Source organism: Aquimarina sp. AU474 (assembly GCF_900312815.1).
In the GTDB taxonomy this organism is placed as follows: Bacteria; Bacteroidota; Bacteroidia; order Flavobacteriales; family Flavobacteriaceae; genus Aquimarina.
The window spans coordinates 1-461,373 of sequence record NZ_OMPE01000007.1; the positions used below are offsets into that span (position 1 = coordinate 1).

Sequence of the window (461,373 nt, forward strand, 5' to 3'; positions counted from 1 at the left end):
TAGAAAGCACCAAAATTTTGCACGATTATGATAATTATCAGGATGCATTAAATGATTATGCATATTCGCAATATAGTAAAGGTGCAGGAAAATCGGGTTTTACAGAAAAAGTAGCCGAATTACGACAGTTTTTTAATCGTTCCCGTACCACTTTAAAAACCAATGATACCGAAGAATAGTAGATTAGATTGTTGGAAGAGATAAGGAAGGTAGAAAAAATGAAATCTGAAAATTAGAAGACAGCTACAAATACCTACAAACACCTCCTGTTGGATCTTTTTAATGAAGTTTTGGGCCAAAAAGACGAAAAATTGGACCTTGAACACCCATAATTAAAGCAAAGAGACCCAAAATTAGACTCTGAACACCCAAAATTAGACTCTGAACACCCAAAATTAGACTTTGAACACCCAAAATTAGACATGCAACACTCAAAATTAGACTTTCAGTGTCTAAATTTGGGTCAACATGGCCCAATAGAAGGTCAATATGGCCCAACAGAAGGTGTTTTATAGATAACGTAAGATATAAAAGGTCTAAAATTAAGCGATACAACAATCAAAATGTACATGCAAATCCCTGTAAATAATTTTAAGTCAATTAGAAATCCCCTAGATTTGTGAAAAACATAATAGAAATATGTGTACTAGTGCACATATCCAATTGTTGTACACCATATGAAAAAAGTATCCGCTATCATATTATTCTTAATTGGACTATTAACATTTGGACAAGAAAATAATCTGGAACAAATTGATCGCAAGGTGATTTCAATAGATTCGAACTCTGAACTTACTATAAATGAGTTCGATTGGGTTGAACTGACAGGAATTGCAACAGATGGTGGTGGAATTTTAAAAGTCTGGAAGGATAACAACAATATTCATAAAGTCGTTCAAGAAATTGGACTTTCTTATGGACGAATTAGGACGACTATTTATTTAACTAACGGAATCCCTGTAAAGGTTATCGAAATGGAAGAAAACTTTGAACGAAATGATGACGGTTTAAATTACTCAAAACTAGATCAAGTTTTTAAACAAGAGTTTTATGTTTTCAACTGGGAAATGGGAGAAGGAAAATACAAAAAGACAGGAAAAAGAGTGATGAGCGAAAGTGGTTGTTCTCACCTTGATTATGAACCAATTATTGAACGTGCTCAAAAAGCAATAACAGAATAGAAATCAGAAATGAACAAAAATAAAATTGTTGGAATCATAATTATAATTTTAGCTATACTTTGGATCATACACTACTGTTACAAAGTATATTTATATCATTTCACAGATTTACTATTTTTTACTATGCTACCAAATTATGTTCTAGCAATTAATATAACCCTTGGATTATTGATGTTTTTGTTGGGCGTAAAAACTATAAAAGGTAGTTTAAAATTAAATAAAACAATAACCATCTCAATTTTAGCTATTGTTTTAGGTGCTATATTGGAAATTACTGCACCATTATAAAAAAGAAAACGGTGTACAACAACATATATGTGATCATAGCAGCTTAGTAACGAATCGAAAGGTTGTTGTATTTTTGGTAAGGCGCAATGCTTGCTGATAGGAAAAGTTAGCAACCACTGCGCAGAAAAAGTCGATGACTTGGTAACAATTTGCCCTGCTACTACACATATATTAAACGTTGTAAGCCATATGAAAAAATATGAATAAACAATTAACCTATATTTTAATAGCACTACTATTAAAGTCAATAATTGGAATTGCTCAATCTGACAGTGAACAGATTAAATTTCATCAGATTAAGATAACTGCATCATCTATACATCCAGTCAAATTTAATATTTCAGATACGTCAAATGTTCCATTTGTTCAGGAAATCATTGATAATAATGGCCGAACTCAAGAAATAAGATTCTATAATTCGTTGCACAAATTAACATATGCTGGCTCTGGATTTTACGGAGGACCGATCATCCGGTATGATTATTTGGATAATAAAATAGTCGAAACCTATTATAGTGGAGAAAATGAAATTGCAAATGACTTTAAAACCTCTGAAGTCCCCTATAGATCAATATATCATCTAAATGAAAATAATCAAATTGAATCAATAGAGATTAAATATAAAATGGAATTTGAATGGACAACTAATAGTCTTGACGAAACAATTAAACATCTTGAACTATATAAAAAGTACGTTTCCGAGGTGTCTGAATTGAATTCCGTATTTGGATATGCCTATGCTTCCGGAAAATTGAACGGTGAAAATCCGAAAAGAAAAAAATAAACAGCTTACAACACTATATATGATGTCATAGCAGCTAAGTAATCAATCGAATGGTTGTTGTATTTTTGGTAAGACGCAATGCTTGCTAAATGGAAAAGTTAGCAACCAATGCGCAGAAAAATCGAAAAGCAAGGTAACATTTTGCCCTGCTACGACACATATATAAAACGTTGTACGCAAGCTTGAGGCAATAATGAATCTGAAAGACTAGAATTATCTATTTTTACAAATAGTAATTTATTTTCCATTGAATAAAATTAGCAATCATACTATAGACCTTAATAAATCCATTGTCGTATTACCATTCAAAAATATGAGTGGTGATAATAGCTACGATTACTTTTCAGATGGTATTACCGAAGAAATCATTAATGCCCTATCAAAAGTTGAAGGGCTTAAAGTAACCGCAAGAACATCATCATTTGCATTTAAAAATAAGCCTACGGATATTCGAATTATTGGTAATGAGTTGGGTGTTACAAATGCCGTTGAAGGCAGTATTAGAATTGCAAAAGACAGGATTCGTATATCGACACAATTAACACGTACCGATAACGGATTTCTCTTATGGTCCGAAAAGTTCGATAGGCAATTAGACGATATATTCGCATTGCAAGATGAAATAAGTCTGTTAATTGCAGATAAGATAAGAGAGAACTTTGGGCATATTGAAATTGATGAATCTCTATCAACCATTCATACTCAAAATTTAAAAGCCTACCAATGGTATCTCAAAGGTAGACATTACCAATTAACCTGGAATTTGGTTAATATGGAGAAAGCCATTGACTTTTATAAAAAAAGTGCAAGTATTGATGCTAATTATGCGGACCCTTTAGTAGCAATTGGTTGGTGCTATGCCATACTTGCCAGTTGGAGGCATATAGACAGAGTTGATGGTCTTATAAAAGCGAATGAATATCTTGAAAAAGGCTACCAACTAAATTCAGAGTCATATACGGGACACTTCGCAAAAGCAACCATAAGTTTTTGGGGTAACTGGCAATTCAAAAAAGGGTATCAGGAGTTTATGCAATGTTTAGATGTCAATCCTTATTTTGGTGAGGCTAATGAAGCTTTGGCTGAATTATATACAGCAAATGGTCTTTTTGATGAGGCTTTAAAAGAGACTGACCATATACTTAAAATAAATCCGTTATCACCAAATCACTACTATACAAGAGGAAATATTTTCTACCTAAAGGGTGATTTTGATACAGCAATAAAATGTTTCGAAAGTTCTTTAAAAATTGACAAAACTTTTGATTTAAGTAGACATTTAAAATTGGCGTGTCTAATATTTAAAAAGAATAAGAAAGAAGCCATAGTATTCGCAAAGACGTTTTTAAGCGATAAGTTCTTGGTTATGGTTGAAGAGTTATATAATGCTATTAATAATAAGCAAACTATTGAGTATAACGGGTTACTCTTAACTGATGCAGAAAACTTGATGGTCTTTTGGGATTTATACTACTTAATACATTGTAATAAAATAGAAGAAGCTCTTAACCGTTTAGAAGTCTTGGTAGATGAAAGAATCGGACAGGTAATCAACTTTCAGTTCGACCCATTTTTAGAACCATTAAGGCAAACAAATAGATATAAAAAATTAGTAGAGAGTGTTTCTGCAAGTCAAGAAATTAAGAACCTAATAGTTCCGCAATTAACGGATACATCCGTACTAACATTCTCTGATGCTGAATCCTCAAAGTTAAAAGCACAATTAGAAGGGCTTTTAAGTATGTCCAAACAATATTTAAATCCTGAAATATCGTTACGAGTTTTAGCAAAAGAGTTAGACATCAACCCAAATAAACTATCAAAGTTCATTAACGATAATCTAAAAACCAATTTTAATGAGCTTATCAACACCCATCGTTTAGACCACTTCAAACAAATCGCACTAAAACCAGAAAATAAGCATCTTACCTTATTAGGGTTAGCCTACGATAGTGGTTTTAACTCAAAGACAGTTTTCAATACCTATTTCAAAAAGGTAGAAGGAATAACACCAAAACAGTGGTTAAAATCGCAATTGTAATTAGTTAGATTTTATTTTTCTACTGTTTAGAATGTAATAAGTTCTAAATCTCACTTCTTACGTTCTGAATTTCATTTCAGAACGACTGCCTTTGTATTTCACTACACTTTTGTATCATCAAAATTTTTGAATCAGCTCATTTAGAGCAAAAAACGAACAGTTATGTTACACAAAACAAAAAACACAATCAAAACGGCTTTATTCATTCTATTAGCAGCATTTACTATGGCTTGCTCAAACGATGATGATGCACTTTCTGAAATCCCTTCACCTTCAGAAATTCAAACACAAGAAGACTTAACATCATATTTGCAACAAGTATTAGATGCCAAAGAAGTAGCTGGGTTTGCTGTTACTCTTGTAAAAAACAATAGTGTTACCTATAGTAATGCGTTTGGGTTAAAAAATATTGAACAAGACGAGATTTTTAGCAATCAGACCGTAATTAATATTGCTTCATTGAGTAAAACCTATGTTGCAGCGGCTACTGCAAAAGCTATTGAGCAAGGCTATTTTACTTTAGATACACCTATTAATCAATTACTTCCAGTAGATATAGTTAATCTTAAAAATCCTGAAGCCATAATTACGGTAAAGCATTTAGTCACCCATACTTCGGGTATCATTGATGACGCAAACACCTACATCACAACAAATTATTTTGTCTTACCAAATCAGGATATGTCTACACCAGGTGCTGATATTTTGGTGAATCAATTAGGGCTTTCAATTACTAACCCAGTACCATTAGAAGAGTATTTAGCAGAATATTTTGTTGAGGATGGAGAACTCTATGGTGAAGCTAATTTTATCGACGTCGTACCAGGAAGTACTTGGTCGTACTCAAATGTAGCAACCTCATTAATGGGATTTGTTATAGAATCTGCAACTGAAATTGACTTTGCAACCTATGTTCAATCAAACATTATAAAACCATTACAAATGAATAACACAACATTTAATGTGTTAGAAGTGGACTTTGCTCAAACTGCAGTACCCTATTTAGATAGGAACACACCCTTACCTTTTTATGGTAATCACGGATACCCAGAAGGTAGTATACATACTACGAATAATGACTTAAGTAATTATTTGCTAGATATGGTAAAGGGTATAAAAGGACAATCTAATACACTTTTTCCAAATGAATATTACCAATTACTATTTACTGAGCAATTAGAAGATAATATTACACCGGATTTCTTTGCTGACAATCACGGTATATACTGGTACAAGAAAAATAACAATTGGTCTCACGGTGGAAATAGTTTAGGAGTTTCAAGTCATATACAAATAGAAGCAGACGGTTCTTATGGATTCTCAATCATTGCAAATGTAGATGCAACATTCTCTGATAATACACCAAAATGGGAAGAAGTACTTCAATTGGTGACTCAAGGTATTCAAGAGTATATCCAAAACAGTTAATCAAATAATCCCATTTAAAAATGATACCAGAAAATAATAGCAAAAGGATACTTCTTGCAGGCGCGACAGGATATCTCGGTAGCTATATCGCAAGAGAAATGAAAGATAGAGGTCTGAAAGGAGTACTAATAGCACGTAGTCCAGAAAAGCTAAAACATCTTGAGTCTTCAAGATTACAAATTGTAAAAGCAGAAGTAACAAGTGCTAATACATTAAAAGGTATAGCAAATAATGTAGACACCGTAATTTCTACTATAGGAATAACACGTCAAAAAGACGGATTAACATATATGGATGTGGATTACAGAGCTAATCTCAATCTGCTTAATGAAGCAAAAAGAGCTGGAGTTAGAAAATTTATCTATGTATCAGCAATAAATGGTAATAAGCACAGAAACTTAAAAATTCTGGAAGCAAAAGAAGCCTTTGTAGATGAATTGAAGAAATCCGGTTTAGAGTATACTGTAGTTCGCCCTAATGGTTTCTTTTCAGATATGAAAGACTTTTTAGAAATGGCAAAAAAAGGAAAGGTATACCTCTTTGGAAACGGTGAACAACTAATGAATCCAATTCACGGTGAAGACCTTGCGGAATTGTGTTTGGATTTGGTGGATGATGATGTAGAAGAAATTTCTGTTGGTGGTCCTGACATTCTAACGCATAATGAGATTGCGGAATTAGCATTTAGTACACAGGGCAAAGTGTCATCAATTTGGCATTTACCAGACTGGATAAGAAGGCTAACCCTATGGACTTTGCGCAAGTTTACATCAATAAGTACTTATGGTCCTTTAGAGTTCTTTTTAACGCTTATGGCAGATGATAATGTAGCTATGCGCTATGGAAAAAACAAACTTCAAGATTTCTATTTAATAGAGACTCGTAATTCTAAATAATTAATGTGATGATACGTAAAATTTTAAGCAATAAATGTCCCAATTGTAACGAAGGACATATTTACAGTAAAAAGAATATCTACTTCAATTTTTTTTCAAATAAGATGAATAAAGAGTGTGAGAATTGTGGATATAAATTCGAAAAAGAACCAGGGTTTTTCTTTGGTGCAATGTATGTGAGTTACGCACTTGGTATAGCAGAAGCTGTAGCAGTCTTCATTTTAGGAAGGTTATTTTTTGAGTCGGTTTACGATATGAGAATAATCTTTTGGATAGGATTAACATTATTACTCTTATCTGCTTTTAATATGAGAATTTCCAGAATAATCTGGATTTATCTAATGCGAAAAATATAAGTACAAAAGAAGTTCTGAAAAGTAATTCAGAACGATTTACAGTGCTACATAAAAGACATTTACAGAATAAAGTTTTAAAATAAAACCAGAAGTCATGAAAGCGGTAGTATATAAAAAATATGGAGGTCCAGAAGTACTTCAATTCAAGGATATACCTAAACCTATAGTCAAGCCTAACGAAGTTTTAATTAAAGTAATAGCAACTTCCGTTACTGCTGGTGATGTACGTCTTCGAGAATCTAATTTTCCACCATTAGTTTGGTTACCTGCACGATTAATTTTTGGATTATTTAGACCCAAAAAACAAATATTGGGTCACGAGTTTTCAGGAATTATTGTTGATTCTGGGCTAAAAGTTTCAAATTTTAAAATAGGTGATGAAGTCATTGGAACAACATCAATGCTTAAATCAGGTGCATATACAGAATTTATAGCAGTACCCGAATTCTGGAAACAAGGAGCATTAGCACTTAAACCAACGAATTTAGATTTTAAACAAGCAGCAGTGCTTCCTATTGGTGCAATGACAGCATTATTTTTATTAAAAAAGGCAGAGACTTATAAGGGTAAAAGAATCTTAATATATGGAGCTTCTGGTAGCGTTGGTAGTTATGCAGTCCAAATTGCAAAATTTTTAGGCGCAGAAGTTACAGGAGTATGTAGTAGTCGAAATATAGAAATGGTAACTGCGCTTGGTGCAGATGCAGTTACTGATTATACAAAAGAAGATTTTACCAAAACAGACAAAGCATTTGATATTGTTTTTGATACCGTTGGTAAAATAAGTAAAGTAGAGGCAAAAACTGTCCTTTTTAAAAGCGGTAAATATCTAACAACCAAAATGCTCACTAAAGAAAGTAAAGCGTCTTTAGAAGAAGTAAAAAGAATGGTTGAAAATCAAGCAATCCGTCCATTTATAGATAAAACTTACCCTTTAGAAGATATTCAAAAAGCACACGCTTATGTTGATACAGGCAGAAAGCGCGGAAACATTTCAATACTAATTTAAAACAGCAGAAATGAAAAATATACTAATAATCAATGGTCATCCAGACAAAGAAAGTTTCAACTGGGCCTTATCAGAAAGTTATACTAAAGGCGCAATTATGGCAGGTGCAAAAGTAGGAATCATAAACCTAATAGATTTAAAGTTCGACCCTAATTTAAAATATGGGTATCGCATTCCTTACCCTTTAGAACCAGATTTAGAAGAGGCTATCGCTAAAATTAAGGATGCAAACCACATCGTTTGGTTTTTCCCGATGTGGTGGTACGGTACGCCAGCATTATTAAAAGGATTTATAGATAGAACATTCTTACCAGGTGTAACATTCAAATATCAGAAAGGAAAAGTATTTCCAAATAAATTACTAAAAGGAAAAACTTCAAGAATGGTCATAACATCAGATACGGTAAGCTGGTATCATAGCTTGGTTATGAAAAAGCCAGTGATTAATCATATGAAAAAAGGTGTATTAGAGTTTTGTGGTATTAAGCCCGTAAAAACGACCTATTTAGCCCCTATAAAAAGTTCTTCTTTAGAGCAACGTAAAAAATGGCTTTTCAAAATTGGAAAGCTCGGTGAAGCATTAAAATAAATAACAATTTAAAAACATAATTATTATGAAAAACATTTTAGCATTTTCTGGAAGTAATAATCCAGATTCGATTAACGAAAAATTAGTACAGTCTGTAATCAACAAATATCCAGAATATGATATCAGATTTATAGATTTAAAGAAATTTGACGCACCCATTTACTCTCAAAAAATTCAGTCAAGTGGCATACCTGATACTATTTTAGAACTGTATAAAATTTTTCAGGAGAGTGAAGGTTTTATCATAGCATCACCAGAGCATAATGGTTTGCCATCAGCTTTTTTAAAAAACACAATAGATTGGCTATCGGTGATCACTCAAAAATTCTTCGATAACAAACCTGTACTATTGTTAAGTACATCACCTGGTGCAACAGGCGCAAGAACACATTTAGGTCTATTAGCTAAATTAGTTCCTTTATGGGGAGGAAAACTAAAAGCAACGTATTCTTTAGGTAGTTTTGAAAGTAACTTTGATGTAAACACTAAAAGAATTACAAATGATTTAGAGTTTAAAAAACTTGATAAAGCATTTAATGCTTTTATTAGCAACGACACAAAAGCAGTGAAAACTAATAAAGAAGTTGTAGAATCTTATTTCAATGCGTTTACAAGTGGCAATTTAGACAAAGTGCTTACTATTTTTCATCCAAATGCCTATATCGTTAGTGTTAAAGAAGAAGAGCGTTCTACCGAGAAATTACACGGTATATATCGCACACGTGAAGAAGCGAAGCAATTCTTAAAAAATATAGTAGCACTTTTTGAAACTAAAGAGTTTACGGTAGATACTGTAGTTGAAGCTGAAGGTAATTTGGTTATTGCTAAAGGTAAGTTTTCACACCTTGTAAAAAGTTCAGGGAAGTTATTTAATAGCAATTGGGTACAACTATGTATAATCAAAGATGAGATGATTAAAGAATATCGATTCTACGAAGATTCTGCTGCATTAATTGAGGCATCATCTATTCAATTAGTATAGTTATGAAATCAAGACCAATAGAGCATCAATTTGAGTTTTGGGCAAATTTAGGTAAGGTAGGTGGTTATATTTATCAATATGATGGATATACCACACTCTTACCAAGCCAAGGTACTTGGCCATCAAAAACATTCAATATTCAGAATAACAGTATTACTAAACTCAAAACTGAAATTTTGAAAAGTAGTATACCCAATGCTATTGCTTTAGATGCAGATGATGTAATCAATCCAGTACTAATTGAAAATCACTTCAATATGACATCTGTAGTAGAAGGTATGTCAGTTAAAGTATCTTCTAATATATTGTTTAAAGAGAGTCCTAATATTATAAGAGTAGATGATGAGACTGGTGTTGATATATTTTCAAGCATTGCATCAAACGCTTTTGGTTATAATATTCATCCCAAAGTAATAGTAGGATTAATAAAAGACCCAAATACCCAGTTATTTATAGGGCAGCACAAAGCACAATTTGTAAGTTGCGGTATACTTTACTTGGATAAAAACGGAGATTCAGGCTTGCATATGATTGGAGCTAAAAAGCAAATGAGAGGTTTAGGTATTGGTAAGCAAATGACGGAACATCTGTTAGCAAATGCACTTAAAAATCATAGTAATGAAATTCATTTAGTAGCATCTAAATTCGGTGCGCCTATATACCGAAAGTATGGTTTTATAAACAGAGGTCATCTAAATTCATACAGATTATAACTCTTGGATTTTAACTCTCTAATTTTTGCATTTATGGTTGAAATTTGTTTAAAAAGTATTGATTGGTCTCAATATTAAAATTAGTCAAATAACAATTATACCTAAAACGAGAAATTTTGTAACACTTTTAATAATAGACAATTAAAAAATAGAAATATGAGAATAATATTAATTATTGCTTTTCTTTTTAGCCTATCGTCAATTGTATTTGGTCAAAACTCTTTAAATAAAAAGATTAAGACAAGATTGAAAACTCAATTAGAAAGTGAGTCTATTAAAAATGTATTCTTTCACATATATTCGGAATCAAAAAATATTGATATCCAATTAGTAGAAAGTAAAAATGCAAAAGTAGATTCTTTGAATATCAATAATCCTTTTTACACGGCAAGTATAACAAAAATGCTTACTGCTACTTCTATAGGTTTACTTAGGGATAAAGGAAAATTAAATTTTGAGGATAATATTACCAAATATTTACCCAAAGCTTTATGGAACAAACTACACTATTTTAAAGGTAAAGACTATACTAAAGAAATTACAATAGCACACCTTCTAAATCATTCATCAGGATTACCAGACTATTTCACAGACCAAACTTTTGACGGCAGCCCTAATATTATAAACCAACTACTGATTCATACAGATAAGATTTGGTCGCCACAGGAAGTTCTTGAATTTACTAAAGAAAGGATGAAACCTCATTTTATTCCAGGTGATGAGTATCGCTATTCAGATTCAAATTATGTCCTTTTGGCTTTGATTATAGAAAACATAAGCGGTAATTCATTTGATGAGTTTTTAAAGAAACATATTTTTCAACCATTAGGTATGAATAATTCTTATATAAATTTAAAATCATTACCTCTAAGTAATACCCGTAGTATATCTAAATTCTATGTCGCCGATGTGGAACTGTCATTAATAAATAGTTTAAGTTCAGATTGGGGTGGTGGAGGTTTAGTCTCTAATACCAAAGACCTTATAACATTTTTTCAAGCATTCAATGCTAATAAAATTGTAAAGGTGAATACACGCATAGAAATGCAGAAGTGGGTTAATGAATCGATAGGGACAAAGTATGGATATGGGATTAGAAAAGTATCACTTAAAGATTTTAATGAGTTTAATGGCGACTTTACTCTTTTAGGTCATACAGGTAGTACTGCATCTTTTTTATGGTATTGTATAGAATTGGATACTTATATAGCAGGTACTTTTAATCAATTGGAAGCTTCAAAAAGCACACTAAATTTTGTGATGGATACAATCAAAATCATAGAAAACGAATAGTATTATGAAAAGTATTTATAACATAGGTATTTACTGTTTCATTTTGTTCCATAAAGTATATTTACAAATACGAAGCATTGATACTTACTATAATTAGCCAGCGTACAACAATGTGTATAAGTAATAGCGGTTTAAGTGATAAAACGAAAGATAAAATATAAAACAAAGGTCAGTACAAAACTGAAAAGTTAGTGAGTAGAAATCCGCTACTACTCATACACTAGACCGTTGGCAACAATATGACAAGAATCTTTTTACATATCATAATCATTCTGACTTTATTAAGTTGTAATGAAAATCCCCATAAAAAAGCATCGAAAGTAACCGAATCAATTAAAACGGAAGAAATTGATAGCGTAGTAAAATTTCGGACAGACGGAACCAAGGAATTTAAAATTCTAACAAAGAACGGACTGAAAAGTGGTAATGGATATCTTTTTGACCAAAACGAAAATGTTGTAGGACTTAAACATTATGAAAATGATACTCTAAATGGTTATGGATTATTGCTTAACGAAAATACATTCCGACCTAAATACTTGTATGAAACAAACAATGGAAAAAAAGATGGTGTAATAATTGAATTTTACGATGAGGGAATTATAAAATCATTTAGAAGTGCGGATATTTACAACTACAGTCAAAAAATCAAATTCCATAAAAATGGAGTAATTAAAAGTATTGGACAGACAGAAAACGGTGGAAAGGCTCAAGGAACTTGGCTATATTTTGATGAAAATGGAAAACTGGAAAAGAGTGTGGAATATGAAAATGGTAATACTAAAAAATAAAATACTACTGCCAACACGATATATGTGATCATAGCAGTTTGATGACTCAGTGGAAGATCTAGTTATTTTGGAGTAGCACAGCACTCGTAATTAAGAAAAGAGAGCAATCACTGTGCAGAAAAACCGAAAAACTCGGTAACATTTTACTCTGCTACGACACATATATTAACCGATAGGACATTTCACAAAATAAAACATTTCTAAAATTCAATTAATGAAAAACATTATTATTTTCTTTTCTTTTTCTCTTCTTATTTGCAATATCTATTCTCAAAACTTTTATGGACCGTATGGAGGAGGTAGAAACTATGAGCTAATGCTAAATTCTTTTGATTTAACTATTAATAGTTCTGATTTTAATACTATTAAGAATGGAATAGAAAATGCTACTTCAGGTCAAGTCATTTTAATAAACATAAATGATAATGAGATTATATCGCTTGATTCGACTGTAACAATACCAAATGGCGTAACCATTTTTGGAATGCGAGGTATCGAAGGTAAAAAAGGAGCAAGATTTACAGTAAGCGAATCTAATATCAATAAAACTGGTTTCATTCTAAAAGATGGTTCTCGTTTATCTGGAGTTAGGTTAAAAGGGCTTATTTTAAACCCAGAATCGCATGTAAGTGATGGGGCTTCAAAAAACATAGGTGTTAAAATTAATAATGCGAATAATATTTTTATTGATAATTGTGAAATCTCACATTGGACAATTGGGATAAGTGTAGATAATATAGATTTAGCCAAAAATATTAACATCCATAATAATTTTATACATCGCAATATGACAAACGGTCTTGGATATGGTATTTATGTAGGAGATAATACGTATTTAAATATTTATAAAAACATATTTGATTATAATAGACATTCAGTAGCAGGCGGAGGTTTTCCTAATAGCGGATATAACATTCTTAGAAATCTTTTTCTAACAAATAGAACTTCCCAGAATATGCATGAAATTGACATGCATGGTTGCAGAAAAAGTTCAATATGCCAAGAAAGATACCAAGACTGCTTCGCTGCAGGGGGAATAATAGAAATAGCATTTAATCACTTTGCAACCGATATAGCACATCACAATTCAATCAGTAATAGATATCCAAATATTAGTATTGCTGGTGAACCTGAAAACGCAACAATTCATAACAATCATTTTACGAGAAAATTTGCTACAGCAAACAATGCTGCCGAATATCAATTTCTATATCAAAGACATGCAGCTCCAGAAGCCGATCAACGATGCATAGATTTAGGTCTGGCAGATGAAGAAGAGATATTCGTTATCCAAAATGATGATAATGGAAGAGGAATAACACTTTCTGAAAATAACTTCGAACAAAATGACATGAAGTTAATGTATATTTCATGGGGAGGAATTACTAAGTGGAATATACTTAAACCGTATATGAATGAGCTATTTTTGATTGGTGATTTTAATGGAGATGGAAAATCTGATTTTTTCAAAGGAAATGGTAGTTCTTGGTGGATTTCATGGGGAGGAATTTCAGAATGGATAAAATTGGGGAATTCCCATAAAACTACTAGTAGTCTTTTCGTTAAGGATTGGAATAGAGATGGCATCGATGATTTGGTTTATAAATCTGGTGATACTTATACAATTTCATATTTTAATTCAAATGGTAATTTTTATACAGGTATTGACAATAATAATACGGGTAATATTATTAATCCTGATTTCCAAATTATGGATTTTGATGGGGATACCATTCCTGATTATTTTGAAACCACAGGAACCGAATGGTATATAACCTATTCTAGTACAGGAGTTCGTACTAGAATAAATGGTTCTAGTAAACTCAAGGAACAATTAATGTTTGGAGATTTAGACGGCGATGGCAAAACTGACATTATCAACATCGGAGATCCACCAAAGTATGTAGGAGATTTCAATGAAGATGGTCAATCGGATGCATTATCAAACAAAAATAACGCTTCTAAATTTTTCTTAAATAAAAATATGGAGGGGAACTCAGATTCAATTCAGATATCTGAAATGTACCCTAATCCAGTTAAAGATATCTTATTTTTAAATATAGAAAATGGTTTTAAATCAGCTGAAATCTATAATATTCAAGGTAAAATCATTAAAAATATCGAATCGAATAAAAATCAAAAACAATTAAATGTTTCTTGGCTTCAAAAGGGAGTATACTTTATTAAAATAAAAGCTAACAATGGGGAGTTCACCAAAAAAATCATTAAAAATTAGGGTGATGTATAAAATAAAAAACGTCCTATCACTCTATATAACAAAACATAGCTGCCCCTCAGGTCAGCAACGTTTATTATATTTATCGTTACCCAACATTTGAGAAAATTAACTATCAATCATAAAAGAAGAATATGGCTTGATTTTTGAATTTGACATTAAAAAAATAACATGAAATATTCATTACTCATTGCGCTTCTTTTTTCTGCATTTTTTTGTAAAAAATCTTTTTCTCAAGAGAGTAATGATAATATTTCTAAAACTATCCAAAAAAACGGCAATAATTTTCTAAAAAACAAGAATATAAACTCTGTTTCTATTGGAATCTATAAAGATGGTCAAATTTACACAGAACACTTTGGGGAAATCGAAAAAGGGAAAGGTAATTTACCTAATGATGAAACTATTTATGAAGTTGGTTCTATAACAAAAACTATAACTGGTTATCTTGTTGCAAAGGCTGTATTAGAAGGAAAGATTAAATTAGAGGACGATGTAAGATTCTATTTAAACGGGAATTATTCAAATTTAGAATATAACGGCATACCGATTACAATAAAGAATTTACTTACACATACAAGTGGATTGCCAATGTTCCTTCCAATGAATATGAATGGGTTATATGAAAAACTCAATCAAAATGTGCCTAAAGAATATTTGGAATTAGAAAAGTCTTATGATAAAGAAAAATTCTTAAAGGATTTAAATACTATTTCTATAAAAATAAAACCAGGCACTAATTATTCCTACTCTAATGCTGGAGCAGAATTGATAGGTTATGTATTAGAAACTATATATCAAAAAAGCATTGACGAATTGATAAAAGAGAGTTTCTTGAATAAATACAATATGTCAAATACAGCAATTAAATTAGATTCAATACAAATGCAAAAGCTTGTTCGTGGATATTGGATGAATAATAAAACACCAGCACCTAATAATTTTAACTCGCTTTGGGCAACTGGTGGTGGTGTAAAAATGACAATTACTGATATTATGCGATATGTTGAATTACAATTAAATATTGATGATCCAATAATTTCTGAATCTCACAAAGCTCTTTATGAGGTGCGTAGTCCATTGCAAATATCATATTTCTGGAGAGTGTGGAATGATTATTATGGTACATCATATAGTCATCATGGTGGAACAAGTGGTACGCAAAATTGGCTTTACATTTTCCCAAAACATAATCTTGGAATATCTATTATCACCAACCAAAGTGGACCAAAAACACCCAACTTATTAAATAAAGCAGCAAAAAAAATATTAAAAGATATAATTAAGAAATAAAACGTTGGGTAACAATGTGTAAAATTAATTGCTGCGCCAGTTGGTTAAGTGGACGATCTAGATAATATTCATATTTTTATCTCATCGGAAAATTTAAACTAATTTCCCGCAACTTAACCATACACGAACACCTTAGGCAATATAACAACAAAATAAAGAATGAAACATCTTTTGATAATTATCAGTCTTTTTTTAGTTTTTTCATCTTGTGAAGCTCAAGAGAAAAAGAGAATTTCTGAAAAAAAAATAAAAAAAGAATATTATGAGTACTATTCCAAACCAGGATTAAATGCAAAAGTTAAACACATAGAAGATCTTAAATATGAGGGATCTGAGGAGAGGCAATATGATCTGCATGGAAATATAATCAAGAAAATCTATTCATCAAAAACTGTTATCAGGTATTTATATGATAATGAGCAAAATTTATTAAGAGAAGAAATTTATAATAGTGAGGATAAACTAATTACTAAAAAAAATTATGAAAGAAATAATAAGAATAAATCACTAGTAACTGGTCAAATTCAAATCAGAAATAAAGATACTATCAGTAACGAAAGAAATACTTATGATAAAAATGGTAATCTCATATTAAGTGAATTTATAAAGAATTCAGTTTGGGAGAAAGCTTTTGCTTACGAATATGACGAGAAAGGTAGAAAGGTTTTAAAGCATGATTATATTATTGAAAGATATGGAGGATATCCAAAAGCACTATATAAATATGATGAGTTTGATAACTTAATTAGAACGAAAGAACTCGATTCTAATAATAATCTTATCAGGTCAGCTACCTATAAATATGATGAACGAAAAAATAAAATTGAATATATATTACTTTCAGAGCCAAACAAAACTGTAATTAGTAAAGAATTTACTACTTACGATACCTTTGATAATATAAAAAGTATAAGTAATAATAAAAATGGTGAAAATCAACAAGAATATAAGTACAAATACAATGAATACGGAGATTGGATAGAAAAAACATTTTATTATTCTGGTTATGTTGATCAGTACGTGAAAAGAAAAATCGAATACTAAACATTGCCTAACAAGATATATGTGATCATAGCTGATTAGTGATGAATCGAATGGTTCTCGTATTTTTGGTAAGGCGGTAATGCTTGCAAGAAGTAAAAATTAGCAACCAATGCGTAGAAAAACCGAAAATCGGGGTAACATTTTACTTTGCTACAACACAATATATTAAACGTTACCACAAATATTGAGCAATATTAATAAAATAATAAAGTTTAGTCCTAATTCGAAATTCGCAGACTTGAATGTTTACCGATTATCGGAATTAAAACCAGCTGGAACCAAACTGATTTTGGAACCTAAAACAGAATTGATTGAACTCTTAAAATTAACTTTATTCGACTTGACATTAAAACAAGTTCTGATAATAAAGAAAAGTCTAAAAAGGTCCCATCCAAGAGACCCACATTTAAGAGAATATGTAATAGTAGAAACTGGTAAGAATTACTCGAAATACAAACCAAATAACTTTGAGAAATATTTCACGGAGAGAATAGATGAGGACAGTTATTTTCAATTAAAAGCGTATTTAAGAGCTATATTTAAAGAAATCCCATCTGAATACAAACACAAAAAGGAAATTATTCGTGATTTAAAAATCAATGATCTTTTTAATAGTGATTTAATTTCAAGTATTTTCTCTTGGCTTAAAACTAATCCAAAAGGGAATAAACTGAAACAGGATATTGCTGAATACCTAAATCAAGTAGATGAAAATATCGACAACTTAATAGAAAACGAACCTGATAACGCATTAGAATTAATACTTTTTCTTCAAGGAAACATTTTTCTTTTGAAAAATTTAAAATTTGAGCTTTTAGAAAACTTAAAATTAATTTCAACTGTCCGCTCGAATAATAGTGATGATGAATATTATGATGATTGGTTTTGGACTGATTTTATGTATGACTCTGATTTATCAATTTCTGACCTGATGTCTGATATATCTGAAATGTTTGATTCCGTTGATGATTATTTTGATTTTGATAGCGGAGGGGATTGGGATGGAGACTATGATTTTGATTTCGATTAAAATACTCTGATAACAATGTATAAGAAAACATAGGGATTTTAGGCTTAATCAAAAGGTCTGTGCTTATCTGCAATGTTCCCAACTATAAAATTTGGCATTTACGAAAAATGATAAAAGCAAAATATTTATATTTGGCTTAGTATCAACCTGAAACGTATCGCTTATCACCTACCCTACGTTTCTTATACAAACCGTAGTGGTAATTTAAAGAAACATCGATGAAAATGATAACATACCTAATTGTTTCAGCCATGTTTTTCAATTCTTGCAATAGTAACAATGAACCGGCTTATACGAAACTACAAACTGACATTTACGAAATAAACAACCAATATTTTTACAAAGAAAAAGTACATACATATTTGATTGAATTAAAAGACAAAGTATTACTATTTGACATCCCTACTTATTCCGAAGAGATCGAGAAATTTATACTTTCTTTTGACAAGCCAGCTTTTGCGATTATTTCACACGGCTCGTGCGGAATATCGGATGGTACAAAATGGCAAGAAAAAATCGGACTAAAGGTTTACGCACATAAAGCCGACATAAATCATCCTTGGTTGAAAATGAAACCAAACGTACTATTTACGGAAATGCCAAATTTTGCGGACAATATTGAAGTAATATATACACCAGGACACAGTGCTGGAGCTATATGTGTATTAGAAAAAAATTCAAAAACTTTATTTTCGGGCGACACTTTTTACGGTAACAAAAAAGGCGAAGTAATAGATTTTAGTCAAGAAAGTCAATCTGATTATGAAAATTTGGATAACAGAATGGCAAGTTGTAGAAAATTATTGGAATACGATTTTATCAATGTTTATCCATTTCATTATGAAATAATTAATGGAAACGGAAAGGAAAGACTAAGTGAATATATGAAAAATAGATAGGGAAAAACTACCACTAACAATGTATAAGAAAACGTGTCATTTTAAAATTTAAATTAAATAGTAAATTTATGTTAACAGATATTAACCCTAAATTACCAATGCGTAATAAATCTAATACAAGAAGTTATTATGTAAATCGACTAGGTTTTCAAGAATTAGGTGATTATGAAGGGTATTTAATGGTTAAGAAGGATGGCATAGAAATTCACTTCTTTGAATTTAAAGAACTTAATCCAAAAGAGAATTATGGAATGATTTATATCAGAACTGATAATATAGACAGTTTGTATAAATCTATGCTTGAAAATAAAATAGAAATTCATCCAAATGGACCCTTGGAAAATAAACCTTGGGGACAAAGAGAGTTTGCCTTACTTGACCCAGATAATAACCTATTGACATTTGGACAAAGTATTTAGGTATTAAAAAACGAACAGCCAACACGCGTATAATTCATTGCTAATACTCGCCTACTCACGAAAATCCTCGCAGATTTTCTATTGGGTTTTTATTTGCTAAATTACGTGCTTAACCACGCAACTAATCTTATGCAAAACCGCTATATGCAATCCCAATTAAGAAATAAACTATCTGTTATTTTTAAAAAATTGAAATTATATAAGAATACTCTAAACGAATAGAATTGAAAAAGATAAACTTGTATTTTGGACTGACATTATTTATTGGATTTCTAGCAACTGGTTATTATATGGCAGAATATTTTAAACCCGAACATCTTGACAATCACGTAATGAGAATGCAAATAAGGGCAAACCACATATATATACTGTTTATTTCATTACTGAATGTAGTTTCATTCAAATGTGATTTAAAAATAAATCACAAACTATCAAAATATCTAGACACCCTATTTAGAATATTTATACTGATTGCTGGAATAGTTGCAGTTGTTGCTTTTCTTAAAGAGCATACCGGAAATTTAGGTGTGAGAAGTTGGACACTTTCTGCCGTTACCCTATCTGTAGTTTCGGTCGGACTAGTACTCATTAACGAATTAATAAACATTGTAGTGAAAAAGAAAAGCATATAACATGGTGTAAGAATTCATTGCGCCAGAATTTCCCTATCGAAAATTCACTTGCATTAATTATCTTTAGCAACTGTACGAAAGTACCTGTGTACTTTCTCGTAACTAATCATACATTTACCGTTGGCAACAATATACAATAACCAGATTTGACAAATACAGCACTAATACATGACATTGGAAAAATCATTGTTTTTCTAATGATACTATTGTCGGTATTCTTAATTACGGTAAAGTCTACTAAAAAATTATCAAATTATTTATTTGCAGCATTTCTTTTGGTTACCGCTTTTGATTTTAGTGGTATGTTTTTATTGAATATTCCTAACAACGTACTAAACAGTTTAAAAATAGCTTCTGTATTACTTCAAATGCCTTTGTATTACTTATATGCGCAGTCGGTCTGTTACTATAATTTTAAATTAGAAAAAAAACACCTTTTTCATACCCTTTTATTTTTAATTGTATTTGCCCTTTTATTTAAGACTAATGTATCTGATAGAAGCTATAATATTTTTCAAATACTAGCTAAAGTACAATACTATGGGTATATCATCGCAGTGTTTTTTACTTTAAGTCATTTTAAAAAACTGTATCAAGAAAACTATGCTGCCAACCACAAAAACACGTATAAATGGCTGTTTCAAATCACTATTTTATTTTTAATCGGAAATTGTTTTGTGCTATTAAGAGAGTTTATTCTTCCTAAGGAAAACAGTATTCTGTTGGCTAACATTAACTTACTTATAAGTGTTTTTGCCCTATTTGTTATTTGTTGGTTTGTTTTAAAAGCGTTGTATCAACCAAAATTATTTTTAGGAGTTGACAAAAATTTAATGGCACTTAAAATAGTTCAAAAAACAAGTACCGAAACCGAACAAGCCTTACAAATACTTTCTAAATATATGAGTAATGAAAAACCATATCTTGACCCCGAACTTAGTTTGCAAAAATTAGCGATTGGTTTAAATATCCCTGAAAAACAACTATCACAACTCATCAATAAACATATAGGGAAACATTTTTTTGATTATGTTAATGAGTATAGAATCAATGATGCTAAAGCACTATTAAAAGAACAAACCGACCTAACGGTTTTAGAAATACTTTACCAAATAGGTTTTAATTCAAAATCATCGTTTTATACAGCTTTTAAAAAAGAAACACTTCAAACACCATTAGCATACAGAAAATCAACAACATAGCATAGTTCGATTTAAAGTCGTACTCATTTTTTGTTGTAAAATCAGTTCGATTTCCGATAGTCACACTCTTTATTTGGCTTTATGTTTCACTTTTGTCTCGAACAAAAAAACAATACAATGAAACATCAAATTTTTATCATTTTACTTCTGGTATCCCAAACGATAGCCGTTTTAGGTCAGACAAGCATTATAGAACAACAACCGTATGCTAAAATCGATTCTTTACTCAATGCTCATTTTACAACTAACAAAACTGGTGCAGCATTTGCCATCATTAAAAATGGTAAAACCACCTATAAAAACGTCATAGGATTGGCAAATGTTGAATATAACATTCCTATAACAGATGCTACTACATTTAATATCGCTTCTATATCTAAGCAATTTACAACCTACTTGGCTCTACTTTTGGAACAAGAAGGTAAACTCTCATTTAATCATGATATCCGAACGTATTTACCAGAGTTAATACACTTACCGAGTAAAATAACTATTAAGCAACTTACTAACCATACACATGGACTAGCAAACCCAGATGAATTGGCTCGACTAAAAGGTTTTAAAACAATGAACCACCAAGAAGTTGTAAAAATGTTGTTAAACATTAAACAGGTAAACTATAAAGCAGGAGAAAAATACGAATACAATAACACAGGGTATATATTGCTTTCAGAAATTATAGAACGAGTGGGACAAAAACCATTTAAGAAGCAACTACAAGAAAAAATATTCATTCCCTTGGGTATGAAAGACACAAAAGCGGTAGATAATAATGATATGGTTGTTAACAATAAAGCCTACTCATACAATCTGGATAATGATATGTATGCAAGTAACCCGGTACAACTTGCAACTATAGGCTCTTCGGGAATTTATACTACCATAAATGATTTAGCCTTATGGGCAAAAAATTATCAAAATCCAGTTGTTGGTAATAGCGCCTTTTATGAAAAAATGCAAGCGGCAACTATTCTTAATTCTAAAAAAGAAATCAATTATGGATTAGGCTTGCAGTTTGATAATTACAAAGGGATTGATATTATCTTTCATGGTGGCGGAACAGCAAGTTATCGCTCATATATTTTGCATGCACCCAAGCACAAGTTGTCTATCATTTTTCTATCTAACGCTAATAACTTTTCGGGTCTTGACATTGTGTATAACTCAATCGACTTACTTTTAAAGCGAAATATAAAAACTAAAACGCCAGCAAAAATCGCTATCAGTAATGACCAGTTAAAAAAACACACAGGAACATACGAGTTTCAGCCTGGTGTTTACTACAACATTATAGCAAAGAAAGACACTTTGTATTTTCAACCTTTTGGAACAAAAGACTTACACCCTTTACCCCATTTGTACGGAAACACTTTTGATTTCCCGTATATCCCGCACACCAAGTTTATCTTTTATGAGGATAAGTTTGATTTCCGAATTGCAGATTTTATCTATGAGTGCTTTAAAAGTGGTATAAAACAGCCCAATTCAAATGAAATAGAATTGACTAATTTCATAGGAACATTCAGAAATAAAGAACATAGTATTGTTTATGACTTAAGTATAGAAGAAGATAAACTTATTCTTACCCGTACTTTTGGCAATCCTATAGTTTTAAATGTTCTTACTTTAGAAAGTTTTTATTCGCCAGAATTAGGAAAGTTAGATTTTACTTATGACTTAAATAAACAAATCACAGGATTTAAATTATCAGGACAAAACTTTAAAAATATAGTGTTTAAAAAATAGTAGTTTAAAGTTTAGTTCATTTCTTCTATCTTTGTTTTTAAACTGAAAATTGGTACATATAAACCTGCTATTTTTCGTATGCAACAAGGCTGTTGTGCGCGCAATTTGTAACGAACAAAATCATCTATGAAAACATATTTAAAAATATTAATTTCTATAATTGCGCTTCTTTTTGCAACGAACCAAAGTATAGCGCAAGATGTTACAAAAGTCCATAGAGATTCCTTAGAAATTGTAGTTAAAAAATATTATGATTTAAACCTTAAAACATTTCAGGCTAACTCAACCATAAAAGATATCGATAGAATTTTTGAACTTTTTACTGATAGCTTTACCTATATTCATCCAAAATATGGAGGAACTTATACTCGAGAAGATTTGTACAATGGTTATGTACGAAATCAAAAAAATGGAGGGTATAACGGGGAGGTCACAGATATTAAAGTACTAAATAAAATTGTAGGACTGAATGCTGTGGTGGTTGAAAGAATCTATATGGAAAAAGAAGGTGACGGAATTAAAGAAGGAGAAGCACGAATGACGCTTTTTGAGTTTGAAAAAGGAAAAATATCCAGAATCTTTGAATATTGGTAGTTTAAGAAAAACTGTACCTAACACGATATATAAAACTTGGCTAACAACCATTATATCTAGAGATTTTTGCTTATTTATAAAAATTTGATTCTGTGTTTGATTCAAAATTAGTGTCTTTTTATCCGCAACGTTTCATATATTAAACGTTAGTGACAAGCTGGCAAATCCTAACAATTATACAATTAGCGAATCCTTAAATTTGAATACTAATCATATAAAATAATGAGAATAGCAACTTTATTGATTTTTATGCTTTTTCAATTAAGCTTATTAAATGGACAAACTTCATTAAAAAATATAGCCCTTAGTTATGGAAAGTATAAAGTAGGTTTCGTACACTATACAGCTACGGATAGCACGAGAAACTATCAAATTAAAAATGAATTTAACAACCAACTCATATATAGACCAATTCCCATTAGTATTTGGTATCCCGCCAATATAAAAAATGGAAATTCTAAGCAATTAACAGTCTTAAATTATTTGGAAATCTTAAAAGAAGAGGAAGAATGGGAAAATTTACCAAATGAGTTTTTATTAGATTGGTTTCCTTACTTATGTAATACCAAAAAGAACAGAGCCCATCTACCTGAAAAGACTGGAGCTTATTTAGATGCAACTGCAATTAATGAAAAATTTCCTGTAATTGTTTATTCTCCAAGTTATCAAGCATCATCAATTGAAAACTTTGCCCTTTTTGAGTATTTGACGAGCAACGGATATATTGTGATATCAAGTCCATCAAGAGGGACATACACAAGATGGTTAGAAGGCGGAACTACAAAAGATATGGAAACACAATCTAGAGATGTTGAGTTTCTTTTAAAAGAAATTCAACATTACAAGAATATAGATTCGGATAAAGTCGCGTTAATGGGATTTAGTTTTGGTGGACTATCAAACACTATTACCGTAATGAAAAATCAAAATATTAAAGCATTAGTAAGTCTTGATGGAACCGAAAGATATAGGTATGAAGTATTAGAAAAATCGGCTTATTTTAATTTAGATAGGTTAAATATTCCGTACATTCATTTTGCCCAAAAAGAAATACCCGAAACAGTTTTAAAACAAGATAAAATCCCAGCAGAATTAAATTACAAATTTCAACTTTATGATTCTTTAAAATATAGTAATATTTATAGTTACAGATTCCATGATTTATCCCATTCTTATTTTAGCTCGTATGGTGTTTTATTCGCCAATAGAGATAAAAGGCAAGATAAGAGTGACGACAACATTATGACTTCTTACAATCAACTTTCAAGATATACCTTACAGTTTCTCAATGCAACCTTAAAAAATGAGGAGAGAGCAAAAGAGTTTATCGAAAAAAATCCCGATAAAAACAGTTCTGTAGAAAGTGTGATCTCAAAAAAAATGAAGAAATCAATCACTTCAGAATTCAATTACAAAAACTTTAATGATTTAGCATTAAAGCAAGGTTACCAAAATTTAATACCATTATACAAACAGACATTGTTAAAACACCCAAATCTTGAATTAAAAGAAGGAATGCTAAACACTCTAGGATTAAGATTAACATTTGATCCGAAAAGAATAAAACAAGGAATAAACGTGTTTTTATTAGCTCTGCATATCTACCCAAAATCTGCAAACTTATATGACAGTTTAGCTGAAGCATATCTTTATAATAAGGATTTTAAAAATGCTATTTCCAATTTCAAGAAGTCATTGGAATTAAACCCTGAAAACCAGAATGCTATTAATAAGCTTAAAAAATTAAAGGAATAAAACCAACCACTAACCCAATGTATAGTTCATTGCTACGGATTTTCCCTTTGCAAAAGAACTATTTTTGGTAGTTTATTTATTAAATTAGTCACTAAACCAAATGCAACGCATTATATACAAACCGTTGTACGTCACTAAGAAAAATAAAGTTAATGCTTAAAAAAATCATATTATCAATTTTAATTACGTGTGCCTTCTTCGCTTGTGAATCTACAAATGAATCTAAAGAGATTGTATTTGTCTGTACTCATGGAGCAGCAAGAAGTCCAATTGCAGCGGCTTATTTCAACAAGTTAGCAAATGAAAATAATTTAAATTACCATGCGGTTTTTAAAGGAACGGAACCAGGTCTAGTTTTAACTAAAGAAACAATCAAAGGGCTAACAAATGATGGATTTAAAACTGATAATTGGAAACCTGAAAAAGTGACTGTTCAAGATGTTGAAAAAGCATATAAAATTGTAACGTTTGATTGTTCGGTACCTTCTAAAAAATCTTCGGATTTGACACTTGAGTGGAATGGGACTCCTTCAGTAAGTAAGGATTATAATATTGCAAGGGATGTTATAAAAAATAATGTGGAACAATTAATTGAAGATCTTAAAGAAAAATAAAAACGAACGTACAACGTTATGTATGACGTTCATTGCCTGCAAAAACCAAAAACCTCATATACACCTGAACAATAGGGGCTTATAAAAAAAAGAAAACAAGAATATTTCAAATAAAAATTTCGTATTTTTTTAAGTATTCATTTACCAGAAGACAGTTTCATTTTTCCAATTTAATTAACAACTCCCCTTTCTCACCCCTAATAATTCCGAATATTTACTATTTTAGTAGATTAGGTTAATATTAATAAATCATTCGATAGCTAAATAAATGGAAACTACACCCAAAAAAGGTATTCAGGGATTAATTGAAAATTGGCAAAATGATTTAGTCGCCGCGGTGAGTGTCGCACTCATTGCTTTACCCCTTTCATTAGGTATTGCTTTGGCAGCGGGAGCACCTGCAATGTCGGGTATATTTTCTGCCATCGTAGGTGGTGTGATTACAACCCTGTATCGGGGTGGTCACATATCTGTCAACGGACCTGCCAAAGGAGTCATTGGAGTTATACTTTTGGGTATTGCATTGATGGATGATGGTTCAGGTCAAGCCTTTAATTATGTATTGGCAGCAGTAGTAGTTTCAGGCGCAATTCAAATGTTATTGGGGTTATTAAAATTGGGTCGATTAGCGGACATTTTCCACTCTTCTGTGATTCACGGAATTTTAGCAGCCATCGGAATTATCATATTTGCGAAACAGATCCATGTCGCCATGGGAACACATTCTGATAGCCCGAGCATTATACAAAACCTAATCGATGCAATTGTATACTTACCTAAAGCGAATCCTTTTGTCTTAATTATTGCTTTGACAGGATTACTTTTATTATTATTTCAATCCAAAATTAGTCACCGGTTTTTCCATCTTTTACCTGCACCCATGTGGGTTATAGTCCTATCCATTCCATTTGTCTATATCTTCAATTTCTTTGACCAACATACTCTTTCATTCTTTGGAAAAGCATATGAGGTAGGACCTCATCTATTGTTAAACATTCCTGATACTATTATGGATTCAATAATGCATCCCAATTTTAGTAAAATTAATACACTTGAATTCTGGACAACCGTATTTTCCATTTTAATTATAACAAGTATTGAATCCTTAGCCATTGCAAAAGCAGTTGACAAAATTGACCCCTATAGACGCAAAACAGATTTAAATAAGGATTTAACAGGTATTGGTTTCAGTACAGTCGTAGCTGGTTTAATTGGAGGTTTGCCAATCATTGCCGTGATTATTCGAAGCACTGTCAATATCCATAATGGTGCCAAGACAAAGTGGTCTAATATGTATCAAGGACTTTTGTTACTACTTTTTATTGTGGTATTGAGTCCAATAATGAGACAAGTACCACTATGTGCTTTTGCCATTTTACTTGTTTATACTGGGTTTAAATTGGCCTCGCCAGCAGTCTTCAAACAAGTTTATAATCAAGGAACTGAGCAACTAACATTCTTTATTGGGACTATGGTTTTAACCCTATATACTAATTTATTAATTGGTTTACTCGGTGGATTATTATTGGCATTGATTATTCACATGTTGCTGGCTAAACTGTCTATTCCTCAATTTTTTAAAATGGTATATAATTCGCGTACAAAATTGGTCAAGGGACCGGATGGCAGTTTCGATTTAAAGATTAGAGGGATTGCGAATTTCTTAGGTATTATAAAAATCGACAAACTAGTAACCCAAATTCCTTCTGGAGCAGATGTCAATATTGATTTATCAGAAACAAGATTGGTAGGTATGACCTATATGGATTACTTGGTGGAATACTTAAAGATACAAAGGGCTTCGGGCGGTAAGGTCTTTATAACCGGATTGGATTCGCATGTTTCATCATCTACGCATAATAGGGCTTTAAAAATTAGTTTGACCAGTTCTGCGGCTAAATTATCGCTAAGGCAAAAACGATTGTTAAATTTAGCAAATGAGAAAGATTATCAATACACGAGTCAAGTTGATTGGAATACAATTTATCTAAAGAAGTTCCACTTTTTTGAAATTAGACCTATTGAACGCAAATACAATTGTCTTAAAGGAACATTTAAGGATTTGGATGTGTCTTGGGAAATTGCGGATGTAACATTTAATGAAGGCCAAGCTTTTACAGCTGAGACATTTAACACAACCCTAATGGTCTTAAAACTGGATAAAAAAATACCCATTTTTACGATGGAAAAAGAAGGAGTATTAGAAAAAATATTTGATCGGGTGATGGCATTTACCGGTTATAAAGATGTTGATTTTGAGATGTATCCGGATTTTTCTAAAAAATTCAGACTTAAGGGGAATAATGAATCTGAGATTAGATCATTTTTTACAGATGAAATCATTCACTTTTTCGAAAATCATCAGATTTATCATTTAGAAAGCAATGGTGAGGCATTAATCATTTTTGATAAAATTAAATTAGCCCGAACAGATGAAACCATTGCGTTTGTGGATTATGGTAAAGAATTGGCCACGCTCTTAAATGCCAAAACAACATAATAATTGAGGTATAAGAGATGTAAATATAAAATTTAGCGTTTATCAACATTAAAGGTAAAAGCAAAATATTATATTTGGCATAATATCAAATCAAAACTTAGTGCACGCTCTCATCCTATATTTCTCATAGTAAACGTTATATACAAACGACAACTACAGAATGAATCAAATACAACATATAGAAAATGAGATTTCAGGGTTAAGAAATCAACTACGGCATCATACGCTTTATGACAACTTAGAGACAGTAGATGACATCAGGGTTTTTATGGAAAATCATGTATTTGCCGTTTGGGATTTTATGTCACTTTTAAAATCATTACAAATAGAATTAACAAATGTTCAAATCCCTTGGACTCCATGTAAAAACCCAGTTCTTTCAAGATTCATAAATGAAATCGTACATGGAGAAGAAAGTGATATTAATGAATTAGGAGAACCTAAAAGTCATTTTGAAATGTATTTGGATGCAATGATTCAAGCCCATGGAAATACAGCTGAGATCAATAATTTTATAAGATTAATTGAATCTGGAAATTCAATTGAATGTTCATTACACGAAATCAATATTGATAAAAGAGTTGCTGATTTTGTGAAATTTTCTTTTTCAATTATTGAAACCAACAAAGCTCACCTTGTAGCTTCTGCATTCACATTTGGACGAGAAGATGTCATCCCCGACATGTTTATTGAAATCCTTAAAAATGCTGATTCTGAAAACAAGTCATATATCAAGCTGACATATTATTTAGAAAGACATATAGAATTAGATGGTGATGAGCATGGGCCACTATCTCTTAAAATGATTTCAGAACTTTGCGGCAATGACGAACAAAAATGGAGTGAAACCTTGGCCGTTGCAAAACAATCATTACAGCAAAGAATTTTGTTATGGGATGCAATTAATGATATTATAAAAGAGCAAAAGCTAGCATGCAATATGGCATAAAAGACTTTAAAACGATCTTTTACACTCACCGTTACGCCATTAAAAAGATAGTTCATGAACATTAAAATCCTTGACCAGTTATTCATAAGACATAACGAAATAGATAAAAACAGACAATCGATTTGGTTTTTGCACGGATTTGCTGATTCTGGATTGGCATACAAAGAAGTTTTTGATTCAAAAATTTCGAACGAATTTAATCTTTATGTGGTAGACTTACCGGGATATGGAGTTAGCCCCATAAATAATGAGTATCTATCGATTAAAGAGCAAGCTGACTTGCTCTCGGGAATAATAGAAAAAGAAACTTACAACAATGGAAAAGTAAATATTGTTGCGCACTCTATTGGTGCTTTAATAGGAACTTGGATTTGCAAACTACAATCTGAAAAAATTAATTATTTTTTTAATATAGAGGGTAATTTAACCGAGGCAGACAGCTATTTATCAAGTAAACCTTTGAATTTTGAAACGGCTAAAGATTTTATACAATCATTTGAGAAAGAAATTTTTAAAAATGCAATCCAAGAAGAAAGGTACAGAAGATATTATAGCAGTTTGAGATTTGCTAATCCAAAAGGAATGCGCAATTGGGGCATCACAAGTCAAGAGCATATAAAAAATAATAAGTGCGGATTTGAGTTTAAAAATCTGAATTGCAACAAAATATATATTTGGGGAGATGTAGACACACCAAAAGAAACGCAGGAGTTCTTAAAAGAGCAAAATATTCCAAATATGCTATATAAAGGAATTGGTCATTGGCATATGGTTGAGAATTCAGAAAATCTTTACAATGACATTGGAGATAAAATAAAAACGGTGCTGGACAATTCATAAGAAAATAAAGGGCATTTGCGCTTATACCAAAGATCTGTACCTGTCTACAAAGTCGTCAATCTGAAACGTATTGCTTATCACCTACTCTACGTTTCTTATACGAGACGTTAGCAGTAATATTATACCCTCGAGGTAAATAAATGACAAAAATTATCTATTTATAACATCTTACAAGGATATCATTACACTTCCAAAATAATACTCGTTTTGGAAGCGCCATACGCTGCTATTTTTTCAAGAAAAGAAATAAGATGCTTATTGTTTCTAAAATAACCCAAAACGCATAAGCAATCATCACCAGTAATTCTATCACAACTTTGCACTTCTTCCATTGCTAGTATTTGTTTTTGAGCATCAGTTGTTCCTGTTGTTCCTCGATGCATTACTAATGTTATATATGCTTTAGTCTCAATGCCCAATTTTTCATGATTTACTTTTAAAGCATAGCCTTCTATAATTCCTTCTTCTTCCATTTGCCTAACACGCTTGCCAATAGCAGGAGCAGACAATCCTACTTCTTTTCCAATATTAGCGAAGCTTTCTCTAGCATTAATTTTTAGCATTTCAAGTATCTTTTTATCCAATGTATCCATTTATAATCAAAATTTTATTATTAATTATTCGATATAATCGAATATAAATATACGTTTATTAATTCGATTATAAACCAAAAATAAGATAATGCATTCTATATTTGTATCACAATATACAAACAGAATAGTTTCCAATTTTAATTAATCAAACCAAAAAAGATAAAGCATGAGTCCAATTTTAATTGATAGTATCGGTTATGCTGCTCTCGTTATCAATCTATATTCTATGTCTACCAAAGGCGAATATAAACTACGTTTAATATCACTAATCGCTAACATAGGTTACATTTTATATGGTGCATTAATTACTGCAACACCAATAATTGTAGGGTGTACAATTGCTGTACTTCTTCATGGATATCACATAAGAAGATTACGAATAAATAAGAAAAGTAATGATTAAAATAAAAATAGCTACGCAAGCAGATACAGCGATTTTAGCACTTGTAGGTCGATTAACATGGGCAGAATCTCATGGGCATTATATCGAAGATAAAAACGATGTATTAAAATACCTTAACGAGAATTTTTCAGTTTCTAAAACGAAACAGAATATAAACAATCCCAAGCAACTCTTCTATATTATTTATGTAGATGATTTACCTGTCGGTTATGCCAAATTAGTAGTACATGCATCAAATAAAAATGTTACATCACAAAACAGTTGTCAATTAGAACGAATTTTTATCCTAAATGATTTTATACCCTTAAAAATTGGACAACAACTTTTAAACTTTGTTGAAGAAAAAGCTCAAGAATTACGATTAGATACGATGTGGCTCTCTGTGTACATAAAAAATAATAGAGCCATTAGGTTCTATGAAAGAAATGAATTTAAAAACGTTGGAGCATTAAATTTTATAGTCAATGGAAAAGACTACGAAAATATAATCTTCTCAAAAAAAATATAGGTCTGCAAGTTATCTAAAATCTAGAAATAGAAAAGATAAAACAAAATATAAAAATTATGCGCTATGCTATACCGAAAAGTTAGTGTATTTTTATCTGCTACGTTTCATATACCAAACCGTTGGTCAACATTTGAGAAAAACGATGATTGAGATTAAAAAAGCTAATAATTCGACTGAATTTAAAATCATTGAAGCATTAGCTAACAAAATTTTGCACGAAGTTTATGATCCAATTATTCCAGCTGAACATACTGATTATTTTATAACAGAATTTCAAACAGAAAATGCAATTGAAAATCAAATTAAAAATGAAAATTTCAGTTACTTTCTCTTAAATTTTGACACTAAAAATGTTGGATATTTAGGAATTCAAAAACTGGATAAAAAATTAATTTTGAGTAAACTTTATATTCTAGAATCTTTTCGTGGACTTAAAATTGGAAAAAAAGCGCTGGAATACGTTAACGCATTCGCAACAGATAACGGAATTGATAAAATTGAACTAATTGTTAACCGGCAAAATCAAAATACGATTGATATTTATTTAAAAAACGGGTTTAAAATAGTAGAATCCATTGTAAATTCCTTCCCAAACGGACATTCTGTAGAGGATTATAAAATGGAAAAAATTACAAATATTACTAAGAATGGTCCTTGGTAGAAAAAATACGAACGTAGACCAATGTGTATAATTAATTGCTAGAGCTTCTATATGCCTATAGAAAATATACCCGAAATTTATATTAAGGACAAAAAAGGAAGTCCTGATTTGTTCGTCTATGATTTTAAGATGACTCGTGACGTTGTTAAAAGCAAGGTCAATTTGGGTATGAATATGTTTAGTTTTTTACAAGTTGGAAAAAAACAAGTGCACTTTGCCGGGACATCCGTTGCTGTAAATAAGGATCAATCGTTGTTGTTAAAAAAAGGAAATTGGCTTTGGACGGAGTTACTAGATACAGAGGCTATTTATTACTGTAAGCTCTTCTTTTTTTCAGAAAAAAAATTAAAAGAGTTTCTAGAAAAACACACAGAAAATAATCTGATAGTAAAAGAAGAAACACCTTATTTTATAATCAGAAATGATGCATACATAACTTCTTACCTAACTTCATTATCAACAATTAGTGAAGCACCAACGATTTTTATAGAGAATTTACTTTCTGTAAAATTTGAAGAATTAATGCTATATCTTCTACAGAAATATGGAAAAAAATTTGAATTATATCTACGTTCTTTAATAATCAAAGAAACTTCACAATTTAAAAGAATTGTAGAAAAGAAAATCCATTCTAATCTGAAATTGGAAGAAATCGCGTTTTTATGCAATATGAGTTTATCTACTTTTAAACGCCATTTTATTAAAGAATATGAAATGTCACCCGGAAAATGGCTTCAAGATAAACGACTTCAAAAAGCAAAAGAAACATTAGAACAGGGAAATGTAAAACCATCAGATATTTATATGGATTTTGGTTATAACAATCTTTCAAACTTTAGTGTAGCCTTTAAAAATAAATTCGGTTTTAGCCCAAATCAGGTTTCTAATTAAAATTCTTCCTTTCAAATTTGACCTTTTTTCATAAGTTATTGAACCGTTTTAGTAATTCGATTAGATGACTATCAAAGTACATTTGCATCAAATTAATAACAATACTAAAACAAAAAGTTATGAATATTACATTAGAGCAAGCAGAAAAAGTAATCGCAGCAGCAAAACTAAAATCTACAGCAATAGACACAAAAATGAATATTGCTATCGTAGATGCGGGTGCAAATTTAGTCGCATTTGGTAGAATGGATGGGGCTTGGTTAGGTTCACTTGACATATCAATTAAAAAAGCAAAAACAGCTCGTTATTTTGATATGAACACCGGAGTTATTGGAGGGTTATCTCAACCAGGACAACCTTTATTTAATATCGAACATTCAAATAATGGATTGATTACTTTTCCTGGTGGTGTACCGATTAAAAACGCAGCAGGAGAAATCATTGGAGCTATTGGAGTAAGTGGAAGTTCGGTCGAAAACGATCACACTGTAGCAGAAGCTGGAGCATCAGCAATATAAATTAAGAACGATTGATAACAAGAAAGAGGATTACTAGCTATTAGTAATCCTCTTTCTTGTTATATAATAATTACAAAACTAATATTTCATCAATAAATGCGGTTGACCCAAAAACTAAATCGTACTGTAAAATAAGATTTTTGATACGAATTCGTTACTTTTAAGGTCAAACATCTTTTCTAACCCTAAAGACATCTACTTTGAAAATTAAAAAATTCTGGAAACGAATTTTATTAGTACTAATCTTAGTTCCTATTGTATTAGTAGGAGGCCTAATGCTATATATACAAAGCAACCAATCTGAAATTATTAAAGGGGAGGTCGCAAAACTAAACAAAGAACACAAAGGTCTTATTAGTATTGGCAAAAGTGATTTATCTCTTTTTGGTAACTTTCCTTACATCTCTATCAAAGTTGATGATGTGCAAATTTTTGAAACAAAAAAAGACAATGCACCCGTTATAATGGATGTAAAAGACATATATATAGGCTTTAACCTATGGGACATTGTTAACAAAAATTATGATATTCAATCCGTATTAGTTGAAGAAGGTGTTTTTAATATTGTTATTCATGAAAACAACACCACCAATATTCAGAACTCTCTGGCAAGCACTTCTGAAACAGAAACACCCTCTACCAATATTCATCTCAAAAAAATTAAACTTAAAAATCTAGATATCCACACCTTGGATGAAGCCACCAATACAGATGTTGAAAAATTTATATACACTGGCAAAGGCGGTTTTAGCCGAAAAGACAGTATCATCGCTGGGCATATCGATACAGATTTTGAATTAAATGTGATAAAAGACGGTGATACCACCTTTATCCATAAAAAACATTTTGAGGTTCATACAGATCTGGTATTTAATGAATATACAGGCATTCTCGACATACAACCTTCGGGTATTGTAATGGAAAATGGCGATTTTGAGTTAGAAGGTTCTATAGATACAAAGAATGATGTAGATCTTAACCTTGCTATAAAAGGAACAAAGCCCAATTTTGATATGCTTATAGCTTTTGCCCCGACAGATATAATACCAGTATTAGAGAAATACAAAAATGCTGGTGAAATCTATTTTAATGCCAATATCAAAGGGCCGGCTAACAAAGGAAATAGACCTTTTATCAATGCCAATTTTGGAGCCGGAAAAGCCTTTTTAGAAAATACTGAAAGGGAGAAAAAGATAGATAATATGGGTTTCAACGGTCATTTTACTAATGGAGCCAATAGAGACACAAGTACCATGGAGTTTTCTCTAACCGATATGACTGCATCTTTGGAAAAGGGAGAGTTTGAAGGTTCTATTTTTGTGAAGAATTTTGAATCCCCAGAAGTAGATATGCGAATAAACTCGAATTTTAATCTCGATTTTATTACAGACTTTTTTGAACTAGAACAGGTACAAGATGCCTCGGGACAAGTTTCGCTGAAAATGAATTTTCACGATATTATTGATATTGACAACCCCGAAAAGGCATTGCAAAAACTTAATCAAGCATACTTTACAGAATTGATAGTAAAAGACTTGAGTTTAACCGCCAAAGAACTTCCTGCTCCCTTGCACGATTTGAATGTACATTTAGTAATGAATGGTAAGGAAGCAACCCTGAATCAGTTTGAATTGTTGATGGGAAATTCGGATCTATCGATACGTGGTTTTCTTTCGGACTTACCTTCAATTGTACATCATACTAATATCCCAGTAGAAGCCCATTTGGATATTACCTCTAGTTACTTAGATATTGCCCAATTAACAGGTTTTTCAAAACAAGACACTATCAAAACCGGTTTTGATGAACAAATAAAAGATCTAAGCTTGGGGCTTTCTTTTAAAGCATCTGCCAAAGATTTTACAGAATCTAAGTATTTACCGAAAGGTGAATTTTTTATTGATAGCTTATATGCAGACTTGAAGCATTATCCTCATAAACTACATGATTTTCATGCCGATGTGTTAATCGATAACAAAGACTTAGAAATAATAGATTTTACAGGGTATATTGATGATAGTGATTTTCATTTTGATGGGCTAATACATGATTATGCTTTTTGGATGCAACCCGAACTTAACGGAGATGTAGATTTAGATATCAACCTTACTTCTAAAAAGTTGAGACTAGAAGATGTCTTTTCGTATAAGGGAGAAAATTATGTCCCAAAAGAATACCAACATGAAGCGTTTGATGATTTGGCATTGCATTTTGAATCTAGTATGCATTATAAAGATTCTGCCTTACACTCTATCGATTTGGCTTTAGATAAGTTAGATACCAAAATGAAATTGCATCCTCTTCGCTTTGACAATTTTAGAGGAAACATACATTACGAAGAGGAACACCTGGTGATAAAAGACTTTCATGGAGAAATAGGAACCACCAATTTCAATTTCGATTTAAACTATTATTTGGGCGAAGATCAGCAAATAAAGAAAAGAGATAATTATCTTAAATTAAAGGCAAATTATATCGATTTTGATGCGCTTTTTAATTTCGATTTAAGCCCGCCAAAACCAACAGAAGTCGTTACTTCCAAAACTGCAGATGTAAAAGAACATGCAGATGCCTTCAATTTATATGAGTTGCCATTTACGGATATGCAATTTAAGGCAGATGTCGCACACTTTATTTACCATAGAATAGATCTACAAAATATAAAAGCAGACTTAAGAACAACACCCGACCATTACATTTATATAGATACGTTACATATGGATGCCGCAGGAGGAAATATTCGATTAAGCGGATATTTTAATGGTAGCGACCCAAAACATATCTATATGCAACCAGATTTGGTTATGGATAATGTTGATTTGGATAAATTGCTCTTCAAATTCGAAAATTTTGGGCAAGACCATCTCGTTTCTGAAAATTTACAAGGAAAACTCACTTCAAGAATTAAAGGTAAGATTAGAGTATACCCAGATATGGTGCCAGACCTAGATCAATCTACTATAGAAATGGACGTAAAAGTATTAAATGGAAGATTAAAAAATTATGATCCAATGCTCGCGCTTTCGGATTATATGGGAGCCAAAAATCTGCAAAACATTCGTTTTGATACCTTACGCAATAACTTGGATATAAAGAAAGGGAAGATTAATATTCCTTCTATGACGATCAAATCTACTTTGGGCCATATAGAATTGTCTGGCACACATGATAATAATCAAAATATCGATTATTATTTACGTATTCCTTGGAAAACTGTAAGAAAAGCTGCTTGGCAAAAATTATTCAAAAACAAGAAAGATGCTGCTATTAATGAGGAGCAAGAAGATGAGATTGTAGAAATAGATCCTAACAAAAAAATAAAGTATCTTAATTTAAAAATTAAAGGGAACATAGATGATTATAAAATTTCATTAGGTAAGAAAAAAGAACAGTGACCTCTGGTTTTAAAAGTTTTACCCAGGGATGAACTCTTGATATTCCTAAAATCCAAACTAACTCTTGCCTTGCCTCCTAATTTTCTAGTTGCTTGTTTTCCAACTTGATTGGTCTTGGATATATAGTACCGTTACGATATCTATAAAAAAACTAAAAATAATGAATGAGACAAGACGCGAATATCTCAAACGAATAAATTTCGTCTTAGATTTTATTGAAAATAACCTTGATACGGATCTATCACTCGAATATTTGTCTAAAAAAGCTCATTATTCGCCTTATCACTTTCACAGAGTATTTTTAACAGTAGTTGGCGAAAGGTTAAATGAATTTATCAATAGAAAACGAATTGAACGGATTGCCTCTATATTACTCATCGACAAAAGCGTTTCATTAAAAACCTTGGCTTATCAATATGGATTTAATAGTGATAATTCATTTTCAAGAGCGTTTAAAAAGTACTATGGTATCAGTCCTACAAAATTTAAATCAGAAGGAAAAAAATTACTTAGCAAGATTGGTATAGAACCTTTTTCATCCAAAAAATACATTTGCTCCATTGATAACAGTAAACAATGGATTAAAATGAATACACAAATAACAATAAAAGAATTACCAGAACTAAAACTTGCCAGTATATCGCATATTGGCGAATTTGAGAAAGCAGGTAATATGTTTGAAAGGTTAATGAAGTGGGGGCATCAAAAAAAAGTATTGCTCGATTCGGATTTTAAAGCCATAACCATTTATCACGATAACCCTAATGTTACTCAAACCTCACAATTGAGATTCAGCACTTGTATAACCATTAGTGAGAACATCGCTACCGATGGAGAAATCAGGCAAATAACTCTAAATAAAGGTATTTATGCCATTGGCCATTTTGAAATTAAAGCTGAAGAAATTTCAAAAGGGTGGAGAAATATGTGCCTCTGGGTCATAGAAAATGACTATGAATTTAGGGATGGAGACTATTTTGAAATGTACCATAATGATCATAGAACTCATCCTGAGCAAAAATTTATAGTAGACATTTGTATTCCGCTTGAAAAAACAGATAATATTAAACTAGCGGAAATACGTAATGAAGATTTTTTAAATCATAACGAACACTATGAAAAAAACTTAGATTATCATCAACTGATAAATTATATGAAAGAATTAAGAACTTTTTTTCATAAAAAATATGACACTCATTTTAAACTTGGAACTATTTATCAAGGTAACCCAAATTTCTCCTATTTTTCTCTAACTCCTGAAGAATTGAAAAAACAAAAACTTAAGTTTGTTATTATCTTAGATCACAAAACGTTATGTTTTTCAATTTGCCTATCCGGTCAAAACAAAAGTATTCGAAAAAAGTATTGGAAAATATTTAAAGATAGTGATTGGAACACATATCATTTGGCCGAATCAATCAATGAAAGTTTGTCTATTATTGATCAAACCATTGTAGAAGAACCGAATTTTAATGATAAAAGATATTTGACAGAACAGATTGAAAAGGAGTCTTTAAAATTTATAAACGAAATAAAAGGCATCCTTGAGTAAAAAACAACTCCATAACATTGCCTAAAAATCATAATCTTCGGGATGCTATAATTTATAAACTAATCGTTTTAGTATATATGATGCGTATATCCTTAATTTCTTTTCATCAGTAACATTTTAGTCTTTAAAGACATTAATAGAAAAACAAAATACTTTTATATGAAAAAGATAATATTTACAGTACTAATCACTGTATTATTATATCCGAATAGTTATTCACAAGATATAGTTGCAATAGAAAATGAATTACATCTTATTTGGAATAACCTTAAAAACGGTTACGAAAAAGATATAAATGATAAACTAAGCGCCGGTAACACAGAGATCTTATATGATTTAGGCTATGAGACCATAAATCTTTTAATATACACCCATAATGAACAAAATTATACATTAATGAATGACCTAATTGGTGTCTATCTTAAAACCTTTACACATTTAGGTAAAAAGGATACTAATAAAATACTTAGTTGCGAATATCAATTTTCAAGGAACAGACCCATGTGGCTTCACCAAGAAAATGAACATTTGTTAAATAGTTCCAATTTTTTACAAATAATATCTAGAGCTATTTTATATGCAAGTCAAATACCTGATACAGAAAGAAAACATTATATAAATATTGTTGAATTATTAAAAGAAAAAAATTTGAATATAGTAATCGATCATTATGATCGATGGCTAAACATACCGAATACATTTAGTGGCGAAGAATGGGCTTGTGATTCTCCTCCGTATGGTTGTTATTCTGCAATAGATCTTTTTGACAAAATAAAAACTAACAATTGGGATTCCAGAAAAAGTTACTGTAAAGCGATTAGAGGGCATTTAATGTCAATGGTAGGCGGCGTTTCTGATATATTAGCTAGTAACATTAGTATTTCTGAAGAAATAAAAAATTCTCTTGTTCAATTTATTGATAAAGGCTCACAATCCATTGAAAGTAGATTATCCTATACAAACAATGGTGGATTAGTAATGGATTCTGGATATTGGAAAGAACATCTTGATTACCAATATGCTTATAATGAATCAGAAGACCCTTGTGGTTTAATAGAAAGTGGTACTGATAATAAAATAACAATAGACCTAAGTCATGCTAGAAAATGGGTACATACTTTTGAGAGTCTTTATAGAAATAAAAACTGTTATAATAAAAATTTATCTAATCAAGATTTTCCTGACCTAAATATTATGGAAAGTTTATCCAATCAATTCGCTAATAATATTTTTAACGGAGATCATAATTTTCCTTTGTTCTCAAATTATTTTAATGGAGCAAATGGTTGGCATCGTTATAATAGAATTTATAGAAAGGATACAACCGGTACAAAACTTCCTGGCGATGGCTACGCACCATATTTCTATTCCATGAGTGCAATGGAGGGAGGGTTTTCTTTTTGGAGTTTGTATAATTCTAAAATCGAATTAATTCGAGAAAGTTTGTATCGAATGGTTGAAAAATATGATGATAACAATATTACAATTAAAGAACATGTTGATCAATATTATGGCTCACATTACATTAACTGTAACACTTTGGACAAAAGGCAGCTTGATTTGTATAATCCGTCAAAATCAAAAAATTTACTACAATTTTATCCTACTTTCTTCCCAAGCACAAATAAGGAAGTAAAGTCTCTTACCGATGTAGGAAACCATAATTATCTTTATTTAAATAGTGAACAAAATTTAATTAAATACAACAATTGTGTAGATACGTTTAACAAGATCTCTTCTGGATGGAGCAATTACACTAGGTTTTTAGTTGGTAATTGGACTAATAATGGTACAGATGATCTTATTGCATATCATGAACCAACAAAGGAATTACACTTATACAAATATAAGGCCGACGGTAGTGGTTTTTATGCAAATTACGAAGTAGTCAGTACAGGATGGAGCAACTATACAGAGTTTTTGGTAGGAAACTGGACTAAGGGTAAAAATACAGATGATCTCATTGCATACCATCAACCTACTAAGCAACTGCATTTATACAAATATAATCCAAATGAAAATAGATTTTATGCAAATTATAAAATTGTAGGTACGGGGTGGAGTAATTATACTAAGTATATAATTGGTAATTGGACTTTAAAAGAAACAGATGATCTTATTGCTTATCATGAACCTACAAAACAGTTACACTTATATAAATACAACCCAGACAATAGTAGTTTTTATGCGAATCATAGTGTTGTGAGTACCGGATGGAGTAATTATACAAAATTTTTGGTTGGGAATTGGACTAACAGTAATTCGGATGACCTTATTGCTTATCACGAACCATCAAAGAAACTACATTTGTATAAATTCAATATGACTAATGACAGTTTTTATTCAGCAATCAAAACAGTAAAAACAAATATTGATCTAAATACAGTTCAAGATTTTTATGTTAACGATTTAAATTATAATGGACAGAGTGATCTGTTTACAATAGATAGCAATAATCAAGTACAACTTCTTGTAAAGGATGGAGATATAAATATGAACACAAAACTAATTGGAAAAATTCCCGATTTTGAAAAATTAATCAATGGAAAATGGGAAAATAAATCAAATCCCATGAAATCTAGTAATGTACATTATAAAGCTGTCCTTAAATATGACGCTAAAGCAGAAAAAGATTTTAAAATCTATCCAAATCCAATGAGTAAACAATTATACTTCCAAAGCTTGGATGGCTTCTATACTATTGAAATTTATAATATGTTAGGCAAAAAAATTCATACAATACATTCAGATAATAAAATCTATAATTACCTATGGGAAGCGCCTATTAATAAATACAAAGGAATTTATTTTTATCAAATTAAAGATAAAGTTAAAGTTCTTAAATCTGGGAAGATCATAAAAAAATAAAAGCTCTGATACAGAATAAAGGGTAATACAACATTATATATTAAACGAGGGCAAGTTTTGTAGTTAAAACGAAAGGTAATTTACTTCGCAAAAAGTACTAAACAGGTACAAGTTTAATATGAAATAAAATTTATCAATTAGTTAAAGAATACATGTCCTGCTCCGATTCGTATGTAGTATTGGTATTAATTGAAAATAAATTAAAACATAAAAATTCGGTTCTGTATTAAATCAAAAGCTAGTGTCTTTTTATACGCTACGATTTCATGCACTAGATCGTTGTACGACATATTGAAAAAAATAATAACTTTGAACGAATTAATTTGAAGACAATAAATTGATACAGTATTTAAAATATCTCATTTCCTTATTTCTAATTTTCGGTCTGACGGTTACTGAGTGTTCTACATATTCGGGAATAGCTTCTTCAAATTATATTCAAGTCTCAAACATTAATAGTAGAGAGGAGTTTAAACACAAGCATTCGAGGTTATTTGTTTATCCTAGAAAAGTTCTTTCAGAAAATGTATTTTCAATTGTATTAAATACATATACAAATTTAAAAATATCTTATAGTGCAACATCTTTAATTACTTTAAAATTACAAGTTGAGCTCTACAAAACAATAACCTCAATAATTGCCCAGCACACCTTTTTAAAGCACACGCACACTTCTAATAATCAATATTCAAGTTTATACATAGCATAAAAAAGACTTCTTTTCTATGTGAATATGCACATTACTGCATAAAATGATAAAAACAAATATCTAATCATTTATCATTATTTAAATGTATAAACAAAATAATAAAACCCCTTTGGGGAAATCTAAGCATTTCACCCAGGCCATATTAACTTACTTTAGAATACTTAAAGAGAGTTTTAATTTCGCTATTAATGCACTTATAAACCACAAATTCCGTTCTTTTTTATCGCTTTTGGGTATTACCATCGGTATTTTCTCAGTTATATTGGTTTTGGCAGGTGTAGATAGCTTAAAGCAAGAGATTGAAGGGAGTCTTAGTGGTATCGATAAAAACACAGTCATTGTAATGAGATTTCCTTTTACTCCAACAGACATTCCGCAATGGAAATGGCAGCAATTTCCAGATGTAACTTATGATGAATACCGAAGTATAAAGCGAAATACCCCTAATCTTGAAGCGGCTACTTTTGTGATGCAAGTTCCTCTTAAAATAATTAAGACCGACCATGCTTCGGCATCTAATGTGAATATTGCGTCCATTACCTATGAATATGCAGATATCGAAGAACTTAAAATAGCACAAGGCCGTTTCTTTACTGAATCTGAATCTGATAGGGGTTCTACTCTTATTGTTATAGGCGATGAAATCGCAAATTCATTATTTGGTTCTGCCAAGCAAGCAATCGGCAGGAAAGTCAAGTTGTATGGTCGGAAATTTACCGTAATTGGAGTACTTAAGAAAGAAGGAGCAGCTTTGGGAGATTATTCAAAGGACAACTTTGTTTTAATATTGACAAATTTTGCAAGAAAAATTTATGGAGATAATAACCGTACCACATTCCCTCGTATTATTATTAAACCTAAGAAAGGCATAGATATGGCAGAATTCCGTGCTATTCTTACTCAGCGTTTTCGTTTAATGCGTGGTTTGAAACCAGATAATGTAGATACTTTTTTTGTTAATCAAATGAAGGGGGTTACTGATGTAGTAGATAATATAACCAGTACTTTAAACCAAGTAGGATTATTAATTAGTAGCTTTTCCTTATTGGTTGGAGGCTTTGGAATAGCCAACATTATGTTTATGAGTGTAAAAGAAAGGACCAACCTTATAGGAATACAGAAATCTCTTGGGGCTAAGAATAAGTTTATATTATTACAGTTTTTGTTTGAAGCCGTTATTCTTGCAATTATCGGAGGCTTGATAGGTATATTCTTAGTGTTTTCAGTTTTCTGGTTGGCATCTCAGTTAACCGGAGAGTTCGAATTTATACTGTCGTCTGCAAATATCTTGATTGGAACGGTAGTTTCCTTGGTCATTGGATTAATTTCTGGAATTCTTCCTGCGGTTTCGGCATCACGCTTGAATCCTGTAGAAGCGATACGAAAAGGAATGTAATACTGAGAAATACACAAGACCATTATTCAACATTTTTTCACTATTAACCTTCATTATAAAATGATAAAATGAAACTAAAATATAAATTCAACATAAAACACATCAATAACATGGTAACAATTTACTATGTTCGGGCACCTATATAAAAAGTCTAATAATAAAGTTGTAAATGATTACCATGAAAAACCTAAAATCTCTTTTTATTCTAAGTTTATTTGTATTGATATCCTGTAATTCTGATGATAATCCTGGAACCGACACTCGGATTTCAGCTTTCCTTAATAATTTGGTGGATCAGATGCAAGCTAACTCAATGAATCGAAATACTATTGACTGGGACGATTTCCGAAATCAAGTTCTAAATAAAGCTTCAGATGTGCAAGATATTAATCAAGCAGATGAAGCACTTCGTCTCGCATTGCAATTGCTTGAAGAAGATAGTAGTTTTATTATAAAAGAAGACGGAACATTTATTGCCGGTTTTGAGCTAAATTGTGATCCCACTATCATCTCCCCCGTTACTGTTCCGGATAATATAGGATACATAAAAGTTGAACCGGACACTGGCGATGCTTCTGAAGAAATAGCATTTGCCCAAGATATTCATGATGACATTAAAAATCAAGATAACTCAAATATAACAGGATGGATTGTTGATTTAAGAAATAATAGAGGTGGTTACTTATGGTCGATGCTAGCAGGTATAGGCCCCGTTTTAGGAGAAGGAACAGTAGGCCATTATATCGACCCCGATAATGAGACGCGTGCTTGGTCTTATTCAAACGGATCTGCAATGATAGATCAAAATCCTATAGTATCTGTACCAAATCCTTATAACCTTGTTAATGCTAACCCTAAGGTGGCTGTTTTACTTAATAGTGCAGTTGTAACTTCAGGAGAAGCTCTCGCCATAGCTTTCATAGGCAGAAACAACACCAAAAGTTTCGGAAGTTCTACCTGCGGGATAACGGCCTCCAATTCCACATTTTCTTTGATTGATGGTTCTGAGTTATTTTTAGCAACAACTTCTATGGCTGATAGAAATAAAAATATATATGGAGCTATACCTGTAATTCCTGATACACCTACTACAGACGAAAATATAATCCAAAAAGCTATAGAGTATATAAATAACTAAAAAAACAAAGTGCACAATACTATGTAATTTTGATCTTGGTAAATCGCTAGCCTTTGCTTACGCTATGCAAGCGATTTACCAAACAAAATATATACTTAACATTGGTAATAATGATTTTGAATATGTAAACCTAGTTGTCTAACTTTGGATTTCTTACTCCTTACCAAAGTACACAAGCTAATGAAAACCAAGTTATATATATTTAAAATTGTTGCTAAACATTTGAGTTTTACAAAAGCTGCAGAGCAATTATATATTTCGCAACCTGCCATATCCAAGGCTATTAAAAGTTTAGAGCAAGAATATAAAACAACGTTTTTTATTCGAAAAAGAAACTCAATAGAAATGACCAAGGAAGGAAAGTCGTTTCTTATATACGTTAAAAAAATCCTGGCCATCTATTCTGAAATGGATGAACAGTTTATACACAAGAAAGAAACCTTTCCTAAATTAATAAACTTTGGAGTAAGTACAACCTTATCTAACTACATTATCCCTAAAATAATTTCGAAATTTAGAATACAATTTCCTGAAACAAAATTTAACATAATCAGTAATAATTCTGAAAACATAGAAAATTTATTATTAAATGAAGAAATTGATTTCGGAATTATTGAAGGAAGTATTTCGAATCCAAAATTACAATTTGAAAAATTTATTAAAGATGAAATTGTTCTCGTAACCAATGCCAATAATAATTCTTTAAAAAAAGGCGGTATCGATATCGAAAAATTACAAACAATTCCAATGATTGAACGTGAAAAAGGTTCTGGAACCAAAGTAATAATTGACAAATTTTTATTGGAACATAATATCAAAAAGCTTAATACTGTAGTAACTTTAAACAGTACTGAAGCTATTAAAAATTATTTATACAATTCTGATGATTATGCACTTCTTTCAATTAATGCTATCACTGAGGATTTGCTAAACAGCAAACTCAAAATCATAGATATCAAAGATTTAAGTATCGAAAGATGGTTTTTTTTCGTAAAAAGAACAGGGTACCTTTCAAATACAATAGAATATTTCGAAAAATACATTCGACTCAATTATAACTTTTAGTTATTTCATATAACTAATTAATTTGCTTAAAAGTTATTAATTCAATCTATTTTTGTATCAATTACTTCTAAATGATATGAGAGAGATTTGTTCAAAAACAGTTTACTTCCTTATAATTATTGTTGCCCTTTTAGGTATTATAAACAGTCCAATCGCATTATTTCTAGGTTTTATATATACACTCATTTTCAATAATTCATTTAAAGCATATAGTCATAAAGCAATTCATTATTTTCTAAAAATTTCGGTTGTAGGGCTAGGTTTTGGGATGTTGATTAACGAAACTTTAGAAACGAGCAGAGAGGGATTAAGTTTAACTATATATTCAATATTTTTCACCGTATTGTTGGGTTTATTACTAACAAGGTTTATGCGATTAGATTTAAAACTAGGGCATCTAATCACATCTGGTACAGCAATTTGTGGCGGAAGCGCAATTGCTACAATTTCTCCAGTAATTAAAGCCAAAAATAAAACTATAAGTATAGCTTTAGGTATCGTAATTCTATTAAACTCTATTGCGTTGTTTGTGTTCCCTGCAATCGGCCATTTTCTAAATTTAACACAAGAACAATTTGGCTTATGGTGCGCTATTGCCATACATGATACAAGTTCGGTAGTTGGTGCTGCGTTGGGTTACGGAGACGAAGCTTTGAGAATAGCAACAACGGTAAAGCTATCCAGAACTTTGTGGATTATTCCTTTATCAATTTTTTCAATGTTTCTGTTTAAAACAAAAGGAGAGAAAATAAAAATCCCCTACTTTATCATTTTATTTATTGTTGCGATTATTATTAATAGTTACCATATTTTACCCGAACCAACTACTAATTTTATTGTATTAATGGCCAAACGATTATTAGTAATAACATTGTTTCTTGTGGGTTCTACTATTTCTATAAGAGATTTGAAATCTAACGGAATCAAACCTATTGTGTTGGCATTTACTTTGTGGATTTTTATTTCAATATTTTCATTAATATATCTTAAACTAGCACCAGTTTACAACACCATTTTATAATACATATTCTTCAGGATATACATCATATACAAGCCTTTGTGCACATCCGTATCGTAAATTGCCCGTTGTGTATGCGCTCGGAAAACCCTACAGATTTGCCTCAGGTTCGTTTTCTTTTACTAAATTAGTTCTAGCTAACACAATTAACCATCCATCAATGTATTATCCAATATTTGAAAAAGTTTTATGTTCAAAAAAATAAAGATAAAGACATCAATTCTAAAGGTTTTTTTCTGGTTTTACGTTAGCACAATTTTTGTTTTATTCGCATTAATGTTCTTTTTAATATTACATAAAAGTGGATATTCAATAGATGCTACTACCAAGGTTTTTCAAGATTTTGTATTTAATATGTTGACCAAACCTTTATTTCATCTAATAGCAATCATTCCATATCTTATTTTTCTTTTGATAAAAAGTATCATACATGACTATAAGCGAAATAAAATAAAAGGGGTATTAAAAGGTTCTTTTTTTAAAATTGCTCTTCCCATTACATTGCTTCTTACGGGAAATTTGATATTACAAAGCTATCGATCATCTGAAGTATTAGAGTATACCTGGGATGCTGCTGTAGAAAACAACTTCGCCAAAGTAAACAATTATGACTATATCGATAATAAGCAAAGAGGTATTCATGTATTTAACATAAGTAAAAATATAGAAGATATTGAACAGCTTAAGACTAATAATTTTGAATGGATTACTCTTACACCATTTATAAATCAAGGTGATTATAATAAACCATCGTTAGGTTTAATCTCTGATAGTGGTTATAACAACATACTAAAACGTTATAAATCAATCAAAGAAGAATGTGATAAATTTGGAATAAAAATAATGCTAAAACCTCATATTTGGTTGACAAAACTGGAAGATGGTAAATGGCGATCCGATATTGAAATGGAAACTGAACAAGATTGGGATACATGGTTTAAAAATTACAATCAAATCATATTAAATTATGCAAAAATCGCAGAAGAATTACAACTAGAACAATTCTGTATAGGTACCGAATTAGAAACTACTGTTTATAAAAAACCTAATCAATGGAAAGCTCTAATACAAAAAGTTAAAACAATCTATAAGGGAAAATTGACATATGCCGCTAATTGGAATAATGAATATAAAGAAGTACCTTTTTGGGATGAGTTAGATTATATAGGTATTCAAGCCTACTTTCCGTTAAGTGTGAAAGATGTTCCAACACTCTTAGAATTAGAAAACCATTGGATAAAACATGCAGAAGAAATAGCGTTGGTGAGTTCAAAGTTTCACAAACCTATTCTTTTTACAGAATTAGGCTATAAATCCATCCAAGGTACTTCTAAAAAACCATGGGAATGGAATGGTGTAAAAAATATGTATTCAAAAATTTCTAAAAAAGAACAACTCCTATGTTACCAAGCTTTTTTTAATACCATTTGGAAAGAGCCTTGGTTTCATGGCATTCATATCTGGGAGTGGCAAGGTCATGGTACATCAGATGGTAATAATGCTAACTTTACTATAGAAGGTAAACCATCGCTAAATCTTATTGCAAAAAAATTTAAAATTGATTAACAATAAAACCGTGTAATACTTAGACTTATCGATTAACCAAATAGAGTGTATTATCTTGACAATAAAATTGACTATAAAACAAGGTTTTTACATAGATTAAACCACTAAAAAATCCGGAAGCACTGAATATCATATACATAGAATCGTTACTCTATAGATCGACAATCTTTATTATATTTAGCCTTGTGTACAACTAAAGAAAAAACATGTTCAAAAAATTTTTCAAAAAAAAACTACCGCTAAGCAAGAGAATACTAATACTTCCAAAATCGATTGGCATATCAATGAGTCTATTTTAACTTTCGACACTGGAGAATCTTTTATGCACTACTTTGATTTAAAAACTGAAATAGATAAGAATAATCCAGCTTGGCAAAATCAAGGAATGTTTTTCTGGAAAGCCGATGAAGTATTTGAAAAAAAATCTCTTCCTGATGATTTTTTGCAATACGAGCAAAAAACATTTTTATTGAGTGAAATTCCAGAATATATAGATATCGCAGCAGGTAAAGCAATGCCATGGTTCGGGAAACCTGGTGGTGGAGATAAGTATTTTTTTAAATACGAAGATAGTCCTATAACCATTGAGGAAGCACGTAAATTAAATGTTATAACTTATTTTAATTATGTAACACTTCATGAAAATAACCTATCAATACTAAATGATAGAGATAGTTACATATTTCAACTTGATAAAACAATAGAGTTTAGAGATAAAGAATTCTATTATGCCAATGATAAAATCTCTTTATCTGATTTATATCACAAAGGGTTGCTCAAAATTTTAGAAATTAAATAGTAGTAAGAAATATACACTTAATATTGTAGTCAATTAAAAAACAAATGAAGATCAAAGGAATATTTTCAACAGTCATAGGTTTATTTTTATGCAGTTTAGTTTTTGCTCAAAATAAAAACATATCTAATAAAATAACTCCACTCACAATTGGAGAAAAAATTGAATTTCAATCAAAAACCCTTAATGAAAATAGAATTATAAATGTGTATTTACCCAATGGATATTCAAAAGATACATTAAAAACATATCCAGTCATATATCTATTAGATGGTAGTATTGATGAAGATTTTATTCATATTTCAGGAATTGTACAATTTGGATCTTTTTCTTGGATTAATATGATTCCTGAATCCATTGTCATTGGGATATCCAATATAGATAGAAAAAGAGATTTTACTTTTCCCACTACTAACAAAAAAGATAAAAAAGAATTTCCCACAACCGGTGAATCAGAAAAATTTATCGAATTTATTAAAGCGGAATTACAACCCCTTGTTAATAAAAAGTATAAAACAAATGCAAATAAAACACTGATTGGACAATCACTTGGTGGGCTTTTGGCAACAGAAATTTTGTTTAAAAACCCAGAACTATTCAACAATTTTATCATTACAAGTCCTAGCTTATGGTGGGATGACGAATCGTTGCTAAAATACAAACCATCTACTTATAACACTAAAAAATCGATTTATATAGCAGTGGGAAAAGAAGGAAAAGTAATGGAACGAACTGCCAAGGAATTACACAATAAATTAAAACTATCAAAAAACGAAAAAACGAATTTATATTTTGAATTTTTCGAAAAGCAAAATCATGGGAATGTACTACACTTAGCTGCGTATAGTGCATTTGAAAAAATATTTAAAACAGAAAAAAAGTAACAAGCCCAATTACTACCGCTTCTTTTTTGTAAAACCTACAATCTCATAACGATCTCCTACTTTTTTTAGAACTAATTTGGGGCTATCAAATCCCATATCTCTATTATTTTGCAAGAGTATTTCGGCCATACGTACCGAGATCTTTTTGGATAAAGAATAAGTCTTCATAAAAGTCTCTGGGTTTAAAGTAAGATTTGTAGGATAGATCAATGTTATATTATCTTTAAAAAAAAGAGGAAAAGAGCTATTAGTCTCTAACCAACCAACGGCATAATTTGTAGGATCTAATGTTGAGATATCGACATTTGTAAAATCGATTAACTCAATATTTTCTTTATCGATTAGTTGTTTCCTTATTTTGGGTTTAATTCCTTTTTTACTGTAACCAATTAGCCTGATACCTCCTGCTGATTCATTGACAGAAAAATATATGCGATCTGATCTATGTTCTTTAAGCCAATTATGCATTAGCGATTCGTTTGCAACACTAAGTTGGTCTTTTTTTCCATCATATAAGGTGGTGAAATTGGCTTTTATTTCGTTGATCCAAATTGTATTATCATTACTATTAGCAATCGACCCAAAATTAAATGACTGATCCAGAAGAGCAGTAATTACCCTATGTTTTCTGATATATTTTTGTGATGATCTTGTATCAAAATCAATTAGTTTTTCTGGCGAAAATTGCCCAAACAGATACACAGGAGTCCATAATAGTATAACAATATAAAATTTCATTTTTTTCATTAATATGCTATTCATTATTCACCATAATACCAAAAGATATGCCGCAATCCAAAACACGATAAAAAACGATTTAGAATACACCCCATACATCAATATCTAATTATGATGATTTTAACGTATTACCACTGACAAAATGTTCTTTTATGATGAACAAATCCACTATAATAAAAATCATTAAAACATTTAATATTCTTTTCCCAGTTTTTGCTCTTTTCAAAATTAATTTTAAAACAATAAACATCAAAATTAAAAGATAAACTCCATATTTATTTGAAAGTTTACTACTTTTATTTCTCACACAGACCATCACTCCCCCCCCCCTAGTCAACACAGTAATAGTATAATAAAACAAATAATTCTAAAGGTAAAAAATGAAGAATCTATTAATAAAAGAAGTAATAGGAATGGGATTAGAAATTAAATATTTTTAAATTTTAAAAAATTGTAACCCATGCAAATTAAATAACATAGTTAAATATCTAATCTAATGAACAAATTCTCTCTAATTATTATATTCCTAACTTTTTATGGATTGGTTCATGGGCAAAACTGGAATAACTCTGCTAATCGGTATCTAGAGGAATACAAAAAATATCAAGATGCTAACTGCCCTATTTCTACAGACAGTATAAAACACTTTGTTTATTTTTTAAAAGAAAGAAAACAAATTATTGATCACCCCTTTTTAACTCATTCTCGGTTTTTAGGAGCACAAATCATGTATGCATGGAAAGATCTAGAACCTGAAAAAGAAACCTACGATTTTTCTGAAATAATACAGGATATTGAATACCTCAATAAACATGGCAAAAAACTGTTTATTCAATTACAAGATGTCACGTTTTATACACGTAACAAAGCGGTACCAGATTACCTTCTATCAGGCGAATATGATGGTGGAGCTGTAATGCAACTCAATGATATCGGAAAACCAGAAGGCTGGGTTGCAAAACGGTGGAATAAAAAAGTTAGAACACGATTTGCACTATTGTTACAGGCATTAGGTAAAGAATTCGATGGTGTAATTGAAGGTATCAATCTGCAAGAAACTGCTATAGGTGTAAGTAACAAAAATGATGATAGCTTTACAAATCAAAAATATGTTGATGGGGTAAAAGCAAATATGCTCTCCCTAAAAAAAGCATTTCCTACGTCAACAACAATGATATATGCCAATTTTATACCAGGAGAATGGTTACCTTGGGAAGACAAAGGGTATCTGCGAGGTATTTATCAATACGGAAATGAAATCGGAGTCGGTCTTGGAGCGCCTGATTTAATGATTACTAGAAAAGCTCAGCTTAACCACCCGCTGGCAATGATGCATGAGGGAGATTTTAAAGTTCCACTAGGAATAGCCATTCAAGATGGTAATTATGTTGGAAAAACAGGTGCCGATAAAGATTATAATGAAAATAAAGATACTGGCGATACGTCACGAAAAAACAAAGTACCATTGCTTCATGGATTTGCAAAAGATTTTTTAAAAATAGATTATATGTTTTGGGTAAATCAGGCACCTTATTTTGAAAAAGATGTTCTACCTTGTTTTGGTAATAAATAAAATTACTGGTACAACAACATATAGTAGTTTTATGAACTATGATCCTCTACTGCTCTAGTACAATGACTGTTAGTATGCATAAAAGAAGGTAATTATGAATGAAAAAATAATAGCAGGTATAATTGGCGGGATAGCCGGAGGAACGATCAGTCTTATTTCGTCATATATTCTCGCCAAAGTAAAAATGAAACACGAGATCAAAATTTGGAATACAGATTTTGCTGTAAACTATTCAAAATTACTCATCGAAAATCCTGATGCTGCGGCTCAACTTGCTAGACAATTCGCTATTGGGTTACTTATTGTAAGAGATAGTGAAGGTAAAACAGCATCAAAACACTTTATCCCCTATCAATGCAAGGTATCGGTTGGAAGAAAGGAGGATAATGATATTGTTTTGGTTGATGAAACAGTATCTAGAGATCATGGAGTGTTCTTTTACCGAGGTAATAAAGTCATGTTTCAAGAATTTTCTCCTTTGAATGAAACAACAGTAAATGGAAACTCGATTAAAAAACTTTGTCACTTAAAATCGGGAGATACCCTAATTCTAGGAAAAACCATCCTCGAATTTGAAGAATTAAAATAACTACTCGTTAAGAAAATCTAGTCACTAATTCCATTTTTGACAATATCACGGTTTGTTCTTATTAATTCATTACATTTATAGTGAAACAAATCTCTTGATTATGAAGTATTTAAAATATTTATTATTTCTAGTGATTATACTAGTACTCGTATTTATTGGTAAAGGACTTTTATCTCCTACGGTCTTTTATGAAAGTGAAGTGGTAGTCGACAAACCAGTAAACGAATCTTGGGCCGTAATGCAAGATGAATCGAATTTGCCCAAATGGATAAAAGGGTTTAAAAAAAGTGAGCTTACTAGTGGCACAGCAAATACCGTTGGAGCGGTTTCTAAAATTTATATTGAAGAGCAAGGCCAAGAAATGGTAATGGAAGAAACCATAACAGCAATACAACCTAACGAGCATCTTGCTATGAGTTTTACCATGGATTTTATGGATATGGATTACGAGATCTTTTTTAAGGAAAAAGAAGGTAAAACTGTTATTTCTTCAAAATCAACCACTGCTGGTAATGGTATGATCAATAAATCAATCGTTTCATTTATGTCTGGCGCAATGAAGACACAAGAGGATGAAAATCTAAATAGTTTAAAAAAACTTATCGAAGAAAACACCAAGGATTATTTTCCTAAAGCGGTAATCGATACTACAAATGTATCTGTAGAATGATTAATGATATCTTTTTTAATAATCTTGTCATTTTGTTGTGCCCTATATTTGCTGGCACCTAATGAGTCATCCAATTACCACATATCTTAAAACTAATGGCGATTATTCTCCTCAAGAATTAGAGCTTCTTAAAAATTCATTAGAACATAAAATTCTAGAAAAAGATGAGTTTCTTTTAGAAAAAGGTGAGGTTTGTTCTTGTATATGCTTTGTAGAAAGCGGTGCTGTGCTTCAATACAAGATAAATTCTGATATGGATCAGGTTGTCATCGACCTCAACATATCTAATGATTGGGTGATCAATCACAAAAGCTTCACTTCGCAAAGACCATCCGAATATAATATTAAAGCTTTTGAAAAAACTACAGTCTATATACTATATATCGAATCTATACATCGTTTAATTGCGCAATCTCAATCATTTTTACAAATGGGTAAACTTTTGGAAAATGCGGTGTCACGAATTGATTTTTTCGATAATAACAATACACCCGATGAAAAGTATATGTTTTTATTAAAAAACAAACCAGAAATCCTTCAAAAATTCCCGCAAACCCTTATCGCATCCTATTTAAAAATCACACCCGAAACTTTAAGTCGAGTACGAAAAAGACTTTCTAAAGTGTAATCATTTATTGATTACGATCAAGTGCTCATTTTATCGAATCCATTGATATTTGGTTTTCAATTTAAAATCAAGAAAATGGACAATTCTTTTTACAAAAGCACAGGTATTTCTCTTATTTTAGGTGCGTTACTTATTATCATTACAATGATACTACATCCTTCTGGTGGCAGTATTGCACATATTATCAAAATTTCGCAAACTATTACCATAACTCATTCGCTTGCCATATGCAGCCTTCCTATTATTTTATTTGGATTCTATGGTCTTACCATACGTATTTTGGATACACGTAGATTATCGGTATTGGCTTTTATCACTATATCATTTAGTCTTATTGCAGCTATGTTTGCGGCACTATTTAATGGGTTAGTACTACCCTATTTCTTGAATCAATATGCAGATAGATTAGATCAAAACATTGATATCCTAAAGCCCATAACCAATTTTAGTTTTGCAATAAATACCTCTTTAGATTATATTTTTATTGTGGCTTGTTGTGTTGCAATACTCTTATATTCATTTATAATTTTATTAGAGAACAAATTTCCTAAATGGATAGGATACTTAGGGATCTTTATTACACTTTTTGCAGTGATCGGTGGATTTACTAGTTTTGTATTCACAAGTCTTACAGGTTTTAGAATATTCACTTTTAGCATTGCCTTCTGGATTTTATCTAGTGGTGCTTTATTATTTATCACAGGTAAACAAGTTAAATGAAAGTACTAATTATAGGTGCATCAGGTTCGGGAACCACAACATTGGGAAAAGAAATAGAAAAGAGAACCCATTTTGTTCATTTGGACACAGATAATTACTATTGGAAACCTACAAAAGTTCCTTTTCAGGAAAAACTACCACTAGTCATTAGAAATGAAAACTTAAAATCTGATATTCGAAAATTTAAAAATGTGATTATTAGTGGTTCTATGATAAGTTGGGGGAAGGAATGGGAAACAACATTTGATCTAGTAATATTTATACATCTCCAGAATGAAAAAAGAATAGAAAGGCTTAAAGAAAGGGAAATCCAACGCTATGGAGAAAAACTTCTAACCGATAAAAACATACTACAAAAATCCAAAGCTTTTTTAGAATGGGCTAATCAATATGAAAACCCGAATTTTGATGGGAGAACACATAAAACTCACCTCAACTGGTTAAAGAAGCTAAAATGCACAGTTTTAAAAATAGATGGTGAAAAGAAAATGCATACCAAAATAGAAATTGTACTTTCAAGAATTAATACAAGGTAATATGTATTCAAAACCAAAAACACTCTTTTTATTTGATGGGATTGGTGCTTTGCTATCGGCATTAATTTTAGGCAGTGTTTTTCCTATGTTTATACATGTCATAGGGTTACCTGTGGACATATTGTATTTTCTGGCTTTTTTTCCTGTAGTTTTTTTAATCTATGACATATGCTGTTATGTATCGGTTAAAAAGAAGTTTCGTAAATGGTTAACCGGTATAGCCATTTTAAATCTTTTGTATTGTGGTATATCTATTTGGAGTATTTGTTCTCATTATGAACACCTCACTCCTTTGGGGTTCGTTTATTTTTTATTAGAAATAACCATTATTGTTGTTTTGGTCATAGTAGAATTAAAAGTAGCGTCCAGAAAGAATATCTAATCCATAATAACCACAAATGGTATAAAATTGGCTCAATAATTGTGGCCTATATGATCTGTTTATTTCTAATTTAAAAAGATGATCATCATGTTTAAAAACACCATCTTACCCATTGTTTTTACTCTATTAATCAACACATTATCCTTTGCGCAGGATACCTATACTTATGTGCAACCAGAAAAACTCAATGATGGGTTAAAAACAAATAATATTAAATCATTAAATATAGATACAACCAGAATCTATCATTTTTTCAACCAAGCCAAAAATGGAAAGAATAAGCTACATAGTGTATTATTGGTCAAAGATGATCAAATAATCATCGAAGAATATTTTAATAATACTACAGCAGATATACCCCACGATCTTCGATCAACCACAAAAAGTATACGATCTATCTTAATGGGCATTGCCATTGACAAAGGATTCATAGATAACGTTAATGATCCTATATCAAAATATCTCAAAAATCCAATTCCGCAGAAAAATATCGACGATAGAAAAGAAAAAATTACGATCAAACACCTACTAACTATGTCTACCGGGCTTGAATGCAATGACTGGGATAAAAAGTCAAAAGGACAAGAAGACAAAGTGTACAGAAAAAAAGATTGGCTTCAATACACTCTTGATTTACCTATGGTTAATGAACCTGGTACGGTTTCTAATTACTGTTCGATGGGTGCAATGCTTGTTGCCGAAATAATAAGTCAAGCTTCAGGTATGACAATAGATAAATTTGCCGACACCTATCTGTTTAGCGAATTAGGTATCACCAATATACGTTGGGGACACACATCCGACAAAAAAGTAATCCCGTCTGGCAAAAGATTATATATGACCTCTCGAGATATGGTAAAACTTGGCTTATTAGTTCTACATCAAGGCAAATGGAATCAAAAACAGATTGTTTCGCAACAATGGATCGAAGAAGCTACTACTCCAAAAACAAAAATTACGGGTATAGATTATGGTTATTTATGGTGGAATATCCCGTTCAAAATAGATAATAAAGTAGTTATTTCTAAAACAGCTACTGGCAATGGAGGGCAATACATTATGGTCATTCCAGAATTAAATATGGTTGCCGTTTATACTGGAGGCGCATATAATTCTCAAGAAGATAAATTACCTTTTGCCATTACGAAAGATGTTTTTTTACCAACATTCGATACTCAAAAATAACTTGACCTACATATGAGGATCAAGTAATATCTACCTTAAAAGGTAAAATTGTTTTGTTCAGAACATAATTGAATCTAAGTTATCCTTCAAACATCAATGATACGAACTCTGCTACGCAAGCAGGTTTTTCGATACCTTCGATTTCTACCGAACAGTCCCATGTGATTTTTAAACCATTATCGGCATAAGCCTCAATCTTTTGTATACTACTATGTAATCGTAATCTACAATCTACAGGTACGGGATGCGGAAAACGTACTTTATTAAGCCCGTAATTTACACCCATTGCAAAACTCTCTATATGAATTAAATCCATCAACATTTTAGACAATAGAGACACTGATAAAAATCCATGAGCTATTGGTTTTTTAAATGGGGATTCTTTTTTAATGCGTTCTAAATCTACATGCACCCATTGAAAATCCAATGTAGCATTGGCAAAAGCATTGATCATATCTTGGGTTACGATAAGCCACTCTCCTGTAGGTAATGATTTCCCTTCGTAGGTTTTAAACTCTTCAAAATTTTTACAAATTAGTTGGTTCATGATCTTATTATTTAATAATCCTTTTGCTTCTTTGTTGATTGTTAATCTTACCTAGAAATCCCGCCATCAATGGTTAAACAAATACCAGACACATATGATGCTTCGTCTGATGCGAGATATAAATATCCATAAGCTATATCCAAAGGAGTTGCTGCTTTTTGAAGAGGGATTTGTTTTTTGATTCCGTCTAGGTGTTCTTTTGGGATTTGCTCTGTCATTTCGGTTAATGTAAATCCTGGGGCCAATGCATTTGCTGTAATTCCGTATTTACCAAGCTCCATAGTCCAAGTTTTAGACATGGCAATCACTCCTGCTTTAGTAGCTGCATAGTTCGTTTGTCCAAAATTACCACGTAGCCCTACATTAGAAGCTGCAGATACAATTCGACCATATCCCGCGTCTTTCATATATTTTGAAACAACTTGTGTACACAAAAACACACCTTTTAAATTTACATCTACCACGGCATCCCATTCTGCTTCACTCATTTTATGTAATGTTCGATCTTTGGTTATCCCTGCATTATTGATTAGTATATCTATTTTACCATATTTCTGATGTATTCTTTCTGCCTCTTTCTCGATGGCTGGTTTATCAGTGACTGAGATTTTGGTAAATTCGGCTTGATGTCCTTTGCTATTAATATTACTCGCAGTTTGCTCGCCATCTTCCAACAAATCCCATATAATTACGGTAGCTCCTTCTTTTGCAAATAGTTCAGACACACCTTTTCCAATGCCACGGGCACCTCCTGTTACAACTGCTATTTTATTTTGTAATCTCATACTATTGTTTTCTTATTTTTTGAACTTCTTTTTTTGTATCAAAATTCAATCTTTTTTCTTTTTCTCAAGAACATTCTATAACAGCTTTTCCTTTTACCTGGCGATTCATCATATCTTCTAATGCATTTGAAGCCTCGCTCAACGGGTATATTTTATGGATATGAGGTTTTAGCTTTCCTGCGGCGTACCACTGCATCAGCTCCATAGTGTTTTTCATATTTTTTTTAGGAGTTTTCATAGCAAAGCTTCCCCAGAACACACCTACAATGGCGCTTCCTTTTAATAAAGCAAGGTTTAATGGAATTTTAGGAATATCTCCCGCAGCAAAACCTACAACCAAATATCTACCCTCCCAAGCCATCCCTCGAATAGCTGGTTCGGCATAATTACCACCAACAGGGTCATAGACAACATCTACTCCTTTACCATCGGTAAGCTCTTTAATTCTAGACTTTAAATCTTCGGTAGTATAATTAATGACCTCAGCTGCACCATACTCTTTGCACAATGTTAATTTTGTATCTGAAGATGCCGCGGCAATCACTCTAGCACCCATCAATTTTCCTAGCTCAACTGCGGCTAATCCTACTCCACCTGATGCTCCTAATACCAATAGGGTTTCTCCTTCTTTTAATTGCCCTCTATCTTTTAAAGCATGATATGATGTACCGTATGCCATCATAAAAGAAGCAGCAATCGGAAACTCCATCATTGGAGGCTTAATAAAACAAGCATTACCTGGCACTACTACTTCTTCAGCATAGCCACCATGCATTACAAATCCAAAAACCTCATCCCCAGGTTTTACATGATTAATATTAGAACCCACATGTTTAACTACTCCTGCTATATCGCTACCTGGTGTAAATGGCAATTCTGGTTTAAATTGATATAATCCTTGGATAATTAGCGTATCCGGAAAATTTACTCCGCACGCTTTTACCTGAACCACCACTTCATTATCCTTTAATTTTGGGCTTTCTACTTCTTCTAGTACAAGGCTAGAAGGGGGACCAAATTGTTTACAAACTACTGCCTTCATATGTGCTATTACTCTTCGATTACTTTTAATACCAGTTTACCCATTTTATCTCCAGAAAATAGTCGTAAAAATGTTTCATGAAAATTCTCAATTCCTTCATAAACATCTTCTTTACTTTTCAATTTTCCTTGAGCCATCCATCCGCCCATTTCCATAGCCGCTTTACCATAATCCTTGGCGTAATCCATAACTACCATGCCTTGCATACTGGCACGATTCACTAATAATGATAAATAATTACTTGGACCTTTGATTGCCACCTTATTATTGTATTGAGAAATTGCGCCACAAATAACAATTCGTGCGTGCATTCGTAAACGTGCCAATGCAGCATCCAAAATTTCGCCTCCAACATTATCAAAATACACATCAATTCCTTTAGGACATTCTCGTTTTAAACCTGCATGAATATTTTCGGATTTGTAATCGATAGCCCCATCAAAACCAAGCTTATCTACAATATATTTACATTTATCCGCTCCGCCTGCAATCCCTATAACCTTACAGCCTTTAATTTTGGCTATTTGCCCAACTATACTACCAACTGCTCCAGCAGCTCCGGATACTAAAACAGTATCACCTTCTTTAATTTTTCCCACTTCTAGTATTCCAAAATAAGCGGTCATTCCGGGCATTCCTAAGGTTCCGATATACATGGGTAATGGTGCTAATTTTGGATCTACTTGATACCAGTTATTACCATCTGTTATCGAATATTGCTGTACTCCTCCCCAACCAGTTAAACAATCACCTTCTTTATACTTTGGGTGATTATTACTCTTAATAACTGTACCTACAGATCCGGCACGCATAACATCATCGATTTGTACTGGTTCGATATAGGATTTTCCTTCATTCATCCAACCTCTCATAGCTGGATCCAAAGAAATATAATGTTGTTGTATCAATACTTCTCCATCTTTAAGTTCAGGAATTGGATTTGTTTGTAATTCCCATGTATCTTCTTCAGGAAGTCCCGTTGGGCGTTTTTTAAAAATTAGTTGCTTATTGTTCATGGTGTGTATGATATAGTTCTTTTTAGTTTTATAATGATGTTCCGCCGTCAAGAGTTATGGTTTGTCCTGTAATGAATTTTGTACTATCTGAAGCTAGCCATACCACGGCTTCGGCTATTTCATCAGCCATCCCATATCGTTTCATAGGAATCACACTTTTTAATCGTTGATCCATATCTGGCCGTACGGATAGTAGCTTGTCTAGCAATGCCGATTCTGTATAACCAGGACAAACGGCATTGATTCTTATATTTTTGGTGGCATACTCTAATGCTGCCGATTTTGTCATTCCAACAACAGCAAATTTACTTGCGCAATACGATAAGTTGTTCAAGGAAGCCTTTAATCCTGCAAGAGAAGCGATGTTTACAATATTACCCCCTCCTTGCTTTACCATTTGTTGTAAAGCGGCTTTCATACAATAAAAAACTCCGGTTTGGTTTACAGCAATCACATTGTCCCAATCTTCAAAAGTATACTCTGCAGTTCTTGCCATATTCTTTGGCCCAATCCCTGCATTGTTAACCATAATATCTACTTTACCATATTTGGCCACGGTCTTTTCGATCAATTGTTCTACATCTTCAAACTTTGCAACATTAGCCACTATTACAGTAGCTTCTCCTCCATTTTGATTGATTTCGTTAGCCGTTTTTTGTGCTTTTTCTTCTTTGATATCAGACACTACCACTTTGGCATTATGTGCTGCAAAATGTTTAGCTGTCGCCGCACCAATACCTGATCCCGCTCCGGTAACAATTACTATTTTATTGTTTACTTGCATATCAATGTTTTATTTTGAAGTACATAAAATTAATCTTGAATCTTCTAATGCTCTACTTCGTAGATCTCCAGGGTAACCATCAGCCGTAATCATGTTAAGGAAATCTTCTTTAGCCGCATATTCTACAATGAGTATCTTATCCCATTCTAAATGATCACTTGGACCAATAATACCCATAAGTGGTTTTCCGTGGTATACTATATTAGCCCCCGAATTTTGAAAAAACGGCATTGCAGCTTGCAAATATTGTGCATATCCTTCTGCCCCAGAAGTTCCCGTTTCTTCTACTTTATCTTTAAATTTAAGTAAGTTTAACATTTGAAAAGGACCTTCTACTTTTAAGGTTGTAAAATCTTGAAATTGTTCTGGAGTAACCCCTGTATATGTAGTACTCATTTTTGTGTGTATGTATGTTATTTATAGTTTGATTGCATCTAATCCTTGATATTTTTCTACTATTTGAGGATAATGTTCTTTCATATTATTGAAAATAAAATCTATAGGAAGATCCTCAAAATGGCCATAATCCTCTAGATACTCCATAAAAACATTACCTTCATTATTGTACTCCTGAAATATAGAATCATTTTCACCATCAAATTCTAACGGAGATACATTACATTTTCGACATAAGGATGCATTAAAAGCAGGAGAAGCCTTTACCCATTTTTCATTAAGATATATATTAACCATACCATGAGGAGTCAATTCATTAGTTCCAAATTTTTCGGTCAATCTTTCTACTCCAATATGATTTTTAACTTTAGCCAGATGAATTCTTGCTGGAATTCCTAACCCTCGCAAACAAGCAATTAAAAGAATTGATTTATCAACACAGTGTCCCTTTGTCTTTTTGGCTATGCTACTTGCTATATATCCATTCTTTAATAAACTTATGTTATAGGGGTCATATCGCCAGTTATCTCTTATCTTGATATACAATTGAACTGCCTTTTCTTTTGCCGTTAATGTATCATTTTTAAATTCTTTTATAAGTTCTTGAATCTCTTCTGCCTTATAATCGAAAAAATATGTTGATGCTAAATAATCCATTTTTCTCCTTTTGACTACTTCGTAATTATTAATCTATTTTTTTATCATGAATGGCTTGTAATGCCAGGTTACAAAGCAATTCTGCTGCTTTGTTTAATTTTGCAAAACGAGGATCTGTTGTAAGTCCTTTACTATATCTATAATAGATCTGTTGTGCAATTACTGCTATTTTAAAAAGACCAAATGCATAGTAAAAGACTAAGTGATTGACTTCTCTCCCACTTTTCTTTATATATGATTCTACAATCTCACTTCGGCTTGGATTACCGTTCATAATTGTAGGAGATGGTATACCTTGTTGTACAAATGGATGATCACTTGCCATGGTCCAATATCCAAGAGAAGTTCCTAAATCCATTAATGGGTCTCCTAATGTTGCCATTTCCCAATCCAAAACAGCGTTGACTTCTTTCCAACTATCATCTTTAAAAACGACATTATCATACTTAAAATCATTATGTACCAAACTATACCTATATTCTTTAGGTTGATTGTCTTCCATCCAACGCATCACTTTATCTGCTGCTGGCACATCTTCGGTTGCTGCTTTTAGATATTGTTTACCCCAATTTAGCACCTGTCTTTCAACATATCCTTCGGGTTTGCCTAAATCTGATAATCCAGAAGTTTTGTAATCTATGTTATGTAATTCTACAAATGTATCTAACCATGAATCAGAGATGGTCTTAAAATCCAGAGTGGAAATATTTCTTTTTTTAGCCTCATGTACATTAAGAATAATACCATCGACCTTTTCCATAATATAAAAAGGGCAACCTAAAATATCTTCATCTTCGGTATATGCATACATCTTAGGTACTTTAGGAAAAGAAGTGTAAATCCCAGATTGTACTTTAAACTCCCTACCCATATCATGTCCTCTTTTTATTGCTCCAAAAGGTGGACGACGTAGTACATATTCTTTTTCTTCTATCTGTAACAAATATGTGAGATTAGAGTAACCATGAGTAAATTGTGTTACCGTCCAATCGCTTTGATTATGATCAATAAGTCCTTCTTTCTCAAGAAAGATCTTCAACGTTTTTTCATTTAATTCTTCGCCTTTGCGTACGTTTTGCATTTTCATGAAGTTTAAAATTGCGAGTGACATACGCCAATCAACAATTTGCTTTTATTGGTATTACAACAGTTATATTTTTTGTTTGGCGTAGGTGTTAATTACACTTTTCCCTAATTGATACATATGCACCTCATCTGGACCGTCGGCCAATCGAAGCATTCTTGCAGCTACAAAAAAGTGCGCTAGTGGCGTATCTGGTCCAACTCCTTTACCACCATGAATCTGCATTGCTCTATCGATAACCTCTAAAGCCATATTAGGAGCTACAATCTTAATCATGGCAATAAGATCTTTTGAAGTTTTATTACCTTCTTTATCCATCTTATCTGCTGCAGAAAGCGTGAGTAATCGTGCTTGTTCTATAGCACATTTGGATAATGCTATTTCTTGTCTAATGCTGCTAAAATCTTTAAATGTTTTACCAAATGCAATACGTTCTGATGCTCGATCAGACATTAATTCTAATGACCGTTGTGCCATACCAATTAATCGCATGCAATGATGAATACGTCCTGGCCCCAGACGTCCTTGAGCAATTTCAAAACCTCTACCTTCACCTAAGATTAAATTTTCTTTTGGTACGCGTACATTATCCAAAACAATTTCGGCATGTCCTTCTGGAGAATCATAAAATCCAAAAACAGATAATGGTCTAATAATTTTTAACCCCGGCGTATCCATCGGCACTAAAATCATACTTTGTTGTTGATGCCTATGTGCACTGGGATCGGTTTTCCCCATAATAATGGCTATTTTACAATGTGGGTCCATACCACCCGATGACCACCATTTACGGCCATTGATTACATAATGATCTTCATCACTTACAATTGACGTTTCTATGTTTGTTGCATCAGATGAAGCCACTTGCGGTTCGGTCATTAAAAAAGCCGAACGTATCTCACCATTCATTAAAGGTTCTAACCATTGTTTTTGTTGATCTGGAGATCCATACTTTGCCAGTACTTCCATATTCCCCGTATCGGGAGCATTACAATTAAACACTTCTGAAGACCATAATACGCGTCCCATAATTTCGGCCAAAGGAGCATATTCTAAATTGGTAAGCCCTGGACTTAAATCTCCATAACTTTTCGGAAGAAAAAGATTCCATAAGCCCGCATTCTTTGCTTTTTCTTTAAGGTCTTCCATTCCTGGCCAACGGTTCCATAAATTTTTGGGGTCATAATTAAAGGCACTCACTTCCTTTTCTACCGGAAGTATATGTTCTTCAAAGAAACGGTTAAGTTTTTCTTGAAGTGACATTATTTTTTCTGAATAATCAAAATTCATTCTACGTAAGTATTTAGTACAATTTTTATGTTTTTTTTGCAGTACTACAGTTAACCTGCAATTAGGTATCCTCCATCTGCATTATACACGCTACCAGTCATATATGCTCCGGCATCTGATGCTAATAAACATACCATACCAACCATTTCATCGGGCATTCCCATTCTTGAACTAGGTAAGGTTCTTTCTATTTTCTGAAGTAATTTTTCATTTTGCCATAAAGCCGCACTAAACTTCGTTTTTATTAATCCAGGACACAATACATTGGCTCGTACACCATGCTGTCCCCATTCCTTAGCTTGATTTTTTGTTAGCATCAATAAGGCCGCTTTACTCGTGCTATATAATCCTAATCCAGCACCTGGATGTATGGCTTCAACCGAGGCTATATTAATGATACTACCTCCTCCCGCTTCTTTAAAAGAAGGCAATACTAAATTTGATAACATCCATGGTGCTTTTACATTAACATCCATGATTTTATCAAATACTTCTTCTTCGGCATCTTCGATAGGGCCATAAATAGGGTTAATAGCCGCATTATTGACCAAAATATCAATTCTACCATAGTGCTCTATAACATTTTGAACAAGGTTTTTTCGTTGTTCTGGTTTTCCTATATGACAAGAAATACCAACAGCATCCAAACCATTGGCTTTAAACTCAGAAACAACTTCATCTACAGCCTCTTGATTCCTACTACTGATAACTACTTTGGCTCCATGTTCTGCAAGACCTTTGGCAATAGCTTTTCCTATTCCCTTACTTGATCCTGTGATTATGGCTACTTTTCCTTCAAGATTGAACGATTTTTTTATACTGCTCATGTATTAAATAATAAGTTTGATAATAAAATTGATACTTGTTTTATGAGTTGAAAACTTCTTTCTCTCCTGCTATGGTGAGCACTTCATCATTCATTAAAATTTCTGCTAAACCATTGGTTTTGGGTAATTCATATGTGAAGAAAAATTTCATGGCATGAATCTTACTTTCGTAAAACTCTTCACTATATTTCTTTTGTCCAACTACTAAAGTATTTTTGGCATGAATCGCCATATCAAGCCATATCCAACTCATAGTAATAGTACTAAAGAACTCCATAAACGGTGTAGCATCTGCCAAAAATCGTTCATAATCTCCTTTTTGAGCGAAACCAATTAAGAACCCTACAACTTTTTGGGCTAATTTTAATTTCTCTCCCAAGGTATTTGCATACTTTTTAAGGTCGTCGTATTTAGAAGCATTTTCAATGGTTTGCATAACCTCATTAGTCAGGTATTCTAACGCTTTTCCATTACCCATAACAATTTTTCTACCCAATAAATCTTGGGATTGAATACCGGTTGTTCCTTCATAAATAGGAAAAATTCGAATATCCCTATGGTACTGTTGAAGAATAAAATCTGTACAGAATCCATATCCTCCTAATATTTGCAAGCCATTAGATACAGCATGTGCTCCCATATCTGATGGATATGTTTTTACCATTGGGATAATTAATTCTAATAGCAGACTATATTTTTCTTTTTCGGTAGGATCTTTAAGTGTTTCTTTAAAATCGTAATATTTTGAAGCCAATAACACCAAACTCAATGAGCCCTCGGCTATCACTTTTTGTAATAATAACATTCTACGTACATCAGGGTGATTGATAATTAATGTCTGTCCCTGGTCCAAGTCTTTTTTTCCTGCATTAGTTAGTTTACGTCCCTGTGGGCGTTCTTTTGCATATTGAAGTGATGCTTGATACGCTGCCGTTGCAATAGCTGCCGCTCCGCGACCAACTGCAATACGAGCCCCATTCATCATCAAAAACATATATTTTAAGCCTTGATGCGGTTCTCCTACTAACCAACCTTGACAATCATCTGCGTCTCCAAACCCTAAATGCGTCGTACAATATCCTCGTTGTCCAAGTTTTTGAAAATCGGCTACGGTAGTAACATCGTTAGAAACCAAACCTCCGTTACCATCGGGTCGTTTTTTGGGTACAACAAATAATGAAATTCCTTTGGTTCCTGCTGGGGCACCTTCTATACGTGCCAAAACAAGGTGAACAAAATTATCTGCATATTGGTGATCTCCACCAGAAATAAATATTTTTTGTCCAGATATTTTATAAGACCCATTATCGGTAGGTATCGCTTTGGTAACTACATCAGAAAGTGAGCTTCCTGCCTGTGGTTCGGTAAGACACATGGTACCTCCCCATTGTCCAGATAACATATTAGGAACGTATGTATCATTAAGTTCTTTGTTCCCAAAATGAATAATAAGCTCTGCCGCCCCCAGAGTAAGACCAACGTATCCTGGTAAATGATTATTTGCAGCATCTTGAATAAAAGCTGATGCTGTATACAGCATCATGGGTAATTGCAATCCACCAGCCTCATAATCAAAGGTTCCCGAAATAAGCCCCATTTCACCCCCTTTTTTCATCATCACTCCAACTTGCTTATGCACTATTACGGTGCCATCCTTATGATAGGCTGGTTGTTCATCCATTTCTTTGATATAAGGAAATAACTCTCTATCCGAAAATTCTTTTACAGAGTTTAAAAACATATCCAAAGATTCTTGATCATGATCAGCAAAACGATCTTGTTGTAATACATCTTCCAGGTGATGAACATCGTATAAAAGGTACTTAAGAGTCTCTAAATCTATATATTGATCGGCCATAATGTAATATTTTTTGAAATTGGCTATTAATTGCACAATAAATTTCGTGAATATTTAATGGATTCTCATTAAACTAGTATAATAAATATAGAATTTTAGAGACTCTTAACTTTTCCTTTTACACAAATAACAACTTGATCATATACGACTACTCTGGTTCCGAGTATTTTATGTCAAATTACTCGTTAGATTTAAGTCTTTTACGAATTTTGGAAAGTCCAACTGGCGTTACTCCTAGGTATGACGCAATGAGATATTGAGGAACACGTTGAAAAAGAGTTGGTCGTTTTTTTAATAATTCTAAATATCGTTCTTGATTTGTAAGATTACGAAGTTGATTAATTCTTTGAAAATTGATTACAAATGTTCTTTGCATAGACAACCTTCCAAAACGTTCCATTTGGTGGGAGTGATCAAATACTTTTTGTACATCTGTCTTTGATATCGAATACACAATAATATCTTCTAATGCTTCTAAATATGACTGAGACGGAATCTCTTGTATATATGCATATAAATCTGTAAAAAAATATCCTTCTGTAAAAAACTCCATGACTTGAGTTGTTCCTTCTTCTACAGTATAATAGGAAACACAGCCCTGTTTCATAAAATAAAAATGTTCAATATGCTGATCCGGTTGCAAAAGAAAGCTTCCCTTTTTGAAGGTTTGCTTTTTATAAAACTGAAGACCAAATGCCATATCCGAATCACTCACTTGTGCATAGGACAGTATTGTTTTCTTTAAGTCTTCCAAAGTGTGTTTTCTGTTTTTAACGAAGGAACTAAATATTTTTCAGATTGCAAAAATTAACCCTACAACTCTTCTAGCATACATGATAATCCTTAACATAATTAAGCAAAAATCAGAACATTTTACTAGTATTAAACATTACGGTTATACCGTAACGAAAGTTTAGTAATTGTTCGTAGCTTTAAGGAACCCAAATTAAACAAAAACGCATTGAATATGGGTTTTAAACTAAGACCCTAAGTGATCATCCAATTATTGCATTGGATTTTTTGGATTTTATGGACAGTATAAATTTTTATCAAATATCGATTTTCCTGTTTCAGGGCCTGATAGTAGCTTCGCTGATATTATTATTATTCCGTCTACGCACCATTATGGGTATGGGGTTGTTGTTCACCTCATTAGGACTATTTCAATTTATTCAAGTATTTCTAGCGAGTACGCTTTATTTTGAGATTTCTGATACGCTATTAGTCTCTCCCGGATCTTCGATTTTATTTTCTGCTACACTTTTTGCAGTATTACTCATTTATATTAAAGAAGATGCTAGCACAGCAAGAAGATTAATTTATGCATTAGTGATTGCTAATGTTCTTTTATGTTTTCTTCTTATCTCTTTTCGTTTAAATATTGAAGGTGCCGATAGTTATAATCCATTTGACATTTCGACTGAATTTTTCTACACCAACGTATTTGTGCTATTTGTAGGTACTGCGATTTTATTTCTCGATTCGATTCTTATTATTTTCCTTTTCGAATTTATTTCGAAATACGTATCATCTTTATTTTTAAGAATGTTACTCACCATGACTATCGTTTTAAGTTTTGATGCTATCTTTTTTTCGCTAGGATCATTTTGGTATTTCGATGATATTATAAAAATTCTCTATTCAGGATTAGTTTCTAAAGTATTTACCGGTATTTTTTATAGTATACTATTTACACTCTACTTAAAGCATTTTGAAAAAGAAACGTATCGCGCCAATCATTCGACTTTTAAGGATATTTATCATTCACTTACCTATCGCCAAAAATTCGAAGTAGCAGAAAAAGCTATTCAATTAACAGAAAACAGATATCATACATTAACAAACTTAGTACCTGTTGGAATTTTTATGACCAAAGCAGACGGGAAAACAACATTTGTAAATCCAAAATGGTGTTCAATTTCTGGTTTATCTCAAGAACAATCAATTAATGATGGGTGGTTCAAGGCAGTACATCCTGAGGATAGAAAAAAGCTAAAAAAGGAGTGGTATGCGTCAACCGGGCAAAGTAAAGATTCTGATGCAGAATATAGATTCCTTAAACCCGATGGATCTATAACCTGGGTGCTAGGTCAAGCTATTCCCGAGTATAACGAAAAGCATCAAATTATTGGTTATGTCGGAACCATTACTGATATCACCGAAATAAAGTTATATGAGATCGAATTAAGTAGATTAAAAGAAAAAGCAGAAGAAAGTGATCGACTTAAATCTGCTTTCCTGGCCAATATGAGTCACGAAATTCGTACTCCAATGAACGGTATTATGGGACTTGCCGAATTGCTTAAAGAGCCTAAACTTACAGGAGATGAGCAAAAATTGTATTTAGATTTGATTAAAGAAAGTGGTGCTAGAATGTTAAATATCATAAAAGATATTATCGATATATCTAGAATAGAGGCCGATCAAGTAACATTATTTACCAATGAAGTAGATGTAAATGAACAGACCGAATATCTCTATCAATTTTTTAAGCCAGAAACCGACAAAAAAGGAATCTCTCTATCTCTTCATAATGGCTTAAATCCCGAGGAAGCTATTATACAAACAGATAAGGAAAAGTTTAATGCCGTACTTACAAATTTGGTAAAAAATGCAATTAAATATACCAATGAAGGACAAATCGAATTTGGATACAAACAGAAAGATCAATTTCTGCAATTTTATGTACAGGATACTGGTATAGGTATACCCAAAAATAGACAAGAGGCTATTTTTGATCGTTTTGTACAGGCAGACATTGAGGATCGTTATGCACTGGAAGGTGCAGGTATTGGGTTGTCTATTGCCAAAGCATATGTAGAAATGTTAGATGGAAAAATATGGCTGAAAAGTAAAAAAGATAAAGGCACCACATTTTATTTTACTATTCCTTATTTACAGAAATAACTCTATTACATATCCTTATTAAAACAAACTGTAACATTGCTACATTTCTTATGCATAAGTTTACTCCTAAATCGTTTCAATATTAAATATTTTTATATCTTTAAAATATGCGGGCTATTCTAGATATCTAAATAAAAAATGTAGTTTATCTAATATTAGGATTTTGTTTAGTTTGCCATAATCGTTTAAATATCTTTTATACACCAATAATAATACCCCTTCGATAATATCAAAAAGTAATGACCAAAGAACAACAAGAGTTAATCTCGACATGGGTTGAAGATGCACAAATCCTACTTAAATGCCATTTATCTATGGCAGAAGCTACTAGAAGAAAACATAGGAATATAGGAATCTTATCGGCAGTCCTATCTGCCATAGTAGGGTCTAGTATATTTGCATCTTTAGGACAAAAAGACACTGATAAAACACTTATAATACTTACAGGTCTTATTAGTCTTGTTGCCACTATTTTAACCAGTGTTCTTGCTTTCTTAAAGTTACCAGAAATAGCAAACCAATATCATAATTCTGGGAATGAATACGCTGCTATTAGAAAAGAATTTGAGTTCTTACTGACTTTTGATTCTACCGATAACGAACATGTTCAAAAAGAAATTAAACGATTAAAAATAAAATGGGATGATATTAGAAAAAACTCAATTCCGATTTCTGCCAAAACGATAAAAAAATATAATATCGAAAGTACGTTAACCTAAATTCCTAATACAAAACCAACTTCATGAACTAAGTTTTGGGCCTAAATTATGTAGTTCTTACAATTTTGGCACCTATCGCTCTTAAACGTTCATCGATATTTTCATATCCTCTATCAATTTGTTCTATATTATGAATGGTAGAAGTACCTTTTGCACTTAAAGCAGCTATTAATAATGAAATACCAGCTCTAATATCTGGAGAGACCATTGTAGTAGCTTTTAAAGTAGACTTAAAATCATGTCCAATAATAGTAGCTCTATGCGGATCACATAAGATTATTTTTGCTCCCATATCGATCAGTTTATCCACAAAAAACAAACGACTCTCGAACATTTTTTGATGTACCATAACTTCTCCTCGAGCCTGAGTAGCTATAACTAATACAATACTCAATAAATCAGGAGTAAATCCTGGCCAAGGAGCATCGGCAATAGTCATAAATGAGCCATCGATATAACTTTCGATTTGATACCCATCTTTATGTGCAGGAATATAAATATCATCTCCAACTCGCTCTACAGTAATCCCAAGCTTTCTAAAGGTCGATGGAATTATTCCCAAATTATCCCAGCTTACATTTTTAATAGTAATTTCACTTTTGGTCATTGCCGCAAGACCAATCCATGAACCAATTTCGATCATATCTGGTAATACACGATGATTACAACCATTTAAGGAGGTTACCCCTTCTATGGTAAGTAAGTTTGAACCCACACCAGAGATTTTTGCTCCCATTGCATTTAGCATCTTACAAAGTTGCTGTAGATATGGTTCACATGCAGCATTATAAATAGTAGTTGTTCCTTTGGCTAATACAGCTGCCATTACGATATTAGCAGTACCAGTTACAGAAGCTTCATCTAACAACATATACGTGCCTGTTAGACCATCTGGCGCTTCTACTCCATAAAAACGTTCTTCTTTATTATATCTAAATTTTGCGCCAAGATTTATGAAACCCTCAAAATGAGTATCCAAACGTCTTCTTCCTATTTTATCACCACCGGGACGCGGAATGTATCCTTTTCCAAATCTAGCCAATAATGGGCCCACAATCATAATAGATCCTCTAAGGCCACTTCCTTCTTTCTTAAATTTTTCGCTTTCTAAATAATCAAGATCCAATTCATCGCTTTTAAAAGAATATGTTCCTTTATCAAGTTTTTGAATTTTAACTCCTAGATTACCTAAGATTTCTATCAATTTATTGACATCGCGTATATCAGGTATATTAGAAATTGTAACTTCTTCTGCTGTAAGTAAAACAGCGCAAAGAATCTGAAGGGCTTCATTTTTTGCTCCTTGAGGAGTGATTTCTCCTTTAAGCTGATGCCCTCCTTCTATTTGAAAAGTACCCATGTATTTGTTAATCTTTTGTGGTTAGTAATCTAATTTATTGCTGGTTTCAAAGATTTAATAACGTTTTTTACCTCTACTACGGTAGTTTTTCTTACCGCTATTATTGGTATTGGTATGTTTTTTCTTTTTATTACTACCTCTTAGTAAGTTTGAAGAATCGGTTAAATCTTCTGTACTTCCTTTTAGATTAATTTTTCCGTTACTCAATTCAAAAAGATGATCAAAAATAACACTGTCTTCAACAGTATCTTTGTTCCAGTTTAAATAACACTTTTTCATGTGATTTGCAATCGTGAATGTAAGTGCGTTTTTTAAATCGCCATCTTCCCAACTATTTGCAACATCGATCATCCTTTTTATATTATTTCCATAAAAACGATATTTAGGGAAATTTTGAGGATAATCTAGAGGTTCTGGTCGTTCCTGCAGTTTTTCTTTAGTTAAAACTGGAAAAGGAGTATCAACATCTAGTTTAAAATCACTCATAATAAATAACTGATCCCATAGCTTATGCTGAAACTCAGGCACATCTCTTAAATGAGGCTGTAAGTTTCCCATAACCGCTATAATAGATTTGGTTACTTTATTTCTCTCTTCTCGGTCTTCAATTGCAACAGTAAAATTAATCATCTTCTGTAAATGACGACCATACTCAGGAATAATGAGTTTTTCACGCTCAGTATTATATTCTAAATTGTTAATATCCATAAAATGTAAAAATAAAAAGTGAAGTTATTCTCTCTCTTTTTGAAGCAAAAATAATTCGTTCCGCAAAATACTAAAATAAAATAAGTAAGTTGATTTTTTTTAAACGTAAAATAAAGCAGCTTATTATTCATTTTTTTAAGCCACTTAAATGATATATTGTAAAGTACCCTTACAATCCAAGCACCTTGTTATAGTGAAATAACACCTTCAACTTTTGAAGAGATTTCTTTATACTTAACGATTACCTCATCAGGATTCTTCATCCGTACATTAATAGAAACACTCGTGTATTTTCCATTCTTGGACTGTTTTGTACTAATCACCGCTCCCAAATTATCAAATATGCTTTCTATTTGCTGTATTTTGGTATCATCTGTAGGTACGATAAACTTGTATAAATATGCAGTAGGCCATAGCGCTGTATCCGCCAATTGTACCTTTAATTTTTTATAGAACTCTTCTGAATCACTCATATATTAATCCCCAACAAAAATTTTGACAAAGATAAGCGTTCTTATTTATAAAAACGACCTTGTAATAAATTCTTTAGCTCAAAAATTTACGCTTATATAATGCCTCATATTGCTCTACCGTATCCACATCTATCGCAATATCCTTTGCAGGAATAGTTTTTGTCCTATTTTGATATTTATCAATCAAATACCGAGCTCCATAATCCTTATTAAATTTTGATAACTCGCTAAACAAATTTTTAGAAAACAATGCAGGAACACCTATTCTGTTTCCCAAATCTGAAGCAACGATATGATCAGGTTTTTCCTTAAAACCAGTAATCAGCTTACTAAAATGATCGGCTTCGATTAAGGGTTGATCTATTACTGAGATCAACACGGCATCATAACAGAAATCTTTATGTACTATATAATTAATCCCACAACTTATAGAAGACCCCATTCCCGACTGCCAATTGGTATTATTGAGTATCGTAATAGATGAATTTTTAATACGATCATTAATCAATTTAAAATTTGCACCAAGTACGACAAAAGTATCTACGTTCTCTAGTGCTAGTGATTGTTGGATCGCGTTCTCAATTAATGTAGTATTGGCCCAAGGTAACAATTGTTTTGGTGTACCCATTCTACTCGAAGAACCCGCAGCAAGTATAAGGTGTGCTATCTTAGTCTTTGACATGGATAGTTTTTATACTTTTCCTTTTAGAATCATCGTGAATGGCTCCTTTTTTATCTTGTAAAGGAATTGGGTCCTGATCTCTAATCACAGATAAAATCTCTGCAATTATTGCTATGGCAATTTCTTGAGGCGTTTCGGCACCAAGGTTTAATCCCGCAGGCCCATGAATAATCTCGATAAATTCGGCTGTAACTTCTGGATAATATTCTATAAATGCAGAGAGTAACTTTTCTCTACGCCTAGCAGGACCTAATAAGCCTATATATGAAACATTTACATCTTTTATCGCTTGTAAATACAACAGATCTTTAGCAAAATTATGTGTCATTAGCACTATTGCAGTTTGATCATCATCATTTGTAATACGTAACTCCTCATGAGACACTGGAGTTACCTCTTTTGCTCCAGGAAAATCTTCTAAATTCTTCGGGGCTTTAGGCGAACAAATAACCTCAACCTCCCACCCCATGACAGAGGCTAAGGTGCACAATTGAGCAGCATCATGCTCTGCACCGATGATTATTAACCTAAAACAAGGTTTCATTTCCCTAAAAAAACATTCAGTATCTGTATGTTGAGGAAACGATACTTGATCCACTTGATCAGAAAAGAAGAATGTATTACTTTTTTCAAACACTACTACAGATCCCATATTTGAGTTATGATCATCTATCTTCGAGTAAAATGACTTAATATCAAATGGAATTCTTAGCTCGAGATGTTTTTGAATCGATTCAATACCAGCATTATTAATCTCAAAGGTTTCAATCAAAATATACAATAATCCTTCGCAACCTAAACGATATTTACCATCATAGGTCATTACTTTAGGGCTACCAGAATCAAATACAGTTTGTGCCTGTCTCAGCACTTCTTTTTCAACACATCCCCCACTAACGGCGCCAATAGTTTTTCCATTTTTTAAAATAAGCATCCCTACTCCAGGTCTTCGATATGACGACCCTTCTACATCTACAACTGTAGCCATAACAGCAGGAATACCCTGTTGTTTGGCTACAGCATATGATGCTATAATTTCTTTAAACTCGTGTGTCATACAATATTCTCCTATCCTAAAGGTGCATTACCTTTCATGTGTTTTATAAAAGGTTGTTTATACAATCGTATTCCTTTTGCAGCCTTTATTGCATTAGCAACGGCAGCCCCAGCTGGTGGTAAGGTAGGTTCACCAAGCCCCGTTGGGGCAATATCATTTTCTATAAAATGCGTTTCTACAACTGGTGTTTCATTAATACGTATTAAGCGATAGGTATTAAAATTTGTATCTACTGGTGCTCCATCTTTAAATGCAAAATCACCATACATGGCGTGACCTACACCATCAATAACACCACCTTCGATTTGATTTTTGGCCCCCAGCGGATTAACAACAATACCACAATCTACAATACACGTTACTTTTTTAACTACCGGAATATCATTTTCTAATACTACATCTGCTACCTCGGCCACATGTGTATTATGACAATAATAAGCACTAAATCCTTGATAGACTCCTTCTTTGGCATTACCCCATCCAGATTTATCCACCGCAACCTTAATCACATTTTCTAATCGCTCTGGAGAGTATTGAATTCTATCATCTGTGGTTCCTTTTACTTTTTGTAGTAAATCTAATCGTAGTTTGATACGATCAACCTCAAGTATTTCTGCGATCTCATCAAAGAAACTTTGCTCTGCAAATGATAAGAAATTCGTATATGGCGCTCTCCATGCTCCTGTGGTAATATTACTATCGTAACTAGCAACATCTACCTGATAATTTTCTATCGCTCCAGCAGGGAAAAAATTAGGGATTAATCCATACATATTAGAATTTACAGATGCTTCTTTAAGATGATACCCTGTAATATTTCCATCTTTTACAGAGGCTTTGATTCTATATTTTATAGACGGGCGATAAATCCCTGCTGCCATATCATCCTCTCTAGAATATACAACCTTAATAGGTTTTTGAGCCAATTTGGATATCTCTGCAGCTTCTAAGGCAAAATCACCGTACAATCTTCTTCCAAAACCGCCACCCATCCTGGTCATATCTACTGTAACTTGTTCTGGATCTCTTTCTAATAATTCTGCTACCCTACGTCCTGTTCCTGCGGGAGTTTGTATAGGCCCTACCAAACGTACCTTATCTGCAGTTACATCTGCAAAGAAATTCATTGGTTCCATACAATTATGAGGAAGAAAAGGAGACTCATACGTACGCTCAATTACTTGATCCGCTTCAGCAAATGCTTTTTTCACATCACCATCTGCACGTAACGTATTAAACTCTTTACCATCTAATAATCCTGTTAGAATTTTATCATGTTTTTCGGTACTCTCTAATTCTGAGTCTGATATCCAGGTAGCCTGTAACGCTTTCTTACCTTTCATGGCTGCCCACGTATTGCTGGCTAAAACGGCTACTTTATCTCCAAATCTAATTGCATCTTGTACTCCAGTAATAGATTTAGCAGCAGTAGCATCAAAGCTTTCAAGTTTTTTTCCAAAAGAAGGCGGTCTTAATACAACCGCATAAAGCATTCCTTCTTCTTTATAATCCAAACCATATAATGGTTTACCGGTTATTATTTTATCGATATCTACATTACTAGCATCTGTACCTATAATTTTAAAATCTTTGATTTCTTTGAGTGCCACATTCTCCGGAACTTCGAGTGCCGCGGCTTCTTTAACGACTTCACCATATCCAAGTTTATCACCATTTGCATTTATAATCACACCATTTTCAGTCTTACAAGTCGATGGGTCTACTCCCCATTTTGCAGCCGCGGCATTAATTAACATCTGTCTTGCGGTTGCTCCTGTTTGCCGCAGAGGTTCCCATCCTTGGCGTAATGACTGACTACCCCCAGCTACTTGTCTTGTAAAATTTTTGGTATCTAAAGCACCTTGTACTACATGCACATTATCCCAAGATACGTCTAGTTCTTCGGCAATAAGCATTGGCATAGATGTTTTTACTCCTTGTCCTATCTCTGGATTAGGAGAAAAAATAGTAACCATACCATTATCTGCAATTTTAATAAATGCATTAAAATCATTGAAGTTTAATTGAGTAATATCAACTGGTGGAGCTGCTTCTGGCTTACAGGCCTGAAATAAGTTAAAACCAATTAATATTCCTCCTCCTGCCAATGCAGAAGTTTTTATAAATGACCTTCTACTAAAGGAAGGTGATATCATCTGTTTCATTTGATAAGTTTTTAATTGGTTAGCTCAATTTTTTACTAGCAGCAAGTTCAACGGCCTTTTCTATTCTATTATAAGAGGCGCATCTACATATGTTACCACTCATCGCATCTCTAATCTCTGATCTACTTGGGTTTGCATTTTGTTCGAGAAATGCTGTTGCCGACATGATTTGCCCGGCTTGACAATACCCACACTGTGGCACATCGATTTCTTTCCAAGCTAGTTGCACTGGATGAGAAGCATCTTCTGAAATACCTTCGATAGTAGTAATCTCCATATCCTCAACATTACCCACTTGTAACAAACAACTTCTGGTTGCAGATCCGTCGACATGTACAGTACACGCTCCGCATTGGCCAATACCACAGCCAAATTTTGTACCTACCATATCCAAATGATCCCTAAGTACCCAAAGAAGAGGGGTATCCTGATCAGCCTCAACAGTATGAGGTTTTCCATTTATTTTCAAATTGTAAACCGGCATGAAATTTAATTTTAGGATTTGTATTTAACTAGTCTAAATAAAGCAATTGTATGTGAATTGCTAAGGAAGTTACTAAAAAATCAAACGGGCAAATTGAACTTTAACAGAGCTTTATATTAATATTAATACTCTCTACGATTTATGTCATTTTACAATTTATCCTAAAATTTTGTGGGTATAATTTTAGTCTTGCCTTCTCTAACCAAGAAAAGTTTAAACAACTTCTTTTAAAATTCCCTTTATAATCACGAGATTTGTAGAAAAATACCGCTTTGACTAAAAAAAGAATCGTAATCACAGGAGCACCAGGAACAGGAAAAACTTCTGTTATTGTTAAACTGGAAGCTTCCAATTTTTTCTGCTTTCATGAAGTTATACGATCTATGACTCAAGAAGCAAAAGAAAGTGATCAATCTACGACCTTTGCCTCTAACCCCATAGTATCTGTCTCTGATCCCTATGAGTTTAACACTCAGATTCTAAATGGACGAATCAAGCAGTATACAGATGCTACATCAAAAAATGACGATATTTTATTTTATGATCGAGGGATACCTGATGTTTTAGCGTATATGGACTATTTTGATCAAACCTATGGTGATGATTTTATAAATGAATGTAAAAACCACACCTACGATCACATCTTTTTATTACCTCCTTGGGAAGAAATATATGTGTCGGATAATGAACGATATGAAAGTTTTGCACAAGCAAAAGATATTCATCACCACTTATTAGAAACCTACACTAGATTTGGATATTCGTGTATAGAAGTTCCTTTTGGTAGTGTAGATGAACGTCAAGATTTTATTCTTAAAAGTATAACATAGATTGATACAATCCCCCCTTCAAATATTACAACAGTATTGGAAGTATTCTAGTTTCAAACCACTTCAGGAAGAAATTATTAATACGGTTCTTGAGGGGAATGATACCTTTGCATTATTACCAACCGGTGGCGGAAAATCTATTTGTTTTCAAGTTCCTGCAATGTTAAAAGAAGGAATATGTGTTGTGATTTCTCCTTTGGTTGCTTTAATGCAAGATCAGGTAAAAAATCTAATTGCAAAAGACATTAAAGCAATAGCATTACCCAGTGGGATCAAATATTCAGAGTTAGATACTCTTCTTGATAATTGTTTATATGGTAATTATAAATTTTTATACTTATCACCAGAACGATTGCAGCAAGATATTGTACAAGAACGCCTAAAACAGATGAATATTAATTTAATCGCTGTTGATGAAGCACATTGTATATCACAATGGGGTAATGATTTTAGACCATCATATAAAAAAATCACTATTCTAAGGGAGATGCACCCAGCAGTGCCCGTAATTGCATTAACTGCTACTGCTACCGATAAAGTCGTTGAAGATACGGTAAAAGCGCTGGATCTATTTCAACCTAAAATCTTAAAGCAATCTTTTTTTAGAGCTAACCTGGGATATATGGTTGTTCGATCTGAAGATAAAGTATACCATATAAGTAAGATATTACAAAAATACGCTGGTCCTTCTATTATATATGTAAGAAACCGAAAATCTGCGGTAGAGCTCAATGATTATCTTAATGCCAATAGCATATCTGCAACATTTTATCATGGCGGTATAGACCACCAAGAAAAAACAAAACGTTTTAATCGATGGCTACAAGAAGATGTACGTGTAATGGTGGCTACCAATGCCTTTGGTATGGGAATCGATAAACCCAATGTACGTACTGTGATTCATTACCACACTCCAGAAAGTATTGAGAGTTATTTTCAAGAAGCTGGCAGAGCAGGTCGAGATGGAGAAAAGTCATTTGCCTTTTTATTACGCAATCAAAATGATAAGCATAGACTTTATAATCAGTTTATAAAAGTATTACCTAATATCGATACGGTAAAACTGGTATACAGAAAACTATGTAACTATTTTCAGATCTCTTATGGTGAAGGCGAGCAAACATCTCATGAGTTCGATTTTAATACATTTTGCAAAACCTATGATCTAAATGCTCTAGTTACTTATAATACACTACAGTTTTTGGATCGTTGTGGTGTGATTAGGTTCGTACAGCGATACACTAAGAAAAGTGGGTTGTATATCACCACCACAAGCAACTATCTTTTAAAATATTTAGATAACAATCCAAATTACGAAATCATCACTAAAGCTATATTAAGAATGTATAGCGGTATTTTTGATGAAGAAGTAGCTATTAATATTCCTTTAATTTCTTCAAAAATTAATATTTCAGAAAAAGAGATCATTAGGGTATTAAACAAACTAAAAGAGGCCGAATTGGTTGAGTTTAGTTATAAAACATCTGATGCAGAGATCATTTTTTTAATTCCCAGAGAGGATGATCGTACGATCAATAGAGTTAAACACCTCTTAATCGAACAAAATGATTCTAAAAAAGAGAAGGTAGAAGCTATCATCGAGTATATCGACAACGATACAATGTGCAAAAGCAGATTGTTATTAGCTTATTTTGGAGAAGAGAACACCAAAGACTGTGGCATTTGCAGTTATTGCTTCTCTAAAGGCAAAAAACAAGAAAAAATCGAAACATCTAAAATACAAGAGGATATTGTAAGGCTTTTACAAGAAAAACAATTATCTTCAAGAGATTTGATAGCGTATCTAGACTATCCTGAAAAATTATTATTGGAAGTGCTCAGAGAAATGAATCAGCATCAAATTATTACAATCAATCACAATAACAACTATCAACTAGCACAAAACAAATGAGAGATTTACGGATCGTATTTATGGGCACCCCAGATTTTGCTGTCGAAACCTTAAAGACTATCATAGCACATGATTATAATGTAGTGGGGGTGATCACGGCTCCAGACAAACCCGCAGGACGTGGTCGAAAACTTAGAGCTTCTGCCGTTAAGGAATATGCTTTATCAAAAAACCTCAATATATTACAGCCTACTAATTTAAAGGATGAAGGTTTTATCGAAGAACTTGCTGCCTTAGCTCCTAATCTTAATATTGTAGTAGCTTTTAGGATGTTACCCAAAGTTGTTTGGGATATGCCAACATATGGTACTTTTAATTTACACGCTTCTTTGCTACCTGATTATAGAGGTGCTGCTCCTATTAATTGGGCAATTATCAATGGCGAAGAAAAAACGGGGATCACTACTTTTTTTATTGACGAAAAAATAGATACTGGCCATGTTATTTTTCAAGAAGAGGTAGCTATCAACACTAATGATACTGCTGGAGTATTACATGATAAATTAATGACCAATGGTGCTCTTCTTGTAGTAAAAACTATAGCCGCTATTGCAAATGATGCCGTAACTGTACAACCTCAACCAAAAGATAGTGAGTTTAAAACGGCGTATAAGTTAAATCGTGAAAATACTAAGATCAATTGGAGTCAAGAGATATCTATCATCTATAATTTGATTAGAGGACTAAGCCCCTACCCTTCTGCCTGGTGCGAATTACATAACAAAGGTGTTACCGAGAATATCAAAATATACGAAGCTTCACCTGTAGAAGAACCTCATAGTTTTGAGATCGGAAAAATAATTATCGAAGATACGACTATCAAAGTTGCGGTAGATAAAGGATATATCCTTATTCATAAACTTCAACTTCCTGGTAAAAAAGCAATGGAAGCTAAAGCACTACTAAATGGGTATAATTTTTATCGGGATGCCAAAATGATGTGAAACCTAGGTATAGTAAGGGTTTAAAAACATATAAAAAACAAAGGTGTTTATTAACAATCGTATTGAGTTATCAACAAAACCCTGTATTTACTGGGCTAATCCTTGCATGAATCATAAATCCGTATAAATTTGTAAAGCGTTTAACATAAAGATTGGTCTAACCAACAATTAATTTAAAAACAGAATTATGAACAAAACAGAATTAATCGATGCAATGGCAGCTGACGCTGGAATTACTAAAGCAGCGGCTAAAAAAGCCTTGGAATCTTTCTTAGGAAACGTTGAAGGTACTCTTAAAAAAGGAGGACGTGTTTCTTTAGTTGGATTTGGATCTTGGTCAGTTTCTAAAAGAGCTGCAAGAGAAGGTAGAAACCCACAAACAGGAAAAACTATCAAAATCGCTGCTAAAAACGTTGTTAAGTTTAAGGCTGGTGCTGATTTATCAAGTTCAGTAAACTAATCAGTTAGTTTTCGATATTATTTAAGAAGCTCCCACTAGGGAGCTTTTTTTATGATTTTTTAACAAAAATCAGTCGTTATCTTTGATAATTAGAAATAATTATTTAGCTTTAAGATAAAGAAAACCATCGCATGATATCACTTCAACCCTCAAAAGGACATCTTTTAATTGCTGAGCCCTCCATCATTGGAGACGTGTCTTTTAATAGGTCTGTGGTACTTCTTGCTGATCATAGCGAACAAGGGTCTATTGGTTTTATAATGAACAAACCACTTGAGTATTTTCTGGCAGATCTTGTGCCAGAAATTGATTCTGAATTCAAAATTTATAACGGTGGTCCTGTAGAACAGGATAATCTATACTTTATACACAAAGTACCTAATCTAATCCCAAATAGTGTAGAAATTTCTGGAGGTATATATTGGGGTGGTGATTTTACAGTAGTATCAGAGCTTATTGCCGAAAATAAAATCACACCTAATGAGATTCGTTTCTTCCTGGGATACTCTGGCTGGGACTCTGAACAACTCAACCAAGAGCTTGAAGCAAATTCTTGGGTGATCGTGAAAAACGATTACAAAAAGAATATCTTCATCAAATCTTACGATACTTTTTGGAAAGAAAAGATGATCGAACTAGGTGGTGACTATATTTTATGGTCTAATGCACCAGAAAATCCTACCTATAATTAATCTCCCAATCGGATTCTAGAATTTAGAATACCCAACAATCTTCTACTTGTATTAGTATCGTATTCTTTTTTTCTAAACTTCGTGATAGGTTTAATCCCTACAATCACATTAGTGGTAAATAACTCATCTGCTTTTTGTAGCTCGAACGGAGATATCGATGCTTCCTCGATTGTATAGTCTGATAATTTTTCGAGTATTCGCAATAATTGCGTTCTTATGATTCCTTTTAAACACCCATCAGATACCGGTGGTGTTTTAATCACTGTGCCTTTAACCAAAAATAAGTTTCCGTTTAGGGCCTCTACCACCATTTTGTTGGCATTGAGCAGTAAACAATTATCAAAACCATTTTCTTTGGCAAAAATACCTCCTAATACATTAATAATCCTATTGTTAGATTTTAATGTAGATAGCAAATCTGTTGCCACATAATGATCCTTAAACAAGGTTACTTCGCAATTATCATCTGATAGTGTATAAAAAGCACTATCCAAACCAGAGGCTACTATACTATACTCAACATCATTAGATGTTGGTGTATATAACCCACCTATAACTCTATGCACCATGATTTTTACTCTAGCTGCAGAGTTAATAAGGTTGTTTTGCGTAACAATTTCTAGTATTTCCTTCTCTAAAAATTCTGGAGTAAACTGCATTGGGATTTGCATTCTTAAAATACGCATCGATGCCATTAATCTAAAATAATGATCTTCCCAAAATAATATTTTCCCCGAGTTTACGCGAATAGTTTCAAACAAGGCATCGCCATAGGCATACCCTCTGTTAGAGATGGCTTGTGTAGCTTGATCATCTCCTACCAAATTTCCGTTGATATTAACCATAAAAAAAGTCCCATAAATTAATTTTTATGGGTGAGCAAAAGTATGGATAAAAAAAGAAAAAAAATTACGCCGACCCTAAAACTTGTTTTAGGTTGCTAATCATATTATCCCAAAGCATTTTATTTTCGTCTATCTCATCGTCTTCAGAAAAATCTGTAACCATAAGAGACACATCTTTTGTGATTTCATCTACTTGGATGCGTAGTTCAAAAAAGTAATCGTTTCCATCATTTTCATCTTCTACCCATCTAAATTTTATACGTTCCCCACTTTTTTTACTTAATAGTTTAGCTTCTTCTTCAGAGTCATCCCAGATAAAATTAAATAATTCTCCTCTAGAGTTTACGTTATCCGCAAACCACTCCGAAAGCCCAGATGGAGTAGAAATATATTGATATAATAATTGCGGCGATGATTGTACCACAAATTCAAGTTCATATTTTGTTTTTTCAGACATATCATTAATTGTTGGTAAGCCAATATATAGATTAATTGTCGACTTTAAAAGGACAATGAAAAAAAAATTAATTACGCATTATTGTTTGCGTCAATCCATTTTGTTTTTATATTTGCACCCTCGTTTGAGTTACTATACTGATAAATTGTAAAAAATGCTTCATTTATGGTTGTCTTAATCGAAAAATATCACACGAATATGGCGAGGTAGCTCAGTTGGTTAGAGCGTCGGATTCATAACCCGGAGGTCGGGGGATCGTGCCCCCCTCTCGCTACAAAAAAAGGTTGTCTAGATCAGACAACCTTTTTATATATAAAGAAACATTCTGTTTATCGATAGAAAACATGTGTTTGATCTAAAGAGATTGGTGTTTGATCTAAGTTAGTTCGTGTAATCCTTGTATTGCGCCTACTTTTATACTATAGTTATTACAAAACAAAACAGTATAGCTTGTATGAAACATCAAATAAGTAACCAGGAGTTACCTCTAGAAAGAAACATATAGCAGATACGTAAATAATATTGATCCCCAGATCCCACATCGTCAACATGTAATAAAAGCTATGCCCTAACCAGCATAGCTTTTGTTTTTATAAGTATAAATTGATAGCGTGGATTTGCAATCCGTGCCAATAGTATCTACAGGTACATGTAAAACTAACTCGTTTCATTTTTTGAAACTAAAATACCTTTATTAAAATTGAAGTAACCAAAAAAGACAGTCACACTAAAGTGACTGCCTTTAATCATCTATAGAACTGTTACCGTTTGCTCATAATTGGCACGGAAAACATTTTCGTGCGATCATATCCTAGGGATAGGGTTCTTTATTCGATAATAGTGTTTTCTTTGACATTAAAATCAATTTCAAGATTTTCTACAGTTTCAGTTATTTCAGTAATAAGAATTATTCCGTAGCTTTCGATGTCCACAACTATATCACTATCTATTTTTAAGTCTCTAATCGCTTTGTAAACATATATATCACCTACATTTACTTGAAGAGAGGTTTGAGGAGTTCCAGCATCGAAATTTGCTTTGGCAACTTCAACATCATTATATGTTGCATAAAAGTCCTCAGGCTCTTCTGTAGTATTAATTCTGACAAAACTTATATCCGTGTCTTCATTTACGGAAATACCTTGAGGACCGTTGAAAACTATATCTGCCATATCATCTCCCTCAGAAAATACGTTGGGATCAAATAAATTGGTTTCATTTATGCTCGCAATCGAGCCAATTTTCAACTCGAGATCCACACCAAAACTCTGTGGAACCAAAACTATTGATGTTTCAATTTCTTTTACTATTGATCCACTAGTTGCATTTAATCTTATGAACAGAGTGTCCCCTTTCATTGCTCCAAACTGATCTATATAAGTGTCAGCACTTAAAGGAAAAGCATCAGAATCAGTCTCAAACACACCAGTAGCATTTACAAATGTGCCATTTTCACCTACTTTCCATTCTACGTTTACATTATCAATAGTTGCATCAACCATAAAACTTCCATATTCAATAGCGGATGAATCTCTAAAGCTTAATGTTGGCATTTCTTGAGTGAAGAAAAAAGGATCTAAAATATCCACTTCTTCCCGAAGTATTTTGAAAGTGTTCCCATTTGAAACAGTATATTCAAGATCTAGACTAATAGTAGATTCAAAAGGAATTAAGTTTGAACTACTAAATGTAGCCGAATTGTCAGATATGACTGCATTAGCAACTATTTCATCATTTCTAAGAACATTTATTTGATCAACAGTAAAACCATCAATAGTCTCTATAGAAATTTCCAAATCCGTGTTTACATCGAATTGACTAAGTTGAGCAGTCTCTAAAGCCACCACACCCCGTGTCAGAAGTTGAGCAGGCGTATCATCGCTATTGCAAGACGATAAAATAAATATTATCAAAAAAAGTATTCCTAAAGATTTCATTTTCATTTTTCTAAAAATTAATACTATTGTATTTTGGCCATAAACGGTAAGGCCTGTCAATATTATAAACAGAGTATATATTATTAACTGTAATTGTTTTTTCATTTGAATAGATTTTTTAAAAGCTTTTAAATATTAATTCGAAACAAAAAAGAACCATGCAAGAGAAATATCCAACAATTAGTGTCGAATTCCTTTAAAAATGGGATGATACATGATGTTTTGGGGATAATAGAAATCCTGAAATCTCCTTTGATGATCCGTTCGTTCCGGTTTCAACCCATATGAACACTTTCTATCCTGGGCCTTGTTCTAAATTGTCCATGGACTTGAATAGGTAATTAGAGTAACTTTAGGCAATAAATTAGCTGAATTAATCTATCCTGAATTAACCTCTTCTCGATGATAGGATAGTTTAGAATTAGAAGATTTTGAGTTGTAGTCTTTATAAATTACATTATTTAGATATTCATCAACATTGATAATTAATTTGGCCCCTGCTGCCGCTAGTTTGCAACTAGTGTGCCACACAACCCAATGCCTAGACTATAAAAAAAACAACCATAAGTTACAAAACCTATAGCTGTCTTATATATTTACTTACTCATACCGACACTCGTCTCAGACGAGCGCTAGCGGGGGAGACAGATCCCACACTATGGAACAGCTGGGGTCTTATATATTTACTTACTCCTACTGACACTCGTCTCAGACGAGGGGGAGCGGGGTTATATTTATTAGCATCCTCACAGTTATTGAAATCGCTTTAATCTACATCCATTTTTTTTAAACGAACTCGTAATAAAACCTTAAGTAGTAGAAAAACCAAAATAACTGCAATAATAAATTGAATCCAAACATTTATCCTAACATTTTCAAAAATGGCCCATATTCTTCTATAGTAATCATTATCAAAAAAATAAAACAAAAGAAACCCAAATAAACAAGCGGCACTATGGATAAACCAATTTTCTTTAATGAAAAAATTTAAAAAAAATGATACTAAAATACCAAGTGCAAAAGGGATTAAATAATACGTCCAAAAAATTATTTCTCTTTTTTCAATTAATTGATCTATTTTAAAATCTAAATCGTAAAAGTAGGGATCAGAATATATCAAGATTAACATTCCAAGCGATTTTATTACGGATAAAATAAAATATGTAAGGCCTATAGTTAGAAAAAGTCTTTTTGTTTTCTGTTTGTCCATTTTTATAGATTTTCAAGTGTTTTCTTTTCAAAATTACTCTTATCAAGGTTTTTTGAACTATTCAACATCATTTTTTTGGATGCATTAAAAAGCAGTTTCAAATTTCCTGCTGTTTTGTCTTTGGCTAATTTTTGAATGCTAGATCCAGCATTTGCAAAATTAATTGTATTGGTTAAAGGTTCAGATGATACCGATGTTGAATTAATAAGTTGTAATCCATCAAGTTCATTGATTCTAGAATCACCTACAATATCATAAGTAGTGGGGGGTATTTTTTAGTAAAATACCAGATTTTGTAATATCTCTTCTAACAATTTTAGGCCTTTTATATCTTACGTTATCTATAAAACACCTTCTGTTGGGCCATATTGACCTTCTATTGGGCCATGTTGACCCAAACTTAGACACTAAAAGCCTAATTATGAGTGTTGCATGTCTAATTTTGAGTGTTCAGAGTCTAATTTTGAGTCTCTTTGCTTTAATTATGGGTATTCAAGGTCTAATTTTTCGTCTTTTTGGCCCAAAACTTCATTAAAAAGATCCAACAGGAGGTGTTTGTAGCTGTCTTCTAATTTTCAGATTTTATTTCTCTACCTTCTACCTTCCTTACCTCCTCCAACAATCTAATCTACTATTCTTGGGTATCTTTGCGACTAGTGTGCCACACAACCCAATGCCTAGACTATAAAAAAACAGCCATAAGTTACAAAACCTATAGCTGTCTTGTATATTTACTTACTCATACCGTCACTCGTCTCAGACGAGCGCTAGCGGGGGGAATTATTCCGTAGCTTTCCCCTGCTGCCGCTAGTTTGCAACTAGTGTGCCACACAACCCAATGCGTAGACTATAAAAAAACAGCCATAAGTTACAAAACCTAAGCTGTCTTATATATTTAGTTACTCATACCGTCACTCGTCTCAGACGAGCGCTAGCGGGGGCACTAGTCACAGACTAGCGCTAGCAGGGGGCATATAACCTTCCTTTTTTAGGGAAGACTATAACTTTAGGGCGTAAAATATTATATTAGCGATAAATTAAATACATAACGGCTTTTATTTTTTTCTAAAAAAACAATTTTCTATATATGCAATACATTTGTGAGATAATCGATAATATTTTATATCTGGAAAATGAACATGTAAAATATAAGTGTGTGTTTTTGAGAGCTGGTTTCAAAATGAAAAAACAAATTCTTAAGAATGATAATATATCAGCTACAATTAATTTGAATATTAATTTCTTACCCTTTAAAGCTTCATATGGTATTAACTATACAGATTCGAATTCAACCCTTACCATAGAATATAAAGGTCTTTTTAAGCCATATTATAAATTCGTACATGATAATAACCTCTATGAAATTTACCCTCATAGAGGTACTAAAACATCAATATTTAAAAATAATAAGCAAATTGCTTTTTATGAGCATACTTTTCTAAATAGGTTTAACAAAAGTTTAATCAAAATTAATTGTGATAGTGATATTAACATAGATATCCTCTTTACATTAATCTCAGTAATCGATTTTGACTTTGATGAAGATAGTCAAACCGTAACAATTGACTTTGGAAATATTTTTCAAGCTAGGAAATTTGATGAAAATTGGTCTCCTACTTAAAACTATTTACTATATCATTAAAAAGTAATCTGTATTTTAAATAATCTTTGTTAGCTTCACTATTCTCAGCACGTACAAAAATCATATATACATCTCCTTTAGCTTTTTCAATGAAATTAATTGCTCCAGCAATAGTAACACCATTAATAACAGTTTTATATTGAAGCCGAAACGCCTTTAAACCATTAATTTCAAACTGTTTTTCGTCTACTTTGATAAAACCTGATAAATTATTTTCTGGCAAAGCCAAATTTTGATTGATATAGTCCAAAAAATTAACATCATTCGTTTTCTCCCTTGTTACGATTATTTTGGGGCAAATTCCACTAGAATTAGAACATTTTTGTTCTAATTCTAAAAGTGGTTTTTGCTTATTTGCATGAGCTATCTCTTTCCAAGAATTAGGTATAATTATTGAAGTTTTCAATGAAGAGAAATCAAATTTCCTTGTTGGAAAATCTCCTTCATCGAAATCAAATTGAACAGAGTCTTCAATATATTTAGATATTCGAACTAACTCGCTTGATTTATTATAGAACTTCCATATACCAAACTTTTTCCCCTTTATCATTACTCCACTAGATTCAATGTTTCCATTTTTATAATACGAATGATAGAGCCCATGAAAAAAGCCATTCTCAATTTCGGATACAATTTTATCTTTACCATCAACATAACTCTCTACATAAATGGAATCAGCTTCGATTATGGAATTTTCTTTGCTACTTATGTCCGTCTTACATGAAGTAATAACTAAAGCAAGGATAATTAAAAAAATAACTCTCATTATTATTGTGGTTTTATTCCTATTTGCATACTTAAATCAAATCCTAATATAAATGCTCCTCCTGCACCAATATCGAGTCCAAAAAAATCATCCTCAGCTTTTATTTTACCACTAGGAGATAAACTTTTTTGTAAACCTGATGCTATTAAAGGCGTGCTTCTAGAACTTTTTCCTCCTCCCGATTTGCTTGACCCCATTGTAAGTCCCGCAACAAAACCGGCACTAGTTTCTTCATTAATAGATTCTCCATTTTCATTAATGGTAAAACTACTATCTCCTTTATATCCAATTTCAATAGCATTAAGCATATTTGCGGTTAACGAAACTCCCTGAGTTACATCTACTTCTCCATCTTTTCCAATGTAATCTCCTTCAAACGGATTATCTCCGGACGGTCCTAATTCTGTGAAATCTATACTTCCTGAAGCTATTTTAAAAGTAGCTGCAGATACTTTAGCTTTTAACTTTCCTGCTCCAAGTTTAACTTTACCTTCCATCTGAGGGCCTACGTTTACTTCTCCCTTAACTTTGAATACAAAATCTGTATCCTTGATCTTTTTAATATCAGATTTCATGCGTTCAAAATCTTGAGGAGCTCTGGCCATATCATTTGTGAAATCTGCCTTTATTTCTCTCCAGAGTCTTCCTAAGCCTTCACAACAACCTTCAGGGGCCATCCCATCAGGGTCCATAAAATAAATAGGGTTATCAAAAGCATAATTATATGGAGAGTGTCTACGCATTTGTTCTGCAAGAGGATCAAGGTTCATCCATCTACCTAGTGCAGGATCATAGTTTCTAGCAGTAATATCAATCCAACCCAGGCCTATCTCATCTTGTTCTTCTTTACCAGTAAACCCATACGTATGATTTCTACCTCTAAGAACACTATTATATCCCTTATGTGTTAATCCAAATGGATAATAATTCTTTTCTTGTACAATCTCATTCTGGGTGATGGTACCATCTTTATTGGCATCCTTGTATGATAACCTTACATTACCCAAGTGATCCTTAAATTGATATACATACTTATATCCATCTGCTTCTTTTTCTACATAGCCTTCTGGATGGTTAAAAAACTCTAGATTACCATTCTTATATACGTAATTACCAGCATACTCGGTGTTGATTAAAGAACTTCCTTCTGTAACGATCTTTTTAAGTTTCGCTCCAGTGGCGTCGTAAATATATGAAATAGTTCCTGTTCCTTGGCTATTACTTATAGAAACTGTTGCCGGTAGATTTAAATGGTTATAAATAATGCCTGTAATGCCTTTGTTACGGTCGATAGTCATATTGCCATTAGCGTCATATACAAAATCATCATTGGTATTGGTACCATCTTTAAAACCGTAATTGTCGTTACCGGTATCGCCTACTCGTAATAACTTATTACCATTATCGTAGGTGTAGGATAAGATATCCATATCCCCAAAGGTAGTTGCATTGGTACTGGTATGCCCTTTTCGGTGTAAGGATAAAATATTACCCATTTTGTCATAGGACACATTAGATAAATTATACTTATCATCATTACTCACCCCAGTTTTGATTCTGTTTAAAGCATCATAGGTATAGTCATAACTACGAGTTACATGGTCATTGGCAGTTTGCCACGATGTTTTTGAGATATTACCATTGTATAATGGATTTGAACCCGTATTGTAATCAATGGCAAAGCTAAATAAGTCACTACCGATAGCACCTACATCATTAATCCCTTGTAGCCACCCTCGTATATTATAGGTATAGTCTACGGTTTGTAACCCTTCGACAGAGCTCAGGGTGACAATCCCTCCTACTTTCTTGCTAGTGAGTTGACCTAATGCATCATAGTTGTTAATCGCAATTAACTCCTCGTCCTGATCATTGATCTTTTGGGTTTGTTTGGATACTCTACCTGTATGATCATATGTAAATTTGTCTATGGTAATAATAGCCACATTACTATCCTTTGTATGGGTAGTTTTGGTTTGTTGTACTCTACCTGCAAAGTCTAACTCACTTTCAATAATATCTGTAGTATTTAGATATTCATTTTTTGTGGCTATATAAATTGGTCTTCCTTTTTGGTCATAAAATGTACCTGTTGTAATCCAATTATTTGTTCCTAGAACTCTTATTTTACTACCTGTGGATAAACTTTTTGCATTTACATCTACATTTTGACCTAATACAATAGGAGGTGCACTAATCCCTGGGCGATCAAAAACATAATCATCGTAGTAATTGATCGTATGGATCTCTGCAATCCCTTGTGGGATGGCATCATTAGAATAATATATCGTAGTACCCGCTATGGTAGCAGCACTACTTTGCTTGGTTTCGTATTGTTTGTATACTGTGGTATTATCTGCCGATCCTTGCATAGCCACTCTACCACTACTATTTGCAATCATACCAGTATAAGTTACTCTACCTATAGCATCGTATTTGGTAAACAACCATTTGCCTTGTGCCTTTAGGTTAGCATCTTGGGTCATTACTGGTTGATCCAATTTATTATACACGATATACTCCCACTCTTTGCCAGGAATTTTTTTCTCGATCAGGCGGTTTCTATAATCGTATTTGTACTGGTAACAGAGTTCGACAAGCTCGGTAGTAGAAACACCATCTGTAGTCGTTACTTTTGGTGGTAATACATACGTAAGGTTACCATAAGAATCATATACATAATAGGTATCATGTGGCACTCCTTCGTTAAAAGTTCTTTTTAAAAGTACTCTACCCTGCTTATCTGTATATTCTCTGGTCGTATGATTATCACCATCAGTTGCAGTCCAGTTTTCATCTTTGGTGATACTCACCGTTAACTCATTGGCAGCATAATAACCGTCTTGTTCTAAACTTGGCAACTCGGTATTATTTGTATCTGCAAAGGTTACATCAAAACGTACTACCTCATTAGTCGTGTTATGTCTCCAATCAAATTTAATGGTATGATCTGCATCACTAGTAGGATCTACTTTCCAAGCCGTACCTGGTGCGCCTTGTTCTAGTACTCGGTTTAATGCTGAGTCTTCATAAATACTTTCTGAATACGCATTTACTTGTGCCGGATTGGTAATATCAGGAAAATCATTGGCATAGGTATTTAAATAATAACTATTGATATCATTGTTGATATCTACTGACGTATACGTTCCTGTATTGGCTTTGGCAAAAGGTAAATACTGCTTGGTTTGCCTACCCAGCTCATCATATTCGATGTGGGTGATGATATCTTGTTCTGTAGGCGATGCCTTAACAGCAATTTGCTGTTTTGGCCTACCTAATCCATCTACATAAGTTACTGTTTCACTTACATCCTTATTATACTTGATCTCGCTAGGCGAGGTCATTTCTTCGAGATACGTTCTACTTAGCACAAAGTTCTCGGTATCAGAAACTGTTAATTCGTGTAATGTGTTTGCACAACCTCTTACTTCTCCATATTCATCTGGGCATTGATCCGTATTATCGAGCACATATCCGGTTGGTTGTGCACATGCTGTTATAACCGTATTGGGATCTCCTAATCCATCGGTATCGGTATCTGCATACCATTGGGTATTAGGGTGGATATTGATATTACCATCATTACAATCATCACCATTGAGCACATAGGTATACTCATCATCTGGAGCTGCACTACGATAAAACTTCACATTAGGATTACCAAAAGTATCGGTATCTACATCTCGGTAAAAATTCTTTGGAGCTATATCAGTGATAAATTCATTACCATCATCATGATCACTACCATTTAATACATACGTATATCCATCACTTGGAGCAGCACTACGGTAAAATTTAATACTAGGGCTCCCAAAAGTATCGGTATCGGTATCTCTATAAAAGTTCTTTGGCGGGATATTGGTAATATACTCATTGGTATCATCCAAATCATTCCCGTTAAACACATACGTATGCCCGTCATTTGGAGCTGCACTACGGTAAAATTTGATATTTGAACTTCCAAAAGTATCGGTATCGGTATCTCTGTAAAAGTTCCTTGGTGTTATGTTGGTGATAAATTCATTACCATCATTGATATCATCATTATTGATTACATATCCTAAAGGTCTATCACATTGCGTCTTTTTTATGGCTGCATTACCTCGACCATCGCCATCAACATCTTGATACCATTTAGTATTGGGATGAATTAATTTATTTCGATCATCACAATCATATCTATTCGTTACATAACCACTAGGTTGCACACTACGATACAATCGATCTGCAACAGCAGGAGATCCATAACCATCTTTATCATAATCAAGGTAAAAATATCTCGGGGCGATGTTGGTGATCCATTTATCTCCATCATTGATATCATCATTATTACTTACATAGCCTGAAGGCTTCGTACAACTTTTGGTAGTTGAGTTTATGTTTCCTCTACCATCTTTGTCATAATCCCGATACCAAACATTATTAGGGTGAATATTGATATTACCGTCATTACAGTCACTACCATTGGTCACATAACTATATCCATCACTAGGAGCAGCACTGCGATAAAACTTTACACCAGGATTACCAAAGCCATCTTTATCCACATCTCTATAAAAATTACGAGGGGCAATATGGGTGATATGAACATTATTATCATCTCTATCATCTTTGTATAATACATATCCCGAAGGCTTAGTACATTGGATTTTTACAGGACTGGTTCGTCCTCTACCATCGCCATCATGATCGTAATACCATCTGGTAGTTGGATTAATAGCTGCACTACCATCGTTACAATCGGTATTGTTGGCAACATAACGACTCTGTGGGCTTGTAACATATGATGAATTAGGATTACCATATCCATCGCCATCGCCATCATAATAATATTTGGTAGTACCCCCACCCCCATCACTGGGACCATCGGTTAATTGTGCTTGTGCGGTGTATCCTACTAACAGTAGGAATACAATCATATATATATTTTTTTTCATGTGTTCTTACTTTTAGGAATTAGTTTTTGTAGTGATATTTATTTTCTGAAACCAAATTGCCTTGGGCATCACGTACATATTGCAATCGATTATAGGTATCATACTCGTAATACACAACATACCCTCTTGGGTCGGTCATACTGGTCACCCCAATCATAGGGTCATAGGTATAGGTGGTGATCATCACATCACTAGGCAGTACAGTTCTTAAATTGTTAAGGGCCGTACGTAATACTCCTTCACTACCAGCATCTCCCATGGTATGATCTGCATCCTGATTAGATTTTGATTCTATATTAGTTACATAACTTGATACCGCACTATAGGTGGTGTTTTCTAATTTGGCTATTGGATATTGATGATTATACCCCCAGATATAGGTAATAGGTGTACCATCGGCTTTGGCTACTTGTCTTGGGTTACCAAAACCATCATATGAAACATAGGTTACTCTTGGTTCTAAAGGATTAGCTCCTTTGGCAGTGCGTACCTCTTGTGGAAGAATTTTATCACTTCCCCAATTTTTGTATAGTGTACGCTGCGTAGACAGTAATTTCTGAGTAGCACCATCTTTTTCATATTGCTCCACCTGTATCGGTGTGGCCGATTGATTTTTGTAAATACGTTTTAAAGTATTGATCCCATTATACTCTTCTTGAGTCAAGTTTCCACCAGGAAGACTTGACAAACTTGTTACATCATCGGGATAATAGGTCTTAGTAATCAACTGTTTTCCATGAGAATCTGTAACCTCTGTTCTAGTTGGCAAACGATGGTAGCTATTATCATAATAATACTTGGTAATTGTAGTTAATGGATTATTACCATCGCGATCATAGATCTTGTTCTCTACCTGATCCATATAAAAACGTTCGGATACATGTTGTTCTCTAATTACACTTAAAAAAGTAGGCACATCATAGTCGTAATACACATCATGCTTTACAATAGAATTTACCGCTTGCCCATAACAAGGGTGTTGCCGTTGTACTGTAACATTATGATGCCCTGGAGCAATACAACTGTATCCATTATCAATATGCCATTGGTGTGTATGCGAGGCATCACAATAACTATAGGCATAGGTTTGATTTACATCCTGAGCGTTACATACATAATCGATCTGCTCGTTTCGAACAGGGCTAAAATCTTTACGGATGATATAACTACTTACAGTATTAGTGTACGAATCATCTTTTGTATACGTATTGATGGTTTCCTGAGCTTTTACAAAACCACTTGCTTTTTTAGCATAAGTGGTTACTCTTTTTGTAAACCCATTATTTACAGCATCTTGATTATTAAATTGAACAGGAAGTGATTCTCCAAGTCCCCAAATCAGTTCATTAGTAGTATTTCTATTGACCATAAATTCATGCTCTTCAATCCCATACCTACCATCTGCAGCCCCATTACTCACACATACAAATGGATAGTACGTCGCGGTTCCTCTTTGATTAAATAATGTATTGGTGCTACTAGAAGACAAGGAAACGTATTTACAGTGTGTATAATTCCCTAAACCAGCAGTTTGTTCGTTTGAAACTGTAGAACAGTTTGTTCGAGTTTCGTATGTGTTTTCGAACGTTACAGGCGTTCCTCTAACTCCCGAGGATACTCCTGGGGTATCCAGTTTTTCGTATAGATAATATCTACTATTTACTTTTGAATTCGTATCATCTTTGGTATGCACTTCTTTAATACGAAGTCCAGCCTGTACGACATCTGTTAATTCTGATGTTACTTGATAGTATTCTAAGTTAGCTATGTAATCTATAGTACCAGAATTAGTGACACTAAGTGTGTAACTATACGCCTTATTTAAACTAACCACTTCATTTACAGAAGTTTCTCGACTTATCGTTTTTGTAAATACATAAGTATTATTAGTATTATCATAAATACGAACTTGGCCTGTACCTGTACAACTTTGACAACCAAAACCATCTAAATCCATATTGGCAATAACTTTGGTAGGGTATACACTATTACCAATATAATTATCGGGTAATGTAATAGCCAAACTACCCGGGTTTAGATTTCCGGTATGGACTTGTTGTTGTGTTTTATGATAGGTAGATTGATTTGCTCTAACGGTATTAGCCTCATACACAAATTCATTATAGCCTTTGGTAGGATACGTTACTTTTTGTAACAATCCTTTTTTTGCATGAGTTGGTGAAGGCGTTCGGTCGGCTCCAAAATTATTAAATATTGGATTGCTTGATTTTGGAACCCAATGTGTATTATTCAATTTACCGTTATAGTACCCCCAATAATCCTGTGCCTTTGATAATCGACTAGGGAATTGCTCTTTATCTTCATAGGTAAACTCGTAAAACTGTTTGGTATCTTTCATAACCACCTTATCCAAAAAGGCTCGGTTATTTGCAGTCACTGTATATTGTAAAGTAAAATCTTCGACCAAAGTATTATGCGCATCCTTGACCTGCACCCGATCTAATAATTGAAGTGGAATATCTGAATCTTTAGCACTTGCTGTAAGCTCAACACTCCCGGAAGATGCCATATTACTAGTAATACCAGATAATCTAAGCCCGTTGATAGAAACTCTTGTTTCTGAAACACTTAAATTTCCTGGAGGACATGTAATATCACTACCACATTCTTGTTTCGAATATAATTTGGAATACGATTCTCCTTCACCTTGAACAAAAACATAATTTTGATTTTCGTATGTAAAATAAATTTCATCCCCTAATGGGTGTGTAATCTTAGTCATGTACCAAGACGTCACTGTTCGTGGTGGATCAAATGATGCAGTTGGTGGCGCGAGCACATCGCTACTTTCTATAGCGGTAAACTCATACATGATTCCATCTTGAGTAGTAATGGCAAACGTGCGGTTAAATTGATATCCTGTAGTAGTAATCTTTAACAAAGGGTTATCTGATAAAATATGAACCCTGTTCTCTCTATCAAGGATAAAACGACCCGATGCGCCCATTACATTAAAGTTATAGATATCATATTCTGAATCTATTCCTGATCCTGTACCATCAAGATAAAAATCCATCACTTTGGGATTGATCATATTACCTCCTGCCTGAATCATTTCATCTATTTCCTTATCTGGTGCATTCTTTAATAAACCAGCTCCGGTTCCATCATCATCTTCGTCTTTAACTGTTCGAGTAATTACTCCTCCTGCATTTAAACTCCAACCTAAACCAACCCAACTAGTCATCTGATCTACACGAAGCCCATTTGAGTTATAACTCAACGAAATCGGCACCGATAAATTTCTCGTTTTGTATTGATACAATGGTACGCTCACATTAGCAGTACCAGTAAACATCCCAACAGGGACTTCTCCGTATTTCCCTAACTCAAAAGCCGTTGGAGAAGGTGGTGTAATAGATGGTAAGTCTTGACCTAAGACCATCCCGCCAATCATTACCAGCATAAAGAACATCTGTTTTTTCATAAAGTGATTCCTTGAATTTTTGACAATTTTTTTAATTTTCCCGCGCCAAAAGTACTGCTATTTGTATCATGAATCAATAGGGTCATTAGGGGAAAAATACCCTTTAGCATAACAACTTTCCCACCACAGACCCTAACATCTTGATTCACAAACTAAACACAAATAATTGTACCCAAATTTGGCGTAACATGGTGCAATAATAATCGCTGCCAGTTTCATTTTTCGATACTGGGAAAACTTTTTTGATTTTTTTTATGAAAGTATCAGAAGTCTTAAAAATGGTGTAAAAAGCTTCTTCTATCATCTTATTTATAGCTCTATGGTATTTTTTTTATTTTAAAAACAAAAAAAACCACCAATCTAGCGATTGGTGGTTATATAGTATTGTATTTTAAAAAGCTACTACATCTGGGCAGATAATTCGTTAATTTGCTTTGATTTTACCTGCATATATTCGCTTAGCTTAGATATTTCTTCTCCTGGTAATATACTCATAAGCCTATTATATTGTCTAGAAAGATCACTACTGGCATCACCAAGCTTAAGAAAAGAATCCATATCATGTGCTTTCACTGCTTTCTTATAATTTGCTACATAACGCTCATAATCTTTGATAAACTTTTTTGAATGTGTGTTCTCTGTAGTGTCAAAAGTACCAGGGATACGCATTGCTTTATCATCAATTGTCGGTTTCTTCTTTTTTGTGGTCTTTTTTTTCTTCTTTTTCTTTACTACAGGTTTTTTTTCTTCAACAACCTCTTCTACAGCTACAGCTGTAGAATCTTGAACTGTTTCTACCACATCTAACTTATCCGTTTTAGGATCTTTCTTGCAAGAAATCATAGTTGCAAGTAGCAAACAAATACAGGTAGTTACAATGGTCTTTTTCATACACATGAATTTAAAGGGACAATAGTTAGTTTACAAATATGTCTTAGTTAAAGGTTTTCTTTACCTAAGATTGATAATTTACTGATTTTTTATTGCAATAGCACTTTTAATTCGTCAAAATTTATTTCAGTCTGGGTTCCCAATTCCATATTTTTAACTGTAAATGTCTCATTTTCTATCTCTGAAGTCCCTGCCAGTATTACAAAAGGTATATTTCTTTTATTAGCATAGCCCATTTGTTTTTTCATCTTTGCGCTATCGGGGTACAACTCTGCCACCACTCCTTGATTACGCAAAGCTTGTACTGCTTTAAAACAATACAATGCTTCTTGATCTCCAAAATTAATAAATAAAGCTTTGGTAGAAAGTGCTACTGTTTCAGGAAATAATCCCAACTCTTCTAGCACCAAATAAATCCTATCTAATCCAAATGATATCCCTACGCCACTCACATTCTTTAATCCAAAAATACCAGTAAGATCATCATATCTTCCACCACCACCAATAGAGCCCATTTTTACATTTTCTGGCGCCGAAACTTCAAAAATTGCTCCGGTATAATAGTTTAATCCTCTTGCCAATGTAACATCAAGATCTAAGTTTGCCGTTTCTAATGCAACTTGATCCATTGCCTGTATGATAAATTCTAATTCTTGAACTCCTTTTGCTCCTTCTTCAGACGAAGATAGCAATTCTTTTAATTTCGCTATTTTTTCTGTGGTAGTACCCGTAAAATTAAAAAGCGGCTTTACTTTATCTATAGCATCTTGATCAATTCCTTTTTGGAGCATTTCTTTTTTTACACCATCTTCTCCAATTTTATCTAACTTATCTAATGCCACCGTAAAATCAATCAATTTATCACTGGCACCAATAACTTCTGCAATACCCGATAGTATTTTTCGGTTATTAATTTTTATAGTTACTCCTTCAAGTTTAAGCTTAGTAAATACCTTATCATATAACTGAATAAAATCAATTTCTTGCCATAAAGAACTACTACCTACTACATCAGCATCACATTGATAAAACTCTCTAAATCGGCCTTTTTGAGGTCTATCTGCTCTCCAAACGGGTTGTATTTGATATCTTTTAAACGGAAAATCTATTTCATTTTGATGTTGCACCACATAGCGAGCAAAAGGTACCGTAAGGTCATAACGAAGTGCTTTTTCACTTATTTTAGAAATCATTTTAGTGCTATCCTTACTCGTATACAAAGCATCATCTACTTTCTTTAAATAATCACCACTATTCAATATCTTAAAAATCAATCTATCTCCTTCTTCTCCATATTTACCCATTAATGTGTCACTATTCTCAAAACTAGGGGTCTCGATCGGTTGAAACCCGAACAATTTAAACTGTTCTTTAATAGTATCAACGATATAACTTCTTTTTGCCACCTCTACTGGTGAAAAATCACGTGTTCCTTTGGGTACTGATGGTTTTTGTGCCATGGTATTCTTTTATTATTTGCCGTCTTTAGTTTTATGTATTCTGTAATCAAAAAGTAGTATCAGAATTTTAAACGTCGAACCTTTAGGGCTGCAAATATCTGAAAAAAGTATAAAGGCATTTCATCTAACACATAAAAATCTAGTTTTTTGAGTAACTTTAAACAAGTTTTGTAGTCTTATCATACAAACCGGTTAATATATCTATTATGTTTTCACTTTTTAGAGAGAATATTCGTATTGCGATGGATTCTATCAAAGGACAAGTTTTAAGAACAATCCTTACTATTTTAATCATTGCCATTGGGATCACAGCACTCGTTGGAATTCTCACTTTTCTTGGGGCTTTAGAAAAAACCATAACCGGAGATTTTGCATCTATGGGAGCAAATACTTTTAACATACAACGTTATGAGTTTAGCACTAGAAACAATCGAGATCGAGAAAAAGTAAATCCTATTATTAGTTATCGTAATGTAAAGCAGTTTAAAGACAAATTTCAATACCCGTTTTCTAAAACCTCTATTTATTTTACAGGAACGCGAAATGCCGAAGTAAAATTTGAAAATGAAAAAACAGATCCCGAAGTATCTGTACTGGGAGTAAATGAAAACTATTTAGAAAACACAGGAACAGAAATCGAAAAAGGTAGAAATTTCACCTTTTTTGATATCGAAAACAATAACCACGTATGCCATATTGGTTCTGATTTTAAGAAAAATCTCTTCAAAAATACCGACCCAATAGGAAAAACCATAAGTATTAGAGGTGTTAAATTTAAGGTAATTGGATTATTAGAAAGTAAAGGAGCTACGTTTAGAAACAATCAAGATCTTAGAGTTTTAATCCCATTGCAAACCGCCAGATCAATTTATACACTACCCAACATTAATTACGGAATAAGTGTAAAAGTAGATGACAAACAATTTCTTGAAGGAGCACAAGATCAAGCTATTGTAGCTTTTAGAAATATTAGAGGTCTTAATCCTATTGAAGAAAGTAATTTTGGTTTAGAACGCAGTGATGATCTTATTAATCGTATTACTAGTATTACCTCTTATCTATACTATGCAGCATGGATCATTAGTATCATTACCATTTTTGGATCTTCTATTGCACTAATGAATATTATGTTGGTATCGGTAACCGAGCGTACTCGAGAAATTGGGGTACGAAAAGCTTTGGGAGCAAAAAAACATACTATATCTGGGCAGTTTTTTCTTGAAACTGTTATCATTGGACAGTTTGGCGGAATCCTAGGTATTATATTGGGTATCTTGGTAGGTAGTCTTGCCGCTAACTTATCGAATTTTCAATTTTCGATCCCATGGCTGGCCATGTTTGCTGCCGTGATCACCTCTTTTTTAACAGCAGTAGTATCTGGATTATACCCTGCTGTAAAAGCAGCAAATCAAGATCCTATAGAATCATTGCGATACGAATAAGATCTTGATCTGTTTATTACATGTAAGTTTATATATTATTCTTGATCTTGAACCAGTTTTGAGAAGTAGTTAAACAATTCTCCTTTGGTGATATTAGCTCCTTGTTGTATTAATTTAAATTTATCTAGATTTTTATCCGTTCCATACTCCTTAGAAGCATTATAAAAAACAACTTCGTCATTAAGTAAGTTTTCTTGCAACCACTTATACCCATCGGGTGTTGTAATATCGATAGTCTCATTATTTACCTTTATCGCAATCAAGTACATTTGATTATCATGCAACTCAAACAAATGTATCTGATCTTTTGAAAAATGCTCAAGATACTGCGCACCATCAAGTACTCCCTCCCAAACCAAATCACTAAAAATGTCTATTTCTTCTTCGGCTACATTTGGATTATTGGCCTTAATATCGCTCCATTCGTCGGCCGTTATTGATTGCGTTGCCAAAAAATTGATGAATTCTACATGCAACTCTTCAAGTTGTTCTTTACTTAATCTTTGATATTTCATTACTCTTCTTGTTTTTCGCTATCACTTCAAATAAAGTAATATGCGCCTCACATATTATTGAACTTTCTAATTCTTAAAAACGGACTGCAAAAGTAACTATAAAAAGATGATTAATCCACAATAATAATAGTCTTCTATCCAAATACATACTTAATCGATCTAGAGCAACTTTGTATCTCTTAAAGTTCTTATATTTATACATACACATAAACTTAACTCACAATGAATCTATCTGTTATAATCACTGCTGTCTATTCATTTATTTTTTTTCTAACACCCGTACAAATGTCATCTCAAGAATTATCTAAATCCGAAAAAAAAATCATTAAAACTATTGAGAAGAATCATCAATTTGCAATACAATTTTTGGAAAAAGTAGTGAATATCAATAGCGGAACAATGAACCATGAGGGAGTAAAAGAAGTAGGGATGGTTTTTAAAAAACAATTTGAAGCAATCGATTTTGATACACGTTGGATTGATATGCCTAAAGAGGTAAACCGAGCTGGACACTTTTTTGCAGAAAATAAGGGCGCCAAAGGTAAAAAAATTGTACTCATAGGGCATTTGGATACCGTGTTTGAAAAAGATAGTCCTTTTCAAGAATTTAGCATTGATGGCGATATTGCATATGGCCCAGGAGTAAATGATATGAAAGGAGGAAATGTTGTAGTTCTATATGCGTTAAAGGCATTACATGAAAACAATCTTTTAAACGATTCGCAGATCATTGTGGCTTTTACAGGAGATGAAGAAAGCACCGGAAAACCTTTAGAATTGAGTAGAAAAGATCTAATTGATGCCGCCAAACGATCCGATATTGCTCTGGGGTTCGAAACCTCTACAGGTTTTAATTATGCCACAGTGGCTAGAAGAGGCTCTTCGGGATGGGAATTAGAAGTTAGTGGAAAAAGAGCGCACTCTTCTGGGATTTTTAATAAACAAATTGGTGCAGGAGCTATTTTTGAAGGTTCTAGAATTTTGAATGCCTTTTATAACCAGGTAAAGGGTGAAGAATTTTTAACCTTTAACCCAGGAGTTATATTGGGAGGTACTGATATTGAATTTGATAAAGAACAAAATGAAGGGGAAGCTTTTGGCAAAAACAATGTAGTAGCGCAAACATTAATTGTAAAAGGTGGTTTACGGTTTATTTCGGAAGAACAAAAAGAGAGAGCAAGATCAAAAATGCGTGAAATAGTTAAAAAAAACCTACCGCATACCACTGCCAAAATAACTTTTAACGATAGTTATCCTGCAATGCAACCTACAGACGGAAATCACAAGCTTTTGGCTCTTTTAAACGGCGTAAGTGCAGATCTAAATCAAGGTGAAGTTCTTGCCTATGATCCAGGAAAACGTGGTGCTGCTGATACCTCGTTCGTTGCAGATTATGTAGATTGCTTAGATGGTTTGGGCACCATGGGCACAGGAGCGCATACCCCTAAAGAAACGATGGATTTATCCACTTTTGAGGCCTTAACCAAAAGAACGGCTCTATTAATTTATCGATTAATCAACTTATAATAAAACATAAAAAAAGAGGCCTTGTAACTACAAAGCCTCTTTTGATCTAATAGATACTATTTAATTAAAAATATAACGTAATCCAACTTGTGCTTGCCATCTAGAATCTAAACTAAAATCATTTGCAAATGTTTGTGTTTGTGATACATCGAACGTGTATACAGGCGTACCGGTATTATCAACAGAAACACCTATAGGCTGATCATTGACAGGAATTTCGATAACTCCCCAATCAGAGTTTAGTAAATTTCCGAAATTTAAAATATCCAAACTTAATTGAATCGTATTGGTTCTTTCTCCAACTTGGATATCATAATCCTGCAACAACTTAACATCCCATCTTCCTCTCCAAGGACTTAGAATCGCATACTTTTCGGCATAACTTCCTCTTCTCTCATTTAGATACTCATCTTGTTGAATATAATTCTCTAAGGCTACCCGCTGTGCTTCTCTTTCATTAAAAGAAGTACCTGTAAAATTGTATGTAGCCAAATCCTGAGATGTAGGTATATAGATAAGATCATTTAAAGGAGAGCCATCTCCGTTTATATCTCCAGAATATGTATATGAAAATCTACCACCTTGGGCATATTCATAAAACGCTCCCAAAGAAGTTCTCCATTGTTTATTTTTACCGTAACTAAAGCTTTTATTTATTTGTCCTACGATTCTATGCTTATCCCCATATCTTGAGGTAGAGCTTATGGCTTGATTTACATTACCTAATGCTGGATTTCTATCAAACGCATCGCTCGAAATTTCTGCATCTAATGAACTTGCATCTTCCGCCTCTAGGAAATTATATGCTATACTAGCAAATAAACCGTTACTAAAGTTTTTCTGAAGTTTAAACGACCAGTTAAAAGAGTATCCCACATTGGTATTAGTAAATACATATGCATTTGTAGGCCCTCCAAATTCGTTTACCGCTCTATCCGATGGTTGATAAATCAATCTATCATCTACACCATTAAGAACTCCTGTTGGTGTTCCTAAACCAAAATTTCTAACCATTTGAGCATTTACATCCTGCGTATAAATAAGATCTGTTGTAGCAACAATACCATTTTTGAACCTATAATCGATTCCTAAACTATTTCTCCACACTTGCGGAAATCTAAAATTAGGTGCAGAAGTTGTATAGAAAAAGAAATTAGGGTTTGCTACTTGATTTCCGATCCATACAAACGGAAGACGACCTGTAAAAATACCAGTACCTCCTCTTATTTGTAGTGTATTATCTCCTTTTACATCATAATTAAATCCTAATCTAGGAGAAACCAATATTCTTCGAGTTGGCAGATCCAAACTATTAAGTTGTGTTGGACTTCCATTTTGATCAAAATACGTAATTCCTGGTTGGTAATTTCCATCAGGAAAAGTACCCCCTGCCGATCTTTCTATATTTTCGGCAATTTTATCTTCGGTATCAAAATACAAAGGTTGATCAATTCTAAGACCATAAGTTACTGTAAGTCGGTCACTTATTTTCCATTTATCCTGTGCATATAGTGCAAATTGCCCCACGTTGGTTTCTGCAAGTGCCCAGTTATCGGTAGCATTATTCGTGTCAAATACGTTTTGTGCATTTGCCAAAGATTCTGCAATAAGTCCGCTATTAACCGCCTCTTCAAAACTAAGACCAGGTATAGAAGGGTCTTCTCTAACACTGGTGAAGTCGGGAGCAAAAGTTCCTACACCACCTGTTGCATTAAAATACGTATATACACCCAGGTTAAAAGAATTATCAAATTCGAATCGCTCAAATGTACCTCCAAAAGTAAGTGTATGATCACCTGTTACGACGTTCAGGTTATTAGTTATCTGAAATACTTTTTGTTCTAATCTATTATTAATAGAAAAAGGTTCATGTCCTGCCACTATATAACGCACACCGTCTTGTTGAATATTAATAGGGGGTGCTGGTGCAGAAAAAGGATCTCTACTGTCGTCAAAAAAGGTATATCCCGCTTGAAATTTGTTAGATATATTACCATTACTGCCAAAACTAGAATTTAACTCTACTAAGAATGAGGTAATTTTATTATTAATTCTATATCCTGAGTTTCTAAATTGTAAAGTAGTTAAATCGGGTCCTCTCCTACCAATTGCTTCTGGATTTGCAGGAAGGTCTCTAGACGCATCTAAAAAATTATATATTACTGCCAATCTATGATTGTCATTGATATTCCAATCTAGTTTCAAAATACCTTTTGTTGATTCTGTATCATGTGTATACCCCTCAAAAGGTCCTGTTTCATATCCTAATGTACCGAGTTGTTGTGATACAAATTCGAGATCCTCGGCTGTTACTCTTGATACATTAGCTCCTGTTAAACCAGGTCTAGCGGCCAAAAAGTTAGAGCCGAGATCTTCTCTATCATCTTTTTCAAAATTACCAAATATGAATAATTTGTTTTTTATGATAGGTCCCCCGACACTAACTCCATATTGAGCTTGTGTTAAATCCGGTACAATAATATCATCATCTCCTACTTTATCTCCCGTCATATCTTGATTACGATAGAATCCGTATACCGTACCTTTCCATCGATTTGTTCCACTCTTAGTTACCGCATTTACCGATGCTCCTGTAAACCCTGCTTGAGTAACATCATAAGGAGCTGTAGAAACCTGGATTTGATCAATCGCATCTAACGAAACCGGTTGCGCATTGGTCTGCCCCCCTGGGGTAGCAGCATCTAATCCAAATGGGTTGTTAAAAATAGAACCATCCAAACTAAAATTATTAAACTGATCATTTCTACCTCCAAAAGAACCATTACTAGATGCCGTAGGCTCGAGTCTGTAAAAATCTGCTGCAGATCTAGTAATTGTGGGAAGTGCTTTTAATTCTCTATTACCAATACTCGTTTCGGCACCTGTGCGCTCACTACTAAAAGTGTTATTTTTATTAGAAGTAATAACTACTTCTTCTAATTGATTATCATCTTCTACCATAACCACCTCAACATTGTAGGTTTGTCCTAGTTGTAGAAAGACATCATCAATAAGCTGCTTCTTAAACCCTACATAACTAATAGTTACTCTATATGGCCCTCCTACCCTAAGGTTTATCAAATCAAAACGACCATCAAAATTTGTCACTCCACCATAACTAGTTCCTGTTGGTTCATGAACCGCAGTAATATTTACCCCAGGAAGTAGTTGATTGTTATTGTCATATACCACTCCAGAAATATTAGACGTGGTTACTTGCGCATTAACAGTAAAGCCTATTAATACCAAAATAAATAAGACGATTTTTTTCATGTAAAGAACTTTATATTAATTGATTGTGATTTTAAAATAAAAAAAATCGCCCAAATGGGCGATTTTTAATTATGCATATTATAAATAGTTATTAACTAACTATTATATAGTATTATTTTGCTTGAGCTACAATTTCGAAGGCAACAGGAGTTACAACTTCTCTATGAAGACGAACTGAAGCTTCATACTGACCCAAACGTTTAATTGTTCCACCTGGTACAGTAATGAATTTCTTTTCTAGCTCTACTCCTTCTTTACCAAAAGCAGCAGCAACATCTGCATTAGAAATAGAACCAAATAATTTGTCTCCAGATCCAACTTTTGCAGAAATTTTGATTTCTAATCCACCAAGTTTCTTGGCTACTTTTTGTGCATCCTCAATTTCTTTCTTTTCTTTAAAAGCACGTTGCTTTAAAGTTTCAGCAAGTACTTTCTTTGCAGAAGGAGTAGCTAAAACAGCAGCTCCTTGAGGAATTAAATAGTTACGTCCATAACCATTCTTCACTTGTACCACATCGTCTGCGAATCCTAGATTCTCAACGTCTCTCTTTAATATAAGTTCCATAATGTTACGACGAATTTTATTTTAATAAATCACCAACGTAAGGCATTAAAGCTAAGTGTCTAGCTCTTTTTACAGCTACACTTACTTTACGTTGATATTTTAAAGAAGTTCCTGTAAGACGACGAGGTAGTAATTTACCTTGCTCATTTACAAATGCCATTAAGAAATCAGGATCTTTATAATCGATATATTTAATACCTGATTTTTTGAAACGACAATACTTCTTGTTTTTTGCAGTATCTATATTAAGAGGAGTAAGATATCTGATCTCTCCATCTTTTTTTCCTTTAGCTTGTTGTTCTATAGATGACATAATTAAGCTTTTTGTTTGTTTCTAGTTCTTCTCTTTTCAGCCCAAGCAATTGCATGCTTATCTAAGCGTACAGTAAGATAACGCATTACTCGCTCATCTCTTCTATATTCAACTTCTAATGCGTTGATAGCTTCACCAGGCACCTGGTATTCAAATAAGTGATAAAAACCACTCTTTTTGTGTTGGATTGCATAAGCAAGCTTTTTAAGCCCCCAATCCTCTTTTGATATCATCTTGGCACCGTTAGAAACAAGAATGTCTTCGTATTTCTTAACTGTTTCCTTTATCTGTTCATCAGATAAAACGGGATTCAAGATGAAAACAGTTTCGTATTGATTCATAAAATCTAAGTTAAAAATTAAAATTGGCTGCAAAAGTAACATTATTATTTGGATTTTCAAACCACAATCGTATATCCTAATGATCTATTTTATTATATATCTAAATACTCAGTAAAACGAGGTTAAAAAACACATCTACACTCTTTTCAAAAAATCAAATTTTAATCGATAAAAAACATTATTATCCGATAAAAAACACAATTTATAGTAAAATTTGTTAATTTTTTCTTATTATTGTATTACCTAAATCATTAATATGGAACAACTATTACTCAAATGTGCTGTCGTCGATGATTCTACTATACAGCGTTTAGCTATTATGAAGCTAATAAAAAATCATCCACAATTAGAATTGGTTAATGCATGGAATAATGCAATTGATACTAAAAATGGATTGTTAGACACAAAAATTGATCTTTTGTTTCTGGATGTAGAGATGCCCGTTCTTACCGGTTTTGATCTTCTGGATCATCTAGAGGAAAAACCTCATGTCATCTTTGTAACCGGAAAAACAAAATATGCTCTTAGAGCATTCGATTATCATGCTATAGATTTTTTAAAAAAACCTTTAAAAAAGGAGCGATTTAATATCGCAGTACAAAAAGTCTTTAACACATATTCTTTGCCAGAAAATCAGAAAGAACAGGATAATCCTTTTGTTTTTATCAAAAGTGGTATTAAAGAATATAAGGTGTTTTTGAAACAAATTCTTTATGTTTCTGCTTTAAAAGATTTTGCAAAAATTCATATGGAAGAAGGTCGCCCTTTGGTTACTCTTGGTACTATGACTTCTCTTGAATCTGTATTACCCTCTAAATATTTTTTTAGAGCGCATAGGTCTTATATTGTAAATCTCAAAAAAATAGAACGTTTTGGTGCCCATTATATGGAAATAAGGGATAATAAAATACCCATAAGTCGAATGAAAAAACAAGAATTTAAAGATGCATTAAACTTATTATAAAAAATAATAACACATTAATAATTAAATACTTATACTGCTTATTTGCCTTTAATTAAAAGAGGGTTTTGCATCGAATAAAGTGTTTTACCATAAAACCATTTCGACGAAACACTGTTTTTATCGATAAAAAGCGTAAAATGTTTGTGGAAATAAGATATATTCATTAATATTGTATAAGAATAATAACACTATACAAGTGGAACAATCTCAATTAAAATGTGCGGTAGTAGATGATTCGCGTCTACAAAGACTAGCAATAGTAAAGCTTATAGACGAACATTCGTCACTAGAACTAGTGGCAGAATGGAATAATGCTATCGAAACAAAAAACGGCTTACTCGATACTCCTGTTGATTTGTTATTTCTAGATATAGAAATGCCAATTCTTACTGGATTTGATTTATTAGATGATCTCGAGAACAAGCCTCATATTATTTTTGTTACAGGAAAAACAAAATATGCTTTTAAAGCTTTTGATTATGATGCTGTAGATTATTTAAGAAAACCTCTTAAAAAAGATCGTTTTAATGCAGCAGTAGATAAGGCATTGAGTATGTCTCGTCTTAATACAGAAAATGCTGCTCTTGAAGATGATGATTACATTTTTGTAAAAAGTAACCTTAAGAAGCGTAAAATATTTCTAAATCAATTGAAATATGTAGAAGCTTTAGGAGATTATGTAAAGTTGATTATGGAAGAAGGAGACCCTATAGTTGTTTTGGCAACTATGAAATCTTTTGAAGCCCAATTACCAGATGATCGTTTCTTAAGAATTCATAAGTCGTACATCGTTAACTTAGATAAAGTAGAGCGCTATAATAGTCGTAATATTGAAATTGCTGACGAAAAAATACCGCTTAGCCGACATAAAAAGCATTCATTAATTGAAGCTTTAAACAACTAATTTAAAGTTTTAATTAGTACCTAAAATATTTTTAAAAAGTCCTGCTTTGCGCGGGATTTTTTACTTTTAATAGTTATCGACATTAATAATTAGTCGTACACCAGAAAACTCCTTTATACTACTAAACGATGTATTTACTTTTTTTATCACCTCTTTTGTTTTAATTAATGATTGCCCCTGCGGTATCTTAATTAAAATATTTTTATGGTATTGATTTCTTATTCTAGATATAGCAGGAAACTCTGGCCCCAAAACATTGTCTTTAAAAACATTTCTTAATGATTTTGCCAACCAATTAGTAGCATCGTTTACCTTATTATAATCTTTATGTTTTCCGGTTATTTTTATTAATCGGTAAAAAGGAGGGTATTTATATTGATGCCTCTCTTCTATTTGATCTTTATACATTCCTGAAAAATCATTGACTGAAACCTGTTGAAGAATTTGATGAAACGGATTATAGGTTTGAATTAATACGCTACCTCTTTTTTTGGTTCTACCAGCACGACCAGAAACTTGTTGCATTAATTGAAAACTACGCTCATGAGCTCTAAAATCGGGGAAATTGAGCAGATTATCTGCATTCATAATACCAACTAGGCTGACATTCCTAAAATCCAATCCTTTTGATAACATCTGTGTACCCACCATTATATCAATTTCTCCTTCTTCAAATCGGTTTATTATTTTTTCGTACCCATATTTTCCTCTCGTAGTATCCTGATCCATTCTGGCGATATTATGATCAGGAAAAAGCTCCTGCAACTCTTTTTCTATTTGTTCTGTTCCAAAACCTTTGGTAGTTAGCTCGGTACTATCACATGCCATACATTTTTGAAGCATAGCAATATGATATCCACAATAATGACATCTTAACTGATTGCGATGATTATGAAATGTTAAACTCACATCACAATTTGGACATTGTGGTGAATGGCCACAAGTATTACACTCAATAACTGGGGAGTACCCTCTTCGATTTTGAAACAAAATCACCTGCTCTCCCTCTTTTATAACATCCCGTATACTTTCTAATAACGTATCACTAAAATGTCCTGTCATTTCCTTTTTCTTATACTTGGTTTTTATATCTACCAAATTAATCTCTGGCATCAATACATTACCAAATCGTCTGGTAAGTTCAACTAGACCATATTTATCTTGTTTTGCGTTATAATAAGTCTCTAAAGAAGGTGTAGCCGAGCCCAATAATACTTTGGCCGAAAACATCTTGGCTAAAACTATAGCGGCATCTCTTGCATGATATCTTGGGGCAGGATCATATTGTTTAAACGTACTCTCGTGCTCTTCGTCTACAATAATCAATCCCAAATCTCTAAACGGAAGAAACATGGCAGATCGAGCTCCAATTACTATTTGAGCCTTTGCTTTTTGATTCTTAATATTATTCCATGCTTCTACCCTTTCATTCACAGAATATTTAGAATGATATACGGTTAGTTTTTCTCCAAAATATTCTTGCAGTCTACTTATTAATTGTGTCGTTAGCGCAATTTCTGGTAATAAATAAAGAACTTGCTTAGCCTCTTTCAAAGTATTTTCTATAAGCTTAACATATATTTCAGTTTTTCCGGAAGAGGTAACCCCATGTAACAAACAGACCTCTTTTTCCTTAAAAGAATGTGTTATTTCATCAAAAGCCCTGGATTGATACTCATTAAGCTCTTTTATATCATGCTCTGCCTCTCCTTCGTATCGTACTCGATCTGTTTGCAAATGATATTCTTGCAGTATCTTCTTATCTATTAAAGTTTTTATAATCGCAGAAGAACTATTTGATTCTTTAATTAATTCGCTAACTTTAATAGGTGTATCTGTTTTGGCCTGTAAAACAAATAATTGCATTAGTACATCTCTTTGTTTTGGAGCACGAGTCATGGCGTCTAACAAAGCTTTTAACGCATCCTCTTTGGCGTACTCTGCACTTAATCTAATATATCGTACCAATTTAGGTTTGTACTGCTCATAAATTTGCTCTTGAACGGTAACAATATCTTTTTCTAACAGTCGCTTTATTACCGGGAGTACATTTTTTTTACCCAGTATGTCCATTACTTCATGTATTCTAAGTAAACTTTGATACTGAAGGGCTTCGTATAATAAAAATTCATCATCCTTCAACAAAGTTTCATCTACAGAGTTATTGTTATTTTTCTGTATGATAGTTTCACTTTCTAACAGGAAAGCACTAGGGAGTGCTGCTCTCATTACCTCTCCTTTAGTGCACATATAATACTTAGAAATCCATGACCATAATCGCAATTGCTGATCGGTAACGATAGGAGTTTCATCGAGTATGTGTTCTATTTCTTTTGCCTCGTACACTACAGGAGGGTTTTGATGTACTTGAGTCACCAAAGCTGCATATACTTTTGTTTTACCAAATTGAACAGCAACACGCATTCCTGGTACTATAAAACCAGCCTCATTTTCATTAATACGATAGGTAAACTCTTTATCCAGAGGTATGGGAAGTATTACATCTATAAAATATGGCATTATCAACTATAAAGAAATGTAAAATACGTTTATTAAATAAACAAAAATACAAGTTTAAGTGGTAGTATACGTTTTAAAAAGGATAATAAAAAAAAGCCCAACACGTGCAATACGTATCGGGCATCTTATATTATATAATTTTTATTTATTCGCTCACTCCAAGCATTCCTCCTTTTATGATTTTGCAAGCTGGCTCATTTCCTAACCATATTTTAAACAATGCATATTTAAAATCGCGTCCTTCTATAAAACCTAGTTCTTTACCATTTTTATACGTTTTTACACCTTTTCCTTTTAGGTAAACTAAATCATAATAGTCGTTAATTTTCATTGGAGAATTAAAAAGTTTAAGAAAATCTTCTATTCTTACGTCTAAGCTTTGCGTGTTTCCAAACATAGCATCATCAAATCCTTTTCTAAATACTTTAATCATTCTTTCGTTGGTAACTTTTTTAGAAGCTATATTTAATCTGATAGCCATAGTCTCATCAGAATCCAACACTTTTCTATCGTCTGTATGTTTTACTTTGGTATATAACGTTCCGGCATACGTTTTAAAAGAAAGTACCTTTCTCATTGCACCTCCGTTATAACTTAATTCTTCTCCATCGTAATTTACTTTCTCAGGAACAACGATATCTCCTATTCTAATTTGTGCTATAGTTAAGTTCGAAATTAGTAAAAGAACTGTTAGGGTAATTATTCTTTTCATGGTTTAGTTTTTTTAAAGATTACCCCTAGTTAGTTCCATAATCTTTGAAAACCTAACATAAAAAAAATGTTAAATTTTATATTCACCTATAAAAAACACCAATTAACACCATTAAAACTAGACTCTTATCCATTGTTGTGTTCGGTAGAGAAAAGCAATATACCCTCTCACATTTAACACTTTCGGGTTATCTTCATCTATCCATATTTTGCAACGATATACTTTTCCGTTTTCTGGATCCAAAATAGTACCGTCTTCATACTCATCCCCATCTTTCTCTAAGTTTTTAATGATTACCATTCCTTCTATAGGCTTATTATAATCGCTCCCTTTACATTCTTCGCATAGGTTTCCTCTATCTGCTTCATTTATAATATGCGCAATTTTGCCATACAGTTTATCTCCCTTTTTGTATATCTCTACAATAGATCTAGGTTCTCCTGTATTATCATCGATTGTTTTCCACTTACCAATGATTTGCTCTTGAGCACTTAGGGTTCCTGTAAATAGTATTAAAAAGGTAAAAAAGATTCTAAAAAGGTTCATAATTATAATTAATAGATTAAACATTTATACTTTTCATAAAAGAAAAAGCTATCTGGATAATTTCAGATAGCTTTATATATTATTAAGGAATTATCAAACTATTGTAATCCTAACATTCCTTTTTTCAAAGGTTCACTAGCCGGTTCATCTCCTAACCAAATTTTAAATAGAGCATATTTAAAATCTCGTCCTTTAATAAGGCCTAATTCTTTATCATTCTTATATGCCTTAACACCAACTCCTTTGATATACACAAGATCGAAAATATCATTCTTTACTATCGGTTCACCAAAAAACTTAGTAAATTCTTTTATTCTTCCATCAAGAGCCTTTGTATTACCAAAAGTGGCTTTATGAAAACCGTCTTTTACTGCTTTGATCATTTTCTTTTGCGTTACAAAACCAGAAACAATATTAAGTTTAATTGACATCGTCTCATCTGCATCAAGAATTGTTTTTGGATCTTTACTTTTGTTTTGAAGATACAATCCTCCTGCATACAAATCGATCCAAAGCATTTCTCTTAAACCTGCTCCATTTAGTTTAAGTTCCGTTTCCGCAAAAGTTTGCTCATAAGGCAATATAGCTTTACTACCCACTCTAATCTGGGCTTGTACATTAGTTAGCGCGACCAATGCTACTAACAATAAAGTAATTTTTTTCATTATTAAATAAGGTTTATTTGGGGTGGATTAAAATTTTCCTACTTTCCTGGCTAACAAATATATAAAAATATTATGCACGCACAACACTTTGGAGTATGTTTACTTGTATATAGACATAAAAATACGATTATATCCTATTGATTACTAATAACCTAGCATTTCTTTTTTTAGTCCTTTATCTGCTGGTTTTTTACCTAACCAGATATTAAAAAGAGCTTCTTTAAAATCTAATCCCGCAACTGAACCCTTTTCTGCACCATCTTTATAGATTACACTTCCTTTTCCTTTTTCGTAAACAATATCATATACCTGATCAACTTCTATTTCATCTTTAATGAAACCAATAAATTTCTCCATTCGTTCTTTAATAGGATCAATGTTACCATTGGTTGATTTATCAAAACCGTCTCGTAAGGCACCGGCCATTTTACTTCTTGACATCAAACCTGATTGAATATGTAATTTGATCGCCATAGTTTCATCGGCTTTTGCTATAGCACTTGGGTTATTATTTTTTTTCTTCAGGTATAAGGCGCCAGCATATATATCGATAAAGAATTTCTCTCTTAATCCACCGCCATTAAACACTAGGTTTTCTTTATTAAAAGTAACAGTTTCGGGCACAACGGCATCTCCAATTTCTATTTGAGCCTGAGCAGATAAAACAATCATTGTAGCAAAAAATAATACGCTAAGTTTTTTCATTTGTAATTAAATATTTGTGTTAAATTATGTGTCAAAGTTTTTTCTAAGTTGAATCAATGATGCATTCAATTCAAAGCCTAATAATAATAAATTAGCATTAAGCCATATATATAACATTAAGATCAACATTGCACCTATGGATCCATATAATTGATTATAATTTGAAAAATTATCAATATAGATACCAAATAAATAGGTAGTGATTATGATCAAAAAAGTGGTCATAAAAGCACCAGGTGAAAAGAATTTATTTTGTTTTCCCTCTGAGGTGCCAAAATAAAACAATGTCGCTATGATTACAAATATCATGAACACAAATAAAGAATATTTACCGATCGTTAACCAAAAGACAGTATCATCTACTACTCCCATTGTATTTAAATCATCTACTAAATATGTAAAATAAATAGTACCTATAATGGTGATTAACAATAACGATGCCACGATTATTGATACTCCCAGCGCAACGATATACTGTCTAACAAAATTTCTATTCAAAGTAACGTGGTAAGAATATTCAAAACCTGAAAAAACAGCATTAATACCATTAGTCATCAAAAAAATAGATAGCAAAAAAACTGTAGATAACAATCCTCCTCTTGGGTTTGATGCAATATCATCAAAAATAACTTTAAAAAAATCTGAGGATTGCTTGGGTAATGCACCATTGATAAACTCGAAAAAATTTTCTTGATTAATTGGTAAGTAAGGAATAAGATTTAAAAGGAATAATAAAAAAGGAAATAATGAAAGAAAGAAACTCCAAGAAATCGCACTTGCTCTTGCAGAAAAAGTTCCTTTGATAATGCCAATAACATAAATTTCGATCAGATCATATATAGACAGCCCTTGAAAACCTGGGAGAACCAGTTTTTTTCCTATTTTAACCATAAGGTTAATTATAGGAATTTTGTTAAGCCTATCTTCAATATTCTTCGACATAAATCACATCGCTTTCAAACTCAAATCTAAATTATATACTGAGTGTGTGAGCGCTCCGCTACTTATATAATCTACACCACACTCTGCATATTTCCTAACCGTTTTTTCATTGATTCCTCCGCTGGATTCAGTTAAACACGTATCACCAATCAATTTAACAGCCTCTCTGGTATCTTCGTAATTAAAGTTATCAATCAAAATACGATATACTCCGGGAGTTTTAAGAATTTCTCTTATCTCATTAAGATCCCTTGCTTCTACAATAATCTTAAGATCTCGATTATGGTCAACTAAGTATTTCTTAGTTTTTTCTATAGCTTGAGTAATTCCGCCAGCAAAATCAATATGATTATCCTTTAACATTATCATATCATATAATGCAAATCTATGATTCTCTCCTCCTCCTATCTTAACAGCCCATTTCTCTAAAGCACGAATTCCTGGAGTGGTTTTACGGGTATCTAATATTTTTGTACCTGTACCCTCTAGAAGTTTTACAAATTGATTCGTCTTTGTTGCTATAGCACTCATTCTTTGCATAGCATTAAGTACTAATCGTTCTGCTTTAAGAATTGATTGCGAACTTCCAGAAACATAAAAAGCTTCATCTCCGTATTTTACTGGAGAACCATCTTTTATTTTTACATCAATAACCATTTCAGGATCTACAAAGCTAAATACCTTTTTAGCAAAATCTACTCCTGCCAAAATCCCTTCATCTTTTACCAAAAGTTTTGCTTTACCAGAAGCAGTTTTAGGGATACATGCTAGCGAACTATGATCTCCATCACCTACATCTTCTCTAATGGCATTAGCTATTATTAAATCAATTTCTTTGTTAAATTGGTTTTCACTAATCATATCGAATGGTTATTTTTGCTAATGTAGCAAAGTAAATGCTAAATGTAAACTATGACGATAAAATTACTTGCTGTAGGCAAAACTGATCACAAACAGCTTAATGACCTTATTAATGAATATATCAAGAGGTTAGGGTTTTATATCAAATTTAATTTTGAAATAATACCAGATCTCAAAAATGTAAAAAACCTTAGTGAGATTCAACAAAAAGAAAAGGAAGGCAAGTTAATACTAGATAAATTAAACAATTCTGATGTTTTAATTTTATTAGATGAAAACGGAAAACAATATGATTCTGTAGGTTTTTCTGAATTACTTCAAAAACAAATGAACAGTGGTATTAAACAGTTAATATTTGTTATTGGTGGGCCTTATGGATTTAGCCCAGAAGTATATCATCGAGCAAATAGTAAATTATCACTTTCTAAAATGACGTTCTCTCATCAAATGATTCGCTTGTTTTTTGTAGAACAATTGTATAGAGGGTTGACTATTTTAAAGAACGAGCCTTACCATCACAGATAATTATCTAAATAAGAATATTCTAAACGATTTCCCTCTGCACGCTATCACTAATATTTTTAATGATATCTGCCATTCTATTACGTTCGTTATAAGAAGTTCTATCTGTCCAAGACCAAACAATAGAACCTGCCCATTGCATATCGGATAAAGCTACTCCCAAATCTTGAGCTAAAATAGTTGGCAAATTATGGTCATTATCATTACTACCTTCTTTAAAAGACAAATCATCAGGATAATACTCTCCTATGATTGCTTTTTTGTCAAGAGTATTTAGATTATACTCATTATGAAATGGTGATCCTTTTGATCGAGCCCAATTATAATAATGAATATTATAAAAATCCAAATACCCGAGTTTATCTTTTCCTTGCGATATTAAATTGTCATCAGAATATGCATTCCAGAACCCTTTTTGATCATCTTTAATACTAGTTAAAAATCCAAGAGCTCCATTTGTAATTTTCACATTAGGTTGATTTCTTCTTATTGCACCAGCGGTGCGATTAATAAATTTTTGAATATCTGTTATTTCTATTCTTTCTTTAAATCCTGTCCAATGCTTTGCGTATCTATTAGTCATTCCTTCGGGTTCATTAAAAATTTCCCAAGCAAATAAAGCCGGATGATTTCCAATAAAATTTACTAGGGGTACTAATGCATTTTCTATATAAGCATTTAAATACTCATCTTGAGTAAGCAACTTTTTATTCCTATTTACATCTGCTCCCCATTGTTCTTTTAACATATCAAAAGACCATAAACAGATTTGCACTTTAAGCTCTTTACGATGTGCTAAATCCAATATTTTTTTTACATCTTCATGAAAAAAAGAAGGATTTGCAACTACTTTTTGGTCAGTATCAAAAGTCGGATTAGTTGATCCATTGGTATGATACCACCAACGTATCATATTTCCTCCTAGATTTTTAACAAAATCCATTGCCTCTTCAAATTTGTCTAACTTTGGGTGATATTCTTTTTCAGGAAAGAAAGGATCAACTCCAACATCTCTTCCAAATTCTATCCAGGCCAAATTCATTCCGTTCACGAAAGGGAAATCAGGCAAAAAGTGTTCATCCATATTTTTCAATTATAATTATGAATTCTAATTCTATTTTTAAAACCTTATCAAGGTACTCATAATTAATATCTTTATCATCACTTTCTATAAACAACCAACGATGAACAAGTTATAACTCTTGCGCCTATACACTCTAGACATTACGAATATAACAACCGTAGAAATTACTATTAATTATTACATTTGCTAACTAACAAACCAAACTTTTCTATGCTGGCCTATTTTAAGCTTATAAAAATCGATAACCTACTATTAATAGCACTTGCTCAAGTCTTTATAAAATATGGTCTTTTTGAACCCTTTGGTATTGCAATTACACTTAATGGTTTTGGTATAGCTTTATTAATTATAGCTACCGTTTCTATAGCGGCAGCAGGAAATGTGATTATAGAAATTTATGATCAAGAAAGTTCCAACTCAAAAGAGTTTATTTTTGGTTCAATTACAGAAAAATCTGCTAACAGATTATTCATTGTTTTAAATGTAATTGGAGTATTAATTGGATTTTATTTAGCCAATTTGGTAGGTAGACCAGGGTTTGCAGCACTTTTTGTTATCACATCCGGAATTTTTTATGTCTATGCCTCTTATTTAAAAGAAGTTCTTGTTGTTAAAAATGTGATTATTGGTTTATTGGTAGCGCTAAGTCTTATAGTAGTAGGTATTTTTGATCTCCTACCCGCTATAACTGAAAAAAATCGAGTATCACAAACTACTATTTTCTCTATTATTTTTGATTATGCCATATTCGCTTTTTTGATTGTTTGTTTAAGAGAAATTATCAAGGACTGTATTCGAATAGATAAAGATCATAATACAGGAGTTACCACTATCCCTATTACATTAGGAAAAGAACGAACTATAAAACTGATTGGTATTTTAACTGTTCTTCCTATTGTTGCACTTATCTATTATATCTATACGTATCTTTTTTCGAACACTGTAGCTGTTATTCTTGTTTTAGTATCGATAATTGCTCCTCTTATATATTTTATTATTAGAACCTTTACAGCAGAATCGAATAAACAATTAACAATACTCAAGCTTATACTTAAGATTGTTCTTGTAATGGCTACGTTATCCCTTATGTTTTATCAGTATATTTTAAAATAAGTTATGCTAAACGATTTACTTAAAGAGTATCATATTATCCTTGCTTCTGGATCACCAAGAAGACAACAGTTTTTTAAAGATTTAGCATTAGATTTCACTATTAAGTTAAGAGAAGTAGACGAAATTTATCCTAAACACCTAGTAGCTCACGAAATCTCTGATTATTTAGCAAAACTTAAATCCGATGCTTTTGATGATTTACATCCTAATGATATTTTAATCACTAGTGATACTATTGTATGGCACAAAAATCAAGCATTGGGAAAACCTAAAGATCTAGAAGAGGCCACAAAAATGATTGCCTCCCTATCTGATAATACTCATGAAGTAATCACTTCGGTATGTTTTAAAAATAAAGGCACTATTAAAATTGTACATCAAAGCACCGAGGTGACCTTTAAACCTCTCTCTATTCAAGAAATTGAGTACTATGTATCAAAATACAAACCACTTGATAAAGCAGGAGCATATGGCATTCAAGAGTGGATTGGTTTTATCGGTATCACCAATATCGAAGGTAGTTATTTTAATGTAATGGGGCTACCAACACACCTTGTTTATGAAACGTTAATTGAAATTGCCAGATCATAGCTTTGTCGTAATTTGCATTAAAAGCAATTAAGAAAATTATGAAAAGGTCAATACTATTGTTTGGGGTTTTAGCCATGCTGGTTATCATAGCTTGTAGTAATGTAATAGCTGATAAATCATCTAACACCGTAGAAAAAAAAGAAACTATAGGTGAAGATCCTTTAGCCAAAGAACTATCTAAAAACTTTAAAGAATACTGGTACGCTGGCAATGCCGAAATATCATCATATCAACTCGAACAAGCTAGATATGGCGAAATCAGAAAAGGAACCGCAGTGCTTATTTATGTTACCGAAGATTTTCTATCCAAGGAACAGGTAAAAGCCGATTATCAAAATCCGGATAACATACCTGTGCTCAAATTAAATGCAACCAAAAAGTTTAATACGGGCATCTACCCCTATTCTATCATGCAAAGCACATTTTATCCTGTAGCTGATAATAGACATGCTGTAAAAGTATCTAGCTCTATGCAAGAATGGTGCGGGCATGTGTATGCGCAATTAAACAATAGAAAAGATTTTGAAATCTTATCTCATTCATATTTTCAAGGAGAAGCCGATCAAGAATTCACACTTGACAAAGCTATATTAGAAAATGAAATATGGACAAAAATTAGAATCGCTCCACAAGATTTGCCTATAGGGGATGTACAAATTATCCCATCATTTGAATATTGTAGATTAAGACATAAAGAAATAAAAGCCTATTCTGCAAAAGCAACATTAAAAAAACAAGAAGGCCTACAGACATATACGATTGCATATCCAGAACTTAACAGAAGCGTTAGCATCACTTTTAAAGCCACTTTCCCTTATGAGATTGAAGGTTGGTCAGAAACTTTTAAAAGTGGATTTGGCCCTAAAGCTAAAGAACTTACAACTAAAGCCACAAAATTAAAAAGTATAAAATCTGCGTACTGGGGCAAAAACAGTAATAAAGACGAGGTTCTACGCGAAGAGTTAGGACTGTAAATTTAATAGCACAAAAAATATTTATGAAAAAACTTACAGAAGAACAAATCCTAAACCAACTCAAAGAAGTTGATGGATGGGAATATCATGACAATGCTATTCACACTACTTTTGAATTTAAGGATTTTAAAGATGCTTTTTCGGTTATGACAAGAATCGCTTTCGAAGCCGAAGCTCAAAGTCACCACCCCGATTGGTCTAATGTGTATAACAAATTACATATCTCATTATCTACTCATGATGCAGGAGGCATTACTGAAAATGATTTTACACTTGCCAAGACAATAGATCAAATTATAGAAGGAGAATAATACAACTTCTAGACATCTTGAGTCCAAAATTCAATATTCATCTTAAATAAACATTTGTCAAAAACTTGGTTTCTACTTATGTTTGTATTTAGATTTTAATTTTAGCATATGGGAAGAGCTTTTGAATTTAGAAAAGCACGTAAGATGAAACGTTGGTCAGCTATGGCCAAAGCGTTTACTAGAATAGGTAAAGATATTGTAATGGCTGTTAAGGAAGGTGGTCCAGATCCGGATTCTAATTCTCGTCTAAGAGCTGTAATACAGAATGCAAAGTCTGTAAACATGCCTAAAGATAATATTGAACGTGCCATAAAACGTGCTTCAGATAAAAATCAAGGTGATTACAAAGAAGTTCTTTTTGAAGGGTATGCTCCTCACGGAATTGCCATTTTAGTAGAAACAGCAACCGATAACAATAATAGAACAGTAGCCAATATCAGGTCATATTTTAATAAATGTGATGGTAATTTAGGAACCTCTGGATCTGTTGAGTTTATGTTCGATCATACTTGTAATTTTAGAATTAACGGAGAAGGTATTGACCCAGAAGAATTAGAACTTGAATTTATCGATTTTGGAGCCGAAGAAGTTTTTCAAGATGATGATGGTATATTAATCTATGCTCCTTTTGGTAGTTTTGGTACGATACAAAAAGAATTAGAAGGTCGCGAAATTGAAATTTTATCTTCTGGTTTTGAGCGTATCCCACAAGTCACTAAAAAAATTACAGCAGATCAAGCTGCAGATGTAGAGAAACTATTAGAGAAAATAGAAGAAGATGACGATGTGCAAAATGTGTATCATACCATGGAAGAATCTTCACCAGAATAATATAACACCATAAATACAACCGTACTATTAGAGCTTAACACATGTTAGGCTCTTTTTTTGTTATGTTTACTATATACATACGACTATCCTTAAAACAACATAACATGAATCGACTACTTATAACTTTAGTACTTTTGGGAAGTTTTTACTCGTATTCTCAAAATATGAATAATTCTATTTTACAGGAGATTATACAAAAAAAAGCGGATACTTTGGATGGAGTAAGTGGTAATTGGAAATTTATCTACAAAGAGATCCCAATGTTATGTGTTACTGATGAAACTAATAATAGAATGAGGATTATTTCACCTATAACCGAATCCAGTAATCTAGATGAAGATTTATTATTAGACGCTATGACTGCTAATTTTCACTCTGCATTAGATGTAAAGTATGCCATCTCTAACGGAATATTATGGTCGGCCTACATTCATCCTCTTAAAGAACTAACTCCCGAGCAATTAGAAAATGCTATATCTCAAGTGTATTATGCAGCAAAAACCTTTGGAACTACTTTCTCAAGTACCGAGCTTCTTTTTGGAGGTAATACTATCCAAAAAGATTCAGAACCAAAAATTAAAGAAAATAAAACTCATAAATTCTAATCAGTATTAAAACTGTATTTAGCAGTTTTACCTTTAACTCCTTTAAAAAAACCATACATAAATTTTAGATCCTCCTCCATGTCATCAGTAGGGTAAAAGGGTTCTGAAATTACATTTTGTTTTTTTCCAAAATCAAACGTCACCATAATAATGGGCACCGAAGCTGCTTTTGCTATATGATAAAATCCAGTTTTCCATTCGGTCACTTTTTTTCGCGTACCTTCTGGGGCTATTGCTAATCGTAGTACATCTCTTTTCTCAAAAAGCTCTGCAATAGCTTCTACTTTATTTTGACCTGGAGTTCTATCTAAAGGGATACCTCCTACTCGTTTAAGATACCATCCTATAGGCCACTTAAAAAGTTCTTTTTTCCCTAAGAAGCTTATTTTTAAATCTTTGACTTGTCGTATTAATAAACCTATGTAGAAATCATGCCAACTGGTATGCGGCACGACAATAATCATACACTTTTTTACTGTTTCTTTACTAAAATCACCAATGGCTTTCCACCCGAGAATCCTATGATAGATAAAAGAAGAAAAACGTTTCATAAGCAATCAATTAGAAATACTGCTCTATAAAGAACGATAAATTTTCTTTAATTTATCCGCATTTATTTTTAATTTCCAGTCTGGACCTAAGGCATTCTCCCACAAGGGTTCCAAACTCAAAGCAACAGAGGTCATTACATTTAATTGATCTTCTGTTACATTTGCACAAATTCCCTCAGGAAGTTCTATCCCATGAAAATCTTTCATTTTTTTGAAGACGGCAACTCCTTCTGGATAATATTCTTCTAATTTATCAAAAACAATACAGTTACCAATCCCATGTTTTGTACCTAACACGTACGCCAATCCATAACTCATAGCATGAGCAACCCCAACTTGAGAATACGCAATGCTCATCCCACCGTGCCATGAAGCCATCATCAATTTGGCATCTGCTTCTTCTTTGGCTAATGAATTATCAAGAAAAATTTCTTTACAAAGATCTAAAGCTTTTTCGCCATAACTTTGGCTAAAAGCATTTAAATATGTTCCATTAAGAGATTCTATACAATGAATATAACAATCCATCCCAGTATAAAACCATTGATCTTTTGGTACTCCCCTAATCAATTCAGGATCAAGCACTACTTGATCAAAAGGGGTGAAATCTGAATTTATCCCTAATTTACGCTCAGGTCCAGTAAGAACTGTAGTTCTTGATACTTCTGCCCCTGTTCCCGAAATCGTTGGAACTCCAACATGAAACAAAGCTTTGTTTTGTACTAAATCCCATCCTTGATAATCAGCAGCGCTCCCCGGATTCGTCATCAAAATAGCTACTGCCTTTGACAAATCTAGAATAGAGCCACCTCCTATACCAATAATTCCACTTGGAACATATTGATAGTCATTTTTGATTTTGGATACAATAGCATCTACCTGTGAAGTTTTAGGTTCTTCGGCTGTGGAGACATAGATCAATTCATCACTAGAAGAAAGAGGTATTCTACTCTCAATAAAAGAGGTATTACTTTCAAAAACATCATCAATCAAATATATAAATGGAGATACTCCTTTGCGTTCGCAAGAAATTATTTCACCAATTTGATTAAAAGATCCATTTCCAAAGACCACTTTAGGTACCATTGGAAAATTCTTGTGTATTAAATTCTGTACTTCGGAAGTAGGAATAGATTTCGTACTCAATGGATTTATATTATTAATTATTTTTTTTGCTCGTTCTAAATCTTCCGGGGTATCAATTTCAACACCTTCATGTTGTGTTTCGATCATCTTAATATTCTTACCATATTCGAGATATCGGATACATTCTATTTTTTCAGAGGCTTCCAATTCTCGCATAGGTAATTTATAAAAATCTAAAATAGCTTGTTTCTTAAACGCATAAACGCCTTTATGCTTATGATATGTATAATCTATTTCTTTATCTCTAGGATAAGGAATAGGAGCTCTAGAAAAGTATAAAGCATAATCATTTTCATCAACTATTACCTTTACACTATTAGGATTCATAATATCATCCCAATCATCAATAGGTGTCATTAAACTTGCCAAGTCTATGCGATCAGCATCTTCTTCGTAAAAAACACTAAGTACTTTCTCTAAGCTTTCGCGTTCTGTAAAGGGTTCATCTCCCTGTACATTGACTACTATATCAAAGTCCATATCCTCTACTGCTTCAGCAATTCGGTCGCTTCCACAGCTATGTTCTTTTTTACTCATGATGGCTTTACCTCCACAAGCTATTATTTCTTGAAAAATTATATCACTATCCGTAACCACATATACGGCATCAAAAAGTTCAGTGTTAACAGTAGCTTCGTACGTTCTTCTAATAACACTTTTTCCACCAAGATCCTGCATGAGCTTACCTGGAAAACGTGTGGCAGCATACCTCGCAGGAATCATTGCGATAGTCTTTAGAGTATTTTTATTCAAAATGTTTTGCTTTTCTGAACTAGCAAAAATAACTTTTTTAAATCAATTTTTGAACCAACGAAACTATTTAGTTTCCCTGAAAATTCTTAAAAAAATCTTAAATCATAGAAAATAAAGCACTTAAACCTATCAGGTTTCTATAAAAAAGTCATTTTTAAACCCAATTAAATATAATTTTTTCTTAGCTCTGGTAACTGCCGTGTATAACCAGCGTAAATAATCTTTGGTAATTCCATCAGGTAAATAAGGTTGTTCTATAAACACTGTATCCCATTGCCCTCCTTGTGATTTATGGCAAGTGATTGCATAAGAAAATTTCACTTGTAAACCATTAAAATATTTATTATTCTTCACCCCCAGAAACTTCTTATACTTGGACCTTTCTCCATCAAAATCCTTCATAACCTCTTGATATAATTTATTTGATTCTTCGTACGACAATGATGGGGTTTCAGAAGTTAATGTATCTAATAACAGGACAGTTTCAAAAGGCTGTTGATTAGGATAATCAATCATACTAATTTTTACCTCGGCAAATCTGAAGCCATATAGTTCTTTTATAGCATAAATCTCCAAAATCTTGATTATATCTCCATTTGCGATAAAACCTGCTTCACTTTTATTATCCAACCAGAAATAATTATTCTTCACTACCATCAAATAATCCCCTGTAGACAATTCGTCTTCTTGAAAAAGAATTCGAGAACGTATTTGTTGGTTATATAGGTTCGCCCTTTTGTTAGAACGAAGTATAATAACCGATTCTTCATGACCCGAACTAGAGTACGATTCATTTAATGCATCCATTATCTCATGCCCATCCTGAAATCTTACAATATCTGTATAATTCCCTATTTCAAATTGAAAAGTATCATAAAACCCATCGTTAAGCAATTCCCGCAACCGTGTAGCATTCATTAAAACCCCACTGTTTTCGGCTTGCCTTACCACCTCATCTAATTCAATTTGCACAACATCCTTATTAAACCCAATTTCTAAGTTATCAAAATCTAAAGCTGGGCTCACTTCTAGTTTTATCGGTGGTAATTGAGCTGTATCCCCTATAAAAAGAATTTTACAATTATGACCCGAATACACAAACATCATTAAATCATCTAACAAAGAGCCATTTTCAAAAAGTTTACTGTCACTTGGCGTATCTGGTATCATCGAAGCCTCGTCGATAATAAAAATAGTATTTCTATTTTTATTTTGTTTTAATTGAAAAGCCACACCACCCGCTTTATCCTTTTTTGGATAATAAATATATCTATGAATCGTTTGGGCCTGTCTTCCTGAGTAGTTGCTAATTACTTTTGCTGCCCTGCCTGTTGGCGCCAATAGGACTGAGCTGAGTTTAGCTTTCCATAAATTCTTAACCAACGTACCTATTAAAGTAGTTTTCCCGGTCCCGGCATATCCTTTAAGTAAAAAAAGAGATTCTTTTGATCCTTCTAAAATAAAATGAGATAGTTTTTGTAATACTATATCTTGTTTCAAAGTAGGTTCAAATGGGAAATCTTTTTTCAACAACTCATAAAACTCTTTTTCCCGCATTTAAATTTTTTATATAGTATTTATACTTTAGTTAATAAATCAAAGATAGGAATGATTTTTTGGCAATAAACTTTTACGATTAAAAAAAAATTGTAGATTTGCGTATACACTAATGTTTAAAGCTAAAATCATAAAATGAAAATTGTTATTCAATTAGTTCTGTGGGTGGTTATAGGAATTCTAGGATACTTAGTATTCAATTCTGTAAATGGTCCTGTGAAATTCAATAAAGTAAAACAAGTAAGATATGCTCAAGCTGTTGAAAATCTAAGGGATATCCGCGCAGCACAGCTAGCGTATAGAACCATAACTGGGAAATTTGAAAAGAACCCTGAAAAATTAATATCTTTTATAGATACGGCAAAGTTTACGCTTACCCAAAGAAGAGATTCTAGTTTTATCAGATTCAATAAAATACTAAAAATTGACGAACCAAGAGATACTGTAGTAATCGACACTTTAGGATATGCATCTGTTAAAGATTCATTGTTCAAAACTGGAAATCATAAAAATATGATGAAAGTTCCTATTGAAGGCGTTGATGCTAATTTTGAATTAGATGCTGGTTATATCAATAAAAATGATCTTAGAATTGCAGTTTTCGAAGCCAAAGTTGCTAAAGATGTTCTATTACATGATCAAGATAAAGATCTACTAGCTCAAGAGAGAGAAGTAGTTTCTGTTGATGGAGTAGATGGTCCTTATCTTTTAGTAGGATCAATGACAGAAGTAAACACTTCTGGTAATTGGCCAAGAACTTATGGTGCAAACGACCAATAATATAATTGATAATACATCAAACACATTGTCCATTCAGGTAAGCCTGAATGGACTTTCTTTTTGTACAATAGATTCTGAAAATCAGGTCACGGCTATTGAACAAGATAATTTTGGAATACGATTAACTCCAGAACAAGTATTAGATAAAATAAAATACACTTTTGATAATAACCCTATCTTAAAAAGTGATTTTAAAATTATTGAGGTTATTTATCACAATGACCTTTATTCGTTAGTACCAAAGCCGTTATTTGATTCTAACGCAATAAAGCTGTATCTTCAATATAACATCAAAGTATTAGCAACCGATTTTATAGTGTATGATGAGTTGGAACAACATGATATGGTTTCTGTATATATCCCCTACGCCAACATAAATAATTTCTTTTTTGATACTTTTGGATCATTCACATATAAACACGCCAGTACAATATTGGTTAATTCTTTACTAGCACAAGAAAAAAACAATGATGGTACCAATGTATTTGTCAACATGAATGATACGTGTTTTGACTTAATTATTATTGGTAAAGGGAAATTGATTTTGGCTAATACCTATCATCATGAAACCAAAGAAGATTTCTTGTACTACTTATTGTTCGCTATCGAACAGTTAAAGTTAAATCCTGAAGAATTAAAATTATTCTTTTTGGGCGATATAACTACAGAAAGCGAATACTACACTATTACTTATAAATATATTCGTAATGTAGGTTTTGGAAAGCATTATAAAGAGCCTAAACTATCTCCAAATATTAGTACTATTAAACCTCATGAACATTTCATCTTATTAAGCCACTTCTAATATGAGAATCATTTCAGGAAAACATAAGGGTAAAAGATTATCTGCTCCAAAAAAGCTACCCGTTAGACCTACAACCGATATGGCAAAAGAGGGCTTGTTTAACATTCTCAACAATTCTTATAACTTCTCTAACCTTACTGTTATTGATCTTTTTTCGGGAACTGGTAATATTAGCTACGAATTTGCATCTAGAGGGACAAAAGAAATCACCGCGGTTGACGTTCATTATGCTTGTTTGGGATATATTAAAAATACCGCTAGCGAATTAGAACTACCCATACAAACAATAAAAAGTGATGTATATAGTTATCTAGAAAAAACAATCCATAAAGCCGATATCATTTTTGCTGATCCACCCTACAATTTTACCGAAGAACAATTCGTTAAAATTGCAGAACTGGTTTTCGCAAAAGAGTTACTAACTCAAAATGGTGTTCTTATCATTGAGCATTCGAAGTACACTTCTCTCGAAAAATCAGCGTACTTTAGCAACTCTAGAAAATATGGTGGCTCGGTATTTAGCTTCTTTGAAAACTAATAAAAATTATAAGAAATAAACTTTTCTAGGTACTCATCACGGATGTTCTTATAGAAAACTCATCTATTGTAGTGAGGTTGCTTAAAGAATCAATTTGATGCGAAGCATTATTTATTATGTCTTCATAAAACGATAATACTTTAGTATCAAATCCTGGAGTATCCTCTGCTGTGATTTTGAATATATCCATTTGATAAATAAAATTATTCAAAATATGATGACTAGAATTAAGCATCGCCTTATAAATATTAAGCTTTGCGTTTTCCATTTGGACCTTTTTACTGTTTCTTCTGGTATTTAAAAAGACAAATGTAAAAAAGATCAATAGAGGAATAATAGCCTCTTCAAATTCAAAGCGTCCTAAGCTTGCTAGAAATGACATTGCTCGTTCAAAAAGTTCTAATTCTAAAAGAATGGAGGATAAATAAATAAAAATAGACAATACCAATCCGATTAGTGATAATCTATACTTGTTCATTAGTGTGGGGGATTAAAGTTAGGGGGATGTGTTTTGTGTGGATGTTTGATTTTTACGGTTATACAATCATTATTAATTGTTTATTCGTTAAGAGTCTGACAGTTTAAATATAGGCAAAAAACTTTTTCGTGGTTCTATTTACAAGTATTTTAACATTAAAGTAATACTGAAAAACCGCAATTATCTACATTAAACAATTAAAAACAAAGTACTTAAGTCTAATTTAACGACATAGAAACAAGGGTCATTTTATGTTAATAACGTTAAGAATATTGTTGAAATACATTAAAATTTTTCTATCATTCTCTTAAAAAAAAGCATATTTTTTGTGAATAACTGGAAAAAACTGTTAATAAAAACAAAAAAAGCCTTATTTTATGGGTACCCCAAAATTACTTTATATGAAATATATTAACCTATACCTTAAATTAACCCTGTTCTCTATTAGTAGTTTAATTTTTTCTCAAGAAAAAAAAATTGATAGTTTAATTACATCTACTATTTCTATTACAGATTCTACCAATATTAATACTGCAGCAGATTTGATTTACGAATTAAGCCTACAAGAAAAATACAATCTTTGTCTTATCTATTGTGATAAATTAATAGAACTATCCAAATCTATTACACATCATAAGGGTGCTGGGAAAATTTATATTGAAAAAGCTAACATTTTAAATATTACTGATAAATCATCTGAAGCTATGCAAGGTTATGATCAAGCTGAACATTTTTTTAAATTATCGGGATACGATAAAGGTATTGCTGTAGTAAATAACAATAAAGCAGTTATTGAACATCGATTAGGAAATTTAGAAAAAAGCATAGCTCTTTTATTAAATGCTAATGTGTATTACGAAAAACTTAAAGACAGTATAAGTCTTGCCGACACTTTTAATAATATAGGTAATGTACACAATACACTGAATCAATCTCTAGATGCCAAAGAATATTACAAGAAATCAATAGAAATTAAACGTAAAAACAAACTTAAAAATCTAGCTTCAACATTAAACAATCTTGCCAATGTACATATCAATATTAAGGAAGTAGATTCTGCTATTACAATTTTGAACGAAGCTCTTGAAGAAGGTAAATTACAAAATGACAGTAGAAGCATTGCAGGAACATATATTGCCTTAGGAAAAATTTATCTAGATCAAAAAAACTATAAGAAAGCAAAAGAATATTTAGAAGCTTCTATGTTTGTAGGAGGTAAGACAGAATATACAAGTCGATTAGTAACAACCAAACACGCTTTAGCATTAATTGCATTAAAAACTGGAGATCTTGATCAGGCAGAAAAATACCTCACAAATGCAAGATCAAAATCTAAAGAATTAAATTACACCAATCATTTATTAACTAATTACAAATACAGCGCTCAGTTAGATTCTGCTAAAGGAGATTTTACCAGTGCAGCTAGATGGAAAAAGAAACATATGCTTCTTCTAAGTAAGGAGTCTAAAGATAAAAGTATAAAATAATCCTATGCAACTTCGGATCCCGTTGATGCTTCCCAGATCATGAACCACTCTTCATTAGTCATCTGAATATCCAAGGATTGAACTGCCGATTTAATTCTATTCACTTTTGTAGAACCTATGATTGGCAAAATACCTGATGGATGTTTTAAAATCCAAGCAGTAAGAATTTGATCCAATGTGGCACCATATTTTTCACCTAACTGATGAGCTACCTTATTAATTCGCATTACTCTTTCATTAGTAGTATTAGCAAAGAACTTCCCTCCTGCTAGAGTTGAATATCCCATTGGAGTAATTTTCTTAGAAAGACACTGATCCAATGTCCCATCAAGAAATGGCTCTAGATGAAGTGGAGAAATCTCTATTTGATTTGTGGCTAAAGGAACAAAATTGTTTAACATTTCAAATTGAGAGGTGGTAAAATTAGATACACCGAAGTCTTTTACTTTACCTTCTTTTTTAAGTTTTACAAAAGCTTCTGCAATCTCTTGTGGGTCCATTAACGGACTCGGCCTATGTATTAGAAGCAGATCAATATAATCGGTATGCAAATGTTTTAGAGACTGTTCTACAGATTGGGTAATGTAACTAGCACTTATATCGTATGATTTGATTTTATTATCTGGTCGATTAGGTGTAACCAGCTTTATTCCACATTTGGTTATTAATTGTAGTTGATTTCTAAGCGAAGAGTTATTTTTTATTGCTTTTCCAAATAGTTCTTCGGTTGTATAATGTCCATATATATCAGCATGATCAAAAGTAGTAACCTTTATTTCTAAACACTCTTCAATTAACTTTTGTACTTGAGATACTTCTAGATTTGCTCCCCACTCTCCCCAATTCATGCATCCTGCTACTATTCGCGAAAACATCGGACCATATTCTGACACTCTTATATTCATATTGAAATAGCTACTATTAGTTTTTTGGCTTAGACTAGTAATCTATCGCTTCATAAATTACTCTTTGTATCTCTGATCTAATATCATTAGATATCAATTTTCGATTTGCTGGATCCGGAAAAGTACGATTACTTAAAAACACATATACAATATCTTCTTCGGGATCTGCCCAGGTAAAAGTACCTGTAAAACCGCTATGACCAAAACTCGTTTTAGATATACAGCCACAAGTAGGCCCTACATCTCCTAATTGAGGTTTATCAAACCCTACTCCTCTTCTCACATCTTTATCACAATAATAGCAAGTATTAAACTCATCTAATGTTTGTGTTCTAAGATATTGTTTTCCTCCGTAGTACCCACCATTTAAATACATCTGCATAATTTTGGTCACATCATTGGCATTTGAAAATAACCCCGCATGCCCACCAATACCACCAAACATTGCAGCTCCTTGATCATGTACATAACCATGAATGATTTGGTTCCTAAATGCCTTATCATTTTCTGTAGGCACTATTCTTTTCTTTTTAAATTTGGACAATGGTAGATACGAAGTATTACTTGCCCCCAAGGGTCCATAAAAATGTTGTTGGGTAAGTGCATTTAAGGTATTATCGTAATGATTCTCTATATAAGATTTCAACAGATAAAAAGGTAAATCACTATACTTATAACGAAGCCTTTTTCTTAATTCACTATCCTTGATTCTTAGCATTAAAGAATCTTTCATATCACTTCTAAAATAAAGGTTGTTAGTCACCTTGATATTAAACTCATCAGAAAAATTGTTCCTATAATATTTTTTATCTGGTTTTTGAGTAACCGTATCTAATGTTTTAAGATAAAAAGGAATCCATGCTCTCAATCTTGCGTAATGCGACAGCATTGACCTTAGGGTAATATCTTTTTTGTTAGAATCTTTAAAAGATGGTAGTAATTCACCAATACGAGAATCTAAAGAAACTAACCCCTTATCCTTCAACTCCATCGTAAGGGGTAAGGTTGCTAATATTTTGGTTAATGAAGCTAAGTCATAAATATCATCTCCTTTTACTTTTCGTATTTTATTATAGGTATGATATCCATAATTTTTATTAAAAATCACTTTCCCTTTTCTTGCCACGATTAATTGCAATCCAGGTGCCATCTTTTCTTTTAAGGTACGATTAACAATAGAATCTATCCTATTAAGTTTATATGAATTCATCCCTACACTTTCGGGTAAACCATATGATAATCTTTTTAAAGACCTAGTTTCCAAACCTGTACCTTCAGGAAAATCTTCTCTTAAACTCACCGGCAGTTTCCCTTTAGCTTCAAAAGCACCAAAAAGTAATTGAGCCGCCTTTTCTTGTGCTACAGTACTGTTTTGATAGGCCATCAAAATTCCTTCAAAATTAGTTGTAGTCAACATATCTAGCATGGCATATGGCCTAGCAAAAACATTAAGAATTGTAGTATTAAGTCTTGCTATTTCGTATAACCAGACCAATTCTTTATCCTTAAATTTATAATCTTTCCAAGGTGAAGCATTAGATTTATGAAAACCTACAATAACGTAATTGTATTCTTTAAGTTTTTCTATCATTTCACCTAATTGATTAGCTTTAATCCAATCTACTTTGGTATACTTATTAAGCTGTTGATAAAACGCATCTCCAGAATCATCTCCAAGCGAAACGTACGCTATCTTTTTTAGATCAAGATTTTTTACAGGAAGTGTTGCTCTATCATTTTTAATTAATGTTAGCGAGTTTTCAACCAACTCATGATGTAGCACTTCGTTTTTCACACTATTAAGTTCTTCATGTAAAAAGGAAAGATCAACAGGTTTATATTTATTGAGCCCAACCTTATATTTGGCTAAAAGAATTTTACGAACCGAGTGTGCCAAACGCTCCTCGGTAACAAGACCTGAGTAATATGCCGAAACAATTTTTTGCGATGCTAAAGGAACATCCTCAGATATTAATAACACATCATTACCTGCAAGAAAAGCCGCCAAATCTATCTCTCCTGGGCTTTTAAAATCCGAAGCACCCTTCATATTTAATGCATCTGTAAAGATAAGGCCCTTAAACCTCAAATCATCCTTAAGTAAATTGGTTACGACATTTTTTGAAATTGAAGAAGGATAATTTGATCTAGACTCAAGGCTCGGAATATTAAGATGAGCCACCATTACACTAGACAACCCTTCATTAATAAGTTTACGATACGGAAACAATTCTATATTATCTATTCTTTCTGCATCAAAACTAATCGTTGGCAAGGTTTTATGCGAATCGCTATCGGTATCCCCATGACCAGGAAAATGTTTTGCACTGGCCAAAACTCCTTCTTTTTGCATTCCTTTCATAAATGCCAGAGCTTTTTGTGTTACTTTATCTCTATCCTCACCAAAAGATCGATTTCCGATTATTGGATTTTTAGGATTGGTATTAATATCAACAACAGGAGCAAAATTGATATGCACTCCCAGGCGTTTACAATGCCTTGCAATTTGTCTTCCGGTTTCCTCGATCAGTTTATCATCTTGTATAGCACCCAAAGTCATATTCCAAGGAAAAGCTTGAGTAGAATCTAATCGCATAGCCAATCCCCATTCGGCATCCATTCCTATTAACAAAGGTACTTTAGAAAGTGATTGATACTCGTTATTAAGTTTGGCTTGTCGTTTGGGACCTCCTTTAGAAAAAATCACTCCGCCAATATGGTATTCTTCAATAAGTTGTTTTAATTTATCTGTATCCTTTTTTGGGTTCGAAGAAAATACATCTACCATAAAAAGTTGGCCAATTTTTTCTTTAAGCGTCAGCGTATTATACACGCTATCTACCCATCGTTTTTGAGTTTCAAAATCATCAACTATTAATGGACCTGTTTGTTTCTTGACTACAGTCAATATAGAATCGTTGGACTCGGTACTTACCACTGCCAAAGAATCTATTGTTTGGGCATAAGACCCAAGACAAACGAAAAGAAATATTAAAAAAGAAAACTTATTAATTATTTGCCACACAAAAAATTTAATTTAAAAAACGGTTATGCCAACTATCCCTTGCCGGTACCTCCCAATTGGTACGATACTCTGCGATGTTGGTAACTAGGTTATTGAAAACGATAGTATTTGGAGATACTGATTTGTTTTTTGCCATTTTCTTAAAATCCGAAAGAGTTTTATAGGCTACAAACTCTCCTTGCTTAAAAGAAACATTCATTTTATCCATTAGATCCACATTATATGCTTGTTCTAATTCTTGAATAAAATGAACTGAAGCATCTATAGAACATCCAGATGCTGCATTTAGCCCTTGATCTAAACCAATGGTTATAAATCTTTTATACTTAATATCATAACCTGCCTTAAGATCTGCACCATGTGCTGTCCATTGGGTTACAAAATCATTTAACTTTTGTTTGATCTCTTCTAATTCATCCAAAGAAAATGAACGATTAGCCTGATAAATCCATACTCTTGATGTCTCGGGAAGGTCATTAAAATCTACCAACATTCGCTATTTTTTACTAAAGTAATAAAAACTATCTCTATATTCTGTTATAAAAAAGAGTTAATATGAACAAACATACTAACTCTAATAAAATTGTATTAAAACGAAGAAAAATTATAAATCTTGGGCATTGGCAATAAGTTCTGCCACATCCATTACTTCTATACTATCTTCTTTTTCTTTACTTTTTACACCATCAGTCATCATTGTATTACAAAAAGGACATCCTGCTGCAATGATATCTGGTTTGGTTTCTAGAGCATCCTCTGTTCTTTCGACATTTACATCTTTATTACCTGGCTCTGGTTCTTTAAACATTTGAGCACCTCCCGCTCCACAGCATAAACCATTACGCTTGCAACGTTTCATTTCTATTAATTCTACTTCTAGTTTTCTAAGTAAATCCCTAGGCGCTTCATATACATTATTTGCTCTACCTAAATAACAAGGATCATGAAAAGTAATTCGTTTTCCTTTAAACTTACCTCCTTCTACAGATAATCTTCCTTCGTCTAGAAGTGATTTAAGAAATTGAGTGTGATGCATTACCTCATAATCTCCTCCTAATGCTGGATATTCATTCTTTAAAGTATTAAAACAATGAGGACATGCAGTGACTACTTTTTTAATTTCATAGGCATTCATTACTTCAATATTAGTAACTGCTTGCATCTGAAACAAAAACTCATTACCAGATCTTTTTGCTGGATCGCCGGTACAACTCTCTTCTGTACCCAATACAGCAAAATCAACATTTGCATTATGTAATAATTTTACAAATGCCTTAGTAATTTTTTTAGCTCTATCATCAAAACTACCAGCGCAACCAACCCAAAATAAAACTTCAGGTTTTTTTCCTTCGGCCATATACTCTGCCATTGTTGGCACCTTTATTGTTTCGCTCATATGTAATACTTTATATTCTTTAATTTATAACTTAATAAGAAAATTCTCCTTATTAATCATGTTTTCCATCATCAAAAACCTCAATGGTTACTACTCTTTCTACCAATTCTGTAAATTTACCGGTATATCGAGTAGCTTTTACCAAGTGATTATCAATCCAATGATAATTTCCTCCTCTAGGTTTACCCATCAAAAGGCTATGATACTTAAAACCATGTTTCTTAAGCCAGTTCTCGGTTACATCTCTATGATCTTCTGTTCTTGATGTAAAAAAACAAATAATATGACCTTGATCAAACCATTTATTTAGTGTTATCAATGCATCTGGAAATGGTTCACAAGTAACCATTCTTTCTGGTTCTTCATTAGGAACATCATCGGTAATAGTACCATCAATATCAATAAGGTAATTTTTCATACCTTCTGGTAATACTGGACTTATATGTTCACCAGCTTCGACTTTGTCATGCAATAATTTTTCTACTTCTTCCTTCTTCATAACTTCTAATTTCTCTTTAATTTTAAGGGTTAATTGGTTAATTTTTGGTTACTAATTATTCGTTACTCCAATTCAATCGGTCCATCTGGTTAAATGGCCAAGGAGCTCCGTTATTTTCGATATTAGACATCATATTATTTAAATCTGATGGGGCAGCACTTTCTTCCATCACCAAGTATCTTCTCATATCAATAATAATTGACAGTGGACTAATACTTACTGGGCAAGCCTCTACACAGGCATTACAACTCGTACATGCCCATAATTCTTCGGGAGTGATATAATCGTTTAGTAATTGCTTTCCATCATCTACAAAACTTCCATTTTTGTCAATATTATCCCCCACCTCTTTCAAACGATCTCTAGTATCCATCATAATTTTACGAGGAGATAATTTTTTTCCTGTTTGATTTGCTGGGCATTCACTGGTACAACGCCCACACTCGGTACATGTATAAGAATTAAGCAATTGTGCCCAATTAAGATCTGTTACATCCGAGGCTCCAAACTTTTCAGGCTCTCCTTCTGGCTCATCCCCTGCTGGTGCGGCAAAAGGATCTGCGCTTGGATCCATCATCAATTTTACCTCATTAGTCACCGCTTCAAGATTATCTAACTCACCCTTAGGTTTCAAATCCCCGTAATAGGTATTTGGAAAAGCAAGCATAATATGTAAATGCTTCGAGAAGTATAAATAATTTAAGAAAATTAAGATTCCGATAATATGAAGCCACCAAGCTCCTCTTTCTAAAAAGATTAAGGTTCCTTCGGACATGCCGTTAAACAACGGTGCTATAAATTGACTCACAGGATATGATCCCGCTTTAACATAATGATCAGCTCCTAATTCTTGTAATTGTAAATCAGCTGCATTCATAACCAAAAACAAGGTCATCAATACCATTTCAAAATATAGAATTAGATTTCCATCATTTTTTGGCCATCCTTTCATTTCAGGATTCCAGAAACGTTTTAGTTTAATAACATTACGGCGAATCCAAAATAAAACCACTCCTACAAAAACGAGGAAAGCTAAAATTTCAAAAGATCCTATTAAAACGTCATATAATCCACCTAGAAAGGCAAAAATTCTATGCGTTCCAAAAATACCATCAATAATGATTTCTAGCACTTCGATATTTATAACGATAAAACCTATATAAACAACAATGTGTAAGATCCCAGCTACTGGTCGTCTAACCATCTTAGATTGCCCAAGAGCAATCATAGCCATATTCTTAAATCGTTCTGCTTTATTATCTGATCGATTAACATCTTTACCCAAACGAATGTTTCGGATTACTTTACGGATATTCTTAGTAAAATATCCAATTCCTGCCACCAGAATAATGATGAATAAGATGTTAGGTATGTACTGCATACTTGTATTAATTTATTGAGTCTGTTGGTTTTTGATATGGTTTATTCTTCTTGCCAAAAACAGATACATTAATATATCGTGTTGGATTTAATCTTAAATCCTGAAGAAGCAACTCTAATTCTTTACTTGTTTTTTCTAAGTTATCATACAACTTATCATCCTTAAGTAACTTTCCTGCGGTTCCTTTTCCTGAATTTAAGTCGTTTGATATCTTTTTAAAATTTGCAAGTACCACCTCTAATTCCTGACCAATCTTCTTAACATTGATTTTGGATAGAGAGTCTGAAACTTTATTAAGTTTTGTAGAGATTTCATCTGCATTGGTGAAAGCTCTATTTAGTTTTTCTTCATTATTTGCAAGTAAATTATTGAGCTTAATCGAAGTTCCTTTAAACTTATTTACACTAATACTTAAATCCCTAAAGATCGAATTTAAATTATTTTGATTATCTACATTAAGAATGCCATTAACCGATGTTAATAAGGTATCAGCATCTGTTATTGCTGCTTCTAATTTTTCCTGTAGTGGTGCCAGCTTATCATTAACCAACTCCAACAAACCTGCTTCTACTCGCCCTTGTAATGTATCTCCATCTTTTGCATCCAATCCTTGTTCATATTTTGGTATAATTGCCAAGGATTTACCTCCTATCAATCCTCCTCCATATACTTTGGCTTCACTATTTTTAGAAAACGTAAAATCATTATCTACGTTAAATTCTACGACTAGATTACCTTTATTATCAGCAAAATCAATAGATACTACTTGTCCAACAACCAAACCATTAATCGTAACGGGAGAAGATGGTATTAACCCTTCTACATTTTTATACACCGCAAAAAAGGTTCTATCATTTTCGAGAAGGTTTTGTCCCTTCAAAAAACTATATCCAAAAATCAAAAGTGCTATTGCACAAATTGCCAATATTCCTGTCTTGATCTCTCGAGTAAATTTCAAAATAACTTAGATTTTAGGACACAAATTTAGAATAAAAATACTTTTATGTCGGTTATTTTTTGATGAATTATCAGTATTTATTTAGATTAATTAGAAGAAGTGTTAGGTTTTAGAGCTTCTGTTAAAGAAATTCGAGCATTATTACGAAAAGCAACAACAAAACTAGAATTGAAGCCTTTTCCTAAGGCAATTTCCTGTAATTCTTTAATTAAGGTATAATTAGAAGTACTCCCAAAAAAATATTTATATAGCTCTCCATCTCTTGTTCTAGACAATTGGTCTAACCCATTAAAATTAAATGGAGCTAATTCTATATCTGTAGATCCAGCAGCAATTTGCACCTTAAAAGTAACGCCATCATACACCTTATCACCTTCCATCTCTGCCTTAACCTCGGTTACTTCGGGAGTTTTTGGTTTGGGTGCATAATAAATAGCATCCAAGCTTTCTTTATAATCAATAACTGAAGTAGAAATAGATTTAGCCATATCTGCCTGTCCTTTTTTAGAATTAAGATACTTACCTTCTCCATTGTTGGTAAGAAACCCTAATTCAATAAGCACACTAGGCATATAGGTTTGATGTAATACTACAAAACCTGCCTGTTTTACACCTCTACTCTTTCTGTCTAGTGATTTTTTAAATCGATTTTGCACAAAACTTGCCAAAGTAAGGCTTTGATCTAAATATTCTTCTTGCATTAATGTCAATCCGATAATAGATTCTGGCGAATTAGGATCAAACCCATCATAATTAGCTTCATAATTATCTTCTAACAGGATTACCGAGTTTTCATTTTTTGCCACATTAAAATTTTCATCATTTGCATGCAACCCTAATACAAAGGTTTCGGTTCCGTAAGCTTGAGATCGGTGAGAATTGCAATGTATAGAAACAAAAAGATCTGCATTTGCCTTATTTGCAATGTTTCCTCTTTCATGCAATTCTATAAACTCATCTGTTTTTCGGGTATAGACTACTTTAAATCTAGTATCTTTTTCTAATATAGCACCAACAGCTAATACTACATTAAGCGAAATTTCTTTTTCTTTATAGCCATTTCCTCTGTTTCCTGGATCATTACCACCATGACCCGCATCCAATACCACTACAAATTTATTGCTATCCTGCCCATACACAGAAGCTTGAAACATTGATAGTGTAATAACCAATAGGATTAAAAAACTAGTATATGTCGTTTTCTTTTTCATCAATTCTAAACAATTTTATCACTTACTTTGAAACATTCTCTTTATGTTGCCGTATTTAATATATATCGTAAAAAAATAAAGATTATGATTCATAAAAATAATTCTATATTCCATTCGTTTAAATGGCGTTATAGAGATATAGCTCACATAATTTTTTATTTTTTCACCATTTACAATCGAGGCATTAAAAATATATGTAATTTTGGCACTTCAAAAACTAAGCCATAGTTTTACAAAAATAGGATTTAAACCATTGCAAACAACGGTACGTCACATACTTTATTCACTAAGTTTTTCACTGTTTTGTATTTGTCAAATTACTGCACAGGAAACAAACAAGACTACAGAGGTTCCTATTCCTGCTGAAAAGGATACCCTATCGAATACACAAAAAAAAATAGAACTTACTCCAGAACAACTCCTTAATGAGCAAGCTCAGGACACGGTTAAACAAGATAGCATTGTTCCAGAACCTCAACTGTTAACAGATAAGGTAGACTATAAAGCTACAGATTATATGAGGTTAAGTCGAAGAGAAAACAAAATGTATCTCTACAATGAAGCCGAAATTATCTATGGAGATATGCAAATTAACGCAGGATTTATAGTTGTGGATAATGAAAAGAGTGAGGTATATGCATATGGTATTAAAGATTCTTTGGGCGAATACACTCAAACTCCCGTGTTTAAACAAGCACAAAATGTAGTAGAACCAGATTCTATTCGTTTTAATTTTGATACTGAAAAAGCATTAATCTATAACTCTAGAACCGAACAAAACGGTTTTAAAATTAAAAATGAAGTATCTAAACGTGAAAATGACTCGGTGATTTATATGAGTAATGTAAAATTTACTACTTCAGAAAATATAGAAGATCCCGAATATTATTTTTATGCTAGAAGAATCAAATTTGTACCAAAAAAGAAAATTGTTACTGGTTTAGTAAATATGTTCATTGCAGATGTACCTACACCTCTTGGGTTACCTTTTGGATATTTTCCGCTAACCGAAGACAGAACCTCTGGTTTTATCATCCCAAATCCTGGTGAAGAAAGAAATCGTGGTTATTTTCTACAAAATGGTGGGTACTATTTTGCTATAAGTGATTATGTAGATCTAACGCTTCTTGGAGATTACTATACCAATGGAAGTTATACTTTTGCGGTTGAATCTGCTTATGCAAAAAGATATCGATTTAGAGGAAATCTGCGTTTTAGGTATGAGAATAATTTACAAAGTGAAAGAGGGTTTCCTGATTTCTCCAAAACTACTACCTACAATATACAATGGACACATAGCCAAGATGCCAAGGCAAATCCAAATTCTCGTTTCTCGGCATCGGTTAACTTTGGTAGTAGTGACTTTTTTCAACAGTCTACCAACCAGTTAAATACAGGTAACTTTTTAAATAATCAGATCAGTTCTAATATATCCTACTCCAAAACATTTCAGGGAGATCCTCAAGTAAATGTAAACGTAGCCGCTACACACAACTCTAATACTAATACGGGTATTGTAAATATGTCTCTACCTAATGTTAATGCTAGTGTATCCAGAGTGTTCCCTTTTGCACCCAAAGTAGGAGTCAAAAAAGGAATTATACAAAATATAAATACACAATATAACTTTAGAGGCGAAAATAGGATTACCACTACCGATGATGATCTTTTCTCTGCCAGAATGTTTGAAAATGCATCATCAGGAATACAACATTCTATTCCGTTAAGCACTAATTTTAAAATATTTAAATACCTAAGTGCATCTGCAGGTACAAGCTATCAAGAAAATTGGGTGTTTGAAACCATAGAACAAGATTTTGTACGTGATGAAGATGGTAATGGTGAAGTAGTACGGGATACTATTGCTGGTTTTGATAGTTATCGTACCTATAATTTTTCTACAAGTTTAGGAACCACCATTTATGGGACGTTTAATTTTAAGAAAGGTAAAAAAATACAGGCCATTAGACATACTATGCGCCCCTCTATAAGTTATAATATTACCCCTGCTTTTGATCAATTTTATGACGAATATACAATAACCGATGATCCCACTACTGCCGAAGACGAAACCGAAGTGGTAGAATATTCTAGATTTGAAGGAGGCTTTTTTGGAGCACCAGGTAATGTTTTTTCTAGTAATATTGGTTTTTCTATAAGTAATAACTTAGAGATGAAAGTAAAAAGTAAGGATACCACAGCCACCGAAGCCAAAAAAATAATCCTGCTTAACAACCTTAACATCAGCACATCCTATAATATAGCCGGAGATTCATTAAAGTTAAGTCCACTATCTATTACTGGTAACATACCTATTATTCAAAATAAATTAGATATTAATTTTAATGCGCAATTAGATCCTTATGCACTAGATAATAACAATCGTAGGATCGACGTGTGGAATATTGATAATGGCGGAAGTTTATTTCGTCTTACCAGAGCAAGTGCCAATTTTGGATACTCTTTCTCTAGTAAAGATTTTGAAAAAGGAAAAGTAAATGAAGATCCTCTAGAAAATCAGAACTTCAGGAATGAGGGTCGACCAGATAATTTATTTGGTGGTGTTACCGATTTTGGTGAAGCCAGGTCGTATGTCGAGGACAAGAAAAAAGACAAAGATACCGAGCAAAAAAACTATAATTATAAGATGCCCTGGAACCTAAGGATATCCTATAATGTTAACTATAGTAATAATGCCCGGCAGAACGAAATATCATCGCACTCGGTCATGTTTTCTGGTGATGTAGAATTAGCACCACGATGGTCTGTAGGAGTATCATCGGGGTATGATTTTAGAAATCCTGGTTTTACATTTACCAACTTACGCTTTCAAAGAGATCTAGAGAGTTGGCGTATGAGTTTTAACTGGATTCCTTTTAGCGAACGTACCTCATGGAATTTCTTTATCGGTATCAAGTCGTCTGTACTTAGTGATATCAAGTGGGATAAACGACGTGAACCAGATAGGCAACTATAAATTTTAAACTCGAAGACGGGCAGTGAAACTTGGGAGTTTGAGGATTGAAAAAAATAAAATAATTATAAAAAATACTTCACATGAAAAAAATCATAACTACCGCTAATGCACCTGCTCCAATAGGGCCATATAACCAGGCAATTATGACAGGTAATACCTTATACACTTCTGGGCAAATTGCAATACACCCAAAAAGTGGAGAATTGGTATTAGATGATATTAAAACTGAAGCAGAGCAAGTAATGCAGAATCTTAAAGCTATTCTTGATGAAGTAGGAATGACTTTCGAAAATGTGATCAAGACGACTATTTTCTTAAACGACATGAATAATTTTGCTCAAGTAAATGAAGTATACGGTAGTTATTTTAATGAAGACACCGCTCCTGCAAGAGAAACAGTTGCTGTTGCCGCGCTACCAAAATTTGTAAACGTAGAGATTTCTGTAATTGCCGTAAAGTAATTATTATACCACATACATAAAAGCCAGAGTAGTGATACTCTGGCTTTTTTAGTACATTATTTACTTCTTATTTTATTATTATTTTTCTACTGGCTTTTACATTTTCAGAGGCTACAACTATAATATAATTTCCGTTTTTGATCCCACTTGGATCAAAAGATAAATTATAAATCCCCTTTTCTACTTTTTGATGCTGAAGTTCTTGGATAAATTTACCATTAAGATCATATAATGCGATTTTGATCGTACTTTCTTTATTCACCAGATAATGAATATTGCCTTCATTTTGCATCGGGTTAGGATAAGCTCCAATAATTACAAAATCATCCTTTGCTAGGGACTCTACAGGTTTTTTGGTAATCATACTTTCTTGATCTGTATTTCTTGCTATCGATCTTGCGGCATTTGATGCTTTCCTGATTTTACAATCGTTGGAGTTTACATACCAACCTCTTGATCGCCTCTCTCCTACTGTAGGTTTGGATAAATCTGCAATATCATACCAGTCTGCTTGTGCTCTATTTTGATTTACATCCAATACAAAATACCCATGATTATCAAGATCTACATCTTTGATATGCCTGTTTAATAATTTGATATAAAACTCACCAATACCCGAAGCTATGCTCCCTACAAAGTCAAGATTTTGAGAGGTTACACTCGGTACTACAAATTCACACATCTCACAATCTCTTTGATATCTTACCTCACCCGCAAAAGTGCTATGTATATCCCCTGTAAGCACCACTATATTATCAATACTATTATCTTTTATGTAGCCTAACAATCGATCTCTCTCCTCACTATATCCATCCCAAGCATCACCAGATGGCACTCCGTTCCATGGCATCATCATTACTTGATTACCAATTACTCTCCATTTGGCACTAGAGGATAACAATTGTTCTGTAAGCCAATCAAATTGCTCTGATCCAAGGATCGAAGTATAGGTAGCTTTATTTTCTTTTGTATTTTCTTGTTCTGAAAAAACAGTTCCTTTTTTTAGTAATGTCTCTAATTCTTTGGTAGATGCATTATTATTATCTACTGCTTTTTTTTGAATGATCGCCTCTGTAAATAGCGTAACTAATCTCTCAAATTCTAAGACAGACAAACCTGTTGATGTTTTTTCTGAAGTATCAGATACCTGAAGGAGCATCGGAAGAACAGTATATAGTATTTCCTTTACATCATTAGGGTTATTCAAATCTTTTTTTGCAATCACCTCTTGCGCATATTGCTTAAATTTTTCATTAGAGGCTGCAGCACTGATCAGGTTTTTTGAAGTTGACACCTGTGTTTCTCTACCTTCAATTCGAGTATCTAGCATAATCAAATCCAAAAGTTTACCATAAGAAATCTTACGATACAATCGATATTGCTCTATAGAGTTAGCTCGAACTGGCATCCACTCAAAATATGCTTTGTAGGCATTGTTTTTTCTGGTTTCCCAGCTCCCCTCTGTAGAAGGAGTATGGTTTTCGGCTCCAAATTTACTAGCATCATTCGCAAATTCATGATCATCCCATATATTAATAAAAGGATGCTGTTGGTGCACATTACGTAGCATTGGATCCAATCTGTAGTACGAATAACGCACGCGATAATCATCTAAAGTTATAATCTCATTTTCGGGTAAATGCCCTCTTCCGATATCATCGCTGTAACCGTATCCACCAGATTCGTATTCATAAATATAATCCCCCAAATGTATTACAGCATCAATATCATTGCGGTCTGCAATCTGATTATAAGCATTAAAATATCCGTTTTGGTAATTAGAACAAGACACTACTGCAAACCTTAGGTTATCTACCATTTCGTTTTGAGCTGGAGTGGTTCTGGTTTTACCAACTATAGATTGTGATCCTTCGGTTTCAAATTGATAATAATAAGTTGTAAAAGCATCAAGACCAGTAACATCTACCTTTACTGTATAATCCTTACTTTGGTTGGTTACCAATTGCCCCTGTTGTACTATCTGTGTCATCTCTGGGTTAGTAGCCACTTGCCAGTTTACAGTTGCTGTAGCATTATTTGTGGTTATTCGTGTCCAGATAATCACTGCATTCTCTAGAGGATCTCCAGAAGCTACACCATGATAAAATGGTGCTAAACTGGCATTAAAATAGGCGTCGATAGATTTGTTACTAGTCGATCTTTCGATTTTTGTAAGTTGCGTTTTTGGTTGTTGTGCGTAGAAACATTGTGCGATCAAAAACGCCATAATGAATAGTGGTAATCGTGTTTTCATGTTAGGTTTTAATTAAGGTTAGTGTTCGATGAATTTTTCGCGAAAATATGTGAACACCTCAACAAAAAATATAGGAGTGTTTCTATTTAATAGAAGTTTAAATTGCCTAACAATCTCTTTTGATAACCATCGGTTAAATTAACCATTAGGTTACGTGATATTAAAACTGAATACTTATATTAACTTTGTAGGTAAGAGCATTGTTAATTTAGTTTTACTATGAGCATACATCAACTCACGTCTTCTGACCCTCTAACCAGAGATATGATAGCCAAAGGAATACAGGATTGGCAAGCCTTATTGACATATGTGCAACAGATTCCTTATGGTAGAAATGCTAGTAGAACAGATGTATCCTTAGTCATCTCTGAGCATCAAGGCACCTGCAGTTCTAAACATGCTCTTTTAAAAACAATTGCAGATCATAATATGATTGCTGTAGATTTAGTCATGGGGATGTACAAAATGAACCAGAAAAACACTCCTAAAATTGGAACCATACTTACAGAACATCATCTAGAGTATATCCCAGAAGCCCATTGTTATGTGCGAAAAGGATCGCTTACTATTGATGTAACCTCGCCGCAATCTGATTTTGATCGTATCAAAAACGATATCTTATTAGAGCAAATCATTACTCCCGATCAAGTTGGGAGGTATAAAATTGATTTTCATAAAAACTATATCAAAGAATGGATTAAAAAAGAAGAACTTGATTTTTCTTTTGATGCTATCTGGGCTATCAGAGAATCGTGTATCAAAAACTTATCGACATAAAGATGGCACTACTAATCGATCACAAAATTGCAACTGCAATAAAATCAATATCTTACCGTTACTATATCACAAACCTACTAGCTTGATATGGTGTCTAAAATTCCACTGGATCGATCTTTTTGCTACCTGAGGAGATCGATTTTTCGTATCTACTCGTTACCCTCATCAAGTTTTATCTTCTAATAATGCTCCAATCTTCAATACAATTTCCTATTTACATTCACTATTATAGCCACATATGGTAAAGTTTTGATTTTTGTATCAATACTTTTATTTCATATTAATTTAAGTGACATCAGTTTAATCTTCTTTTCATTTTCTTTGCTCGCTCAAAGAAAACGAAACAAAAGAAAAGGCACTTTTCTCAAGGTATTTTTCAGTTATACTGAAAACCAGATTTGTTCTGCTAAAATCTTTCCAAGGTTTCAAGATTTTTTAACACAAAACAAATCTTATACTGGTGAGAAAAGAATTCAAAGCGCTGCCTTGTAATATCAACATAACCGCGAAGTAAGGTTCTAAGGTAATCTTTAACCAGCACAAGTTTTATTAAAACAATATTAAACTAATAACCTGAATTCGACGTAAGAAAATTACGTCAATTCGAATGATCCGAAGAAGGGGGATTATATCGAGAATAGTAATTTTCCTTCAAAAAACTATTCTCGATACAGTTTTCCTTCATTTCATTCTGAAAAACCACTCGAATTGACGCTTTTTTTAAATATTATTACTTATATCGAACTTTGGCTAATTAATTTCTGTAGAAATCACTACTCCGTTTTCATCAAAATACTCCCAGGTGCCTGCTTTTTTATCCAGGTCATACCTTCCCTGTTCTGCGATATTTCCGTTTTCATGATATTTTTGATATTTGCCATGCCATAATCCCGATTGGCAGGTGTATATTTCTTTGGTAAGTCCGTTTTCGTTATATTCTTTCCACTCGCCATCTACCTTACCATTATGATAATATCCCGAAACCGAAACTGCGCCATCAACATAATATTCTTTATGATCACCATGTAATGCACCATTTTGTATTGCAGTTTTCATTTTTACATTGCCATTAGCAAAAAAATAAATTCGTTCATCAATGGCCACGTTATCTCTATATTTTTCTTCACTATGCACCTCGCCACCCTCGTGGTAGGTTTGCCAAACTCCTTGTTTAAGATCTTCGATATAAAATCCTTTTCCTACTAATGCTCCCGTGCGCAGATCGTATGATTTTTGCTCACCCATTTTTACTCCATTTATATAGGGTATAGAATCTACTTGTATGGCTTGATCATCATAATAGGCCCATACTCCTACTTTTTCGGTTCCTTTAACCAATCCAATACCTTTTACATTACCATTGGTATGATATTCTATCTTTTGCTCAGGTTTTGAGGTTGTACAACTTACCAGAACTAATACAGCAACCGCTACGAACATACGTTTTATATATCCTATCATCTTAATTTGATTGTTTGGTGTGGCCCAAAATACAAAATGTGAACTCCCTTATATTGTTTTTGCTGTATTTATTTACCCTTAACATACTATACCTGCTTATAATTTATCATAGTTATATCGATATTTCCATTTATCGAAAGAAAACATGCATTTCGTCTAAAGGGATTTGAGTTTAAACTAAGGACCCCTGTTTACCATCCTGATTAGACCTACTTTTATACCATAGTTATTACAAAAACAGTATAGCTTGTATGAAACATCAAATAAGTAACCGGGAGTTGCCTCTAGAAAGAAACATATAACAGATACTTAAATAATATTGATCCCCAGATCCCACATCGTCAACATGCAAAAAAAGCTATGCCTTAACCAGCATAGTTTTTGTTTTTTATATCAATATCACGACTAGTCATACTAGACGCGTATTACAAATCAGCGCTATCGTATTCGAGCGATTGGGCAAGTATTTTCGAGCCATCTAAGATCGCCGCTAGTTTGCAACTTGTGCCTTATCACATCTGTTTAGGTAATCCTAATAAAACCCCATCACTATCAATTTGTAGTACAGTATGATCATCCTGATAGTTTCTGGCACTACTATATTTCCAATCTACAGTATTTGTTACAAAACCAGATACTACAGGATTGTTGTGAATATAATCAATCTTTTGTTCTATGACTTTATCAGTCCATAATTCTATGGGCTTATTGTGATGTTGCCAAAATTGATAGGTACTTACATTTCCTTTTGCTTTACCGGCCTTTTCAAACATCCATAACAACCATTCTTTTCTACTTTCTTGTGGGTTATCTCGTATGGCTTGCACTACTTTTTTTGCAGTATGTTTTTTGAAATCTCCTATCAAGCCAGAAGGATCAGCATTACTAGAACGAAAAACCAAATGAACATGACTTGCCATAAAACAATAGGCATAGAGCTCCATCCCTTTCTCTTTTCTACAGTAATCAATACTACTAGCCAAATGCAATAAATATTTTTCTCTTATGAAAACATCTATCCAATAGACCGTAGCAAAGCTTACAAAGTATAAACCTGATTTGTTATGAAACTTATATTTTCTGCTCATACAAATCCAAAATACAACAAGCCAGTTTCAAAAAATGAAACTGGCTTGTTGCTTTGTATCTTACTCTTTCCCGGCACTAGTCACAGACTAGCGCTAGCGGGGGTTATTTTTTAGTAAAATACCAGATTTTGTAATATCTCTTCTAACAATTTTAGACCTTTTATATCTTACGTTATCTATAAAACACCTTCTGTTGGGCCATATTGACCTTCTATTGAGCCATGTTGACCCAAATTTAGACACTGAAAGTCTAATTTTGAGTGTTCCATGTCTAATTTTGAGTGCTCAAAGTCTAATTTTGAGTGTTCAGAGTCTAATTTTGAGTCTCTTTGCTTTAATTATGGGTATTCAAGGTCTAATTTTTCGTCTTTTTGGCCCAAAACTTCTTTAAAAAGATCCAACAGGAGGTGTTTGTAGGTATTTGTAGCTGTCTTCTAATTTTCAGGTTTTATTTCTCTACCTTCCTTACCTCCTCCAACAATCTAATCTACTATTCTTGGGTATCCCCCTGCTGCCGCTAGTTTGCAACTAGTGTGCCACACAACCCAATGCCTATACTATAAAAAAACAGCCATAAGTTACAAAACTTATAGCTGTCTTATATATTTACTTACTCATACCGGCACTCGTCTCAAACGAGCGCTAGCGGGGTTTAGCATCTTCCATCATAACGATCGTTGTATTTAACTTTAATGACACCATCTTCATTCCAAACAACTTTTTTACAACCTCCGTTACCATCTGGGAGATAGGAAACAGATCTTCCTCCTTTAATAGATTCTAAATCAACTCTATTTAAAGTAACACCTAAACTTGAAATTTTTTTTAACATAATACAATATTTATTAAGATTAATTATTTTAAACTATCGCCCTGTTCCCTAAACATCAAAAATGTTACCCATAGAACTGAAAAAATATTTTTTTACTCAAAATTTTGAGTAGATAGAAACTTTTAAATTACAGGTCATTCAATCGCCATTAAGGCTCCCCTGCTGCCGCTAGTTTGCAACTAGTGTGCCACACAACCCAATGCCTAGACTATAAAAAAACAGCCATAAGTTACTAAACCTATAGCTGTCTTGTATATTTACTTACTCATACCGTCACTCGTCTCAGACGAGCGCTAGCGGGGGGTTCTTAGTATTTATTTCTTACTCTTGTGGAAGTCCAAGTTGAAAACTCGAACTAGCACATACTATAACCCAGCAGGGGCGCTAGCGGGAGGGATAGTTTACTTAATATTAATTGACTATTAAAAAGTAATAGTACATGAATAAACCAACAGGTATAATCATCATTAATGCATAAATAATATTACTTCTAAATAACCGCATTCTATATTTTAACACAGTTGTTAGAATAATCTGAAGAATGACCATTCCTATGGGAACATGCAATTCATAGCCTTTTATCCCTGATCCAGAACCAAATATTCCAAATTCAATAAAAGAGCCTAATATTTGCAAAGCATAGTACATTGCTATACTTATTATTAAATAGCCAAAATATTTTAATATTTCCATTTTTATTCCTTTACAGTTATTTTAATTCCGTATTCTTTCATTTTGCTAACGAAACCATCAATTAATTTACTATTATCTCCTTTACTTTCTTTAAATGCTTGCATAAAAGATTTTAAGTCATTTTTAAAAGATTTTATTCTATGAGATTCTCCAAATTTACCCTTCTCAGCGTTACTTTTAAACGCCGCCTTAAGTCCTCCCATATCATTACCAGACAACATATCGTAATCTCTATCAATTGAATAAGCATCTACTCCTTCAGGAGAATCAATAGAATCTGATTGATGAGGAGCTAAATTTAAGACAAAGTCAATTACATTATTTGGATCTTCAAACAATTCTGAATTTTCTTTAATGTATCTTAACAGCCTACTTGTATATCCAGCTCCAAATGCCCCCCCTCTACTATGAGTATATATCTGAATTTTTTCAGTAATTTTTCCAGTTTCCGGATCTCGCTCCAATTTTGCAATAATATTATCGATATCTTTCCCCGCTGCAGAATACCCTCCTTGATATCTGCTGCCGGCTGTTACTGCATATTTCTCACCTTTTCTAGCACCTCTAGCATATGCATGAAAACTTGATTTATACCCTCTATCACCATCAACATAATGGAATTGTCCCCCCGGATTAGCTATACCAGATCCTTTAATGGTATTTATAATTTCAGAAGTCCAATATGATTCATTTCCTCTTTCTAAATCGGATCCAACTCTACCATTAATTAAAATTGGCAGCTCACCATCTAGATCTAAATATACAATTGGACTATTTAAAGCATAAACATATGGAGAAGAAGATTCCAAAACATCTGTGGCAGGATCAAAATTCATCCATCTACCAAGCTCTGGATTATAGTTACGTGCAGTAATATCGATCCAACCCAGGCCTATCTCATCTTGCTCTTCTTTATTCGTAAATCCATACGCATGATTCCTACCTCTAAGAATACTATTATACCCCCTATGAGTGAGTCCAAAAGGATAATAATTCTTCTCTTGTACGATTGTTAACTCTTCATTTTGCAACACCACATTATCAATATAAAAGTGTGTAACCACCCCATCATCTTGAGTCGTATAACTCTTCTCGACTTTAACCCTAAGCGTAACCGCTTCTGGATCTAGATCAGAAACTATTTTTTTAAACCCTGTTTGATTGGTATACTCACCGTATCTGGTTATATAGCTCCCATCTGCTCGAAATTGCCATATCGTAATCGATACTAAATGAGTCGTGCCCATATCTACATCCATACTCACAGAGGCTCTTGATGTACCTGCAGGGATATCATACTTATATATATGAGCACCTTTCCATTTCTGAGGAGCTGATATTTTAAGCCTTCCATTTTCATTAATTATCTGATCTGCGCCTGCATTTGTCCAACCTTGTAAACCGCTATCAAAATTATTATCAATATAAACAATACGGTTATCCCTATACGATAATCTAATATTATCTAAATGATCTTTGTATTGATACACATACTTATACCCATCTGCTTCTTTTTCTACAATCCCTTCTGGGTGGTTAAAGAACTCCAAAGTACCATTCTTATATACATAGTTTCCAGCATACTCTGTGTTTATTAAAGAACTTCCTTCTGTAACGATCTTTTTCAATTTCGCTCCAGTGGCGTCGTAAATATATGAAATAGTTCCTGTTCCTTGGCTATTACTTATAGAAACTGTTGCAGGTAGATTTAAATGGTTATAGGTAATGTCTGTAATGCCTTTGTTACGATCCAGGATCATGTTCCCGTTTACGTCGTACTCAAAGTCGTCATTGGTATTGGTACCGTCTTTAAAACCGTAATTATCGTTACCGGTATCTGTAACTTGTAATAATTTATTACCACTATCATAGGCATAGGATAAGATATCCATATCCCCAAAAGTAGTTGCACCCGTATTGGTATGCCCTTTTCTGTTTAAGGATAAGATATTGCCCATTTTATCATAGGATACATTACTTAGGTTATATTTATTATCATTACTAATACCCGTTTTGATTCTGTTTAAAGCATCATAAGTATAACTATAATTTCTTGTAATATTATCATTAGCTGTTTGCCAAGATATTTTTGAGATATTACCATTGTATAATGGATTTGAACCCGTATTGTAATCAATGGCGAAGCTAAACAAGTCACTACCGATAGCACCTACATCATTGATCCCTTGTAACCAACCACGTATGTTATAGCTATAGTCTACAGTTTGTAACCCTTCGACAGTGCTCTGGGTGACAATCCCTCCTACTTTCTTGCTAGTGAGTTGGCCTAATGCATCATAATGATTATTGGCAATTAATTCCTCATCTTGATTACCTATCTTTTGAGTTTGCTTAGTTACTCTACCTGTATGATCGTATGTAAATTTGTCGATGGTAACAATAGCTGCATTACTATCCTTTGTATGGGTAGTTTTGGTTTGTTGTACTCTACCTGCAAAGTCTAACTCACTTTCAATAATATCTGTAGTATTTAGATATTCATTTTTTATGGCTATATAAATTGGTCTTCCTTTTTGGTCATAAAATGTACCTGTTGTAATCCAATTATTTGTTCCCAGAACTCTTACTTTACTACCTGTGGATAAACTTTTTGCATTTACATCTACATTTTGACCTAATACAATAGGAGGTGCACTAATCCCTGGGCGATCAAAAACATAATCATCGTAGTAATTAATGGTATGGATCTCTGCAATCCCTTGTGGGATGGCATCATTAGAATAATATATCGTAGTACCCGCTATGGTAGCAGCGCTACTTTGTTTGGTTTCGTATTGTTTGTATACTGTGGTATTATCTGCCGATCCTTGCATAGCCACTCTACCACTAGTATTTGTAACCATACCAGTATAAGTTACTCTACCTATAGCATCGTATTTGGTAAACAACCATTTGCCTTGTGCCTTTAGGTTCGCATCTTGGGTCATTACTGGCTGATCTAATTTATTATATATGATATACTCCCATCCTTTGCCCGGGATTTTTTTCTCGATCAATCGGTTTCTATAATCATATCGGTATTGATAACAGAGTTCGACAAGTTCGGTATTAGAAACACCATCTGCAGTTGTCACTTTTGGTGGTAATACATAGGTAAGATTACCATAATCATCGTATACATAATAGGTGTCGTGCGGTATACTCTCATTAAAAGTTCTTTTTAAAAGTACTCTACCTTGTTTGTCTTTATATTCTCTAGTGGTATGGTTATCCCCATCGGCAGTCGTCCAGTTTTCATCTTTGGTAATAGTTACTTGCAACTCATTGGCAGCATAATAACCGTCTTGTTCTAAACTTGGCTCCTCAGTATTATTTGCATCTGCAAAGGTTACATCAAAACGTACTACCTCATTAGTCGTGTTATGTCTCCAATCAAATTTAATCGTATGATCTGCATCACTAGTAGGATTCGCTTTCCAAGCCGTACCCGGTGCGCCTTGTTCTAGTACTCGATTTAATGGGGAGTCTTCATAAATACTTTCTGAATATGCATTTACCTGTGCCGGATTGGTAATCCCAGGAAAATCATTGGCATAGGTATTTAAATAATAGCTATTGATATCATTGTTGATATCTACTGCCGTATATGCTCCCGTATTAGCTTTGGCAAAAGGTAAGTACTGTTTGGTTTGTCTACCCAGCTCATCATACTCGATATGAGTGATGATGTCTTGCTCTGTAGGTGATGCCTTAACCGCAATTTGCTGTTTTGGCCTACCTAATCCATCTACATAAGTTACCGTTTCACTTACATCCTTATTATACTTGATCTCACTAGGCGAGGTCATTTCTTCGAGGTATGTTCGGCTATAGACGTAGTTCTCATTCTCTGATAACGTAAGAGTATATGGTTCATTTGCACAACCTCTTATCTCTCCATATTCATCTGGGCATTGATCTGTATTATCTAACACATACCCTGATGGTTGTGCACATGCCGTTATAACCGTATTGGGATCTCCTAATCCATCAGTATCACCATCTGCATACCATTGGGTATTGGGGTGGATATTGATATTACCATCATTACAATCATCACCATTTAAAACGTAGGTATACTCATCATCTGGAGCTGTACTACGATAAAACTTTACACTGGGATTACCAAAGGTATCTTTATCTACATCTCTATAAAAGTTCTTTGGAGCTATATCAGTGATAAATTCATTACCATCATCATGATCACTACCATTTAGCACATAGGTATACTCATCATCTGGAGCTGCACTACGATAAAATTTAATACTAGGGCTCCCAAAAGTATCTCTATCTCCATCTCTGTAATAAAACTTTGGTGCAATATTGGTGATAAACTCATCACTATCATCGCGATCACTACCGTTTAATACATACGTATACCCATCACTTGGAGCTACACTATGATAAAACTTCACATTAGGATTACCAAAGGTATCCCTATCTCCATCTCTGTAAAAATTCTTGGGGGCGATATTGGTGATAAATTCATTACCATCATTGATATCATCATTATTGATTACATATCCTAAAGGTCTATCACATTGCGTCTTTTTTATGGCTGCATTACCTCTACCATCACCATCACCATCTTTATACCATTTTGTATTGGGGTGAATATTGATATTACGATCATCGCAATCATTATTATTAGTTACATAACCGATGGGTTGTGCACTATAATATAGCCGATCTGCTGCTGCAGGTGAGCCGAATGTATCCTTGTCATAATCTCTATAAAAATAGCGTGGTGGGATGTTAGTGATATGAACATTACCATCATTGATATCATCATTATTACTTACATAGCCTGAAGGCTTCGTACAACTTTTGGTAGTTGAGTTTATGTTTCCTCTACCATCTTTGTCATAATCCCGATACCAAACTGTATTAGGGTGGATATATTTATTATTATCATTACAATCTCTATTGTCGGTAACATAACCGCTAGGGCGAACACTACGATATACCTTAACACCAGGATTACCAAAGCCATCTTTATCCACATCTCTATAAAAATTACGAGGTGCAATATGAGTGATATGAACATTGTTATCATCTCTATCATCTTTGTATAATACATATCCCGAAGGCTTAGTACATTGGATTTTTACAGGACTGGTTCGTCCTCTACCATCACCATCATGATCATAATACCATCTGGTGGTTGGATTGATAGCTGCACTACCATCGTTACAATCAGTTTTATTGGCTACATAACGACTCTGTGGACTTGTAACATATGACGAATTGGGATTACCATATCCATCACCATCACCATCGTAGTAATATTTGGTAGTACCCCCACCCCCATCACTGGGGCCATCGGTTAATTGTGCTTGTGCGGTGTATCCTACTAACAGTAGGAATACAATCATATATATATTGTTTTTCATGTGTTCTTACTTTTTGGAATTAGTTTTTGTAGTGATACTTGTTTTCTGAAACCAGCTTGCCCTGCGCATCACGCACATACTGCAAGCGATTATAGGTATCATACTCATAATACACGGTATACCCCCTAGGATCTGTCATACTGGTCACTCCAATCATAGGATCGTAGGTATAGGTTGTAATCATTACATCGCCAGGCAGTACCGTTCTTAGATTGTTAAGTGCCGTACGTAATACTCCTTCACTACCAGCATCTCCCATTGTATGATCTACATCCTGATTAGATTTGGATTCGATATTGTTTACATAACTCGATACCGCGCTATAGGTAGTGTTTTCTAATTTGGCCACTGGATATTGATGATTATACCCCCAGATATAAGTAATAGGCGTACCATCGGCCTTGGCTACCTGTCTTGGGTTACCAAAACTATCATAAGAGGTATAGGTTACCCTTTTTTCTAAATCATTTAATCCGTTCGAGCTTTGTACCTCTTCAGGAAGCACTAGGTTATTACCCCAGATTTTGTGCTTGGTATAGACCTTGGATAGCACTTTTTCGGGATCATTCCCCTCTTTTTTTGAAGTAATCACTTCGATTGGCGTTGCAATACGATGTTGATCGATCAACTTTTGTTCTGCGGCAGATCTATTGGCTACCGCTATATCTTGAGGATAGATCGTTTGCGTTTTGATCAGTCTACCCTTACTATCGGTAGTTTCGGTTCGGGTTTGTTGCAAGTGCTGCGCATTATCATAGAAAAAATCCTGAGTAGTAGTGATAGGATTTTCTCCATTACGATCGTATTGCTTAGAAATACGCTTACTCATTGTATGCCATTGCCTTTTTAAGCTGTACTGCCCAATGGCAAAAAGGCTATTTTGGAAACTAAAATGTTCATTTTCTACAAACGAAAAACCTTCTTTCATTACAGTTTCTTGTCGTACCACATAGATATCTGCATTTTTATCTAAAGCCGCTTGCTTGGTGTAGACATTTTTGGTTTCTGATACTTTTTGAAATTGATTTCCGTTTTTCACATAAGTAGTAGCTCCTTTATTTCTTCCGAAACCAAAGAAATTGCTATTGCGAATACCTGAGATATGATTTCCTTGAAAAGTTAAAGAGGGTTCAATGGCAAAATTACCTTCAAACTCGTGATGTACGGCTCCCCCTTTAAAGTCGTTACCCAATTCTTCGACCACATTACTATATCCGATATGATATCCCTGAGCATATAACGAAAATAATGTATTTGCAGTAATGGTCGTATATCCACATTCGTTGATATTCGTACAAACTATCGAACCATCAGGGCCACCGTTAAATCCGGTTCCGTTACCAGTGTTATTATTAGAATCATTTGAATCATTCGAGTTGTTGTTCGAATTGTTCGAATCGTTAGAACCATTAGAATCTCCTGAACCACTTGAACCGCTTGAACCTCCCGAACTACCATTAGAATCTCCTCCTGAGTTTGTGTTGTCTCCTTGGCTATTTGGGTCATCACCAGTATTACCACCTGTACCACCATTATTATTACCTACAGTACCCGAAGAGTTTGACATACAAAACAACACTTTAGAGTCGATCACAGTAGGTCGCATATTTCGGTTAAAAACACTTCCTGTATCGCATCCCAAACAATCCATAGTACCGTAATGATACTTTTTGGTTTCTATTTTCCCACTTCCGTTTATGGTATTTACTTGTTGGATACGCATTCCACCTACCGGAATATTCTCTTGAGTGATCACCATAGGCGCATCATAATAGCGCAATGTAACGCCAGATATCGAATATCCCGGATCTAACTGAATTGTAAATCGATAGGAATGTCCTTTCACTAACTTTACATACATCGATTTGGAAAAATTCTGATTATACACCCCATAAGGAGTCATAAAAGGATTCTGACCATGAATATCAGAATCACCATAGATAGATTGTACCGTGCCTGTTGTAAGATCAACCACCTCTACTAAGGCAATATTAAAATCAGTAGTATTAAAAGTACCATCTGATGCTGCAAAAAAATCATCTAGATTTGCTTTAAAAGATAAAAAACCTTTATGATCAAAATCAACTGTAGAAATATCAAAACTGTTGGTTAACAATCCGTTTTGAGATACATCTGCAACTCTTGTTGCTATTGGAGGATAACTTTTTACCTCGCCATAATATGCATTACCCTCGTACGTAAATTCGTTACTCCCTCTTAGTGGATATGTAATCCCTTTTACCAATCCTTTATGAGCAAAAGATGGGTTTGGTGAGCGATCTGCCGCTTTAAAAGAACTCAAAGCATTTCGTAACAAATAATTACCCGAAATGGCATCAATAGTTTTTTGATCGATCAGGTTTTCGTTTAAACTTTTCCCGTTATAATACCCCCAATGGTCCTGCGCATATGAGAATCGCGAAGGTAAACTTTCGGGATCTGTATACGTAAAGGTATGAGGGGATAAGCTGTTCCCATCTTTAGAGACTTCGGTTACTGATGATAAGAAATAACGTTTGCTATAATACCCTTCAGAAATGATGTCTCCATTTAAAGGACCATTACTACCCGTAATTAAATAGTCAAGATCAAAATGCTTGGTCTCCTGAGCACGATAATCCTGTATCATAACACGATCCAATTGCTTAAATCCAGTTGGCATCTGTGTTTTTTGAGAATAGGTAAACGTGATCTTTCCTGCCGCGCCAGAATTGATTTCGGTAAGGTAACTGAAGTTTCCGGTGGCAAAAGTTACATATGCTTTTTCATTAGATTGAAAATCACAAAATCGAGGAGCTACACCATAATTGGTAATATTATTTTCTTTACTAATACTCTGCGAAAGACCGTTTGTATAACTCACATTGCCCTGGGTATAAGAAAACGTAATCTCATCTCCAGATGGATGAGTCATTTTGGTAAGGTACCAGGCAGAAGCTACATCTTCAGGGTTTTCGGAACTATCGGCTTGATTGCTGGCTCGATATCTAAATTTTTCTATGGCATTGGTTCCTCCAAAATAGTATGCCACCCCTGTTGGATCTACAATTTTAAAGTGAGTTTCTTGGTTAACTTGTAGCAATTGAACTTTTAAAGGGCTAGGTTCTAAAAAAATAACACCTCTACTATACATAAAGGTACTATTATCATCTAAGTAAAACTTACCACTATATCCATTAAAACTAAATGAAAAAATATCTGGCTGCGTATCTACGGCATTATTGCCCGATCCTGTAGCCGCCGTAACGTATTGAAATTGATCCACACTGGCATCAAGGTTAACCTGATTTGCGGGTATATATTGATTTTCGTCTTTTTGCCCAAATACTGTGCGGGTAATAACACCACCTGCAGAAAGATTCCATCCCAATCCTACCGAAGATGAATATTCGTTTACTCGTATCCCATTAGAGCTGTAATTAATACTAACGGGTAATTGTAAAGCTCCTGATTTAAATTGATAAATCGGAATACCCAATTGTGGTGTCCCTGTAAAAAGACCAACAGGTACTTGGCCGTATTTCCCAATCGATGAAGCCTCCGGTGATTGTGGCAACAAATTTTGCAATGACTGCCCCATGGAAATGGTAAACACCATTACCAACATAAAGAACATCTGTTTTTTCATAAAGTGATTCCTTGAATTTTTGACATTTTTTTTATTTTCCCGCGCCAAAACTACAGCTATTTGTATCGTGAATCAATAGGGTCATTAGGGGAAAAATACCCTTTAGCTTAAAAAAAAATTCCACCACAGACCCTAACATGTTGATTCACAAACTAAACACAAATAATTGTACCCAAATTTGGCGTAACATGGTGCAATAATAAAGCACGCCAGTTTCATTTTTCGATACTGAGAAAAGTTTTTTGAAGAATTTTAAATACTTTTTAAAAGTAACTCTGCGGTCGCAGGATTTGTAGCAAGAGGAACATTATAGACATCACACAAACGCATAAGCATAAAAATATCGGGTTCGTGAGGATGCTTAGCCAATGGGTCTCTAAAAAAAATCACCATATCCACTTTGTTTTCGGCCACATCTGAGGCAATTTGTGCATCTCCGCCCAATGGTCCAGAAAGATATGCAGAAACCTCGAAACCAGCTCTCTTTGCCTTTTCGCCAGTAGTACCTGTAGATACTAATCGTATGTTTTTGGAGTGTAATATTTCTTGATGCTCATTTAGAAATTGAACCATTTCGGCTTTTTTACCATCGTGTGCGATTATGGCTATTGTCATAAGAAAACGTTTTAACGATAATTTGATTTATGTAGAAAGTATATCTGAGATACGTAGTAGCTCCTTATTAATTTCATGAGTTCCTGAGAGTCCATCATCAAAGCTTGTTGTTGCCACTTTATTATTAATAAGTCCTACCATAACATTTTTTTCACCGTCGAGCAGCAACTCTACAGCTTTTACACATAGCCTACTTGCCAAAGTTCTATCAAAACAACTTGGCGAGCCACCACGCTGCATATGCCCTAAAACCGTAACGCGCACATCATAATCGGGGAGGTTTTCGGTTACATAATCAGCTAATTGATACACATTTTTACCGATTTTATCTCCTTCGCTTACCACTACAATACTCGAGGATTTACCCGAGCGCTTACTTCTTTTTAAAGACTCTAATAAACGATCAAGTCCCAAATCTTCTTCAGGAATTAGAATTTCTTCGGCACCAGCTCCTACACCACTATTTAATGCTATAAAACCAGCATCTCTACCCATGACTTCAATAAAAAATAGTCTATTATGAGAACTCGCCGTGTCACGTATTTTATCTATAGCATCGATCACAGTATTTAATGCTGTATCATAACCAATAGTAAAATTAGTGCCTGCAATATCATTATCAATGGTGCCAGGAACTCCTATCACAGGAATCTCATACTCCTGACTAAAAATTTGCCCTCCTCTAAATGTACCATCTCCTCCTATTAACACCATAGCATCCACACCAGCTTCAGTAAGATGAGTAGCGGCTTTTTTTCTTCCCTCTGGGGTTCTAAAATCTTCTGATCTGGCAGATTTTAATATCGTACCTCCTTGACTGATAATATTACGAACACTCCTTGCATTCATTACACAATAATCTCCTTCGATCATACCCTGATATCCTCTGTAAAAGCCTATACATTTTACATTATAATAAGCACATGCTCTTGCCACAGCACGAATTGCCGCATTCATACCCGGAGCATCCCCTCCTGAAGTCATAACTCCAATAGTTCTGATCTCTTTTGCCATTCGGTTTTCTTGTTAAAGTGTATTAGTATTCCTAATTGTAGTATAGCATTTAAATAGTACATCACGAAAATAATCATCGTAGATTACTAATTCTTTTCTGTAAAGTTAATAAAATTAGGCGTTTCTATTTTTGTTGTATCTACGGGCTTTACAATAGAGTCTTTTACTTTTTTATTTTTAAAGACCTTTTGCCAAAGTTCTCCGAAATTATCAAAATCTACTGAGTATGACAACCCTACTCCTTGCTCATAACCTTGATTTGCAGTACCAATAAATTGGATATCATTTTGTCTGTTAAAGATTTTACCTCTCAATGATCCATCTTCATTAAAAAGATACTCTATCTCTACATCACCTACCACCGAAGATTGATCTTCGCCTCCCAAAGGAACTCCTACTCTACCATTAATAAGGATTCTATTATTAATCTGAGTAGAAAGTGTAAGACCAAATTGATCTGCATTTTCTTGATCCAAAGTACGCACACCTTGCACATAATTAATACCTACCTGAACCTTATCGTCTTTACCAGAGAACAATCCATTAACCAAACTCGAAGCTCTTTCTACTAAGCCTCCGGTTAGACTATTCGCATTTAGGTTTCCGCTATAGAATTGCCCTTGAGAAACCAATGATAACGCCTGGATCTCTTTGGTAGCCTGGTCGCTTAATTTATAATCTAATTCACTTTTCACAACCGAGCTTAAATTAGGAAACTCAATATCAAAAGTAAGGTCTGGCTGCGTTAATTCTCCTTTAAGATCAACAACCACCTCAACTGGTATTTTACGGTTTATTGAAGCATTTTCTAGTAAAATAGCTGGGTTAGTTTCTGTTTTATACACTGCACTTAGATCCAATACCGCTCGTGTTGGGCTTCCGTCCCAGTTAATTGTTCCTCCATCACGTACCGTAAATAGTTTTTCTACAAAAGCACCGTATCTAAAATTATAGGTTCCTTCATAAGCCACAAAATCCCCCCACATATTAAATTTACCATTAGTGTTAATTTCGATAAGTAGGGTTCCTGCACCTCGACCTTTTAAAGAGCTTCCGTTTTCTTTATTGATTACAATTTCAACTTCGGCATTATCATTTACATCCAAATCAAAATTTAACTCTAATCCTTTTACATCTTCGAGTATTATTTCTTTACCCTCTAGTCGAGCTCTTTTCTCATCAGGGCTTAAAAAATGTATATACGAGTTATCACCTATCGATTCTGATTCATTAAGAGGGATTTTAAAAACTGTGCCTTCTTCGGTAGTAGCATTTACATCAATCACCAACCCATTAGTGGGTCCTGTTATAAAAGCCTCCCCACTAATAAAACCAGTACCATAATATAATGATTCCTCATCTTCTTCAGTATCCAAAACTAATAACCTCTCATTAGCCAAGAGCTTTAAACCAAGTTCCCATTTTGAAAAACGTCGATGACCAATAAATCCGGATAACACTCCTTTGGTGTCGTATTTTGAATCGGTAACATTAACATTATCAAAATTAAATCGCTGTTTTTCAAGAATAATCTTTGAGTTTTGTGCAAAATCTAAATCTACATTCAAATACGGAACCATCAAACCCGCTTGATCCAAATACATAGCTCCATCAATAGAAGGGTTTTTATAATTACCCGATACCTTGGCATTACCTGAAACAAATCCTCTAATATCTGATATTACAATTCCGCCCAAAGCACTAAACTCTGAGATATCAAATTTATCCAAATCTACATCTACATCTATCGTAGAGTTTTCTTCTGAAACATTTATCGAACCCAGAGCAGATAGTGTTCTATGGTTTTTGTCATTAACTAATGTTGTATTAATATTATACTCGGTAAGATCGGCATTACCTGCCAGGTCCATTTTAAGTTCGCCCAATAGTGTTTGATTAATCGATAAATTATTGATCGCTATTGTCGAATTGGGAAAATATGCTCCTTCTTCTTGTAATACTGTCAACTCACCGTCTACCGTACCACCAAAGTCTAAACTATCTATTCGCGGTGTAATTTTTTGCAGATCAACATTATCAAATGTGGCCTTTAAATTTTTATAATCCTTTCCTCTGGTAACTCCATTAATTCTGATTTCTTCATCTTGATAATTTAATATGATTGATTTTACATCAATATTAGTGAAGTCGTTATCAAAAATAATTTTGTTTTCGTCTTTACTTTTATTGCGATTAGCATACCATGTATGTCCCTTATAGGTGAAATCAGATTTTCTAAAACCAACAACAGAATTGTTTTCTTCGTTAATCGTATGATAAAATTCTAGATTAAAATTATCCTCATTATTCTTACCTCCTCTAAATTCTGAACGCATAAACAAGGTATCCTTTAACGTTACATTAATGAGACTAAACTCAGACACATCATAATATTTTGAATCAATACTATCGACTGCAACGAACGTATTAAAAAGAGGATTTTTATTATCTACCTGTATATCTACATCTTGCATTAAATTATCGAATGCTTTTATCTGAGGAGATTTAAATGTGAGTTTAAATTCTGATTCGTTACTTTCTACTCTACCTTTAATAATAGTATTTGGTGCAAATTCAATTTCTGGAAAAAACACATCTACAATCTTATTGTAGATACTAAAATTAAACTCCATAAATTCATTATCGGTAATCTCGGTTGCTTCAAAATTGGTATACAAGCTTCCTATTGAATTTCGAAAAAGATCATACACATTTTCAAACCTAAAAATTCCTTTAACGCTACCCTCTACTATATCTGGGCTATTAATATCGATGGTACGTACATTTTCAGTATCAAAGCTAGAAGTAACATCAAAATCTTCAAAATAGTAGCTCGTATTTTGATTCGTATATAATGTCTTTTTAAAAGATATCGTACCAAAAGCATCGTTGATTCCTGTACCTTTCATATTCATAAGGACATCACCTTTAAAAACTGAAATACTATCTCTTGTAAATATATTTAATTGATTAAGGTCTATATGATCTACATTGGCTGCAAAATCATAATTATGTACTTCTTCAGAGAGGTCTGCTACCCCGTTAAAACTAAACTTTACATTAGGATCTTTGGAGTCTAATTTACCGTCAAACACTCGATCTTTTAGATTCCCTAATGCTTTTAGGTTAGAATAGGCATACCCATTAAATTCAAGTTTATTGATATCCCCTTCAATCTTAGTATTCAAACTCTCTAATGTAAATCCGCTTCCATCAACTTGAATATCAAAAGATGCATTCCCAACAGATTTCGCTCCCAACAATTGCCCTACATTGAAATTATTAGAAATAATATTACCATTATAAGTAGATGTTTGAGTATCATCTAGATTTTCTAATAAAACAAAAGCGTTAATTTTGCCTAGTTGAGAAAAAAGATTCATATCCACATCTACAGTTTTTGTGGTTACTGTAGCTTGCCCTGTTGCTTTAACACTCCCAAATTGATATAATTGCCTAGGAAGCGATTTACCTAAAACATTAGGCATAAGATTTACCAGGTCATAATAATTGGTAGTTAGATCATCAAAATCACCTTCGAGTTCAAATTTTGTGGCGTCCGCTACTGCATTTTTAATTCTTATATTTCCTTTAATAATAGATCTGTCTAATCCCGTAATATCAGCATTAACCACTCTAAAGTCATTAAGAACTCCTCTAATAGAAGTATTTTTTAATCTTAAATCATGTTCTCTTGCAAAACCACTATAGAAAGGGATCAGATCATTTGTAGAAACGGTCGCTTTATCAAAGTCTGCTGTAATATTCACTTTGTTTTCGAAATCATCTAATCCGCCAACTGCATATGAAAACAATATCTCTCCTTGAATTTTGGAATCCGGTGTTTCGATTACCAATTCTTGAAAAGTCATTTCTTCTGGTTTTATTGAAAAACAGGTACTAAACTTAGAAATATTTAACCCTCTTTGATCTTTAAAAGCTAATGCGTTAATATTTAGATATACATCTGGGCCATCGACCATAAGGTTTTCGGCATCCAAAGTAATAGCACTATAGTTAATAACGTTTGGGTTACGAAGGTTTTCATTAACAAAACTATATACACCTTGATCAATAGAAATGTTTTTGGTGGTTAAAAGAAATCTTTTTCCTGATGGCGGCTTGTTAGAATTAAATTTTCTAACGAACGTCATTAAGTTATCTGATTTTTCGTCTTTATAAATTCTCATTTTAAAGATCAAATCCTTGATAGTAACATCCCCCAATTCTGGCGTCCCTGCAGAGATTTTACCTAGGTTAAGAATTGAACTCTCAATACTACCAGCATACAACAACGTATCTTCATGATGATCTTTTATAAAGATTTCTTTTAAACTTACTTTACCGGCATATGTTAATCCAATCCTACCAACAGTAATATCTACACCATAATCATTGTTAATTCGATTTGTAATTTTACCTCCAAAAAACGTCTGCACTCCTGGTATGGAAAACACGATCACTGTAAACGCAAAAAGTGACAAAAGGGTAAGAAATACCCTTAACATTATTTTCCTAAATTTTTTGATACGTTTTATTGTTTTAACTTTGTTGACAATATTAACAATTTCTATGCCCTTTTCCTCATAATGAATCCACAAAAAATATACATTCTTGGTATTGAATCTTCTTGCGATGATACCTCTGCGGCTATATTATGCAACGGAAAAGTTTTATCAAATGTTGTTGCCTCTCAAAAAATACACGAACAATATGGCGGTGTAGTCCCCGAACTAGCTTCGAGAGCGCACCAACAAAACATTGTTCCTGTAATTGATCAAGCCATACAACAAGCCAATATTACTAAAGAAGATTTGAGCGCTATTGCATTTACAAGAGGACCTGGATTAATGGGATCTCTCTTGGTAGGTACATCGTTTGCTAAGTCTTTGGCCCTTGCATTGGATATCCCATTAATTGATGTTAACCATATGCAAGCTCATATCCTTGCACATTTTATTGAAGAAGAAGGTTATGACACCCCTGAATTTCCTTTTTTGGCCATGACTATAAGTGGTGGACATACCCAGATAGTAACTGTTAATGATCATTTTGATATGACAGTGATTGGCGAAACTATCGATGATGCCGTTGGAGAAGCCTATGACAAAAGTGCCAAAATACTTGGATTGCCTTATCCCGGAGGTCCTTTAATAGATAAATATGCACAATTAGGAAATCCTAAAGCTTTTCCTTTTCCTAAACCAAAAGTAGGAGATTTAAATTTTAGTTTTAGTGGTCTTAAAACTGCGGTGCTATATTTTATTCAGAAAAAAGTAAAAGAAAATCCTAATTTTATTGAAGAGAATCTAAATGATATCTGCGCTTCTTTACAATATACGATTGTTAATATCCTTATTGACAAATTAAAAAAAGCATCAAAACAAACCGATATCAAAAGCATTGCTATCGGAGGTGGTGTATCGGCAAATTCTGGTATCAGAAAAGCTTTAAAAGAGGGAGAACAGAAATACGGATGGACAACCTTTATACCACAATTTGAATATACCACAGATAATGCCGCTATGATAGGTATTGTTGGTTATCTGAAGTTTTTAAAAAATGATTTCGCTGATATGAGTATTGTGGCCAAAGCCAGAATCAAATTTTAATACAAACCTTTATCAAAATAAAAAAAATAGTTATTTTTTTTTCTTAGGTGATGTTTTAAAATATTTCCTTCTTGAACTAATTTTATTATACAAAACGACTAAAACCACAAATAAGGCTAATATTAAAAACCCTCCTCTGCCAGTTAAGTACTCGAATATCTCCATAATTCTATCGTAATTTATGGATTAGTAGTTCTCATGGCAAAAAACTTACGCTCTCCTCTTTAAGAAAAATTTAAAAACAATACTATGTCTATCATATTGTACACGAAAACTTTTGAGATAAAACGCTAACTTTACCACGTTTTAAGTTTTCTAAAAGAATACACCAAATGCAGTTATTTTATAATAACACACTAAACGAATCAAGTACAGTTTTAAAATTCTCACGAGAAGAAAGCAAACATATATCCAAAGTGCTTAGAAAAAAGGAAGGTGATATACTGCACATTACTAATGGAAAAGGTCATTTATTCAAAGGTCATATTACACTTTCTACTCCGAATCAATGTGTAGTATCAATTTCTTCGTATACCACCCAGGAACAAAAGCCATACAAACTTCATTTAGCCGTTGCTCCTACAAAAATGAACGATCGATATGAGTGGTTTTTGGAAAAAGCAACAGAAATTGGAATTGATGAAATCACACCAATACTATGCGACCATAGTGAGAGAAAAGTTGTAAAAACAGAACGGTTTGAACGAATTTTGCAAAGTGCAATGAAACAATCGCTACATTGCTATTTACCTAAACTAAATTCTGCTGTTTCGTTTTCTAATTTTATACAGCAAAATAATGACGATCAATTGCTTATTGCTCACTGTGAAGATGAGCAAAAACAAACACTAAAAGATACACTATCCCTAAAGACAAACATTACCATACTAATTGGACCAGAAGGTGATTTTTCTTCAAAAGAAATTGAAATTGCTCTAGCATCAGGATATAGCCCTATTAGTCTAGGAGAGTCTAGGTTACGTACAGAAACAGCCGCTATTGTAGCAGTGCATAGCGTAGCTTTTATGAATTCTTAGAGATACGAAAATCCCTTAACATAATTATCCAGGTATAAGTCATATATTTATCACTCAATATTTCGTTTTTTATGATACATCTATTTAAGAAAACATGTATTCTTGCTTTGCTATTCACAAGTTGTTCTTCGAATAATAATAACACCGATAGCACACCAATAGTAGATAATCAAAATACGATTAGTGCTATTGAATTTATTGATGAATTTGTTATTCCCGTTCAAGAAATTAATGGAGTTCCCATAGGTGGATTATCAGGGATCGATTACCATAACAACAAGTGGTATTTAATTTGCGATACTTCGGTACCACCAATTAGATATTATGAAGCGGATATTGCATATACCAAAGATGGCTTTAGTAATGTAGCTATCAATACCATGGTTGAAATAAAAGATGAAACTGGAGCTCCGTTAGAAACCGGAATAGTGGATCCCGAAGCGATACGATTTGATACTGTATCTGGTACAATTTTATATACCAGTGAAGGCTCTATAGTAAACAACATTGATCCTGCATTACTAGAAATATCAACCAACGGAAATCAAATTAAAAGTTACACGCTACCAGATAATTTTAAAGCGAATAACAGTGATGACACAAAAGGTCCTAGACATAATGGTGTTTTAGAAGGTTTATCATTAAGTTATAATACTGAAGGATATTGGGTTTCTTTTGAATTACCTCTTACCGAAGATGGGCCCGAACCAACTACTGTCGATACTCAATCACCTGTAAGAATTACCTATTTTGATAAAACAAGTGCCACTGCGCAACGGCAGTTTGCTTATGAATTGGATCCTGTAGCCAGAGAAGCTACTCTAGGGACTACTTTTGAAGTAAATGGCTTAGTCGAAATTATAGAATATGATGAAAACAAATTTTTAACGTTAGAACGTTCTTTTGCCTCAGGTTATTTAGACGGAGGTAATAATGTAAAAATCTATAAGGTAGATGCCACAAATGCCACAAACACTTTGACCACAGAAACCTTAACTAGTACTACAGTAGTACAGGCCGAAAAAACATTACTTTTTGATTTTGAAACCATTCGAAGTCAGTTAACAAATAATACCGTAGATAACCTTGAAGGAATCACGTTTGGTCCAAAATTAGCCGATGGAAGTCGAACCATTGTAGTGATATCCGACAACAATTTTAATTCTTTTCTCCCACAATTAAATCAATTAATTGCGTTTAAAGTAATTCCGTAATCGGGATCATACGACCAATTATTTTAATGTATTCAAAATAGGTTCAATATTTACATAATAGATATCACCTGGTGGACGAACATTTTTTTCTTGCTTAGGAATGATTCCCGGTCGTTCTGAGGTAAAGAAAAGTGTTTTTTGATCTTTACTCAAACTAGGAGCAAAATCTGCATATTCTGAATTTACTTGCAATCCCAGGTTAATAAGTTCAGACCACGCTCCGTTATTATTCCAAGACACAAATAAATCTGGTGAACCATTACCTTCTGGATCACGAGCAGCAACAATAAGAAAGGTTTCATCATAAGATATACAAGGATTACTAGCATAAATTGATTTTCCGTTCAATTTCAACTCTATACTTTTTGATGATTGATAGCTACCTTTTTTATATTCACTTCTTACAATACCTCTCTTTTCTCTTTCTGACACAAAATAAGCATTCCCTGTGGTAGTCATGGTAACAAAAATATCTGTTGAGTCTGAATTAAAAGGTGATCCAGGGTTGATAGGTTTAGACCAACCATCTCTAGTTTTCTTAACGTACCAAGTATTATACACTCCTTCTTTTTTATGGGTACCTACTGGTCTTGTAGAACTAAAATATAACCTATTTCCATCGGGCGTTACAAATGGATCAACATCTCTATATTGGCCATTAGAAAATGGAAGATCTTTGGCTGCAGACCAATGTTTTCCATCATATAAAGAGTACATGATTTTCATAGTAGATCGATCTGCCGAAGTTCTATTAAAAAAGACTACATTTTCTTGAGCATTAAGTGTACTCGCAAACTCAGGAGCTTCAGTGGATATTTTTCCTTCGCCAAAAATTTGGGCCGTATCAGGAGCTTTCATTTTTTGTTTACACGAAATAAAAAGTAAACAAAGACTTAATATAACAGTAATTTTCATGTTGATTTTATTTTTGATGATGCTTACCAATACAGATATGTATTAGACTTGCATTCAAAATACATCAAAATTACTTTTCAAAAGGTTAACTTTATGCCAATTACAATTATTTTAAATTTTGGCTATTGTTGCACCTGTAGTTCTTAAACCGCTATCTTGTGTGTATGCTATAACCGAAAGCTTATCATTTTTTGAAATCCACTCTGGTATCTTAATCGTTACTTTTCCTGCATTTTCTTTTTCAACTCTACGATTAGCAACAATATTACTGTTTTTTAATACTCGATTACGATTTTCTCCTCGGGACACATCAGTTGTTCTTTCAGAAACCACCAAGGCTAATGTAATTGTATCAAAATCATTCCCTTCGACTTGATAATTTAACTGTACAGCTTCACCTTCTATTTTTACATCATGTAGTACAATCGCATTATTTGCTTTTGATTTTGAATATTTCTGCAATGCATCATCTGCTTTATATCGATTAGAACCTGTAAAATGCTCACTTCCGTTCACTACCAACTGCGGTGTGTAGATTGAGCGACTATTAAACTTAACTGCATATTCTCTTTGATAGTCGCTATACGATGCTGTACTAAAAGGATCTTTCCAACCTAATCTGTTCCAATAATCAACATGATAAGATAATACATATACGTTTTTATCCTCATAGGATTTCCTAATATTATCTAGTAATCTATCTGCTGGCGGACAGCTACTGCATCCCTGTGAGGTAAACAATTCTAATACAACAATCGACTCACTATTATTTTGCGCATTTAGTGATATCGAAGCTATAAGCGTTAATACAATCAAAAGCTTCTTTTTCATCTGTTTTATTTTAGTATTTTTAGACTTTATTTTAGACGAAAATTATGGGTAAACTTACTGTAGGTATTTTCATTTTTTTATTTTCTGTTTCCAATTATAGTCAGGATATAGCCATTTTACAATACAAAGGAGGTGGAGATTGGTACAGTAATCCAACAGCCTTACCTAACCTCATCCAGTTCTGTAATCAAAACATAAATACTGCAATTAACAGTAAACCTAAAACCGTAAAACCAGAAAGTATTGATATATTTCAGTACCCTTATTTACATATGACTGGGCATGGTAATGCATTCTTTACAGAAGAAGATGCCGAAAACCTAAGGAATTATCTTATTAGTGGTGGTTTTTTACACATTGATGATAATTACGGGATGGAGCCATATATACGAAAAGAATTAGTGAAAATTTTTCCAGAAAAAGAATTAGTAGAACTCCCTGTTACACATCCTATTTTTTCTTCTAAATACAATTTCCCACAGGGCTTGCCTAAAATCCATGAACATGATGGAAAACGCCCGCAAGCACTGGGAATTACTCATGAAGATAGATTATTGGTTCTCTTTACTTTCGAAAGTGATCTTGGTGATGGTTGGGAAAATGCCGAGGTACATAATGATCCTGAAGAAGTACGTATAAAAGCACTAAAAATGGGAGCAAATATTATCAAATATGCTTTTGAGAATTAATGAGTGAACAACTACATCATCATAATACTTCGTTTAACACAAAACAATTTCCGATAACACTTATTTGTGATCGAGTAAATTCTCCCGCAAATATTGGTAGCATATTCAGAATTGCAGATAGCTTTGGAATAGAACAAATTTATTTTTGTGGAGAAGATATTAGCATCATAAGTAAACGTATGCAACGTACTGCAAGATCAACTCACGAATTTGTTCCTTTTACTCAATCAGAAGATATCACGGATGTAATTAATCAATTAAAAAAGGAACAGTATTTTATTATTTCTTTAGAAATAACTACCAATAGTATTCCTATTTCTGAATACCAATTAGCATCCCCAAAAAAAGTTGCACTCATTATAGGAGAAGAAAGTTTTGGCGTTTCTGATGAGGCACTAGCATTATCCGATCAAAACCTACATATTAATATGTATGGAAAAAACAGTAGTATGAATGTTGCTACCGCTACAGGAGTTGCATTATACGAAATGACGAAACAATTATCAAACACTTAATATCTTTGCTTTATGAATTCTAAAACAATAGCATATGGTATCCTAAGAGCAATAGCCCTTATTGTTGGTATTTTAGGGCTGTTATGGTTTTTATACAAAATCCAATCAGTTCTGGTATATATTGCTTTTGCCGCCGTAATTTCATTAATGGGTAGGCCATTGGTTTCATTCTTAAAAAGGAAATTAAAATTTAATAATACACTGGCTGTTATGTTCACCTTATGTATTACTATTGGTCTCTTTTTGAGTATTTTCACATTATTTGTTCCTATTGTAGTAGAGCAAGGGCAGTTAATTGGAGAAATTGATGTAAATAGCATTGGTGATGATCTAGATCGCCTTAATCAAGAAATAAGTGATTATTTCAACATCAAAAAACTAAGTCTTTTGGAAGTCATTAGGAAAACGGACCTCATGCAATTTTTTGACTTAAAAGCTGTACCTAATGCTATAAACTCTTTTTTAAGCGGTTTTGGTGCAGTTTTAATTGGAGTCTTCTCCGTATTATTTATTTCTTTTTTCCTATTGAAGGATAGCCTATTATTAGAAAATAGTATGTTGGTTTTTGCAAAAAAAGAAGATGAAAATAAATTCATGAGAGCCTTTACTAAGATCAAGGATTTGTTGTCTCGTTATTTCGTGGGTCTATTACTACAAGTACTTATCTTATTTGTGCTGTACACTATATTACTACTCATATTTGGTGTTCATAATGCTATAGCCGTCGCACTAATAGCAGCAATTTTAAACCTAATACCGTATGTAGGTCCTTTATTTGGGGGTGTGCTAGTATTAATCCTGGCCACAACCAGTAATTTGGGATATGATTTTTCTTCCGTAATACTACCAAAGTTAAGTTACATTCTTATAGGTTATTTAATCATTCAATTAATTGATAATTTTATAAACCAACCTTTAATTTTTGGTACTAGTGTAAAATCGCACCCGTTAGAAATTTTCTTAGCTATTCTTATTTTTGGATTATTATTTGGGATTGGAGGGTTAATCGTTGCAGTACCTTTCTATACTGCGATTAAAGTAATCGCTAAAGAGTTTTTATCAGAGTATAAAATTGTAAAAACGTTGACTAAAGACTTGTAATTGAATTCTAACCTATTACATAAAAAAGTACAGGAGTATATTTTTGAAAAATCAAATACTACTATTGATTTAAGCAAGTTGATTTTAAGTAAAAGTCCTTTTGAAAACATTTCTTCTAAGGAATTGGCACAACAAATTAGCGGAAGATTAAAAGTAAAACAAAAACTTCCTACTTGGCATACCCAAAGTGGTATCTATTATCCACCAAACCTTAATTTGGAGCAAACCTCTTCTGAGGTAACAGCTTTGTATAAAAGTAAATTAATATCCGGAGAAACATTAATTGACCTGACCGGTGGTTTTGGGATTGATGATTATTTTTTTTCCAAAACATGTAATAAAGTTATTCATTGCGAACTCAACTCCGAATTAAGTGAGATCGCATCGCATAATTTCAAAATTTTAAAATCTAATAATATCACCCCAGTTTTTGGTGATAGCATTGACATTCTAAAAAAACTAGAACAAACCGATTGGATATATATTGACCCTTCGAGAAGGCATGATCATAAAGGAAAGGTTTTTTTTCTTGAAGATTGTTTACCTAATGTTCCCGCTAATCTTGATCTTTTTTTTACTAAAAGTACATCTATACTCATAAAAACTTCTCCTCTGCTCGATTTAAGAGCCGGAATCAACTCTTTACAACACGTAAAAGAGATTCATATTGTGGCTGTACAAAATGAGGTTAAAGAATTATTATGGGTCTTGGATAAAAATTTTAATGGCGATATCATCATTAAAACGATAAACATTCGAAAAAAAGGAAATCAAGAGTTTTCGTTTTTACTAAAAGATGAATCCAATGTTTCGGTAAGTTATTCATTACCAAAAAAATATCTTTATGAACCCAATGCTGCTATTTTAAAAAGCGGTGGTTTTTTAAGTGTCGCGAATAAACTTAATGTGGATAAGCTTCATTTACATTCGCATTTGTATACCTCTGATCAAAAATTTGATTTCCCGGGCAGGAATTTTGAAATCCTATCCGTATACGCATACCAGAAAAAAATTATTTCGAAAATTGGTATTAAAAAAGCCAATATCACTACACGAAACTTTCCAGAAAGTGTTACTAGTCTTAGAAAAAAATATAAAATTAAAGACGGTGGAGAGGACTATCTATTTTTTACTACAAACAATGAACAAAAAAAGATAGTCATACATTGTAGAAAACTACTCTCTTAAGGCTTGGTAAAAACCGTAGAGTGCGACATATATCCCTCGATATATATTTTTAGTTCGTTTGGAGAGCTACTTTCTACATTATTAATCAAAAAGATTCTATCCTCATCAATGTTTTTATAATATCCAGCTATTTTTGGAGCATTAGATTGAATACTCAATCTAATCATTCTTAATTCTATATTATCAGGTTCAGATAATATAGCTTGATCAATCATCTTTTTTCCTTTATTAAAATAAGACAATTTTGTAAAAGGGTTCCAAGCAAAAGAGGCTTTTAAAGCAAGAGCCGCACCATGATAACCTTCAAAAATAGCGCCATCGTTTTGTGTTGCCTTCTTTGTTAATTCATAAAAATGATCTGCTTTTTCTTTAGAAGCATTACAATACTTATAAGAATCACGTATTTCTTCAACAGTAACTACATCACTAGAAAAAAACATAGAGATCATTACAAAGGCAATAGATAAAATTTTCATGTAAAGGAATTAATTATTTAGCTAACGAGATTTTTAACAACAAATTATTTTTTTTACCATCATAAGCTTCCAGAATAACATCTTTATTAGGTAATGTGGCTGCCTTGGTTAATTCTAATACATCTAATCTAGAGTTTCTAATATCACTACCTGTTAAAATCGCTTCTTTAGAAACCTCACCAGTAGTGTCATCTATAACATAAGAAGTAAGATAAATAAATTCCTTTTTACCATCAAAGTATCGCGCAGGGGCCTCTTCAAAAGATCGTTTTAAATTTGTAAAGTCATCTACAAAAAATAGATAATGTTTACCATTATTCATAAAATTAAGATACGACATACTTCGCTTACTTATTGTTCCTAATTGATTTTTAGGAAGTTTATGCATCCATCTTATTTTATTGTCTGGGGATAACTTAAAAGCAAAAATATCCCTGTAATAGTATCTGTATGTTGTTCTGGATCCGGAGGAGCTTGATGTTGTAAAAGATTCTACATAACGTTGTTCTCCCAATATAGTAGTGCTTCCATCACTATTAAACATTACATCATTTACTCTAAGATTTTCCAGATCTTTCTTATCATTATCTTTTTGAGTCCCTTCATTAATTCGTGCTTCTCTTTGTAAAGCAAAATTTTGAAGTATTTCACTTGGAAGATCACTTTTAATCATTTCGGCAACAGCCCCATCACTAGCTAGAGAAGCCGAAAAGATTCCTGATATTTCTGTTTTATCTATGTTCTTTGCATAAAAACCAGAGACTTTCACTTTTCCACCTTTATCAAACTCTATTACTGCATCCGTAATCGAATTTCCAGGGATGTCTAACATGTGTTTTACAATTGGGCCGCTATTTTCATTAATCTTATATACTTCTGTACGATATGAAGTAGTTAATTTATCCTTTTCATTGGTTACCTCATCAAAAAATGAAGCAGTCATATAAAAGTTCCCTTGATTATCGATAGCAAAATCTTCTCCTTGCATAAGATCTGATGGATGAAGCATCTTTACTTTTCTTCTCCATAATAAGTTTAAACCATCACTAAAAACACTTATTCCTACTTTATCAGGTTTATTATCCCCAGTTCTGATTCGAAACAATACTAATAGTTTACTCTCATCTGGAGATTTTTTAAAAACGAATTGATTTATTCTACCACCAGCATCATAGCCATATGTACTTTTAAAACCAAAATCCTTTGCTACGGCTTCTTTATCATTTACTAATTGTATAGGTTTTTCTGCAACAATCCCGCTTACCGAAACTTTTTGACCGTATGCCCTATTGCTTTTTGTATAAAACACTACTGCTTTACCATTTAATTGCATAACGGTTTGAAAATCCCCTTTATCTTCGATAACCTGGCGTTTTTTAATATCTTCTTTAAGATCATTTAAATCAAAACGCTGTATGGTCATTGAGTTTCTACCTTTCTTAACCGAAACTAATCGATCTCCACTGGCAACATAATACGTATTTAAATTTTTGATACGTTTATACTTCTCTCCTGTTTTAAATGTAAAATCTTCGAGAAGAACAGGTTTTTGGGCATAAAGAAAGCCGTTAACTAAAAAAGTAAAAAGAAGAATACAACATATCTTCGATTTCGAAATGTTTTTACAAATGCTCATAACAGATTAAATAGGTCAATAGAATACAAATATATGAAAAGGTTTCTTTGGCATGTAATACAAAGTTTAGGCCAAATAAAAAGTATCGAAAAAACTGATTTTCAAGTTTTTAAAAACAGAACAAAATCAAATAGAAAATAATGCAAAAAAAATGTTGCATTGTAGGGACATAAAAGTTACATTTGCATCCGCATTTGAAACAGTAATGCGAAGTTCATAACAAATTTTAGGAGAGGTGCCAGAGTGGTAATGGAGCAGATTGCTAATCTGTCAACGCGCAAGTGTTGCCCGGGTTCGAATCCCGGTCTCTCCGCATTTTGTTTTCGGGGTGTAGCGTAGCCCGGTTATCGCGCCGCGTTTGGGACGCGGAGGTCGCAGGTTCGAATCCTGCCACCCCGACTTTATAGAGTTACGGGCTCGTAGCTCAGCTGGATAGAGCACCTCCCTTCTAAGGAGGCGGTCATAGGTTCGAATCCTATCGGGCTCACATTAAGCCATACTAGTAATAGTATGGCTTTTTTGTTTTGTTAAAGCTTATTCTTTTTATTTTTTTGATCCTTTTTTATACTTTCTACCGTACCAAAGTAAAATACCGCTTACTGGTAAAGAGGCGCAAATTAAACTCACTAAAAAAGCAATGATTTTACCTACTATACCTCCAATCGCACCAATATGAATATCATAATTCATTCTTATCACTTTATCCGCAAATTTTGCGTCCTTGTATTTACCATAAATACTGGTAGTTTCAATTTCTTGCAGTGTATTTTGGTCAAAAAACAGATAATCCATATTATAGTATAGTCCTTCAGAATTACTTACCTCTACAAGAACTGTGGTTGAATCATTTTCGGGATAATGTAACTCAAAAGCCTTGGCACTTTTATATGTTTTTGAAAGTAAAGGGATGAGTCGATCATAGGCTGGCTTTTGACCTTTTTCAACCAGAACAGCACTTACACTTTCCGGAATGATAAATTGAGGTGCTTTATCTCCTCCTGTGGCTTTGTATGCGATAAAATAAAACCAGTTAAATGCCATAACGCATCCCGTAAAAGCCAAAACTAATCCAAGCGAAGAGATATAGAACCCTACTACGGTATGTAGATCAAAATTTTTGCGTTTCCAACGGGTTTTACTGTTCCAATCAAATTTTAATCGTTGACGCCAATTTTTTGTATTTCTTGGCCACCATAAAATAAGACCACTGATTAATATGATTAGAAATAATAAAACCGAATAGGATACAATTCTTGAGCCTATAGCATCTGGTAACCATAACCGTAAATGTCCTTTTAATATAAACCCAAAAAAGCCAACATCATTATTAGTTTTTTTAATAAAATCCCCCGTATATGGATTTAAAAAGACGCTGTGGTAAAATAGTTCTGGTTCCGCTTCATAAAACACAACCTCAATAGCTTCATTTGGTTGTCCATAAATTACCCCGTGGATACTCCTATTTGGAATAGCCATTTCTGCCAATTGTTTTATTGTCGATGCAGGAAGAAATTCCTGATCTTTAGGAGTTACATATTTATAGTCATTATAAAAACTCTCTATCTCTTCTTTAAATACCCAAAAACACCCTGTTATAGAAACTACAAAAACTACCAAACCAGTAGTTAAACCTAATATTTTATGAATTTTCAGTATCGTTTTACGAGTGTTTCTCTTCTTCTTCATGGCCATGTATGATATGTTATATAAAAAGAAACACCCTTAGAAGTATTATTATACATCTAGGAGTGTTCTTACTCAAGTAAAGTGGTTAGTTAGTTATTTTGAAAATTCCTTTTAATCCCAAACCTAGAACCTTAGCTCCTTTGGTAGCAGTTGCTGTTTCTGGGTCTACGATGTAAATATGTGTTTCGGTAGCGGTTGAGCTACTTAAATAGGCTTTACCATCTTCTACAAACATAGGTGATGTGTAGCGATGACCATGAGTTGGAACCCCTGTCACATCTGTTACAGTTTTATTTACTAAATCTATCACCACCATCTTAAAAACATCTTTCTTAAAAAAGGCTCCCCATTCTCCTGCTCCATTGGTATCATCAACAATAATTCTAGCTATGGCTTTTCCGTTACCCACATAATCCATCCAAAATAATTTACCACCGCTAGTAGCTTCCTCAATATTGAAGAAATAATCAGGATCAAACTCTGTTGCACCATTTTTAATTCTTAAAATACCAGAAGGTTTTGTTGCAGCAGTAAACCCTGCACTTAATGCAGATGTAGAGAAAGAGTAAATATCTCCGTTTTCGGTTTTTTCAATACCCGTGCTATGTCCGTTTACTCCAATAGGGCTTGTTCTCGAATCTTGGATGATTTTCTCTAATTGGAATTCTGGGTATGTGAAAACCGCTACATAGGCACGATCTACATCTGGAGTAACAAAAGATCCATCGGCTAACCATTTATGATAAGACACGAATAATTTACCTTCTCTAAGTACCATCCCCGTAACCCACGGAATAGAACCTGGGTCTTCGGCCGTACCACTTCCCATATCAATATCTATAGGATGTTCTACAACTCTTTCTAATAGACCTGTTTCCGCATTAACAATATGAAATCTCTTATCTGCAAGGCCTCCATAAGTCAATTCTACCGCAAGAAGCGTTTTATCATCTATAGCCGCATAATTATCCAGAGTAGATTGAAAAGCAAAATTTGATTTTTCTATCAATTCGCCGTTTTCATCTAACTCGTATGCTATACATTTATCATCATCAGAATATCCCGCTGTGAATACCGTGTTTTCTACATTATGAAAAAACCTCCACCCTTTTAATGGTGTTCCTTGCCCTTCTACTGTAATTTCACCAGTCGTTAAAGATGCTATTGACGGAAGCTCTAAAATGTAATCTACAGGACTCGCATCACCTACAGGAAATGCCTCAAAACCCACAATATATTTAGAAACGGCTGTTGGCTCTGGATCAACAGGAACTCCATCATCATCACTCCCACAAGAAATAATGAATATAGTCATCACTACAAGTAGTATTATATTTTTGGTTAATTGTATTGTTTTCATTTTTGATATGATTTAAAATATTAGAAATTGTTTTTAGTTCGATACGTAGTATCTAAGTTTTATATAAAAAGCCCGACCTGGTTGTTGGATTTCGAAATTATCGTAGATTTTGGCATCAGTGATGTTTCTTGCTAATAGAGAAATATTATAATGCCCTTGATCAAAAGAATATCCTAATTGTAAATTATGAGAAAACTGTTCTGGGATAATATCCCGATCTTCGGGATTTCCTTCAACGAATGAAGTAAGTGGATAATCATGCACGTAGTATGTGCTCCACGACATATTAAATGCATCCGATCCAGAAAGTATATTCTTAAACCTCGCTCCCATTCTCGCATTACCAAATAAATAGGGAATATTGGCTATACGCTGATTTTTCAGAAAGTCTATTCCTGAGTTTTCTCCAGCATTACGATCGATAATATTTTGGTAAGTGGCATTAAGATCCAAAAAGTATGTGCCCTTATAGAGGGTTCTAATTTCACCTTCAAACCCAGTACTTCTGGCATTAGCTGTATTATAATACCTAGAGAAGATACCCTCGGATCTTATTGCTATAAAATTTTTGGATTCTCTAAAGAAAATATTGGTATCCAACTGTATGTTCAGTTCATTTTTATTTGTAGAAAAAAGTGCCCCAAAATTCACATTAGAACTCTCTTCGGGTAACAATTCTGGATTAGATTTTAATAAAAACCCATCTCCGAACACTTCGTACCCCTCTGGCATTCTAAACGTTTTTTCGAACGAACCTTTGATTTGAAAATCATCTGAAAGCTTATACGTGGTCGCTAGACCATATCCCAATTCTTCAAATTCATTTTCGAATTTTGTGAATCTATCCTCTTCGACATTTGTAAAAAGATCCTCGATAATTCCTTCAGAATTTAAAAGATACCCTTTAACAAATACAGAAGTATTCCAATTTGAGTTGACTAAACTGACATCATAGGATAGTCCAAAAATGTTTTTATTTACTATATGTGGGTCTTGAAAAGCAATACGCCCTGTTCTGGCTGGATCATCTCCTTTTCGTTTAATATAGTTTTTGGTATAATTAAAACTAAGTGCATGTAAATTGTTAATCTCATACTTTGCTAATGCATTAATTAGATGTAAATTATCCTTGAACTCGAATAATGTCTTGCTAGATTCAAACTCTCCTAATGTTTGATCGCCACGTTCAATAAAATTGCCAAACCAATCATATTTTCGAGACGACGTATCTACTACTTTCTCTTGATTTTGAGCAATCGATGCATAGATTTTTAATTTCAATCTATCATTAAATAAATTATTTTTTTCAAAATTTAAGGATGCCGAAATCACATCATTCTTGGTAAAAACTTCCCCGAAAGGGTTTTGAGGATCTATTGGGTGTTGAATTTCATTTTTATTCGCAGATGCTAAGATTCCGATCAAGAGTTGGTCTGCGAATACTTTATCAACTACACCAAATTTTAGATGTGCCATTTGCGAATCATAAGCGTCATGAAATCGTCTTACATTATCCCTTCTTTCTCCTGTATCATTACCTAATTCATCTCTAACTTCGATATCATCAATTGTATAATCATTATCCGAATAGTTATAAAATGAAGACAACTGTATTACAAACCCTTTTTTTGAAAAATAACGACCGTTTAAAGTAGCTCTATGGGTATTAAAAGAACCTACATCATAAGACACATCCAAAAAATTATTCTTTCGCCGATTTGTAATGATGTTCACAGCTCCCCCCAATGCATCTGCTCCCAGATAAATGGGTACTACTCCTTTGTACACCTCTACTCTTTCAATTAGAGTAGCCGGAAAATTGTTAAGTGATAGAGAACTTCCATAATTTTCTAATGAAATTCCATCAACAAAAAATTTAATTTGTTTACCCGATAAACCATTGAGCGAAAAATCAAATGCCGATCCCAAACCTCCTCTTTGTCTAACATTTACACCGGGTATCGTAGTTAGAATAGCATTTATATCTACACTGGCATTTTTTAAACCTTTGGTTTGAATAACTTCTACCTCAAAGGCTTTTTCTTTTATTTTTTTGGCCTCTGTTTTTCCCTTTACGATAACATCACTAAGAGCTTCAATATTTTCTTGAAGAATAATCTTTAATGATGTAGTTGTTCCTGTTACTTCTATGGTATAAAAATTCTTTTTAAAACCAATAAAACTGGTTTCTAAAGTATACAACCCCTTGGGTAAAGAAATCTCGAATTCACCATTAAAACCACTAGTGGTTCCTACGTTTTCTAATTCTATTATTCTAATAGATGCCCCAGGTATGGGGTTAGAATTTTGATCAAGGACTACCCCTTGAATTAGTTCTTGCCCATTACACCATAAAGTGATAAAAAGCAAAAAAAGTATGCTACATTTTTGTTTTAAAATAACCACTGACTATAATTATTTTTTGATTAATTTAGCGACCAGATAATTGTTATTTATATTTGGTCTAAATAAATTTAAAGTGCAAAATTAGTGTCTAGAGAAAGAGAAAAATGACGCATTATGGATAAAAAAAGACGTGAAAATACGTCGGTTAAAGACAAGCAGAACTTATGTACATTATATTCAATTTCACAGTTAGTTACGACTCAGGAACAATGTGGCATCGTCTCTAAAAATTTTAAATTTATAGACGAATATGGTATTGGTCATCTTACATCTCATCGTTTTGATGGTCTTTATATTAGTATCTGTGATGTGCTTTTAAAAAAAGATTTAGTTATAGATGGGCATTTACCAGATAGTTTTTTGGAACTCTCTTTCTTAATTGAAGGAGAACTAATCATCAAAATTGATGGAGTAAACGACGACCTTGTTTATGAAAGTCAAGAATGTTATTTGGTGCATTTAAAAAACATCCACGGATCCATCTCATATTACAAAAGAAAAAGACTTAAGGAGATAAAAATTAGAATGAGTTTTGAATTTATACAAAGACACAGGCTTAACGAAGAATTTGATATTTTAAACAGATATTCTTTATTAAAGTTTCAAAATAGTTTTTTACACCCATTGTGTTCTAAAAAACAAGAAATACTTGCCGAGATATTATCAGACAGGCGTAAAGGTCTATTAAAAAGGTTATTTCTAGAATCCAAAATATTAGAACTCATTGCCTTGCAACTCGAAACAGTAACGGCCGTTAAACCCAAGAAAACAGCTCAAGTAGATAATCTAGTCAAAAAACTTTATCAGGTACAGCATCTAATTGCTTCGGATCTTTCTATACAGTACTCTATACAACAGTTATCTAAGCAAATTGGATTAAATGATTTTGTCCTAAAAAAAGAGTTTAAAAGAATATTTGATAAAACAATTTTCGAATACGCCATTGAACTTCGTATGGATAAAGCAAAACAACTTTTACTTCATAGCAATAAGCCTATTTACGAAATCTCCGAACTTGTTGGGTATAAAAATGCTACCCACTTTACTGCTGCCTTTAAAAAAATTGAAGGTATGACTCCTAAGGGGTATAGAAACAGTAATGCCTCTTAAAATTTCATTATACGATGGTTTTTGTCTTTCTAAACTGTGCTTTTGCTAAAATTTCCATTTTACGTAAGTCAAATGGTTTAGTTTTCATACAAGCCCCTACCCAGAGGTTTGTTATTTCTAACAGTTCTTTTTTTAATAACGGGTTTACCTTTTTTTTACATTGAATATGATGGTATTCAAAATTGAATCGATCCGTTGTATTACGAATAAACTGATGTAAAGAGAGTATTGTTTTTTGTTTTTCGACTATATTCTCTATTAGCCCTAAAGATTGTAAATATCTCGCCTTATAGATTTTATTACTTCTAATCAGAATATCAGCATTTACATTGCTAATTTTTCTGGTTAGTAAACTATGAGCTCCCATACCAGGAAATAAATTAAATTTATTCTCGGGCAAACAAAATTGCGCATGTTCTTCGGCTATAATAAAATCGTGAGCTAAAGCACATTCAAAACCGCCGCCATAAGCGTTTCCTTCTACCAATGCTATTGTAATCACTGGTAAACTAAATGAGGAATAAATATTATAAATAGCATCAATACAAAGATGGGCATACATTTTTAGTTTTTCAATATTGCCAGAAGTAATACAATCAAGGAAAAAAGGTAAATCTCCTCCCATGTTATAAATCCCTTGATGTTCTGACCCCGAAACGATAAACTTTAAAGGTCTATCAGGATGAGAAAAATAAACTTTTACCCAATCACAAAATTCTCGAAACTCCTGAAGACCTTGTAAACAAAAGTTGGGCATTCCGGTATCTTTTATTTTCCAAAGCAAGAGCTCTTTTTCTTTAAAATAATGTATCGAAACACAATCAAATTGTCTCATCATATTATGTTTTTTGGATTGCCACTTGCTTTTTGGCAAGACTAACATGTTTATTTTTTGAAAGAAACAACCTGTCTAATACAAGCTTTTGAACTATTAACGTTAAAAGGATATAAAAAGAAATTAGCCAGAGTACACCATTAACCTCAAATTGTTGGTATCCTAAGACACCCATCCCCCAACAGATTAATACCCATTGGATCAAGTAGATTGTTGTTACTCGTTTACTGCAATAATAAAAGAATTCGAAAACAATATTTTCTTTTACTCGTGTCACGAGTATATTTGTTAACCACATTATTATCAGGTTGAACCCTGCCAAATAAAATACTCCTCCTGGTCCTAAATGAAAATAATCTCCAAAATGATATTCAAAATTATAATAACACAGCCCGCCACCAACAAGCATGAGGATGATTCCTGCTATACCCATTTTATTAAATAAATGTCTTGTGCTATTTCTTTTCTCTTTATACCACATCCCAAAGAACATCCCAATAAGAATAAATGAAAACCAAGGGAATACTGCGAAATACACATTCCACTTTGCCCCCCACATCAGGTCAAGAATATAATCTGCTCCCCCTATTCCTAACCTAAGGCCACTAATTTCTTTAGTTACAATAGCTACGAAAAATGCTATTATAAGAGGGACATATTTATTTTTTGAGAATTTATTAATGACTCCCATAAATAACAAAGAAACTCCTGCTAATTGAAGAATATCACCAGTTCCTAGCATATAGATCATATTGTCTAATGTAGCTGGTGCCGTCCAACCATAAGCTTCAATAAAACTATCGGGAACAGTACCTATCAATGCCGGAAGTACAAACTTTAGAAAATTCATAAGATAGCCAATACCTAGAATGTAGAAAGCTCTTTTGATAGAAAGTACAATACTTTGATTTCGCGATAATGTAAATGATACTCCCATCGCAATTAAAAACATCGGTGTTCCTTTTCCTATTAAGTGGATAGCTTTTCCCAACCAGGTTTCTGATTGTGTAGCGGTATCTCCATAAATCCATAAAGTATGTACGATAATTACCATTAATACACTTATTCCCCTCGCCAAATCTATAGCACGTATTCTATTTTGTGGTTGCATAGGATGTATCTGATTTTTCATTTTCTATTTCGTTTTTATACTGAGCAATGGGGTTTTTTATGGTTCCTTTGAATTGCAGACTTTCTACAGGATCTGCTAGGTTGAGCATATGTTTTGTATTCATTAATTGTAATCGGTTAAGACAGCATCTTTTGAATTCTGGAGCAAAAAGATCTATTCGCTTAAATTTATCCAAAAGCTCAGGTTTTGATTGCTGATAGGTTGTAATACATCGTGCAACTTGTTTCCAAAATATGGCTTCAGAATAACCGCCTTGTGTGACGAGGATATCCGACAAGAATCTAAAGAAACAATCAAAAACATCAGTGAAAATTGCTAGTGCTTTTATTTCATCATTAACTTCGACATATAATCTTTTTGCCTCATCTGGCAACTCCATTGTTTCATCGAAAACCGCAATCTCTTCGGTAATATCTTTCATAATTGCCTTTACTGGGATATTATTTTCTAATACCATGATTAAATTTTCTCCATGAGGCATATACACTAATTCATATTGAAACAAGCAATGCAAAAGTGGTGTTAAATACGCATGTAGATAACGTTCTAACCAAATCTCTACAGATACCGAAGAAGCCTTTATTAGTTCAACTACAAGTGAATTTTGATCATTATCCAAATGCAGAAATGCGGCCATAGTCATTAAAGTTTGATTACTCGTAATTTTAGAAAATGGGCTTTCTCTCCATAGTGCCGATAACATTTTATTATGAGCCTTTGTTTTTCCCAAGGTTTCATAATATCGATTTCTATAACCAACCGTTGCTATTTCTCCGAGCATGGTAAACCCAGTTTCGGTTAAAAGATCATCTTGCTGTAGGAGATTTGAAATCCAATCTGTAATTACTGGTGTGCTCTGCATATAATAAGGAGATAATCCTCTCATAAATCCCATATTAAGTATAGATAAGGCAGTTTTTACATATAATTTCTCAGGATGTGTTCTATTAAATAAAGTTCTAATGGATTGTTGTGCAGCGTACTTATCGGCAGTTTTTCCTAAAAAAACGATGTTCTGTTGTGCAATGTCTTGAGCAAAAATGGTACTAATCTTAGTATCCCATTGCCAAGGATGCACTGGAATGAAGATATAATCATCTGGATGAAGGCCAAGATCAATTAATTTTTGAGTAAACATCCCAAGAGCATCTTTTCCAAGTTCGTTTCTCATTAATTCATCATAATTATACGCTGGTACACTATGATAGTCTGTTTTAGTCCTGTGCCCAGCTATCCAGATCAGTGAAAGTGTCATATGAGTCTCTGGAGCAAAATCATGGTACTGCCTTATATTAAAACCATTGCGACCATTGTTGGCCACAAAACATGGGTGACCTTCAGTCATTGACCTTTCTACATCCTGAAAACTAGCTTCTACTAATTCATTTGCAGTATATGTTTGATTAACATACTTGTAAGCAGCACCGTGCAACGTACTGGTTATTTCTTCCATATACGTAGGTAACATATCATCATGAATTCCAAGCGTATTCTTAAGCTCTAATATAAAATCAAGAGCATCAAGTTCTATCTCTTTATTATCCTTCATTTTTAATATCGAAGAAGAATCAATATGTAAATGATTTAAAGCACCTTGTTTTGCGTTAAAAAAATAGAAAATTTCAGGAATATCTGTAAATAACTTATAGGTTTTCCAATTCTCCTTATGCTCTAATAACTCAAGCTCTAATAATAACTCATGAGAAAATTCGGCAATAGCTTTTTTGATTAAATTTCTATTTACCAATGACCAAACTTTTGGAGTTAAATGCGAAATTTGATCTGATAACATTAATGTATCTGAAGTATTCATTAGGCAGTAATATTTTTAATGTGAATTTTGATTTTGAATTGCATCCTCATAATCCTTACGTGTGCAAATCGCTAAATGTGCTTTTTTATGTGATAATTGAATTTCTTTTTGATATACAAAACCTGCTTTGGTATTGAGTACGTGAATTTTTTCATTGGCAACATCAGGTTCTACAACAATTCTTTTCACTTCTGGGTTTTTAAATAAAAAATCCATTGTAGTTGCGAACACTTTCCATGTAAATTTTGAAACTTTTTTCTCTACTGGAGCTACCAAAATATGCATCCCAACATCTCCCGTTAGAACCTTGTAGTGATCAGCAATACTATCTTGATTTGGGTCATAATATTCTATCAAAAAAATAGGAACATGGTTCAAGGTTCCCATACATACGTGGTGATGCTCATTATTCTCTATCTTTCTATATTCCTGTTCGACCTGTTCTACAGTAAATTCTTGCATTCCCCAGTATCGGGCATATGGTTTATTAACCCAACTATGTATTGTTTTATGGTCATTCTTAAGATCAAAAGCGCGTATCTGTATTTCTCCAAAGTTTTCATAACTCTTAGAAAACAGTATTTTCGTTTTGGTTATGGGGTTCATATTTTATGTGGTTTTAAAACAGGTTTTTTAAAATTTATTTTGAATAGTATGATATACAGTCCTAAAGTGACCGCAAAGCCTATACATGCGAATGTGAAAGGAATTTTTAATCCATATTGATCTACAAGAACCCCAACTAATAATGAAGAAATCAATACTCCAAAATTTTGAAAAAAATGGACTTTACTATAGTCTGTTGCATAGGTCTCTGGAGTACTAAATTCAAAAAGCAATATGTCAAAACGAACAATCGCTCTAAAAACTGCCCATCCATATATAACTCTACTTATAGCAACCACAACTGGTATCGAAATTCCTTGTCCTAGTAAACCTATTACCCCAATACATAATGGGATAGCAATGCCTTTCAATTTTGTCTCTTTTCTTTTAAAATCCCACCAAAGCACCAACAATGCAACAAAACCTGGTAACGCATATACAGCTCCCGAAACAAGTTTACTTTCATAAACCGATATGTATTCCCAATAAGAAGAAAAAAATGGTCGAGTAATAAATGCACTTGCATATAACAGTAGTGTAGTAATTCCTATTTTTAGGATGAATCCTTTTGGGATCATTTTATTATTTACCACTACTTTATCTTTGATTTCCTTGGTTATTGAAGTATCATATTTCTTACTTTTAAGCAAATAACCACTCATTGCCATTTGTATAAAATCACCCAGTGCCATAATCAAAAAGATATAACTGGCATCGATCAAATCCACGGTTAAACCTCCAATTACCGCTCCCAAAATTCCACCAAGATGAACCACTACTGATAATAACCCAATAGTATCTGGATGTTCTTTTTTAGTTATGATTTTTAGAATATATGGGTAAACTAATAAGTAACTTCCTTTAAACAGTACCATTACAAGAGAAATGATCCAGAAATTAATATATGATGTAGTCCAATAACAATAGAGTGCCAAAATACCCGCAATACATTGCGTATACACCAAGATATTGAGTTCTGCTATTTTTTTAGAAACATAAGCCCAAAATGGAAAAGCAATCATCACCATAAAGCAAATTGCTGCAAAATAATACCCAACCCATTCGGGATCTGTAACTCCAAATCGAGCTTCGAAAAACTGTGGGTAAAATGGATGTAGCAAATAATCACTTACTACCGCCACCAGTGTCATTATGATTAGAAAATTCTTCATACAACAGGTGTTTCCTTCTTAATCTCCTCTTCTTCAGTCACCTCAAATTGCTGAAAAGCAATTTGTTTTTCAATTGGATAATAATCTGTACCCGTTAACTCCTTAATGATATAAGAATTTCTATAACATGCCATGCCCAAATCCGGAGTTACAAATCCATGTGTGTGTAATTCGGCATTTTGAACAAAAATATCCATACCTTCATTATCAATAGCATAATTACGATGCACCTTATATCTTCTTTTATCATCCCATCGAATGCGATCTCTGATACCACTTATAAACTCAGGTTCATGATATGTATAACCAGTGGATAATATTAATCCATCTGTATGGTGTTGGTAATATTTATCTTGCTCATGTTGATGAAGTTCTAGATAAAAACTATCCAAAACATCATCATACGTGGCCTTTACTAATTCTGAATTTGTCCTGAGATTAATACTCACGTTATTAGTGAGTTTTTTGGTATATATTAAATCATAAATATTGGCTATTAAGTCCTGATTTATACCTTTATAAAGATGTTTCTGATCTTTGATTAAATGATCCCTTTTTTCTGCAGTAAGATTATAGAAATAATTTACATACTCTGGTGAAGTCATTTCTAAAGTGAGCTTCGAATATTCTAAAGGAAAAAACCTTGGCGAACGTGTAATCCAGTTAAGTTCATAACCTAATTGATCAATATCTTGCAGAAGATCGTAAAAAATTTCTGCTGCACTTTGACCACTTCCTAGAACAGTAATTTTCTTCTTGGATTGTAGATTTTTTTTGTGCGTTAAGTAGGAAGAAGAATGAATCGTTTTTCCTTTCAGATTTTGACAACAATTCGGGATGTACGGTTGTGTTCCCGTACCCAATATTAATTTTCTGGTTCTGTAGATCGTAGTGTCTTGAGTTCTGGTACATTTTGATAAGACTGTATAGTATTTATCCTTATTACTATAGGTCACTTGGGTGACCTCAGTTTCAAAGTAAATGTTCGATAGTTTCCGAATCGCCCATTGACAATATTGGTTATACTCGTTTCTAAGGAGTAAGAAGTTTTCGCGTATATAAAATGAGTAAATGCGCCCTTGTTCTTTTATATAATTAAGAAAACTAAATGGACTTGTTGGATCTGCTAGGGTTACAAGATCCGCCATGAAAGGGATTTGTAATGTGGTATCCTGTAATAACATTCCTGGGTGCCAATTAAATTTTTCTTTTTTGTCTAAAAAAATGCCATCCAATTCGGTTATAGGATCTGTTAAACACGCCAATCCTAAATTAAATGGCCCCACTCCTACACCTATAAAATCGAATATTTTTTCTTCGTTTTTTAGCATAATTTTGTTAGTTATTAAATGTATAATTTTGTCCTGTTGTCTTGATCATTTGAATAATATTCAATAGATCATCAATTGTACTTTTGGGGTTTAATAATGTAAATTTCAAATACACTTTTCCTTTTAATTTTGTACTAGCTATAGAAGCTTGGCCAGATTTGAATAATGTATTTTTAATATGTAGATTAATGGTGTCGTGAATAGAGTCATTATCTATTCCTTGTGAAATATATCGAAATACCAAAGTGCTCAATTCTGGTTTATGAGCAATTTCAAAATAGTGATCATCTTTAATATGTTGATATAGGTCTAATGTCAAATAATGTACTTTTTCGAGGAAAGATCCTATGGTTTTGGCTCCAGTCATTTTTAATGTAAACCAAAGCTTTAAGGCATCGAATCTTCTAGTGGTTTGGATAGATTTTTCGATAAGATTAGGGCATTCATCATTTCTATGTTCTAAAGGATTAAGATAATCTGCGTAGTAAGAAACATATTTAAAATATTTAGTATCTCTTATCAAAAAGGCACTCGAGCATACAGGCTGAAACATTGTTTTATGAAAATCTATAGTAATAGAATCGGCATGCTCGATACCGCTCAATTGATTTTTATGAGTTTCTGTTAGTATATAACCTCCTCCATAAGCCCCATCTACATGAAACCAAAGGTTATATTCATTGGTAATTTTGGCTATAGTATCAATTGGATCAAAGCTTCCAAAATCAGTAGTCCCCGCCGTCGCTATGATAGCAATAGGAATATTACCTAATTGTTTTTCTTTTTCAACAGCTTGTACCAATGCATCTGGTTTCATTTTCATGCGATCATCTGTCTCTACGGGGATTACAGAATTGTACCCCATACCCAAAAGTGCAGCGTTTTTCTTAATGCTAAAATGTGCCTTTTCGGAACAAAATATTCGAAATTTTGATACAACATCAGACCAACCATTTTCTTTAATGTTAAGTCCATAATGCTTAAAAGCATAATCATCCCGAGCCATTAGTAATGCCATGAAATTGGATTGTGTACCACCACTTGTAAACACACCATCCGAGGTGTTGGGTAAACTCATTTTTGAACAAACCCATCGAATCATTTCTTGTTCTATCAATGTTGCCGAGGTACTTTGATCCCAAGTCTCTATTGCAGTATTAACAGACGAGGCTATCATATCCCCTACAATAGCAGGAAGCAAAACTGGACAGTTTAAATGAGCTACATAATTCTTATGATGAAAAGCTATCGTATGATCAAGATATAGCTCTTTGATTTGGGTAAGAGCCTCTTCTATAGATAAATTAATATCTGGATCAGCTTTTAAAAGTGTTTCTTTTAATCGTAAATTAGAAGGTGTTTCTCCACTGTAGAAATCTTTATTGGTTAAAAAACCAGATACATATTCTACGGCTTTTTGAATATATGTTTCATATGTTTTTTGTGATTTGGGGTCAAAAAAATTATCGGTTTTTAAATCAACCAATATGGCGGTTTCTGTATCGAGTAGCATATTATTTTTATTTGGTCTAAATAAGCGATGCAAATTTAGGGCCTAGTAAAAATAAATTCGTGACGTATTTTGGATAAAAAAAGACGTTATTAATCCGTCATAAGTTTCAAAACTTATTGTACAGCTTTATATACCTCTAATTAACAATGAACTGTTAATAGAGTGTAATCATTTTGTTCTGACAAATAATTATGTATTAAGAAGTAATTTCCTTTTTTTTCTTATAGTGTACTTTATTTCTCCAGTAAGAAAGTGCTCCAAGAATGGCAATAATAACAACAGAATAATATACAAAATTAGGTGTGATAACTTTATCACCGCTTGCATATGAATGTAACCCTTTTAAGTAGAAATTTACACCAAAATATGTCATTAACACGCTATATATTGCAATAATAGACGCCAAATTAAACCACCATCTACTACGTAAGCCTGGTACCAATCGCATATGAATTACAAATGCATATACCATGATACTTACAAGAGCCCAAGTTTCTTTAGGATCCCAGCCCCAATAACGTCCCCAACTCTCATTTGCCCACATACCTCCTAAGAAATTACCTATAGTAAGCATTACTAACCCTATGGTAAGCGCCATTTCATTAATAATAGTAATCTCTTTAATATTGAGATCCATTCTTTTCTTATTAGAACTTGTAGTAAGAATTGTAAGTAATAATGCTAGTATACCCAAAATAGCCCCTACAAAAAATGGTCCATAGCTACCCACAATAATTGAAACGTGAATGAGTACCCAATATGAATCTAACACTGGTTGTAAATTAGCAATAGCTGGATCAGTCCAGTTTTCATGAGCAAAAAACAATATGATAGCAGCTACAAAAGTAGTGGCAGCAATCGTTAAATTACTTCTTTTTCCAAAAGCTAGTCCAATCGCCAATGTCATCCATGCAACATATATCATAGATTCATATGCATCACTCCAAGGTGCATGACCCGATACATACCAACGAATAACCAATCCCGCTGTGTGTAAAATAAAAAGTAATATTACAAGACCAATAGTACCGTTAATCAAAGCTCTGATTACTTTAGATTCTTTAAATATTCTAAATATCACGAATACCATCAAGAATAAGCCTACCATCATGTAATACCTATATAGGGTTCTAAAGACATCATATTTGTTCAAAGCCATTTCTGCTTTAATTTTACTGTCTGATGGTAAAACTTCGCTTCCAAATTTTTTCTGAAAACTTTTGATACTTTCTACGTATTGATTGGGCTTACTATAATCTCCTGTTTTTCGAGCTTCTTGTAAAGATTGCCTGTAAATAGGAATAATCTGTCTTGTATACACAGAATCCATCCCTGTAAATTTAAACTCATTTAATTCTGGTACAGATACCCATTTGTTGCCCTCATCACCACGAACTGGGAAAATTCTTAGAATCCCTCCTCCTAATGCTTGATTAAGTAAATAAAACTTTTCATGTGTTTTTAGAAAGTCTTTCTCGAAGCTACTTGGTGTATTTGTACTACTTGCACGTTCTAAATATGGAGTTAATTTATAAGTTCCATCAGGTTCTACTAAATCTATAAGTGATACTCTTCTTTCAGTTTTAGGAACTCCTAAAATTTTACGAATACTATCATTCTCTCTTTGAATTTCAATTAACGGAACGCTGTACCATATAAACGGATTTTCGACCATGGATACAAAAACTTGATCTGCACTTAATCCCTCGTATGTATCTCTTTTACTAAGTTTACGAAGTAACTCTGAAGAAAATGTATTCACTGGCTTCATTCGTCCTCGTTCGTCCTGAATAACGATACTTCCAAAATTTGCCGCATGTTCTTTGGGTACTACATTACTTTTAATAACAGAGTCAAGTTGTGCTTTGGTAGGTAATGTTTGCAAATGATCATTATGACCAGGAACATTTTGCCCAAAAGATAACGTAGAGATCCCCAATAAGGCTATAGTAACAAGTTCTTTCTTTTTATTTTTTACCTTACTCAACATTTGTTCTAGATCTTTAAAACGTGAGCCTTTAGTAAAAAGAATTAACATTAATCCCAAATACAATAACATATATCCTGCATAGGTAATCCAAGTACCCCATCGATCATGATTTACAGATAATACGGTTCCTTGTTCATCTGGATCAAATGAGGCCTGAAAAAATCGATACCCTTTATGATCCAAGACATGATTCATATAAATATCATACGGACGTGAGTTATTATCTTCAACAACATCTACTTTACTCATAAATGATTTATATACATTTTGAGTACCTGGGTACTTTTCGGCAATAAAATCATTTAGTTTGAGAGAAAAAGGCAATTCTAATTGCTTAGAACCATAATTAAAATACATGTCCAAGCCGCCTAAAGAAACTTTGGCCATATCATTACTATATCCCTTACCTCCTAGTAACTTAACTTCTTTGGTCTCACCCTTGGTTGTAACATTAAAAATTAACGCATCTTGTTGCCCTTTCTCTTTTATTTCTATAGGAGTTACATCATATTTACCTTTGATGACAGGATCAGGGATTACGAATTGCATTCCAGCTGTTTGATATAAAGATCGTAACATTAATGGTTGCACACTATCTTTAAAAACCAATCCTTGTTTTTGATCAGCCATTCTCATAAAAGAACCTTCAAATGGAGATTCTATAAAATATTCATCATTTTCATATGTAATATTAATAGCTCCTTTTGTCGGCTTATTAAAAGCTACTAGAACATTATGGATATTGGATACTTCTCCTTCTTCAAGAAAATGATCATGGCGATCACCATCACCAGCTTCAACAATTTTAAGATAACGTTCTCCATCATCTGATTCAACCAATCCCATTTCTGCTCCTTGAATAAACTGTTTGTATTCAATTGTAACAGGTTGTTTATTATAATCTGTTTGAATATCAAAGGTATTATCAGCAGCTTCTGCCAATTCTAAAAATTCTGAAACAATACGGCGACGAGGTTCTCCATCAATTTCCCCATCCAAAAAAACAGTTAAATATGTCTTTTCTGAAAGAAATGATGAAGTAGTTTCTCCCTCTCTTATAGGCATTACTCCTTCATAACTGATATATCGGGTTACAAAAGCACCCACAATGATTAAAATAAATGATAAGTGCAATAATAATGTTGCCCATTTATCTTTTTTGTATAATCGATATCGAACAATATTTCCACAAAAATTTATAGCAAAAAAAACCATTATGGCCTCAAACCACCAGGTATTATATATCCAAATTCTAGCTGCGGTAGTACCATAGGCATCTTCTAAGAAAGTCCCCACTGCCATAGATGTTGCAAATACAATAAATAAAATTGCCATTAATCGTGTAGAAAACAAAATGCTTGCTAGCTTATCTTGCATAGTAATCGTTATTTTTTTAGCTCGGCAAATTTAGTGTTTTTACAAAGATATTATGCCATTATCCGCTTTTGATTTATAGGTTTTAACAGAAGTATATGCTATGTATAACATCTATTATCAATTTCTAATTTACAAAAGCATGTTGTTTTGAAGATATCATCAATTTTATCTCCTATCGGCGGGTACCCCAAAGAGGTTAAACAATTCTCAACAGTGGATAAATCATTGGCTTTAATAAAAGTAAACATCACAAAAGCATCAGGTACATTTACATAGATATTAGAAATGTTTTTAATTTGGGATAAGCCCTTCAAAATCTTTTCTTTACAATACGTACAGCATATATTATGCAAGGCAATATTAGCTCGTGCCAATTTCTTTTTCATTACTTCATTTTTTAAGTGGTAAAACCGGTATATATTATAATGCCTTTAGATATTCTACTAAGTCATTTTGTTCCTGGGTAGTTAAATCAAGTTCAAAATGAGCATCGTAATGCATTACCACATCATTAAGAGTAGCAAATCGTCCATCATGAAAAAAACCTCCATTCTCTTTTACAAACAACCCTCTTAAAGGAGGCGTTCTATATTTGCCTGTAGGAGATCTATTTGCCTCAAAATCGTCAATGCCTATTTCTTCGGGAGTATGTAGTATATTATCTGCAAATGCCGCCCCCGTATGACATGAAACGCAATTAGCTTTACCATCAAATAATATTTTACCACGTATTGCAGACATCTCATCAAAACTATTCTCATCAGGTACAGGAGCCAATAATGACAATTGATATTCTCTTAATCCCTCTAATTTAGAATCTACCAAATCATTCTCTACCATAACATCAAACGCTCCTCTTGCTACCGCTATAGGGAATTGCATCTCGTTATTTAATCTAGGATCTGAAAAGTTGCCCCGCCCTCCCATTTCTAAAACAGCAACAAATCTATTCCAATACGTTATATCTCCCCACCCCGTATATGTGGCATGTTCAATGCCTTGAAGTCCGTAAGCTGGTGGGATCAAATTGGCTGCTATTGTACCATCTGGCTGTGTTGCCTTACCATCCAAAAGTAATCCTGCAGGAAATCTCCCTTTACCCCAACCATTAAGAACATTATTAAGTGTTGTAATATCAACACCTAGTAAATCTGCTAATGGTTGATTTTTGGTAAATGCTATAATTGCTCCAACATTTAAATCTCTATTAGGCCAGCCATCAAGTCGTTTCCCTATCCCAGTCGTAAAAGAATTATCTACCGTAGAATGGCACAGTGCACAAGTGATACCCATAGAAGCTAAATTCCCAGTTTCATCAAAATTTCCCTTTACCCCCACAACAGCGTCCAAACCTAAAAGCGCTATTGTAGTTGCTGGATCATCCAAATCTATTTCTCCTGCAGCAATAGCATCTACAATATTTTGTGGTAATGCTTCTGCATCTACTTTTAATCCCACATTTAAAGCTAAATTAGGGCTTAATCCAGGTCCAAAACCTCCATTAGCCTCACCTAATACTGCTTTATCCAATTCCAAAACTCCGCTCCAGAAATCCTCATCGCCAAAAGTATCAAAACGAAAAGTTGCCTTCCCTTCTTCTACCAATCTAGGATTTAAGTTTAATTCTATAGGAGGAGGTATTACTAATTCTGTTGGGATAGGAATTAAGTTATCATCGGATTTACATTGACTACAAAGAATACCCACTCCAATCAAAGTGAATACAAAAATTGTTTTTTTAAGTTTCATGACGTCATTTTTGTGTATTATTTTAATATCCTTTTTAAGAGCTTTATAACAGATTTTTGCATTGCAATCGTAGATTATCAATGTACATTCTTAAGCTTGCTTAGGACTTAGATAAAAACACTTAAAAAAGGTTACAAAATTTTCCTGTTTTCTAATTAAAAGAATAAAAGGATTGTTCCTCTTTTTACTGTAACTTGCTTATTTTTGCCAAATGATCAAAGTTGTAATTCTTGGAGGAGGAAATGTAGCTCAGCATTTATACACTGCTTTAAGTTCTCAAAAGTTGGTAGATATCGTACAATGTTATAATCGTAAAGGAATAACATTACACCCAGATCAAAACAACAATAAAATTGTTACTGATCTGAATAAGATTGTTTTGGCCAACATCTATATTCTCGCAGTGAGTGATGATGCCATAGAGGAAATCTCTACTAATTTACCTTTTCAAAATAGATTTGTGGTTCATACCTCGGGTAGTGTACCTATGAGTACTATAAAAGATACAAATCGAAAAGGAGTATTTTATCCATTACAAACCTTTAGTAAAAACACAACTGTTGATTTTACTAAAATCCCTTTTTGCATAGAAGCAGAAAGTAAAGATGACAAACAACTTCTAAAAAAACTTGCATCTTTTTTATCGCCAAAGGTGTATGAGATTTCTTCAGAGCAAAGAAATATATTACATGTGTCTGCTGTATTTGTGAATAATTTCACCAATTACTTGTTTTCTGTTGGTAACGATATTTGCGACGAACATGAAATTCCTTTTGAGATTTTACATCCGCTAATTCAGGAAACTGCTCAAAAAATTCAAAAAATCATACCTGATAAAGCACAAACTGGTCCTGCGATTAGAAATGATTTGGAGACAATACAAAGGCACTTAAATATACTAACAGACAATACACAAAAAGAAATATACCAAACCTTAACCAGGTCTATACAGTCAAAATATGGAAAAAAGTTATAAAGAATACTTACAGCATATCACAACATTTATCTTTGATGTCGATGGCGTGCTCACAGATGGTACAGTACTTATACATACCGATGGAGAGTTATTAAGAACAATGAATATAAAAGATGGATACGCCCTTAAAACTGCTGTGCAACAAGGATTTAATGTGTGTATTATATCTGGAGGAAAAAATGAAGGTGTACGGAAACGTTTAAGTGGTTTGGGCATCAAGGATATATATCTTGGAGCTCATCAAAAAGTAAAACAACTAAATGAGTATATGGATATTTATGACATAAAAATAGAAAATGTACTTTATATGGGCGACGACATTCCGGACTTACCGGTTATGGAAATGGTGGGATTACCTACTTGCCCGCAAGATGCAGTTGCAGAGGTTAAAGAAGTATCAAAATATGTTTCTTTTAAAAAAGGCGGAAAAGGTTGCGTTAGAGATGTAATTGAACAGGTTCTTAAAGTGCAAGGGAAATGGATTTCTAACTTTGATGCCGAAGCTTAGTTAATAGTATAGATTATATGAAATTAGTATTTGCCACAAATAATTTGAATAAATTAAAGGAAGTACAAGCCTTAGTCCCACCACAAATTGAAATAGTAAGTTTAGCAGATATTGGATGTACTGAAGATATTCCTGAAACTTCTCCTACAATCGAAGGAAATGCAAAACAAAAGATTCAATACATTAAACAAAACTACGGTATGGATTGTTTTGCAGATGATACTGGTTTGGTAGTAGATATATTAAATGGGGCCCCTGGTGTGTATTCGGCTAGATATGCAGGAAAGGATAAAAACGCCAAGGCTAATATGAATAAACTTTTAAACGAATTAACGGGAAAAGAAAATCGTGATGCTCATTTTAAAACAGTAATTGCTCTAGAATTAAATGGTAAACAAAAAGTTTTTACAGGAATTTGCGAAGGAACCATTACCTTAAAAGAAAAAGGCCAAGGTGGTTTTGGATACGACCCTGTATTTCAACCCAAAGGCTATACCAAAACTTTTGCAGAACTACCTCTTTTAGAAAAAAACAAAATAGGGCATCGCGGAAAAGCAGTACAACAACTAATTAAATTTTTAAATTCTTAATCTACTCCAGGAAAAGCTAACATCTCTCCCATTCCTACAGTAAATAGCCAATTTCCATATATAGCATGTTCTACAGAAACCAAAGTAGTAGATTTTGTTTTTTGATATGTATACGCAAATAATAATCCGCCTAAAAAAGTTAACAACTGCACCAAAAAGCTTCTTAAAAAAATATGAGCTAACGAAAAAAGTATGGCATTAAGGAAAATAAATAACCATTTATTTTTAATTAAACCTTCGTAGCGTTCATAAAAAAAAGTTCTATAAATTATCTCTTGAGGCCAAACAGATAAAAACGTATAAATAAACAATATCATAAGCCACAATTGTGGTTTTTTGATCAATACTGCAAATAATTTATCTGGTGCCACTAAAAACACGTATAACCCAGTAACGATTATAACTATTGCCAGTTTTATAAGTGTTTCTCTCCAAAAAGGTGCCCAATATTCTTTCTCTGGAAATCTCAATTTTAATAACCCATTTCTTTTTAATAAAACCAATATGTATACAAACCCAACAACTGTAAGTACTACCTTAATCAGTATCGGATACTTCCATAAAAAACTTAATGGTAATAAAATAAAAAAAAGAAACAACTCAACTCCTTTATATATGCGGTTCTGCATTATTTTATTTTTTTTACTAAGTTCTATATAAAAAGTGAAACACCCATAATGCGATCAGATTTTATTCTTGTAAAAAAGATCTAAAGTCGACTCAATCTCGTATTATCATCGCAAAAGCATAAACTTATGTAATGAAATGTGAAATACAATAAAAAAAGCCTCTTGGGGAAAGAGGCTTTTATAGGGTAAAATAATTTTGGGGTAAATTTAATTTAGTTCAATGGGGCTAATCAAAATTTTTAGTATCTCTTATGTTGTTTACTTCTTTAAAGTAAAACTATATTTTCTTTACAAGAATCTTACATTTCTGAATCTAATATATAAATTTAATCGTTAAAAAGCAAATAATATCGATAAAAGTGTATTTTTATTGATTAATTAGCGATTTCCATTATTAATTAATATCAAAAAAAGCCTCCTTGGGGAAGAGGCTTTTATTAGGTTTTGGGCTAATAACTCGGGGGAATTATTTTTTCCAGGGACAAAAAAAGTCTAAAAACAATCAAACAAACAATCTTAATTTTTCTTTTTCTCTTACTTTTCTTCTTTTACACTTCAAAAATAGTGCACTTACTCCTGTTTATTATAAAATGCTTAATAGATAAAACACTTTTTATCGACAAAACGCGTAAATAATCGATAAAATACATTATTAAATTAAAATATTGTAATATACTCTCTATAATGATTCTATTTTATTTTGGTATTATCTAATTAAACTGAATCCAGACGTTGCATAGATTTTATTAATATCGTAACATTACATCCATAAAATTTCGAATTTATCAAATGGAAAGTCAAAACATCACTCCTACCACCCCAAACAACGAAGAAATTATTGAAAATAGAGAATTAAACATTTGGGAAGCACTACTACCCGTAGTAATATTGGTAGGAATGCTTTTCTATAACGTTTATGTATTTGGTGATGATGCCTTAAGTGGTAGTAATCAATTCATTTTACTATTAGGTGCTGCAGGAGCTGCTATTGTAGGTTTTTTTAATAAGGTATCCTATAAACAGATGATGGAAGAAGTAGCCAAGAACGTAAAATCTACAACAGGAGCATTATTAATTTTATTAATGGTTGGATCTCTTGCAGGGACATGGCTCGTTAGTGGGATTATACCAACCATGATTTATTATGGTCTGCAGATTTTGAATCCTACTATATTTCTGGCTGCCTGTGTTATTATTTGTGCTATCATATCAATTGCTACAGGGAGTTCTTGGACAACATCTGCTACAGTTGGTATAGCTTTAATTGGTATTGGTGATACTCTAGGAATCTCGTTGGGTATGACAGCTGGAGCCGTAATTTCGGGAGCTTATTTCGGAGATAAAATGTCCCCCCTATCCGACACTACTAATTTAGCACCAGCAATGGCAGGAGGAGAATTATTCTCTCACATAAAATATATGACTTATACCACAGTACCAACCATTGTAATCACTTTAATTGTATTTATTATTATTGGTTTTTCTATAGATACATCTGGAACCCCACAAATTGGAGAACAATTAGAAGCAATTAAAAGTGCTTTCAATATTTCTCCTTGGCTGTTCATGGTTCCGGTTTTAGTAATTGTGCTCATTATAAAAAAGACTCCGCCGCTAATTGCATTATTAGCAGGAACACTATTAGGTGCCATAGCTGCTATCATAGCGCAACCAGATATAATAATAGGTATCGCAGGAAGTAAAGAACTCACGTTTACATCTGCCTATATGGGAGTAATGAAAGCAATGACCGTAGATACTGCTGTAGAAACCACCAATGCTCAACTTAATGATCTATTCTCTTCTGGTGGAATGTCTGGGATGTTAGGTACGATATGGCTAATTGTGTGTGCGATGGTTTTTGGTGGCGTTATGGATGCCATTGGTGCACTAGCACGAATTAGTAAAGCGTTATTAAATTTATTCGATTCTGTATTTGGCCTTTTTGCCAGTACAGTAGTGAGCTGTTTAGCACTTAATGTAACAGCATCTGATCAATACTTGGCAATAGTTGTACCAGGAAGAATGTATGCAAAAGCGTTTAAAGATAAGGGGCTTGCTCCAGAAAATTTAAGTAGAACTTTAGAAGATTCTGGTACGGTAACCTCTGTTCTTATCCCATGGAATACATGTGGAGCTTATCAAAGTGGAGTACTAGGCGTACCTGTGGTAGATTATTTTGCTTTTGCCATTTTTAATTGGTTAAGTCCATTTATGACTTTAATTTTTGCCGCCTTTAGGATAAAAATAAAACAGTTAGCAACGAAGTAATTAAGAATAATTATATAAAATAAAAAAGGTGCATGTTTAAAACATGCACCTTTTTTATTTTAATTTTTGATGTACTACACTATAGGAGTAGGTTTTTTGTGATTATCAATAGCCACAAACTTAAATGAACCCGAAACTGCCTTTTCTCGATCATAACTGTACATGTCTTCTTTAAAAATATCAACTTTTACCGTACAACTAGTACGTCCGACTTCAGACACTTTAGCTATTAATTCGACAATAGTACCTTCTGGAATTGGCTTTTCAAAATCAACCTTATCCGAAGAGATAGTTACTACCTTTTTTCTGCTAAAACGGGTTGCACATATAAAGGAAACTTCATCCATAAGTTGTAAAGCAGTACCACCAAATAGCGTTTCATAATGGTTTGTGGTATTAGGAAAAACGGCCTTAAAAATTCTAGTTTCTGATTTTTCTATCAATTCATCTATATTGTTCATACAATCGCGATATAGTTTTTTCTTATTAGTTTATATATCAAAGGTAAATCTTATCACAGTATCTTTGCTGTATATTTAAAAAAACTTAAAATGAATATTATAGATAGTTTGCGATGGCGCTATGCCACCAAAAAATTTGATAATGATAAAACTCTTCCTCAAGAAAAAATAGATACGCTTACAGAAGCTTTTAACCTTACTGCAACTTCTTATGGTTTACAACCGTTAAAATTGATTGTTATAAGTAATAAGGAACTTCAAGGGAAATTAACAGCACACTCTTGGAATCAACAACAAGTTGTAGATGCCTCTCATGTTTTGGTTTTTTGTATCGAAAACAAAATAGATGAAGAATATATCACGGAGCACTTTAACAATGTAAAAACAGTAAGAGATACTCCAGATGAAATATTAAACCCTTTTAAAGAGCAATTGGTAAGCTCTTTTAAAGATAAAAAAATAGAAGAAGTAACAAGTTGGGCTGCTAAGCAGGCGTATTTGGCCATGGGAAATTTATTAACCGTGTGTGCCATTGAAAAAATTGATGCTTGCCCTATGGAAGGTTTCGTTCCTGAAAAATACAATGAAATATTAGAGCTTCATAAACTTGGATTAAGTTCAATATTGGTTATGCCAGTAGGTTACCGAGCTAAAGACGACATGTTTTCTGAATTAAAAAAAGTAAGAAGGCCTATACAAGATACGGTTATTACTCTTTAGAACGTTTACTTTCTTTTGAGGGATAGTATTACTTAAAAAAATATAAAATATCAACTGCAATATCAAAACTCTTTTCGGTACTTTTGCCGGAAAGAGTTTTTAATTTACACACTATCATTATGCCAGGATTTGAGTTATTTGGAGCTGAAGAAAAAAAGGAAGTTCAAGATGTTTTGGACAACGGAGTTTTAATGAGATATGGTTTTGATTCTATGCGAAACGGACACCATAAAGCATTAGAGTTAGAAAAAGATTTGGCAAAAAAAATGCAAACTCAATATGCCCAGGTAGTATCTAGTGGTACTGCAGCATTAACCGTTGCTTTGGCTTGTGCAGAAATTGGATCTGGAGACGAAGTAATTATGCCAACATTTACATTTGTTGCAAGTTTTGAAGCCATATTATCAGTTGGTGCCGTACCTGTTTTGTGCGATATTGACGATACACTTACTTTAGATCCCAAAGCAGTAGAAGCTGCTATTACACCAAAAACCAAAGCTATTATGCCTGTGCATATGTGCGGTTCTATGGCAGATCTAAGTGCCTTAAAAGCGATTAGCGAGGAGCATAATTTAATTCTCTTAGAAGACGCATGTCAAGCAATTGGAGGAACATACAACGGTAAACCTTTGGGTAGCTATGGTGATCTTGGTTGTTTCTCTTTTGATTATGTAAAAATGGTTACTTGTGGTGAAGGTGGTGGATTGATTACTAACTCTAAGATCTATGCGGATCGTGCACACAAATATCAGGATCACGGACATGATCACGTAGGTAATGATCGAGGTGCAGAAACACATCCTTTTTTAGGGTACAACTACCGTTTATCAGAATTGAATGCCGCAGTTGGAATTGCACAATTAAGAAAATTGGATCACATTTTAGAAGTACAGGAAAAAAATTATACCATCCTGCGAGATGCGCTAACCTCTATTCCAGAAGTTACTTTTAGAAGAGTTCCAGAAACCGGAGTAGAAAGTTATGCTTTTCTTAGTATATTTTTACCCAATGAAGACCTTGCTAGAAAGACACATAAAGCCTTAGGGGCAAATAATGTTGATGCTTGTTTTTATTGGTTTGATAATAATTGGCACTATTACAAAAAATGGGAGCATTTATTAGAACAAAAATCTCTGGGTAAATTTTCTAATGAAATACAACTAGGTCTACAAAAAAACAAAAGATCTTTTGACCCTAGTGATGTATGGATGGGTCGAACTATATCTTGTTTAATTAAATTAAATTGGACCGAAGCCGAAGTTAAAGAAAGGGCATCAAAAATGGTTAGTGCAATAAAAAGTGTACTCTAGATGTACATTTAGTAATTTACATAGTCTACTATTTCTAGGCCATATCCAATCATACCAACTCTTTTTTGTTGTACCGTATTTGATACCAAACGAAGCTTATGAATATTAAGGTCATGTAATATTTGAGCACCTATACCAAAATCTTTACTATCCATAAGGATTTTTGGAGCTTTCAAGACATCTTTACCATTTTGGATCTCTTTAAGTCCTTTTAAACGTCCCAAAAGGTTAAGAGATTGACTTTCTTGATTGATAAAGATTATAGCTCCTTTACCTTCAGTGTTTATTCTTTTAAACATGGCATCCAAGCGTTTATCTGCATTGTTTGTTAAAGTACCAAGTATATCATTATTAAATAATGTAGAATTTACTCTGGTTAGGACTGGTTCATTATCGTTCCAGTTACCCAAGGTTAATGCTATATGAATTTGATTATTAGTAGTTTGCTTATAAGCTCTAAGTCTATATTTTCCGAAACGAGTAACAATATCAAAATCTTCTTTCTTCTCTATAAGTGAATCGTGTTGCATGCGATAAGCAACCAAATCTTCAATCGACACCAATTTAAGGTCAAATTTCTTTGCCACCTCTAACAATTGGGGTAAACGAGCCATAGTACCATCCTCATTCATGATCTCAACAATAACACCTGCTGGTTTTAATCCCGCTAATCTGGCAAAATCAATAGCCGCTTCGGTATGCCCAGTTCTTCTTAATACCCCACCTTCTTTTGCTTTTAGTGGAAATATATGTCCAGGACGAGCCAATTCATGCGGTTTAGTATCAGAATCAGTTAATGCCAAAACAGTCTTTGCTCTATCGGCAGCAGATATTCCTGTTGTAACGCCTTTTCCTTTTAAATCCACAGAAATGGTAAAAGCAGTTTCCATCGGGTCTGTATTATTCCCAACCATCATATTAAGCTTCAGGTCTTCACAGCGGTTTTCGGTAAGAGGTGCACAAATAAGGCCTCGACCGTGAGTAGCCATAAAATTTATCATTTCGGGTGTAGCCTTTTCAGCAGCAGCCAAAAAATCTCCTTCATTTTCACGATCCTCATCATCAACCACAATGATTACCTTTCCTTGTCGAATATCTTCAATGGCTTCTTGAATAGTATTCAATTTAATTTTATTTGTGGTCTCTGTAATTTCTGACATAGTGTTACACTTAAATAATTACTTGCAAAGATATTTAAAAAGAAATCTACTTTTTACGTTTACCAAAACGTTTTATAAAGAATTCTTTTATAGGTTGGGTAAAAGTATCAAAGTTGAAGATACCTTGATCTGTTGTAGCTCTTCTAGTTAAGAATATACTTAGCGGAAATATTATAAATGTAGAAAGCCAAGATCCAATAAAAGGAGGAACACCACCTTCTTCGGCACTATTCTTGGCAAAAATTCCAATAAAATGATAAGTCAAAAACAATACAACTCCTATTACAATAGGTAATCCCATACCACCTTTTCTTATTATTGCTCCTAAAGGAGCACCAACAAAAAATAATAAAATACAAGCTATACCTAGTGCATATTTATCATGCAACGACATTTCATACTTATTTAAAGCTCTTTTTAATGCTACATTGCCAGTTTCTGTAGAATTAATCTTTCTAATAACCCCATCAGTATTAGAAAAGGCCAGTTTATAGATCTGCATTTTTTGAGCAGTGTTAAAGTATTCTTTTAGGTCCAAAGTATCTTTAACAGTTTTGGCAGCTTTTATTATGGTATCTATCTTAAGGTTTTTATTAAGTTCATTCAATCCATTTTTCCTACTCACATCATCCGTAACCGATTTCACCTCATCATTAACCCGTATCGATAATGTATCTATCTCATGTCTTAGCTCATTAACGTTAAGCATATTATACCCTTTTTTGTATTGCTGGGCATCCATATCCACATTATCTAATGAAGACAAATCAATATTGAGTAAGTATTTTTCAAAATGAGTTTTGGCAAAAGGTAATTTTTTTCTACGTTGTGGTGATCTTTGCTGTATTTCGTCATAATAGTTCCCATCATTAAGAATTAAGGTCACAAGATCAGAATCTGTACTACCTTTTAATTGTCCGTCAACTGCCTTTATTACAGTAAAATTGCCAGGTCGTGCTGCTTTTTTATGAATAATAATATCTCTCAGAAATTCATCATTATTACCAAATTTTTCTGAAACTTTAATATTTATATCCCCAAGATCATTAAACTGATTCGGAGTAATTACCATTGCCGGTTTGACCTTTACTATATTCTTTCTAAGATTAATAAAACGTTTTTCTGAAGCAGGAATAACCGTATTAGAAAAAAGGAACGCACCTATTCCAACAAAAAATATAAAAACAGATAGTGTTCTCATTGCTCGTTGTAATGATATCCCAGAAGATTTCATAGCCGCAAACTCATAATTCTCAGCAAAACTCCCAAAAATCATAATTGAAGTAAGCAAAATGGTAAGAGGTAAAACCATCGGTATTAAACGAGGAGTAGCAAACGTTAAAAACTTTATAATCACCGAAAAATCTAAATCTTTTCCCGCTAATTCAGATATAAATAACCATATCGTTTGCAACAAAAGAATAAACATTATAATAAAAAAGAGTGGAAAAAACGTCTTTAAAAAAGTTACTAAAATATATCTATCAAGTATTTTCACGAATTAACTATTTCTTAGTTGCATTATTTTGATAATGAATTAAAAGTCAAAGAACGTGCATTTTTTAATACCCGTTCTTTTATTTGCTATATTATTTACAAGTATTAATCTAATCGATTAATATAATAATCCTCGTATTTGGATTCTTCAAACATAAATAATGTTTCAGAAAGCGGTTGATTTGTTTTAAAACTCGTAACAGTAAAAGTTACATTAGAACCATTGTTTTGCTTTTGAATCATTTTGTAAATATGCTTGGTTTGTTTATCTATACCCAATAACACTTCTTTTAAATCACTTTTAGAATCTATTGGAGTGAGTTTTACAAATTGAATTTTGCGTCCTTTTACATCCTGCACAATATCCATTTTGTAGGAATATCCATCTTCATAAAAAGTAAGCATCTTGGATGGTGTAATGCTATTATCATCTTCTTCATTCTGAGATGAAATATTAATTTCTTCATCTTCGGGAATAATAACATACAATTTCTTACCATCGTATAGTTGCTCTGTCCCCATTAAATTAAGTCGATATTTATTTCCTTGTAGTGCTACATCTCCACGGGTCTCTTGCGAAACATTTTCGGTTGGATTATTAATAGCATATTTAAAACCAATTACAATATTAGTATATCCTTTTACCTTTTGTGAAACTTCATCCAAAAGATCTTTTGCACTTTGCGCTTGTCCTGCTGTAATTCCTAGAACAAAAATCAGGAACATTATCTTTCTTATCATTTTATACGTTTTCTTCGTTTTAATATTCATTTCTTAATTGTAAAGTCGATACATTAAGCTTTAATTACAACTCACTATCTAACAATTGTTTAAGCGCAACTAAATCGGTAACTAAAACCTGTCTAGCCTTACTTCCTTCAAAAGGGCCAACGATTCCAGCAGATTCTAATTGATCAATTAATCTACCAGCTCGATTATATCCTAATTTCAGTTTTCGTTGTAATAAAGACGCAGAACCTTGTTGTGCTGTGACAATAACTTCTGCAGCTTCTTTAAAAAGTTTATCTCTATCGCTTTTATCTATATCAAGACTTGTGCCACTTTCTTCGCCTACATATTCTGGCAATAGATGAGCATCCGGATAGGCTTTTTGACTTCCTATATATTCTGTAATACGTTCTACTTCTGGTGTGTCTACAAAGGCACATTGTATTCTAACAAGATCATTTCCTTGTGTATATAACATATCTCCTCGACCAATCAATTGATCTGCGCCTCCTGTATCTAAAATCGTCCTAGAATCTATCTTAGAAGTAACTCTAAAAGCTATTCTAGCCGGGAAATTAGCTTTTATCATACCGGTAATCACATTTACAGATGGCCTTTGAGTAGCAATAATCAAATGTATTCCTATTGCTCTGGCCAATTGGGCTAATCTAGCAATAGGCGTTTCAACCTCTTTACCAGCTGTCATAATTAGATCCGCAAACTCATCTACAACCAATACAATATACGGCAAAAATCTATGTCCATTTTCTGGATTCAGTTTTCTGGTTTTAAATTTTGCATTATACTCTTTGATATTCCGCACCATAGCCATTTTTAAAAGGTCATATCGCGCATCCATTTCAATACATAAAGAATTAAGAGTATTGATCACTTTGGTATTATCGGTGATAATAGCCTCATCAGTATCTGGTAACTTTGCTAAATAGTGTCGTTCTATTTTGTTAAACAATGTAAGTTCTACCTTTTTTGGGTCGACTAGTACAAACTTAACCTCTGCCGGATGTTTCTTATATAACAATGAGGTGAGTATTGCATTAAGTCCAACAGATTTACCTTGACCGGTAGCCCCGGCCATTAGTAAGTGAGGCATTTTTGCCAAATCTACTACAAAGGTCTCATTGGATATTGTTTTTCCTAACGATAAAGGAAGCTCCATCTCTGCATTTTGAAATTTCTGAGAGGCAATTGCTGATCTCATAGATACAATTGTAGCATTTTTGTTAGGCACTTCGATCCCAATAGTTCCTTTACCAGGTATAGGAGCAATAATACGTATCCCCAAAGCAGCTAGAGATAATGCAATATCATCTTCTAGGTTTTTAATTTTTGAAATCCGAATCCCAGCTTCAGGAACAATCTCATAAAGAGTAACCGTTGGTCCAACTGTTGCTTTTATTTGTGCTATTTCAATCTTATAATTCTTAAGCGTTTCAACAATACGGTTTTTATTTTCTTCTAGCTCACCTTGATCGATTGTAATTCCGCCGCCTTTAGCTGTATAATCTTTTAAAAGATCAATCGTCGGGAATTTAAAATTACCCAACTCTAATTTTGGATCAAACTCTCCAAAATCTTTCACCAATTTATTACTAAGGTTTTTAACCTCTTTTTCTTCCACAGTTGTTTCAACTTCCATGGCTATATCTTCAGGGTTATCCTCGGATTTTATAATTAATTTTTCAGGGATCTCGCTATCTCTATTATTTGGATCCTTATAAAATTCATTAATGGTAGGGTTTAATGTAACCTCATTAGTGTCTGTATTTGTTTGAACGACTTCCTCTTTCTTTTCTTTATCCTTAGATTTATTTATTAAAGTATCTATTCTTTCTTTAATACTAGATCCTGAGTGTTCTAACTTCTCACTTGCCACACCATTATTGGTAGTAGTATTTGTTGGATTTTTCTTTGAAGCTGCTTCAAAATCCTTCGTAATAACTTTCTGAGTGTTCTTTAGGGATTCGGTTAATTTCTCTGGGGTATATCTTAATCGAACAACTATGTACACTATTGCAAAAAATGCAAGTACTAAGACTGTTCCTATAAAACCAATATAATCTTGTAAAAAATCATTAGTCTCATACCCGATCACACCTGCCAATAAACCACTTTCTTTTCGTATAAAACCAAGAACTACCGAAACCCACACCATTACTAAGGTTCCCCAAAACCAGAATCCAGCAAGTTTTCTTTTATTTAAATCAAAGAACAGATATACCCCTGTTAAAGAGGTTAACACCGGTAATATCAAAGCCGAAATTCCAAAACCTTTAAATATAAAGAAATGGCTTACTGTGGCTCCAAATTTACTTAACCAATTTTTTGGAGAAGAAGTTCTATTATAAAATTGAGAAATTTCACTTTGATCAATTTTCCAGTTAAAGAAAAACGAAATAAAAGCAAAGAATAATCCTATCCCCAAAAAGAATAAAAAACTTCCCAGAACTACTTTTTGTTGTCTGGACAGTGTAAATTTTTCTCTTAATGAAGTTTTAGGTTTTTTTGTTGTTTTCCTTTTTGTACTTACCTTTCTTTTAGCCATTTTTTGGATGTCTTACCGCAAAAATACGAATATCTATAATGGAACGTAAAAATGCCTAAAAAATTTTCTAAATGAAATAGGGAATATAGATTATTAAACCAATAATTATAGCCGTCACAGCCCCAATAAATACGGCTCCCGCTGCTACATCTTTGATGAACCCAATTTTATCATGAAAATCCGGATGAATAAAATCTGCTATTGCTTCTATTGCGGTATTTACCCCTTCGACACTCATAATCAAACCTATGGCAAAAATTTGCAAAATCCATTCTACAGAAGAAATTTCAAAATAAAATCCTAATGCAGTCATAATTACCGCAATGGTAGCTTGGACCTGGATACTTGGTTCTGTCTTTAATAAAAGTAGTGCACCTTTAAAAGCATAACCACAACCACGCAATCTGCCTAAAATAAATTTAGAAGCTTTACTCATTTTATATTATGACAAGGCATTAATTGCTGCTGCATAATCAGGTTCCTGAACAATTTCTGGTACTTGCTCTGCATGCGTAACATTTCCGTTTTCATCCAAAACAATAACCGCACGAGAATGCAATCCTTGCATTGGTCCATCAACTATTTCGAGTCCGTAATCTTTTCCGAATTGTCCAGTTTTAAAATCAGATTGACTTATAACATCTTTCAATCCTTCTGCTCCACAAAAACGACCTTGTGCAAAAGGAAGATCACGAGATATACAAAGAACCTTGGTATTTGATAAGCTACTAGCCTCTTTATTAAACATTCGTACTGAAGCCGCACATATCCCTGTATCAATGGAAGGGAAAATATTTAAAACCACTTTAGAGCCTTGAAAATCTGATAATTTAGAAGTAGATAAATCAGTATTTACCAATTCGAAATCTGGGGCCTTTTGGCCAATTGCTGGTAAATTACCATTTGTATGTATTTCGTTTCCTTGTAAAGTTATTGAAGCCATGATATAATAATTGTTGTTGTTTTTTTGAGCTTTAAAATTAATGATTATATGGTAATTTTGATAACGTTTCTACAAAATAAAAAAAACCTTCTTTAAAGAAGGTTTTTTATGCATCAATAGATCCTAAGACCCTTTGCATAAAATTATTTAGAGCCTCTTTCTTTGTAGCACCATCCTTTATCATTTTATCAACTTCTAATGCTCCGTACATATTAGAAATCAACTCCCCTATCACATCAAGTTCTTCATCTTTTAAAGAAGGGACTTCTGTTAAGGCTTCTAATGTTTCTATTGCTTCTACGACAAAATCTTCATCGTTTTCTTCAATAAACCCTGTTAGGTGCTTAATTATTGGTAATTTCATCTACTAATTCTTTAAGAATCTCAAATTTATTGGTTTGTACTTGATTTACAAAAGCTCCGTTCTTAAAAGCTGCAAAAGTTGGTAGATTATTAACCGTTGCCATTTTTCGCGACTCTGGAAACTTCTCTGCATCAACAATTAAAAATGTCGCATCACTTTTTTCTGTCGCCATTTTTTTAAACTTAGGCTTCATAATTCTACAATTACCACACCAAGAGGCAGAGTACTGTACGATTACAATTTGATTATCGTCAACGATTTGAGAAAGATTATCTTCGGTTAATTCTTGAATCATATTTATATTATTTGAATAAACATACTTTCTCTGTGATTTAAGATCACAGAGAAAGTTATTTTTCTTTATTAGTTTGAAGCTAAATAAGAAGCTACTCCTTCTCTATTTGCATTCATTGCTTCTTTTCCTTCTTCCCAGTTTGCAGGACATACTTCTCCGTTCTTTTGAACGTGGCTATACGCATCAATCAATCTTAAAAACTCAGCAACATTTCTTCCCACTGGCATATGATTTACACCTTCATGGAAAACTATTCCTTCTTCATCAATTAGATAAGTTGCTCTGTAGGTAACGTTATCTCCTTCTACGGTTACAACACCAGTTTCTTCGTTATACGTTTCATTAGTGATATCAAGAATTCCTAACGTACTTGCAAGGTTGCGATTAGAATCTGCAAGAATTGGATATGTTACACCTTCAATTCCGCCGTTATCTTTAGAGGTATTTAACCATGCAAAATGTACTTCTGGTGTATCACAAGAAGCTCCAATAACAATAGTATTTCTCTTTTCAAATTCTGCAACAGCTTCTTGGAAAGCATGTAATTCTGTTGGACATACAAAAGTAAAATCTTTAGGGTACCAAAAAAGTATTACTTTTTTATTGTTGTTTTTAGCTTCTTCTAGAACATTAAGTTTAAAAGTATCCCCCATATCGTTCATTGCGTCAACGTTTAAACTAGGGAATTTTTTACCTACAAATGTCATATTCTTATTTTTAAAATTTATAATTGATTATTTTTTGACAGCGCAAATATACATCGAGCCCAACAATTAAGAATAGTACTTTATTCTAATTATTTATATTTAAATAGTTTTTTCTAATCATAAATTAATTTTCTTATAAAAACTGAAACTTTCCTACAAAAAAGAAGATTCACCTACAAAAATTACGGATAAATTGCACTTTTTTTACGGTGAATTGCACTATGTTTAATCTATTTTCGTATTTTGGTCCACTAAACCAAGCAAGAATTATTCAATATTTGAAAAACTTTATTTGCCATATAACCCTTTTATTTCTAATAGGTTTTACCCAAACGGTACAATCTCAAGCTCAAATAGTTACTGATAGCATTCAAATATATATTGAAAAAGCTATGAAGTTGCAAGAAGAGTATAAATATGAAGAGTCTATGGAGATGGCGAAAATTGCTCTTCAGAATGCCCAATACAATAATGACGACAAAAGTTTGGGTGATATCTATAATATTATTGCTAAGAATTATGAAATTAATGATGAAGATATAAAAGCTCGAAGTAACTATGGTCGAGCGTTAATACATGCACGACACGCTAAAAGTCTTGCTTTACAAGCTGATCTTCATAATAATCTCGCTAGAGTTGATACCAAGCATAACCTTACAAGAGCAAAAGGAGTAACATCCTACAAAACATCTTATGAACTTGCGGTCAAATTAAATGATACCGTTAGAATGATAAGGCCTTTATTGAATTTAGGCGAATACTATATTACTCGAAGTGATTTTGACAGCGCCTATGAATATCTTGACCCGGCTAGAGAACTCATTCATAAAAAATCAACTAATCTAGTAAAAGCTAAATTAACTGGGTTGCTTGGAAAATATTTTCTTAATACCAGAAAATATGAAGAAGCTGAGGATTATATAGATCAAGCGATTTCTTACTCCTTGAGTGAGACAAAAAATAAAAATAATAATAATGAACTAACTTCTAAATACTTTGAAGCCTTAGCTTCTGCTTACGAAACCAAATCTGAATTGCATAGAAAGCAACAAGATTATCAAAAGGCATATACGTATCAGAAAAAACAATTTCAAAATATTCTAGAAGCTACCGAATACAAAAAGTTAGAAGAACTTAGGCGAGCTAATATTAAATATGAGGTTGATAAATATAAAAATAGAGCTACAAAAGCTGAGAATGAGCAAAAAGAAAGTGAATCTGAAGTTCTAAAATGGAGAATAAGTATCATTCTTGGTATTATTCTAATTTTAATCTCGATGGCTTTCTTAATTAGTTCGTATAAAAATAATATTCAAAAGAAAAGACTTAATAGTGACCTAATCGAAAAGAATAGAGAATTAATTAGTGCAAAAGAAACTGCAGAACAAGTATCTACACTTAAGTCTCAATTTATATCGACAGTAAGTCATGAGCTTAGAACACCTCTATATGGAGTAATTGGCTTAACATCTCTTTTAATGGAAAACCCTGAAGAGAAGAAGAAAACTGAATACCTAGAATCATTAAAGTTTTCTGGTGATTATCTCTTGGCTTTAATTAATGATGTATTACAATTAAGTAAAATTGAAACTAATGAGGTTAAGCTAGAAAAAGTTTCTTTTGATATTAGATCCCTACTAGAAGGAATCGTAAACTCGCTTCATACCAAACAAAAGAGTAATAATAATACGGTTCATATAGATATCGACCAAAGTATTAATACAACATTGCTTGGTGACTCTGTACGATTATCTCAAATACTCATCAATCTGATTGGTAATGCTCTTAAGTTTACAAAAAATGGGAATATTTGGGTTCAGGTAAAATCTCTTGATGTGAAAGATGATAGTTATCTTTTACGTTTTGTGGTTAAAGATGATGGAATAGGAATACCTAAAAACAAACAACAATCAATTTTTGACAATTTTGCTCAAGTAAAAAATGAGAATCAAGAATATGAAGGAACTGGACTAGGCCTTGCTATTGTTAAAAAATTAATTCATCTTCATAAGAGTGATATTAAAATAAAAAGTCAAGAAGGTAAAGGGTCTGAATTCTATTTTGATTTATCTTATGAAAAAGCTGTAAAAGAACAAGAAATATCTTTAAAAACCGGAGAAAATCTTAGCATAGGAACAAGCAATTTTAATGTTCTTATTGTTGATGACAATAAAATAAATCAAATCGTAACTCAAAATATCCTCAAAAAGAAGGGGTATACCTGTAATATTGCTAGTAATGGTATGGATGCCATTAAGACAGTTAAAGATGAAAAATTTGATTTAGTATTAATGGATATTAATATGCCCGAAATGAATGGTCTCGAGGCTACAAAAGTGATTAGAACTTTTAATTCGCATTTACCGATTATTGCTTTAACCGCTGTTGAAGAGGGAGAAATTCGCAACCAGGCATTATCTGTAGGGATGAATGATGTCATCATTAAACCATACGATACCCAACAGTTCTTTCAGACGATCATGAGAAATATCTCTAAAGTTAAGATGGCATAATTCTTTACTCTCCACCTCTACTTCTTAATATTTTGCATTTAATTGTTAAATGCTATTTGGTTTCTTTTGAATATCTTAATTTAGATGCAAAACACAAGATCATTACATTATTATGAGTTCTAAAAAACCAGGTTTTAATACTGTTTGCACGCATATAGGAGAAATTGAGGACATACAATTTAAAGGTGCTATCTCACCTATTTATCTATCTACATCTTATGCTTTTGAAGGAGTAGATACAAAACGATATCCAAGGTATTTTAACACCCCAAATCAAGAAGCACTTTGTAAAAAAATAGCTGCTCTCGAAAAAGGAGAGTCTTCTTTAATCTTTGGAAGCGGAATGGCCGCCATAAGCACTACACTATTCGCTTTTTTACAAAAAGGTGATCATATCGTATTACAAAGAACACTTTATGGAGGTACCGCCAATTTAATTAATGAAGAATTCGAAAAGTATGGAATAGAATTTTCTTATGTCGATTCTCAAAATGTAACAGGTTTTGAAGAAAAAATACAACCCAATACAAAAGTTATATATATAGAAACGCCTTCTAATCCTTTATTAACCATTACCGATATGAAAGCTATTGCTGGATTAGCTAAGAAGAATGGAATCGTCTCTATGATAGATAATACTTTTGCGTCACCGGTAAATCAAAACCCTATTGAACTAGGAATTGATGTTGTATTACATTCTGCAACCAAATACCTAGGTGGACACAGTGATATCCTTGCTGGTGCAGTAATCTCTACCGAACAAAATATAGATCAAATTTTTCAAGTAGCAAAGAACTTCGGAGGAAGTTTAAGTGACTTTACAGTATGGATGTTAGAAAGAAGTATCAAAACACTAGGACTACGTGTTAAACGCCAAAACAAAACTGCATTAAAAATAGCCAAATGGCTTATAAAACAAGAAGATGTAACTGCTGTATATTATCCAGGGCTAAAATCTCATCCCGATTATGAAATCGCCAAGGAACAAATGCGTGGTTTTGGGGGGATGTTATCTTTTGAATTGCATGAAGATATTGATGCTAGTAAATTTCAAAAAGAATTAAAACTCATTAAAAGCTCTATGAGTCTAGCAGGCGTAGAAAGCACCATGCTATCACCATCTCTAACTTCGCATGCATTACTTACCGAAGAAGAAAGAAAAAATCAAGGAATAAAGGATGGGCTATTAAGATTTAGCATAGGAATTGAAGAAAAAGAAGATCTTATTGAAGATATCCAACAAGCCATACAAAAAGTAAAAAAATTAGCATTACAATATTAAATATGAAATTAGATATTCTTGCCATAGGAGCGCATCCTGATGATGTAGAATTAAGTTGCTCTGGAACTATTGCAAAAGAAGTTCATAATGGAAAAAAAGTAGGAATACTTGACCTTACAAGAGGAGAATTGGGCACTAGAGGTACCCCAGAAATAAGAGATCAAGAAGCAAAAAATGCAGCCAAAATTTTGGGTGTTGCTACTCGGGAAAACCTTGGTTTTAGAGATGGCTTCTTTCTAAATGATGAAAAACATCAATTAGAGATCATTAAAATACTAAGAAAATATCGTCCGGAGATTGTATTATGTAATGCCATTGATGATAGACATATCGATCATGGAAAAGGTAGTAAGTTAACTAGCGACGCCTGTTTTTTATCAGGATTAAGAAAGATTGAAACCACTTATAATGGAGCATCACAAGAAGCTTGGAGACCAAAGCATGTATATCATTACATCCAATGGAAAAATCTTACCCCAGATTTTGTAGTAGACATTAGTGGTCACATGGATCAAAAAATGAAAAGTGTTGAAGCATATGAGTCACAATTTTATGATGCGGGCAGTAAAGAACCCTCTACACCTATCTCTAGCAAGAACTTTTTAGACAGCATACAATACCGAGCAGCCGATTTAGGTCGAATTATTGGCGTACAATACGCCGAAGGTTTTACTGTAGAACGCTCTGTAGCAGTAGATTCAATTTTTAATTTAATTTAATGCAAAAAATTGTTTGTAGAAATGTAGAAATACTTTATTTTTGCTGCCTGAAATTAAATGGTGGTTGTAGCTCAGTTGGTTAGAGCATTGGTTTGTGGTACCAAGGGTCGCGGGTTCGAATCCCGTCTTCCACCCCATAATGAAAAAAGCCCTTCTTAGAAGGGCTTTTTTATTTTACAATATCTTCTATTTCTATTTCTTTTCTTTCGCTCCGTCAACCACTATTCTTTCTGATCGATTTGCTACTTCCCAAGCAGTATAAAATACCAATTGCGCACGTTTTGCCATTAAATCGTATTCTATCTTATCTGGCGTGTCACTTGGCTTATGATAGTCCTCATGCACTCCGTTAAAATAAAATATAATAGGTACATTATGCTTAGCAAAATTATAATGATCACTTCTAAAATAAAATCGATTAGGATCGTTTTCGGCATTATATGTATAGTCCAAATCGAGTTTGGTATACTTAGTATTTGCCTCTTCGCTTATTTCATGTAATTCGGTACTTAATCGATCACTACCTATTAGATACACATAATTGTTTTTATCCTCGTCTTCGTGCTTTTCATCAATTCGACCAATCATATCAATATTCAAATCGGTTACTGTATTTTCTAAAGGGAAAACAGGATTTTCTGTATAAAACCTAGAACCGTATAATCCTTTTTCCTCACCTGTAACATGTAAAAAAAGTATAGATCGTTTAGGGCCATTACCATCTTTTTTGGCTTGTATAAAGGCATCGGCTATTTCTAATAAGCTTACTGTTCCCGATCCATCATCATCAGCACCATTGTAAATATTACCACTACTATCCTTACCCACATGATCATAATGTGCAGAAAGCACAACTATTTCTTCAGGTTTTTCTGTGCCTTCTATAAAAGCTAATACATTCTCTGAAGCTTGAATATCTCCTCTAAAATAGCTTTTAGGTATTTCTTGAAAATAATCATCACCTCCAAGCGGTGAAGGTATACCCATACGCTGGTATTGCTTTTTTAGGTATTCTGCTGCTTTCTTTTGACCAGGTTCTCCGGTATCTCGCCCTTCAAAATCGTCTCCCGCAAAAGTGTACAAATAGTCTTTTAGCTCTTTTGCTGTGATACTTTCGGCATATGTTATTACCGTAGATTCAGTATTAGCATTAGGTTTTGGATCTAATGTCGTTTTACTAGTTGATGAACTTTGAGAAGTTCCGCAACAAGAAATTATAAAAGATCCAAGAATGATAAGAGTGTTTTTCATGCAATTATTTAATTTAGAGTGCACAAGATACTTAATTCCTCTCATATGTTTGTAAGATTTTTTGGTGACACAAAAAAACCTTTAAAATTATTTTAAAATATTCTTTTTAGAATTAAAAAAGGTTTTATATTTGCACCCGCATTCAGGGAATACCTGATGAGACTAAACACTGGAGAAATGGCAGAGTGGTCGAATGCGGCAGTCTTGAAAACTGTTGAGGGTCACACCTCCGGGGGTTCGAATCCCTCTTTCTCCGCAAAAAGCCTTGTAATCTTTGATTTTCAAGGCTTTTTTAGTTCTTAAGCATTCCATACAAAGGCATAATAACTTTAAATTGAATATTGTATTACATAGTAACCCATCTGCGGTAATTATGAATACTTAGTAATAATACGCATGCTAGGGCTTTTCTTCATTGTTTCCCGCTTCACTAGACTCATTACCTATGGGTGTTTGAAATACATTGAATCCTATCCCAAAACCTAACCATACATCTCCATTATGATCCCATTGATATGTCGGATTGTTGTTTATATAATCAACACCTGTATACAATCCTACTTGCACCCGTTTATACTCCCCTTCTAACAATTTTAGACCTTTTATATCTTACGTTATCTATAAAACACCTTCTGTTGGGCCATATTGACCTTCTATTGGGCCATGTTGACCCAAATTTAGACACTGAAAGCCTAATTTTGAGTGTTGCATGTCTAATTTTGAGTGTTCCATGCCTAATTTTGAGTGTTCAGAGTCTAATTTTGAGTCTCTTTGCTTTAATTATGGGTATTCAAGGTCTAATTTTTCGTCTTTTTGGCCCAAAACTTCATTAAAAAGATCCAACAGGAGGTGTTTGTAGGTATTTGTAGCTGTCTTATATATTTACTTACTCATACCGACACTCGTCTCAGACGAGCGCTAGCGGGGAATACTTACAAAAGAAAAACTACTCCCCCTTAAAAAGATATTTATTGGTTTAATTAACAAATACTCTAGCTTTGAGCATGATGAGTTCAAATATTTTCGTAGTCAAGGATCTTGGAAAAAGTTTCGAATTTGATCTGATAAAACAAACTATTTCCTAAATCCTTGTACCATTTGACATTAATATCTTTAAAGTGTATATAGATTAGTTTGGAGTTGGTTCTCCGTTTCCTCCACCACCTATATTTTCAAAACAATAACCGCAAAGATCTCCATAATCGTTTACACATTGTATTGTAATAGACAATAGATCTCCTCCTCCCATATATCTAGCAGTAGTACCATTCGTTAATACACATACAACCCCTCCCCCTCGAATTGTGCTTTTTTCTTCACGATCTAGATTTCTAAATTTCCCCTTTAGTTCATTTAACTTTTTCATTCATACAGGTTTTAATGTTAATATATTCTAAATGTATAATAAGTTCTCAAAAGGCATCTAACCTTATTAATTGGTTAACAATCTTTTAACTTATGAATTTCAATCCCAAAGTATGTCTTCTTTAGCATATGTTAAACTTAATCATAGTCATAAATTGTATTATAAATTAATGTAATCAAGGATCTTGGAAAAGGTTTCCTATTTGATCTGATAAAACAAACTATTTTCTATACTTCCTAAAGGCCTGTACCGTTTGATATATGCCGTAGAAAATCAATATTTTTGTAGTAAAATGTAAAAGGTAATGCCAGATATTGGCATTATTATCTTCTAAAAAATCTATTCGATAAATTGGCGCAAAATTTCCAAACACTATTTTTAAATAATCAGGAGAAATAGATGAATAATCATATGGTCCTGGAAAAAATGAGCAATACAAGATAAATGAACCCAAGACATTTATCATAATGGTCCATGTTGCCGCTCTTAACCAATTAATACCAAATTCATTAGAACTTAAATTTAAAGACAAAAGAACTTTTTCACTAATTGATTCACCCAATCTTGTATTTCTCATTAAATCGGAAAACACTATTTTTTGCTCACATGATGCCGCATTTAACTCATCAAAGGTATTGCCATCTTCCTTAAACCTTAGCTTTAGTTTTCTTATATCTACAAGATCACTTTTTGTTGCACTACTAATATTAATATACCTTAATCGAAACTCATCTAATAATTGATGATCTATTTTTATTCTTCTTTTTACAGTCAAATTATTAATATGATAAATTTTTTGAAGCTTTGGTTCATCATGAGATCTCTCAACGACAAATTCATCGCACATTACTTTCTTAATCCTACATTCTCGCCATTCTGAAAAAAAAGTAATTTTTAAATATTTAATAATACAATTTTCTATGATTATAGGATTCAACCAACCCTTAACTTCCATAAAGTATATTTCCGAAGAGCGAATAAAAACATAATTTATTAAGTAACCACTATGAGGATTAAGTTCTAAATCTACCCCTTTCATTTTAGAGCTTTTAATATCCAAACTTACTAACAGGTCAACATCTTCCGGTTTATCATAATCTTTTATTTTTAAGATTTTAAAGAGAACATCAACATTGAAAACCACATCTACATTTGCGTTTTCAATAATCAATTCTAGTTTTATATACTTTTTATTTTTACCACGAGTTGGTCCTGTATATTCAGTTAATTCGAAATATTCTGCAAACTCAGAAACGGTAGTTATCTTTTTTTTAATCATTCTAAATATCTGTAATTAATTCAAATATATGCCTAGGGAAACTCCCTCTCATTGGCGCATTTAATTTATTCTGCCATTCACAAATTACATAGCTTTCATCGACACCAATAACATTCATGTGGGCATTTCCATCTTTGAGTTTTACTAGATCACCGCTTTTCATTTAACTATATTTTTATTGTCGATAGTATTAATGATAAGTTCCTTCGTTTTTTTGACATAATTCGGAAATCAAGGGAATACAACTGTATCATCAAAATTTACAACCAAATTTCTAAGTCTTTTATCATTAGAAATAATTCGACTAGCAGATTTATAGATACTTATAAATGATCTATATTGATCTTCTAAATTATCTTGTAAATCCCCTCTTTTCGGAATATGAATACGTTTGCATTTTTCAGAATTTAATATTTCTTCTAACAAAGTCTTGTCTGTCATCCCTAATGAGTGTCCCAGTACCAATACATCATATTCGAGATAATAATCAATTGCGTGACTCTGTATATTCAAATAATTATTAGTTTTTGCATAATCATATGTTTTAAAACCATCAAGCAATTCGTCAATTTCTAAATCTCGTAACATTTTATATTCTTCGGATTGATCATCTCCATATCCGAAAATAATCTCATTATTCAACGTTCCATGAATGTGATTAACCTTAAATTCTAATTTTTGATCCTTATATAATTCATAATTATTTAAAGTAGGAGTATAATTAAAGTTTACTACATAAGCATTATTCAACCCCGCCTTATTACTTACATTGGTGTCCAAAAAAGCTCTAATATCCTGTTTAGGTTTTATTTTAAGTGTATTCAAATAATTACCTAATTCTTGTTTTATATGGTTTAATTCTGAGTTAAGTATTAAAGCATCTTCACTAATCCTTGCCTCTTCATTTATAGAATATTTCTTCGGTATTTTTAATAATTCTCTAAAGTAAACTTTCTCAACATTGAACCAATTATCATTAATGGAACCATATAAAGTTCCCAAAAGCTTATTAGTTAAAAAGCCATTTAGGGAAATTTTATGATTATGAATTGATTTATTAAAGTGATCCCAATTATCATTATTTACATAAGTTTTCAAAAAAGCTACAGAGTTATCAGGCCTCATTGAATTATCAAATAAAGAACTCAAATGTTGAGAATTAAACATTTCCAAATCACTACGACGATATCTAAGGGCGTTAACCAATTCTGGAGAGACAATTGAATCGATATAATAATCAGCAAAATGCGTGTAACTTGTTTTTAGACCATGTGCTAAATCAAACCCATTACCAATCAATACTATTAAGTTTTTAGTTTTGTACATATTATTACGAATACCCCCAAAACTTTTAATTCAGGGTTATTTTGTGGTACTTTAATATCCGGTATTACTATCTATAGATCTAGAAAATAAATCTCTGCTTACGGGGTGAGTTATCAAACTTTCATCATTATACTCTACTTTAAACAATTCGTTTATATGATTTTCATTTAAATCATCTCTTAACCATTCTCGTTCAAATTCCTTATCCAGTAAAACTAGTTGTCGATATTGACCATTTCTATTTTTACTATTATGAATTTTTGAGAAAAAAGGGCTAGCTTCTTTCGTAAACATCGTAAAACTAACTACTCCATCGAGGGTGAGTAAATAAATCCCCGCTATCTTATTTGGATTTATTAATTGGATATTTCCCCTCTGTATCCAGTATTTCATTGAATTCCATATTTACGTACTTGTATTCCCTTGTTTCCACTATCAATATACAAAATATTCAGTACTAAGATTCCCAATCAAACTTCTGTATCCAACGACCTAACTTATTCACTTCTTTTAATTTTGATTTTCGCTGTTTGACAGTAAATCCTTTTATAATTAATTGTTTTTCTATCAAGTTTCTAAATTCTTGAATTTCAATATTAACATGATTAAATTTCTTGCCATCAAAACAAAAACTACAATAATTGCTATTATTATCGAATTTATTATCATATCGTAAATCCATACCGCAGCTTTGACAAAACGGATCTCTTACTTTTAATTTTAAATAATCCGAATACAAAACCGCATCTCTAATAGTTTGATTTTTTTGAAGTTTATTTATACCAAAAATTATTAATACCAATCCTACAATTCCAAGAAAGATTGAACCTAAGAGATCATGTACAAGAAAAGTTTTTTCGTTTTTATATTTTACTTCACTTACTTCATATGATTGTATCAAAGAATCGAATTTAGCTTCGTGTTCTGTTAACTCATCAGTAGTTTCCTTTAGTAATTTAATTTTAATATTTAGATATAAAGAATCATTAGGAAAACTACTGTTCAATTTTTTAATTGAATCTACTTTATTAAATATAAGAGTACGTTCTTTACTCTTCTTTTCGATTTCATAAAGAGTTAATTCTGAACTTTCTAAAAAATTTCTTTGTAACGAAAAGTAATCGGTAACCTTGTACACCAAATTATAAATTAATATACATCCAAAGACCACGAATATAATCCAAGTGTTATTTGTTGATGGTATTCCAGGTAGGCTCATTATTCGGATTTAATTGTAAATATTATCCAATGTAAGAGTTATTCGTTTTTAATCATTATGGTAATCCGTAATGTCACTAAAGTAATGGCAGTTAATTCAAATTAAGCCAGTAAGAAAACTATTCATAATCATAAAATGTATTACCTTTAGTGGATAAACGTAACCCCCTTTCAATAGAAAAACTTATTTCTTTTGATGAGGGGTTTGTTATTTTATAAACTAATTAACCTAAAAATTTGCATGAACTTCAATAAAAGCATAATTCTTTTAATTACGATTTCTCTTATAATATCTAGTTTTCAAAGTTGTGTTTCCCGAAAGAAGGTTGATGAAATGATAGCATATGAGAAAAATAAAGCTATCGAAACAACAAGAATAAATGCTGAGAAAGAATATGAAAAAGAAAGACGGTTAACCCAAGAGTTATTTGACCAAGAAATAAACCAAATTTGGGGTAAATATAATAAAGCTGAATCTGAAAAAAATGAATATTTGATCCGATTAGGTAAAGCTCTTTCGCGAATAGAAGCTTCTAATCAGGCTTCATTTGTTCCAAGTGAAGGATATAAAAATGAACTCCTTCTAAATGAAATATATGATGAAACACAAGCGCAAACACAAAATTATGACAATGCCCCGGACTATTCTCAATTAAATCCTGCAGAAATGACTTACTTATTAAATCAAGCAGGTTTAAATCCCTCGAATGAGGATGCCATAAAATTCACTAATCTTTTTAGTGGAGGTTATGATATGCCGGTTGAATATATAAGTAGAACAAATGCAAATGATGAATCTAGAGTAACCTTAAAAAACAGTAATTGTCCTTTTGAAGCTTTAATTAGAGCCAAATTCTCCGACATTAAAGTAAAATATATTGATGAAAACGAAACTTGGTATTATCGATTCGGGCAAAAAACCAAAAAATCATTCTTTGGAGATTTTTACTTTTTAGAAATATTCTCTGTTCATCTTCTTAATAATTCAAAAGCCGATTTTCAAATTAAATATTTTGAGTCTTTTGAAAAAAGGTTAGGTAGAATAAAGAATACGAATATTCAGGGTAATGGACTAAACAATTTTATGAATCCTATAAATCAGTGTTATGAATAAGAACAAAATGAGACACATACTTGCTATAACTATAGTGTCATTCTTTTTATTAATGATAGCTTTCATTTTTATACTCCCGTATATTGCCGGGTTAAAAGGAACAAGTGGCATAGATGACTTAACATATTCATTTATTGAAAAATTCTCTTCCCTTTTTAGTGGAATAATAGGTATAATATTGGGATATTATTTTGGTACTAATCGAAGTAGTTGAAATGCAATATGGAAGATTCTGAAAATGAAATTAGTAATAAACTAGCTGACCTTGAAGTAAGACTTCTTGAACAAGAACATCGTCCATTAATTATTATTAAAAATTTCATTAATCGTAGACAATGGCCAAAAAATGATCCTAGACGTAAAGCAGTATTCGCCTCAATGATTTGGAGATTATTTTTCTCACCAGCGGTAATAGCTGCAAGCGGCGGATTTATTGCACTGGTATCACTTGGTGTTTTAGTTTGGCAGACAACAATATTAAGGGAGCAAAATAATAAAATAGTAGAACAAAATTATTTGGTGGAAGCTCAACGTCGGTCATCATTGCAATTTGAACTCTCGGAAATTTTTAATCGAATTGATCAAGAATTAGTCAATGATAAATCGATAATTTCTCAAAAACTAAAAAGCAGAATAATAGCTGTGACGATATCCATGAAGCCGTACAAAAGCTTTGACGGGGATACTTTGTCCGAATCTTATAGTTATGAAAAGGGTCATCTTTTCGCTTATTTAATTAATAGCGGAATGTCTGCTCAAGATCTGAATTCGATCTTATCTAGAAGCAACTTTACTTATATGAGGCTAGAAAACGTGGTATTAGGACTACCACGTAAATTCTTAAAACTCTCTGATTTTAAATTTAAGAATTGCTACTTAAAGAATGTTGGTTTTTATAATATGGAATTTAGCCACGTTCTGATTGAAAACTCAACTTTTGTAGAGGTTAATATGGAAACATCATTTTCTCTTTATCTAAAAAAAGGATCAAGAATTATCCATAGCTCGATTGCATATGAGAAAGGTGACATGCCTTTAACAATTAGAATACAAAATTCTTCTATTGAGAACTCAAAAATCCGCTCTCATCATAGAGTAATCATTATGGCAAGAAAGAAAGAGAATCAAATAATACAAAGCCAAATTAGATCTAATGAATTAAGAATAGGAGTAACTCAAGATGCAAGCAAGCTAATTCTTAGTGATATTTGGTTTCAAACTCATCATAAAACAGGGAAATTGGTTTTAAATGATAAGAAAAAGGAAAAATTAATAATACATAATCTTTTTTCCAAAAATGCATTTTTAGATAAAGATTATAAATATTCCCATATGACTAAGCAAAAAATCCATTGTGAAGAAGTGTACAAAAATAACTCATGGTTAAACTCACTAGGAAATAATACTGAATTACTTGAATATGGTTATAGAGCGGAATTTAATGGGAAAATAACCAAAACACCAACAATGTATATATATAATTTAAATTAAAGTAATATCTTCCTTAAATAGCTTATGTATATATTCTGAATGTAACTCGGCATTATGTGGGTTTTCTAGACAATGAAAAAGTAAATGTATTAGTCCATAATCTCCTAAAGAATCACGATACTCATATCGCTCCTTATTCTTAACCCATAGTATAAAGCTGCATAAATGGCCTACTGCACCAATCTTCTTACTATTCCCTAAGCACTCTTGGAAATCTTCTAATGACATATGAGTGTATTCAATGTGTTTACGCTTACAAAAGTTGTAAAGGAATTTTCAAAAGAAAATAGTAAACCACTTAAAAAGGAAAAATTGTTTGGTAAACAACTTATTAGATTTAATAGAATAAGTGAATTAATGTTTATCTAAAGACCTGATCTTGATGATATTATTATACACTACTACTATTAATTTGTGTTAATGTATACATTACTACTACTAATTAGGTTTTCTATGTTCTATTCTTATTTTTTGTTTTTAATTTTAATTTATTATTAATCTTAAAAATTCAATCATGTTAAAAAACATTTCAAATTTGGGTAAAACTCTTAGTAAAACTGAACAACAAACTATTCATGGAGGTGGTAGCTGTAAATATAAATGTAAGAATGGAGATCTATATATCCTCTCTTGTGAAGTAGGTTATGATCCTTGCGCAGTATTAAGCATTACTAATTCTCCTAATGCTATTAGCTCTCTTTAAATCAAGAGCATTGTTCTTTTAATTACTGTTATTTTGGTGGGCCATTTAAGATCTAATTAAACTTTTGGATCAAATGGCCCGATTATAATTTTATAGTTGGACCCGAAAAAAGTCCTGGTTAACCTCTGCCGCCGCTAGTTTGCAACTAGTGTGCCACACAACCCAATGCCTAGACTATAAAAAAACAACCATAAGTTACAAAACTCATAGCTGTCTTATATATTTACTTACTCATACCGACACTCGTCTCAGACGAGCGCTAGCGGGCGAATTTTTTGAAGATGCATCATATTCTTCAATACAAGTATTTTCTATATCAAGTCCTTTCGTTTAATAATTTTTTCTGAACATCGAGATTTACAATGAACAAACTCTATTAATACAAATAGTAACTATCTATAACCCATCGCATTCAATTTTTTGAATAGTTCTTTTTTATCTGTAATCCCGGATTCTAAAACATAAATTATCGCTTTGCGAACAAAACTATTTAACTCGGTTAATTGAACATTAGAGTTTTTAGATATTTTATCTCGATTACCATGTACAATATAGCTTCTTGTATTGTATATCTTTTTAATTTTAGCATAGTTGACTTGAAACTCGTCTTCATTCTTAGAGATGATTAAAGCCAAATGCCTAGAGACTGTATGAGAAATTTGATATCTATCAAAATTTAAAAGGCTTTCTAATGCGGTCATAAGACAAGTAAATGTGGTTTCGAAACTATCTGTGAGATACGTTAATTCCAAATTTTCTAATGCGATTTTACACAAGTTATTATCCAGATTAACCCTTTTAAGAAATTTTACTAGATCTTTGGTTTCGGTTTCATCAATCCTAAAATCATTATGCAATCCTCTATGAAGAGGTCCTAATAAAGTTATTCCTGCTAACTCATTTTGTTCGTTAATTGAACAAAATTTAAAAGGAGATAATCCACCTGGTTTAAATAAATGTAATTTGCTTATTAAAGGATTAACAATCTCATACGCAAGCTCTCTAATTTTTTCAATTAATTTATTCTTATTAAATGTATCTATGCTTTGACAAACGGTAAACACTCCTTTATTTCTATCCAATTCTTCTCGGAATCCTAAATTTTCTAAAACATTAAAAAACTCATGACTAAAAGCGCCTGTTGTGTATTTAATTCCCATTGTTCTAGGTGTATCAATAGAAAAACCACCTATTAACACTCTAAACATGTTTTCGAACTCTTCGGGGTTATATGATTTAAATTCATAACCCTCATTTTTTAGGTATGGGTTTAATAATTCTAGACTTGGCGTGCTATTTCTTAATATTGCAATATTTTTATACATGAAGAAAACTTATAGTTCTTAGCATAGTCTTTTGGTTATATATCATAATAAAAATAGAATTTGGAGTGCGTTTTTTTTGGGCTAAAAGTAGTATCTATTAGATTTAAAACACATCTGTAGTATACCCTACAGTTTCGCTTATCTTGTTCATAAATTTTCTGTTATCTCGCGTTATACCATGGATAGCGTAAATAGTTTTTCCATTATTGCCAAACAACCTTAAAACCCGGGCTATTCCGTAGTATTTGGTTTTTGTTATTTCTGACCATGAATACTTAGAAACATTTCCGTTTTTAGTTACCGAAAAACCATTTTGGTGATATGCAACCCGAGCGGTTCTAAATCGTAACACCTGTATACCAACATAAGAAGAGTATCCTGCAAAAAATATAATCACCGGTATGCCCCCTATAGACAAGAATCCTTCTTCTTTAATTATCATAAGCATCCAAATGCATGAGAATACAGTTACACTGCATAGAAATAAAACAACAAAATATGTAATGATTTGATGTATTACGAGATTAGATACCATATATTCTCTTTCACTGTTTCTGAATGTTTGGCTTTCAAGGTTTTCTTCCATTACAATTATTTAAAATTAAAAGTACCTACTCTTATCTTAACATAAAAATAATAATTAAAGCTTTTAAGGATACTAAGTTCAATTATATTTGGAATAGGTTTTAAAACATAGGTATATTATACTAAAACCTGCCATTTGTACAGCCAAAAATTAGAAATACTATGGAATATAATAGAAGAAATTTTATCTCCTTTTTAGGTAAAGCTAGTTTAGGAGTTATGATCACTCCTCCGTTCTTAATACGTTGTGGTAATACCACTACTCCACCAAATACAGAAAATTTTTCTGAAGAAAATCTTAAAAGATTAAAAAAAATAGTTTTAGAAAGTCTAGCTCCATCTGATAAAGATGATTTATTGCTTACCAATGGACTAGATTATCATACCATAGTAAAATGGGGAGATAAAATTAGTAATCAAGATACATTTGGATTTAATAACGATTTTACTTGTTTTATTCCACTTGATGAAAACAATCCTAAAGATGGATTATTATGGGTAAATCACGAATATGTAAATCCGCTTTATGTTTCTGACTTTAATTATAGAGAGCATGAAGATCCTACAAAACATAGAACCAAAGAGCAGGTAGATAAAGAAATGTACGATGTTGGCGGAAGCATTGTAAGAATTAAAGAGGTTAATGGGATGTGGGAAATTGTAGAAAACGATCCACATAATAGAAGAATTACTGGTAAAACACCTATAGAATTAAACTGGGATACGCCAATAAAAGGGAAAAACACAGTGATAGGAACACTTGCAAATTGTTCTGGAGGTATTACGCCTTGGAAAACTTTTATTACTTGCGAAGAAAATTACGATGGTTTTTTTGGAGAAACTACATATGATGAAAATAATGTTGCAACCCATATACCAAGTGAATATTATGGCTGGGAAAATTTTTATGATTATCCACCAGAACATTATGGTTGGGTAGTAGAGGTAAATCCAAAAGATGGAAAAGCTCAAAAACATATAGCACTCGGACGGTTTGCTCATGAATGCTGCACACTCTACGAATTAGAAGATAAACGAATAGTTGCTTATACTGGTGATGATAGAAACAATGAACATTTGTATAAATTTATTTCATCCAAACCAAGTTCTCTAAAAGAAGGAACACTTTATGTAGCCGATACTATTAATGGAAAATGGCTCGCTTTAGATTGGGAAAACCAACCTATTTTGAAACGTAAATTTAAAAATCAAACCGAGGTACTGATTAGAGCAAGAGAAGCGGCAAAACTATTAGGTGCTACTGCATTAAATCGTCCAGAAGATATTGAAATAGATCCTATCACCGGGAACATACTTGTTTCGTTAACTAATAACAAAAGCAAAAATGATTTTCATGGTTCTATTCTAAAAATTGAAGAAACCCATGGAGCTTTTGATGCATTAACATTTAAGGCATCTACTTACATAGCAGGAGGCGAAGAAAATGGTTTTTCTTGTCCCGATAATTTAGCATTCGATTTATCAGGAAATCTTTGGATAACATCAGACATGTCGGGAAGTGCGATGAACAAAGAAGATAAACCATATATGCCATTTAAAAACAATAGCTTATTTGTAATTCCGAGATATGGAAAAGATGCCGGAAAAGTAATTCGAGTTGCTTCAGCTCCAAAAGATGCTGAACTTACTGGTCCTTGGTTTTCTCCAGATGGAAAAACGTTGTTTTTAAGTGTTCAACATCCTGGTGAACAAACTGAAGATTTAGACAATCCAACGAGCAAATGGCCTTTTGATGGAGACAACATTCCTAAACCAGCAGTTGTTGCCATTACAGGTGATTTAATCGAAAAGATGAATAAACTAAATCAAATAGAATCCAACCTTTAAAAATATTTATAGAATGCTTTTATTAGAAAAGTATTCTTATTCTAGGCAAATCTGGATAACTTTACACCTATACAAAGAAAATAAATATGTCAACAGTTAAAATAGGGATCATCACTGTAAGTGATAGAGCAAGTGCTGGAGTGTATGAAGACATTAGTGGAAAAGCAATCATAGATACTTTAAGTGAATATTTAATTTCAACATGGGAAAAAAGATATAAGGTAGTTCCAGACGAACAAGAGGTTATTGAAAAAACCATCATCGACATGGTAGATAATCAAAATTGTTGTTTGGTTATTACAACGGGGGGTACAGGTCCTGCAAAAAGAGATGTTACACCCGAGGCCACCGAGGCTGTATGTGATCGTCTAATGCCCGGTTTTGGAGAGCTTATGAGAGCCGAATCATTAAAATATGTACCAACTGCTATTCTTTCAAGACAAACTGCTGGCCTTAGAGGAGATAGTTTAATTATTAATCTACCTGGAAAACCAAAATCAATAAGAGAATGTTTAGATGCTGTTTTTCCTGCTGTACCATATTGTATTGACCTTATGGAAGGCCCTTTCTTAGAATGTAATGAAGATGTAATAAAGCCATTCAGGCCTAAGAAAAAATAAAAGCCAAAAGTTAATAAACAATACTTAGAAAAATATGGAGTCTATCATTACTGTTGTTGGGTTTTTGGGAGCTGGAAAAACAACATTGTTACGATATTTAATAGATAAATTTACTAATAATGGCTGGGATCCTTTTGTTATTCTTAATGATTATGAAAACGCAAATATTGATGCCCAGCAGCTTACAAACAAGATAGAGTTAAAGTCTATTAAAGCACTTAGTGGTAGCTGTATATGTTGTGGTGGTATAATGGAACTTAGAAATACAGTAAATAGAATTCCTGAACGAATAAACGGAATCACTCTAATTGAAGCTAATGGAACTTCTGATGCTTGTTCCTTAATGGAATTCCTTGGTGTAGGTATCAATGATAGGTTTTTTCCACCAATACAAATATCTGTTGTAGATGTTAAAAACTGGCAAAAGCGTGGAGAGCATAACGAACTTGAGTCAAATCAGATTCAGGTTTCTTCTCTTATTATTTTAACGCATCTTGCAAAAACATCAGCAAGCAGACAAACTTTTGTGATTAAAGAACTGAAAGAACTCAACCCAACAGCCAAAATTGTAACTATAGATGACCTAGATGTTTCTCTTCTTCCTGAGCTCTTACCATCTAATAATACTGCCAAAAAGTTCGATCATCAAAAAGCACATTGGGCTTCTTGTTCTACAGATTTACCAAAACTACCTCATATAAATTGCATTAATGATATTTGTTACACATTACCAAAAAGTATTCTTAGGGTAAAAGGTTGTACTAAAATAGGGCAAGAAAATGAGTATACTTATTTTGAACGCAAACCAGATGGAGAAATACATATTAGACCATTTAATGGAGTACCAATTACAGGACCTAAATTACTTACAATAGGACCAGGAAGTGAACCTTCTGTTTTAGAAAAAGCTATCAGTGAGAGCCTTATTACAGCAAATTTAAATCAATAATCAAAAATAAATAACAAGTTATTAATCATACAAGGTTAACACTTGCACTCCCTGGGTTATGGTATTGAAACAGGGTTTATATTGCAAACTTTAAACTAGGCACACTTCATAACTATACTCGAGATACATCTATTCTGAGGTTCGATATTTTTACAAACAGTACCTGTACTTAAACAATTTACTTTACCACAATGTAAACACAGTAATCAAAGAGATGTTTGTATGATAATCATACGTATACTTTTCTACTTAAAAAATTGCATCTTCATCAAATTCACTATCTGTTCCTCTATTATGATGTTAAGCAAGTATTGGGTTTTACAGCAGTAGAAACGATACTATTTTTGTTAGTATAAAATTCAATCATATAGCAATGGAGAAATTAAAAGCCAAAATTGAAAACATGAATTGGCAATTAGCAACAACATCACTACACGAAAAAGGTTATGCTATTCTTTCTAATACATTATCAAACGAACAGTGCAAAGATCTAGTAGAAAAATACAATGCAGAAAGTTTGTATCGAAAAACAGTAGTAATGGAACGATATCGCTTTGGTTTAGGTGAATATAAATATTTTGACTATCCTCTACCCCAAATTATTCAGACCATAAGAGAAGTTGTATATCCCAAATTAGTTCCTATTGCCGACCTCTGGATGAAGGTATTAAAGATAGATAAGTCATTCCCTAAAACTCATGAAGAATTACAATCGCTTTGCCATAGAAGTAATCAATTACAACCAACTCCTTTAATTCTAAAATATAGAAAAAGTGGTTTTAACACACTACATCAAGATCTATATGGTGATATTTATTTCCCCATGCAGGCGGTCCTGTTTTTAAATGAACCTAAAGAAGAGTACACTGGTGGTGAATTTGTACTCACTCAACAAACACCAAGAGCCCAATCTAAAGCCATAGTTTTACTACCAAAAAAAGGAGATATGCTTATTTTTACCACTAACTTTAGACCTGTAAAAGGAACCAAAGCACACTACAGAGTACATATGAAACATGGAGTTAGTGAAGTGACTAGCGGTGAACGACATACTTTGGGTATTATTTTTCATGATGCAACTAGCTAAACAATTAAAATAAATGGCAATAGAAAGCTTAATAGCACTACAGGTAACCAATAATGATTTATACAATACGTATAGAGAAAAAATGACTCCAATTTTATTAAAGCATAATGGTAGTTTTGGATATGACTTTAAAATTGAAGAAGTTCTTAAAGCAGAAATAAACAAGCCTATAAATCGGGTGTTCACCATTAAATTTAAGGATGAAATTGATATGGAATCCTTTTTTAATAATAAAGATTATTTGATGATCAAAGAAAAGTATTTTAGTACTTCGGTGGCCTCTGTTATTGAAATTGCGAGATACGAAAGAAACAATTAATTAGATTATTTTTTAATGATAAACCATTCAGAAATAAGTAATTTCGAGCTTTATCAAAAGATAAAACAACAAGAAATTGTTTACGCAGGAAATAGCAATCTTAAAATTTACGGAACTCTACATTGCAAATCAGGTAAACGAATGAAACAAGAAAACCGTGTGTTTTTTAAAACAATAGAACAAGCAAAAGAGCAAGGTTATAGGCCTTGCGGGCATTGTATGCGAGTCGATTATAAAAACTGGAAAGATGGACTTATTTAATCCCGACACAAACAAAAACATACTTCCTTTTGATGGTGAGGTACATTATTATGGAACCATTATTTCTATTAAAAAGGCACAAGAGTTTTATAATTTACTTTTAGAAAATATTGAGTGGCAAAATGACAAAGCCGTCATTTTTGGAAAAACCATTGTTACCAAACGTAAGGTAGCCTGGTATGCCGAAAAGCCATTTGAATATACCTATTCTAAAACAACCAAATCTGCTTTACCCTGGACAAAAGAACTGCTTGAGTTAAAAGAAATGGTAGAAAAGAAAACAGGAGAAACTTTTAACTCTTGCTTACTTAACCTATATCATAATGGAGAAGAAGGAATGGCCTGGCATAGCGATGGTGAAAAAGATTTAAAAAATAATGGAGCTATAGGTTCTTTAAGTTTTGGAGCAATACGTAAATTTTCGTTTAAACATAAAGAAAATAAACATCGAGTAGATATTGTTTTAGAAAAAGGAAGTTTATTAGTCATGAAAGGAACAACACAAACAAATTGGTTACATCGCTTACCACCAACCAAAAAAGTAACAACTCCAAGAATAAACTTAACATTTAGAACCATCGAACCTTAATAAGTTAAAAATTAGGGTTTTGACATTTAATTACTAAAAAAATAGAATTTTCATTTATGTAACACTTCAAACCTATTTTTTTCTAAATTCTTTCTTACGTTGTGCCAATTAAAAATTACTCCATCCATTACTATATATACTCCTTTTGTAAGAAGTTTTAAATGAGATATTGCATATTCTAAATTCTTTAAAGCATCAGTGTTTTTTTTTGTCCCTAAAACAAAAGCTCCAGTAAGCACAATGGTTTTATCTAGATTAAGTTTACCAAGATAAATTGCTGTTTCGGCCATTGTATAAGTTCCGTGAGTAATTAGAATTCTTTTATATGGTGAAACTTTTATTTTTTCTACTATTAAACTTCTATCATCATTAGTTATAAAACGACTATCTTTTCTAAACAAACTATCTAAAGAATATTTAAAATGAATTTCAGATGCATCTAAGAATTCCTTAATAGTAATTGAATTACTATGTGATGCCTGATTAGTTTCATTATAATCAAGCCCTTCAATCGTTCCACCAGTTGTGAATATCTGTAAACCCATCTTCTTAAATTTTAAATAAATACTTACACAAAAAGGTTATTAATAAATCAATAAAACTAACATTTATTATATACAATCTTATTACAATTTAGTAAACTATATTAGCTCCCAACTTTACTATTCCGGTCACTTTTTTGTAGTAATAAGGATTATGCCATTACGCCCTCTATCTCTGTCTTCTACTTTGTTTTAATCATTCTCTATAATTCTATTATCTCATGATTTTGTCGTTTTACATTCTTCGTATTATATTCTATTTATAGATTAATTCAATATTATATTTGGTATTAAGCTCTAAAATGGAGCGTTCCAAAATAGAATATTGGACATCACTTTGGTTTAATATTTCAAGTTCTTTTAATCTTATTTCCTCCTCAGAATAAGATGGACAATAAGCTTGGGCTTCCATATTACTCATACCAAAATGGAAACCTTCTAACGGATACGTTTTATATACATTTCGTTTGATTCTTTCTTGGATATTATTTTTGATCGAATCACAGTTTAAGATTAGGGATATTTTCACATTATTGTTAACCAGAAAAAACTTCATTCTAACCTCAAACTCTTTGTATGGATCAATCTTTATAGGAGATAGAATTTTTTTGTTTTTTGAAATATATGAAACATTAGAATTGAATAACCCTAACTTTTTTAGTATAATATTCTTTATAGCACTTAAATCATGTATATCCTTTATTTCAATTACTAGTTTTTCCATCGGTTTTTCAAAATAAAAATCTCAACTTAAAGACAAGTTCTACCAGTAGTAAAACATATTTAAAGGAACCAACAACTAATTTAGCATAAAATTAGGAGGCTTAGCTAAAATTTTAAATTATTTAAAATGTTTAATATTTTTTATAAATAGTTAAACATTTTGTATTTTTATAGAGCCTTATTGCAAAAAATAAATATGTAATCAAGATGTTTGGAATATTTAAAAAGAAATCTGAGAAAGAAAAACTAGAAGTTCAATACAAAAAGTTATTGAAAGAAGCTCATAGTCTATCTACCACGAATAGAAAAATGAGCGATCAAAAAGCTTATGAAGCCGAAGAAGTGATGAAACAACTTGAAAAGTTAATCTAATACACTTTAATGAAAAACAAGATAGAAGATAAGAAACCAGATAGTGTAGTTTATAATCCAGAAACGCAAAAATATGATGCTGCCCTGAAACCTTATGCAACTTCGGTAGGTGCACCTTTAATTACCGCCACAGATACCATTGCCTGGAAAAATAGAAGTATCAATAAAGTAAATCACAAAGTCCAAACTAAATACTTAGAATTAAAAGCCGAGTACGATAAAATGATGCAGGAGTTTGAATATAATAAACTCATTTTTAGTGCAAAATTTAGTTTTGAACCTATCATTGGTGAAATATATCATTTATATAAAAGAGAAAGCGGAGAAACCTTTTTATCCATTATTGGACCCGAACAATGTAATTTTAATACACTAGGTAGTTTTTATCTAAACGTAGACCAAATATGGGAAAAGATATAGTCCTATTATGAAAAACATCAAAGAATTAAGTCCTAGAGCTCTGGATCGTATTATAGAGATGGCCTGGGAGGATCGAACACCTTTTGAAGCTATTTTGTTTCAATTTGAACTATCTGAAAAAGATGTGATACAACTAATGCGGAGCAATCTAAAAGAATCGAGTTTTAAACGTTGGCGTAAACGCGTGAATAGTGGTGTGAGCCAGAAACATTTAAAAAAACGCAATCCAAATATCAATCGTTTTAAGTGTTCTCGCCAAAAAGCAATTTCGGGAAACAAAATAAGTAAACGATAAATACTATTAATTAAACATCACGATCCATATTCACTAGATTTAATGATTTATACTAAAGAAAATATACAACAACTTGACCGTATCACTAGATTAAAGATTATCAATTCAGTCTCAGGAATAAAGCCTGCAAATCTTATAGGCACTATTAATCAACAAGGACAAACTAATCTTGCTATATTTAGTTCTGTAGTTCACTTAGGAAGTGATCCTGCCCTTTTGGGGTTCATTTCAAGACCTCAAACACCAGAAGTTGGTCATACGTATCGCAATATTCAAGAAAACAATTATTATACAATTAATCACATTCATCCCGAATTTATAAAAAATGCGCATTACACCTCTGCCAAATTTGAGGCAGATATTTCAGAATTTAAACGCTGTAATCTTTCCGAAGAATATATTAACAATTTTAAAGCTCCATTTGTAAAAGAGAGCACTTTTAAAATAGGACTATCCTTTAAAGAAGCTATTGACATTAAGTATAATGGTACCATTTTGGTTATTGGTGAAATCGAACAACTCATACTCCCGGATATTGCCATTATTGAAGACGATATTGATTTAGAAGCTACTAATAGTGTCGGAATTTCAGGGTTAAATAGTTACTATTCGTTAACCAAGATCGATAAACATCCTTATGTACGAGTAAATCAAGTCCCAGAGTTTTAACCCCAAAAACTTTGCAAAGAAAAACAACAAGAGCCTCTTAAAATAGCCCGATATATATAATTAATTTAGATTATTATTCATTTTTTGAGCAACAAAAAATTGAAACCACTTTGTTGTAGTGTATTGTATTTTTTAAGATCAAATTGATACAAATACGCTCCTTTTTTTGATGAAGACTTATCCTTCTCTGTGGTTTTATTTAATAAATCCAAGGAAAAAAATTTCTTTCTAAAGTTTCTTGTATCGAGTTTTTTCTGAAAAATTTCTTCATACAATGACTGTAGTTGCGGTATTGTAAACCTATGTGGTAATAACTCAAAACCAATAGGATAAAATTGCACTTTATGTCTTAAATGCTCTAAAGCATCAACCACCATCTGATTATGATCCAGAACCAAACTAGGTAAACTATCTACGGCAAACCAAAATGCTCCATGTTGCTCTACCAATTCTTTATCATACTCTTCAATCTTTATTAAAGCATATTGAGAAATAGATACACAACGTGCTCCAGGATCGCGATCCACTTTAGAATATGTCTTCAACTCTTCCATAAAGATATCATCCAGCCCTGTAATCTCTTTTAATACTCGTTTTGCGGCCTCATTAGCATTTTCCTCTTCTTGAATAAAGCTTCCTATCAAAGACCATTCTCCTTTTAGAGGCTCAACTGCTCTTTTAAAAACTAATAGCTTAAGAACACCTTGATCAAAGCCAAAAATCACACAATCTACTGCTACAAATAGCCTTTCTCTACCTCTATACCATTTATTCCCTTCTAGATTTTGCATAAAATTCAAGTTGTTTTAAGACAAATATAATAAATGTAAAAAATACATTTATTATATTTGTCTTAAAAATACTACTATAGCATGTTTACAAAAGACACTTTTGAACCTGAGCTAATGGTATCCTCCCCGGGAAGAATCAATTTTATGGGTGGGCATACGGATTATAATAATGGTTTTGTTTTACCAACGGCAATCGACAAAAAGATTAAGTTTAGTTTCAGGAAAAACAAAAGTGATTCTACGTGTAACTTTTACACCAAGGATTATGATAAGTCATTTACTGTAAACCTGAACAACATTTCTCCTAGTAAAGAAAATTGGGAGAATTATATATTAGGCGTTCTTGACCAACTACAACAGAGGTCAGAAAAAATAAAAGGTTTTGACTGTATATTCGAAAGTGAATTAGCTATTGGTTCTGGTCTAAGCTCTTCTGCAGCTCTAGAATGCGGTATTGCTTACGGAATAAATGAATTATTTAATTTAGGAATTTCAAAAAAAGACATTGTAATACTATGCAGAGATGCAGAACATAAGTACGTAGGTACAAAATGTGGACTTATGGATCAATATGCATCCGTATTTAGCGAAACAGATAAAGTCCTATTTCTAGATTGCCAATCTATGCAGCATACGATGATTAATATGCATTTATCTGATTATAAGATCTTGATACTAAATACTAATGTTTCTCATAACCTGTCTACAAGCGAATATAATATCCGTAGAGAACAATGCGAAAAGGGTGTTTCTATTATCCGCAAAACTTATCCTTCTGTTCTTTCACTTCGCGATGTTACATTAGAGATGCTTACAACTGTAAAAACTCAATTACCTACTGTGATTTTTGAGCGATGCCAATATATATTAGAAGAAAACAAAAGAGTTCTTGATGCCGTAACTTATCTAAAAAATAATAAAATAAAAGAATTCGCAAGTCTATTATATCTATGTCATGAAGGACTTAGACATAAATATGAAGTGAGTTGTCCCGAACTTGATTTTTTGGTTAATTACTCACTTAACAAAGAATATGTTCTTGGATCAAGAATGATGGGAGGAGGATTTGGTGGTTGTACTATTAACATTATCAAAAAAAATCATATCGATAATTACATAAACGAAGTAAGTATAGCCTATAAAAACCGATTCGATATAGAATTAAAAGCTTTTCAGGCTAACCCCAGCAAAGGTACTTCCCACAGCATTTCATAGATAAAAACCAATATTCAAATTTTTAATTTAAAAGATTTAAGAATGAATGAAAATCCACATAGAAGATATAACATATTAACAGGAGAATGGGTATTGGTGTCACCACATAGAACCAAACGACCTTGGCAAGGAAAAACCGAAATCTCTTCTACCCAAAAAAGAGAATCCTATGATGAGAACTGTTACCTCTGCCCCGGAAATACAAGAGCTAGTGGTAGTTCAAATCCCAAATATACAAAGCCACACTCCTTTGTCAATGATTTTTCGGCTTTGTTAGTTGATATCAAACAAGAAAACTATGAAGTTGGCTTATTAAAAGGTAAATCTGAAAGAGGTATTTGTAAAGTAGTATGTTTCTCTTCGGATCATTCGTTAACATTACCCTTAATGGCTGTAAATGACATACAAGATGTTATTCGTTTATGGAAAAAGGAATATATTGAATTGGGACAATTACCCTACATCAATCATGTCCAAATTTTTGAAAATAAAGGAGATGTCATGGGGTGTAGTAATCCTCACCCACATGGCCAAATTTGGGCTCAAGAATCTATCCCGGAAGAAATTTTGAAAAAGACAAAACATTTTTCTGATTTTTGGAATAAAAACAACAAAAGTTTATTACAACAATACTTGGAGCAAGAACTTGAATTAAAAGAACGAATTATTATCGAAAATCAACATTTTGTAGCCTTAACTCCGTATTGGGCTATCTGGCCATATGAAACAATGATTCTTCCGAAAAAACATCTAACTAACATATCCGAATTAAACAATGATGAAACATTGGCTCTTGCGGATATCATCAAAAAATTAACTACCAAATACGATAATTTATTCAAAACTAGTTTTCCATATTCGGCTGGAATTCATCAAGCACCTACCGATGGGCAAGAACATCAAGAATGGCACTTTCATATGTCTTTTTATCCACCTTTATTAAGATCATCAACTATTAAGAAATTTATGGTGGGGTATGAAATGTTTGCCGACCCACAAAGGGATATTACTGCCGAATTAGCTGCTAAAACTTTGGAATCTTTACCCGAAACACACTACAGTCAATCCTAATAGAAAAGTCACTCCTTTATTTTTTCAACATGCCCTAAGATGACTGTATATTCAGATTTAGAAGTTTTGGTAAGTCGATGTAGCTCGGTACCATCTTTTTCAACAATAAAAAGATCTATATTATCTGTAATCGTATTAAGAAAATTCAAAGTACTGATCATTATGCGACCATGACACTTTAAAAATCCTGTAATAAATTATGAAGCATCAGGAAATGACATTTGAATACTCTCTCAATTAGGAACCTTATATTTTATATATTGATAAATTATCCCCTGAAAATTTATTACGGTTTTACGCATTTTGAATTACAAATGATTTTGTAACTTTAAAAGATATATACCTTAAATCTATGCCTTTCACTCTAAAGCAATTTGGGATTTTAACTGAAAAAACATTGCTTTTTCTTTTCATCATGAAAAAAGATGGACAAGTAATCGCTTTCAATAATAGATGTAAAGTATTATTCCCTAATGAATGTGATAGAATAAAGGGTAGGTACATTACTGATTTTGTTATTGATGAAGATGTTCCTATTTTTATTAAAACTATTTCAAAGTTATCTCTGGAGACCCCGATAGTTAATGAATCTTTTACTTTTCCTTTAAGTAAAACCGGTGTATTATCCTTAAAATTTGATTTCACATTGCATAATGATTTGGTTTATGTTACAGGAATAGACACTACTGAAGAATATAAAGAGCACAGAGCCTTAATAACGATTTCTAAACTTACCAAAACTGGAGCTTGGTATTTTGATGTTATGAACCAAGAAATGTATTGGACCAAAGGGTGCTATCTCATCAAAGAACTTGATCCTGATACACCTATGACGAGAGATCTTGGGGCCAGTTTTTATCCCAAAGAATCTAGAGATCGAGTTGAAAATTACTTGAGTACATTAATCCAAAATAAAGAACCTTATGAGTATACAGAAAAGATAATAACTCATAAAGGAAATGAAAAATGGATAAAAGTTGTTGCACAACCAGTCATCTATAGAAACGAAGTGGTTTATGTGAACGGAACCATTGCGGATATTACTGATCGCCATAATTATGTAGAAAAATTAAAATACAATGAAGAAACAAAGCATCTAGCTTTAAAAGGTATACAATCTGGATTATTTGATCATTTTATTGATAAAAAAGAAGTTTTTTATAGTGAGGCCTTTAAAAAAATGCTTGGATTACCCTTAGATACTCATATTGTTCCTGAGCAGGAATTTAGAGAAATGATACACCCTGATGATATTGACAAAGCCTTAAAAAAGCATAAAAATAATTTAGAAAAAGACGGGAATCATTATCATAATCAATATCGTCTTCGAGGAAAAAAAGGAAAATATCGATTTTATGAAGTTCATGGATTTAAAAGAAAAAATGAAAAAGGAGAAACGGTAAGAATGGTTGGAAACTTGATTGACGTTCACCAAAAGAAGCTAAGTAAAAAAACCATTGAAGAAAGTAAAAAGAGACTTATAGCAATGGTTAATAATGGTATGGATTATATCATTTTATTAAATACCAAAGGAGAAATTTTGATGGCAGATGAGGATTCATTAAAAATAATTAAACGTGATTTTGATGTAGATCCAACAGGATCTACTTCCCTATTTATTGATGTAATGCCCGTTAACTTTAAACCATCTTTTGCTGATAATTTTAATGAAGCTTTAAAAGGGAATACAATAAAAAAAGAAATTGAAAGAGTAACTCATAATGGAACCAATCAATGGTTAGAAACAAAGTATATTCCTATTCTGGATGATGCATCAAAAGTGGATTCTGTTTTAATCACTTTTCATGATATTACCGAGGAGAAACTTGCAGAACTAGCAATTAAACAAGCCCATATCAAAGAACATGAATTAAGCGAATTAAAATCAAATATTTTATCAAACCTTAGTCATGAGATAAGAACACCATTAAATGGAATTATTGCTATTAGTACGCTCCTTCAAACTGAAGAAAATCCAGAAGAACGTATTAAATTAACGGAGTATCTTAAAGAAAGTCAAGATCGACTATTTGATACTCTTAACACCTTGGGAGGTTTTAGTGAAATAGAAAGTATTCAAAAAAACCTTAATTATTCTGAACTAGACATCAATTATGTAGTAGAAACTTCGTTTAGAGAATACAGGCATCTTGCTAATGCAAAAAAATTAGAGTACACTTTGGACCTTGATGAATCCTGCCCACAAGCCTCTATAGATGAAAATCTTTTTAATACTGCCCTTAATAATATCATACATAATGCTATAAAATATACTATCGACGGAAGCGTACAAGTAAAAATTAAAACCAAGCGATCTAAAAAAAATATTTATATTTATATTATAGATACTGGTATAGGTATCGATAAAGATAACTATCAAAAAATATTTGACCCTTTTGTACAAGAGAGTATTGGTTTTAGTCGAAAGTATGAAGGAACAGGTATGGGCCTTAGCCTTTCTAAAAGATACATAGAGATCTTAGGAGGTAGTATTAAGGTAAAAAGTAAGTTAGGAAAAGGTACAGAGTTTATAATTATAATTCCAAAATGCGTATGAATGTACTCTACGTTGAAGACAATAAAATAAATGCAATGGTTATGGATAAAATGTTATCCAAGAGTAATTCTAATGTTATTATTGCAGAAAACGGTTCACAAGCTTTAAAAGTAGTCAAAGAAAAAACTCTTGATCTAATTCTTGTTGATATAAATCTTGGACTAAATCAGATGGACGGTTGCGAACTACTACAGCGGTTTCGAAAACTAGACATTCTAAATAGTATTCCTGTTTTTGCGGTTACCGCGTATGCCATGCCCGGAGATGAACAACGTTTTATCGACTTAGGTTTTGATAAATACTTTTCTAAACCAGTAAATTTTGACAAGTTATTGGCAGTTATTTCTGCGATAGGTGTAAGTTAAGGATATCATTACGTATTCTCTCTCTTTTATTTTTCAAATGACTACACTATAGTTAGTAATATTTAAAATGACACATCCCTTAAGACAACATATAGAAGAGATCATCAGTCTTACTGATGAAGAATTCGAATTTATTCTAAGTCATTTTCAACAAATCAAAAAACGTAAGCATCAGTATGTTGTACAGGAAGGGGAAATTGTTAACAAAGAATACTGGATCGTAAAAGGGTGTTTAAAAAGCTATTTTATTGATGATAATGGAAAAGAGCATATACTTCAATTTGGTATGGAAAACTGGTGGATTACCGATTATGAATCTTTCGTAAAACAAACTAAGTCTAAAACATCTATAGATTGTATAGAAGATAGTGAGTTGTTGTATATAACTTTTGAAAATCGAGAAATACTTACAGCCAAAATGCACAAAATGGAGCGTTTTTGGGCAAAAAAAAGTAAAATCGGTCGGATTGCCCTCCAAAACAGGGTTTTATCATTATTAAAGAACTCTACTAAGGAGCAATATGATGCACTTCTCAACCAGTACCCTAAACTCTTTCAGCGCGTTCCTAAAAAAATGATTGCCGCGTATTTAGGTGTTTCTAGAGAAACACTTAGTAGACTAGATTCTTAACTCCATCACTTCTATTTTTAAGTAATGTGATATACATCACTTCAAAGAAGTGACAAACCTCCTTCCTAATATTTTCATTTCAAATCATCTTTGTATAACTATTAATTTAATAAAAAAGTTATGCCATACATTAATATTAAGGTTACTGACGAACAAGTGACGAAAGAGCAAAAACGTCAATTAATAGAGGGAGCTACCCAGCTCGTTGTTGACGTACTTGACAAAAACCCAAAAACAACTCATGTGGTTATTGAAGAAATACCAATCGAAAACTGGGGAGTTAATGGAACACAATATCTAGGAACCGAAAAATAAAAAAATGAAAAATAAAACAGTTATTATTACAGGTGCTTCTACCGGAATCGGAAAAGAAATTGCTAAGTACTTTATAGCTCGAGAAAGTAATGTTATTATGAACTCTTCTAATGAAGTGAACTTAAAACAAGCTTATGAACAACTAGGCAAACCTGCTAATGCTATGTACTTAGCTGGAGATATCAGCAAACAAGAAACAGGGCAAAAACTTGTGAATTTGGCCTTAGAAAAATTCAAATCCGTAGATGTTTTGATCAATAATGCAGGTATATTTTCCCCCAAACCTTTTTTAGACGTTGAAGAAAGTGAATTAGATCTGTATTGGAATGTAAACCTAAAAGGAACATATTTTACATCTCAAGCGGTCATCCCTCAAATGATAAAACAGCAAAATGGTGCTATAATAAACATAGGAACCGTTTTAGTAGATCATGCTATTGATGGATTTCCAGCAACTGCTCCTTTAACAAGTAAAGGCGCTATACATTCTTTAACTAGACAATTAGCCGCAGAATTTGGAAAAAACAATATAAAAGTAAATACCATAGCTCCGGGGATAATAAGAAGTCCACTACAAGGAAAAATCGGTATTGAAGATGCTGATAGCTTGGCAGCATTACATTTATTAAATAGAATTGGAGAAGCAAACGAAATTGCTGAAGCTGCATACTATTTGGCAACAGCCAATTTCGTAACAGGAGAAACTATTAACGTAGCAGGCGGGCATACCGTTGGGCATGCAATCTAAAAAAACAAACTATGTATAAAGAGAATATAAAAGAAATTGAGAGTTTAATTATCCGTTATTTTGAGGGAATCTTTCATGGAGACACAATCAAACTTGAAACTTGTTTTCATGAAAATGTATATATCTATGGAGATATCAAAGGTGTCGATTATACCAAAAGTATTAATGAATATCTTGAAGGAGTAAAAAGTAGGCAAAGCCCTAAAGATTTGAAAGAAACATTAAAAATGAAAATTATAGGAATCGATATTATGGGCAAAATCGCCATGGTAAAATTGCATGTGCCTATGTTGGGGTATAACTATTACGATTATTTATCCTTAACAAAAATAGATGATAATTGGAAAATTGTAAATAAGATTTTTACCCATGTAGAATAAATAAACAAACAGTTACTAAGAATGTATAAAAGTAATAGCAGTACGAATCGATTCGTACCGCTATTACTTTTATTTTAAATTATATTATCTAATTTGGGCAAACTTTATACCCAATTCTTTTTCTAGGTCTCGAATTACTTTGACTTCTAATTTTGTGATTAAAGCCAATGATATACCTGTTTTCCCAGCTCTAGCTGTTCTACCACTTCTATGTGTATAATAATCTACTTGATCGGGTAATTGGTAGTGAATCACAAAAGATAAATTTGCAACATCTATCCCTCTAGCGGCTACATCGGTGGAAACCAATAAACGTAACGTTTTATTTCTAAATGCGCGCATCACTTTATCCCTTTCTTTTTGAGTCATTTCTCCTTCTAATAGGCCAACATCATAGTTTTTGGCTTTTAATTGCTTAGAAAGTGTTCGGGCGGCTACTTTAGTTTTCGTAAAAATTATACCTCTATTATCCTTCTCCGTTTTAAGAAAATATGTTAATGTATCTAATTTACTGGATTCATCACCTACCACAAATTGGTGATCAATTCCTTTATTTACGGCATCATCCTTATCTATTGTTACTCGCTCTGCATTTTTATGAACATAATCATTAATAATATCATTCAAAGAATGTGGTATTGTAGCCGAAAAAAGCCAAACGTTTCTGTATCCTTTAGTTTTGCTCAATATAGTAGTAAGATCTTTTTTAAACCCCATGCTCAACATTTCATCAGCCTCATCCATTATCAATGTATCAATTTTAGAAATATCTACTACTTTTCTTTCTATCAAATCAATAAGTCTTCCAGGTGTAGCAACAATTATATGAGTAGGTCTATTTAATCTCGAAATTTGTATTTCAATCTTTTCTCCTCCGTAAACTGATTCGGTAAAAATTTTATCAGTGTACTTCGTAAATTTAAAAAGTTGTTTTGCTATTTGTTGACCAAGCTCTCTTGTAGGGGCTAAAATTAAAGCTTGGATATGTTTTTTATTCGTATCTATTCGTGACAACAAAGGAATCCCAAAGGCAGCAGTTTTACCAGTTCCAGTCTGGGCTTTACCAATAAAATCAGTTTGATTATTCATAAGAACAGGTATTGCCTGTTCTTGGATTTTGGTAGGAGTTATAATTCCCATTTCTTTAAGACCTTTATTAAGATCTTTAGGTACTCCTAATTCTAAAAATGTCATAATTGCCAGATTTAAGCTGCAAAAGTAATTGAATAAATCAATAACCCGTCTTAATCTACCAAATAAGTAACATCAGTAAATCTTATTCTAACAAGAAATACTCATAAAGTAACCGAAAAGTTGTTTTTTAACGCTCAATCCTCTTTTGTGAAAATGTAATTCGTTCATACAAAATCCACCATGACAATTAAAATCGGCACCTTCATCAGAAGTAATAATATCTAATAGTGTTATATCTGATTTGTGATCATGATCTGTATCAGTATATAAATGAATGTACTCAGATTTTTCTGTCAAATAACCGTAAGAAAATTCCTTATTGTTTTTTAAGTCAACACTTTTAAAAGATGGTATATCATTAATCGACAGGTTAATCTCGTGATCGTGATCAACATGATTAAAGTTTACAGTTGTAGTCTGTGCCTTTCCGAAAGTAAAGGCTAGTAAAAAAGCTAGTAAAGAAAGGTTGTGTAGAAGTTTAGCCATACGTTAAATTTTAGATTTGAGGTTAATTAGATTATGTTATAAAAGTACCTAAATTGATAAAAAATAGTTAATACCTCTTATCAATATTCTTTTAAAACGTCGACAAAGTACACATATAATCGTCAAGAAGCAACTTAATTTGGGTTTTTAACATATTTCAGAAGAAATACTCTCTATTTTTTACCGTATCACCACAAAACTGAATAAAAAACAGTTCAAAATAGTTTAGGGCCATCAGATAAATGAGCCGGTAAGTTTAGTTTTGTATCCATAGATTCATTCAGCTTATCAATGAAATAGCTGGATAATAAAGGTGATTCTTTCTCTATGTTTTGATGTACAAAAAAATGAACTTTATTAATTCCCTGTTTTTTCCATACTACTAACCGTTTTATCCAATCATCAAGTCTAGAGTAATCCGTTTCATGATTTGCTCCCACATATCTCACGAATGCTTCATCGTTGGTTAAGTGCATATGTAATAAATCTCTTCTTCCGGCCGAGTCTGTAATAATATTAGCAATATTATTATCCTGTAGGAGGCTATACAATTCATTAGCTACAGCTTGATCATTAAACCAATCGGTATGTCTAAATTCTACTGATAATCTTATTTCTTTTGGCCATTTTTCAATAAAACGCACTACCCTGTCAAAATATTTAGGAGCAAAATTAGCTGGCATTTGTAAAAATATAGTCCCCAATTTTTCTTTAAGATGTATTGCGTTTGCCAAATATGCATCTACATATGGCTGTACATCATCATTAAGTCTTTTAAAATGAGAAATGTTTTGTACTAATTTTGGAAAGAATTTAAAATTCTCTGGTGTTTTATCATACCATTTTTTAAACTGATCCTCAGGGAAGATTCGATAAAAAGTAGCATTAAGCTCAATACTATTAAACTGTCTCGAATAATATTCTAGCTCATCTTTGGTTCCTCTGGGATAAAAACCTTTTAAATCTTGTTTATTCCATTTGGCACACCCTACATAAACAGATAATTCGCCATTATCAGAATTTTGAAGGACCGATTTCGTGTTTGGATGATCTTCGGGTAACGAAAAATCTATATCTTCTGGGTGCTCTACCTTACCAAATTTCATATAATTTATTTAAAAGATTATTAAGTCCTAACAAAAATAGGATTTATAAATAACTTATAGTTAGCTTAAAACTAGCATAAACTAGAGTTGTTACATTGATATATTTATAATGCGGTCTTTCATTTTCGATAACTCGTTTATTGTTTATAAGTAGTTTAAAACTCTAATATGAGTAATGAAATTTGAATACAACTATTAAGTATTTTTAGTAAACCTTCTTTATTATGGAAAACAGGGAATCAAATTTATTGGCAATACGTCCAGAGTTATTAAATGCGAGAGTTTCAGAAAACATGTCTAATGACGAGCAATTTCAGAACAAAACCATAAGGCCAATTATAAAATTACAAGGCAATTTACTTATTGAAGTTTTCAAAAATTACATTAAAAAAAGAAAGAACACCTTTTACGAGCTTACTCTTGAGAAAAAATTGGATTTTATAGCAAATGCCGTCCAGAAGGATATGAAATTCAGGAACAGCCTTAAAGGTATGATCATCGGTCAATTTACCGTGGAAGAATACCTTGTCTATACTCAAAATTCATCGGCGCTAAATAAACGAATGATGAATATTGTTAGAGAACGTTTACAAGACAGCATTCAGGTTTTGGAATATAAAGTGGCTTAGTATAACCAAAAAAAATAGCCTATACTATTGATTTTTAAGATATGATAGCACATTATCTTCGATTCGTGTAGCTACCGATGAAACATCTGCTTTAGTAAATGATGTGCCGGTAATACTTTCGTACAATTCTATGTAACGTTCTGAAACTGAAGTAATATATTCTTCATTCATTTCGGGGATTCGTTGCCCTTCTTTACCTTGAAATCCGTTAGTAATAAGCCATTGTCTAACAAATTCTTTTGATAATTGTTTTTGAGGTTCTCCTTTTTCCTGTAAATCCTCATATCCATTAGCATAAAAATATCGCGAAGAGTCAGGAGTATGAATTTCATCAATCAGCACGATTTTACCGTCTTTCGTTTTTCCGAATTCATATTTTGTATCTACCAAGATAAGTCCTCGTTCTGCCGCTATCTCTGTTCCTCTTTGAAAAAGTTTACGTGTATAATCTTCAAGGATTAAGTAATCTTCTTCAGAAACAATACCATTGGATAAAATCTCTTCTCTAGAAATATCTTCATCATGTTCTCCATTATCGGCCTTAGTAGAAGGTGTTATTATGGGCTCCGGAAATTTATCATTTTCTTTCATCCCGTTAGGCATATCCACTCCACACAATACTCTTTTACCCACTTTATATTCTCTAGCAGCGTGACCAGACAAATACCCTCTAATAACCATTTCAACCTTAAAAGGTTCGCAAAGGTGCCCAACAGCTACATTAGGATCAGGAGTTGCAATAAGCCAATTTGGTACTAAATCCTGAGTAGCTTCCATCATTTTGGTTGCTATTTGGTTTAGTATTTGGCCCTTAAAAGGAATTCCTTTAGGCATTACTACATCAAAGGCCGATAAACGATCGGTAGCAATCATCACCAATAGTTCATCGTTTATATTGTATACTTCTCTTACTTTTCCTTTATAAACAGATTTTTGATTAGGAAAATTATAGTTTGTATCTACTATTGTATTCATGTGTTACTATGCAAATTCATAAGTGACTTTGGTTACTATTTAGTAATTCGTATGTATAAATAATTACTGTTTTTAGACACCATCACTTACTTTTCTTTAAAATTTATCCGTTTCTATTTTCGATTTCTTTATAGGCCGAAATCACCTTCTTCACAAGCTTATGACGTATTACATCTTTATCATCCAGATAAATCATTCCGATTCCTTGGATACTTTTTAAGACTAACAAAGCTTCTTTTAAACCAGAAGTTACTCTTCTTGGTAAATCTATTTGCCCAGGATCACCTGTAATAATAAACTTTGCATTTTTCCCCATACGTGTTAAGAACATTTTCATCTGGGCATGGGTGGTATTTTGAGCTTCATCTAGTATTACGAATGCATTGTCTAAAGTTCTACCTCTCATAAATGCCATGGGAGCGATTTGAATCACTCCTTTTTCGATAAAACTGTCCAATTTTTCATTAGGAATCATATCTCTTAAGGCATCATATAAGGGTTGCATATATGGATCCAGTTTTTCTTTTAAATCTCCTGGTAAAAATCCCAGATTTTCTCCTGCTTCGACTGCTGGTCGGGTAAGAATAATTCGTTTTACTTGTTTTTCTTTAAGCGCTTTAACAGCAAGGGCTACCCCTGTATACGTTTTTCCTGTACCAGCCGGTCCAATAGCAAAAACCATATCGTTCTTATTACAAGATTCAACTAGTTTACGTTGATTAGCGGTTTGGGCCTTAATTAACTTGCCTCCTACGCCATGAACTAATGTTTCTCCACTATTTGCAGATGTTTCATAGTCCTCCTTACTTTCACTGGTAAGCACCCGCTCAATTACATTTTCATCCAGTTTATTATATTTTCCAAAATGTTCTAAAAGCATATTAAGACGCATATCAAACTCTTCGAGCATGTCTTCGTCTCCATATACTTTCATCTTGCTACCACGTGCAACAATTTTTAGCTTTGGGAAGTATTTTTTTAATAATTGAATATTGCTATTCTGAAGTCCGAAAAACTCTCTCGGATTAATCTCTGTTAGTTCAATAATGAGTTCATTCAAAAGCTATACGTATTTTAGTATGAATTGTTTTTTGGATTGACTAAGTTTGCTAAAGTTATTCAAGATATTTTGGGGAAAAAATAGAAATTGAAAATAGATCAAATTACTATAAGATCGCACTGCCGTTTACATAAAAAAACACGGTATTTTCTTTTATTTTAACACACAAAGAAAATCTTTATATAACTTGAAACAAATTTACATATTTTTAAGCGCTTACAAGTAAAAGATATTAACAATTATTGTTCATGCCGATTATTACGTTAACTACAGATTTTGGAATCAAAGATCATTTTGTGTCTGCGGTTAAGGGAGCAATCTACACTGAATTACCAGATGCCAAAGTAGTTGATATATCCCATGAAATATCTCCTTTTCATATTACCGAGGCAGCTTACATCATTCAAAATGCATATAAAAGTTTTCCAAAAGGTAGTATTCATATTATAGGTATTGATAGTGAGCTTAATCCCGAGAATAAACATATTGCGGTAAAATTAGATGATCATTATTTTATTTGTGCCAATAATGGATTAATCTGCTTGATCACATCTGAATTTAATCCAGAAAAGATTGTTGAAATAAATATTCATGATGCCATTGCGACTAATTTTCCTGTATTAGATGTATTTGTTGTTGTAGCATGTCATATTGCGCGTGGAGGAACACTGGAAGTAATAGGAAAAACAATTAAAGAAACTAAAACCATTAAAGGGATTACCCCTATTGTTAATCTAGGAGACAAACAAATCGTTGGTAGTATAATTTATATAGATAACTATGGAAATTTAGTTACAAATATCACTCGTAAACTTTTTGAGAAAATAGGAAAAGGTAGGACGTTTAAGATAACAGCCAGAACAGCAGTTTTTGAGCGTGTTTATGACCGATACAGTGATGCAATTAATTTTGAAATTGAAAAAGGTAAAAGAGAAGAAGATGGCAAAAAGCTAGCTATTTTTAACTCATCTGGTTATCTAGAACTCGCCATTTATAAAAGTAATCCCAAAACTGTGGGAGGTGCTTCTAGTCTTTTTGGATTACATTATCGCGATACGGTAAGTATTAATTTTGAATGAAATGATAATAAGAATAGTAAAAATGGGATTTATCCCAGATCAAATAGAAGCTTTTCTCGAAAATTTTGAGCAAAACAAAACTAAAATAAGAAATTTTGAAGGTTGTAGCCATCTTAGATTATTAAGAGATACATACCATACAAACCAATTTTTCACATATAGTCATTGGGAATCTGAAGAACATCTCAATAACTATAGAAACTCTACGTTATTCAAAGGAGTTTGGGCGAATACCAAAAATAAGTTTAATCAAAAACCAGAAGCTTGGAGTATAGATGAAGTAAGTAGTTTGTAGTTTTTTATATCAAACTAAAATTTATACCTAAAAACCTTATATTAAATATGCTTGCATTAATTAGAAAAGAGATTAGCACTTTTTTTTCCTCTGCCTCGGGATATCTCGTTGTTTCGATATTTTTGATTCTTAATGGACTCTTTTTATGGGTTTTTAAAGGGCAATACAATATCTTGGATAGTGGCTTTGCTGATCTTTCTCCTTTTTTCCAGATTACCCCGTGGATATTATTATTTCTTATACCGGCAGTTACTATGCGTAGTATTGCCGAAGAAAAAAAACAAGGCACTCTCGAATTATTAATCACTAAACCTATTCGATACTGGCAATTAATTTGCGGGAAATATTTAGGAAGCTTGTTACTAATTGTTATTTCACTAATACCAAGTTTATTATATGTTATAACAATTAATACTTTAAGTAAACCTACGGGCAATATTGATATTGGTAGTACCATTGGATCATATATTGCAATACTTCTATTAAGTGCCGCATATACTGCTATCGGTATATTCTCATCAGCTATTACCAAAAATCAAATAATCGCTTTCTTATTAGCTGTATTCCTATGTTTTCTTTGTTATTATAGTTTTAGTGAGCTTTCTGATTACAACATCCTAGCATCTACTGAGTATAGTGTTGATCAATTTGGAATGCAATTTCATTATGATAGAATTAGTAAAGGGATTATTGACACACGAGATATATTTTACTTCATAAGTATTATTGCTTTATTTATTATCCTAGCCATTTTAACAATTAAAAAAGGAAGTAAAAAGATGATGATAAAACCTATTATCATTACTCTTGTTGCTGTTTTATCCCTCAATCTATTAGGAAACTCTTTTTACAATAGATTTGATCTTACTCATGATAATCGTTTCACCTTGTCTGAAGCTACCAAGGTTTTAGTTTCTGAAGTAGATACTCCTATTGTTATTGATGTATTATTAAAAGGTGATTTTCCTTCAGAGTTTAGACGTTTACAACAAGAAACGGCACAACTACTTGAAGAATTCAATGCAATAAACCCGAACATTAAATACATTTTCACCAATCCCCTCGAGGAGGAAGTTTTAAGATCGGAGACTATCTCAGAGTTGCAACGTTTTGGACTTACACCTATGGAAGTAAGTGTGCAGGAAAGTGGAAAAACTGAAATTGAAACTATTGTGCCTTGGGCACTCATGAGTTATGGAAACAAAAGTGTAAAAGTTCCTTTAATTAAAAATAATATAGGAGCAACATCGCAAGAAAGAGTAAACAACTCTATACAGCAATTAGAATATGCTTTTGCAGATGGACTTACTAAATTGTTACACCCAAAAAGACATAAAATTGCAGTTTTAAAAGGTAATGGTCAGTTGCCTGATATTATGATTGCCGATTTTATTAAAACGCTTCAGGACTATTATTTTGTTGGCGCTTTCACATTAGATTCAGTCTCGGGTAATCCCGAAAAAACGCTTAATGATCTTCAAAAATTTGATATGATCATTAATGCAAAACCAACCCAAGCTTTTTCCGAAAAAGAAAAATACGTTTTGGATCAATTTATCATGAAAGGCGGTAAATCCATCTGGTTAGTAGAATCGGTTGCTATGGAAATTGATAGCCTTATGAATCCCGAAGGGACTTCTGTAGCATTAATGCAAGATTTAAGATTAGGTGATGCATTATTTTCGTATGGCTTACGGGTAAACCCTGTGTTGGTCAATGATTTATATTCGGCTCCATTAGTACTCGCCTCAGGTCAAGGTGAAAATACGCAATTCACTCCTTATCCGTGGTTTTATGAATCTTTAACCAAAAGTAATAGTAATCATCCAATAGTAAAAAATACGGAATCCGTAAAATTTGAATTTGCAAATCAGATAGATACGCTCAAAAACAATATTCAAAAAACTATTTTACTTACCAGTTCAAATAATTCGAAATTAGAAGGTGTTCCTAAGGAAATCAAACTAGACATTATTAGACAAAAACCAGATGTTAGCAGTTATAGCGAAGGTCCTCAAAATCTGGCAGTATTATTAGAAGGCGAATTTAAATCCACATATAAAGACAGAATTAAACCTGTTAAAATAGCATCACATAGCGATCAAAGTGTGCCTACAAAAATGATAGTGATTGCCGATGGAGATGTTATTAAAAATAAAACTAGACAAGGGCAGCCAATTGAGTTAGGTTTTGATCCATACATGAATTTAAAATATGGTAATAAAGAATTCTTACTCAATTCTGTTAATTTTCTATTGGATGATTCTGGTTTAATTGAGGTGCGAAGCAAAGAAATTGAAATACCATTTCTTGATGTTGAAAAAGTTGTTTCTAATAAAACTTTTGTACAAATACTTAATATTTTAGGGCCTTTAGTTCTATTGGGAACTTTTGGTTTTGTGTTTTTTATGGTCAGAAAGAAAAAGTATATTAAAGCGGGTTAAAATTCTATTTTCTATATTTGATATAGAAAGCCTAAATCTTTAAAATCATACCCTATCGATCCCGAAAACCTCAATACTGTTTTAAAAACCGAAAATCTCTCCATCGGATATCGCGACAAAAATGCATTAAATGTAGTTGCCGCAGATATTAATTTAAAATTACACGAAGGGGAACTTGTGGGTTTAGTAGGAGCTAATGGAATTGGTAAATCTACCCTGTTAAGAACCCTATCCAAGGTACAACAACCGTTACATGGTAATGTTGTATTATCAGACAAAGATCTTAATTCGTATAAATCGATAGAGTTGGCCTCTCAATTAAGCATTGTCCTAACCGAACAAATTGCTTCAAAAAATTTAACAGTTCAAGAATTAGTAGCTCTGGGTCGTCAACCTTATACAAATTGGGTAGGTAAAATGGTCGAAGAAGATATTGAAAAAGTAGTTAAAGCTATCGAGGTAACGCATATATCTGATCTTGTTTCAAAACGATGTTTTGAGCTTAGTGATGGACAACTACAAAAAGTACTTATCGCTCGTGCCATTGCTCAGGACACACCATTTATAATGCTTGATGAACCTACCACTCATCTTGATATATATCACAAAGCGTATATCTTAAAACTATTAAAACGTCTTGCGTTCGAGACTAAAAAAACAATTTTATTCTCCACTCATGAAATCGATTTTGCGATACAATTATGTGATAAGATGATCGTTATGAACAAAGACGGGTTTGAGTTTGGTCGTCCTAAAGAATTAGTACAAGCAAGGGCTTTTTCGGGATTATTCCCTGAAGACCTGATACTTTTTGACACTAAATCAGGAAGATACAAGGTTAGAAATTAAGACTATTACACATACAAAAACATATATTATGAGACCTCATCATTTTAAATTTTTGGTTTACTTATTTGCCGTTTCCTTATTTATCTCTTCTTGTTCTAGTGATGATAATTCTTTACCTCCCGAAATTGAAAATCCCAATGAAAATGGCTTAACAGACTATCAACTTAGTGTTGTAACTTATTTTAAAGCAATAGCGTTAGGGTTCGAATTTGGTAACGCAAGTAAAATCACTAGAAAATGGACTTCGACTATGAAAATTTTTGTAGCCGGGACTCCTAGTGCAGGGCTAAGAACGGAATTAGATCGTATTGTATCCGAACTTAACACTTTGGTATCAGATGGTTTTAAAATTGAAATTGTAGATGATGTTAATCAATCCAATTTCTACATGTTTTTTGGTACCGGTGACGAATATGCAACTCTATACCCTAATCAATCTTCATTAGTAGCTAATAATTGGGGATTGTTTAGCATATTCTGGGATGGGGCCAATGCGCTTAACACCGGTCATATGTATGTAGACATTAATCGTGCTAGTGATGTAGAACAAAAACATCTGCTTAGAGAAGAGTTAACACAATCATTAGGGTTGGCTAGAGATTCTAATACATATCAAGAAAGTATTTTTCAATCCGCATGGACCAGAACAAACGAATATGCTACAATTGATAAAGATCTTATTAAACTCTTGTACCACCCAGACATGGAAATTGGATTAAATGCTACGCAAGTCGAGGCGCTATTAATTCGTATTCTAAAAACTCCATAGCAAAACATTATACCCTAAGGATATTAGTTTGATTAAAATAAATCTTTTCTGACTTCTAATCTTTATCTTTGAATAAAGTAAATTAGAGAGTTCATGTCAGAATACACACCGATCATTATTACCGTTGGGGTAATTATAATATCAATCATTATTGGCTTTTTTATTGGTAAATATGTGGCTTCATTAAAAAATAAAAGCCAAGAAAGTGCCGTTCAGGAAAGAGCAACTCAATTGCAATATCAATTTGATGAATTCAAGAAATCTTCTGAAAATCAAATTTCAATTCTTAGTCAGGATCGAGAAGAAATCCGAAGAGAAAAAGATCTGATAAATACAGAACTCACCCGGCGTAATGCTCAGTTTGAAAACCTCCAACTTAAAAATACCGAACAAAAAGAAGAAGTAGAAAAACTACAAGAAAAATTCACCAAAGAATTTGAGAATCTTGCCAACAAAATTCTTGATGAAAAATCAAACAAGTTTACAGAACAGAACAAAGAAAATATAAAAAACATCCTTACTCCTCTTCAAGAAAAAATCAACACCTTCGAAAAAAAGGTTGAACAAACTCATAAAGAAAGTATTGATTATCATGCTGCTTTACGTCAACAAATTTTGGGACTCAAGGATTTAAATGAACAGATGAGTAAAGAAGCTACTAACCTTACAAAAGCGCTTAAAGGTGACAATAAAATGCAAGGAAACTGGGGTGAACTGGTACTTGAACGTGTATTAGAAAAATCTGGATTGGAGAAAGATCGTGAATATTATGTGCAACAAAGTTTTACCACACCTAGTGGTGAACGCGTATTACCTGATGTAGTTATTTATCTACCCGATAATAAGAAAATGGTTATCGATTCTAAGGTAACACTTACCGCATATGAACGATTTGTTAATGAAGAAGATGACATTCTTAAAGCTGGTTATCTTAAAGAACATATTAACGCTTTAAAAAGACATGTAGATCAGCTTTCAGAAAAAAATTATCAGGACCTCTATGATATAGAATCACCCGATTTTGTATTGCTATTTGTGCCTATAGAGCCTGCATTTGCTATTGCAATTAATGAAGACAACAAACTTTATAATCAGGCTTTTGAAAAAAACATTGTAATTGTTACTCCTTCTACACTTCTAGCTACATTGCGTACTATAGATACTATGTGGAATAACGAGAAACAACAACGTAATGCGATTGAAATAGCAAGACAAGCAGGAGCTTTATATGATAAATTTGAAGGATTAGTTAAAGATCTAACTGGAGTTGGTAAAAAAATCGATGATGCCAAAAAAGACTATTCTGCAGCCATGAACAAATTAGTCGAGGGACGAGGAAATTTAATCACTAGTGTAGAGAAACTTAAAAAAATGGGAGCCAAAGCCAAAAAATCTTTACCCGAAACCATTATCAAAAGAGCGACCGAAGATAACGATTTTTAAAAACTACTATATATGAACGGTATAGATCTATCACAGATTATAATACAGCTATTAATGGCACTACTTTATGCTATACCTACCCTATTATTTATAATTATTAGTGCGTATTATATAATGAACAAAGGAGCCAAAACAGATGGCCTTCTAATTCTTATAGGGAATATCATTATTATTTTGTCTACAATCATTGGTAAAATCTTATTTATTCAATTTGTTTATTATCAAAAATGGGAAAGTACCATGTATTCGTACATAGTTACCGCAGTTAATATTTTTTCTTTTATTGGTGCTATGCTATTCGTTGTAGGCTTATTTTTATTAATTAGAAAAGTTGTGAAAAATAAATTATAAGTATAACATAATGAAAATAAAACATCTCTTCATCTTATTATTTTTAATTGGATGTATCACACATGCTCAACAAAATTATTTTCCTGACAGACAAAATTGGGAAGAAAAAACTCCAACTGAATTCAACATAAATTCGCAAAAAATTGATCAAGCGATTCAATTTGCAGAAGAGCATGAATACTCTGGAGCCAAAGATCTAAGACAGGCTATCGTAAAAGGGTTCGAAAGAGAACCATATCATAAAATTTTGGGACCCACCAAAAAACGTGGCGGTCCAGCTGGGTTAATTATCAAAAACGGGTATATTATTGCCAAATGGGGCGATATAAATCGTGTAGATATGACTTTTAGTGTTACTAAAAGCTATTTATCCACCATGGCTGGGCTTGCAATAGATCATAAACTAATACCTTCTGTAGATACTAACACCTATACCCATGTTTGGGATCATACTTTTGATGGAGCGCACAATAAAAAAATTACATGGCGACATTTACTTACTCAATCTTCTGATTGGTCTGGTCAACTATGGGGAGGATTTGATTGGGCAGATCGACCACCTCGAGAAGGAGGAATTGATGGCTGGAAACTGAGAACATTAAACAAACCCGGGACTGTTTTTGAATACAATGATGTTAGAGTAAATGTATTAGCATATTCTTTATTAAATGTATGGAGACAACCATTACCGCGAATTTTAAAAGAAAAGATAATGGACCCTATTGGAGCCTCTACCACATGGAGATGGTTTGGATATGACAATTCGTGGGTGACTATAGATGGCATGAAAATGCAATCTGTGAGTGGTGGTGGACATTCTGGTGGTGGAATGTTTATCAATACATTGGATCATGCTAGATTTGGACTCCTTTTTTTAAACAATGGGAATTGGAATGGAAAACAGTTATTATCAAAAAATTGGATTAATGAAGCTATTAAACCCTCACAAGCAAATCCTAATTACGGATTTATGTGGTGGTTAAATCAAAAAGGAAGTCGCCATTGGGAAGGACTCCCTGAACACATATATTATGCTGCCGGTTTTGGTGGTAACTTTATTGTTATTGATCAAAAACAAAACTTGGTAGTAGTAACAAGATGGTTAGAACCTAATCAAATTGATGAATTTATGACCAAAGTATATAGTGCCTTATGAAAAAAGTATTATTGATAATTATTATAGCAATTCTTGCGCTTTTTGCAGGATGGTATGCGTTTGTATACTATGCTAGTTATAGTGAAGGAACAAGAAGTGGTGAGTTAATTAAGTTCAGCAATAAAGGGGTAGTTTTCAAAACCTGGGAAGGAGAAATTAGCCAAGGAATTTCTGGTGCACAAATATTTAGTTTCTCTGTAGAGGATAAAGACAAAACTATTATTAAAAAACTCGAAAAATTTCAAGGCAGGTATGTAAAACTCAAATACAAAGAACGATTTGGTCAGATCTCGTGGCTTGGAGATACCAAGTATTTTGTTATTGATGTAGTTGAAGAAATTTCGCCGCACTTTAGAAATAAATAAAATGAAGTGGTATGAAAAAATATAAAACTAACAAAGAATCTAGAGTTATCATCTCTGAATTGATGCTCCCTTCTCATTCAAATTTTAGTGGAAAAATACATGGAGGATATATTTTATCGCTAATGGATCAAATTGCCTTTGCTTGTGCTTCGAAACATTCTGAAGCATACTGTGTTACCGCAAGTGTCGATAAAGTAGATTTTCTTAAACCTGTTGAAGTTGGAGAACTCGTAACTATGAAAGCATCTGTAAACCATGTTGGTAATACATCAATGGTTGTTGGTGTGCGTGTAGAATCAGAAAATATACAAACAGGAAAGGTAAAGCATTGTAATTCTAGCTACTTTACCATGGTTTCTAAAAACAGTGAAGGGCAAAGTGTACCTGTTCCTGGTTTAATTTTAGAAAACAAAACCGCAGTACGTCGATTTGTTAGAAGTATCATACGCAAAGAAGATGCACAAGCAAGAAGAGATCGTTTTAAAGCTTCTGAATTTGAATTTGAGTCTCATATCGAATTATTAAAAGAATATAAGGTCAAAATTGAATTATAATTAAATCTCTAAACCTACGTTATATAACCAATTCTTAGAATCTTCGTATATTTCAATAAAAAACCCCGAGCTATGAAGAATGCCCTCCATAAATTTGTCTTATTTACTTGTGTTCTATTTATAGCAAGTTGCAGTAGTAGTGATGACACTCCAGATCCAGATCCGGATCCAGATGTAAATCCTAACCCAAATAAGATAACTACTTATGAAGCCGATGTAAAAGCCATTATTGATCAACAATGTTTACGTTGTCATACCATTCCTTTGACCGAGGGTGCTCCTTTTCCTATGAGGAATTATGACGAAGTAATTGTTGGTGTAAATCGGGATTTAGTATTAAGAATGGTCTCTACTAGTATTAATAATGTAATGCCTCCATCTGGTAGGCTTCCTCAAGAAACTATTGATATTATTCTAGATTGGGAAGCCGACGGTTTTTTAGAGAGGTAGTAAATTCCTAGTTTTTAGTTTTTTTGCTTATTCTAGATTACCTACTTTAATCGATTGCAAGGTATCATTGTTTTTACCTGCAATTATATACTGAGTGTCTTTTACATTAATTTTTGCCATATCTTTTATATCCCCCGGCAAGTACAAGCCACTTTGATTTGCAGGGATTGGTGTAAAGTTTCCGGCACCATCACCTTTAAGAAATACACCATATCCGGCATCATTTCTAGGTGTTTCTACTTCAGAAACATATAAGTTTCCGGCAATCAAAGCATCTAAATGCCCATCTTTATCAAAATCATCTACCAAAGTTTGATTAATCGATGATATTTGTGCTTCTAATGGTAGTTTATGGATCATGAATTTACCATCACTATTTTCAAGATATACACTTGCAAAAGACTTAACCTGGTAATGCAATGAAGATTCTAACGACTCTTTAGTATATACATCAACTAAGGTAGCTTCAGAAAAACTTTTATAGTCCTTAAACTTATATTCGATACCCGATATTTGTTCAGAAGAGCATTGTCTTCCTCTTACAGGAAATTGTTTTCCTTCATTATAATAACTCAATACAATATCTGCAGAACTATTTTTATCAAAATCGTTTACATAAATATCGAAAGTTTCATCTTCTGATGCTTGATACTTATAATTCAATCCATTATTACCAATAATGTAATCCATATCCCCATCATCATCAAAATCTCCTTCGGCAATACTCCACCACCAACCAGTTGTATCTGTTGTTAAACCTAATTCTTCTGACTCCTCTACAAATCCAGTTTTAGTATTTTTAAACACTCGAATTGGCATCCACTCGCCAACGACAATAACATCTAACCAATTGTCATTATTATAATCTGTAATTACAGCACTTGTTGCCATACCAAGGTTTAGAAAATCTGGTGCATGAGTCTCTGTTACATCTTCGAATTTCACTGTATTATTCTCACTTACATTTTTTAATAAATGAGTATTAGCAGGCATTGGATATTGCCAAGGTATCTGCCTACCCAGTACTATTAAATCTTGTTTACCATCTTTATCAAAATCAATATTATATACTCTCGAACCACTAGTAAACATCTTAGGCAAAGCTACTTCATCTGCTTTCTTAAAATCACCAGATCCATTATTGATATATATTCTGTCTTGAAGCAAATCAGAATCTGGCGAAAACTCATATCCACCACTTACAACATATAGGTCATTATCTCCATCTTGATCAGCATCAAAAATAACCGCTCCTATATCCTCATTTGATTTATCAAATTCGAAAACCGGTGTTTCCTGTTTTTCAAAACCCGTATCTGTTTGAAAAAACATGCTTCCTGATTGCTCTGCAGCTCCACCAACAAAATAATCATCCAATCCATCATTATTAAGATCCCCAACAGCTAATGCAGGGCCAAAAGATGACATTTTATGAGGTAATAACACCTGTCTTCCAAAATCATTATACGTATTTTCTGTATGCTTGTACGCGGGGAAAACCTCATCTTCATTAGACACAAACAAAGTTTTATATTCTTCATTTGTAGAAGTATTAGCAGATGCCTCCTCATACATAATTGTCAATTTTTGATTTGCCTGAACACTATGTAGTACTTGAGATTTTTGATCAGGCCAAACCACTTTTAATTCGTTTATCGTACTAGCCGTATGTAAACCAAAATGTAACTCGGGAGCAACAGAGGATTGAAAACCTCTTGACAATGTTAATTCTTGCATTTGGGTTCCTGCATCTGTTGTTATATAAACTCGTGCTCCTAATCCAAATTTATTTTGCGAATTTCCTTTGAACCCTATCGAAATATAATTACTGTTTTTCGAACTTCTATTTTCGAAAACCGAAGCATAATCATCTATATTATTAGTAATTATTTCTAAGTCTCCATCATTATCAAGATCGGCATACACTACGCCATTAGAAAATCCTTCATATTGAATACCCCATTTTTCATTTACCTTTTCAAAACTTAAATCGCCTTTATTTTGAAACATAAAGTTGTCTATCTTTTCTGAAGGTATGTTTAAACTTTGTTGTAAAAGACTGTCTTTATTAATTTTAGAATCAGATAAGTTCTTAAAATAATCATTGTTATTAATTTCTCGTCTAGTACCATTACTGATAAATAAATCTTTATACCCATCATTATCAAAATCTGCAAAAAGTGGTCCCCAACTCCAGTCTGTAGATGATGTTCCTGTAATTCTAGATACATTAGAAAACTTGGGAATACCTTTTTCTACTATTCCTGTATTAAGTTGAAAGCAATTGTGCATATATTGATAGTGAAATCCCGAATTTACTGTACTCCAAAATAATCTGGAATTCATACTTGCCATATTCGCTTTTTTTCGTCTATTCGACTCGGCATCCATATCAACTTGAAAAACATCAAGGTTTCCATCATTATTATAATCTGCTATATCAGCCCCCATTCCAAAAAAGGCTGTGTGTGCCGTTGCTTCTTTTACAACTTCTTTAAAAGTTCCATCTTGATTATTAATGTATAAATAATCCGGAGTACTAAAATCGTTAGACACATATAAATCTGGCCAACTATCGTTATTTAAATCTCCAACAGTAGCACTCAAAGTAAGGCCAAAACTTTTAACACCTGCCTCTTCCGTAACATCCGTAAATGTATCGCCGTCATTTCTATAAAGATGATCTGTTTCATGATCCTTAATATTCTTCATTTTAAAAGAATAATAAAAATTAGGTGCATTAAAACTTGTAGGAGGGTAATTCGCAACATATACATCTAAGTCTCCATCCTTATCAAAATCAAAAAAAGTACTTTGTACACTGTTACCAATATCATCTAAACCGTATGCCGCTGCCTTTTCAGAAAACGTAGTGTCTCCATTATTTATAAATAATTGGTTCTGTTTTGGCTCAAACTTACCTCCAACAGAGCAATAGATATCTAAGAATCCATCACCATTAATATCTACCATTGTCACACCTGTATACCATCTACTATCACCAGATAGTCCTGCTTTTTCAGTTACATCTTCAAACTTGAGATTACCTTTATTTAGATATAATTTATTAGAAACTTGATTCCCTGTAAAGTAAATATCTTTAAGTCCATCATTATTTATATCTCCTACCGATATTCCTCCTCCCATATACAAATAGGAATAGGTAAAGTAATTTAAAGAATCATTTTCGGTTAAGGTATTACTAAAATCAATTCCCGTATCTGAATGAACAAGATTAGTAAAAATCTTTTCGCTTATTAATTCTTCCTTCTGTGTACAACCCACCAGTAATAGTGAAATAACAAAAAATTTTACCCATTTACTTAACATACAATTCCAATTTTTTAAAAAACAAAAAAACAGTATGTGAAACATACTGTTTTTATAAAACAATTCAAACTAAAATAATTTAATAACCATCATTTTGTTTAATAACACCTCCACTTACATCTATTACACTTTGTGCAATTGGATATACAACGCTTCTTGGTGCAAAAGACACACCACCTAGATGTGTTCTTTTTGTAGACTCTTCAGTTAAATAACTTGTAAGCACATTAGTTGCTTCTCCTCTTCTTACCAAATCAAAGAAACGATGTCCTTCTAAAGCTGTTTCGATTCTATACTCATGAGCAACTGCTCTAATAGCTTGATCTTGACCTGTAAAAGTACCATACGTACTAATTACATAATTGGCTGCTGGCGTTGCTGTTGGCATCCCATCTGCATCTACTTCTCTAACAAAATCTTCCATATTAGTAGCACGCATTCGTACTCTATCTACCAAAGATACTCCAAGATCACCTTGCCCCATTGCGGCCATAATTTCTGCTCGCCATAAAAGTATTTCTGCAAACCTAATGACATTAGTGTTTATTGCACTTACTGCAGGTGCCCATGCACTAGGAGCATCTATAGTTGCATCTTCGAATTGGCTTTCTCTAAATACAGAAATTTTTTGCAAGTACGGCCCTCCGTTTGCAGGGTTTCTAATCCAGGATTGTCCTGGCATAATTCCCCAACCATTAAAGTCTATACCTCTACGTCCAACTTTCCAATCTAATCTAGGGTCTAATTCCCCAGTATAAGGTGTAAAAGCTGCATCAGAAGCAATACCATCATCATTAGTTACATCTACATCATTAAATGTATCTAATAACGGTAAACCTGCAGCATCTGTTTTATATGCATTTACAAGGTTTTGCGAAGGTTGGAAAAAACCACAGCAAGCTCCACCTGTTGTTCCTACCGGAGCACCATTAGGAAAATTAAGCGCTTGCCCCCAAGTACCATTATCATCTTGAGAAGCACCGTCATCAACCGTATGCTGAACTGCGAATATTGATTCGCTAGAATTTTTTGTAGCTGCATTAAAGTTATCCGAATATTTTGCAGTAAGACTATAAGGTCCTGCATTAATAACATCATCAAGCACTGGTGTTGCCGAAGCATAATCTAACTGATACATATGAGCTTTTGCTATGTACGCCTTTGCTGCCCAACTATTTGCTGCACCAACAAATCTTGAAGTTTCAGGAAGGTTATCTATCGCAAATTGAAAATCTGCTTCTATCAAGGCCCAAGAATCTATATTTTCATTGGTTTGAGACTCTGTAACAGTTTCATCAATATAAGGTATTTTACCCCATATTTTCTTTGCTTCAAAATGATAATGTGCTCTTAAGAATCTTCCTTCTGCAACAAACTGAGCAGATTCTGCAGCTGTTAAGTCTCCATTCTCTAATCCCGTTTGTGCACCACGTATGGCCTCGTTACTTCGCGCAACTCCTTCAAAAATTGCATTCCATAAAAATCCATAGTAACTATTTTCGGTGGATAAGGCTCTATAAGCCTCAACATTATCAATAATAGGTTGATCTCCCGGATCACTCCCCTTGTATGCATTATCAGATGCTACTTCTCCATAAATCCAATGAGAAGGGTCAGATCTCCACGGATCTGATGTTGATACGTTTAAATCTAACATACCATATGCTGCAGTTAATTGAGAACTAACCCAACCACTATCAAACACAATAACATCTTCACTCAATTGCCCTTGAAGGGGAATCTCTAATTCATCCTTACATGATTGAAATACAACCCCTATCTGTAATAAAATACAAATCACTATAAGGATTCGTTTGGTTTTTGAAAATTTTAATATCTTAATCATTACAATTTTTTTTTAAAATGAAACGTTCAATCCCATGTTCACTGATCTTGAAACGGGGTAAGCTCCTCTATCAACTCCAATTTCTAAATTGGCTTGTTGTTGATTGGTATAGTTCGATAGATTAATTTCTGGATCTAAACCACTATAGTCAGTGATGGTAATTAAATTTTTCCCTTGTAAAAAGATTCTAATTTTATCAACATTTAACTTAGAGCTAATTGTATTACCAAGAGTATATCCAATGGCTATATTTTTAAGTCTTACATAAGAACCATCTTCAATATAATATGAAGAACCTACTGATTCATCAGCACTTAGTGTGAAAGCTGGTAATGTACCGCCTGTATTCGTAGGTGTCCAAGAGTTTTGTATGTAATCCAAACTTCTCGCTCCTTCAAAATTTGAAAAATCCGTCCAGAATCTTGTCAAATTATAAATATCATTTCCTTGCGAACCTTGAAAAAGAAGTGATAAATCAAAGTTTTTATACTCTGCGTCAAAATTTATCCCATAAGTAAAGTCTGGGTGAGGATTACCTATAATATCTCTCGCATCACCGGTAATAATAGCTCTCCCTGTATTTGGATCAATTCCTTCCCAGGTAAACCCAACAAAAGAAGAAATAGGCTCTCCTGCAAGAGTATTAGTAGTTTCAAATCGTGTTTGCGACCCCAAAGTTGGATTTGCAATAACTTGATCCAAGTTGTTTTCATCTAAGAAGTCAACTTCGTTTTTATAATGCGATACATTTAATCCTATTGAATAAGAAAAAGCTCTATCTGCTCGATTTGAATACTTAAGGCCTAGATCAAAACCTGTATTGGTCATTTGACCAAAGTTTCTAAAAATAGAACCAATAGTATTACCAAATACTGTAGGATCAACAGGTACTGCAAGAAGCATATCCTTAGTAACTGCATTATATACGTCTAGATCAACACCAAATCTATTATCAAATAAAGATGCCGATAAACCAAAGTTTGTGGTCGTAGTGGTTTCCCATGTTAAATTAGGGTCTCCAATATTAGATAAGAAAAATCCTGTTTCTCCATTATAATTATAAAAATTCAAATTGGAAGCAAATGAGGTTACACCCCTAAAAGCTGGTACCGAATTATTTCCTACTTGCCCCCAGCTAAACTTAAGTAACAAGTTATTCACTATTGAAGAATCTTCTAAGAAACCTTCGCTAGACATTCTCCATCCTAAACTAAATGCTGGAAAAACAGCATCTTGATTTCCTCCTTCAAATAAAGAAGATTGATCTTGTCTTACTGTAGCACTCAACAAATACTTATCGTCATAAGTATAATCTATTTTTCCAAAAACAGAAAAACTAGATGATTTTGATTGCCCACTACCAACAGTCTGTGTTCCTGTACCGGCACTTAAGAATGTAAAATCAGGTGTATCCTGTAAGAAATCTGTGATCTGCGCAAAAAATTGATCAAATCTATTCTTCTTAAATTCTGTTCCTACAAAAGCATCAATATTATGTACTCCGCCTATAGTCTTATTGTATTGTAAAATATTGTACCAGTTGGTATTGATTACATCGGTTGATGTTTCTCTTAATAAATTTACTTGTCTTGCGGCAGAATTCTCAACATCTACAGGTCTAAAAAAGGTGAAGTTTGAACTACTCATATCTGCTGTAAATGTTGATTTTAAAGACAATCCGTCTATAATATCATACTCTACATATACCGATCCAAGTGCTCTAATAGTCTCGGTTGGGTTATTAGCATTTCTATCTGCTTGACCAATTGGATTAGAAGCATTACCTACACCACCAATAGATGCCGTACCTGCATAATTTCCTCCTACGTCAAAAACAGGGATCAACGGATTACTTCTGTAAAGTGAAGCAATTTGACCTTCATTATCTTGATTACGAGAACTTCCTACTGGATCCAAGATTCCTATTCTTTCAGAGTATGATACATTTACGGCCTCTCCAATTCTAAAACGATCTGTAATATCAAATTCAGAATTTACTCTTAAATTATAACGTTCAAAACTAGTAGCTCTACCAACTCCTTCTTGATCTAATAACCCTAACCCAATATATAGTTTAGAGTTTTCTCCTCCTCCATTTGCTGATATATTATGTTGCTGTACAAAAGCCGCATCAAAAAATGCATCAAACCAATCTGTTCCTGTTTTATTTGCTCTTGTTATTCTATTATTAGGAAAGCTATACGTGCTTTCATCAACATTTCCTGAAACTCCTTCTGGTAATATGTAATCTGGCAATACAGGATTTGCACCTGATCCATATTGAGGGTGAGAAAGTGCTTGTCCATCATTTGTAAGTGCTTGCCATCTAGCATCCGCTATTTGTTGCGGCGTAGCGAACTCAGGAAATACAGAATCAGGTATAAAATCAATACCTGTTAGCGCATTATAGCTAAAAGTAACTTTATTATTTCTATTACCGTTTTTTGTAGTAATCACGATTACCCCATTTGCAGCGCCAATACCATAAATTGATGCAGCTGCTGCATCTTTCAAAATTTGAATTGATTTTATATCACCAGGATTCAAATCATTTAAACCTTGTCCTGTTTGTACACCATCAATAACATACAGTGGATCATTACCATTAATGGTTCCATACCCTCTAATACGTACCGCAGAGTTTCCTCCAGGTCCACCTTCAACACCTACTGTAACACCAGCGGCCTGGCCTTGTAATGCTTGTTCAATACTAGCAGGAGTAGTTGCTGCAATAGCTTCTGATTGTACGATACTAACAGAGCCAGTAATATTTCGTGCACTTTGTCTTGTATACCCTGTAACAATAACTTCACTTAATTCGCTTGCATCCTCTATAAGTGTTATATCCACAGTAGCCTGGCCAGAAAATACAACTTCTTTCGTTACAAAACCTATATAAGAATATACCAATGTTTCTCCGTTAGCTACTTCTAAAGAATATTTACCATCAAAATCAGTTTGGGTTCCTCTATTTGTACCCTTAACAATTACACTAGCACCCGGCAATGGAGATCCATTTGATGTTACAACAACACCATTCATTAAACTCTGAATAATTTCTTCGGGTTCTGAAAACGTTTTCGTGCCTACTTCTTTTTTTTGTTTAGAAATAACAATTTGCCGATCAATTATTTTGTAAGTAAGGTTTGTCTTTTGAAACGCCTTGTTTAAAATTTCAATAACTGTAGACTGCTTAAGATTGAGTGTTACTTTATGGTTAGTCTTTATAACCTCATCTTTATAAAAAAATATAAATTCACTTTGTGAATGAATCTGATCAAACAGATCTTCTAAAGTTCCATTTTTTACATTAACATTTAGTTTTGTTTGCGAATAAGAGTTATAAGCGTAAGCGCTTGTTAGTCCGAGACACAGGAATAAAATAAAAACTCTCATAATAGTTAATAAAAAATTGAATGTCCTCTTTTTAGATGAAAAAGAAAGACAGTTAGCTTTTTTATTCATAATTTTGTTTTTTATACATTAAGTATTGCGTTATCGCAATATTTTGACTTAGGTCAGAAAATGTTGCCGCATTTTCTGACTTTTTTTTATAAAATAAATGGGTGGTTATTTATTGTTTCATATAATTTGTGTGTTTTAGTTAATTACAATTTTGCCATTTTCCTTTTTATATTTTAAATCGGTAGTTTCTTTTAATACCTCTAGCACTTTTTCAATACTATCCTTTAAGTCCAAATGTCCCGAAAAAGTTTCTGCTTGCAACTCTTCACTTTGTATAAGGATCTGAACATTATAATATCTAGATAATTTTTTCACAATCACATCTAGCTTTTGTTTTTTGAAAATAAATTTCCCATCACGCCATGACATATATTTCGTAACATCCACCGTACTACTGCGAAGTGTATTATTTTTATTATTATATACTGCCAAGGTACCTGGTGTAATTTTTATTTTAGATTTCCCAAAAATAGAATTGTCAGAATATTTTATTTCTACCTTCCCTCTTTCTAAAGCAGTACTGGTATATGAATCATCTTCATAACTACTCACATTAAACACGGTACCCAATACTTTAATATCGTAATCATTCGTAATTACATAAAATGGTTTTTCTTTATCATGTCTTACATCAAAAATCGCTTCTCCTACCAAATGGACTTCTCTTTTATCACCATTAAACGCTACTGGATACGTTAACTTTGATCCCGAATTAAGCCATACTTTAGTTCCTTCAGACAACGTTATTTTCGTTCGTTTCCCATACGGTACAATAATCGTATTAAAGCTATCTTCAGAGCGTTGTTCAACCTTTTTTGAGTTATTTATATCAACCTGATTTCCAGAACTTGAGTATGATATACTAGAAACTCTTTCTGATATTTTCACTTCTTCTTTATTACTAAGTACTAGCTTAACATCTCCTTCTTTGTTAATATCAACTTTATTAACATCTACGAAGTTTTTAATTTTTGAAGAATTATTAAAACTATTCTGGTAGGTCACAGACACCACTAGTAATGAAACAGCAGCAGCAGTACCAAGAGCCAGCGCAAATCTTTTCCTTTTCTTCTTTCTTCGATATTTATCGACAGAGGTATTAATCCTACTTTTTAGAAATTGTTTTTCTTTTTCAGTTAACATCTTGGGGATATTAAATACATTAAATTATTTTTCTTTTTCATAAGAACATCTTGATATTGATTTGTTTATATAATGTCAAACCGTAGGTTCTATATTGTATAAAAGCATCAGACTCAACAGGTATAGACAAAAAAAACGTGATTTTTTATTTTTTTATACTTCTATTTCGTTTCGTAGTTTTTTTACCGCCCGGTAGATAAGTGTTCGAACAGATTCTATAGAGATTCCTAAAATTGCAGCAATTTCTTCGTAGGATTTTTTTTCATCAAATTTTAGTGATAGCCCTCTTCTTTGCTTATTAGAAAGAGAACACATGGCCAACGAAAGTTTAGCACTAATTTCTTTAGAGTTTTCTGTTTGAATAATAGATTCCTCAACAGACGCATTTACAGATCTAATTTCGTTTTTGTTATCCTCGGTAGAAAAAAATCTGATCTTAGATTTAAATTTTCTGTTTATTTTCCTTTTCAAAGATTTAAACAGGTAAAATTTCACATTATCTACATCTGACAGTTTTTTTCTGTATTTATAAATATCCAAAAACAGGTCATGTATGCAATCCATGACATAGTCTTTATCGTTGGTATGTTGTATACCAAACGCATATAGCTTGTCTACATAGTTATCATAAAGCTGATTAAAAGCATCTAAATCTCCTAATTTAACTTTTGCCCATAAAATAGAATCTACATTTTTGGTGGATTGCATTTGAACTTATTTGTGTATTCGTATATTCCTAAAAATTTAATCGTGCGCTTAGATCTTTATTAGTAAATTAACATAAATATAATTAAAAACGTTTATAACTCTTTTTCCAAAACAATTTTTTTAGCAAGTTTATTTATAGTGATTTCAAACTCACCACTTTCGGCTATCCATTCATTATTTTCATCAACAAATTTTAGATCATCAAGGTCTATGGTAAACGAAACTGATTTTACTTCTCCTGGTTGAAGCTCTATTTTTTTGAATCTTTTCAACACTTTTACCTCGGGAGTTATACTCGCATACAAATCACTAATATACAGTTGCACTACTTCTTTACCCGTTTTTACTCCCACGTTTTGAACATCAACCTTTACCTCGACTACATCTTCTTTTTTTATAAATATCTTATCAAAACTTAAGTTTTTATACTCAAAAGAAGTATACGATAATCCATGACCAAATTCATATTGGGGATTATAACTTTTTTGATAATCAGCATCATCGTTTTGCTCATTATCTCCCAAACTTTCCGTATATTTTCTATTATATTTCTGTAATGAATTCGTATATCTAGGGTAATTATATGGCAATTTTCCGCTAGGATTAACATCTCCATAAACGATATCCACTAAGGCTCTACCTCCTTCGCTACCTGGAAGGTAACACTGTAACACAGCATTCATTTCATGCTCGAATTCATTAATGATTCTTGGTCGGCCTTCATTAAGAACCAGAATAATAGGTTTCCCTAATTTAGCCAGTGCTTTTGCCAACTTAACCTGAGGTTCTGTAATAGTTAAATCGTTAATATCTCCAGGAGTTTCAGTATAATTATGCTCACCAAGACATAAAATAACATAATCGACTTTTTTGGCTAACGAAACTGACTTTGCAATATCTATTTCTTCGAAAATCGAAACTCCTGGAGCATATAACACATTTTGTTCTCCAATTTTATTTTGAAAGGCTTCAAGGATTGTAAATTTATCCTCTTGATACTGGTCACTTTTTTCTCCTTGCCAGGTATATGACCACCCGCCATTAAGAGACTTCATACTATTAGCCGTTGGACCAGTAACCAACACTTTCTTTTCTTTAGGCAAAGGCAAGGTATTACCTACATTCTTTAATAAAGTAATCGATTCTGATGCCGATATATAAGACATTGCAACCGATGACGACGAACCAAAATCCGGATAATCTTCAGGATGTGTTACTGGTGTTCTAAATAAGTCTAACTCAAATTTTACTTTTAAAATTCTACCCACTGCATCATCGATTCGCGACATAGGTACTTCACCATCGCTTACCAAAGAAAATAATTCTTCAAAAAAAGTATAATTATCAGGTACCATACTCATATCTATACCTGCCATTACTGACTTTTTTACAGCTTCCCGCATTGTTGCCGCAATCTTATGCCTCGTATGCAGGTAAATAATATCCTGCCAATCTGTAACCACAAACCCTTTAAAATCTAATTCGTTTTTTAAAACATCAGTAATAAGTTTTTTACTTGCATGCACTGGTGTTCCATTAATTTCTCCAGAACTTATCATTACGCTCTTAGCACCTGCCTCTATACTTTTGGCAAAAATAGGAAGGTCGTACTGTTTTAATATTCGTTCTGGAATTATGCTCGGTGTTCTGTCTTTTCCGGTAGGTGGGCTACCATAACCAATATAATGTTTTACACATGCCGCTACTTTATCAGAAGCACCTACATCATCCCCTTGAAAACCTCTCACCATAGCCACTCCCATCTCGGATGACAAATAAGAATCTTCTCCGAAGGATTCCCATAATCGAGACCAGTTTGGATTTCTTGGTAAATCAAGGTCAGGAGAAAAAACCCAAGGTATAGCAGATGCTCTAGTTTCATAAGCCGAAATCGCACTACACTTTTCTACCAATTGAGTATCCCATGTTGCGGCCATACCTATCTGCTGCGGAAACAATACGGCTCCATCTGTATAACTAGATCCATGCACAGCATCTATACCATAAATTATAGGAATTTTTTTATCTGTCTGATTCGTTTCTTCTAAAATTTCGTTTAAAATCTCATCCCACCTTTTGGGTTTGGGCGCCCCTGGATTAGGAACATTGAGTATAGATCCAATTTTATATTTATGGATTGCTTCTTTTAGTTTATTTTTATCCAATACCCCTGGAGCTCCATTTTTCTCTAATGCCGTAATAGTGATTTGTGTCATCTGCCCTATTTTTTCCTCTAGCGTCATACTAGATAATAGTTTAGACACTTTGATATCTATAGGATCTACAGATTGCAGATCTTCTTTTTTAAAAGAACATGAAGAAAATAGAGTTACACTTATTAGCATAGTGAGAAATGCATTGATTTTCATATCAATATAAAATTAATTTCCGGGTACTTCTTATAATGAGGATCAACTTTATGAAACATAGACAATAATTACTGCCTTATTTTCATTTTTATTTAAAAAAACACTTAAAAAATTATGTAAATTCATAAAAAAACCGAATCGCTTTGGGCGATCCGGTTCTTAATTATTTTATTAAAAAAAGTAAAACTACTTACTCAAATACATTTTACGTCTAGCATATAAGTCATAAAATTGATCATCTTTAAGATCATCTATAAACAAAATGCTCTCTCCTGTACTTTTCATTTCTGGTCCTAGTTTCTTATTTACATTCGGAAACTTGTTAAATGAAAATACTGGTTGTTTAATAGCATACCCTTCTAAATGAGGTTTAAAATCAAAATCAGTAACCTTTTTCTCTCCTAGCATTACTTTTGTTGCATAGTTTACATATGGCTCTCCATAAGCTTTAGCAATAAAAGGTACTGTTCTAGATGCTCTTGGGTTAGCTTCGATGATATATACCATATCATCTTTAATAGCAAATTGGATATTGATCAAACCAACAGTATTTAATGCCAACGCAATCTTGTGCGTATGATCTTTAATTTGTTGCATCACAAATTCTCCTAGATTAAAAGGAGGCAAAGTAGCATTTGAATCTCCTGAGTGAATTCCACATGGCTCAATATGCTCCATAATACCTATAATGTATACATTTTCGCCATCGCAAATAGCATCTGCTTCTGCTTCAATTGCTCCATCAAGATAATGATCCAACAAAAGTTTATTATTTGGTATTTTGCGCAGTAAATCAACTACATGCTCTTCTAACTCTTGCTTATTGATAACAATTTTCATTCCTTGACCACCAAGCACATAGGATGGTCTTACCAAAATTGGGAAATCCAATTTATCTGCAACCGCTAGTGCTTCGTCTGCAGTTTCAGCAATATCAAATTCTGGGTAAGGAATATTATTATCTTGTAATAATTTTGAGAAATGACCTCTATCTTCTGCAAGATCCAAGGATTGATAACTTGTACCAATGATTTTGACCCCGTAACGATCTAATTTCTCAGCTAGTTTTAAGGCCGTTTGACCTCCTAGTTGAACAATCACCCCTTCAGGTTTCTCATGTCTAATGATATCATAGATATGCTCCCAATATACAGGTTCAAAATATAGTTTGTCTGCAGTATCAAAATCTGTAGAAACTGTTTCAGGATTACAATTGATCATAATCGTTTCGTATCCACACTCTGCCGATGCCAAAACACCATGTACGCAACAATAATCAAATTCTATTCCTTGTCCAATTCTATTAGGTCCTGAACCTAAAACAACAATTTTCTTTTTATCGGTAACAATACTTTCATTAGATACAGAAATTTCTCCATCAGGAGTTTCTATTTCTGCTTCAAAAGTTGAGTAAAAATATGGTGTTTGAGCTTTAAATTCTGCTGCACAAGTATCAACCAATTTATATACTCTTTTTACACCAAGTTTATCTCTTTTAGTATAAACCTCACTCTCATAACACCCAACCATATGAGCTATTTGTCTATCGGCAAATCCTTTTTGTTTTGCTTCCAGTATAAGATCTTTGGTAAGCGATTGTATGGTATAGGTAGAAATTTCTTTTTCTAGATTATATAACCCTTCATATTGTTTTAAGAACCACATATCTATTTTGGTGATTTCATGAATCCTACTTAGAGGAATTCCAATTTGTATGGCATCATAAATCACAAACACTCTATCCCAACTCGCGTGGGTAAGTTTATCTATGATTTGATCATAGTTTTTATATCCTTTACCATCTGCTCCTAATCCATTTCTTTTAATTTCTAAAGATTGAGTTGCCTTGTGCAGTGCTTCTTGAAAAGATCTACCAATTGCCATTACTTCACCTACAGACTTCATCTGTAATCCTAAAGTACGATCTGAACCTTCGAACTTATCAAAATTCCATCTAGGAATTTTAACAATCACATAATCTATTGTAGGTTCAAATAATGCAGAAGTAGACTTTGTAATTTGGTTATCTAATTCATCTAGGTTGTATCCTATAGCAAGTTTTGCAGCAACTTTTGCAATTGGATATCCTGTAGCTTTTGATGCCAATGCCGAGGATCTTGACACCCTTGGATTGATTTCGATCGCTATAATATCTTCATTTTCATCAGGACTTACTGCAAACTGTACGTTACATCCTCCTGCAAAATCCCCTATACTACGCATCATATGTATTGCCATATCACGCATACGTTGGAAAGTCTTATCGCTAAGAGTCATTGCCGGTGCAACAGTAATAGAATCCCCTGTATGGATTCCCATAGGATCCATATTTTCTATCGTACAAATAATAACTACATTATCATTATTATCTCTAAGCAACTCTAACTCATATTCTTTCCACCCTAATAAAGCTTTATCAATCATCACCTCATGAATTGGAGAAATCTCCAACCCTCTAGTCAACAATTCATCAAAGTCTTCTTCTTTATGCACAATAGAAGCTCCAGCTCCTCCTAGCGTATAGGAAGCTCTAATCACCAAAGGAAAACCATATTCTTGGGCAATTTCTTTTCCTTTAAGGTACGAGTTAGCTGTTGCTTGCGGTGCCATAGGGATACCTATTTTAAGCATCAATTCTCTAAACTGTTCGCGATCCTCAGTGATATTAATAGCATCAATATCTACCCCTATAATATCAACATTAAAATCTTTCCAAATACCTTTTTCATCCGCCTCAATACAAAGATTTAATGCCGTTTGACCTCCCATAGTAGGCAATACTGCATCAATTTGAGGGTGCTCCTTAAGGATTTCAATAATTGATTTAGTGTTTAATGGCTTTAGATATACATGATCCGCCATCGAAGGGTCAGTCATGATAGTTGCCGGATTAGAATTGATTAATATAGTTTCAATTCCATCTTCTCTTAACGAACGTAATGCTTGCGTTCCAGAATAATCAAATTCACAAGCCTGACCTATCACTATTGGTCCAGACCCTATTATCAGTATACTCTTGAGTTTTTCGTTTTTAGGCATGTAAAAAAAGTATTGCTATTTACTTAAATAATTTATGATTGAGATATAAAAAAAGGCGTTACCTATAAAGTAACACCTTTAATATTTTAAAAAACACATTATCATTAGTGCTTATGTCTTAATTCTGAAGAAACAGATAACTTCTTTCTTCCTTTAGCTCTTCTTCTAGCTAATACCTTTCTACCATTTACAGAAGCCATACGCTCTCTGAAACCGTGTTTATTTTTTCTCTTTCTCTTCGATGGTTGAAACGTTCTTTTCATTGTTATCTATCTTTATCTATCTTCTTGATATATCTAATTTTATTTATTTCGAGAATCGCTCCCCAAAACTGCGGGCAAATATACGAAGAGTTTTTACTTTGACAAACCGAAATATCAAAATATTTTTATTTGTTTTTATTACCTTTGCCGCGACTTTAAAAATAAACCATTTCAATGTACAATAAAAATATAAAATTAATAATTGCAGTATTAGTAATCGGAGTTGCCGTTTGGCAAATAGTAGAGGGATATATCGGTAATGGGATTATGCTCATTTTGTTATCGTTAATTTTTGTTTTTTTATACTTTAAAAATGAATTAATTCTTCTTGCCTTCTTACGATTAAGAAAACAAGATTTTGAAGGTGCCAAAAAATGGTTGGACAAAATCAAAAACCCTGAGACCGCTTTAACTGTTAAACAACAAGGGTATTACAACTACCTATTAGGTATCATGTTATCGCAAACTAATATAACGCAAGCCGAAAAATACCTGAAAAAAGCCATCAAATTAGGTTTATCGATGAATCAGGATCTTGCAGTGGCTAAGTTAAATCTTGCAGGGATTGCCATGACCAAAAGAAGAAAGAGAGAAGCCCAAATGTTATTGACAGAAGCCAAAAAATTAGATAAGCATAATATGCTGAAAGATCAAATCACAATGATGAAACAGCAAATGAAGAAAATCTAGGCACACTAATTGCTTATATTATTACGTTATCTACAAAGTTTAAGGATACCCAATGCTTTTGAAGTAAAGAGTAAGGAACATAAGTTTTTATTGCAAAAAAGGGTTTTTTAAAGACTTTATAGTACATTAGCTATCGTAATTATTTTATAATGAAAAAATTATTAATTCTTGGAATACTGCTTTCATTTTGCAGCAATTTACATGCTCAAGAAGAAATTAGAATTCCTTTTTCTACCGCCATATCAGCACATATCGTAAAGTATAATCAAAAAATGGATGACGCGTATAGACAAAGCGATCTAGAGCGTGCAAAACACTTATTTGACTCTTTGGTTACAAATCATCTTAACGGAACGTATATGGATGATTTTACGATAAACACCATAAAAGAAGAACCTATCACCTTTAATGAATACGAGAAACCGTTATTCCTTATAACATATGCTGCATGGTGTGTTCCTGGAGTAGGAGAAATTCCTGCGCTTAATGATTTGGCAGATAGATTTCATGATCAGATTGACTTTATCGTATTGTTTTGGGACACCAAAGAAAATTTAAAAGATAAAAGTAGTGAATACACTAAAAATATTAAACTGGTATATGTAGACGAAAAAACCAATCAGGATTCATATATCGTTAATAAACTAAAACATGCATTAGGTTTTCCTATGATGTATTTTATGGATGAAGAGAAAAAGGTTTTGAATATTCAAAAAATTGAAACGCATCATTCTAGTGAAACACTTAGTAATTCATACAATATACATTTCAATTCTTTATCCAAAGGAGTATCCCTTATTATTGCAGATCTTGATGCTAAAGGGCTACTTAATCCTGATACAGAATCTGTAGAAAATAAAACGAATGACAAGGATGATGAAATAGGTGAAGATGGTCGTACTGCAGAAGAAAGAAGGATTGATGAGGAATATGAGAGGTATAAAAGAGAAAAAGATTCTTTAAACAATAACAACTAGTTGTTTAAAGTTCATTTGCCAAAAATCATCTTTAAGGCCACTAATAAAAGAATACCACCAAATATTTTTTTAAGCAATACCTGATTGATTGAAATCGCAAGTTTACTTCCTAAATAGCCTCCTACAATAAAGGTTACTGCTATTATTGCCGCATATTTCCAGTTTACATGTCCTTCTTGATAATAATTATAAGCTGCCAATAAAGTAACCGGGACGGCCAAAACAGCTAGACTAGTTCCTTGGGCCTGATGTTGCGAGAAATTCAACCATATCAACATTAACGGGATCATAACCACGCTACCTCCTATTCCTAAAGTACCGCTAAAAAAACCTGCTAATAAACCGATTAAGATCAAAGAAATAAACACACTTATATTCATATCATGTCATATAAGTAGCTAACTTAAGTAAAAAACTCGAAATAAAATATATTCAACTATCTACTGACCGGTAGTAGTTTTGTAATATCCTTCTCTTGGTATTTTCACAAGATATTCCTTTCCTGTATTGTTATTTAAATGTGCTTCTCTAAGCCAAGGATTATGTAGCTTAAGAATTTTGTAATTGATATCATGCAGCTTAGCAAACTCATTAAAATCTGCAATAGGCTCGTCGACTAACACATTAAACGTAGGTATGTGCTTATATAAGTCTTCTTTACTGAAGTTAAATCCATATTTTTTAGGATTGCTAATGATTTCTTTTACTGCTACAATTCTAAACACATAACGCCCAGTTTCTTCACCTAACAAAAGGTCATAATATGAAGAAGCGTTTTGTCTGTCCAATTGTCTATTTACTCCAGCTCTTCCGGCATTATATGCTGCAGCCGCCAAAGTCCAAGAACCAAATTTTTCTTTTGCACTTTTTAGGTATTTACAAGCCACCTCAGTTGATTTTTCAATATGATAACGCTCATCAACATTTTGATTTACCTCTAAGCCATATTCTTTGGCTGTACCTTTTAGTATTTGCCAAAAACCAGTTGCTCTAGCCGGTGAAACAGCCTGCGTTAGGCTACTTTCTATAACCGCCAAATATTTAAAATCATCAGGAACACCATGTTCTTTAAGAATTGGCTCTATAATCGGGAAATATTTATTTGCTCTCTTAAAAAGAAGTAATCCATTCGATTGCCAATAAGTATTTACCAACAATTCTCTATCCATTCTTTCTCGAATATCAGGATTATCAATAGGAACAAGTTCACCCGAAAAATTGAGGTTATCGGGCATAGGAATAGCATAGACATTGTAGTCATTTACTAAGTTCTCTTCTAAAACTTCTTGGGCTACGGGTTTTTCTGGAGCTTCTTGTGTAGCGTTTACCAGAATACTAAAGGTGAATAGTACACCTAAAAAAACTAATACTTTTCTAATCATCTTCATTTCAATAGTAGATTTTATTGGGGGAAATAAAACTTTAAGTCACAATATAACGTAAAAAGTTAGACTATTGCAAGTTATCGTTAATTATTTCGGGCAAATTCTTATTGAACCACCTCGCTCGATTCACAATCATAACGTGCGTTCCTTGATCGACTGTGATACAATTTTGAATATTTGATAACGGAAAAACAATGTCTTTATTACCATGGATATGAACAAGTCCTTCTGGTGGTTTTTCTTGATCCCAACACACCATTTTTTCTATAGCCCAGTCCAAATACGTCTTATCATTTAACGATAAATAACGTTGGTACATAGCAGCTCTTTTTTTTGCAAAATCACCAAAAGCTAGCTTCTCCCAATTATCAATTCTAGAAACAACCGATGTTGGCAATAACCTGTATAACTTCGTTTTTCTTGCTATTTTCATCCGTTTAGGCAACTCGAATTTGCTTTTTACACTGGATATAATAATGAGTTTTTTTAATTGCAAATATTTGCTCATTTCCTGAACAATTACACCACCAAATGACACCCCTATCAGTATCGCATTTTCATGTGTTATTTCTTCGCACATACGCCGAGCATAGGTTTCGATAGACTCCTTTTTCTCCGGTATCTTCCAAGGAATAGTATAGGTTTTAAATTGATTTTCTGGTAAGTTTATATGTTCAAAAATCGAAACATCTGCGGCCATTCCTGGAACAAAATAAACATGGCTAACATCCTGCGACATAGGTATTTTAACAATAGATTTTAAGTTTAAAGCTCTAATTTTCTTATCTTTGCACTTCAAAATTATAGTATTCCCGTTTTAGAAAAAAGGAAATGCTAAGTTAAATTTTTATAAAAGGGAATTTTCAACTAACGAATCTTAGTTAGGAAACATGTAGATAGTACCAGTATTGTGAAATAATTGCGGTCGTACATGCTATTTGTTTTATCCTGACTAGTGTTTAGATAACTGGGGTTTTCCCCTTGTGTATAATTTAAATACCTCATAATTTTAAAACATATGGAGAACATGAGTGATGTTGCATTAGAAATTATTGATAATGAATTTCTAAGACAATTCGAGACTACAATTGACGGTCAAAAAGCAAAAATTGAGTACGCACTACAAGAAAGGAAAATTTTCCTCACCAAACTTGTCATGAACGAAGAGCAAATTGACAAAGGATACGAGAAAGATTTTATCGTTGCAGTTTTTAATGTAATCGAAGAACGCAATATTAGATTAGTCCCAACAAGTCCTATTATTGCAAAATTCATGAGAAAGAATCGAAGAAAATACAAAGATCTATTACCTGTAGGGATCAACCTATAGTACCATCTATATCAAATCATAAAGAAAATCTGCCTAGTTGCGGATTTTTTTTATTCCTTATGGGATTAAGATTTAACCCGTTCTTTTACAAAATCAAATCTTACCATACCGTCATCATCTATCTCGGTAAGTGCTACTGCATGCAGTGTATTTACATAAGATGGATCCCATGGCATTTTTACTTTCACATAGTTCTCTGTAAAACCATGAATATACCCTTCTTTGTTTTCTGATTCAAATAATACCGTTCGTTCTGTGTTTAATTGACTTTCATAAAAAGCCCTTCTTTTCTTAGCGGATAACCCGCGAAGCATTTTACTTCTCTTTTTTCGAACTCCAATCGGTACCGCTCCATCTAGGTCTGCCGCTACAGTATTATCTCTTTCAGAATATGTAAACACATGAAGATATGATATATCTAACTCAGACAAAAAGTTGTACGTATCCAAAAAATGATCATCGGTCTCACCGGGAAATCCAACAATAACATCTACACCAATACAAGCATGCGGCATTACTTTTTTTATCTTATTTACACGATCTACGTATAAACCAGACATATACCTACGACGCATTAACTTAAGAATTTCGTCATTACCTGATTGTAATGGGATATGAAAATGAGGAACGAAAGTACGAGATCCTGCCACAAAATCTATGGTTTCGTTTTTCAATAAATTGGGTTCTATTGATGAAATCCGTAACCGCTCTATCCCATCAACCTTGTCCAGTGCCTGTACAAGTTCAAAAAAAGTATGTTCGTGTTTTTTATTACCAAACTCACCTTTACCGTAATCTCCTATATTTACGCCCGTAAGAACAATTTCTTTAATTCCTTTCTCCGAGATTTCTTTGGCGTTTTTAAGCACGTTGTCTAACGTATCACTTCGCGAAATCCCTCTAGCCAAAGGTATGGTGCAATAGGTACATTTATAATCACAACCATCTTGCACCTTCAAAAAAGCCCTAGTCCTATCTCCTATAGAATAACTCCCAACATAAAAATCGGCTTCTTCGATTTCACAAGAGTGTACCTCTCCAAAATCATTTTTGGAAAGATCATGGATATAATCCGTAATTTTAAATTTTTCGGTAGCACCCAAAACCAAATCTACACCATCTACATCTGCCAATTCTTTTGGTTTTAACTGTGCGTAGCATCCTACTGCTGCAACAAAAGCATCTGGATTTACTTTTTGAGCTTGTTTTACAATCGTTTTAAACCTTTTATCAGCATTCTCGGTTACCGAACATGTATTGATCACATAGATATCTGCATTCTCAGAAAAATCAACACGATCAAAACCTTCTTCGGTAAAATTTCGCGCTATAGTAGATGTTTCTGAAAAATTCAGCTTACAACCCAATGTATAAAATGCAACTTTTTTTCTCATAAAACCTCTTCTTGTTTCCGTGTAGATAGAAATCTCGCTATATTTACCTTTAATAAATTTTGAGGGTGCAAATATACCAACAATAATCCGTTTACTAAAATTGAAATACTATCATCTTTTCTACATAATTCGCTACTTAACAACACTTTACTTGTTCTTTACTTTAACATCTTGTTCAAAAAGCAACAATGAAGGTAAAGATCATTTGGTATTTAGGTATAATCAATATGAGAATGTAAGTTCGTTAGACCCCGCATTTGCACGTGATGTAGCTAATATTTGGTCTACAAATCAATTATTTAATGGGCTTGTACAATTAGATGATTCTTTACACATTATACCAGATATCGCCAAACGTTGGGAAATCTCGGAAGATGGACTGCACTATACATTCATTTTAAGAAATGATGTGAAATTTCATAAACACCCACAATTTAAGAGTGTAGATAGCACTAGAAGGGTAACAGCAAAAGATTTTACATATAGTTTTAATCGGCTAATCGATCCTAAAGTAGCTTCTCCCGGAAATTGGGTCTTAAAAACTGTTGAATCCTATAATGCAGTTAACGATACCATTTTTAAAATCCATCTCAAAAAACCATTTCCCGCATTTTTAGGATTAATGAGTATGCGTTACTGCTCTGTAGTTCCCAAAGAGGTCGTTACCCATTACGGTAGTGAATTTAGAGCTAACCCAGTAGGTACAGGGCCTTTTAAATTTAAATTATGGGAAGAAAATATAAAGTTGGTTTTTAGAAAAAATGAATTGTATTTTGAAAAAGATAAAAACGGAAAACAACTCCCCTACCTAGAAGCTGTAGCAATTACATTTTTACCAGATAAACAAAGTGAGTTTTTACAATTTGCCAAAGGAAAAATTGACTTACTTAATAGCTTAGACGCGTCATATAAAGATGAACTACTCACCCCAATGGGTAAACTAAGAGATGCCTATAAAGATCGAGTTAATATTAGCAAAGGACCTTATTTAAACTCTGAATATCTAGGGTTTTACCTAGACACCGAAAAAGAAGAGATTAAATCAAGCTTGCTGCGCAAAGCAGTAAACCATGGGTTCGATAGAGTTAAAATGATCACCTATCTTAAAAACGGTATCGGTATGCCTGCTATAAATGGGTTTATCCCCAAAGGCATACCAGGGTATAACAATATAAAGGGTTACGATTACAATCCCGAAAAATCGAGACAATTAGTAGAAGCATACAAAAAAGAAACTGGTGATAATGAGCCTACTATTAGGATTGCTACCGATGCCAATTACCAAAGTATTTGCGAGTATATACAACGCGAGCTAGAAAAAATCGGAATCAATATTGTAGTAGATGTGATGCCATCATCTACTATTCGCCAAAAAAAATGGGCTGGTAAATTAGATACTTTTAGAGCCAGTTGGATTGCTGATTACCCAGATGCCGAAAACTTTTTATCGCCATACTATAGCAAAAACCATACGCCTAACGGCCCCAACTATACGCATTTTAAAAATGAAACTTTTGATAAGTTGTACGAAGAAAGTTTTTTGATTACCGATACCAAAATACGAGAACAACATTATGCAAAAATGGATTCGATCATTGTAGCCCACGCCCCTATAGTACCGCTCTACTATGACGAGGTTGTAAGGTTTACACAAAAAAACGTAAGAGGATTAACCAATAACCCTCAAAACTTTTTGATTCTAAAAAGAGTGTGGAAAGAGAAAAAAGTGAATTAATCGCTTTTTCTCCAATTTTTAGTTTCTTCAAAAACGTGTTCTAAAATTGCCTTGTCCTGCTCTGTAAACTCTTCTTTTCTTCTAGACATCACTACTTTGGCTACCTCAAAAGCTTTTTTGGTAAGAAAGGTTGTAAAACCACCACTACCTCCCCAACTATAACTAGGAATAAAATTACGCGGAAAACCGCCACCAAAAATATTGGCATTCACCCCCACTACAGTACCGGTATTAAACATGGTATTGATCCCGCATTTTGAGTGATCCCCCATCATCAAACCACAAAACTGCAATCCGGTTTTTGCAAAACCTTCAGTTTCGTAACTCCACAGGCGTACAGGAGCATAATTATTTTTAAGATTCGAGGTATTAGTATCTGCGCCTAGATTACACCACTCTCCTAGTACTGTATTACCAATGAAACCATCATGCCCTTTATTAGAGTACCCAAATAGCACAGAGTTGTTTACCTCACCTCCAACTTTGGAGTACGGTCCAACTGTAGTCCCCCCATATATCTTTGCTCCCATTTTTATAGTAGCATGATCACACAAAGCAAAAGGACCGCGTATAATACTACCTTCCATAATCTCTGCATCTTTACCAATATATATAGGACCATTACTTGCATTAAGAATCGTAAATTCTAATGTCGCTCCTTCTTCTATAAAAACATTATCAGGAGCAATTACTTTATTACTATCCGGTATAGGTTGGCTTTCTCTTCCTTGGGTCAATAACTCAAAATCCTGACGGATCGCCTCATCATTTTTAGAGAATATGTCCCATGTATTTTTAACTGTAAGCACATCTTGATCAAGGGTGATAATATCATAGGTATCAAAGTCTACTTCTTCACCTTTTTTTACATAAAAAGCAATAGGCTCATCCTTATCAAAAACAGCTTGATTTGGCGCTAGCGATTTAACAATTTTAACAAGATTTTTGGAGGGCAAATACGATGCATTGATCATAATATTATCTTCCAATTCCACCATCGGGAACTTTTCACTCAAATACTCTTCGGTAACGGTAGAGGTAGTATAGCCTAAGTATTTCTCCCATTTCTCACGTATGGTAAGCACACCTATTCGTATATCTGCTACTGGCCGTGTATAAGTAAAAGGAAGTAGTGCTTTGCGTGAAGCCCCATCAAAAAGAATATAGTTCATTGGTATATTTTCTTTTATTTTGTTGATTTTCAATTAACAAGTTTAACTAAAATTCAGGCAAAATTACTACAATTTTACCAGTCATTCATTTTCTTTGTCTTCCCAAAGAAGATGAATCAAAGTTAGGTTTAAGAAATTTACGTTAGTAAGAGTGATTTTCGACAGAAAATCGCATCGAAGACAAGTAAATTTTCAACCAAAAGCCTAATTGCAATACAATTTTTCTTCGTTTCACCGCAAAAAAAACAACTCCATCTGATGGCTTTTTGAAACGTAATACCTTAGCATTTTCACAAAACAAGCTATGTTATTTAAGATATAAAAATAAAAAAAGCCTTTCATAAAGAAAGGCTTTTATAGATTGTATCACCAAATTATTTTTTGAACTTGGCGTATTTGTTTTTGAACTTGTCGATACGTCCTGCAGTATCGATAAGTTTTGATTTACCAGTATAGAAAGGATGAGAACTTCTAGAAATTTCTAATTTAACTAGCGGATACTCTACACCATCAACATCGATAGTCTCTTTTGTATTCGCAGTAGACTTAGTTAAAAAAACCTCATCGTTAGACATATCTTTAAAAGCTACTAATCTATAATTTTCTGGGTGAATACCTTTTCTCATTGTTTAATCTTTTCTTTTTTCGAGCTGCAAATTTACAACTAATTTCTTAATTGCAAAATATTTTTTACAATTATAATGTGTTTGAAAAATTTGTGATAGTAAGCAAACGGTACTTACTAAATGATATAAGTATTAATCATTAGTATTATCACCTTGATCACCAACCCCATCATCGCTGCCACAACCACATGCGACTCTTATTAACCATCCAATAGGGTCATTATCACTAGAATCAGCTAAAGTGCAACAACCATCTGTATCTTCCTTACTAGCTCCAGTGGTATCTATCCTTAAATATTCAAATTGATTTGCGATAGCAAAAAATTCATCTTCAGTAAGATTTAATTCTAGAATTTTATAATAAACATTCAAAAATGATTGAGTCTGGTCTCCCAAAAATTCTTGTAATAACTCTTCTAAGTCGTCCAAATCTCCCGTAACCGATTTCTGAGCTATTTCACTTATAAGAACTTGATACTTACCTGTTTTGATAGCACTTTTATTAAATTCAATTATAGCATGCTTAACCAAATTTTCTTTCTCCGCTTGCGATATTTCATTAACATCATTTTTTGAACAAGATGATATGCCCAGTAGTGCAATCGCGCTTATAAAAAGTAATAGTTTTTTCATAAATAAGAGTTTTGTTAATATATTTTTATACAAATTTAAAATCGGGGTGAACAATTTTTAAAAAATTTAGGTGTCTTTTTATAAAAACTTAAGCTTTTACACCTTTAAAACACATAATATCAACTATTTAATACTCCATCCTTCATATTAGCGTTTCCCCTTATTTTACGCCTGTTGACACCATATCTTGTGTACGGAAAAACCGTAAACATTTGATAAATATACGATAAAAATATGAAATAACCCGATAAAGTGCTATTTTTAAACTATCTGTAACATTTTAGTATATTTGTGGACTAACTGTTAAATAATTGGAAAAAACATAATAGTAATATATGGGAGAAACTACTATTTCTGCGAAAAAACATATTTTAACTTATGGCATTGTTTTAGGGTCATTATCCATTATTTATAATATCATCCTTTATGTTACGGATAATATAACTGGGGAAAACTGGATAAAACCGTTTATTAACTTGACAATTCTTATTACTGTTATTTCTTACGGTATATTTAGTTTTAAGTTAGCGAATGAGGGAGTTTTGAAATTAAGACAAGCATTAAAAATTGGGCTTGGTATTGCAATTGTTGGTGGGATAATTCCCTTTGCGTGGCAATTTTTACTTATGAATTTTATAGAACCCGATATGATAAATCAAATATTAGGCATCAGAAAAGAGGCCATTTTAAGAAATAATCCGACCATTTCTTCTGAAAAATTGAACCAAAGTTTGGTACTAACAAAACGATTCAGTTCTTCGTATATGATTTCTCTATTTTCTTTAATTTCTAATTTATTTTTTGGTTCCTTAACGGCTCTTTTAGCTGGAGCCATCATGCAAAGAAATCCTGATCCGTTTGAGTAGCCCTTTTGTAACCGCAAAATTTTAATATTGTTACTTATACCAAACCTGTTTTAGTTTATTGATAAAAGAAGAAAGGTATAGGCTTGTTTTCATAATATGCTTTAAAATGTCTATTATTTCAAGGTGATGTAGCTACTCTAAATCACAGTGTTACCCGGTACAATTTATTTCTATACCCGTAGTTTTCAATGTAAACTATTATGAGTCGATAATTTTAAATGTAAATTCGTAATATGAAAGAAACTACCGTCTCTATAAAAAAACATGTTTTAAAGTATGGTGTTATCGTAGGTCTCATATCGATATCCTATATGGTTATTCGATATGTTACCAATAATACGCTGACACGTAATTGGATATTATCAATAATTGAATTATCTATATACATTGGAGTAACAATTTTTGGTATTTATAGATACAAAATTTTGGCCAATGGTTTTTTAAGACTAGGGCAAGGGTTAAAGATCGGAATGGGTATTATTTTTATTAGTACTTGTATCCAAATACTTTGGGATATTTTATTCTTTAAACTAATAGCGCCAGATATACTGGATAAATTAATTGGATTACCCAAAGACATCACAACAGTTAAACATTATAGATTTGGCAGAAAATTTGATTTTTTATTTACGGTATCCCTTGGTAAATTAATTGCTAATGTAGTTTTAGGTTTTGTTGTTTCTCTAATTAGTGCTGTTATCATGCAAAAAAAACAAGTTTATAAAAAATGAGTTAATTTATACTCAGCAGATAATTTCGTAATAAACTAGTGCATTTAAAACGTACTTTTATCGTATGAAGAAAACTACTATTTCTACTAAAAAACATGTGCTTAAACATGGTTTTATTCTTGGAGTCATGTGGGTAGTTTATGGCTTCATTCGACATTTAACTAATAATATCACAACGAATAATTGGGCGCTATCTTTAATTGAATTATCCATATACATTGGAGCAATTGTTTTTGGAATCTACACATATAAATCTTTAAATAATGGGTTCTTAAAACTAGGACAGGCATTAAAAGTAGGATTGGGAATTGTTTTAATCAGTACAGGTATTCAAATATTATGGGATATTATTTTATTCAAAATTCTAGCGCCTGATATATTAGATCAATTGATTAATCTAAATAAAAATAATTCAGCTGATAAGACCTATCGATTTGGAAGAAAAAATGATTTCTTATTCAGTGTTTCTCTTGGTAAACTAATAGGCAATGTCGTGTTAGGTATTATTGTTTCCTTACTTGGTGGTGCCATCCTGCAAAAAAATCCTGATCCGTTTGAGTAGCCCTTTTGTAACCGCAAAATTTTAATATTGTTACTTATACCAAACTTGTTTTAATTTATTGATAAAAGAAGAGAGATATAGGCTTGTTTTCATAATATGCTTTAAAATGTCTATTATTTCAAGGTGATGTAGCTACTCTAAATCACAGTGTTACCCGGTACAATTTATTTCTATACCCCATAGTTTTCAAGGTAAACTATTATGAGTCGATAATTTTAAATGTAAATTCGTAATATGAAAGAAAAGACCGTCTCTATAAAAAAGCATATCATAACCTATGGAGTTGTTTTAGGTATTATAAAAATAATATACGGGCTTATAGGCATATATACCGATTATCATTGGAATCATTATGATGATCTCGGTAAGATGGTATCAAGTTTACTTGAACTGTTTTTCTATAGTAGTTTTCTCTCTTTTGGCATTTATAAATACAAAATTTTAAATAATAAGCTACTAAGCTTAAAACAAGCACTAAAGATTGGATTAGGTACTATGCTAATTGGTGCATGTATGAGGAGGGTATGGAAAATTATTTTATATACAATAATTGATCCCGATTTATTTAATAGACACATTGGATTCCCCGAAGATGTTTCAATAAATCCAGAAGAGTATACATTTGGTAAAGCATTTGATTACCTCGTTACAGAATCTTTACCTTTACTTATTTTTTATTTAGCTTTAGCAGCTATCATCTCATTGATAAGTGGTGCGATTATGTATAAAAGATTGATTTAGGTCTATTATTAACTTGTATAAACGCTGTATGACACTATGAAAGAAACTACCGTCTCTATAAAAAAACATATTATAAAATATGGGGTTATCCTAGGTATCATATCGGTGCCCTATATGGTTAAAGGTATATATACCGATTATAATTGGCACCACTATAGTCCAGCTGGTAGAAGGGTATCAAGTTTACTAGAACTATTGTTTTATATCAGCTTTATCTCTTTTGCCATTTACAGATTCAAAAAAATAAACAATAATGTGATCATATTAAAACAAGCACTAATGATCGGTGTTGGTAGTATGCTTGTTGGTTTTTTCATCAATAATATTTCCCGTATAATTTTATATACTATAGATTCCAATAGATTAAATCGATTCATTGGATTTCCTGAAGATGTTTCAACATTGTCAGAAAAATCACATTTTGAAAGAGTATTTTGTAAGTTTGCTGAGCTATTTTTGACAGAGTTAATTTTCTATTTCATTTTGGGATTAATCATTTCTTTAATTAGCGGTGCAATTATGCATAAAAGATCTCTTTAAAAAACAAATCTTTGAGCTTGCAAAACTTATAACGCATTTCTTATTCAACTTGTTTTAATTTATTAATAAAAGAAGAGGGATATAGTCCTGTTTTTTTGTGAAACGCTTTTGAAAAAGACTCGCTATTGTTAAACCCAATATCTTCAGAGATTCCCTTTATAGAGTATAATCTAAATTGTCGATCATTTTTTAAACGTTCAATTGCATAGCCTATCCTAAGATCATGTAGGTAATTAGAAAAATTCTTGCCTTTGGATACGTTTATAATTTTGGATAAATAGGCCGAATTAGTTTGCAGTTCTTTGGCCAATACCCCTAGACTATATTTATTATCCAAATACCGTTTATTCCTTTCAAAATTCTCCATCCCTTGTAACACCCTGTCAATAACCTCCTGAGATATTTTTAAATCATTCAACTTCTTTTCTTTCTCCTCTTTTAGCTCAGGAGTAACATCTTCGGTTTGATTGGTATGGGAGACTATGGCTCTAAAACTTTTTTGATAACGCTTGCGGTCCTTAATCAAATAAATGATTACTGAAACAAATATGATCCAAAATAATACTGAAACCATGAAAATTATTTTCCATTGGACCAATTCATCACTTTGCCTAGAAATCCTGGCGTCTCTGCGAGTAACAATCCAATATATATAGTAGTCTTCAATTTCTTTGGCCAGTGTATCTGTAAAATTATGCCGGGTGACACTATCTATACGAGCTTTCTTTTTGGTATATAACGTAAAGGCCTCTGCATTTTTTTGTTCATTAAAATACTCTTGTAAAATGGTATATCCATCCATCATCTCGGGTAGTATATCCTTCTGTAATTGCACTACAGAATCCATTTTCTTCAAAAAATCGATACCCTTTTCTTTTTGATTTATAATAGTATATGCTTTCCCTAAATAATAATACAAATCCACCAGATCCTGCAACCCAGCAGTGTCCTCAAGATAAAGTCGGCTTTTTGCCAGGCTATCAATTGCTTTATTATATTCTTTTTGGTAATAATGCGTTATACCCGAACTCAACATTAACTTATAATATAAATCATCATTTTTGGTAGCCTCCGCCTCTTCTATACCTTGTTGTACATATTTTAGTGCTTCTTCAAAGTTTTGTTCTTTATTGTATGCTTTAATTAAATGGAGCAAGTCTTCATGCTGCAAGTCGATATCATTTTTAACCGCATACTTATAGCAATCTCTTAAAATTGCTCTTGCTCTCTTGTGTTTTCCAACTCTACTTTTTAATCGACCAACTATTCTATTACTATGATACCGTACACTAGCATTTGGTCTTCTTACGGTATATGAATTTGCCATTTGGTAATTTTCAAAGGCCTCCGCAAATAAGTTTTTATTATAAAAATAATTTGCTCGTAGTAAATACCCTCTAGCCGGATATTCATTACTTGTAGAATTCTCTTCAAGATTGATAATACTATCTGCATATTTCAAGTAGGTTTCCTGGCCTTGGTATATATGAGAAACCAAAAAATAACCATGAGCTATAATAATCTTCTTATCTTCCTTTTTACCCTTTTCTAAATATGCATTAGCATAAGCAAGAGCTTTTTTTGGAGATTTTTTATAATGCTCAAAAAAAAGTTCGTACAATTTAAAATAGGATTTTTCTTGTAAAGAATCAGGGATTTTAGAATTGTATATTTGCTCCTGAGCTTGTACAACCACACACATCAAAAGAACTATAAAAACTATGTTTTTCATTCTAATTTTATCATTAAATGTATCCAACACAACCAAAATTACGGTAAAAAACTATGGCATACTACTTTGAAAACTTAAAAACTAAAAAATCATTATAAATAACTAATTATCAGTATTTTAAATTTTATTTTTATATATAAAAATGAGTCGATTTTTATAAAATACGACATATTTTGCTTGTAATACACCTATCATTAGGTATACATTTGTAATCATCAAAGCAATACACGCTACACTTTGATTTAGAAAGGGAATATCAATACATATAGCATGGTTATGAAGGAAAAAGAAATCATTAATGGCATCATATCAGGAAACGAAGTTATCTTGAAATTGTTTTATCGTAAACATCTCCCATACATCCGAAGTTATGTCCTAAAACATGGAGGCACCGCTGAAGATGCCGAGGATATTTTTCAAGACGCCTTGATATTGATCTATTCTAAACTCCGTTCGAATGAAATTGAAATAACCACGTCATTATCTGCCTATTTTAGCGGTATTTGTAAAAATTTATGGCGCAACCAAGCCCGAAAAGATCGAAGATGGATAATGGCAGATTTGCTAACTGACCCTAAGGATGAACAAATAACCGTATGTGAACAACTAACTCAAAAAGACCGTAAACATCTGTTTTACTCTTATTTTACAACACTACAAGAGTCTACCAAACAACTTTGGCAACTTATTTTTGATGAAAAAAGCACCGAAGAAATTGTCGAAACCATGGGGTATACCAAAAAATATGTGCGGAAAAAGAAATGCGAAACCAAAAAGAAACTAATTCAACATATTTCTACAGATCCCAGATATAGTGAGTTAATTGAGATATCTTAAATCAATAGCTTTTCATCAATAAAAAAAACAAATTCTTGTTATCCTATTTTATTACTTTTGGATATCATTACATTTTCGACACCCATACTACAAGTACTGCAATGAAAGAAGGCTCTATATCTATTAAAAAATATAGTATCATTTACGGAATTATTCTTGGTGTTTTATATATAGCGTATGGCACTATTTTTTATGTAACACTGCATTTAGTAAAGCTAAATTGGTTTACAATTATCATCGCGGTTTTATTACCTATACTAATCATCGTGCATGGATTGTATACTTACAAAAAAGCCAATCAAACCATTTTAAAATTAAATAATGCATTAAAAATTGGTGCGGGTATTGCCTTTATTGCAACGATTATGGTTGGGGTTTGGAGTATATTTTTAATGTGTTATTTTGATCCAAATCTTAACTCAGAAATTGCATTAATTTACGAAGCCTGGATGATAGATAGTAATCCTGATATTTCGATCAACGAATTGAATGAAAAAATGCCAATATATCAAAAATATAACACGCCCTTTTTTATTTCAGTTATACTCATGCTCCTTATTTTTGTTTTTGGTTTTCTTATTTCGTTGGTTAGTGGCTCGATCATGTACAAAAAGAAAGCACCATAAAAGAGTGTGTGATATATGTGTCATTCACCTTTTATGTAGGCATACAATCATGTTGTATATTTATTTTTGGATTCTTAACCTCTCTAATCGGTGGCCCTATTATGTCTAAAAGAAAAATTAATCAAATCTCTTAAAATGAAAAAACCTGTTTCTATTAAAAAACATGTCATTAAATATGGATTAATTCTTGGTATTCTTATTACGACAAAAATTATATTTATGACGTATACTACATTTCCAATTCGTTTTATATTAGGACTTTCGGAATTATTTTTTTTAGGTTCTACTATTTTTTATGGTATATATAAATACAAAAGAAGTACTCATGGTATTCTCACCCTAAAACAAGTGTTATATATTACCTTGGGAATTTCTTTTATTGGAGGATTGTTTACGGTCTTGTGGTTTGCTTTAAAATATAACATTATAGAACCTGACTATCTCAATAGAGCGGTAGAGCGAGAAAAAGAAAGACTATTACAAGAAAACTTCGATATAACTTATGAAGAAGTAGAACAGCTTACTAAACACACATATCTTTATGCGTCCTCATATGCTCAAGCAGGAATATACATTTTCCAAAATCTAATATTTGGGCCTATTTTCGGATTAATCGCTTACGTTTTTTTATACAAAAGGCAAAAGTTATAATTACAAAACAACTTTATTTCTTCCATTGATAGAACTATCATTTGCAAAATAAAAAAGTTGTAAATTACCTAGACACCTACTTTTCAAGCCAAAACGACCAACCGAAAAAACAAAATCCTAGTTGCAAAGATTGAACTACTATCTTGTAATTTGTAACATTTTGGTATATTTGGATACTTATGGTTTATAATTAACCTTAACAACGTTCAACAATGGAAAATGAAAAAACATCATCAAAAAAGATAATCATCAATTATGGTGTTATCTTAGGTATTGTTTCTGTACTATTTGGTGCCATCTTATATGCTACCGGTATCTATAAAGACCCGCATTGGTCTATTGGTATCTTTGGATTTGTGATTACTATAGTAGTTTTGGTATATGCCATCAAAGCATTTAAAACAGCAAATGGTGGTTTTCTAAATTTAACTGATGCCTTAAAAGTAGGTATAGGTGCTGCATTAATAGGTGGTATTATTTCTAGTGTATGGAGTTTTACCCTAACTACGGTGATCGAGCCAGATTACTCTGAGCAGGTGATGCAGGTACAAAAAGATAAATTATTAGAAGACAATCCAGATTTTACACAAGAGCAGGTAGATCAAATGTTTGCCATACCCGAAAAACTACAAAGCCCTCCTATTGCTTTTGCTTTAGGTATTGTAGGTAGTTTATTTGTTGGTTTTATCATTTCGCTAGTTGCTGGTTTAGTGATGCAAAAGAAACAAGAGATATATTAGCATATACACATAACGATGCTCAATAAATGAGTATTATGTAAAGAATTAAAAGAGGATTGCAAAATTTTGCAATCCTCTTTTATGTTGCTATTTTTTTTTAAATAAAACACAGTTATAGCATGGCATATTGTTATAATATCTTTTATTAAAATTAAACCCTCATCGACCAATACAAGAAAAGAAACTTTACTATTTTTATCTATATATTATCAACATTCAATAAACACTAATGACACAAGATCATTATACTTCTATAAATAAACATATTGTAAAGTATGGCGCAGTATATAGTGTTATTTGGCTTTTGTATTATATATTTTTTTACCTATGTGATTTCCGTAATCCTTTAGTTTGGGGTAATATCATTTTTGAAATATGTTTACACATTAGCACTGTAACTTATGCTATATACACTTACAAAAAATTGAATCACAATTTCTTAAAAATTAGCGAAGCGATTAAAATAGGGTTTGGAGTGGGGTTTATAACTGCAGTTGTTATTCTTATTTGGTTGAGATTGATCCATCATAAAATTCTTGAACCCAATTGGTTTGATGATCATTTAAGCCGAAAAATATCAAAAAATCCTGAACGTAATCCTATAGAAGCTAAACAAGAGGTAATGATATATTTTCTTATACTCGATTCCATTCCAATTGTTCTACAAATCTTTATGGGGTTCTTTGTTTCTCTAGTAAGTGGTGCTATTTTGTCTAAGAGAAAACAATTATAACTAATTAATATCTTGACATGAAAGTCAAAGAAATTTCAATAAGTAAACACATACTAAAATATGGCTTAGCTTATGGTGGTATAATTCTTATAAAACTCTCAATTGTAGCTCTAATTTTTAAAGAAACAACTCCCGAAAACAATCTAATAATACTAATAGATCTACTACTGCTTATTGGAGCAATAACCTTTTGCAATTACTTTGATAATTGTAGCAATACTCTCTAAAAGAGAAAAATTATAGTATCAAAATAAAACAACACACTAAATGCAATACAACTTGATTTAGAATCTATGTTTAAAATACCGTTTGATTTCATATTACTTAAGACATATAGCTAATAACATTTTATTATCTTTGAATATTATTTGTGCTGTGATTTTTTATAATCAATCACCGCAAATACAACGTATTTATTGATTTATGAATATATCTGTGGTCATACCGCTGCTTAATGAGCAGGAATCACTTACCGAATTATATAATTGGATTGCAAAAGTTATGCAATCCAATTCTTTTTCTTACGAAATTATGTTTATTGATGATGGTAGTACAGATGGTTCTTGGGATACGATTACAGCATTATCGCAAAAAGATCCAAATGTAAAAGGTATTCGGTTTTTAAAAAACTTTGGTAAATCACAGGCCCTACATGCCGGATTTGGTGAAGTAACAGGTGATGTAGTGATCACTATGGATGCCGATTTGCAGGATAACCCCGAAGAGATCCCAGAGCTATATGATTTGATCACCAAAGATGGATATGATTTGATTTCGGGTTGGAAGAAAAAACGATACGACTCGGTTATTGCAAAAAATTTACCTTCAAAATTATTTAATGCAGCCGCAAGGCGTACTTCTGGGGTAAAACTACATGATTTTAATTGTGGTTTAAAAGCGTACAAAAATCTTGTAGTCAAAAATATTGATGTGCATGGAGAGATGCACCGTTATATCCCGGTACTGGCCAAAAATGCAGGTTTTACCAAAATTGGAGAAAAAGTAGTACTGCACCAAGCTCGAAAATATGGTAAAACCAAATTTGGAATGAATCGTTTTGTAAATGGTTTCCTGGATTTGATTACGATTTGGTTTATGTCACGCTTTGGCAAACGACCCATGCACTTTTTTGGATTAATTGGTACCATATTATTTATCGTTGGGTTTTCGTTTTCGTTATACTTAGGTATCGATAAACTTTTTATAGAAACAAAAGGAAGATTGATTGCGCAACGACCAGAATTTTATGTAGCTTTAACTTCAATGATCTTAGGAACTCAATTTTTTCTTGCTGGATTTTTGGGAGAAATCATTTTAACCAGTAAAAGAAGTAAAGAACGCTATAAAATCTCAGATACATTACACTTGTCATAATAGTTACCCCAACACAGGATGACAGCTATATTCTTAGCCTCTCGCCAAAAAAATAAATTGTATTTTTGAAACCAAAATTATGTCTATGCAAATCACAGATTCAGAGATAAATAACAGGATTAGCGAATGGTTAACTCCAGTTTTTGATGAAGAGACACAAAACGAAATCAAGCACCTACAAACCAGTGCTACAGAACAACTAACAGAAAGCTTTTATAAAAATCTCGAATTTGGTACCGGTGGTATGAGAGGTGTTATGGGCGTAGGTACCAATCGCATCAATAAATATACTCTGGGTAAAAGTACTCAAGGATTAAGTAATTATTTGATCAAACAATTTGCTGGTGAGCAACCCAAGGCAGTTATCGCTTATGATTGTAGAAACAACAGTGATACACTTGCGCAAATCGTAGCTGATGTATTTTCGGCAAATGGGATTAAGGTGTATCTGTTTTCAGAATTACGCCCTACCCCCGAGTTATCTTTTGCAGTAAAAGAATTAGGATGTCATTGCGGTATTGTACTTACTGCAAGTCATAACCCTCCAGAATATAACGGGTATAAAGTGTATTGGCAAGATGGTGGGCAATTAGTGCCACCACAAGATGGTGAGATTATTGAAGAAATTAATGCATTACAATACGCAGATATACGATTTGAATCCAATGCAGATCTTATACAAAAAATAGATAAAGCTGTCGATGATATTTTTATTGAGGAAAGTGTAAAAAACGGAAGTTTTGCTGCTTCGCAAGAGGCCAAAGATAATACAACCATTGTTTTTACATCACTACATGGCACATCGATTACGGCAGTGCCCGAAACATTAAAAAAAGCAGGGTATAATAATGTACATATCGTACAAGAGCAGGCCGAACCGGATGGTAACTTCCCAACGGTAAAATCACCAAACCCCGAAGAGCCCGAAGCATTAACTATGGCAATGCAGCTTGCAAATAAGGTTAACGCAGATATTGTGATTGGTACCGATCCTGATTGTGATCGTTTGGGGATTGCAGTGCGTAATAATCAAGGAGATTTAGAATTACTTAACGGAAATCAAACCATGGTGGTAATGACCTGGTTTTTATTAGAACATTACAAAAACACCAAAGGTCTTAATGCTAATGAGTTTATCGCTTCTACCATTGTATCTACTCCTATGATGCGAAGTCTGTCTAATGCATATGGAGTTACCTATAAAGAAGTACTCACAGGTTTTAAGTGGATTGCAAAACTTATTAATGATTTTCCTGAAGAGCATTTTATTGGTGGTGGAGAAGAGAGTTTTGGATTTATGGTTGGAGATTTTGTAAGAGATAAAGATGCCGTAACTTCTACCTTATTAGCTTGTGAAATAGTCGCTTTTGCCAAAGCCCAAGGAGGTTCTTTTTATAATACCTTATTAGAACTATACACCAAACATGGGTTTTACAAAGAGCATTTGGTGTCTTTGGTAAAAAAAGGAATGGATGGTGCTGCAGAAATCAAACAGATCATGATTGATTTAAGGAACAATCCCCCTTCTTCTATTAATGATCAAAAAGTAGTTTTAATTGAAGACTATCAAACCAGTATTGCAAAAAACACTCAAGACAGATCAGAGAGTGCTATTGATACTCCAAAATCTAATGTGCTTATATTTTATACCGAAGATGGAAGCAAAATAGCAGCAAGACCCAGTGGAACCGAACCAAAAATTAAGTTTTACATTAGTGTGCAAGATACACTTGACGATTTGTCAGGTTTTGAAACTGTGGAACAAAAACTGGATAGTAAAATCATAGCCATCAAAAAAGATTTAAGATTAACCTAAATAACAGTTGTTTCTGTATATAATCATTAATGAATTACTTTAAACAAATTCTTCGCTTTGCGAAACCATATAGGATATATGCTATCCTAAATATTATTTCTAATATTTTTTATGCATTATTTGGTACCCTAGCGATGGTATCTTTATTTCCTATGCTTAATGTTTTATTTGATAAAACCAAAAGGGTATCAGAACAACCCAAATGGGAAGGTATACTTAAAGTTAGAGAATACGCCGAAAATTATTTAAATCATTTTGTAACTCAAAAAGCAGAACAAGGTAATGAGGATGTACTTATTTTTATGGTAGTCTTGGTGATCAGCATGTTTTTTCTAAAAAATATCTTTAGTTACCTAGCTATGTATTTTATTACATTCTTAAGAAATGGTGTTTTAAAAGACATACGTAACGAATTATACAAAAAAACAGTAGAGCTTCCGCTCTCTTTCTTTTCCGAAAAAAGAAAAGGAGATACCATTGCCAGAATTTCTACAGATGTTCTAGAAATACAGCATTCTTTCTTATCCATACTAGAACTGATTGTAAGAGAACCATTAATGATTTTATTTACCATTTTTGCGATGCTCTTAATTAGTCCTAAGCTTACTTTATTTGTCTTTGTATTTATACCGGTGTCGGGGTTTTTAATTTCACTAGTAGGAAAAAAACTAAAAAAACACTCGGATAAGGTGCAAAAAGAACAAGGGTATTTTTTATCTATTGTAGAAGAAACTCTAGGAGGGTTAAAAGTAATCAAGGGGTTTAACGCCGAAAAAATATTTGGCAATAAGTTCAAAGATTCTACCGCTCGCTTTTACAACTTTTCTAATACCCTACTAAATAGGCAAAATCTAGCCTCTCCTACCAGTGAATTTTTGGGTATTACGGTTATAGCTATATTATTATGGTATGGAGGACAAATGGTATTGGTAGAAAAAACTCTAGATCCAGGGCTTTTTATTGTATACATGGGATTAGCCTATAATATATTAACTCCGGCTAAAGCAATATCAAAAGCTAGTTATGGGGTAAAAAGAGGTAATGCCGCTGCAGAGCGTGTATTAGAAATATTAAACATGCCTTCGCCTTTACAGGATAAACCAGGAGCAAAAGACATAAAAGAATTCACAAGCAACATTAATATCGATAACATTTCTTTTAAATATGAAGACGATTATGTGTTGCGCAATTTTACTTTACAAGTACCCAAAGGTAATTCAGTAGCCCTAGTTGGGCAATCTGGAAGTGGTAAATCTACTATAGCGAATTTGGTTACACGTTTTTATGACGTAAATGAAGGCGCTATTAAAATAGACAATACAGATATACGAGATGTTACCAAAACATCTCTTAGAGGTATGATGGGATTAGTAACTCAAGATTCTATATTGTTTAACGATAGCATCAAAAACAATTTATTAGTAGGTAATGAACATGCATCAGACGAAGAAATCCTTGATGCTCTTAAAGTAGCCAATGCTTGGGAGTTTGTAAAAGACTTACCCAAAGGTATAGAAACTAATATTGGAGATAGCGGTAATAAACTTAGTGGTGGTCAAAAACAACGTTTATCTATTGCCAGAGCGGTACTAAAAAACCCGCCTATAATGATATTAGATGAGGCTACCTCTGCCCTAGACACCGAAAGTGAACGATTAGTACAATCGGCTTTAGAAAATATGATGAAAAATAGAACTAGTATAGTGATTGCCCATAGGTTATCTACAATACAAAATTCGGATTTAATCGTTGTAATGCAAAAAGGTGAAATTGTTGAAAAAGGAACTCACGACGAACTCATTTCTAAAAATGGTGTGTACCAAAAATTGGTAAACATGCAATCCTTTGATTAAAAACTAATTGATTACCAAATATTTAAAATGAAAAAAGAGTGCTGTCGCACTCTTTCTCTTCACACAAATCATCTTAATTTAGGGGCTTATTCTAAAATTAAAACTCACTCTTATTAAATTCTTTCACCTTGGGGAAAATGAAAGCGTTAATTCATTATTACTCTGTAAAGATACAATATATTTTGTATTCTCCAAATAAAAATTGCTTTTTATCTATAAAAAACACATTTTAACGTTTTTATAATTCATTACAATAACATAATTGTAATTTAATTCCTACATAACATAAAGAACTTAAAACCTCTATAAATGAAAAAAGAGTGCTGTCGCACTCTTTCTCTTCACACAAATCATCTTAATTTAGGGGCTTACTCTAAAATTAAAACTCACTCTTATTAAGGTACTTTCATCTTGGGGGAAATGAAAGTGTTAATTCATTATTACTCTGTAAAGATACTACAATAATTTAATTCTCCAAACAAAAAGTGTATTTTATCTAAAAAAAACACATTTTAACGTTTCATTTGTTAAAAATTAACTCTTTTTGTAATCTTAATCTTACAAATTGGTATTTCATTTCAAAATATATGAAATGAAAAAAGAGTGCTGTCGCACTCTTTCTCTTCACACAAATCATCTTAATTTAGGGGCTTACTCTAAAATTAAAACTCACTCTTATTAAAGTGCTTTCATCTTGGGGGAAATGAAAGCGTTAATTCATTATTACTCTGTAAAGATACTACAATTTTTCAGTTCTCCAAACAAAAAGTGTATTTTATCTATAAAATTAGTAAATAATCATCATTTTTAACATTTATTCTTACAAATTCCTACAATTAATAATGGTTTAGTTTATTTTCATATTTATTTTCATATTTATTTTAAACCTTTTTTATGTACATTAGTCTAACAGATTAGAACAGATCATATTCCTAATCAAAAAAGAATTATATCATTGAATAGTAAAGAGGAAGAACACCTACTCATTTCTCTGCAATCCGATAAGGATATTAATGCAGCCTTTACCCAATTAGTGCGTTTGTACAAACAACGTCTATACTGGCATATACGTAATATGGTTAAAAATCATGACGATGCTGATGATGTGCTACAAAATGTCTTTATTAAAGTATACAAGAGTATTAAAAACTTTAAAGGTGATAGTAAACTATATTCATGGCTATATCGTATAGCTACCAATGAATCCATCACTTTTTTAAATCAAAAAGCTAAAAAATACAATATTAGTAATGAAGAACTCAGTCAACAACTCATACAAAATCTTGAAGCAGATATTTATTACGAAGGAGATGAAATACAAAAGAAGCTTCAAAACGCCATAGCGACATTACCTCAAAAGCAGCAATTAGTATTTAATATGAAATATTTTCAAGAATTAAAATATAGAGAAATTTCAGAAATTTTGGAAACTAGTGAGGGAGCTTTAAAGGCTTCGTATCATCTTGCTACAAAAAAAATAGAAGAATTTTTAAAAACTAACTAAACCTTTTTACTTTTAGACAGTCATATATATAGTGAAAAAAGATAAGTTACATAACGACAAAGGTGGTTTTAAAGTACCAGAGGATTACTTTACTTCTTTCGAAGAGAAGCTTTCGCAAGCCATATCTTCAGAAAATAGTGAAGAATCAATATTAGATACCCTAAAAAGCACAGGAGATAAAGTTCCCAAAGGTTACTTTGATGCGGTAGAAGAAGAGATATTACAAAAAACTATTGGTGTACAACCCAAAAGTAAGGTTATTGCCTTGTTTTCTAAACGAAATATCTTATTTGTTTCTGGTATCGCAGCAATGATCGCTATTATTATTTCGTTATCTATAAATACAGAATCAAAAATAAATTTTGACGATATCGATATTGCCGATATACAAACGTATTTTGATGACGGAAATATAGAGTTAAGTGATCAAGAGATGGCTTCGTTATTAGGAGAAGAACATAACTACACAGAAACCTTTGAGGATGAGTTAGTAGATGATGACGATTTATTAGAATATTTATCCGAAGAGGATAATATAGAAGATGAGATTATATTTGTGGATTAATTGACCACAGTAAACATTGAAATAGAAACATGAAAAAGAACATATTACTTATTTGTTTAATTTGCTTATCGTTTGCTTCCTTTGCTCAAAAGAATGGCCCTCGAGAAAGAATGAAAGCTTTTAAAATAGCCTATATCACCGAGCAATTAAACCTAACAAGCAAGGAAGCTCAAGAATTTTGGCCCATTTATAACGCACATGAACAAACTGTAGGTAAACTTAAATCTACAGGGCGTCGATTAATAAAAAATGTAAAAGAAGCCCATAATGGAGCCGTTGGTTTAAGCGACAAACAAGCAGGAGATTTTTTGGATCAATATCTTGAAGTAGAAGAACAAAAATCTACTACTCGTAAAAAACTAATAAAAGACCTTAAGCAAATTTTACCTAATAAAAAGATTCTAAGACTTATTAAGGCCGAAAATGATTTTAACAAACGTATACTTGATAAAATTCGAGAACGACGGAGAAATAAGAATTAACAGATTTCTACAAAAAAATTAAAAGAGAGCGTTATGCTCTCTTTTTTATTTAAAGGTCAATTTAGCTATTCTATTCTTACCAGCGGCAATAGCGGTGCTATCATTAATAAATCGTAGCGTATAAAAACTCTCTTTGCTGAGTTCTTTCCAAAGCACTCCCCCATTATTTGAAATTGATATCCCTGTAAAACCAACGGCAACCATCTCATGACCTCCACTGTTTGGAATATAACGCACACAACTTTTATAACCAGGTTCTTTTTGATCTGCAATTAATTGCCATGTTCTTCCACCATCCTTTGTTATGGCTTTATTTCCTTTGTTATTTTCGGGTTGTGTATAATCTCCTCCAAAAATAACTCCATTACTTTCATCATAAAATTGCAAAGAATATCCTCCTGTTGTAGCAGTGCCTTGTATGATAGGCGTATCAAAAACCTGCCACGTTTTTCCTTTATCAGGAGAATAAAACACCCTAGATTTCATACCCCCAGAAATAATCCAGGTATGCTCATCAACAATACTAATATTACCATTACTGGCCGCAAAAGCCGCTTCTCTCATAACTGTAGCCGGAAGATTTGTACACGGTGTTTTTTGCCATGTTTCTCCCCCATCTCTTGTTATAATAATGGATAAACAACCATTTGTAGGATCACCCATAGCAATTCCTTCTTTATCATTCCAAAAAGCTATAGCATCATAAAACACTTTCTCATGAATCTCTTTATATACTATTTTCTCTGTCTTATCTTTTATATCAATCTTTCTTAATCGTGCCGGGGAACCTATACTTAGACTATAAAATGCCCGATCAGAAAAAGTTACAGCCCGTTGTTCGGTAATCCAATTATCAACATTTTGAGCAGAATCGGTCACCTTAAATTCATGAAACACCACATCATCATTCTTTAGATTCAAAAAACCATATCCCTTATTATATCCAAAACCAATTAATGAGTCCTTATATATGTCTATAGCTCTAACACTAATAGAATCTTCAACAAGTATCTGTATATCGACCTCAGAAAAATTATGTGTTACACTTTTGCTTTTTTCACCACAAAAAGATAAAAAACAAGCAAGTAATACTAAAATAAATAGTCTCATTCTCAATAATTTTACCCAAATATAACGGTATTTGACAACAAAGGTCTACCTTTGCAAACCTTAAAAAAAATACGATGCGTTTACATAGAAATCTTGTCTTTGCTGTAATTGATGGACTACATGAAATATTCAATGAAGGTGCTTATGCAGATAAAGTTGTACAAAAGCTTCTTAAGAGAGATAAAAGATGGGGTTCGCGCGATAGAAGTTTTGTTGCAGAAACGGTATATGAAATCGTAAGATGGAAAAGACTTTATGCCGAAATTGCAGAAGTAAGAGAACCGTTTTCTAGAGAAAATCTATGGCGAATTTTTGCGGTATGGGCTACACTAAGAGGTATACCATTACCCGATTGGAAACAAATTGTCCCTACTCCTACCCGTCGTATCAAAGGTCGCTTTGATGAATTAAGCAAAATAAGAAAATATAGAGAATCTATTCCCGACTGGATGGATCAATTGGGTGAAAAAGAAATAGGAAAAAAGTGGGAGCCCGAAATCAGTGCGCTTAATCAACAAGCCCCAGTAATCCTTAGAGTAAATACACTAAAGATATCAAGGGATAAGCTAAGAAGTGTACTTGAGGATGAGGATATCGATACCGAATTTATCAAAGGGTACACCGATGCTTTAAAATTAGTTGAAAGAACAAATGTATTTAGTACCGAAGCTTTTAAAAGTGGTTTTTTTGAAGTACAGGATGCCTCGTCTCAATTAGTAGCCGATTTTCTTGATGTACAACCTGGGCAACGTGTAGTAGATACTTGTGCCGGTGCAGGCGGAAAAACGCTTCATTTGGCTGCTTTAATGCAAAATAAAGGTCAAATTATAGCGATGGATATTTATGCAAACAAACTTAAGGAGCTTAAAAGAAGAGCCCGAAGAGCGGGAGCACATAATATCGAACCCAGACCTATAGAAAGTACAAAAGATATTAAAAAATTATACGGTAAAGCTGATCGCGTATTAATCGATGCTCCTTGTAGTGGATTAGGTGTTTTGAGTAGAAATCCAGATGCTAAGTGGAAATTACAACCAGAGTTTCTTGACAAAATAAAACAAACACAGTCTGAAATACTAGAGAGCTATTCAAAAATGGTTAAGGCCGGTGGTAAGTTAGTATATGCTACTTGTTCTATTTTACCATCAGAAAATCAGGATCAGGTTAATAACTTCTTAGCAAAAGAAGCAGGTAAAGATTTTACATTAGTAAAGGATAAAAAAATACTATCACATCAATCTGGTTATGACGGTTTCTATATGGCATTACTAGAGCGTAAAGCTGATTCTTAATTGTTCAAAAACTAGTGAATAACTCAACTATTGATTCTCTATTTTATATAGTAATTTACATATAAAGTAGTAAATTTGCAGCTTAATAAAAAACAACACAAATAATCGAAGTATGATTCATTTCTTCGGAAACCCAAACGAGAAAGTATTTGCAGTTCAAACCAGCAGTGAAATCTCTCCTGAAAATATTAAAAAACTCATATGGTTATTTGGCAACCAACCTAAGGTAACATCGGCGTCTATTGACGCTTTTTTTGTTGGTCCACGTGCCGCTATGATTACTCCTTGGAGTACTAATGCCGTAGAGATTACCCAAAATATGGGAGTCCAAGGAATTATACGAATTGAAGAATTTAAGGCAATCTCTGAAACATATACGGATTTTGACCCTATGCTTTCTCAAAAGTATAATGGTTTAGATCAAAATATATATACTATTGATGTCGAACCAGAATCTATTTTAGAAATTGAAGATATTGCAGCGTATAATAGTAGTGAGGGCTTAGCACTAAATGATGAAGAAATTGCATATCTCGAAAATGTTAGTAATAAAATAGGGCGAAAACTTACTGATTCTGAAGTTTTTGGATTTTCTCAAGTAAACTCTGAGCATTGCCGTCATAAAATATTTAACGGAACCTTTATTATTGACGATGTAGAACAACCTTCTTCATTGTTTAAATTAATAAAGAAAACTTCAGAAACGCATCCAAACGATATTGTTTCTGCTTATAAAGACAATGTTGCTTTTATTAAAGGACCTAAAGTAACGCAGTTTGCTCCAAAAACTGCAGATAAACCAGATTTTTACGAAGAGAAAGAATTTGACAGTGTAATTTCGATTAAAGCTGAAACACATAATTTTCCTACCACGGTAGAACCATTTAATGGGGCTGCTACAGGTTCTGGAGGAGAAATTAGAGATCGCCTTGCCGGAGGAAAAGGCTCTCTGCCACTTGCGGGAACAGCTGTATACATGACTTCGTATTCTAGACTGGAAGAAAATAGACCTTGGGAGCAGGCAATGCACGAAAGAAAATGGCTCTATCAAACTCCCATGGATATTTTGATCAAAGCATCAAATGGAGCTTCTGATTTTGGTAACAAATTTGGACAGCCTTTAATTACAGGTTCTGTACTTACCTTTGAACATGAGGAAAACGCCCGTAAACTCGGTTTTGATAAAGTAATTATGCAAGCCGGAGGAATAGGATATGGTAAAGCCAATCAAGCCTTAAAAGATGAGCCCAAAACCGGTGATAAAATCGTTATTTTAGGTGGTGAAAACTATCGTATTGGTATGGGTGGTGCAGCAGTATCCTCTGCAGATACAGGAGAATTTAGTAGTGGTATAGAATTAAATGCTATTCAACGTTCTAATCCCGAAATGCAAAAACGTGCTGCAAATGCCATCCGCGGAATGATAGAAAGCGAAGAAAACACAATCGTATCTATTCATGATCATGGTGCAGGAGGACATTTGAATTGTTTGTCAGAACTTGTTGAAGAAACAGGTGGTAAAATAGATCTAGATAAATTACCTGTAGGGGATCCTACCCTATCTGCAAAAGAAATTATCGGAAACGAATCTCAAGAAAGAATGGGATTAGTTATTGGTCAAAAAGATATCGAAACATTGGAGCGTATTGCAGAACGTGAACGATCACCTATGTATCAAGTAGGTGATGTAACTGGTGATAATCGATTTACCTTTACATCCAAAATCAAAGGAGATACTCCTATGGATTTGGCTCTAGAAGATATGTTTGGCAGCTCTCCTAAAACCATAATGAATGATCAAACGATAACAAGAAATTATACCGACATCAATTATGACGTAAATAATTTTGAAGCTTATCTATCTCAAGTATTACAACTAGAATCTGTTGCATGCAAAGACTGGTTAACAAATAAAGTTGATCGTTGTGTTGGAGGGAAAGTCGCAAAGCAACAATGTGCTGGACCATTACAACTACCATTAAATAATTGTGGTGTGATGGCCTTAGATTATAATTCTACAGAAGGAATCGCAACTTCTATCGGACACTCCCCTATTTCTGGCTTAATTAATCCAGAAGCAGGAAGTAAAAACTCTATAGCCGAGGCGTTGACCAATATTATTTGGGCACCGCTTAAGGATAATTTACAATCGATTTCTTTATCGGCCAATTGGATGTGGCCTTGTAAAAATGAAGGAGAAGATGCCCGTTTGTATAAAGCTGTTAAGGCTATTTCGGATTTTGCTATCGATCTTGGTATAAATGTTCCCACGGGTAAAGATTCTTTATCTATGAAGCAAAAATATCCTAATGAAGAAGTTATAGCTCCAGGAACAGTAATTATATCTGCTGCTGCTAATTGTAACGATATCAACAAAGTTGTTGAGCCAGTATTAAAGAAATATGGTGGAGATATTTATTACATTAATATGTCTCAGGATAAGCATCAATTAGGAGGTTCTTCTTTTGCTCAAATACATAACAAAATTGGTACTCAAGCACCAAGTATCAATAATGCTTCAAGTTTTAAGAATACTTTTAACGTTATTCAAGATTTAATTCGTGAAAATAAAATTGTTGCTGGTCATGATATAGCCTCTGGTGGATTAATTACTACTTTACTAGAACTTTGTTTTGCAGATGTGAATCTAAGCGCAAAACTTGATTTAACGAGCATTGGAGAGTCTGATTCTGTAAAACTTTTATTTGCCGAAAACTCAGGAATAGTATTTCAAAGTGCTCCTAATTCAAATATCGAAACAGTACTTTCTGAGCATGGTATTGAATTCTTCAATATTGGGAAAGCTCAAGAAGGGACTTCGGTACACATTACAAACGGAAGTGATACTTTTGATTTGGATATTGAGTCGCTAAGAAATATATGGTACAGAACATCTTACCTTTTGGATCAAAAGCAAACTGCCAATAATTTGGCCACTGCCCGATTCGAAAATTATACCTCACAACCGTTACAGTATTCTTTTCCGATACATTTTATGGGTCGAAAACCTATTGTAGATGCATCTAAACCTAGACCCAAAGCAGCGATCATTAGAGAAAAAGGAAGTAATTCTGAACGTGAAATGGCTAATGCCATGTATTTGGCAGGTTTTGATGTAAAAGATGTACACATGACAGATCTTATCTCTGGACGGGAAACCTTAGAAGACATTCATTTTATAGGAGCTGTTGGAGGGTTCTCAAATAGCGATGTATTGGGATCTGCAAAAGGTTGGGCAGGAGCATTCTTATATAATGAGAAGGCAAATACTGCATTAAAAAACTTCTTTAAAAGAGAAGACACCTTATCTGTCGGGATTTGTAATGGTTGTCAATTATTTATGGAGTTAGAAGTTATAAACCCTGATCACAAAACACATGGTAAGTTAGTACATAATGAATCAAATAAGCACGAAAGTGCCTTTACTTCGGTCACTGTACAAGATAACAACTCTGTAATGCTATCTACTCTTGCCGGAAGCACATTAGGTGTCTGGATTTCTCATGGTGAAGGAAAGTTCAATTTACCATTATCCGAAGATCAATATCATATTGTTGCTAAATACGGTTATGAAGCATATCCTTCTAATCCTAATGGATCTGACTATAATGTTGCTATGATGGCAGATAAAACTGGTCGTCATTTGGTAATGATGCCGCATATCGAACGCTCTATTTTTCAATGGAATTGGGCAAATTATCCTCAAGGACGACATGATGAAGTATCGCCATGGATTGAAGCTTTTGTAAATGCAAGAAAATGGTTAGAAAACACAGATAACTCTAATTTTTAAAAGAAATAGAGATTAATATATCAACAAAAACAATAAAAAATTAAGGAGTTGTCAAATTACAGCTCCTTTTTTTATATATTACAGTTGTGTATTACCGGATTTTTTATAATTTGCAAAACTATGCACGCATAGTAGTTTTTTGAAACCAAAGAACTACTAGAAATATTATAAAACAACATATGACAACAATTACTAGACTTTTTGATTTCCCTCACTATCAACTAAAAAAATTCAATTTAGACAAAGCTTTAGTTACTAAATATGATGGTAAATGGGTTGCAACATCTTCTGCAGATTATGTAGAAAAGGCAAACCAGATAAGTCGTGGTTTACTTAAATTAGGAGTACAACCCAATGACAAAATAGCGATTATATCAACTAATAACAGGACCGAATGGAATATAACCGATATTGGTGTTCTTCAGATAGGTGCTCAAGATGTACCTATATATCCAACGATATCTCAAGATGATTACGAGTATGTTTTAAATCACTCAGAATCTGTATATTGTTTTGTCTCCGACGAGGAAGTCTTTCAAAAAGTAAAAAACATTAAAGGTAATATACCTTCATTAAAAGAAGTATATTCTTTTAATGACATAGAAGGTTGTAAAAGTTGGAATGACGTACTAGAACTAGGAAAAGATAACAGCACTCAAGAAGAGGTAGAAAAAATTATGGCTTCTGTAAAAGAAGATGATCTTGCTACTTTAATATATACTTCAGGGACTACAGGAAGACCCAAAGGAGTAATGCTTAGTCACAGAAATATTGTAAGCAATGCCCTTGCCAGTTCTACTCGATTTCCGCTTACCGAAGGAACAACAAAAGCATTAAGTTTTTTACCTGTTTGTCATATTTATGAGCGAATGACCATGTATTTTTATCAATACCTTGGTGCCTCTATTTATTTCGCAGAGTCTCTAGAGACTATTAGTGATAATCTTAAAGAGGTAAAGCCTGAGGTAATGACCGCAGTGCCAAGATTACTCGAAAAGGTATATGATAAAATCATCGCCAAAGGAGCAGATCTTACTGGTGTTAAAAAGAAACTATTCTTTTGGGCAGTAGAACTAGGTTTAAAATATGAGCCTTATGGTGCCAACGGCTGGTGGTATGAAAAGAAACTAGGTATAGCGAGAAAATTAATTTTCAGTAAATGGCAAGAAGCTCTAGGTGGAAACATTAAGGTGATTGCTTCGGGTAGTGCCGCATTACAACCAAGATTGGCAAGAATATTTAATGCTGCCGGACTTGCCGTAATGGAAGGATATGGTTTGACCGAAACATCTCCTGTAATTTCTGTAAATGATACTAGAAATAAAGGTTTTAAGATTGGTTCTGTTGGAAGAATATTACCAAACACCGAAGTTAAAATTGCCGAAGATGGAGAAATCTTAATAAAAGGCCCTCAAGTAATGCAAGGGTATTATAAAGATGAAGAGAAAACAAATGAAGCTTTAAAAGGTGGATATTTTCATACAGGAGACATTGGTGAAATAGACAATGAAGGGTTTTTACGAATTACAGATCGTAAGAAAGAAATGTTTAAAACCTCTGGTGGTAAGTATGTCGCTCCTCAATTAATTGAAAATGCAATGAAACAATCTCGTTTTATTGAACAAATTATGGTTATTGGCGAAGGAGAGAAAATGCCCGCGGCTTTTATTCAACCAAATTTTGAATTTTTAAAAGATTGGGCAGAGCGTAAAGGACTTACTGTAGGTGATTCGTTTAATGAAATTATTGCTAATCAAACCGTAATTGATCGATATCAAGAAGAAATCGATGAGCACAATGAAAAATTTGGAAAATGGGAACGAGTTAAAAAATTCGAACTTACTCCTGACGAATGGAGCATTGATGCAGGTCACCTTACTCCTACCATGAAACTAAGAAGAAAAATAATAAAACAGAAATATACTGAATTATACTCCAAAATTTATGGCTAATTCAATTCACTGATTACATTATTAATCATGCATAAGCTTAACTGTAAATCAGTAAACTCCTCATTTTATGGGGAGTTTTTTTATTAATTCAGCAAAAAAATGTAAATTACTTCATCTTTTCTTAAATTTTTATCTTATTTATTATGCGTGCATAATAAATTTTTCTTACCTTTACATTCACAATAATTTTTGAATGAGGGAAAAAACAATTGATTACGCTCTTCGCGCCACATGGATGGCTGTTGCCAAAATGTATAACGAGGAAGCAAGCAAGAAGGGAAGTACGATGGCCACTGGGTTTGCGCTTTTAAGCATAGATCCCGAAAATGGTACTCCATCCACTTCATTAGGCCCCAAGATGGGCATGGAAGCGACTAGTTTATCACGTACTTTAAAAACCATGGAAGAAAAAGGACTCATTTTCCGAAAAAAGAATCCTCAAGACGGACGTGGTGTTTTGATCTACCTAACACCTTTTGGCGTAGAAATGAGAAATTTTTCTAAGGAAGTTGTTTTTACATTTGATAATACTGTAAAAAAACATATCCCAAAAGAAAAATTAGATACTTTTTTAGAAGTATTTCAACTCATAAACGATCTAATTTCATCTAAGAAAATTTACACGAAAAAAGAATCTATACAATAATATCTTAACAACCCGAAGTTAAAAAATGAAAAGAGTCATTAAAAAAGTTGCAGTTGTCGGTTCAGGAATCATGGGATCCGGTATTGCATGTCATTTTGCTAATATTGGTGCAGAAGTGCTTTTATTAGACATCGTTCCAAGAGAACTAAACGACAAAGAAAAAGCAAAAGGTCTTACTTTGGAAGATAAAGTAGTCCGTAATCGGTTAGTGAATGATTCTCTTACCGCTGCTCTTAAATCCAAGCCCTCTCCTATTTACAGTCAAAAATTTGCAAATCGTATTACCACAGGAAACCTTGAGGATGATATTGCAAAAGTTGCAGATGTAGATTGGATTATTGAGGTTGTAGTAGAAAGACTTGATATTAAAAAACTAGTTTTTGAAAACTTAGAAAAACATAGAACTCCAGGTACTTTAATTACCTCTAATACATCTGGAATCCCTATAAAATTTATGAATGAAGGAAGAAGCGAAGATTTCCAGAAACATTTCTGCGGAACACACTTCTTCAATCCTGCACGATATCTAAAATTATTTGAAATTATACCTGGACCTAATACATCTAAAGAAGTATTAGATTTTCTTAATGGTTACGGAGAACAATTTCTTGGCAAAACTTCAGTAGTTGCCAAAGATACTCCTGCTTTTATAGGTAACAGAATTGGTATTTTCAGTATTATGAGTTTATTCCATATGGTACAAGATATGGGATTAACTATTGAAGAAGTAGATAAGTTAACCGGACCCGTAATTGGTCGTCCTAAATCTGCTACATTTAGAACTGTAGATGTTGTTGGACTTGATACTTTGGTTCATGTAGCAAATGGTATTGCCGATAATTGTCCTGATGATGAGCGTCATGAATTATTTAAACTACCTGGTTTCATCAATACAATGATGGAAAACAAGTGGTTAGGAAGTAAATCAAAACAAGGTTTTTATAAAAAGAACGTAACCGCAGATGGGAAAAGAGAAATTCTTTCTTTGGATCTTGATTCATTAGAATATAGAGAGAAGAAAAGAGCTTCATTTGCAACTTTAGAAATGACCAAAACTATTGATAAAGTTATTGATCGTTTTAAAGTTTTAGTTTCTGGTAAAGATAAGGCAGGAGAATTTTATCGTAAAAATCTTTCTGCGCTATTCGCATACGTATCTAACCGTATTCCAGAAATAACTGATGATTTATATAAAATTGATGATGCTATGAAAGCTGGGTTTGGATGGGAACATGGCCCTTTCCAGATTTGGGATGCTGTAGGTGTTGAAAAAGGTATCGAAATGATGAAAGCTGAAGGTTATGAACCAGCAGCTTGGGTAAATGATATGATTGCCTCTGGAAATACATCATTTTATACCGTAAAAGAAGGAGCTTCGTATTTCTATGATATACCAACCAAGAAACAAGAAAAAATACCAGGTCAGGATTCATTTATTATTCTAGATAATATTCGTAAATCTGCTGAGGTATTTAAAAACAGTGGTGTTGTTGTAGAAGATCTTGGTGATGGAATTCTTAATGTAGAATTTCAGAGTAAGATGAACACTATTGGGGGAGATGTTCTCGCTGGCTTAAACAAAGCAATAGACATTGCCGAAAAAGATTTCCAAGGATTAGTAGTTGGTAATCAAGCAGCCAATTTCTCGGTAGGAGCAAATATTGGTATGATATTTATGATGGCTGTTGAGCAAGAATATGATGAGCTGAACATGGCAATAAAATACTTCCAGGATTCTATGATGCGTATGCGCTACTCAGGTATTCCAACAGTAGTTGCTCCGCATGGAATGGCTCTAGGAGGTGGATGTGAAATTTCGCTTCATGCTGATAAAGTAGTTGCTGCCGCAGAAACATACATGGGACTTGTAGAGTTTGGTGTTGGTGTGATTCCTGGTGGTGGTGGATCAAAAGAAATGGCATTAAGAGCTGCTGATCTTTTTAAGAAAGATGATGTAGAGCTTAACGTACTTCAAGAACACTTCTTAACTATTGGTATGGCAAAAGTATCTACTTCTGCTTATGAAGCTTTTGATACTAATCTTTTACAGAAAGGAAAAGATATTGTAGTTGTAAATAAAGATCGACAAATCGCTACAGCCAAAGCTCATGCAAAATTAATGGCAGAGCAAGGATATACACAACCTCCACGTCGTAAAGATATTAAAGTGCTAGGAAAACAAGCACTAGGAATGTTCTTAGTAGGTACAGATTCTATGGAAGCAAGTAGATACATCTCAGAGCATGATCATAAAATAGCAAATAAGCTTGGATATGTAATGGCTGGTGGTGATTTATCCGAACCAACCTTGGTAACAGAGCAATATTTACTTGACCTAGAACGTGAAGCTTTCTTGTCTTTATGTTCAGAACGTAAGACTCTTGAGCGTATCGAGCATATGCTAAAGAAAGGAAAACCTCTTAGAAACTAGAACACCGAAAAAGAAAAAAAGAAATGAAAACAGCATATATAGTAAAAGCATATAGAACAGCCGTAGGAAAAGCGCCTCGCGGAGTGTTCAGATTTAAAAGAACAGATGAGCTTGCTGCAGAGACTATTCAGCATATGATGACAGAGTTACCTCAATTAGACAAAGCTCGTATCGATGATGTAATTGTAGGTAATGCAATGCCAGAAGGGTCTCAAGGACTTAATATGGCACGTCTTATCTCACTTATGGGTTTAGATTCTATTGATGTCCCTGGAGTAACTGTAAATAGATTTTGTTCCTCAGGAATCGAAACTATCGGTATTGCAGCAGCAAAAATACAAGCCGGAATGGCAGATTGTATTATTGCTGGAGGAGCAGAAAGTATGAGTTCTGTTCCTATGACTGGTTATAAAACAGAACTTAATTATGACTTAGCAAATTCTGGTCATGCCGATTATTACTGGGGAATGGGTAATACTGCAGAAGCAGTTGCCGACCAGTTTAAAGTATCTAGAGCAGATCAAGATGAATTTGCTTATAACTCACATATGAAAGCTTTAAAAGCACAAGCCGAAAATCGTTTTCAGGATCAGATCGTACCTATTACTGTTGACCAGGTTTATGTTGATGCTAACGGTAAAAAAGCCACAAAATCTTATACCGTAACCAAAGATGAAGGCCCACGTGCTGGAACTAGTAAAGAAGTTCTTGGTAAACTTCGTCCTGTTTTTGCTGCTGGCGGTAGTGTTACTGCTGGTAACTCCTCTCAAATGAGTGATGGTGCTGCATTTGTAATGGTAATGAGCGAAGAGATGGTAAAAGAATTAAATCTTGAGCCAATTGCAAGAATGGTAAACTATGCCGCCGCAGGTGTAGAACCTAGAATTATGGGTATTGGTCCCGTAAAAGCAATTCCTAAAGCATTAAAACAAGCTGGCTTAAAACAAGAAGATATTGAGTTAATAGAGCTTAATGAAGCTTTTGCTTCTCAATCACTTGCTGTGATGAGAGAACTTGGATTAAATCAAGATATCGTAAATGTTAACGGTGGAGCAATTGCTCTAGGTCATCCACTAGGGTGTACTGGCGCTAAACTATCTGTACAATTGTTTGATGAAATGCGTAAGCGCGATATGAAAGGAAAGTATGGTATGGTTACTATGTGCGTAGGAACTGGACAAGGTGCCGCTGGTATCTATGAATTTTTGAACTAAAAAGATAAAAGAAAATAACACTAATAAGATGAGTACTGAAACTGTAAATAAAGATATTCTTAGAGGAGGACAATTCCTTGTTAAAGAGACCAAAGCTGAAGATGTATTTACTCCAGAAGATTTTTCTGAGGAGCAAAAGATGATGCGTGATAGCGCAAGAGAATTCGTAGATCGCGAACTATGGGCACATTGGGAAAAATTTGAATCGAAAGATTACGCATACACAGAGCAGTGTATGAAAAAAGCCGGTGAGCTAGGTCTTTTGGGAGTTTCTGTTCCTGAAGATTATGATGGATTAGGAATGGGGTTTGTCTCTACCATGCTAGTATGTGATTATATATCTGGAGCTACAGGGTCATTTAGTACTGCTTTTGGAGCACATACAGGTATTGGTACCATGCCAATTTCTTTATACGGAAATGAAGAGCAAAAGAAAAAGTATGTTTCTAAACTAGCTACTGGTGAATGGATGGGAGCATATTGTTTGACCGAGCCAGGTGCGGGATCTGACGCAAATTCAGGAAAAACCAAAGCTGTATTATCTGATGATGGAAAGCACTATTTAATTTCTGGTCAGAAAATGTGGATCTCAAATGCAGGATTCTGTAATGTAATGATTGTTTTTGCTCGAATTGAAGATGATAAAAACATTACTGGATTTATTGTAGAGCATGATCCATCAAATGGGATTACACTTGGAGACGAAGAAAAGAAATTAGGTATTCACTCTTCTTCTACTCGCCAAGTATTTTTTAGTGACACCAAAGTACCGGTAGAAAACATGTTATCTGAAAGAGGTAACGGTTTTAAAATTGCAATGAATGCCCTTAACGTTGGTCGTATCAAATTAGCCGCAGCTTGTTTGGATGCACAACGTAGAGTGATTGGTGAAGCTACAAAATATGCAAATGAGCGTATCCAGTTTAAGACACCAATTATGAATTTTGGAGCTATTAAGTCCAAAATTGCTGAAATGGCTACAAGTACATATGCAGGAGAATCTGCTTCGTATAGAGCAGCAAAAAATATTGAAGATAGAATTTCTATCCGTCAAGCAGAAGGAAACACACATCAAGAAGCAGAGTTAAAAGGTGTAGAAGAATATGCTATCGAGTGTTCTATTCTTAAAGTAGCAGTTTCTGAAGATGTTCAAAGTACCGCCGATGAAGGTTTGCAAATATTTGGAGGTATGGGATTCTCTGCAGATACTCCTATGGAATCTGCTTGGAGAGATGCTCGTATTTCTCGTATTTATGAAGGTACTAATGAAATTAACCGTATGTTGGCAGTAGGTATGCTTGTTAAAAAAGCAATGAAAGGTCATGTTGATCTTTTAGGTCCTGCGATGAAAGTTGCCGATGAATTAACAGGTATCCCTTCTTTTGATACTCCTGATTATTCTACATTATTTGCAGAAGAAAAAGAAATTCTTGCTAAGCTTAAGAAAGTATTCTTAATGGTTGCTGGATCTGCTGTTCAAAAATTTGGTCCTAAATTAGAAGAGCACCAACAGTTATTAATGGCTGCTTCAGATATTCTAATCGAAATCTATATGGCTGAATCTACTATACTACGTACAGAGAAAAACGCAAAACGTTTTGGTGAAGATACTCAAGAAATTCAAATTGCAATGACTCAGCTATATCTTTATAATGCCGTAGATATCGCTATCAAAAAAGGAAAAGAAGCTATCGTTTCTTTTGCCGAAGGTGATGAACAAAGAATGATGCTTATGGGTCTTAAACGTTTTACCAAATATACTAATCAACCTAATGTTGTAGCGTTAAGAACTAAAATTGCAGACAAAATTGCCGAAGAAAATGGATATTTCTTAGGATAATTATAAGTCATATTGCCCTCCCTATGGCACTAAACTAGGGAGTTGTTTAATTTTGATTTAAAAACCCGCCTTTTCATATTGGGTAAAAGGCGGGTTTTTTATTTTGGTTATTCTAACAATGGAACTATTTATTCCTCAGTTTCTGTATAAGAATACTATATAAATCTCAAATACAACCATTTATATTGTTATTTCACGCTCTTTTAAGAAAAATAATGATAATTTATCAACACGAAAACGTTGTAGTAGTCCAGGAACTCTTTCCAATTGAATATTTCGTAATAACTTAGTGAAAATTTAACACAAGAAACACTTTTACAAACAAAAAATTACTAATTATGAAATTCATTGACTTTCCTACGAAAACCGGAAATTTGTTTGAGCTACTTTTATCATATCATATAGAGATCCCTTCTTAATTTGATAAAGTAATACTCTTTTTTATTTTTTAGATCTAATATCAAGAAAAAATCATTCTCTAATTAGAGGATTAATTGTTTCCTTTACTCCTTAAAAAGTGCGAAACATATTCTTTATTCGTATATCTAAAGGCTTTTCAATATTACATATCAACTTGTTACCCCATTTTCTGTAACCTATAGATATATAATAACCTTGTTATTCAGATATTATTTCCAAAAAATATTCCTGCAGTATAATTAGCAGATATTATTTTCTACTAGTTAACACGAACTCTTATTTATCACCAAAATTATCACCGAATTAAACTTAAAAATTGCAAAAATGAAACGAAAAAATGTAAAATCAATTTTAGTACTGTTCTTGCTGTTTACCCTCCCCTTTCTTAGCACAGCACAAGATGAAGATGTATTGTTTCAGGCTTTCGACTGGAATGTACAAAACCAACCAGCAGGACAAACCTGGTATAACGTGGTATCACAAAGCAGAAATGCCATCAATGATGCAGGCATTGATTTAATATGGATGCCGCCACCAAGTAATTCTGCAGCACCACAAGGATATTTACCAAGAGAAATTAACAACCTAAATAGTGCCTACGGAACTCAAAATCAGTTAATCAATCTGATTAATCAATATCACAGTTTAGGGATGAAAGTAATTAGTGATATCGTAATCAATCATCGAGTAGGTACCAATGATGCTGTTACTTTTACCAATCCGGCATGGCCAACATTTTATATCACTGCGGATGATGAAGGAAGGAATTTTGTAAATGGTCCTGTAGAATTTAGTATTAATGGTGATTTTGTACCTGGCACCAGTTTAAAATCAGACGGTTCAAGTGGCGGTTTTGCAGCGGCTAGAGACTTAGATCATAAAAACCCTGCGGTTAGACAAGAACTTATTACATGGATGCGTTTCTTAAAAAATGACATCGGTTTTGATGGATGGAGATATGATTTTGTACATGGCTATGATCCTATTTATAATAAAGAATATAATGATGCCACAAGCCCATATTTTGCTGTTGGAGAATTACTAGAAAGCAGTCGTGTACAAACAAATAATTTTGTGAACCGAACACAAGGATCATCGTCTGCTTTTGATTTTAACACCAAAGTAAGCCTACAAAATGCCATAAGAGATAATAATCTTTCTTATTTAAGAGATGGCCAAGGCCGACCATCGGGAATGATCGGAATAAACCCAACGAAATCTGTTACATTTTTGGATAATCATGATACGGGAGCTGCGCAACAATGTTGTGGACCTGATTATGTTTTTCCTGGAGGAGAAACAAATCTTCGAAAAGGGTATGCCTACATTTTAACACATCCAGGAAATCCCATGGTTTTCTGGACACATTTCTTCGATACAGGATTAGGAGTTAGGAATGCTATCAAAGATCTTATTGCAATTAGAAAAGATGTTAGAGTTTTCTCTGGTTCATCTATTAATATAGCCGAAGCTCGTAATAATCTGTACGCCGCTTATATCGATGGTAGAGATGGCACCATTGCTATGAAATTAGGAAACGGTAACTGGTCTCCAAATGGAAGCGGTTGGACACTAAGAACTTCGGGTACAGACTATGCCGTATGGACCCAAGGAGGAGATACCACCGGTGGTGGAGAAACAGTTGCTCCGTTTACAGTTAATTTCTTCAAACCTAATGGCTGGGGTAATAATATTAACGCATATTTCTTTGATGCTAATGCTAATGCAACTTTACCTGGAACCTCAGGATGGCCTGGGCAGTCCATGACAAATATAGCAGGCACAAATTGGTATTCATACACGGTAACTCCACAAGCCGGAACAACTGCAAATAATATCAGAGTAATCTTTAATGATGGTAATAATCAAACCGATAATTTACCTCGTAGCACAACTGGATGGTACAGAGGTAACAGTTGGTCAAACACCTGCCCGAGTAATTGTAGTGGATCTACAACCTCTAATAATGTTACTCTAAACTTCAGAAAACCCGGTGGTGGCTGGGGCAATCTTACAAATGTATATGTGTACAATAAAAGCACGAATAGTACTTTATCTGGTACATCAGATTGGCCAGGTCAAAGAATGAATAACCTTAGTGGCACATCTTGGTGTAGAGAAACATTTACGATACCAAATGGTATTAATCCAAATGATATTGGAGTTGTATTTAACAACGGAAGCGGACAACAAACGGTTGATCTAACTAGAGGTACCAATGGTTGGTATAGTGTTACGGGTTCACAAAACGGAAAAAGAACAGGAACATGGTCTAATAATTGCCCCACAGGTTGTCCATCTAGAAGTGCAATTGCTTCGGTTGATAACGATGGCAAAACAGACCATACTCTTGGCGAGGCAATTCTTTCTCCAAATCCAATTACAAATCAAACTAAACTGTATTTGACTACCCAAGATAATGGACTGTTAGAAATAACCGTTTCAAACATTTTGGGGCAATCAAAAACTTTGTACAGCAAAACAGTTAAGGCAGGGAATCAAATTATTGATATTAATAGTGATTCAATAAAACAATCAGGAATCTATTTTTATACTATAAAACTAGAAGGAAGTACTATAGGTCAGTTAAAGGCTATTAAACAATAATTAAATTTTCCCTTTTTTTCACTTTCAGTGATTATTCTGTTAGAAGGGTATGCGGTTGTTACTTATTTATAAGTAGCAACCGCTTTTTTTAAATTTTGTTTATTACTTTTATAAGAAATTAAGCACATAATCCGACCTATGAATCAATCACTTATTCCTTTTATTCTAACCCTACTATTAACTTTTGGCTGTAAGAATGAAGTAAAAGATGTTGAAAAGAAACCTTTAGCGCATACAGAATCAACAACAAATGTTTCAGATCTTAATTCTAAGGTTGATCATCAGATAAGAGAAGTAAAAAAAGCAACTATCGTTCCTAAACTTGATGGAGATATGAACGATCCTATTTGGAATCAAGTAATATGGCATGGTTTGGACCAAAAATGGCTTGGCTCACCGTACGAATTCAATGATTTTTTTGGGCGATATAAAATGGTATGGACACCTGAGGCATTATATCTTTTGGTAGAAATAAAGGATAATATTTTATATGATCAAAACAAAGATCCCCTAACACTTTGGTGGGATGATGATTGCGTAGAAATTTTTATAGATGCAGATAACTCCGGGGGAGGTCATCAATATAACAATAATGCTTTTGCGTATCATGTAGCATTAGATGGTAATGTGGTAGATCTAGGTGAAGATCAAAAACCTTTACTTTATAATAATCATGTAACTACAAAAAGAGTAACCAAAAATGATGTTTCTGTATGGGAGTTTGAAATCATAGTGTATGATGACACCTATAAAGAAGGTGAAATTAATGATCCTGTAGTACTCACTAAAGATCAAAAAATTGGTTTTGCTCTTGCTTATAATGATAACGACGGTAGTAAAGAACGAGAAAACTTCATTGGTTCTGTTTTTGTTCCTGGAGAAGATAAAAACCAAGGTTGGATCAATGCAGATATTTTTGGAACCATAATACTACGGGAATAAACTTTTATATTCGCAATCAAATACACCATTACTCTGAAACCAAAATTTTACATACTTCCTGTAATTATTATTTCGCAGTTTTTCTGTACCTCATTGTGGTTCGCCGGTAATGCTGTTATTGATGATCTTGCTACTCAATTTAATGTAGAATTTAATATTTTGGGTTATTTGCTATCGTTTGTACAATTTGGGTTTATAGCCGGCACACTTACGTTCGCTTTATTAACTCTTGCAGATCGATTTTCTCCATCTAGAATATTTATGATTTGTGCTTTTTTGGGAGCTATTTGTAACTTGCTTATTTTAATTCCGAATATTACGGTTTTCAATTTATTAACCGCACGTTTTGGTACCGGTTTTTTTCTTGCTGGAATATACCCTATAGGAATGAAAATAGCATCAGATTATTACAAGGGAGGCTTAGGAAGAGCTCTTGGTTATCTAGTAGGAGCACTAGTATTGGGTACAGCTTTTCCACATTTAATTAATGAATTATCCTGGAGCAGTGATTATAGAGCTGTAATTATTAGTACTTCTGTTTTAGCAGCAATAGGTGGGTTAAGCATGTGGCTTTTTGTTCCTGATGGCCCTTTTAGACGACCCGTTTCAAAATTACAACTAGGGATTGTAACTCAATTGTTTAGTATTCCTAGTTTTAGAAAAGCAGCCTTTGGTTATTTTGGTCACATGTGGGAACTTTATGCTTTTTGGGGGTTTATCCCAATAATTCTTAAAACGTATGCCAAGCTCCATGGTATACAAATACAAATTGCTTTTTGGTCATTTATTGTAATAGGTATTGGTGTTATTTCTTGCATACTAGGAGGTTTAATTTCTTTAAGACTCGGTAGTAGAAAAGTAGCCTATAACTCATTACTGGTATCTGGAATATTTTGTATTACCTCTCCTTTACTTTTTCAATTACAACCTCAATTTTTTATTGTTGCCTTATGTATTTGGGGGATGTTAGTTATTTCAGATTCGCCACAATTTTCGACTATGGTAGCGGCTTCATCTCCGCCAGAATTAAGAGGAACCGCTTTGACAATAACGAATTCAATAGGCTTTGCTGTTACTATTATTAGCATTCAATTATTATCATTTTTACTCGAAAAGATTGATCATACATTATTATATTTATTTCTAGTAATCGGCCCTGCTTTTGGGTTATATGCATTGCGAAAATAATTGCTATTATTCTACTCTAAAAGTCTTACCTATAGAGACTGAAGAACCTATATTAGTAAATCCCTGTATAGATATTTCGTAATCCCCCGCTACATCTGATGTAAAAAACTCGTAAGTTTGGTCTACTTCATTTTTTAAAACCACTTTGGGTTCCCAAAATAATTGGTTTCTATAATCTGGAATGCGGTTATATTTATTTTCATCTTTATAAACTTGTTTAAAATATTTCTTTGTTGATCGAGGTCGAGATAACTCATAACTAGTACCATAAGGGCCTTTCAAATTTGTAACGAATCCTTTACTTACAGAATTTACGATTAAAACCCCATCAAATATTTTGGTTCCTAAATAGTACTTGTTTCTAATAAAACCAATATTCTTAATTTTTCTAGCATCAAAATTAATCACTTTGCCATGATCCTGAACAATTATACCATCAACTAATACCAATGGTAAAAAATTATTATTGTTTTTTATAGAATAGTTTCCTTGTACAGTAAACACTTCACCTTTTTCCTTCGTTTTTCGTATCCCTACACCTTCGACAATTTCAATAATCGTTTCTTTTACGGTTGCAAATCTGGTATAGTCATCCAAATCATAATTCTCATAATCATTGCCGTAAAAAGAAGACATAGTTTTGGGAGTTTGAATAGTATCTGGTTTCAAATTATAAAAACTATTATCTATCTGATTAAAAATACTTCGTTCTAGAATTTCATCCTTTAATGCCGTATTAATTTCAAAAGAATAGAATTTCATTTTAGAAAAATTGATTTTTGGCATGTCTTCTAAAAGAATAGTATAATTTTCTTTTTGTTCTCCCAAGACTTCTATTCGCACTTTCTTATCATGATATCGTTTATGAAGATTTATTATAAACCCCCCTTTTGCATTGGTTGAAACTATTTGTACATCACTTGTATTTCCGTCGATAGAACTCCCTATTTTAACTTCTGAAACAGGAATAGAAGAATCTTTTGAAATAATTTTTCCGTAAATCAATTCACCACGCATTTCTGGAAGGTAGATCAATGATCCTTTTGATTTTATTCTTTTATTTCCTTTTTTATTAAAGATCGTAGAATAAGTTTTGGCCGTAGGAACGGTAGCCTTTTTAAATTTATCCTTTTTTCTAATAGAAATTGAATAATTACCCTCTTCCAATTTCATATTATTGAGTGTTAATCTTACCGGGGATCTTTTCTTATAGGTTGTAGCATCGAGTATAATTTCATCACTTTCTTTAGTTTCTTGTTTATCGTATACAAAGGCTACAGGATTCTTACTATTGTTTGATATTTGTATAAGGGAATCGATATGTGATTCGCCAGAAACAATAACTTTTTGATTAGATTGGTAAGGATTTACGACACTAATATCTCCGTGAAAAAAATAAGTATCTTCTACATTAAGCATCCATTGGGTATATCCTACTAATTTGTAATTACCTGACGGAATAGCAACGGGAACAAAAAAATCACCTTGCCCCACTCCGTTTTCGAGAGCAATCTTATGTTTAAACACGGTTTTACCTTTCTCATTAATTAGACTTACATATGCTATTTTACTAATGTTACTAAGAGATCTGCTATTTGCATTAATACAATACAGCCTGTAATACAAGTACTCTCCTGCAAATAACAATGATGTATTATAATGTATAAAAACCTCTTCTTGGGGTATTTTATAATATCCCACTACATCTTCATTAGTTTTTAACACAGATTGATGTTGTGCACTCAGCGATACAGTAAATAAAAGTAGTATTGATAAAAGTTTAATTTTCACTAATATAGTTTTAGTTATATGTTAAATTATATTTCATTATACGTTCAAAACATTAATCTACCCAAAAAGAAGGAACTGCACTACTACCAAAAACAGAACAATCACCACATCCCCGCGGAACAAAAACAAAAGTCCCTTCATCTTGCTCACCACGTTGTTCTTCCAGAAATTTTACATTCCCTGATCGAATCAAATCCTGCAAACGTCTTTCGAACTCTTCTAGACTTTCGCTAGCAGATTGCGCAGGAGCTATTCTATCGCATCCTGGCGAAAATCTAGGTAAGTCATTAATAATATCTTCTCGATCAAAAAATATACGCTCTTGGGATACAGCTGCCACTTCAAAGAATCCTAAAACTCGCTCATTTCTATTTTTTTCAGAAATAATATTACCACTTACAAATCCGGGTTGGACCTGGGAAAAAAGACTCTCTGATTCTGAAAAATTACTAAGAGTTTGATAAAACCCGTATGCCTCTCTAGATTGCACAATTTGTCGAACCAATATACTATATCGCTCTGCCACACTAATATCCTCGGCTTCGATAAAACGAATCAAAAAATCATTTACACGATCCTCTTCTTGAGACCGTGTATCGGTAATAATGATAGAATTAGATGCTCTACTATTAAAACATATTTCTTGGCCATCGGGCCTATCAACAAATTCGAAAGAAGTGGTTAAATCTACTGGAACCCAAAATCGCGCTACTATCTTGTATGTTTCTTCATATTGATATCGGTAATAAACCGAGCTACCCGTTGGATCAAAACTATCAACCAAGATCCCAACACCTTCTACTCCATTATTATTAACCATTTGTACAGGAGTCACTTTGGTAATAGAAGAGTTTTCTGTCGGTAATGTTTCCGTATCAGAAATATAAGAAGTACCATCTGTAGTAGTTATCGATAATTGATATCTTCTTCCCGATATCGCACTAAACTCATCTATTGATATATACACCCCAGGAGAAACTTCTTCAAAAATATAGTCAACATTATTATCAGAGATTCTAACCGTAGCTCCTTGTTCTGCACTAGGTCCATTTTCTTCAAATTTAAAGGTCCTTGATAATAGCACTTTCTGATTTTTCAATTCATTAGTAATCGATGTATTTACTACTAATATACTTTCAAAATTTTCGGTTTGTATATCGAATTCATCTACACAATTTGAAGTTATTACACTTACAAATACAAGTAATAGTAGAGCTGCTCTTCTTTTACCGTTAATGTATATTGTAGCTATAATCATATCTTAAAATTTAAAATTATAGGTTATAGAAGGAACAGGTATAGAAAAAACAGAGCTTTGTAAACCTTTTACTTGTCCGTTTTCGGTAACAAAAAATACAGAAAGTGGGTTATTACGCCCTAGAACGTTATATACCGAGATTGTCCAAAAACTGTGTGCCAATTTTTTCTTTTTATGATTTCCTTCGATATTTAATCCTATATCTAGTCTATAAAAATCCGGGATCCTAAACTTATTGCGATCACTAAACACGGCGAATTCTGCATCATCAAAACTAAAGCTTCCAATTGGAAATGTAACAGGCCTCCCGGTTTGATACACAAAATTAGTCGCCAAACTAAATCGCTTGGTAAACTTATAGTTTAACACTAAACTAAAATCATGAGGTTTATCAAAGTTTGAAGGGAAAAAATCTCCATTATTAACTCGTTCTTCATTAAACTCACTGTCTAACTGCAAAAAGGATCTCGAATAGGTATACCCAAGCCATCCATATAGTTTTCCTTTCTGTTTTTTGATCAAAAATTCAATTCCATACGCTTTACCATTACCTCGCAAAACTTCGGTTTCAATATTTTCGTTAAGAAGTATTTCTGCACCGGTTTTAAAATCTAGTATATTTTTTGATTTCTTATAAAATCCTTCTAGACTTAATTCATAAGTCTCATCATCTAAGTTTTTAAATATCCCCAAAGAGTATTGTTGTGAACTTTGAGGTTCTATATTAAGATCAGAAAGTTTCCAGGTATCTATAGGAGATGCTGTTGTATTATTGGATAATGTGTGTATGAACTGAAAAGTTTTATTATAAGCCGCTTTAACAGAGAAATCATCCCTTATTAAATATCTTGCAGATGCCCTTACCTCTGGTCCTCCATAGGTTGTAATAATTTCATTTTTATCAAACAGCAAAGTTTCTTCAATACTGCCTTCACTTCTGGGCACACCACTTTGATATACATTTTGAGTTCCCTTACCTAGTGTATTAAAAATTGAATATCGAACACCCGCTTCTAGAGTAAATTTATCAGTAACATCTATTTCGGAAGTCAAAAATACCGCAGATTCTAATCCTCTTTCCTTTTCTACCTCTAAAGGTTGTATCGTTGATTCTATTCCTTTAGGATGTATACTGCCAGGATCTACAGCATACAACTTACTGGAGAGACCATAATTAAATTTTAACTTCTCAGTGTATATATATTTAAATTGAAGTTTCAATTCTGTTTCTTCTATACTATATCTTAACTCGAAGTCATTATCTGTATCTCCATCAAATTCGATATTAAAACTGTATTTACTATTTGATGCTACTAATTTGGCGGTATGATTTTCATTAAATCTATATGTCCCGCTCAAGGATAAAGCTCTATTTGCATAAATATATAATGAATCCGACGTAATACTAAAATCATCTCTACTCCAATACGCTGTAGCTTCGATTTTTGCTTTTTCTGAGATTTGATGATTATACTTAGCAATTGCATCATAAAACGAGGCTTCACTATCTTTTAAGGATTCTTCATCTAGAGAATTCAATATCCAATTGGCATAGGCACCTCTACCACCAATCATTAACCCCGATTTATTTTTAACAATAGGGGTTTCTATCAATACATTACCTGTAACGGGCCCAACAGAACCTTCAACTTTAATAGCTGTGTCGCTTGCATCTTTGGTAGTCAAATCAAAAACTGAAGACAATCTCCCACCGTATTCTGCAGGAATGCTACTTTTATATATACTAGCATCTCCCAATGCAAATGGATTGAGCGCCGAAAATATACCAAAAAAATGTTGTGGATTATATATAACAGCGCCATCTAGCAAAATTAAATTTTGGTCAGATTTTCCTCCTCGAACATTATATCCAGAAGAACCTTCGCTTGCTGTTGTAATACCAGGTAAGGTAGTTGCTACTTTTAAAACATCTCGTTCTCCTAATGCTAATGGAATATTTTTAGATTCCTCTACATCTATTTCTGTTTTAGTAACTACTTCTTCAACATTATTATTTATTTCTGATTGAAGAATTACTTCATCTAATAACTCGATTTTCTCATTTATAGCGATATCCAATTTTCCATTATTATAAATAACAACCCGTTTCTTTTGCTCTTCCATTCCCACTGCATTAATTTCTAAGATATTAACTCCAGAATTTAACTTAAACTCGTAGTACCCATTTTTATCTGTTTTGATACCTAAATCTTTTCCATTTATCGCAATAATGGCATTTTCCAAAGGTTTTTGAGTTTGATTATTAGTAAGGTATCCTAATAAAACAAAATTAGACTCCGAAGAGTTGATTACACTTTTACCAATTTTTATAGTCTCTATTGATTCTTGTTGCGAAGCAATTCTTGAGGTCTCAAAAATAGGAGAAACACGGGTATTATTTCTAATTTGCGATACGCTGCTGTCTCGCCTAATATTTCCAAAAAAATGATCAGGCAAATGATCATAAATACTATTATTTTTAGTGATTATTACCCTATCCTTAAAAACAAAAAAATTAAGAAGTGTATCCTCAAAAATGCTATCGAGAATGCTTTTAATATTTTGATTAACATAATTTCCGGATAAGCCTTTGTAATCTGCTAACCAACTATCTTGATAGAAAAAATCATAGTTTGTGAGTTTTTCTATTTTGGCCAAAACCAAAGCTAAATCTTCATTTTCATAAGAAAATGTAATTAATGTATCGCTTTCTTGAGTCCATACATTTTGACAACACAAAAAGATAATAACAAGGTATTTCTTTAACATATTACAAGTTATTTTTAGATTGAGTAGTATGAATAACTTGTTCAAATAATCTTCTCATAAAAACATCAATATTTGACTTTTTTAATGATTTATGAATACTATAAAAAGATCTAATTTCTTGTCTAATTTCAGGAAATAAGCTAGTTACACTATTTTTAGACGTAACGTTAATATATGTCTCGTCGATAAAAAGCAAATATTTATTATTTTCGGTAAACTCATAATAGATTTTGCTCCCTCCTAATTCTTCGAGACGTTTTCTTCGTACTTTTCTGTTTTTCTTATATAAAGTAAAGTTGTTATTTTTAGTAATAATTTCGAAAAACCCTGAATCTAAATTTTCACTCATCAATGGGTTTTCTAATCTTACGAATGAATGTCCATCAATTTTAAAAGACTGTATTTTATCTGGTATTAATTGTAATATTGAAGTAACTGCACCCGGTTTTAATGTAATGAGGACGGCATCAGTCTCTAGATTATATTTCATCCCTACATTGTAATACGTTTGATCATCATAACGTACGGTACCAAATAGAACTTTATCAGAACTAAAAAAAGAGTGTTTGTCCTCATATATTTTATTGACATCCAAATCAACATATTGTCGCCCATTATAAAGACCAGTATGCTCCTCACCAAATATCTGGTCGAACCAAACGTAATATCTTCCCTCTTCGGGAATTGTTTGACTAAAAAGCGAGCATGGAAATAATAGGTAAATCAAAAGATTTACTATGTAAAGAATTCTAATTGTATTTTTCACCCCAAGAAAATGTGTTATATCCCGTTTCGGCTTCGCATTTCAATCCGAAATTGCCAAAACACTGTCTCTAAGGTATTATGAATTATTTGGTTAGCCTAATGCCATTAACAGCTACAACGTTTTCGTGTTGATAAGTTTATTTCAAAATGTAATTGAAAACAACTAGCCTAAAGGGGCTCTAATATAAAATTTTTATACAATCAAAAAAGGTGTTTCTATTAGCTCATTAAGGCTATACAAATGAAATTGATCTTATAAATTTGTTAAGACGCCTTTGTGCCTAAGACCTTTTATTTAAATTAGGCGATCAAAATAATTAAAATGAAGACACTTTTCACCTCAACATTACTTTTATTATCCATTATCCTAACTGCACAAACCGATCAAAAGATTTATGATATTATCAATGCGGTATCTGCAGATCGTATCGAAGGCGATATAAAAAAACTAGCCGGTTTTGGTACACGACATACTCTAAGCGATACTGTATCTGAAACTCGCGGTATAGGCGCCGCTAGAAGATGGATTAAATCCGAATTTGATAACATCTCTAAAGACTGTAATAATTGCCTTGAAGTTTTTTATCAAAAAGATCTTGTGAAAAAAGGTACAAATCAGCGTATTACAAAAGATGTTTGGGTAGTTAATGTAGTGGCTATACAACGTGGTACAAAACATCCTAATCGATTTATTATGATGAGTGGAGATATTGATTCGCGTATATCCGATCCTACGGATTACACTAATGATTCTCCAGGAGCAAATGATAATGCTACCGGGATGGCCGGAGCTATAGAAGCTGCTCGTGTACTTTCTAAGTATAAATTTGAAAATAGTATTATCTACGTAGGCCTATCTGGTGAAGAACAAGGTTTATTTGGTGGACAAGGATTAGCTAAGCATGCTAAAGAAAATAATTGGAACATTATCGGGATTATGAATAATGATATGATCGGTAACATTAAAGGCGTAGACGGGGTAATCGATAATAGAACATTTAGAATATTCTCAGAACCTGTTCCTCCTACCGAAACAGAACAACAAAGAAGATCACGACGTTTTTACGGAGGTGAAGTAGATGGTATATCGCGTCAATTAGCACGTTATATACATAAAACAGTAAAAACATATATGCCAGAGATGAATCCTATGATGGTATATAGATTAGATCGTTTTGGAAGAGGTGGTCATCATAGGCCTTTTAATGATGCCGGATTTGCCGGGATTAGAATTATGGAAGCCCATGAAAATTACACACAACAACATCAAGATATTAGAGAAGAAAATGGTATAAAATATGGCGATGTTGTAGAACATGTAAATTTTGATTACGCAGCTAAACTAACTGCTGTAAATGCCATTAACTTAGCGAGTATTGCCTCTGCCCCACCCGCCGTATCGGTATTAGAAATAGGTGGTATTGTGGAACCTGCGGCTAAATTTAAATGGACAAAGGTTAACGATTCAAATATAAAAGGATATAAAATATATTGGAGAGATACAACTTCTCCTACCTGGGATCATAGTCGTTTTGTTGGGGATGTAGACAACTTTGTACTTCATGGTATCGTAATCGATAATTATTTATTTGGAATTAGTACTGTAGGAAAAAATGGACATGAAAGTCCGGTTGTTTTTCCTTCAAAGATTTTCAGATAATACCAAAAGTGCACCTGTAAGAATTGTAAAGTATGTTACTATCTAGACAATAGTATTATTCATATCTTGTAGAGGATTCAACAACGATCAAAAGTAATACGGATAACCGATAAGCTAATGCCTTTTTATTACTATCTATCAATAGATTTGCATTTTTTTTAACAATAGTTGTTATAATTGTCATCCACATTTTGAGTAAGTTGTATAGTAAAATTGTAACCATCGCTTTGAAACATTTTGATATTTTGAAAATGCCAAAACTATATTTAGTAATACTATTCTTATTTACCACAACTTTAGGTTTCTCACAAGAATCTAAATTTACAAAACAAGATTCTCTTCGAGGATCAATCACTCCCGAAAGATCATGGTGGGATCTCACCTATTATCATCTGGATATTACTGTTGATCCGGATACAAAAACAATTTCTGGGAAAAACACAATTCAATATAAAGTACTAAAAGAGCATAATGTTATGCAAATTGATCTGCAGCCACCTTTAAAAATTGAAAAAGTACTTCAAAACAATAAAGAGTTGACTATAAAATCTGAAGGTAATGCACACTTTATAACGCTCGAAGCACCCCAAGAAGAACATAGTGTTAAAGCAATCGAGGTATTTTATAGTGGAAAACCTCGAGAAGCAGTTCGTGCACCCTGGGATGGTGGGATTTCATGGAAAAAAGATAATAACGGAAAACATTTCGTAGCTTCTTCATGTCAGGGCTTAGGAGCTAGCGTTTGGTGGCCGAACAAAGATCATATGTATGATGAAGTTGATAGTTTATTGATTAGCGTAAATGTCCCCAAAGATTTAATGAATATCTCTAATGGACGATTACGTGATGTTTATGATTATCCAAATGGCACAAAAACATTTCATTGGTTCGTAAACAACCCTATCAATAACTACGGTGTAAATATTAACATTGGAGATTATGTGCATTTTGGAGAAAAATATGAAGGGGAAAAAGGCACCTTAGATATGGATTATTATGTGCTTAGGGATAATCTTGAAAAGGCCAAAAAACAGTTTAAAGATGCTCCTAAAATGATGAAAGCTTTTGAACATTGGTTTGGTCCCTATCCTTTTTATGAAGATAGTTTCAAATTAGTAGAAGTTCCTTACCTGGGCATGGAACATCAAAGTTCTGTTACTTATGGTAACAAATACCGTAATGGATATTTGGGTCGTGATCTTTCTGGTTCTGGATGGGGTTTAAAATTTGATTTTATCATTATTCATGAAGCCGGTCATGAGTGGTTTGCCAACAATATCACCTATAAAGATGCTGCTGATATGTGGGTTCATGAAGGTTTTACTGCCTATTCTGAAAACCTGTTCTTAGATTATTATCATGGAAACAAAGCCTCTTCAGAATATGTTTTGGGAACTCGTAAAAATATTCAAAATGATAGACCAATAATTGGTACATATGACGTAAATCATGAAGGATCTAGTGATATGTATTATAAAGGAGCAAATATGTTGCATACACTTCGTCAACTTATTGAAGATGATGAAAAATGGAGGTCAATCTTAAGAGGGCTCAATAAGGATTTTTATCACCAGACAGTGACTACGAAGCAAATTGAAAATTACATTAGTGAAGCCTCTGATATAGATCTAACTCAATTTTTTGATCAATATCTTCGAACCACCAAAATCCCCGTATTAGAATATCAATTTAAAAGTGGAGTATTAAAATACCGATACTCTAATATTATAGAAAAATTTGATATGCCTCTTCGAATATTTATTAATGATCAATCACATTGGATACAACCTAATGCCGAATGGCAAACTAAAGAATTTAAAGGCGATGCGATAAAGATTGATCCTAATTTTTATGTTAACGTAAAATCATAAAAATGAAAATTCTTAAAATTCCATTTCCGAACAGCTCGATTTTAGCAGGCACTACCTATGATTATACCGATAGCTATTGCGGAAACCTAAACAAGTCGCATTATAGAATTACGCAACAAGATATAGGAAAAGCATTTTTTCTTTCAGCCCCGAAATGGGTAGGAACCCTTATGGTCTTACGAAATAAAATAGTATCCGTTTTTGGATTAAAAACTGGCAATAATCTAAAGCCTGAAGATATTCTTGATACTGATTTTGACCTTCAAAAAGGAACATCTATAGGGATTTTTAAAGTTTTTGACAAAAATGATAATGAAATTGTCATGGGTGAAGATGATAGCCATCTTAACTTTAGAGTTTCATTATTGTTAGAACCCGAGGAAATGAAGAAAACACTAACTATTTCGACTGCAGTAATCTTCAATAATTGGTTGGGGAGGTTATATTTTTTACCTGTAAAACCTTTTCATAAAGTAATTGTCAAAAGTATGCTTAAAAGAACATTACAAGGACTAGAAAACTAAATACATGAAAATTTACTTCCCGCAATGGCAAGGTTCTGGAAATGGACAAAATATTGAACCCGGTGCGCAAACAATTTTGCATTATTTGAATGACCCAGAATTTGCTAACATCCCATTATCTCATATTTCAGCAGGAGAACATGGTATTCAAAAACATAATATCAACAATTATGATGCAATCACCGAACAGTTAACACGTTTGAAAAAAGAAATTGATTATAATCAACCAAAAACAATTAAAACAATAGGTGGCGATTGTGGTTTAGAAATAGTTCCTGTATCCTATCTCAATGAAAAATATCCTAATATAGGAATTATATGGTTTGATGCACATGCCGATATTAATCGTCCTTGTGATTCTCCTAGCTGCAATTTTCATGGTATGCCTTTAAGAACTTTATTAGGTGAAGGAGAACGAAACATGAATCCTCTATTATTTTCAACAATAAGCGCTTCTCAAATTCATTATGTAGGATTAAGAGATATTGATACAACCGAGCAAAATCGCATTGATGAAGATAACATATATGCTCCAGCTCAAATAAATATTGAACATCTTGTGACTACACTAAAATCAAAAAACATAAACAATTTATATCTTCATTTCGATTTTGACTGTTTAGAACCAAATGATTACGACAAAACATACTATGAAGTTCCTAATGGTTTATTAATTAAAGATGCCGAGGAGTGCATTTCTGCACTTAAAACTAATTTCAATATAGTAGGAAGCAGTGTATTAGAATCGGTAACTACCAAAATTGAAGAACTTAAACCCATAGAAGGGATTATTAATGCGCTAATGAAAAATTAAGATATGATCAAGAAAATAGAGTATGTATTAGTCTTCTTTTTAATACACTTATGTATAGGTTGTAATCAATCTAATACAACGGATAATATAGATCAAAAAACAAAAAATGAAGTACTCGTCTTAGGCGCGATTCATGGAGGTCATCTTACCGATAGTATCTATAACACATCTTACCTCAAGAAATTAATTAAAGAAATAAAACCTGATTACATTCTTACAGAAATACCACCAGATCGATATGAAGAAGCGGTAGCTGGATTCGTAAAAGATGATAGTATTTCAGAACCACGAGTAATGCGTTTTCCTGAATACGTAGATGTTATTTTTCCTTTGACTAAAGAAATGGATTTTGAAATTATCCCTACAGCAGGATGGACATTACCCATGGCTCAAGAAAGAAGTAAAAAATTAAGAGCAATTAGTAAAGATTCTTCAAGAGCTAATGATTGGGTGGCTTATAGAAAAGCGAATCAATTAGCTGATTCTATATATAAGGCTACAGGAAAGGTAAATGATCCTTACTTCATTCATACGCACAGTTATGATAGTATCCAAGACATTAGTTTACAAGTATATAATAAGCTTTTTAATATCGAACTTGGCCTAGGAGGATGGGATAATATTAATATCGCTCATTATTGGAATATTGAAAAAGCTTTGGAAAAACATCGCTATAAAGGAAAAAGAATTCTTATTACTTATGGAGCAGGGCATAAAGGTTGGTTCCTTAGAGAATTACAAAAACGAGATGATATAGAGCTACTAGAAATGAAACCATTTTTGGATGCTATACAATAGTTCTACTATATGAAAGCACTTACATTCGAATCTTTTCAGGGACCTTTGACTATACAAAACGTACCTGATCCCAAGCCAAAAGAAAATGGAGTTGTTATTAAAGTAATGGCTACCGGACTTTGCCGAAGCGACTGGCACGGATGGATGGGACATGACCCTGATATTATTCTACCTCATATACCCGGCCATGAATTGGCTGGAGTAATTGCCGCAGTTGGGAAAAATGTATCCAATTTTAATATAGGAGATAGAGTCACTGTTCCTTTTGTATGCGGTTGTGGTTCTTGCACGCAGTGCATCTCAGGAAATCATCAGGTATGTGATTATCAATCACAACCGGGATTTACACATTGGGGATCCTTTGCAGAATTTGTAAGTATTGACTATGCCGATACAAATCTTGTAAAACTCCCTGAAGAAATCACTTATACAACAGCTGCAACTCTTGGTTGTAGGTTCATTACTTCTTTTAGAGCTGTGGTAGCTCAAGGAAAAGTCTCTCCTGGGCAATATATAGCCATACATGGTTGTGGTGGTGTTGGTTTATCTGCCATTATGATAGCAAAAGCTTTAGGTGCACAAGTAATTGCTATTGATATTAATGATGAAAACTTAGAACTAGCAACGTTATTGGGTGCGGCGTATACTATAAACGCTTCTAAAACCGAAAATGTCGTCGGACATATTAAATCTATTACTAATGGTGGTGTTCATGTATCCATAGATGCGCTAGGAAGTGCCACAACTTGTTTTAATTCTATTGCTAACCTTAGAAAAAGAGGTAAACATATTCAAGTAGGATTAATGACTGGTGATCATCAACATCCCAAAATACCAATGGACCAAGTTTTGGCCAATGAATTAGAGGTTATAGGAAGCCATGGTATGCAAGCTTATAAATATTCTGAAATGTTGAATATGATTAAAAGCGGAACATTACAACCAGAGAAATTGATACAAAACACCATAACCCTTGAAGATGCAATTATTGCTTTACCAAACATGAACTCCTTTGATAACAAAGGAATACAAGTAATTAATTCTTTCTAAAATACTGAATATGAAAGTAAAAGTAGGTGTGATACAAGAAAGTCCGGTTTTTTTTGATAAAACAGAAACAATCAAAAAAATAAAAAAGCTCGCAAAAGAATATGCAAAACAAGGTTGCGAACTATTGGTATTTCCAGAATCTTTTATTCCAGGTTATCCGCGTGGTTTTTCTTTTGGTGCCACCACCGGAAGAAGAACTCCAGAAGGAAGAGCGCTTTACGAAACATTTTATAAAAACAGTATTGATCTCGCAAGTAACGATCTCAAAGAACTAGAAGAGATATCAAAATCTCAAAATGTATACTTGGTTATTGGTGCTACCGAAAAACAAGATACTAATGGTAGTCTATATTGTTCGATGCTATACATTTCTCCTTCTGATGGATTATTAGGTGTACATCGAAAAATTAAACCTACTGGTACAGAAAGAATATTTTGGGCAGAGGCTGCTGGAGAATCACTAGTTACTTTTAAAACCAAAATAGGAAAAATAGGTGGGCTTATCTGCTGGGAAAATTATATGCCTCTTGCCAGAATGGCAATGTACCAAAAAGGCGTTGAGATTTATATTGCTCCCACGGCTGATTCTAGAGAAGAGTGGATTTCTACCATGAAACATATCGCTCTAGAAGGTAGATGTTTTGTTCTTGGTTGCAATCAATATTACACCAAATCTATGTACCCAGAAAAATACCAACCTTTAGTTGAAAATGAAGTCGAAAATATATGTCCTGGGGGAAGTATTATTGTTTCACCACTGGGGAAAGTTATTGCAGATCCTCTTTTTGATAAAGCAGGGGTATTGATTGCAGAATTGGACCTAGACGAAATTAACCATAGCAAACTTGATTTTGATGTAATTGGACATTACTCAAGAAATGATATCTTTCAACTGGATGTAAAAAATCAGCCCAATATCCAAGAAGAAAACTAAATGCATTTTCTTTATAGTAAAACGCTATATTTCTTAACTTATAAAATTCGTGTATACAAACAATGATTATTAACCCATTTCCAAGGTTCGAAACAAAAAGATTACGATTAGAACAGTTAAAAAAAAGCGATAGTAAAGCTATTCAATTTTTAAGATCTGATGCGGTTGTCAATGCGTTTGTAAAAAGACCGCAAACAAATAGTATAGATGAAGCAGAACAGTTTATAACCAAAATTAATAATGGTATAAAAGAACAAAGTTGGTTATTTTGGGCAATTCGGATAAAAGAGAAACCCAATCTTGTAGGTACCATATGTCTATGGAATTTTTCAGAAAATCGTAAGGTCGCAGAAGTGGGTTATGACTTACATCCCGATTTTCATAGAAAGGGAATCATGAATGAATCCTTAAAATGTATTCTAGAATTTGGGTTTAGAGCATTAAAGTTGGATCAAATCGAAGCTTACACACATAGAGATAATAAACCTTCTAAAAAACTTTTATCCAAAAACAACTTTTCTTATGTAGAGGGTAAGGTTGACCCTGATAATTTGGATAATATTATATTTTCTATTTACAACAATGAATATATAGAATAATTAAAGGCTTAATACATTTAGTAAGCCGTTTATTGTATTTGATATAAGACTTAGCTTCTAATTTCTAGTATTCGTCCATTAAAATTTACAATTGGGTTAATCAACATTTGACAGTTTTCGTAAAAAGGTGATCTTTGAGATTATAATTTTATGACTAACTAATGGAACAAACAATTAAAATTTTCATTTACATCCACGCCTTCTTTGGCGGTTTAGGGTTGATCACAGGGGTGATGAGTATTATTGCAAAAAAAGGAAGTCCTTTACATAAAAAAACGGGTAAATTATTTTCAATCGGTATGATTACCAGCTCGTTGATCTCTTTACCCATTTGTTGGTTACCTAACCATAAGAATCTATTCTTGTTTTTAATAGGGTTGTTTACTATTTATTTAGTACTTGTTGGTAATAGAGCGTTAACTTTTAAATCAAAATACAAAAAACAAGCCAATGGTATTGATAAATTTATTTCTGGCAGTATGCTTTTTGTATCTAGTATTATGGTGATTATTGGAATATATGGGGTTATTAACCAAGTAAGCAATAGTATTTTATTTTTATTCTTTGGTGTGATTGGCTCATTATTGGCTAGCAGAGATTTCAAGTTTTTTAAAACTTTTTCAAACTCTAAAAATGCATGGCTAAGTAATCATATAGGTAAGATAATAGGAGCTTTTATTGCATCAATTACAGCTTTTATAGTTGCAGGAATCGGAATTGGAAGTGTTATTGCTTGGATTACTCCAACTATACTAGGAACATTATATATCATATATTGGCAAAGAAAAACAACCATCAAAAGCCTTAACAGTTAGATCATTCTAAAAAAATAATCTATAAACTAAATTTCAAAAAGAAGAAAAACTTAAAGATATTTGGTAATTAAAGCTTAATAAATTTTGTAGTTTAGTATTTCTATAAGGAGAATATCTACCCACACTTTTTTCCTGATTAATAATACTTATTCAAAATTAAATTATTTTTTATGCATTTGTTGTTTCAAACCAATTCAGATTTACCTGATCAGGACACGGTAATTATTATTATGATCATTGTGGGTATAGCTTTCTATTTTATACCATCAATTATAGCATTATTAAGAGGTAAAAAGAATCTACTTGCCATTATTGCTTTAAACTTCTTTTTAGGATGGAGCTTTATTGGTTGGGTAATTTCTTTAGTTTGGAGTTTATCTAGTGATCATAAACCACAACCAATTGTTGTTAATCAACAAAGGCCCAAAATCAAAGAAGATGGAGAAGATGGAATTGATAAATTAACCAAATTAAAAAAACTTTTAGATGAAAACACCATTACTCAAGAGGAGTTTGATCAACAAAAAAGTATTCTTTTGAAAAATCATTAACTTTTTACGACATCTAATAATAGATTAAATGTCTATTAAAAATAACCTACTAATCAACTTATTTTATGTCTAATATCATAAAGTTTACTTTTGTTTTACCAACAAGATTAAAGGGAGGAAGAAAATTTGATGATTATCTCAGGTTAAAAAAAATTCTAATTCCATCTTTAAGAAAAAATCTGTTACATAAAGAAGAAATTGAGCTCCTCATTATCACGCCCGAAGAAGATTTATACCATTTTGACCCCGTCGATCTAGGATTGTTAGATTTTAAGTATCGCGTATTTACGGATAAAGATGTTGTTGGCAAACAACAATTTATAATTGGATGGTTTAAGCAACAATTAATAAAGTTAGCCATCGCGGGCGAAGTTAAGTCATCGCATTATCTTACTTTGGATTCAGACCTAATATTATGTAATCCAATATCCTATAAAGATTTTTTTCAAGAAGACAAACCTATAATCCAAAAAGAAAAATATCAATATCATCTAAATTGGTGGATAAATACCGCACAACTCATGGGGTATGACCAAAACTTTAATCCGCATGAAAATTGCCCAGGTGTTACTCCTGCAGTTTTAAGTAAAGAGTTAGTAATAGGCCTTGTTAATCATTTAAGAAATCATTTTAAAACTCATGATTGGATGGGTGCTTTAACAATACAAATTAAAAATTTCTCGAAAATTCCCTGGACAGAATATTGCCTGTATTGGTTATACCTCATGAATGAGCATGACATATCTCGATACTATCACACTCATCCTCAAAAAGTATTATTAGGAGAAAGTATATGGACAGAGAGTGATTATCATACTATGAAAGGAGAAATAGTAAATAAATTTTTCACTTATGATCATCACATGTTTAGTATTGTGCAAAGCAATTTAAATGAATTAGATTTTAATGATCTGGTCACAGAAATATCAACACAAATAAACGACGAGTTAAACAATTGAAAATATAAAGAATAACTAGTATCTTGTTGATTAGATAGTATCAGAACATGTTAAATCAGGGATTTTATGAGTACAAAAGACATTTCTTCTCAAGGCAATTTATTAAGTTTAAAAACAGTAATTAGAACAAAAGATTTTAATGCTTCGAAAAGGTTCTACACTCAGGTCCTTAATTTAGAGATCGTTGAAAAATATAACGATGGAGATGGATCTCAAGGCCTTATTTTGAGATATGGAAGTGAAAATAGCAATGCTTTTTTTGAAATTTCTGAAATATCAAGTGATCACTATTATCATCAAAAACCATTCGATGATAAACTAGAAAATGACAAAATTGATATTCAGTTAAGAACTGAAAACATAGCTTATTGGGCATCTCATTTAAAAGAAAAATGGATTGCCAGAGGCCCCGTATTCCGACCATGGGGTTCGCAATATCTTTATTTAAGAGATCCTGATGGGTTACAAATTATTATTTATCAAGAAAAAACTAAACACATTTCGAAATAATGAGTACAAATGAATATCTAATACGAGATGCTACATCAGATGAATTCTCTATGATTGGTTTATTAATGGTAAATGTATATTCTCAATTAGAAGGTTTTCCTAATCAAGATCAACAACCCGAATATTATAGTTTCCTTACTAATATTGGAAATTTAACTCAAAACCCAAAAACTAGACTCTTAATTGCCATTTCTGAAAATGGACAAATAGGAGGTGGTGTAGTATATTTTGGAGATATGACACACTACGGTTCTGGAGGTACAGCAACCAAAGAAAAAAACGCTGCCGGTTTTAGATTATTAGCCGTTGACCCAGCTACAAGAGGTAAAGGCATCGGGAAATTATTAACTAATAAATGCATAGAATTAGCCAAAGAAGAAAAACAAAACCAAGTAATTATTCACTCAACAAAAGCAATGCAAATAGCGTGGAAAATGTATGAAAAACTTGGTTTTATTCGAGCCAAAGATTTAGATTTTGTACAACGTGAATTACCAGTATATGGGTTTAGATTAAAGATTTAATAATACTCCAATAGTAAAAAAGTTAGACCTTTAAAACCTAACTTTTTTACTATATAACACACTTATACTACTAGGATGCCAACAATTTGGTTTGCGAGTTTGGTATACACATCTCAAGAATAACAATTACTGCATCGATAACATTATAACATATAGTCCACGGCATACTGGCCGGCGAAGCACTAACTTCCATCTGGGATCCTTCTCCTAAAATAGTAACACCCAAAGTAAGATCTCTTGCGATAAATGACCTTATGGTAGAGGCTATAATTTTGGCCAGTTTTAAAAGACCTATTATCGAAGTTAACTCTAGAAGAAGATTACCTGTTTTGACCTGCTCATTTTCAAACTGTTGTATTCCATCAATTCTTTTAGCAATTCTTCCTGGTAATTGATCCCAATCTTTGATCAAAGCATTAGGTCCAATGCTAATGATATTCAAAACAAAATTTGGTATTAAATTAAATAACCAATCCAAATCAGGAAATACAAGTTTAATAAATGGTAGTTCTTTACGCTCTATTAACCTATTAGTGGCCTGTATCATTTCTCCAATTCCGCTTATAAAATTCTCAATAGCAGTTTTGTTTACATCCATTTCTGCTTGCGGGATAGTTTTTGTATGACCTAAAAAACTTGTTGCAGCCGTTACCATCTGTTTAATATTGCTTATAAAACCCATTATACTATCCACAATACTTACTATAGGGCTCTTTTTTAACTCTTTAACAATTAAACCAGGTATATTCTTAATGCCCTCAATAATTGAATTAAGCTTTCTGATAATATCGTTAATCCAACCATTAATTTCTTGAATGGATTCTTGTTGTTCTTCTAACACGTTTAAAATATTACTCGTGTCTATCTTTACTTCATCAATACTATTATTATCATTTTTATTCATGACTAAAAAAGGTTTAGTTAATATTTGTTTATTACAAATTTCATGAATTAAATTTTCATTTAAAAGCCTATAAATACGTGATTTACGAATCAAGAATAAATACGTTTAACCACCGTACTTTTATATTTTTACCGTAACTTTTAAGAAAATTTTCAAACTTAATAATCAGTTATACTTTATTTTAGAAAAGAAAACAAACCATATGTAGGTATAAAGAAATTAACCATATTTCTTTTAAATTTAAACTCAACGTCAAAATTTGCACACACAGACTCATGAAATCTAACTACCTAATCTTATTTTTTTTATTCTTAATTATTAGTTTACAGTCTATATTTGGGCAAGTATCCAAACCAATAGCGTTTATAGAACAACATACTATAACATCTAACCTATTAGAACAAGATATCACCTTAGATATTTATTTACCCGACAATTATTATAAAGCTTCTAAACAGCATTCTTATCCTGTTATTTTTTTATTAGAAAATGAATTTTTTTATCAAATTACAGGTACTGTTAAACACCTTAGCTCTGTAAGTAGCATGCCAGAAGTTATTGTTGTAGGATTTCCTGATGGTTTTAATAAGTTTTATGCCCCAATGGTATATACAAATAATAGTAATTTCTGGCCCAAAAGTTGGAAACAAATGCCTTTTGATGGTTCTCCAAAAATATTCGAAGAATTTTTCAAAGAAGAACTGTTCACATATTTATCAAAACAATATCGCACAGCAGATTACAGAATGATTGTAGGCACCTCTCCTACTTCCACTTTTCCTATACACGCTTTTTGTAAAGCTCCCGGATTATTTCAAGCGCATATCGCGATTGCAGCAGGAGATATTATTGGTATGGGATACAAACCTCAGGAAACATTTATTGAAGCTATTACAGAAAGAATCAAAGCTTCTTCGGATTATAAAACCCATTTATATATTACATCGGCACAAGAGGATGTTGATCAGGATTCTGAGATCGGTAAAAATATCGAAGAATTAAAAAAACTAGTCGTAAAACTCAATTCTTCAAAATTAAAATTTAAAGCCGAAGTTTTTCCTAATGAGAGTCATTATGGTGTTGTATTACCCGCTTTTATATCAGCGATGGAAACATTTTTCCCGAAAAAGAAATGGAATCCAGATTATCGCGATTTTGAAAAGTCTTCAGGTAATACAATAAACAATATTGACAATTATTATAAACAATTATCTACCGAATACGGATTTAATATCCTACCTCGAGCCGAAAGATGGAATAGTGGTAGTAGTTTGCAAGCTAGTGCCAATCGATTGTTTCGACAAAAACGATATAACGAATCTATTGAAGTATATAGACGTTTAGTAGAATATTGTCCAAAATCCCCTGCTGCTCTTAGTACATTAGCATCTGCTCTAGAGGCTAACAATAATCTTAAAGAAGCATTAATAACTCAAAAAAAAGCAGTCAACTTAGCAAAACAATTTGATAGCGATCACATGAAGTATTATGAAGAACATATGGAAAAAATAGCCTCAAAACTTGAAGATGTAAAAAGGAACTAAACAGTGTCTTTTCTTTAATTTATATAGCTAATTTTTCACCTTCACGTATCGCGATAGTTTAATTAGTTTTTATTTTTTTTCGTCTTGATGTAACAATTTTAATAGTTATGCATCAAAGGGGAAAATCAAAACATAAAAACGATGAAAACATTTAAGATTACAATTGTATTTTTGGCAATGATGAGCCTTGGATTTAGTCAAACACCTTCAATTAAAACAGAAGTTCTAGGTAAAGGAACTCCGATTATATATTTACCAGGGTTTACAACTCCTGGATCAATTTGGAAAGAAACTATAAATAATATTACTTTAAAAAATGAGGCCCATCTTATATCATATGCAGGTTTTAATGGTAACGATCCTATTGCCATGCCCTGGTATAACACGATTAAAAATGAACTAGTAAATTACATAAAAAACCATAAACTAAAGAATGTAACTATCATAGGCCACAGTATGGGAGGTAACTTGGCTACAGAATTAGCCTCAACGTTACCTAATCATATTGATAAACTTATTATCGTAGATGCAATACCCTGCATGCGCGAATTAATGATGCCAGGAGTGCCTGCTAGTCAAATACAATATGAAAGTCCGTATAACAAACAGGTATTAGCAATGAACGAAGAACAGTTTAAGCAAACTGCAACTATGATGGCACAAAACATGACCAATACCCCAGAAAAAATAGAAACACTTATCGAGTGGATTATGGTTGCCGATCGTAAGACTTATGTATATGGGTATACCGATTTATTAAAGGTAGATCTTAGGCCGACTCTTAATAGTATAAATGCAAAAACACTAATATTAGGAGCATCATTTCCTAATGTAGAAATAGCTCAATCTAATTTTGAAAAACAATACGCTAGCTTAGCCAATAAAACAATCGAAATGGCTCCAAAAAGCAGACATTTTATTATGTTCGATCAACCTGAATGGTTTTACAAACAAGTAAATGCATTCTTAACAAATGAGTAAAAAGAATCTACAACTTTTTGAAACAGTATACCAGCAGTGTTATCCAATGGTTTTGCAAATGTGCTTGGGTTTTATGAAAGGTGATAATGATTTGGCAAAGGATCTTTCTCAGGAGGTATTTATTAATATATGGAATGCTCTTGATACATTTAAGAATCAATCCTCACATAAAACCTGGGTATACAGAGTAACCGTAAATACATGCTTACAATATCTAAGAAAAGAAAAAAAGAAGAAAAGAATATCTCTAGAAAAGGTGGAAAACTCTTTAGCAGATAACCAACATGATCAAAATTTAGATCAAAACAAAACATTATATCTGGCTATAGGCCAATTAGAAGATTTAGACAGACTGATTATAATGATGGTGTTAGAAGGTCAAGATTATGATACCATATCCGAGATTCTTGGTATTAAACCAACTAATGTTAGGGTAAAGATTCACAGAATAAAAAAAAGACTTAAAAAAATATTAAACAATGAACGATGATTTTGAAGCCCTTCAACGTGAATGGCAAAAGGATAAAGACAATATAAAAAGTGATACCACGACTATGAATGACCTCTTTTTCTTGATTCAAAAGAAAAAAAAGGCTTCTGTGCGTTTTCAATTCGGGAACATAATTGTTCTATTAATTACTATGTTAGGCATTACAGCTTTTTTCTATTATGTTGCTCCTGTAAAGGAAACATTAAGTAGAATTGGAGCCGGACTCATGGTTATAGGTTTATTCTTGCGAATTGTGATTGAAATGATAAGTATTATTAAATCCAAAAATATTGATGTAAAAGATAATGTTTTAGAAACATCAGAAAAAACAATCACTTATTATAAATTTAGAAAAACAATCCATGGCCCAATAACCATAATCATACTTGTATTATATACTATTGGTTTTTATATGATCACACCAGAGTTCAGCCTTTACTTTAGTACTTGGAAAATGATTTTAATCGATGTTTCCTACTTGGTAGCGGCATGTATATTTATTCCAATAATTAGAAAAAGTATAAAAAGAGAAATTCGAACTTTATTAGATATCATAGATCTAAAAAACAGGATAATTAATAATGAGCAGAGTTAAGTATAATACTTCTATGTATGTTTCTTTTTGGCATTTATTTTTCTCTATCCAAAGTTTATATCAATATACAAAAAATGGTTATCTTGATCGGTAATTTGTATTTCAAATAGTATTCATGCAGGATAAACCAGAACTATATTTTAAAACTGATCAAGAGTGGCGTTCTTGGTTACACAAAAACTATGATAAATCGAATGGAGTGCATTTGATTTTTTATAAAGTTGAAACCAAAATACCTAGTATGCGTTGGGAAGAAGCTGTAAGAGTAGCATTATGCTATGGCTGGATTGATTCTACAGTAAAAAAACTAGATGAGAAACGACGTCGACAATATTTCTGTCCCCGTAAATCAAAAAGCGTTTGGAGCAAAGTAAATAAAAACCATATCATAGAGCTTACAAAAAATAGTCTCATGCATAAAAGTGGTTTAGCGAGTATAGATATTGCAAAAAATAATGGTTCTTGGGTCGCTCTTGATGATGTCGAAAATGGGATTATCCCAAACGATCTTAAAGAGGCTTTTGATCAAAACCCCAAGGCTTTCGAAAATTATCAAAATTTTGCCAAAGGATACCGAAAAAGTTATTTGTATTGGTTATTTAATGCGAAACGACAAGAAACTCGTGATAAAAGAATTGTTAGAATTATCCAACTGTGTGAGGCGAATCAAAAAAACATCGGAAACTGGGGGTAATTTGCATTAACACCACTTTAAGATAATTTATATCATAAATCCTTATTTTCGATTCTGATAAAATACACATCATGCACAAACACATTATTACCTCTCTAATCTTAGGGTTATTTCTTATTTTTAATACGCACGCTCAAAAAAACAAAAAAGATAAGAAGGAAGAAGAAAAATGGGATGTCTCTAATCCTAAAGGAGAATTCAATTACAAAGATCACACCTTTACCACTGATGAAGGAACATGGATGAACTTAGATGTTAGTCCCGATGGAAACACAATCGTTTTTGATCTTCTAGGGGATATTTATACTATTCCTGTTTCTGGAGGAAATGCAAAGGCATTACGTACGGGAATTCCTTTTGAGGTACAACCTCGTTTTAGTCCAGATGGGAAAAAAATCTCTTTTACCAGTGATGCAGGAGGAGGCGACAATATATGGATCATGAATGCTGATGGCAGTAATGCCAAGCAGATCACCAAAGAAAATTTCAGATTATTAAATAATGCCACTTGGATGCCTGATGGTAATTACTTGGTAGGAAGAAAGCATTTCACATCGCAACGCTCTCTTGGAGCTGGAGAAATGTGGCAATATCATATCACGGGAGGATCTGGTATACAATTAACCAAAAGAAAGAATGATCAACAAGATGTAAATGAGCCTAATATTTCTCCAGACGGGAAATACATGTACTATAGTGAAGATATGTATCCTGGCGGAGTTTTTCAGTATAATAAAGATCCTAACAAGCAAATCTATGTGATTAAAAGGTATGATTTTGAAACAGGAAAAACTAGTACCGTAACCGGAGGACCAGGAGGTGCTGCAAGACCACAAGTATCAAGAGATGGTAAAATGTTAGCTTTTGTTAAAAGAGTACGTACCAAATCAGTATTATTTGTACATGACTTGCAAACCGGCGAAGAGTGGCCAATCTATGATGCTCTAAATAAAGATCAACAAGAAGCATGGGCTATTTTTGGAGTGTACCCCAATTTTAGTTGGATGCCCGATAATAAAGAAATTATTTTTTGGTCTGGAGGAAAAATTAATAAGCTACACATTGATACACAAAAGGTAACCAATATCCCGTTCACTGTAAATGCTACTGTAAAAATTGCAGAAACTATACACTATAATTCGCCAGTCGCTCCAGAAGAATTTACAGCAAAAGTAATTCGTAATGCTGTTACTTCTCCTGATGGAAAAACAATTGTATTTAGTGCCCTAGGGCGTTTATGGAAAAAAACGCTCCCAAAAGGAAAACCGCAACGTATCACTACGCAAACAACTAATTTTGAATTTGAACCTAGCTTTTCTCCAGACGGACAAAGTATTGTTTATGTAACATGGAACGATGAAAACTTAGGCTCTATTAATAAAATAGCACTCTCAGGAGGGACGCCAACCAAACTTACCGCAGAAAAAGGAATTTATCGTACCCCAGTATATAATCAAAAAGGATCGCTAATCACATTTAGGAAAGAAGGTGGAAATAGTGATCAAGGATTAAGTTTCGCCAAGAATACCGGGATCTATACGATTTCTTCAACAGGAGCAAATATTAAACTGGTAACCACTGAAGGTGAATATCCTATATTTTCGACTAATGGTCAACGCATCTTTTATCAAACAGGAGGAACATATTTTGGTGGCTTGACAAAAACACTGGCTTCGGTAAATCTTAATGGAAAAGACAAGAAAACACATATTAAGTCTAAATATGCCAATAGATTAGTACCAAGTCCAGATAATAAATGGATTGCATTTACCAATTTGCATAAAGCTTTTATAGCTCCGCTACTTCTTAATGGTAAAGAAATTGATTTAGATAACAAATCGAAGTTAGTTCCTGTATCACAAATCTCAAAAGATGCTGGAGTAAATATACATTGGTCCAAAGACAGTAAAAAAGTATTCTGGACATTAGGAGATGAATATTTCACGAATGATGTTAAAGACAAATTCACTTTCTTACCAGGTTCTCCTGATAAAGTTGGTGACATAACTTCTAGTGGATTGAAAATCGAGCTAACTACAAAAACAGATAACCCGCAAGGTAAAATTGCGTTTACTAATGCTCGAATCATTACCATGGAGGGAGATCAAGTTATTGAAAATGGAACAATTATTATTAATAGAAATCGTATAGAGAAAATCGGAAACGCATCTGAGATAACAATACCTGCCGATGCAAAAACGTATGATGTATCCGGTAAAACGATTATGCCCGGAATTGTAGATGCCCATGCACACATTGGAGGTTTCAGGTATGGTTTAAACACGCAAAAGCATTGGCAATTATATGCCAATCTTGCTTTTGGTGTTACTACTTCTCATGATCCATCTGCTAATACAGAATCTATTTTCACCATGTCCGAAATGATCAAAAATGGTACTATGGTAGGTCCGCGCCTCTACTCTACTGGTATTATATTATATGGTGCCGATGGCGATTTTAAGGCTGTGGTTAATAAACTAGATGATGCCCGTTCGGCTATTCGTAGAACCAAAGCTTTTGGCGCCAAATCAGTAAAAAGTTACAATCAACCTCGTAGAGATCAAAGACAGCAAGTGATTCAAGCTGCACGAGAGCTACAAATAAATGTAGTTCCCGAAGGTGGTTCAACCTTTTATCATAATATGTCTATGATCATGGATGGCCACACTGGGATTGAACATAATATACCTGTTGCCCCTGTATATAAAGATGTTAATCAGTTATGGAAGACTAGTAATACAGCATATACTCCGACACTGATTGTTAATTATGGAGGATTAAATGGAGAGTATTATTTCTACCAAAAAGATGATGTATGGAAAAATGAAAGACTACTAAAATACACCCCAAGGTCAATTGTTGATGCTCGTTCTAGACACAGGACTATGGTACCAGACGAAGAATATGAAAATGGGCATATGCTAGTTTCTCAAACCTGTAAGGCATTAACAGATTTGGGTATTAAAGTAAATCTTGGTGCTCATGGGCAGTTGCAAGGTTTAGGAGCGCATTGGGAGTTGTGGATGTTTACACAAGGTGGAATGACTAATATGGAGGCATTAAGAGCAGCCACTCTTAATGGAGCACAATACATAGGTGCTGGAAACGAAATTGGTTCTCTAAAAGAAGGAAAACTTGCAGATCTTATTGTGCTGGATAAAAACCCTCTTGAAAACATTCGAAATACTGAAACCGTAAAATACACCATGGTTAATGGTAGATTATACGATACCGATACTATGAATGAAATTGGAAATACAACCAAAGAGAGAAGTAAATTTTGGTTTGAAAATAATAAATATAGTCAAGCCTTCCCCTGGCATCAAGAATCCCAAAGTTTTATGCGTCCCGGATGCGGATGTCATATTGGACATAACTAAATGTAACAAAAGACCTCATGAGTACTAGAAACTCATGAGGTCTTAAAATATAAATACATACTAAAAACCATCATCTCATGAGGAATCTGTTATATCTCGTATTTAGTTTTGCGCTACTATTACAGAGTTGTGCCGAATCAAAAAATGAACCTATTAATATTCAGAAACAGACTGAACCTAAAAAAATTGATTATTTCGATCAAACAAATCGCAATGATCAATTTATGGGCGGTATTAAAATGATTCCGGTTACCACTCCAAAAGGAGAATTTAATGTATGGACTAAACGAATTGGTAATAATCCTAAGATAAAAGTACTCTTACTCCATGGTGGACCAGGTATGACTCATGAGATTTATGAATGCTTTGATGGCTATTTCCCCCAAGAGGGAATTGAATACTACTATTACGATCAACTAGGATCATATTATAGTGATCAACCTAAAGACAAAAGTCTTTGGGATTTACCACGCTTTGTAGAAGAAGTAGAACAAGTAAGAATAGCCCTAGGACTTACTAATGATAACTTTTATCTCTATGGGCAGTCATGGGGAGGAATTTTGGCCATGGAGTACGCTTTAAAATACCAACAAAACCTTAAAGGTTTAATCATTTCAAATATGGTTGCTTCTATTCCAGAATATCAAAAATATTCTGACGAAGTACTAGCCCCTCAACTAGATCCCAAAGTTTTAAAGGAAATTATGAGTTATGAAGAAAAAGAAGAATATTCAAACCCAAGATATCTCGATCTAATCGTACAACATTATTACACTAAACATATCATTAGAATGCCTGTAGATCAATGGCCAGAGCCTATTAATCGTTCATTCAAACATCTTAACCCCGATGTATACATTACAATGCAAGGTCCTAGTGAGTTTGGAATTAAAGGCGACGCTACTCTAAAAAACTGGGATGTAAAAGATCAATTATCAAAGATTAATATACCCACTCTTGCTATTGGTGCTACGTACGACACTATGAATCCAAAAGAAATGGAATGGATTGCCAATGAAGTACAAAATGGCCGTTATCTTCATTGCGAAAATGGTAGTCATTTATCTCAGTTTGATGATCAGAAAAATTTCTTTGCTGGATTAATCAAATTCATTAAAGATGTTGATAATAATACTTTTAGTTCTAAACAATGAATAGAATAAATAAACAGTGATATGAAAAAAGTACTTTTACTCTTTTGCTTAATAATTATTTTTAGTTGTGCTAAAAAAGAAAAATTAAAAGCACAATTTGATATCATAATTTCTAATATAAACTTAATTGATATTAAGGATGGTAGCATTACCAATAAAACCATTTATATTAATAAGGGTAAAATAGTTGATATACGTATTAAGGATAGTTTAATTAACGCTATCTCTGAAAATAATATCGATGGTACTGGTAAATATGTACTCCCTGGGTTTTGGGATAATCATATACATCTTAGAGGAGGAGATTCACTCATTAAAGAAAACAGAAATTTATTACCTCTATTTATTGCCAATGGTATTACTACTGTACGTGATGCCGGTGGTGACTTAACTACTCAGGTGCTGCAATGGAGAAAAGAAATAAAACAAAATAGTTTGATTGGTCCAACGATATATACTTCTGGTCCCAAACTAGATGGTAATAAGGCTACCTGGGCAGGTTCTCTTGTTGTAGAATCACCTGAAGATGTTACAAAAGCACTAGATTCATTACAAAAAATACCTTCGGATTTTGTGAAGATATATGACAGCAGGATCTCTCGAGAAAATTATCTCGCTATCTTAAGGGATGCAGATAAGAGGGGAATGATCTCTTCAGGGCATATGCCTTTTACAGTAGAACTTAATGAAGCTGTTACATCAGGAATTGGTGCTATAGAACATCTATATTACATTTTGAAAGGTTGCTCTTCCAAAGAGTCTGATATCACTCAAGCTATTATCAATAAAGAACTTAGTTTCTGGAATGCAATGAGTGATTTAATCTTGAGTTATGAAGATTCTACTGCTCAGCGAACCTTCAAATTATTAAAAGAGAAAAACACATTTGTTGTCCCAACACTTCATATTGGTGATATCTTAAGCCATCTAGACGAGACCGATCATACAAATGATCCTTATTTAAAAATTATTGGAAAAGGAATCATTAAAACCTATGATGGCCGCATTCAACGCGCTTTAAATGCTTCAGAAGAAGCCAAAAAATCAAGAAAAGAACTGAATACATTCTTCAAAAAATTAACGAAATCTTTAAGTAATGCTAATGTAAAATTGCTTGCAGGTTCTGATAGTGGCGCTTATAATTCGTATACCTATTCGGGAATATCATTGCATAAAGAATTAGAAGCAATGGTTGCTGCTGGTATTGATCCTCTTAAGGCTTTACAAACCTCATCGTACAATGGGGCCATGTATTTAAAGAAAGATGGACAAACTGGTACTGTTGAAATAGATAAAAATTCAGATCTCGTAATATTAAACAGCAACCCGTTACAAGAAATTAGAAATACTAGGGATATCTATAGGGTCATCAAAGGAAATCAGATTTATGATCCTACAACTATTGCCAAACAATATAATTGCACTGACTGTTTCACGTATAAAAATTAAAAATTCACGGCATGAAAAAATATTTATTTGTAATTATCGCGATATCATTTACAGCCTGCTCCCAGGTGCCTCAAGAATCAATTAGTGCTACTGCAATACTCATTACAGATGCTAATATCATTGATGTAAACAGTGGTTCTATTATTGAAAAACAACAAATAGTAGTTGATTCGGGGAAAATAAAACGTATAACCGATACAGTTATAAATCCCGAGAGTTACACTACCGTTATCGAAGGTAACGGAAAATATATTATTCCCGGATTAGCTGAAATGCATGCTCATATTCCTCCTCCTTCTACCTCTCAAGAACGTATCGAAGAAGTATTATACCTATATCTTTCTAATGGTATCACCACGATAAGAGGCATGTTAGGTCATTCATCGCATCTCAAATTAAGAGAGCAAGTAGTTCAGGGAAAAATTCTTGGTCCCAGAATCTTTACATCTAGTCCTTCTTTAAACGGAAATTCAATTAAAACTAAAGAAGAAGCTGTTACCAAAGTAATGGCATATAAAAAAGAAGGGTATGATTTTTTAAAAATTCATCCTGGCATCCAATTAGAGGTGTTTAATCAAGTGGTAAAAACTGCTAACGAAGTAGGCATTACTTTTTCTGGACACGTACCCGTAGATGTAGGGGTGCGCAATGCTTTAAAAAGCAAATATGCATCTATAGATCACGTAGATGGTTTTCTGGAGGGTTTAGTTCCTGAATCCGAAAAAGTAAACCCTGTAGATAATGGCTTTTTTGGATATAATTTTACTCCTCTCGCTGATGAATCTAAGATTGATGAATTGGTTCAATTAACGGCAACCAATAAGGTATGGATAGTTCCCACTCAAAGTTTATATGAAAGATGGTTCTCCCCAATATCAGCCGATATACTATTAAAAGACCCCGAAATGAAATATATGCCAGCTTCTACATTATTAAACTGGCAACAAAGAAAAGGTCAATATACAGAAGAAAACCCCAACTTTAATGAAGAACAATGGAATCAATTTAACAACATTCGAAGAAAGTTAATCAAGAGTTTACAAGATAGTGGTTGTGGTATATTATTGGGATCCGATGCTCCTCAACTATTTAACGTACCAGGGTTTTCTATTCATCATGAGATTGATGGCATGATAAAAGCAGGATTAACTCCCTTTCAAATATTGCAATCTGGCACAATAAATCCTGCTAGATTTTTTAATAAAGAAAATGATTTTGGGCAAGTCAAGGAAGGATTAGATGCTGATTTGGTCATTCTAGATGCTAACCCTATAAGCAATATTAAATCATTACAACAAATTCATGGTGTTATGGTAAAAGGAGCTTGGCTATCTAGAGAGATAATAGATACCAAACTAAAAGAAATCGCTAAAAATGCCGCAAATAATTAAATTTATAAAATAAAAGCAAATGAAAAAAATCGTCTTCCTTCTCGTAGTGTTAATTTGTTCTTATACCGCTATTGCGCAAAAAAACACTATTCCGAATGCAGAAGTAACCAATCCCGATGGTGAAAAAGTAAAAATTATTGAGATGATGAATAAACTTACTATTATTGATTACTGGGCCACCTGGTGTAAACCTTGCATTGCCGAGATGCCTTATTTAGAAGAAATTGAGAAAAAATATAATGGTAAATTAGATGTTATTTCGATATCTGCAGATATGACTGAAGCCACCTGGAAAAAATACCTTACTAAAGAAGGAAAAACGGGGCATCAATATTGGGTGGAAATGAATAATCCTTTAATGAATTTAATAACAGAAACGTATACCATGGATGATGACACCAAAGGAAGTAGTTGGGCAATACCTCGTTTTTTTCTTGTAAATGAAAAAGGAGAAATTCTAAATAAACACTGCCCCGAACCATCTAGTGGATTATTGGAAGCAATAATAGAGCAACATTTATAAATAAAAGAGATCCTAATAAAAGTTTTGACAATGAAAAATATCATTTCCCTAGTATGTTCCCTATTATTTTTTTCGCTTCAAGCCAAAGCACAAAAAGTAAAAGTTCCTATTGATACAACTATAGTTACTAATCATACGACAACAATTAAAGGAAAAACAATTCCTTACAAAGCAACCACAGGTTTTCAACCTGTATGGGATGAAAACAGAACGCCCATTGCCTCTTTGAGCTATACATACTACAAACGTTCAGACATTAAAAACGATCAAAATAGGCCATTACTAATATCATTTAATGGTGGACCAGGATCTGCTTCTGTATGGATGCATATTGCCTATACGGGACCTAGAATACTAAAAATAGATGAAGAAGGTTTTCCTGTGCAACCATACGGAATAAAAGCCAACCCCAACTCTGTGTTGGATATAGCAGATATTGTTTTTGTTAATCCTGTTAATACTGGGTATTCTAGAATGATCCCAGGAAAAGATGAAAAAATGCCGGACAAAGAATTATTTTTTGGTGTAAATGCAGATGTTACCTATCTAGCCGAATGGATCAATACTTTTGTGACTAGAAACAATAGGTGGCGTTCTCCCAAATATTTGATTGGAGAAAGTTATGGTACTACGAGGGTTTCCGGCTTAGCGTTGGAATTGCAAAATCACCAATGGATGTATCTAAATGGTGTTATCTTGGTTTCTCCAACTCAAATAGGTTTTAAATTTGACGGACCGGTAGAAGTAGCCAATCGATTACCCTATTTTGCGGCAGCGGCCTGGTACCACAAAATGTTACCTCCCGAGTTACAAAATAAAGATTTATTAGAAGTACTTCCAGAGGTTGAGGATTATACCATTAATGAATTATTACCAGCCATTGTAAAAAGTGGGTATCTAGATGCCACAAAAAAAGAAGAAATCATTAATAAAATGGCCTATTATTCTGGATTATCTAAAAGAACGATTCGCCAAAATAATCTTCAAGTCCCCAAGAGTTATTTTTGGAAAGATCTTTTAAGAGATCGTGAGGGGTATACCATTGGAAGATTAGATTCTAGATATAAGGGAATGGATATCAAAGAATCTGGAAATGAACCTGATTATAATAGTGAATTAACAGCTTGGTTACATGCTTTTACACCGGCCATTAATTATTATTACAGCCAAGAACTTGGCTTTAAAACAGATCTCAAATATAACATGTTTGGCCCCGTAAGACCTTGGGATCGTAGCAAAGACAATACTACAGGAGAAAACCTTAGAAAAGCAATGGCCATGAATGCAAATCTTCATACGATGATACAGTCTGGGTATTATGATGGAGCTACAACTTATTTTAATGCTAAGTACGTAATGTGGCAACTCAATGCCAACGGAAAACTAACAGATAGATTAAGTTTTAAGGGATATCGCAGTGGTCACATGATGTATTTAAGAAACGAAGATCTAATCCAAGCTAATGAAGATATTAGAACTTTTATTACTAAATCATCTGCAGGTATAGGAAAAGGGTCTAAATATTAATTAAACTATCCATTGTTATGCATTTAGCTCAAGTAAATATTGCAGAAATGAAAGCCCCCATTAACGATCCTATAATGATCGATTTTGTTAATAACCTTGATCGTATTAATGCGTTAGCCGAAGGAAGTAAAGGTTTTGTATGGCGATTAAAAGGAGACGAAGGCAACGCTACAGCTATTCGAGTATTTGAATACGATTTCTTAATTATCAATATGTCCGTTTGGAAAGATGTAGAAACTTTATTTGATTTCACCTATAAAACTGCTCATGTTGAGATTTTGAAACGTAAAAAGGAATGGTTTCAAAACATGAAAAATATGCACATGGCCTTTTGGTATGTAAATGAAGGACATCACCCTACTCCCCAAGAAGCTAAATCGCGGTTAGAATATATAAGAGAGCATGGAGAAACTCCTTATGCTTTTACATTTAAAAGTAATTATACCGAAAAGGATCTTAAAGAATACACTAATAATCAAAAGAATATTTAAACTATGTCTGCTATTATAAAGATTAAACCTTTAGGTTTTACTTGGGAAACTAGTGATCCTTTTTTGTTTTGCGCCTACCACGAAGATAATTATCCTAGAGGTAACCAAAACCTTGGTCCAAATGAATCATTAGAAGGGCGCAACATTGGTCAAGATTTCATTTTAAAAGATGGATGGCGTATGTATCATGGAGATAAAGTACCTGGTTTTCCTGCTCATCCTCATCGTGGTTTCGAAACAGTTACTATAGTTCAAAAAGGATTAGTTGATCATTCGGATTCTTTAGGAGCCGCTGGCAGATTTGGTAATGGTGATGTGCAGTGGATGACTGCAGGTAAAGGCGTGCAACATTCAGAAATGTTTCCATTACTTCATACGGAAAAAGATAATCCTTTTTTATTATTTCAGATATGGCTCAATCTTCCTAGAGATAAAAAAATGGTTCCTCCACATTTCAAAATGTTATGGAATGAGGAAATCCCCAAAATATCTATTTCAGATAACCTAAACAATGATACTGAAATCACTTTAATTGCAGGAACTCTAGAGCAATATACCGCTTCTGCACCAGCCCCAGATTCTTGGGCTAAGAATCCTGATAACGAAGTTGTGATATGGACAATAAAGATGGCTCCTAATGCTTCTTATTCTTTCCCGACAGCTTCAGAAGGAATCAATAGATCATTATATTTTTTTAAAGGTAAAGAAGTCATGTCAGATGGGTATACCATACCTTCTAATCATGAAATAATTCTTAATGCCAACAAGGAATTTACCATAAAAAATGGAGATACCGAAGCACATTTCTTATTGCTTCAAGGCAAACCTATTAATGAACCTGTAGTAAAACAAGGACCCTTTGTTATGAATACACAAATGGAAATTAGAGACGCTATACGTGAATATCAACAAACTGAATTTGGAGGTTGGCCTTGGCCAAGTTATGATCATGTTCATGATAAAACCAAAGGCCGGTTTGCACTCTATCCAGACGGAACAGAAATAAAGAAGTAAATTTTAACATAAAAAATAATCCTTATCTTTAAAACAATGTTAACATAATCGTTGGTTTTCTTCCTAGCCAAGAAGACCACATTCTGGTATTTAATGAGAAAATTGCTTCTTTTATCATTGTTATTTTTAGGATTGTTATACTCCTGCTCCAAAGAAAATATTCTTACCCCTTCAGAGCAAGAATGGTTAAAAGAAAACGAATACATTAGTGTAGCTTTATATCCGTACTACCCGCCTTATCAATTTATAAATCATGATAGTTCTATTGAAGGTATTTTCATTGAGTATTTAGACCTAATTGAAGAAAAGATAGACTATACATTTAAAAGAAAGTATTATTCAAACTGGTCCAAAGAACTTCAAGAAGCAAAAGATAAAAAAGTTGATATCATTTTCGAAATTCAAGAAACTAAAAATCGTAAAGAATACCTAACTTTTTACGCTAAAACTTTTGAATCTAAGCATGTTTTAGTAACTAGAAAGAAACCATATATAGGTAATAAAATTAGTGATTTTACTAACATGGAAATTGTAGTTCCGAAGGATTACGCTATTGTTGAAAATTTAAAACGTAAGTATCCCAAATTAACTATTATTGAGGAAGCCGATGATTTGACTTGCCTGCAAAAACTAAATAGCGGAAAATATGACGCATACTTAGGTCCAAAAGCGGTGGTCAATTATCTAATTAATACTAAAAACTTAACAAGTTTAACCATTACAGGCGAGACCAAACTCTCGTACAAGCCTGGAATAGCAGTCGATAAAGAAAATAAAATCTTAAATAATATTATTTCTAAGGCCATTCAGGATATTTCTTCGACAGAAAACCAAAATATCATTGAAAACTGGTTGTATACAGAAACAAGGCCATTTTATAAGGAATCTAAATTTTTAGTTCCTTTATTGTTATCAATCTCGATAATTTTGATAATTCTTCTGACCATTAACTTTTATTTAGGTCATATTGTAAAAAGAAGAACCAAACAACTTAGGATTACCAAAGAAAATGTTGAAAAAGACAACAATCTTAAAACTGCATTTATCCGCAATGTATCTCATGAAATTAGAAGTCCTATGAATGGTATTATTGGTTTTTCAAAGCTTCTAAACGAACCCCAAATTACAATTAACGAAAAAAGAAAATATACTGATAATATTATTCAAAGCTGTAAACAGTTAATTACAAACATGGATAATATACTTGAAGTATCAAAACTTCAAACCAAACAAGTTACACTTAATCCAGAACCAACAGATATATTTGATGTATTTAATACTATTCTCTCTCTTTTTGATGAAAAAGCTAAAAAGAAAGGAATTGATCTTATTTTAAATAATACTATTGATCGTAACAAACGTGTTATAATCATAGATAAATCCAAACTTATAAAAACCGTTGGTGGCATTCTTGAAAATTCTATAAAATTTACTAATCGAGGAGCCATTTTAATTTCGGGATCAACACAAAATTCATCCCTGATTATCTCTGTTAGAGATTCTGGAATAGGTATTAAAACTAAAGATCAACAAGTATTGTTCAAGAGTTTTGCAAGATCCGAAAATCAAATTTCGAAAAAATATGGTGGGTTAGGATTAGGGTTAACTATAGCAAAAAAGAATACCGATTTAATGAATGGAGAACTATCTTTATCTTCTATAGAAAATCAAGGAACTACCTTTAGGTTAGCACTCCCCTACACTCCTGTAAACCAGAAAAACAGCAATCCTATTCATAATAAAATAGCTACCCCTGAGCAATTAAAAGAAAAAATTGTTTTGATAGCAGAAGACGGTGAAGTTAACTACTTATTTCTCAAAACAATTTTAACAAAAACAGAAGATTATAATTTTATTATTCATAGAGCAAAAAATGGCAAAGAAGCCGTGTTATTTTGCGAAGAAAATAAAAATATAGACCTCGTATTGATGGATATAAAAATGCCCGAAATGGATGGCTATCAAGCTACGGTTCTTATTAAAAAAATGGAACCCGAACTCCCTGTAATTGCACAAACTGCCTATTCTACCAAAGAAGATATTCAAAACGCATATGCCGCAGGATGTGATGATTTTATATCGAAACCTATTGACCCAAAAATTCTAAAAAAAATCCTTAAAAAATACCTTGTTTCAGAAAATTAACAATAACCTGATTAACAACCTATAGTATAATATTTCTGTATTTTATTATGTATCTAAATAGCCGAAAAATTTAAATTAGAATTCAGTTTCCTTGAAAGTGTTACTATTAAATAGTATCTTTAAGTAGGAGAACAAGGAAAAGTAAAAGGATCATTAGTCAAAAAATTATGTCTAAAAAATTACGATTTACTTTCGTTTTACTAATTGTATGTTCTTGGTTTTTCTCCTGTTCGAAACCTACGTCTCTACTTACACAAGAAGAAAAAGATTGGTTGCGTAATAATGATAATATCTCTGTAGCTTTCTTTCCGTATTACGCACCTTATCAGTTTATTAATGAAAATAGTAAAATTGATGGGATTCTTATTGATTACCTTGATCTTATCGAAGAAAAAATTGGACATAAATTTGAAAGAAAACTTTATGTTAATTGGGAGAGATTATTAAACGACGCAAAAAATAATGACGTCGATATTGTCTTAGAAATACAGCAAACTTCTGAACGAGACGCCTACTTAAACTACTATGCACAACTTTTTGAATCAAGTTATGTTATTGTAACTCAAGAAGACAAAAATTTTGGCTCCGAAATTAAAGATTATTATAATAAAACTGTAACGGTGCCTAAAGATTATGGTATCCACGAGATACTTAAAAAAGAAGAAAAAGGACTTCATATTGCAACAGAAATTGATGACCTCGCTTCAATCAAACAGGTGAGTAATGGTAAGTATCATGCTTATATTGGCCCTAAGGCAGTAGCTAATTACCTAATTAAAACTGAAAATTTAGAAAATTTAAAAATTGTTGGCGAAACAGGATATAATTACGCACCAAGTTTAGCCGTGCAAAAGAATAATATCATTCTAAATAGAATTATTTCTAAAGCTGACAATAGCATAACTGATGCCGAGAAAAATGTGATTTTTGATAATTGGTTATATCATGAAATTGTACCCTTTTATAAACAAGCTAATTTTTGGATTTTTCTATCGATGATTATTCTATTATGTCTTATCGTTATATTACTTTTAAATAAATATCTCAAATATTTAATTAAGCGAAAAACAAAGGAATTGAAAGTTGCCAAAGAGCGTGCAGAAGAAAGTAATAAATTAAAAACAGCATTTATTCATAATATATCACATGAGGTACGAACTCCTATGAATGGTATTATTGGTTTTTCCGAATTGCTCAATGACCCTGAGATTACACATAATAAACAAAAAGAATATTCTAAGATAATTATTGATAGTAGTAATCAACTAATTACTATTATTGATGATATCATTGAAATATCAAAATTGCAAACCAATCAAGTAGAATTACATCTCGAAGAAGTTAACTTTAATGAGTTGTTACAATTGTTGTTTTCCAAATTTCAGAGTAAAGCTATACTCAAAAACATAGCAATCCATCTTAACAATAAACTAACCGATGAATTAGAAACTATTTTGATGGATCGTTCAAAAATGAACAAAATATTATCAAACTTGATCGATAATGCTATCAAGTTCACCAAAAAAGGTATCGTAGAGATTTCTACCGAAATTAAAGGAGATTCTCTAGCAATCAGTATTAGAGATACAGGAATAGGTATCAAATCTGAAGATCAGGAAATTATATTTAGAAATTTTTCACAATCAGAAAAAGAAGTCACCAAAAGTTATGACGGGCTCGGTCTAGGTCTATCTATTGCTCAACAAAATGCTCAATTAATTAAAGGAAATATTTCTTTTACATCAATACCCAACAAGGGATCTAATTTTATTTTGACTGTGCCATATCACCCTATTTTTGATCCTAATAAGGGTACGCTTTCAGTGGAGTCAGAAGATTTAAACCAAACTCCTATAAAACAAGTAGTTCTAATAGTAGAAGATGGGGATATAAATTTCCTGTTTTTAAAAACAGTTTTATTAAAAATGAAAGGATATAAATTTGTGATCCACCGTGCCGAAAACGGAAAGCAAGCTGTAGATATTTGTGAGGGTAATGAAAATATTGATTTAATTCTTATGGATATCCGAATGCCAGTAATGGATGGGTATACTGCAACAAAAAGGATTAAAAAAATCAGACCCGAACTCCCCATTATAGCTCAAACTGCTTATTCTACAGAAGAAGACATTCAAAAAGCATTAGATGCTGGTTGTGATGATTTCGTTTCTAAACCTGTAGATCGCAAAATACTAAAACCTATTATTGGTAAGTATTTTTCAATTTTTTCTAAGTCCTAATTTTAATAATGCAGATTAAAGAAAGATATCTAGGCTTTCTAGAAAGTAAGTCTTTATGGGAAAAGAAAACCGTTATTGGGTTATCACAATTTTGTTTCGATCTATTTCCTGAAGTTTTTCCGGTACAGGATACGGTGAATATTTCTATTCCTGCTAACGAAGTTTTAGGCAAACGAGTCGAATCTTTTTTTGAATATTATATTTTACAATCCAATCGTTACACTCTATTAGCCAAAAATCTACAAATATTTAGAGATAAAATTACTATCGGTGAGTTAGATTTTCTTGTATTTGATACCATTAAGAAAAAACAAATTCATATTGAATTGGTTTACAAGTTTTACGTATACGACCTTACAATTGATATGGAATCAGATAGATGGATTGGCCCCAATAGAAATGATAGTTTGTCGCAAAAAATCGAAAAACTAAAAGTAAAACAGCTTCCTTTACTCTTTAAACCCGAAACTAAACCTATTTTAGAAAATTTAGAAATTGAATTAGATGCTATAGAACAGCAAGTCTGTTTTATGGGGCATCTTTTTATTCCCCTTTCCATGCAAGGTCAACATATTCCCCTATTAAACAACCATTGCATTAGTGGATTCTGGATAACAATAAAAGATTTTAGATCAAAAAGTTACGGAGCTTTCCAGTATTGTATTCCGCAAAAAAAGAATTGGATTGTAAATCCCAAATATTGTACTAGTTGGTTGTCATTTAATGATATACAAGAATCAATTGAAATTGCAAAAAACCAAAAAAAATCTTTACTACTGTGGATGAAAAGCAGCAAAGATTCTTTTGAACGATTTTTTATCGTTTGGTGGTAACCTTAATCACAAATTAAATACAGTAACATATTTACCTTACTGTAATTACAAACCACTAATATAGCTACCATAAAGATCATTAAATCGGAAACCCTCGGATAATCTATATTTACTAAGTTTCTTAAACTCTACTAATCCCCACAGCAAAAATTCCTTCATGAAATAACTATCGTCTTTATTAATATCAGGTTGATATTCCCTAATTAATTGATCTAACGGCCGTATTCCATCTAATTTTGTTTTATACTCTTGTTCGGGTATATCATCTAGCAATTCAAAACCACTTTCTTCAAAAAACCAGTTCACTAATTCTTGATATGGACTATCATCACTCTCTTTTTCTAATTTTTCTATTTTAGGAAAATAATCAGGAAACAATGTTTTAATCGCATCTACTATTAAAGAGTTTGCAACAGATGCGGCTCCTTCTTGTTCTCCTTCATAAACCAACTCTACTTTTCCCGTAATTGAAGGAATGACGCCAGTAAAATCACTTAACCGTAAAAGTGTTTTTTTATCTTTAGAATACAATGATCTATGTTCGGCTGTACTCAGTAGGTTCTCGTAGGCGGTAATACTCATTCTAGCACTTATCCCACTTTTATGATCTATAAATTCACTTTCTCTAGCCTGAAAACTTATTTGTTCTAATAAATCTTTGGCTATATCAGGTACATGGACTAAATCACTTTGTCTTCCATCCAATTTAGCTTCTTGCTGGGTAATAGTTTTAGCTATTTCTATATTTTCAGGATAATGTGTTAAAATCTGCGAACCAATTCTATCTTTAAGAGGGGTAACGATACTGCCTCTATTCGTATAATCTTCGGGATTAGCAGTAAATACAAACTGAATATCAAGAGGTAACCTTAGTTTAAATCCTCTTATTTGAATATCTCCCTCTTGTAAAATATTAAATAATGCCACTTGTATTCTTGCTTGCAAATCAGGTAATTCATTAATAACAAAAATACTTCGGTTGGCTCTTGGTATCATTCCAAAATGTATCACACGATCATCTGCATAACTCAATTTAAGATTTGCTGCTTTGATAGGGTCAACATCGCCAATAATATCTGCAACTGTAACATCAGGTGTGGCCAGTTTTTCGGCAAAACGTTCGGATCTGTGTAACCATGTAATTGGGGTATGATCTCCTTTTTCTGCAATCAAAGTAACTGCATATCTAGAGATCGGGCTTAATGGATCATCATTAATTTCTGATCCCTCTACAACAGGAATCCACTCATCCAAAAGGTTAATCATTTGTCTTGCCAACCTGGTTTTAGCCTGTCCTCGTAACCCCAGCAAATTAATATTATGTCTAGAAAGTATAGCTCTCTCCAATTCGGGAATCACTGTATTTTCATATCCATGAATACCGGTAAAAGTTCCTTCATTATTATTTATTTTAGTTATTAAATTATTTCTTAATTCATCTTTGATAGATGTAGTTGTATACCCCGATTCTTTTAACTGTCCGAGTGTTTTTATACTTTCTATTTTCATATTTAATTTTTCTCTGTGACGATTTATCCTAAACTTAAACCCTAATTATTACCCTTTAATTCTCTTTTTTCTATTGGTTTCATAATCTTCAAAAATCATTTCACCCAAACCTTTAAGGCCTGTATAAAATGCTTTTCCTTGATTGGCATAAGTAAACTCCCTTACAAATTGCATCAAATATGGATCTTGAGCTATCATAAAAGTTGTTATGGGTATATGTAATCTTCTTGCCTGTTGTGCCATCATATAACACTTATTTACAATATGACGGTCAAGACCATTACTGTTTTTATAGTATTGACCATCTGGCATCCTAAGGCAACTAGGTTTACCATCGGTAATCATAAATATTTGTTTATTTGTGTTTCGTTTTCTTCGTAACATATCCATTGCCAATTGCAATCCTGCTACCGTATTTGTATGATAAGGTCCTACTTGTAGATATGGTAAATCTTTTATGGCTATGGGCCATGCATCATTACCAAACACTAAAATGTCTAAGGTATCTTTAGGGTATCTTGTGGTGATTAATTCTGCCAATGCCATCGCCACTTTTTTTGCTGGTGTAATCCGGTCCTCTCCATACAATATCATGCTATGACTAATATCAATCATTAGCACAGTACTCATTTGCGCTTTGAACTGAGTTTCTTCGACGATGAGATCATCCTCTGTCAAATTAAGATCTCCAATACCATGATTAATTTGAGCATTTTTAAGGCTTTCGGTTATAGAAATTCGTTCTAAAGAATCGCCATACTGATAATTACGAAACTCTCCTGCATGTTCATCTCCTTGACCAGTATGTTTTGTTCTATGATTACCTGCTCCACTCCGTTTTAATTTTCCGAAAATTTGATCCAAAGCTCTTTTTCGAATAGCTTGTTCCGTTTTGGCAGTAATTGCCATTTTCCCTTTACCGTCTGGTTTTATTTCTTCGCGTATATATCCCTTCTTCTTAAGGTCTTCAACAAAATCATCTAAAGTATACTCTTCATCTGTTAATTGATATTCCTTATCCAATTCCTTCAACCAATCAAGGGCTTCGTCAAGATCTCCAGATGTGTGTGTTATAATCTCCTGAAAAATATCAAAAAGTTTATCGAATGGGGATTGTTCTGGAGCTTCATAGGTTGTAAAAGTAAAACCTTTTTTAAACAATTTTCTTTTCTCTTCCATTAGATAAAGTTAGTATATTTTATAAAAGATAAGCCCTCTATTCGTATCGAAGAAATGAGAATTAACATTTGTTTTGGAGTATTTATAAAAGATAGGCGTCTTACCGAGTAAAATATGTATACTTATCCACTACATTTCTTATCTTTGAGGAAAGACCATAGTTATCCTATGTTTTTTGTTCGACAACGAATACATTTTATCACACTTTACACTTTAATTTTCATCATGAAAAAATCCATTTTACTCGCACTCCTTTTTACATTTACAGCATTTATTTATGCCCAAGATGATATTGAAAAAGTTAAATCTACGGTATCCAAAAGCGAAATAGAAGCCCATATATATTTCCTTGCTTCAGATGAATTAAAAGGAAGACAAACAGCAACTCCAGAAAATAAAATTGCAGCGCAATATCTAGGAAATATGTTGCGTAGCTATGGAGTTAAACCAATTCCGCAAACCAATAGTTATCTTCAGCCCGTAGAATTAAACAAAACGACTGGTGTTACCCATGCATCACTAAAAGTTGGAGGTTCGAATTTTGAACAAATATTCACCTTAAACAAGGTTAACACAAAATACAATGGAAAGGCTGTTTTCCTTAATCATGGATTAGAAGAAGATTATAAAAATGTCGATGTAAAAGGTAAATACGTTATCTGCATAATAGGTACGAAAGATGAAAAAGCAATCAGGGCTTCTTTCTCTAAAGCTCAAGAAAAAAGCGCTTTGGCCAAAGCAAAAGGTGCACTTGGCATTATAGAAATATGCAATGTAGATGATAATACTCAAGCACGATTAGCACATTATATGAATGGAGATGGTATGTCTGTCTCTAACGTTAATGATTCTAAAAAAGATGAATTTGTTCACCTTTGGGTTAATGATAAAAATGAAGGAATAGTCGATGTATTCTCAAAACAAAAAGAATCAGAGATTTCGCTCACTGTAGAAGGGATTTCAGAAAAAACGGTGTATTCTCAAAACGTTGTTGGTGTTGTAGAAGGTACCGATCCGAAACTTAAAAACGAATATATCATTTACTCTGCTCACTATGATCATGTAGGTATAGGTAAACCCGTTGAAAATGATTCTATATACAATGGAGCTCGAGATAATGCCGTAGGAACAGTAACTGTACTTTCTGCAGCAGAAAACATAGCAAAGTATCCTACAAAACGTTCTGCTTTATTTATTCTTTTTACAGGAGAAGAGAAAGGTTTATTAGGTAGTAAGTGGTACGTAGAACATCCTATAATCCCATTAAATCAAATGGTATATTGTTTCAATAGTGATAACGGTGGATATAATGATACCTCGCTTGCTACTATTATTGGTTTAGGTAGAACCACAGCAGAGAAAGATATTATCAATTCTGTATCTCAATTTGGGTTAAAAGCGATTGATGACCCCGCACCAGAACAAGGTTTGTTTGATCGATCAGATAATGTGAATTTTGCTGCAAAAGGAATACCTGCACCTACATTTAGCATGGGGTTTTCAGCTTTTGATGAACAAATCACGAAGTATTATCATCAAGTTACTGATAATCCCAACACATTAGACTATGACTACTTATTTAAGTTTTTTCAATCTTATGTCCTAGCATGCAGAAGCATTGCTAATAACCCTGACACTCCTTTTTGGGTAGAAGGAGATAAATACTACGAAGCTGGAAAAAAATTATATAAGAAATAGTTTGCTCCAATTTTAATGCATAAAACATTAAAATGAAAAATGCATTTTTTCTTATTACCATGCTTTTCTTGATGATATCTTGTACTCAAAAATCTCCTCTTGAACAGGTCTTAACATCGAATACTGGAATTATTCAAAAGGTAATGAAAAGTCCAGAAAAATATGAGTTACAGGTTATGTACACTCAAATTAACAGAAATAAAACCGGTGAGGTAAGTTTCAAAAATTTTAAGTTTAATGTAGATGATAGTATTTATTTTTATCCTGCAAGTTCTGTAAAACTTCCTATAGCTTTAATTGCTTTAGAAAAACTGAAGGAGCTACAGGGAAAAGGAATTAAAATTAATCGAAAAACAAGTTTTACGACAAAAAACGATACGCTCTATACCACAATTGAAAAAGAAATCACCAAGATTTTTGCTGTAAGCGATAATCAAGCTTATAATCGTTTATTTGAATTTCTTGGTCAGGATTACATCAATGAACAATTACATTTCAAAAATATGACCGGGAGAATTTCGCATCGGCTATCAGCTTTTTATAGTCTTAATCCGAAAACACAGTCCATTTTTTTTAAAGAGAATATTGAAGATACTTCTTTCATATATCATCAAGAAAGTATAGAAAATTCACTTCAACCAAAATTATCTTTAAAAAAACTCTTAAAGGGCAAAGCTTATGTATATAATGATACGCTGATGCCTCATCCTAAGGATTTTTCTGAAAAGAACTATCTTCCTCTAAGGTCATTGCACGAGATAACGAAACGTATTCATTTCCCAGACAAGTATTCGAAGTCACAGAAATTTGATATTACTACAAGCGATTATCAGTTTGTTTTAAATGCTATGAATACCCTACCCTATGAAGCTGGGTATGACAGAAAAAAATATTATGATTCTTACGGTAAGTTTTTTCTATTTGGTGATACAAAAGATCATATTCCGGAGCATATCGACATCTACAACAAAGTTGGATATGCCTACGGGTATCTTACAGATTGCGCCTATATCAAGGATACAAAAAATAATATAGAGTTTGTACTCTCGGCCACCATCCATGTGAACAAGAATGGGATTTATAATGATGATAATTATGAATACAAAGAGATTGGTATTCCTTTTTTGGCAGAGTTAGGAAGGCAAATTTATGAATTGGAAAAAGAAAGGAAAAAATAGCGTAACTACTAAAATGTACAAGTAATTTTCAAATAATGCTTTTGATGATTTCTTAACTATTACGCTATAAATCCATCATATAATCTGGATTTTAAGAAATATTACGTTTTTTTTAACAAAACAATACCATAAAAAGGTCTTTTAAGCCTTAATTTTACAATACCCCCTAGTTAGATAATTGTTAAAGCACTATTACAAATACAATATGAATACAAACACATATCGATAATAATTGCATAATGTGCATAAGCATAGTATGTAATTTTAAATTCATAGATTATGAAAAAATACATACTACCCCTGCTTATATTTTCTTCATTTTTACTGTACCCCAACATTTCTTTTGTAAATCATACAAATGATTTATTTAACCAAACTCAAAATCCAAGAGATCGTAAACTTTCCTCACAAGAAGTTCAACAAAGAGGAATTGATCTACTAGCCAATGAAATAGTAGAAAACATTGATGCAATTGATTTGCGCAAAATGGCTAGGTCTGCAATTTTTGAGACAACTTATGGTTTTAGATGGAAAATGGTAAACCTACATACCGGAAAAATTATTATTGTTAAAGTAGACAAAGACTTTAAACTCATTTCGGCTAGAGATAAAAACAACGCAAAGGTGATGTAGTATTTTTAGTCTATTTTAGATAGTTTCTCTTTTACATATTCGTAGCCTTCCTCATACTCCCAATAAATAATTCTATTATACGCATATTGCATAAGAATAAATTTTTCACTTACAGATAAAATTCGATCAATTGCTACCATTTTTTTTGAAGATTCCTTTACCTCTACTTCTTCTATAATTTCTCGATTTCTAGCATCAAAACCGTGAACAATTGTATGATTCTTAAAAGTGAGTTCTATGTACTTCATTTATATTCTTTTTTTATTTCAAATGTAGGGATTATTTCACCTTAACACCCCTTTAAGAGTTTGGTATTTACATTTTAGTAACTTTAACACGCAATACATTAATCATCAAAAAAGTGCGTCACATAGTTCTTGTTTTATCAACTTTCCTATTCAGTATTTTAGGTATTTCTCAAGAAAGCATAAGTATCACGTATACTGGTAACATGGGCGTTCATATAATACATGAACAATCTTCTGTTCTTATAGATGGTTTACATACAAAATATGGTGATGATTACTTATTCCCTTCAAAAGATCTGGTTCATAAAATTAATTATGAATTAAAACCTGATGCCATTTTATTTACGCACCATCATGGAGATCATTTTAGTTCTCAATTATCCAAAAATTATCTAGAATTAAATAGAAAAGCAGTTCTTTTTGGCGCACATCAAATCACAAAAAACTTTACAGATCATAGAGAACGTATATTTACAATCACAACAAAAGATTACATTAAGCAAACAACAAAAATCAATGATTTTAGTGTTAGCGGTGTAAAGATAAATCATGCCGGTAAAAGACATGTATCTGTTGAAAATGTAGGATACATTGTTAACTTTAATGGTAAAAAGGTATTACACGTTGGAGATACCAATTGGTTAGAAGAAATCAACTTATTTAATCAGTTACGACTGGTTGATGAATCTATTGATATTGCTATTATTCCTTACTGGATGTTATTGCATAAAAATACAGTTGAGTTACTTAAAAAAAATATTAACCCAAAGCATGTTGTGGCTACTCATATTTCCCCAAAAATACCGCCTAATGAACTGGTCGAATTAAAAAGAAAATATCCAAAAATATATTTTCTTACTACCCTAGACGAACAAATACAAATACCATTATAATTAATACACATCTCATATAATGAAACAATTACTCTTTCTGTTATTTTTTAGTACTACTCTTCTTGTGTCCTCTCAAGAATTTTCAATGGATCTTGTTAAAGACATTACACCTAGAAACATTGGTCCAGGAGGAATGAGTGGTCGCGTTACTGCCATAGATGTAGTAACTACCAATCCGGATATAATTTATGCAGGTACTGCTTCTGGAGGCTTATGGAAATCAACTTCGGGGGGTATCAAATGGATGCCGATTTTTGATAATGAAGCTACAGCTTCTATCGGAGCCGTTGCTATACAACAATCTAACCCTTCGGTCATTTGGGTAGGTACCGGAGAAGGAAACCCTAGAAATAGTCTTAATGGAGGATATGGAGTATATAAATCTTTGGATGGTGGTAAAAACTGGAAACTTATGGGGTTAGAAAAAACTCGACATATCCATAGAGTAATAGTCGACCCAACTAACCCAAACACAGTATACGTTGCTGCGATTGGTTCTCCTTGGGGAGAACACCCAGAAAGAGGAATATATAAAACTACAGATGGCGGTAATACTTGGAATAAAATACTATTTGCTAATAATAAAACTGGAGCTGCAGATCTTATTATGGATCCTAAAAATCCAAACAAATTAATAGCAGCATTATGGGAGCATAAACGAGATCCATGGTTTTTTAAATCTGGTGGTAAGGGTTCTGGTCTATACATCACCCATGATGGAGGTAAAACTTGGAAACAAAAAACAGATAAAGATGGACTACCTAAAGGAGATTTAGGGAGAATAGGTCTGGCCATAGCTGCTAATAAACCTAATATCGTATACGCTTTAATTGAAGCTAAAAAAAATGCTCTGTATAAATCAGAAGATGGTGGTTTTAATTGGAAAAAAGTAAATGACAAAAATGATATTGGAAATAGACCTTTCTATTACTCTGATATTTCTGTAGATCCAGAAAACGAAAACCGCGTATATTCGATTTTTACTTATGTTAATGTTTCCGAAGATGGAGGAAAAAACTTTACTCAACTCATGCCTGCATATGGTGTTGACAATGGTGTGCATCCAGATCACCATGCATGGTGGATTCACCCTAATGATGGTAATTTTATGATTGATGGAAATGATGGTGGTTTAAACATTACACGAGATGGTGGTAAGACATGGCGATTTATTGGCAACCTACCCGTTGCTCAATTTTACCATATTAATATAGATAATGAATTCCCTTACAATGTATATGGCGGTATGCAAGATAACGGAAGTTGGAGAGGGCCAGCTTATGTATGGAAAGATCAAGGAATACGAAATTCATATTGGCAAGAAATCTCTTTTGGTGACGGTTTTGATGTTGTACCAGATAAAGATGATTCTAGATATGGCTGGTCTATGAGTCAACAAGGTTTTGTAGTACGTTATGATTGGAAAACGGGTAATAATTATATTGTTAGACCAATACATCCTGATTCTAAAGTAAAACTTCGTTTTAACTGGAACTCTGCCATTAACATTGATCCTTTTGATAATAACACTCTTTATTTTGGAAGTCAATTTGTACACAAAAGCACTGATAAAGGACTAACATGGGAAGTGATTTCGAAGGATTTAACCTCTAACGACCCTCTAAAACAAAAACAATCTGAAAGTGGTGGATTAACAATGGATGCTACGGGAGCAGAAAATCATTGTACAATTTTGGTAATTGAACCCTCCCCAATTGAGCAAAATATGCTTTGGGCAGGTACAGATGATGGCCGTGTACATGTTTCCCAAAATGGCGGAGCCAACTGGACCGATGTTTCTAAAAATATAAAAGGCCTTCCTGAAGGTAGTTGGATTGTACAAATCAAAGCCTCCAATAAACAAAAAGGTGAAGCTCTTTTGATCGCCAATGATTACAGAAGATATAATTATACTCCATATGCATATAGAACCAAAGATTATGGCAAAACTTGGAGTAGAATAGTTGACCAAAACGATGTAAAAAGTTATACTTTGAGTATCGTTGAAGATCCAATTGAAAAGAATTTATTGTTTTTGGGAACCGATGATGGATTATATATTTCTCTGAATGCAGGAAACAGTTGGATCAAATGGACCAAAGGGTTTCCTACCGTACCTGTAAAAGATCTTGTTATTCAACCAAGAGAGCACGATTTAGTAATTGGTACTTTTGGAAGAGCCGCATGGGTGCTAGATGACATTAAACCATTAAGAGCATTGGCCAAAAATAAAAACACACTTACGCAAAAGCTACATATTTTTGAACCACCTATAGGATATCAAGCAGCATATCAACAACCAACAGGTACACGTTTTGGAGGAGATGCATTGTACAGTGCCGAAAATCGTAAAAGCGGAGCACTTATTACATATTACCTTCAAGCAGAAGAAAAGAAAAAAAATGAGATTGAAAAACCCGAAGAAAACGAAAATACTACTGATATAGAAGATGAAAATGATGATACTAAAGTTAAATGGGATTCTATTCGCTTAAAAGTATATAATGGCGACCGTTTAATACGGACTATTAAACAAAAGACGCCGGATTCTACTGGGTTACATAAGATTCGCTGGGGTATGGATGAAAAAGGAGTTAAAAACCCTTCTAGGAAAATTGAAAAACAAAACAATGAACCTGGGGGAGTATCTGTAAAACCAGGAACATATACTTTGGTAATGGAGTACGGTGATCAGAAATCTAAGACAACAATCCAGATCAAATCTGATCCTAGATTACAAGTGTCTCAAAAAAATATTGATGAAGTGTATAGTGCTTCAAAAAATATTGAGAACATGAAACAAACTGTATACGATGCCGTTAAACAATTGGTAGAGAGCAAAGAAATCGCTTCAAAATATCAAAAAGAATTTAGAAAACTAGATAAAAAGAAATACAAAGATCAAATTAAACTATCTAAAGATATTTCTAAAAAAATTGATAGTGTAGTTGCATTTTATATTGGTAAAGAAGATAAGCGTCAAGGTATAACACGTAATCCCGAAGTAAATGTTTCTCAACGCATTAGAAGTTCGGAATTTTACGTTTCAAGTCGCCAAAACGGTATAACTAATACCGAAACTGTGCTTCTTAAACAAGCAAAAGATGCGTTACAAGAAGCACTAGACGAGACTAATAATTTTTTTGAAAATGACTGGAAAGCATATCGTACTCAAATAGAACAAATGGATGTTTCGCCATTTAAAAAAACAGAACGTTTTAGTCTAAAATAAATAAGAAATATAACACACATTATAAAACTATATTCTATTTCAATTATTAATTCAATATGTTACAGAAAAGATTTTTAAGCATCCTTATTTTTTTACTAGCCATTAATGTCAATTCTCAAGAAACAGGTGAGGATGAGTTTGGTGCGTGGTATATGTATTTTGGTACAAATAGAATCACAGAACAATTAAGTATTCATTCTGAAGCTCAATTTCGTTTTTATGAAACCACCTCATCATTTAATCAATTACTATTAAGAACAGGGTTAAACTATCATATCAATGATAATGCTATTGCTACTTTTGGATATGGATACATAAGTACTGATGGTACTTTCGAAGATTTCCCAAATGAAGAAAACACCAATGAACATCGAATATTTGAACAATTTATTTTAAAGAATAAAGTCGGCAAATTTAAATTCGAACATCGTTATCGATTAGAACAAAGATTTATCAGTTCACCTATTGATGATTTCACTGAACATCGTGCTCGTTACCGTTTACAACTTACTTATCCTATTGATGATAAATGGTTTTTGAATGCATATGATGAAGTATTTATCAATTTGCAAGAACCCATTTTTGGTCAAAATAGATTGTATGGTGCCATAGGATATAATGTGAAAAGTAATTTTAGTATCCAATTGGGATACCTTAAAAATCACTTTACCGGTATAAATTTTGACAGGTTGCAGTTAGGAGTAATTTATAATACCGACTTTAGAAAAAAAGAAACTAAATAATGTCAATTTCAATAGAGAACAATCCTGCCCTACTACTTATAGATATTCAAAAAGGTTTTGAGAATATAAAATACTGGGGAGGAGAACGAAATAACCCTGGTGCCGAACAAAATATGGAAACTATTCTCAAATTATGGAGAAAAAGAGAATTACCCGTTTTTCATATCAAACATTGTTCAACCGATCCTATTTCTCCATTATCCAAAAAAAATCCTGGAAATGATTTTCAGGATTTTAATACTCCATTAGCTAATGAACCTATCATCGAAAAAGATGTTAACAGTGCATTTATAGGTACAGATCTCCAACAGCAATTAAACGATCATAATATCAACACGCTAGTTATAGTCGGGTTGACCACTGATCATTGTGTATCTACCACAACTAGAATGGCTGGTAATTTTGGATTTAATACTTTTTTAATAGAAGATGCTGTGGCTACATTTAATAAGGTAGGTGCTAATGGCCAAGAATATAGCGCCCAATTAATTCATGATACTGCCATAGCTAGTTTAAAAGATGAATTTGCAACGGTTATCTCTACAAATAATATTATTGATTTGATCTCTTAATAGATCTCTAATCCTTAAAAAAACATATTAATTAAGTGATTAGGGTACTTTTTTAACGTACTCTATCGGCGTCATCGATGTGTATTTTTTAAAAGCTCTATAAAAACTAGTCTTGCTACTAAAACCGCATTCTTGTCCTATAGCTTGCACTGATAGTTTCTCTATAGCCCCAGAACCTAACATATCCTTTGCTTTGCGAATACGATGTTGATTTATCAAATCATAAAAGCTAGAATTCATTTTTTCATTAAGAACCTGAGAAATATGATGTGATGGTATATCGAGGCTATTTGCCATATCTGCAATTTTAAGATCGGGGTCTAAGTATTTTTTATCTTCTTCAAAAAATGCATGTATTAGATTTTGAATGTTTTGTGATTGCTTATCTGATAATGGAGAAGTCTTATACTTTTTACCTTCTAAAACCGGTAATACTTGTTTAATATCTACGATCCAATACCCAAGTAAGAGTATTGTGATTGACATTAATCCCGCCAAAACTATCTCTGTAGTAATCGCCGAAGCTCCTGCTAATAAAAACCCGGTTTGTAATACAATTTCTGCAAAAGACAAAACAATTAGTAGTATACTAAACCTTTTCAATAAGACACTGTTTTTTTTATCTCTTTTATGCACTAATACTAATGCCATACTACTGTAAACCAATAACAAAACCAAATGCAAACTTGCTTGTAACCAATCTGAAAAAGCAACTGGTCCGTTAGGTAATATTTCATAATAGTATGTAATAATCTCTAGCTTTTCTTGCGCACTATCAACATATCTTGGAAGAAAAAAAATTAACATTGCCAGAAACGGAAAAATATGTATTCCATCTATTTTTTTTAATCTAAAAGAAACCTCACCATAACTATGAACAAACAAATAAAAACAAGGTCCTACCAAAAACAATAGCGGGTATCCAATACCAAATAAATTAGGCCACTGTTTAATGAGTTGAGTTGTAAATAATAAATATGTAAAAAGATGTTGTATCAATCCAAAAAGAGCAATTGCCAAAAAAAAACGAGATCTATAGAGTGAAGTACTTTTTAAAACTATTAAAATAACAAAAAGACCTATTAAAATTATACCTCCTAACAAAAAGGTAATTACAAAAGAAAAAGACTCTATACTATTCATAGTATAAAAATAGTGCTACTTAATTAAATGGGAAACACAATCAAATAAGAATCTACCAAAAAAGAGTATCAATTAATTAAGAGCTCCCTATTCACAACAGTTCACGTAATTTTCTTGGGTACTTTTATGTCATAAAAACATACAATTATGACACGAAAAATTTTAAAAGGATTAGCATTATTTTTAGTATTAGACATCGTTCTTTTATTAATCTACGGGTTTGTACAGTATCCAAAAGCCAAAGGAGAACAACACTTTGTTGCCGAGCGCATCATTTATGCCCCCAAAGATCACGTTTGGGAAATTATCGCTGATGTAGGAAATTATCATGAAGTTACAGCCTCAAACATACATCATGTAGAAATTGTCGAAGGGCAAGGTTTAGGTATGAAACGTGTATGTAGTGCTCCAGATGGTAGTAGTTGGGAAGAAACCTGTACGGTATGGAAACCAGGTAAAGAGTTTCAATTTAAAGTAGATACTCAAAAAGAAGATTACCCTTTTCCTTTAAAATCATTATCTGGCTCCTGGATAGTCGAAACCGTAAGCCCTTTACAAACAAGATTGTTATTAGATTTTACTTATGAATTCAAAAGTCCTTTTTTAAGTGGATATTTCCTTTCATTGGGCATGAAACAAGCTAAAAGAGATACCGAATACTTATTAGATAATTGGCAAAGACTAGCCGAAAGTAAAAGTCAAATTTCAAAATCTACATTATGAAAACAATAATTATAAACATTTCTATTTTTCTATTTACTATTATTTCTTTCGCCCAGCCAAAAGTTCCTGATTGGTTCATTAAAAATATGGAACAATCGATCGGTACATGGGTTACCAGTAACGATATGTATAAGAATAAAAACGAGCCTTTTGATGCATATGAAATGCAATGGGAATGGGGCGTGGGAAAACAAAGTATAACCGGGAAATTATACGGGCTTATAGCCAACAAAAGGCAAGGTTTTTTTTGGGAGTTTAGACAATATTGGGATGTAAAAAAACATCAGGGTACTATAGTGCAATATGGCGGTGATGGCTCCATAGGAATAGGCCCTTTGGTTATGAAAAAAGATCAATTTTTTGAATTAATCCAAGAGTTTGTATCTCCAAAAGGAGAAAAAACAACTCACGGTCATCGATCTAGTTTTAAAAAAGGTAAATTGACTACTACCTCTTATGGTATCTCTACAAATGGTAAGTGGACAGAAAACCGAACATACGAATGGAGTAATATTAAAAATGATTAACATTAAATCTACATGTACAGGCTTATATACATATATAAGCCTGTACAATAATATTAATTATGTGATCGAAGCCATTTAAAGATATGTTCTGTTTCATAATTAATACTATGTCCTTCGTTTACTATTCGGTATTCAAAATTCTCTTTCTCATTTAATCTTTCTATTATTTGCTTAGCATGTGAAACTGGTACTACCTTATCATTTTTACCATGAATTAACAAAAGATGATTAGGGTAATTCTCAATAAAATGTATCGGCGAACTTTTAATCATTTTTGCTCTAATCTCTTTAAGTGGTGCTTTTTTACTTAAAAATTGATATTTGTATTGTTTCTCATATCTGTTATACATTTTTTTTGAAAAAAAATCTGTTGGAGCTGCCATCGATATAACAGCATTAATACTATTGTCTCGTATTCCCATTAATAAGGCTACCGTTCCTCCTCTACTCGCTCCACTTACTACTATTCGTTTTTGATCAATCGCATTATATTCGGTTTTTGCTACTTCTAATAGGCGCAAGGCATCATCTGTCGCACCATCAAATGCATCTCCAAAAAAACCATCAGAACAATATCGTCGGCCATTTGCAACTAATGCCTGCCCACGATATGAAGGAATGATAATAAAATAATTCTGTAGTCTTTTATATAAAGGCCCAAAATTTTGAATATCCACAACTGGATTAGATTGATCTAAACCATTTGCCCAAAGTAATGCGGGATAACTCTTAGAAGCGTCATAATTACTAGGTAATATTACTGCTCCATAATGTTTAGTCTCATCTTTAAAATGCCGTATCACCACCAATACCCGCTCATAATAATATGCACTCTTATTTACGATCATATAATAATCACTTTGAGAAGAAAAGTCATTCCAAGAATTTACAATATTCGATAATTCTTCATTAGTACTAGGAGCATAAATATCGCTTAAAGCCATTTCATTATTGACATCAATCGTTTTGTATGAGATTCTATTCTTACAATCGCAAATACTGCTTCTATAATATAAGATGCAGGCCAATAATAACAAACCACAAATCGAAAGGGCTATTTTAATTCTAGTGTTCAAAATTATTTATTATATCAATCCTTAAAATAAGGAATTCTATATATATAAAAGTACAATTTCATGAAAATGTAGTTTCAATTTTAAGACACACAAATAATTGAGTTTAACATATTTTTAATACTAGTAACGTTTATTTTAGAATAAAAAATTCGACATTACTAAAAAAAATTACATCTATGAGTCTATCCAAAGTAACCTTTACCAATGCCGAAGGTCAAACCCTATCTGGAAGATTAGAACTTCCGGCAGATCAACACCCTCATAATTATGTGTTATTTGCTCATTGTTTTACTTGTAACAAAAATTTGGGAGCTGTGAGAAATATTAGTAGAGGACTTACATCTAAAGGATTTGCGGTATTGCGATTTGATTTTACTGGCCTCGGAGAGAGCGAAGGTGATTTTGCGGATACTAATTTCTCTGGTAACGTAGAAGATCTCGTTGCAGCAGCCAATTTTTTAAAAGAAGAATATCAAGCCCCCACTTTGATTATAGGACATTCATTAGGTGGTGCTGCTTCTATTTTTGCCGCTTCAGAGATTGATTCCATTAAAGCCGTGGTCACAGTTGGAGCTCCATCTAACCCAAAGCATGTAAAGCACTTGCTAAAAAGTGGTTTAAGTGAAATCGAAGTTAGCGGTAAAGCAGTTGTAAATCTAAGTGGCAGAGATTTTACGATCAAAAAACAATTTATCGATGATTTGGAGACTAAATCATTACCTGATGTTGCCAAAAATCTTAATAAAGCAATTTTAGTAATGCATTCTCCTCAAGATACAACCGTAAGTATAGTTAATGCCGAGGAGATTTATCATGCAGCTAAACACCCCAAAAGCTTCGTTACCCTTGATGGAGCCGATCATTTGTTAATGAGAAAAGAGGATTCTATATACGTTGGAAATGTTATTGCAGGATGGTCATCAAAGTATATTGATATTCCGGAGGTACAAAAAATAAATAGTAAACATGACGTGGTTGCCAGTTTGGGTAATGCCAAAGGGTATACCACACAAATGAAAATTGGAAATCATTATATGCTTGCCGATGAGCCTGAAAGTGTTGGTGGAAACGATTTTGGTCCTTCTCCATACGAATTCGTATCCGCAGGATTATCTTCTTGTACAGCCATGACCATAAAAATGTATGTTGCGCGAAAAGGTTGGGACCTTCAAAATGTAGAGGTACACACTAGTTATGGCAAAACCCATGCAGAAGATTGTGAAAATTGTGAAGACCCCACGGCAAAGATTGATACCTTTCAAAGAGAAATTAAATTAGAGGGTAATTTGGATGAAAAACAAATCGCCAGAATATTACAAATAGCAGACAAATGCCCAGTACATAAAACATTACATAGCGAGACGCAAGTGATCACAAAGCTGATTTAGAAATCTGTGATTACTATTCTATTTTGGAATATCCGTCAATACAACATCGTATCGATATACAGTGTATATTGATGATCTTAAAGGTATTAAATTGGATATACCTCAATAAACATACATATTTGTAATAAAGAAACTAGTTTAATAGATATAAATAAAAAAAGTCCATATGAAATTAGGAGCGTTTTCAATAAGCCTTAGTGTCAAAGACATTTTGGCTTCAAAAGAGTTTTATGAGACACTTGGGTTTAAAGTTTTTGCGGGTGATATTGAAAAAAACTACCTCATCATGAAAAATGAAAATTCATTGATCGGGCTTTTTCAAGGAATGTTTGAGAATAATATTTTGACTTTTAACCCAGGATGGGATCAAAGTGCTAATCATCTCGAAAACTATGATGATGTTAGAGAGATTCAACAAAAACTCAAAGAAAAAAAGATCATGTTACAAACCGAAGCAGATCAAAGTAGTACAGGACCAGCAAGTTTAATGATTCTGGATCCAGATGGAAATACAATTTTGATTGATCAACATGTGTAATTTGTTATAGAAATAAAAGAAAAACATCTCTAGACAACCATTTAAGAAAAACCAACGTCTATTATAATATATGATGCTATATATAATAAACTGAAAATCTTAAGGTATGACAGAGATTAAAAAAAAACCTAAAACGAGTGTTGTTTTATGTGCTATTGGTAGCGCTCTTTTACTAATTATGGCTTTATTTCACGGAAGTGGTTTTGTATATGTTAGTGAAGCTATTAAAAATTCAAATGCCGAAGAATTTCTAAAAGAAATAGTCCCCGTTTTATTTGCACACCCTTCTATCCACCTCATTAGTCTTACAACTTTTGGCATTTTAACCATTTTCTTGAACTATGATTATAAAAAAGTATCCATTACACTTTCTTCAATCATCATCATTGATGCTGTGCTGGCGTTTTATCTAGGAGGAATCATTCCTGGGATTCTATTAACTATTGCCGCCACATGCTTTATCCTTGTAAGTTTAGATTTAATTAAGAAAAAAGAAAATGTATCTAAAAAGGATTTTCCGTTCCCTAATTAAAAAGACCGTCAATTATAAATAAAATCAACGGTCTTCTTGAAAAAGTATCTTTTTGAGATCTGTATAAACTCTATTTATTGCTTTATCAACCTCATTGTTTTAATAATAGTATCATTATCATCACTAACAGATAGTAAATATATTCCAGAAGCATTTACTTTTGGAGTAATTGTAAAAACTTGATTTTTGGATGCTTTAGAAATATTTTGCTTATGTATTATTTTTCCGGCCATATTGTATATGGTAATAGCATAAGTTCTTCCTTCTACGAATAAACTAGTGGATAGACTAATTTTATCTGTAAATGGATTTGGATGTACTCTAGTGTGCAATTCAGATATTTGGTGTACGGGCGGAGTTGAATATTTCACCTTGGTTTGATTATTTCTTGTAGCATTACAAGAATCAATAAACTGCCATCCTCCAGAAGTTCTTTCAAAAAGGTTTCCTTGATAGGTCACTTTGGCTCCAACGGCATAACTTACTCCACTCTGCCATGGAGCTATCCCATCACAAATACTAACAGGTTGTGGTGTACTATCAGTGGTATAATTAATAATTATTCTTGCCGCTTTACCTGATCCTCCTTCATATGAATCAGCAACTCTCTTTGCAGAAGTATCCGTTAGGCTCCTTCCTTTTCCTCTAATAATAAAACTTATGTTATTTCCTGATATCCAATTACTTTTATTAACCAAACTTTGCACCATATTTTTAAGATCGGGAGAACGTTGAGCATTTCCACTTTGATTACTTGACCAGGAGTCTGGGTTCCAAACCACTTTATTAGATAAAGTAGTTCGATTGGATACTTTATTAGAATTAGAAAAAGCAGGCGAATTACTACTATCATGTAACGCTATTTCTAATTCTGCTTCGGCATTATTGCTTTCATCCGCAGTGAATTGAAGATACGCGCTAGTGATTGTGGCATTTTTAGGCACACCTACGGATCTAAAATACAAACCTATTACTTGGTTTCCCGAATTGCTATAGCTATCATACACCAATTCTAAGTCGCTACTGTTGGTATATAAATCCCCATTTTCACTTTCTTCAACATCGTCGTTACCCCCAGAAATTGCAATATCTACCGTATTATTATCCGGATCCGGGTCTACCACAGTTCCTTTATTTATAGTAACAACGCTTCCATTAGACGGGTTCCAAATATCCAAATTACTAGGTATTGCAAAAACATTGTCATTAGAAACAGTTCCTACTTGAGAAGCATTATCAACTTTAACAGTTCGAGCTTCAATTTTATCTTCATCTACAAAAATCCATTTAAATTGATTAAACCTTGCCGAATTACGAGTCCAGTTTTTATTATCATTATTTGATCGTAATGGGGCACCCCAGCAACCTTCACCGGCATATACGGTTCCGTTTTGATTATCTCTTACAAAACCCTCATCACTACCAGACCCTGTAGATGGGCGCACTGGCCAAGTTGTTTTTACAGTATGTGCATCACACTCTACTACCAACTTTACTCCCTTATCGTAAAAAAGTTGAGCCCAATTGTTATATTGATTATTTCCTTCGGATTTTGAAGAAACATGAGGTCGCATTGGTTTATGGTATTGAGCCATTTTCCAGACGGTATTTGGATTTGCGTCTAGATCATTTCTTAACCATGTTGTTTGATTTCCTGAAATCGAAATCTCTGTATTTAATGTATATGTTCTAACTAGATTATTTCCAAAAGTTAAAGCATAGTAAACACTTGTTGATGGCACATCAAAAAGATGATAGATACTATTGTTACTATCCTCATGATTACCTCTCGTAGCTACTATAGGAAACATTCTATTATCGCTGGCTATTGTTAGTTGCCAATCGTTAAACCAATCTCTCCATTCTCCGTTACTATCACCATTAGTCATATCCCCACCAAACAAAACGGCATGTGGCTTTAGTTTTGCCACTAAACGGTTTGCATTTTGTCTTGGTGTTCGATTATTTCTAGAATCTCCCCCTGCAATAAAAGATAATCTACTATTATCTGCAGGGGCTGTTTTAAACCAAAAACGCTCACTAGTTCCTTGACTATCGCTTATTACAAAATAATAAGCAGTATTAGGCGATAAGTTCGTAAGGCGGGCAAAATTATTATTCATTCCTTTATAAGAAACGGTACGATCTGGAGTTTTTGAATTTGGATAATTAGTATAGTTCGTTCCAAAATCTGTAGTCCCGTAATACACAGTTGGATTATTTCCTGATGTTTGGTCCCAACCAATGACTATCGATGTTGCTGGGTTACCACGTAACGTCAAACGATATTTACCGTTTGATGAATACAAATTGATTGCAAGCAAAGAAATTACTAGTACAAGAATTCTTTTCATTTTGTGTAAATTAAGAGGTTAATGTTTATATTAAGTTGGTGTCTTATTACTTTAAATTTATTCATTCTTAACAAATTGTCCTATTACTTTAACAAGTTGAAAAGGTTTTAATTGTTTGACTCTACTTTTTATTGCTGTAAAACTAATTCTCCTACTGTACAAAAATCTACTAAAAAAAGAATCTTAATTTAGAATTAAATTAGGTAACAAAAGATTTTCTTAAACATAACAATGATTTCAATTGTCCTTAACCTGAATAGAATTTACTTTGTATTATGAAAAATTCAAAAGCGCTATTACTTATTAAAATTTCTGTGATATTAATTTTTATTGGCAGAGCTTGGCAACATTTATTTTGGGACGCTCCTTATCGTTCTTTTTTTTGGGACGAATCTTTGTTAAAACCCATAGTAGAAGGAGTTTTTAACACCTCTTGGAAAGAATATGTCACAAGTAGTAGTACAGATACTTTTATTCAGAATATTATACGATGTAATGGCTTACTGTATGCCACAGCTGCCCTTGCGGTACTATCGATTAAAGAAAAAATCAAAATTTGGCAACGAATACCAATACTTATTGGAGGGATAAGTCTTATTATTCTTTCAATATTAATGACTAAAGAGAAGTTTTATCATACAGCTCAATTTTTTGAACATAGTATTCAATTTGGATTACCATTTATCTTACTATTTTGTTACCAAAAATCAATACGTAAGGAACGTATAATCCTGTTGTTAAAAATAGTAATTGCAATCACATTTTTCTCACACGGTTTATATGCATTTGGGTTCTATCCAGTACCTGGTAAGTTTGTAGATATGGTGATTCAAATTTTTGGTTGTTCAGAGTCTATAGCGATCACCTTTTTATATATCGCGGGCATTATAGACTTTGTATTAGCTGTACTTATTTTTATTCCGAAACTTGAAAAATATGCGCTATGGTATGCTGTATTTTGGGGATTATTAACTGCTCTTGCTCGAATAGTGGCTAACTTCTATATAGCCTTTCCACTAGAATCTATTCATCAAAATTTTCATCAAATGTTATACCGATTACCCCATGGCTTAGCTCCTTTGGCAGTGCTATTTATTACTAATTTTCGAACAAAAAATTATAAATCAAAAAAAGGCCGTCTTACGACGGCCCTTTAGTATCAATTCTCTCAACAAATCAATTAGTTAATAATAAATTGTTCTACAGTTTTATTCTGCGAATTTTGAATTTTAAGCATATACATGCCTGATCTCAAGAAATCCACATTTATAGAACCATTACTATTAAGCTTCCCTTTTCCAACTACTTGCCCCATTAAGTTAATAATAGAATAAGAAGTATCGGAAATATCTTTATTTGGAATAAACACTTGTAACAAGTCTCCTCTTTTTAATGGGTTTGGTGCTATTCTAATTGTAGCGAAACCATCTTCATCCTCAGTACCTAACAATGCTGTTGTTGGTCCAAAATCTGCAGCTACAGCAGCAGAAGAACCACAAGAACCCTCATAGATTTTTACATTAGAGAATGTAGAATTATTTCCAGAACCTGCATCATTATCATTGATAAATACAAGTCTATCCATACTACCTGTATAGAAATTACCTACCGGAATAACATATGTTGTTGTACCACTAGAATAGTTATCAAAATTTGTAACTCCATAATTTTGAGTACCATGAACCTTAAAGTATCTCGTAGAAGTCAAACTGTTATCATTTTCAAAACCAACAGCATGAATCTCTCCTTGAGATGTACTACTAAAATCAAACTCTATAACAGTACTTGCTGTTACATTGTAATTTAGTGCAATGTACTTCCAAGTGTTATTGGTCAATGCTAATGAAGCTCCTCCAGTTCCCACAGAGAAATCTCCTGCAGAATCTTGATTAGAGAATCCTACAATTTGGAAATCGTTAAAGTTTAACGAATCACATGTTGGATCTGGTCCTCCTGAACCATCTTGAATACTTACTGCATCAATGGTTACATCACCTTGCCAGCTACTACCTGTAACTGTATTAAATCTTAACTGAACACTAGCCTCTCCAGCATAAGCCGAAAGGTCGATATCCGCAGCATTCCAGTCACTTCCTTGTGCTCCCGTTCTGCTAAATACGCTAGTCCAAGTTCCTGTATTATCTGTTCTTGCTTCAACGGCTAAGTTTCCAATTGCGCTACCTACCATATGATATTGGAAAGTAAGACTAGGCGAAGTTAATCCACTAAAATTTAAACAAGGAGAATTTAAAATTGCTCTTTTGTTAGGATATCCCGTTCCGTTTCCTGAAGCCTCTACATAAAGGTAAGTATTACCATCTATTGCGCTACTTGGTCCTGTTCCGTTAGAAGGTGTACCTCCAGAATCTCTTGTCCAGTCTAAATCATCTCCTGTAGTTGCATTTGACCACTCTCCAAGGTTAACTTCGAAACTTTCTGCGAATGGGAAAGAAGCTACATCTCCAGAGCAGTTTCCTGGCCCTGGTCCTGGATCATCACAAGGGTTTACAAAAGAAACCGTTTGATCTGTTTGACCATTTGATCCCCCGTTATTATTTTCGTTGGCACCTTGTCCTACTCCTCTTTCAGCAAATGCTTTCCAAATTATACAGTTATACTGCCCTCCATAAAGATCTTGATCAGCTTGTAAAATACCGTCACGACCAGAAACAAATCCTGGGTTGTTTGCTGTATTTTTCAACCCTTCTACAACAAGAGCCATAGCAATATTGTTCCCACCTGTTCCATTATAAAAATCTGCATCAAAACCTTCTTGGTCTATTAATGCCCATGTCATATCCCAAAGGATAGTTGCAAAAGCATAACCAACTCCATGAGGTCTTGCCAATCCACCTATATCCGCATAATCTGTATCATTAATAGATCTGTTGGTAGAATAACGTGTTGGTCTAATACCAGCTCCATCAGTTGCTTGACCAAGAACATAAGCTCCTACACCTCTTCCATCAGTTCCAACATCACCAGCTCTCATAGATAGCATTAATCCAAAATAGTCAGACCATCCTTCACCCATTTGCTCAGATCCACCAAGTACATTTGATGATGGTCCTCCTACCAAACGAGTAGAGATACCATGACCATACTCATGTACAATAATTACATTATCAAAAGATCCATCTCTTCCCGGATTAGTACGGTTCCATAAGAACATTTGCATTCTTGGATTACTACCATCACCTGGTGTTGCAAAATTTGCATTATTAGTACCACTACCATCTTGCGCATCTGCATTTACAGAATCACTTCCTGCACCTCCATTACCATAATTGTTTTCCTGGAAGTTTCCACTAGCTTCATCAAAACCATATTGGTAGAATACATCGTGTATAATATTGTTCCAATAGAATAAATTAGTAATAGAAGCATTTAAATAATTGCTTGGTGCTTGATTTAAGTTAACTGGAAAATCGAAATCCAAACCAGAACCTCCATCAGGAGAAAAACCGGTTCCGTTATTACCATTACTATCATCTTGTGCTCTTACATTATTACCTCTTGTTGTTGTAAACTCAGCTCCGGCAGCACCATTAGTATCATGCCATCCAAAAGGAGATGCTGTTGCATTAGCAGGATTCGTAACAATAGAACGTCCTCCATGAATTGGACTCTCTACAGGCATTGCATATACGTTATACGAATCTGGTGCCAAAGCTGCAGATTCTGCTTTCGTTAACGGACCTACTTTTTTAGTGTCGAAAAGTACAGATTCACTGTGTCCATGATTCTTGTGATCAGGTGCATCAAAATTACAGCTAATTACATGATCTTCTTCATGAATCACACTGTTAGTTTCGGCATCAACATCACTAACCCACCAGTGTTGTCCGTCTTGCTGATAGATACTAACGTTCCAAGAAAGTCTTAATTGGCCTTTGTGCAACCTATAAACTTGCTGAACCTTAATTGGTTGATCATCAATAGTGACTCCTGAATTTTTATAAACCAAGACATCACCTAGTTTAGATTTTCCTACTGTTCTAGAAAGGTTTTTGGCAGCGGCTAATTTGTGCTTGCTCAATACCGTTCTAATTGCCATTTCTGGTGTAATAGACGATTTAACCGAAGAAATTTTAGTATTTAATTCGGTAATAAACTGATCTATGGTATAGGTTACCTGATTATTTTCTACAGATAACTTATAACTACCATCCATAATCGGAATGTTGTTATACATCTGCCTTAGATAAACATGTGTAAGACCGTCTTTCAACGAAGGAACTTCGTCGGTAATCTTCCATCCAGAATAATCGTTAATGGTGTTTGCGGATTTTGAAGAAACTGACACCGCATCGCTTAAATGATTTTGGACCACACCATTGAAGTCCTGTGCAAAAGTTGTTTGCCCTATTAGAAAAAATAGAATGACAAACGAGTAGACTTTTTTCATAAAAATAAGTTTTGAGTTTGTGTATAGCAAAATTAAGGATTTTTAAAGGTTTTATTACTATTACTATCAAACACATACTAAATTATCATAAATTAACATTTATATTGATTTTATTGCAACACATATGTTAAATCAGCTATTTTAAAGTCTACTGAGCCCCTAGGTATTATAAATACTGAGTTAAACAAAAATTGATATCTTGTCTAGCCATAAACCCGTAAAACACAAAAAATAAAAATACCTTTTTAAGATTACGGTAAAAGTGTCGATATTTATTTTGTTTTTTTAATTTAATTCGCGAATTCGGGCTATAAAAGAGTTGTTTTGATTAACAAAACCTATCAAACCCTAAACAAGATATTCTTATTATAAAAAAAGCATATTTGTCGTTTAATCTCATAAATACAACCTAATGAAGACTTTAACTTTCGAAACTTCACTTAATTCTAATCATAGTATTATTGTTCCGGAACATATTGCTCAACATTATTTACAACTGAGATATAAACGAGTAATTACCGAAATTACGTTCAAAAACAAGTCTGTAAGATTTCATGCTGCCTTACAAAAGTATCATAATAAGCACCATATTACATTTAATAAAGCCAACCAAAAAAGTATCGGTGTTTTTCCTTCAGATTACTTTAAAGTTGAATTATTTGAAGACACCTCAAAATATGGTGTAGAAATGCCTGAAGAATTCGAGGCAGTTCTACAAAGTGATCCTCAAGGTTTTGATATTTTTGAATCTCTAACTGATGGAAAAAAACGAAGTCTAATTTATTACATTCTAAAAATTAAAAACTCACAAACCAGAATTGATCGTTCTCTACTAATTACAGAAAATTTAAAGTTGGGAATTAGGGATCATAAAGAATTAATACAAAAGAGATAACGTTCTGTATACGGTGCGCCACTCGCAAGCTAGTAAGATTTCATGCTTAAATTCTTTGCCATAAACTAAAACTACATTATCTTACGTTTACAAACGAACATACAAATCATAAAACCATGAAAACGTTACAATTGGTAGTTCTTACCCTTCTATCTATCAGTATTTTTAGCTGTAAAGGAGAAAAAAAAGAAGCTACAGATCAGGAAAATAATACAGAAACTGTAGAAACTACTTCAAAAAAAGAAGAAGATATTACAAAGACAATAACATTTAACCTAGAATCTAAAAGTGAAAGTAACGTGTCTGGTAAAGTTACTTTTATAGAATCCGAAGGACTTGTAAACATGATCGCAGAATTAACAGGACTTACCGAAGGTGAACATGCAATACATATACATGAAAAGGCAGATTGTTCATCTGCTGATGGAAAATCAACTGGCGGACATTGGAACCCTACTATGGAACCTCATGGAAAATGGGGAGCAAAAGAAGGGTATCATAAAGGAGATATTGGAAATTTTAAAGCCGATACAGATGGAAATGGTAGTATTAATTTTGCCACCACTGATTGGTGTATAGGTTGTGATGATGACAAAAAAAATATTCTTGGTAAAGCAATTATAGTACATCAAGGTGTTGATGACTTTACCTCTCAACCTTCTGGTGCTGCCGGTAGTCGTGTAAGTTGCGGAGGTATTATTCAATAATTAGAACATAATCAAAATAACAAGAGGTTGTTAAAGCAACCTCTTGTTATTTTAAATATTAAAACAATACACTTACCCACTATTCTTGCAGATCAATATTTTAAATGCAACCAACAGAATTAATCATAGCGTTACAAAACAAAAATCAAGCTGCTTTAAAAAGTATCTATGATATGTATTCTGCAAATGTATATGGGATTGTATTTAACATTCTTAAAGATGAAACTTTATCAGAAGAAGTTGTGCAAGATGTATTCATAAAAATATGGAATAATTCTAATTCGTATTCTGAAAAAAAAGGAAGGTTTTTTACATGGATTCTTAATATCGCCCGTAATGCAGCGATCGATAAAACACGATCCAAAAATTTTAAGAACACTTCACAAAACCTTACTATCGATTATTTCGTAGATATATTAGAAGACAAAACTAATTTCTCTAGTAAAATAGATAGTATTGGAATCAAAAAATATATTACCACATTAGAACCATTGTGTAAAAAGATAATCGATCTATTGTTTTTTAAAGGTTTTACACAAAAGGAAACAGCAGAAGAGTTAGATATTCCTTTAGGAACAGTAAAAACAAGGAATAGAATTTGTATTGATAAACTAAAACAAGTATTAGAAATATAAGTAGTACATGGATATTAAAGCATACATAGCATCTGGTATTTTAGAACTTTATGTTTATGGTTCTCTTTCTGAAAAGGAGAATGCTGAAGTATACCTAGTACTACAAAAATACCCTGAAGCTATTGCCGAGGTAGAACGCATCGAAAAATCTCTACAACAATTATCCGGAGCTGTAGCGCCAGAAGATACTCATGATCTTTTTTCTAAAATTGAAAACAAAATACAAACTGATAGTGATCCTGTCATTCCTATTCATCGTAAACGTACTAATTGGACGACCTATATTGGGTGGGCTGCATCAATTGCTCTGCTAATTGGGTTATTTAATCAATTAAACAAGAACAGAGTATTAAGAGAAAAAATAGTCAAAAACCAAATAGAACAACAATTACTAGAAGGAAAAATTAATGTAGCAGAGGAAGATCTTAATACTGCTAAAACTATTTTGAGTGTTTTAAGAAATAAAGATATTCTTCAAATTCCTTTACAAGCACAACAAGTAGATCCAAATGCATACGCCGCTGTATACTGGGATAAAGAAAATGAAAAAACATATATTGATGTTGCTGGCTTACCAACCCCACCCCCAGGGAAAGTATATCAAGTATGGTCTCTAAAGTTAAGTCCTCTTACTCCAACAAGTTTAGGAACTTTAGATACATTTAATGAAAATGATCACAAAATCTTTTCTCTAGCCAATCCAAATGATTCTGAAGCTTTTGGAATTACTCTTGAGCCAGAAGGAGGAAGTGACTCCCCAACATTAGAAATGTTATACACTTTAGGTACGGTAACATCATAAAAAAAAGGAACTAAGAATTAAATCCTAGCTCCTTCAATATTTTATCTAAAGTAAATCTTCTTAGTTCGCCTCCGTAATTTGAGCTCCACTATTCATATAGATATTTGCTCCAGCAAGTCTATCTATTTCAAAACTAAAAGATGTAGTAGGCGTATCAAATTGCTCAGAATAGTTATTTGGTGTATTAAATCTACCCGTTCCATAACTAAAACTTAATTCACACATTTCATAACCCGCTTCTACCTGATACTTTATTTTTAGTTTAGTGTCACTTACAGCCGATACATTAATGTGACCAACTTCAGTACTACCAGAGATATCACATCCGTTAACATCGGTAATAAGCTCAATATCTACACCTGTTTCTCCACGACTATTTATAAAGGTATATGCTAAGAATGTATTAAATACATCATTCTCACAAAAACCACATTCTTCATGGAAACCATATGCCTGAACACACTCAGCTTCACATTTTTGCGTACAATATTCAAAAGATCTTACCCAATCTTGGTAGTAATAACATCCTGAATAGTAAGAATAGTTATAACGTTGTGTACGGCTTTTATTGTAAGCAAAAGCAGAATAAAAACAACTACTATTTTTATCATAAATTTTTGAATAAGCTACTATTTCAAAACAATCTAAGTTAATAGAAGATAATGGAATAACGTAAGTCGCTTTTTTAGATCCTCCGTAGTAATATGGAAAAGCTTTGAAGTTAAATTTACGAAGGTTTGGAAAACCATTAGAATAGAAAGGCACTTGCCCTTTTTCTCCAATATAAAGATATACTTTTTTCATATACCTAGATTTATTTGCTCTAAATGTTAGGTACAAGTTTTCATCGTCATTAGACACTTCTACTCTACCTACTCTTTTCTTGTAAGAACCAACCAATAAAGGCATGATTTTAGTTTCTCCACAAGCACGAGTTTTCACATCTTCCGAAGATAATTCTGAAGGCTTTAATAAAGTATAATCATAGTTCCAGTATGTTTTTCCTTCGAATTCTTCTGGAGCATTTTCTTCTTCCGTTTCTCCGCCTTCGGCTTTTGATAATCCCATGGAACCATCATTTTCTACAAAATCAGATTCTGCAATCGCTTCTATTGGATCTGCAGTAAGTTCATTTTCTTCATCTTTGCTACAAGAAGCAAAAACTAATAATAATGCAATAAATGAATAACGTAATACTAAGTAATTTTTTTTCATATTAATGAATTGGTTAAAGTTGATAATTTTCTCCCCTGAGTAAACAAAATTATAAAAAAACAATGGTTTAAAAACGGTAATACATTGTAAAACCGACGTAAGTAAAATAAACTCGACTATCTTCATGATTACCCAAAAACCAACTAAAGTTTGTAAGGCAAAAAAAGCCCGTCTGCGCCCCTGCAGACAAGCTTTTTAAACATCAAAAAAAACAAAAATCAATCTTAAAAATTATAGGTCACAGATGCTCCAAAAAAAAGAGTATCATCTGGCACAAAATAATTCCCTTTTTCTGTTTCTAGATCACTTGCCAATCGCAAAGCTGTTGCAAACTCTGGTTCATACCAAGTATCATTAAAAATATTCTGTATTCCTATTTCTAACCTAAAATTGGATAATTCATAATTAACACCAATATCACCAACCATACTACTTTTATTCATATCATTTTGATACGAATATCTATACCCAAAAGTCCCAGAAACATTCTTTGACAAAATAACTTCTAAAACTCCTTCATTACTCAACTCCAAATTGTTATTTGCACCGTTTTGATCATAGGCATATGTAAGATTTGATCTTACTATTAAATCATCAGTTAACTTATATTCTGTTTCTAAATCTACTCCTACTCTTTCACTCTTGCTATCTGAATTGACTATTCCTTCATCATCTACATAAATAAAACTCTTACTTAGATTAAAACTCCATAAAGAAGTTGCAATAGAAAGTTTTGAATTTGGTGTCCAAGTCAAGCCAACATCTAATCCATATGCTTTGGGTAATTTTGCTCTATCATCTGTAAGTTGCTCTATTTGACCCCTATTATTATATCCTATCCTACCATTAAAAAAAAGGTGAACCTTATTGTTAATCATATATGCACTTTTAAATCCCAAAGTCCATACATTTTTATAGTTAGATTGTTCAATATGATCTTCAAAATACTGCAAGTAATCTATTCTAAAATGACTACTCAATTTGAAGTAATCATTCTCAAAAGTTTTATAAAAAGATCCAGAAATATTTGTATCATATTCAAAGAAAACCCCTGTAGGTAAATCATTTTGATCCACTGTTAATATTTCTGAGTAATAAGAATAGTTGTGAATACTGGCATAAACAATCGGATCTTTTTCTTCGTACAATTCTTGTGAAATATGACTAAAGAACTCATATTCCTTTTCGAGAAACTGTGCATTTACGATACCACTACATAGTAATAATATATTTAGACAAAAAGACTTCATAAACAACACTTTTACGCTTATAGACTTTTAATCTCCTGATAAGTAACTGGTCCCAATTCATAGGCGCTTTCTAATAGCTCTTCTTTTAAACCTGTTACTCTTTCGGCTAATTCATTTGATTTAAAGATCTGTGCCATATGCAAATGTGCTGTAGGTTCAAAAGTTTGATCTACCACATAAGTATTAGCAATATGAAGAGCTTCTTTATATGACCCTTTTAAGTTTAATATATATGCCTTGAGATCATAGGATTGTGGAGTTGGTCTATTAGCAATTTCTTTTTCTGCTATTTGTAAGGCTTTATCATAATCTTGATATTCTTCGGCTAGTAATAATGCATTGTGCACATTATACATTTCCCCATATCTTTTGTCCTTAACAGATTCAAGGTATCCTTCTATATTCGTTCTTTTTGCTTTTTTATTATCCTGAAAACCTACGATCTCGGCTTTAAACAAAAAGTAATCTGGACTTTGATACGTTTTCAAAACCTTATTGATAATCCGTAAGGCTTCTTCAGAATTCTTTTCATGCGAATACGCAATCCATGCGATTCCTTTTTTTGCGTATGCATTAGAAGGATCTATTTGTAACGCCTTCAAATAATGCTCGTACGAATCCTGAATCCTTCCTGCATGCCCATAATAATCAGCAAGATTGGTATACGACCATAGCATTAATCCAACCTTTTTACTTTGTTCTGCTATTATTTTCGCCTTTTCCATATTTCGTATAGTAGCATCCAGATTACCTTTGTAATCATTCCATTTAGCCAATCGAATTAAAAAATTATAATTATTTTGATCTGCAATTTCATTAAGGTACTCCTCTGCTTTTTGATATTCCCCTAACTCCATAGATACATCAAATAGTACCATTTTTGCACTTATATCAGGGTTCAAGACATAAGCTCCAAAAGCTATATTTTTGGCTTCTTTAAATCGATGCTGAGAAATGTAATTTTGAGCCAATGTTAACAGATATCCTTCTTTCTTAATAGCGGCAATATCCACTGTTTTGGTAAGTAATTGTTCGGCTTTCTTTACATTCGAAATATCCCCATTTACTCGAAATAGTAATGAATACTCCTGAGCTGCATTGGCCATCGCCATAATTTGAAGACTATCTTCTTTTATTTTTTTGTTCCAAAACTGTAATCTTAAATTAGAGTTTTGCAAAGTTGTATTTTCATTAGTGTCGAGATATACATTATAATCCTTAGGATTTATAATATCGCTCTTTTCCCTATTGCACGAAGTAATGATCAACCCGATCATTAAAACACATATTATATTACTTATTTTCATTTGTTTATTTTGTTTTTTTATATGATTCTATTCTGAACTTGTTGAAGTTTTTGATCATAGAACCAGTTGGACTACAACAAGCTCAGGATAAATATTTAACACTTACAACTACATATTAGCTATGAGGTACTTCTAAATATGGAAATACATTAAGAGGAGTTTCTCCAGCATTGCTAACACCATCAGTTACCAGAATCGGTAAATCAGGTGTACCATCATTATCAAGATCTTGTCCGTTAAATCGATCTCCGTTTTCACCACCAAATATTAATATTAATGAAACATCGATCACATCATCTGTCAACGTTCTACCAGTTAATACATTAGTACCATCAAAATAAGTAGTGGGCGCATTAGGAGCCACTTGCAATACATCTGATGCCAGGATAGTAGTTAATGTAGGCGCATCTAATCCTAAAATATTAGTCTCATAAGTGGTTCCAAAAGCATCATGTAATGCTACAGCTTGATCTAAAAATAATGGCTGGAATGTTGCTCCTTGTTCTGATGGAATAGTAACATTAAAATTATTTTTAATCTCCGAAGTTCCACTTAGCACTGTATTAATCCCAGGTCGTCCCATTTGATCTTGTTGTGCAAAAGTTCCTGAAAAATCTATCGAAGGCACTACTGGTCCTACTCCTTCGTCATCATTATTGCAGCTTACTAGTCCTATTGTTAGAAATAAAGATGCTACTATATGTTTTATATTATTAAATTTCATAATGTCTGTTTTTGAAAATTTTTAATTATTGTTTTCTTTTTGCTTCTACCCAGGTGTTGAACACCTCTACTCCCGTTCCTGCTGGATGACTAAATGTTCCTCCTAAGAAAGAATTCGGAACCTCTATTACTATTGAAAGTACATTTGTACCATCAAAATCGTCATTTCCAGGGTTATTAAATCCGTTCGGAGCCATTCCTCCTATCACTGCATTAAACTGAGTGAAATCAAAAAAGAATGGATCTTCTCTTAATCCAGCGAAATATGAAATTCCGTTCGAAGAAGAAGTAATTGCAGCTGGTCCTGTACTGATTTCTACCTGGCCCAAATACTGTGCTTCTTCATTAATAACACTATTCAAACCAGTTTGAGAAGGTGCATATGGCCCAAAAAAATACATGATACCATTTCTTGGTATTGCCTGAATAATAAGATCTTCTACCAAATCTCCATCATTATCAATATTAACCTCTACCAATACATTTTCGTCAAAAGTTGCCGAATCTCCAGCCGGAGCTAAAGAACTCTGCACATTGGCTACAAAGACTGTATTGTCTTGATTTGCTCCCTCAAAAGCATAAAAATCAGTTATATCTGCAGTAGTACCCATTACTGCGGGTGCATCCAAATGATCAGCCGCCATAAGCACGGCCCCTATAGAAAGCAGCCCTCCGATAATAAATAAGTTTGTTTTTTTAATACTGTACATTTTTTTAATTTTAAAAGTTTACATCCATACATACGAGGCTAATGTTATTCCGGTTTTCTTTGATTTGTTAAAAATTTGTTAAACAAAATCATAGACTTCATAACGTATACGTTACCTATAGAAAAAAATAAAACTAACTTTGTATTAAACCTGTAACCAATGAATCCTTCAACTTCTGGTTGGATAGAAAAATTTCTTAGGGATTTAGATAATAATCCCAGTTTGGCGCAATGGTCAATGGATGAACTGTACTCTGACCTTAGAAAAGTGGGGTTTATTTATGGTACTTCTATAAGTACCATTATTTCTAATGATTCGGATATTACTCACTCTGAAGAAGAAAAAACGAAAATCAATTTACTTACTGGGTTGGTTATTACTTATTATGATACTATCGAAAATGCCAACAAAAAAGACTGTATCGAAGCATTATTGCAGTATTACGACTTTTTAGATACTAAAAAATCTATTTTTTCTTTTGGCAATGTGTTGACCACTAATAAAACCGAAAAGTTAGAAAAGATCATTCATGCCCGTATTCAAACAAATGAATCTATTTTCAAGAAAAACTTTAGTCATCTATTAACCAATGCATTATTATTTATAGATGTACTAGCTTTTGATTATTACCTCATTCATGACAAAAATCCCTTTAAATATGCGGCAAAATTAGAGGAGACATTAACAAACACTGTTTTTCTAGCCTTAAATTCTAAAGAAAAACAGGATGATTATGATCAACTTTTGGTAAAACTATTTGCTTCATCTGTACGTTATACCAATATTTCGACAGAAGAAGAAGCCAGTTTTGATTTTATCGATTTTGACAGCTATACTGATGAAATTGAAAAAAGATATATTTTGGACCTCACTAGTTTAGCCGTTTGGAATGATCAAAAACTAGATAAAGGAGAGCAAATTTTTATGACAGCTCTTGGAGCCGAATTAGAATTAAAAAATGATACTGTTAAGGAATCAATAGATCTGGTTCAAAAGTTCATTAATGAGCATAAAGAGGATATTGCTTTTTTCAATTATTCTCACCCTGCTTTGCATTTTTATCAGCAAACTTCGAGAACAGTTAGCGTATTGGTATTAAGAAACAAAAAACGTTTGATCAAAGAAATCACCGAAAGTAAAGAACTTATGATACTGCTTGGACAATCGGCTGTAAGAGATCTATCTAAAGATGAAAAGCAACAAGTAAAACAACAACTATTAGATATCTGTAAAACAATACCATCACTTGCCATTTTTATCCTGCCGGGAGGAAGTTTATTACTCCCTTTATTAGTGAAATTTATCCCGCAGCTTTTACCTTCAGCTTTTAATGAGAATAAATAATTACACTTCTAACTTTTCTAACTCGGTATAGTTTCTTTTTAATCTACGCGTTAGGATACCATAGATTAGTCTATAAAATAAAGCTATAAAACCTACAAAAACCAATCCAGATAGTATTGCAGAAATAACAATTACCTTAATAGGAACAGCCTCTAGGTCCCCTTGCTGTTGGTAAAATGTTGTAAAAAATGCTAAATATGTTATTAGAGAGACCAATGTTACCATAAAGAAACCAATATTGAACCAAACATAATACTTTACTGTCTTTCTAGTTTTCAATATATTTTTCATCAACACTTTGGCAGAATCTGTTGTTTGAATTTTTTTATAATTCAAATAAAATCTCACGATAAAAAACACTATAATCGAATAATAAAGAACTGATAATATAACTGTAATACTTTTTATATTAGCTTCTTCAAGTACTTCTTCTCCTGCAAAGCCATTTAATCTTAAGGCAATATCCAAAAATATCCAAAGAGCAAACTCTAATAAACTTATAATGAAAATCCATTTTACCATTGATGAAGATTTTTTCAAAATCATCTGGTAAATCTCGTTGTACGATAGCTTTGGAAGCCCCTCATTTTGCTTCTTCCAATCCTGCTTTAATAATTCTAATTCATCCATATGGGGTCAGGGATTTAATATTTTTTTCAATTTTGTCTTAACTCGATTCATTTTTACCCTTGCATTTACTTCACTTATACCCATTGTATCTGCAATTTCTCTATAGGACTTATCTTCGAGATATAAAAAAACTAATGCTTTTTCGATATCATTTAATTGTTTTACCGCTGTGTACATCAATTTAAGTTGCTGCTCCACCTCATCATCATATTCCTCGGCTTTTATCTTAAAATTCATAGTATCAAGATCCGAAGTCTTAATACTTCTTTTAGATTTACGATATAAAGTAATGGCAGTATTTAAAGCCACTCTATACATCCAGGTACTAAACTTAGCATCTCCTCTAAACTTAGGATAAGCTTTCCAAAGCTGAATAGTTATTTCTTGAAACAAATCATTATGGGCATCCTGATTACTTGTATAAATACGGCACACCTTGTGCACAATATTCTGATTTTGCTCAAGATTCGTTACAAAACTATGTTCTAATTCTTTATTCACTTCGGTCAGTTACATCTTATAGGTAGTCAAGAAAGCATTTCTGTTACAATCTAATAAAAAAGTTTTATAACTTTTCCTTCAAATGACCTGAAAATTAAATGGTTGCAGCAGAACATTTGTTCTTTATATCTGTTATATTTGAGTATAATTTTATGTACCCCTCATTTCTAAAACGATATGATAAAATTTGCTCTTTACATTAGTAATGTTTCAATTGGTCTATCAAATATTGAATTTAATGACCTGATTATTGCAGCTCGACGTTATAATAAAACACACAAAATTTCAGGTATTTTATTACGTATTGATGAGATTTTTTTGCAGTATATAGAAGGGCCAGAAAAAAGCATAGATATACTTTATCAAAAAATAATAAAAGATCATAGACATACTTCTATAAAATTATTAGAAACAGGGAAAATTGAATCAAGAAAATATGAAAATTGGGAAATGCTTTTAAAGAAAACCTCTTTAAAAGAAATAAACCAAATTTTAAAAAAAAATACAATAGAAGCACACAAAAATAGTATTGATCATAACATGGCAAGACTTATCCTTGAAGAATTTATATCTTAACTAGAAAAATCATATCTCTGCTAAAATTGATGTCATGAGTAGTTTATTATCGTATTGTTATTTAAAAAAATAAATATTAAACAACCGCCTGATAATTTATTTGATCTTGATGAATTATTAATCACACTTTTTTCTTACATTTAATTGTTTGCTTGTAACTAAGCAAATAATTATTAAAGAGTACTGCCCCTTATTCTTATGAATATACCTCCGCTCTTCAGTAGTAGTAGTAGTAGTAGTACGATGTCACCTTTTTAGTCTTGATGCAGCATCCAAACACATTGTTATGACTTCTCTTTTATAGGGATTAATGCATTTTTATGTAATCATTAAACTCGATAAAATGAGATGTTTTCTAATTGGAAGCGATAAAAATTTACTTGATAAAATTGAGGAGTTTTTACAAACTCATTTCTTTTATATAACAGCTTGTGAAAAATCTGATTCTTACCTTAAAACTGAAGAAATACTAAAAAAAACGAAACCAGATGTAATCATAGTAGATATTGCTGTAGGTATAGATGATTTAGCAAATTTCTTAAAAATAGTGAAGAAAAATGTTATTGACTGCATATTTATTATACCCCAATGCCCGCTTACTATTGATTTTCTTGAACAAAACAAACTATCCTATTTAATAAAACCCATAGATTACACTCAACTACGATTTTGCATCAATACAGCCTATGTTAATCGATCCAGAGCTATAGAATTGCAGAAAGTATTAACCAATATACAAAGAACAACTCCAAAAAAAAGAATAGCCGTACCTCAAGAAAAGCAGATACAAATGATTCCTACTCAGGATATTCTATACATAGAGGCAGATATAAATTATTCCCACATTCACATAATCGATAAAAAATCTATGTGTGTTTCTAAAACACTAAAAAGCTTTGAGCAACTATTAATCAATAACAAAGAGTTCTATAGAATACATCAATCCTATATTATTAACTTAAATTATATCAATACTATTATTAAAACGAAACTACCGCAGGTTTTAATGACAAATGGAGATATTCTTACTGTCTCTAGATCGAAAAAAACAAATTTTCTAAAACTCATACTTCAATAAAAAGAATAAAACCATTATCAAAAATGATAACGGTTTTACTACTCAATCGAACTCAAAAATAAATCACACACAATCGTTGTACTGTTTATCAATGCCATTGATATTAATAGCTTTTCTTATAAAGTATAAGAACTCAATATTTCAGATTGATTTTTTTAACTAAAACATGTACAACATTATCCTGAGTTCCAAAACTCATATTCCAATTTTAATAATGTCCTAACTCGTTACTATAATCACTGTAGTTAATGACAGTATAACAAGAAATATAACATATCCATCCATCCTTTTCATGATTAATTACTTTTATGATTATCTGGTATTCTTTAAGGTTATAAAGTTGACACATATCAACCCCTACTCTTATAACAAACTACCTATTTTGCATAAACCATTGTAATACCAATAGTATATTGTAGTTTATAATTATCTATTCTGATGTATCTGTATACAGCGGTGCGTTAGTCGTTGCTAATACATCCGTTTCAAGTGCGGTTAATACCGAAGCAATAAGATAGTATGATTTTTTTCATAATAAAACATTTTAGGTTTGACAAGTTTCTAGATTTGGACTTAATCTTATTTCATTATGACGAAGTAAAAAAGAACTTTTAATTTCTTTTTGAGGCTGCGATAAATACGTTAAGATTTCGCTAATACTAAGTTGAATATTAATATCATTTTTACAAAAAGTAAATTATTATCTGGTTGTTTTACTCTATTTTTTAAGTAATTACAATTATTATATTGCTTTTTTTAAGCTTTAGCAAGATCTCTTTAAGTATCATAAATACATTATAACCATAATATAAGTATGGTATAACAGTATTAATATTTGTTTTTTAATAAAGACTTCTTGTATTTGTATCAACAAAGCAGAAAAACATTACTCGAAAACCATAAAATTATGATTATGATAATTCTTCAAAATCATTAAATGATTCTTCAAAAAAATAGGAAATCTATCATTTTAAGAGTTTATCTTTGTGCAACAACTAGAATACATTATGAATATTCCTTTCACTAATTTGCCACGATTAGTTATTATTGGCGGTGGTTTTGCTGGAGTCGCTTTAGCAAGAAAAATATTAAAAGAAGATGTCCAATTAGTTCTATTAGATCGGCATAATTATCATACATTTCAACCCTTATTATATCAGGTTTCAACTTCTTCCTTAGAACCTGATTCTATAGCTTATCCTCTTCGAAAAATTGTGAAAAAAGCAAAAAATACTTTTTTCAGAATGGCAGAGGTAACATCTATAGATGCAGATGCCAAAAAAGTACATACAAATATTGGTGATGTCTCTTTTGATTATTTGGTTATTGCTACAGGTGCTAGAACAAACTTTTTTGGAAACACCACTATAGAGAATAATGCAATGCGGATGAAAAACTTACCGCAAGCTCTAAATCTGCGAAGTTTAATGCTCGAAAATCTTGAGCAAGCTGTTATAACTACAGATCTGGACAAAAGAAAAGAGTTATTAAATTTCGTTTTGGCAGGTGCTGGCCCTACCGGAGTCGAATTAGCAGGAGGAATCGCAGAGTTAAAACTAAATGTTCTGCCCAAGGATTATCCCGACATGGATTTTAGCGAGATGGAAATTCATTTAATCGAAGGAGCTCCTAGAGTACTTCCTCCTATGAGTGAGCATGCCTCAGAAAAAGCAACCAAATTTTTACAAAGATTAGGTGTTCATATTCATTTAAATACCCAAGTAAAAAACTATGAAGATAATATCGTAACTACAAATACCGATTTAACTATAAAAACTGCTACTTTTATATGGTCTGCAGGGGTTACAGGAGCACCAGTCTCGGGAATTAATGCAGCCTCTTTAATTCCAAGAGCAAATCGTTATAAGGTAAATGAATATAACCAGATCGAAGGTTACAAGGATATTTTTGCTATTGGAGATATTTCAGTTATGGAAACTAAAACATATCCCAAAGGACATCCTATGGTTGCGCAACCTGCCATACAACAGGGTAAGCACTTGGCGAAAAACTTAAAATTACATCTCAAAGGTAAAACCATGGTTCCTTTTCAATATTTTGATAAAGGATCAATGGCAACAATAGGAAGAAATAAAGCAGTAGTAGATATTGGTAAATTTAAATTTGGAGGATTCTTTGCCTGGTTTGTATGGATGTTTATCCACTTATGGTTTTTAGTAGGTTTTAGAAATCGTTTTGTTACTTTTTTTAATTGGACATATAATTACATCAATTATGATAAAGCGGCACGTCTAATCGTACGTCCTTTTAAGAATAAAGAGGAAAACAAAATAGAACGTGTGTAAACAAAAACTATTTACCAACTTAGATTTTTTAGTAAAACTACCATAAACTGATTCGTCAAGTTGTAATATATACTTTTCTTCAGAAATTCTTTCTCCAGTATCAGTAATTACAAATCTTTTCCCATTCAAGAACTCCGATTCAGCATTAAAGTCAAGTTCACTAATCTGTTCTTCGATTGCTACATCATCAATAGCTTCTTTGGTGTCACAAGACTCTATAAAAACAGAGAGAATTAATAGTAGTATGAAATAAATAGGTTTTAAGGTTTTCATATTTTTAATTTAAATTCATTTACCTACTTTATATTAGGATTTTCGGTTACCTCCATTTTTAATCAATAACCCAAAGGAACCTGCAAATACCCAGTCACTTATTCTTTTCTACGTTTAAGTTCTAAAATGTATGTAATGGTATTGTTTTAATTAAAATTCAAATCAATAAGATAATTAAGTATTGGCAGACTAATGGTTATTTAGTACATAATGAAGATGTATAAATATTAAATCCCCTCTTAGTTTCTAATGTTATTTTTCAAAAGGTATCAATCCATTCCATTTTTTCTACAGTTCGGTAAGGTTTTGTTTTAATTTCTTAATTGATCAGGCATTTTTGACTTATCAATCAACAAATACATATAAAAAAATGAGATCAATACTAACCTTAATCTTTCTTTCTGTTTTATTTTCTACGCACGCTCAAACGGATATTACGGGAACGGTAACAGACCCATCGGGCATCCCTATCCAGGGTGCTAACATATATTTAGAAGGTACCTATGACGGTGCTTCATCAGATGAGAATGGATCCTTTTCTTTTACATCTTCAGAAACAGGGCAACAAAATTTGGTAGTATCATTTTTATCCTTCGAAACCTATAGTCTAATCCAAGATGTAACGTCAATGACTGATTTAAAAATTGTGCTAAAAGAAGATGTAAACTCATTAGATAGCGTAGTACTAAACGCTGGAACTTTTTCGGCAGGAGATAATAGTAAAGCTTCTGTTTTAACTCCGTTAGATATAGTAACCACAGCCGGGGCAGATGGGGACTTTATTGGAGCTTTACAAACATTACCCGGTACATCAAACAATGAAGAAGATGGAAGGCTTTTTGTTCGTGGTGGAGATGCCAATGAAACCAATATTTATATCGATGGTTTACGAGTTTTTCAACCGTTTGCCGCTACAACCAATAATCTTCCAACTAGAGGTAGATTCTCTTCGTTTCTTTTTAAGGGTACCAATTTTTCAACCGGGGGATACTCTGCAGAATATGGAGATGCATTATCTAGTGTTTTACAATTAAATACTATTGATGAACCTGATCAAGAAAAAACCGAACTTCAATTTATTAATGTCGGATTAGGAGGTGGAAACACTCAAAAATGGGGTAAGAATTCTTTAAGTCTAAACGCTTTTTATCTTAATCTAAAGCCTTATCAAGAAATTATATCACAACGTGTAGAATGGATCAAACCTTACGAATCATTATCGGGTGAAGCTGTGTATCGTCACAAATTTAATAACGGACTTTTAAAAGTTTATGGAGGACTTAGTTATTCTAACTTCGAATTTATCCAGGAGGATATTAATGTACCCGAAGGAGTAAATTTTGGTTTAAAAAATCGGAACTTATATGTAAACACATCGTATAAAGGGACTCTCGGTAATGATTGGAGCATAGCCTCTGGTATTAGTTATGCAAATGATTATAACAACATTGATATCATTAATACGGATGTGAACGATCGCGAAAACAGTTTTCACCTTAAACTAAAGTTAAGAAAGAGGTTTAGTAATAGAGTTAAATTAAATTTTGGGGCAGAACAATTTATCAATACTTTCTCTGAAGATGTAGAGGTTTCAGATGTCGATACAATTAAAACGAATTACGACAATAACAGTACAGCTGTCTTTACAGAAGCAAATGTGTTTTTTAGTAAAAAACTTGCTATGCAAGTAGGTCTTAGAGGAGTACATAACAGTTTATTAGATTATACCAAAGTATCTCCTAGAGTGTCTCTAGCCTATAAAACTTCGTCTAAATCGCAAATATCGCTTGCCTATGGAGATTTTTATCAAGCCCCTCAACAAAACGTATTAAAATTTAACTCCACTCTAGATCCCGAAAAATCATCACATTACATTCTAAACTATTTATATCAAAACAATGGACGAACCTTTAGAGCTGAAGGTTACTATAAATCTTATGAAAGCTTAATCAAATTTGATACAGAAATCCCCGAATTTGACAGTGTATTTAACAATAATGGCGATGGATACGCAACTGGTATTGATATATTCTGGAGAGATAATAAATCAATAAAAAATCTTGAATATTGGATTAGTTATTCATACTTAAACACCGAAAGAGATTACAGAAATTATCCAAATAGAGCTACTCCTAATTTTGCAGCAGAACACAACTTGTCTCTAGTTACTAAATACTGGATTAGGGATTGGAAATCTCTATTAAGTACCACCTATAATTTTGGTTCAGGGAGACCATATAACGATCCAAACGAAAGTGTTTTTCAAAATCAAAAAACAAGAACGTTTAATTCTCTCAACTTTAGTTGGGCATATCTAATTAGCCAACAAAAGATTTTGTACTTCTCTGTTTCAAACGTATTAGGTTTTGATAATGTTTTTAATTATCAGTATGCCAATACTCCGGATGTTTCGGGAAATTTTGCAAGAAGACCGATTAGGCCAAATGCAGATCGATTCTTTATCGTTGGTTTCTTTTGGACTATTAGTGATGATAAGAAAGATAACCAATTAGACAATCTATAAAATCAATAATAAATTCTAAATAAAAGACATATGAAAACTAAACATTACATCGTGCTCGTCTTTGCTCTAGTACTTTCAATAACCAGTACTGCTCAAAACACATTGCAAAGTATTGAAGTTACCATTACCAATGTACAAACAGATGAAGGAACTATTATGATCGGACTTTATAATGCAGAAAGTAATTTTTTAAACAAACCCTATAAATCAATATCAATCAAGGCCAATAAAGGACCCTTAAAAGCCAGTTTTAAAAATATTCTCGAAGGAGAATATGCTATTTCATTATATCATGATCAAAATAACAACAATGAATTGGATACCAATTTTTTTGGGATCCCCAAAGAACCATATGGTACTAGCAATAATGCAAAAGGAAGGTTTGGTCCTCCTAAATGGGTAGATGCTAAATTTTTAGTTTCAAAAAAGACCGTAATACAATCGATTAGCCTCTAATACATTTTATCCATAAAAAACGACACTTCGGTATTCTTTAATTTCAAAACTATGTAAAACGAAGGATCTTTATACTATAAATAAACAACATACATCATGAGAACAATAATCATATTACTTACATTTTTTGCAATTAATACTATACATGCTCAAAATGCTTATGAAAAAGGAATGAAAAAAGCTTTTGAGTTATGGGAAACTAAAAAACCGGATGAAGCCATCAACCTTTTTGAACGTATTGCTAAAGCCGAAAAAGAAAATTGGTTGCCATATTACTATGCCGCGCAAGTACATATCATTACAACCTTTGGGATAAAAGATGCTGAAGAGATTGAATCACGATTAAAAAAAGCACAAGATTTTTTAAATGAATCCAAAACGTTTTCAAAAGAAAATGCCGAAATTTTGATCATGGAGGCTATGTTAAACACTGCATATGTAGCTTATAATCCTTCGGTTTATGGTCCTACACTTTCAGGTAAAGTCGAAGAGTTATATAGAACAGCAAAAACATATGAACCCGAAAATCCTAGAGCTACATTATATCATGCCGAATGGAAAATGGGGGGTGCCAAATTCTGGGGTAAAGATCCTAAGTCTTTTTGTCCTGAGGTAGAAAAAGCTATCTTGTACTTTGAAAAAGAACCAGAAAAAAAGGTTCCTTTTTATCCACAATGGGGTAAGAATCAAATAAAAAGGATTCAACAAAATTGCAAGTAATAAAGTAAGATCCAAACACATGAAAGACGGAGGTATTCTAAAAATAGCAAAAATCAGTTTCATCATTGCAATTGTCATAGAGGTAATTGATGTCCTGTTCAATTTGGATACTCCCATGACCTGGAAAGGGGAGTTAGAAGATAGTATTATACACTTCGCCTTCGCTTTTCCCTTGGCCGCAGTAAATTCTTATTTCTTTAGATTTTTAGGAATATTATATACTTGGGAAAAACAACCGCAGAAAAGATTATGGTTTGGAGCGATTGGATCCATTATTTTAACCATGATTACTTTAGCACTAATACGCACCGTACTAGTTGTAGGTTACTATGGTAAACCTCTAGAGAAATTTATACAGGAAGAAAGGCTAAGCTATTATATGGTAGGCTTTATTATAACGCTAATATTTACATTGTTTTTTCATGCATTCTATTTTTATAAAGAGCTTCAGAAACAAAAAATTACTGAGCAAAAAATAATTGCAGGAACCGCTTCGGCAAAATTCGCAGCTTTAAAAAATCAATTGGATCCTCATTTCTTATTTAATAGTTTAAATGTATTAACGTCTTTGATTGAAGAAAACCCAAAAATGGCTCAGAAGTTTACGACTTCATTATCTAAGGTTTATCGATATGTTTTGGAGCAAAAAGATAAAGAGTTAGTTACGGTAGATGAAGAATTAAACTTTGCAAGAACATATATGACCCTGGTACAATTACGCTTTGAGGATAGTATCGTATTTGATATTCCTGAAAATGCTTCAAATCCCGAAGCCCGAGTGGTACCATTATCGTTACAAATCTTGCTAGAAAATACTATAAAACACAATGTAGTAATGTCTTCAAAACCTTTACATATTAAAATCTATGAAAAAGGTGGGTTTTTAATCGTAGAGAATAATCTACAACCCAAAGAAGTAATTAAACAAAGTAGCGGTGTAGGGCTAGGAAATGTGCAACAGAGATATGCTTTATTAACCAAAAGAAAATTCTCGGTGTATAAAACGGAGAACGCCTTTATAGCGGAGCTTCCAATATTAACCAAAAAAATAAAATTCGCTGATATGCAAGCATCACAAACATTAGAAAATATAGAACATACTAAAAGTCTTAAATACGAACGTGCAAAGGAACAAGTAAAGAAGATTAAAGAATTTTACGGTAACCTTTCAGCTTACTGTATAGTAATTCCATTTTTAGCATTTATAAATTATAATACCACTGGATTTGCTTTACCATGGGTTATCTTCCCAATAGCTGGATGGGGAATTGGTATTGTTTTTCATTATATGGAAGCCTTTGATCACCATTTAATATTTGGTAAAGGATGGGAGAAAAGGAAAATAAAAAAATATATGGACGCATCAAAAAGAAAACGTTATGACTGATTTTAATACAGAACAAGCATATAAACAAGCTAAACTAAGATTAAAAGAAGAAAGAGTTTTTTATGTACATGTTGGAGTATATATTACAATTAATATAGCTTTCATTATCTTTTTTTTGACATCAAAACAATATCTAGATAATTGGTCATTTTGGTGGCTAAGCGCACTTAGACCCTTCTTATGGGGTATAGGGATATTATGTCACGGCCTTTGGACATTTAGGAGAAATATTAAATGGCTTAAAAACACAATATATAGTAAACGCTGGGAAGAGCATAAGATTACAGAAATTATGAATGACGACGATTTAAAACTTTAAAACTACCACAATGGATAATCTTGAACAACAGCGCTATGAAAAAGCAAAGAAACGAGTAGAAAATGAAAAAGGGTTCTACGGCCATTTAACGGTGTATTTAATTATCAATATTGCTTTACTTCTTATTAATGCAGATGTTTTAGATAATGGTATAAGTTCATTATTGAGATGGGAACTATACATTACTCCGGTAGCATGGGGAATTGGTGTTTTCGCTCATGGTATGTCTGTATTTGGTAAACGTATTTTTTTTAATAGACAATGGGAACAACGAAAGATTAAAGAACTTATGGATAAGGATGATTTCTAAAATCAAAATTCATTACAATGAAAGAAATTGAAGAACAAAAAGTTTTTGACGAAGCAAAAAAAAGAGTAGAAAATGAAAAAGGTTTTCACACTCATTTGATTGTATATGTCCTATTAAATATTGTCATTATATTTTTTAAACACAAAATTTTAATATTCATTAATGCAGATCCAAACGATAAAGATTTTTTTGAATTCTGGTGGTTAGGTAACGTGTTAACTCCAATTTTATGGGGAATAGGATTGTTATTTCATTGGTTGTGGGCATTCAAAAAAACGTTCCTATTTAATGACAAATGGGAAAAGAAAAAAATAGAGAGACTAGTAGAAGAAGACGAAGAAATTTAAAAAATAATCATCATGAAAAATTTTGAAGAACAAAAAAGATATGAACGTGCAAAAGACCGTGTAGAAGAATTAAAAAAATTCTATAATAACCTGATATCATATATCATTGTGATAGGATTTCTAGCAGGATTGAATTATTATCAAAACGAATGGAGATATGCATGGTTTTTATGGGCAGCTTTTGGCTGGGGAATCGGTATCGCATTTCACGCAGCTAAAGCCTACCGTATAAACCCAATATTTGATAAAGATTGGGAAGAACGTAAGATTAGAAAATATATGGACGAAGAGCAAGATGATCAAAAACAATTGTGGGAATAAATAACGAATCAATTTCAATACTATAAATAAGATTAATAATGATTCATAGTACCATAGGCCTTATTCATACTATTTTTGCGATTATTTCATTAATCACAGGAACATATGTTATTTTAACCACAAAGGGTACTAAAACCCATGTAAACGTTGGATACATTTATGTTGTTTCGATGTTAATTATGAATTTAACAGGCTTTGGGATTTATCATCTCTTTGGAGGTTTTGGTATTTTTCATATTATGATTCTTATAAGTCTCTTTGCCCTAGTTTGTGGGATGTACCCAGCGTTATATAGAAAAAAGGTAAAAAATTGGTACATACAACATTTAAAAGTTATGAGTTGGAGTATTGTAGGTTTGTATGCTGCTTTTGTATCTGAAATGTCTGCTCGCATTGTTCCCGCTCCTTATGGCATTTGGTTTTTAGGGTTCGGAACAGCAGTTGTTTGCATAAGTGGATCAATTTTAATTAAAAGAAAAATAAAAAAAGAACTAAATTTAAGATACAGTTAAATTATGAATGTTATTATTATAGAAGATGAAAAACCAGCAGCTAGGCGATTAAACAGAATGCTAAACGACCTTGATATTGAGGTGAATACTATGTTACATTCTGTACAAGAATCTATCGATTGGTTTAGTAATAACGAACATCCCGATCTTATCTTTTTAGACATTCAATTAAGTGATGGGTTGTCTTTCGAAATTTTTGATACCATTACTATAAAAAGCTCTATTATATTTACTACAGCATATGACGAGTATGCGCTTAAAGCTTTCAAATTAAATAGTATCGATTATCTATTAAAACCAATAGATGATGATGAACTTGAAACAGCAATTACCAAATACAAAGAACAAGTACCTACTAAGAAACAAATCCAAATAGACTTTGATGATATCAAAAAACTCTTAGTAAACCCAATGGATCGAACATACAAGAAACGTTTTACTACAAAAGTTGGGCAACACCTCAAAATATTTGCGGTAGAAGATATTGAGTGTTTTTATTCTGAAAACAAAGGAACATACTTACACACTACAGATAATCGCAATTACTTAATAGACAACACATTAGAATCATTAGAAGATGAATTAAACCCTCAACAATTTTTTAGAGTAAGTAGAAAATTCTATATCAATATCAATGCAATTAAAGATATTATATCCTATACAAACTCTAGGTTACAAGTAAAATTAAATCACTTTAATGAACAAGAAATTATTGTGGCTAGGGAACGTGTTAAAGATTTTAAGGAATGGCTAGAATAATCAATTACGCAAGTAAACTTTGAAAAAAGAAAAGAACCCAAGAGATGTACTCCTGGGCTCTTTAAAGAAAGTAATAACTATAAGCATTTAACAAAATCACTGATATAACAACAATTTTATTTTATAAATAATAATTGCGTTTTCAATTAATTTTTTAGTGTACCGGTTAATTTGGTTTTTTTACCATATAAACCTTGAGATATCCCGTTAAGATAACTTTCGCGATTTACCCCGTCTAAATTATACATTACAAAAGCTCCGTAACGATCATTTTTTGTTCTTTGGGCAAAACTTCGAGCTGTAGAAGCCGCCGTTCGGGTAACATCTACAGCAGCAGCAGCTAGTTTTCCTTTTCCCAGCCCAGGAACTGAAATATTAGTATAAGAACCATAAAACGGTTGAAAAGCATAATCCAAAAATTGACCAGCTCTTTTACCACCAGAAGTCATTTGACTTGTAGACTCTCCTATGCGATAGTAAGTAATTATTTTATTACTTGGCATGGCTGCCCTTAATTCTTGCAATAACCAAATAAATGATCTGCTATTTATTGCTGGTCTCCCACCAATAGTACCATACTTTGCGAACTCATCATCCAAATCTACTCCATCAAGACCATTGTTTCTAACGACGTTAGCTACTTGTCTGGCAAATTTTCTAGCCATATTACGAGAAGGGAAATTTGCAATACCTACGGCCTGATGATTTCCTAAAATAGAAAGAAGTACTTTAATACCTTTTCTTTGCAAAGGTTTAATGGTGGTATTTTTATTTCTTAATACTCGTTTCACATTTTCATTCATAGATAATACATGTGTTCTTGAAGCATTTTTATAATTAACATTAGCTGCAAAAATTACAGCGATATCAATCATTGGTTTTCCATTAGGTAATGTATAAGCGGCCGCATTTTCCATGGCATTATCATTTACCTCGATATACATAACCGATGCTGGGGTTTTTAAACCATGTGCCTTAGCATTTACCTCAGTCGCATCTTCGGTTAGGTTAAGTTCTTCTTCATTAATATCATCTTTTGAACATGATACCATTAAGAGCATGGTAAGAAAAGTGAATACTCCTACCCTAAATTTGTTAAATTGTGTGTACATTATATTTAATTTAAAGGTTAATAATAACATCAAGATATTTAATGACATTTTACTTCCCTAAAAAAAAAGCTGAACGACTGTACCATACAGTCGAATGTTAAATAAAGTACTTCAAAATCAAAATTTTGACTCTAAAAACAAAAAAGAAATTCTACAATGAGATGTTTGATTTATCCAAAAAACAATGAAGACATAATAAAATAAAAAAACAATGCCAGGAGTACAAAATGACTCCTGGCATGTAAAGGAAAAGCAATGTGTAAAAAAACACTCCTTTGATTTAAATAGCTACTATTCCTTGAGTGTTAGTATCAGGAAGATTTCCTGATTCTTCACCAATAAACTCTAAGGACGCGCCATTTACTCTATATATCCCAATAGTACCATCTAATCCGTATAGTTGATATAAAAATTGTCCGTCATCACTAATCCACATATCAATCCAGCCATCTGTACGAGCAAATGCATCTGGACCATTGTCTGCTCCACCAGTACCTGTACCAGACGCAGCAGTTTGATTTATAAGCTCTACAGCTCCGTTATTAAAACTAAAAGAAGCGAGACCCGCTTCAATAGCATTAGACACAAAGAATGTATTACCATCTGCCGAAAAATCTAACCAACATGCTGTTCTTCCCGTATTATTTTCACCAGATCTAACGTCTAATGTTATAGGAGTTAAACTACCATCTCCTTGGATTTGCCATGTAGATACAGAACCATCTTGCAATGCGGGAAAAGCCGGAGGTGTTCCATCGGGTTGAAATTCTCTCGCTTCTGTTACTACCACATAATTGTTTCCTACTATCTGAAAACCAATTGCCGATGGAAGATTTCTTCCTTCGGTATTTCCTCGTAAGGTAGATGTAGCACCACTTAATTGATTTGTAGATAATGTTCCATCTGTATTTACGGAATACACTACTATTTCGTCTTCACTTCCTGAAGCTAAAGCAGCAGCCCCAGAGTTAATTGACGCCACCACTAACCAGTTACCATCAGGTGAAAACTGTAATGCAGATGGTCTATTAGATAAATTTCTTGTAGATCCTGCTATTGGAGATAATGATCCGTCATTTAATAACCAAAAACCGGTTACAGTACCTTGTTGTTCTGGTTCTCCTCCTGCCAAAAACTCCTGACGTGTAATATTAGAAACATAAACGATTCCTTTTACTCCATCTGTATCACGTTCTGAATATGCTATACTATTTGGCCCCACAGCTCCTGTTGATTGAGATGAACCTGCGATTTCTAGAGAAAAATCATCTAATATATTAAATGAAGTAATGGTATTACTTCCTGCATTTACTGCAAGTAAATTTTGATTATCATCTGTCTTTGTAAGTGCGTAAGCAGAAATAAGAGGGTCTAAACCTTCTCCCCCATCATAATCTCCACCATTTCCTCCTGTAAGTATAGGGCCTATCGGAGTTAAACTACCATCTTCACTCCTTCCATAGGCTATAATTGTATTTGGTCCTTGTACATTGGTACCAGTGATTTGCCCATCACCATTGGTCATAGCGTATACTGCCCCTACAAAATCTGTAGGTTCACCTCCACCTGGTAAGGTATCGTCATCGTCACTGCAGGATGCAACTATCAGGGATATAGCCAAAAGTGCAAATACGTTAAATTTTAAATTTTTCATCTTTTTTGAGTTTTATAAATTAATGTTAACCTAGCATCAATAGCAATTATGCTTATTAGATACTTTACACATTTATAAATTCGGCCGAATATGATGTGAGGATCAAGAAAAAAAGTGTGTTGCCATATACTTTTCTCGACTACCAGTTGGTACGGAGGTAGTTTTTTTACTTACAAGAGGAAAAAAATATTGTAACTATAAGCTTTATTAAAGAATAATCAAAAAACATGATTAAACCACTGTAAAACAGTTTTTTAGCTTCAATAAAGTCATAAAAAAACAGAGTTGTGATTATCCTAACAATCTTGTTTTTTATAAAAAAATTAACAAAACAGTAAGATAACTATAACAGTTCTAGTGCATAGTGAATGTTAGATAGCTAACAAAAAGAGAGGCCCAAAAACAAGCGATATACTAGTATTCCCAGCGTCTTTTTTTGTTTAACTCTTCTTCAGCTTCCAACTCTTCTTGAGGTATCACTTTAAGGAAAGATTGATGTTGTTCTATTGCATATTCTAATTTACCTACAATATCATCTATCGAATCATTTTCATAATCAATATCCAAAGGTTCTTTAATAACCATTGATTGTAGTATTCCTCGCTTTTTGATTCGTATTCCTTTTTTATCAAAAGACCTTCTGAATCCATCAATAACAATAGGAATAACAATAGGTTTGTATTGTCTAATAATATGTGCGGTTCCTTTTCGAATAGGCTTAAACGGTTTTGTTGTTCCTTGAGGAAAAGTAATTACCCAACCATCTTCTAGGGCTCTTTTGATATTTGTAATATCACTCAATTTTACTTGTCGATTGACATCCTTACCCTTTTCTCTCCAAGTACGTTCTACAGTAATAGCTCCGGCATAAGCCAAAACTCTTGCTAGTAAACCAGCTCTCATAGTTTCTTTTGCAGCAACATAATATAGATTAAGTTTCGGTTTCCATAAATATCCAATGTTCTTTATAGAATCTGTACGACCACTTAAACTAGCATTAAAAACATGAAACATGGCGACTACATCTGCAAAATAAGTTTGATGATTAGAAACAAATAATACGTTATTATCAGGAAGGTCTTTAAATATCTCACTCCCTTCTATTTGAAGCTCATTAAAACCACGATAACGTCTATGAGTCATGGCTCCCATAATGCGAATGAGCCAGGTTTTTAAAAACAATATATGACCAAATGGATTTCTTTTAAATAATCCCATATGTAGAAAACAGGTTGTATTTAGCTTGCCAAAGATACAAAATCATAATTCCATAGAGGTCTTTAAAAACATTTTAAGCTCACTTAACATCATAGCCGTTGCTCCCCAAACTGTATAACCATTTAATTTAAAGGAAGGTACTTCTATATTTTCTGCATAAGAAGTGGATAACTTCTTTAAAACTACATTGTCATCATCCAGCAATTCGTTCAAAGAAACCTCTATTACCTCTGCTACTTCTTCTTCTTGAGGTACAAATTGTGGTCTATTTTCGGTAAAACCTAAAAAAGGGTGTACCCAAAAATTTGAAGGCGGTATATATACTTTTGTAAGTGTTTTTAGCACTTCTACCGTTTTAGTATGTACACCAACTTCTTCGTAAGTTTCTCTTAGTGCAGTTTCTGTATAATTTCGATCGTACGTTTCTACTTTTCCTCCTGGTAATGCAATTTGCCCAGAATGAACACCTTCATACTGCGGTCGTAAAATTAATACGATATGGGTTAATGCTTCTTTTGGATAAAAAAGCATCATTACTGCTGCATTTCTCGGGTTTCTTTCTTCTATTTTTAAACGTTTTAGCTCTTTTGCACGAATCTCTGGAGCCATAATAAAATGTGAAGAGTCTCCCGGTACTGACATTTTCTTTATTTTTGGAATTAATTTTTTAAATGTTTCAAATGTCATTTACCAGATCGATTTTAGTCTTTTGTTTTAGTTTTCTTCTATTCTCTAATTGTGAAGATACACATTCTAAAAAAAATAAAAAGAATGTTTTCAAAACAGCTTCAGATAAAAAAGAAGATACTACAGAAACTTTATTTATAAAAAAAGATAGTTTAAAAAGTCAAAAAAATGATGATCAAGAGCCTTTTAAACTTACTAATGAGAATTTAAGAGAGTTTATGGCAGTATACGGAAAAGCAAATCCAGAAACTTTAGTGAGGATAAAAACGCGTTACGGTGATATTGATATTAAGTTATACAAAAAAACTCCAATTCATAGAGCCAATTTCATCTATTTAGTAAAAGAAAAATATTTTGATGAGACCTTTTTCTATCGTGTGGCCAAAGGTTTTGTTATTCAAGGAGGTAATAGTGATAGGCAACAAATGGCTACTAGGCGTTTTGAAATTGGTGAATATTCGATTCCTCAAGAACAAATAAAAGGTCTAAAACATGTTCGAGGTACAGTTGCCTTATCAAAGCAATGGGTCGACAATCCTTCTAATCGCTCTACTCCATATGAATTCTTTATTGTTCTTGCCAAAAAAGGTGCACATCATTTAGATGGTGAGCATACTATATTTGGTAGAGTAGTAAAAGGTATGAATGTAGCTGATAAAATATCACAAGTGCCTGTTGATGGTAGCGAATGGCCAAAAGAAAACATTTTTATTAAAGCCGAAGTGATTAGGTAATAAATAGTATTAATTTACGAATCCCTTTATCCTAAGTCAACACTTTAAATCAATGAAAACAACTTTGTAAAAAAAGGCGGACCTAAGTCCGCCTTTTTCATTTAACATGGCTCAGCAATGGTTTCGCATTGACATGTATTTCTTGTCCCTACATACCATTTTACTCGTTCTTTGTACTCACCCATTGGGTGTGCCAAACCTCCTCTTAACTGTGCTACCGCCTTTTTACTTAATTCTAGTTTTTTAAAATTGTTTTTTTTCATGATATGAAAATTTTATGATTTATATGATCATATCAATTCAATTAGAAAAATGTTACCCTGTATAGAATAAAATTGTAAAAAACTCATCCGCAACGTCATGAATTAAATTATAACACGCTTAACAACAAAAATTAAAATATTATAAGCGATTACTATTGTTGAGTGTAGTAGTTGTAATCTTTTAGGATAGTATCAATAAATTGACGATCATAAAGGTCTGATTTCACTTCTAGAACCTGCTCTATCTTATCTCTAAGTGCAGTTAATGTTTTAAAATCATTAGATTTTTTTGCAATTAAATACGTTTCTTTTATTAATCGAACATCCTTATCAGAAAGTTTAGTAACATTCGTAAATTTTGGCTGGTAATCTTCTGTAAGGTCTTCTAAAATTGTGTGTGAGATTTTCACCTTTTGTTTGTTCGAAATAACTACCGTACCTGCTGCAGCGTCACCCAATCGCTGTCGTTTTTCTGAAAACAAAATAGTCAAAATGCCGACCGAAGCAAGAAAAATCCAGATATCCACTAATCGCAACATCCACCTCACTAAATAATTACTCCAATGTGCTGGCAACCCATCAATACGCACAACTCGTATTTTTAAAATCATTTTACCAACGGTTCTACCATTAAAAATAATGTGCATTACCAAAGAATAAAACATAACAGGCAATAGCAACAAAGATTGTATTCCAAAAACCGTCCAGTTGTCTTTAAAAGCAATACCAACAAGTGATGTAATAAAGTTCACTATAAATAAGTATAACCAGAAAATAGCAAAATCTATTAGCGCTGCTAACATTCTTTCTCCTATACTAACCGTTTTATAGTCTAGGTTAACGTTTTGTGTTGTGTTGATTGCTAAATTTGCCATTTACAAGTAAGTCATTATCTTTAACCAAAAATTGTTTAGATGCGGGAAGCAGCTTTTGTGAAGCAAAATAAAGAAAAATGGATCGCTTTTGAAAAGGCTATTAGTGAAAATTTAAATATAAGCCCAGATAAACTAGCCGATTACTATATCCATTTGACTAATGATTTGTCTTATGCGCAAACATACTATCCCGATAGTAAGACATTATTATACCTTAATTCTTTAGCCTCTCAGGCGCATCAAAAAATCTATATCAATAAAAAAGAAAATAAGAATAGAATCATTAGTTTCTGGAAAACAGAATTCCCTTTATTCTTTTATAAACACCAAAAAACCTTATTATATACTTTTTTAATATTTGGTACAGCTTGTTGCATCGGTATTATATCCGCATTAAATGACGCTTCATTTCTTAGGCTCATTTTAGGTGATGCTTATGTAAACGAAACACTTAATAATATTGAGAAAGGAGATCCTACAGGAATTTATAAGAGTGGTAGCATGGTGGGCTCTTTTTTGGGTATAACCATCAATAATATTAGAGTAGCTTTTTTAGCTTATGCTTTTGGGGTGATTACTTCTGTAGGTACAGGCTATATAATATTTAGCAATGGTATTATGCTTGGCGCTTTTATGACATTTTTTTATACAAAAGGTATGTTATTCGAAGCATCAAAATCAGTATGGCTTCATGGTACTATAGAAATCTCGGTAATTGTTATTGCAGGTTGCGCTGGATTGGTGATGGGAAATAGTATTTTATTTCCAAAAACGTATTCTAGAAGAGTTTCTTTTATGAAAGGTGCAAAAGACGGTTTAAAGATAGTGGTTAGTACTATACCTTTTTTCATTATTGCTGGTTTCATAGAAGGATTCATTACAAGATACTCTAATATGCCTACATGGCTGGCAATGTCAATTATTTTTGGTTCATTAGCCTTAATTCTATTTTATTATATAATCTACCCTATAATTTTAAACAAAGCCTATGAGCGACAAATACATAGAGCTTAAACAAATCAGAGATCTAGGTGAGATCATTTCTACCTATTTTGACTTTTTTAAGCAAAATCTTAAAAGCTTTACCAATATATTTATTAGTTATAATGGTATTTTTATACTCCTTTTATTAGGCTGTAGTTACCTTATGGTAACAGGGTTTATTGGGGCTTTCAGTTCAGAAACAGGGTTTGAAGGTACTCCTGATATTGATTCTAGTTTTTTAATTGGGATCGGTGCCATACTATTTTTCTTTGTTTTTATTGGTACTGCAACCCTTAATTATAGCTTAGCATCTTCTTATATTATTAAGTATGATCAAGATAAAAAAGTAGTAGAAAACAAAAAAGAAGTCTGGAATATGGTTACCAGTAACTTTGGAAATATTATTGTTTTTATTATCCTGCTAGTTCTCATTTATATTGTATTCATGATAGTATCTGTAATCTTAGCGATTATACCATTATTAGGCACCTTGGTCCAGTATGTTATTCAATTTTGGGTAACCTCATGGTTAGGTGTTTCGTTCATGGTCATGTTATATGAAAACAAAAGCCCTACGGATGCTTTAGGAGAAGGTTGGGATTTGGTGAAAACTAATTTTTGGAAATGCGTTGGAGTGAACTTTGTTCTTGGTTTATTGGTGGGTATTTTACTTTTACTTTTGTTAATGATTCCAGGAGTCTTGGTCGGGCTTTATTCATATCATGTTGTAGAAAACGGTACCGTAATTGCCGAATCCGCAGTGGCTAAAATCATATATACGATTGCCTTATCGGTTTTCTTGATCGTAATGGCTTATTCGCAATCATTATCGCAGTTCATTAATGGGATTTTATACTTCTCATTACATGAACAAAAATATAATATTAATACTCGAGAAAAGATTGATCAAATTGGTATTGGTGAGTAACAAAATCATATACATAACATTTAGTTCTTTATTACTTCTTTTAAGTACGCCTTGCTGGTCACAAAAGGATTCATTAGAGGTTGCCATAGATAGCAGTAAGATATCTATTGTTGATTTTTCTGAAGATTTGTCCAAAAAATATACAGGAGAAGAATTCGACTATGACACTGCCGAAGGAGAAACACAAAATTTCTTAGTTCGAATTCTTGATTGGTTTTTTGAGGGGTTACAAAGTATATTTGGTGTAGAGGTAAGTCCAGAATTAACCAAACTGGTAGAAAACTTGATTTATATATTACTTATTGGTTTTGCAATTTATCTCATCATACGTGTTTTGGCCGGAAAAGAAGCTGTGTCATTTTTTGGAAAAAAGAATACTATTGTTGCTCCTATTAATATTACCGAAGAACATATTGAAAAAATAAACTTAGATGAGCTTATAAAAAACGCTCTAAAAGAGAATAATTATAGATTAGCAATACGCTATATGTATTTAAAAACACTACAGGATCTATCTATTAAAAAAGTGATTGATTATCATTTTGAGAAAACAAATACAGATTATTATAGAGAAATTGCGGATGTAACGCTAAAACAAAATTTTAGTAGAGTTTCGTATTTGTATGATTATATATGGTACGGAAAATTTGAATTAGATGAATCTGGTTATCAAAGTGCAAAAAAATCATTTGATCAACTACATACAAAAATGAACTCCATTGGATAAAAGATCGAGAAACATATTGATCCTTTTTGGAATTGCTCTTTTAGCCATTATTGTGACTGAATTAGTACGACCTAAACCGATTAATTGGAACGACAGTTATACTTCTACAGATAAGATCCCTTTTGGAAGTTATGTTCTTTTTGAAGAATTAAAGGAGATAAAAGATGAAAACAATATTCATTTAATTACTCAAAATCCATATGATTTCTTAAGTGATTCAGAATTACAAACCAATTCGTCCTACATTTTTATCAATTCTAACATTGGTCTAGATAAACGTTCTTATGAAAAGTTAATAGCCTTTGTAAGAAATGGTAATTCTGTCTTTATGGCCGCTCAAAATTTTGGTAGGATCATCTCTGATTCTTTGCATATAGAAACAGAAGTAGATTATCAAATAGTCGAAGAAGAAATTACACCTACATTCTTTTCGTCATTTATTAAGGAAGATTCTTTATCCAAATTCAAAAAGAAAATATATAAGACCGTTTTTAAAAATTTCGACACAATAAAAACCACAGCGTTAGGATACTACAAAAATGATCAAAGTGAAGATAATCTAGCTGAAGTTAATTTTATTAAAGTAATAGAAGGAAAAGGTAATTTATATCTAAATACACTGCCTCAAGCTTTTTCTAATTACTATATGCTTAACGGAAATCAAAAATACGCCTCAACATGCTTGTCGTTTTTAAATGTTTCTGAAACCATATATTGGGATGATTATTTAAAAGATGGTAGAAAAATAATTGATTCCCCGATGCGTTTTGTCTTAAATCAAGTTCCTTTACGATGGGCATATTATTTGCTCCTAATTGGTATTTTAGTTTTTGTAATATTTACAGGAAAAAGAGAACAAAGAATTATTCCTATTGTTAAACCTTTAGAAAACACTTCAATAGAATTCACCAAAACTATTGGTGATTTATATTTTCAACATAAAGATTATAGTGATATTATATCCAAAAAAATCACGTACTTACTAGAAAAAATAAGAAGTACATATTACATAAGTACCAATAATCTGGACAAAAAATTTATCGATAAACTGGCTATTAAAACAAATCACTCAATTGATGAAACCACCAAGTTTGTTGATTATATTAATGCTTTAAAAAGTAAAGCATTTCATACTGAAGAAGATCTGGTAGAATTAAATAAAAAAATAGAAGAATTTACACTATAGATTATGGAAGAAACTAATGAAAACTCGTTAGAATTTAACAATAGAATAGATCTAAAAAACTTACAGGAAGCGGTTCAAACTATAAAAAATGAACTTGGCAAAGTCATTATTGGGCAACAAGACATGATAGAATTATTAATCATCTCTATATTGGCCAATGGGCACTCACTAATAGAAGGAGTCCCAGGAGTAGCCAAAACGGTTACAGCAAAATTACTTGCTAAGACAATGAATGTAGATTTTAGTAGAATACAATTTACTCCTGACCTTATGCCTAGTGATATTTTGGGAACTTCTATATTTAATGTAAAGACCTCAGAATTTGAATTTAAAAAAGGCCCAATATTTTCTAACATTATTCTAATTGATGAAATCAATCGTGCACCTGCAAAAACCCAAGCAGCTTTGTTTGAGGTGATGGCAGAACGCCAGATCACTATTGACGGCATTGAAAACAAAATGGAACTACCATTTTTAGTTTTCGCCACTCAAAACCCTATCGAACAAGAAGGGACATATGCTTTACCTGAAGCTCAATTAGATCGATTTCTATTCAAAATTAATGTAGGATACCCATCTATTGAAGAAGAAGTTACAATTTTGGAGGGGCATCATCAAAGAAAAAATGCAATTCCAACAGATATTATTCAACCGGTTTTAGATGCTAAACAAATTTATGAATATCAAGATATTATTAAGGGAATCATTATCGAAAATAACCTATTAAAATATATCGCCTCTATTGTGAATAATACTCGTAATAATGGGAATTTATATTTAGGAGCATCACCAAGAGCATCAATCGCAATCATGAACGCTTCTAAAGCTATGGCGGCCATTAACGGGAGAGATTTTGTTACTCCCGATGATATTAAAAAAGTCGCTTCATCGGTATTGAGACATCGTATCATATTAACTCCTGAAAGAGAAATGGAAGGGTTTACAGCGGAGAAAGCCGTTACGCAGATTATCGAAACTATTGAAATTCCACGCTAGTGAAGACCTTTTTAAAAAGTTTATACCTAAAGAAATTATTTTTTACTGCCTTCTTTTCGATTGCAGTACTGTTTGTAGTATCTTATTTCTTTGAAAACTTATTAAGTGTCTCAAAACTGTTGCTAACGATTCTTCTTGTCGCTCTTATATTTGATATACTGCTATTGTATCGAAATAAATTAGGAATCCAGGGATATCGTTCTTTACCCGAAAAATTATCGAATGGAGATGAAAATGTAATCGAAATCCTGGTAACTAATAGATATCGATTTACAAATACTATTAGAATTATTGATGAAATACCTATACAATTTCAACATCGAAATTTTGCTATTAATTCTAAATTAAAACCTTCAGAGCAGAAAACATTCACTTATAATTTACGTCCAACATTACGTGGCGAATATCATTTTGGTAATCTAAATATTTTCACATCATCTCCTATAGGTTTGATAGAAAGAAAACAACAATTTTCTACAGCCGCTATGGTGCCAAGTTATCCTTCTTTTTTACAGTTAAAGAAATATGATTTTATTGCTTTCACTAATAGACTAAAACTTTACGGGTTAAAAAAAATAAGAAGAATTGGTAATACATTAGAATTTGAACAGATCAAGGACTATGTATCTGGTGATGATATAAGAAATATTAACTGGAAAGCTACAGCCAAAAGAAATCACTTGATGGTCAATCAATATCAAGATGAAAAATCACAACCTATATACTCGGTCGTTGATACAGGTAGGGTAATGAAAATGCCTTTTAATGAATTAAGTCTATTAGATTACGCAATTAATGCAACATTAGTAATTTCTAATATTGCGATCAAAAAACAAGACAAAGCAGGTATGTTTACTTTTTCGCGAAAAGTAGAAAATATGGTTGCTGCCCAACGTAGAAAAAGTCAAATGAATTTGATTTTAGAAACATTGTATAATGTTGATACTGACTTTTCTGAATCTGATTTTGCCAGATTATATGTGGATATAAAAAGAAATATAACCCATAGGAGTTTACTACTGCTTTATACCAATTTTGAAACACTAGATGGTTTACATAGACAATTACCCTATTTACAAGCCATTGCCAAAACACATCTATTAGTGGTAATTTTCTTTGAGAACACAGAATTAGAGTCGTTATTAGATAAACCAGCTGTTTCTACCAAACAAATTTTTGAAAAAACAATAGCTGAAAAATTCGTTTATGAGAAAAAAATGATTGTAAACGAACTAAATAAACACGGGATACATTGTATTCTTACAGCGCCCGAAGACCTTACCATAAATACAATTAATAAATACCTCGAAATTAAAGCCAGAGGACTTTTATAATTTTTTCAAGTATTTTTGATAGTCTCAGTTTCGTATAATTAAATGCAATACAATAACTTCAAAACATTAAATTTGAAACAAAATAGTCTAAATCAATTTTTTAGCTATCAGTTAACATAATACATCTGAGCATATGAAAAATGATATGAAGAAAATTGTACAAAATTACGTTAATGCCTATAACAAATTTGATATCGTGGGTATGACTAAGGATATACATAATGATGTGGAATTTGAGAATATAACAAACGGACAAGTTGACCTTATACTTCAAGGAATAGAACAATTTAGAAAACAGGCTGAATCTGCCAAAGAGTATTTTAAAGAAAGAAAACAAATAATTACACGTTGGGAGTTTCAAGATAATGTAATAACAATTAACGTAGCTTATGATGCTATTTTGGCTATCGACTTACCAAATGGTATGGCGGCCGGTGATCTTTTGCAATTAAAAGGTCAATCAATTTTCGAGTTTAAAGAAGGGCAAATAATTAAGATTCAAGATAAAAGTTAAAGAATCTTTTTAATATTAAAACAGAATAAGAAACTAGTACATAGTAATATCCTCATGGTAGAAAAACTGTTTCCCGAAATCAATAAGGTGTATTTCATGAATACATACACTCTTGTACATGTATTATCGGGCACAGGTAGTATCGAAGTGGATTTCAAAAATTACTATGATTGGGAAGACAAGGCTATTTATTTAGAAAAAGGACAGTACATAAAATTTCTATCCGAAGATTTCGTTGTTAGAAAAATTGAGTTCCCCGACCATGAGAAATTTCAAAATACTGAAATTAGAGTACTGTTTAAACATTTAATATCTCTAGGATACATTAACCTTATGGAGTGTAGTGATTGTCAACAATATTTAACAAACACTATCTTCTCTGATCGATCCAGTGATATCCTTGATATATCTTCAAAACAATGGTTTTGGCAGAATCCCTTTCATGCCAATAAAGACGAATATCAAATCATATTTGATATTAAAGATGTTATCGACAATGAGTTTTCGAACCATCTTACAAATACAGAATTAGTATCTTTCATTAATGCCAAAGGATATGATGCGCAAGCATTAATCAAAAATAAAGTCGGCCTTTCGGTCAAAAATCTTCTAGGCAAAAAACGCCTTACCGAAAGTCAAAAAGAAATCGCTTTTACCGATAAAAATATTCAAGAAATCTCTTATGAATTAGGTTTTAAAGATACCGCCTATTTTAATCGGGTATTTAAAAATAACACAGGGCAAACTCCTCTGGAGTTTCGAGCCAATTTTGATTACCAAAATAAAGATCTATTTACTCAAAATATTATAGATCTTTTAAAAATGCATCATGAGGATGAAAGATCTTTAGAATTTTATGCTCAAAAAATGCATCTTTCGGTAAAAACACTTTCCAAAAAAGTAAGGCAAAAAATGAATACTTCTCTAGGGCAACTTATCAGATTCGAGCTTATAAATTCTGCCAAAACAATGCTTCTTGAAGGAGAGAGTATCAATGCCATTTCTCAAAAGTTAAATTTTGAAGAACCTAATCATTTCTCTCGTTTTTTTAAGCACTATGTTGGTGAACCGCCTTCAGAATTTAAAAATAAAAAGTACAATTCTTAGCTCCTTTTTGGTAGGCTTTTTTCTTCATTGCAGCTGCATCTTTGTGGTGTAATTATTAATTCACCAAAAACATAAAAGATGAATATTAAAGAACAAGTATTAAGTATGGATGCAATAGTAAGCCAAGGAGCTATTGTAGACGCTGTAAAACAGTTTTTTGCAGAAAATGCAGTTACTTCAGATTACGGAAGTACGAGCACTAATAACAAATCAGAAATGGTAGCAAAAATGGAAACTTTTGCTGGATCAATTGCTCAAGTAAACGGAATAACACATCACCACTCTATTGTTGATGGAGATGTATCCGCATCAGAATTTACTTTTGATTTTAACATGAAAGATGGCAGTAAAATTTATTGGCACGAAATCATAAGAAGAATCTGGAATGATGAAGGAAAAGTTATTCGTGAAGAATATTTTAACGCACAATAGTACAACAAGTTTAATTTAAAAAAATAAAAAAATGAATACATTAAAATCAATAATCGTAGCATGTACATTGTTATTAAGTACATCAATAATAGCACAAGATAAAATGGCTAATAATATCGACAATAGTAATATTGCTTTACAGGGATATAGTCCAGTATCATATTTAGATATGGGAATAGCGCAAAAAGGAGTAAAACAATTTAAATCAGAATATAAAAAGGTGGTTTATTACTTTACATCTGCAGAACAAAAAACTACGTTCGACAAAAATCCTGCAAAATATACTCCTCAATATGGTGGTTTTTGTGCCTTTGGGGTATATGCCGGTGCAAAATTTAGACCTGATCCGAACAAATTTATAGTAAAAGACGGAAAATATTTCTTGTACCTATATAATCTAGAATTAGATGCACAACAATTATGGTTAGCAGAAAAAAATCACAATAAATTAGTATCAGTAGCTAATACAAATTGGAAGAAATTGCATAACACTCATAATTAATAACAAAGTAATACATACTTGAAATGGGCATTCAAATATTATTTTTGAATGCTCATTTTATATAAAAGTAGATTATAAGGATTATAAAATAACGGTTCAGCATCGTATATCTACAATTCGGCATTTTACTTTATATAATAATCATGGTTTTATAGACATTTGAACTATCAATAATCAAATAACTATTAAATCACATCATATGAAAACGTTAGCCTTATTAGTAGCTCTACTTATCTCCAATTTTGCAATTCAAGCTCAAAAAGAAACTAAAGGAATCACAATCACTGTAACAGTACCCAATGTAACAAGCTCTGATGGTGAAGTACATTTTGGTTTATATGACGAAAATACATTTATGAAAGCTGCACCTATACAGGGTCAAAAAAGCAACATCGAAAATGGTGTAGCCAAAATCACTTTTACCAACGTACCTGCAGGAGTATTTGCTATTTCATGCTATCATGATGCTAATAGCAATAACAGAATGGATTTTGAACCTAATGGAATGCCAAAAGAAAACTATGGTATTTCTAACAATCAAATGAATTTATATGGCCCTCCAACTTGGACCGAAGCTAAATTTGAAGTAAGTACAGAAAATTTAAATCTGGAAATCAGAATGTAAACGTTTATCATAATTCATCAATCAAAGAGAAATAGCGTTAAATAAGCGCTATTTCTTTTTTTAATCAATAGATAAAATAAATTTTTTGCGTATTACTAATAAATAATATCAATAGCTTTATTATTTTTGTTCTACAAAATATAATTCATGACCATAACACAATTAAAATACGTCCTTGCTGTAGCCGAACATAAAAATTTTACTAAGGCCGCAGAAAAAACTTTTGTTACTCAGCCTACATTAAGTATGCAAATCCAAAAATTAGAAGATGAATTGGATATTTTAATTTTTGATCGCAGTAAAAAACCTATCGAACTAACTGAGGTAGGAAAAAAATTGGTTCAGCAAGCAAGAAATATTGTTAATGAAAGTGAGCGCATTCAGGACATTGTGGATCAACAAAAGGGATTCATTGGCGGCGAATTTAAACTAGGGGTAATTCCTACGGTAATGCCTACTCTATTACCAATGTTCTTGAACAATTTTATAAAAAAATATCCCAAGATTAAATTAAAAATTGAAGAATTAAGCACACAAGCATTAATAGAACGGCTTCTTGATGGACACTTAGACGCAGCTATAGCAGCAACTCCTCTAGAAAATGAGAATATCAAAGAACGCGTGTTATATTATGAACCATTCGTTGGTTATATCCCTTCTAACCATAGATTAAATCAAAAGAAAAAAATTAATGTTACCGATCTTGATATTGATGATATGTTATTATTAGAAGACGGGCATTGTTTCAGAGATGGAATTATTAATCTATGTAAAACACGTAAGAGTTATGAAGAGGATCATTTTCAACTGGAAAGTGGAAGTTTTGAAACTTTGGTAAAACTAGCAAACGAAGGTTTAGGTATGACTTTATTACCTTATCTACATACTTTAGACATAAAGGAAAGTGAAAAAATAAATCTACATTATTTTAACGAGCCTTCTCCTGCCAGAGAAGTAAGTTTGATTTTTAATAAGAGTGAATTAAAAATGCATATTATCGAAGCATTACAATCTACGATTGCCGGAGTAGTAAAAGGAGCAATAACTTTTCAAAACGTACAAATTATCAGTCCTCTATCAAAAATAAAAAGCGACTAAAAAGTCGCTTTTATTTTTTTATTCTGTTTTTAAATAAATTAAACAAGATTCTAATTCTGGTTGTTTAACCGTTAAAGATTGAATCCAAATTTTTAATTCTTCAATCTCATGCGGAAGTAGTCTGTTTAGTGCTTTTAGAACTTCCTTTGTAAAAAGATTAACATCAAAACTTACTTTTTTTAGTACAGTTTTAGTGTAATCAAACATTGCTCTAGCCATAAATTAATAGGGGTTAGAATATTAGGTTTAAAATAAATAACTGTAAGAAAATTCCTACTATTTTAATATTTATATAATCTAATATATGTAAATAAAACGACAAAAACAGTTTTTTGGCCCTTATTTAACATTGTTAAAAACTATTATCGCCATCTAAAAGATCTCCTAAACCTCCTAAAATACTACCTTCACCTTTGCTTTTACCCCCTCCTCTAGGAGCTAATGCTAATACTCGATTGGCAAGTCTACTAAATGGTAATGATTGTATATACACAATCCCAGGACCTGTTAGGGTTGCAAAAAATAATCCTTCTCCTCCAAAAATTGTATTTTTTATACCTCCTACAAATTCGATATCATAATTTATTCCTTTAGAAAAACCTATAATACATCCTGTATCAACTTTTAGTTTTTCACCTGGTTGTAATTCTTTTCTAGCCGTGGTTCCTCCCGCATGAACAAATGCCATACCATCCCCTTCTAACTTTTGCATAATAAATCCTTCTCCTCCAAAAAGGCCTCTTCCTAGTTTTCTTGAAAATTCTATACCTATCGAAACCCCTTTTGCTGCACACAAAAAGGCATCTTTTTGACAAATGAATTTGCCACCGTAATTAGTCAAATCTATAGGTATAATTTTACCAGGGTATGGAGAAGCAAAACTCACTTTTTTCTTCCCTCCAACCTGATTATAAAAGGCGGTCATAAATAAACTTTCTCCCGTAAGCAATCGTTTTCCTGCTCCAAAAATCTTGCCCATGATTCCCTTATCCTTACTAGAACCATCACCAAAAATAGTGTCCATTTGTATCCCATCGTCCATCATCATAAAACTTCCCGCTTCTGCGATAACACCTTCTTGAGGATCTAATTCTATCTCCACATATTGCATTTCTTCACCAATAATTTCGTAATCGATTTCGTGTGCTGTCATTTTTTTTTGAATTTATATTGATTAATGAATAGTATTTTCTATTTGTTGCGTTATTTTATCAAAGAAAAAATTTGATGAATTATCCAATATTACCAAACAAGTTTTTTTCTTGGTATTTCTAATTATTACAGTATTTGCAGCTAACCAGGCTCCGTTATGCCAAACTACATCTTTGTCTATTACCCATCCAAAACCATAATCTGATAACGTACCACTTTTTAGTTTTGGCGTTCCAAAAGCCTTTTTTAGATTTCCTTTATCGATTAATTCATTATCATACCAGAATTGATCCCAAACCAAAAAGTCATTTACACTACTAAACACCCCTCCATCTCCTGCTACTCCATCAATAAAAGTAGGTTTCATTTCTTTAAATCGCCCCATAAAGTTTTCAAATCCATTGGTTTTATTTTCAAATGTCTTTTCTGTAGAAAATAAATTCCAAACTCTGGTATTTTTCATTCCCAAAGGGTTAAAAACCTCTTTATCCATAAAATCTTCAAATGATTGTCCAGATATAATCTCGATAATCCTGGCAAGAAGAATGTAATTCGTATTAGAATATTGGTACTTTTCAAAAGGTTCGAACTCTTTTTTTGAAGTATTAGTCACGATGAGATCAACCGCTTTCTCGTTACTCAATATTTTTATAACTTCCTTATTTTTCTCTGCAAGTGTCAAATATTTATCGGGAACACCAGAGACTTGATTCAATAAACTTCTAATAGTGACCTCTTTATACGGGAAATCATCTATATGTTTTGATACCAAATCATCATATTCTATTTGCCCTCTTTCTTCTAAAAGCATAATACCAACGGCCGTAAACTGTTTAGAAACTGACGCGAGTCTAAAAGAAGAATTTGCCGTCAGTTTTTCATTCTTCGAATGATTTGTGTATCCATAACCTTTGGCCAAAAGAGTTTTTCCCTCTTTGGCTATAAGTATGGCTCCGTTAAATTTATTTTTAGTGTTTAATTCTTCTAACCAATCGTCTATCAAAACAATTTTTTCCTCTTCAGATACATTTTCAGGAATATTAAGGTCCGGTATTTTATTAAAGAATAAAAAGAACCATGTAAAGAATCCTAAAATTAAGATTCCCAGGGCTAATAGGATATACAGAACTATTTTCATATGTACCAATTAAATACAACTAATTAGTAAACTGTAGTATTAAAATGTTACAATTATTTTATAGTTACAAGAAATAAATTATTTAGTTCTTCACTTTAAGAGTCCATTCAAAATTAAAAGTAGACACTTCTATTCCTTCAGCATTCGTTCCAATAGATTTCATCCATACGGTTTGTCCCTCACCTGTTTCAATTGTTTTTTCAATTGCCTTTTTAACCAACTCACCATCATTACATTTAAACGTAATTCTTCCAGTTGCCTTTTTTGTAAAAGTAGCATTGTTATTAGCCACTAACATAGATATGTTTTTGCCACTATTTCTAATATACCCAGTAACTAGGGCTCCAGTAGTAAGTTCTGCAGCCATACCTTGTACTGCCCAAAACATAGATTTAAATGGATTTTGATTCATCCAACGATGTTTTACTGTAACAACACAAGAATTTCTATCGATGCTTTTTACTCTTACTCCACATATCCATGCCGATGGTAACTTTAGTAATAAAAAGGAATTAAGTTGTCTAGGAGTAATTTTCATTGTTTTAGCTTTTAGTTGTTACAATATAGGCAAAAGTAATAGGGATGAGACAGTGTTAAAATCTTAAATTTATGTTAAATTATGGTACTATGTTTTGCATAATACCTTTTTTTAACCATATATTTGCATAAGAAACTATTATATACTTTTCAAAATGTCAACTAACAACCATAAAAATATCGCAACATTCATGCATTTGGGGGCATTTTCCAAATATTTTATCCCATTTGGAAATTACATCGTTCCTATACTGTTATGGACAACAAACAAGGACAAATCAGAATTTATTGATCACAATGGTAAGGAAGCTATTAACTTTCAGTTAAGTATTTTACTTTATACAGTAGTACTTGCAATGTTTTCATTTCCTTTTTTCATTTTCAATGTACTGGGAGACGCATCAATTTCAGATTTATTTCATTTTCATGATATATCTTTTAATTTTTCGGACGCGGGAGGATTCAGAACTCTAATAGGTGCATCTTTTATAGGTATTATTGCACTGATTGGTTTTTTTCTTGAAATCATTTTTACAATAACGGCCGCTTTAAAAGCCAACAAAGGAGAAACATATAGATATCCACTTTCTATAAGATTCATAAAATAATAATATGGTGTCATCTATCAACATAAAATATATTTTAATAACAGCGCTGGCCGTTGTGCTTTCATTCTTTTTTCATGAATTAGCGCATTTAGTCACGGGAGAGTTATTAGGATATTCGATGAAGATGACTCTTAATTCGGCCTTTTTATCCGAAGGAATATATGAATCTGAATGGCATAATCAACTTGTAAGTGCAGGAGGACCTATTTTTACAATAATATCAGCATTCTTTTTCTTTTATATAATTAGAAAAACGAAAAATATATACTGGTATCCATTTCTATTCTTTGCTTTCGTTTTTAGATTAATGGCAATGATCGTTTCTATTATGAACCCAAACGATGAGGCAAGAATTAGTTATTGGTTAGGTCTTGGATATTGGATACTACCGTTAATGGTATGTTTTACATTACTATTTCTAATCATAAAAACATCAAAAGAACAAGGATACAATCTAAAATTTAACCTAATCAATTATCTTTTAGGGAGCGTTTTTGTAACCGCTATAGTATTCTTAGATCAATATTTATTTAAATAATCATCAATCATTTATCATCAATCAATCATCAATCAAAAAATGAACAGTTTAACATTTAAAAATTAGTTTTATGAAGATCGAAAACACAAAAGCGCAGATGCGCAAAGGTGTTCTAGAATATTGCATACTTTCTATCCTAAAGGACGACGATGCTTATGTAGCTGAAATTTTAGAAACCCTTAAAGATGCAAAGATGCTTGTGGTAGAAGGTACTATATATCCATTACTTACTAGATTAAAAAATGCTGGATTATTAAGTTACCGTTGGGAAGAATCTACGTCTGGACCGCCGCGCAAATATTATGGACTCACAGAAACGGGAAAGCTGTTTCTAAAAGAATTAAATGGTACTTGGGATGAATTACGGAATGCTGTAAATCTGGTAACCAAACAAAAAAAGAAGTAAAATGAATAAGACAATCAATATAAATTTAGCAGGTATATTTTTTCATATAGATGAAGACGCCTATCTGAAGTTGCAACGATATCTTGACGCTATAAGACGTTCCTTTACGGATTCACAGGGTAGAGATGAGATCATCGCAGATATCGAAGCGCGTATAGCCGAATTGTTTAGTGAAAAAATAAAAGATGAAAGACAGGTCATCGGAAACAAAGAGGTTGACGAAGTTATAACGGTAATGGGACAACCTGAAGATTACCGATTAGACGAAGAAATATTTGAAGATGAGCCCAAAACTACTTATGAAAAAACAAAAAAATCTAAACAATTATTTAGAGATACCACAAACTCTTATGTTGGTGGAGTAAGTTCAGGGTTAGGGCATTATTTGAGTATTGAACCTATGTGGATTAGACTAGCATGGATATTATTTACCATATTCTCTAGTGGAGCCTTTATACTAATTTACGTGGCGTTTTGGATTTTTGTTCCAGAAGCAAAAACCACTTCAGATTTTTTGGCCATGAAGGGTGAAGCCGTTAATATTAGTAACATAGAGAAAAAAATCAAAGAAGGGCTTGATGATGTAACGGATACCGTGAAAAATGTAGATTATCAAAAGTATAGCAGCAAAGTAAAAAGTAGTTCAACAACCTTTTTTGATGCTCTAGGCGATGTGTTGTTATTTTTACTTAAGATTTTCGTGAAATTTATAGGAGTTATTTTTATCATCACGGCCGGTATTACTTTAATTAGTCTATTTGTTGGGCTATTCACATTAGGAACTTTTGGATTTATGGATACACCGTGGGTAGAATATTTTGAGGTAGGAAACCATCCAGATGCTCCACTTTGGTTGATGTCTTTACTTACATTTTTTGCTGTAGGAATCCCGTTTTTCTTCCTTTTCATACTTGGATTAAAAATTCTAATTAGTAATCTAAAATCAATAGGAACACCCGCAAAACTAGGACTATTAGGCATATGGATATTATCATTAATAGGATTGGGAATCTTAGGTATACGACAAGCTACTCTTGAAGCATATGACGCCGAGGTTATTTCTCAAGTACAACCATTACAGATAAATGGTAAGGATACACTTACTATAAAAATGCAGGGTAACAGTAGATATATCAATCATCTTCAACATAGACATGATTTTAAAATCAAAAGGGATAATCAAGGTAATAAGGTAATCGTTGTTCAAGATATTGAGGTGTATATAAAACCTTCAACCAAAGATTCTATTGCCAGTATTGTAATTGAGAAAAAAGCAGAGGGTAGATCATATGAAGAAGCATCAAAACGTGCCGAAGAACTTAAGTATTCTTATGAAGTCGAGGGTAATACGCTGTTTTTAAATGGATATGCAATTACAGATTACACTAATAAATATCGAGATCAAGAGGTAAAAGTTATTTTAACGTTACCTGAAGGAACTACTGTATTTGCTGATGACAATACCTCTGGATACAATAACACCTGGAAATTTGATGATTACATCACCATTGAAGGACAAGAAGAAGAGTATTTAAAAATTGTTAACGGAAAATTCGACTGTGATGATTGCCCTGATAAAGATGAATGGGAATACAAAGATTCTGACGATGATGAAGGTGTAAAAATCAACATAAACTCTGATGACAATGATTTTAACCTAAAAATCGATGAAGATGGCGTACAACTCAATAACGAGCCTGTAAAGGTTAAAATAGACGAGGACGGAATAGAAATTAAAACCGATAATTAAACTGATTATAAATCAGAACATCAATTAAAAAACGAACAATCAAATCAACACATTAAAACGTAAAGTTATGACTACACTAGCCAAAATTTTAATAACCCTTTGCCTATCCATAGCATGTTGCTCTTGCAATATTAATATTAACGGAGTTAAAGGTCAAGGAGAAGTAATCAAAAAAGAAAGAACTATTAACGCAGACTTTGATGCGGTTAAAGCTAGCAGAGGGTTAGATGTCATCCTAGTAGATAGTAAGGATGGAAAAATTATTGTAGAAGCTAATGAAAACTTACATGAACATATAGAAATATATGTGGAAGGAAATACCTTATATGTAACTTCAGACGAGAATATTTACTTTGCTGATGAAAAAAATGTTTATGTTTCATATGACGAGCTTAATAAAATACATGTAAATAGTGGAGCCAGCGTATCTTCAGAACAAGAAGTAAATCAAAAAGCTATTGCACTTACGGCGACCAGCGGAGCCGATTTAAGGCTGAAAATAAAAGCGCAAACCGTGAATTCATCTGTATCAAGTGGAGCCTTAATGGATCTTGAAGGAAATGTAGAAAATCATATTGCAAGTGCTTCGAGTGGAGCAAATATACGTGCCGAAGACCTTTTAAGTCTTGTAACAGAAGCTAAAGCAAGTAGCGGTGCTAACGTACGAGTACATGCAAAAAATGAATTTACAGGAAAAGCCACTAGCGGTGGAAATGTAATTTATTATGGTAAACCTGAAAGAGTATCTGAGGTAGACAACTCTGGAGGTAATGTAAGAAGACATTAAATCCCTAACCGCCTAACCAACCAATTAACCAATCAAATTAGTACTGCCCGAAAAACACCCATTGTTGTTTAGTATAAGTTATTATACATTATCTTTTTCGGGCAGTTTTTTAAATTCATCAAAGGATATTCTTAAATCTACTCATCACAGATATTTGAAGAGAAATCCCCAGTACAATCATTCATCAATTCACCTATATAAATAGGTCAAAAAGCGTCATCATGATATTTAAAAAAATGCTGCCTTTATTGGCAATAGTTTTACTATCTATTCATAGTATAACATCCCAAACCAACGATAATAGCAATCAAACTAATCATCTTAATACAACAATTCTACAATTAGATACTCAATTTTGGGAATCGTATAACTCCTGTAACACTGAAGTATTTAAAACTTTTTTTGTGGATGATTTTGAGTTTTATCATGATAAAGGAGGATTAACCAAAGGGCTTTCTAAAATGATGCAACTTGTCGAAAATGGTCTTTGTGGGAACAAAAATGTAAGAGTACGGCGAGAAGAAGTAAAAGAAAGTGTACACGTATACCCCCTAAATAATTATGGAGCTATCATTGCCGGTAAACATCTATTTTATGTAACAGAAAATGGAGGAAAAGAAAGATTAACCGAGGTTGCTAAATTTACTCATGTATGGCAACATAGCAATGATCAATGGAAAATGACTCGAGTTTTAAGTTTTGACCATCAACCCGCTCCACAAAACACTGATAAAATAACAGTGACTTTACCCAATAAGACATTGTTACAATATGCTGGAACATATCAAGCTCCTAATACAGGAACCGTTACTGTTTCTGTAAAAAACAATCTTTTAGAAATAAATGCTGATAAAATGCAAGCAATTATTTACCCTCAAAATGAAACCCTATTTTTCCATAAACAAAGTCCATTAACCTTTGAGTTTATTACAAATAAAGATAATCAGGTTATTAAGTTTATAGTTCGAGAGAACGGAACTATAGTAGAAGAAGCTAAAAAGAAATAGTACGATTCTATCCTACCCCTATTTGCTTAATCTACATTCTAAATGCTATTTAAAAACAGATCTCTTTATGGGGTCTGTTTTTTTGCGAATACAAAATGTAATTTTCTTTCTAAAAAAGAGTCATTTATATTTGTAACAAGTATTCGACAATGCGTATACTTAAAAACTAAAAAAACTGTTATTTACAGTATAAAATTTCACACAAAATGAGGATATCACTGCTAATATTATGTTCACTTCTAATACTAGGAAGCGCATATGGTCAAAGAGAAAAAGTTAAGGGAAATAAAATTGTTAGTACCGAAGAATATAACATAGAAAGTTTTCATACCATCGAAATATACGAGGGTTTTGAAGTCACACTAGATGAAAGTAGTGATAGCCAAGTAAAAATTGAAGCAGATAGTAATATACAACGTGCGATACAAGTAGAGGTCATCGATAGTGTTCTTACAATTAAATCTGATAAAGATATTCGTCGTGCAAAAGCTTTAAATATGGATATCCTATATGGATCTGAACTAAAAAAAATCATTTTATACGATAAAGTAAATGCTAAATCATTATCCTCAATAAATTCACCTCAACTTTCAATAGAAGTTAATGACTATGCACAAATATTTTTATCTTCAGATGCAGGAAAATTGAACTGTATAACTAATGGGAAATCTACTGCAGAAATCCATGCCACCGCTACTGAAGTAGTGTATCAAATAAATGAAAACTCAGAATTAAAAGGAATTTTAACAGCTGATAATCTAAAAGTTGATTTATATCAAAAAGCATCTGCTAAACTAGAAGGTGAAGTGAAATCAATGTTGGTAAGAGCAGATAACACTTCAGATTTTTTTGGTGAAAAATTAAATGCTATAAAAACTTCTTTAATTGCCGAAGGCGCCAGTGACTGCTATGTATTAACCAGTGAAGAAATTAATATCGAAGCCAAGGATAAGTCAGAAATTTTCCTTTTGGGGGAACCAAAAGTTACAATTCAAACATTTGCCAACGAAGCTACTTTATTCAAAAAAAATATAGATTACGTACCCAGTAAACTTAGATTGAATTAGATCAAAAGAAAAAGGTATTCTAATGTTATAATATACACTAGAATACCTTTTCTTATTATTATAAATTAGGTACTACTATGCCGAAACACTTTCATTTGTTTCAATAGTTGCTAGATATCGTTCTGCATCTAATGCAGCCATACATCCAGTTCCTGCAGCAGTAACAGCTTGTCTATATTCTTTATCCTGAACATCTCCTGAAGCAAAAACTCCTGGAATATTGGTTCTTGTAGATTTACCTTCAGTAATTAGGTATCCTGTATCATCCATATCCAACTGTCCTTTAAAGATATCGGTGTTAGGTTTATGACCAATCGCAATAAATAATCCGGTGATTTCGATTTCACTCTTATCTTTTGTTTGATTATTTACCATACGTAATCCTTCTACAACTTGATCACCCAAAACTTCATCAACTTCTGTATTGTACAATACTTTAAGGTTAGGCGTATTATTTACTCTGTGTTGCATTGCCTTTGATGCTCTCATATAATCCTTACGCACCAACATGGTAACGCTAGAGCATATATTAGACAAATATGTAGCTTCTTCGGCAGCAGTATCTCCTGCTCCAACTATAGCAACGTCCTGACCTTTATAGAAAAACCCATCACAAACAGCACAAGCAGAAACTCCTCCTCCTCGCAGCTTTTGTTCACTAGGTAATCCTAAATATTTGGCAGTTGCACCGGTAGAAATAATAACACTTTCTGCTTCTATTTCTGTAGTATTGTCAACAGTAACTTTATGTATACCTCCTGCTTCTTTACTAAAATTAACAGATGTTACCATTCCGATACGTACCTCTGTACCAAAACGTTCTGCTTGCTGTTGTAATTGAACCATCATCGTTGGACCATCAATACCCTCTGGGTATCCAGGAAAATTATCAACCTCGGTAGTGGTAGTTAATTGACCTCCCGGTTCCATTCCCGTATACATTATTGGTTTTAGATCTGCTCTAGCCGCATATATTGCTGCGGTATACCCTGCAGGTCCAGAACCTATTATAAGACATTTTATTCTTTCTATTGTATCAGACATAATCAGTATGTTTTATCTGATGTAAAAGTAGCAATTTGCTCATAAACCTTACATTAAAGTTATTAAGAATTGTTATTCGTCTATAGACATCTTAAATAATTATTAAATCTAGACAGATTCTTTGGCGACAGCTATATAGTTGTTAACAAATCGCCTTGTTCCAGAAATCTTAAAAATGGAAGCTGGTACAATATATATGGAAGTAAAAGGAAAAAACACAAAATATAAATGGAAAGATTATAATCCCAATTAGATATCCTAAATTTATTCCCAAATTAAACGTCATGACATTTTTTGACATTCTGGATATTTTAGGTACTATAGCTTTTGCAATATCAGGTGCATTAAGCGCTATGAATCGCAAGTTAGACCTATTTGGTATTTTTATTATCGCTTTTGTCACTGCAATTGGAGGAGGAACTGTAAGAGATATACTTATTGGTAACACTCCTGTCTCCTGGATGCAAAACACCCTAAATATATATCTTATTGGTGGGGCAACTACATTTTCTATCATTTTTAGAAATAAATTAAATTATCTTAAAACATCTCTTTTTCTGTTTGACACCATAGGTTTAGGTATTTTTACTATCATAGGTGTAGAAGCGGGTATACAAGCAAACTTACAACCAATTGTTTCTGTAGCTTTGGGTGCTATGACAGGTTGTTTTGGTGGTGTGATAAGAGACATACTATGTAACGAAATTCCTGTTATTTTTAGAAAAGAGATTTATGCAACCGCTTCAATAGCCGGTGGTATATGTTTTATGATAATGCATTCATTAAGTATTCATCAAAACATAACCTATATCGGTACTACTTTATTTATTATATTAATACGATTATTAGTAGTTAAATATCAAATTACACTACCTATGTTTTATATTAAAAGTAAAACATCATCATAAAAGAATGTGTTTCTTTAATACTTTCATTATGGTTTTATAATTTTAAGGATATGAAATTTGTACCAAAACATACAAACTATATTCAAAAAGTACGAGAAAGCTTTGAGCGACAAGAATTCATGAAATTAATTGGTGCAACACTAATTGATGTGCAACCAGGGTATTGTGAGATACAAATACCTTATCAAGAAAGCTTAACGCAGCAACATGGTTTTTTTCATGCCGGAGTTATCAGTACAATAGCAGATAATACCGCAGGATATGCTGGGTTTTCTTTAATGGAAGAAAGTTCATCTGTTTTAACTGTTGAATTTAAAATAAATCTCATGGCACCAGCAAATGGCGAATTATTAATAGGAAAATCAAACGTTATAAAACATGGTAGAACATTGACTATTTGTAAATCTGATATTTTTATCGTTAACAATGGAAAAGAAAAACTTTGTGCTGTTTCGCAATTAACTTTAATTGAATTAAAAAATAGTTCAGATAAAAAACAACATCAGTAATCATGGAAAAACATCATGAATTATCAGATTATGAATTTGAAACACAATTTAAAAAAGGTAGTTTATCTCCTTCTTTATTTAGCCATGAAGCACATTTACGCCTAGCATGGATATATTTAAAAAAATATGACCAAACCAAAGCTTGCGACGCAATCTCTTCTCAAATTTTAAATTTTGCAACCGTAAATGGGGATCCAGATAAATTCAATAAAACTGTAACGGTTGCCGCTATAAAAATTGTTTATAATTTTCTCCAAAAGTCAAAGTCTTCTACTTTTCAGGATTTTATAGAAGAATTCCCAAAGTTAAAATTCAATTTCAAAGAGTTAATAAGCTGCCACTACGGATTTGATATTTTTTCATCTACAATAGGAAAACAAAAATTTGTAGAACCTGATTTACTACCTTTTTAAGTACATTTATAGTGATAAGATAACCAAAAAAGCACCACATTTCAGTGGTGCTTTTCTCATCTATATTAACGTATTGCCTTATTTAGGCATCACTACATCACTAATCACATGGATCACTCCATTTTTAGCCATAACATCAGTTTTTACAATCTGACTGTATTTTCCGTTTTGATCTTTCAACCAAATTTTACCATCCTTTTGGATTACTTCTAGCTTTGCTCCGTTAAGTGTGGTAACCACAGTTTTTCCTTTGCCTTTCTTCAAAGCATTTACTACATCGCCGGCTGCAAGTTTACCACTTATCACATGGTATGTAAGAATTGCTGTCAACGCCTTCTTATTAGCTGGTTCTAACAAAGATGTAAGAGTTTTTGAATCAATTTTACCAAAAGCATCATTAGTGGGTGCAAATACTGTAAAGGGTCCATTTCCTTTTAAAGCTCCCACCAAGTCTGCAGCTTTTAATGCAGTGACTAGTGTTGAAAAATCATCTACAGAAACTGCAACATCAACAATATCTTTGTTGTTTTTTTGAGCAGATACTGATTGTGCGATGAAGAATAAAACAAGAGTTGAGATAATAAAAATTAATTTTTTCATGATTTCTATTTTAATAATTAAACATTTTTTTGCGCGCTTTGTATTATCATATACACATGTTTAATTGGTTTGGATGAGGTTGGATTATTTTTTTCTTAAATTTGAATAACCTTACCCATAAAATGCAAGACGATTTAGAGCTTATTAAACGACTACAAAATCAAGATAACACTGCGTTGTCCTTGATTTACGATAAGTATGCTGCTGCTTTGTATGGGGTTATTTTACGTATTTGTAAAAATGAAGCTAAGGCTCAAGATGTACTGCAAGAAACATTTATTAAAATTTGGCAAAAATCAAATTCATATGATCCAAAAAAAGGTAAGTTCTTTACTTGGTCCTATAGGATTGCCAAAAATCTTGCATTAAATTCTATGCGTAGTCCATCTAAGCTCATCCAAAATGAAGATTTGAGTGTATATAAAAATGAAAGCACAGAAGAACCTACAATAGATCTATTACAGTTAAACGGTTCTTTAAAGCAACTAGAACCTCATCATCAAAAGGCATTAGAGCTGGTTTATTTTAATGGATTAACACATCGAGAAGCACATAAAGAAATGGATGTGCCTCTAGGCACATTTAAATCTTATATCAAGCAGGCTTTAAAAAAATTAAGAGCGGCTTACCAGAAAGAACTTTTTATATTGTGGATAATTATAGAAACGATGATATGATGGATAGGAATTCTATAAAAGATACGGGAATACTAGAACAGTATTTATTAGGCGAACTTTCAAAAGAGCAACAATTAGAAGTTGAAAATATTTTGAAAGAAGATACTGAATTGCGCGAATATTTTAATAAAATAGAAAGTGATTTTCAGAACATGGCTTTTGAAAATGCCATCACTCCTCCCCCACATATAAAAAACGTTATTCTTGATACTGTCCAAAGTCAATCTGTAACCAAATCAATTTCGTTGCAGGCTAAAAAACAATCTACAATTTATCTTGCTGTTGCAGCAAGTTTCGCTATTTTATTTATGATAAGTAGCGGTTGGTTATATACGCAATGGCAGCAATCCAAAAATGAAATACAATTAGTACAAAACGAGACTAGTAATTTAAAGGATCGAATTGTTGCTTTAGAACAAAATTTGAATGAAACCAATAAATGGTATCAGGCGATCAATAATCCGAATACATTACAATTGGTACTTAAAGGTAACCAAGCATCCCCAGCTTCTAGTGCCATCACTTATGTAAATCATAAAGAAAAAACGGTATTACTTAATCCACAAGGACTTGCAATATTAGATAACGAACATACTTATCAAATGTGGGCAGATGTAGAAGGGGAAATGATCGACATGGGAGTTATATCTACCGGTAAAGAAATGATCGCTATGAAATACATTGACCATGCCGAATCTATAAATATTACTATAGAGCCTTCTGGCGGAAACGACCATCCTACGGTAGAACGATTGATTGCCAATGTACTTCTTTAAAAACAAATATTATGGCTATTTCATTACCAATAATTGTTCCTGTACTGCCCTCTGCAGATATACAAAGAGATATAGCTTGGTATAAAGAAAAAACAGGTTTCGATTTTGTATTTGGAGATAAAATGTACTCTGGACTACAAAGAGATAATTTAGAAATTCATTTGCAATGGCACGCAGATACTAAAGAAGATCCTTTATTAGGAGGGTCTGTAATCAAAATTTTTGTTGAAAATGTACAAAAACTGTTCGATGAATTTGTTCAACGAGGTACGGTACCTGAAAATAAATTAAGACGTAATACTCCATGGAGCACACATGAATTTGGTTTTTATGATCTTAATATGAATGCCATTTTTTTTGTTGAAGACGTAAAGTAACATCTAAAAGTATATATCATGAGAATAATTGTAATTACCCTCTTTCTTTTTATAAATACTTTTTTACAAGCACAAGAAAGTAATGCCGCATATATGACCAAAGTACAATCTCTTGATAGTACTCTCGAAACACTATACGCTGTTATTTCTGGAGAAAAAGGAGAAAAAAGAGATTGGCAATTATTCAAATTTCTTTTTAAACCAGAAGCTAAACTTATTCCTTCGGGGAAAGACAAAGAAGGAGTTTTTAAAGTACGTTATTTATCTCCAGACGATTATATCAATACATCAGGAGAATGGTTAGTAAAAAATGGTTTTTTCGAAAAAGAGATACATCGAGTCGTTCACTCATTTAGCAATATTTCTCATGTTTTTAGTACCTATGAATCTTTTAAAAGTAAAGCCAATAAAGAACCTTTTATGCGCGGGATTAATAGTATTCAATTACTCAATGATGGTAAAAGATGGTGGATTGTAAATATATACTGGAGTCAGGAGTCTAAACAAAATCCAATTCCCAAAGAATATCTTCCTAATTAATGATTATGGTTTTATGATATTTAGAAAAGCAATATTAAAAGATCTTCCCTTGATCGTACAAATGATTGCCGATGATGATCTAGGTAAAACAAGAGAACGTTATCAGGATCCTTTACCAAAAGTGTACATCGAAGCATTTAATAACATACTTGAAGATACAAATCAAGAATTAATCGTGTTGGAAGATGATAATCTAGAAATCTTGGGCACTTTACAATTGTCTTTTATTCAATACCTTACTTATAAAGGAGGCATCCGTGCCCAAATCGAAGCAGTTAGAATTCGGAAAGATCAAAGAGGAAAAGGTATAGGCGAAAAAATGTTCAAATGGGCAATATCACGCGCGCAACAAAGAGACGCTCATTTGCTTCAACTCACCACAGATAAAAAACGTCTAGAAGCCATACGCTTTTATGAAAAACTTGGTTTTAAATCATCTCATGAAGGAATGAAACTCCATTTTTGATTTTAATTTTATCAAAACCTTAATATTTGGTTTGGCTAATAATATCTATATTCTCCATTATATCAATCAAAATCAATTATGAAAAGAATATCGATACTTCTATTTTTTGTAATAGCCACATCCGCATATAGTCAAGAAAAATCTAAAGTTCAGCCTGTATTGCCAGAAATTATTTCGCAATTGCCAACTGTTCGAGATTTTACAATCTCACCAGATCAGAATGAAATATATTTTACAGCTCAAGGGTATCTGGGAGAGCTCTCTACCATAATAAAAGTGACTAAAGAAAATGACACCTGGTCAAAACCTGAAGTTGCGCCTTTTTCTGGACAATACACGGATCTAGAAGCAATGTTTGCTCCTGATGGACTAAAACTTTTTTTTGTATCCAACAGACCTATTGATAATTCTGTATCTGAAACCAAGGATCAAGACATTTGGTATATTGAAAGATCATCGGTTTCTAATGCTTGGTCAGAACCAAAAAATATTGGAAGCCCCATAAATACTTCTGGAGATGAATTCTATCCATCTATCGCTTCTAATGGGAATTTATATTTTACTAGTACTGCTGATAGCTCTAAAGGGAAAGATGATATTTTTATGAGTACATGGGAAAACGGAAAATATAACCTTCCTATTTCATTAAGTGAAGCTGTGAATTCTCCTGGGTATGAGTATAATTCTTATGTGGCTCCTGATGAATCTTTTTTAATTTTTGGAGGATACCAGCGAAAAGATGGATTAGGTAGTGGAGATCTATACATTTCGTACCGAGATAATGAAGGCAATTGGGGTGTTGCAAAAAATCTGTCCAAAGAAATTAATTCTAAAAAAATGGATTACTGCCCTTTTTATGATAATAAAACACAAACTCTTTATTTTACCAGTAAAAGAAGTGCCATCAAACAGGATGTTACACAGCCAAAAAACCTTAAGCAACTACTGCAACTAATGAATACATACGAAAATGGTTTAAGTAGAATATATAGTACATCTGTTAAATTATAACATCATGCTTATTTAACAACAACTTATCTCATTTATATAATCAAATAAGTATACTTATTTGTATTTTTGCATGAAATTCAGCACGTATTAATGAGGGGTTTTTTCTCGATATTATTAATTTTAACTTTCACCATTAGACCAATTATGGAGGTTAGTACAGTAATGTACTATCAACTTAATATTGATTATATTGTAGATAAATATTGTGTTAATAAAGAACGACCCAGACTTAATTGTAACGGGAAATGTTATTTAATGACTCAAATGAAAGCCAAAACACAGCCTTCAAAAGAAAAGTCCGAATCCATTGTTAGTACTGAAGCTTTTATTCCTCTTTTCTTCCAAGAGAATTCAATTCGAATAAAAAATACACATCCTTTTATTCTAGAACAAACGCAAAATTGGAAATTAAAGAGTGTACATTCAAAATCAATTCCCAACGATATTGATCACCCGCCAGATAATTTCTTTTCTTAAACAAATACTATTTCGATATCAATAAAGAATAGATTACTATATACCTATTCTGCACCTTGGTATTTTAAAAAATCGAATCTTTTAAAAATAGAAAGATGACATCCCTTATGGCTTACACCATAATATTACAGGGATCATCATTGCAATTCATTATATACAATGAAAAAATATATCTATGCCCTAATAACAGTAGTGGCAACACAAATAACTTATGCACAAGTATCATCTCAAGAAAAACGTAAAGATAGTATTGACACTACTGAAATTCTCGAAGAAGTCTTGATTACTTCGGCGAGTAGAGAAATACAAAGACGTTCTGATGTACCAGGCTCTATAGCAACTATAAACACAAAAACTATTGAAGAAACCAAAGCTTTTGGTATTGATCAATTGGTTAATCAAGTACCGGGAGTATTCATGTCTACATCTAGAGTCGCCAGCAATGAACAACATTTTATGGCAGTGCGTTCCCCCATCTCAACCAAAGCATTGTTTTTATATCTCGAAGATGGATTACAGATTAGACCCACTTCGGTTTTTAATCATAATGCCTTATTAGAAATGAATGACGTCTCTTATAGGCGCATTGAAGTATTAAAAGGTCCTGCATCAAGCATTTATGGTAGCGAGGCGATTGGAGGGAGTTTTAATTTTATTACTAAAAATCCATCAGATAAATTAAGTGGTAGTGTAGGTTTTCAAACCAATGATTTGGGGCTTTCTCGTTACGAATTTGAAATTTCGGACAGTGTAAATAAAAACTTAGGTTTTTATCTGGGAGGTTTTCATGGAAAAAGACAGGATGGTCCTATAGAACATAGTGATTATGAAAAAACAGCTATTACCTTCAAAACTGTTTTTGATATCAGCGATACTACAAATTGGACCACAGTATTCGATCTTATAGATTATAGATCTGATATGACAGGGTCCTTAAGCGAAGCCGATTTTAATAGTAGGGATTTTGAGAGTGATCAAACGTTTACAGAACGAGAAGCTATCGCATTTAGAGTAAGAGCCACAGTAAGTACTTTTTGGAATGATTACAATAAAACTTCTTTTAATCTTATTGTGAGAGATAATCGAATGGATCAAAATCCATCATATAGAGTTCGTCAATTTAGAAATCAAGGGCAGTTAACTGGTTTTGGCTCTGGAGAGATAAATTCTAATCAATTCAAAAGTTATGTTGGATTAATGCAACACAAATTAGATTTCAATTTTGCGAATTCTTCCTTGATTATTGGTGCTACCTTCGATTATTCTCCTCAAGAATATGTGGCTGAAACAACAGATATATTTGTTGACCCCGAAACGGGTAGAAATACTGGTTTCACAATAAATTCTGGAGATTTTATTTTAAATTATGACGCCAACATCTTTAATTATGCTGGTTTTTTTCAATATGAAATATCGCCAATTAATGCTTTTAAAATAACAGCGGCATTGCGCTATGATGGTTTTGAGTATGACTATGATAACCTGACCGATGGAATCGTAGGTGTTGATGATGCTGTAGATACTTTTAATAACCTAACTCCCAAATTGGGTGTAAACTACAACTTTGATACTAGATCTGGAATTTATGCAAATTATTCACAAGGTTTTACCCCTCCACAAGTTTCTACATTATACCGTAATAGAAATGAATTAAAAGGAATAAAACCTAGTCGTTTTAATAATTATGAAATAGGTGGATATTTTTCATCATCACCAAAAATTAAGTTCGATGCAGCCATTTATCTCTTGGAAGGAGAAAACACATTAATCACGTTACGTGATCAAGACGATAATTTTTTTAATACCAATGCCGGTAAAACCAGATCATATGGTTTAGAGTATGGTATCACATGGACGCCCATAAAAGAAATATCCTTAACTCATAATGGCAGTTATGCACATCATAGATATGTGGATTTCTTTGATCAAGGTATTGATTATTCGGATACAGATAGAGAAACAGCTCCCAACCTATTAGGTACTTCATTAATAACATATAGAAAAGCTATCAATCAATATTTAGGGTTTAGTGTTACTGCAGAGCACGAATTGGTAGGTGAGTATAACACGAGTTTTGAAGGACAAGTGGAGAACGAAGATGGCACTTTTGATACTGCAACATATGATGGACATCATGTTTTTAATCTAAGAGCCACTGCAAGTTATAAGGGTTTTGAAGTATGGACTCATGCTCTAAATATTTTTGATGAATTATATGCTGCACGAGCCTCATTTAATCGTTTCAGAGGAGAAAATAGTTTTACCATCGGTAATCCAATAGCATTTCATTTCGGAGCTAGATATAATTTTTAAACATATTATCTGCGGGGTTAATTAGCCTGGCAGATTTAAATAATACCCTATGAAAAAAAATGAAAAATTAAATAAATGGCTCTGGAAATGGCATTTCATTGCGGGATTGATTTCACTTCCTTTTATTATTATTCTTTCGATAACCGGAGGGATATATCTTTTTAAAACTGATTATGAAACACCTAGACAAAAACACATCAAAGAAGTAACAGTTCAAGGTGATCCAATATCTCTAGAGAAGCAATGGCAAATTGCCAACCATAACACGACTAAAAAACTAAATTCAATAACTATACCTACTCATCTTAATCAAGCTACCGAGTTTATTTCTGGTCGTTTTGGAGGAAAAAGCAGTCTATTTATAAACCCATATTCGGGTACTGTTTCTGGACAAATCATCGGTAAAGAAACCGACATGTTCAAAATAAGAAAACTACATGGAGAATTATTAATGGGTAAATTTGGTACTAAAATCGTAGAACTTATCGCCAGCTGGATGGTAGTACTAATTCTATCCGGATTATATATTTGGTGGCCTTCTCGTAAATGGGATCTAAAAGGTTTTTTTATTCCTAGAATACATCAAGGAAAAAGAACATTGTTTCGAGATATACACGCCATAGCTGGGTTCTGGATATCTGGATTGCTTATTCTAATTTTAGCAGGAGGATTTCCTTGGACAGATGTTTTTGGAGATAATTTTAAAAAAGTTCAGCAAATTACAAATACAGGATACCCAACCTCATGGGAAGGACGACAACTACAATCCAGTCAAAACAAAGAACGATTAACTCTAGATGACATGGTAACAAAAGCTAATGCACTTCATCTACCAGGGGTCGTAACGCTTCATTTTCCAAAAGGTCCGAAAGGTGTTTTTAGTGTTTCTAATCAAAATCCATCAGATATTAAATCACAAAAAAAAATACATTTTGATCAATACTCTGGAAAACAAATTTTATCCAATGATTGGCAAGATGTAGGTGTATTAATGAGAGGTAGAATATGGGTTATGGCTTTTCATCAAGGAGAATTTGGGTTTTGGAATTGGGTGTTAATGTTATGTACTGCGGTTGCACTAACTTTAATGAGTATTTCTGCCCTTATTTCGTATGTATTACGAAAACGTAAAGGGACATGGGGGGTTCCAAAAGTACCAGAAGCTTTCAAAATTGGATATGGCGTAATGATTATTGTTGTAATCTTAGCATTAGTCTTTCCTTTATTTGGAATTAGTTTACTGATATTGTTAGCAATAGAATATATCAAAAAATTAAATAAACAGAGAAAAACATCACTCTCTATTTAATATAAATCAGGTCGTATATGAAAAAAAGTAAAATCGTAAGACTAACCCGAAAATGGCACCGATATCTTGGTGTGGTTTTAGGAATTCAATTCTTATTATGGACTATTGGAGGGTTATATTTTAGCTGGACTAATATTGATGAGATCAGGGGTGATAACTTAAAAAAGGAATCACCTAGAATTCCTAATCGGCTTTCGTATGTATCTCCTAAAACATTTTTAGATGAACAAATCCATCAAAATGATAGTGTAATTTCTCTAGAACTCACGACCATTTTAGAGCACCCCATTTATCGTGTACAATACAAATCTTCAGGAAAAAAGAAAGTAGTATTGATCGATGCCTTAAGCGGAAAGCGAAGAAAGTCACTTACTAGGGATGAAGCCACAAAAGTAGCGCAACAAAAATTAAATACTAAAGCAAAAATTACTCAGGTAGAACACATAACTGATACTGGTGGTCATCATGAGTATCGTAAAAGACCACTTCCCGCATATGCTATCACTTTTGATAAACCTGTTAACACTACAGTATATGTTTCACAGGATTACGGAAACGTGCAAACATTTAGAAATAATCAGTGGCGAGTATTTGATTTTTTATGGATGCTACATACAATGGATTATCAGGAACGGGATAATTTCAATAATCTATTGCTTAGAGCTTTTTCATTCTTTGGGATATTTACGATTCTTTCAGGTTTTACTTTGTATTTACTAACATCAAAAACATTAAATCAGAAAAAAAGAAAATCATGAAACAAATAACGTACATATTGCTTTTTGCTACTTTGTTACTGAGTTGCAAAAATCATGAAACAGATCTTTACAAAATTACGAAAACATCTATTTCAAAAAGTGAGACTCAAAATAATCAAACAGCTCTCAGAAATAAAGATCGTAATTTAAAAAAAGATGGAACACCCTATTCTAGTGAAGAACTAAGCAAGATATCTCATAAAGAATTAATGGCTACCATATATGAATCACCTAATGATACTATAAAAACCATCGGGATCTTATTATATGATGGATATTTTATGCTTGATGCCATGGGACCCTTATCAGTACTCAATCATATGTATCCTACGAAGAAAATATTGATCGGAAGAAAAAAAGGGATTATAACCAGTAGTGATAATGTAAAAATTGAAGTAGACTACAGCATTGAAGATATTGAGCAATTAGATATGTTATTGATACCAGGAGGTGTTGTGGAAACTTATAACGCTACCAAAGATGAAGTACTTATTAATTGGGTTAAAAAAATTGATGAAAACAGCAAATATACCGTAAGTGTTTGCACTGGAGCATGGATCCTTGGCGCTGCAGGTTTGTTAGAAGGTAAACAGGCCACCACTAACTGGTATAAAGCCGAACAAAAACTAAAGCAATATGGGGCTAAATATGTAAAAAAGAGATACACCAATGATGGCAAATACTGGACAAGCGCTGGTGTTTCTGCTGGAATCGATATGAGTCTTGCTTTAGTTGATAAAATTCATGGCCGTAACTATGCCCAATTTACAGCCCTAAATTTGGAATATGACCCAAAACCACCATTTACTGGCGGGCATCCAGACAAAACAGATCGTGTTGTGACTTTTATGACAGAAAAAATGTACGATAAAATGTTGGCTACAATACCCAAGAAAAACTAAATCTTAGAATCATCATGGATATTATAATTTATATTCTAATAGGAGCAATAGTCTTCTGTATTTTTCAGATCATTGTTCAAATGCGTAAAACAAGTAAAATTGAGAAACAGCATAAAGAACAAAAACGTGAAATCGAAAAAGAAAAATAATATCTTTGAACATAAATAAAATTAATTATGAAATCATCAGTTTTTTATGCAATCATAGCGACTATGCTATTTTTTATATCCTGTAATCAACTTTCTAAAGAAGAACAAGAATTTGATGCGCTTATGCAACAAGTGATTGATGTACATGATGAAGTAATGCCCAAAATGGGAGAAATGAGCAATTTAATTAAAGAATTAGAACCTAAAATTGATACCACAACCAATGGGCAAACTTATTCAAAAGCGCAACAAGATGTTAAAGATGCGTATGATTATATGATGACATGGATGAGTAATTTTAGTGATACATTCCCTCATGATGTAGACAATGAAATGAGTAAAGAAAAACTTTCATCGCAAATGAAATTGCTTAAAGAAGAAGACATTAAAGTAAAAAAGTTAAAAGATCAGATTAACGCAAGTATAAAAAATGCTAAAGCGTTATTAGAAAAGCCCTAATTATCTCTTGTTATATAATTTGTAAAAAAGTTTTACTTTAGCAGTTGCAACAAATCGCTTAAATCAATGAAAAGAACTATTTTATTTACCGCAGTGCTATTGGTAACTACCTTATCAGTAAACGCTCAGAAAAAAAAGGATCTTCTAGAAGAGATCGACAAGTTAAGACAGGAGTTAAAAACAACTAAAGGAGAGCTAAATGATTCTCGTAGTAGAGAAAAAGCTTCTTTAAGAAAAGTAGAGACTATTGAGTTTCAGGTAAACGATCTTAAAGAAACCAATGCTACTTTGTTAACCAACATGAGTAATTTCACGCAGTTATCGAATCAGAAAGCTGAAAACTTAAAGAAATCTCAAGAAATTATCCAGGCAAAAGATAAGCAACTTATTAATATAAATGATGCGTTGACTAGGGCCGATTCTACCAATTTGGTAACTTTTAGTGCTTTAAAAAATGCTATCGGTGGAGATAATATTAAAATAGGAAATGGTGTAATTTATATTCAATTGGCCAATGACATGCTTTTTGGGGAGAATGATAAGAGTTATTCTATTAGTGATAACGCAAAACCAATGCTAGCCAAAATAGCTGCCGAACTCAATAAAAACACAAGTTTAAAAATTACTGTTGAAGGTAATAGTAATGCGCTTAAACTTGATGGTAAAACGTTAATTGACAATTGGGATCTTAGTGCAAGACAGGCTGCTTCGGTAGTTAGGGCTTTACAAACAGATTATAAAGTAGATCCTAAACGTATGGAGGCTCTAGGTAAAAGCGAGTATGCCACGAGTGGCATAGAAACTGTTACAAGAATAATTATTGATCCAAAATTTGACGAGTTCTTTAGACTAGTTAAGGACAATATGAAAAATGCTTCTAAGGGATAAAATATACAAATCTATAAGTACGTACAAGAATCCGATCTTTTTTGATCGGATTTTTTTATTAATCTATATAACTTCTTGTATGCTTACTATGTTGAGTTTAAAAAAATCTTTATATTTACGTAACTAGTTACGTAATTAATATTAAATATGAGTTTTTTTAACAATGTAGGCGTCATGGCCATAGGCACAAGACTTAGAATGCTAAGTGAAAAATTGAATGAGGACGCATCAAAGATTTATGAAATGTATGGGGTAGCGTTAAAACCAAAATGGTTTCCTGTTTTTTATATACTATCTCAAGACGAAGAAAAATCAATAACTCAAATTGCTCAAGAAATAGGGCATTCTCACCCGTCAGTGAGTAAAACAGTTCGCGAAATGCTTAAAGCCGAAATCGTATTTGAAAAAAAAGACAAAAGCGACGGTAGAAAAAATAACATTCAACTCACAAAAAAAGGTAAAGAATTAACTATCCAAATTACAGATCAATACACTGATGTAAAAAATGCTGTTGAAGAGACTTTAAATCAAAGTACTCATAATTTATGGAACGCCATTGAAGAGTTTGAATTTTTATTGGATAAAAATTCAATGTTAAATCGCGTTAAAGAGCAAAAAAAGATCCGAGAAAATAAAAAAGTAAAGATCATTTCTTATGAATCAAAATATAAAAGTCATTTTCGAGATTTAAATACCCAATGGATAACTACGTTCTTTAAAATGGAAGATACAGATCGTAAAGCTTTGGACTATCCCGAAGAGTATATCATAAATAAAGGAGGTTCTATTATCATAGCACTTTATGAAAATGAACCCGTAGGCGTATGTGCTTTAATAAAAATGGACGATCCAAATTATGATTACGAATTGGCGAAGATGGCTGTCTCACCCAAAGCAAAAGGAAAAGGTATTGGTTGGTTATTAGGTAAAGCCATCATACAGCAAGCTCAATCATTAAATGCAAAAAATGTATATCTAGAAAGTAATACTATACTTAAACCAGCGATTAATTTATATCACAAATTAGGTTTCAAAAAAATTGCGGGTCACCCTACTCCATATGAACGATGTAACATTCAAATGGTACTTGCATTAGATAATGATATCATAAAAATAAATTAAAAGAGACTATATTTTTTTCGGCGTAGTGAAGAAGGGATTAGAGTCATTTTCATAATGATTTGTTTACATGTTTTACCCAAACTCCCCTGCGCCGAATTATAGTTATTCACTTTGTTTTCTTAACATATCGCCTCTCATCATTTCAAATTTATTTTTCTACATAAAACCTTATCCAAATATTTCTACTAAATTACAGCATCAGTTTCTTTTCTCAATAAAGAACGCATAACCAAATTCTTCGTAGAATATGAAAACAAAATCAATAGGTCTTTTTGCTGGTCCAATTCTATTTTTATTGATTTTACTTTTCTTTCGCCCTCAAGAGTTATCTTCTGAAGGCATTGCTACATTGGCAATAGCTACTTGGATCGCAGTTTGGTGGCTTACCGAGGCTATTCCTATTGCTGCAACTGCTCTTTTACCACTAGTATTATTCCCCTTAACAGGCGTGATGTCTTTAAAGGGTGTTGCAGGAGCTTTTGCAAATCAAATGATTTTCTTATTCTTAGGAGGATTTATTATAGCCGTAGCTATAGAGAAAACTAATCTTCATAAACGAATAGCTCTTTCTATCATACACAAAATAGGTAGTAATTGGAATAAAGTACTATTGGGTTTCATGATTGCTACTGCCTTTTTAAGCATGTGGATATCAAACACTGCTACTGCCGTAATGATGCTTCCAATTGGGTTAGCTGTAGCATCTCAAATCAATGCAGATGAGGAGTTAAAAAAAAATATGGGTAGATCATTAATGTTAGCCATTGCCTATGGCTGCTCTATTGGTGGTGTTGCAACTATTATCGGCACACCAACAAACGCTATATTTATTGGCGTTGTCGATGACCTATATGGACACACCATCACATTTACGCAATGGATAGCTTTAGGGCTCCCTTTCTCATTGATAATGCTAATTATCGGTTGGTTATACTTGACTAAGATTATGTTTCCCGTCACGGCCGAAGGTATTCCTGGAGGTAAAAAAGCCATAGCAACACAGCTCAAAGCATTAGGAAAAATGTCTTATCCAGAAAAATCTGTACTTACCGTATTTATTATAGTGGCTATTTGTTGGATCACGAGTTCATTCATTCTAAAAAAAATACTTCCAGAAATTAATGATCCTCTAATTGCCATTGCTGGTGCCATCACGCTCTTTATTATTCCATCAGGAGATAAACAAAAAATTGGGATTATTAACTGGAGAAATGCAGAGACCATACCTTGGGGAATTTTATTACTTTTTGGTGGCGGATTGGCATTAGCCGAAGGGTTTAAAGTATCAAAACTAGCCGAGTGGATCGGAGATCAACTTACTATTTTTGAAGCGTTACCAGGTTTTTTGTTAATTATAGCCATTATTACTGTGGTAAACTTTCTTACCGAAATTACATCAAATGTGGCAACAGCTTCTATGTTGATGCCAATATTAGCTGCTCTTGCGGTGTCTATTGATATTCATCCATATTTTCTAATGGTTGCCGCTACAGTGGCAGCTTCTTGCGCTTTTATGCTTCCTGTTGCAACACCACCAAATGCGGTAGTTTTTGGATCTGGTTTATTAACTATTCCCAAAATGATTAAGGTTGGTTTTTGGATGAATATAATATCCATTATAATTGCATCCATCTTGGTATACTTTATATTACCATATGTTTGGGGTATCGAAATAGGAATATTCCCAGAAGCATTTAAACCATAATATATATAGTTTCTAAGGTTTTAAACACTGCAATTTTAAATCACAAACGTGTTTGTTTTTATACTGCATATCCCATATTGTAAAGCTTTCTTAAAAGTAGATTAAAGTAGCTCTATTTCACTAAATTTTCGTAACTTAATGAAATACAGACTTTAAACCTATCAATCATGAAAACCATTTTGCTTATTCTAGTCGGGATGTGTTCTTATCTTGCAATTACTCAAGAGAACGATAAATCCAATATTGAGCCATATAACCTTGACGGTGTTTGGGAATTGAAACATCAGTTTATTTATGAGGATAATCACATAGCAGATACCATTTTAAATCAAAATGGATATCGCCAAGTAAAAATGTATAGTAAAGGAAAAGTCATGTGGACTAGATATGATCCTAAAGACAATAATGAATGGTTTGGTTATGGAACATACACCTTAAAAGATGGTATACTCGAAGAGCGATTAGAATATGCTTCTGGCCCTATGATGAAAATTGTGGATACTACAAAAGTTTTTAGGTTTGAATTCATATTAGATGCGAATACCTATCAACAAATCGATATTAATGAAGAGGGGCATTATTATCACTCAGAGAACTATGTTCGAATAAAATAATCATCAATAAAAAATCTAGCGCTTTAGGGTTTTGCATGAGAAGCCCCTATATTAACCTCTTTGTTACTTATTTCTTAATTACCATAACGTCTTGTGTATAAATTGTAATGAGGTTTGGCCACTACGATTTTATATATCTATCATGGTGTGTGTCGTTTAGTATTGTAACTAAATAATATTGAATTTTCATTAATCTAAAGATTGCCATAGCACCTTAGTAATCATCCATTTACCTTCATTTTTCGCCATTAACAAATAATCAATTCCCCAATACAACGTCAACTTTACGCAAGCAATTTTATCTTGTGCATCCAAAATTTCAATTGTTTTCACAGCATCCTTTGGAGCTGCCCATTGTGGATCTTTTGCTACATCACGGGCAAAACCGATAGCCTTGTCGTATGTCATTATATGCTTTTTAGACCCTTTACTCTTGCTTCCATATCCCAATTTTGATAAGTCCGGATGAATACTTCTTTTAATTTTAGTAGTATCTCCTTCATAAAAACCTTCAATGTAATCCAGTGCTGCGCTTTCTATTTTCTCTCTATCCTGACTGTATGAATCAATATTAAAACAAAATACAATCAGAAATATTAAAATTATTTTCTTCATTATTTATTTTATTAAAAGTTAACGTTTGATATAAGATTAGTTGCGATAGACACTAAGATAGCAAAAGGAGACTAACTTGAGGAATATTCTACAAATATTCCGATTGATTCTTTGCCATTAAAATTTATAACAACCAAGTGTTTTTTGCTATATCACACATCTTGATTAATAGCCGGTTGGGATATGAATAGTTAAAATTAAATTTGCCGTTTTATTTATTTTGAATAGTAAAATATTTTAATATCAAAACACTATTTTTTAATTTCATTTTTTTTACATCGATAAATAATCACTTAATTTTTTAGTGGAGTATTCATCCAATAGTCAGATAGGTTCTTAGGTGCAATAGTGGGTTGGTTTTTAAAAATTGGTCTAGTCTTAATCATGAATAATGTATCTGATATATTTGTTGTATTAGGTTTAAGTTCTTGGACAAAAAACTCCCTGAATTGATTATATGAAACTGATTCTTGTTCATGTACAACATTACCAGAAATGTCCCTTACATTTTTGACCTCTATAGCTACCCCTTTACTACTTATCTTACTAAGCGACTGTATTCTTTTAGGGGCAAATACCAGCTTCTTGTTTTCAGGATACAATAACACATTATTCTTTTTAACAGCAATACTATCTATTTTTAATTTTACTTCTTGATACCATAATCTATAATTACTTTTCTTTATAGCATCTTTTAGTAAAGGAATATTATTAAAAGTAAGTTCAAAACGTTTTCTTTCATGATTGATTTTTACGGCAACAGGAATAAATTTTGGAGGAAGCTGAACTTCAAAAGAGTTGTTAAACGAAATGTAGTTTGGATACATTATTTCCTTAACGGATTGATACTCTATGATGATTTCATAAAGTAGTTCCCCAAGATTTTTTTCTTTTGTTCTCGATGAACTGGAATTGGGTTGTATTATTTTTTGATAACTTCTAGGCTTTCTTTTGCCATAGACCGCATATTCTATTTTATAAATTTCAAAATCATCTTTACTAATATAAATTTTACCTGCAACTTTATAGCCCTCATAGGTTTTAGAAATTTTTATAGCATAAAGAGGAGTACTATCAACAAAAGTTTCAGGAAATAACCTAAATCTATGATTTTTAACCAAGTCAACATCTAATCGATTTACAAAATCATAAGTGTTTATATTATAATTTCTTATAGCATCGTGTAATCGCAAAATAGTATATTCATTACCTCCTTGACCAGCCAAAGTCGCATTAGATATGATTTTACTGCGGTTAATATAATCATAAGGTTTGATAGCAACGGTATCGATAGGAAAATCGGAGTTCTTCTTATATTGATAAATTCTTATTCGTGTTCCTTTTAAATCTATAATGTCAAAACCAGGATCAAAAACTTCCATTATAGCCTCATTTAGATTCAAATACTTTCCTTCTTTTATTTGATAATCCCTATAATAGCCTACATATGAAAATGGTGTAAAAGGATAATTCTTAGGAATTTTCTCCATTGCCAAACGAACAATTTCTTTTGCGCTTCGTCTTTTAGTTTTCTCAGCATCAATTAATATTACTTCATCAAGCATTTCCACTTTCTCTGTCAGTCGTATAAAGTTAACCTGTTCACTATGAAGATTTGATAGTGGTATTTCTTTGGATAAATATCCAATTGATGATATTACTAAAGTGTCTCCATTTTTTTGAAACTCATACGGAATTTTAACCCCTCCGTCTGAGTTGGATATCATTCCTTTTCCTTTATTCTTAATTCGTATGGTTGCAAAAGGAATTGGAATTTCATTTTTTGCATTGATTATCTTACCATCAAGAAATTCAGCTTCTTGGCCAATTAAGATATTGGGTAGAAGTATAAAAATGAAAACATAAATTAGAAACAATATTCTTGACATTGATTGCATTTAATTTTATTCTTGATTTTGATTAATCAAATGTTGAGTAACAGTTTGGATACACTACGTTTTAACGTAGTTTAGGTTTTATTGACAATAGCTTTTTTGTCTTCATTAATGTCAATTGAATTTGCTACTTCTTCAATAGTTTTATCTAAAATCGTTTAATTAACCATTGGAGTTTTCTGAAGCTATCTAGTAAGATAATATCATGAGATTCTAAGATACGTTTAAATTCCTCGTAGTCCTTAACATCATTCACAACGGTAATAAACGAACATTTTTCTCTCAAAAGATGGAGTAAAAAACGAGAGATTAAAACCATGAAACCCCTTTAAAACAGGGATTTCATGACTGTCGGGTAGAGAGGATTCGAACCTCCGATCTCTGGTCCCCCAGACCAGCACTTTAACCGGACTAAGCTACTACCCGAAAAAAATAGAATGCAAATATAATAATCCTATGATTAATTCGAAGGATTATTATGTTGTTCGAGAATCTTGATCATTTTAAATGATTTTAATAAATGAAATAAACCGGGAAGAATTACTGTCCCTCCAATGATAAGTGATATCCCCAACACTTTAATCACACTATCCGGGGCAATATTTTTAAGTAAACTTATACTTCCAGTTTGAGTAATAATAACATCTGGAAAATGAGAACCCAATGCGGCTAGTAAAATCAAAAATACTTGAAACCCTGCAAAGAATCTACTCCAAACTTTATTTCCATTTTTTATTGTTTTCCATAGGGGAAATAGCAATAAAGCAGAGAATACAACCGCCACTATTGCAAAAGGGCTCTTCATAAAATCTATTACAAATATGTTCCCCGAGAAATATCCATAGACAAACGTTAATAATCCCATAGCAAAAACTACCATTGTAGCAATAGCAGATTTTCGTACATATATATTTTCCTTACCTGGCTCCGATTCTCCTATCAACAAAACAGACGATAAAAAAGCGCATAATGCTGCAAAAAATAATCCTGTAAATAAACTAAAGATGTTAAGCCACGGTTTTAGAAAAGCTTCATAAAATGACAAAGTAGATACGTCTTCCACAATTTTAATATGACCACCTATCAATCCCCCAAAAACCATCCCTAGAAATATTGGTGTTATCAAGCTCGATATCTTAAACATCCCATCATATAATTTCTGAGAATTATCTATTACGGCATCATAATGTCTAAAAACAAAGGCCACTCCTCTTAAAGTCACCCCTAAGAGCACTATAGTAATAGGAATATGAAGATTCACCACAATTATATTATAATACGCCGGAAAAGCGATCCACAGTATTACAATTAAAATAATAAGCCAAATATGATTGGCCTCCCAAACTGGCCCCATCACTCTATAAATTGTTTTTTTTGTTATTTTCTGGTTCTCCTCAGATGAGAAAAGCTCGACAATTCCTGCTCCATAATCTGCACCACCCAAAACAACATAGAGAAATAAAGAAAATATCAAAAAGAATAAAACAACGTATAACATATCTATTGATTTGAATTATTTAAAACTCTAATTTGGCGTAACATTAACCATGTTACAGCTACGGTTAATGTTAGATACACTGCTATATAGGTATAAAAACTAAATACTATACCTGGCATAGGTGTTACTGCATCTTTAGTCCTCATAATTTTATGAATAATCCATGGCTGTCTACCTACTTCGGTTACTATCCATCCGGCTTCTAAAGCAATAAAACCCATTGGAGCTAATACAACAAAAAGCAACCAATATTTGTTATTATCAAACCATCTTTTTCTCTTTAACGAAATAAAATATAATACCCCTGCAAAAAGCAATATCGAACCTATACCTACCATAATTTGAAAAGCATAATGTACCATAGGTACATTTGGACGTTCATCTTCAGGAAAATCATTTAATCCTTTTACCTCAGCATCAAAATCTCCAAAAGCCAGAAAAGATAACATCCCAGGCAATGCTATTTTATATTTAACTTCTTGTGTTTTGGGATCCACAATTCCTCCTATATACAATGGTGCAGATTTTTCGGTATTATAATGTGCTTCCATGGCCGCCAGTTTCACGGGTTGGCGCTCGGCAATATCTTTTGCAGATATATCACCACTTATAGGTTGTAAAATAGCCGCAATCGCACCAAAAGTGATAGCTATCTTAAACGCTTTCTTATGCAGCTCTACCTTTCTTTTCTTAAAAACTTGATACGCATGTATACCTGCTACCGCAAAACCTGTAGCTGTAAATGCCGCCAAAGTCATATGTAATGCTTGTGTAAACCATGCTGGGTTTAACATAGCTTGTATTGGATCTATATTTAAAAATTCTCCATCTATGTAATCAAATCCACTAGGAGAGTTCATCCATCCATTGGCCGCAACCACTAAAATCCCAGAAGCAACACCTGACAGTCCGATAATAATACCCGTAATCCAATGAAACCTTTCGGGCAACTTACCCCATCCATATAAATAAAACCCTAACGCTATGGCTTCTACAAAAAAAGCTGCTCCTTCCAAAGAAAAAGGCATTCCGATAATGGGCCCTGCATGTTTCATAAATTCTGGCCATAACAAACCTAATTCAAAAGATAAAGCGGTACCAGATACCGCTCCAGTAACAAAAAATATAGCTACACCTTTTTGCCATGACTTGGTTAATGTTAAATAAATCTGATCACGAGTTTTTAGCCATTTGTAATGAGATACCACCATAAAAAAAGGCATGACCATACCAATACACGCAAAAACAATATGAAATATTAGGGTAAATGCCATTTGGAGTCTCGCAGCATCAAGGTTTTCCATATACAAAATTTAGAGAAGAAATTGATTTCCAATTATGACTATAAAGATACGCCTCAAAGCTGGTTTTAAGAAAAAAAAACAATACAGTTTTGAGCAAATAGAGTTAAACTTTTGTCAACAAAAATATAAGCACTAAGGGTTTACCCTAATTTTTAAATTCTATGTTTTTCACTCATAAATAAAATACTGATCTACAGTAATTTAGCAGTATAAATAAAACATTAGAAAAACAACTTTTTTAGAAAAGCTAATATGTAATATCTAAAAAGGGAAAACAAAAGGCGCCAACAAATTTTCTAATGACAGATGATATCCTGCAATCTGTATAAAAATCAGTGGGTTAAATATTCTTAAAACTAAAACAAAATGAAAAATTTATTTTATGTATTACCAATTGCTGGGTTAATCCTGTTTGCATCTTGCAACAAAAGTGAATCCACAGAAAATTTGGAAGCCCCATTAGTAGATCAAACTTTGACTAAAGAAAAAGTCACATGGAATCAAAACTACCCCCTTGCTACTACAGATGATGAATTATCTGAAATAATGGACAATCCCCATGCTAATATTATTAGAAATGTTGATGATTTTAAACGATACGTTCGTGCTAATCCTTTATTAAAAAGAGTTTTTTCTGACAAAAAACTTCTTAATGATGTTGTAAAAACAATGGAGTTTAATAAGAGGGGGCTTAAAACTTTTTCTTATGAAAGTATTAAAATCAAATATCCAGCCCAAAATGAAATTGATCATATTTTAGGAGAAATATATTTGGGGCTTGCAATTGAGTACGGAACTCTTGGAGTGGATTACAAAAACTATAAATGTATTGGAGAAGGTACTTGCACATTTAGAGATGCTCGCATATGTATTGGAGCTAATTGTTAATTCATCTTTTATCAAAAATTGGGGGCAACCGAAAACCCATAATTAAAAAGAGTAGGATCATCTTAAAACCAAGATTATGAAAAAATCAATTTTTAAATTTTCAATTTTAACAATGGTACTGGGAGCAGTATTATTTTCATGCGAAAAAAACGATATAATACCAGAGACTGCAGAACTCTATGAAGAAGGTTTTAACAGTACAACGGGAAATCACGATCAAATATTGGAGGGAAAAAATAAAATACTTCGTCCTGTACTGCATATGAGTTTCGGAAAGGAAATAAGTGAGGAAGAAGCAGATTTTCAATGGGAATCGGCAGTAATAGATTATATCAAAAAAAATCCTGTACAAAACAAAGTTAGTTCAGAATGGTTTTTCAAGATAATTACAACAACGGGAGACCAAACAAATAATAATACTTTTAATGATGTTCAATTTACAGCCACATTCAATACAGATGTAGGCTCTAGTGTCGCTTATGGTGCTTTAGAAGATGTGGGTAACGTTCGTGGGCAAACAGATAGATACCTTTTTAGAGGAACTTATCCAGGTCAAGTTGTTTCTTGGGTAGAAGCAGAAAGTGCAACCCTCTCTTTAAAAGGTACAGATGGTTGGTTAGTAACAAAATTTAAAGTAAAAATTAAAAGAGTAGATCAAACCGCAAGTGCAACAGGGTTTTCTAGTGTAGTTACATTTCCTAATGTAATTTTGGATAATACCGATCCCCAAAATTGGGATGTTTTTGAAACGGGAAATATCGGAACAGGTAGGTTAGAATTTTAAATACTTTTTAATCTCATAATTAATAGTTTGAGTTTTTATTTCAAAAGAGGATGTCGTTGTAAGGACATCCTCTTCATTTACATTCAAAAATACAGGTATACCCCCCTATCTAATCAACTTAAAGATTCGTATCTTTAATAATGATCTTTGAACTTCTTTGAAAGTATAATTCTTCTTAAAAGGCTTTCCAAAAAAATAATCATGAAACCAGGGTCAATATATGTATACTGCTTCATAATATTTAATTTTTATATTGTCTCTGCTCAGCATATAAAAATTCGGGATACCTCCACTATCGAGAATAAATTAAGATATAAGCTTTATAAATTATTAGATGAATCTAATTATAAAAAAGCTCTGGTAATCACTGACAGTATGGAAACATATGGCGCGAAAAATGGTGATAACCTTTTTATGGCTTATGCATATGATGCTAAAACAATGATTTACCGGTTTAGCCAGGATCTTCCCAAAGCAAAAGTATATGTCAAAAAAAGTATTCGCATTTATGAGGAGTATAAACGATATAATAGCCTAGTTGCCCTAAATGCACATCTTGCAAATATATTAAGAGCCGAAGGAAAATTAGATTCATGTCTAATTGTACTCAATACTATATCTAGGGAATACATTACAGATACCATTTCAAAAACGAATCTAAGATATTTTTATAACGAAAAAGATATATCCCACAGTTTAGCAGGTCGAATCGATTCTTCCCTTCATTATACCTTTAAAAAAATTGCTCTATCAAACGAAAATGATCATTATGGC

Annotated in this window: 427 protein-coding genes, 7 tRNA genes and 1 pseudogene (1 of these 435 only partly in view); 266 read left to right on the forward strand and 169 right to left on the reverse strand. The window is 32.7% G+C overall.

Going from position 1 to position 461,373, the window contains the following annotated elements; genetic code table 11:
* The first annotated feature begins 677 nt into the window (after positions 1-677).
* The 27 genes from DK508_RS06660 to DK508_RS06790 all read left to right on the forward strand — a co-directional run bounded on the left by DK508_RS06660 (position 678) and on the right by DK508_RS06790 (position 30,104).
* A complete protein-coding gene (locus tag DK508_RS06660) occupies positions 678-1,181 on the forward strand; it encodes a hypothetical protein (RefSeq protein ID WP_109299975.1) in 504 nt (167 codons plus the stop codon).
* Positions 1,182-1,668: 487 nt separating this feature from the next.
* Entirely contained in the window at positions 1,669-2,253 is a 585-nt protein-coding gene (locus DK508_RS06665) for a hypothetical protein (RefSeq protein ID WP_109299976.1), read from the forward strand.
* Positions 2,254-2,500: 247 nt separating this feature from the next.
* Positions 2,501-4,294, forward strand: a complete 1,794-nt coding sequence (locus DK508_RS06670) for a helix-turn-helix domain-containing protein (protein WP_160114584.1) — start codon at positions 2,501-2,503, stop codon at positions 4,292-4,294.
* A gap of 162 nt (positions 4,295-4,456) precedes the next feature.
* Positions 4,457-5,722, forward strand: a complete 1,266-nt coding sequence (locus DK508_RS06675) for a serine hydrolase (protein ID WP_109299978.1) — start codon at positions 4,457-4,459, stop codon at positions 5,720-5,722.
* Between the two features lie 20 nt (positions 5,723-5,742).
* Entirely contained in the window at positions 5,743-6,618 is an 876-nt protein-coding gene (locus DK508_RS06680) for an SDR family oxidoreductase (RefSeq protein WP_109299979.1), read from the forward strand.
* A gap of 104 nt (positions 6,619-6,722) precedes the next feature.
* Complete coding sequence (locus DK508_RS06685) at positions 6,723-6,974, forward strand: DUF983 domain-containing protein (RefSeq protein WP_160114585.1); 252 nt, start codon at positions 6,723-6,725, stop codon at positions 6,972-6,974.
* Between the two features lie 94 nt (positions 6,975-7,068).
* Entirely contained in the window at positions 7,069-7,983 is a 915-nt protein-coding gene (locus DK508_RS06690; protein ID WP_109299981.1) for an NAD(P)-dependent alcohol dehydrogenase, read from the forward strand.
* 10 nt (positions 7,984-7,993) lie between these two features.
* A complete protein-coding gene (locus DK508_RS06695; RefSeq protein ID WP_109299982.1) occupies positions 7,994-8,572 on the forward strand; it encodes an NAD(P)H-dependent oxidoreductase in 579 nt (192 codons plus the stop codon).
* A 25-nt stretch (positions 8,573-8,597) separates the two neighbouring features.
* Complete coding sequence (locus DK508_RS06700; RefSeq protein WP_109299983.1) at positions 8,598-9,554, forward strand: NAD(P)H-dependent oxidoreductase; 957 nt, start codon at positions 8,598-8,600, stop codon at positions 9,552-9,554.
* A 2-nt stretch (positions 9,555-9,556) separates the two neighbouring features.
* Positions 9,557-10,267 (forward strand): GNAT family N-acetyltransferase, encoded by a 711-nt coding sequence (locus DK508_RS06705; protein WP_109299984.1) that lies wholly within the window; start codon positions 9,557-9,559, stop codon positions 10,265-10,267.
* A gap of 156 nt (positions 10,268-10,423) precedes the next feature.
* Positions 10,424-11,560 (forward strand): serine hydrolase, encoded by a 1,137-nt coding sequence (locus tag DK508_RS06710; RefSeq protein WP_109299985.1) that lies wholly within the window; start codon positions 10,424-10,426, stop codon positions 11,558-11,560.
* Positions 11,561-11,799: 239 nt separating this feature from the next.
* Positions 11,800-12,351: a hypothetical protein gene (locus DK508_RS06715; protein WP_109299986.1), complete on the forward strand. Its 552-nt coding sequence runs from the start codon at positions 11,800-11,802 to the stop codon at positions 12,349-12,351.
* 214 nt (positions 12,352-12,565) lie between these two features.
* The gene (locus DK508_RS06720; protein ID WP_109299987.1) at positions 12,566-14,587 is read left to right on the forward strand and encodes a T9SS type A sorting domain-containing protein; all 2,022 of its coding nucleotides are present in this window, start codon (positions 12,566-12,568) and stop codon (positions 14,585-14,587) included.
* Between the two features lie 171 nt (positions 14,588-14,758).
* A complete protein-coding gene (locus DK508_RS06725) occupies positions 14,759-15,880 on the forward strand; it encodes a serine hydrolase (RefSeq protein WP_109299988.1) in 1,122 nt (373 codons plus the stop codon).
* A gap of 159 nt (positions 15,881-16,039) precedes the next feature.
* Positions 16,040-16,924: a hypothetical protein gene (locus tag DK508_RS06730; RefSeq protein WP_109299989.1), complete on the forward strand. Its 885-nt coding sequence runs from the start codon at positions 16,040-16,042 to the stop codon at positions 16,922-16,924.
* A gap of 238 nt (positions 16,925-17,162) precedes the next feature.
* A complete protein-coding gene (locus DK508_RS06735; RefSeq protein ID WP_160114586.1) occupies positions 17,163-17,954 on the forward strand; it encodes a hypothetical protein in 792 nt (263 codons plus the stop codon).
* A gap of 218 nt (positions 17,955-18,172) precedes the next feature.
* Positions 18,173-18,853 carry an MBL fold metallo-hydrolase gene (locus DK508_RS06740; protein ID WP_109299991.1) on the forward strand — a complete coding sequence of 227 codons (681 nt, stop codon included), beginning with the start codon at positions 18,173-18,175 and terminating at the stop codon, positions 18,851-18,853.
* Positions 18,854-18,921: 68 nt separating this feature from the next.
* On the forward strand, positions 18,922-19,272 hold the full coding sequence (locus DK508_RS06745; RefSeq protein ID WP_109299992.1) for a VOC family protein: 351 nt from the start codon (positions 18,922-18,924) through the stop codon (positions 19,270-19,272).
* A gap of 224 nt (positions 19,273-19,496) precedes the next feature.
* The gene (locus tag DK508_RS06750) at positions 19,497-19,904 is read left to right on the forward strand and encodes a hypothetical protein (protein ID WP_160114587.1); all 408 of its coding nucleotides are present in this window, start codon (positions 19,497-19,499) and stop codon (positions 19,902-19,904) included.
* Positions 19,905-20,050: 146 nt separating this feature from the next.
* On the forward strand, positions 20,051-21,106 hold the full coding sequence (locus DK508_RS06755; protein WP_160114588.1) for an AraC family transcriptional regulator: 1,056 nt from the start codon (positions 20,051-20,053) through the stop codon (positions 21,104-21,106).
* A 117-nt stretch (positions 21,107-21,223) separates the two neighbouring features.
* Entirely contained in the window at positions 21,224-22,852 is a 1,629-nt protein-coding gene (locus DK508_RS06760; protein ID WP_160114589.1) for a serine hydrolase, read from the forward strand.
* 126 nt (positions 22,853-22,978) lie between these two features.
* On the forward strand, positions 22,979-23,446 hold the full coding sequence (locus DK508_RS06765; protein ID WP_109299996.1) for a nuclear transport factor 2 family protein: 468 nt from the start codon (positions 22,979-22,981) through the stop codon (positions 23,444-23,446).
* Between the two features lie 222 nt (positions 23,447-23,668).
* Positions 23,669-25,201 (forward strand): prolyl oligopeptidase family serine peptidase, encoded by a 1,533-nt coding sequence (locus DK508_RS06770; protein WP_109299997.1) that lies wholly within the window; start codon positions 23,669-23,671, stop codon positions 25,199-25,201.
* A 152-nt stretch (positions 25,202-25,353) separates the two neighbouring features.
* Positions 25,354-25,815, forward strand: a complete 462-nt coding sequence (locus DK508_RS06775; protein WP_109299998.1) for a low molecular weight phosphatase family protein — start codon at positions 25,354-25,356, stop codon at positions 25,813-25,815.
* A 268-nt stretch (positions 25,816-26,083) separates the two neighbouring features.
* Complete coding sequence (locus tag DK508_RS06780; protein ID WP_109299999.1) at positions 26,084-28,315, forward strand: SulP family inorganic anion transporter; 2,232 nt, start codon at positions 26,084-26,086, stop codon at positions 28,313-28,315.
* Positions 28,316-28,475: 160 nt separating this feature from the next.
* Positions 28,476-29,264 (forward strand): DUF3050 domain-containing protein, encoded by a 789-nt coding sequence (locus DK508_RS06785; protein ID WP_109300000.1) that lies wholly within the window; start codon positions 28,476-28,478, stop codon positions 29,262-29,264.
* A gap of 54 nt (positions 29,265-29,318) precedes the next feature.
* Positions 29,319-30,104, forward strand: a complete 786-nt coding sequence (locus DK508_RS06790) for an alpha/beta fold hydrolase (RefSeq protein WP_109300001.1) — start codon at positions 29,319-29,321, stop codon at positions 30,102-30,104.
* A gap of 182 nt (positions 30,105-30,286) precedes the next feature.
* Here DK508_RS06790 and DK508_RS06795 read toward each other — a convergent pair whose 3' ends face one another.
* On the reverse strand, positions 30,287-30,697 hold the full coding sequence (locus tag DK508_RS06795; RefSeq protein ID WP_109300002.1) for an Lrp/AsnC family transcriptional regulator: 411 nt from the start codon (positions 30,695-30,697) through the stop codon (positions 30,287-30,289).
* A gap of 166 nt (positions 30,698-30,863) precedes the next feature.
* Here DK508_RS06795 and DK508_RS06800 point away from each other — a divergent pair, with 166 nt between their 5' ends.
* The 15 genes from DK508_RS06800 (at position 30,864) to DK508_RS06870 (ending at position 50,065) form a co-directional block, all read left to right on the forward strand.
* Positions 30,864-31,100, forward strand: a complete 237-nt coding sequence (locus DK508_RS06800; protein ID WP_109300003.1) for a hypothetical protein — start codon at positions 30,864-30,866, stop codon at positions 31,098-31,100.
* Entirely contained in the window at positions 31,093-31,608 is a 516-nt protein-coding gene (locus DK508_RS06805) for a GNAT family N-acetyltransferase (protein WP_109300004.1), read from the forward strand. Before DK508_RS06800 ends, DK508_RS06805 begins: the two co-directional genes overlap by 8 nt.
* A gap of 142 nt (positions 31,609-31,750) precedes the next feature.
* A complete protein-coding gene (locus tag DK508_RS06810) occupies positions 31,751-32,269 on the forward strand; it encodes a GNAT family N-acetyltransferase (protein WP_109300005.1) in 519 nt (172 codons plus the stop codon).
* Between the two features lie 51 nt (positions 32,270-32,320).
* The gene (locus DK508_RS06815; protein WP_109300006.1) at positions 32,321-33,160 is read left to right on the forward strand and encodes an AraC family transcriptional regulator; all 840 of its coding nucleotides are present in this window, start codon (positions 32,321-32,323) and stop codon (positions 33,158-33,160) included.
* 119 nt (positions 33,161-33,279) lie between these two features.
* Positions 33,280-33,678: a heme-binding protein gene (locus DK508_RS06820; RefSeq protein ID WP_109300007.1), complete on the forward strand. Its 399-nt coding sequence runs from the start codon at positions 33,280-33,282 to the stop codon at positions 33,676-33,678.
* Between the two features lie 200 nt (positions 33,679-33,878).
* Positions 33,879-37,073, forward strand: a complete 3,195-nt coding sequence (locus tag DK508_RS06825; RefSeq protein WP_109300008.1) for an AsmA-like C-terminal region-containing protein — start codon at positions 33,879-33,881, stop codon at positions 37,071-37,073.
* 160 nt (positions 37,074-37,233) lie between these two features.
* Complete coding sequence (locus DK508_RS06830) at positions 37,234-38,625, forward strand: GyrI-like domain-containing protein (protein WP_109300009.1); 1,392 nt, start codon at positions 37,234-37,236, stop codon at positions 38,623-38,625.
* Between the two features lie 159 nt (positions 38,626-38,784).
* Positions 38,785-41,493: a T9SS type A sorting domain-containing protein gene (locus DK508_RS06835; protein WP_109300010.1), complete on the forward strand. Its 2,709-nt coding sequence runs from the start codon at positions 38,785-38,787 to the stop codon at positions 41,491-41,493.
* A gap of 848 nt (positions 41,494-42,341) precedes the next feature.
* A complete protein-coding gene (locus DK508_RS06840) occupies positions 42,342-43,598 on the forward strand; it encodes an ABC transporter permease (RefSeq protein WP_109300565.1) in 1,257 nt (418 codons plus the stop codon).
* Positions 43,599-43,776: 178 nt separating this feature from the next.
* Positions 43,777-44,736 (forward strand): S41 family peptidase, encoded by a 960-nt coding sequence (locus tag DK508_RS06845; RefSeq protein WP_235016310.1) that lies wholly within the window; start codon positions 43,777-43,779, stop codon positions 44,734-44,736.
* Between the two features lie 180 nt (positions 44,737-44,916).
* On the forward strand, positions 44,917-45,801 hold the full coding sequence (locus tag DK508_RS06850) for a LysR family transcriptional regulator (protein WP_109300012.1): 885 nt from the start codon (positions 44,917-44,919) through the stop codon (positions 45,799-45,801).
* Positions 45,802-45,877: 76 nt separating this feature from the next.
* A complete protein-coding gene (locus DK508_RS06855; RefSeq protein WP_109300013.1) occupies positions 45,878-46,822 on the forward strand; it encodes a YeiH family protein in 945 nt (314 codons plus the stop codon).
* 273 nt (positions 46,823-47,095) lie between these two features.
* On the forward strand, positions 47,096-48,385 hold the full coding sequence (locus DK508_RS06860; RefSeq protein WP_109300014.1) for a hypothetical protein: 1,290 nt from the start codon (positions 47,096-47,098) through the stop codon (positions 48,383-48,385).
* A 322-nt stretch (positions 48,386-48,707) separates the two neighbouring features.
* Entirely contained in the window at positions 48,708-49,184 is a 477-nt protein-coding gene (locus DK508_RS06865) for a glycohydrolase toxin TNT-related protein (RefSeq protein ID WP_109300015.1), read from the forward strand.
* Between the two features lie 44 nt (positions 49,185-49,228).
* The gene (locus DK508_RS06870; protein WP_109300016.1) at positions 49,229-50,065 is read left to right on the forward strand and encodes an alpha/beta hydrolase; all 837 of its coding nucleotides are present in this window, start codon (positions 49,229-49,231) and stop codon (positions 50,063-50,065) included.
* A 12-nt stretch (positions 50,066-50,077) separates the two neighbouring features.
* Here the strand turns inward: DK508_RS06870 and DK508_RS06875 are convergent, their stop codons facing one another.
* Positions 50,078-50,812, reverse strand: coding sequence for a hypothetical protein (locus DK508_RS06875; protein WP_109300017.1), 735 nt, complete (start codon positions 50,810-50,812; stop codon positions 50,078-50,080).
* Positions 50,813-51,299: 487 nt separating this feature from the next.
* On the opposite strand from DK508_RS06875, the gene DK508_RS06885 reads away from it, so the two are divergent.
* From DK508_RS06885 to DK508_RS06920, 8 genes are all read left to right on the forward strand, one after another.
* On the forward strand, positions 51,300-52,376 hold the full coding sequence (locus tag DK508_RS06885) for a hypothetical protein (RefSeq protein WP_109300019.1): 1,077 nt from the start codon (positions 51,300-51,302) through the stop codon (positions 52,374-52,376).
* Between the two features lie 94 nt (positions 52,377-52,470).
* On the forward strand, positions 52,471-52,965 hold the full coding sequence (locus tag DK508_RS06890; RefSeq protein WP_109300020.1) for an FHA domain-containing protein: 495 nt from the start codon (positions 52,471-52,473) through the stop codon (positions 52,963-52,965).
* A gap of 100 nt (positions 52,966-53,065) precedes the next feature.
* Positions 53,066-53,635: an SRPBCC family protein gene (locus DK508_RS06895; RefSeq protein ID WP_109300021.1), complete on the forward strand. Its 570-nt coding sequence runs from the start codon at positions 53,066-53,068 to the stop codon at positions 53,633-53,635.
* 61 nt (positions 53,636-53,696) lie between these two features.
* Positions 53,697-54,263, forward strand: coding sequence for a Crp/Fnr family transcriptional regulator (locus tag DK508_RS06900; RefSeq protein WP_109300022.1), 567 nt, complete (start codon positions 53,697-53,699; stop codon positions 54,261-54,263).
* A gap of 75 nt (positions 54,264-54,338) precedes the next feature.
* Positions 54,339-54,983: a hypothetical protein gene (locus DK508_RS06905; RefSeq protein ID WP_109300023.1), complete on the forward strand. Its 645-nt coding sequence runs from the start codon at positions 54,339-54,341 to the stop codon at positions 54,981-54,983.
* Positions 54,980-55,519, forward strand: a complete 540-nt coding sequence (locus DK508_RS06910) for an AAA family ATPase (RefSeq protein ID WP_109300024.1) — start codon at positions 54,980-54,982, stop codon at positions 55,517-55,519. Before DK508_RS06905 ends, DK508_RS06910 begins: the two co-directional genes overlap by 4 nt.
* Position 55,520: 1 nt before the next feature.
* Positions 55,521-55,901: a hypothetical protein gene (locus DK508_RS06915; protein ID WP_109300025.1), complete on the forward strand. Its 381-nt coding sequence runs from the start codon at positions 55,521-55,523 to the stop codon at positions 55,899-55,901.
* Between the two features lie 87 nt (positions 55,902-55,988).
* Entirely contained in the window at positions 55,989-57,086 is a 1,098-nt protein-coding gene (locus tag DK508_RS06920) for a serine hydrolase (RefSeq protein WP_235016312.1), read from the forward strand.
* A 79-nt stretch (positions 57,087-57,165) separates the two neighbouring features.
* Here DK508_RS06920 and DK508_RS06925 read toward each other — a convergent pair whose 3' ends face one another.
* The 12 genes from DK508_RS06925 to DK508_RS06980 all read right to left on the reverse strand — a co-directional run bounded on the left by DK508_RS06925 (position 57,166) and on the right by DK508_RS06980 (position 68,126).
* Positions 57,166-57,633 carry a MaoC family dehydratase gene (locus tag DK508_RS06925; protein ID WP_109300027.1) on the reverse strand — a complete coding sequence of 156 codons (468 nt, stop codon included), beginning with the start codon at positions 57,631-57,633 and terminating at the stop codon, positions 57,166-57,168.
* 47 nt (positions 57,634-57,680) lie between these two features.
* A complete protein-coding gene (gene fabG / locus DK508_RS06930) occupies positions 57,681-58,418 on the reverse strand; it encodes a 3-oxoacyl-ACP reductase FabG (RefSeq protein WP_109300028.1) in 738 nt (245 codons plus the stop codon).
* A 64-nt stretch (positions 58,419-58,482) separates the two neighbouring features.
* Entirely contained in the window at positions 58,483-59,460 is a 978-nt protein-coding gene (locus tag DK508_RS06935) for an NADPH:quinone oxidoreductase family protein (RefSeq protein ID WP_109300029.1), read from the reverse strand.
* 8 nt (positions 59,461-59,468) lie between these two features.
* Entirely contained in the window at positions 59,469-60,476 is a 1,008-nt protein-coding gene (locus tag DK508_RS06940) for an NADP-dependent oxidoreductase (RefSeq protein WP_109300030.1), read from the reverse strand.
* A 28-nt stretch (positions 60,477-60,504) separates the two neighbouring features.
* Positions 60,505-61,260 (reverse strand): SDR family NAD(P)-dependent oxidoreductase, encoded by a 756-nt coding sequence (locus tag DK508_RS06945; protein ID WP_109300031.1) that lies wholly within the window; start codon positions 61,258-61,260, stop codon positions 60,505-60,507.
* 9 nt (positions 61,261-61,269) lie between these two features.
* Positions 61,270-61,656 (reverse strand): hypothetical protein, encoded by a 387-nt coding sequence (locus DK508_RS06950; RefSeq protein WP_109300032.1) that lies wholly within the window; start codon positions 61,654-61,656, stop codon positions 61,270-61,272.
* 21 nt (positions 61,657-61,677) lie between these two features.
* Positions 61,678-62,313, reverse strand: coding sequence for a transglutaminase family protein (locus tag DK508_RS06955; RefSeq protein ID WP_109300033.1), 636 nt, complete (start codon positions 62,311-62,313; stop codon positions 61,678-61,680).
* A 28-nt stretch (positions 62,314-62,341) separates the two neighbouring features.
* Positions 62,342-63,394, reverse strand: a complete 1,053-nt coding sequence (locus tag DK508_RS06960) for a phosphotransferase family protein (RefSeq protein ID WP_235016314.1) — start codon at positions 63,392-63,394, stop codon at positions 62,342-62,344.
* A gap of 69 nt (positions 63,395-63,463) precedes the next feature.
* Complete coding sequence (locus tag DK508_RS06965; RefSeq protein WP_109300035.1) at positions 63,464-64,687, reverse strand: acyl-CoA dehydrogenase family protein; 1,224 nt, start codon at positions 64,685-64,687, stop codon at positions 63,464-63,466.
* A 50-nt stretch (positions 64,688-64,737) separates the two neighbouring features.
* Positions 64,738-65,514, reverse strand: a complete 777-nt coding sequence (locus DK508_RS06970; RefSeq protein ID WP_109300036.1) for an SDR family NAD(P)-dependent oxidoreductase — start codon at positions 65,512-65,514, stop codon at positions 64,738-64,740.
* Between the two features lie 40 nt (positions 65,515-65,554).
* Positions 65,555-67,372, reverse strand: a complete 1,818-nt coding sequence (locus DK508_RS06975; RefSeq protein ID WP_109300037.1) for an acyl-CoA dehydrogenase — start codon at positions 67,370-67,372, stop codon at positions 65,555-65,557.
* A gap of 178 nt (positions 67,373-67,550) precedes the next feature.
* On the reverse strand, positions 67,551-68,126 hold the full coding sequence (locus tag DK508_RS06980; RefSeq protein ID WP_109300038.1) for a Crp/Fnr family transcriptional regulator: 576 nt from the start codon (positions 68,124-68,126) through the stop codon (positions 67,551-67,553).
* 275 nt (positions 68,127-68,401) lie between these two features.
* On the opposite strand from DK508_RS06980, the gene DK508_RS06985 reads away from it, so the two are divergent.
* Positions 68,402-70,279 (forward strand): ATP-binding protein, encoded by a 1,878-nt coding sequence (locus DK508_RS06985; RefSeq protein ID WP_109300039.1) that lies wholly within the window; start codon positions 68,402-68,404, stop codon positions 70,277-70,279.
* Positions 70,280-70,518: 239 nt separating this feature from the next.
* Positions 70,519-70,998, forward strand: a complete 480-nt coding sequence (locus DK508_RS06990; RefSeq protein WP_109300040.1) for an SLATT domain-containing protein — start codon at positions 70,519-70,521, stop codon at positions 70,996-70,998.
* 46 nt (positions 70,999-71,044) lie between these two features.
* Here the strand turns inward: DK508_RS06990 and murA are convergent, their stop codons facing one another.
* From murA to DK508_RS07025, 7 genes are all read right to left on the reverse strand, one after another.
* On the reverse strand, positions 71,045-72,358 hold the full coding sequence (murA, locus tag DK508_RS06995) for a UDP-N-acetylglucosamine 1-carboxyvinyltransferase (protein WP_109300041.1): 1,314 nt from the start codon (positions 72,356-72,358) through the stop codon (positions 71,045-71,047).
* A gap of 54 nt (positions 72,359-72,412) precedes the next feature.
* Positions 72,413-73,066 (reverse strand): DUF4290 domain-containing protein, encoded by a 654-nt coding sequence (locus tag DK508_RS07000; protein WP_109300042.1) that lies wholly within the window; start codon positions 73,064-73,066, stop codon positions 72,413-72,415.
* 188 nt (positions 73,067-73,254) lie between these two features.
* On the reverse strand, positions 73,255-73,539 hold the full coding sequence (locus tag DK508_RS07005) for a DUF493 family protein (RefSeq protein ID WP_109300043.1): 285 nt from the start codon (positions 73,537-73,539) through the stop codon (positions 73,255-73,257).
* Positions 73,540-73,612: 73 nt separating this feature from the next.
* Positions 73,613-74,221: an NTP transferase domain-containing protein gene (locus DK508_RS07010; RefSeq protein WP_109300044.1), complete on the reverse strand. Its 609-nt coding sequence runs from the start codon at positions 74,219-74,221 to the stop codon at positions 73,613-73,615.
* Positions 74,208-75,278, reverse strand: coding sequence for an XdhC family protein (locus DK508_RS07015; protein WP_109300045.1), 1,071 nt, complete (start codon positions 75,276-75,278; stop codon positions 74,208-74,210). Before DK508_RS07015 ends, DK508_RS07010 begins: the two co-directional genes overlap by 14 nt.
* Before the next feature lie 11 nt (positions 75,279-75,289).
* Complete coding sequence (locus DK508_RS07020) at positions 75,290-77,443, reverse strand: xanthine dehydrogenase family protein molybdopterin-binding subunit (protein WP_109300046.1); 2,154 nt, start codon at positions 77,441-77,443, stop codon at positions 75,290-75,292.
* 19 nt (positions 77,444-77,462) lie between these two features.
* The gene (locus tag DK508_RS07025) at positions 77,463-77,927 is read right to left on the reverse strand and encodes a (2Fe-2S)-binding protein (RefSeq protein WP_109300047.1); all 465 of its coding nucleotides are present in this window, start codon (positions 77,925-77,927) and stop codon (positions 77,463-77,465) included.
* Between the two features lie 272 nt (positions 77,928-78,199).
* On the opposite strand from DK508_RS07025, the gene DK508_RS07030 reads away from it, so the two are divergent.
* The 5 genes from DK508_RS07030 to DK508_RS07050 all read left to right on the forward strand — a co-directional run bounded on the left by DK508_RS07030 (position 78,200) and on the right by DK508_RS07050 (position 82,765).
* A complete protein-coding gene (locus DK508_RS07030; protein WP_109300048.1) occupies positions 78,200-78,757 on the forward strand; it encodes an AAA family ATPase in 558 nt (185 codons plus the stop codon).
* Position 78,758: 1 nt separating this feature from the next.
* On the forward strand, positions 78,759-80,669 hold the full coding sequence (locus DK508_RS07035; protein WP_370443824.1) for an ATP-dependent DNA helicase RecQ: 1,911 nt from the start codon (positions 78,759-78,761) through the stop codon (positions 80,667-80,669).
* The gene (fmt, locus tag DK508_RS07040; protein WP_109300049.1) at positions 80,666-81,613 is read left to right on the forward strand and encodes a methionyl-tRNA formyltransferase; all 948 of its coding nucleotides are present in this window, start codon (positions 80,666-80,668) and stop codon (positions 81,611-81,613) included. The genes DK508_RS07035 and fmt overlap by 4 nt, the downstream gene beginning before the upstream one ends.
* A gap of 187 nt (positions 81,614-81,800) precedes the next feature.
* Complete coding sequence (locus tag DK508_RS07045) at positions 81,801-82,073, forward strand: HU family DNA-binding protein (protein WP_027413194.1); 273 nt, start codon at positions 81,801-81,803, stop codon at positions 82,071-82,073.
* Positions 82,074-82,204: 131 nt separating this feature from the next.
* Positions 82,205-82,765: a YqgE/AlgH family protein gene (locus DK508_RS07050; protein WP_109300050.1), complete on the forward strand. Its 561-nt coding sequence runs from the start codon at positions 82,205-82,207 to the stop codon at positions 82,763-82,765.
* Here the strand turns inward: DK508_RS07050 and DK508_RS07055 are convergent.
* Both DK508_RS07055 and DK508_RS07060 read right to left on the reverse strand, forming a co-directional pair.
* Positions 82,762-83,610, reverse strand: coding sequence for an aminotransferase class IV (locus DK508_RS07055; RefSeq protein ID WP_109300051.1), 849 nt, complete (start codon positions 83,608-83,610; stop codon positions 82,762-82,764). The two genes, DK508_RS07050 and DK508_RS07055, sit on opposite strands and share 4 nt — an antisense overlap.
* 64 nt (positions 83,611-83,674) lie before the next feature.
* A complete protein-coding gene (locus DK508_RS07060) occupies positions 83,675-84,067 on the reverse strand; it encodes an START-like domain-containing protein (RefSeq protein WP_109300052.1) in 393 nt (130 codons plus the stop codon).
* A gap of 200 nt (positions 84,068-84,267) precedes the next feature.
* Between DK508_RS07060 and DK508_RS07065 the strand changes: the two genes are divergently transcribed.
* Positions 84,268-84,341: transfer RNA gene (locus DK508_RS07065), tRNA-Met, on the forward strand.
* A 553-nt stretch (positions 84,342-84,894) separates the two neighbouring features.
* Here the strand turns inward: DK508_RS07065 and DK508_RS07070 are convergent.
* The 3 genes from DK508_RS07070 to DK508_RS07075 form a co-directional block, all read right to left on the reverse strand.
* Positions 84,895-86,109: a hypothetical protein gene (locus DK508_RS07070; protein ID WP_109300053.1), complete on the reverse strand. Its 1,215-nt coding sequence runs from the start codon at positions 86,107-86,109 to the stop codon at positions 84,895-84,897.
* 273 nt (positions 86,110-86,382) lie between these two features.
* Complete coding sequence (locus DK508_RS21050; protein ID WP_160114590.1) at positions 86,383-86,535, reverse strand: hypothetical protein; 153 nt, start codon at positions 86,533-86,535, stop codon at positions 86,383-86,385.
* A 235-nt stretch (positions 86,536-86,770) separates the two neighbouring features.
* On the reverse strand, positions 86,771-87,214 hold the full coding sequence (locus DK508_RS07075) for a hypothetical protein (protein ID WP_109300054.1): 444 nt from the start codon (positions 87,212-87,214) through the stop codon (positions 86,771-86,773).
* 1,180 nt (positions 87,215-88,394) lie between these two features.
* Here DK508_RS07075 and DK508_RS07080 point away from each other — a divergent pair.
* Positions 88,395-88,835, forward strand: coding sequence for a hypothetical protein (locus DK508_RS07080; protein WP_160114591.1), 441 nt, complete (start codon positions 88,395-88,397; stop codon positions 88,833-88,835).
* Here DK508_RS07080 and DK508_RS07085 read toward each other — a convergent pair.
* The 5 genes from DK508_RS07085 to hisS all read right to left on the reverse strand — a co-directional run bounded on the left by DK508_RS07085 (position 88,828) and on the right by hisS (position 100,361).
* Positions 88,828-89,622: a toxin-antitoxin system YwqK family antitoxin gene (locus DK508_RS07085; RefSeq protein ID WP_109300056.1), complete on the reverse strand. Its 795-nt coding sequence runs from the start codon at positions 89,620-89,622 to the stop codon at positions 88,828-88,830. The genes DK508_RS07080 and DK508_RS07085 overlap by 8 nt on opposite strands.
* A 2-nt stretch (positions 89,623-89,624) precedes the next feature.
* Complete coding sequence (locus DK508_RS07090; protein WP_109300057.1) at positions 89,625-94,562, reverse strand: DUF6443 domain-containing protein; 4,938 nt, start codon at positions 94,560-94,562, stop codon at positions 89,625-89,627.
* 19 nt (positions 94,563-94,581) lie between these two features.
* Positions 94,582-98,010, reverse strand: coding sequence for a hypothetical protein (locus tag DK508_RS07095; RefSeq protein WP_109300058.1), 3,429 nt, complete (start codon positions 98,008-98,010; stop codon positions 94,582-94,584).
* A gap of 402 nt (positions 98,011-98,412) precedes the next feature.
* The gene (locus tag DK508_RS07100; RefSeq protein ID WP_109300059.1) at positions 98,413-98,901 is read right to left on the reverse strand and encodes a hypothetical protein; all 489 of its coding nucleotides are present in this window, start codon (positions 98,899-98,901) and stop codon (positions 98,413-98,415) included.
* 89 nt (positions 98,902-98,990) lie between these two features.
* Positions 98,991-100,361: a histidine--tRNA ligase gene (gene hisS, locus DK508_RS07105; protein WP_109300060.1), complete on the reverse strand. Its 1,371-nt coding sequence runs from the start codon at positions 100,359-100,361 to the stop codon at positions 98,991-98,993.
* A gap of 206 nt (positions 100,362-100,567) precedes the next feature.
* Between hisS and DK508_RS07110 the strand changes: the two genes are divergently transcribed.
* Positions 100,568-101,803, forward strand: a complete 1,236-nt coding sequence (locus DK508_RS07110; protein WP_109300061.1) for an ABC transporter permease — start codon at positions 100,568-100,570, stop codon at positions 101,801-101,803.
* A 35-nt stretch (positions 101,804-101,838) separates the two neighbouring features.
* Here the strand turns inward: DK508_RS07110 and DK508_RS07115 are convergent, their stop codons facing one another.
* Positions 101,839-102,318 (reverse strand): DUF6495 family protein, encoded by a 480-nt coding sequence (locus DK508_RS07115; RefSeq protein WP_109300062.1) that lies wholly within the window; start codon positions 102,316-102,318, stop codon positions 101,839-101,841.
* A gap of 285 nt (positions 102,319-102,603) precedes the next feature.
* Between DK508_RS07115 and DK508_RS07120 the strand changes: the two genes are divergently transcribed.
* On the forward strand, positions 102,604-103,845 hold the full coding sequence (locus DK508_RS07120; RefSeq protein WP_235016317.1) for a M20/M25/M40 family metallo-hydrolase: 1,242 nt from the start codon (positions 102,604-102,606) through the stop codon (positions 103,843-103,845).
* Between the two features lie 60 nt (positions 103,846-103,905).
* Here DK508_RS07120 and DK508_RS07125 read toward each other — a convergent pair whose 3' ends face one another.
* The 4 genes from DK508_RS07125 to rpsF all read right to left on the reverse strand — a co-directional run bounded on the left by DK508_RS07125 (position 103,906) and on the right by rpsF (position 108,337).
* Complete coding sequence (locus tag DK508_RS07125; protein WP_109300064.1) at positions 103,906-107,118, reverse strand: TonB-dependent receptor; 3,213 nt, start codon at positions 107,116-107,118, stop codon at positions 103,906-103,908.
* A 112-nt stretch (positions 107,119-107,230) separates the two neighbouring features.
* Positions 107,231-107,683, reverse strand: coding sequence for a 50S ribosomal protein L9 (rplI, locus tag DK508_RS07130; RefSeq protein WP_109300065.1), 453 nt, complete (start codon positions 107,681-107,683; stop codon positions 107,231-107,233).
* Positions 107,684-107,699: 16 nt separating this feature from the next.
* A complete protein-coding gene (gene rpsR, locus DK508_RS07135; RefSeq protein WP_200831859.1) occupies positions 107,700-107,999 on the reverse strand; it encodes a 30S ribosomal protein S18 in 300 nt (99 codons plus the stop codon).
* Positions 107,999-108,337: a 30S ribosomal protein S6 gene (gene rpsF, locus DK508_RS07140; protein ID WP_109300067.1), complete on the reverse strand. Its 339-nt coding sequence runs from the start codon at positions 108,335-108,337 to the stop codon at positions 107,999-108,001. The genes rpsR and rpsF overlap by 1 nt, the downstream gene beginning before the upstream one ends.
* A gap of 256 nt (positions 108,338-108,593) precedes the next feature.
* Between rpsF and DK508_RS07145 the strand changes: the two genes are divergently transcribed.
* A complete protein-coding gene (locus DK508_RS07145) occupies positions 108,594-109,301 on the forward strand; it encodes a LytTR family DNA-binding domain-containing protein (protein ID WP_109300068.1) in 708 nt (235 codons plus the stop codon).
* A 196-nt stretch (positions 109,302-109,497) separates the two neighbouring features.
* On the forward strand, positions 109,498-110,205 hold the full coding sequence (locus DK508_RS07150) for a LytTR family DNA-binding domain-containing protein (RefSeq protein ID WP_109300567.1): 708 nt from the start codon (positions 109,498-109,500) through the stop codon (positions 110,203-110,205).
* Between the two features lie 66 nt (positions 110,206-110,271).
* Here the strand turns inward: DK508_RS07150 and priA are convergent, their stop codons facing one another.
* From priA to nadC, 7 genes are all read right to left on the reverse strand, one after another.
* Positions 110,272-112,725 (reverse strand): primosomal protein N', encoded by a 2,454-nt coding sequence (priA, locus tag DK508_RS07155; RefSeq protein WP_109300069.1) that lies wholly within the window; start codon positions 112,723-112,725, stop codon positions 110,272-110,274.
* 145 nt (positions 112,726-112,870) lie between these two features.
* Positions 112,871-113,437 (reverse strand): chalcone isomerase family protein, encoded by a 567-nt coding sequence (locus tag DK508_RS07160; RefSeq protein WP_109300070.1) that lies wholly within the window; start codon positions 113,435-113,437, stop codon positions 112,871-112,873.
* Positions 113,438-113,554: 117 nt separating this feature from the next.
* Positions 113,555-113,983: a DUF2147 domain-containing protein gene (locus tag DK508_RS07165; RefSeq protein ID WP_109300568.1), complete on the reverse strand. Its 429-nt coding sequence runs from the start codon at positions 113,981-113,983 to the stop codon at positions 113,555-113,557.
* 98 nt (positions 113,984-114,081) lie between these two features.
* Entirely contained in the window at positions 114,082-114,648 is a 567-nt protein-coding gene (locus tag DK508_RS07170; protein WP_109300071.1) for a chalcone isomerase family protein, read from the reverse strand.
* A gap of 144 nt (positions 114,649-114,792) precedes the next feature.
* Positions 114,793-115,353, reverse strand: coding sequence for a chalcone isomerase family protein (locus DK508_RS07175; protein ID WP_109300072.1), 561 nt, complete (start codon positions 115,351-115,353; stop codon positions 114,793-114,795).
* A gap of 24 nt (positions 115,354-115,377) precedes the next feature.
* Entirely contained in the window at positions 115,378-116,295 is a 918-nt protein-coding gene (locus tag DK508_RS07180) for a YihY/virulence factor BrkB family protein (RefSeq protein ID WP_109300073.1), read from the reverse strand.
* A 3-nt stretch (positions 116,296-116,298) separates the two neighbouring features.
* Positions 116,299-117,156: a carboxylating nicotinate-nucleotide diphosphorylase gene (gene nadC, locus DK508_RS07185; RefSeq protein WP_109300074.1), complete on the reverse strand. Its 858-nt coding sequence runs from the start codon at positions 117,154-117,156 to the stop codon at positions 116,299-116,301.
* Between the two features lie 51 nt (positions 117,157-117,207).
* On the opposite strand from nadC, the gene rlmH reads away from it, so the two are divergent.
* Positions 117,208-117,681: a 23S rRNA (pseudouridine(1915)-N(3))-methyltransferase RlmH gene (gene rlmH / locus DK508_RS07190; RefSeq protein WP_109300075.1), complete on the forward strand. Its 474-nt coding sequence runs from the start codon at positions 117,208-117,210 to the stop codon at positions 117,679-117,681.
* 19 nt (positions 117,682-117,700) lie between these two features.
* On the opposite strand, the gene DK508_RS07195 is transcribed toward rlmH, so the two are convergent.
* A complete protein-coding gene (locus tag DK508_RS07195) occupies positions 117,701-118,762 on the reverse strand; it encodes a hypothetical protein (protein WP_160114592.1) in 1,062 nt (353 codons plus the stop codon).
* A 210-nt stretch (positions 118,763-118,972) separates the two neighbouring features.
* Here DK508_RS07195 and DK508_RS07200 point away from each other — a divergent pair, with 210 nt between their 5' ends.
* The 6 genes from DK508_RS07200 to DK508_RS07225 all read left to right on the forward strand — a co-directional run bounded on the left by DK508_RS07200 (position 118,973) and on the right by DK508_RS07225 (position 123,187).
* On the forward strand, positions 118,973-119,875 hold the full coding sequence (locus tag DK508_RS07200; protein ID WP_109300077.1) for a geranylgeranylglycerol-phosphate geranylgeranyltransferase: 903 nt from the start codon (positions 118,973-118,975) through the stop codon (positions 119,873-119,875).
* A gap of 3 nt (positions 119,876-119,878) precedes the next feature.
* Positions 119,879-120,466, forward strand: a complete 588-nt coding sequence (locus tag DK508_RS07205) for a Maf-like protein (protein WP_109300078.1) — start codon at positions 119,879-119,881, stop codon at positions 120,464-120,466.
* A gap of 38 nt (positions 120,467-120,504) precedes the next feature.
* Positions 120,505-121,440 (forward strand): septum formation inhibitor Maf, encoded by a 936-nt coding sequence (locus DK508_RS07210; protein WP_109300079.1) that lies wholly within the window; start codon positions 120,505-120,507, stop codon positions 121,438-121,440.
* A 23-nt stretch (positions 121,441-121,463) separates the two neighbouring features.
* Complete coding sequence (locus DK508_RS07215) at positions 121,464-121,751, forward strand: 4a-hydroxytetrahydrobiopterin dehydratase (protein ID WP_109300080.1); 288 nt, start codon at positions 121,464-121,466, stop codon at positions 121,749-121,751.
* A gap of 108 nt (positions 121,752-121,859) precedes the next feature.
* On the forward strand, positions 121,860-122,582 hold the full coding sequence (locus DK508_RS07220) for a YebC/PmpR family DNA-binding transcriptional regulator (protein ID WP_109300081.1): 723 nt from the start codon (positions 121,860-121,862) through the stop codon (positions 122,580-122,582).
* A 104-nt stretch (positions 122,583-122,686) separates the two neighbouring features.
* Positions 122,687-123,187, forward strand: coding sequence for a hypothetical protein (locus DK508_RS07225; protein ID WP_235016320.1), 501 nt, complete (start codon positions 122,687-122,689; stop codon positions 123,185-123,187).
* Here DK508_RS07225 and DK508_RS07230 read toward each other — a convergent pair.
* The 4 genes and pseudogenes from DK508_RS07230 to DK508_RS07240 all read right to left on the reverse strand — a co-directional run bounded on the left by DK508_RS07230 (position 123,184) and on the right by DK508_RS07240 (position 127,194).
* Entirely contained in the window at positions 123,184-123,738 is a 555-nt protein-coding gene (locus DK508_RS07230) for a 1-acyl-sn-glycerol-3-phosphate acyltransferase (RefSeq protein ID WP_109300083.1), read from the reverse strand. The genes DK508_RS07225 and DK508_RS07230 overlap by 4 nt on opposite strands.
* Before the next feature lie 24 nt (positions 123,739-123,762).
* Positions 123,763-124,824 carry an iron-containing alcohol dehydrogenase family protein gene (locus DK508_RS21445; RefSeq protein ID WP_235016349.1) on the reverse strand — a complete coding sequence of 354 codons (1,062 nt, stop codon included), beginning with the start codon at positions 124,822-124,824 and terminating at the stop codon, positions 123,763-123,765.
* Positions 124,825-124,902: 78 nt separating this feature from the next.
* Positions 124,903-125,607: pseudogene (gene kdsB / locus DK508_RS21450) on the reverse strand (3-deoxy-manno-octulosonate cytidylyltransferase); the annotation flags it as partial.
* A gap of 159 nt (positions 125,608-125,766) precedes the next feature.
* Entirely contained in the window at positions 125,767-127,194 is a 1,428-nt protein-coding gene (locus tag DK508_RS07240; RefSeq protein WP_109300085.1) for an ATP-dependent RecD-like DNA helicase, read from the reverse strand.
* Between the two features lie 135 nt (positions 127,195-127,329).
* Between DK508_RS07240 and DK508_RS07245 the strand changes: the two genes are divergently transcribed.
* The 3 genes from DK508_RS07245 to DK508_RS07255 are packed head-to-tail and all read left to right on the forward strand — an operon-like array spanning position 127,330 to position 129,317.
* Positions 127,330-127,974 (forward strand): hypothetical protein, encoded by a 645-nt coding sequence (locus DK508_RS07245; protein ID WP_109300086.1) that lies wholly within the window; start codon positions 127,330-127,332, stop codon positions 127,972-127,974.
* A complete protein-coding gene (locus DK508_RS07250) occupies positions 127,955-128,779 on the forward strand; it encodes a DUF3822 family protein (RefSeq protein ID WP_109300087.1) in 825 nt (274 codons plus the stop codon). The genes DK508_RS07245 and DK508_RS07250 overlap by 20 nt, the downstream gene beginning before the upstream one ends.
* 1 nt (position 128,780) lies before the next feature.
* Complete coding sequence (locus DK508_RS07255; RefSeq protein ID WP_109300088.1) at positions 128,781-129,317, forward strand: RsmD family RNA methyltransferase; 537 nt, start codon at positions 128,781-128,783, stop codon at positions 129,315-129,317.
* 25 nt (positions 129,318-129,342) lie between these two features.
* Here the strand turns inward: DK508_RS07255 and DK508_RS07260 are convergent, their stop codons facing one another.
* Complete coding sequence (locus tag DK508_RS07260; RefSeq protein ID WP_109300089.1) at positions 129,343-129,795, reverse strand: hypothetical protein; 453 nt, start codon at positions 129,793-129,795, stop codon at positions 129,343-129,345.
* Positions 129,796-130,196: 401 nt separating this feature from the next.
* Between DK508_RS07260 and DK508_RS07265 the strand changes: the two genes are divergently transcribed.
* Positions 130,197-131,282, forward strand: coding sequence for a tetratricopeptide repeat protein (locus DK508_RS07265; RefSeq protein ID WP_160114593.1), 1,086 nt, complete (start codon positions 130,197-130,199; stop codon positions 131,280-131,282).
* A 2-nt stretch (positions 131,283-131,284) separates the two neighbouring features.
* Here the strand turns inward: DK508_RS07265 and DK508_RS07270 are convergent, their stop codons facing one another.
* The 8 genes from DK508_RS07270 to DK508_RS07305 form a co-directional block, all read right to left on the reverse strand.
* The gene (locus DK508_RS07270) at positions 131,285-132,187 is read right to left on the reverse strand and encodes an aldo/keto reductase family oxidoreductase (RefSeq protein ID WP_109300091.1); all 903 of its coding nucleotides are present in this window, start codon (positions 132,185-132,187) and stop codon (positions 131,285-131,287) included.
* Positions 132,188-132,221: 34 nt separating this feature from the next.
* Entirely contained in the window at positions 132,222-135,125 is a 2,904-nt protein-coding gene (locus DK508_RS07275) for a glycoside hydrolase family 3 N-terminal domain-containing protein (RefSeq protein ID WP_235016351.1), read from the reverse strand.
* Positions 135,126-135,219: 94 nt separating this feature from the next.
* Positions 135,220-135,705, reverse strand: a complete 486-nt coding sequence (locus tag DK508_RS07280; protein WP_109300092.1) for an ABC transporter ATPase — start codon at positions 135,703-135,705, stop codon at positions 135,220-135,222.
* A gap of 111 nt (positions 135,706-135,816) precedes the next feature.
* Positions 135,817-136,608, reverse strand: a complete 792-nt coding sequence (locus DK508_RS07285; RefSeq protein ID WP_109300093.1) for a (Fe-S)-binding protein — start codon at positions 136,606-136,608, stop codon at positions 135,817-135,819.
* Between the two features lie 52 nt (positions 136,609-136,660).
* Positions 136,661-137,107 (reverse strand): phosphoheptose isomerase, encoded by a 447-nt coding sequence (locus tag DK508_RS07290; protein ID WP_109300094.1) that lies wholly within the window; start codon positions 137,105-137,107, stop codon positions 136,661-136,663.
* Positions 137,108-137,162: 55 nt separating this feature from the next.
* Positions 137,163-138,488, reverse strand: a complete 1,326-nt coding sequence (locus DK508_RS07295; protein WP_109300095.1) for a (Fe-S)-binding protein — start codon at positions 138,486-138,488, stop codon at positions 137,163-137,165.
* A gap of 7 nt (positions 138,489-138,495) precedes the next feature.
* Positions 138,496-139,446: an MlaD family protein gene (locus tag DK508_RS07300; RefSeq protein WP_109300096.1), complete on the reverse strand. Its 951-nt coding sequence runs from the start codon at positions 139,444-139,446 to the stop codon at positions 138,496-138,498.
* An 86-nt stretch (positions 139,447-139,532) separates the two neighbouring features.
* On the reverse strand, positions 139,533-140,657 hold the full coding sequence (locus DK508_RS07305) for an N-acetylmuramoyl-L-alanine amidase (RefSeq protein ID WP_109300097.1): 1,125 nt from the start codon (positions 140,655-140,657) through the stop codon (positions 139,533-139,535).
* 202 nt (positions 140,658-140,859) lie between these two features.
* Between DK508_RS07305 and DK508_RS07310 the strand changes: the two genes are divergently transcribed.
* Positions 140,860-143,634: a putative LPS assembly protein LptD gene (locus DK508_RS07310; protein ID WP_109300098.1), complete on the forward strand. Its 2,775-nt coding sequence runs from the start codon at positions 140,860-140,862 to the stop codon at positions 143,632-143,634.
* Positions 143,635-143,714: 80 nt separating this feature from the next.
* The gene (locus DK508_RS07315) at positions 143,715-144,095 is read left to right on the forward strand and encodes a RidA family protein (RefSeq protein ID WP_109300099.1); all 381 of its coding nucleotides are present in this window, start codon (positions 143,715-143,717) and stop codon (positions 144,093-144,095) included.
* Positions 144,096-144,162: 67 nt separating this feature from the next.
* On the opposite strand, the gene DK508_RS07320 is transcribed toward DK508_RS07315, so the two are convergent.
* Positions 144,163-146,349 (reverse strand): alkaline phosphatase D family protein, encoded by a 2,187-nt coding sequence (locus tag DK508_RS07320; RefSeq protein WP_109300100.1) that lies wholly within the window; start codon positions 146,347-146,349, stop codon positions 144,163-144,165.
* Positions 146,350-146,568: 219 nt separating this feature from the next.
* On the opposite strand from DK508_RS07320, the gene DK508_RS07325 reads away from it, so the two are divergent.
* Positions 146,569-147,126 (forward strand): hypothetical protein, encoded by a 558-nt coding sequence (locus DK508_RS07325; protein ID WP_235016323.1) that lies wholly within the window; start codon positions 146,569-146,571, stop codon positions 147,124-147,126.
* Positions 147,127-147,876: 750 nt separating this feature from the next.
* Here DK508_RS07325 and DK508_RS07330 read toward each other — a convergent pair.
* The 9 genes from DK508_RS07330 to DK508_RS07370 form a co-directional block, all read right to left on the reverse strand.
* A complete protein-coding gene (locus DK508_RS07330; RefSeq protein ID WP_109300101.1) occupies positions 147,877-148,587 on the reverse strand; it encodes a toxin-antitoxin system YwqK family antitoxin in 711 nt (236 codons plus the stop codon).
* Between the two features lie 512 nt (positions 148,588-149,099).
* Positions 149,100-149,675 (reverse strand): transposase, encoded by a 576-nt coding sequence (locus tag DK508_RS07335; protein WP_109300102.1) that lies wholly within the window; start codon positions 149,673-149,675, stop codon positions 149,100-149,102.
* A 652-nt stretch (positions 149,676-150,327) separates the two neighbouring features.
* On the reverse strand, positions 150,328-150,507 hold the full coding sequence (locus DK508_RS07340) for a hypothetical protein (RefSeq protein WP_109300103.1): 180 nt from the start codon (positions 150,505-150,507) through the stop codon (positions 150,328-150,330).
* Between the two features lie 411 nt (positions 150,508-150,918).
* Positions 150,919-151,155 carry a hypothetical protein gene (locus tag DK508_RS07345; RefSeq protein ID WP_109300104.1) on the reverse strand — a complete coding sequence of 79 codons (237 nt, stop codon included), beginning with the start codon at positions 151,153-151,155 and terminating at the stop codon, positions 150,919-150,921.
* Positions 151,156-151,202: 47 nt separating this feature from the next.
* Positions 151,203-156,593, reverse strand: coding sequence for a DUF6443 domain-containing protein (locus tag DK508_RS07350; protein ID WP_109300105.1), 5,391 nt, complete (start codon positions 156,591-156,593; stop codon positions 151,203-151,205).
* Positions 156,594-156,612: 19 nt separating this feature from the next.
* A complete protein-coding gene (locus tag DK508_RS07355) occupies positions 156,613-160,221 on the reverse strand; it encodes a hypothetical protein (RefSeq protein WP_160114594.1) in 3,609 nt (1,202 codons plus the stop codon).
* A gap of 252 nt (positions 160,222-160,473) precedes the next feature.
* Positions 160,474-160,836, reverse strand: coding sequence for a methylglyoxal synthase (locus tag DK508_RS07360; RefSeq protein ID WP_109300107.1), 363 nt, complete (start codon positions 160,834-160,836; stop codon positions 160,474-160,476).
* A 27-nt stretch (positions 160,837-160,863) separates the two neighbouring features.
* Positions 160,864-161,850 (reverse strand): 6-phosphofructokinase, encoded by a 987-nt coding sequence (gene pfkA / locus DK508_RS07365; RefSeq protein ID WP_109300108.1) that lies wholly within the window; start codon positions 161,848-161,850, stop codon positions 160,864-160,866.
* Positions 161,851-161,936: 86 nt separating this feature from the next.
* Entirely contained in the window at positions 161,937-166,358 is a 4,422-nt protein-coding gene (locus tag DK508_RS07370) for a translocation/assembly module TamB domain-containing protein (RefSeq protein WP_109300571.1), read from the reverse strand.
* Positions 166,359-166,439: 81 nt separating this feature from the next.
* Here DK508_RS07370 and tsaD point away from each other — a divergent pair, with 81 nt between their 5' ends.
* The 3 genes from tsaD (at position 166,440) to DK508_RS07385 (ending at position 169,713) form a co-directional block, all read left to right on the forward strand.
* The gene (gene tsaD / locus DK508_RS07375) at positions 166,440-167,462 is read left to right on the forward strand and encodes a tRNA (adenosine(37)-N6)-threonylcarbamoyltransferase complex transferase subunit TsaD (protein WP_109300109.1); all 1,023 of its coding nucleotides are present in this window, start codon (positions 166,440-166,442) and stop codon (positions 167,460-167,462) included.
* A 332-nt stretch (positions 167,463-167,794) separates the two neighbouring features.
* Positions 167,795-168,499, forward strand: coding sequence for a 16S rRNA (uracil(1498)-N(3))-methyltransferase (locus DK508_RS07380; RefSeq protein ID WP_109300110.1), 705 nt, complete (start codon positions 167,795-167,797; stop codon positions 168,497-168,499).
* Positions 168,500-168,570: 71 nt separating this feature from the next.
* Entirely contained in the window at positions 168,571-169,713 is a 1,143-nt protein-coding gene (locus tag DK508_RS07385; RefSeq protein WP_109300111.1) for an esterase-like activity of phytase family protein, read from the forward strand.
* An 18-nt stretch (positions 169,714-169,731) separates the two neighbouring features.
* Here DK508_RS07385 and DK508_RS07390 read toward each other — a convergent pair whose 3' ends face one another.
* Positions 169,732-170,628 carry a PD40 domain-containing protein gene (locus DK508_RS07390; RefSeq protein ID WP_109300112.1) on the reverse strand — a complete coding sequence of 299 codons (897 nt, stop codon included), beginning with the start codon at positions 170,626-170,628 and terminating at the stop codon, positions 169,732-169,734.
* 111 nt (positions 170,629-170,739) lie between these two features.
* Positions 170,740-171,459: a thioredoxin family protein gene (locus DK508_RS07395; protein ID WP_109300113.1), complete on the reverse strand. Its 720-nt coding sequence runs from the start codon at positions 171,457-171,459 to the stop codon at positions 170,740-170,742.
* Positions 171,460-171,503: 44 nt separating this feature from the next.
* Between DK508_RS07395 and DK508_RS07400 the strand changes: the two genes are divergently transcribed.
* The 4 genes from DK508_RS07400 to DK508_RS07415 are packed head-to-tail and all read left to right on the forward strand — an operon-like array spanning position 171,504 to position 174,952.
* On the forward strand, positions 171,504-172,148 hold the full coding sequence (locus tag DK508_RS07400) for a DUF4159 domain-containing protein (protein WP_109300114.1): 645 nt from the start codon (positions 171,504-171,506) through the stop codon (positions 172,146-172,148).
* A complete protein-coding gene (locus tag DK508_RS07405) occupies positions 172,148-172,663 on the forward strand; it encodes a TrmH family RNA methyltransferase (protein WP_109300115.1) in 516 nt (171 codons plus the stop codon). The genes DK508_RS07400 and DK508_RS07405 overlap by 1 nt, the downstream gene beginning before the upstream one ends.
* A gap of 12 nt (positions 172,664-172,675) precedes the next feature.
* Positions 172,676-173,764 carry an AI-2E family transporter gene (locus DK508_RS07410; protein WP_109300116.1) on the forward strand — a complete coding sequence of 363 codons (1,089 nt, stop codon included), beginning with the start codon at positions 172,676-172,678 and terminating at the stop codon, positions 173,762-173,764.
* Positions 173,765-174,952 carry an SAM-dependent methyltransferase gene (locus tag DK508_RS07415; protein ID WP_109300117.1) on the forward strand — a complete coding sequence of 396 codons (1,188 nt, stop codon included), beginning with the start codon at positions 173,765-173,767 and terminating at the stop codon, positions 174,950-174,952.
* On the opposite strand, the gene DK508_RS07420 is transcribed toward DK508_RS07415, so the two are convergent.
* Both DK508_RS07420 and DK508_RS07425 read right to left on the reverse strand, forming a co-directional pair.
* Positions 174,949-175,428 carry a hypothetical protein gene (locus tag DK508_RS07420; RefSeq protein WP_109300118.1) on the reverse strand — a complete coding sequence of 160 codons (480 nt, stop codon included), beginning with the start codon at positions 175,426-175,428 and terminating at the stop codon, positions 174,949-174,951. The genes DK508_RS07415 and DK508_RS07420 overlap by 4 nt on opposite strands.
* Positions 175,429-175,441: 13 nt before the next feature.
* Complete coding sequence (locus DK508_RS07425) at positions 175,442-177,064, reverse strand: hypothetical protein (protein WP_109300119.1); 1,623 nt, start codon at positions 177,062-177,064, stop codon at positions 175,442-175,444.
* A gap of 229 nt (positions 177,065-177,293) precedes the next feature.
* Here DK508_RS07425 and DK508_RS07430 point away from each other — a divergent pair.
* The 3 genes from DK508_RS07430 to DK508_RS07440 all read left to right on the forward strand — a co-directional run bounded on the left by DK508_RS07430 (position 177,294) and on the right by DK508_RS07440 (position 177,551).
* Positions 177,294-177,377 (forward strand) — tRNA-Ser (locus DK508_RS07430).
* A gap of 11 nt (positions 177,378-177,388) precedes the next feature.
* Positions 177,389-177,463, forward strand: a tRNA-Pro gene (locus DK508_RS07435).
* A 14-nt stretch (positions 177,464-177,477) separates the two neighbouring features.
* A tRNA-Arg gene (locus tag DK508_RS07440) sits at positions 177,478-177,551 on the forward strand.
* Positions 177,552-177,607: 56 nt separating this feature from the next.
* Here DK508_RS07440 and DK508_RS07445 read toward each other — a convergent pair.
* The 3 genes from DK508_RS07445 to DK508_RS07455 all read right to left on the reverse strand — a co-directional run bounded on the left by DK508_RS07445 (position 177,608) and on the right by DK508_RS07455 (position 182,480).
* Positions 177,608-178,750 (reverse strand): PepSY domain-containing protein, encoded by a 1,143-nt coding sequence (locus tag DK508_RS07445; RefSeq protein WP_109300572.1) that lies wholly within the window; start codon positions 178,748-178,750, stop codon positions 177,608-177,610.
* A gap of 85 nt (positions 178,751-178,835) precedes the next feature.
* Positions 178,836-180,110 carry a DUF4374 domain-containing protein gene (locus tag DK508_RS07450; RefSeq protein ID WP_109300120.1) on the reverse strand — a complete coding sequence of 425 codons (1,275 nt, stop codon included), beginning with the start codon at positions 180,108-180,110 and terminating at the stop codon, positions 178,836-178,838.
* 33 nt (positions 180,111-180,143) lie between these two features.
* Positions 180,144-182,480 (reverse strand): TonB-dependent receptor, encoded by a 2,337-nt coding sequence (locus DK508_RS07455; RefSeq protein ID WP_160114595.1) that lies wholly within the window; start codon positions 182,478-182,480, stop codon positions 180,144-180,146.
* A 150-nt stretch (positions 182,481-182,630) separates the two neighbouring features.
* Here DK508_RS07455 and DK508_RS07460 point away from each other — a divergent pair, with 150 nt between their 5' ends.
* The gene (locus tag DK508_RS07460; protein WP_235016326.1) at positions 182,631-183,626 is read left to right on the forward strand and encodes an AraC family transcriptional regulator; all 996 of its coding nucleotides are present in this window, start codon (positions 182,631-182,633) and stop codon (positions 183,624-183,626) included.
* 7 nt (positions 183,627-183,633) lie between these two features.
* Here the strand turns inward: DK508_RS07460 and DK508_RS07465 are convergent, their stop codons facing one another.
* From DK508_RS07465 to DK508_RS07505, 10 genes are all read right to left on the reverse strand, one after another.
* Positions 183,634-184,464, reverse strand: a complete 831-nt coding sequence (locus tag DK508_RS07465; protein WP_235016328.1) for a crotonase/enoyl-CoA hydratase family protein — start codon at positions 184,462-184,464, stop codon at positions 183,634-183,636.
* 1 nt (position 184,465) lies between these two features.
* Positions 184,466-185,593, reverse strand: a complete 1,128-nt coding sequence (locus tag DK508_RS07470) for a heparan-alpha-glucosaminide N-acetyltransferase domain-containing protein (RefSeq protein ID WP_109300123.1) — start codon at positions 185,591-185,593, stop codon at positions 184,466-184,468.
* On the reverse strand, positions 185,556-187,406 hold the full coding sequence (locus DK508_RS07475; protein WP_200831850.1) for an IucA/IucC family siderophore biosynthesis protein: 1,851 nt from the start codon (positions 187,404-187,406) through the stop codon (positions 185,556-185,558). The genes DK508_RS07470 and DK508_RS07475 overlap by 38 nt, the downstream gene beginning before the upstream one ends.
* Before the next feature lie 15 nt (positions 187,407-187,421).
* Positions 187,422-188,012: a GNAT family N-acetyltransferase gene (locus DK508_RS21335; protein WP_200831851.1), complete on the reverse strand. Its 591-nt coding sequence runs from the start codon at positions 188,010-188,012 to the stop codon at positions 187,422-187,424.
* Entirely contained in the window at positions 188,009-189,184 is a 1,176-nt protein-coding gene (locus DK508_RS07480) for an MFS transporter (protein ID WP_235016330.1), read from the reverse strand. The genes DK508_RS21335 and DK508_RS07480 overlap by 4 nt, the downstream gene beginning before the upstream one ends.
* On the reverse strand, positions 189,181-190,515 hold the full coding sequence (locus DK508_RS07485) for a lysine N(6)-hydroxylase/L-ornithine N(5)-oxygenase family protein (protein WP_109300125.1): 1,335 nt from the start codon (positions 190,513-190,515) through the stop codon (positions 189,181-189,183). The genes DK508_RS07480 and DK508_RS07485 overlap by 4 nt, the downstream gene beginning before the upstream one ends.
* 7 nt (positions 190,516-190,522) lie before the next feature.
* Positions 190,523-192,028 carry an aspartate aminotransferase family protein gene (locus tag DK508_RS07490; RefSeq protein WP_109300126.1) on the reverse strand — a complete coding sequence of 502 codons (1,506 nt, stop codon included), beginning with the start codon at positions 192,026-192,028 and terminating at the stop codon, positions 190,523-190,525.
* A 196-nt stretch (positions 192,029-192,224) separates the two neighbouring features.
* Entirely contained in the window at positions 192,225-195,395 is a 3,171-nt protein-coding gene (gene ccsA / locus DK508_RS07495; protein WP_109300127.1) for a cytochrome c biogenesis protein, read from the reverse strand.
* Between the two features lie 98 nt (positions 195,396-195,493).
* Positions 195,494-195,781, reverse strand: coding sequence for a hypothetical protein (locus DK508_RS07500; RefSeq protein WP_109300128.1), 288 nt, complete (start codon positions 195,779-195,781; stop codon positions 195,494-195,496).
* 34 nt (positions 195,782-195,815) lie between these two features.
* Entirely contained in the window at positions 195,816-197,144 is a 1,329-nt protein-coding gene (locus DK508_RS07505) for a hypothetical protein (RefSeq protein ID WP_200831852.1), read from the reverse strand.
* Positions 197,145-197,355: 211 nt separating this feature from the next.
* Here DK508_RS07505 and DK508_RS07510 point away from each other — a divergent pair, with 211 nt between their 5' ends.
* The 3 genes from DK508_RS07510 to DK508_RS07520 are packed head-to-tail and all read left to right on the forward strand — an operon-like array spanning position 197,356 to position 199,218.
* On the forward strand, positions 197,356-198,120 hold the full coding sequence (locus DK508_RS07510; protein ID WP_109300129.1) for a Rossmann-like and DUF2520 domain-containing protein: 765 nt from the start codon (positions 197,356-197,358) through the stop codon (positions 198,118-198,120).
* On the forward strand, positions 198,104-198,628 hold the full coding sequence (locus DK508_RS07515) for an HAD family hydrolase (protein ID WP_109300130.1): 525 nt from the start codon (positions 198,104-198,106) through the stop codon (positions 198,626-198,628). Before DK508_RS07510 ends, DK508_RS07515 begins: the two co-directional genes overlap by 17 nt.
* A 17-nt stretch (positions 198,629-198,645) precedes the next feature.
* On the forward strand, positions 198,646-199,218 hold the full coding sequence (locus DK508_RS07520) for a non-canonical purine NTP diphosphatase (RefSeq protein WP_109300131.1): 573 nt from the start codon (positions 198,646-198,648) through the stop codon (positions 199,216-199,218).
* Here the strand turns inward: DK508_RS07520 and DK508_RS07525 are convergent.
* Entirely contained in the window at positions 199,215-199,847 is a 633-nt protein-coding gene (locus DK508_RS07525; protein ID WP_109300132.1) for a type II CAAX prenyl endopeptidase Rce1 family protein, read from the reverse strand. The two genes, DK508_RS07520 and DK508_RS07525, sit on opposite strands and share 4 nt — an antisense overlap.
* Before the next feature lie 789 nt (positions 199,848-200,636).
* On the opposite strand from DK508_RS07525, the gene nhaC reads away from it, so the two are divergent.
* Entirely contained in the window at positions 200,637-202,118 is a 1,482-nt protein-coding gene (nhaC, locus tag DK508_RS07530; RefSeq protein ID WP_109300133.1) for a Na+/H+ antiporter NhaC, read from the forward strand.
* Positions 202,119-202,192: 74 nt separating this feature from the next.
* Here the strand turns inward: nhaC and DK508_RS07535 are convergent, their stop codons facing one another.
* Positions 202,193-202,579 (reverse strand): acyl-CoA thioesterase, encoded by a 387-nt coding sequence (locus tag DK508_RS07535; RefSeq protein ID WP_109300134.1) that lies wholly within the window; start codon positions 202,577-202,579, stop codon positions 202,193-202,195.
* Positions 202,580-202,669: 90 nt separating this feature from the next.
* Between DK508_RS07535 and DK508_RS07540 the strand changes: the two genes are divergently transcribed.
* Both DK508_RS07540 and DK508_RS07545 read left to right on the forward strand, forming a co-directional pair.
* Positions 202,670-203,299, forward strand: coding sequence for an NAD(P)H-dependent oxidoreductase (locus DK508_RS07540; RefSeq protein WP_109300135.1), 630 nt, complete (start codon positions 202,670-202,672; stop codon positions 203,297-203,299).
* Positions 203,300-203,418: 119 nt separating this feature from the next.
* Complete coding sequence (locus tag DK508_RS07545) at positions 203,419-204,609, forward strand: DegT/DnrJ/EryC1/StrS aminotransferase family protein (RefSeq protein WP_109300136.1); 1,191 nt, start codon at positions 203,419-203,421, stop codon at positions 204,607-204,609.
* A gap of 8 nt (positions 204,610-204,617) precedes the next feature.
* On the opposite strand, the gene ribB is transcribed toward DK508_RS07545, so the two are convergent.
* From ribB to DK508_RS07590, 9 genes are all read right to left on the reverse strand, one after another.
* Positions 204,618-205,769, reverse strand: a complete 1,152-nt coding sequence (gene ribB / locus DK508_RS07550) for a 3,4-dihydroxy-2-butanone-4-phosphate synthase (RefSeq protein ID WP_109300137.1) — start codon at positions 205,767-205,769, stop codon at positions 204,618-204,620.
* Between the two features lie 46 nt (positions 205,770-205,815).
* A complete protein-coding gene (locus tag DK508_RS07555; RefSeq protein ID WP_109300138.1) occupies positions 205,816-207,267 on the reverse strand; it encodes an LptF/LptG family permease in 1,452 nt (483 codons plus the stop codon).
* A gap of 104 nt (positions 207,268-207,371) precedes the next feature.
* Positions 207,372-208,004, reverse strand: a complete 633-nt coding sequence (locus DK508_RS07560; protein ID WP_235016353.1) for an outer membrane lipoprotein carrier protein LolA — start codon at positions 208,002-208,004, stop codon at positions 207,372-207,374.
* Between the two features lie 67 nt (positions 208,005-208,071).
* Positions 208,072-210,558 carry a DNA translocase FtsK gene (locus tag DK508_RS07565; protein ID WP_109300139.1) on the reverse strand — a complete coding sequence of 829 codons (2,487 nt, stop codon included), beginning with the start codon at positions 210,556-210,558 and terminating at the stop codon, positions 208,072-208,074.
* 67 nt (positions 210,559-210,625) lie between these two features.
* Positions 210,626-210,994: a diacylglycerol kinase gene (locus DK508_RS07570; RefSeq protein WP_109300140.1), complete on the reverse strand. Its 369-nt coding sequence runs from the start codon at positions 210,992-210,994 to the stop codon at positions 210,626-210,628.
* Positions 210,995-211,000: 6 nt separating this feature from the next.
* Positions 211,001-211,501, reverse strand: a complete 501-nt coding sequence (gene tpx, locus DK508_RS07575; protein ID WP_109300141.1) for a thiol peroxidase — start codon at positions 211,499-211,501, stop codon at positions 211,001-211,003.
* A gap of 106 nt (positions 211,502-211,607) precedes the next feature.
* A complete protein-coding gene (locus DK508_RS07580) occupies positions 211,608-211,865 on the reverse strand; it encodes a hypothetical protein (RefSeq protein WP_109300142.1) in 258 nt (85 codons plus the stop codon).
* Complete coding sequence (locus tag DK508_RS07585; RefSeq protein ID WP_109300143.1) at positions 211,846-212,160, reverse strand: co-chaperone YbbN; 315 nt, start codon at positions 212,158-212,160, stop codon at positions 211,846-211,848. Before DK508_RS07585 ends, DK508_RS07580 begins: the two co-directional genes overlap by 20 nt.
* A gap of 68 nt (positions 212,161-212,228) precedes the next feature.
* The gene (locus DK508_RS07590) at positions 212,229-212,867 is read right to left on the reverse strand and encodes a peroxiredoxin (RefSeq protein WP_109300144.1); all 639 of its coding nucleotides are present in this window, start codon (positions 212,865-212,867) and stop codon (positions 212,229-212,231) included.
* A 278-nt stretch (positions 212,868-213,145) separates the two neighbouring features.
* Here DK508_RS07590 and DK508_RS07595 point away from each other — a divergent pair, with 278 nt between their 5' ends.
* From DK508_RS07595 to DK508_RS07610, 4 genes are all read left to right on the forward strand, one after another.
* The gene (locus DK508_RS07595) at positions 213,146-215,380 is read left to right on the forward strand and encodes a response regulator (RefSeq protein ID WP_160114596.1); all 2,235 of its coding nucleotides are present in this window, start codon (positions 213,146-213,148) and stop codon (positions 215,378-215,380) included.
* Positions 215,381-215,492: 112 nt separating this feature from the next.
* Positions 215,493-216,662, forward strand: coding sequence for a PLP-dependent aspartate aminotransferase family protein (locus DK508_RS07600; RefSeq protein ID WP_109300146.1), 1,170 nt, complete (start codon positions 215,493-215,495; stop codon positions 216,660-216,662).
* Between the two features lie 2 nt (positions 216,663-216,664).
* Positions 216,665-217,381, forward strand: a complete 717-nt coding sequence (bshB1, locus tag DK508_RS07605) for a bacillithiol biosynthesis deacetylase BshB1 (protein ID WP_109300147.1) — start codon at positions 216,665-216,667, stop codon at positions 217,379-217,381.
* Positions 217,382-217,441: 60 nt separating this feature from the next.
* Positions 217,442-217,518, forward strand: a tRNA-His gene (locus DK508_RS07610).
* A 55-nt stretch (positions 217,519-217,573) separates the two neighbouring features.
* Here DK508_RS07610 and DK508_RS07615 read toward each other — a convergent pair.
* Positions 217,574-218,632, reverse strand: coding sequence for a M28 family metallopeptidase (locus DK508_RS07615; RefSeq protein ID WP_109300576.1), 1,059 nt, complete (start codon positions 218,630-218,632; stop codon positions 217,574-217,576).
* A gap of 171 nt (positions 218,633-218,803) precedes the next feature.
* Between DK508_RS07615 and DK508_RS07620 the strand changes: the two genes are divergently transcribed.
* Positions 218,804-218,888 (forward strand) — tRNA-Ser (locus DK508_RS07620).
* A 143-nt stretch (positions 218,889-219,031) separates the two neighbouring features.
* On the opposite strand, the gene DK508_RS07625 is transcribed toward DK508_RS07620, so the two are convergent.
* The 7 genes from DK508_RS07625 to DK508_RS07650 form a co-directional block, all read right to left on the reverse strand.
* On the reverse strand, positions 219,032-219,223 hold the full coding sequence (locus DK508_RS07625; RefSeq protein WP_109300148.1) for a hypothetical protein: 192 nt from the start codon (positions 219,221-219,223) through the stop codon (positions 219,032-219,034).
* A gap of 538 nt (positions 219,224-219,761) precedes the next feature.
* A complete protein-coding gene (locus tag DK508_RS07630) occupies positions 219,762-219,998 on the reverse strand; it encodes a hypothetical protein (protein ID WP_109300149.1) in 237 nt (78 codons plus the stop codon).
* A gap of 220 nt (positions 219,999-220,218) precedes the next feature.
* Positions 220,219-221,277, reverse strand: coding sequence for a hypothetical protein (locus tag DK508_RS07635; RefSeq protein WP_109300150.1), 1,059 nt, complete (start codon positions 221,275-221,277; stop codon positions 220,219-220,221).
* Between the two features lies 1 nt (position 221,278).
* Positions 221,279-221,440: a hypothetical protein gene (locus tag DK508_RS21055; RefSeq protein WP_160114597.1), complete on the reverse strand. Its 162-nt coding sequence runs from the start codon at positions 221,438-221,440 to the stop codon at positions 221,279-221,281.
* Between the two features lie 68 nt (positions 221,441-221,508).
* Complete coding sequence (locus DK508_RS07640; protein WP_109300151.1) at positions 221,509-222,603, reverse strand: AbiH family protein; 1,095 nt, start codon at positions 222,601-222,603, stop codon at positions 221,509-221,511.
* A 51-nt stretch (positions 222,604-222,654) separates the two neighbouring features.
* The gene (locus tag DK508_RS07645; protein ID WP_160114598.1) at positions 222,655-222,996 is read right to left on the reverse strand and encodes an SOS response-associated peptidase family protein; all 342 of its coding nucleotides are present in this window, start codon (positions 222,994-222,996) and stop codon (positions 222,655-222,657) included.
* 64 nt (positions 222,997-223,060) lie between these two features.
* Positions 223,061-223,822, reverse strand: a complete 762-nt coding sequence (locus DK508_RS07650; protein ID WP_109300153.1) for a zinc ribbon domain-containing protein — start codon at positions 223,820-223,822, stop codon at positions 223,061-223,063.
* Between the two features lie 240 nt (positions 223,823-224,062).
* Between DK508_RS07650 and DK508_RS07655 the strand changes: the two genes are divergently transcribed.
* The 3 genes from DK508_RS07655 to DK508_RS07665 are packed head-to-tail and all read left to right on the forward strand — an operon-like array spanning position 224,063 to position 226,426.
* On the forward strand, positions 224,063-224,935 hold the full coding sequence (locus DK508_RS07655; protein ID WP_109300154.1) for a hypothetical protein: 873 nt from the start codon (positions 224,063-224,065) through the stop codon (positions 224,933-224,935).
* The gene (locus DK508_RS07660) at positions 224,928-225,149 is read left to right on the forward strand and encodes a hypothetical protein (protein ID WP_109300155.1); all 222 of its coding nucleotides are present in this window, start codon (positions 224,928-224,930) and stop codon (positions 225,147-225,149) included. Before DK508_RS07655 ends, DK508_RS07660 begins: the two co-directional genes overlap by 8 nt.
* A gap of 8 nt (positions 225,150-225,157) precedes the next feature.
* Positions 225,158-226,426: a hypothetical protein gene (locus DK508_RS07665; RefSeq protein WP_109300156.1), complete on the forward strand. Its 1,269-nt coding sequence runs from the start codon at positions 225,158-225,160 to the stop codon at positions 226,424-226,426.
* On the opposite strand, the gene DK508_RS07670 is transcribed toward DK508_RS07665, so the two are convergent.
* Entirely contained in the window at positions 226,418-226,654 is a 237-nt protein-coding gene (locus DK508_RS07670) for a hypothetical protein (protein WP_109300157.1), read from the reverse strand. The two genes, DK508_RS07665 and DK508_RS07670, sit on opposite strands and share 9 nt — an antisense overlap.
* Before the next feature lie 286 nt (positions 226,655-226,940).
* On the opposite strand from DK508_RS07670, the gene DK508_RS07675 reads away from it, so the two are divergent.
* Positions 226,941-227,129 carry a hypothetical protein gene (locus DK508_RS07675; RefSeq protein WP_109300158.1) on the forward strand — a complete coding sequence of 63 codons (189 nt, stop codon included), beginning with the start codon at positions 226,941-226,943 and terminating at the stop codon, positions 227,127-227,129.
* Between the two features lie 392 nt (positions 227,130-227,521).
* Here the strand turns inward: DK508_RS07675 and DK508_RS07680 are convergent, their stop codons facing one another.
* Both DK508_RS07680 and DK508_RS07685 read right to left on the reverse strand, forming a co-directional pair.
* Complete coding sequence (locus DK508_RS07680) at positions 227,522-228,454, reverse strand: HEPN domain-containing protein (protein WP_109300159.1); 933 nt, start codon at positions 228,452-228,454, stop codon at positions 227,522-227,524.
* Positions 228,455-228,557: 103 nt separating this feature from the next.
* Positions 228,558-229,040, reverse strand: coding sequence for a hypothetical protein (locus DK508_RS07685; RefSeq protein WP_109300160.1), 483 nt, complete (start codon positions 229,038-229,040; stop codon positions 228,558-228,560).
* A 161-nt stretch (positions 229,041-229,201) separates the two neighbouring features.
* Between DK508_RS07685 and DK508_RS07690 the strand changes: the two genes are divergently transcribed.
* The 7 genes from DK508_RS07690 (at position 229,202) to DK508_RS07720 (ending at position 234,712) form a co-directional block, all read left to right on the forward strand.
* Positions 229,202-230,887, forward strand: a complete 1,686-nt coding sequence (locus DK508_RS07690) for a PhoX family phosphatase (RefSeq protein ID WP_109300161.1) — start codon at positions 229,202-229,204, stop codon at positions 230,885-230,887.
* Positions 230,888-230,973: 86 nt separating this feature from the next.
* Entirely contained in the window at positions 230,974-231,507 is a 534-nt protein-coding gene (gene mog, locus DK508_RS07695) for a molybdopterin adenylyltransferase (RefSeq protein WP_109300162.1), read from the forward strand.
* Positions 231,508-231,541: 34 nt separating this feature from the next.
* Entirely contained in the window at positions 231,542-232,456 is a 915-nt protein-coding gene (locus tag DK508_RS07700) for a GTP-binding protein (protein WP_109300163.1), read from the forward strand.
* A gap of 373 nt (positions 232,457-232,829) precedes the next feature.
* Positions 232,830-233,543, forward strand: coding sequence for a 2OG-Fe(II) oxygenase (locus DK508_RS07705; protein WP_109300164.1), 714 nt, complete (start codon positions 232,830-232,832; stop codon positions 233,541-233,543).
* A gap of 13 nt (positions 233,544-233,556) precedes the next feature.
* Positions 233,557-233,862, forward strand: coding sequence for a DUF1330 domain-containing protein (locus DK508_RS07710; RefSeq protein ID WP_109300165.1), 306 nt, complete (start codon positions 233,557-233,559; stop codon positions 233,860-233,862).
* Positions 233,863-233,877: 15 nt separating this feature from the next.
* Positions 233,878-234,123 carry an Ada metal-binding domain-containing protein gene (locus tag DK508_RS07715; RefSeq protein WP_109300166.1) on the forward strand — a complete coding sequence of 82 codons (246 nt, stop codon included), beginning with the start codon at positions 233,878-233,880 and terminating at the stop codon, positions 234,121-234,123.
* Positions 234,110-234,712: an alpha-ketoglutarate-dependent dioxygenase AlkB gene (locus DK508_RS07720; RefSeq protein WP_109300167.1), complete on the forward strand. Its 603-nt coding sequence runs from the start codon at positions 234,110-234,112 to the stop codon at positions 234,710-234,712. Before DK508_RS07715 ends, DK508_RS07720 begins: the two co-directional genes overlap by 14 nt.
* Before the next feature lie 50 nt (positions 234,713-234,762).
* On the opposite strand, the gene DK508_RS07725 is transcribed toward DK508_RS07720, so the two are convergent.
* Positions 234,763-235,257 (reverse strand): asparaginase domain-containing protein, encoded by a 495-nt coding sequence (locus tag DK508_RS07725; protein ID WP_109300168.1) that lies wholly within the window; start codon positions 235,255-235,257, stop codon positions 234,763-234,765.
* A gap of 253 nt (positions 235,258-235,510) precedes the next feature.
* Positions 235,511-235,978 carry a hypothetical protein gene (locus tag DK508_RS07730; protein WP_109300169.1) on the reverse strand — a complete coding sequence of 156 codons (468 nt, stop codon included), beginning with the start codon at positions 235,976-235,978 and terminating at the stop codon, positions 235,511-235,513.
* A gap of 206 nt (positions 235,979-236,184) precedes the next feature.
* Here DK508_RS07730 and DK508_RS07735 point away from each other — a divergent pair, with 206 nt between their 5' ends.
* The 4 genes from DK508_RS07735 to DK508_RS07750 are packed head-to-tail and all read left to right on the forward strand — an operon-like array spanning position 236,185 to position 237,733.
* A complete protein-coding gene (locus DK508_RS07735) occupies positions 236,185-236,349 on the forward strand; it encodes a Lacal_2735 family protein (RefSeq protein WP_109300170.1) in 165 nt (54 codons plus the stop codon).
* Positions 236,350-236,358: 9 nt separating this feature from the next.
* A complete protein-coding gene (locus DK508_RS07740; RefSeq protein ID WP_109300171.1) occupies positions 236,359-236,769 on the forward strand; it encodes a DUF2452 domain-containing protein in 411 nt (136 codons plus the stop codon).
* A 7-nt stretch (positions 236,770-236,776) separates the two neighbouring features.
* Positions 236,777-237,064 carry a TIGR03643 family protein gene (locus tag DK508_RS07745; protein ID WP_109300172.1) on the forward strand — a complete coding sequence of 96 codons (288 nt, stop codon included), beginning with the start codon at positions 236,777-236,779 and terminating at the stop codon, positions 237,062-237,064.
* Between the two features lie 42 nt (positions 237,065-237,106).
* Entirely contained in the window at positions 237,107-237,733 is a 627-nt protein-coding gene (locus DK508_RS07750; RefSeq protein ID WP_109300173.1) for a flavin reductase family protein, read from the forward strand.
* 77 nt (positions 237,734-237,810) lie between these two features.
* Here the strand turns inward: DK508_RS07750 and DK508_RS07755 are convergent, their stop codons facing one another.
* Positions 237,811-238,524, reverse strand: coding sequence for an NUDIX domain-containing protein (locus tag DK508_RS07755; protein ID WP_109300174.1), 714 nt, complete (start codon positions 238,522-238,524; stop codon positions 237,811-237,813).
* An 81-nt stretch (positions 238,525-238,605) separates the two neighbouring features.
* On the opposite strand from DK508_RS07755, the gene galK reads away from it, so the two are divergent.
* A complete protein-coding gene (galK, locus tag DK508_RS07760) occupies positions 238,606-239,739 on the forward strand; it encodes a galactokinase (protein ID WP_109300175.1) in 1,134 nt (377 codons plus the stop codon).
* A gap of 42 nt (positions 239,740-239,781) precedes the next feature.
* Positions 239,782-240,810, forward strand: coding sequence for a UDP-glucose--hexose-1-phosphate uridylyltransferase (locus DK508_RS07765; RefSeq protein WP_109300176.1), 1,029 nt, complete (start codon positions 239,782-239,784; stop codon positions 240,808-240,810).
* An 8-nt stretch (positions 240,811-240,818) separates the two neighbouring features.
* Here the strand turns inward: DK508_RS07765 and DK508_RS21060 are convergent, their stop codons facing one another.
* A complete protein-coding gene (locus DK508_RS21060) occupies positions 240,819-240,959 on the reverse strand; it encodes a hypothetical protein (protein ID WP_160114599.1) in 141 nt (46 codons plus the stop codon).
* Positions 240,960-241,162: 203 nt separating this feature from the next.
* Here DK508_RS21060 and DK508_RS07770 point away from each other — a divergent pair, with 203 nt between their 5' ends.
* From DK508_RS07770 to DK508_RS07795, 6 genes are all read left to right on the forward strand, one after another.
* Positions 241,163-243,367 carry a PAS domain S-box protein gene (locus DK508_RS07770; protein WP_109300177.1) on the forward strand — a complete coding sequence of 735 codons (2,205 nt, stop codon included), beginning with the start codon at positions 241,163-241,165 and terminating at the stop codon, positions 243,365-243,367.
* On the forward strand, positions 243,364-243,732 hold the full coding sequence (locus DK508_RS07775) for a response regulator (protein WP_160114600.1): 369 nt from the start codon (positions 243,364-243,366) through the stop codon (positions 243,730-243,732). The genes DK508_RS07770 and DK508_RS07775 overlap by 4 nt, the downstream gene beginning before the upstream one ends.
* 67 nt (positions 243,733-243,799) lie before the next feature.
* A complete protein-coding gene (locus DK508_RS07780; RefSeq protein ID WP_109300179.1) occupies positions 243,800-244,363 on the forward strand; it encodes a Crp/Fnr family transcriptional regulator in 564 nt (187 codons plus the stop codon).
* Positions 244,364-244,483: 120 nt separating this feature from the next.
* Complete coding sequence (locus tag DK508_RS07785) at positions 244,484-244,678, forward strand: 4-oxalocrotonate tautomerase family protein (RefSeq protein WP_109300180.1); 195 nt, start codon at positions 244,484-244,486, stop codon at positions 244,676-244,678.
* 4 nt (positions 244,679-244,682) lie between these two features.
* A complete protein-coding gene (locus DK508_RS07790) occupies positions 244,683-245,426 on the forward strand; it encodes an SDR family NAD(P)-dependent oxidoreductase (RefSeq protein ID WP_109300181.1) in 744 nt (247 codons plus the stop codon).
* A gap of 11 nt (positions 245,427-245,437) precedes the next feature.
* Positions 245,438-245,806: a nuclear transport factor 2 family protein gene (locus tag DK508_RS07795; RefSeq protein ID WP_109300182.1), complete on the forward strand. Its 369-nt coding sequence runs from the start codon at positions 245,438-245,440 to the stop codon at positions 245,804-245,806.
* 84 nt (positions 245,807-245,890) lie between these two features.
* Here the strand turns inward: DK508_RS07795 and DK508_RS07800 are convergent, their stop codons facing one another.
* The 3 genes from DK508_RS07800 to DK508_RS07810 all read right to left on the reverse strand — a co-directional run bounded on the left by DK508_RS07800 (position 245,891) and on the right by DK508_RS07810 (position 248,592).
* Positions 245,891-247,000: a DEAD/DEAH box helicase gene (locus DK508_RS07800; protein ID WP_109300183.1), complete on the reverse strand. Its 1,110-nt coding sequence runs from the start codon at positions 246,998-247,000 to the stop codon at positions 245,891-245,893.
* Between the two features lie 87 nt (positions 247,001-247,087).
* A complete protein-coding gene (locus tag DK508_RS07805; RefSeq protein WP_109300184.1) occupies positions 247,088-247,486 on the reverse strand; it encodes a hypothetical protein in 399 nt (132 codons plus the stop codon).
* A 215-nt stretch (positions 247,487-247,701) separates the two neighbouring features.
* The gene (locus DK508_RS07810; protein WP_109300185.1) at positions 247,702-248,592 is read right to left on the reverse strand and encodes a DUF72 domain-containing protein; all 891 of its coding nucleotides are present in this window, start codon (positions 248,590-248,592) and stop codon (positions 247,702-247,704) included.
* Between the two features lie 224 nt (positions 248,593-248,816).
* Between DK508_RS07810 and DK508_RS07815 the strand changes: the two genes are divergently transcribed.
* Positions 248,817-249,221 (forward strand): glyoxalase, encoded by a 405-nt coding sequence (locus DK508_RS07815; protein WP_109300186.1) that lies wholly within the window; start codon positions 248,817-248,819, stop codon positions 249,219-249,221.
* Positions 249,222-249,245: 24 nt separating this feature from the next.
* Here DK508_RS07815 and DK508_RS07820 read toward each other — a convergent pair whose 3' ends face one another.
* Together DK508_RS07820 and DK508_RS07825 are read right to left on the reverse strand one after the other, a co-directional pair.
* On the reverse strand, positions 249,246-250,196 hold the full coding sequence (locus DK508_RS07820; protein WP_109300187.1) for a phosphoribosylaminoimidazolesuccinocarboxamide synthase: 951 nt from the start codon (positions 250,194-250,196) through the stop codon (positions 249,246-249,248).
* A gap of 103 nt (positions 250,197-250,299) precedes the next feature.
* On the reverse strand, positions 250,300-251,256 hold the full coding sequence (locus DK508_RS07825; protein ID WP_109300188.1) for a PhoH family protein: 957 nt from the start codon (positions 251,254-251,256) through the stop codon (positions 250,300-250,302).
* A 248-nt stretch (positions 251,257-251,504) separates the two neighbouring features.
* Here DK508_RS07825 and DK508_RS07830 point away from each other — a divergent pair, with 248 nt between their 5' ends.
* From DK508_RS07830 to DK508_RS07880, 11 genes are all read left to right on the forward strand, one after another.
* Positions 251,505-252,335 carry an S-adenosyl-l-methionine hydroxide adenosyltransferase family protein gene (locus DK508_RS07830; protein WP_109300189.1) on the forward strand — a complete coding sequence of 277 codons (831 nt, stop codon included), beginning with the start codon at positions 251,505-251,507 and terminating at the stop codon, positions 252,333-252,335.
* 1 nt (position 252,336) lies between these two features.
* Complete coding sequence (locus DK508_RS07835; RefSeq protein WP_109300190.1) at positions 252,337-252,630, forward strand: putative quinol monooxygenase; 294 nt, start codon at positions 252,337-252,339, stop codon at positions 252,628-252,630.
* Positions 252,631-252,677: 47 nt separating this feature from the next.
* On the forward strand, positions 252,678-255,074 hold the full coding sequence (gene gldG / locus DK508_RS07840) for a gliding motility-associated ABC transporter substrate-binding protein GldG (protein WP_109300191.1): 2,397 nt from the start codon (positions 252,678-252,680) through the stop codon (positions 255,072-255,074).
* 102 nt (positions 255,075-255,176) lie between these two features.
* Positions 255,177-255,923 (forward strand): ABC transporter ATP-binding protein, encoded by a 747-nt coding sequence (locus DK508_RS07845; protein ID WP_370443836.1) that lies wholly within the window; start codon positions 255,177-255,179, stop codon positions 255,921-255,923.
* 28 nt (positions 255,924-255,951) lie between these two features.
* The gene (locus DK508_RS07850; protein WP_160114601.1) at positions 255,952-256,692 is read left to right on the forward strand and encodes a DUF2927 domain-containing protein; all 741 of its coding nucleotides are present in this window, start codon (positions 255,952-255,954) and stop codon (positions 256,690-256,692) included.
* A 93-nt stretch (positions 256,693-256,785) separates the two neighbouring features.
* Entirely contained in the window at positions 256,786-258,135 is a 1,350-nt protein-coding gene (locus tag DK508_RS07855) for a DNA recombination protein RmuC (RefSeq protein ID WP_109300194.1), read from the forward strand.
* A gap of 12 nt (positions 258,136-258,147) precedes the next feature.
* On the forward strand, positions 258,148-258,486 hold the full coding sequence (locus DK508_RS07860; protein WP_109300195.1) for a hypothetical protein: 339 nt from the start codon (positions 258,148-258,150) through the stop codon (positions 258,484-258,486).
* A 10-nt stretch (positions 258,487-258,496) separates the two neighbouring features.
* Positions 258,497-259,642: a serine hydrolase gene (locus tag DK508_RS07865; RefSeq protein WP_109300196.1), complete on the forward strand. Its 1,146-nt coding sequence runs from the start codon at positions 258,497-258,499 to the stop codon at positions 259,640-259,642.
* A complete protein-coding gene (locus DK508_RS07870) occupies positions 259,639-260,007 on the forward strand; it encodes a 6-phosphogluconate dehydrogenase (protein ID WP_109300197.1) in 369 nt (122 codons plus the stop codon). Before DK508_RS07865 ends, DK508_RS07870 begins: the two co-directional genes overlap by 4 nt.
* Before the next feature lie 11 nt (positions 260,008-260,018).
* Positions 260,019-260,561 carry an acyl-CoA thioesterase gene (locus tag DK508_RS07875; RefSeq protein WP_109300198.1) on the forward strand — a complete coding sequence of 181 codons (543 nt, stop codon included), beginning with the start codon at positions 260,019-260,021 and terminating at the stop codon, positions 260,559-260,561.
* A 72-nt stretch (positions 260,562-260,633) separates the two neighbouring features.
* Entirely contained in the window at positions 260,634-261,011 is a 378-nt protein-coding gene (locus tag DK508_RS07880; RefSeq protein ID WP_109300199.1) for a hypothetical protein, read from the forward strand.
* A gap of 27 nt (positions 261,012-261,038) precedes the next feature.
* Here the strand turns inward: DK508_RS07880 and DK508_RS07885 are convergent, their stop codons facing one another.
* The 8 genes from DK508_RS07885 to rpmH all read right to left on the reverse strand — a co-directional run bounded on the left by DK508_RS07885 (position 261,039) and on the right by rpmH (position 277,174).
* On the reverse strand, positions 261,039-264,341 hold the full coding sequence (locus DK508_RS07885) for a VCBS repeat-containing protein (RefSeq protein ID WP_109300200.1): 3,303 nt from the start codon (positions 264,339-264,341) through the stop codon (positions 261,039-261,041).
* A 79-nt stretch (positions 264,342-264,420) separates the two neighbouring features.
* On the reverse strand, positions 264,421-266,187 hold the full coding sequence (locus DK508_RS07890) for a RagB/SusD family nutrient uptake outer membrane protein (RefSeq protein WP_109300201.1): 1,767 nt from the start codon (positions 266,185-266,187) through the stop codon (positions 264,421-264,423).
* A 12-nt stretch (positions 266,188-266,199) separates the two neighbouring features.
* Entirely contained in the window at positions 266,200-269,652 is a 3,453-nt protein-coding gene (locus DK508_RS07895; protein ID WP_109300202.1) for a TonB-dependent receptor, read from the reverse strand.
* A gap of 135 nt (positions 269,653-269,787) precedes the next feature.
* A complete protein-coding gene (locus DK508_RS07900; RefSeq protein WP_109300203.1) occupies positions 269,788-270,795 on the reverse strand; it encodes a FecR family protein in 1,008 nt (335 codons plus the stop codon).
* Between the two features lie 153 nt (positions 270,796-270,948).
* The gene (locus DK508_RS07905; protein WP_109300204.1) at positions 270,949-271,503 is read right to left on the reverse strand and encodes an RNA polymerase sigma factor; all 555 of its coding nucleotides are present in this window, start codon (positions 271,501-271,503) and stop codon (positions 270,949-270,951) included.
* A 92-nt stretch (positions 271,504-271,595) separates the two neighbouring features.
* On the reverse strand, positions 271,596-273,872 hold the full coding sequence (locus DK508_RS07910) for a glycoside hydrolase family 3 N-terminal domain-containing protein (RefSeq protein WP_109300205.1): 2,277 nt from the start codon (positions 273,870-273,872) through the stop codon (positions 271,596-271,598).
* Between the two features lie 186 nt (positions 273,873-274,058).
* On the reverse strand, positions 274,059-276,911 hold the full coding sequence (gene carB / locus DK508_RS07915; protein ID WP_109300206.1) for a carbamoyl-phosphate synthase large subunit: 2,853 nt from the start codon (positions 276,909-276,911) through the stop codon (positions 274,059-274,061).
* A gap of 104 nt (positions 276,912-277,015) precedes the next feature.
* Complete coding sequence (rpmH, locus tag DK508_RS07920; protein ID WP_073314535.1) at positions 277,016-277,174, reverse strand: 50S ribosomal protein L34; 159 nt, start codon at positions 277,172-277,174, stop codon at positions 277,016-277,018.
* Between the two features lie 174 nt (positions 277,175-277,348).
* Between rpmH and DK508_RS07925 the strand changes: the two genes are divergently transcribed.
* Both DK508_RS07925 and DK508_RS07930 read left to right on the forward strand, forming a co-directional pair.
* Positions 277,349-277,864 carry a lipopolysaccharide assembly protein LapB gene (locus DK508_RS07925; protein ID WP_109300207.1) on the forward strand — a complete coding sequence of 172 codons (516 nt, stop codon included), beginning with the start codon at positions 277,349-277,351 and terminating at the stop codon, positions 277,862-277,864.
* A gap of 149 nt (positions 277,865-278,013) precedes the next feature.
* A complete protein-coding gene (locus tag DK508_RS07930) occupies positions 278,014-278,841 on the forward strand; it encodes a redoxin domain-containing protein (RefSeq protein WP_109300208.1) in 828 nt (275 codons plus the stop codon).
* An 11-nt stretch (positions 278,842-278,852) separates the two neighbouring features.
* On the opposite strand, the gene DK508_RS07935 is transcribed toward DK508_RS07930, so the two are convergent.
* From DK508_RS07935 to DK508_RS07945, 3 genes are all read right to left on the reverse strand, one after another.
* On the reverse strand, positions 278,853-279,221 hold the full coding sequence (locus DK508_RS07935; RefSeq protein WP_109300209.1) for a sulfite exporter TauE/SafE family protein: 369 nt from the start codon (positions 279,219-279,221) through the stop codon (positions 278,853-278,855).
* Between the two features lie 60 nt (positions 279,222-279,281).
* The gene (locus DK508_RS07940) at positions 279,282-280,229 is read right to left on the reverse strand and encodes a lytic transglycosylase domain-containing protein (RefSeq protein WP_109300210.1); all 948 of its coding nucleotides are present in this window, start codon (positions 280,227-280,229) and stop codon (positions 279,282-279,284) included.
* A gap of 64 nt (positions 280,230-280,293) precedes the next feature.
* The gene (locus tag DK508_RS07945) at positions 280,294-281,025 is read right to left on the reverse strand and encodes an alpha/beta fold hydrolase (RefSeq protein WP_370443828.1); all 732 of its coding nucleotides are present in this window, start codon (positions 281,023-281,025) and stop codon (positions 280,294-280,296) included.
* Between the two features lie 228 nt (positions 281,026-281,253).
* Here DK508_RS07945 and DK508_RS07950 point away from each other — a divergent pair, with 228 nt between their 5' ends.
* Entirely contained in the window at positions 281,254-281,556 is a 303-nt protein-coding gene (locus DK508_RS07950; RefSeq protein ID WP_109300211.1) for a GNAT family N-acetyltransferase, read from the forward strand.
* Positions 281,557-281,621: 65 nt separating this feature from the next.
* On the opposite strand, the gene mtaB is transcribed toward DK508_RS07950, so the two are convergent.
* Positions 281,622-282,950, reverse strand: a complete 1,329-nt coding sequence (mtaB, locus tag DK508_RS07955; RefSeq protein ID WP_109300212.1) for a tRNA (N(6)-L-threonylcarbamoyladenosine(37)-C(2))-methylthiotransferase MtaB — start codon at positions 282,948-282,950, stop codon at positions 281,622-281,624.
* Positions 282,951-283,101: 151 nt separating this feature from the next.
* Here mtaB and DK508_RS07960 point away from each other — a divergent pair, with 151 nt between their 5' ends.
* Positions 283,102-284,685, forward strand: coding sequence for an ABC transporter substrate-binding protein (locus DK508_RS07960; RefSeq protein WP_235016335.1), 1,584 nt, complete (start codon positions 283,102-283,104; stop codon positions 284,683-284,685).
* Here the strand turns inward: DK508_RS07960 and DK508_RS07965 are convergent.
* The 3 genes from DK508_RS07965 to DK508_RS07975 form a co-directional block, all read right to left on the reverse strand.
* Positions 284,682-285,857: a GlmU family protein gene (locus DK508_RS07965; RefSeq protein ID WP_109300579.1), complete on the reverse strand. Its 1,176-nt coding sequence runs from the start codon at positions 285,855-285,857 to the stop codon at positions 284,682-284,684. The genes DK508_RS07960 and DK508_RS07965 overlap by 4 nt on opposite strands.
* A 374-nt stretch (positions 285,858-286,231) precedes the next feature.
* Entirely contained in the window at positions 286,232-286,483 is a 252-nt protein-coding gene (locus tag DK508_RS07970; protein ID WP_109300213.1) for a type B 50S ribosomal protein L31, read from the reverse strand.
* A 132-nt stretch (positions 286,484-286,615) separates the two neighbouring features.
* Complete coding sequence (locus DK508_RS07975; protein WP_109300214.1) at positions 286,616-287,116, reverse strand: hypothetical protein; 501 nt, start codon at positions 287,114-287,116, stop codon at positions 286,616-286,618.
* A gap of 335 nt (positions 287,117-287,451) precedes the next feature.
* Here DK508_RS07975 and DK508_RS07980 point away from each other — a divergent pair, with 335 nt between their 5' ends.
* The 5 genes from DK508_RS07980 to DK508_RS08000 all read left to right on the forward strand — a co-directional run bounded on the left by DK508_RS07980 (position 287,452) and on the right by DK508_RS08000 (position 290,556).
* On the forward strand, positions 287,452-287,982 hold the full coding sequence (locus DK508_RS07980; RefSeq protein ID WP_109300215.1) for a DUF4199 domain-containing protein: 531 nt from the start codon (positions 287,452-287,454) through the stop codon (positions 287,980-287,982).
* Between the two features lie 233 nt (positions 287,983-288,215).
* The gene (locus tag DK508_RS07985; RefSeq protein WP_109300216.1) at positions 288,216-288,713 is read left to right on the forward strand and encodes a DUF4199 domain-containing protein; all 498 of its coding nucleotides are present in this window, start codon (positions 288,216-288,218) and stop codon (positions 288,711-288,713) included.
* A 64-nt stretch (positions 288,714-288,777) separates the two neighbouring features.
* A complete protein-coding gene (locus DK508_RS07990; RefSeq protein WP_109300217.1) occupies positions 288,778-289,275 on the forward strand; it encodes a DUF4199 domain-containing protein in 498 nt (165 codons plus the stop codon).
* A gap of 234 nt (positions 289,276-289,509) precedes the next feature.
* Positions 289,510-290,016: a DUF4199 domain-containing protein gene (locus DK508_RS07995; protein ID WP_109300218.1), complete on the forward strand. Its 507-nt coding sequence runs from the start codon at positions 289,510-289,512 to the stop codon at positions 290,014-290,016.
* Between the two features lie 36 nt (positions 290,017-290,052).
* Complete coding sequence (locus tag DK508_RS08000) at positions 290,053-290,556, forward strand: DUF4199 family protein (protein WP_109300219.1); 504 nt, start codon at positions 290,053-290,055, stop codon at positions 290,554-290,556.
* Positions 290,557-290,596: 40 nt separating this feature from the next.
* Here DK508_RS08000 and DK508_RS08005 read toward each other — a convergent pair whose 3' ends face one another.
* On the reverse strand, positions 290,597-292,288 hold the full coding sequence (locus DK508_RS08005) for a helix-turn-helix domain-containing protein (protein WP_109300220.1): 1,692 nt from the start codon (positions 292,286-292,288) through the stop codon (positions 290,597-290,599).
* Positions 292,289-292,564: 276 nt separating this feature from the next.
* Between DK508_RS08005 and DK508_RS08010 the strand changes: the two genes are divergently transcribed.
* From DK508_RS08010 to DK508_RS08065, 11 genes are all read left to right on the forward strand, one after another.
* Positions 292,565-293,125, forward strand: coding sequence for an RNA polymerase sigma factor (locus DK508_RS08010; protein WP_160114602.1), 561 nt, complete (start codon positions 292,565-292,567; stop codon positions 293,123-293,125).
* A 35-nt stretch (positions 293,126-293,160) separates the two neighbouring features.
* Positions 293,161-293,751: a DUF4199 domain-containing protein gene (locus DK508_RS08015; protein ID WP_160114603.1), complete on the forward strand. Its 591-nt coding sequence runs from the start codon at positions 293,161-293,163 to the stop codon at positions 293,749-293,751.
* A gap of 135 nt (positions 293,752-293,886) precedes the next feature.
* The gene (locus DK508_RS08020) at positions 293,887-294,402 is read left to right on the forward strand and encodes a DUF4199 domain-containing protein (RefSeq protein WP_160114604.1); all 516 of its coding nucleotides are present in this window, start codon (positions 293,887-293,889) and stop codon (positions 294,400-294,402) included.
* 212 nt (positions 294,403-294,614) lie between these two features.
* The gene (locus DK508_RS08025) at positions 294,615-295,142 is read left to right on the forward strand and encodes a DUF4199 domain-containing protein (protein WP_109300224.1); all 528 of its coding nucleotides are present in this window, start codon (positions 294,615-294,617) and stop codon (positions 295,140-295,142) included.
* 229 nt (positions 295,143-295,371) lie between these two features.
* On the forward strand, positions 295,372-295,875 hold the full coding sequence (locus tag DK508_RS08030) for a DUF4199 domain-containing protein (RefSeq protein ID WP_109300225.1): 504 nt from the start codon (positions 295,372-295,374) through the stop codon (positions 295,873-295,875).
* Between the two features lie 423 nt (positions 295,876-296,298).
* Positions 296,299-297,249 (forward strand): glycosyltransferase family 2 protein, encoded by a 951-nt coding sequence (locus tag DK508_RS08040; RefSeq protein ID WP_109300227.1) that lies wholly within the window; start codon positions 296,299-296,301, stop codon positions 297,247-297,249.
* A gap of 85 nt (positions 297,250-297,334) precedes the next feature.
* A complete protein-coding gene (locus tag DK508_RS08045) occupies positions 297,335-299,065 on the forward strand; it encodes a phospho-sugar mutase (protein ID WP_109300580.1) in 1,731 nt (576 codons plus the stop codon).
* Positions 299,066-299,094: 29 nt separating this feature from the next.
* A complete protein-coding gene (locus DK508_RS08050) occupies positions 299,095-300,918 on the forward strand; it encodes an ABC transporter ATP-binding protein (protein WP_109300228.1) in 1,824 nt (607 codons plus the stop codon).
* Positions 300,919-301,873: 955 nt separating this feature from the next.
* Entirely contained in the window at positions 301,874-302,422 is a 549-nt protein-coding gene (locus DK508_RS08055; RefSeq protein ID WP_109300229.1) for an RNA polymerase sigma factor, read from the forward strand.
* A gap of 31 nt (positions 302,423-302,453) precedes the next feature.
* Entirely contained in the window at positions 302,454-302,987 is a 534-nt protein-coding gene (locus tag DK508_RS08060; protein WP_109300230.1) for a hypothetical protein, read from the forward strand.
* Between the two features lie 29 nt (positions 302,988-303,016).
* Positions 303,017-303,469 carry a sensor of ECF-type sigma factor gene (locus tag DK508_RS08065; protein WP_160114605.1) on the forward strand — a complete coding sequence of 151 codons (453 nt, stop codon included), beginning with the start codon at positions 303,017-303,019 and terminating at the stop codon, positions 303,467-303,469.
* A 45-nt stretch (positions 303,470-303,514) separates the two neighbouring features.
* Here DK508_RS08065 and DK508_RS08070 read toward each other — a convergent pair whose 3' ends face one another.
* Positions 303,515-304,579: an oxidoreductase gene (locus DK508_RS08070; protein ID WP_109300232.1), complete on the reverse strand. Its 1,065-nt coding sequence runs from the start codon at positions 304,577-304,579 to the stop codon at positions 303,515-303,517.
* 74 nt (positions 304,580-304,653) lie between these two features.
* Here DK508_RS08070 and DK508_RS08075 point away from each other — a divergent pair, with 74 nt between their 5' ends.
* From DK508_RS08075 to DK508_RS08120, 10 genes are all read left to right on the forward strand, one after another.
* Complete coding sequence (locus tag DK508_RS08075; RefSeq protein ID WP_109300233.1) at positions 304,654-305,871, forward strand: RsmB/NOP family class I SAM-dependent RNA methyltransferase; 1,218 nt, start codon at positions 304,654-304,656, stop codon at positions 305,869-305,871.
* Positions 305,872-305,983: 112 nt separating this feature from the next.
* Positions 305,984-309,664, forward strand: a complete 3,681-nt coding sequence (gene purL, locus DK508_RS08080) for a phosphoribosylformylglycinamidine synthase (protein WP_109300234.1) — start codon at positions 305,984-305,986, stop codon at positions 309,662-309,664.
* A 179-nt stretch (positions 309,665-309,843) separates the two neighbouring features.
* The gene (locus DK508_RS08085) at positions 309,844-311,616 is read left to right on the forward strand and encodes a long-chain fatty acid--CoA ligase (RefSeq protein ID WP_109300235.1); all 1,773 of its coding nucleotides are present in this window, start codon (positions 309,844-309,846) and stop codon (positions 311,614-311,616) included.
* 193 nt (positions 311,617-311,809) lie between these two features.
* Positions 311,810-312,262: a MarR family winged helix-turn-helix transcriptional regulator gene (locus tag DK508_RS08090; protein ID WP_109300236.1), complete on the forward strand. Its 453-nt coding sequence runs from the start codon at positions 311,810-311,812 to the stop codon at positions 312,260-312,262.
* 25 nt (positions 312,263-312,287) lie between these two features.
* Entirely contained in the window at positions 312,288-314,693 is a 2,406-nt protein-coding gene (locus DK508_RS08095) for a 3-hydroxyacyl-CoA dehydrogenase/enoyl-CoA hydratase family protein (RefSeq protein WP_109300237.1), read from the forward strand.
* Between the two features lie 23 nt (positions 314,694-314,716).
* Positions 314,717-315,907 carry an acetyl-CoA C-acyltransferase gene (locus DK508_RS08100; protein WP_109300238.1) on the forward strand — a complete coding sequence of 397 codons (1,191 nt, stop codon included), beginning with the start codon at positions 314,717-314,719 and terminating at the stop codon, positions 315,905-315,907.
* A 28-nt stretch (positions 315,908-315,935) separates the two neighbouring features.
* The gene (locus DK508_RS08105) at positions 315,936-317,747 is read left to right on the forward strand and encodes an acyl-CoA dehydrogenase family protein (RefSeq protein ID WP_109300239.1); all 1,812 of its coding nucleotides are present in this window, start codon (positions 315,936-315,938) and stop codon (positions 317,745-317,747) included.
* Positions 317,748-318,491: 744 nt separating this feature from the next.
* Positions 318,492-320,774, forward strand: a complete 2,283-nt coding sequence (locus tag DK508_RS08110; protein ID WP_109300240.1) for a starch-binding protein — start codon at positions 318,492-318,494, stop codon at positions 320,772-320,774.
* A gap of 138 nt (positions 320,775-320,912) precedes the next feature.
* A complete protein-coding gene (locus DK508_RS08115) occupies positions 320,913-321,716 on the forward strand; it encodes a sugar-binding protein (RefSeq protein ID WP_109300241.1) in 804 nt (267 codons plus the stop codon).
* A 69-nt stretch (positions 321,717-321,785) separates the two neighbouring features.
* Positions 321,786-322,904, forward strand: coding sequence for an MFS transporter (locus tag DK508_RS08120; RefSeq protein WP_370443837.1), 1,119 nt, complete (start codon positions 321,786-321,788; stop codon positions 322,902-322,904).
* A gap of 6 nt (positions 322,905-322,910) precedes the next feature.
* Here the strand turns inward: DK508_RS08120 and DK508_RS08125 are convergent, their stop codons facing one another.
* From DK508_RS08125 to DK508_RS08140, 4 genes are read right to left on the reverse strand one after another with little or no spacing between them, the layout of a single operon-like run.
* Positions 322,911-324,695: a hypothetical protein gene (locus DK508_RS08125; RefSeq protein WP_160114606.1), complete on the reverse strand. Its 1,785-nt coding sequence runs from the start codon at positions 324,693-324,695 to the stop codon at positions 322,911-322,913.
* A 52-nt stretch (positions 324,696-324,747) separates the two neighbouring features.
* Positions 324,748-325,953 carry a DUF4249 domain-containing protein gene (locus tag DK508_RS08130; RefSeq protein ID WP_109300244.1) on the reverse strand — a complete coding sequence of 402 codons (1,206 nt, stop codon included), beginning with the start codon at positions 325,951-325,953 and terminating at the stop codon, positions 324,748-324,750.
* 3 nt (positions 325,954-325,956) lie between these two features.
* Positions 325,957-328,722 carry a TonB-dependent receptor domain-containing protein gene (locus tag DK508_RS08135; protein WP_109300245.1) on the reverse strand — a complete coding sequence of 922 codons (2,766 nt, stop codon included), beginning with the start codon at positions 328,720-328,722 and terminating at the stop codon, positions 325,957-325,959.
* 1 nt (position 328,723) lies between these two features.
* Positions 328,724-329,488 (reverse strand): hypothetical protein, encoded by a 765-nt coding sequence (locus tag DK508_RS08140; RefSeq protein WP_160114607.1) that lies wholly within the window; start codon positions 329,486-329,488, stop codon positions 328,724-328,726.
* Between the two features lie 321 nt (positions 329,489-329,809).
* On the opposite strand from DK508_RS08140, the gene DK508_RS08145 reads away from it, so the two are divergent.
* The 13 genes from DK508_RS08145 (at position 329,810) to DK508_RS08205 (ending at position 341,096) form a co-directional block, all read left to right on the forward strand.
* The gene (locus tag DK508_RS08145; RefSeq protein WP_109300247.1) at positions 329,810-331,147 is read left to right on the forward strand and encodes a M28 family peptidase; all 1,338 of its coding nucleotides are present in this window, start codon (positions 329,810-329,812) and stop codon (positions 331,145-331,147) included.
* 251 nt (positions 331,148-331,398) lie between these two features.
* Complete coding sequence (locus DK508_RS08150) at positions 331,399-333,018, forward strand: M1 family metallopeptidase (protein ID WP_109300248.1); 1,620 nt, start codon at positions 331,399-331,401, stop codon at positions 333,016-333,018.
* 2 nt (positions 333,019-333,020) lie between these two features.
* Positions 333,021-333,542: a DUF2867 domain-containing protein gene (locus DK508_RS08155; protein WP_109300249.1), complete on the forward strand. Its 522-nt coding sequence runs from the start codon at positions 333,021-333,023 to the stop codon at positions 333,540-333,542.
* A gap of 4 nt (positions 333,543-333,546) precedes the next feature.
* Positions 333,547-334,356 (forward strand): arginase family protein, encoded by an 810-nt coding sequence (locus tag DK508_RS08160; RefSeq protein ID WP_109300250.1) that lies wholly within the window; start codon positions 333,547-333,549, stop codon positions 334,354-334,356.
* 3 nt (positions 334,357-334,359) lie between these two features.
* Positions 334,360-335,154, forward strand: a complete 795-nt coding sequence (locus DK508_RS08165; RefSeq protein ID WP_109300251.1) for a hypothetical protein — start codon at positions 334,360-334,362, stop codon at positions 335,152-335,154.
* 9 nt (positions 335,155-335,163) lie between these two features.
* Positions 335,164-336,204 carry a zinc-dependent alcohol dehydrogenase family protein gene (locus DK508_RS08170; RefSeq protein ID WP_109300252.1) on the forward strand — a complete coding sequence of 347 codons (1,041 nt, stop codon included), beginning with the start codon at positions 335,164-335,166 and terminating at the stop codon, positions 336,202-336,204.
* 10 nt (positions 336,205-336,214) lie between these two features.
* Positions 336,215-337,138, forward strand: a complete 924-nt coding sequence (locus DK508_RS08175) for a carbon-nitrogen hydrolase family protein (RefSeq protein WP_109300253.1) — start codon at positions 336,215-336,217, stop codon at positions 337,136-337,138.
* Between the two features lie 62 nt (positions 337,139-337,200).
* The gene (locus DK508_RS08180; protein WP_109300254.1) at positions 337,201-337,737 is read left to right on the forward strand and encodes a GNAT family N-acetyltransferase; all 537 of its coding nucleotides are present in this window, start codon (positions 337,201-337,203) and stop codon (positions 337,735-337,737) included.
* A gap of 161 nt (positions 337,738-337,898) precedes the next feature.
* Positions 337,899-338,552 carry a hypothetical protein gene (locus DK508_RS08185; RefSeq protein ID WP_109300255.1) on the forward strand — a complete coding sequence of 218 codons (654 nt, stop codon included), beginning with the start codon at positions 337,899-337,901 and terminating at the stop codon, positions 338,550-338,552.
* A 170-nt stretch (positions 338,553-338,722) separates the two neighbouring features.
* Complete coding sequence (locus DK508_RS08190) at positions 338,723-339,103, forward strand: superinfection immunity protein (RefSeq protein WP_200831862.1); 381 nt, start codon at positions 338,723-338,725, stop codon at positions 339,101-339,103.
* A gap of 65 nt (positions 339,104-339,168) precedes the next feature.
* The gene (locus DK508_RS08195; RefSeq protein WP_109300256.1) at positions 339,169-340,062 is read left to right on the forward strand and encodes a DUF6492 family protein; all 894 of its coding nucleotides are present in this window, start codon (positions 339,169-339,171) and stop codon (positions 340,060-340,062) included.
* A gap of 66 nt (positions 340,063-340,128) precedes the next feature.
* On the forward strand, positions 340,129-340,572 hold the full coding sequence (locus tag DK508_RS08200) for a VOC family protein (RefSeq protein WP_109300257.1): 444 nt from the start codon (positions 340,129-340,131) through the stop codon (positions 340,570-340,572).
* On the forward strand, positions 340,572-341,096 hold the full coding sequence (locus DK508_RS08205) for a GNAT family N-acetyltransferase (protein WP_109300258.1): 525 nt from the start codon (positions 340,572-340,574) through the stop codon (positions 341,094-341,096). The genes DK508_RS08200 and DK508_RS08205 overlap by 1 nt, the downstream gene beginning before the upstream one ends.
* A 70-nt stretch (positions 341,097-341,166) precedes the next feature.
* Here DK508_RS08205 and DK508_RS08210 read toward each other — a convergent pair whose 3' ends face one another.
* Positions 341,167-342,000 (reverse strand): hypothetical protein, encoded by an 834-nt coding sequence (locus DK508_RS08210; protein WP_109300259.1) that lies wholly within the window; start codon positions 341,998-342,000, stop codon positions 341,167-341,169.
* 275 nt (positions 342,001-342,275) lie between these two features.
* Here DK508_RS08210 and DK508_RS08215 point away from each other — a divergent pair, with 275 nt between their 5' ends.
* From DK508_RS08215 to DK508_RS08290, 16 genes are all read left to right on the forward strand, one after another.
* Positions 342,276-343,544 carry an alpha/beta hydrolase-fold protein gene (locus DK508_RS08215; RefSeq protein WP_109300260.1) on the forward strand — a complete coding sequence of 423 codons (1,269 nt, stop codon included), beginning with the start codon at positions 342,276-342,278 and terminating at the stop codon, positions 343,542-343,544.
* A gap of 141 nt (positions 343,545-343,685) precedes the next feature.
* Positions 343,686-344,525 (forward strand): alpha/beta fold hydrolase, encoded by an 840-nt coding sequence (locus tag DK508_RS08220; RefSeq protein ID WP_109300261.1) that lies wholly within the window; start codon positions 343,686-343,688, stop codon positions 344,523-344,525.
* Positions 344,518-345,015, forward strand: coding sequence for an RNA polymerase sigma factor (locus DK508_RS08225; RefSeq protein ID WP_109300262.1), 498 nt, complete (start codon positions 344,518-344,520; stop codon positions 345,013-345,015). Before DK508_RS08220 ends, DK508_RS08225 begins: the two co-directional genes overlap by 8 nt.
* Complete coding sequence (locus tag DK508_RS08230) at positions 345,005-345,610, forward strand: hypothetical protein (RefSeq protein WP_109300263.1); 606 nt, start codon at positions 345,005-345,007, stop codon at positions 345,608-345,610. Before DK508_RS08225 ends, DK508_RS08230 begins: the two co-directional genes overlap by 11 nt.
* Before the next feature lie 115 nt (positions 345,611-345,725).
* Positions 345,726-346,304 carry a YdeI family protein gene (locus tag DK508_RS08235; protein WP_109300264.1) on the forward strand — a complete coding sequence of 193 codons (579 nt, stop codon included), beginning with the start codon at positions 345,726-345,728 and terminating at the stop codon, positions 346,302-346,304.
* A gap of 71 nt (positions 346,305-346,375) precedes the next feature.
* The gene (locus tag DK508_RS08240) at positions 346,376-349,684 is read left to right on the forward strand and encodes an amidohydrolase family protein (RefSeq protein ID WP_109300265.1); all 3,309 of its coding nucleotides are present in this window, start codon (positions 346,376-346,378) and stop codon (positions 349,682-349,684) included.
* A 77-nt stretch (positions 349,685-349,761) separates the two neighbouring features.
* Complete coding sequence (locus tag DK508_RS08245) at positions 349,762-350,838, forward strand: proline iminopeptidase-family hydrolase (protein ID WP_109300266.1); 1,077 nt, start codon at positions 349,762-349,764, stop codon at positions 350,836-350,838.
* Positions 350,839-350,859: 21 nt separating this feature from the next.
* Positions 350,860-352,287: an amidohydrolase family protein gene (locus tag DK508_RS08250; RefSeq protein WP_109300267.1), complete on the forward strand. Its 1,428-nt coding sequence runs from the start codon at positions 350,860-350,862 to the stop codon at positions 352,285-352,287.
* An 11-nt stretch (positions 352,288-352,298) separates the two neighbouring features.
* A complete protein-coding gene (locus DK508_RS08255; protein WP_109300268.1) occupies positions 352,299-353,678 on the forward strand; it encodes an amidohydrolase family protein in 1,380 nt (459 codons plus the stop codon).
* 19 nt (positions 353,679-353,697) lie between these two features.
* Entirely contained in the window at positions 353,698-354,201 is a 504-nt protein-coding gene (locus DK508_RS08260) for a TlpA disulfide reductase family protein (protein WP_109300269.1), read from the forward strand.
* A 30-nt stretch (positions 354,202-354,231) separates the two neighbouring features.
* Positions 354,232-355,728, forward strand: coding sequence for a S10 family peptidase (locus DK508_RS08265; protein WP_109300270.1), 1,497 nt, complete (start codon positions 354,232-354,234; stop codon positions 355,726-355,728).
* Positions 355,729-355,745: 17 nt separating this feature from the next.
* Positions 355,746-356,219 (forward strand): DUF3291 domain-containing protein, encoded by a 474-nt coding sequence (locus tag DK508_RS08270; protein WP_109300271.1) that lies wholly within the window; start codon positions 355,746-355,748, stop codon positions 356,217-356,219.
* Positions 356,220-356,222: 3 nt separating this feature from the next.
* On the forward strand, positions 356,223-357,233 hold the full coding sequence (locus DK508_RS08275; protein ID WP_109300272.1) for a pirin family protein: 1,011 nt from the start codon (positions 356,223-356,225) through the stop codon (positions 357,231-357,233).
* 93 nt (positions 357,234-357,326) lie between these two features.
* Complete coding sequence (locus tag DK508_RS08280; protein WP_109300273.1) at positions 357,327-359,378, forward strand: transporter substrate-binding domain-containing protein; 2,052 nt, start codon at positions 357,327-357,329, stop codon at positions 359,376-359,378.
* Between the two features lie 167 nt (positions 359,379-359,545).
* On the forward strand, positions 359,546-361,618 hold the full coding sequence (locus tag DK508_RS08285; protein WP_109300274.1) for a transporter substrate-binding domain-containing protein: 2,073 nt from the start codon (positions 359,546-359,548) through the stop codon (positions 361,616-361,618).
* A gap of 8 nt (positions 361,619-361,626) precedes the next feature.
* Positions 361,627-362,451 carry a DUF1853 family protein gene (locus DK508_RS08290; RefSeq protein ID WP_109300275.1) on the forward strand — a complete coding sequence of 275 codons (825 nt, stop codon included), beginning with the start codon at positions 361,627-361,629 and terminating at the stop codon, positions 362,449-362,451.
* 45 nt (positions 362,452-362,496) lie between these two features.
* Here the strand turns inward: DK508_RS08290 and DK508_RS08295 are convergent, their stop codons facing one another.
* Both DK508_RS08295 and DK508_RS08300 read right to left on the reverse strand, forming a co-directional pair.
* Positions 362,497-363,960 (reverse strand): sigma 54-interacting transcriptional regulator, encoded by a 1,464-nt coding sequence (locus DK508_RS08295; protein ID WP_109300276.1) that lies wholly within the window; start codon positions 363,958-363,960, stop codon positions 362,497-362,499.
* A gap of 48 nt (positions 363,961-364,008) precedes the next feature.
* A complete protein-coding gene (locus tag DK508_RS08300) occupies positions 364,009-365,139 on the reverse strand; it encodes a VWA domain-containing protein (RefSeq protein WP_109300277.1) in 1,131 nt (376 codons plus the stop codon).
* 225 nt (positions 365,140-365,364) lie between these two features.
* Between DK508_RS08300 and DK508_RS08305 the strand changes: the two genes are divergently transcribed.
* The 3 genes from DK508_RS08305 to DK508_RS08315 all read left to right on the forward strand — a co-directional run bounded on the left by DK508_RS08305 (position 365,365) and on the right by DK508_RS08315 (position 368,648).
* Complete coding sequence (locus DK508_RS08305; protein WP_109300278.1) at positions 365,365-366,837, forward strand: M28 family peptidase; 1,473 nt, start codon at positions 365,365-365,367, stop codon at positions 366,835-366,837.
* 32 nt (positions 366,838-366,869) lie between these two features.
* Positions 366,870-368,015 (forward strand): serine hydrolase, encoded by a 1,146-nt coding sequence (locus DK508_RS08310; RefSeq protein WP_109300279.1) that lies wholly within the window; start codon positions 366,870-366,872, stop codon positions 368,013-368,015.
* Positions 368,016-368,294: 279 nt separating this feature from the next.
* Positions 368,295-368,648: a hypothetical protein gene (locus tag DK508_RS08315; RefSeq protein ID WP_109300280.1), complete on the forward strand. Its 354-nt coding sequence runs from the start codon at positions 368,295-368,297 to the stop codon at positions 368,646-368,648.
* A 5-nt stretch (positions 368,649-368,653) separates the two neighbouring features.
* On the opposite strand, the gene DK508_RS08320 is transcribed toward DK508_RS08315, so the two are convergent.
* On the reverse strand, positions 368,654-368,896 hold the full coding sequence (locus DK508_RS08320) for a hypothetical protein (RefSeq protein WP_109300281.1): 243 nt from the start codon (positions 368,894-368,896) through the stop codon (positions 368,654-368,656).
* Positions 368,897-369,009: 113 nt separating this feature from the next.
* Between DK508_RS08320 and DK508_RS08325 the strand changes: the two genes are divergently transcribed.
* Genes DK508_RS08325 through DK508_RS08340 form a run of 4 tightly spaced genes read left to right on the forward strand, consistent with a single transcriptional unit; the run spans position 369,010 to position 374,336 of the window.
* The gene (locus DK508_RS08325; protein WP_160114608.1) at positions 369,010-369,789 is read left to right on the forward strand and encodes an MBL fold metallo-hydrolase; all 780 of its coding nucleotides are present in this window, start codon (positions 369,010-369,012) and stop codon (positions 369,787-369,789) included.
* Positions 369,790-369,808: 19 nt separating this feature from the next.
* On the forward strand, positions 369,809-373,021 hold the full coding sequence (locus DK508_RS08330) for a hypothetical protein (protein ID WP_109300283.1): 3,213 nt from the start codon (positions 369,809-369,811) through the stop codon (positions 373,019-373,021).
* 56 nt (positions 373,022-373,077) lie between these two features.
* Positions 373,078-373,764 (forward strand): DUF2490 domain-containing protein, encoded by a 687-nt coding sequence (locus DK508_RS08335; protein WP_109300284.1) that lies wholly within the window; start codon positions 373,078-373,080, stop codon positions 373,762-373,764.
* The gene (locus tag DK508_RS08340) at positions 373,764-374,336 is read left to right on the forward strand and encodes a cysteine hydrolase family protein (RefSeq protein WP_109300285.1); all 573 of its coding nucleotides are present in this window, start codon (positions 373,764-373,766) and stop codon (positions 374,334-374,336) included. Before DK508_RS08335 ends, DK508_RS08340 begins: the two co-directional genes overlap by 1 nt.
* A 39-nt stretch (positions 374,337-374,375) precedes the next feature.
* Here the strand turns inward: DK508_RS08340 and DK508_RS08345 are convergent, their stop codons facing one another.
* Positions 374,376-375,479 carry a helix-turn-helix domain-containing protein gene (locus DK508_RS08345; protein ID WP_109300286.1) on the reverse strand — a complete coding sequence of 368 codons (1,104 nt, stop codon included), beginning with the start codon at positions 375,477-375,479 and terminating at the stop codon, positions 374,376-374,378.
* 147 nt (positions 375,480-375,626) lie between these two features.
* Between DK508_RS08345 and DK508_RS08350 the strand changes: the two genes are divergently transcribed.
* Positions 375,627-376,202 carry a type II toxin-antitoxin system RatA family toxin gene (locus tag DK508_RS08350; RefSeq protein ID WP_109300287.1) on the forward strand — a complete coding sequence of 192 codons (576 nt, stop codon included), beginning with the start codon at positions 375,627-375,629 and terminating at the stop codon, positions 376,200-376,202.
* Entirely contained in the window at positions 376,199-376,729 is a 531-nt protein-coding gene (locus tag DK508_RS08355) for a hypothetical protein (protein ID WP_109300288.1), read from the forward strand. Before DK508_RS08350 ends, DK508_RS08355 begins: the two co-directional genes overlap by 4 nt.
* Positions 376,730-376,782: 53 nt before the next feature.
* Here DK508_RS08355 and DK508_RS08360 read toward each other — a convergent pair whose 3' ends face one another.
* A complete protein-coding gene (locus DK508_RS08360) occupies positions 376,783-377,805 on the reverse strand; it encodes a S9 family peptidase (protein WP_160114609.1) in 1,023 nt (340 codons plus the stop codon).
* Between the two features lie 176 nt (positions 377,806-377,981).
* Here DK508_RS08360 and DK508_RS08365 point away from each other — a divergent pair, with 176 nt between their 5' ends.
* From DK508_RS08365 to DK508_RS08375, 3 genes are all read left to right on the forward strand, one after another.
* Positions 377,982-379,193, forward strand: coding sequence for a bifunctional alpha/beta hydrolase/OsmC family protein (locus tag DK508_RS08365; protein WP_109300290.1), 1,212 nt, complete (start codon positions 377,982-377,984; stop codon positions 379,191-379,193).
* Positions 379,194-379,359: 166 nt separating this feature from the next.
* Positions 379,360-379,731: a VOC family protein gene (locus tag DK508_RS08370; protein WP_109300291.1), complete on the forward strand. Its 372-nt coding sequence runs from the start codon at positions 379,360-379,362 to the stop codon at positions 379,729-379,731.
* 106 nt (positions 379,732-379,837) lie between these two features.
* Positions 379,838-380,263, forward strand: coding sequence for a hypothetical protein (locus DK508_RS08375; protein WP_109300292.1), 426 nt, complete (start codon positions 379,838-379,840; stop codon positions 380,261-380,263).
* Positions 380,264-380,337: 74 nt separating this feature from the next.
* Here DK508_RS08375 and DK508_RS08380 read toward each other — a convergent pair whose 3' ends face one another.
* Positions 380,338-382,617, reverse strand: a complete 2,280-nt coding sequence (locus DK508_RS08380; protein ID WP_109300293.1) for a fibronectin type III domain-containing protein — start codon at positions 382,615-382,617, stop codon at positions 380,338-380,340.
* Positions 382,618-382,892: 275 nt separating this feature from the next.
* Here DK508_RS08380 and DK508_RS08385 point away from each other — a divergent pair, with 275 nt between their 5' ends.
* Positions 382,893-383,774: a hypothetical protein gene (locus DK508_RS08385; protein WP_109300294.1), complete on the forward strand. Its 882-nt coding sequence runs from the start codon at positions 382,893-382,895 to the stop codon at positions 383,772-383,774.
* Between the two features lie 23 nt (positions 383,775-383,797).
* On the opposite strand, the gene DK508_RS08390 is transcribed toward DK508_RS08385, so the two are convergent.
* A complete protein-coding gene (locus tag DK508_RS08390) occupies positions 383,798-387,025 on the reverse strand; it encodes a M36 family metallopeptidase (RefSeq protein WP_109300295.1) in 3,228 nt (1,075 codons plus the stop codon).
* Positions 387,026-387,437: 412 nt separating this feature from the next.
* On the opposite strand from DK508_RS08390, the gene DK508_RS08395 reads away from it, so the two are divergent.
* The 4 genes from DK508_RS08395 (at position 387,438) to DK508_RS08410 (ending at position 390,064) form a co-directional block, all read left to right on the forward strand.
* Positions 387,438-387,920 carry a YdeI/OmpD-associated family protein gene (locus DK508_RS08395; RefSeq protein WP_109300296.1) on the forward strand — a complete coding sequence of 161 codons (483 nt, stop codon included), beginning with the start codon at positions 387,438-387,440 and terminating at the stop codon, positions 387,918-387,920.
* Positions 387,921-388,036: 116 nt separating this feature from the next.
* Positions 388,037-388,627: a superoxide dismutase family protein gene (locus DK508_RS08400; RefSeq protein WP_109300297.1), complete on the forward strand. Its 591-nt coding sequence runs from the start codon at positions 388,037-388,039 to the stop codon at positions 388,625-388,627.
* A gap of 104 nt (positions 388,628-388,731) precedes the next feature.
* A complete protein-coding gene (locus tag DK508_RS08405) occupies positions 388,732-389,262 on the forward strand; it encodes an RNA polymerase sigma factor (RefSeq protein ID WP_109300298.1) in 531 nt (176 codons plus the stop codon).
* Between the two features lie 7 nt (positions 389,263-389,269).
* Positions 389,270-390,064, forward strand: coding sequence for an anti-sigma factor domain-containing protein (locus DK508_RS08410; RefSeq protein ID WP_109300299.1), 795 nt, complete (start codon positions 389,270-389,272; stop codon positions 390,062-390,064).
* Between the two features lie 60 nt (positions 390,065-390,124).
* Here DK508_RS08410 and DK508_RS08415 read toward each other — a convergent pair whose 3' ends face one another.
* The 5 genes from DK508_RS08415 to DK508_RS21530 all read right to left on the reverse strand — a co-directional run bounded on the left by DK508_RS08415 (position 390,125) and on the right by DK508_RS21530 (position 395,269).
* Positions 390,125-391,279 (reverse strand): hypothetical protein, encoded by a 1,155-nt coding sequence (locus DK508_RS08415; protein ID WP_160114610.1) that lies wholly within the window; start codon positions 391,277-391,279, stop codon positions 390,125-390,127.
* A 224-nt stretch (positions 391,280-391,503) separates the two neighbouring features.
* Positions 391,504-392,529 (reverse strand): hypothetical protein, encoded by a 1,026-nt coding sequence (locus DK508_RS08420; RefSeq protein ID WP_160114611.1) that lies wholly within the window; start codon positions 392,527-392,529, stop codon positions 391,504-391,506.
* A gap of 17 nt (positions 392,530-392,546) precedes the next feature.
* A complete protein-coding gene (locus DK508_RS08425) occupies positions 392,547-393,836 on the reverse strand; it encodes a hypothetical protein (RefSeq protein WP_160114612.1) in 1,290 nt (429 codons plus the stop codon).
* A gap of 115 nt (positions 393,837-393,951) precedes the next feature.
* On the reverse strand, positions 393,952-394,560 hold the full coding sequence (locus tag DK508_RS21525) for a DUF4331 family protein (RefSeq protein ID WP_109300303.1): 609 nt from the start codon (positions 394,558-394,560) through the stop codon (positions 393,952-393,954).
* A gap of 25 nt (positions 394,561-394,585) precedes the next feature.
* Positions 394,586-395,269: a DUF4331 family protein gene (locus tag DK508_RS21530; RefSeq protein WP_370443832.1), complete on the reverse strand. Its 684-nt coding sequence runs from the start codon at positions 395,267-395,269 to the stop codon at positions 394,586-394,588.
* A gap of 159 nt (positions 395,270-395,428) precedes the next feature.
* On the opposite strand from DK508_RS21530, the gene DK508_RS08440 reads away from it, so the two are divergent.
* Positions 395,429-396,613 (forward strand): LETM1-related biofilm-associated protein, encoded by a 1,185-nt coding sequence (locus tag DK508_RS08440; RefSeq protein WP_109300304.1) that lies wholly within the window; start codon positions 395,429-395,431, stop codon positions 396,611-396,613.
* Here the strand turns inward: DK508_RS08440 and DK508_RS08445 are convergent, their stop codons facing one another.
* Both DK508_RS08445 and DK508_RS08450 read right to left on the reverse strand, forming a co-directional pair.
* Entirely contained in the window at positions 396,614-397,243 is a 630-nt protein-coding gene (locus DK508_RS08445) for a hypothetical protein (protein ID WP_109300305.1), read from the reverse strand.
* 6 nt (positions 397,244-397,249) lie between these two features.
* Complete coding sequence (locus tag DK508_RS08450; protein WP_109300306.1) at positions 397,250-397,744, reverse strand: RNA polymerase sigma factor; 495 nt, start codon at positions 397,742-397,744, stop codon at positions 397,250-397,252.
* A 177-nt stretch (positions 397,745-397,921) separates the two neighbouring features.
* Here DK508_RS08450 and DK508_RS08455 point away from each other — a divergent pair, with 177 nt between their 5' ends.
* From DK508_RS08455 to DK508_RS08465, 3 genes are all read left to right on the forward strand, one after another.
* Positions 397,922-398,320, forward strand: a complete 399-nt coding sequence (locus tag DK508_RS08455; protein WP_109300307.1) for a BLUF domain-containing protein — start codon at positions 397,922-397,924, stop codon at positions 398,318-398,320.
* A gap of 343 nt (positions 398,321-398,663) precedes the next feature.
* Positions 398,664-399,398: a LytTR family DNA-binding domain-containing protein gene (locus tag DK508_RS08460; protein ID WP_160114613.1), complete on the forward strand. Its 735-nt coding sequence runs from the start codon at positions 398,664-398,666 to the stop codon at positions 399,396-399,398.
* Between the two features lie 1,007 nt (positions 399,399-400,405).
* Complete coding sequence (locus DK508_RS08465) at positions 400,406-401,704, forward strand: NAD(P)/FAD-dependent oxidoreductase (RefSeq protein WP_109300309.1); 1,299 nt, start codon at positions 400,406-400,408, stop codon at positions 401,702-401,704.
* Here the strand turns inward: DK508_RS08465 and DK508_RS08470 are convergent.
* On the reverse strand, positions 401,651-401,977 hold the full coding sequence (locus DK508_RS08470) for a hypothetical protein (RefSeq protein ID WP_109300310.1): 327 nt from the start codon (positions 401,975-401,977) through the stop codon (positions 401,651-401,653). The two genes, DK508_RS08465 and DK508_RS08470, sit on opposite strands and share 54 nt — an antisense overlap.
* Positions 401,978-402,347: 370 nt before the next feature.
* Between DK508_RS08470 and DK508_RS08475 the strand changes: the two genes are divergently transcribed.
* The 10 genes from DK508_RS08475 to DK508_RS08520 all read left to right on the forward strand — a co-directional run bounded on the left by DK508_RS08475 (position 402,348) and on the right by DK508_RS08520 (position 409,632).
* Positions 402,348-404,501 (forward strand): TonB-dependent receptor, encoded by a 2,154-nt coding sequence (locus DK508_RS08475; RefSeq protein ID WP_109300311.1) that lies wholly within the window; start codon positions 402,348-402,350, stop codon positions 404,499-404,501.
* Positions 404,502-404,531: 30 nt separating this feature from the next.
* Entirely contained in the window at positions 404,532-404,957 is a 426-nt protein-coding gene (locus DK508_RS08480) for a DUF2141 domain-containing protein (RefSeq protein WP_109300312.1), read from the forward strand.
* Positions 404,958-405,053: 96 nt separating this feature from the next.
* Entirely contained in the window at positions 405,054-405,677 is a 624-nt protein-coding gene (locus DK508_RS08485; RefSeq protein WP_109300313.1) for a hypothetical protein, read from the forward strand.
* Between the two features lie 19 nt (positions 405,678-405,696).
* Positions 405,697-407,064 (forward strand): 2TM domain-containing protein, encoded by a 1,368-nt coding sequence (locus DK508_RS08490; protein WP_109300314.1) that lies wholly within the window; start codon positions 405,697-405,699, stop codon positions 407,062-407,064.
* Positions 407,057-407,383, forward strand: coding sequence for a 2TM domain-containing protein (locus tag DK508_RS08495; protein WP_109300315.1), 327 nt, complete (start codon positions 407,057-407,059; stop codon positions 407,381-407,383). The genes DK508_RS08490 and DK508_RS08495 overlap by 8 nt, the downstream gene beginning before the upstream one ends.
* Before the next feature lie 10 nt (positions 407,384-407,393).
* Positions 407,394-407,693: a 2TM domain-containing protein gene (locus DK508_RS08500; RefSeq protein WP_109300316.1), complete on the forward strand. Its 300-nt coding sequence runs from the start codon at positions 407,394-407,396 to the stop codon at positions 407,691-407,693.
* Positions 407,694-407,710: 17 nt separating this feature from the next.
* Entirely contained in the window at positions 407,711-408,040 is a 330-nt protein-coding gene (locus DK508_RS08505) for a 2TM domain-containing protein (protein WP_109300317.1), read from the forward strand.
* Between the two features lie 12 nt (positions 408,041-408,052).
* Positions 408,053-408,361 (forward strand): 2TM domain-containing protein, encoded by a 309-nt coding sequence (locus DK508_RS08510; protein WP_109300318.1) that lies wholly within the window; start codon positions 408,053-408,055, stop codon positions 408,359-408,361.
* Between the two features lie 38 nt (positions 408,362-408,399).
* Positions 408,400-408,873, forward strand: coding sequence for a DUF2306 domain-containing protein (locus tag DK508_RS08515; RefSeq protein WP_109300319.1), 474 nt, complete (start codon positions 408,400-408,402; stop codon positions 408,871-408,873).
* A gap of 3 nt (positions 408,874-408,876) precedes the next feature.
* Positions 408,877-409,632: a LytTR family DNA-binding domain-containing protein gene (locus DK508_RS08520; protein ID WP_109300320.1), complete on the forward strand. Its 756-nt coding sequence runs from the start codon at positions 408,877-408,879 to the stop codon at positions 409,630-409,632.
* 146 nt (positions 409,633-409,778) lie between these two features.
* Here DK508_RS08520 and DK508_RS08525 read toward each other — a convergent pair whose 3' ends face one another.
* The 4 genes from DK508_RS08525 to DK508_RS08540 form a co-directional block, all read right to left on the reverse strand.
* Positions 409,779-410,744 (reverse strand): endo-beta-N-acetylglucosaminidase H, encoded by a 966-nt coding sequence (locus DK508_RS08525; RefSeq protein ID WP_160114614.1) that lies wholly within the window; start codon positions 410,742-410,744, stop codon positions 409,779-409,781.
* Between the two features lie 280 nt (positions 410,745-411,024).
* A complete protein-coding gene (locus DK508_RS08530) occupies positions 411,025-412,398 on the reverse strand; it encodes a beta-propeller fold lactonase family protein (protein WP_109300322.1) in 1,374 nt (457 codons plus the stop codon).
* A 414-nt stretch (positions 412,399-412,812) separates the two neighbouring features.
* Positions 412,813-413,616, reverse strand: a complete 804-nt coding sequence (locus DK508_RS08535) for a 1-acyl-sn-glycerol-3-phosphate acyltransferase (RefSeq protein ID WP_109300323.1) — start codon at positions 413,614-413,616, stop codon at positions 412,813-412,815.
* A gap of 42 nt (positions 413,617-413,658) precedes the next feature.
* Entirely contained in the window at positions 413,659-414,258 is a 600-nt protein-coding gene (locus DK508_RS08540; RefSeq protein WP_235016339.1) for a CoA pyrophosphatase, read from the reverse strand.
* Between the two features lie 38 nt (positions 414,259-414,296).
* Between DK508_RS08540 and DK508_RS08545 the strand changes: the two genes are divergently transcribed.
* Positions 414,297-415,037, forward strand: coding sequence for a peptidylprolyl isomerase (locus tag DK508_RS08545; protein ID WP_160114615.1), 741 nt, complete (start codon positions 414,297-414,299; stop codon positions 415,035-415,037).
* Positions 415,038-415,138: 101 nt separating this feature from the next.
* Here DK508_RS08545 and DK508_RS21065 read toward each other — a convergent pair whose 3' ends face one another.
* Together DK508_RS21065 and DK508_RS08550 are read right to left on the reverse strand one after the other, a co-directional pair.
* On the reverse strand, positions 415,139-415,300 hold the full coding sequence (locus tag DK508_RS21065; protein ID WP_160114616.1) for a hypothetical protein: 162 nt from the start codon (positions 415,298-415,300) through the stop codon (positions 415,139-415,141).
* A gap of 152 nt (positions 415,301-415,452) precedes the next feature.
* A complete protein-coding gene (locus DK508_RS08550; protein ID WP_109300326.1) occupies positions 415,453-416,175 on the reverse strand; it encodes an RDD family protein in 723 nt (240 codons plus the stop codon).
* Between the two features lie 39 nt (positions 416,176-416,214).
* On the opposite strand from DK508_RS08550, the gene DK508_RS08555 reads away from it, so the two are divergent.
* The 12 genes from DK508_RS08555 (at position 416,215) to DK508_RS08610 (ending at position 426,608) form a co-directional block, all read left to right on the forward strand.
* The gene (locus DK508_RS08555) at positions 416,215-417,189 is read left to right on the forward strand and encodes a stage II sporulation protein M (protein ID WP_109300327.1); all 975 of its coding nucleotides are present in this window, start codon (positions 416,215-416,217) and stop codon (positions 417,187-417,189) included.
* On the forward strand, positions 417,164-418,087 hold the full coding sequence (locus DK508_RS08560; RefSeq protein ID WP_109300328.1) for a hypothetical protein: 924 nt from the start codon (positions 417,164-417,166) through the stop codon (positions 418,085-418,087). Before DK508_RS08555 ends, DK508_RS08560 begins: the two co-directional genes overlap by 26 nt.
* Positions 418,080-418,814 (forward strand): DUF4129 domain-containing protein, encoded by a 735-nt coding sequence (locus DK508_RS08565; protein WP_160114617.1) that lies wholly within the window; start codon positions 418,080-418,082, stop codon positions 418,812-418,814. Before DK508_RS08560 ends, DK508_RS08565 begins: the two co-directional genes overlap by 8 nt.
* Complete coding sequence (locus DK508_RS08570; RefSeq protein WP_109300330.1) at positions 418,807-420,000, forward strand: DUF4350 domain-containing protein; 1,194 nt, start codon at positions 418,807-418,809, stop codon at positions 419,998-420,000. The genes DK508_RS08565 and DK508_RS08570 overlap by 8 nt, the downstream gene beginning before the upstream one ends.
* A 3-nt stretch (positions 420,001-420,003) precedes the next feature.
* On the forward strand, positions 420,004-420,996 hold the full coding sequence (locus DK508_RS08575) for a MoxR family ATPase (protein WP_109300331.1): 993 nt from the start codon (positions 420,004-420,006) through the stop codon (positions 420,994-420,996).
* Complete coding sequence (locus tag DK508_RS08580; RefSeq protein ID WP_109300332.1) at positions 420,996-422,330, forward strand: DUF58 domain-containing protein; 1,335 nt, start codon at positions 420,996-420,998, stop codon at positions 422,328-422,330. Before DK508_RS08575 ends, DK508_RS08580 begins: the two co-directional genes overlap by 1 nt.
* Before the next feature lie 145 nt (positions 422,331-422,475).
* Positions 422,476-422,844 carry a nuclear transport factor 2 family protein gene (locus DK508_RS08585; protein WP_160114618.1) on the forward strand — a complete coding sequence of 123 codons (369 nt, stop codon included), beginning with the start codon at positions 422,476-422,478 and terminating at the stop codon, positions 422,842-422,844.
* 54 nt (positions 422,845-422,898) lie between these two features.
* On the forward strand, positions 422,899-423,951 hold the full coding sequence (locus DK508_RS08590; protein WP_200831853.1) for an AraC family transcriptional regulator: 1,053 nt from the start codon (positions 422,899-422,901) through the stop codon (positions 423,949-423,951).
* A 78-nt stretch (positions 423,952-424,029) separates the two neighbouring features.
* On the forward strand, positions 424,030-424,383 hold the full coding sequence (locus DK508_RS08595) for a hypothetical protein (RefSeq protein ID WP_109300335.1): 354 nt from the start codon (positions 424,030-424,032) through the stop codon (positions 424,381-424,383).
* A 31-nt stretch (positions 424,384-424,414) separates the two neighbouring features.
* Positions 424,415-424,885, forward strand: coding sequence for a YHS domain-containing (seleno)protein (locus tag DK508_RS08600; RefSeq protein WP_109300336.1), 471 nt, complete (start codon positions 424,415-424,417; stop codon positions 424,883-424,885).
* Between the two features lie 199 nt (positions 424,886-425,084).
* Positions 425,085-425,510: a DUF2141 domain-containing protein gene (locus DK508_RS08605; RefSeq protein ID WP_109300337.1), complete on the forward strand. Its 426-nt coding sequence runs from the start codon at positions 425,085-425,087 to the stop codon at positions 425,508-425,510.
* 147 nt (positions 425,511-425,657) lie between these two features.
* Complete coding sequence (locus DK508_RS08610) at positions 425,658-426,608, forward strand: LysR substrate-binding domain-containing protein (RefSeq protein WP_109300338.1); 951 nt, start codon at positions 425,658-425,660, stop codon at positions 426,606-426,608.
* Between the two features lie 18 nt (positions 426,609-426,626).
* Here the strand turns inward: DK508_RS08610 and DK508_RS08615 are convergent, their stop codons facing one another.
* The 4 genes from DK508_RS08615 to DK508_RS08630 form a co-directional block, all read right to left on the reverse strand.
* A complete protein-coding gene (locus DK508_RS08615) occupies positions 426,627-426,827 on the reverse strand; it encodes a hypothetical protein (RefSeq protein WP_109300339.1) in 201 nt (66 codons plus the stop codon).
* 133 nt (positions 426,828-426,960) lie between these two features.
* A complete protein-coding gene (locus DK508_RS08620) occupies positions 426,961-427,761 on the reverse strand; it encodes a TIGR00266 family protein (protein ID WP_109300340.1) in 801 nt (266 codons plus the stop codon).
* Positions 427,762-427,782: 21 nt separating this feature from the next.
* Entirely contained in the window at positions 427,783-428,898 is a 1,116-nt protein-coding gene (locus tag DK508_RS08625; protein WP_109300341.1) for a serine hydrolase, read from the reverse strand.
* A gap of 82 nt (positions 428,899-428,980) precedes the next feature.
* Entirely contained in the window at positions 428,981-429,436 is a 456-nt protein-coding gene (locus DK508_RS08630) for a DUF4442 domain-containing protein (protein ID WP_109300342.1), read from the reverse strand.
* A gap of 154 nt (positions 429,437-429,590) precedes the next feature.
* Between DK508_RS08630 and DK508_RS08635 the strand changes: the two genes are divergently transcribed.
* The 7 genes from DK508_RS08635 (at position 429,591) to DK508_RS08665 (ending at position 435,598) form a co-directional block, all read left to right on the forward strand.
* Complete coding sequence (locus DK508_RS08635) at positions 429,591-430,043, forward strand: DUF4870 domain-containing protein (protein ID WP_109300343.1); 453 nt, start codon at positions 429,591-429,593, stop codon at positions 430,041-430,043.
* A gap of 4 nt (positions 430,044-430,047) precedes the next feature.
* Positions 430,048-430,581 carry a hypothetical protein gene (locus DK508_RS08640; RefSeq protein WP_160114619.1) on the forward strand — a complete coding sequence of 178 codons (534 nt, stop codon included), beginning with the start codon at positions 430,048-430,050 and terminating at the stop codon, positions 430,579-430,581.
* Between the two features lie 70 nt (positions 430,582-430,651).
* Entirely contained in the window at positions 430,652-430,987 is a 336-nt protein-coding gene (locus DK508_RS08645; protein WP_109300345.1) for a PadR family transcriptional regulator, read from the forward strand.
* Between the two features lies 1 nt (position 430,988).
* Positions 430,989-432,737: a PspC domain-containing protein gene (locus DK508_RS08650; RefSeq protein WP_109300346.1), complete on the forward strand. Its 1,749-nt coding sequence runs from the start codon at positions 430,989-430,991 to the stop codon at positions 432,735-432,737.
* Positions 432,738-432,804: 67 nt separating this feature from the next.
* A complete protein-coding gene (locus DK508_RS08655; protein WP_109300347.1) occupies positions 432,805-433,524 on the forward strand; it encodes a head GIN domain-containing protein in 720 nt (239 codons plus the stop codon).
* 221 nt (positions 433,525-433,745) lie between these two features.
* Complete coding sequence (locus DK508_RS08660; protein WP_109300348.1) at positions 433,746-434,531, forward strand: DUF4440 domain-containing protein; 786 nt, start codon at positions 433,746-433,748, stop codon at positions 434,529-434,531.
* A gap of 206 nt (positions 434,532-434,737) precedes the next feature.
* Complete coding sequence (locus DK508_RS08665; protein ID WP_109300349.1) at positions 434,738-435,598, forward strand: GIN domain-containing protein; 861 nt, start codon at positions 434,738-434,740, stop codon at positions 435,596-435,598.
* Positions 435,599-435,673: 75 nt separating this feature from the next.
* Here DK508_RS08665 and trxB read toward each other — a convergent pair whose 3' ends face one another.
* The gene (trxB, locus tag DK508_RS08670) at positions 435,674-436,642 is read right to left on the reverse strand and encodes a thioredoxin-disulfide reductase (protein WP_109300350.1); all 969 of its coding nucleotides are present in this window, start codon (positions 436,640-436,642) and stop codon (positions 435,674-435,676) included.
* Positions 436,643-436,926: 284 nt separating this feature from the next.
* On the opposite strand from trxB, the gene DK508_RS08675 reads away from it, so the two are divergent.
* The 3 genes from DK508_RS08675 to DK508_RS08685 are packed head-to-tail and all read left to right on the forward strand — an operon-like array spanning position 436,927 to position 438,472.
* Positions 436,927-437,550 carry a trimeric intracellular cation channel family protein gene (locus DK508_RS08675; RefSeq protein ID WP_109300351.1) on the forward strand — a complete coding sequence of 208 codons (624 nt, stop codon included), beginning with the start codon at positions 436,927-436,929 and terminating at the stop codon, positions 437,548-437,550.
* Positions 437,551-437,600: 50 nt separating this feature from the next.
* Positions 437,601-438,059: a PaaI family thioesterase gene (locus DK508_RS08680; protein WP_109300352.1), complete on the forward strand. Its 459-nt coding sequence runs from the start codon at positions 437,601-437,603 to the stop codon at positions 438,057-438,059.
* 2 nt (positions 438,060-438,061) lie between these two features.
* Entirely contained in the window at positions 438,062-438,472 is a 411-nt protein-coding gene (locus DK508_RS08685) for a hypothetical protein (protein ID WP_109300353.1), read from the forward strand.
* A 78-nt stretch (positions 438,473-438,550) separates the two neighbouring features.
* On the opposite strand, the gene DK508_RS08690 is transcribed toward DK508_RS08685, so the two are convergent.
* Complete coding sequence (locus DK508_RS08690) at positions 438,551-439,072, reverse strand: fasciclin domain-containing protein (RefSeq protein WP_109300354.1); 522 nt, start codon at positions 439,070-439,072, stop codon at positions 438,551-438,553.
* A 122-nt stretch (positions 439,073-439,194) separates the two neighbouring features.
* Here DK508_RS08690 and DK508_RS08695 point away from each other — a divergent pair, with 122 nt between their 5' ends.
* The 16 genes from DK508_RS08695 (at position 439,195) to DK508_RS08770 (ending at position 453,615) form a co-directional block, all read left to right on the forward strand.
* Positions 439,195-439,749 carry an RNA polymerase sigma factor gene (locus DK508_RS08695; protein ID WP_109300355.1) on the forward strand — a complete coding sequence of 185 codons (555 nt, stop codon included), beginning with the start codon at positions 439,195-439,197 and terminating at the stop codon, positions 439,747-439,749.
* Entirely contained in the window at positions 439,722-440,525 is an 804-nt protein-coding gene (locus DK508_RS08700) for an anti-sigma factor domain-containing protein (RefSeq protein WP_160114620.1), read from the forward strand. Before DK508_RS08695 ends, DK508_RS08700 begins: the two co-directional genes overlap by 28 nt.
* A gap of 11 nt (positions 440,526-440,536) precedes the next feature.
* The gene (locus tag DK508_RS08705; RefSeq protein ID WP_109300357.1) at positions 440,537-440,902 is read left to right on the forward strand and encodes a glyoxalase/bleomycin resistance/extradiol dioxygenase family protein; all 366 of its coding nucleotides are present in this window, start codon (positions 440,537-440,539) and stop codon (positions 440,900-440,902) included.
* An 18-nt stretch (positions 440,903-440,920) separates the two neighbouring features.
* The gene (locus DK508_RS08710; RefSeq protein WP_109300358.1) at positions 440,921-441,442 is read left to right on the forward strand and encodes a hypothetical protein; all 522 of its coding nucleotides are present in this window, start codon (positions 440,921-440,923) and stop codon (positions 441,440-441,442) included.
* Positions 441,443-441,455: 13 nt separating this feature from the next.
* Positions 441,456-441,908, forward strand: coding sequence for a GNAT family N-acetyltransferase (locus DK508_RS08715; RefSeq protein WP_109300359.1), 453 nt, complete (start codon positions 441,456-441,458; stop codon positions 441,906-441,908).
* A gap of 78 nt (positions 441,909-441,986) precedes the next feature.
* Positions 441,987-442,919 (forward strand): PD40 domain-containing protein, encoded by a 933-nt coding sequence (locus DK508_RS08720; RefSeq protein WP_109300360.1) that lies wholly within the window; start codon positions 441,987-441,989, stop codon positions 442,917-442,919.
* A gap of 144 nt (positions 442,920-443,063) precedes the next feature.
* Positions 443,064-443,396, forward strand: a complete 333-nt coding sequence (locus DK508_RS08725) for a hypothetical protein (RefSeq protein WP_160114621.1) — start codon at positions 443,064-443,066, stop codon at positions 443,394-443,396.
* A gap of 159 nt (positions 443,397-443,555) precedes the next feature.
* Entirely contained in the window at positions 443,556-445,709 is a 2,154-nt protein-coding gene (locus tag DK508_RS08730; protein WP_109300362.1) for a TonB-dependent receptor domain-containing protein, read from the forward strand.
* 49 nt (positions 445,710-445,758) lie between these two features.
* The gene (locus tag DK508_RS08735) at positions 445,759-447,018 is read left to right on the forward strand and encodes a PepSY domain-containing protein (RefSeq protein ID WP_109300363.1); all 1,260 of its coding nucleotides are present in this window, start codon (positions 445,759-445,761) and stop codon (positions 447,016-447,018) included.
* Between the two features lie 17 nt (positions 447,019-447,035).
* Positions 447,036-447,776, forward strand: a complete 741-nt coding sequence (locus DK508_RS08740) for a PepSY domain-containing protein (RefSeq protein ID WP_109300364.1) — start codon at positions 447,036-447,038, stop codon at positions 447,774-447,776.
* Positions 447,773-448,678 carry a DJ-1/PfpI family protein gene (locus DK508_RS08745; RefSeq protein WP_109300365.1) on the forward strand — a complete coding sequence of 302 codons (906 nt, stop codon included), beginning with the start codon at positions 447,773-447,775 and terminating at the stop codon, positions 448,676-448,678. The genes DK508_RS08740 and DK508_RS08745 overlap by 4 nt, the downstream gene beginning before the upstream one ends.
* Positions 448,679-448,854: 176 nt before the next feature.
* Positions 448,855-449,286: a hypothetical protein gene (locus tag DK508_RS08750; RefSeq protein ID WP_109300366.1), complete on the forward strand. Its 432-nt coding sequence runs from the start codon at positions 448,855-448,857 to the stop codon at positions 449,284-449,286.
* Positions 449,287-449,352: 66 nt separating this feature from the next.
* On the forward strand, positions 449,353-450,174 hold the full coding sequence (locus DK508_RS08755) for an OmpA family protein (protein WP_109300367.1): 822 nt from the start codon (positions 449,353-449,355) through the stop codon (positions 450,172-450,174).
* Between the two features lie 147 nt (positions 450,175-450,321).
* On the forward strand, positions 450,322-451,296 hold the full coding sequence (locus DK508_RS08760; RefSeq protein WP_109300368.1) for a bifunctional helix-turn-helix transcriptional regulator/GNAT family N-acetyltransferase: 975 nt from the start codon (positions 450,322-450,324) through the stop codon (positions 451,294-451,296).
* Positions 451,297-451,543: 247 nt separating this feature from the next.
* On the forward strand, positions 451,544-453,001 hold the full coding sequence (locus tag DK508_RS08765; protein ID WP_109300369.1) for an SLC13 family permease: 1,458 nt from the start codon (positions 451,544-451,546) through the stop codon (positions 452,999-453,001).
* A gap of 167 nt (positions 453,002-453,168) precedes the next feature.
* Complete coding sequence (locus DK508_RS08770) at positions 453,169-453,615, forward strand: hypothetical protein (RefSeq protein ID WP_109300370.1); 447 nt, start codon at positions 453,169-453,171, stop codon at positions 453,613-453,615.
* A 189-nt stretch (positions 453,616-453,804) separates the two neighbouring features.
* On the opposite strand, the gene DK508_RS08775 is transcribed toward DK508_RS08770, so the two are convergent.
* From DK508_RS08775 to DK508_RS08795, 5 genes are all read right to left on the reverse strand, one after another.
* A complete protein-coding gene (locus DK508_RS08775) occupies positions 453,805-454,230 on the reverse strand; it encodes a nuclear transport factor 2 family protein (protein ID WP_109300371.1) in 426 nt (141 codons plus the stop codon).
* A 293-nt stretch (positions 454,231-454,523) separates the two neighbouring features.
* Positions 454,524-456,119 carry a carboxypeptidase-like regulatory domain-containing protein gene (locus tag DK508_RS08780; RefSeq protein WP_160114622.1) on the reverse strand — a complete coding sequence of 532 codons (1,596 nt, stop codon included), beginning with the start codon at positions 456,117-456,119 and terminating at the stop codon, positions 454,524-454,526.
* 357 nt (positions 456,120-456,476) lie between these two features.
* Positions 456,477-456,551, reverse strand: a tRNA-Pro gene (locus tag DK508_RS08785).
* 34 nt (positions 456,552-456,585) lie between these two features.
* Positions 456,586-457,623, reverse strand: a complete 1,038-nt coding sequence (locus DK508_RS08790; RefSeq protein WP_109300373.1) for a cytochrome d ubiquinol oxidase subunit II — start codon at positions 457,621-457,623, stop codon at positions 456,586-456,588.
* 2 nt (positions 457,624-457,625) lie between these two features.
* Positions 457,626-458,927, reverse strand: coding sequence for a cytochrome ubiquinol oxidase subunit I (locus DK508_RS08795; protein WP_109300374.1), 1,302 nt, complete (start codon positions 458,925-458,927; stop codon positions 457,626-457,628).
* 366 nt (positions 458,928-459,293) lie between these two features.
* Between DK508_RS08795 and DK508_RS08800 the strand changes: the two genes are divergently transcribed.
* The 3 genes from DK508_RS08800 to DK508_RS08810 all read left to right on the forward strand — a co-directional run.
* A complete protein-coding gene (locus DK508_RS08800) occupies positions 459,294-459,815 on the forward strand; it encodes a hypothetical protein (RefSeq protein WP_109300375.1) in 522 nt (173 codons plus the stop codon).
* Positions 459,816-459,891: 76 nt separating this feature from the next.
* The gene (locus DK508_RS08805) at positions 459,892-460,599 is read left to right on the forward strand and encodes a hypothetical protein (protein ID WP_160114623.1); all 708 of its coding nucleotides are present in this window, start codon (positions 459,892-459,894) and stop codon (positions 460,597-460,599) included.
* A gap of 201 nt (positions 460,600-460,800) precedes the next feature.
* Positions 460,801-461,373, forward strand: the 5' end (the start) of a protein-coding gene (locus DK508_RS08810; protein ID WP_109300377.1) for a sensor histidine kinase. Its footprint extends 1,473 nt past the window's final position; the window shows 573 of its 2,046 coding nt (coding positions 1-573); the start codon lies at positions 460,801-460,803; its stop codon lies off the right edge, out of view.

Coding starts and splice junctions, on each gene's coding strand:
- DK508_RS07795 (WP_109300182.1), top strand. CDS start 245,438: ATGTATAAAGAGAATATAAAAGAAATTGAGAGTTTAATTATCCGTTAT.
- DK508_RS06875 (WP_109300017.1), bottom strand. CDS start 50,812: ATGAAAAAAATGAAATTTTATATTGTTATACTATTATGGACTCCTGTG.
- DK508_RS06685 (WP_160114585.1), top strand. CDS start 6,723: ATGAATAAAGAGTGTGAGAATTGTGGATATAAATTCGAAAAAGAACCA.
- DK508_RS06815 (WP_109300006.1), top strand. CDS start 32,321: ATGCCTATAGAAAATATACCCGAAATTTATATTAAGGACAAAAAAGGA.
- DK508_RS06695 (WP_109299982.1), top strand. CDS start 7,994: ATGAAAAATATACTAATAATCAATGGTCATCCAGACAAAGAAAGTTTC.
- DK508_RS07965 (WP_109300579.1), bottom strand. CDS start 285,857: ATGAACTATATTCTTTTTGATGGGGCTTCACGCAAAGCACTACTTCCT.
- DK508_RS07875 (WP_109300198.1), top strand. CDS start 260,019: ATGAAAAAATATAAAACTAACAAAGAATCTAGAGTTATCATCTCTGAA.
- DK508_RS06790 (WP_109300001.1), top strand. CDS start 29,319: ATGAACATTAAAATCCTTGACCAGTTATTCATAAGACATAACGAAATA.
- DK508_RS08000 (WP_109300219.1), top strand. CDS start 290,053: ATGAAAGAAACTACCGTCTCTATAAAAAAACATATTATAAAATATGGG.
- DK508_RS21530 (WP_370443832.1), bottom strand. CDS start 395,269: ATGTACAGTATTAAAAAAACAAACTTATTTATTATCGGAGGGCTGCTT.
- DK508_RS07880 (WP_109300199.1), top strand. CDS start 260,634: ATGAAGAATGCCCTCCATAAATTTGTCTTATTTACTTGTGTTCTATTT.
- DK508_RS07410 (WP_109300116.1), top strand. CDS start 172,676: ATGAATTCTAAAACAATAGCATATGGTATCCTAAGAGCAATAGCCCTT.
- DK508_RS06860 (WP_109300014.1), top strand. CDS start 47,096: ATGTTCTTTTTAATATTACATAAAAGTGGATATTCAATAGATGCTACT.
- DK508_RS06870 (WP_109300016.1), top strand. CDS start 49,229: ATGAAGATCAAAGGAATATTTTCAACAGTCATAGGTTTATTTTTATGC.
- DK508_RS07585 (WP_109300143.1), bottom strand. CDS start 212,160: ATGATTCAAGAATTAACCGAAGATAATCTTTCTCAAATCGTTGACGAT.
- DK508_RS08370 (WP_109300291.1), top strand. CDS start 379,360: ATGAAATTAGGAGCGTTTTCAATAAGCCTTAGTGTCAAAGACATTTTG.
- DK508_RS07465 (WP_235016328.1), bottom strand. CDS start 184,464: ATGATGAGACAATTTGATTGTGTTTCGATACATTATTTTAAAGAAAAA.
- nadC (WP_109300074.1), bottom strand. CDS start 117,156: ATGATTAGTGAAAACCAATTTAACAAAGAAATTGATTTAATAATAGCT.
- DK508_RS06895 (WP_109300021.1), top strand. CDS start 53,066: ATGAAGTATTTAAAATATTTATTATTTCTAGTGATTATACTAGTACTC.
- rpmH (WP_073314535.1), bottom strand. CDS start 277,174: ATGAAAAGAACGTTTCAACCATCGAAGAGAAAGAGAAAAAATAAACAC.
- DK508_RS07855 (WP_109300194.1), top strand. CDS start 256,786: ATGTCAGAATACACACCGATCATTATTACCGTTGGGGTAATTATAATA.
- DK508_RS06740 (WP_109299991.1), top strand. CDS start 18,173: ATGAAAATGATAACATACCTAATTGTTTCAGCCATGTTTTTCAATTCT.
- DK508_RS08690 (WP_109300354.1), bottom strand. CDS start 439,072: ATGAAAAAATTAATTTTTATTATCTCAACTCTTGTTTTATTCTTCATC.
- DK508_RS07640 (WP_109300151.1), bottom strand. CDS start 222,603: ATGTACAAAACTAAAAACTTAATAGTATTGATTGGTAATGGGTTTGAT.
- DK508_RS08755 (WP_109300367.1), top strand. CDS start 449,353: ATGAAAAGAACTATTTTATTTACCGCAGTGCTATTGGTAACTACCTTA.
- DK508_RS07325 (WP_235016323.1), top strand. CDS start 146,569: ATGAGCATACATCAACTCACGTCTTCTGACCCTCTAACCAGAGATATG.
- DK508_RS07205 (WP_109300078.1), top strand. CDS start 119,879: ATGCTAAACGATTTACTTAAAGAGTATCATATTATCCTTGCTTCTGGA.
- DK508_RS07070 (WP_109300053.1), bottom strand. CDS start 86,109: ATGAAAAAACAATTACAGTTAATAATATATACTCTGTTTATAATATTG.
- DK508_RS07520 (WP_109300131.1), top strand. CDS start 198,646: ATGAAATTAGTATTTGCCACAAATAATTTGAATAAATTAAAGGAAGTA.
- DK508_RS07305 (WP_109300097.1), bottom strand. CDS start 140,657: ATGAAAAAGAAAACGACATATACTAGTTTTTTAATCCTATTGGTTATT.
- DK508_RS07535 (WP_109300134.1), bottom strand. CDS start 202,579: ATGAACAATATAGATGAATTGATAGAAAAATCAGAAACTAGAATTTTT.
- DK508_RS06890 (WP_109300020.1), top strand. CDS start 52,471: ATGAATGAAAAAATAATAGCAGGTATAATTGGCGGGATAGCCGGAGGA.
- DK508_RS08315 (WP_109300280.1), top strand. CDS start 368,295: ATGAAAAAATACATACTACCCCTGCTTATATTTTCTTCATTTTTACTG.
- DK508_RS08300 (WP_109300277.1), bottom strand. CDS start 365,139: ATGGAAGAGAAAAGAAAATTGTTTAAAAAAGGTTTTACTTTTACAACC.
- gldG (WP_109300191.1), top strand. CDS start 252,678: ATGCTTGCATTAATTAGAAAAGAGATTAGCACTTTTTTTTCCTCTGCC.
- DK508_RS08320 (WP_109300281.1), bottom strand. CDS start 368,896: ATGAAGTACATAGAACTCACTTTTAAGAATCATACAATTGTTCACGGT.
- DK508_RS07990 (WP_109300217.1), top strand. CDS start 288,778: ATGAAGAAAACTACTATTTCTACTAAAAAACATGTGCTTAAACATGGT.
- DK508_RS06835 (WP_109300010.1), top strand. CDS start 38,785: ATGAAAAAGATAATATTTACAGTACTAATCACTGTATTATTATATCCG.
- DK508_RS06965 (WP_109300035.1), bottom strand. CDS start 64,687: ATGAATTTTGATTATTCAGAAAAAATAATGTCACTTCAAGAAAAACTT.
- DK508_RS08485 (WP_109300313.1), top strand. CDS start 405,054: ATGAGAACAATAATCATATTACTTACATTTTTTGCAATTAATACTATA.
- DK508_RS07590 (WP_109300144.1), bottom strand. CDS start 212,867: ATGACATTTGTAGGTAAAAAATTCCCTAGTTTAAACGTTGACGCAATG.
- DK508_RS07650 (WP_109300153.1), bottom strand. CDS start 223,822: ATGAGCCTACCTGGAATACCATCAACAAATAACACTTGGATTATATTC.
- DK508_RS08400 (WP_109300297.1), top strand. CDS start 388,037: ATGAAAACGTTACAATTGGTAGTTCTTACCCTTCTATCTATCAGTATT.
- DK508_RS08410 (WP_109300299.1), top strand. CDS start 389,270: ATGGATATTAAAGCATACATAGCATCTGGTATTTTAGAACTTTATGTT.
- DK508_RS08750 (WP_109300366.1), top strand. CDS start 448,855: ATGAAATCATCAGTTTTTTATGCAATCATAGCGACTATGCTATTTTTT.
- nhaC (WP_109300133.1), top strand. CDS start 200,637: ATGGAAAGTCAAAACATCACTCCTACCACCCCAAACAACGAAGAAATT.
- DK508_RS07280 (WP_109300092.1), bottom strand. CDS start 135,705: ATGTTGGTAGATTTTAATGACCTTCCCGAGACATCAAGAGTATGGATT.
- DK508_RS08645 (WP_109300345.1), top strand. CDS start 430,652: ATGAAGATCGAAAACACAAAAGCGCAGATGCGCAAAGGTGTTCTAGAA.
- DK508_RS08030 (WP_109300225.1), top strand. CDS start 295,372: ATGACACAAGATCATTATACTTCTATAAATAAACATATTGTAAAGTAT.
- DK508_RS08215 (WP_109300260.1), top strand. CDS start 342,276: ATGAAATCTAACTACCTAATCTTATTTTTTTTATTCTTAATTATTAGT.
- DK508_RS07475 (WP_200831850.1), bottom strand. CDS start 187,406: ATGAATACTTCAGATACATTAATGTTATCAGATCAAATTTCGCATTTA.
- DK508_RS08805 (WP_160114623.1), top strand. CDS start 459,892: ATGAAAAAATCAATTTTTAAATTTTCAATTTTAACAATGGTACTGGGA.
- DK508_RS07815 (WP_109300186.1), top strand. CDS start 248,817: ATGGAAAACAGGGAATCAAATTTATTGGCAATACGTCCAGAGTTATTA.
- DK508_RS08620 (WP_109300340.1), bottom strand. CDS start 427,761: ATGACAGCACACGAAATCGATTACGAAATTATTGGTGAAGAAATGCAA.
- DK508_RS07245 (WP_109300086.1), top strand. CDS start 127,330: ATGAAAATTGTTATTCAATTAGTTCTGTGGGTGGTTATAGGAATTCTA.
- DK508_RS07570 (WP_109300140.1), bottom strand. CDS start 210,994: ATGAGTAAAGCTTCTAAATTTATTTTAGGCAGATTGCGTGGTTGTGGT.
- DK508_RS07895 (WP_109300202.1), bottom strand. CDS start 269,652: ATGAATAAAAAAGCTAACTGTCTTTCTTTTTCATCTAAAAAGAGGACA.
- DK508_RS06940 (WP_109300030.1), bottom strand. CDS start 60,476: ATGAACAATAAGCAACTAATTTTTAAAAAACGCCCAACGGGACTTCCT.
- DK508_RS06745 (WP_109299992.1), top strand. CDS start 18,922: ATGTTAACAGATATTAACCCTAAATTACCAATGCGTAATAAATCTAAT.
- DK508_RS07710 (WP_109300165.1), top strand. CDS start 233,557: ATGGCAATAGAAAGCTTAATAGCACTACAGGTAACCAATAATGATTTA.
- DK508_RS07820 (WP_109300187.1), bottom strand. CDS start 250,196: ATGAATACAATAGTAGATACAAACTATAATTTTCCTAATCAAAAATCT.
- DK508_RS06720 (WP_109299987.1), top strand. CDS start 12,566: ATGAAAAACATTATTATTTTCTTTTCTTTTTCTCTTCTTATTTGCAAT.
- DK508_RS08350 (WP_109300287.1), top strand. CDS start 375,627: ATGACACGAAAAATTTTAAAAGGATTAGCATTATTTTTAGTATTAGAC.
- DK508_RS07515 (WP_109300130.1), top strand. CDS start 198,104: ATGGAAAAAAGTTATAAAGAATACTTACAGCATATCACAACATTTATC.
- DK508_RS08150 (WP_109300248.1), top strand. CDS start 331,399: ATGCCAAAACTATATTTAGTAATACTATTCTTATTTACCACAACTTTA.
- DK508_RS07250 (WP_109300087.1), top strand. CDS start 127,955: ATGGTGCAAACGACCAATAATATAATTGATAATACATCAAACACATTG.
- DK508_RS08190 (WP_200831862.1), top strand. CDS start 338,723: ATGCATTTGTTGTTTCAAACCAATTCAGATTTACCTGATCAGGACACG.
- DK508_RS08615 (WP_109300339.1), bottom strand. CDS start 426,827: ATGGCTAGAGCAATGTTTGATTACACTAAAACTGTACTAAAAAAAGTA.
- DK508_RS07900 (WP_109300203.1), bottom strand. CDS start 270,795: ATGTTAACTGAAAAAGAAAAACAATTTCTAAAAAGTAGGATTAATACC.
- DK508_RS06765 (WP_109299996.1), top strand. CDS start 22,979: ATGAAAACATATTTAAAAATATTAATTTCTATAATTGCGCTTCTTTTT.
- DK508_RS07665 (WP_109300156.1), top strand. CDS start 225,158: ATGGAAGATTCTGAAAATGAAATTAGTAATAAACTAGCTGACCTTGAA.
- DK508_RS07395 (WP_109300113.1), bottom strand. CDS start 171,459: ATGAAAAAGAAGCTTTTGATTGTATTAACGCTTATAGCTTCGATATCA.
- DK508_RS07055 (WP_109300051.1), bottom strand. CDS start 83,610: ATGGTTAATATCAACGGAAATTTGGTAGGAGATGATCAAGCTACACAA.
- DK508_RS06675 (WP_109299978.1), top strand. CDS start 4,457: ATGTTACACAAAACAAAAAACACAATCAAAACGGCTTTATTCATTCTA.
- DK508_RS08305 (WP_109300278.1), top strand. CDS start 365,365: ATGAAAAAATCCATTTTACTCGCACTCCTTTTTACATTTACAGCATTT.
- DK508_RS07870 (WP_109300197.1), top strand. CDS start 259,639: ATGAAAAAAGTATTATTGATAATTATTATAGCAATTCTTGCGCTTTTT.
- DK508_RS08090 (WP_109300236.1), top strand. CDS start 311,810: ATGAGGGAAAAAACAATTGATTACGCTCTTCGCGCCACATGGATGGCT.
- DK508_RS08160 (WP_109300250.1), top strand. CDS start 333,547: ATGAAAATTTACTTCCCGCAATGGCAAGGTTCTGGAAATGGACAAAAT.
- rplI (WP_109300065.1), bottom strand. CDS start 107,683: ATGGAACTTATATTAAAGAGAGACGTTGAGAATCTAGGATTCGCAGAC.
- DK508_RS08465 (WP_109300309.1), top strand. CDS start 400,406: ATGAATATTCCTTTCACTAATTTGCCACGATTAGTTATTATTGGCGGT.
- DK508_RS07780 (WP_109300179.1), top strand. CDS start 243,800: ATGACACATCCCTTAAGACAACATATAGAAGAGATCATCAGTCTTACT.
- DK508_RS07720 (WP_109300167.1), top strand. CDS start 234,110: ATGGACTTATTTAATCCCGACACAAACAAAAACATACTTCCTTTTGAT.
- DK508_RS06730 (WP_109299989.1), top strand. CDS start 16,040: ATGAAACATCTTTTGATAATTATCAGTCTTTTTTTAGTTTTTTCATCT.
- DK508_RS08405 (WP_109300298.1), top strand. CDS start 388,732: ATGCAACCAACAGAATTAATCATAGCGTTACAAAACAAAAATCAAGCT.
- DK508_RS07730 (WP_109300169.1), bottom strand. CDS start 235,978: ATGGAAAAACTAGTAATTGAAATAAAGGATATACATGATTTAAGTGCT.
- DK508_RS08540 (WP_235016339.1), bottom strand. CDS start 414,258: ATGTCAGTACCGGGAGACTCTTCACATTTTATTATGGCTCCAGAGATT.
- DK508_RS07100 (WP_109300059.1), bottom strand. CDS start 98,901: ATGAAAAAGACCATTGTAACTACCTGTATTTGTTTGCTACTTGCAACT.
- DK508_RS08165 (WP_109300251.1), top strand. CDS start 334,360: ATGATCAAGAAAATAGAGTATGTATTAGTCTTCTTTTTAATACACTTA.
- DK508_RS08105 (WP_109300239.1), top strand. CDS start 315,936: ATGAGTACTGAAACTGTAAATAAAGATATTCTTAGAGGAGGACAATTC.
- DK508_RS07835 (WP_109300190.1), top strand. CDS start 252,337: ATGATAATAAGAATAGTAAAAATGGGATTTATCCCAGATCAAATAGAA.
- DK508_RS08650 (WP_109300346.1), top strand. CDS start 430,989: ATGAATAAGACAATCAATATAAATTTAGCAGGTATATTTTTTCATATA.
- DK508_RS07115 (WP_109300062.1), bottom strand. CDS start 102,318: ATGAAATATCAAAGATTAAGTAAAGAACAACTTGAAGAGTTGCATGTA.
- DK508_RS06830 (WP_109300009.1), top strand. CDS start 37,234: ATGAATGAGACAAGACGCGAATATCTCAAACGAATAAATTTCGTCTTA.
- DK508_RS07345 (WP_109300104.1), bottom strand. CDS start 151,155: ATGTACTATGCTTTGCAAATATTAGGCTCTTTTATTGAATTTGGAATA.
- DK508_RS07630 (WP_109300149.1), bottom strand. CDS start 219,998: ATGAAAAAGTTAAATGAACTAAAGGGGAAATTTAGAAATCTAGATCGT.
- DK508_RS07700 (WP_109300163.1), top strand. CDS start 231,542: ATGGAGTCTATCATTACTGTTGTTGGGTTTTTGGGAGCTGGAAAAACA.
- DK508_RS08795 (WP_109300374.1), bottom strand. CDS start 458,927: ATGGAAAACCTTGATGCTGCGAGACTCCAAATGGCATTTACCCTAATA.
- DK508_RS07670 (WP_109300157.1), bottom strand. CDS start 226,654: ATGTCATTAGAAGATTTCCAAGAGTGCTTAGGGAATAGTAAGAAGATT.
- fmt (WP_109300049.1), top strand. CDS start 80,666: ATGAGAGATTTACGGATCGTATTTATGGGCACCCCAGATTTTGCTGTC.
- DK508_RS07025 (WP_109300047.1), bottom strand. CDS start 77,927: ATGCCGGTTTACAATTTGAAAATAAATGGAAAACCTCATACTGTTGAG.
- galK (WP_109300175.1), top strand. CDS start 238,606: ATGTTTACAAAAGACACTTTTGAACCTGAGCTAATGGTATCCTCCCCG.
- carB (WP_109300206.1), bottom strand. CDS start 276,911: ATGCCTAAAAACGAAAAACTCAAGAGTATACTGATAATAGGGTCTGGA.
- DK508_RS08555 (WP_109300327.1), top strand. CDS start 416,215: ATGCGGGAAGCAGCTTTTGTGAAGCAAAATAAAGAAAAATGGATCGCT.
- DK508_RS08110 (WP_109300240.1), top strand. CDS start 318,492: ATGAAACGAAAAAATGTAAAATCAATTTTAGTACTGTTCTTGCTGTTT.
- DK508_RS08790 (WP_109300373.1), bottom strand. CDS start 457,623: ATGTTATACGTTGTTTTATTCTTTTTGATATTTTCTTTATTTCTCTAT.
- DK508_RS21335 (WP_200831851.1), bottom strand. CDS start 188,012: ATGAACCCCATAACCAAAACGAAAATACTGTTTTCTAAGAGTTATGAA.
- DK508_RS08025 (WP_109300224.1), top strand. CDS start 294,615: ATGGAAAATGAAAAAACATCATCAAAAAAGATAATCATCAATTATGGT.
- DK508_RS08695 (WP_109300355.1), top strand. CDS start 439,195: ATGCAAGACGATTTAGAGCTTATTAAACGACTACAAAATCAAGATAAC.
- DK508_RS06900 (WP_109300022.1), top strand. CDS start 53,697: ATGAGTCATCCAATTACCACATATCTTAAAACTAATGGCGATTATTCT.
- DK508_RS07290 (WP_109300094.1), bottom strand. CDS start 137,107: ATGAAGAAGGAAGAAGTAGAAAAATTATTGCATGACAAAGTCGAAGCT.
- DK508_RS08595 (WP_109300335.1), top strand. CDS start 424,030: ATGAATATTAAAGAACAAGTATTAAGTATGGATGCAATAGTAAGCCAA.
- purL (WP_109300234.1), top strand. CDS start 305,984: ATGATTCATTTCTTCGGAAACCCAAACGAGAAAGTATTTGCAGTTCAA.
- DK508_RS08355 (WP_109300288.1), top strand. CDS start 376,199: ATGAAAACAATAATTATAAACATTTCTATTTTTCTATTTACTATTATT.
- DK508_RS08010 (WP_160114602.1), top strand. CDS start 292,565: ATGAAGGAAAAAGAAATCATTAATGGCATCATATCAGGAAACGAAGTT.
- DK508_RS08115 (WP_109300241.1), top strand. CDS start 320,913: ATGAATCAATCACTTATTCCTTTTATTCTAACCCTACTATTAACTTTT.
- DK508_RS07355 (WP_160114594.1), bottom strand. CDS start 160,221: ATGAAAAAACAGATGTTCTTTATGTTGGTAATGGTGTTTACCATTTCC.
- DK508_RS06910 (WP_109300024.1), top strand. CDS start 54,980: ATGAAAGTACTAATTATAGGTGCATCAGGTTCGGGAACCACAACATTG.
- DK508_RS08340 (WP_109300285.1), top strand. CDS start 373,764: ATGTCAATTTCAATAGAGAACAATCCTGCCCTACTACTTATAGATATT.
- DK508_RS07295 (WP_109300095.1), bottom strand. CDS start 138,488: ATGCAGTACATACCTAACATCTTATTCATCATTATTCTGGTGGCAGGA.
- priA (WP_109300069.1), bottom strand. CDS start 112,725: ATGCCATATTTTATAGATGTAATACTTCCCATACCTCTGGATAAAGAG.
- DK508_RS07735 (WP_109300170.1), top strand. CDS start 236,185: ATGTTTGGAATATTTAAAAAGAAATCTGAGAAAGAAAAACTAGAAGTT.
- DK508_RS07370 (WP_109300571.1), bottom strand. CDS start 166,358: ATGTTAAGGGTATTTCTTACCCTTTTGTCACTTTTTGCGTTTACAGTG.
- DK508_RS06665 (WP_109299976.1), top strand. CDS start 1,669: ATGAATAAACAATTAACCTATATTTTAATAGCACTACTATTAAAGTCA.
- DK508_RS07925 (WP_109300207.1), top strand. CDS start 277,349: ATGTACAATAAAAATATAAAATTAATAATTGCAGTATTAGTAATCGGA.
- DK508_RS08780 (WP_160114622.1), bottom strand. CDS start 456,119: ATGTCAAGAATATTGTTTCTAATTTATGTTTTCATTTTTATACTTCTA.
- DK508_RS07075 (WP_109300054.1), bottom strand. CDS start 87,214: ATGGACAAACAGAAAACAAAAAGACTTTTTCTAACTATAGGCCTTACA.
- DK508_RS08530 (WP_109300322.1), bottom strand. CDS start 412,398: ATGAAAAATTTAAAATTTAACGTATTTGCACTTTTGGCTATATCCCTG.
- DK508_RS08610 (WP_109300338.1), top strand. CDS start 425,658: ATGACCATAACACAATTAAAATACGTCCTTGCTGTAGCCGAACATAAA.
- DK508_RS08225 (WP_109300262.1), top strand. CDS start 344,518: ATGAGTAAAAAGAATCTACAACTTTTTGAAACAGTATACCAGCAGTGT.
- DK508_RS07930 (WP_109300208.1), top strand. CDS start 278,014: ATGAAAAAATTATTAATTCTTGGAATACTGCTTTCATTTTGCAGCAAT.
- DK508_RS06960 (WP_235016314.1), bottom strand. CDS start 63,394: ATGCAAAACGTACGCAAAGGCGAAGAATTAAATGAAAAAACGTTGAAG.
- ccsA (WP_109300127.1), bottom strand. CDS start 195,395: ATGCAAGATAAGCTAGCAAGCATTTTGTTTTCTACACGATTAATGGCA.
- hisS (WP_109300060.1), bottom strand. CDS start 100,361: ATGGCACAAAAACCATCAGTACCCAAAGGAACACGTGATTTTTCACCA.
- DK508_RS07400 (WP_109300114.1), top strand. CDS start 171,504: ATGGGTAAACTTACTGTAGGTATTTTCATTTTTTTATTTTCTGTTTCC.
- murA (WP_109300041.1), bottom strand. CDS start 72,358: ATGGGTACTTTTCAAATAGAAGGAGGGCATCAGCTTAAAGGAGAAATC.
- DK508_RS07980 (WP_109300215.1), top strand. CDS start 287,452: ATGGGAGAAACTACTATTTCTGCGAAAAAACATATTTTAACTTATGGC.
- DK508_RS08415 (WP_160114610.1), bottom strand. CDS start 391,279: ATGAAAAAAAATTACTTAGTATTACGTTATTCATTTATTGCATTATTA.
- DK508_RS08295 (WP_109300276.1), bottom strand. CDS start 363,960: ATGAAAATAGAAAGTATAAAAACACTCGGACAGTTAAAAGAATCGGGG.
- pfkA (WP_109300108.1), bottom strand. CDS start 161,850: ATGGCAAAAGAGATCAGAACTATTGGAGTTATGACTTCAGGAGGGGAT.
- DK508_RS08050 (WP_109300228.1), top strand. CDS start 299,095: ATGAATTACTTTAAACAAATTCTTCGCTTTGCGAAACCATATAGGATA.
- DK508_RS08275 (WP_109300272.1), top strand. CDS start 356,223: ATGTCTGCTATTATAAAGATTAAACCTTTAGGTTTTACTTGGGAAACT.
- DK508_RS06710 (WP_109299985.1), top strand. CDS start 10,424: ATGAGAATAATATTAATTATTGCTTTTCTTTTTAGCCTATCGTCAATT.
- DK508_RS07975 (WP_109300214.1), bottom strand. CDS start 287,116: ATGAAAAAACTATTACTTTTTATAAGCGCGATTGCACTACTGGGCATA.
- DK508_RS08045 (WP_109300580.1), top strand. CDS start 297,335: ATGCAAATCACAGATTCAGAGATAAATAACAGGATTAGCGAATGGTTA.
- DK508_RS07830 (WP_109300189.1), top strand. CDS start 251,505: ATGCCGATTATTACGTTAACTACAGATTTTGGAATCAAAGATCATTTT.
- DK508_RS08385 (WP_109300294.1), top strand. CDS start 382,893: ATGAAAAATTCAAAAGCGCTATTACTTATTAAAATTTCTGTGATATTA.
- DK508_RS06660 (WP_109299975.1), top strand. CDS start 678: ATGAAAAAAGTATCCGCTATCATATTATTCTTAATTGGACTATTAACA.
- DK508_RS07615 (WP_109300576.1), bottom strand. CDS start 218,632: ATGAAAAACACTCTTATCATTCTTGGATCTTTTATAATTTCTTGTTGC.
- DK508_RS08720 (WP_109300360.1), top strand. CDS start 441,987: ATGAAAAGAATATCGATACTTCTATTTTTTGTAATAGCCACATCCGCA.
- DK508_RS07015 (WP_109300045.1), bottom strand. CDS start 75,278: ATGACACACGAGTTTAAAGAAATTATAGCATCATATGCTGTAGCCAAA.
- DK508_RS06820 (WP_109300007.1), top strand. CDS start 33,280: ATGAATATTACATTAGAGCAAGCAGAAAAAGTAATCGCAGCAGCAAAA.
- DK508_RS08765 (WP_109300369.1), top strand. CDS start 451,544: ATGAAAACAAAATCAATAGGTCTTTTTGCTGGTCCAATTCTATTTTTA.
- DK508_RS08170 (WP_109300252.1), top strand. CDS start 335,164: ATGAAAGCACTTACATTCGAATCTTTTCAGGGACCTTTGACTATACAA.
- DK508_RS21445 (WP_235016349.1), bottom strand. CDS start 124,824: ATGGTACCTAAAGTGGTCTTTGGAAATGGATCTTTTAATCAAATTGGT.
- DK508_RS08240 (WP_109300265.1), top strand. CDS start 346,376: ATGCACAAACACATTATTACCTCTCTAATCTTAGGGTTATTTCTTATT.
- DK508_RS08200 (WP_109300257.1), top strand. CDS start 340,129: ATGAGTACAAAAGACATTTCTTCTCAAGGCAATTTATTAAGTTTAAAA.
- DK508_RS06985 (WP_109300039.1), top strand. CDS start 68,402: ATGGACAGTATAAATTTTTATCAAATATCGATTTTCCTGTTTCAGGGC.
- DK508_RS07985 (WP_109300216.1), top strand. CDS start 288,216: ATGAAAGAAACTACCGTCTCTATAAAAAAACATGTTTTAAAGTATGGT.
- DK508_RS07490 (WP_109300126.1), bottom strand. CDS start 192,028: ATGCTACTCGATACAGAAACCGCCATATTGGTTGATTTAAAAACCGAT.
- DK508_RS07160 (WP_109300070.1), bottom strand. CDS start 113,437: ATGAAAAGAATAATTACCCTAACAGTTCTTTTACTAATTTCGAACTTA.
- DK508_RS08500 (WP_109300316.1), top strand. CDS start 407,394: ATGGATAATCTTGAACAACAGCGCTATGAAAAAGCAAAGAAACGAGTA.
- DK508_RS08155 (WP_109300249.1), top strand. CDS start 333,021: ATGAAAATTCTTAAAATTCCATTTCCGAACAGCTCGATTTTAGCAGGC.
- DK508_RS07330 (WP_109300101.1), bottom strand. CDS start 148,587: ATGATAGGATATATAAAACGTATGTTCGTAGCGGTTGCTGTATTAGTT.
- DK508_RS07110 (WP_109300061.1), top strand. CDS start 100,568: ATGTTTTCACTTTTTAGAGAGAATATTCGTATTGCGATGGATTCTATC.
- bshB1 (WP_109300147.1), top strand. CDS start 216,665: ATGAAATTAGATATTCTTGCCATAGGAGCGCATCCTGATGATGTAGAA.
- DK508_RS07405 (WP_109300115.1), top strand. CDS start 172,148: ATGAGTGAACAACTACATCATCATAATACTTCGTTTAACACAAAACAA.
- DK508_RS06705 (WP_109299984.1), top strand. CDS start 9,557: ATGAAATCAAGACCAATAGAGCATCAATTTGAGTTTTGGGCAAATTTA.
- DK508_RS07800 (WP_109300183.1), bottom strand. CDS start 247,000: ATGACATTTTTAGAATTAGGAGTACCTAAAGATCTTAATAAAGGTCTT.
- DK508_RS06915 (WP_109300025.1), top strand. CDS start 55,521: ATGTATTCAAAACCAAAAACACTCTTTTTATTTGATGGGATTGGTGCT.
- DK508_RS08260 (WP_109300269.1), top strand. CDS start 353,698: ATGAAAAAAATCGTCTTCCTTCTCGTAGTGTTAATTTGTTCTTATACC.
- DK508_RS08740 (WP_109300364.1), top strand. CDS start 447,036: ATGAAAAAAAGTAAAATCGTAAGACTAACCCGAAAATGGCACCGATAT.
- DK508_RS06850 (WP_109300012.1), top strand. CDS start 44,917: ATGAAAACCAAGTTATATATATTTAAAATTGTTGCTAAACATTTGAGT.
- DK508_RS08710 (WP_109300358.1), top strand. CDS start 440,921: ATGAGAATAATTGTAATTACCCTCTTTCTTTTTATAAATACTTTTTTA.
- DK508_RS07765 (WP_109300176.1), top strand. CDS start 239,782: ATGAATGAAAATCCACATAGAAGATATAACATATTAACAGGAGAATGG.
- DK508_RS06970 (WP_109300036.1), bottom strand. CDS start 65,514: ATGAGCAGTATAAAAAAATCGTTCAATCTTGAAGGAAAAGTAGCCATA.
- DK508_RS06935 (WP_109300029.1), bottom strand. CDS start 59,460: ATGAAGGCAGTAGTTTGTAAACAATTTGGTCCCCCTTCTAGCCTTGTA.
- DK508_RS07540 (WP_109300135.1), top strand. CDS start 202,670: ATGAATATTATAGATAGTTTGCGATGGCGCTATGCCACCAAAAAATTT.
- DK508_RS08515 (WP_109300319.1), top strand. CDS start 408,400: ATGATTCATAGTACCATAGGCCTTATTCATACTATTTTTGCGATTATT.
- DK508_RS07680 (WP_109300159.1), bottom strand. CDS start 228,454: ATGTATAAAAATATTGCAATATTAAGAAATAGCACGCCAAGTCTAGAA.
- DK508_RS06855 (WP_109300013.1), top strand. CDS start 45,878: ATGAGAGAGATTTGTTCAAAAACAGTTTACTTCCTTATAATTATTGTT.
- DK508_RS08460 (WP_160114613.1), top strand. CDS start 398,664: ATGAGATGTTTTCTAATTGGAAGCGATAAAAATTTACTTGATAAAATT.
- DK508_RS07265 (WP_160114593.1), top strand. CDS start 130,197: ATGAAATATATTAACCTATACCTTAAATTAACCCTGTTCTCTATTAGT.
- DK508_RS08230 (WP_109300263.1), top strand. CDS start 345,005: ATGAACGATGATTTTGAAGCCCTTCAACGTGAATGGCAAAAGGATAAA.
- DK508_RS08440 (WP_109300304.1), top strand. CDS start 395,429: ATGAATCCTTCAACTTCTGGTTGGATAGAAAAATTTCTTAGGGATTTA.
- DK508_RS07260 (WP_109300089.1), bottom strand. CDS start 129,795: ATGAACAAGTATAGATTATCACTAATCGGATTGGTATTGTCTATTTTT.
- DK508_RS07240 (WP_109300085.1), bottom strand. CDS start 127,194: ATGCGGGAAAAAGAGTTTTATGAGTTGTTGAAAAAAGATTTCCCATTT.
- DK508_RS07165 (WP_109300568.1), bottom strand. CDS start 113,983: ATGAACCTTTTTAGAATCTTTTTTACCTTTTTAATACTATTTACAGGA.
- DK508_RS07085 (WP_109300056.1), bottom strand. CDS start 89,622: ATGAGAGTTATTTTTTTAATTATCCTTGCTTTAGTTATTACTTCATGT.
- DK508_RS07745 (WP_109300172.1), top strand. CDS start 236,777: ATGAAAAACATCAAAGAATTAAGTCCTAGAGCTCTGGATCGTATTATA.
- DK508_RS08635 (WP_109300343.1), top strand. CDS start 429,591: ATGTCAACTAACAACCATAAAAATATCGCAACATTCATGCATTTGGGG.
- DK508_RS21065 (WP_160114616.1), bottom strand. CDS start 415,300: ATGAAAAAAAACAATTTTAAAAAACTAGAATTAAGTAAAAAGGCGGTA.
- DK508_RS08005 (WP_109300220.1), bottom strand. CDS start 292,288: ATGAAAAACATAGTTTTTATAGTTCTTTTGATGTGTGTGGTTGTACAA.
- DK508_RS08395 (WP_109300296.1), top strand. CDS start 387,438: ATGAAGACTTTAACTTTCGAAACTTCACTTAATTCTAATCATAGTATT.
- rlmH (WP_109300075.1), top strand. CDS start 117,208: ATGACGATAAAATTACTTGCTGTAGGCAAAACTGATCACAAACAGCTT.
- DK508_RS06810 (WP_109300005.1), top strand. CDS start 31,751: ATGATTGAGATTAAAAAAGCTAATAATTCGACTGAATTTAAAATCATT.
- DK508_RS07425 (WP_109300119.1), bottom strand. CDS start 177,064: ATGAGCATTTGTAAAAACATTTCGAAATCGAAGATATGTTGTATTCTT.
- DK508_RS08195 (WP_109300256.1), top strand. CDS start 339,169: ATGTCTAATATCATAAAGTTTACTTTTGTTTTACCAACAAGATTAAAG.
- DK508_RS08660 (WP_109300348.1), top strand. CDS start 433,746: ATGATATTTAAAAAAATGCTGCCTTTATTGGCAATAGTTTTACTATCT.
- DK508_RS06925 (WP_109300027.1), bottom strand. CDS start 57,633: ATGAACCAACTAATTTGTAAAAATTTTGAAGAGTTTAAAACCTACGAA.
- tpx (WP_109300141.1), bottom strand. CDS start 211,501: ATGGCTTCAATAACTTTACAAGGAAACGAAATACATACAAATGGTAAT.
- DK508_RS08280 (WP_109300273.1), top strand. CDS start 357,327: ATGAGAAAATTGCTTCTTTTATCATTGTTATTTTTAGGATTGTTATAC.
- DK508_RS06715 (WP_109299986.1), top strand. CDS start 11,800: ATGACAAGAATCTTTTTACATATCATAATCATTCTGACTTTATTAAGT.
- DK508_RS08020 (WP_160114604.1), top strand. CDS start 293,887: ATGAAAAAACCTGTTTCTATTAAAAAACATGTCATTAAATATGGATTA.
- DK508_RS07445 (WP_109300572.1), bottom strand. CDS start 178,750: ATGAAGAAGAAGAGAAACACTCGTAAAACGATACTGAAAATTCATAAA.
- DK508_RS07635 (WP_109300150.1), bottom strand. CDS start 221,277: ATGATTAAAAAAAAGATAACTACCGTTTCTGAGTTTGCAGAATATTTC.
- DK508_RS08605 (WP_109300337.1), top strand. CDS start 425,085: ATGAAAACGTTAGCCTTATTAGTAGCTCTACTTATCTCCAATTTTGCA.
- DK508_RS07850 (WP_160114601.1), top strand. CDS start 255,952: ATGAGACCTCATCATTTTAAATTTTTGGTTTACTTATTTGCCGTTTCC.
- DK508_RS08640 (WP_160114619.1), top strand. CDS start 430,048: ATGGTGTCATCTATCAACATAAAATATATTTTAATAACAGCGCTGGCC.
- DK508_RS07505 (WP_200831852.1), bottom strand. CDS start 197,144: ATGAAACTTAAAAAAACAATTTTTGTATTCACTTTGATTGGAGTGGGT.
- DK508_RS08545 (WP_160114615.1), top strand. CDS start 414,297: ATGTCATTTACCAGATCGATTTTAGTCTTTTGTTTTAGTTTTCTTCTA.
- DK508_RS06680 (WP_109299979.1), top strand. CDS start 5,743: ATGATACCAGAAAATAATAGCAAAAGGATACTTCTTGCAGGCGCGACA.
- DK508_RS07860 (WP_109300195.1), top strand. CDS start 258,148: ATGAACGGTATAGATCTATCACAGATTATAATACAGCTATTAATGGCA.
- DK508_RS07180 (WP_109300073.1), bottom strand. CDS start 116,295: ATGTCGAAGAATATTGAAGATAGGCTTAACAAAATTCCTATAATTAAC.
- DK508_RS07390 (WP_109300112.1), bottom strand. CDS start 170,628: ATGAAAATTACTGTTATATTAAGTCTTTGTTTACTTTTTATTTCGTGT.
- DK508_RS08285 (WP_109300274.1), top strand. CDS start 359,546: ATGTCTAAAAAATTACGATTTACTTTCGTTTTACTAATTGTATGTTCT.
- DK508_RS07380 (WP_109300110.1), top strand. CDS start 167,795: ATGCAGTTATTTTATAATAACACACTAAACGAATCAAGTACAGTTTTA.
- DK508_RS08630 (WP_109300342.1), bottom strand. CDS start 429,436: ATGAAAATTACTCCTAGACAACTTAATTCCTTTTTATTACTAAAGTTA.
- DK508_RS07775 (WP_160114600.1), top strand. CDS start 243,364: ATGAATGTACTCTACGTTGAAGACAATAAAATAAATGCAATGGTTATG.
- DK508_RS07755 (WP_109300174.1), bottom strand. CDS start 238,524: ATGCAAAATCTAGAAGGGAATAAATGGTATAGAGGTAGAGAAAGGCTA.
- DK508_RS07020 (WP_109300046.1), bottom strand. CDS start 77,443: ATGAAACAGATGATATCACCTTCCTTTAGTAGAAGGTCATTTATAAAA.
- DK508_RS07200 (WP_109300077.1), top strand. CDS start 118,973: ATGCTGGCCTATTTTAAGCTTATAAAAATCGATAACCTACTATTAATA.
- DK508_RS07230 (WP_109300083.1), bottom strand. CDS start 123,738: ATGAAACGTTTTTCTTCTTTTATCTATCATAGGATTCTCGGGTGGAAA.
- DK508_RS08505 (WP_109300317.1), top strand. CDS start 407,711: ATGAAAGAAATTGAAGAACAAAAAGTTTTTGACGAAGCAAAAAAAAGA.
- DK508_RS07285 (WP_109300093.1), bottom strand. CDS start 136,608: ATGAGCGAAACAATAAAGGTGCCAACAATGGCAGAGTATATGGCCGAA.
- DK508_RS07225 (WP_235016320.1), top strand. CDS start 122,687: ATGAATCGACTACTTATAACTTTAGTACTTTTGGGAAGTTTTTACTCG.
- DK508_RS08375 (WP_109300292.1), top strand. CDS start 379,838: ATGACAGAGATTAAAAAAAAACCTAAAACGAGTGTTGTTTTATGTGCT.
- DK508_RS07865 (WP_109300196.1), top strand. CDS start 258,497: ATGAAAATAAAACATCTCTTCATCTTATTATTTTTAATTGGATGTATC.
- DK508_RS21525 (WP_109300303.1), bottom strand. CDS start 394,560: ATGAAATTTAATAATATAAAACATATAGTAGCATCTTTATTTCTAACA.
- DK508_RS07270 (WP_109300091.1), bottom strand. CDS start 132,187: ATGAATATAAGAGTGTCAGAATATGGTCCGATGTTTTCGCGAATAGTA.
- DK508_RS08685 (WP_109300353.1), top strand. CDS start 438,062: ATGGAAAAACATCATGAATTATCAGATTATGAATTTGAAACACAATTT.
- DK508_RS07525 (WP_109300132.1), bottom strand. CDS start 199,847: ATGCAGAACCGCATATATAAAGGAGTTGAGTTGTTTCTTTTTTTTATT.
- DK508_RS07690 (WP_109300161.1), top strand. CDS start 229,202: ATGGAATATAATAGAAGAAATTTTATCTCCTTTTTAGGTAAAGCTAGT.
- DK508_RS08680 (WP_109300352.1), top strand. CDS start 437,601: ATGAAATTTGTACCAAAACATACAAACTATATTCAAAAAGTACGAGAA.
- DK508_RS08525 (WP_160114614.1), bottom strand. CDS start 410,744: ATGTACACACAATTTAACAAATTTAGGGTAGGAGTATTCACTTTTCTT.
- DK508_RS07910 (WP_109300205.1), bottom strand. CDS start 273,872: ATGAAAATCAATGCATTTCTCACTATGCTAATAAGTGTAACTCTATTT.
- DK508_RS06945 (WP_109300031.1), bottom strand. CDS start 61,260: ATGCAAGTAAACAATAAAATAGTAATTGTTACCGGAGCGGGATCAGGT.
- DK508_RS08520 (WP_109300320.1), top strand. CDS start 408,877: ATGAATGTTATTATTATAGAAGATGAAAAACCAGCAGCTAGGCGATTA.
- DK508_RS08180 (WP_109300254.1), top strand. CDS start 337,201: ATGATTATTAACCCATTTCCAAGGTTCGAAACAAAAAGATTACGATTA.
- DK508_RS07740 (WP_109300171.1), top strand. CDS start 236,359: ATGAAAAACAAGATAGAAGATAAGAAACCAGATAGTGTAGTTTATAAT.
- DK508_RS08445 (WP_109300305.1), bottom strand. CDS start 397,243: ATGGATGAATTAGAATTATTAAAGCAGGATTGGAAGAAGCAAAATGAG.
- DK508_RS07810 (WP_109300185.1), bottom strand. CDS start 248,592: ATGAAATTTGGTAAGGTAGAGCACCCAGAAGATATAGATTTTTCGTTA.
- DK508_RS08625 (WP_109300341.1), bottom strand. CDS start 428,898: ATGAAAATAGTTCTGTATATCCTATTAGCCCTGGGAATCTTAATTTTA.
- DK508_RS08330 (WP_109300283.1), top strand. CDS start 369,809: ATGAAACAATTACTCTTTCTGTTATTTTTTAGTACTACTCTTCTTGTG.
- DK508_RS07145 (WP_109300068.1), top strand. CDS start 108,594: ATGGAACAACTATTACTCAAATGTGCTGTCGTCGATGATTCTACTATA.
- DK508_RS07905 (WP_109300204.1), bottom strand. CDS start 271,503: ATGCAATCCACCAAAAATGTAGATTCTATTTTATGGGCAAAAGTTAAA.
- DK508_RS07120 (WP_235016317.1), top strand. CDS start 102,604: ATGTCATCTCAAGAATTATCTAAATCCGAAAAAAAAATCATTAAAACT.
- DK508_RS08470 (WP_109300310.1), bottom strand. CDS start 401,977: ATGAAAACCTTAAAACCTATTTATTTCATACTACTATTAATTCTCTCT.
- DK508_RS08800 (WP_109300375.1), top strand. CDS start 459,294: ATGAAAAATTTATTTTATGTATTACCAATTGCTGGGTTAATCCTGTTT.
- DK508_RS08135 (WP_109300245.1), bottom strand. CDS start 328,722: ATGTTAAAGAAATACCTTGTTATTATCTTTTTGTGTTGTCAAAATGTA.
- DK508_RS08770 (WP_109300370.1), top strand. CDS start 453,169: ATGAAAACCATTTTGCTTATTCTAGTCGGGATGTGTTCTTATCTTGCA.
- DK508_RS06795 (WP_109300002.1), bottom strand. CDS start 30,697: ATGGATACATTGGATAAAAAGATACTTGAAATGCTAAAAATTAATGCT.
- DK508_RS08425 (WP_160114612.1), bottom strand. CDS start 393,836: ATGAAAATAAGTAATATAATATGTGTTTTAATGATCGGGTTGATCATT.
- DK508_RS08725 (WP_160114621.1), top strand. CDS start 443,064: ATGGAGGTTAGTACAGTAATGTACTATCAACTTAATATTGATTATATT.
- DK508_RS07600 (WP_109300146.1), top strand. CDS start 215,493: ATGAGTTCTAAAAAACCAGGTTTTAATACTGTTTGCACGCATATAGGA.
- DK508_RS08250 (WP_109300267.1), top strand. CDS start 350,860: ATGAAAAAAGTACTTTTACTCTTTTGCTTAATAATTATTTTTAGTTGT.
- DK508_RS08185 (WP_109300255.1), top strand. CDS start 337,899: ATGGAACAAACAATTAAAATTTTCATTTACATCCACGCCTTCTTTGGC.
- rpsF (WP_109300067.1), bottom strand. CDS start 108,337: ATGAATCAATACGAAACTGTTTTCATCTTGAATCCCGTTTTATCTGAT.
- DK508_RS08175 (WP_109300253.1), top strand. CDS start 336,215: ATGAAAGTAAAAGTAGGTGTGATACAAGAAAGTCCGGTTTTTTTTGAT.
- DK508_RS08290 (WP_109300275.1), top strand. CDS start 361,627: ATGCAGATTAAAGAAAGATATCTAGGCTTTCTAGAAAGTAAGTCTTTA.
- DK508_RS07460 (WP_235016326.1), top strand. CDS start 182,631: ATGGATAAAAAAAGACGTGAAAATACGTCGGTTAAAGACAAGCAGAAC.
- DK508_RS06785 (WP_109300000.1), top strand. CDS start 28,476: ATGAATCAAATACAACATATAGAAAATGAGATTTCAGGGTTAAGAAAT.
- DK508_RS08145 (WP_109300247.1), top strand. CDS start 329,810: ATGAAGACACTTTTCACCTCAACATTACTTTTATTATCCATTATCCTA.
- DK508_RS07940 (WP_109300210.1), bottom strand. CDS start 280,229: ATGAAGATGATTAGAAAAGTATTAGTTTTTTTAGGTGTACTATTCACC.
- DK508_RS08265 (WP_109300270.1), top strand. CDS start 354,232: ATGAAAAATATCATTTCCCTAGTATGTTCCCTATTATTTTTTTCGCTT.
- DK508_RS08575 (WP_109300331.1), top strand. CDS start 420,004: ATGGAAGAAACTAATGAAAACTCGTTAGAATTTAACAATAGAATAGAT.
- DK508_RS21055 (WP_160114597.1), bottom strand. CDS start 221,440: ATGAAAAGCGGTGATCTAGTAAAACTCAAAGATGGAAATGCCCACATG.
- DK508_RS08100 (WP_109300238.1), top strand. CDS start 314,717: ATGAAAACAGCATATATAGTAAAAGCATATAGAACAGCCGTAGGAAAA.
- DK508_RS07485 (WP_109300125.1), bottom strand. CDS start 190,515: ATGCTAAAAAACGAAGAAAAAATATTCGATTTTATAGGTGTAGGAGTG.
- DK508_RS06780 (WP_109299999.1), top strand. CDS start 26,084: ATGGAAACTACACCCAAAAAAGGTATTCAGGGATTAATTGAAAATTGG.
- DK508_RS08345 (WP_109300286.1), bottom strand. CDS start 375,479: ATGAATAGTATAGAGTCTTTTTCTTTTGTAATTACCTTTTTGTTAGGA.
- DK508_RS07210 (WP_109300079.1), top strand. CDS start 120,505: ATGAAAAGGTCAATACTATTGTTTGGGGTTTTAGCCATGCTGGTTATC.
- DK508_RS07580 (WP_109300142.1), bottom strand. CDS start 211,865: ATGAAATTACCAATAATTAAGCACCTAACAGGGTTTATTGAAGAAAAC.
- DK508_RS06865 (WP_109300015.1), top strand. CDS start 48,708: ATGCACTACTTTGATTTAAAAACTGAAATAGATAAGAATAATCCAGCT.
- DK508_RS08730 (WP_109300362.1), top strand. CDS start 443,556: ATGAAAAAATATATCTATGCCCTAATAACAGTAGTGGCAACACAAATA.
- DK508_RS08590 (WP_200831853.1), top strand. CDS start 422,899: ATGGTAGAAAAACTGTTTCCCGAAATCAATAAGGTGTATTTCATGAAT.
- DK508_RS06845 (WP_235016310.1), top strand. CDS start 43,777: ATGAAAAACCTAAAATCTCTTTTTATTCTAAGTTTATTTGTATTGATA.
- DK508_RS07725 (WP_109300168.1), bottom strand. CDS start 235,257: ATGGGTTTACAGATATTCACAACTGGTGGAACGATTGAAGGGCTTGAT.
- DK508_RS07660 (WP_109300155.1), top strand. CDS start 224,928: ATGAATAAGAACAAAATGAGACACATACTTGCTATAACTATAGTGTCA.
- DK508_RS06920 (WP_235016312.1), top strand. CDS start 55,989: ATGTTTAAAAACACCATCTTACCCATTGTTTTTACTCTATTAATCAAC.
- DK508_RS08585 (WP_160114618.1), top strand. CDS start 422,476: ATGAAGAAAATTGTACAAAATTACGTTAATGCCTATAACAAATTTGAT.
- DK508_RS07220 (WP_109300081.1), top strand. CDS start 121,860: ATGGGAAGAGCTTTTGAATTTAGAAAAGCACGTAAGATGAAACGTTGG.
- DK508_RS08070 (WP_109300232.1), bottom strand. CDS start 304,579: ATGAGACTATTTATTTTAGTATTACTTGCTTGTTTTTTATCTTTTTGT.
- DK508_RS07195 (WP_160114592.1), bottom strand. CDS start 118,762: ATGGATGAACACTTTTTGCCTGATTTCCCTTTCGTGAACGGAATGAAT.
- DK508_RS08600 (WP_109300336.1), top strand. CDS start 424,415: ATGAATACATTAAAATCAATAATCGTAGCATGTACATTGTTATTAAGT.
- DK508_RS07005 (WP_109300043.1), bottom strand. CDS start 73,539: ATGAGTGATTCAGAAGAGTTCTATAAAAAATTAAAGGTACAATTGGCG.
- DK508_RS08380 (WP_109300293.1), bottom strand. CDS start 382,617: ATGAAAAGAATTCTTGTACTAGTAATTTCTTTGCTTGCAATCAATTTG.
- DK508_RS08490 (WP_109300314.1), top strand. CDS start 405,697: ATGAAAGACGGAGGTATTCTAAAAATAGCAAAAATCAGTTTCATCATT.
- DK508_RS07315 (WP_109300099.1), top strand. CDS start 143,715: ATGAAAAAAATCATAACTACCGCTAATGCACCTGCTCCAATAGGGCCA.
- DK508_RS08205 (WP_109300258.1), top strand. CDS start 340,572: ATGAGTACAAATGAATATCTAATACGAGATGCTACATCAGATGAATTC.
- DK508_RS07750 (WP_109300173.1), top strand. CDS start 237,107: ATGATTTATACTAAAGAAAATATACAACAACTTGACCGTATCACTAGA.
- DK508_RS08365 (WP_109300290.1), top strand. CDS start 377,982: ATGAGTCTATCCAAAGTAACCTTTACCAATGCCGAAGGTCAAACCCTA.
- DK508_RS07685 (WP_109300160.1), bottom strand. CDS start 229,040: ATGGAAGAAAACCTTGAAAGCCAAACATTCAGAAACAGTGAAAGAGAA.
- DK508_RS07890 (WP_109300201.1), bottom strand. CDS start 266,187: ATGATTAAGATATTAAAATTTTCAAAAACCAAACGAATCCTTATAGTG.
- DK508_RS07175 (WP_109300072.1), bottom strand. CDS start 115,353: ATGAAAAAACTTAGCGTATTATTTTTTGCTACAATGATTGTTTTATCT.
- DK508_RS08085 (WP_109300235.1), top strand. CDS start 309,844: ATGACAACAATTACTAGACTTTTTGATTTCCCTCACTATCAACTAAAA.
- DK508_RS07995 (WP_109300218.1), top strand. CDS start 289,510: ATGAAAGAAAAGACCGTCTCTATAAAAAAGCATATCATAACCTATGGA.
- DK508_RS08040 (WP_109300227.1), top strand. CDS start 296,299: ATGAATATATCTGTGGTCATACCGCTGCTTAATGAGCAGGAATCACTT.
- DK508_RS06975 (WP_109300037.1), bottom strand. CDS start 67,372: ATGGCCGATCAATATATAGATTTAGAGACTCTTAAGTACCTTTTATAC.
- DK508_RS07255 (WP_109300088.1), top strand. CDS start 128,781: ATGAGAATCATTTCAGGAAAACATAAGGGTAAAAGATTATCTGCTCCA.
- DK508_RS07385 (WP_109300111.1), top strand. CDS start 168,571: ATGATACATCTATTTAAGAAAACATGTATTCTTGCTTTGCTATTCACA.
- DK508_RS07470 (WP_109300123.1), bottom strand. CDS start 185,593: ATGAAAAATCAGATACATCCTATGCAACCACAAAATAGAATACGTGCT.
- DK508_RS08705 (WP_109300357.1), top strand. CDS start 440,537: ATGGCTATTTCATTACCAATAATTGTTCCTGTACTGCCCTCTGCAGAT.
- DK508_RS06700 (WP_109299983.1), top strand. CDS start 8,598: ATGAAAAACATTTTAGCATTTTCTGGAAGTAATAATCCAGATTCGATT.
- DK508_RS07675 (WP_109300158.1), top strand. CDS start 226,941: ATGTTAAAAAACATTTCAAATTTGGGTAAAACTCTTAGTAAAACTGAA.
- DK508_RS07125 (WP_109300064.1), bottom strand. CDS start 107,118: ATGAAAAAAATCGTCTTATTTATTTTGGTATTAATAGGCTTTACTGTT.
- DK508_RS08075 (WP_109300233.1), top strand. CDS start 304,654: ATGCGTTTACATAGAAATCTTGTCTTTGCTGTAATTGATGGACTACAT.
- DK508_RS08065 (WP_160114605.1), top strand. CDS start 303,017: ATGAAAAAGAACATATTACTTATTTGTTTAATTTGCTTATCGTTTGCT.
- DK508_RS07320 (WP_109300100.1), bottom strand. CDS start 146,349: ATGAAAACACGATTACCACTATTCATTATGGCGTTTTTGATCGCACAA.
- DK508_RS06990 (WP_109300040.1), top strand. CDS start 70,519: ATGACCAAAGAACAACAAGAGTTAATCTCGACATGGGTTGAAGATGCA.
- DK508_RS07095 (WP_109300058.1), bottom strand. CDS start 98,010: ATGAAAAAACAGATGTTCTTTATGCTGGTAATGATTGGCGGGATGGTC.
- DK508_RS07350 (WP_109300105.1), bottom strand. CDS start 156,593: ATGAAAAACAATATATATATGATTGTATTCCTACTGTTAGTAGGATAC.
- DK508_RS07335 (WP_109300102.1), bottom strand. CDS start 149,675: ATGAGCAGAAAATATAAGTTTCATAACAAATCAGGTTTATACTTTGTA.
- DK508_RS08420 (WP_160114611.1), bottom strand. CDS start 392,529: ATGAAGTCTTTTTGTCTAAATATATTATTACTATGTAGTGGTATCGTA.
- DK508_RS07705 (WP_109300164.1), top strand. CDS start 232,830: ATGGAGAAATTAAAAGCCAAAATTGAAAACATGAATTGGCAATTAGCA.
- DK508_RS07885 (WP_109300200.1), bottom strand. CDS start 264,341: ATGTTAAGTAAATGGGTAAAATTTTTTGTTATTTCACTATTACTGGTG.
- DK508_RS06805 (WP_109300004.1), top strand. CDS start 31,093: ATGATTAAAATAAAAATAGCTACGCAAGCAGATACAGCGATTTTAGCA.
- DK508_RS08760 (WP_109300368.1), top strand. CDS start 450,322: ATGAGTTTTTTTAACAATGTAGGCGTCATGGCCATAGGCACAAGACTT.
- DK508_RS07450 (WP_109300120.1), bottom strand. CDS start 180,110: ATGAAAACAATACAATTAACCAAAAATATAATACTACTTGTAGTGATG.
- DK508_RS08675 (WP_109300351.1), top strand. CDS start 436,927: ATGACATTTTTTGACATTCTGGATATTTTAGGTACTATAGCTTTTGCA.
- DK508_RS07970 (WP_109300213.1), bottom strand. CDS start 286,483: ATGAGAAAAGGTATTCACCCAGAAAATTATAGATTAGTAGCTTTTAAA.
- DK508_RS06725 (WP_109299988.1), top strand. CDS start 14,759: ATGAAATATTCATTACTCATTGCGCTTCTTTTTTCTGCATTTTTTTGT.
- DK508_RS08655 (WP_109300347.1), top strand. CDS start 432,805: ATGACTACACTAGCCAAAATTTTAATAACCCTTTGCCTATCCATAGCA.
- DK508_RS07770 (WP_109300177.1), top strand. CDS start 241,163: ATGCCTTTCACTCTAAAGCAATTTGGGATTTTAACTGAAAAAACATTG.
- DK508_RS08235 (WP_109300264.1), top strand. CDS start 345,726: ATGCAGGATAAACCAGAACTATATTTTAAAACTGATCAAGAGTGGCGT.
- DK508_RS07785 (WP_109300180.1), top strand. CDS start 244,484: ATGCCATACATTAATATTAAGGTTACTGACGAACAAGTGACGAAAGAG.
- DK508_RS08715 (WP_109300359.1), top strand. CDS start 441,456: ATGATATTTAGAAAAGCAATATTAAAAGATCTTCCCTTGATCGTACAA.
- DK508_RS08095 (WP_109300237.1), top strand. CDS start 312,288: ATGAAAAGAGTCATTAAAAAAGTTGCAGTTGTCGGTTCAGGAATCATG.
- DK508_RS07060 (WP_109300052.1), bottom strand. CDS start 84,067: ATGTCTGAAAAAACAAAATATGAACTTGAATTTGTGGTACAATCATCG.
- fabG (WP_109300028.1), bottom strand. CDS start 58,418: ATGAGATTACAAAATAAAATAGCAGTTGTAACAGGAGGTGCCCGTGGC.
- DK508_RS08475 (WP_109300311.1), top strand. CDS start 402,348: ATGAGATCAATACTAACCTTAATCTTTCTTTCTGTTTTATTTTCTACG.
- DK508_RS07645 (WP_160114598.1), bottom strand. CDS start 222,996: ATGAAATACTGGATACAGAGGGGAAATATCCAATTAATAAATCCAAAT.
- DK508_RS08775 (WP_109300371.1), bottom strand. CDS start 454,230: ATGAAGAAAATAATTTTAATATTTCTGATTGTATTTTGTTTTAATATT.
- DK508_RS07510 (WP_109300129.1), top strand. CDS start 197,356: ATGATCAAAGTTGTAATTCTTGGAGGAGGAAATGTAGCTCAGCATTTA.
- DK508_RS08255 (WP_109300268.1), top strand. CDS start 352,299: ATGAAAAAATATTTATTTGTAATTATCGCGATATCATTTACAGCCTGC.
- DK508_RS07655 (WP_109300154.1), top strand. CDS start 224,063: ATGAACTTCAATAAAAGCATAATTCTTTTAATTACGATTTCTCTTATA.
- DK508_RS08510 (WP_109300318.1), top strand. CDS start 408,053: ATGAAAAATTTTGAAGAACAAAAAAGATATGAACGTGCAAAAGACCGT.
- DK508_RS06770 (WP_109299997.1), top strand. CDS start 23,669: ATGAGAATAGCAACTTTATTGATTTTTATGCTTTTTCAATTAAGCTTA.
- DK508_RS08310 (WP_109300279.1), top strand. CDS start 366,870: ATGAAAAATGCATTTTTTCTTATTACCATGCTTTTCTTGATGATATCT.
- DK508_RS08550 (WP_109300326.1), bottom strand. CDS start 416,175: ATGGCAAATTTAGCAATCAACACAACACAAAACGTTAACCTAGACTAT.
- DK508_RS07715 (WP_109300166.1), top strand. CDS start 233,878: ATGATAAACCATTCAGAAATAAGTAATTTCGAGCTTTATCAAAAGATA.
- DK508_RS07950 (WP_109300211.1), top strand. CDS start 281,254: ATGAGTGATGTTGCATTAGAAATTATTGATAATGAATTTCTAAGACAA.
- DK508_RS08745 (WP_109300365.1), top strand. CDS start 447,773: ATGAAACAAATAACGTACATATTGCTTTTTGCTACTTTGTTACTGAGT.
- DK508_RS07340 (WP_109300103.1), bottom strand. CDS start 150,507: ATGTTAAAAAAAATTTCAAGTTTAGGTGTTACTTTAAATAGAGTTGAT.
- DK508_RS08220 (WP_109300261.1), top strand. CDS start 343,686: ATGAAAACATTTAAGATTACAATTGTATTTTTGGCAATGATGAGCCTT.
- DK508_RS06690 (WP_109299981.1), top strand. CDS start 7,069: ATGAAAGCGGTAGTATATAAAAAATATGGAGGTCCAGAAGTACTTCAA.
- DK508_RS07565 (WP_109300139.1), bottom strand. CDS start 210,558: ATGGCTAAAAGAAAGGTAAGTACAAAAAGGAAAACAACAAAAAAACCT.
- ribB (WP_109300137.1), bottom strand. CDS start 205,769: ATGTCAGAAATTACAGAGACCACAAATAAAATTAAATTGAATACTATT.
- DK508_RS06800 (WP_109300003.1), top strand. CDS start 30,864: ATGAGTCCAATTTTAATTGATAGTATCGGTTATGCTGCTCTCGTTATC.
- DK508_RS07050 (WP_109300050.1), top strand. CDS start 82,205: ATGATATCACTTCAACCCTCAAAAGGACATCTTTTAATTGCTGAGCCC.
- DK508_RS07360 (WP_109300107.1), bottom strand. CDS start 160,836: ATGACAATAGCCATAATCGCACACGATGGTAAAAAAGCCGAAATGGTT.
- DK508_RS06905 (WP_109300023.1), top strand. CDS start 54,339: ATGGACAATTCTTTTTACAAAAGCACAGGTATTTCTCTTATTTTAGGT.
- DK508_RS07000 (WP_109300042.1), bottom strand. CDS start 73,066: ATGGATATTAACAATTTAGAATATAATACTGAGCGTGAAAAACTCATT.
- DK508_RS08535 (WP_109300323.1), bottom strand. CDS start 413,616: ATGGGATTATTTAAAAGAAATCCATTTGGTCATATATTGTTTTTAAAA.
- DK508_RS08335 (WP_109300284.1), top strand. CDS start 373,078: ATGTTACAGAAAAGATTTTTAAGCATCCTTATTTTTTTACTAGCCATT.
- DK508_RS07080 (WP_160114591.1), top strand. CDS start 88,395: ATGAAAAAACAAATTCTTAAGAATGATAATATATCAGCTACAATTAAT.
- DK508_RS07090 (WP_109300057.1), bottom strand. CDS start 94,562: ATGAAAAAAAATATATATATGATTGTATTCCTACTGTTAGTAGGATAC.
- DK508_RS07480 (WP_235016330.1), bottom strand. CDS start 189,184: ATGAAGAATTTTCTAATCATAATGACACTGGTGGCGGTAGTAAGTGAT.
- DK508_RS08130 (WP_109300244.1), bottom strand. CDS start 325,953: ATGATTATAGCTACAATATACATTAACGGTAAAAGAAGAGCAGCTCTA.
- DK508_RS08455 (WP_109300307.1), top strand. CDS start 397,922: ATGATAAAATTTGCTCTTTACATTAGTAATGTTTCAATTGGTCTATCA.
- DK508_RS07045 (WP_027413194.1), top strand. CDS start 81,801: ATGAACAAAACAGAATTAATCGATGCAATGGCAGCTGACGCTGGAATT.
- DK508_RS07935 (WP_109300209.1), bottom strand. CDS start 279,221: ATGAATATAAGTGTGTTTATTTCTTTGATCTTAATCGGTTTATTAGCA.
- DK508_RS08560 (WP_109300328.1), top strand. CDS start 417,164: ATGAGCGACAAATACATAGAGCTTAAACAAATCAGAGATCTAGGTGAG.
- DK508_RS06885 (WP_109300019.1), top strand. CDS start 51,300: ATGAACAAATTCTCTCTAATTATTATATTCCTAACTTTTTATGGATTG.
- DK508_RS07790 (WP_109300181.1), top strand. CDS start 244,683: ATGAAAAATAAAACAGTTATTATTACAGGTGCTTCTACCGGAATCGGA.
- DK508_RS07170 (WP_109300071.1), bottom strand. CDS start 114,648: ATGAAAAAAATTACTTTATTGTTAGTAGCATTGGTCGCGCTAACTAAT.
- DK508_RS07545 (WP_109300136.1), top strand. CDS start 203,419: ATGCCAGGATTTGAGTTATTTGGAGCTGAAGAAAAAAAGGAAGTTCAA.
- DK508_RS08245 (WP_109300266.1), top strand. CDS start 349,762: ATGAGGAATCTGTTATATCTCGTATTTAGTTTTGCGCTACTATTACAG.
- DK508_RS06955 (WP_109300033.1), bottom strand. CDS start 62,313: ATGGATTATTTAGCATCAACATATTTTTTCGATTATAAGGCAGAAGAG.
- DK508_RS08480 (WP_109300312.1), top strand. CDS start 404,532: ATGAAAACTAAACATTACATCGTGCTCGTCTTTGCTCTAGTACTTTCA.
- DK508_RS06760 (WP_160114589.1), top strand. CDS start 21,224: ATGAAACATCAAATTTTTATCATTTTACTTCTGGTATCCCAAACGATA.
- DK508_RS08390 (WP_109300295.1), bottom strand. CDS start 387,025: ATGAAAAAAGTCTACTCGTTTGTCATTCTATTTTTTCTAATAGGGCAA.
- DK508_RS08210 (WP_109300259.1), bottom strand. CDS start 342,000: ATGAATAAAAATGATAATAATAGTATTGATGAAGTAAAGATAGACACG.
- trxB (WP_109300350.1), bottom strand. CDS start 436,642: ATGTCTGATACAATAGAAAGAATAAAATGTCTTATAATAGGTTCTGGA.
- DK508_RS07215 (WP_109300080.1), top strand. CDS start 121,464: ATGAAAAAACTTACAGAAGAACAAATCCTAAACCAACTCAAAGAAGTT.
- mog (WP_109300162.1), top strand. CDS start 230,974: ATGTCAACAGTTAAAATAGGGATCATCACTGTAAGTGATAGAGCAAGT.
- DK508_RS07420 (WP_109300118.1), bottom strand. CDS start 175,428: ATGAAAATTTTATCTATTGCCTTTGTAATGATCTCTATGTTTTTTTCT.
- DK508_RS07500 (WP_109300128.1), bottom strand. CDS start 195,781: ATGAAAAAGAAATTGGCACGAGCTAATATTGCCTTGCATAATATATGC.
- DK508_RS06950 (WP_109300032.1), bottom strand. CDS start 61,656: ATGAGTACTACATATACAGGGGTTACTCCAGAACAATTTCAAGATTTT.
- DK508_RS08735 (WP_109300363.1), top strand. CDS start 445,759: ATGAAAAAAAATGAAAAATTAAATAAATGGCTCTGGAAATGGCATTTC.
- DK508_RS07010 (WP_109300044.1), bottom strand. CDS start 74,221: ATGTCAAAGACTAAGATAGCACACCTTATACTTGCTGCGGGTTCTTCG.
- DK508_RS08665 (WP_109300349.1), top strand. CDS start 434,738: ATGAGGATATCACTGCTAATATTATGTTCACTTCTAATACTAGGAAGC.
- DK508_RS07805 (WP_109300184.1), bottom strand. CDS start 247,486: ATGGCTAAACTTCTACACAACCTTTCTTTACTAGCTTTTTTACTAGCC.
- DK508_RS06775 (WP_109299998.1), top strand. CDS start 25,354: ATGCTTAAAAAAATCATATTATCAATTTTAATTACGTGTGCCTTCTTC.
- mtaB (WP_109300212.1), bottom strand. CDS start 282,950: ATGAGAAAAAAAGTTGCATTTTATACATTGGGTTGTAAGCTGAATTTT.
- DK508_RS08495 (WP_109300315.1), top strand. CDS start 407,057: ATGACTGATTTTAATACAGAACAAGCATATAAACAAGCTAAACTAAGA.
- tsaD (WP_109300109.1), top strand. CDS start 166,440: ATGAATCCACAAAAAATATACATTCTTGGTATTGAATCTTCTTGCGAT.
- DK508_RS08270 (WP_109300271.1), top strand. CDS start 355,746: ATGCATTTAGCTCAAGTAAATATTGCAGAAATGAAAGCCCCCATTAAC.